At 36.6% G+C, this 461,373-nt stretch carries 381 protein-coding genes, 2 tRNA genes, 2 pseudogenes and 1 riboswitch (2 of these 386 only partly in view); of the genes and pseudogenes, 163 read left to right on the top strand and 222 right to left on the bottom strand.

Features of this window, described 5'->3' with window-relative positions; translation table 11 throughout:
- From DYR29_RS07610 to DYR29_RS07635, 6 genes are all read right to left on the bottom strand, one after another.
- Window positions 1-1,496 carry the beginning of an efflux RND transporter permease subunit gene (locus DYR29_RS07610; RefSeq protein WP_213279971.1) on the bottom strand. It extends 1,570 nt beyond the left edge of the window, so only the first 1,496 of its 3,066 coding nucleotides appear in the window; the start codon lies at window positions 1,494-1,496; the stop codon falls past the left edge of the window.
- A 6-nt stretch (window positions 1,497-1,502) separates the two neighbouring features.
- Complete coding sequence (locus DYR29_RS07615; RefSeq protein ID WP_249413648.1) at window positions 1,503-2,546, bottom strand: efflux RND transporter periplasmic adaptor subunit; 1,044 nt, start codon at window positions 2,544-2,546, stop codon at window positions 1,503-1,505.
- 16 nt (window positions 2,547-2,562) lie between these two features.
- Window positions 2,563-3,897: a TolC family protein gene (locus tag DYR29_RS07620; protein WP_213279973.1), complete on the bottom strand. Its 1,335-nt coding sequence runs from the start codon at window positions 3,895-3,897 to the stop codon at window positions 2,563-2,565.
- A 52-nt stretch (window positions 3,898-3,949) separates the two neighbouring features.
- Window positions 3,950-4,567 (bottom strand): TetR/AcrR family transcriptional regulator, encoded by a 618-nt coding sequence (locus DYR29_RS07625; protein WP_213279974.1) that lies wholly within the window; start codon window positions 4,565-4,567, stop codon window positions 3,950-3,952.
- A 370-nt stretch (window positions 4,568-4,937) separates the two neighbouring features.
- A complete protein-coding gene (locus DYR29_RS07630; protein WP_213279975.1) occupies window positions 4,938-5,696 on the bottom strand; it encodes an SDR family NAD(P)-dependent oxidoreductase in 759 nt (252 codons plus the stop codon).
- Window positions 5,697-6,195: 499 nt separating this feature from the next.
- Complete coding sequence (locus tag DYR29_RS07635) at window positions 6,196-6,783, bottom strand: Crp/Fnr family transcriptional regulator (RefSeq protein WP_213279976.1); 588 nt, start codon at window positions 6,781-6,783, stop codon at window positions 6,196-6,198.
- A gap of 229 nt (window positions 6,784-7,012) precedes the next feature.
- On the opposite strand from DYR29_RS07635, the gene DYR29_RS07640 reads away from it, so the two are divergent.
- The 3 genes from DYR29_RS07640 (at window position 7,013) to DYR29_RS07650 (ending at window position 10,801) form a co-directional block, all read left to right on the top strand.
- Window positions 7,013-8,011, top strand: a complete 999-nt coding sequence (locus DYR29_RS07640) for an NADP-dependent oxidoreductase (RefSeq protein ID WP_213279977.1) — start codon at window positions 7,013-7,015, stop codon at window positions 8,009-8,011.
- A 461-nt stretch (window positions 8,012-8,472) separates the two neighbouring features.
- On the top strand, window positions 8,473-9,597 hold the full coding sequence (locus tag DYR29_RS07645; protein WP_213279978.1) for a helix-turn-helix domain-containing protein: 1,125 nt from the start codon (window positions 8,473-8,475) through the stop codon (window positions 9,595-9,597).
- A gap of 157 nt (window positions 9,598-9,754) precedes the next feature.
- A complete protein-coding gene (locus tag DYR29_RS07650; RefSeq protein ID WP_249413649.1) occupies window positions 9,755-10,801 on the top strand; it encodes a serine hydrolase domain-containing protein in 1,047 nt (348 codons plus the stop codon).
- Between the two features lie 103 nt (window positions 10,802-10,904).
- Here the strand turns inward: DYR29_RS07650 and DYR29_RS07655 are convergent, their stop codons facing one another.
- The 3 genes from DYR29_RS07655 to DYR29_RS07665 are packed head-to-tail and all read right to left on the bottom strand — an operon-like array spanning window position 10,905 to window position 15,809.
- Window positions 10,905-13,535 (bottom strand): pyocin knob domain-containing protein, encoded by a 2,631-nt coding sequence (locus DYR29_RS07655; RefSeq protein WP_213279979.1) that lies wholly within the window; start codon window positions 13,533-13,535, stop codon window positions 10,905-10,907.
- 1 nt (window position 13,536) lies between these two features.
- On the bottom strand, window positions 13,537-14,955 hold the full coding sequence (locus tag DYR29_RS07660) for a hypothetical protein (protein ID WP_213279980.1): 1,419 nt from the start codon (window positions 14,953-14,955) through the stop codon (window positions 13,537-13,539).
- 2 nt (window positions 14,956-14,957) lie between these two features.
- Entirely contained in the window at window positions 14,958-15,809 is an 852-nt protein-coding gene (locus tag DYR29_RS07665; RefSeq protein ID WP_213279981.1) for a hypothetical protein, read from the bottom strand.
- A 524-nt stretch (window positions 15,810-16,333) separates the two neighbouring features.
- On the opposite strand from DYR29_RS07665, the gene DYR29_RS07670 reads away from it, so the two are divergent.
- Complete coding sequence (locus tag DYR29_RS07670) at window positions 16,334-16,780, top strand: hypothetical protein (protein WP_213279982.1); 447 nt, start codon at window positions 16,334-16,336, stop codon at window positions 16,778-16,780.
- Window positions 16,781-16,940: 160 nt separating this feature from the next.
- Here DYR29_RS07670 and DYR29_RS07675 read toward each other — a convergent pair whose 3' ends face one another.
- From DYR29_RS07675 to DYR29_RS07745, 15 genes are all read right to left on the bottom strand, one after another.
- A complete protein-coding gene (locus tag DYR29_RS07675) occupies window positions 16,941-21,677 on the bottom strand; it encodes a hypothetical protein (protein WP_213279983.1) in 4,737 nt (1,578 codons plus the stop codon).
- Entirely contained in the window at window positions 21,677-22,696 is a 1,020-nt protein-coding gene (locus DYR29_RS07680; RefSeq protein ID WP_213279984.1) for a hypothetical protein, read from the bottom strand. Before DYR29_RS07680 ends, DYR29_RS07675 begins: the two co-directional genes overlap by 1 nt.
- Before the next feature lie 15 nt (window positions 22,697-22,711).
- Window positions 22,712-23,551: a hypothetical protein gene (locus tag DYR29_RS07685; RefSeq protein ID WP_213279985.1), complete on the bottom strand. Its 840-nt coding sequence runs from the start codon at window positions 23,549-23,551 to the stop codon at window positions 22,712-22,714.
- Between the two features lie 323 nt (window positions 23,552-23,874).
- A complete protein-coding gene (locus DYR29_RS07690; RefSeq protein WP_213279986.1) occupies window positions 23,875-24,315 on the bottom strand; it encodes a lysozyme in 441 nt (146 codons plus the stop codon).
- Complete coding sequence (locus DYR29_RS07695; protein ID WP_213279987.1) at window positions 24,312-24,881, bottom strand: hypothetical protein; 570 nt, start codon at window positions 24,879-24,881, stop codon at window positions 24,312-24,314. The genes DYR29_RS07690 and DYR29_RS07695 overlap by 4 nt, the downstream gene beginning before the upstream one ends.
- Before the next feature lie 77 nt (window positions 24,882-24,958).
- Window positions 24,959-26,275: an ATP-binding protein gene (locus tag DYR29_RS07700; protein WP_213279988.1), complete on the bottom strand. Its 1,317-nt coding sequence runs from the start codon at window positions 26,273-26,275 to the stop codon at window positions 24,959-24,961.
- A gap of 675 nt (window positions 26,276-26,950) precedes the next feature.
- Window positions 26,951-27,688, bottom strand: coding sequence for a hypothetical protein (locus DYR29_RS07705; RefSeq protein WP_213279989.1), 738 nt, complete (start codon window positions 27,686-27,688; stop codon window positions 26,951-26,953).
- 625 nt (window positions 27,689-28,313) lie between these two features.
- Window positions 28,314-29,177 (bottom strand): hypothetical protein, encoded by an 864-nt coding sequence (locus tag DYR29_RS07710; RefSeq protein ID WP_213279990.1) that lies wholly within the window; start codon window positions 29,175-29,177, stop codon window positions 28,314-28,316.
- A gap of 291 nt (window positions 29,178-29,468) precedes the next feature.
- On the bottom strand, window positions 29,469-30,326 hold the full coding sequence (locus DYR29_RS07715; protein WP_213279991.1) for a hypothetical protein: 858 nt from the start codon (window positions 30,324-30,326) through the stop codon (window positions 29,469-29,471).
- 423 nt (window positions 30,327-30,749) lie between these two features.
- Entirely contained in the window at window positions 30,750-31,157 is a 408-nt protein-coding gene (locus tag DYR29_RS07720) for a 5-fold beta-flower protein (protein WP_213279992.1), read from the bottom strand.
- 181 nt (window positions 31,158-31,338) lie between these two features.
- Window positions 31,339-32,484 (bottom strand): hypothetical protein, encoded by a 1,146-nt coding sequence (locus DYR29_RS07725; RefSeq protein WP_213279993.1) that lies wholly within the window; start codon window positions 32,482-32,484, stop codon window positions 31,339-31,341.
- Window positions 32,485-32,486: 2 nt separating this feature from the next.
- A complete protein-coding gene (locus DYR29_RS07730) occupies window positions 32,487-36,692 on the bottom strand; it encodes a hypothetical protein (protein ID WP_213279994.1) in 4,206 nt (1,401 codons plus the stop codon).
- Window positions 36,693-37,045: 353 nt separating this feature from the next.
- The gene (locus DYR29_RS07735) at window positions 37,046-37,414 is read right to left on the bottom strand and encodes a hypothetical protein (RefSeq protein ID WP_142718266.1); all 369 of its coding nucleotides are present in this window, start codon (window positions 37,412-37,414) and stop codon (window positions 37,046-37,048) included.
- Window positions 37,415-37,479: 65 nt separating this feature from the next.
- A complete protein-coding gene (locus DYR29_RS07740) occupies window positions 37,480-37,647 on the bottom strand; it encodes a hypothetical protein (protein WP_156118455.1) in 168 nt (55 codons plus the stop codon).
- 373 nt (window positions 37,648-38,020) lie between these two features.
- Window positions 38,021-38,179 (bottom strand): hypothetical protein, encoded by a 159-nt coding sequence (locus DYR29_RS07745; RefSeq protein ID WP_156118456.1) that lies wholly within the window; start codon window positions 38,177-38,179, stop codon window positions 38,021-38,023.
- Window positions 38,180-38,929: 750 nt separating this feature from the next.
- Between DYR29_RS07745 and DYR29_RS07750 the strand changes: the two genes are divergently transcribed.
- The gene (locus tag DYR29_RS07750; RefSeq protein WP_213279995.1) at window positions 38,930-39,592 is read left to right on the top strand and encodes a S24 family peptidase; all 663 of its coding nucleotides are present in this window, start codon (window positions 38,930-38,932) and stop codon (window positions 39,590-39,592) included.
- A 71-nt stretch (window positions 39,593-39,663) separates the two neighbouring features.
- On the opposite strand, the gene DYR29_RS07755 is transcribed toward DYR29_RS07750, so the two are convergent.
- The 17 genes from DYR29_RS07755 to DYR29_RS07835 form a co-directional block, all read right to left on the bottom strand.
- Window positions 39,664-40,572, bottom strand: a complete 909-nt coding sequence (locus tag DYR29_RS07755) for a hypothetical protein (RefSeq protein ID WP_213279996.1) — start codon at window positions 40,570-40,572, stop codon at window positions 39,664-39,666.
- Between the two features lie 105 nt (window positions 40,573-40,677).
- Entirely contained in the window at window positions 40,678-44,289 is a 3,612-nt protein-coding gene (locus DYR29_RS07760; RefSeq protein ID WP_213279997.1) for a PKD domain-containing protein, read from the bottom strand.
- An 86-nt stretch (window positions 44,290-44,375) separates the two neighbouring features.
- Complete coding sequence (locus DYR29_RS07765) at window positions 44,376-47,372, bottom strand: PKD domain-containing protein (RefSeq protein ID WP_213279998.1); 2,997 nt, start codon at window positions 47,370-47,372, stop codon at window positions 44,376-44,378.
- Complete coding sequence (locus DYR29_RS07770; protein WP_213279999.1) at window positions 47,372-50,215, bottom strand: hypothetical protein; 2,844 nt, start codon at window positions 50,213-50,215, stop codon at window positions 47,372-47,374. The genes DYR29_RS07765 and DYR29_RS07770 overlap by 1 nt, the downstream gene beginning before the upstream one ends.
- Window positions 50,216-50,239: 24 nt before the next feature.
- Window positions 50,240-53,290 (bottom strand): baseplate J/gp47 family protein, encoded by a 3,051-nt coding sequence (locus tag DYR29_RS07775; RefSeq protein ID WP_213280000.1) that lies wholly within the window; start codon window positions 53,288-53,290, stop codon window positions 50,240-50,242.
- An 89-nt stretch (window positions 53,291-53,379) separates the two neighbouring features.
- Window positions 53,380-53,790, bottom strand: a complete 411-nt coding sequence (locus tag DYR29_RS07780) for a GPW/gp25 family protein (RefSeq protein WP_213280001.1) — start codon at window positions 53,788-53,790, stop codon at window positions 53,380-53,382.
- A 155-nt stretch (window positions 53,791-53,945) separates the two neighbouring features.
- Window positions 53,946-54,236, bottom strand: a complete 291-nt coding sequence (locus tag DYR29_RS07785) for a PAAR domain-containing protein (RefSeq protein WP_047421512.1) — start codon at window positions 54,234-54,236, stop codon at window positions 53,946-53,948.
- 2 nt (window positions 54,237-54,238) lie between these two features.
- Complete coding sequence (vgrG, locus tag DYR29_RS07790) at window positions 54,239-55,984, bottom strand: type VI secretion system tip protein VgrG (RefSeq protein ID WP_213280002.1); 1,746 nt, start codon at window positions 55,982-55,984, stop codon at window positions 54,239-54,241.
- Between the two features lies 1 nt (window position 55,985).
- Window positions 55,986-56,705 carry a CIS tube protein gene (locus tag DYR29_RS07795; protein ID WP_213280003.1) on the bottom strand — a complete coding sequence of 240 codons (720 nt, stop codon included), beginning with the start codon at window positions 56,703-56,705 and terminating at the stop codon, window positions 55,986-55,988.
- Window positions 56,705-56,866: a DUF5908 family protein gene (locus DYR29_RS07800; protein WP_185114220.1), complete on the bottom strand. Its 162-nt coding sequence runs from the start codon at window positions 56,864-56,866 to the stop codon at window positions 56,705-56,707. Before DYR29_RS07800 ends, DYR29_RS07795 begins: the two co-directional genes overlap by 1 nt.
- A gap of 199 nt (window positions 56,867-57,065) precedes the next feature.
- On the bottom strand, window positions 57,066-57,533 hold the full coding sequence (locus tag DYR29_RS07805) for a phage tail protein (RefSeq protein WP_047388278.1): 468 nt from the start codon (window positions 57,531-57,533) through the stop codon (window positions 57,066-57,068).
- A gap of 2 nt (window positions 57,534-57,535) precedes the next feature.
- Complete coding sequence (locus tag DYR29_RS07810; RefSeq protein WP_213280004.1) at window positions 57,536-57,967, bottom strand: phage tail protein; 432 nt, start codon at window positions 57,965-57,967, stop codon at window positions 57,536-57,538.
- A 34-nt stretch (window positions 57,968-58,001) separates the two neighbouring features.
- Window positions 58,002-59,375 carry a phage tail sheath family protein gene (locus DYR29_RS07815; protein ID WP_213280005.1) on the bottom strand — a complete coding sequence of 458 codons (1,374 nt, stop codon included), beginning with the start codon at window positions 59,373-59,375 and terminating at the stop codon, window positions 58,002-58,004.
- A 23-nt stretch (window positions 59,376-59,398) separates the two neighbouring features.
- Window positions 59,399-59,830, bottom strand: a complete 432-nt coding sequence (locus DYR29_RS07820; protein ID WP_047378138.1) for a phage tail protein — start codon at window positions 59,828-59,830, stop codon at window positions 59,399-59,401.
- A 35-nt stretch (window positions 59,831-59,865) separates the two neighbouring features.
- Entirely contained in the window at window positions 59,866-61,590 is a 1,725-nt protein-coding gene (locus DYR29_RS07825; protein ID WP_249413650.1) for a phage tail sheath family protein, read from the bottom strand.
- An 86-nt stretch (window positions 61,591-61,676) separates the two neighbouring features.
- Window positions 61,677-63,395, bottom strand: coding sequence for a phage tail sheath family protein (locus DYR29_RS07830; protein WP_213280006.1), 1,719 nt, complete (start codon window positions 63,393-63,395; stop codon window positions 61,677-61,679).
- A gap of 53 nt (window positions 63,396-63,448) precedes the next feature.
- The gene (locus DYR29_RS07835; RefSeq protein ID WP_052186277.1) at window positions 63,449-64,033 is read right to left on the bottom strand and encodes a DUF4255 domain-containing protein; all 585 of its coding nucleotides are present in this window, start codon (window positions 64,031-64,033) and stop codon (window positions 63,449-63,451) included.
- Window positions 64,034-64,605: 572 nt separating this feature from the next.
- On the opposite strand from DYR29_RS07835, the gene DYR29_RS07840 reads away from it, so the two are divergent.
- From DYR29_RS07840 to DYR29_RS07870, 7 genes are all read left to right on the top strand, one after another.
- Window positions 64,606-64,926 (top strand): hypothetical protein, encoded by a 321-nt coding sequence (locus DYR29_RS07840; protein WP_213280007.1) that lies wholly within the window; start codon window positions 64,606-64,608, stop codon window positions 64,924-64,926.
- Between the two features lie 46 nt (window positions 64,927-64,972).
- Complete coding sequence (locus DYR29_RS07845) at window positions 64,973-66,415, top strand: contractile injection system tape measure protein (RefSeq protein ID WP_213280008.1); 1,443 nt, start codon at window positions 64,973-64,975, stop codon at window positions 66,413-66,415.
- A gap of 106 nt (window positions 66,416-66,521) precedes the next feature.
- Window positions 66,522-67,973, top strand: a complete 1,452-nt coding sequence (locus DYR29_RS07850) for an ATP-binding protein (RefSeq protein WP_213280009.1) — start codon at window positions 66,522-66,524, stop codon at window positions 67,971-67,973.
- Between the two features lie 37 nt (window positions 67,974-68,010).
- Complete coding sequence (locus DYR29_RS07855; RefSeq protein WP_213280010.1) at window positions 68,011-71,085, top strand: deaminase domain-containing protein; 3,075 nt, start codon at window positions 68,011-68,013, stop codon at window positions 71,083-71,085.
- Window positions 71,085-71,366: a hypothetical protein gene (locus DYR29_RS07860; protein WP_213280011.1), complete on the top strand. Its 282-nt coding sequence runs from the start codon at window positions 71,085-71,087 to the stop codon at window positions 71,364-71,366. The genes DYR29_RS07855 and DYR29_RS07860 overlap by 1 nt, the downstream gene beginning before the upstream one ends.
- A gap of 227 nt (window positions 71,367-71,593) precedes the next feature.
- Window positions 71,594-71,989 carry a hypothetical protein gene (locus tag DYR29_RS07865; protein WP_213280012.1) on the top strand — a complete coding sequence of 132 codons (396 nt, stop codon included), beginning with the start codon at window positions 71,594-71,596 and terminating at the stop codon, window positions 71,987-71,989.
- A 44-nt stretch (window positions 71,990-72,033) separates the two neighbouring features.
- Window positions 72,034-72,384 carry a hypothetical protein gene (locus DYR29_RS07870; RefSeq protein WP_213280013.1) on the top strand — a complete coding sequence of 117 codons (351 nt, stop codon included), beginning with the start codon at window positions 72,034-72,036 and terminating at the stop codon, window positions 72,382-72,384.
- Window positions 72,385-72,676: 292 nt separating this feature from the next.
- Here DYR29_RS07870 and DYR29_RS07875 read toward each other — a convergent pair whose 3' ends face one another.
- From DYR29_RS07875 to egtD, 5 genes are read right to left on the bottom strand one after another with little or no spacing between them, the layout of a single operon-like run.
- Complete coding sequence (locus DYR29_RS07875; RefSeq protein WP_213280014.1) at window positions 72,677-73,834, bottom strand: MalY/PatB family protein; 1,158 nt, start codon at window positions 73,832-73,834, stop codon at window positions 72,677-72,679.
- An 11-nt stretch (window positions 73,835-73,845) separates the two neighbouring features.
- Window positions 73,846-75,411, bottom strand: a complete 1,566-nt coding sequence (locus DYR29_RS07880; RefSeq protein ID WP_213280015.1) for an ABC transporter permease/substrate-binding protein — start codon at window positions 75,409-75,411, stop codon at window positions 73,846-73,848.
- The gene (locus tag DYR29_RS07885; protein WP_213280016.1) at window positions 75,408-76,328 is read right to left on the bottom strand and encodes an ABC transporter ATP-binding protein; all 921 of its coding nucleotides are present in this window, start codon (window positions 76,326-76,328) and stop codon (window positions 75,408-75,410) included. Before DYR29_RS07885 ends, DYR29_RS07880 begins: the two co-directional genes overlap by 4 nt.
- An 8-nt stretch (window positions 76,329-76,336) precedes the next feature.
- Entirely contained in the window at window positions 76,337-77,527 is a 1,191-nt protein-coding gene (gene egtB / locus DYR29_RS07890; protein ID WP_213280017.1) for an ergothioneine biosynthesis protein EgtB, read from the bottom strand.
- A gap of 16 nt (window positions 77,528-77,543) precedes the next feature.
- The gene (egtD, locus tag DYR29_RS07895; protein ID WP_213280018.1) at window positions 77,544-78,524 is read right to left on the bottom strand and encodes an L-histidine N(alpha)-methyltransferase; all 981 of its coding nucleotides are present in this window, start codon (window positions 78,522-78,524) and stop codon (window positions 77,544-77,546) included.
- 361 nt (window positions 78,525-78,885) lie between these two features.
- Here egtD and DYR29_RS07900 point away from each other — a divergent pair, with 361 nt between their 5' ends.
- From DYR29_RS07900 to DYR29_RS07910, 3 genes are all read left to right on the top strand, one after another.
- Complete coding sequence (locus DYR29_RS07900) at window positions 78,886-81,282, top strand: hypothetical protein (RefSeq protein WP_213280019.1); 2,397 nt, start codon at window positions 78,886-78,888, stop codon at window positions 81,280-81,282.
- Window positions 81,283-81,675: 393 nt separating this feature from the next.
- On the top strand, window positions 81,676-82,830 hold the full coding sequence (locus DYR29_RS07905; protein WP_213280020.1) for a helix-turn-helix domain-containing protein: 1,155 nt from the start codon (window positions 81,676-81,678) through the stop codon (window positions 82,828-82,830).
- A gap of 140 nt (window positions 82,831-82,970) precedes the next feature.
- Window positions 82,971-84,029: a serine hydrolase domain-containing protein gene (locus DYR29_RS07910; RefSeq protein ID WP_213280021.1), complete on the top strand. Its 1,059-nt coding sequence runs from the start codon at window positions 82,971-82,973 to the stop codon at window positions 84,027-84,029.
- Between the two features lie 382 nt (window positions 84,030-84,411).
- Here the strand turns inward: DYR29_RS07910 and DYR29_RS07915 are convergent, their stop codons facing one another.
- Window positions 84,412-84,933: a hypothetical protein gene (locus DYR29_RS07915; protein ID WP_213280022.1), complete on the bottom strand. Its 522-nt coding sequence runs from the start codon at window positions 84,931-84,933 to the stop codon at window positions 84,412-84,414.
- A 92-nt stretch (window positions 84,934-85,025) separates the two neighbouring features.
- On the opposite strand from DYR29_RS07915, the gene DYR29_RS07920 reads away from it, so the two are divergent.
- The 3 genes from DYR29_RS07920 (at window position 85,026) to DYR29_RS07930 (ending at window position 86,303) form a co-directional block, all read left to right on the top strand.
- Entirely contained in the window at window positions 85,026-85,307 is a 282-nt protein-coding gene (locus DYR29_RS07920) for a helix-turn-helix domain-containing protein (protein WP_213280023.1), read from the top strand.
- Between the two features lie 428 nt (window positions 85,308-85,735).
- Entirely contained in the window at window positions 85,736-85,927 is a 192-nt protein-coding gene (locus DYR29_RS07925; protein ID WP_213280024.1) for a hypothetical protein, read from the top strand.
- On the top strand, window positions 85,914-86,303 hold the full coding sequence (locus DYR29_RS07930; protein ID WP_213280025.1) for a hypothetical protein: 390 nt from the start codon (window positions 85,914-85,916) through the stop codon (window positions 86,301-86,303). Before DYR29_RS07925 ends, DYR29_RS07930 begins: the two co-directional genes overlap by 14 nt.
- 367 nt (window positions 86,304-86,670) lie before the next feature.
- Here DYR29_RS07930 and DYR29_RS07935 read toward each other — a convergent pair whose 3' ends face one another.
- Window positions 86,671-87,462: a hypothetical protein gene (locus DYR29_RS07935; RefSeq protein WP_213280026.1), complete on the bottom strand. Its 792-nt coding sequence runs from the start codon at window positions 87,460-87,462 to the stop codon at window positions 86,671-86,673.
- Between the two features lie 339 nt (window positions 87,463-87,801).
- Between DYR29_RS07935 and DYR29_RS07940 the strand changes: the two genes are divergently transcribed.
- Window positions 87,802-88,482 (top strand): hypothetical protein, encoded by a 681-nt coding sequence (locus DYR29_RS07940; protein WP_213280027.1) that lies wholly within the window; start codon window positions 87,802-87,804, stop codon window positions 88,480-88,482.
- A 716-nt stretch (window positions 88,483-89,198) separates the two neighbouring features.
- Window positions 89,199-89,687: a GNAT family N-acetyltransferase gene (locus DYR29_RS07945; protein ID WP_213280028.1), complete on the top strand. Its 489-nt coding sequence runs from the start codon at window positions 89,199-89,201 to the stop codon at window positions 89,685-89,687.
- A gap of 22 nt (window positions 89,688-89,709) precedes the next feature.
- Here DYR29_RS07945 and DYR29_RS07950 read toward each other — a convergent pair whose 3' ends face one another.
- The gene (locus DYR29_RS07950) at window positions 89,710-90,630 is read right to left on the bottom strand and encodes a helix-turn-helix domain-containing protein (RefSeq protein WP_213280029.1); all 921 of its coding nucleotides are present in this window, start codon (window positions 90,628-90,630) and stop codon (window positions 89,710-89,712) included.
- A gap of 61 nt (window positions 90,631-90,691) precedes the next feature.
- A complete protein-coding gene (locus DYR29_RS07955; RefSeq protein ID WP_213280030.1) occupies window positions 90,692-91,522 on the bottom strand; it encodes an SDR family NAD(P)-dependent oxidoreductase in 831 nt (276 codons plus the stop codon).
- A gap of 222 nt (window positions 91,523-91,744) precedes the next feature.
- Between DYR29_RS07955 and DYR29_RS07960 the strand changes: the two genes are divergently transcribed.
- Window positions 91,745-92,809, top strand: a complete 1,065-nt coding sequence (locus DYR29_RS07960) for a serine hydrolase domain-containing protein (RefSeq protein ID WP_213280031.1) — start codon at window positions 91,745-91,747, stop codon at window positions 92,807-92,809.
- Window positions 92,810-92,986: 177 nt separating this feature from the next.
- On the opposite strand, the gene DYR29_RS07965 is transcribed toward DYR29_RS07960, so the two are convergent.
- The 3 genes from DYR29_RS07965 to DYR29_RS07975 form a co-directional block, all read right to left on the bottom strand.
- A complete protein-coding gene (locus DYR29_RS07965; protein ID WP_213280032.1) occupies window positions 92,987-93,448 on the bottom strand; it encodes a MaoC family dehydratase in 462 nt (153 codons plus the stop codon).
- Between the two features lie 346 nt (window positions 93,449-93,794).
- Window positions 93,795-93,989 (bottom strand): cold-shock protein, encoded by a 195-nt coding sequence (locus tag DYR29_RS07970; protein ID WP_213280033.1) that lies wholly within the window; start codon window positions 93,987-93,989, stop codon window positions 93,795-93,797.
- 128 nt (window positions 93,990-94,117) lie between these two features.
- Window positions 94,118-94,903 (bottom strand): DEAD/DEAH box helicase, encoded by a 786-nt coding sequence (locus DYR29_RS07975; protein ID WP_249413651.1) that lies wholly within the window; start codon window positions 94,901-94,903, stop codon window positions 94,118-94,120.
- A gap of 443 nt (window positions 94,904-95,346) precedes the next feature.
- Between DYR29_RS07975 and DYR29_RS07980 the strand changes: the two genes are divergently transcribed.
- Together DYR29_RS07980 and DYR29_RS07985 are read left to right on the top strand one after the other, a co-directional pair.
- On the top strand, window positions 95,347-96,294 hold the full coding sequence (locus tag DYR29_RS07980) for a beta-1,6-N-acetylglucosaminyltransferase (RefSeq protein WP_213280034.1): 948 nt from the start codon (window positions 95,347-95,349) through the stop codon (window positions 96,292-96,294).
- A 78-nt stretch (window positions 96,295-96,372) separates the two neighbouring features.
- The gene (locus DYR29_RS07985) at window positions 96,373-97,584 is read left to right on the top strand and encodes a winged helix-turn-helix domain-containing protein (RefSeq protein WP_213280035.1); all 1,212 of its coding nucleotides are present in this window, start codon (window positions 96,373-96,375) and stop codon (window positions 97,582-97,584) included.
- Between the two features lie 80 nt (window positions 97,585-97,664).
- On the opposite strand, the gene DYR29_RS07990 is transcribed toward DYR29_RS07985, so the two are convergent.
- Together DYR29_RS07990 and DYR29_RS07995 are read right to left on the bottom strand one after the other, a co-directional pair.
- Window positions 97,665-99,173, bottom strand: coding sequence for an adenosine kinase (locus DYR29_RS07990; RefSeq protein WP_213280036.1), 1,509 nt, complete (start codon window positions 99,171-99,173; stop codon window positions 97,665-97,667).
- A gap of 332 nt (window positions 99,174-99,505) precedes the next feature.
- A complete protein-coding gene (locus DYR29_RS07995) occupies window positions 99,506-100,423 on the bottom strand; it encodes an SRPBCC family protein (protein ID WP_213280037.1) in 918 nt (305 codons plus the stop codon).
- Between the two features lie 216 nt (window positions 100,424-100,639).
- Between DYR29_RS07995 and DYR29_RS08000 the strand changes: the two genes are divergently transcribed.
- On the top strand, window positions 100,640-101,644 hold the full coding sequence (locus DYR29_RS08000; RefSeq protein ID WP_213280038.1) for a GlxA family transcriptional regulator: 1,005 nt from the start codon (window positions 100,640-100,642) through the stop codon (window positions 101,642-101,644).
- Between the two features lie 32 nt (window positions 101,645-101,676).
- Here the strand turns inward: DYR29_RS08000 and DYR29_RS08005 are convergent, their stop codons facing one another.
- Together DYR29_RS08005 and DYR29_RS08010 are read right to left on the bottom strand one after the other, a co-directional pair.
- Window positions 101,677-102,597 (bottom strand): AraC family transcriptional regulator, encoded by a 921-nt coding sequence (locus tag DYR29_RS08005; protein WP_213280039.1) that lies wholly within the window; start codon window positions 102,595-102,597, stop codon window positions 101,677-101,679.
- Window positions 102,598-102,775: 178 nt separating this feature from the next.
- On the bottom strand, window positions 102,776-103,687 hold the full coding sequence (locus tag DYR29_RS08010; protein ID WP_213280040.1) for an SDR family oxidoreductase: 912 nt from the start codon (window positions 103,685-103,687) through the stop codon (window positions 102,776-102,778).
- Between the two features lie 758 nt (window positions 103,688-104,445).
- On the opposite strand from DYR29_RS08010, the gene DYR29_RS08015 reads away from it, so the two are divergent.
- Window positions 104,446-107,400 carry a SusC/RagA family TonB-linked outer membrane protein gene (locus tag DYR29_RS08015; protein WP_213280041.1) on the top strand — a complete coding sequence of 985 codons (2,955 nt, stop codon included), beginning with the start codon at window positions 104,446-104,448 and terminating at the stop codon, window positions 107,398-107,400.
- A 10-nt stretch (window positions 107,401-107,410) separates the two neighbouring features.
- The gene (locus DYR29_RS08020) at window positions 107,411-108,874 is read left to right on the top strand and encodes a RagB/SusD family nutrient uptake outer membrane protein (protein ID WP_213280042.1); all 1,464 of its coding nucleotides are present in this window, start codon (window positions 107,411-107,413) and stop codon (window positions 108,872-108,874) included.
- Window positions 108,875-109,170: 296 nt separating this feature from the next.
- On the opposite strand, the gene DYR29_RS08025 is transcribed toward DYR29_RS08020, so the two are convergent.
- Window positions 109,171-109,683 carry a hypothetical protein gene (locus tag DYR29_RS08025; RefSeq protein ID WP_213280043.1) on the bottom strand — a complete coding sequence of 171 codons (513 nt, stop codon included), beginning with the start codon at window positions 109,681-109,683 and terminating at the stop codon, window positions 109,171-109,173.
- A 109-nt stretch (window positions 109,684-109,792) separates the two neighbouring features.
- Between DYR29_RS08025 and DYR29_RS08030 the strand changes: the two genes are divergently transcribed.
- A complete protein-coding gene (locus DYR29_RS08030) occupies window positions 109,793-110,830 on the top strand; it encodes a serine hydrolase domain-containing protein (RefSeq protein WP_213280044.1) in 1,038 nt (345 codons plus the stop codon).
- A 293-nt stretch (window positions 110,831-111,123) separates the two neighbouring features.
- On the opposite strand, the gene DYR29_RS08035 is transcribed toward DYR29_RS08030, so the two are convergent.
- Complete coding sequence (locus tag DYR29_RS08035) at window positions 111,124-112,239, bottom strand: acyltransferase family protein (RefSeq protein WP_213280045.1); 1,116 nt, start codon at window positions 112,237-112,239, stop codon at window positions 111,124-111,126.
- Window positions 112,240-112,422: 183 nt separating this feature from the next.
- On the opposite strand from DYR29_RS08035, the gene DYR29_RS08040 reads away from it, so the two are divergent.
- The 4 genes from DYR29_RS08040 to DYR29_RS08055 all read left to right on the top strand — a co-directional run bounded on the left by DYR29_RS08040 (window position 112,423) and on the right by DYR29_RS08055 (window position 115,870).
- The gene (locus tag DYR29_RS08040) at window positions 112,423-113,487 is read left to right on the top strand and encodes a sensor histidine kinase (protein ID WP_213280046.1); all 1,065 of its coding nucleotides are present in this window, start codon (window positions 112,423-112,425) and stop codon (window positions 113,485-113,487) included.
- Window positions 113,477-114,175, top strand: coding sequence for a LytR/AlgR family response regulator transcription factor (locus DYR29_RS08045; RefSeq protein WP_213280047.1), 699 nt, complete (start codon window positions 113,477-113,479; stop codon window positions 114,173-114,175). Before DYR29_RS08040 ends, DYR29_RS08045 begins: the two co-directional genes overlap by 11 nt.
- A gap of 358 nt (window positions 114,176-114,533) precedes the next feature.
- Entirely contained in the window at window positions 114,534-115,094 is a 561-nt protein-coding gene (locus DYR29_RS08050) for a hypothetical protein (RefSeq protein ID WP_213280048.1), read from the top strand.
- 80 nt (window positions 115,095-115,174) lie between these two features.
- Window positions 115,175-115,870, top strand: a complete 696-nt coding sequence (locus DYR29_RS08055) for an ABC transporter ATP-binding protein (protein ID WP_047378181.1) — start codon at window positions 115,175-115,177, stop codon at window positions 115,868-115,870.
- 67 nt (window positions 115,871-115,937) lie between these two features.
- On the opposite strand, the gene DYR29_RS08060 is transcribed toward DYR29_RS08055, so the two are convergent.
- The gene (locus tag DYR29_RS08060) at window positions 115,938-117,875 is read right to left on the bottom strand and encodes an SPFH domain-containing protein (protein WP_213280049.1); all 1,938 of its coding nucleotides are present in this window, start codon (window positions 117,873-117,875) and stop codon (window positions 115,938-115,940) included.
- A gap of 443 nt (window positions 117,876-118,318) precedes the next feature.
- Between DYR29_RS08060 and DYR29_RS08065 the strand changes: the two genes are divergently transcribed.
- Complete coding sequence (locus tag DYR29_RS08065) at window positions 118,319-118,756, top strand: hypothetical protein (protein ID WP_213280050.1); 438 nt, start codon at window positions 118,319-118,321, stop codon at window positions 118,754-118,756.
- 91 nt (window positions 118,757-118,847) lie between these two features.
- Here the strand turns inward: DYR29_RS08065 and DYR29_RS08070 are convergent, their stop codons facing one another.
- The 3 genes from DYR29_RS08070 to DYR29_RS08080 form a co-directional block, all read right to left on the bottom strand.
- Window positions 118,848-119,648 carry a patatin-like phospholipase family protein gene (locus DYR29_RS08070; protein WP_213280051.1) on the bottom strand — a complete coding sequence of 267 codons (801 nt, stop codon included), beginning with the start codon at window positions 119,646-119,648 and terminating at the stop codon, window positions 118,848-118,850.
- Window positions 119,649-119,905: 257 nt separating this feature from the next.
- On the bottom strand, window positions 119,906-121,294 hold the full coding sequence (gene lpdA, locus DYR29_RS08075) for a dihydrolipoyl dehydrogenase (RefSeq protein WP_047378183.1): 1,389 nt from the start codon (window positions 121,292-121,294) through the stop codon (window positions 119,906-119,908).
- 227 nt (window positions 121,295-121,521) lie between these two features.
- On the bottom strand, window positions 121,522-121,785 hold the full coding sequence (locus DYR29_RS08080) for a hypothetical protein (protein WP_223599523.1): 264 nt from the start codon (window positions 121,783-121,785) through the stop codon (window positions 121,522-121,524).
- A 204-nt stretch (window positions 121,786-121,989) separates the two neighbouring features.
- On the opposite strand from DYR29_RS08080, the gene DYR29_RS08085 reads away from it, so the two are divergent.
- Both DYR29_RS08085 and DYR29_RS08090 read left to right on the top strand, forming a co-directional pair.
- Window positions 121,990-122,370: a hypothetical protein gene (locus DYR29_RS08085; protein WP_249413652.1), complete on the top strand. Its 381-nt coding sequence runs from the start codon at window positions 121,990-121,992 to the stop codon at window positions 122,368-122,370.
- Window positions 122,371-122,493: 123 nt separating this feature from the next.
- Complete coding sequence (locus tag DYR29_RS08090; protein ID WP_213280054.1) at window positions 122,494-123,381, top strand: hypothetical protein; 888 nt, start codon at window positions 122,494-122,496, stop codon at window positions 123,379-123,381.
- A gap of 54 nt (window positions 123,382-123,435) precedes the next feature.
- Here the strand turns inward: DYR29_RS08090 and DYR29_RS08095 are convergent, their stop codons facing one another.
- From DYR29_RS08095 to DYR29_RS08150, 12 genes are all read right to left on the bottom strand, one after another.
- Window positions 123,436-126,099, bottom strand: a complete 2,664-nt coding sequence (locus DYR29_RS08095) for a beta-glucosidase (RefSeq protein ID WP_213280055.1) — start codon at window positions 126,097-126,099, stop codon at window positions 123,436-123,438.
- A 258-nt stretch (window positions 126,100-126,357) separates the two neighbouring features.
- A complete protein-coding gene (locus DYR29_RS08100; RefSeq protein ID WP_213280056.1) occupies window positions 126,358-127,800 on the bottom strand; it encodes an alpha-L-fucosidase in 1,443 nt (480 codons plus the stop codon).
- 50 nt (window positions 127,801-127,850) lie between these two features.
- Complete coding sequence (locus DYR29_RS08105) at window positions 127,851-128,750, bottom strand: TIGR01777 family oxidoreductase (RefSeq protein WP_213280057.1); 900 nt, start codon at window positions 128,748-128,750, stop codon at window positions 127,851-127,853.
- 98 nt (window positions 128,751-128,848) lie between these two features.
- Window positions 128,849-129,325, bottom strand: coding sequence for an SRPBCC family protein (locus tag DYR29_RS08110; RefSeq protein ID WP_213280058.1), 477 nt, complete (start codon window positions 129,323-129,325; stop codon window positions 128,849-128,851).
- A gap of 33 nt (window positions 129,326-129,358) precedes the next feature.
- Complete coding sequence (locus tag DYR29_RS08115; protein ID WP_213280059.1) at window positions 129,359-130,171, bottom strand: hypothetical protein; 813 nt, start codon at window positions 130,169-130,171, stop codon at window positions 129,359-129,361.
- On the bottom strand, window positions 130,168-130,530 hold the full coding sequence (locus DYR29_RS08120; RefSeq protein ID WP_213280060.1) for a hypothetical protein: 363 nt from the start codon (window positions 130,528-130,530) through the stop codon (window positions 130,168-130,170). The genes DYR29_RS08115 and DYR29_RS08120 overlap by 4 nt, the downstream gene beginning before the upstream one ends.
- 156 nt (window positions 130,531-130,686) lie before the next feature.
- Window positions 130,687-131,190 carry a GbsR/MarR family transcriptional regulator gene (locus DYR29_RS08125; protein ID WP_034696386.1) on the bottom strand — a complete coding sequence of 168 codons (504 nt, stop codon included), beginning with the start codon at window positions 131,188-131,190 and terminating at the stop codon, window positions 130,687-130,689.
- A 133-nt stretch (window positions 131,191-131,323) separates the two neighbouring features.
- Window positions 131,324-135,841, bottom strand: a complete 4,518-nt coding sequence (locus DYR29_RS08130; protein ID WP_213280061.1) for a TonB-dependent receptor plug domain-containing protein — start codon at window positions 135,839-135,841, stop codon at window positions 131,324-131,326.
- A 3-nt stretch (window positions 135,842-135,844) separates the two neighbouring features.
- Entirely contained in the window at window positions 135,845-138,613 is a 2,769-nt protein-coding gene (locus DYR29_RS08135; protein ID WP_213280062.1) for a hypothetical protein, read from the bottom strand.
- Between the two features lie 64 nt (window positions 138,614-138,677).
- Window positions 138,678-140,585, bottom strand: a complete 1,908-nt coding sequence (locus DYR29_RS08140; RefSeq protein ID WP_213280063.1) for a vWA domain-containing protein — start codon at window positions 140,583-140,585, stop codon at window positions 138,678-138,680.
- 120 nt (window positions 140,586-140,705) lie between these two features.
- Window positions 140,706-143,174, bottom strand: coding sequence for a vWA domain-containing protein (locus tag DYR29_RS08145; RefSeq protein ID WP_213280064.1), 2,469 nt, complete (start codon window positions 143,172-143,174; stop codon window positions 140,706-140,708).
- A gap of 12 nt (window positions 143,175-143,186) precedes the next feature.
- Window positions 143,187-143,705, bottom strand: coding sequence for an RNA polymerase sigma factor (locus DYR29_RS08150; protein ID WP_213280065.1), 519 nt, complete (start codon window positions 143,703-143,705; stop codon window positions 143,187-143,189).
- A 173-nt stretch (window positions 143,706-143,878) separates the two neighbouring features.
- On the opposite strand from DYR29_RS08150, the gene DYR29_RS08155 reads away from it, so the two are divergent.
- Window positions 143,879-145,081: an aminopeptidase C gene (locus DYR29_RS08155; RefSeq protein ID WP_213280066.1), complete on the top strand. Its 1,203-nt coding sequence runs from the start codon at window positions 143,879-143,881 to the stop codon at window positions 145,079-145,081.
- Between the two features lie 230 nt (window positions 145,082-145,311).
- Here the strand turns inward: DYR29_RS08155 and DYR29_RS08160 are convergent, their stop codons facing one another.
- A complete protein-coding gene (locus tag DYR29_RS08160) occupies window positions 145,312-146,373 on the bottom strand; it encodes an NADH:flavin oxidoreductase (RefSeq protein ID WP_213280067.1) in 1,062 nt (353 codons plus the stop codon).
- 165 nt (window positions 146,374-146,538) lie between these two features.
- Here DYR29_RS08160 and DYR29_RS08165 point away from each other — a divergent pair, with 165 nt between their 5' ends.
- Both DYR29_RS08165 and DYR29_RS08170 read left to right on the top strand, forming a co-directional pair.
- On the top strand, window positions 146,539-146,931 hold the full coding sequence (locus tag DYR29_RS08165; protein ID WP_213280068.1) for a winged helix-turn-helix transcriptional regulator: 393 nt from the start codon (window positions 146,539-146,541) through the stop codon (window positions 146,929-146,931).
- 108 nt (window positions 146,932-147,039) lie between these two features.
- Complete coding sequence (locus tag DYR29_RS08170) at window positions 147,040-147,456, top strand: carboxymuconolactone decarboxylase family protein (protein ID WP_213280069.1); 417 nt, start codon at window positions 147,040-147,042, stop codon at window positions 147,454-147,456.
- 56 nt (window positions 147,457-147,512) lie between these two features.
- Here DYR29_RS08170 and DYR29_RS08175 read toward each other — a convergent pair whose 3' ends face one another.
- Window positions 147,513-149,945 (bottom strand): alpha-ketoacid dehydrogenase subunit alpha/beta, encoded by a 2,433-nt coding sequence (locus DYR29_RS08175; RefSeq protein ID WP_213280070.1) that lies wholly within the window; start codon window positions 149,943-149,945, stop codon window positions 147,513-147,515.
- Window positions 149,946-150,083: 138 nt separating this feature from the next.
- On the opposite strand from DYR29_RS08175, the gene DYR29_RS08180 reads away from it, so the two are divergent.
- Window positions 150,084-150,377: a hypothetical protein gene (locus DYR29_RS08180; RefSeq protein ID WP_047421833.1), complete on the top strand. Its 294-nt coding sequence runs from the start codon at window positions 150,084-150,086 to the stop codon at window positions 150,375-150,377.
- 208 nt (window positions 150,378-150,585) lie between these two features.
- Here the strand turns inward: DYR29_RS08180 and DYR29_RS08185 are convergent, their stop codons facing one another.
- The 7 genes from DYR29_RS08185 to queA form a co-directional block, all read right to left on the bottom strand.
- Window positions 150,586-151,380: a hypothetical protein gene (locus DYR29_RS08185; RefSeq protein WP_213280071.1), complete on the bottom strand. Its 795-nt coding sequence runs from the start codon at window positions 151,378-151,380 to the stop codon at window positions 150,586-150,588.
- A 257-nt stretch (window positions 151,381-151,637) separates the two neighbouring features.
- A complete protein-coding gene (locus tag DYR29_RS08190) occupies window positions 151,638-152,615 on the bottom strand; it encodes a polyprenyl synthetase family protein (protein ID WP_213280072.1) in 978 nt (325 codons plus the stop codon).
- A 72-nt stretch (window positions 152,616-152,687) separates the two neighbouring features.
- Window positions 152,688-153,596: a hypothetical protein gene (locus tag DYR29_RS08195; protein ID WP_213280073.1), complete on the bottom strand. Its 909-nt coding sequence runs from the start codon at window positions 153,594-153,596 to the stop codon at window positions 152,688-152,690.
- A 352-nt stretch (window positions 153,597-153,948) separates the two neighbouring features.
- Window positions 153,949-154,899, bottom strand: a complete 951-nt coding sequence (locus tag DYR29_RS08200) for a sterol desaturase family protein (protein ID WP_047378207.1) — start codon at window positions 154,897-154,899, stop codon at window positions 153,949-153,951.
- A gap of 72 nt (window positions 154,900-154,971) precedes the next feature.
- A complete protein-coding gene (gene rlmN, locus DYR29_RS08205) occupies window positions 154,972-156,006 on the bottom strand; it encodes a 23S rRNA (adenine(2503)-C(2))-methyltransferase RlmN (RefSeq protein WP_213280074.1) in 1,035 nt (344 codons plus the stop codon).
- 34 nt (window positions 156,007-156,040) lie between these two features.
- Window positions 156,041-156,388, bottom strand: a complete 348-nt coding sequence (locus tag DYR29_RS08210; protein WP_213280075.1) for a four helix bundle protein — start codon at window positions 156,386-156,388, stop codon at window positions 156,041-156,043.
- A 40-nt stretch (window positions 156,389-156,428) separates the two neighbouring features.
- Complete coding sequence (gene queA / locus DYR29_RS08215) at window positions 156,429-157,478, bottom strand: tRNA preQ1(34) S-adenosylmethionine ribosyltransferase-isomerase QueA (protein WP_213280076.1); 1,050 nt, start codon at window positions 157,476-157,478, stop codon at window positions 156,429-156,431.
- A 174-nt stretch (window positions 157,479-157,652) separates the two neighbouring features.
- Between queA and DYR29_RS08220 the strand changes: the two genes are divergently transcribed.
- The 7 genes and pseudogenes from DYR29_RS08220 (at window position 157,653) to DYR29_RS08250 (ending at window position 164,471) form a co-directional block, all read left to right on the top strand.
- Window positions 157,653-158,348, top strand: a complete 696-nt coding sequence (locus tag DYR29_RS08220) for a hypothetical protein (RefSeq protein WP_213280077.1) — start codon at window positions 157,653-157,655, stop codon at window positions 158,346-158,348.
- Between the two features lie 34 nt (window positions 158,349-158,382).
- Window positions 158,383-159,075 (top strand): AIM24 family protein, encoded by a 693-nt coding sequence (locus DYR29_RS08225; RefSeq protein WP_047421441.1) that lies wholly within the window; start codon window positions 158,383-158,385, stop codon window positions 159,073-159,075.
- Window positions 159,076-159,235: 160 nt separating this feature from the next.
- Window positions 159,236-159,678: pseudogene (locus DYR29_RS22820) on the top strand (hypothetical protein); the annotation flags it as partial.
- Window positions 159,679-160,002: 324 nt separating this feature from the next.
- The gene (locus tag DYR29_RS22825; RefSeq protein WP_249413675.1) at window positions 160,003-160,665 is read left to right on the top strand and encodes a hypothetical protein; all 663 of its coding nucleotides are present in this window, start codon (window positions 160,003-160,005) and stop codon (window positions 160,663-160,665) included.
- A gap of 479 nt (window positions 160,666-161,144) precedes the next feature.
- Entirely contained in the window at window positions 161,145-162,542 is a 1,398-nt protein-coding gene (locus DYR29_RS08240) for a Gfo/Idh/MocA family protein (RefSeq protein WP_213280080.1), read from the top strand.
- The gene (locus DYR29_RS08245) at window positions 162,532-163,446 is read left to right on the top strand and encodes a nucleotidyltransferase family protein (protein WP_213280081.1); all 915 of its coding nucleotides are present in this window, start codon (window positions 162,532-162,534) and stop codon (window positions 163,444-163,446) included. The genes DYR29_RS08240 and DYR29_RS08245 overlap by 11 nt, the downstream gene beginning before the upstream one ends.
- Window positions 163,437-164,471 (top strand): phosphotransferase enzyme family protein, encoded by a 1,035-nt coding sequence (locus DYR29_RS08250; protein ID WP_213280082.1) that lies wholly within the window; start codon window positions 163,437-163,439, stop codon window positions 164,469-164,471. The genes DYR29_RS08245 and DYR29_RS08250 overlap by 10 nt, the downstream gene beginning before the upstream one ends.
- Before the next feature lie 148 nt (window positions 164,472-164,619).
- Here the strand turns inward: DYR29_RS08250 and DYR29_RS08255 are convergent, their stop codons facing one another.
- Both DYR29_RS08255 and DYR29_RS08260 read right to left on the bottom strand, forming a co-directional pair.
- Entirely contained in the window at window positions 164,620-165,111 is a 492-nt protein-coding gene (locus DYR29_RS08255; RefSeq protein WP_213280083.1) for a DNA-deoxyinosine glycosylase, read from the bottom strand.
- A 331-nt stretch (window positions 165,112-165,442) separates the two neighbouring features.
- Entirely contained in the window at window positions 165,443-167,437 is a 1,995-nt protein-coding gene (locus DYR29_RS08260; RefSeq protein WP_213280084.1) for a S9 family peptidase, read from the bottom strand.
- A gap of 206 nt (window positions 167,438-167,643) precedes the next feature.
- Here DYR29_RS08260 and DYR29_RS08265 point away from each other — a divergent pair, with 206 nt between their 5' ends.
- Complete coding sequence (locus DYR29_RS08265; RefSeq protein ID WP_213280085.1) at window positions 167,644-168,510, top strand: chitobiase/beta-hexosaminidase C-terminal domain-containing protein; 867 nt, start codon at window positions 167,644-167,646, stop codon at window positions 168,508-168,510.
- A gap of 50 nt (window positions 168,511-168,560) precedes the next feature.
- On the opposite strand, the gene DYR29_RS08270 is transcribed toward DYR29_RS08265, so the two are convergent.
- Window positions 168,561-168,905 (bottom strand): phage holin family protein, encoded by a 345-nt coding sequence (locus DYR29_RS08270; protein WP_213280086.1) that lies wholly within the window; start codon window positions 168,903-168,905, stop codon window positions 168,561-168,563.
- Window positions 168,906-169,023: 118 nt separating this feature from the next.
- Entirely contained in the window at window positions 169,024-169,446 is a 423-nt protein-coding gene (locus DYR29_RS08275) for a PaaI family thioesterase (RefSeq protein ID WP_213280087.1), read from the bottom strand.
- A 185-nt stretch (window positions 169,447-169,631) separates the two neighbouring features.
- Here DYR29_RS08275 and DYR29_RS08280 point away from each other — a divergent pair, with 185 nt between their 5' ends.
- The 3 genes from DYR29_RS08280 to DYR29_RS08290 all read left to right on the top strand — a co-directional run bounded on the left by DYR29_RS08280 (window position 169,632) and on the right by DYR29_RS08290 (window position 171,840).
- Entirely contained in the window at window positions 169,632-170,057 is a 426-nt protein-coding gene (locus DYR29_RS08280) for a hypothetical protein (RefSeq protein WP_213280088.1), read from the top strand.
- 210 nt (window positions 170,058-170,267) lie between these two features.
- Window positions 170,268-171,122: a helix-turn-helix domain-containing protein gene (locus DYR29_RS08285; RefSeq protein WP_213280089.1), complete on the top strand. Its 855-nt coding sequence runs from the start codon at window positions 170,268-170,270 to the stop codon at window positions 171,120-171,122.
- Window positions 171,123-171,345: 223 nt separating this feature from the next.
- Entirely contained in the window at window positions 171,346-171,840 is a 495-nt protein-coding gene (locus DYR29_RS08290; RefSeq protein WP_213280090.1) for a hypothetical protein, read from the top strand.
- 478 nt (window positions 171,841-172,318) lie between these two features.
- Here the strand turns inward: DYR29_RS08290 and DYR29_RS08295 are convergent, their stop codons facing one another.
- The 14 genes from DYR29_RS08295 to DYR29_RS08360 form a co-directional block, all read right to left on the bottom strand.
- A complete protein-coding gene (locus DYR29_RS08295; protein WP_213280091.1) occupies window positions 172,319-174,445 on the bottom strand; it encodes a type IA DNA topoisomerase in 2,127 nt (708 codons plus the stop codon).
- A 388-nt stretch (window positions 174,446-174,833) separates the two neighbouring features.
- On the bottom strand, window positions 174,834-175,574 hold the full coding sequence (locus tag DYR29_RS08300) for a M17 family peptidase N-terminal domain-containing protein (RefSeq protein WP_213280092.1): 741 nt from the start codon (window positions 175,572-175,574) through the stop codon (window positions 174,834-174,836).
- A gap of 249 nt (window positions 175,575-175,823) precedes the next feature.
- A complete protein-coding gene (locus DYR29_RS08305) occupies window positions 175,824-177,191 on the bottom strand; it encodes an alginate export family protein (protein WP_213280093.1) in 1,368 nt (455 codons plus the stop codon).
- Between the two features lie 2 nt (window positions 177,192-177,193).
- Complete coding sequence (locus DYR29_RS08310) at window positions 177,194-177,619, bottom strand: DoxX family protein (RefSeq protein ID WP_213280094.1); 426 nt, start codon at window positions 177,617-177,619, stop codon at window positions 177,194-177,196.
- Between the two features lie 217 nt (window positions 177,620-177,836).
- Complete coding sequence (locus DYR29_RS08315) at window positions 177,837-179,609, bottom strand: amidohydrolase (RefSeq protein WP_213280095.1); 1,773 nt, start codon at window positions 179,607-179,609, stop codon at window positions 177,837-177,839.
- A 58-nt stretch (window positions 179,610-179,667) separates the two neighbouring features.
- The gene (locus tag DYR29_RS08320; RefSeq protein WP_047388066.1) at window positions 179,668-180,357 is read right to left on the bottom strand and encodes a hydrolase; all 690 of its coding nucleotides are present in this window, start codon (window positions 180,355-180,357) and stop codon (window positions 179,668-179,670) included.
- Window positions 180,358-180,398: 41 nt separating this feature from the next.
- On the bottom strand, window positions 180,399-181,274 hold the full coding sequence (locus DYR29_RS08325; RefSeq protein WP_213280096.1) for a pirin family protein: 876 nt from the start codon (window positions 181,272-181,274) through the stop codon (window positions 180,399-180,401).
- A gap of 316 nt (window positions 181,275-181,590) precedes the next feature.
- A complete protein-coding gene (locus tag DYR29_RS08330) occupies window positions 181,591-182,175 on the bottom strand; it encodes a Crp/Fnr family transcriptional regulator (protein WP_213280097.1) in 585 nt (194 codons plus the stop codon).
- Window positions 182,176-182,185: 10 nt separating this feature from the next.
- Entirely contained in the window at window positions 182,186-182,497 is a 312-nt protein-coding gene (locus DYR29_RS08335; protein ID WP_213280098.1) for a hypothetical protein, read from the bottom strand.
- Between the two features lie 146 nt (window positions 182,498-182,643).
- The gene (locus tag DYR29_RS08340; RefSeq protein WP_213280099.1) at window positions 182,644-184,254 is read right to left on the bottom strand and encodes a Na+/H+ antiporter; all 1,611 of its coding nucleotides are present in this window, start codon (window positions 184,252-184,254) and stop codon (window positions 182,644-182,646) included.
- A 248-nt stretch (window positions 184,255-184,502) separates the two neighbouring features.
- Window positions 184,503-185,123, bottom strand: coding sequence for an alpha/beta hydrolase (locus tag DYR29_RS08345; RefSeq protein WP_213280100.1), 621 nt, complete (start codon window positions 185,121-185,123; stop codon window positions 184,503-184,505).
- A gap of 5 nt (window positions 185,124-185,128) precedes the next feature.
- Window positions 185,129-186,082, bottom strand: a complete 954-nt coding sequence (locus DYR29_RS08350; RefSeq protein ID WP_213280101.1) for a ring-cleaving dioxygenase — start codon at window positions 186,080-186,082, stop codon at window positions 185,129-185,131.
- Window positions 186,083-186,457: 375 nt separating this feature from the next.
- Complete coding sequence (locus DYR29_RS08355; RefSeq protein WP_213280102.1) at window positions 186,458-186,754, bottom strand: GNAT family N-acetyltransferase; 297 nt, start codon at window positions 186,752-186,754, stop codon at window positions 186,458-186,460.
- Window positions 186,755-186,812: 58 nt separating this feature from the next.
- Complete coding sequence (locus DYR29_RS08360; RefSeq protein ID WP_213280103.1) at window positions 186,813-187,745, bottom strand: ring-cleaving dioxygenase; 933 nt, start codon at window positions 187,743-187,745, stop codon at window positions 186,813-186,815.
- Between the two features lie 579 nt (window positions 187,746-188,324).
- On the opposite strand from DYR29_RS08360, the gene DYR29_RS08365 reads away from it, so the two are divergent.
- The 5 genes from DYR29_RS08365 to DYR29_RS08385 all read left to right on the top strand — a co-directional run bounded on the left by DYR29_RS08365 (window position 188,325) and on the right by DYR29_RS08385 (window position 194,416).
- Window positions 188,325-189,323 carry an EamA family transporter gene (locus DYR29_RS08365; protein WP_213280104.1) on the top strand — a complete coding sequence of 333 codons (999 nt, stop codon included), beginning with the start codon at window positions 188,325-188,327 and terminating at the stop codon, window positions 189,321-189,323.
- A gap of 18 nt (window positions 189,324-189,341) precedes the next feature.
- Window positions 189,342-190,370 carry a methionine ABC transporter ATP-binding protein gene (locus tag DYR29_RS08370; protein ID WP_213280105.1) on the top strand — a complete coding sequence of 343 codons (1,029 nt, stop codon included), beginning with the start codon at window positions 189,342-189,344 and terminating at the stop codon, window positions 190,368-190,370.
- Window positions 190,363-191,019, top strand: coding sequence for a methionine ABC transporter permease MetI (gene metI / locus DYR29_RS08375; RefSeq protein ID WP_213280106.1), 657 nt, complete (start codon window positions 190,363-190,365; stop codon window positions 191,017-191,019). Before DYR29_RS08370 ends, metI begins: the two co-directional genes overlap by 8 nt.
- An 87-nt stretch (window positions 191,020-191,106) precedes the next feature.
- A complete protein-coding gene (gene metQ, locus DYR29_RS08380; protein ID WP_213280107.1) occupies window positions 191,107-191,916 on the top strand; it encodes a methionine ABC transporter substrate-binding lipoprotein MetQ in 810 nt (269 codons plus the stop codon).
- 289 nt (window positions 191,917-192,205) lie between these two features.
- Complete coding sequence (locus DYR29_RS08385) at window positions 192,206-194,416, top strand: glycoside hydrolase family 3 C-terminal domain-containing protein (RefSeq protein ID WP_425394634.1); 2,211 nt, start codon at window positions 192,206-192,208, stop codon at window positions 194,414-194,416.
- A gap of 553 nt (window positions 194,417-194,969) precedes the next feature.
- Here DYR29_RS08385 and DYR29_RS08390 read toward each other — a convergent pair.
- The 8 genes from DYR29_RS08390 to DYR29_RS08425 all read right to left on the bottom strand — a co-directional run bounded on the left by DYR29_RS08390 (window position 194,970) and on the right by DYR29_RS08425 (window position 207,332).
- A complete protein-coding gene (locus tag DYR29_RS08390; protein WP_213280109.1) occupies window positions 194,970-197,156 on the bottom strand; it encodes an outer membrane beta-barrel protein in 2,187 nt (728 codons plus the stop codon).
- Between the two features lie 383 nt (window positions 197,157-197,539).
- A complete protein-coding gene (locus DYR29_RS08395) occupies window positions 197,540-198,091 on the bottom strand; it encodes a DUF2652 domain-containing protein (protein WP_047388034.1) in 552 nt (183 codons plus the stop codon).
- Window positions 198,092-198,150: 59 nt separating this feature from the next.
- A complete protein-coding gene (locus DYR29_RS08400) occupies window positions 198,151-199,563 on the bottom strand; it encodes an efflux transporter outer membrane subunit (RefSeq protein WP_249413653.1) in 1,413 nt (470 codons plus the stop codon).
- 17 nt (window positions 199,564-199,580) lie between these two features.
- Window positions 199,581-202,721, bottom strand: coding sequence for an efflux RND transporter permease subunit (locus DYR29_RS08405; protein ID WP_213280111.1), 3,141 nt, complete (start codon window positions 202,719-202,721; stop codon window positions 199,581-199,583).
- 9 nt (window positions 202,722-202,730) lie between these two features.
- Window positions 202,731-203,876, bottom strand: coding sequence for an efflux RND transporter periplasmic adaptor subunit (locus DYR29_RS08410; protein ID WP_213280112.1), 1,146 nt, complete (start codon window positions 203,874-203,876; stop codon window positions 202,731-202,733).
- A gap of 217 nt (window positions 203,877-204,093) precedes the next feature.
- Window positions 204,094-205,008 carry a helix-turn-helix domain-containing protein gene (locus DYR29_RS08415; protein ID WP_213280113.1) on the bottom strand — a complete coding sequence of 305 codons (915 nt, stop codon included), beginning with the start codon at window positions 205,006-205,008 and terminating at the stop codon, window positions 204,094-204,096.
- Between the two features lie 76 nt (window positions 205,009-205,084).
- Window positions 205,085-205,831 (bottom strand): metallophosphoesterase, encoded by a 747-nt coding sequence (locus DYR29_RS08420; RefSeq protein ID WP_213280114.1) that lies wholly within the window; start codon window positions 205,829-205,831, stop codon window positions 205,085-205,087.
- A gap of 112 nt (window positions 205,832-205,943) precedes the next feature.
- Window positions 205,944-207,332, bottom strand: coding sequence for an MFS transporter (locus DYR29_RS08425; protein WP_213280115.1), 1,389 nt, complete (start codon window positions 207,330-207,332; stop codon window positions 205,944-205,946).
- A 143-nt stretch (window positions 207,333-207,475) separates the two neighbouring features.
- Here DYR29_RS08425 and DYR29_RS08430 point away from each other — a divergent pair, with 143 nt between their 5' ends.
- Entirely contained in the window at window positions 207,476-207,946 is a 471-nt protein-coding gene (locus DYR29_RS08430) for an Lrp/AsnC family transcriptional regulator (RefSeq protein WP_047378247.1), read from the top strand.
- Between the two features lie 82 nt (window positions 207,947-208,028).
- On the opposite strand, the gene DYR29_RS08435 is transcribed toward DYR29_RS08430, so the two are convergent.
- Window positions 208,029-208,544, bottom strand: a complete 516-nt coding sequence (locus DYR29_RS08435) for a hypothetical protein (RefSeq protein ID WP_249413654.1) — start codon at window positions 208,542-208,544, stop codon at window positions 208,029-208,031.
- A gap of 16 nt (window positions 208,545-208,560) precedes the next feature.
- Complete coding sequence (locus DYR29_RS08440; RefSeq protein ID WP_213280117.1) at window positions 208,561-209,565, bottom strand: hypothetical protein; 1,005 nt, start codon at window positions 209,563-209,565, stop codon at window positions 208,561-208,563.
- Window positions 209,566-210,001: 436 nt separating this feature from the next.
- Between DYR29_RS08440 and mnmE the strand changes: the two genes are divergently transcribed.
- On the top strand, window positions 210,002-211,387 hold the full coding sequence (gene mnmE, locus DYR29_RS08445; RefSeq protein WP_213280118.1) for a tRNA uridine-5-carboxymethylaminomethyl(34) synthesis GTPase MnmE: 1,386 nt from the start codon (window positions 210,002-210,004) through the stop codon (window positions 211,385-211,387).
- Between the two features lie 553 nt (window positions 211,388-211,940).
- Complete coding sequence (locus tag DYR29_RS08450) at window positions 211,941-213,980, top strand: M13 family metallopeptidase (protein ID WP_213280119.1); 2,040 nt, start codon at window positions 211,941-211,943, stop codon at window positions 213,978-213,980.
- Between the two features lie 72 nt (window positions 213,981-214,052).
- Here DYR29_RS08450 and DYR29_RS08455 read toward each other — a convergent pair whose 3' ends face one another.
- The 8 genes from DYR29_RS08455 to DYR29_RS08490 all read right to left on the bottom strand — a co-directional run bounded on the left by DYR29_RS08455 (window position 214,053) and on the right by DYR29_RS08490 (window position 221,750).
- Window positions 214,053-214,718, bottom strand: coding sequence for a hypothetical protein (locus DYR29_RS08455; RefSeq protein WP_213280120.1), 666 nt, complete (start codon window positions 214,716-214,718; stop codon window positions 214,053-214,055).
- Window positions 214,700-215,464: a hypothetical protein gene (locus DYR29_RS08460; RefSeq protein ID WP_213280121.1), complete on the bottom strand. Its 765-nt coding sequence runs from the start codon at window positions 215,462-215,464 to the stop codon at window positions 214,700-214,702. The genes DYR29_RS08455 and DYR29_RS08460 overlap by 19 nt, the downstream gene beginning before the upstream one ends.
- A 125-nt stretch (window positions 215,465-215,589) precedes the next feature.
- A complete protein-coding gene (locus DYR29_RS08465) occupies window positions 215,590-216,264 on the bottom strand; it encodes a hypothetical protein (RefSeq protein ID WP_213280122.1) in 675 nt (224 codons plus the stop codon).
- Window positions 216,265-216,573: 309 nt separating this feature from the next.
- Complete coding sequence (locus DYR29_RS08470; protein WP_213280123.1) at window positions 216,574-218,151, bottom strand: Na+/H+ antiporter; 1,578 nt, start codon at window positions 218,149-218,151, stop codon at window positions 216,574-216,576.
- Between the two features lie 270 nt (window positions 218,152-218,421).
- Window positions 218,422-219,369 carry a terpene synthase family protein gene (locus DYR29_RS08475; RefSeq protein ID WP_213280124.1) on the bottom strand — a complete coding sequence of 316 codons (948 nt, stop codon included), beginning with the start codon at window positions 219,367-219,369 and terminating at the stop codon, window positions 218,422-218,424.
- 351 nt (window positions 219,370-219,720) lie between these two features.
- Window positions 219,721-220,113: a Rid family hydrolase gene (locus DYR29_RS08480; protein WP_213280125.1), complete on the bottom strand. Its 393-nt coding sequence runs from the start codon at window positions 220,111-220,113 to the stop codon at window positions 219,721-219,723.
- A 140-nt stretch (window positions 220,114-220,253) separates the two neighbouring features.
- Complete coding sequence (locus DYR29_RS08485; RefSeq protein WP_213280126.1) at window positions 220,254-220,838, bottom strand: Crp/Fnr family transcriptional regulator; 585 nt, start codon at window positions 220,836-220,838, stop codon at window positions 220,254-220,256.
- Window positions 220,839-221,051: 213 nt separating this feature from the next.
- Complete coding sequence (locus DYR29_RS08490; protein WP_213280127.1) at window positions 221,052-221,750, bottom strand: DUF1826 domain-containing protein; 699 nt, start codon at window positions 221,748-221,750, stop codon at window positions 221,052-221,054.
- Between the two features lie 185 nt (window positions 221,751-221,935).
- Between DYR29_RS08490 and DYR29_RS08495 the strand changes: the two genes are divergently transcribed.
- The gene (locus tag DYR29_RS08495; RefSeq protein ID WP_213280128.1) at window positions 221,936-222,754 is read left to right on the top strand and encodes a helix-turn-helix domain-containing protein; all 819 of its coding nucleotides are present in this window, start codon (window positions 221,936-221,938) and stop codon (window positions 222,752-222,754) included.
- A 2-nt stretch (window positions 222,755-222,756) separates the two neighbouring features.
- Here DYR29_RS08495 and DYR29_RS08500 read toward each other — a convergent pair whose 3' ends face one another.
- The 3 genes from DYR29_RS08500 to DYR29_RS08510 form a co-directional block, all read right to left on the bottom strand.
- Window positions 222,757-223,200, bottom strand: a complete 444-nt coding sequence (locus DYR29_RS08500; protein WP_213280129.1) for a YybH family protein — start codon at window positions 223,198-223,200, stop codon at window positions 222,757-222,759.
- A 159-nt stretch (window positions 223,201-223,359) separates the two neighbouring features.
- Window positions 223,360-225,225, bottom strand: coding sequence for a T9SS type A sorting domain-containing protein (locus DYR29_RS08505; protein ID WP_213280130.1), 1,866 nt, complete (start codon window positions 225,223-225,225; stop codon window positions 223,360-223,362).
- Between the two features lie 71 nt (window positions 225,226-225,296).
- Window positions 225,297-230,186 carry a PKD domain-containing protein gene (locus DYR29_RS08510; RefSeq protein WP_213280131.1) on the bottom strand — a complete coding sequence of 1,630 codons (4,890 nt, stop codon included), beginning with the start codon at window positions 230,184-230,186 and terminating at the stop codon, window positions 225,297-225,299.
- 477 nt (window positions 230,187-230,663) lie between these two features.
- Between DYR29_RS08510 and glsA the strand changes: the two genes are divergently transcribed.
- The 9 genes from glsA to DYR29_RS08555 all read left to right on the top strand — a co-directional run bounded on the left by glsA (window position 230,664) and on the right by DYR29_RS08555 (window position 250,508).
- The gene (glsA, locus tag DYR29_RS08515; RefSeq protein WP_142718735.1) at window positions 230,664-231,677 is read left to right on the top strand and encodes a glutaminase A; all 1,014 of its coding nucleotides are present in this window, start codon (window positions 230,664-230,666) and stop codon (window positions 231,675-231,677) included.
- A gap of 925 nt (window positions 231,678-232,602) precedes the next feature.
- Window positions 232,603-239,625, top strand: a complete 7,023-nt coding sequence (locus DYR29_RS08520) for a type I polyketide synthase (RefSeq protein ID WP_213280132.1) — start codon at window positions 232,603-232,605, stop codon at window positions 239,623-239,625.
- Window positions 239,626-239,645: 20 nt separating this feature from the next.
- Window positions 239,646-243,911, top strand: coding sequence for a type I polyketide synthase (locus DYR29_RS08525; RefSeq protein ID WP_213280133.1), 4,266 nt, complete (start codon window positions 239,646-239,648; stop codon window positions 243,909-243,911).
- Window positions 243,899-244,198, top strand: coding sequence for an acyl carrier protein (locus DYR29_RS08530; protein WP_002977699.1), 300 nt, complete (start codon window positions 243,899-243,901; stop codon window positions 244,196-244,198). The genes DYR29_RS08525 and DYR29_RS08530 overlap by 13 nt, the downstream gene beginning before the upstream one ends.
- Complete coding sequence (locus DYR29_RS08535) at window positions 244,189-244,971, top strand: alpha/beta fold hydrolase (protein ID WP_213280134.1); 783 nt, start codon at window positions 244,189-244,191, stop codon at window positions 244,969-244,971. The genes DYR29_RS08530 and DYR29_RS08535 overlap by 10 nt, the downstream gene beginning before the upstream one ends.
- A complete protein-coding gene (locus DYR29_RS08540; RefSeq protein WP_213280135.1) occupies window positions 244,964-247,366 on the top strand; it encodes a glycosyltransferase in 2,403 nt (800 codons plus the stop codon). Before DYR29_RS08535 ends, DYR29_RS08540 begins: the two co-directional genes overlap by 8 nt.
- Window positions 247,367-247,450: 84 nt before the next feature.
- Entirely contained in the window at window positions 247,451-248,722 is a 1,272-nt protein-coding gene (locus DYR29_RS08545) for a condensation domain-containing protein (protein WP_213280136.1), read from the top strand.
- Complete coding sequence (locus DYR29_RS08550; protein ID WP_213280137.1) at window positions 248,719-249,972, top strand: phthiocerol/phthiodiolone dimycocerosyl transferase family protein; 1,254 nt, start codon at window positions 248,719-248,721, stop codon at window positions 249,970-249,972. Before DYR29_RS08545 ends, DYR29_RS08550 begins: the two co-directional genes overlap by 4 nt.
- The gene (locus DYR29_RS08555; protein WP_213280138.1) at window positions 249,969-250,508 is read left to right on the top strand and encodes a hypothetical protein; all 540 of its coding nucleotides are present in this window, start codon (window positions 249,969-249,971) and stop codon (window positions 250,506-250,508) included. The genes DYR29_RS08550 and DYR29_RS08555 overlap by 4 nt, the downstream gene beginning before the upstream one ends.
- 81 nt (window positions 250,509-250,589) lie before the next feature.
- Here the strand turns inward: DYR29_RS08555 and DYR29_RS08560 are convergent, their stop codons facing one another.
- Together DYR29_RS08560 and DYR29_RS08565 are read right to left on the bottom strand one after the other, a co-directional pair.
- Entirely contained in the window at window positions 250,590-253,469 is a 2,880-nt protein-coding gene (locus DYR29_RS08560) for a type I restriction endonuclease subunit R (protein WP_213280139.1), read from the bottom strand.
- A gap of 101 nt (window positions 253,470-253,570) precedes the next feature.
- A complete protein-coding gene (locus DYR29_RS08565) occupies window positions 253,571-254,497 on the bottom strand; it encodes a tyrosine-type recombinase/integrase (RefSeq protein ID WP_213280140.1) in 927 nt (308 codons plus the stop codon).
- A gap of 90 nt (window positions 254,498-254,587) precedes the next feature.
- Between DYR29_RS08565 and DYR29_RS08570 the strand changes: the two genes are divergently transcribed.
- The gene (locus DYR29_RS08570) at window positions 254,588-255,847 is read left to right on the top strand and encodes a restriction endonuclease subunit S (RefSeq protein ID WP_213280141.1); all 1,260 of its coding nucleotides are present in this window, start codon (window positions 254,588-254,590) and stop codon (window positions 255,845-255,847) included.
- Between the two features lie 4 nt (window positions 255,848-255,851).
- On the opposite strand, the gene DYR29_RS08575 is transcribed toward DYR29_RS08570, so the two are convergent.
- Window positions 255,852-257,039: a restriction endonuclease subunit S gene (locus tag DYR29_RS08575; RefSeq protein WP_213280142.1), complete on the bottom strand. Its 1,188-nt coding sequence runs from the start codon at window positions 257,037-257,039 to the stop codon at window positions 255,852-255,854.
- 46 nt (window positions 257,040-257,085) lie between these two features.
- Window positions 257,086-258,645: a type I restriction-modification system subunit M gene (locus DYR29_RS08580; RefSeq protein ID WP_213280143.1), complete on the bottom strand. Its 1,560-nt coding sequence runs from the start codon at window positions 258,643-258,645 to the stop codon at window positions 257,086-257,088.
- 425 nt (window positions 258,646-259,070) lie between these two features.
- On the opposite strand from DYR29_RS08580, the gene DYR29_RS08585 reads away from it, so the two are divergent.
- The 12 genes from DYR29_RS08585 (at window position 259,071) to DYR29_RS08640 (ending at window position 276,104) form a co-directional block, all read left to right on the top strand.
- Window positions 259,071-259,568: a hypothetical protein gene (locus DYR29_RS08585; RefSeq protein WP_213280144.1), complete on the top strand. Its 498-nt coding sequence runs from the start codon at window positions 259,071-259,073 to the stop codon at window positions 259,566-259,568.
- An 853-nt stretch (window positions 259,569-260,421) separates the two neighbouring features.
- Window positions 260,422-262,065 (top strand): T9SS type A sorting domain-containing protein, encoded by a 1,644-nt coding sequence (locus tag DYR29_RS08590; RefSeq protein ID WP_213280145.1) that lies wholly within the window; start codon window positions 260,422-260,424, stop codon window positions 262,063-262,065.
- 11 nt (window positions 262,066-262,076) lie between these two features.
- Complete coding sequence (locus tag DYR29_RS08595) at window positions 262,077-264,890, top strand: hypothetical protein (RefSeq protein WP_213280146.1); 2,814 nt, start codon at window positions 262,077-262,079, stop codon at window positions 264,888-264,890.
- A 5-nt stretch (window positions 264,891-264,895) separates the two neighbouring features.
- On the top strand, window positions 264,896-268,555 hold the full coding sequence (locus tag DYR29_RS08600; protein ID WP_249413655.1) for a DUF6443 domain-containing protein: 3,660 nt from the start codon (window positions 264,896-264,898) through the stop codon (window positions 268,553-268,555).
- Window positions 268,556-268,558: 3 nt separating this feature from the next.
- On the top strand, window positions 268,559-268,978 hold the full coding sequence (locus DYR29_RS08605; protein ID WP_213280147.1) for a hypothetical protein: 420 nt from the start codon (window positions 268,559-268,561) through the stop codon (window positions 268,976-268,978).
- A 101-nt stretch (window positions 268,979-269,079) separates the two neighbouring features.
- Complete coding sequence (locus DYR29_RS08610) at window positions 269,080-270,150, top strand: RHS repeat-associated core domain-containing protein (RefSeq protein WP_213280148.1); 1,071 nt, start codon at window positions 269,080-269,082, stop codon at window positions 270,148-270,150.
- Window positions 270,150-270,578, top strand: a complete 429-nt coding sequence (locus DYR29_RS08615; RefSeq protein ID WP_213280149.1) for a hypothetical protein — start codon at window positions 270,150-270,152, stop codon at window positions 270,576-270,578. The genes DYR29_RS08610 and DYR29_RS08615 overlap by 1 nt, the downstream gene beginning before the upstream one ends.
- 118 nt (window positions 270,579-270,696) lie before the next feature.
- Window positions 270,697-271,752 (top strand): RHS repeat domain-containing protein, encoded by a 1,056-nt coding sequence (locus DYR29_RS08620; RefSeq protein WP_213280150.1) that lies wholly within the window; start codon window positions 270,697-270,699, stop codon window positions 271,750-271,752.
- A 4-nt stretch (window positions 271,753-271,756) separates the two neighbouring features.
- Window positions 271,757-272,464: a hypothetical protein gene (locus tag DYR29_RS08625; protein WP_213280151.1), complete on the top strand. Its 708-nt coding sequence runs from the start codon at window positions 271,757-271,759 to the stop codon at window positions 272,462-272,464.
- 364 nt (window positions 272,465-272,828) lie between these two features.
- A complete protein-coding gene (locus tag DYR29_RS22975; RefSeq protein WP_342213465.1) occupies window positions 272,829-273,875 on the top strand; it encodes an RHS repeat-associated core domain-containing protein in 1,047 nt (348 codons plus the stop codon).
- Entirely contained in the window at window positions 273,853-274,518 is a 666-nt protein-coding gene (locus tag DYR29_RS08635) for a hypothetical protein (RefSeq protein ID WP_047378365.1), read from the top strand. Before DYR29_RS22975 ends, DYR29_RS08635 begins: the two co-directional genes overlap by 23 nt.
- 443 nt (window positions 274,519-274,961) lie before the next feature.
- Window positions 274,962-276,104 carry a 1-acyl-sn-glycerol-3-phosphate acyltransferase gene (locus DYR29_RS08640; RefSeq protein ID WP_213280152.1) on the top strand — a complete coding sequence of 381 codons (1,143 nt, stop codon included), beginning with the start codon at window positions 274,962-274,964 and terminating at the stop codon, window positions 276,102-276,104.
- A gap of 134 nt (window positions 276,105-276,238) precedes the next feature.
- Here the strand turns inward: DYR29_RS08640 and DYR29_RS08645 are convergent, their stop codons facing one another.
- Window positions 276,239-277,288: an alpha/beta fold hydrolase gene (locus DYR29_RS08645; RefSeq protein ID WP_213280153.1), complete on the bottom strand. Its 1,050-nt coding sequence runs from the start codon at window positions 277,286-277,288 to the stop codon at window positions 276,239-276,241.
- A gap of 226 nt (window positions 277,289-277,514) precedes the next feature.
- On the opposite strand from DYR29_RS08645, the gene DYR29_RS08650 reads away from it, so the two are divergent.
- Complete coding sequence (locus tag DYR29_RS08650; protein WP_213280154.1) at window positions 277,515-278,060, top strand: membrane lipoprotein lipid attachment site-containing protein; 546 nt, start codon at window positions 277,515-277,517, stop codon at window positions 278,058-278,060.
- Window positions 278,061-278,078: 18 nt separating this feature from the next.
- On the opposite strand, the gene DYR29_RS08655 is transcribed toward DYR29_RS08650, so the two are convergent.
- The 5 genes from DYR29_RS08655 to DYR29_RS08675 all read right to left on the bottom strand — a co-directional run bounded on the left by DYR29_RS08655 (window position 278,079) and on the right by DYR29_RS08675 (window position 282,088).
- Entirely contained in the window at window positions 278,079-278,483 is a 405-nt protein-coding gene (locus DYR29_RS08655) for a DUF3592 domain-containing protein (protein WP_249413656.1), read from the bottom strand.
- A gap of 308 nt (window positions 278,484-278,791) precedes the next feature.
- The gene (locus DYR29_RS08660) at window positions 278,792-279,214 is read right to left on the bottom strand and encodes a GNAT family N-acetyltransferase (protein ID WP_213280156.1); all 423 of its coding nucleotides are present in this window, start codon (window positions 279,212-279,214) and stop codon (window positions 278,792-278,794) included.
- Window positions 279,215-279,273: 59 nt separating this feature from the next.
- Window positions 279,274-279,852, bottom strand: a complete 579-nt coding sequence (locus tag DYR29_RS08665; RefSeq protein ID WP_213280157.1) for a Crp/Fnr family transcriptional regulator — start codon at window positions 279,850-279,852, stop codon at window positions 279,274-279,276.
- An 88-nt stretch (window positions 279,853-279,940) separates the two neighbouring features.
- Window positions 279,941-281,428, bottom strand: a complete 1,488-nt coding sequence (locus tag DYR29_RS08670; protein ID WP_213280158.1) for a serine hydrolase — start codon at window positions 281,426-281,428, stop codon at window positions 279,941-279,943.
- Between the two features lie 87 nt (window positions 281,429-281,515).
- Complete coding sequence (locus tag DYR29_RS08675; protein WP_213280159.1) at window positions 281,516-282,088, bottom strand: helix-turn-helix domain-containing protein; 573 nt, start codon at window positions 282,086-282,088, stop codon at window positions 281,516-281,518.
- A gap of 190 nt (window positions 282,089-282,278) precedes the next feature.
- On the opposite strand from DYR29_RS08675, the gene DYR29_RS08680 reads away from it, so the two are divergent.
- Complete coding sequence (locus tag DYR29_RS08680) at window positions 282,279-283,172, top strand: CPBP family intramembrane glutamic endopeptidase (RefSeq protein ID WP_213280160.1); 894 nt, start codon at window positions 282,279-282,281, stop codon at window positions 283,170-283,172.
- Between the two features lie 100 nt (window positions 283,173-283,272).
- Here the strand turns inward: DYR29_RS08680 and DYR29_RS08685 are convergent, their stop codons facing one another.
- A complete protein-coding gene (locus tag DYR29_RS08685; RefSeq protein ID WP_213280161.1) occupies window positions 283,273-284,742 on the bottom strand; it encodes a hypothetical protein in 1,470 nt (489 codons plus the stop codon).
- 428 nt (window positions 284,743-285,170) lie between these two features.
- Here DYR29_RS08685 and DYR29_RS08690 point away from each other — a divergent pair, with 428 nt between their 5' ends.
- The 11 genes from DYR29_RS08690 to DYR29_RS08740 all read left to right on the top strand — a co-directional run bounded on the left by DYR29_RS08690 (window position 285,171) and on the right by DYR29_RS08740 (window position 289,733).
- The gene (locus DYR29_RS08690) at window positions 285,171-285,386 is read left to right on the top strand and encodes a RebB family R body protein (RefSeq protein ID WP_034697211.1); all 216 of its coding nucleotides are present in this window, start codon (window positions 285,171-285,173) and stop codon (window positions 285,384-285,386) included.
- An 18-nt stretch (window positions 285,387-285,404) separates the two neighbouring features.
- Window positions 285,405-285,920 carry a hypothetical protein gene (locus DYR29_RS08695; RefSeq protein ID WP_213280162.1) on the top strand — a complete coding sequence of 172 codons (516 nt, stop codon included), beginning with the start codon at window positions 285,405-285,407 and terminating at the stop codon, window positions 285,918-285,920.
- Window positions 285,921-285,958: 38 nt separating this feature from the next.
- A complete protein-coding gene (locus DYR29_RS08700; RefSeq protein WP_213280163.1) occupies window positions 285,959-286,147 on the top strand; it encodes a hypothetical protein in 189 nt (62 codons plus the stop codon).
- Window positions 286,144-286,974, top strand: a complete 831-nt coding sequence (locus DYR29_RS08705) for a hypothetical protein (RefSeq protein WP_213280164.1) — start codon at window positions 286,144-286,146, stop codon at window positions 286,972-286,974. The genes DYR29_RS08700 and DYR29_RS08705 overlap by 4 nt, the downstream gene beginning before the upstream one ends.
- A gap of 38 nt (window positions 286,975-287,012) precedes the next feature.
- Window positions 287,013-287,396 carry a hypothetical protein gene (locus DYR29_RS08710; protein WP_213280165.1) on the top strand — a complete coding sequence of 128 codons (384 nt, stop codon included), beginning with the start codon at window positions 287,013-287,015 and terminating at the stop codon, window positions 287,394-287,396.
- 23 nt (window positions 287,397-287,419) lie between these two features.
- Window positions 287,420-287,647, top strand: a complete 228-nt coding sequence (locus DYR29_RS08715) for a RebB family R body protein (protein ID WP_213280166.1) — start codon at window positions 287,420-287,422, stop codon at window positions 287,645-287,647.
- 461 nt (window positions 287,648-288,108) lie between these two features.
- The gene (locus tag DYR29_RS08720) at window positions 288,109-288,366 is read left to right on the top strand and encodes a RebB family R body protein (protein ID WP_047378383.1); all 258 of its coding nucleotides are present in this window, start codon (window positions 288,109-288,111) and stop codon (window positions 288,364-288,366) included.
- A gap of 81 nt (window positions 288,367-288,447) precedes the next feature.
- Window positions 288,448-288,705 carry a RebB family R body protein gene (locus DYR29_RS08725; protein ID WP_249413657.1) on the top strand — a complete coding sequence of 86 codons (258 nt, stop codon included), beginning with the start codon at window positions 288,448-288,450 and terminating at the stop codon, window positions 288,703-288,705.
- A gap of 81 nt (window positions 288,706-288,786) precedes the next feature.
- Complete coding sequence (locus tag DYR29_RS08730; RefSeq protein WP_223599388.1) at window positions 288,787-289,044, top strand: RebB family R body protein; 258 nt, start codon at window positions 288,787-288,789, stop codon at window positions 289,042-289,044.
- Window positions 289,045-289,129: 85 nt separating this feature from the next.
- Entirely contained in the window at window positions 289,130-289,387 is a 258-nt protein-coding gene (locus tag DYR29_RS08735) for a RebB family R body protein (RefSeq protein ID WP_047421299.1), read from the top strand.
- An 82-nt stretch (window positions 289,388-289,469) separates the two neighbouring features.
- Window positions 289,470-289,733: a RebB family R body protein gene (locus DYR29_RS08740; RefSeq protein ID WP_047378387.1), complete on the top strand. Its 264-nt coding sequence runs from the start codon at window positions 289,470-289,472 to the stop codon at window positions 289,731-289,733.
- Between the two features lie 67 nt (window positions 289,734-289,800).
- Here DYR29_RS08740 and DYR29_RS08745 read toward each other — a convergent pair whose 3' ends face one another.
- From DYR29_RS08745 to DYR29_RS08760, 4 genes are all read right to left on the bottom strand, one after another.
- Entirely contained in the window at window positions 289,801-290,478 is a 678-nt protein-coding gene (locus DYR29_RS08745; protein ID WP_213280167.1) for a response regulator transcription factor, read from the bottom strand.
- 8 nt (window positions 290,479-290,486) lie between these two features.
- Window positions 290,487-291,131 carry a sensor histidine kinase gene (locus DYR29_RS08750; RefSeq protein WP_213280168.1) on the bottom strand — a complete coding sequence of 215 codons (645 nt, stop codon included), beginning with the start codon at window positions 291,129-291,131 and terminating at the stop codon, window positions 290,487-290,489.
- A 74-nt stretch (window positions 291,132-291,205) separates the two neighbouring features.
- Window positions 291,206-291,742, bottom strand: a complete 537-nt coding sequence (locus DYR29_RS08755) for a hypothetical protein (RefSeq protein ID WP_213280169.1) — start codon at window positions 291,740-291,742, stop codon at window positions 291,206-291,208.
- Window positions 291,743-291,836: 94 nt separating this feature from the next.
- The gene (locus tag DYR29_RS08760) at window positions 291,837-292,547 is read right to left on the bottom strand and encodes a hypothetical protein (RefSeq protein WP_213280170.1); all 711 of its coding nucleotides are present in this window, start codon (window positions 292,545-292,547) and stop codon (window positions 291,837-291,839) included.
- A 203-nt stretch (window positions 292,548-292,750) separates the two neighbouring features.
- Between DYR29_RS08760 and DYR29_RS08765 the strand changes: the two genes are divergently transcribed.
- From DYR29_RS08765 to DYR29_RS08775, 3 genes are all read left to right on the top strand, one after another.
- Window positions 292,751-293,386, top strand: a complete 636-nt coding sequence (locus DYR29_RS08765) for a LysE family translocator (RefSeq protein WP_213280171.1) — start codon at window positions 292,751-292,753, stop codon at window positions 293,384-293,386.
- Between the two features lie 175 nt (window positions 293,387-293,561).
- Window positions 293,562-294,434 (top strand): helix-turn-helix domain-containing protein, encoded by an 873-nt coding sequence (locus DYR29_RS08770; protein ID WP_213280172.1) that lies wholly within the window; start codon window positions 293,562-293,564, stop codon window positions 294,432-294,434.
- Window positions 294,435-294,515: 81 nt separating this feature from the next.
- Window positions 294,516-295,238 carry a siderophore-interacting protein gene (locus DYR29_RS08775; RefSeq protein ID WP_213280173.1) on the top strand — a complete coding sequence of 241 codons (723 nt, stop codon included), beginning with the start codon at window positions 294,516-294,518 and terminating at the stop codon, window positions 295,236-295,238.
- 94 nt (window positions 295,239-295,332) lie between these two features.
- Here the strand turns inward: DYR29_RS08775 and DYR29_RS08780 are convergent, their stop codons facing one another.
- The 4 genes from DYR29_RS08780 to DYR29_RS08795 form a co-directional block, all read right to left on the bottom strand.
- Window positions 295,333-295,911 (bottom strand): NAD(P)H-dependent oxidoreductase, encoded by a 579-nt coding sequence (locus tag DYR29_RS08780; protein WP_213280174.1) that lies wholly within the window; start codon window positions 295,909-295,911, stop codon window positions 295,333-295,335.
- On the bottom strand, window positions 295,908-296,930 hold the full coding sequence (locus tag DYR29_RS08785) for a saccharopine dehydrogenase (protein WP_213280175.1): 1,023 nt from the start codon (window positions 296,928-296,930) through the stop codon (window positions 295,908-295,910). The genes DYR29_RS08780 and DYR29_RS08785 overlap by 4 nt, the downstream gene beginning before the upstream one ends.
- A 53-nt stretch (window positions 296,931-296,983) precedes the next feature.
- Window positions 296,984-297,550 carry a Crp/Fnr family transcriptional regulator gene (locus DYR29_RS08790; protein WP_213280603.1) on the bottom strand — a complete coding sequence of 189 codons (567 nt, stop codon included), beginning with the start codon at window positions 297,548-297,550 and terminating at the stop codon, window positions 296,984-296,986.
- 476 nt (window positions 297,551-298,026) lie between these two features.
- Window positions 298,027-299,796, bottom strand: a complete 1,770-nt coding sequence (locus DYR29_RS08795; protein WP_213280176.1) for an aminopeptidase P family protein — start codon at window positions 299,794-299,796, stop codon at window positions 298,027-298,029.
- A gap of 306 nt (window positions 299,797-300,102) precedes the next feature.
- Here DYR29_RS08795 and DYR29_RS08800 point away from each other — a divergent pair, with 306 nt between their 5' ends.
- Window positions 300,103-300,540, top strand: coding sequence for a DUF6526 family protein (locus tag DYR29_RS08800; protein ID WP_213280177.1), 438 nt, complete (start codon window positions 300,103-300,105; stop codon window positions 300,538-300,540).
- Window positions 300,541-300,738: 198 nt separating this feature from the next.
- Window positions 300,739-301,845: a DNA topoisomerase IB gene (locus DYR29_RS08805; RefSeq protein WP_213280178.1), complete on the top strand. Its 1,107-nt coding sequence runs from the start codon at window positions 300,739-300,741 to the stop codon at window positions 301,843-301,845.
- A 134-nt stretch (window positions 301,846-301,979) separates the two neighbouring features.
- Here the strand turns inward: DYR29_RS08805 and DYR29_RS08810 are convergent, their stop codons facing one another.
- From DYR29_RS08810 to DYR29_RS08870, 13 genes are all read right to left on the bottom strand, one after another.
- Entirely contained in the window at window positions 301,980-302,870 is an 891-nt protein-coding gene (locus tag DYR29_RS08810; protein WP_213280179.1) for a helix-turn-helix domain-containing protein, read from the bottom strand.
- 148 nt (window positions 302,871-303,018) lie between these two features.
- The gene (locus DYR29_RS08815; RefSeq protein WP_213280180.1) at window positions 303,019-305,265 is read right to left on the bottom strand and encodes a TonB-dependent receptor; all 2,247 of its coding nucleotides are present in this window, start codon (window positions 305,263-305,265) and stop codon (window positions 303,019-303,021) included.
- 122 nt (window positions 305,266-305,387) lie between these two features.
- Window positions 305,388-306,275: an urea transporter gene (locus DYR29_RS08820; RefSeq protein ID WP_213280181.1), complete on the bottom strand. Its 888-nt coding sequence runs from the start codon at window positions 306,273-306,275 to the stop codon at window positions 305,388-305,390.
- A 218-nt stretch (window positions 306,276-306,493) separates the two neighbouring features.
- Window positions 306,494-307,195 carry a hypothetical protein gene (locus DYR29_RS08825; protein ID WP_142718681.1) on the bottom strand — a complete coding sequence of 234 codons (702 nt, stop codon included), beginning with the start codon at window positions 307,193-307,195 and terminating at the stop codon, window positions 306,494-306,496.
- Between the two features lie 140 nt (window positions 307,196-307,335).
- Window positions 307,336-308,124: an urease accessory protein UreD gene (locus tag DYR29_RS08830; protein ID WP_213280182.1), complete on the bottom strand. Its 789-nt coding sequence runs from the start codon at window positions 308,122-308,124 to the stop codon at window positions 307,336-307,338.
- Window positions 308,125-308,763 (bottom strand): urease accessory protein UreG, encoded by a 639-nt coding sequence (gene ureG / locus DYR29_RS08835; protein WP_047094673.1) that lies wholly within the window; start codon window positions 308,761-308,763, stop codon window positions 308,125-308,127. It lies immediately after the preceding gene.
- A gap of 266 nt (window positions 308,764-309,029) precedes the next feature.
- Window positions 309,030-309,728, bottom strand: coding sequence for an urease accessory protein UreF (locus tag DYR29_RS08840; RefSeq protein ID WP_213280183.1), 699 nt, complete (start codon window positions 309,726-309,728; stop codon window positions 309,030-309,032).
- On the bottom strand, window positions 309,721-310,230 hold the full coding sequence (gene ureE / locus DYR29_RS08845; RefSeq protein WP_213280184.1) for an urease accessory protein UreE: 510 nt from the start codon (window positions 310,228-310,230) through the stop codon (window positions 309,721-309,723). The genes DYR29_RS08840 and ureE overlap by 8 nt, the downstream gene beginning before the upstream one ends.
- Window positions 310,220-310,867, bottom strand: a complete 648-nt coding sequence (locus DYR29_RS08850; protein ID WP_213280185.1) for a hypothetical protein — start codon at window positions 310,865-310,867, stop codon at window positions 310,220-310,222. The genes ureE and DYR29_RS08850 overlap by 11 nt, the downstream gene beginning before the upstream one ends.
- Before the next feature lie 112 nt (window positions 310,868-310,979).
- On the bottom strand, window positions 310,980-312,701 hold the full coding sequence (gene ureC / locus DYR29_RS08855) for an urease subunit alpha (RefSeq protein ID WP_047433939.1): 1,722 nt from the start codon (window positions 312,699-312,701) through the stop codon (window positions 310,980-310,982).
- A gap of 1 nt (window position 312,702) precedes the next feature.
- Window positions 312,703-313,071, bottom strand: a complete 369-nt coding sequence (gene ureB / locus DYR29_RS08860) for an urease subunit beta (protein ID WP_149386556.1) — start codon at window positions 313,069-313,071, stop codon at window positions 312,703-312,705.
- 11 nt (window positions 313,072-313,082) lie between these two features.
- The gene (ureA, locus tag DYR29_RS08865) at window positions 313,083-313,385 is read right to left on the bottom strand and encodes an urease subunit gamma (protein ID WP_034697260.1); all 303 of its coding nucleotides are present in this window, start codon (window positions 313,383-313,385) and stop codon (window positions 313,083-313,085) included.
- Between the two features lie 156 nt (window positions 313,386-313,541).
- On the bottom strand, window positions 313,542-313,907 hold the full coding sequence (locus DYR29_RS08870; protein WP_213280186.1) for a hypothetical protein: 366 nt from the start codon (window positions 313,905-313,907) through the stop codon (window positions 313,542-313,544).
- A 407-nt stretch (window positions 313,908-314,314) separates the two neighbouring features.
- Here DYR29_RS08870 and pruA point away from each other — a divergent pair, with 407 nt between their 5' ends.
- The 3 genes from pruA to DYR29_RS08885 all read left to right on the top strand — a co-directional run bounded on the left by pruA (window position 314,315) and on the right by DYR29_RS08885 (window position 317,074).
- The gene (pruA, locus tag DYR29_RS08875; RefSeq protein ID WP_213280187.1) at window positions 314,315-315,940 is read left to right on the top strand and encodes an L-glutamate gamma-semialdehyde dehydrogenase; all 1,626 of its coding nucleotides are present in this window, start codon (window positions 314,315-314,317) and stop codon (window positions 315,938-315,940) included.
- 375 nt (window positions 315,941-316,315) lie between these two features.
- A complete protein-coding gene (locus DYR29_RS08880) occupies window positions 316,316-316,537 on the top strand; it encodes a cytochrome C551 (RefSeq protein ID WP_142718673.1) in 222 nt (73 codons plus the stop codon).
- Between the two features lie 327 nt (window positions 316,538-316,864).
- Window positions 316,865-317,074: a hypothetical protein gene (locus DYR29_RS08885; RefSeq protein ID WP_213280188.1), complete on the top strand. Its 210-nt coding sequence runs from the start codon at window positions 316,865-316,867 to the stop codon at window positions 317,072-317,074.
- Window positions 317,075-317,473: 399 nt separating this feature from the next.
- On the opposite strand, the gene DYR29_RS08890 is transcribed toward DYR29_RS08885, so the two are convergent.
- Window positions 317,474-319,102, bottom strand: coding sequence for an AraC family transcriptional regulator (locus tag DYR29_RS08890; RefSeq protein WP_213280189.1), 1,629 nt, complete (start codon window positions 319,100-319,102; stop codon window positions 317,474-317,476).
- 300 nt (window positions 319,103-319,402) lie between these two features.
- Between DYR29_RS08890 and DYR29_RS08895 the strand changes: the two genes are divergently transcribed.
- The gene (locus DYR29_RS08895) at window positions 319,403-320,563 is read left to right on the top strand and encodes a thioredoxin family protein (RefSeq protein WP_213280190.1); all 1,161 of its coding nucleotides are present in this window, start codon (window positions 319,403-319,405) and stop codon (window positions 320,561-320,563) included.
- A 185-nt stretch (window positions 320,564-320,748) separates the two neighbouring features.
- Here the strand turns inward: DYR29_RS08895 and DYR29_RS08900 are convergent, their stop codons facing one another.
- On the bottom strand, window positions 320,749-321,771 hold the full coding sequence (locus tag DYR29_RS08900; RefSeq protein ID WP_213280191.1) for a 3-oxoacyl-ACP synthase III family protein: 1,023 nt from the start codon (window positions 321,769-321,771) through the stop codon (window positions 320,749-320,751).
- 73 nt (window positions 321,772-321,844) lie between these two features.
- On the opposite strand from DYR29_RS08900, the gene DYR29_RS08905 reads away from it, so the two are divergent.
- The 4 genes from DYR29_RS08905 (at window position 321,845) to DYR29_RS08920 (ending at window position 325,150) form a co-directional block, all read left to right on the top strand.
- On the top strand, window positions 321,845-322,744 hold the full coding sequence (locus DYR29_RS08905; protein ID WP_047421246.1) for a CorA family divalent cation transporter: 900 nt from the start codon (window positions 321,845-321,847) through the stop codon (window positions 322,742-322,744).
- A gap of 43 nt (window positions 322,745-322,787) precedes the next feature.
- Window positions 322,788-324,374, top strand: a complete 1,587-nt coding sequence (locus DYR29_RS08910; protein WP_213280192.1) for a patatin-like phospholipase family protein — start codon at window positions 322,788-322,790, stop codon at window positions 324,372-324,374.
- Between the two features lie 44 nt (window positions 324,375-324,418).
- Window positions 324,419-324,919 carry a DUF2199 domain-containing protein gene (locus DYR29_RS08915; RefSeq protein WP_213280193.1) on the top strand — a complete coding sequence of 167 codons (501 nt, stop codon included), beginning with the start codon at window positions 324,419-324,421 and terminating at the stop codon, window positions 324,917-324,919.
- 66 nt (window positions 324,920-324,985) lie between these two features.
- On the top strand, window positions 324,986-325,150 hold the full coding sequence (locus DYR29_RS08920) for a hypothetical protein (protein WP_213280194.1): 165 nt from the start codon (window positions 324,986-324,988) through the stop codon (window positions 325,148-325,150).
- A gap of 13 nt (window positions 325,151-325,163) precedes the next feature.
- Here the strand turns inward: DYR29_RS08920 and DYR29_RS08925 are convergent, their stop codons facing one another.
- Window positions 325,164-325,694, bottom strand: coding sequence for an NAD(P)H-dependent oxidoreductase (locus tag DYR29_RS08925; RefSeq protein WP_213280195.1), 531 nt, complete (start codon window positions 325,692-325,694; stop codon window positions 325,164-325,166).
- Between the two features lie 91 nt (window positions 325,695-325,785).
- Between DYR29_RS08925 and DYR29_RS08930 the strand changes: the two genes are divergently transcribed.
- Entirely contained in the window at window positions 325,786-326,163 is a 378-nt protein-coding gene (locus tag DYR29_RS08930; protein WP_213280196.1) for a winged helix-turn-helix transcriptional regulator, read from the top strand.
- 82 nt (window positions 326,164-326,245) lie between these two features.
- Here DYR29_RS08930 and DYR29_RS08935 read toward each other — a convergent pair whose 3' ends face one another.
- Window positions 326,246-326,806: a DNA-3-methyladenine glycosylase I gene (locus DYR29_RS08935; RefSeq protein WP_213280197.1), complete on the bottom strand. Its 561-nt coding sequence runs from the start codon at window positions 326,804-326,806 to the stop codon at window positions 326,246-326,248.
- 169 nt (window positions 326,807-326,975) lie between these two features.
- Between DYR29_RS08935 and DYR29_RS08940 the strand changes: the two genes are divergently transcribed.
- The 3 genes from DYR29_RS08940 to DYR29_RS08950 are packed head-to-tail and all read left to right on the top strand — an operon-like array spanning window position 326,976 to window position 329,351.
- The gene (locus DYR29_RS08940) at window positions 326,976-327,890 is read left to right on the top strand and encodes an alpha/beta hydrolase (protein WP_213280198.1); all 915 of its coding nucleotides are present in this window, start codon (window positions 326,976-326,978) and stop codon (window positions 327,888-327,890) included.
- A 38-nt stretch (window positions 327,891-327,928) separates the two neighbouring features.
- Complete coding sequence (locus tag DYR29_RS08945; protein ID WP_213280199.1) at window positions 327,929-328,285, top strand: hypothetical protein; 357 nt, start codon at window positions 327,929-327,931, stop codon at window positions 328,283-328,285.
- Window positions 328,286-328,337: 52 nt separating this feature from the next.
- Window positions 328,338-329,351, top strand: a complete 1,014-nt coding sequence (locus DYR29_RS08950) for a TQO small subunit DoxD (RefSeq protein WP_213280200.1) — start codon at window positions 328,338-328,340, stop codon at window positions 329,349-329,351.
- Window positions 329,352-329,486: 135 nt separating this feature from the next.
- Here the strand turns inward: DYR29_RS08950 and DYR29_RS08955 are convergent, their stop codons facing one another.
- The 6 genes from DYR29_RS08955 to DYR29_RS08980 all read right to left on the bottom strand — a co-directional run bounded on the left by DYR29_RS08955 (window position 329,487) and on the right by DYR29_RS08980 (window position 336,559).
- Window positions 329,487-330,083: a hypothetical protein gene (locus tag DYR29_RS08955; protein WP_213280201.1), complete on the bottom strand. Its 597-nt coding sequence runs from the start codon at window positions 330,081-330,083 to the stop codon at window positions 329,487-329,489.
- Window positions 330,084-330,483: 400 nt separating this feature from the next.
- Window positions 330,484-332,061, bottom strand: coding sequence for a DHA2 family efflux MFS transporter permease subunit (locus DYR29_RS08960; protein WP_213280202.1), 1,578 nt, complete (start codon window positions 332,059-332,061; stop codon window positions 330,484-330,486).
- Window positions 332,062-332,155: 94 nt separating this feature from the next.
- Entirely contained in the window at window positions 332,156-333,259 is a 1,104-nt protein-coding gene (locus DYR29_RS08965) for an HlyD family secretion protein (RefSeq protein ID WP_142718658.1), read from the bottom strand.
- A gap of 16 nt (window positions 333,260-333,275) precedes the next feature.
- The gene (locus DYR29_RS08970; RefSeq protein ID WP_213280203.1) at window positions 333,276-334,589 is read right to left on the bottom strand and encodes a TolC family protein; all 1,314 of its coding nucleotides are present in this window, start codon (window positions 334,587-334,589) and stop codon (window positions 333,276-333,278) included.
- Window positions 334,573-335,199, bottom strand: a complete 627-nt coding sequence (locus DYR29_RS08975) for a TetR/AcrR family transcriptional regulator (RefSeq protein ID WP_249413658.1) — start codon at window positions 335,197-335,199, stop codon at window positions 334,573-334,575. The genes DYR29_RS08970 and DYR29_RS08975 overlap by 17 nt, the downstream gene beginning before the upstream one ends.
- Before the next feature lie 241 nt (window positions 335,200-335,440).
- Window positions 335,441-336,559 (bottom strand): ATP-binding protein, encoded by a 1,119-nt coding sequence (locus DYR29_RS08980; protein ID WP_213280204.1) that lies wholly within the window; start codon window positions 336,557-336,559, stop codon window positions 335,441-335,443.
- A 371-nt stretch (window positions 336,560-336,930) separates the two neighbouring features.
- Between DYR29_RS08980 and mdlD the strand changes: the two genes are divergently transcribed.
- The 4 genes from mdlD (at window position 336,931) to DYR29_RS09000 (ending at window position 341,400) form a co-directional block, all read left to right on the top strand.
- A complete protein-coding gene (gene mdlD, locus DYR29_RS08985; RefSeq protein WP_213280205.1) occupies window positions 336,931-338,250 on the top strand; it encodes an NAD(P)-dependent benzaldehyde dehydrogenase MdlD in 1,320 nt (439 codons plus the stop codon).
- 194 nt (window positions 338,251-338,444) lie between these two features.
- Window positions 338,445-339,752: a membrane protein gene (locus DYR29_RS08990; protein WP_047421212.1), complete on the top strand. Its 1,308-nt coding sequence runs from the start codon at window positions 338,445-338,447 to the stop codon at window positions 339,750-339,752.
- Between the two features lies 1 nt (window position 339,753).
- On the top strand, window positions 339,754-340,344 hold the full coding sequence (gene lptC / locus DYR29_RS08995; RefSeq protein ID WP_047421210.1) for an LPS export ABC transporter periplasmic protein LptC: 591 nt from the start codon (window positions 339,754-339,756) through the stop codon (window positions 340,342-340,344).
- A 12-nt stretch (window positions 340,345-340,356) separates the two neighbouring features.
- Window positions 340,357-341,400 carry an anhydro-N-acetylmuramic acid kinase gene (locus tag DYR29_RS09000; protein WP_213280206.1) on the top strand — a complete coding sequence of 348 codons (1,044 nt, stop codon included), beginning with the start codon at window positions 340,357-340,359 and terminating at the stop codon, window positions 341,398-341,400.
- Between the two features lie 47 nt (window positions 341,401-341,447).
- Here the strand turns inward: DYR29_RS09000 and DYR29_RS09005 are convergent, their stop codons facing one another.
- Window positions 341,448-341,837 carry a hypothetical protein gene (locus DYR29_RS09005; RefSeq protein ID WP_047378450.1) on the bottom strand — a complete coding sequence of 130 codons (390 nt, stop codon included), beginning with the start codon at window positions 341,835-341,837 and terminating at the stop codon, window positions 341,448-341,450.
- Between the two features lie 500 nt (window positions 341,838-342,337).
- Here DYR29_RS09005 and DYR29_RS09010 point away from each other — a divergent pair, with 500 nt between their 5' ends.
- Entirely contained in the window at window positions 342,338-342,955 is a 618-nt protein-coding gene (locus DYR29_RS09010; protein ID WP_047421206.1) for an NUDIX hydrolase, read from the top strand.
- A 70-nt stretch (window positions 342,956-343,025) separates the two neighbouring features.
- On the opposite strand, the gene DYR29_RS09015 is transcribed toward DYR29_RS09010, so the two are convergent.
- On the bottom strand, window positions 343,026-344,297 hold the full coding sequence (locus DYR29_RS09015; protein WP_213280207.1) for a UDP-N-acetylmuramoyl-tripeptide--D-alanyl-D-alanine ligase: 1,272 nt from the start codon (window positions 344,295-344,297) through the stop codon (window positions 343,026-343,028).
- 153 nt (window positions 344,298-344,450) lie between these two features.
- On the bottom strand, window positions 344,451-346,052 hold the full coding sequence (gene gldJ, locus DYR29_RS09020; RefSeq protein ID WP_047421202.1) for a gliding motility lipoprotein GldJ: 1,602 nt from the start codon (window positions 346,050-346,052) through the stop codon (window positions 344,451-344,453).
- A 164-nt stretch (window positions 346,053-346,216) separates the two neighbouring features.
- Here gldJ and porU point away from each other — a divergent pair, with 164 nt between their 5' ends.
- Complete coding sequence (porU, locus tag DYR29_RS09025) at window positions 346,217-350,119, top strand: type IX secretion system sortase PorU (protein ID WP_213280208.1); 3,903 nt, start codon at window positions 346,217-346,219, stop codon at window positions 350,117-350,119.
- A gap of 59 nt (window positions 350,120-350,178) precedes the next feature.
- Window positions 350,179-351,342, top strand: coding sequence for a type IX secretion system outer membrane channel protein PorV (gene porV, locus DYR29_RS09030; RefSeq protein ID WP_047378455.1), 1,164 nt, complete (start codon window positions 350,179-350,181; stop codon window positions 351,340-351,342).
- A 142-nt stretch (window positions 351,343-351,484) separates the two neighbouring features.
- On the opposite strand, the gene blaCHM is transcribed toward porV, so the two are convergent.
- Window positions 351,485-352,243: a CHM family subclass B1 metallo-beta-lactamase gene (blaCHM, locus tag DYR29_RS09035; RefSeq protein ID WP_213280209.1), complete on the bottom strand. Its 759-nt coding sequence runs from the start codon at window positions 352,241-352,243 to the stop codon at window positions 351,485-351,487.
- Window positions 352,244-352,462: 219 nt separating this feature from the next.
- On the opposite strand from blaCHM, the gene DYR29_RS09040 reads away from it, so the two are divergent.
- Complete coding sequence (locus DYR29_RS09040) at window positions 352,463-354,727, top strand: FUSC family protein (protein WP_213280210.1); 2,265 nt, start codon at window positions 352,463-352,465, stop codon at window positions 354,725-354,727.
- On the opposite strand, the gene DYR29_RS09045 is transcribed toward DYR29_RS09040, so the two are convergent.
- Both DYR29_RS09045 and DYR29_RS09050 read right to left on the bottom strand, forming a co-directional pair.
- The gene (locus tag DYR29_RS09045; protein WP_213280211.1) at window positions 354,708-355,322 is read right to left on the bottom strand and encodes a 4'-phosphopantetheinyl transferase family protein; all 615 of its coding nucleotides are present in this window, start codon (window positions 355,320-355,322) and stop codon (window positions 354,708-354,710) included. The two genes, DYR29_RS09040 and DYR29_RS09045, sit on opposite strands and share 20 nt — an antisense overlap.
- Window positions 355,323-355,506: 184 nt before the next feature.
- Window positions 355,507-356,025, bottom strand: a complete 519-nt coding sequence (locus DYR29_RS09050) for a pyridoxamine 5'-phosphate oxidase family protein (RefSeq protein WP_213280212.1) — start codon at window positions 356,023-356,025, stop codon at window positions 355,507-355,509.
- A 167-nt stretch (window positions 356,026-356,192) separates the two neighbouring features.
- On the opposite strand from DYR29_RS09050, the gene ahcY reads away from it, so the two are divergent.
- The 6 genes from ahcY (at window position 356,193) to DYR29_RS09080 (ending at window position 363,603) form a co-directional block, all read left to right on the top strand.
- Window positions 356,193-357,506 (top strand): adenosylhomocysteinase, encoded by a 1,314-nt coding sequence (gene ahcY, locus DYR29_RS09055; RefSeq protein ID WP_047421190.1) that lies wholly within the window; start codon window positions 356,193-356,195, stop codon window positions 357,504-357,506.
- A gap of 102 nt (window positions 357,507-357,608) precedes the next feature.
- Window positions 357,609-358,409, top strand: a complete 801-nt coding sequence (locus tag DYR29_RS09060) for a DUF2963 domain-containing protein (protein WP_213280213.1) — start codon at window positions 357,609-357,611, stop codon at window positions 358,407-358,409.
- A 275-nt stretch (window positions 358,410-358,684) separates the two neighbouring features.
- Window positions 358,685-359,077, top strand: a complete 393-nt coding sequence (gene yiaA, locus DYR29_RS09065; RefSeq protein ID WP_034699887.1) for an inner membrane protein YiaA — start codon at window positions 358,685-358,687, stop codon at window positions 359,075-359,077.
- Between the two features lie 183 nt (window positions 359,078-359,260).
- A complete protein-coding gene (locus DYR29_RS09070; RefSeq protein ID WP_213280214.1) occupies window positions 359,261-360,583 on the top strand; it encodes a BspA family leucine-rich repeat surface protein in 1,323 nt (440 codons plus the stop codon).
- A 22-nt stretch (window positions 360,584-360,605) separates the two neighbouring features.
- Complete coding sequence (locus DYR29_RS09075) at window positions 360,606-362,279, top strand: BspA family leucine-rich repeat surface protein (protein WP_213280215.1); 1,674 nt, start codon at window positions 360,606-360,608, stop codon at window positions 362,277-362,279.
- Between the two features lie 86 nt (window positions 362,280-362,365).
- Window positions 362,366-363,603 (top strand): IS3 family transposase gene (locus DYR29_RS09080; protein ID WP_425394621.1). Its coding sequence is split into 2 segments (ribosomal slippage): window positions 362,366-362,732 and window positions 362,732-363,603, totalling 1,239 coding nucleotides; the frame shifts between segments, so codons are not numbered across the junction.
- A 43-nt stretch (window positions 363,604-363,646) separates the two neighbouring features.
- Here the strand turns inward: DYR29_RS09080 and purE are convergent.
- Window positions 363,647-364,150: a 5-(carboxyamino)imidazole ribonucleotide mutase gene (gene purE / locus DYR29_RS09085; RefSeq protein ID WP_213280217.1), complete on the bottom strand. Its 504-nt coding sequence runs from the start codon at window positions 364,148-364,150 to the stop codon at window positions 363,647-363,649.
- Window positions 364,151-364,406: 256 nt separating this feature from the next.
- Here purE and DYR29_RS09090 point away from each other — a divergent pair, with 256 nt between their 5' ends.
- From DYR29_RS09090 to DYR29_RS09100, 3 genes are all read left to right on the top strand, one after another.
- On the top strand, window positions 364,407-365,315 hold the full coding sequence (locus DYR29_RS09090; protein WP_213280218.1) for a DMT family transporter: 909 nt from the start codon (window positions 364,407-364,409) through the stop codon (window positions 365,313-365,315).
- Between the two features lie 143 nt (window positions 365,316-365,458).
- Window positions 365,459-366,025: a hypothetical protein gene (locus DYR29_RS09095; RefSeq protein ID WP_047421184.1), complete on the top strand. Its 567-nt coding sequence runs from the start codon at window positions 365,459-365,461 to the stop codon at window positions 366,023-366,025.
- A 6-nt stretch (window positions 366,026-366,031) separates the two neighbouring features.
- Window positions 366,032-368,155 (top strand): cation:proton antiporter, encoded by a 2,124-nt coding sequence (locus DYR29_RS09100; RefSeq protein WP_213280219.1) that lies wholly within the window; start codon window positions 366,032-366,034, stop codon window positions 368,153-368,155.
- Between the two features lie 304 nt (window positions 368,156-368,459).
- Here the strand turns inward: DYR29_RS09100 and DYR29_RS09105 are convergent, their stop codons facing one another.
- Both DYR29_RS09105 and DYR29_RS09110 read right to left on the bottom strand, forming a co-directional pair.
- Window positions 368,460-369,572, bottom strand: a complete 1,113-nt coding sequence (locus DYR29_RS09105; protein WP_213280220.1) for a 5-(carboxyamino)imidazole ribonucleotide synthase — start codon at window positions 369,570-369,572, stop codon at window positions 368,460-368,462.
- Between the two features lie 25 nt (window positions 369,573-369,597).
- Entirely contained in the window at window positions 369,598-370,149 is a 552-nt protein-coding gene (locus DYR29_RS09110) for a DUF1543 domain-containing protein (protein WP_047421814.1), read from the bottom strand.
- Between the two features lie 97 nt (window positions 370,150-370,246).
- Between DYR29_RS09110 and DYR29_RS09115 the strand changes: the two genes are divergently transcribed.
- Entirely contained in the window at window positions 370,247-371,077 is an 831-nt protein-coding gene (locus DYR29_RS09115) for a sulfite exporter TauE/SafE family protein (protein WP_213280221.1), read from the top strand.
- On the top strand, window positions 371,077-371,460 hold the full coding sequence (locus DYR29_RS09120; RefSeq protein WP_034699869.1) for a DUF1634 domain-containing protein: 384 nt from the start codon (window positions 371,077-371,079) through the stop codon (window positions 371,458-371,460). Before DYR29_RS09115 ends, DYR29_RS09120 begins: the two co-directional genes overlap by 1 nt.
- Before the next feature lie 2 nt (window positions 371,461-371,462).
- Here the strand turns inward: DYR29_RS09120 and gloA2 are convergent, their stop codons facing one another.
- The gene (gene gloA2 / locus DYR29_RS09125; protein WP_213280222.1) at window positions 371,463-371,840 is read right to left on the bottom strand and encodes an SMU1112c/YaeR family gloxylase I-like metalloprotein; all 378 of its coding nucleotides are present in this window, start codon (window positions 371,838-371,840) and stop codon (window positions 371,463-371,465) included.
- 33 nt (window positions 371,841-371,873) lie between these two features.
- On the bottom strand, window positions 371,874-372,314 hold the full coding sequence (locus tag DYR29_RS09130; RefSeq protein WP_213280223.1) for a nuclear transport factor 2 family protein: 441 nt from the start codon (window positions 372,312-372,314) through the stop codon (window positions 371,874-371,876).
- A 110-nt stretch (window positions 372,315-372,424) separates the two neighbouring features.
- Here DYR29_RS09130 and DYR29_RS09135 point away from each other — a divergent pair, with 110 nt between their 5' ends.
- The gene (locus tag DYR29_RS09135) at window positions 372,425-373,507 is read left to right on the top strand and encodes an endonuclease/exonuclease/phosphatase family protein (protein ID WP_213280224.1); all 1,083 of its coding nucleotides are present in this window, start codon (window positions 372,425-372,427) and stop codon (window positions 373,505-373,507) included.
- 43 nt (window positions 373,508-373,550) lie between these two features.
- Here DYR29_RS09135 and DYR29_RS09140 read toward each other — a convergent pair whose 3' ends face one another.
- The 10 genes from DYR29_RS09140 to DYR29_RS09185 form a co-directional block, all read right to left on the bottom strand.
- Window positions 373,551-374,609: a diphosphomevalonate/mevalonate 3,5-bisphosphate decarboxylase family protein gene (locus DYR29_RS09140; RefSeq protein ID WP_213280225.1), complete on the bottom strand. Its 1,059-nt coding sequence runs from the start codon at window positions 374,607-374,609 to the stop codon at window positions 373,551-373,553.
- A 127-nt stretch (window positions 374,610-374,736) separates the two neighbouring features.
- Window positions 374,737-376,506, bottom strand: coding sequence for an AMP-dependent synthetase/ligase (locus tag DYR29_RS09145; protein WP_213280226.1), 1,770 nt, complete (start codon window positions 376,504-376,506; stop codon window positions 374,737-374,739).
- Window positions 376,503-377,516 carry an NAD-dependent epimerase/dehydratase family protein gene (locus DYR29_RS09150; RefSeq protein ID WP_213280227.1) on the bottom strand — a complete coding sequence of 338 codons (1,014 nt, stop codon included), beginning with the start codon at window positions 377,514-377,516 and terminating at the stop codon, window positions 376,503-376,505. The genes DYR29_RS09145 and DYR29_RS09150 overlap by 4 nt, the downstream gene beginning before the upstream one ends.
- A gap of 258 nt (window positions 377,517-377,774) precedes the next feature.
- Window positions 377,775-378,779 carry an MvdD family ATP-grasp ribosomal peptide maturase gene (locus tag DYR29_RS09155; protein ID WP_213280228.1) on the bottom strand — a complete coding sequence of 335 codons (1,005 nt, stop codon included), beginning with the start codon at window positions 378,777-378,779 and terminating at the stop codon, window positions 377,775-377,777.
- Window positions 378,772-379,728 carry an MvdC family ATP-grasp ribosomal peptide maturase gene (locus DYR29_RS09160; protein ID WP_213280229.1) on the bottom strand — a complete coding sequence of 319 codons (957 nt, stop codon included), beginning with the start codon at window positions 379,726-379,728 and terminating at the stop codon, window positions 378,772-378,774. Before DYR29_RS09160 ends, DYR29_RS09155 begins: the two co-directional genes overlap by 8 nt.
- 71 nt (window positions 379,729-379,799) lie before the next feature.
- Window positions 379,800-380,024, bottom strand: a complete 225-nt coding sequence (locus tag DYR29_RS09165; protein ID WP_213280230.1) for a microviridin/marinostatin family tricyclic proteinase inhibitor — start codon at window positions 380,022-380,024, stop codon at window positions 379,800-379,802.
- 52 nt (window positions 380,025-380,076) lie between these two features.
- Entirely contained in the window at window positions 380,077-380,313 is a 237-nt protein-coding gene (locus DYR29_RS09170; RefSeq protein ID WP_047421157.1) for a microviridin/marinostatin family tricyclic proteinase inhibitor, read from the bottom strand.
- A 114-nt stretch (window positions 380,314-380,427) separates the two neighbouring features.
- Window positions 380,428-381,207 carry an alpha/beta fold hydrolase gene (locus DYR29_RS09175; RefSeq protein ID WP_213280231.1) on the bottom strand — a complete coding sequence of 260 codons (780 nt, stop codon included), beginning with the start codon at window positions 381,205-381,207 and terminating at the stop codon, window positions 380,428-380,430.
- Between the two features lie 142 nt (window positions 381,208-381,349).
- Entirely contained in the window at window positions 381,350-382,069 is a 720-nt protein-coding gene (locus DYR29_RS09180; RefSeq protein ID WP_213280232.1) for a pyridoxine 5'-phosphate synthase, read from the bottom strand.
- A 176-nt stretch (window positions 382,070-382,245) separates the two neighbouring features.
- Window positions 382,246-383,514, bottom strand: a complete 1,269-nt coding sequence (locus tag DYR29_RS09185) for a mechanosensitive ion channel family protein (protein ID WP_047421151.1) — start codon at window positions 383,512-383,514, stop codon at window positions 382,246-382,248.
- 273 nt (window positions 383,515-383,787) lie between these two features.
- Between DYR29_RS09185 and DYR29_RS09190 the strand changes: the two genes are divergently transcribed.
- From DYR29_RS09190 to DYR29_RS09200, 3 genes are all read left to right on the top strand, one after another.
- Complete coding sequence (locus tag DYR29_RS09190) at window positions 383,788-384,975, top strand: carboxypeptidase-like regulatory domain-containing protein (RefSeq protein WP_249413659.1); 1,188 nt, start codon at window positions 383,788-383,790, stop codon at window positions 384,973-384,975.
- Between the two features lie 76 nt (window positions 384,976-385,051).
- Window positions 385,052-385,543 (top strand): DUF456 domain-containing protein, encoded by a 492-nt coding sequence (locus DYR29_RS09195; RefSeq protein WP_213280233.1) that lies wholly within the window; start codon window positions 385,052-385,054, stop codon window positions 385,541-385,543.
- Between the two features lie 17 nt (window positions 385,544-385,560).
- A complete protein-coding gene (locus DYR29_RS09200; RefSeq protein WP_213280234.1) occupies window positions 385,561-386,070 on the top strand; it encodes a hypothetical protein in 510 nt (169 codons plus the stop codon).
- Here DYR29_RS09200 and DYR29_RS09205 read toward each other — a convergent pair.
- Genes DYR29_RS09205 through DYR29_RS09215 form a run of 3 tightly spaced genes read right to left on the bottom strand, consistent with a single transcriptional unit; the run spans window position 386,057 to window position 388,309 of the window.
- Window positions 386,057-386,698 (bottom strand): uracil-DNA glycosylase, encoded by a 642-nt coding sequence (locus DYR29_RS09205; protein WP_213280235.1) that lies wholly within the window; start codon window positions 386,696-386,698, stop codon window positions 386,057-386,059. The genes DYR29_RS09200 and DYR29_RS09205 overlap by 14 nt on opposite strands.
- Window positions 386,699-386,734: 36 nt before the next feature.
- Window positions 386,735-387,739 (bottom strand): acyltransferase family protein, encoded by a 1,005-nt coding sequence (locus DYR29_RS09210; protein WP_213280236.1) that lies wholly within the window; start codon window positions 387,737-387,739, stop codon window positions 386,735-386,737.
- Window positions 387,740-387,784: 45 nt separating this feature from the next.
- On the bottom strand, window positions 387,785-388,309 hold the full coding sequence (locus tag DYR29_RS09215) for a GNAT family N-acetyltransferase (protein ID WP_213280237.1): 525 nt from the start codon (window positions 388,307-388,309) through the stop codon (window positions 387,785-387,787).
- A 249-nt stretch (window positions 388,310-388,558) separates the two neighbouring features.
- Between DYR29_RS09215 and DYR29_RS09220 the strand changes: the two genes are divergently transcribed.
- Window positions 388,559-390,706, top strand: a complete 2,148-nt coding sequence (locus tag DYR29_RS09220; protein ID WP_047421141.1) for an endonuclease MutS2 — start codon at window positions 388,559-388,561, stop codon at window positions 390,704-390,706.
- A gap of 85 nt (window positions 390,707-390,791) precedes the next feature.
- Here the strand turns inward: DYR29_RS09220 and DYR29_RS09225 are convergent, their stop codons facing one another.
- Complete coding sequence (locus tag DYR29_RS09225) at window positions 390,792-391,544, bottom strand: GEVED domain-containing protein (RefSeq protein WP_213280238.1); 753 nt, start codon at window positions 391,542-391,544, stop codon at window positions 390,792-390,794.
- Window positions 391,508-391,879, bottom strand: a complete 372-nt coding sequence (locus DYR29_RS09230; protein WP_213280239.1) for a fibronectin type III domain-containing protein — start codon at window positions 391,877-391,879, stop codon at window positions 391,508-391,510. The genes DYR29_RS09225 and DYR29_RS09230 overlap by 37 nt, the downstream gene beginning before the upstream one ends.
- Before the next feature lie 254 nt (window positions 391,880-392,133).
- Here DYR29_RS09230 and DYR29_RS09235 point away from each other — a divergent pair, with 254 nt between their 5' ends.
- Together DYR29_RS09235 and DYR29_RS09240 are read left to right on the top strand one after the other, a co-directional pair.
- Window positions 392,134-392,931: a hypothetical protein gene (locus DYR29_RS09235; protein WP_228720149.1), complete on the top strand. Its 798-nt coding sequence runs from the start codon at window positions 392,134-392,136 to the stop codon at window positions 392,929-392,931.
- A gap of 33 nt (window positions 392,932-392,964) precedes the next feature.
- Window positions 392,965-393,144: riboswitch (cobalamin riboswitch) on the top strand.
- A gap of 118 nt (window positions 393,145-393,262) precedes the next feature.
- A complete protein-coding gene (locus tag DYR29_RS09240; protein ID WP_002977578.1) occupies window positions 393,263-393,646 on the top strand; it encodes an acyl-CoA thioesterase in 384 nt (127 codons plus the stop codon).
- Between the two features lie 57 nt (window positions 393,647-393,703).
- Here the strand turns inward: DYR29_RS09240 and DYR29_RS09245 are convergent, their stop codons facing one another.
- Both DYR29_RS09245 and DYR29_RS09250 read right to left on the bottom strand, forming a co-directional pair.
- Entirely contained in the window at window positions 393,704-394,294 is a 591-nt protein-coding gene (locus tag DYR29_RS09245) for an HD domain-containing protein (protein ID WP_213280240.1), read from the bottom strand.
- 1 nt (window position 394,295) lies between these two features.
- Window positions 394,296-394,997, bottom strand: coding sequence for an XAC2610-related protein (locus DYR29_RS09250; protein ID WP_213280241.1), 702 nt, complete (start codon window positions 394,995-394,997; stop codon window positions 394,296-394,298).
- A gap of 556 nt (window positions 394,998-395,553) precedes the next feature.
- Here DYR29_RS09250 and DYR29_RS09255 point away from each other — a divergent pair.
- The 6 genes from DYR29_RS09255 (at window position 395,554) to tnpA (ending at window position 400,952) form a co-directional block, all read left to right on the top strand.
- Window positions 395,554-395,883, top strand: a complete 330-nt coding sequence (locus DYR29_RS09255) for a PadR family transcriptional regulator (protein ID WP_047421133.1) — start codon at window positions 395,554-395,556, stop codon at window positions 395,881-395,883.
- 11 nt (window positions 395,884-395,894) lie between these two features.
- The gene (locus DYR29_RS09260; protein ID WP_213280242.1) at window positions 395,895-397,616 is read left to right on the top strand and encodes a PspC domain-containing protein; all 1,722 of its coding nucleotides are present in this window, start codon (window positions 395,895-395,897) and stop codon (window positions 397,614-397,616) included.
- A gap of 316 nt (window positions 397,617-397,932) precedes the next feature.
- Window positions 397,933-398,520 carry a 1-acyl-sn-glycerol-3-phosphate acyltransferase gene (locus DYR29_RS09265; RefSeq protein ID WP_213280243.1) on the top strand — a complete coding sequence of 196 codons (588 nt, stop codon included), beginning with the start codon at window positions 397,933-397,935 and terminating at the stop codon, window positions 398,518-398,520.
- Window positions 398,521-398,554: 34 nt separating this feature from the next.
- Window positions 398,555-398,983 (top strand): PaaI family thioesterase, encoded by a 429-nt coding sequence (locus tag DYR29_RS09270; RefSeq protein ID WP_047421127.1) that lies wholly within the window; start codon window positions 398,555-398,557, stop codon window positions 398,981-398,983.
- Between the two features lie 159 nt (window positions 398,984-399,142).
- Window positions 399,143-400,111, top strand: a complete 969-nt coding sequence (locus tag DYR29_RS09275) for a chorismate-binding protein (RefSeq protein WP_213280244.1) — start codon at window positions 399,143-399,145, stop codon at window positions 400,109-400,111.
- 412 nt (window positions 400,112-400,523) lie between these two features.
- Window positions 400,524-400,952, top strand: coding sequence for an IS200/IS605 family transposase (tnpA, locus tag DYR29_RS09280; RefSeq protein WP_213280245.1), 429 nt, complete (start codon window positions 400,524-400,526; stop codon window positions 400,950-400,952).
- Window positions 400,953-401,130: 178 nt separating this feature from the next.
- On the opposite strand, the gene DYR29_RS09285 is transcribed toward tnpA, so the two are convergent.
- The 11 genes from DYR29_RS09285 to DYR29_RS09335 all read right to left on the bottom strand — a co-directional run bounded on the left by DYR29_RS09285 (window position 401,131) and on the right by DYR29_RS09335 (window position 411,493).
- Window positions 401,131-401,331 carry a hypothetical protein gene (locus DYR29_RS09285; protein ID WP_047421124.1) on the bottom strand — a complete coding sequence of 67 codons (201 nt, stop codon included), beginning with the start codon at window positions 401,329-401,331 and terminating at the stop codon, window positions 401,131-401,133.
- Between the two features lie 5 nt (window positions 401,332-401,336).
- Window positions 401,337-401,939 (bottom strand): MarC family protein, encoded by a 603-nt coding sequence (locus tag DYR29_RS09290; protein ID WP_213280246.1) that lies wholly within the window; start codon window positions 401,937-401,939, stop codon window positions 401,337-401,339.
- A gap of 44 nt (window positions 401,940-401,983) precedes the next feature.
- The gene (locus tag DYR29_RS09295; protein ID WP_249413660.1) at window positions 401,984-403,711 is read right to left on the bottom strand and encodes a BatD family protein; all 1,728 of its coding nucleotides are present in this window, start codon (window positions 403,709-403,711) and stop codon (window positions 401,984-401,986) included.
- Window positions 403,712-403,722: 11 nt separating this feature from the next.
- Window positions 403,723-404,466, bottom strand: coding sequence for a tetratricopeptide repeat protein (locus tag DYR29_RS09300; RefSeq protein WP_052186256.1), 744 nt, complete (start codon window positions 404,464-404,466; stop codon window positions 403,723-403,725).
- A 99-nt stretch (window positions 404,467-404,565) separates the two neighbouring features.
- Window positions 404,566-405,573, bottom strand: coding sequence for a vWA domain-containing protein (locus tag DYR29_RS09305; protein WP_213280248.1), 1,008 nt, complete (start codon window positions 405,571-405,573; stop codon window positions 404,566-404,568).
- A complete protein-coding gene (locus DYR29_RS09310; RefSeq protein ID WP_213280249.1) occupies window positions 405,573-406,565 on the bottom strand; it encodes a VWA domain-containing protein in 993 nt (330 codons plus the stop codon). Before DYR29_RS09310 ends, DYR29_RS09305 begins: the two co-directional genes overlap by 1 nt.
- On the bottom strand, window positions 406,558-407,454 hold the full coding sequence (locus DYR29_RS09315) for a BatD family protein (RefSeq protein WP_213280250.1): 897 nt from the start codon (window positions 407,452-407,454) through the stop codon (window positions 406,558-406,560). Before DYR29_RS09315 ends, DYR29_RS09310 begins: the two co-directional genes overlap by 8 nt.
- 56 nt (window positions 407,455-407,510) lie before the next feature.
- Window positions 407,511-408,374 (bottom strand): DUF58 domain-containing protein, encoded by an 864-nt coding sequence (locus tag DYR29_RS09320; protein WP_213280251.1) that lies wholly within the window; start codon window positions 408,372-408,374, stop codon window positions 407,511-407,513.
- A 61-nt stretch (window positions 408,375-408,435) separates the two neighbouring features.
- On the bottom strand, window positions 408,436-408,894 hold the full coding sequence (locus DYR29_RS09325; protein WP_213280252.1) for a GNAT family N-acetyltransferase: 459 nt from the start codon (window positions 408,892-408,894) through the stop codon (window positions 408,436-408,438).
- Window positions 408,894-409,898 (bottom strand): AAA family ATPase, encoded by a 1,005-nt coding sequence (locus DYR29_RS09330; RefSeq protein ID WP_213280253.1) that lies wholly within the window; start codon window positions 409,896-409,898, stop codon window positions 408,894-408,896. Before DYR29_RS09330 ends, DYR29_RS09325 begins: the two co-directional genes overlap by 1 nt.
- Before the next feature lie 287 nt (window positions 409,899-410,185).
- A complete protein-coding gene (locus DYR29_RS09335) occupies window positions 410,186-411,493 on the bottom strand; it encodes an Ig-like domain-containing protein (RefSeq protein WP_213280254.1) in 1,308 nt (435 codons plus the stop codon).
- 236 nt (window positions 411,494-411,729) lie between these two features.
- Between DYR29_RS09335 and DYR29_RS09340 the strand changes: the two genes are divergently transcribed.
- The 9 genes and pseudogenes from DYR29_RS09340 to DYR29_RS09380 all read left to right on the top strand — a co-directional run bounded on the left by DYR29_RS09340 (window position 411,730) and on the right by DYR29_RS09380 (window position 421,369).
- Window positions 411,730-413,064, top strand: coding sequence for a peptide-N-glycosidase F-related protein (locus DYR29_RS09340; protein WP_213280255.1), 1,335 nt, complete (start codon window positions 411,730-411,732; stop codon window positions 413,062-413,064).
- Window positions 413,065-413,330: 266 nt separating this feature from the next.
- Window positions 413,331-413,801, top strand: a complete 471-nt coding sequence (locus DYR29_RS09345) for a DinB family protein (RefSeq protein WP_213280256.1) — start codon at window positions 413,331-413,333, stop codon at window positions 413,799-413,801.
- A 31-nt stretch (window positions 413,802-413,832) separates the two neighbouring features.
- A pseudogene (locus DYR29_RS09350) lies at window positions 413,833-414,181 on the top strand (four helix bundle protein).
- Window positions 414,182-414,260: 79 nt separating this feature from the next.
- Window positions 414,261-415,010 carry a 23S rRNA (guanosine(2251)-2'-O)-methyltransferase RlmB gene (gene rlmB, locus DYR29_RS09355; protein WP_047421102.1) on the top strand — a complete coding sequence of 250 codons (750 nt, stop codon included), beginning with the start codon at window positions 414,261-414,263 and terminating at the stop codon, window positions 415,008-415,010.
- A gap of 196 nt (window positions 415,011-415,206) precedes the next feature.
- On the top strand, window positions 415,207-416,256 hold the full coding sequence (locus tag DYR29_RS09360; RefSeq protein WP_213280257.1) for a DUF6263 family protein: 1,050 nt from the start codon (window positions 415,207-415,209) through the stop codon (window positions 416,254-416,256).
- Between the two features lie 65 nt (window positions 416,257-416,321).
- Complete coding sequence (locus DYR29_RS09365; RefSeq protein WP_213280258.1) at window positions 416,322-416,552, top strand: hypothetical protein; 231 nt, start codon at window positions 416,322-416,324, stop codon at window positions 416,550-416,552.
- A gap of 31 nt (window positions 416,553-416,583) precedes the next feature.
- Window positions 416,584-419,109, top strand: a complete 2,526-nt coding sequence (locus DYR29_RS09370) for a YfhO family protein (protein WP_213280259.1) — start codon at window positions 416,584-416,586, stop codon at window positions 419,107-419,109.
- A gap of 15 nt (window positions 419,110-419,124) precedes the next feature.
- A complete protein-coding gene (locus tag DYR29_RS09375; RefSeq protein ID WP_213280260.1) occupies window positions 419,125-420,081 on the top strand; it encodes a hypothetical protein in 957 nt (318 codons plus the stop codon).
- Window position 420,082: 1 nt separating this feature from the next.
- Window positions 420,083-421,369, top strand: a complete 1,287-nt coding sequence (locus DYR29_RS09380) for a glycosyl transferase family 1 (RefSeq protein WP_213280261.1) — start codon at window positions 420,083-420,085, stop codon at window positions 421,367-421,369.
- Between the two features lie 67 nt (window positions 421,370-421,436).
- Here DYR29_RS09380 and DYR29_RS09385 read toward each other — a convergent pair whose 3' ends face one another.
- Window positions 421,437-422,078: a hypothetical protein gene (locus tag DYR29_RS09385; RefSeq protein ID WP_213280262.1), complete on the bottom strand. Its 642-nt coding sequence runs from the start codon at window positions 422,076-422,078 to the stop codon at window positions 421,437-421,439.
- Window positions 422,079-422,209: 131 nt separating this feature from the next.
- Between DYR29_RS09385 and DYR29_RS09390 the strand changes: the two genes are divergently transcribed.
- Entirely contained in the window at window positions 422,210-423,178 is a 969-nt protein-coding gene (locus DYR29_RS09390) for a YpdA family putative bacillithiol disulfide reductase (RefSeq protein ID WP_213280263.1), read from the top strand.
- Window positions 423,179-423,256: 78 nt separating this feature from the next.
- Here DYR29_RS09390 and DYR29_RS09395 read toward each other — a convergent pair whose 3' ends face one another.
- The gene (locus tag DYR29_RS09395) at window positions 423,257-424,438 is read right to left on the bottom strand and encodes an MFS transporter (RefSeq protein WP_213280605.1); all 1,182 of its coding nucleotides are present in this window, start codon (window positions 424,436-424,438) and stop codon (window positions 423,257-423,259) included.
- Window positions 424,439-424,645: 207 nt separating this feature from the next.
- Window positions 424,646-426,319, bottom strand: coding sequence for a glutamine--tRNA ligase/YqeY domain fusion protein (locus DYR29_RS09400; protein ID WP_213280264.1), 1,674 nt, complete (start codon window positions 426,317-426,319; stop codon window positions 424,646-424,648).
- A gap of 152 nt (window positions 426,320-426,471) precedes the next feature.
- Here DYR29_RS09400 and DYR29_RS09405 point away from each other — a divergent pair, with 152 nt between their 5' ends.
- The gene (locus DYR29_RS09405) at window positions 426,472-427,602 is read left to right on the top strand and encodes an alpha/beta hydrolase (RefSeq protein ID WP_213280265.1); all 1,131 of its coding nucleotides are present in this window, start codon (window positions 426,472-426,474) and stop codon (window positions 427,600-427,602) included.
- Between the two features lie 427 nt (window positions 427,603-428,029).
- On the top strand, window positions 428,030-428,197 hold the full coding sequence (locus tag DYR29_RS09410) for a bacteriocin-like protein (RefSeq protein ID WP_156118473.1): 168 nt from the start codon (window positions 428,030-428,032) through the stop codon (window positions 428,195-428,197).
- Window positions 428,198-428,209: 12 nt separating this feature from the next.
- On the opposite strand, the gene DYR29_RS09415 is transcribed toward DYR29_RS09410, so the two are convergent.
- Together DYR29_RS09415 and fbp are read right to left on the bottom strand one after the other, a co-directional pair.
- On the bottom strand, window positions 428,210-429,214 hold the full coding sequence (locus tag DYR29_RS09415; RefSeq protein WP_213280266.1) for an o-succinylbenzoate synthase: 1,005 nt from the start codon (window positions 429,212-429,214) through the stop codon (window positions 428,210-428,212).
- Window positions 429,214-430,230, bottom strand: a complete 1,017-nt coding sequence (gene fbp, locus DYR29_RS09420; protein WP_213280267.1) for a class 1 fructose-bisphosphatase — start codon at window positions 430,228-430,230, stop codon at window positions 429,214-429,216. Before fbp ends, DYR29_RS09415 begins: the two co-directional genes overlap by 1 nt.
- Window positions 430,231-430,554: 324 nt before the next feature.
- Here fbp and DYR29_RS09425 point away from each other — a divergent pair, with 324 nt between their 5' ends.
- The 4 genes from DYR29_RS09425 to DYR29_RS09440 all read left to right on the top strand — a co-directional run bounded on the left by DYR29_RS09425 (window position 430,555) and on the right by DYR29_RS09440 (window position 435,410).
- Window positions 430,555-431,793 carry an aspartate kinase gene (locus DYR29_RS09425; RefSeq protein ID WP_213280268.1) on the top strand — a complete coding sequence of 413 codons (1,239 nt, stop codon included), beginning with the start codon at window positions 430,555-430,557 and terminating at the stop codon, window positions 431,791-431,793.
- 22 nt (window positions 431,794-431,815) lie between these two features.
- Window positions 431,816-433,657 carry a lysophospholipid acyltransferase family protein gene (locus DYR29_RS09430; RefSeq protein ID WP_047421074.1) on the top strand — a complete coding sequence of 614 codons (1,842 nt, stop codon included), beginning with the start codon at window positions 431,816-431,818 and terminating at the stop codon, window positions 433,655-433,657.
- A gap of 108 nt (window positions 433,658-433,765) precedes the next feature.
- Window positions 433,766-433,838, top strand: a tRNA-Phe gene (locus DYR29_RS09435).
- 225 nt (window positions 433,839-434,063) lie between these two features.
- Window positions 434,064-435,410 (top strand): DUF3472 domain-containing protein, encoded by a 1,347-nt coding sequence (locus DYR29_RS09440; protein WP_213280269.1) that lies wholly within the window; start codon window positions 434,064-434,066, stop codon window positions 435,408-435,410.
- A 132-nt stretch (window positions 435,411-435,542) separates the two neighbouring features.
- Here DYR29_RS09440 and DYR29_RS22835 read toward each other — a convergent pair whose 3' ends face one another.
- The 7 genes from DYR29_RS22835 to tssD form a co-directional block, all read right to left on the bottom strand.
- On the bottom strand, window positions 435,543-436,835 hold the full coding sequence (locus DYR29_RS22835) for a hypothetical protein (protein WP_249413661.1): 1,293 nt from the start codon (window positions 436,833-436,835) through the stop codon (window positions 435,543-435,545).
- A gap of 14 nt (window positions 436,836-436,849) precedes the next feature.
- On the bottom strand, window positions 436,850-441,037 hold the full coding sequence (locus tag DYR29_RS09450; RefSeq protein ID WP_213280270.1) for a TIGR02594 family protein: 4,188 nt from the start codon (window positions 441,035-441,037) through the stop codon (window positions 436,850-436,852).
- An 18-nt stretch (window positions 441,038-441,055) separates the two neighbouring features.
- Entirely contained in the window at window positions 441,056-441,850 is a 795-nt protein-coding gene (locus DYR29_RS09455) for a hypothetical protein (RefSeq protein WP_213280271.1), read from the bottom strand.
- A 32-nt stretch (window positions 441,851-441,882) separates the two neighbouring features.
- Complete coding sequence (locus DYR29_RS09460; RefSeq protein ID WP_213280272.1) at window positions 441,883-442,365, bottom strand: hypothetical protein; 483 nt, start codon at window positions 442,363-442,365, stop codon at window positions 441,883-441,885.
- 46 nt (window positions 442,366-442,411) lie between these two features.
- Window positions 442,412-443,770: a DUF3289 family protein gene (locus tag DYR29_RS09465; RefSeq protein ID WP_213280273.1), complete on the bottom strand. Its 1,359-nt coding sequence runs from the start codon at window positions 443,768-443,770 to the stop codon at window positions 442,412-442,414.
- Window position 443,771: 1 nt separating this feature from the next.
- Window positions 443,772-445,652, bottom strand: coding sequence for a type VI secretion system Vgr family protein (locus tag DYR29_RS09470; protein ID WP_213280274.1), 1,881 nt, complete (start codon window positions 445,650-445,652; stop codon window positions 443,772-443,774).
- Between the two features lie 131 nt (window positions 445,653-445,783).
- On the bottom strand, window positions 445,784-446,188 hold the full coding sequence (tssD, locus tag DYR29_RS09475; protein WP_047421063.1) for a type VI secretion system tube protein TssD: 405 nt from the start codon (window positions 446,186-446,188) through the stop codon (window positions 445,784-445,786).
- A gap of 539 nt (window positions 446,189-446,727) precedes the next feature.
- On the opposite strand from tssD, the gene DYR29_RS09480 reads away from it, so the two are divergent.
- Window positions 446,728-446,800: transfer RNA gene (locus DYR29_RS09480), tRNA-Phe, on the top strand.
- Between the two features lie 155 nt (window positions 446,801-446,955).
- Here DYR29_RS09480 and DYR29_RS09485 read toward each other — a convergent pair.
- The 5 genes from DYR29_RS09485 to DYR29_RS09505 all read right to left on the bottom strand — a co-directional run bounded on the left by DYR29_RS09485 (window position 446,956) and on the right by DYR29_RS09505 (window position 456,754).
- The gene (locus tag DYR29_RS09485; RefSeq protein ID WP_213280275.1) at window positions 446,956-447,717 is read right to left on the bottom strand and encodes a LytR/AlgR family response regulator transcription factor; all 762 of its coding nucleotides are present in this window, start codon (window positions 447,715-447,717) and stop codon (window positions 446,956-446,958) included.
- A gap of 79 nt (window positions 447,718-447,796) precedes the next feature.
- Complete coding sequence (locus tag DYR29_RS09490) at window positions 447,797-449,116, bottom strand: RagB/SusD family nutrient uptake outer membrane protein (protein WP_213280276.1); 1,320 nt, start codon at window positions 449,114-449,116, stop codon at window positions 447,797-447,799.
- Window positions 449,117-449,129: 13 nt separating this feature from the next.
- Entirely contained in the window at window positions 449,130-452,462 is a 3,333-nt protein-coding gene (locus DYR29_RS09495) for a SusC/RagA family TonB-linked outer membrane protein (RefSeq protein WP_213280277.1), read from the bottom strand.
- Between the two features lie 6 nt (window positions 452,463-452,468).
- Complete coding sequence (locus DYR29_RS09500; RefSeq protein WP_213280278.1) at window positions 452,469-455,060, bottom strand: zinc-dependent metalloprotease; 2,592 nt, start codon at window positions 455,058-455,060, stop codon at window positions 452,469-452,471.
- Window positions 455,061-455,170: 110 nt separating this feature from the next.
- Complete coding sequence (locus DYR29_RS09505) at window positions 455,171-456,754, bottom strand: histidine kinase (RefSeq protein WP_213280279.1); 1,584 nt, start codon at window positions 456,752-456,754, stop codon at window positions 455,171-455,173.
- 292 nt (window positions 456,755-457,046) lie between these two features.
- Here DYR29_RS09505 and DYR29_RS09510 point away from each other — a divergent pair, with 292 nt between their 5' ends.
- The 3 genes from DYR29_RS09510 to DYR29_RS09520 are packed head-to-tail and all read left to right on the top strand — an operon-like array spanning window position 457,047 to window position 459,079.
- Window positions 457,047-458,222: a thioredoxin fold domain-containing protein gene (locus DYR29_RS09510; RefSeq protein WP_213280280.1), complete on the top strand. Its 1,176-nt coding sequence runs from the start codon at window positions 457,047-457,049 to the stop codon at window positions 458,220-458,222.
- A gap of 13 nt (window positions 458,223-458,235) precedes the next feature.
- Window positions 458,236-458,868: a DUF3575 domain-containing protein gene (locus DYR29_RS09515; protein ID WP_213280281.1), complete on the top strand. Its 633-nt coding sequence runs from the start codon at window positions 458,236-458,238 to the stop codon at window positions 458,866-458,868.
- 4 nt (window positions 458,869-458,872) lie between these two features.
- Window positions 458,873-459,079 (top strand): hypothetical protein, encoded by a 207-nt coding sequence (locus DYR29_RS09520; RefSeq protein ID WP_047387374.1) that lies wholly within the window; start codon window positions 458,873-458,875, stop codon window positions 459,077-459,079.
- Here the strand turns inward: DYR29_RS09520 and DYR29_RS09525 are convergent, their stop codons facing one another.
- Window positions 459,080-460,276: an exo-beta-N-acetylmuramidase NamZ family protein gene (locus DYR29_RS09525; protein ID WP_213280282.1), complete on the bottom strand. Its 1,197-nt coding sequence runs from the start codon at window positions 460,274-460,276 to the stop codon at window positions 459,080-459,082.
- A gap of 4 nt (window positions 460,277-460,280) precedes the next feature.
- On the opposite strand from DYR29_RS09525, the gene DYR29_RS09530 reads away from it, so the two are divergent.
- Window positions 460,281-461,373 carry the 5' portion of an ABC transporter permease gene (locus tag DYR29_RS09530; RefSeq protein ID WP_213280283.1) on the top strand. The gene runs 137 nt beyond the window's last position, so only the first 1,093 of its 1,230 coding nucleotides appear in the window; the start codon lies at window positions 460,281-460,283; its stop codon lies beyond the right edge, outside the window.

Below are 461,373 nucleotides of genomic sequence, written 5' to 3' on the forward strand. Positions count from 1 at the left end.
AGGAAAATATTTCCACCTTCGTGGTCGTGGGTCTTCAGGAATCGGCTGCCTAAAAATGGAACAAGGGTTAGCGCAACCAGCATGGACGCCAAAACACTCGTAATTACAGCTACCGGAAGGCTCCGTATGAATTCCCCTGCGATATCAGGAAGGAATACCAATGGTAAAAATGCAATGATCAATGTTGCGGTACATCCTACAACCGCCAAACCGATCTGTTTGGTTCCTTTAAGAACCGCATCTTTTTTAGAATGCCCTTCACGTAACCAGCGCTCTATATTTTCCACAACCACAATACTGTCATCAACCAATAATCCCAATGCTACAACCAATCCCACGATGCTCAACTGATTCAGTGAAAATCCTAATGCATTCATCGCAATTAAACCTAATGCCAACGAAAGCGGAATTGAAATCATTACAATAACAGATGCTCTTGAACCTAAAGGCAGTAGTGTAATGATAACCAAAACAATGGCTAATCCGAAGTCAAAACCTAAATGACCCAGCCGCTGGGAAACCATATCAGCCTGGTCGAAGTTTTTGATCATCTTAATATTTTCAGGAAGATCTTTTGAGAATTCTTCCAAAATAGGGGCAAATTGTTTCTGAACATCGGTAATATTCACATTATCCTTCATTCCGGCACTTACAAGAATGCAACGATGGCCATTGATTCGGGTGATATGGTCAACGGTCTGCGATTTGTAACCAACCTCGGCAACGTCTTTCATATAGACAATCTTACCATTGGCATTATAAATGACGGTGTTGGCAACATCCTGTTCATTTTTGAATTTACCGCTGGTTTTAACATTGAACACCTTGGTTCCCATATCGATACTTCCTCCGGGGATATCGGCTGCCTCACTCTGCAAACTTCCCATCACAACATTTAAGGGTATTCTCAGTTGTGCAAGCTTATCCAGTTTAAGATCAACCCTAATCTCCTGCTCTGGCATTCCTGAGTAGATGACATTTTTAAGATTCGTGATCTTTTCAAGTTTTGTTTTAAGCTTATCTGCCTCATCCCGAAGTTTTTTCTCGGAAGCACTCTCAGAAACCAGGGCAACCTGCAGAATTTTCACATCAGAAGATGATATCTTTTCTGTTTTGATCTGATAAATATCTTTCGGAAGCTCACTGTTTTTTAAGGCATTAATCTCAGTTGAAATTTCCTGATACTTATTATCAACATCAACACCATATTTAAATTTAACCTGAAAAGCGGCAACGCCGTCTTCTACAGTCGTCAGTATTTTATCAATATTTTCCAGCCCGTAGATTTTATTTTCGATGGGCTTTACCACCTGCTCTTCCATATCTTTCGGGCTTGTTCCGGGATAGATCACGGTGATCAGATATTGTGGCGGATGCGTGGATGGATCTTCGGATCTTGGCATTGTGAAGAGCGTTAAGAAACCGACCACCGCAACAAGAAGAAATATGATCAGCGTAAACTGATAATTTTTAACGGCAAAATTTGTAATCTTCATCGTTTCTTAATTAATAATTTTAATGATTGATTGCTCATTCAGATAAGCACTGTTGGAGATTACGATTTTATTGTTCTTTTGAAGTCCGTCCTTTACAAAAACTTTATCATTTTCAAATCTGGCAATCGTAATAGGTCTTTTCTTTACCTTGTTGTTTTCTACCACAAAAACAAAAGCTTTGTTCCCGTCAGCTTCAATTAAGGAATTGTAGGGAACCATTATAAAATCTTCCGAATGCTCAGTTTTAATCTCGGCTTTTCCAAACATTCCTACTGCGGGCTTGCTGTCATTCATCGTCAGTTTAAGCTCCACCTGAAAAGAGCCAAGCGCCATATCAGCTGCCTGCGACTTCCTGAAAATAAAGGCATCGAAACTTTTACCGGGATAGCCATCCAATGTAACTACTGCTTTTTGGCCGATCTTTACAGAAGCCCATTCGGTATCGGTAAGTCCTACTTTCAATAGATAATTATTATTGTTGGAAGTTTCATTAATCATGAGAACCGGTGAGCCTGGTCCTACAATCTCACCTTTACCGGCCACTTTTTGGGAAACGAAACCGTCCGCGGCTGCATAAATTTTTGCATATCTGGCATTGAATGCAACCACATCTTTCTGTTTACGGGCGATATCCAGTCCGGTCTTGGTGTTCTGAACCTGCTCCAAGGTATACACGCTGTCTTTATATAAGTTGGTGGCGCGTCTGTAATCACGTTCGTATTTCTGCACATTTAAATCCGACTGATTGAGGCCTGAACGAATCTCTGTCTCGTCCAAAGTGGCCAGTAGCTGACCTTTTCTGAAAAACTGTCCTTCCTCCACAAAAATTCCGTTCACAACTCCTCCTATTTTAAAGGAATAGGTGGTTTCATTTTCTGTGGTTACCAAACCGGAGGCATTAATGTTTGAAGCAAGAGCCAATGATCCTACAGACGCTGTTTTTACGGCAATTATATCAGTTGTTTCAAATGGTTTTGACTCTTTTTTTTCTTCTTTGCAGGAAGCTGTCAGCAAGATTGAAAGCAGGGATATGGTTATGGTTTTATTCATAATAACTGTGTTGATTTTATTGATTAAGATTGAAAGTGGCATTGGCTCTTTCCAGTTCTGCGAAGGCAATCCATGAATTGTAAAGGGCAATGTTGGTATTAAGCTGTGTGTTGACGACCTGATTTTGGGCATCCAGCAATTCGATGTAGATCGCTAAACCTTCTTTGTATAATTTGGTGACATCATCATTGTATTTTGTAGCGGTCTCTTTCTGTTTACTGTCAGATTCATACTGTTCCAAAGCGGATTTTAAATTATTTTGAGAAACCTGAAACTGGAGTAACAACTGCTGTTTGGCATTATTGATCTGAGAATCTAATTTTTTACTTTCTTCATCTACCTGTTTCAGTTTGTACTTATTTTTATTACCTGAAAAAATATTCCATTCCAGGCTCAGACCTGCAAAATAATAGCGTGAAGTCTTATCAACCCTGAAATCAAAATCCTGAAAACCGAGATCTGCGAAGCCGCTTAGTTTTGGAAACCAACTGGATCTTGTCAGCTGATACACATTTTCATTGATCTCTTTAGCCTGATTCAGCTTCTGCAATTCTTCCCTGTTTTCTGTATTTTCCGAGAGCAATTCTGTCGGAATTTCTATAATTTCATCGGTTTCAATCTCAGTATCCAGCTTCTGATTCAACAGAAAATTAAAGTAAGACTGGGCATTTTTGCTTGTATTGATGGCGGTTTCGAGATTAGCCTGAATTCTTGTTACTTCATTATCACTTCTCAGTACTGCTGTACGATTGATTTTGTCATTCTTAAAAAGCGCTCTGTTCACTCTCTGATTTTCCTTCACCATCGATAAAGCATTCTGATAAATTCTGATACCTTCTAAAGATTGCAAGTATTTATAGTATGCAATCTTGATATCCTTTACCAATTCGCGCCGGTAAATTTCCAGTTCAATTTTTTGTAAACCCGCTTGCTGTGTTTTAATCTTTTTGTTGTAAATAATCTCATAATTCAAAAGCGGCATTGTCGTATGAAGCTTTATGTCATAGAAATTATTAGGATTAATCAACACCGACTGATTCTCCAGCGAAGGAAAAGCGTTGGAATTGGTGATCTGATTCAAGGTGCTGTACACAGGATTCAGCATATCCCCGATGGGAATATCAATCGTTCTTCCACCGTCGGCAATCGTGTAATTGGTTATTAAAGCTACCGAAGGTGAAAACAGTGACTTAGCTTCCTGTAAAGCATACAGGCTTTTATTGATATCAAAATTTCTTTGTTTGATAACTTCATTATTTTCAAGACCGATTTCGATGTATCGATCAAGGTTAGTTTGGGAATATGTGATGCATCCTAAACAAATCAGTAATAACATTGACAGTTTTTTCATTTAAATACATTGTTTATAATTTGAACATTGTTCATTTTTTAGACAAAAAAATTTATAGCTTTTCCAGCATTTTCAAAAATTCGTTATACCCTTCCGTCATAATGGTGTCCGGACTGCTGAATTTTACACCTTTTGTTCTTTGGCGGATTTCCAGACAGCACATACCGTGCACAAGACTCCAGATCAAAAAAGATAATGCTTCTGAGTTATGCTCCTTAAAATGACCTTCTTGCATACAATCTTCCACCGTCTTTTTAACATACCCAAAAGTTTCATTTCCTTCAGACCACAGCTGATTTTTCTGTGTTTCAAGATAATCCATTGGTGCTCTCAGGTTGAACATAAGATCATACATCTCAGAATTTTCCATTGCAAACTTCATGTAGACAAATCCCATTTTTCGAAGCCTCAATAACGGATCTTCTTCACTGACTAAATCTCTGAAGTATCCACCCAATTCCTGAAATCCTATGGAATGCAGATCATGAAAAATAGCATTCTTATCTTTAAAATAAACATAAACAGTACCTACACTGTAATTTATTTCATCAGCAATATTTCTTATGGTGGTATACTCTATTCCTTTTTCCACAAAAAGTCTTTTTGCACCATTAAGAATGAGTAATCTTAAAGCTTCCTTTTCTTTTTGTTTTCTTTCACTTATGCTCATAAAATAATTTTACTATGCAAAGATATAATTATTTTTTGAACGTTGTTCATTTTAATTATACTTATCGGTATTTTTGTTCGTTTTATTAAATTCAAATATCTAAAAAGTGTGTCAAAATAAAGCTCTATATTCCTTGTAAATACCTATTTACTTGAATTGGTTAAATAGAAATTACTGGATAAAAAAAGCTTTGTAATTCTTGTTTTATTTGGATCAAACGAACCAAATCATGAATAAAAGTGTTTGAAGATACGCTCACTAAAAGCCAAATGGCGCTACTTATTAAGACAAGTGGCGCCATTTTTATTTATTTCGATAACACTATTTGCTATGCAATAACATACCCATATCTTCAGTTCTTTCAATGTTTTTAAAAACCAAACATACCACCGGAAACGCTTATTTGCTCTCCTGTAATCCAGGCTGCATCATCAGAAGCCAAAAATACGGCAGCTTTCGCAATATCTTCCGGCTGACCTCTACGGCCAAGTGGTGTATTGGCAACAAACATTTTTTCATAATCACTGCCTTTGGTAACACCAGCACTAACTGCACCTTCTGTTTCTGTAGCGCCTGGCAAAATAGAATTAATACGAACGTTTTTTACACCCAGTTCTTTCGACAAAGAAATCGTTATTGCATCTAATGCTGCTTTTGTTGAAGAATATAACGATACTCCCGCCATCGGCGATTTGCTTGCACCCGAACTGATATTAATGATATTGCCGCCTTTATCTCCAAACAGCTTTAAAGATGCTTGGATAGTCAATATAGAACCCAAAACATTGACATTGAAATGCTTATAAAAAGCTTCTGTCGATACCTGTTCGATAGGTAAAAATTGTTGAAAAACCGCATTGTTTACCAAAATATCTAAGGTTCCGAAAGTTTTTTTAGTTTCTTCAAACAACCTGTTCACATCAGCTTCATTAGATACATCGGCCTGTACTGCAATGGCTATGCCTCCATGATCTGTTATCTCCTTTACTACACTATCCGCTGCTTCTTTGCTTGAAGCATAATTTACAATGACTTTTGCACCTTCATGGGCAAAATGTTTTGCGATTGAAGCACCTATTCCTTTTGCTGCACCAGTTACTACTGCTACTTTGTTTTTTAATTTACTCATTACTTTTTTGTTTGTTAATATCCTTCAGATTTTTGTTCTGAAGCTTATACAAAGATGCAACCCTGTGATGAAGCGTTGGTTGACATACATCATTAAGTAAGCTTGATATGGGTCAAGTCAGGTTGATGACCCAAATCAAAATAAGCTCATAACCAATTGTAATACTGTAAATTAAAATATTATTAAAAACACCCGGGAAACAAAACCAGCCAAGATCAAAACGGCATAAAATCCTTTTTAGCCTTATTTTTTATTCGAGCAAAATATTTTTTTAAGTAGGGAATTTGCTGAGAAAACAGCTTGAAAAACCACTTAGTCTTAATATGAAAACCTATGTAATATGATTGATATCAAATGATGAATTTAGAATTGCTATATTTTACGTGATTTCCTAGCTGATTATTATGAAAAGTTCTCATTCGGGGAAAAATCTTATGTATAATCTCCAATTTAATTAGTCGACATTCATCATGAATTATACGCTTAATATAAAAAGAATTTATTTTAAAAAGTTTTTCTTTATCCTGCTCAAAGTTTCTGGCGATAAACCCAGATATGAAGCAATCATGTTCTGCGGAAACCGTTGCAGGAAATGAGGATAACTTCTGATCAGTTCTTCATAACGTTCTTCAGCTGTATAGCTATTTGAGGCCAGCATTCTTTTTTGAGCTGCAATAGCGTAATTTTGATTGATTACATTCGTCATCGCTGAAAAGGCGGGAATATGCTTTAGAAACTGTTCAATTTCAGCATTGGTTGACTGTAGTATCTCAAGTGGCTCCAGTGCTTCAATATTAAAACGGCTTGGGGTCAACAGAAAAAAGCTTTCAAAATCGGCCAGCCACCAATTTTCCACAGATAGCTTCAGTACGTGTTCATTTCCCTTATCATCTACCGCAAAGGTTCTGGCAGATCCTTTCACAATAAACCCAATGTATTTGCATACATCTCCTTCCTGTAAAAAATATTGTCTTTTTCGAAGTTTTTTAGGCTTGAAATATGCCATCAACAAACGCTTGTCGTCTTCTGAAAGCAATTTGCCCGATATTTTTTCTATGTAATCGAAAAACACTGGAAAATCAGACATCGTTTAAGTAATTTATTGCAATTTACTTAAACTATCTAATAAGAAAAAAATAAATATTTTAAATTGGAGCTAAATAGATCAGAGAACTGATAAATGGTTTGTCAAAAGATCATCACATAATTCACGTGGGTGATTCAAAAATCTTTAATTTTGTCAATAGATTCTTTCCGAAAATAGCATTTAATATCATTAATCCAAAAAAGAGTCATCAATTTTTAAAAAATTAAAAATGAAAGCATACATTATAAACAAATACACCAAAGATGGTCTTCAGCTTGCAGATGTTCCGACCCCAAGAGTTGGTGACAATGACGTTTTGGTAGAAGTTCATTCAGCGAGTTTAAATCTTTTGGATTCTAAAATCAAAAAGGGAGAATTCAAATTGTTATTACCATACAAGTTTCCATTGATCTTGGGTCATGATGTTGCAGGAATAGTTACACAGGCTGGAAAAAATGTGACGAGATTTAAAGTTGGTGATGAGATTTATTCGAGAGTATCAGATTTTCACATCGGAACTTTTGCTGAATATATTTCCATTAACGAAAATGATGTAGCGCTCAAACCAAGAAACCTAACGATGGAAGAAGCTGCCTCTATTCCATTGGTGGCATTGACTGCCTGGCAAGCATTGGTTGAAAATGCGAATTTGAAGAAAGGACAGAAAGTGTTCATCCAGGCAGGATCAGGTGGTGTGGGAACCATAGCGATTCAATTGGCAAAACATTTGGGAGCTACTGTCGCAACTACCGCAAGTGCAAAAAGTTTCGAGATATTGAAGAATTTAGGGGCAAATGTTCTGATTGACTACAAAACACAGGATTTTGAAACAATGCTTAAAAATTACGATGTTGTACTCAACAGTCAGGATAATAAAACATTAGAAAAATCAATCAACATATTAAAACCAGAAGGTAAGGTCATTTCCATTTCTGGTCCGCCACCGCCGGAGTTTGCAAACGAAATTGGATTGCCTTGGTATTTGAAGATTGTATTATCATTACTTAGTTTAAGCATCAGAAGAAAAGCGAAAAAACATAATGTAGATTTCTTTTTTCTCTTTATGAAAGCGAGTGGAAGTCAACTTGAGAAAATAACCAAGTTAATTGAAGCTGATGTTATCAAACCCGTAATTGACAAGATTTACTCTTATGAACAGACCAATGACGCTTTGAAATATGTTGAAAGTGGACGCGCGAAAGGAAAGGTTGTAATAAAAATGAAATGACTCCATCCGGCAAAAAGAAAAATCTTTTTGCCATCTCTTAATAGGTAATTGTATATAACCTGCCGATTGGTATATAGATCAGGTTAATTACCTTCTCTTATTACAAAATCTGAATAAATTTTATATTCAAAAAGGACCACAGTCCTTATATTTTGATAATCTTGTTAATCTAATAGAAATTACTTGACAAAAATGAGCTTTATGATTTTTGCTTAATTTGGCTTAAGCGAACCAAATCATCTATAAAAGCATTTGAAGATACACTCGTACAGGCCACTTAAAGAGATAATTATTTAATAGTTGTCTTTCTTTATGTCCACTATGTGACGGATATTTCCCCTGCAGTAATGAATCGTAATATTTGTAGTTCCACCACAATAACAATTGAAACTATTTTTAAAAGATCTGTAAAAATTTCTGAAATAGATTACTTATATCCTATTTTTACAAAAAAGATTACCATGGACAAATTAAGTTTTCTGGAAGTTATTGCTGTGATTGCCGTTTTTGTATCGCTGCTGCTTTCCGTGTTTTTGTTAACGGTAAAAACAGAAAGAAAACTTGAGAGCAGATTATTTGCAGCGTTCCTTATCATTAATGCTATTGATATCAGCGGAATTTTCATGCACTTTTTTGTGGAGAGTTATAATCTGAAAGCTTTCAAAATATCTGCTTACTTATTGGTAATGCCTCTTTTCTATCTGTATGTGAATGCCGTTTGTTATTCTGATTTCACCTTAAAAAGAAAGCATTTACTGCATCTTATCCCTTTCATTGTTGCTAATTTAATTTTAGTTCCAAGACTTTATCTTGCAGAAGGTGCCGTAAAAGAAGATTTCTTTACAACGATGTGGAACTCCCCTGAAATGTTTGTATATCAACTCATCGGGGAACTGCAGTTTTTCTTTTATATCGTTGGCGTATTCATGATCCTCAAAAAAAACAAGAAGATTTATCTTGAAAACTACACCAATCCCAACACCTTGTTATACCAATGGCTGTTTCAGCTTACCATCATTTTCCTATTCATCCATATATGTATTATTTTTAAAAATATAATACGATATACCACATACAACGATCTGTTTATCTGGCTGCATATTCTGGCAGGAACTTCCTTTTTATTGGCTGCCTGTTGGTTTATCTTAAAGGCTTTAAATTATCCTGAGCTTTTTCGCAGAATTGATTCTACCCTACAACTGACAGAAGATTTTGTAGAAACACTGGAAACTGAAAATAAAACTGACGAAACAAAAAATATTCAGATCGAACAGCTTAAAAAATTTATGGTTGAAAAAGAACCTTTCTTAGAGCCTTCATTAACAATTCAGGAACTGGCAGATCAGGTGAATATTCCTGTTCGTGAGCTGTCTGTATTAATTAACCATCACCTCAATCAGCACTTTTTTGATTTTGTGAATGAATACCGCGTTAAAAAAGCAATGACTCTTCTGAAAGATTCTACCAAAAAAGAATATACGGTGCTAGAAATTTTATATGAAGTAGGTTTTAATTCAAAATCTTCTTTTCATACTTCATTTAAAAAATATACGAACCAAACACCAATAGCGTTCAGAAACAGCTGATAATTAAATAATTGCAAATAATCAAACTTTGGATTGTAAATAATCGGACTCATTTATTCATTAAAATGAGTCCGACTTTTTTTATACGGACTTTTTTTAAGATTCTCTACAGCATATTTGCATCAGATTATGAATGTCAAACTAAAATTTAGAAGCTATGAAATATTTAATCCCTATTTTATTTTTTGCCTTACTTGGGTGTAAAAGTGTCCGCCCAATCCATACGCAAAATGTTGAAAATGCAATTACAAAAAATGCTCTTCAGCTATTAGAGGACAAAAGATTTCATTCTGTTTCCGTTGCCGTGCTAAAAGATAAAGAATCTACCATAAAACATTTTGGAGAATTAACTATTGGAAAAGGAAACAAACCCAACGATTCAACACTTTATGAATTAGCTTCTGTAACCAAAACTTTTACAGGTTATATAGCCGCTAAAGCTGTGCTTGATAAAAAAATAAATCTAGAGGATGATATCAGAATCTATCTTGACGAACCTTATCCCAATTTGGAATTTAAAGATGAACCTATAAGAATCAAACACCTCATCACCCATACCAGTGGATTCCCTAATTTCCCTATAAAAAGTGAAAACAAAAAGGCTTTTCTTGAAGGATTAAAACTCATCAACATTGAAATGAAGCCCGGAGAAACCTATTCCTATTCAAACACCGCCCCGGAGCTGACCGCATATATACTTGAAAAAGTGTATCAAAAATCTTTTGAGGAATTGGTAGTTGAATTTATTCTGAAACCCAATACAATGAACCAAACTAAGTTTACACTCACTGAAAATGAAAGAACAAGACTGGTAAAAGGCTATAACGATAAAAACGAGCTAATGCCCAACTTCAACAGAACTTTATGGGGTGGAATTTCAGGATTGCACTCTACAACTACGGATTTGGTAAAATATATGAAACTGCAGCTTGACCCATCAAATCCTATTGTCAACGAATCTCATAAAAAATTATATAAAGAAGGTTCTGATTTTTGGGAAGGTTACCATTGGTACATCATAGAAAATGATCATCAATTAATTTACAGACATCACGGAGGGATATATGGAATGCAGAATTGGTTTTTGATCTATCCTAAAGAAAATATAGGGATATCCATACTGACAAACGCCAGCTTTAATGAAACAGGAGAAATTTTAGAAAAAGTAGTTGATAACTTGTATAATGACATCCATGTAAACTAAAAATAAACAGCACATAACAGCAGGATCACAAAAAAATATCGCCACTTTAAACAAGTAGCGATATTTTTTCAATTTCTATCCTGAAATATCTATTCTATTTTTCTTACCAGATAAACTTACAGTTCTGTTCCTGTTCTGCAATCACTCTTCGTGAATTTGTCACATACAATCTAAGGAAACAGCCCGGGCTGATATTATAGATTCTTTTGCCATATACATCAACGCCCATCGTACCCCCACCATTGTCAAAGTTATAAATAACGATCTGCTGTTTCGGGTAGATTTCTTTGAAATTCACCACCATTTTAGCCTGTTCTCCAATAATATGGATAAGCCTGTTTCTATCATCTATGCTAAGATTGCTGGAAGAGAATTCATATTCATGCGGATCTAATCTAACGGCATAATCCTTAGGATCAGACTGATCATTAACAATTTCATCTTTGAGACTCGCTGTTCTGCCATTAGGAATAAACATTGTATCCGGGTTTTCATCTTCAGATTTAAAGTTTTCACTGGCTTTTACAGACCCTTCAACCGTTAACTTATCACCTCCATTTGCCTCTCTTCCCATTCCGAAGTGACTCAACTCCGTGTGAAAATTTAAACCTCCAAACCCATTATACTCAGAACCATAAGAGTAATATTCTTTTCGTTTCGTTGCTAACAATCTTTTCTGATGAATATCTACAATACCTGACTCGGCACTATTGAGATAATTATCTGAAATAGCTAAACCTGATCCGGTATTTACTGTAAAGTCCGAGTTGAGCTGTAACCCATACTGAGCCATATAATTCCATTGCTGAATATTCCCTGTGCTAAAATCCTGAGTAGTCCAGATTTGTGCCCAATCAGACCAGCTGCCTCCACTCATAGTCCTTTGGTAGGTTATATTACTTGTATTACTCGACCCAAATGAAGTTGCAGTCTGCTTTATCCAGGTACCATCGTGGGTTTCAATGACCACATACCACCAGCCGTTATTATTTAAAGGTGCATTGGTTAATCCCACTCCCCTGTAAAAGCCTGTTTTAAGGTAATTATTCAGATTTGTACCTGAAATGATAACGGATGTACCATTCGGGGTACTTAAAAAGTTTGTTTGTACATAAGACTGTGTTGCCAAGGCTACATATGATCCTGAGCTATGATACATATATGGAAATGCATTTCCATCTGAAGTAGGTATATTTCCGGACGAAAATCCTACAGCCAAAGCATTTTCCTGACCATTAGCTTTTGTATTTAGCTGCTTTATGTTGACCGCATGAGTCTCTAAAGTTCCTGCGGGAATAACTGGACTATGGGTGAATGTCTTGGTATCACTTATTGTTTCAACTCCACTTTTTCCAACGAATGTATTTAAAGACTCATTTTTTGTGTAGTAATTAGATAATACAGCATTCGAAAGATATCCTGCATTAGCATGGTTTCCCCAATTGAATGCAGTATTCCAGTTGTTTATATTGGCTGCAGAAAAATCATTTGAATCCCAATCTTTTGTCCAGGGATACCACGTTCCACTGAAATAATACCTCCTATAGACATCATTGTTATTGGCATAAGTAGTATATTCCTGAACTATATGGGTTGAAGTGTAGTAAACTCTTAATTGACCTGCTAAGCCTGCGGGATAATTATTGGCAGAAGTTGCATTTGCATTTCCTGTCTGCACCCACCATCCTGTAGAAGTAATACTATTTAAATCTACTGTAGGACCTAAAACACCTCTGTAAAGAAGACCTGTATTATAAGCTGACATCCAATCAGAAGAAGTTCCATCATTTAGGGTTGTAATTTTACCGGTATTACTAATTTTCACGACTTCTGTTAATGTCGGAACACTACCATTTGTACCACTGGCACTCGCATAATTAAATGAAAAAGTTTTATGGTTATTCACTGAAAGTCCCAATGAGTTTAATGATCCTCTTGGCTGGATAAAATCAGTACCATCAAATTGTAAATTATGGGCTAACCACATTCCATAGCCATGAGTGGAGTTTGGCAGATTAGTATGGAAAACAGAAGATCCTGCCGCCAATTGATTTCCAAATAACAGATTATAACCATCTGTAAACTGAGTATTATTAGCATTGATAGTTACCTGCCCTGTACTTGTTAAGTCTCCCTGAGGTCTCAAATAAATGGTTCCGGAAGTGCCCTCTCCTGAAATTAATGTAATGGTAGAATTTGTTCTAATTCTGTTTACTCCCTGCCTTTGAACCTGAAGTTCACCCGCAGTACTATTAATTGCTCCTGCAACACCTATATTACCGGATGTATAGCTATTCCCGGAAACATGCAGCCTATATCCATCGATTGGTAATGAGGCTCCTCCTAATCCGATTCCTACTCTCTGATCTGATGTCCACAGGAGCGCCTTGGTAGTATTGTAAGCCGTTGTACCTAAATAACCATATGTCACTTTTACAGTACCTTCCGCATCTACATTGCCAAACCACCCAACAGTATCCACTACGCCATTAGAACCTGCCAACTGCAAAATATCTCTGGCAAATCCGGTTCCTGTTGTTATCGTAGATAAATCTTTTCTTATCGTACTGCTTACGGCCTGATTTAATGTGAGGGTACCACTCATTGTGTCCCCTGATTTATTAACATAAGAGTTGTTATCCAGAGAACCATCTGCCTTTAAAAACTGGGCAGCTGTGCCACCCGTTACTTTATAGCCTTTAGAAGTGTTATAATATGCGTATTTTACATCCATGTTAAATATCTTTACGCGTTACTGTTATGGATACAGCATTAGGTAAAGCAGAATCAAATTCAACATCTATTTTATTCGGATCGGTTAATTTTATTCTGCCGTCTATTTTGTAAAAGGTTACCGTATCATACATGGCAACATCTACATTTCTGGTTCCTAAATTGTGTACCACACCTGATGATCCGGAAATAGAGGTCGTATATGATTTTACATTATTATTTCCAGCAATAACCCTACCTTTAGCATCAACGGTCACCTCATCGTAAGTTCCGGCAGTTACTCCTGTTGCAGCTAATGTCAACCCTGAGGTAACATTGGCAGAACCATCAAAAGTTGCGGTCCATGTAGCATCACCTGAAGCAGAAATTGTCCTTGGGGTTGTCAATTTTGCAGCTGATCCGGTTGTATTGACTGCTGCAGTGCCTGTTAATAATGTCGCAGGAACAGCAGTAACAGGTACTGCTACATTTCCGGAACCGTCAATAGTTTGTGCTGTTGCAGTAACTCCGGAAAGCGTAATCGTTCTTGGAGTGGTCCACTTTGTAGCGGAAAGAACATTTTTCGCTGCATCTGCCGTGTTATCAGCATTCCCTAAGCCTACATGAGATTTGTTTAAAACTACAACCCCCGTTAATCCGTTTACAGAATCTACGGCACCTGAGGTGATATAAACGAACGTAGTTCCAGTCCATCGGTAGGTTTTATTGGTATCAAGGGATACATAAATTTTACCTGTCTCACCAGTGATAAGGGTAGTATAACCAGCTTCTTTATAAAATTTCCCGTCAGCAGTTTTATAATATCCCTCCAAAACATCATCTACGTAAGATGGCAATTGAGATGCAGGCACCAGTCCTGATGCATCCAGTGCAGCAACCCCATTCGCGGCTCCTTTTTGTGATACCGGAATATAATTGGCTAAATCTGATGAAGTGGGCATAGAACCCAGATTTACCGTTAATCCATTGGTTGTCTGGGTAATTCCCGTAACCACATTTCCTGTACCCGAAGTAGTAACCGGTAAGGAAAATGAAGTTCCTGACAATGTCAAACCATTACCTGCGCTGTAGGTAGTGTCTGTAGAAACTAATGTGATTGTATTTCCGGTCTGGTTAACAGTCATATTAGCACCTGCTGCAAGAGTAACATCTCCGGAAACCAATGTACCGGATGTACCTCCTTTCAAACGCGTAATGGTATCTGGCGTTGTAAATGATCTGTTGGCTGACAAATCATAGGCTGTACCGTTAATTGTTAAAGTTCTTGTTTTTGGTACATAATCTAACGGATTTAAGTTTCCGTCATGCCAAAAAGAATTGATTGCCCTTGTACCGCCGCCTGCGGTTACAATATCATTGTCTGTTTTCCCCTCTATTTTGTATCCTACAGAGCTTCGATAATAAGCGTATTTAATGTCCATAATTATATTTTTTTAATTGTTAACTGAATTATATTGGGTGGTAATGAGTCAAACAGCACTTCTATAGTATTGGTGTCTATTCTTCTTACCTTAATGGGTATTGTAAACATTGTCACTGTGTCGTAAGCATCAATCACAAAGCTTAAAGTATCAAGATCATGTTTTATCCTGGAGTCTCCCCTAACTCTTTCTTCATGTTTAATTTTTTCGGCGCTGGCTGCGTCTTCGATATTTTTAATTTTATTATAAACCAAATCATTAAACTGATTTTGATAAGTAATGCTCCCCCAGTTTGAATAAATCCCGGCAAGGTTGATTTTATCATCTGAAATATTTCTGATAACAGCTTCTTTAAGCAGTTCTATCTGCTGCCTGTTTTCTTTGATATAGTCTACGATTTCCTGAAGTTCATCAACATTGGCATCATCAGAGGATAATATTTCATTAATTCTCCTGATATGTTCAAGCATTTCATCATCTTTTGCCTGAAATACATTGACTATTTCTCTGATCTGCTCTTTTGTAAAGACATTTCCAGTCTCTTCACTACCATCTATAGTAGCAGCTAATTTGATTTTTAATTTTTCTTTCCATTCCTCTACATTGGCATCCGTAAGATTGGATGCATTACGCTTTGCCAGCACTGAAATATGTGCGTTTTGATCTTCCAGATGATCGGTAAAAGTTGAGACGGACAGTGTTTTTTGAAAAGCTTCATTTAAACCTGCCACCTCATCCATTTTGATTTTTTCATCTAAATGACGGAATGAAGAAAAGGTCTGCTTAAACTGATATTCTGTAGGGATATCACCTTTTTCAAACCAACTGAAAATTATATTTAATGGTGTACTCATTTTAATTATTGAAAATTAGTTTTGAAAATTGACAATTGCGAAACCTAACCTATTTTATAGGCTGATCGCCTTGAATGGAATTCTATATTTTTTGAGTGATTTTGATTCACCCTTATTTTATTACCTTGTCAATTAGTGGATTACTTAACTACATTTTTTTACAATACTTCCCGCCTGCTCCCTAGTATGCTATCTTTTGAACTCACTGACTTTTCACATGATTCAGAGTTCAAATTTCATTTTTCTTATACTCTTATAAAAGTTTTTTGACCTTTCCATTCTGTAGTTGCAGTAAACTTTATTTTTGGAAAACAGGAATGATACTGTTTGTAATTACAGTGTTCAAAATTCTTGTTTTTAGAGCTCTTGTGAAAGTTTTTTGACCTCTCCGTTCTGTAGTTGCAGTAAACTTACCGTTCAACAGATTCAAACGAACCCAATCATTTATCAGAGCTGATTTTCATAAAAACACGATCTTTTAAAAGAAAATGCCAAATATTCCGTTTAATTCTTAAATTTGGCTAATGCAAAAGTATCTTTATCTCATCATCATATCATTTTCTCTCACCAGCTGCTATACTTATCAGGTAAAAAAACAGCCGGATACAACAACCGATAATAAGCAAAGGCAGAAAAAAACAGCCGACTTAGCTAATAATACCTCGACGCAGCTACAAAATGTAGCCGCTCAACCTCCTGCTCCGGTTAATATTCAGGAGAAGCTTGCTCCTAACAAAAATGTTAAGATTGACGTTGATGGGAAGAGCTATAAAATAATAGTTGACAGATGGGAAAGCGACAGTCTGGTTGCCCATGCTGTTTATAATCCTAAAAAAGTTCTGAAATTTCATAAGAACCAGATCAACAGCGAAAAAATTGCAGAAAAACGCTTTTCACAACCCATAGCTGATATCATTACGGTTACTGTTTATGCCGGAATAGGTGTTTTAATTTGGGCACTTGTTCACTAATTTAGAACCAATTTTATTTGATAAATAACGGTAATTGCCCTTTAATCTGCTTCAAAGGAACTTCATCACCTATAAAAGTATTAATCCCGGCATGACGAATGAGCAAATGACGCCACTTTAGATAGGTGACGTCATTTAATATTAGTTATGACTAATCATTTTAATACATCTTATTTTCCGCATATTTATAAACGGTCTTTTCATCCCAGGCAAATAACTGAATAGAGCTATAAGGTGGTATTTTATATGAATATCCTGCACTTTTTATGTCAAATCCTTGCCAATTATCACTAGCATTTAACACCAATATTCTTTGACCCCGGAAACATTTTCCTAATACAAAATGCTCACCATATAAACACCTGATTGCCAACATCCTATTATCAGAATCATAATACTGAACTCCCGGCTGCTGCTCAATCATACCATGAGATAATCTCATTCTGGAGTCTTCATTGATAATCTCATCATCAAGATAGGAAAGACTTCCGTCCGGGATAAATAAAGTGTTAGGTTTTTCATCCTTTGATTTAAAATTTTCAGTAGCCTTTACAGAGCCTGAAACAGTCACTTTATCGGCACCATTAGCATCTGTACCTATACCAATATTATAGTTCTTTCTATTGAAATTAATACCTTCCCAGCCATTATATTTACTTGAATATTTATAATACTCACCTTCCAATACAGCTAAATAGAAGCCATCCTGTTCATTATATATACCAGATTCTCCGCCATTATATTCATCAGCAACCATTAATCCATTACCTGTATGAATAGTAAATTGCTGGTTTACAATAATGCCATTGTTAGACATATAATTCCAGCTGTTAATATTACTTTGTGAGAAATTCAAATCACTCCAGACTGTTCTCCAGGGCTGCCATCCTATATCTCCGGAACCTGAATAACTTCCTCTGAATTTTAAACCACCTCCTGTTCTGTCAATGGTTAACTGCTGTCTGCCATCAGCTGAGTTCAGATTTAAAGTAGTGGTATAATTAAACCCGGAAGACGGAGCTTCCTGCCTGTAAATTCCAGATTCAGAAACTAAGTTTAAATCAGCAACATACTTTAATTCTTTAAACTTATCATTCCAGTTACTTATCATCGTAGTGGTAAGATTACCGGCATCCCAAATTGTATTTCCCTGAAATGTTGGTCTTGATCTTACATGATTAACGGCACCATAATTATCAATAGTCATTGCTATCTGAGGTCCTGCTGCAAACGAATTCGTTGTTGCAAAAGCCATAGATGTACCATTGTTGTCATTACTTCTTACATATATACCAGCTTGTGTTCCGCTATTTGAGGAAAACCCGATGGATGCGGTGTATTGATTATCAGTATTTGAACCACTTTCAGTTTCTACTAAAAAAGAGTATTCAGCTGATGCACTGGTATTACCCCAGCCTGTACCTGTATTTTTTGCTCTACCTTTAATAACCTTCAGTCCGGTAATATCCTGCTGGCCATCGACATTAACAAACTTGCTGTTGACCCAATTGTGTGTTGCTAAAAATACATAACCATCTGTTCTATGGTATATGTAAGGTGCACCTGCAGATAAACCATTGGAGAATCCTAATGTTTGAGCATTTTCTGCAGAATTAACTTTAGCATCAGGATTAAAATTATTATTGGTCCAAAGCGTTTCACCATCTGACAACAAAGGAATGTTCCCTTTTTTCGTCATGGTTGTTGTATTAATCGCCTGCCAATACTCCAGATGATTGCTGAATAAAGGAAAATCTATTCTATGATACCATGTATTACTTCCTGCAATATGTAAAGAGTTACCATAAGTAGACGGGAATCCTGTACCTGAAGCCCAATCTGTAACGCTTAAAGGATAATCTGTTTTTACAGCAGTTGCATCCTGATGATTACCTCTTTTCGCTAAATAGTCTCCGGGATTAAAATTGTTAGTAGTCCAGGGAATACCCCCTTGAATTTTAACAACACCACTATCTGAACTTAATAATAAATCACCACCATTTACAGCTCTCATTGCAAAACTATCTCCTGTCCCGCCCCATACGGCAGAATTTCCATCAGCTCCGATATACGCTATATCTTTAGCCCCATCATATTTTTGCCAGGTCAGGTAATTCCCTGTCTGTGCTGTACTTTTCCACTTACCTAACATAGAAGATGTCTCTATATTAAAAGCACCTGTCATAGTACCACCATCTTTTCTGAGATAGTTTCCTAAGTCTGAAGATGATACAAAATCTGAGGTTAATCTCTGGCCACCGCCTGCAGTTAAAAGGTAGTTATCATTATACCCGATTTTATTAAAACCTTTTGATAAAACCTGGCCAGCATCAGTGAATTCTATACCATTACTTACATCCCAATCTTCTGCATTATTTGTAACAGAGGGCGCCAATATTAAATTGTTATTGGTAGGTTTCTGAATGGACCAGGATTTATATGAACTATTTTTTAGTTTGAAAGGTATTCTGTTATAATAAGATTTTGCTGCCGATATAATTTCATCCGTATTTCTTGTCTGATAATCACTTGGCTTGAAATTTACATTATCCCAGGCTCTTCTCCATAACGTCCAGTTACCACTGTGTCCGCTTCTGTAGACTAATTCTCCTGCATCTGCATTACCATCATTATATTTTATCTGCAACTGTGCTGTAGTGTCCTGAGCCCCCATGTGCAGCATAGGACTATATAAATGCTGAACGCCTCCTGCGTTATTGTTTGCTCTGTAAACTCCGGAACTGGAATACCCTCCAAGGCTGTTGAAGTTATCATTATATTGAACAGCTTTAGGAATGTAACTGCTGTCCGCAAAATTAGTTAACCAACTTCTTGTAGCGACTACATCAGAAGGTAAAGTAATGATATTGGAAGGATATAAGTCAAAGTTAGGTTCTATCGCATGAGACCATCCCAGATTCCAATCCAGATTATAGTTTCCATATTTAACTTCTACTTTAGCTACTTCAAATGAAAAATACCCATTCCAGAATGTATCCGATTCTCCTAATAAAATACTCACATATCCATCAGTTCCAATTCCGATTCTTGCGGTAGTTGTAGGAAAATTATCTGTTACTTCCCATATCGCTTTTGAACCATTGGTGATCATATTCCCTGATACATATTTATAGAAAGCCACGTTCACTTTTCCTAAGTACTGACTTTCATATCCATAAATATTAATATCAATACTAAACATAGCCTGATCTGGTGAAGCTTGCGGCATTTTAATCGCTAAAATACCTGTATGGCCTCCATTATCATAATAGCCCTGATAAACTTTATTAAATATTCTTACATTATTTTGGTGCTTACTTATTGATCCGCCTCCATTAAATTCTAAATCCTTTGCCCCAAGATTCACATCCTGTGCTGCGCCATTATAGGGAACATAATTATTTAAAGCTGATGCATTAACAAATGTTGACGGATCTAAATTATGAGCATCCCAAACCACTCCATTTACTCCATTTTTATAGTGGATTATATCACTGTTATTAGATTCTATAATAGTATTAATAGTAGGATTTCCTACATATAATGTAGATGGACTACTATAATTTAAAACCTGGTTATTACCTGTAGTAAATGAAGTAGAATAAATACCTTGTTTAGAATAAATCTGACCTGACCTCCCCAGAAAATGGGTAGGATGATCCGGATCTCCAAAATGAAAACCTATACCTTCATTCAAGCTATTGGCATTTCCCTGATAATAAGAAAGTCCATAAGTATCTGCGTTTGCAAATGACCAGATTCTATTTCTTTCATCTACTTTGTAGAACCTGTTTTGAAATCCTTCATCTGTCTGAACAAAACCTCTTGAATGTATTCCATAAGGAGGAATAAACTGGGAATCAGCATAAGCAGAAGAAGCCAGTAAGCCACCTGATAAAATAACCTGAGAATTAGTACCGTTTAAACCTGCTATAGGTCTATCTGAATCTAATACCCAATAGCCACCTGTATCTTTCTTCTCCCAGAAAGTATTACCAGAAACCAACTCTTCTTTTGTAAGTAAATGTTTAAGATTGATCTGAACTCTTTTTATACCTCCCGGATCCGGACTATCTGAAACTGAAGTAACCCGGTTTCTTCCCTGATCTAAACCTCCATATCCAACAGTTACTTTTACATCAAACCCCTGCCAATAAGACAATTGAGTGAACCAAAAACAAAGTTTACCGTTTAAGTTTAATGCAGTAATCGCATTCCAGTAATATAATGTGGAATAGCCGCTGTGAGAAATAATAGTACCGTTATAGATATAGCCCTGGATCTTACAATCTAGAGGCTGATCAGTTCCGTACATATTACCTTTAATCTCTAAAAGAAACTGGTCTCCGTAGTCTACAGAATAATCTACATCAGTTTCAATGAATGTCCCCTGCGGGAAGTTTCTTCCGGAATGATACCAGGAGTCTTCTTTTCTTCGGGAATCATAGTCTCCGCCGGCACCTGTAAGGAATCTTTCATCATTTGACCCGTCTTTATAATACCCGGCGGATCTCACATAATCAAAAGCATTGCCATTGATATTCATAAAGTAATAACCGTTTGACCTATACTGCAGTGTGGCAGCATAAAGACCCGGCTGATGAAAAGAAATTGCGGGGTAAATTGTATCAGATGTACCATTACCTCTTACTTCTAAAGCAACTGCATTATAAGCATTACCTGTAGCTCCTGAGAAGGATTTTCTTATCGGTATATCCTGATACGTATTCGTTGTTACTAAATTTAAATCAGAAACTATTTCCGCATGGGTTCTTGTGCTGATTTTTTTCGTTACAGAATTCCAAACCATTACAGAACCTGAATCGTTTGGAACACTTTTCACAATTATTTCGCCTTCTACAGCGATGTGATTGTTAAAATATTCAGGAGCAATCATTAGTCTAGTCTTGCAGTTAAAGTAATTCTATATTCATTCGGGGTAAGAGGTGCCAATACATCTATTTGTACATCATTTGGCGATGTTGTCACACAGCTTACATTTATTTTTCTGTTATCGGTATTGCGGTAACAGATATAATCAACATTCAGGGTATTCCAGCCATGAGTAATGGGAAAAGTAACGGAAGAGCCGTCTCCGATCTGCCATGTCTTGGATTTAATTTTTGCATCCAGAACCGCTTTCGTAGATCTGGGAGTCATTGCTTTATTAGGATCAACTCCTGCAATAGCTTCAACGTCTGCAGCAATCTGGATCAGTCCTTTCACAGACTCTGTAGCATCTACAATGTCAGGAATCCCTTTTTCTATAATCTGATAATTTTTAGGCGCATTGGAAGCATCATCGGTATTGGCAATAAGATGATCACCCACAGAAACGGGTTCATTGCCCACCCAGCCATTTGATGTAATCACCCATACCATCCCTGTTTTAATGGTAGCTGACGTAACGGGTGATGGAGTCGTCATTGAGCCTTGAGTAGTAGAAGGAGTGTAACCTCCGGGCTGATAAATCAATGCTCCTGTAAGGCTTTGTCCTACTAAGTTTTCAATATAAGTTTTAATCTTATTGGATGACCATGTATAGGTTCCTGACTGAGTAGCATCATTCAGAAAAATAGAGACAATATCTGCGTTGGTAAGATTTCGGCCTGCTACTTTAATAACATGCCCTGAACTATTGGTAAGGATCTGACTTAGCAATAGAAGTCCACTTGTTTGATCTGTCTGAAATGGATTATTGGTCAGTGGATAATCCGGATGTACATAATTTTGGGCCAGGTTAATCCAACCTGTTCCGTTCCATTGATGCAGCTGCCCTTTATAATCGATTATCCAACCTGCAGGAACTCCAGTTGTATCAGGTAATGTATCATGGTAATGAAATCGGGTACGTTGCAACTCACCAAAAAAATTATCCTGATGTGCGTTATTACTTATTACTGCGTTATTATTCATAGCTTTTTATTTTTTTTATGGTTTAACTTTTAAAATGAGAATATTAATTGGATTGGCGAGATCGCCTAACATCTTAACCTCTATGGTTTGATTGGTTGCATAATCGTCAATATTTATTTTTTTACCTGTAACACTGTCCCGGGCCTGAATGATCACATTTTCCGTTTCCAGTGTATTAGTAAATACGGCACTTCCGGTAACCTGCACTACTGCACTTGTAGGGGTTTGTGAGATGAGCAAAACCTTATCATAGATCTGCTTATTAAATTCCTGTTGATTTTTCGGACTGCCTACCCCACTATAGTCAAATAACAGCTTTACTTTATCTTCACTTGTCTGCCCTGAAACAGCTTTTAAGGCTTCAATATCTTCACGACTTTTTTTAATGAAATCGATTATTTCCTGAAGCTCATCCAAAGAAAGATCATTAGACAACAATATCTTTTTAATCTTTTCTATATCGGATGCCAGGTCTTTATCTGCATCTTTCAATTCATCAACAAAGCCGTCTACCTGTATTTTAGTGTATACATTGCCTAACTGCTCAGGACTGTCTACCGTAGCAACATTTTTAATTCCAAGTTTATTTTTCCAGCTGTCAACATGAGCTGGCGTTAGATTACCGGCATTCAGTAAAGCCAGATATTCCGAATGAGCCGCCGGGTCTGTTAAGTGCTTTTGAAATGCTTCCGCACTGACAAATAATTGAAAAATTTCTTCAAACCCTTCAATACTTTTCACAGGGATTGAGTCATCTTTGTGATAAAAAGATAAAAACGTGTCTTTAAACTGGGTTTCTGTTGGAAAATCTCCAGTTTCAAACCAACTGAAAATTGTATGTAATGGTGTACTCATTTGATAATTGATAATTAGTTTTGGTAAAATTGATAATTGGGAATGGCTTAAAGATTATTTCTATGGCGTGACATTTTAAAGGAGCGTAGAAGGTCATATTTGCAGATGAAGCTATATGGCAGTGCATTCACTTAGAAAGAATCAATGAAGCTGATTCCACTTTTGCGATCTCAAAATATTACAATGATGCTATAAAATCTTTGCTTGAAATTTGAACTGTATGAGCAGTTTGAAGCCGGAACAAGGAAGGCCGCACCTGGCTTTGGATATTTCTTTCCAATGATAACAGATGGTTTAAAATCCCCACTATTATGTGGGAATTGTTATTTAGAAAAGAACAGATCAGCTTCAGCTTTTCTTCTGCGGATAAGTCCGTTTAGTGTTTTTCCTCCGGCGGTAATGTATTTCGTGGTAAACCAATTTCTGATTGCCTGCTCATCAGCTTTTTTATTAATCAAAGAAAATAATCCATCTGATCCACCTGTATTGTAAGTATGAGATACAAGAGCATCAAATTGATTTTGAGTAAGGATCACTTTAATTTTACTGTTGACGATTTTTTCATAAGTTGGTAAAACAGATGAAAATAACTCTATTCCTTTTTCTTTCGTGATCGCTGGATCTTTCATGGTTACTTTCTTTCCTCCGGGATAGTAAGTATTACCATACCCAATTGTCGGAATTCCAGCAGAATCCAGATACGGCTTTGAACTGAAACCTTCAAATGATACAATCAGGTTGATTCCTTTTTGTGATGTTTTCATAGCTTAAAATATTTATAGGTGAAAAAGATGAGTATTAAAGTAATTCCAAGAATTGTAATGAAAATCCAGGCTACGATTTCAAATCCGTTTGATTCAATTTTTTTGGTTTCTTCAGAAACTTTTGAAGCCACTTCTCTGATGGTTTCTTTTGAACTCGTTTTCTGCGTCAAATCTTGAATAACATGGATGGATTCCTCTTTTTTAACCTCTGCTTTTTCATGATTAATCTTTGCATAATGGTTATTGATGGAATATTCTGCATTTCCCATAATGGAAATACTCTGAATGGTATCACGCCCTATCACATTATGAAAAACAAAGGGATTAGATGCATCAGATTTCCCTTTAATCAACAGATCTCCCGACATTTCATTGGTCTCTTCCTTCAAGGTTACATCAGCTGATTTACTTTGAGTTGATTGTGAACTTTGTAAGCTTGAAGAATCAACTTTCACTTTTTCTGTTTCTTTTGTATTCTCTTTGTATGTGGTTGTGATTTTTTGTTTGCTTCGGCAGCCCAATATAAAGCTGCTCAATATGATTAATAGCAGAATTTTCGCTTTCATTAGTTTTAGTTTTTAAAAATTGAACAGGTTTATAGCTTTGATTTCAATTCCAGTAAATCTGATTGAAATTCAAATTTTTACATAAATATTTTATCTTCTTTTACATATTCCTTTTTGATGCTGTCTAATAACATGTCTACATTTACTTTGTAACCAGACTCTTTTAATGCAATTGTCTTTAAACTTACATCCTGTATGATATTCATAATATTAGAACCGGTTAATTCATACCGTTGGGCAATTTGTTCCAGATCAATATCTTCAAGTTGTAATTGTTCTGGTATGTTTTGCTGCCAGATACGCAGACGCTCTTCATGCTTTGGATTATTGAATTGTATGCAGCTATGAAAGCGTCGCGTAAAGGCTTTATCCATATTATTTTTAAAGTTGGATGCCAGAATAATAAGTCCTGAAAATGTTTCTATCCTTTGCAGCAAATAAGAAACTTCCTGATTGGCATATTTGTCATGAGCATCTTTTACGGAGGTTCGTTTTCCGAAAATGGCGTCTGCTTCATCAAAAAATAAAATCCAGTTTTTATTTTCTGCTTTGTCGAACAGTTTAGATAATTGTTTTTCTGTTTCTCCGATGTACTTTGAGACCAGCATAGAAACATCCACTCTGAAAACAGGGCGTTGGGTATATTTCCCTAAAAGACTGGCGGCAAGCGTTTTTCCTGTTCCCGGTTCTCCATGAAACAATACCCTGAACCCTGGTTTAAGTTTTGTCTGCATGTCCCAGTCTTCCATAAGAATCCGGCTGCTATTGTACCAGTTCTCAATACACTTAAGTTCATCCAGTGTAGTTTGAGGAAGTATCAAATCTGTCCATGACCGATGGGTTTGTATTCGTTCTGCCGGAAAATCATTGCTCATTTTCGGTAATAATTCCAGGCCAAAAATGATTTTATTAAAGGCTTCTTCATGAACACTTATCTGACTGTTCATTGATGCATTCTCTTGAGCTGAACCTGAAAAAACAATGAGTTCTTCTTTACTCAAAACCGACTTCGGGCCGAAATAATCCAGTGCTTTTAATCGTTCTGAAATACTATCCCCTCCTAAAATGTATTGAGCAGCGTGAACTGTAGGATAAAAGAGCCTGCCGCTATCGTTGGTTGAACAGAAGTCAAACAGCGCACTACCCGGAAACTCCAAATAAATGCGTTTCAGCAATGATGGATCCAAACGTGGTAATAAAGCCATTAAAAGAATCACAACTTCCTGGTGGGCAAGCTCTTTCCCTGAAATATAATCTCCTAATTGAAAGTTTTCATGGTTACTGGTATTAAATTCAGGGGCTCCTACACTAAAATCCTCTGATGGATTGTTTATACGCCATGTAATAACCTTTTCTAAATGAGTAAATAATTTTTGTAATTGTTCTGACTCCATTGGTTTTTATGCTTTTTAAGATCTGGTGTACTGCTTCTTTTTTATTTTTAAGATACTTCCACCTATCTTGTGTTTATTTTAAAAAACCTCAACCGGAAAGTAGCTCACATTCGAGTATCTCTCCACAACCGCCAAAGCAGCTGTTATTGGAAAGTTGCTCCATCATTGGAGTCCTGCTTTTTTAAAGAGTCAATCTACGTCTGAAAGAGAACAGCAGATCCGAAGACACGTCACTCTACTTCCGGGAGGAGATTCTAATGCTTACACATCAGAAAATTCCGGGATTTCAGGCGCGAAGAGGTGTCCTGCTAATGAGAATCTCTCCGATTGAGGTATGTTTTATGTTTTATATATTTAAATAGTGTGCAACACACCTCAAGGATGGTTATATTATATTTGGTAGTTTGCTTAAAGAAACCTCAACCGGAAAGTAGCTCACATTCGAGTATCTCTCCACAACTGCCAAAGCAGCTGTTATTGGAAAGTTGCTCCATCATGGGGGTCCTGCTTTTTTAAAGAGTTAATCTACGCCTGAAAGAGAACAGCAGATCCAAAGATCTATTACTCTGCTTCCGGGAAGAGATTCTAATGCTTACACATCAGAAAATTCCGGGATTCCAGGCGCGAAGAGGTGTCCTGCTAATGAGAATCTCTCCGATTGAGGTATGTGTGTGATTAATCAATAAGATAATTAACCAAATCGTTCATGTCCCGTCCCAAGATAATTTTTATCGTAACGGGATGCGATGTATATTTTCTTCCATTGATGTCAATCTCCAAAAGCATCTGAATAAGAGAAAATGGCTTTCTATGATGAACCGTATATCTGAATGAACCCGGTCTGGTAAGTGTTCCCGATGGATAAAATTCATTGAACTCTGATCCGGGTTTAAAATAATGAATAGGATTAATGTCCAGAATCATTTCTTTAGAGGTCACAGGATATTCTGACGTTCTGCCCAAGGATTGTGCATCTAGCAGCTGTTCTTTGTAAAAGCCTGCATCTTTCATCCCACCCTTGACCTTTTTTTTCTGTTTGTAACGTTTTATAATAATCTTAGGCTTGTATTTATCAATATCTAATTCGTTTGATAATTTTACTTTTAAATATTTATAGCTTACACTTCTGCTGAAAGCATGTACATAATTCTCTATCTGCGGTGGTTCGCTTCCATATTCTGCTTCCAGGTTGATGTGTCCCCGTCCTGATTTTTCAATGTTTCCGGCACGATAGAAATGATAATATTTTGCAGTCCAATCTGCTGATGCTTTTACATCCAGTCCGAAATTAAGCTCATTTAAATGAAGATAATTATCTATGAATCTTCCAAACTGGCTTTCTGTAGGATATTTACCGGTTTCAAAATAGGTTTTCAGCTCCTCTCTTGGGATTAATGTATTGTTTTCTTCCATGGTATTTTAGTTTTCTTTGTTTGCTTATTCTTTCCGTGTTCCGGAGCTGATTGCCAATTACGATGTAAAGTTCAAAATTGATTCTTTTTTTGGTGCTATAAAAATTTTCCAGCCTCTCTATCCTGTAGTTGCAGCAACTCATATCTTACTAATAAACAAAACATTACACCTACAATTAACAACTCACGTTTCTTCATCATCCGCAATACATTTCCTGTTTCTGTGTTCACAGAATTTATGAGTTGCTTTTAAAAAATAGATATGACAGCCGTCGTTTCGCTTTTCGGATGAAATTCTAGTGTGAAAAGTTTTCATCGCCGAGTATCTTACCGGATTGAGGTTGTATTTTTAGTAATGAAAATGTAATGGATTACTTCTCTGCCGCCTTGTGACCTCAAGATAGAAAGGATACGGCTTGTTTTGTTATCAATAGTAATTACTATATTATGATATACAGTTCAAAATTAATCACTTTCCTGTTCTTATAAAAGTTTTTTGCTGTATCTGTACTGTAGTTGCAGTAACTCTTATTTTATAGAATCAGTTGATTTTTGCCTGATTTCAAAATTCACACTGGCTCCATTTTGGCGAAATTTAATGATGTTACCCAAATATTCCAATCTGATTAGTTTTCATTGATGATATAATTACATTCGATTCTTATATTTCTTACTTTTTCTACCTGACCACCCCACCAGGCATCCTGGCTTTGTCCAGCATATAAAACTCCGGCTACTAAAGGCGTGTCAAGATCCGCATCATACACATTACATTGTATGGATTGATTGATTTCCCGAAGATCTGCATTATAATAGAGATACAGGAAATCCCATACATCATAATGGTCGGTAACAGAATCTTCAGTTTTATATTTATCCCCCCAATATTGTGAGTATGCCCTATATTGGATAGGTATTTCAGTTTTATTAATAAACTTAATATTTGTATTGACAACACTTACTTTTTGTTGAATATCTTCTTTATGAATCTCTATGGGTATATTATAGTTATTCAGCTCCCCAAAGTCATACCCATCAGGAATTGCAGGCAGATTGTTTCCGAATAATCTACGAATGTAATAGCTCGCACTTAATTGATAACCAAAACTATAGTATTCGGTTCCTTTTAAATCACCACCTCCTGTTATTTTCTTAATTTTGATTGTATAAGGTGCACTACCTAATAAGTATTGTCTCACTGTACCCATTTTGGTGGAATCTCTCATTGTGATTACCTGATCTTCTTCATCTGATGAAGTGACAACAATCTGGATTTCCAGATCTCCAACGTTATTTAAAGAATAATATATAAATGTATTATCAATATATGCCATTTGGTTAAGAAAAATCATCATTTCTCTTTTTGTCTGAACATCTTCCTTATGTCTTAAAGAATCTATCAGATCCGAGAATTGGTTTTGTGTAGGATGTTTACCTGTTTCAAAATAAGTTTTTAATTGATCTCTTGGGGTTATTTTATTTTCTTCCATGATATTTTATTATTCTTTACAACTTAGTTGCCTTTGGGTTCAATGGTTATTTTTGTTATGTTTTTAAAGTTTTGGACTTATTCTTTTGTAATTCCTGTAAAGTTTTTGGTTACTCTTTTCTGCAGTTGCAGACCTTTTAGTTTTAAGAATCGGAGGATAGATTACTTGATTTTGAAATTTACACTCCTTTATTTTGAAGTCTATTTTGGCAAATTTGATTATGCCAGTATCTTTATTTCACGAGTATAAATATTTTGTGCTATTGATTGCTGCTCAGATATTCTGGTCTGACTATTTTTCATTGATAGAATAACTACATTCAATTCTTACATTTCTGATTCCATTTATATCACCACCATACCAAGCATCCTGGTTTTGTCCGGCATATAAGTGGGCTGTAGTTAAAAGACTATTCTTATCTTCATCAAAGATATCGCACTGTATAGATTTATTGGATTCCGTAAGGTCTGCCTTATAATTAAAACTTAAATTATCACCTATATCATAATGATCAGTAACAGTATTTTCAACTCTGAACCTATCACTCCAGTTAGATCCACTTACTCTGTACTGTATAGGCACTTCAGTTTTATTAACAAACTTAATATTTGTATTGATAACGTTTATCTTTCTTCCCATATCCAGTTTATAAATGTGTACAGATAACCTTTTTCCCTCCAGTGATCCTAAATCGAAACCTTCAGGAATTGTATTCAGTCCATTTCCAAACATTCTCAAAATCGCATAGCTTTGACTTAATTCATATCTCAAAAGATAATATTCAGTTTCTTTTAATGTTTCTTCTGCTATTTCTTTTACTTTAAAAGTGTAAGGAGCACTCCCTAATAAGAATTGCTTTTCCACAGCATTGTCAGTTTGTCTTACGGTGACCACCTGATCATCTTCATTTTGTGAGCTAATAACAATCCGGAATTTCAGATTTCCAATGTTGTTTGTAGAATAGTAAATGAATCCATTATCTATAAGTGCCAGACTATTGGCAAGTATTATCATTTCTTTATTGGTCAGAGCATCTTGCCTATGTCTTAAAGAATCTATCAGTTCCGAAAATTGGCCTTGCGTTGGATGTTTACCTGTTTCAAAATAGGTTTTTAATTCTTTCCTTGGAGTTAATTCATTTTTTTCCATAATATTTCACTATTCTTTACTATTTATGTATGATTAATATGATTGTTTTTTGAGGTACTGGTTAGTATTGGTGATCTTAACTCCAAAATTCATCTTTTTTTGATACCTGTGAAAGTTTTGGGTCCTTCCGATTCTGTAGTTGCAGTACCTGTTGTTTTGGTAAAACCGAATGGCTTTCTGCTTAAATTCAAAGCTCAAAATTCATACTTTTTTTGTTCCTGTGAAAGTTTTTTGGCGCCTCTATTCTGTAGTTGCAGTACCCTTTTTTTCAGAATAATTTAAATAGCTATGTTTTGTCATCTCAAGAGTTTTTGTTTGAATAAAACCTAACCTGTATCTATAATAAAAAAGGCTCAGATTATAAAATCCAAGCCTTTTTAACTTATATAATTAACGTTAGTTTCTTTTTCGCAGCATTGATGATTAATCCAGTTTAAAAAAGAAATACACTACTGCCGCCCATTCTTTTTTAACTCCTCTCGCATAACCAATCGTGCTATGGCTGCTGTTTTCTACCGTTCCATCGTCTTTGATGTAGCCAATGGTGGAATGACTGCTGTTTTCCACAGTCCCGTCTTTTTTTACATAACCTACCGTAGAATGGCTTTTGTTTTCGATAGTTCCGTCACTTTTAATGTAGCCAATAGTGCTTCGGCTTTTATTTTCGATAGTCCCATCACTTTTAATGTATCCCACAGTGGAGTGGCTGCTGTTTTCTATAGTTCCGTCAGTTTTAATATATCCTGTGGTACCGTGACTTCCTGATTCTATAGTTTGGGCACCTACTGAAAGGCCGAAGAGAAGGGAACAAAAGAATAATATTTTTTTCATATTTAAGATTTTAATGGATTATTAACTTTGGTTTATTTGATGTATTCAAAAGTATTGATTATTCTTTTATGTTATACAATTAAAATAAAACTGTAATTTATATTTGTGGAAGAGTGAGTTTATTAGAAGAAAAAGCGAAACTTCTAATTGAAGTTTCGCTTTTATAAACAGTTACAAAATGTTACAATTCTTGATCTTTATAACGATAATAAAACTCCATTTGCTCTGATAAGATATTATAGATTTCTGTCCAGCCATGTGTCCTGGACAGATCAATCGCCAGCCCCCAACACATTTCTACGGTATCCAGATCTCCTCTTTTTCCTGCCCAATAACTGGCACTTATTAATGCATTCCAGCAACCTATTGGATCGTTATGCTCTTTTTCTAATATTACAGCAGCTTTAATATGCAAATCACCTGCATAACCTCTTACCTTTCTAATAGCTCCTGTAGCTTCGAAGAGAGGGTGCTCCTGTACTTCTTTCGGAAAAATTACAAATTTACTTTCTCGTTCTGAATCAAATGAAACAGATATGGGATCCAACAGAGAACTTGAATGCCCTTCTCCTATTCTGTATTTTTCTATATCACTATCATCACAATCAAAGCCATGGGGTAATTTCGCACAGCGCCAGTAATGTTTCCATTTATCCTCAAGTTCCATTGTAATTCTTGAATATGCTCTTTTAGCAAGAACATTCCCTATGTAATTATTCCAAAGTCCGTAATCAGTATTCTGGTATTCTGGTAAATAAATACAGTCATCAATTAGCTGATCAAACAATTCAAAGGCTTTTGCATTTTCAGGTGTATTGTAATAATGATTCCAAAATTCTTTGTAAAAATCTTCTTTATATTCAGAAGCATTTTCAAAACGCTCCAGATTTGATTCTGATAATAAAAATTGTTTTAAAAACTCCAGATCTCCACCTCCGAAATAATCAAAAAATGGCTGAGAAAGTATCATCGTTTCTTCTATATTATCTTTAGATCTTTTGATAAAAAAATCTTCATCAAAATAAATCAAATTTGCCATAGGTATAAGTGCTTTTATATTTGGAGCAAGCATAAAACACTCGTGATATACATTGTCAAATAATACAATGGGAGTATCGTGATATATTGATTTATTAGGAATCAACTGGAAAGCTATAATATTTTTTGCTTGAAAACCAAGAGGCATTATAGACCAAAAACCTTTTTTAAAGAGCTTCATCAATAACGCTTTTTCATCTTCATGTTCAAAAGTGAAATTAAATTTTTTTTTGATATCTCTATTTTTGTAAACTTCCTTTAAATCGGAATGAATTTTGTTTATTTTCATGATTAATCTATTTTTTTAACTACATGATTTCCCCAGATTTCTCTCGATAACATTTCTACTTTTTCAAGGGCATTTTCTCTTGTTTTCTGATCTCCTTCCAATTCCTTATGTTCTTCTAAAGCAGCCTTTAAAACATCCAAACTATTATTTAAAGAATATTCAAAAGAGTATTGAGCAGTTTCATTAATCTGTTTAAGAATTTCCCTTTTATGCTCTTTTATTATATCCTCATCTACCATTATCTGATTATTATCATTTTTAACTCCAAATTTAATAATATAATCGTTAATTTCAGTATTAATACTTTTCGCAATTAACCCCGTTGCTTCAGCAGTATGTTTATCCGATTTTACGATAATACCAGTTTCACTTTCCTTAATGATTTCAATTTCACTTTTTCCACTTTTAATAATATTATGTATCTTTTCGACAAATCCTTCAAAGTGATGTTTTCTGAATGATGCAACCAATCGACCTTTCGCCTTATCAAAAATCACCACTCTGTAACCTCCACTGTTTTGGGTTGTTTCTTCTATCGTTTTTAAGGCTTTTTCCTGTAGTTTTTCGTTATGGATACCCATATCACCACCAACTTTATGTGTCTTTTCATGAATCAGAATCGCTGGTAATTTATCTCCCGCTTTGTTAAATTTGCTAGTAATTGAAACTGCTCGCTTGGTGAATTTTTCTCCTAAATCTTCATAAGAAGGGTTCTTTGTTAATGTTTGTCCTACTTTCTTATACAAATTAACAATAGCATTTCTTAATTCTTTTTCTGGCACGTGGTGCGACTGTCTTGGTTTTCCATCTTTTGGTATATTGTGAAGCCCAACCACTAATCCATGGTCTCCTATGTTTTGTAAATCAGTTCCATCTGCCAGATCAATCAATCTATATTTTCTTCCAAATCTTGAAATACTTAAAGCTAAATTATCTAATTTCTTTTGAGACTCTTCAACTTTCTTAATTTTATCAGATTGACTATCTTTCATTTGCTCAGCATCATTTAATTCTTTTTCAGCATTTTGAGTTTCAGCTTTTAAATTACTAATATCATTCTGAACCTCTCCTCCTTTACCATTGAATTCTTCTGCGTCAGGATTAGCTTTAGCATATTTTGCTGCGCTGGCAAGTTTTTCAGATAATAATCTTTTCTCACTCGCCATGTAAATCTTTCTTTTTTCAAAAGTAAGTGTATGTTTTTCCCCATTCATTGTAAATGGTTCCGGAGTAATTTCAGAATCCATATTGTTGATATGTTTATCATCTACTTTCTCTTTTTTCTTACCGGATCCAAGTTTTCCAACTCCTAATTTGGCGAACAGTTTACTTCCTTTCTCCTTCACAAAAGTCCAGAACTTAGTAATAGCCTTCACAATACGCTCACGTATTTTGCGTATTACCCCCACAACTTTATCTGCTAATCCGCCAATTCCCAACAATGAAGCTAAGAAACCAATCAGTACAGGAACCGCTTTGCCTAATGCATTTTCTATAGCTTTGGCTACTGCCCCTACATTTCCGCTGGCAATTGCTTTTATACTATCAGTAAAGGCTTTTACCAGTTCCATGATTTGTGCTGCACGCTGAATGAAGAATTTTACGACATCTATAATCGCCATAGCAGCTTTAATAAAGGCTCCTACCGGAGTCATTAATCCCATGATCCATTTAATCCCTGCCTGGATTACCTGTGTCTGGATGATATCCATAATCGCATCCATAACGGTTTCTTTCAGATCGGCAAACTGATCTTTCAAGTGCTCCCAAAGTCCGGCAACACCTTCTTTACGAACAATTTGTACCATTTCAAAGCTTGTTTCAAGAACTTTCATTACAGGTTCTCCTACCACTTTAGAACCGATGGCTCTAATGCCGCTCCATGTTAAACCAAGCACCTGTGTTGTGATGGAGAAAATTCCTTTTAATGAGAATACATCTTCCGGCATCGTTATAGAAATACCTTTCATCGCTCCGGTTAACCAACCGAAGAAACCTGTTTTAAGGTGGGTCCAGATATTGTTCCCGAAATTGGTAAATCCTTGAGAAACTCCGGCAATAAGGTTTTTAAAGAAACCTATCGGATCTGTGATGATTGCCTGGATTGCATCTACAACACCAGCCAGTAAATTGGTAAGTGTGTTTTTAATTTCAATGATAAAGGCAAATACTCCGCTCAATGCTCCCAATGCTTTGTTGACCCATCCGCTGTTCTGCGATTTCAATGTTTCAATTCTGGCATCAATTTCAGCCACATTTTCGGCATATTTTTTAGCGAGCACATCAATTAATGCCTCTTTTTTGTTGTTTACACTTTCTTCCAGCGCGTTGAATTTACTTTGGATATCAGCAATTGCTTCTTTTCCTATCTTGCGTAAACTTGGTGATAAGCTGTTAACGTAGGTTTGTACATCTTTTTTGCCTTTGGCAATTTTACCTTTTGCAGCATTAAGCTGATTGGTAACATGGGTAGCAATATCATCAATATAGCGGTCCATAGTTTTAATATATACCTCTTTACCACTCTTGAAATAAGCATTGACCTCTTTAGGCAATCCGGTGACTTTGTCCCATATCCATAAACCTGCAGCCGCTAGAGCACCATAACTTTTAGCAGCATCACCATAACGTTTCAGTTTGTAGGCACGCATATTTTTATCAATATGATCTTCAAATGCTTTTTTGGCTGCTTTACTGCCTGTGTCAAATTTGGATGCTACCGTTTTATCCAAACTATTTAAAATGGTATCTACCTCATTCTTAGAGTTGAGATAAATGCTATTAATATGGTCAGCAATTTCTTTACGTTTTTGGCTGTCTTTGGTAGCCGTTTGCTTTTGCTCACCATGTGCATTGCCTAGTCCGCCTTTACGGGCACTGTGCATTCCGGTGATATGATGAACCGCCTGCGCCTGTGCCTGGTTCTTGGTTTTCGATAATTCTTTTTCTTCTGTGTTTCTAAACTTCTGTGTGGCGGCGGCACTTTGGGTTTGAGCTTTGTTCTTTTCTGTCAAAGCATTCTTAAACGAAGGTTCATTGGAATTGGCGAGCATATTATCAGTAACTCCATGAGCTTTCATTTCATTATCAATACCTGCTGTTTGTTCCTGTATCGGATTTTCCACACCTGCAGCGTCTCTTTTAGAAGGCATTGCTTTGGCTACATTTGGGGTACCCGGAGCTTTTCCTACCTCAGGTGTTGGCATTTTTGCAACAGAACGAACCGGCTGTGCAGCTGTATTAGGTTTTGCAGCCGTTGTGGTAGCAATATCATTTGAAGCGGCATTTTTTTCATTTTTAACATCACCCATTGCCCTCTGATTCACCTCCTGTATATTATTGTTTTTCTCAAACTCATCAGCTGCGGCTTCATCCTTCGGAAGTTGAATGTCTTCAATTTTGGCTTTCAATAAGGCTTTAAAATCTTCTTTACTGAATGTACCCGGTTTTTGTGCATCCATTGTATCTACCTGACTGGCCTGCGCCATACTTTCACGCTCATTGGCTGGTGATGGCGCGGCGGCCTGTGCATCTTCCGATGATTTTTTTGCAGGTTCGTGGCGTTTTTGCACCTGAGCCGTAGCACTGATTCGTCCGCTTAACTCTATAAATCCTGGATTGTCCGTAGCATTTGCAGAAGTTTTAGTTTCAGCATCAGCCTCTACCGCTTTCTCTTCAGTTACTGACTGAGGTTTTTCTACAGCAGCAACTTCCGGTTTCTTTGATACGGCTTTTGCTGCAACTTTCGTATCTGCTTTTGCTTCTGGACTGCTTTTGCTCTCTTGATATACTACAGCTTGTTCTTGTACTGTTTTGGGCAGATAAGTTCCCGATTTGATGTTATGATAATCTTGTATTTGATTGTTATTCAAAGTGGCTATATAGCCTTTTTCAATATTCTTGGTGTCCGGATGATTGATATCGCCGGTTTTTGATAGACTTTCCTGGAGTTTTCCATATTTTTTTTCTGATCCCTGTCCATAAATATCTCGTGAATCATGAACACCCGCAATAGTACCATTGAGACTAAGCAAGTTATCATTGTGGCTTGATGATCCATTTTTAACGGATGATTCTCCAGATTTCTGTGTTTGTACATTAGCCGTTGCTACCTCAGACAGAGGTACAACCTGAGCTTCCAACCTTTGCTTCTGACTCTGGTTTTTATGGCCTTTATTGTCTATTTCTACAGGTTTTGCTGCTTTCATTGACTTAGTTTTTTTAATTTCATATTGTTTTAAAAGACCTATAAAGCACAACCAAACTGTTATGCTTTATAGGGTGCCTGCCGGGTTAGAAAAATCGTACCGTGTGTGATAGATTCTTTAAGAATGTAAGTAAATAGAAATGGTATTTGACTTTGAGAAACAGGCAACACTGAACCATTTCCTTGTTTGTTCTCTGGTTTTTTAATTTTCTGGTTTTTTAAGTTTTTACAATCACTCTTTTGGAGTGATCAATTCTGTAATGGCAGTAAAAAGTTTTTTACTATCTTTTCTATTGTAATGATTTAAGTATACCTACAAGTCATTTGATAGATCTTCACACCATTGATTTTCTCTTAATTCATATCACCTTTCTTTTCTTCTTCGTCAGACTGTCTGTCTGTCTTCACTCCATATCGGTTTTCAATAAAAAGATTCACTGCTTTATCAATCCAGTTAGGGAGATTTGTAGTAATCATTTTCAGGAATTTATCATAACCGTAGCCAAGCACAAATAATATCCCTGTTGAATACCATTTGTCATGCAACTCAGCTCTGTTCATTAAATAGCTCATTGTAAAACCTACTATTACCACTATCACCAATGTGATAAAGTGCTCCCAAGGCTGTTTTTTCTCTTTATTTTGTATGGAGACTAGTACCCTTAATAATCCTCCTGAAAATGCTATTGCAGTTCCGATCAAAAGGGCTTTTATACTATCCAAAGTCATTATTTTCTATATAATTATTTATTAAAATTTTAATTTTTCAACAACTTTCAGATGTTCACTCATTCCTGTGAAAGGATGTACATGTCATCTAAAAATTTTCTGATTTTCCGGATATTTTCACTCTCATCCGCATAAGCTAACTCATCAATAATATCACTGATATCTCTGCCTGGCTTTTTCAGTTTTTCTTTATCTTTTTTCTTTTTTTTCTTTTCTTTCTTTTTCATGGCTTCTAGAATTTTTTAAAATGATTTTTTAGTTTTTTTAATTGATTTCTCTTCCAATACACTAAGGTCAAACGGTTCCTTTTTACAATTCATGTTTCATTTAAAACAACAGAACTAATAAGCAAAAACCGTTTTTCACCTTAATATTTTACCTATAATTTAAATTTGAGAAAGATATCAGAGCAGCCTTTTAATCTGATGCATGGCTGTTGAGGATTTAGCAATAACCTGGAATCCTTTTTATCTTTTTAGAATGAATAATTTCAAGAAATGAATTATGAATACACACTATCTACAAACATTATCTTACTGATATTCACATTACAACATTATATTAATATGGTAAGGACTGAGCTTCTTCCGTGATCATGCGTTATGGCTGAAGAATGATGTTATATATTGTTCTTTCAGACAAAAACAACATTTCCATCAGCTCATTAACAATCACTTTCATTTGTTTATCCTGATTACGTCTTACATAATCAATGACAAAATCTTTTCTTTTTTCGACTAATTCTTTGCTACGTTTCATATTCTATGGTTAAAGTTTTTTGGTTTAAAAGTTTTTTTGAATCAGACAGGCTTCCTTCTCTTACCTGTTGATCGTTTCATAAAGTCATAAGAATCCCTAAAGACGAACATTCCGCCTTTTAAAAAGATCTCTAATTCAATTAATTTTGTTTTTCAGAAGCCGGTACCGGGTATTTATCTTACCCTGACTTCTTTATTTTAAATTTCATTTGTTACTCAGGATGTAATAGCAACTTTATTGACAACTATAATTAATCGATATTTTATATGTTGAACAGTAATGTTCTTCTACATTTTGGGTTTGTTTTTATTTTCAGGAAAAACAAAGAGTAAAATGATTGCTTTATTCAGGTATCAATCAAGAATAAACGCATTTTTATCAGTAAAAGAACAACAAACAAACGAACAAAAATCAAATAAAGCAATATATAAAAACGCACTTTTTACATTTTATAGATTCTTTAAAATTTTCCTCATTCTAATTATTGCCGAATAAAATAAAAGAGGAAAATATTCACATTTTAAATCCATTACGTACAAAATATTTTTTTAACTTTTTTAATTACAGATAATTACATGTAAAAAATGTCATTTTTAAATATTAAAAAAATATTAAATTCTAAATATAATTTTGTACATTTGTATTGTTCTATCATAATGACGAAACAAATATACGAACATTGTTCGTTTTTCAAAATAAAAACGAACATTTTGTTCATTTTTTTTTACAAATAACTATAAACATATCAAAATGAACTATTTAGAATTCAAGGAAATCAGAAAGAAACTAAACATGAAGCAGGCTGATATAGCAAAATCTATAGGAGTGGGCACCAGGGCCGTGCAGTATTGGGAAAAAGGCGAACGAAAAATACCGGAAACAACGGCTTACTTCGTCACCAATTTACTGTTAAAGCAACAGGAAATCAATGATGACAGCGCATCTCCGGTTGTTTTTTCAGACTTAAAGATCATGCACGTTCCATTGGCAAATCAATATGCACAAGCCGGTTATCTGAGTAATTTTGCTGATGAAGAATATATAGAAAGCTTACCTACTATTCCTTTTACGGACGATGTAGAGCACAGAGGTGAATACATGTGTTTTGAAGTGAAAGGAGACAGTATGGATAACGGATCGTATGAAAGTTATCTGGAAGGTGACATTATCCTATGCAGAAACATCAGACAGGATTACTGGATGAGTAAGCTGCACTATGATAAGTGGGATTTTGTAATTGTTCACAAAGAGAAAGGAATTTTAGTAAAACGAATCGTAAACCACGATGTTGAGAAAGGCATTATCACCCTTCATTCCCTGAATGAATATTATGAAGATTTCGAGATTCATCTGAAGGATGTTGCAAAACTTTTCAATATTATAAGTACCAGACGTAAAAACAACAGAAGATAATTGCCTGAGTGAATAAAATCCTCAATTTCTTGAGGATTTTATCGGGGCATTTCAGATCATCATAAGATATTCTAACAGCTCACTTTGTCTTCAATACTTATTATTTTTGCATTTTCAGGATCTACCCGATAAATGACACTTGGGTTAAGATCTGAACTTAGGAATCTTATCCATCTGATCCCACTTCTTTTAAAGCTTTCGGGTGCATTTGGTTCAAATTCTTTTATATTTGTTGGTGTTGCAAGCATACCATTAGTCAAATAAATCAAAGTTCCTATATCTGCTGAAGAAGGTTTCAAAATTACTTTCGTCTTCCAGGCAGGGTCTGTCCCATTACAAAGAGGACCTGGGTTCAGGTCATCTATACCAGACAAGCAATAGGCTTCTACTGCACCACTCCATTCTTTAGAATCAAACTGAACAACATCTGACCACTCAGAAATTCCATCCGGCTTACAATACTTTCTTATTCTTATATATAGCTTAGTATTATCAGGAATTTTCCCATTTTTCATATCAATATTTTCAAATTGGGTATACGCAGTATCACTGAAGCCCACCTTTGTATAAATAATGTCTGTAAAATCAGGATCTCTTGCGATCTGATATTCCAAGGTTGCAAGATTGGAGGTATCATCCACCCAGTAGTTCATTACAATCTGGCCGTCATCCAGCACTTTTATATCATAAATCTTAGGAACATAACAAGTAGAAGATGTGTTACATCTCCCAACGTTCAAGAAAAATTCTCTCTTAGTAACAATTCCACCTACAGCCAGTTTCACTTCCAATTCGTATGTGCCTGGAGTTTGAATATCATTTTGAATATCATTAAGCTTTATTGCATTACCTGTTGTAACCAATTGCTTTATATCATGGGTAGGTCCCGGCGGATTTAAATAAGTCACAGTCGCCTCTGTTAGTGGCAATGAAGATTCATATCCTATTTTGAATGAAACATCACATTTTGCTGCTGCCATTATATTATGTTTTTATTGTTAATATTATATTTTATTCAATATCTAAGGGGTGTTGAAATCATTCTAAAGAAAAAAACACCCCATGATATCAGATTAGGTTTAATCTCAATACACCGTTACAGTTGTTGTATCAATACTAAATGCATCACTATTAGCATCCTTAACCAGAAGCTGGAATTTATAGTTACCAGCAATTAAATCTTCAACTATCAGCTCTCCGTTAGCCGGGTCACTAATAAGCCTCACATTCGGACCTTCCAGTTTGCTCCAGAAGTAGAGAAGTACCGGTGCTCCATCACCTGATCCCTTTAATCCAAATCTCCCCAGTTCTAAAGAAAACCTCAGATCTTTCGCTCCGGCATCAGCTTTAATAATTGGCAGAGTGGCAGGACAGCAGTTTACACTATCTGATAAGTCTATCTTTTTGATCGCAACGTACCAATCTCTTATCGTAATGGTTTGAGTACACTCTCCGTTACTCACCTTTACATTGATCACCGGGATATTTTTTGGATCTACATTCATCAATGTATAACTCATATTTCCATTAGCATCCGGCTGAGAAAGCGGGTTACCATCTACACTGTAAGTATAGCTTGTAAAGCCTGGTCCTGAAACGACAAAGTTTACTTTTGTTTCATTTGAATTACCAGCCGGATAATCAACAGATTTAACAGATATCCCAATGTTTGGTGTCGTAATAACCCTAATACTGCAGTTGGTTTGTTTTCCGTTTACAGTGAAGGTAATTAACTGACCATGTAACGCAGGATTCAACAGATTCGGATTGAAGGAATATCCTCCGGAACCGGATATAACACTGGATTCAGCACCAGCACTAGCTGCTACAACTCCATTGCTGGGTACTACGTTAAAAGATACAGGCCCGGATTCAGAACAAATAGAACTCACAGGCAGACTTAATTGAACCGGAGCATCATACCAGTCTCTTATAGTCGTGTATTGAGAGCATCCTCCTCCAGTTACCTTCACTCCTATCACCGGAATATTTTTCGGATCCAGGTTAGAATATTTATAGCTTATCTTACCATTTATAGGTTTTGGCGGAGTAAACTGTCCGGTCCCCAGGAAGTCCCATTCGTACATATATTCTGTAAAATATGGTCCGGAAACGTCAATATTTATTGTTGTTTCTGTTGAACTGTTAGCTGGATAATCAACAGTATAATTAATACTAACTTTAGGAGGTGGAATAACCTTAATACGGCAGTTCGTTGGTTTATCGTTTACAGTAAAAGTAATATATTGACCATACAAAGCAGAATTCACTGCATTTGGATTGAAGGAATAACTACCATTGCCGGACACAACACTGGCTTCAGCACCAGCACTTGCTTTCACAATCCCATTCGTAGGGAAAAGGTCAATAAAAGGTATAGAATCAGATACAGAACAAATAATATCTGTTGCTAAACTTAACCGAACCGGAGCATCGTACCAGTCTCTTATTATAACGTCCTGAATACAGCCGCTGCCATCCACTTTTACTCTTATTACCGGAATATTTTTCAGATCCAGATTGAGGTACTTATAGCTCACAAATCCATGCACATCCGGTTTTATAGGAACCCAGACATCGTTACCAAGGAAATCCCAGCTGTAATCATAATCTGCAAAATTTGTCCCGGAAACTTTAACGTTTACTATTGTTGCTGTTGAATCTCCTCCAGGATAAATAACAGGCTCAACGACTTCTATTTTTACATCCGGTTCTGAAATCACCTTAATGCTGCAATCTGTAGCTTTCCCATTCACAGTAAATGTAATTTCCTGGCCATAGAACTGTTCTTCCACAGCCTTCGGATCGAAGACATATTGCCCATTGATGATTTTCACGCCATTACCAACACTTGCTTTGATCACTCCATTCATAGGGGATACTGTAAAAGGTATTGGGCTGGATTCAGCACAGATAACAGAAGTTGGCAAACTTAATTTGATGATCGCTTTTGGAGTACAACAGATGTATGGAAGCGAAAAGTCTGCAATAACTTTTGGATTTCTTATGGAATCATACACCATAATAAAAGTACCTTTTCTTTCAACGCCTCGTTTATGCTCTAATCCGGAGTTCTTTTCTACGTATTCATTGAAATAAGCTTTTGTCAGGTCTTTATTTCCTTTCAATTCTTCTAAAGACAAGAGCATAATATCAAATCCCAGCTGCTGCTTATCCTTGATTTCCTTTATCTGTTCAAAAGCAACCTGATAATCCATTCCCTGATGACCTTCAATATTATAAAACGAATAGTTATCTATATTGAGATTTAAAGGACTTACTTGTTCGGAGTTTCCTATTAATACCCAATCAGTATCAAATGTCAGATTATTGCCGGATGACCGATTGCTTGTCTTATCAAAATTCCATGTTTTTAAAAACTCTTCTGTAACATGATAGTAAAAAGGAACTGCCTTATTGCCCAGAGGATTTAATTTTTGCGAAGGGGTAATTTTAACCCGTTCTTTATTTTTGATAATAGTATCAGGATCAAAACTTCCCACCTGTTGATTAAAACGCTTGATTAAGGTTTTAACTTTTTGAGTTGCTTTTTCATCATCTAAAGCAGGAGAATTATAAAACTGGTGTCTTGAGGAATCCAATTGGATATCCGATATTAACTTTCCAAGCATGATATGTTTAGGAAAGGATGCAAAATCCGGGAAACATTTAGTAAATGCTTTAGGAAGTAATTCTACAATTTCAGAATAGGTATCCATCAAATCCTTTATCACATCATAAGTATACTGAAAACCTTTTTCCTGATTAATAACTCTGTCTATTAATGCTTTGAACACGTCATAGCTGGCACTTGAAACGCCTAGAATTTTGGCGATTGCTGCTGTTTTTTCAAAAACACTCTTCCCATAATCAGCTTTCTCTACCGCCTTGATATATGCATTTTTTAAATCAGAGACATTCAGCCTATTTTCTGAAACAAAACGCTCTAAAATAATCCGGTTTTGTTTTACAGGCTCCATGATATCCTCTATAAACAAAGGATGAGGCTGAAGACGGTCTTTTCTTTTGGGCTTAACCTCACCCGTTACAGGATCGGGCAGAGAAAAACCATCTTCCCCAAGAATATGAGTGATGCCACTCGCTGTAGTAACCAATACTTTAAGATTTCTAATCTGCTGTATTCCATGGTTATCACAGTCAACGCCTCTACAAGGTTTAACCTCTTTTTCATAATCTTCCAAATACAGCAGTAAGTATTTGTCTTCTAAATTTGTAAGATTATTAACAGGCTGAAAATCAGACTTTGCTTCGTGAGCTGTTGCCAGTTCCCATAGTTCAATCTGCTCACTACCTTCGTAAAATGCCGGATATTTTATCTTAAAATTATCATATGCTTTAAAATGGGTAAAGTTTTTATTTTCCAGATCAACCGTCTTCAGATCGCTCATGTACAAGTCTTCACTCGTCTTGCTGGTATTACTCAGTGTCAGTAAATCTCCGTCGGTTGTAATGGCGGCTCCCTGGGAAAGCTCTATGCTATCTAAAAGTCTGTTTTTATAAATAAGTTTTGGTTTGAGGCCACATACAACACCTACCCCCTGCAGCAATACTCTGGACAAACGGTCCTGATCTTCGAAGGAGTCCAAAAATTCATTGAACTGATCAGGATCCTCCAGATACTGCCCTTTACTGAACTTTCGATATTGAACTGTTATATTACTTAATTGATTATTCATTATTGTTCATTTTTAATGATTTATTAAGGTCTTTTTAATAAACTTCATAGACAATTCAAACTGTCTATGAAGTTATTATCTGACTATTATTTTGTCACTCCTGTACAAGGGTTTATTTTTAGGAAATTCCCGTTTGGATATCCTTTATAAATAGGAACTGTAGCATTTGCTAAGTAGATTTCCGTATAAGCAACATCCTGGTGGCAACCAGTAGGTGGTCTGTTATTAACAGGTAAAGCACATTCAAGAGAAAACTCTACAAAACCATCCCATGATTGTGATGCCATTTGCTTAGCTTCGGCCTGAGTAATGATAATTTCATTATATCTGCTCAGCGCAGGAGTACCTGGTTTATGGTTACCTCTATCCTGATTACCTCCTGTATTACTTAAATGGATATTTCCAATAAAGCCAGGGTATGGATTGACCCCTCCTATTACAATATTATTTCCTTTTAAGTTGAAGGTGGCATCATTACAAACGTGACCCTGGTCTACATCGTCTCTGTACTGAATAACGACTCTCATACCACTTAAACATGAAATCGTAGACTGACCTTTTAATTTTAGCGGAGCTAATCTGTACACATTACTGCACCCATTAGCATTAGTTACCGTAAGTGTTGGATTAAAGGTTTTTTCCTGTCCTGCAACAAGCTTATACACATGAAGTTTTTTGTTAGCAGGTGCCTCGTTATGTACGATTGGAGTATTATCATCAAAATTCCAGGTAAATGTAAGACCTGTAAAATCACCGGTAACATTAAATTCAACCGTAGCATCCGGATTGTTTGCATTTTCGTCCATCGTAGGAGCATCATAGCTCACAGTACCTGTAGTAACAGATACGTTTGGCTGTGCATACACAATCATCTGTGCTTCCACCGGATCATCATTCACAGTAAACGTAATAGTTTGTCCAAAATAAGCTGCGTTAACCAATGCAGGATCGAAGAAGCTTTGACCTCCGGATTGTGTAACGGCAGGAATCTGAGCACCATTCACAAATGCTTTTACCTGTCCGTCTAACGGAACAATGGTCATGGCAATCGGAGCATCTTTCTGGCATAATTTGTTTTTCGGTAGCGACAAGAATGCAGGGTCCTTTTTAGAACAGCAAAGGTATGGCAATGAAAAGTCTGCAAGAACCTGGTTTTCAGTTTCCGAATTATAAATCAAAGCAAAAGTTCCACCCGGTTCTACGCCGGCTACGTGCTCCAAGCCCGATTTTCTTTCTAAAAATTCGCTCAAAAGCTCACTTACAACATCATCTTTTTTAGGATCTTGTTTTACAACGGTAATTCCTTCGGATGATCCTTCTTTTGAGAATTCAGCCTGATTCAGCAATCTTAACTGTTCATCCAGCTTAGAGATGTTCAGCAAGGTATTCTGTGAATTGAATGCCCTGTTGCTGACATCATTGGAAATGGATGTCAACTGCTTTCTCAATTCTTCTATGGATACTGTTTTTTCTCTGACTGGCGGCTCACCACCGGGTTTTTCACCTTTATTCAGGACCAGTGCAATGACATCAAAAGCTAATCCGTATTGTGTTTTAAGATCATTGATGTTTTGCAATGCTGTTTTATAAGGCATTCCCAGGTGACCTTCAATTCTATAGAAGTCATTATTGTCAATGTTATAATTCAGTGGATTCTGAATAAAGTCTTCTCCTGCCAAATTAGCTGTATGATAGCTTAGATTGTAAGCTGATCTATCGGTTTTTGTTTTTTCAAAGTTCCATTGCGCCAATAAGGATTTATCTACATTATAGTAGTATGGTATTGCTTTATTACCTAATCTTACATTCAGATTTGAAGGGGTAATTTTAATACGTCCGATATAGGATTGAAATCCATTGACTTTCTGCACAAAACGGTTGGCAAGCATCACCACTCTTTCATAATTCTCGTCATCACTGGTAGTAACCGGTGAATTATAAAAACCGTGTCGTAAAGGAGTATAACCTCCTAATTCCTGCTTTGCTCCAACATTTCCCAACATAAGGTGTTTAGGGAATGAAGCAATATCCGGACAGCATTCAGCATTCAGATGCAGAATCAAACCTTTTATTTCATTATAGGTATCAATCAGATCCTTTAGTAAATCATATCGGTACTGATAATCTTCCAAGCCCGGAGAAGTTCCTGACAGTAAAGGATTCAATTTGTCAAAGAGCGTCTGTCCTCCCAGATTCATGTTTACATTAAAAGTTCCTGCAATGGAAGTAAATCCGTCACTTAATTCTGCAACAGTACTGATGGCACCCTGAAATTTTGTTTTTAGCTGTGGTACTGTTTTTACAAGTGTATCCAGAATAACTCTTTTGGCTTCTATGTTCGGTAAGCTGTCAAAAAGCTTTTCATAAAAATTATGTTGCTTATAAATTGTATCTTTTGCATCACCTTTCTCAATAAGCTCTGAAACAGATGCTGTATCTGCAAGAAGCACTTTAAGATTAGAAATCTGCTCAGATCCGTTATTGTCACAATCAGCATCCTGACATGGATTCTCATCGTTGGAATAACTTTCTAAATACAGAATTACAACTTTATCGCTCAATGAACTGCGAATGTCTATTACCGGCTTAAAATCTCCGGCATTAGCACCTCCGTTTACCAGCTTTAGATACTCTTGCGTTGTAAATAATTCCAAAAGAGGAATTTGCTGCCCTCCGATAAGAAAATGTTCATATCCTACGACATCAATATAATTTCTGTAGTATCTGTAATTTTTAGCCTTGAAGTCAATGGTAGCTTCTGAATTTTTGCTTCCCGCCTGGCGCAGTGTTATTAAGTCTCCATCGGTAGTAACACCGGCTCCTTGTGTAATTGCAATCGTATCAAAGGGAATCTCAAGATCTCTATCTCCAGATGTTTTTTCTGCTAAAGCAGGTGAGATTTCAAGCTCCACATATTCTGATTGAAAACCACACACAATTCCTACACCGCTCAGACGGGTTCTTGATAGTCTGTCCTGATCTTCAAAATAATCTATAAATTCGTTTAATTGCCCTTCTGTTAACGCCTGATTGTCGTTGAACTTTCTATATTGGGTTGTTACATTGTCTAATTTAGTATTCATTATTTTTCAATTTTTTTTGATAAGTTGGATTGTCCTAATATGATTTTTCCGTCCAGAATGTCACTATCACTGGCATCGCAGTCTAAAAGCCTTCCCGGTCGATAGATATTGTTCAAATGACTAAGAGCGGTCAATAAATCCGTAATGCTGTTTCCGAGATTCAGGATATTGTTTCTTGACTTATCTGAAAGATATTTTTTAAATGCTGTTTCAAATTCAGCCAGATCGTTCTGAGCGGTTTGTTTTTCACTCAAACGGTCTCCCACCCAGCAGATTTTGGCTAAAACATGAGCCGGAATTTCCTGTCTGATCACGGTTTCTGCATAACGTCTGAAATCAGGATCCTGAAAACGATACGCAAACCCGGGAAGAACAACACTTACCCTGTAAGAATAAGGATCAAACACATCTGTTTCACACCCTTCTTCACAGGAAGACATAAAGGCTTCCGAATATTCTATCGGATCTGTTGTAGGATTTTCTTCTTCCAGGTCATACATAATTCTGAAAGTACCTCCAACAGACATACAGCCAATACCTCCCATAAGTTTATAATCCTTAGTAGTTGGTTTTAATAATAAATGCTCAACAAGGAAAATACCTTCTTCTGTAAATTCGTATTTGAAATAACTGATCGTCTCTTCAATTCCTTTTTTCAGGTCTTTCAATTCTGGGTAAGGATTGGTTTTTTTGTGAACAGCAATGACATTTTTCTGGTCATCCAGAATTTCAAAATAATAGTTGCCTCCTAATGAAACGCGGATTTTAATATTTCCAATTAAACAGTAATCCTTTTCACAATTTTTCAGTTTTTCTAATGTTTCTTCCGGCTTGCTCTCATCCAGTTTGGCTAATGCATTTTCAAGATCTTCCTGATCAATCTGAATGGTTTGATAAATGGCTTCATTCAGGTTTTTGATTGCAATATGCTCAGTCGTATAACTGTTTACAGAGGATAAGACAATATTATTACCGGTATCTTTTATTTTCCAGGTATATGTTTTTTTACCTGCATTGTCTATTGTTTCAATGATGGATACCGGTGATTGGGATAAGTTTCTCTGGGTATAATCTTTAATTCCCAGCAAACGGGCAATTCTTTTCTGAACACCGGAAATATTACTGGTATTCCACAGATCAGAATCTCCGATCAGTGTATAATTATAGCCTAATCCCCTATCTTTACTTAATGATGAATACTCTTTTAAGAAGTTTTCTTTGTTCCTTAAAACAATTTCATCGGTAGATTTTCCATACAGTGATTTCATTAAGAAAGTATAGTCACTGAATGTTTCAGCAAAACGGGAGATCAGATGGTCCAGCACTTCATTTCGGCGCTCCACACTGTTATCCAGTTCTTTATACAATGAATCTGTAAGCTGATCATCATTTTCTGTATCATAGTCAGAAACCAGTTCATCAAAACCTTTAATATTTTTAAGAGTCTGTGTAAAAAACGTTCTTTTTAACTTACCATTGATGCTCAATACTTCTTTTATTTTTTCAAGATGTTTGAAATATCCGGCAAGAATCTGATCAAAAAACAGCAAATACCCTTTCATTTGTTTGGCCAAAGCTTCTCTTTCCGGGGATTGATTTCCTATAATTCCTGATTCTCCTACTCCATAGGTATCCGGGAATTCATTCAGAATAGTAGCATAGTTCGCAATATCATATGAAGTTCCCTGAGGTAATGCCAATTCTTTATTTTGTCTTGCATCATCTCTAAGCACTTCTTCTTCTCTTTTAAGAGTTTCCAGGTAATCCTGAACTTTTTTATCATTGATATTTAACGGAAGAGATCCTTTACTGTAACTGAATGAACTCAGCTCGCACAGTTCCGGTTTTCTGCCCTTTTCAATACAGATCAGCCAATCGTTATTTTGTTTGATGATGTTATCACAACCTGCAATAGAAACGTCGTGAATTTCTTTTACCCCTTCAATCTTCATGATCTCACTGATGATATCGGAAAGACGAACTTCTGTTCTTAACTGGCTGTTTTTAAGCTCTTCGGTATCAATAAATCCGTTATCCAAAAGAGGTCCTTCAAAGATCTGATCTGTCGTAAGACCTTTATCAAGCATCTGTTTCAATGAATAAAAATGAACGTCCGGAGACAGATAATTATTGATGGCTCTGATTACTTTAGCGTGTACCAGTTCTTCATCTGCTTTGCTGACAAGTCCAATGCGGGCACATACGGCCACTTTCTGGATTTCAACTTCTTTAATTTCTGCCAGATCTTCACACAGGCTTCTGTTAGCATGGTAACTGTCTAATATTTTGATATTAACATTAGATTTTTCGCATCCGATTCCATCTGTATCAATATCTTCATCATAATCTACATAAAGGTCATATATTCCTTTTACATTAAAGCTTTGTGTTTTGTCTCCGATAGGTTTAAAGTCTAAATCCCCGGTTTTACAATCAACGTATAATTTTTCATTTTTAGGAACTAACCAGCAGTTACGGATCGGTCTTTTAAGACTTCCTGCCATGTTAATATCTATGAACAGCTTCCTGTAGTCCAGTTCGTTTAAAGGTCTTGACGGTAAAATTTCTGCAGCGTTTAAAAACTGAGTATGAATGTCTGTTTTTACATCATCAGATGCTAAGATATCCTCCATGTTCAGGTTCATCCTCATCCCAAGGTCCGTGATGGCATAGCTTAGAACTTCCAAAGTGGTGATCCCAGGATCATGAGAATTATAATCGGTCCAGAGTTTTCCTCCTAACTTTTCTATGTATTCAATCCCTGTTTTGCGTAGAAAATGAAAATCTGTCTGATCTCCGGTTTCTATATTTTTTGATATACTAATATGTTTATTTTCTGACATGATTATGTTTCTTCTTATTTATTATTAAATACATACCTGTTCTGTAATAGTGACATTGTGCTGCTTGGCAGATACCAGAATTGATTTTGGATCCACTTCGATTAAAGATTTCCTTTGCGGGACATTGTTCACCAGTATTTTAATATCATCAATGTAATCTACATAATACAGCTGCTCCAGATAGTTAACCAACTGATTAATATTCAGTTCTACATTAAAATCAATATTTTCAGAGTCTGTAAAAGCCCATGGCGATATGTATTTTTTAATATCTTCGTCCAGCTGTTTGATGTAGAATGTTTCGTCATACTGCTCAAAGAACTTGACCTTTGTGTCTACTTTTGCTTCTTTATAATTGGGATTAATCACCTGAGCAGTCACATGCATTGTATTTAATTCATTTACATAATTTTGAATTTTATTCAAAGAGGCTCTGCTTACTCTGGGCTGATAGACGTCAAAAGCATTTTTATTTTTAATATTCGGAACTACCATCAGGGTAACGTGGCCAGGAGCCATATAGGATTTTTCGGAAGTATGATTTAAACATTTTACCTTAAAGACTTCCGGGAATTCCTGTAATATCAAATGTTCGTAATCCCATTGTGTAATAGCTCTGTGCTTATGTCTTAATCTTTCACTCACACGTCTGTAAAACTCCGTATCTGTTTCTTTGTATTTCCCGTCAAACGAGTTATAAGGCTGGCTGACAGATTTTACCTGGGGAACTCTGGAGATCAGCTTTGCAATAGTTTTTGCTTCCAATCCATTATTGAGATGAGACAGATCATTGTCCTGATTCTGGAATGTTGCTAAAACAGCCTGAGTATAGATTCCCTGAATTTTACATACCGCATCATAGCTTCTTTGTGATTTTGCTCTGATCCAGACTAATCCGTCGGTAAATCTTGTATGGCTTTTGTCAATATCTATAGGCACTTTAAACTTGACAATCCCTGATTCCAGGAACTTTCTGGTATCGTTCTGCAGCATATAATCCGACAAACTCATCCATGTATTGCCTGAAAGAATATGCCATTCTATAAATTCTTTTTCCAGGAAGGTATCCACTAAAGGATTTTCACTTCCTTCCAGCATTTGAATTAACAGTGAAACTGTGGTCTGAGGCATTGCTTCCAGGCCGATGTACAATTCGCCTCCATGTTGGTGCACCGGTACAATACTTTTGGTTTCAACTTCTTTTTCATATTGTCCGAATGCATCTTCATGATACATCTGCACTTCGTTATTTTTTGAAGCTTCTCCGGCAGATTTTCTTTCTAAGTACGAATATGCATTTTCTTTTGCGCTGTAATTCAGCTCTATATCTTCAGCAAAAGGAATATATGGCTCGTTAGGAATAAGTTTTTTGAAAGTCGGGTTACTTGATAATGCCAATGTATACAGTTTAGGATACACATCCTGTAATGACGACTGATTAAGCGTTACCCTGATCGTCTCACTTGTTCCGGCCTTATTACTTGCATTATTTACAGAAAACCGGATTTTATACGCATCTTTTTCTTTACTGAACACATCAATATCATTAGCCTTTTCGTACCAGATTTCCTTATCCAGCAATGCAACATCCGCCTTGAAGTAACCATCAGAACCTACGATTGAGGAATTTTTTAAGCCCTCAAAATCGCTTAGACTTATATTTTGATTAGGCTGAATAACATATCCGCTGTATAAATCTTTTATAGAGTCCGGAGCATTCTTCCAGTTGATCGTAATGTCTGCATTCTGCCATTTTTTGGAAAACATTTCAGGACATCTGATATAAAAATTAGATCCTTTAACAGGTTGTGCAGTGAAAGGATAGTAAGGCTTTTCTGAGTTTAATGCTCCGTTGTCATTTTCTATCTGAATAGATTTTACTCCTTTTACATCAACTGCTATTTCTATATTTTTTATCAGTTTTTCTGAAAGAGCTTCGTACATGTTGTAATAATCTTCTCCTTCAATCATGAGTCTTACAACAGGGAAACTGGTCTGAAATGTTTCTGCCAGCACTTCTTTATTGTATTTTACAACTGCCGGGAACTCTTTAGGTAATGTAATAGAAAGCTCTAATCTTTCTTCTTCGTTTTTAATACATGTTAAAACAGCACCTGACAACCATTCTTTCTCCCCGCTGCAAAGCACTTTGATATTATTTTTAATATCTGTTTTTGAAAGATTTTGTAATTTCTGGGTTGAATTTTTATTAAAATCAATCTTAAGGGTGATGGTACGTTCTCCTTCTTTTAAATCAAATAGTGAGGAGGCAATTGAAAAGCCAAGTTTAGCTTTTGGAAGCTCTTTATAAATAGATTTATTTGAATTGGTTTCATCGGAATTATATCCAAACGGCCACCAATAATTACCGTCTTCCGGCAATTTATCTCCCAAACCATCGGCAGAGTTAGCCACCGGAGCCATTTTCAGTTCTCTCTTTTCAGCGTCATTTAAGAAACTTTTGATCTCCACTACTTTTGCCTGATTGGCAACAATTTCATCACCTGTTTTATAAATTCTTTTTTTGCCATTAGCATCTTTATTTCCATCCAGCAATGTACCGGCCGGAATTTTTTCCTGAATCGCTTTTTTGGCGAGTTCAAAGATCACATAGACTTTGTCTGATTTGGCATCATTTTTCTGAATCTGAAGAATTTCGTTATAATAGAAATCCAGGTGTCTTTTCGTCAGATTATTGAAGGCTTTTTTTGAGAAATCCAATAATTTTAAAAAGCATACAAATAATGTCAGGTGAGGCGTAAGGCTGCTATCCTGTTCAAACTGGGACATAAGATCTGTAACCTGTTTTTTCATACTTTTATACTCAACGCTTTCTCTACGTGGGATAGCATTGGCATCATCACCCAGGAAGAAGTTTCCCCAGTTTCCTTTTGGTGCTGTATTATCATCTTTGTCAAAATAGTTTACATGACTTGCAAAATTGTTTGCGAATAATAGCCAGTCAAACAAATCGAAATCGTGTAACTCAAGATTCCCAGGATCTAATTCTGCTAAAAAGCGCTGCATTTGTGATTTTCCTTCACGATAATGTGAAAATGTATCTGTTTTTTTCATTTGTTTATATTTATCTTTCTATGGTCAGATGCAATACTTATTGTAGTGTTTGGTAGTATTCAAAATGGCTACAGACATCCCGTAATTCATTATATTTCGGTAGCTTCTCCTTTGTAAAAAGGGAAAACCATATTGCTTCTTGTATTAGTATTTCTTACTTCGTAGTCAACCTGTATCAAAACTTCTCCCTCAAACTCTTCCTGGGTATCAATTTCAATACTTAGGATGTTGATTCTGGGTTCATGATATAAAATAGCACGCTCAACGATTCCTTTCATTTGGGTAATCAGCGTTAAGTCCAGTGGTTTAAAGAGCATATCCTGCAGGTCACACCCGTAGTTGGGGAACATGACACGTTCGCCAGGGCGTGTTGACAGTAAAATCTTAAGGCTGTTATTGATGTCTTCCACATCTGTGGTCATGGCCAGTTTTCCTTCAGTTTCGTTAAACTCAGGCGGAAAACTCCAGCCTGTTCCTAAAAAATCTGTATTTATTTTCATACGTTAATTTGTTATATTGAATGTTCACATCCTGCATCTGTGGCATAGAGTTTTGGTTATTCTAACCGTTTTGTTATTGATGTTTTACATTTTTAGTTTTAGTCAGATCTTATTTATAGGGTAGCTTATGATTGTGTTAAAAGCTTCCTTCAATATCATCCGCCTATTAAAACAGTAGCTTCCCCTGCGGTTATCACTCCTCCATGAGCGGTAGAATCGCCCATTCTTGCGGCAGGTTTCCCACCGATTAAAACACTTGAAGAGCCTGATGCAATGGTGTCCGGTGGCCCGGTACATACTGCTTTATCTCCCTGTCTTGCTGCAGGCATTCCGCCGATAAGCACGGTGGGTTCTCCTGCCGGCATTATAGGGCCTCCTACATGGGGAACATTTCCTGTTACCATAGGACAGGTGTGCATATCTGTAATTCTTGCTGCCGGTTTCATGATTAATTAATTTTAACTTGAGATCCTTTTACTACTGTTACTGCTCCTGATTTAAGCTCTGAGCCGGAACTGCCTTCTGCTTTGAATTGAGCACTTGCTTTTACATTGATATTGGTTCCTTCCATATTAATGTCTCCTTTTGCTTTGATCTTGATGTCTTTCCCGCTTTCCATACTGATACCGTCTTTATTCAGGGTAAGAGTATTAGAATGCTCATCTTTTATTGTAATGACATCGGCATCTTCGTCTACAATCACTTTTTTACCTTTTGGTGTTTCCAGTGTGTACGAAATTTTGTCGTCATTAAAAATCATTTTCATTTCGCTTCGGGTAACAAATCCTTTTTCGTGATTATCGTCAGAAGCTACAATAGGAGCTGGTTTTGCACTGCTGTTCAGCATTCCAAGCACAACGGCATCGTTAGGATCATCATTAATAAATCCGATAATTACCTCATCTCCGATTTCAGGTCTGAAGAATGATCCTCTGTTTTCACCGGCATCAAGGGTGGCAATACGTGCCCAGATTCCTTCTTCCTCGCTGTTAATGATAGGAATCTGTACCAGAATTCTGTCTTCTCCGTCCGGATCAGATTCCAGTTGTGATACTACCCCTACATGCAATCCGCTTATGGCAGGCATAATTCCTGCACCTGGCTTTTCGCTTACATCAAAGGTTTCTGAGAACCATGTTGGAGAAAGTCCGAATTGAGCATCCACCAGCCAATTTCCTTCGGCAATTTCATGACGGACACCGGTTACGTATATTTTCCCATTGAATCGGTTTCCAACTCCTTGCAGTGTTAACGAAACTCCTGGTTTGGCATCTGGAATTCCCTGAAAACGTACTCTTCCTCTTGTTTTGGCCAGTTGCTGGAAAGTTGCTTTGGCATCACTCCATTCCTGCAGCTCACTTTGAGTAAGATTTCCACCATGCTTCAGCTGCAGATCTTCAATTCCGAAGACATCTGCCAAATCACCTGATGAAAGGTTTCCATTGAGCTTAATCGCCGGATCCTTAGCTTCCACTTCTGTCAGTTCCTGATCAGTATAGCTCCATGTTTTGGCGGTAATTTTACTGAACTGGTCTCTGGCATCAATCTCTCCGTCAAATTCATGTACAGATGATCCGTAAACCACTGTTTCTACAGCTTCACCACTAAAATCAGGCTTAGTAATTTTAATAGTTCCATCTTCAACAAAACAAAGTTTACCGTTTGCCTGCGCTCTGGTTAGCATAAAATCCCAATCAGAAGCCTGATACTGTACCAATTCCTTGTGTGAATTTGAAGTTGCCTCTACATCGGCAGTAAGCCCGTTATTACTGATGAGTTCCTCCATGACATCACTGTCTGTGCTTTCGTAGAAGTAATTACTTTTTCTTCCTAAGGTCATTTTTACAGCCTTATCTCTGCATTCTATGATGAGGTAAGAAGAACCGTTTCTGATTTTTATGTTATGCTTTACCACAACTCCTTTAAAAATGGTTTCCTCTTCGGAATGGTATCCGGCGGTAATCTCAATTTCTTTTCCGGGAATTAACAGATCTTCATTACTGAGCTTAAAATCCTGCTCCGGTACACTTCCGTCTAAAATAACAATGCGTGCATAAGGAATCCTGTTGACTTCTTTTTCCACGACAATGCTTTTCACCCCGTACTTCCCCGGCAGTTCTGTTCCTCCAGACATCACCTTATGGGTGACTAAATCTGGATTTTTTGCTGTTTGTATGTATCCGCTGTTATTCATATTATGAAACTTTTTCTAATGGCGGAAAGAATAATTCCTGGCCTGGTTTTAGCTGTCTGAAGTTGATAAGATTGTTTATTTTAGCTACCTCCAGATAGTATTTGGAATCTCCGTAAATACTTTCGGTCATCAATGGCAGTGTATCGCCGGCCTGTACTGTTCTTTTGTGGGTAACGTCCGGGGACTCATTTTTTTTCTCTGCTGCTTCCAGCTTAGGGCTGATAGATTCGCTAAACTTTGCTTTTCCTATAGCTCTTAAAGGCTGTCCTTCATTGTCAAATAATTTATATTCTACAGTAAATTCTGCCAATACTCCTTTAAATTCAAAGTCTCCCCAATTAAGAATAACGTTATAGGGTTTATGTATAGGACCGGAAACCTGGCCTGTAGCCTTATAAAAAGCATCAACCTGATCTTTTACAGAGGTCTTTTTAAAAGCCTTTCCTTTAATTTTATTGATAAGTTTAATACCAGAGTTCGCTTCTGTGACTCCTGTCCCATCAAATAGAAATTCTAATTGTAAATCAGTTGAAGGTGATGCTACATATTTTAAATCCGTTTTAGCTGTTCCTAGTGCCTGACCTGGCTCAAGTTCTGTTTTATAAGTTACAGAATACCCCGTAGGATTGATAAAAGCTTTAAAAGCACCATTCTGAATTCTTTTTTCATAATCAGAATCTTTGTATGTTCCGATTGTCAGTTTTTGAATTGCTCCTCTCATTATCTTTCTTTTTTACGTTGTTCTATCTTTGCGGCCTGCTCTACACTTTCACTGATCGCACGCATAAGCAGTGCTTCATCTACCGATGCGGTAGTCGTTGTAGCTGCGGCTTTTTCGTCCACATTTATTTTAATGTGAAGCTCTTTTATTTCTATTGGCATTTCGTTTGTTTTAATGATCATTAATATTCAAAACACTAATAACCAATGATTTAACATGTTTATTTAAAAAAATCCAAGCACATGAAGGGTGTGTTCAGTCTCTGTTATAGACCAATCTGTTGTTTTTTATGAAAAAAGATTTGGGTAAAATTTATCTTTAAACTAACACACGTTCAGGTGCTTAGATTTGATTTAGAAATTACAAGCCTAAGCTTGCTAACGATGAGGGTATTGTGAAATATCTATATTTCAGTTCTATTGTTTCAATAGCAAGTTTGCTTTCTTCTGCGTTGAATTCTGACACTTCCCATCTTACGGGGTATGCTCCAACTACATTCCAAACCATTAAGGGTGCTGTAGACTGAATTCCTCCTGAAAGAGTAATGATCAGGTCTCTGGGTTCAAACTGGAAGTTTTCCATCGCATTTCTGCACCAGCTTATCAATCCGGAACTTACGATTAACCCACGTTTAAGAACCAGATTAGGATATTTGGGCCTCAAAGGAAGTTGGTGTGTAAACCTGTTTTCGCCCCCTTCGGCATATTCTTCAGTTCCAATTTCTGTTGATAAACCAGATATAGATTGAAATCTGGAGTCAATACCCTCTGTTGTTGAAATCCCGTTAACAATAAAAGAGAAACTGGTTGGAGGATATAAAACTGCCATGATTAGTTATTTTCAATAGTTAATCCTTCGTGTGCAATTTCAAGCGTCTCAATAGCTACCTCATTACCTTCAGCTTTCAGATCTGTTGACTGTAATTTAAGAGGGAATGCATTTTTCACTTTCCAGGTTACTGCAGGTGCTCCTGTTTCGTCTAAAAGAGAGATGGTAATAGATCTGCGCTCTACCGTGCTTAGCTGAATACTCTGGAACCAGTCGAAATATTCGTTATCTGTTTTGAAAATTCCTCTCTTTAAAGTGATGTTACTGAAACTTTTCATTCCAGGCATTTTAATCTTACTAAAATCAGGGCTTGCACCGTGTCTGTACTCAATTAAAGCTGCTTCAACATTTAAACCGCTCACTTCCTGAAAACCTACTTTTGTTCCGCCCCAATCTACTTCAAAGGCAAACTTTACTAATGGATATGTACTCATAATGTATTTATTTTTAGTTGTTATTTAATTTAGCTTATGCTTCCTGTAATTTGTGTGAAAAACGTAGTACGATAAATTCAGCAGGACGTACTGCAGCCATACCGACTTCAATAATCATTCTTCCTTCTAGGATATCCTGAGCCGACATTGTTTTGTGTAAACCAACGCTTACGTAATAAGCTTCTTCAGGCTTGCTCCCTGCTAATGCACCGTCTCTCCACTGCTGATCAAGGAAATTCTCAATCATAGCCTGTACACGAACCCATGTATTGGCCGTATTCGGTTCAAAAACGAAACGTTCTGTAGCTTTCTTTACAGATTCTTCTACCATGTTGAAGAAACGACGTACAGGTACATATCTCCATTCGTTACTGTTTCCGTCTAATGTTCTTGCGCCCCAAACCAAGGTTCCTTTTCCTGTAAAAGTTCTGATTGCGTTGATTGATTTTCCTGCTACTGCATCTACGTTAAGACCGTCCTGTACTTCATTAGAAATTTTTACAACAGGTGCCAATACGTTGCTGATTGCTAAGTTGGCTGGTGCTTTCCATACTCCGGAAGTACTGTCTACTTTGGCGTAAATTCCGGCAATTGATGATGATGGAGTTAATACTACTCTTTTAGATTCAATTTCCTTTTTAGCCTGGTTGTACAGCGCTGAACTTTTTGATTTCAACCATGCTAAGTTGTTTTCATTCTGAGGCATTGTAACGTCTACAAGAGCTCCTGCAGCATTTAATTCTTTATAGCTTTCGATTTTAACATCTTTATCATCAAAGCTATAGCTTAACACTGTTTCTAATTTTGGATAATAGGCAGCTCCATATTTTAATCCTGCAGCATCTACTCCGGCTCTGAAAGCAGCAGCATCTGCAAAAACATCCATAATAACAAATCTGTCTTTCAAATCTTCTGCCTGATCCAAAGCTTTATTGTATAATTTATAAGCATCTGCTCCTAAAACTTCCGCATCCGGGAAAACAATAAGTGTTGGCTCATCTTCTTTTTCCAAGGATTTTAATCCGAACCATAGACCGCCGGCAACTGTTTCTGTTCCTAATGCAGGAGACTTATCATAATCAGCTACTGAAACAATATAACATGGCCCGCCGCCATTAGCAAAATACATTTGCATAGCATAATGCATTTTATAAGGACTTAGCTTGGCGTTGTCTACTTTTGCAGTTACAACAGTATCTTCAATCGTAACAGAGAACGCTGTTTTTTCATCTTTTGCTCCTCCGAAAATCGTTTCGTATTCCAACATAGAAGAGATTCTTGTCGGTTCATTTCTTGGTCCTTTATCCGTGTGTCCGATAAAAGCAGGAATAGCTGTTTCTACTTGTGCTACAGATGGTGGGAATTTCGCAATTTCCTCTACGTAAACTCCAGGTGTTTTGTAATTCATTTTTTTAAATTTTAAAGTTAATGTTAGTTATTTTCAATAGTTAATCCTTCGTGTGCAATTTCTAAGGTTTCGATAGCCACCTCATTACCTTCAGCTTTCAGATCTGTTGACTGTAATTTAAGAGGGAATGCATTTTTCACTTTCCAGGTTACTGCAGGTGCTCCTGTTTCGTCTAAAAGAGAGATGGTAATAGATCTGCGCTCTACCGTGCTTAGCTGAATACTCTGGAACCAGTCGAAATATTCGTTATCTGTTTTGAAAGTTCCTCTTTTTAAAGTGATGTTACTGAAACTTTTCATTCCAGGCATTTTAATCTTGCTAAAATCTGGGCTTGCACCATGTCTGTACTCGATTAAAGCTGCTTCAACATTTAATCCGCTCACTTCCTGAAAACCTACTTTTGTTCCGCCCCAATCTACTTCAAAGGCAAACTTTACTAATGGATATGTACTCATAATTTATTTTTAATTTTATTGTTATTTAATTGATTTTATGCTTCCTGTAATTTGTGTGAAAAATTGAGTACGATAAATTCAGCAGGACGTACTGCAGCCATACCGATCTCGATATTCATTCTTCCTTCTAAAATATCCTGAGCCGACATTGTTTTGTGCAAACCAACGCTTACGTAATAAGCTTCTTCAGGCTTGCTTCCTGCTAATGCGCCGTCTCTCCACTGCTGGTCAAGATAGTTTTCGATCATTGCCTGGACACGGGTCCATGTATTGGCAGTATTCGGTTCAAAGACAAAACGTTCTGTAGCTTTCTTCACAGATTCTTCTACCATGTTGAAGAAACGGCGTACAGATACATATCTCCATTCGTTACTGTTTCCGTCTAATGTTCTTGCGCCCCAAACTAATGTTCCTTTTCCTGCAAAAGTTCTGATCGCGTTGATTGATTTTCCTGATGTAGCATCTACATTAAGCAACTCCTGTTCTTTATTGGAGATTTTTACTGCCGGTACATCTACCAGACTAAGCCCTAAATTAGCTGGTGATTTCCATACTCCGGAAGTACTGTCTACTTTGGCATAAACTCCGGCAATAGCTGATGATGGTGCTAATACCACCTGTTGAGACGCTATTGCTGTTTTAGCCTGGTTATACAGTTCAGAATTTTTTAATTTCAATTCTGCTAAATTTTTGATACCAGCTGCGCCCGTAACTAAAACATCAGCTTCATTAAAATCATAACTCAAAACCGTTTTTAATTTTGGATAATAAGCCGCTCCATAATTTAAACCTTTAGCTTTTACTTCTTTTCTAAAAATAGTATCATTGCCAAGAACATCCATGATAACGAATCTGTCTTTCATAGATTCTGCTTGATTCAAAGCACTATTGTATACAGAATAGGCCTCAGTAATAAAAGAATCTATGTTAGCATCAGAAACATTATCGGCATTTTCAGAAGCAAAACCAGAAATAATGTTAGCAGTAGCAAGATCTTCAGTATAAGCATCTGCAACAACTTTAGCAGCAGCTTTAACAGCAGGAACAGTAGTATTGGCAACAGCAGCAGCTACTTTAACCGCGGCTACAACATCTTGAGCAGCCTTAACAGCAGCAACTTCGCTAAGATTTTCAGGATTGGTAACTTCATAATCAGCTGCTTTAGCTACGGCAGCAGCTACAGCAGCAGCTACATCGGCACCGTCAACAGCATTTGAAACGGCTTTAGCAGCAGCTTCAGCAGCAACAGCTACATTCCTATTATCCATGGAAGCTTGTAAAGCATTGTCTGCCGCAATAACTTCAGCAGCAGTAGCAACCAAACCTTGAAGATCCGGGAAAACGATAAGAGTAGGTTCGTCTTCTTTTTTTAGTAATTCAAGACCATATAATAAAGTTCCGGCTTCTGTTGTAGAAGTTCCAACAGTTACCTCATCATTGTAACCTCCAACCGAAACAATATAGCAAGCCCCACCGCCATTCGCAAAATACATTTGCATAGCATAATACATTTTAAAATCGCTTATTTTGGGTTGTGTGGCTGTTGCAACACCATCTTTGAAAGCTACAGCGAAGATTTCCGGATTTGCTTTTCCAAAAAGTTGTTCATACTCCAACATCGAAGCAATTCTCGTTGGTTTATTTTTCGGTCCATCCGCTGTATACCCAATAAAAGCAGGGATAGCCGTTTCAACTTGCGCTACGGAAGGGGGAAATTTTCCTTGTTCCTCCACGTAAACTCCAGGGGTTTTGTAATTCATTTTAAAAAAATTTTACGTTAATATTAATTATTCCTCGAAGTAGAACTTCGGGTATTTATTCGTGATTGATTTATTGATTTTATGGTTTAGAATTGTTGCAATTTATGTGAGAAGTTGAGCACAATAAACTCTGCAGGACGCACTAATGCGATTTTAAGGTCTACATTCATTATAGTAGTGCCTTCTACTCCTTTAACTGTTACTTCGTAAGCTTCTTTCGGAGTACTGCCTGCCAATGCACCCTCCATCCATTGCTGGTTAAGAAAGTTTTCCAACATTGTTTTTGCCCGTAACCATGTGTGAGGAATATTAAGCTCATTAATAAACCTGTCGAGTGCTTCTGTTATCGCCTGTCTGATCATATTATGATAGCGGCGTACATGTACATACTTCCATTCGTTATCTTTCCCTTCACTATTTTTATCTTTTCCTTCAAGGGTTCTGGCTCCCCAGATTAAGGTTCCTTTTCCTGTAAAAGTTCTGATCGCATTGATTGATTTTCCAAAAGGATCTATGTTTAAAGCAGCCTGTTCCTGATCGGAAATTTTTTCTGTCGGAGCAAGGACATTGCTGATATTGACATTTGCCGGAGCTTTCCACACTCCTCTTACACTGTCTACTCTGCCGTATGCTCCCGCTATAGCTGATGATGGCGGTAAAACAACTTTCAATGACTGTATTTCTTTTTTTACCTGATTATATAGTGCAGAATTAGAGGATTCTAAATTTTTAAGCGTTATCCCGTCTGCATCCCCTTTTTCGTCTTTTACCTCGAGAATTGCAGTTTTTAATGCCGTAAACTCTCCAGTGAAATCAGGTGTGTTTTCATCTGAATTATCAGGGACCATAAAATCATCTATTATTCCATCATAAATAGCTTCTAACACAATTTTTGCCTCAGCAATTGCTGCTGTTAAAGCATTTTTTTTATCACCTGCATCAGCATTTTCATTCACTTCTTCTGCTATCGCAATAGCCTGATCTAATAAATCGGCAAGGACGTAAGCATCGGCAGATCCGGTTGAAATCTCAGCACTTGCCATACTTTTTAGTTCATCCAAAGCAGCGGTCTCACCTGCATAAAAAAGAGTACTGTCCTGTCCGGCCTTTTGTAAACCGGTATGTATTATAGGAGTTTGAGTTTCATCAAAAGTATAATTCAAAATGGTTTTTAAGTGAGGAAAGTAAGCTGCCCCGTGATTGGTTGGGTTTACATTATTTCTAAAAGCTTCAATAGTGGTAAGATTGTTTGACCTGGTAACGGAATTGCCGTAATAAGTGTCCAGTATAACAAATCTGTTTTTCGTCTCATCCTTAGCTTTATCAATGGCCTGGTTATAAATATCATAAAACTCAGATTCATTGGTTAACGAAATAGCATCAGGGAAAATAATCAGAACCGGTTCTTTAATATTTTTATGATCAATTTTATTGAGTCCTGCTTCCAATGAGGATAATTGTACTTCTGCTGAGGTATAATCCCCTACGGAGATGATATAACATGGTCCGCCGCCATTGGCAAAATACATCTGCAGTGAATAGTACATTAAAAACTGTACCTGAGGTGCCACAATAGTTGTTCCCTGGCCTTCTACATCTTTTAACTGGATATTTTCTTTTTTTGCTTTTCCGAAATACTGTTCATATTCTAAAAGAGAACTGATTCTGAAGGGCTCATTATACCCGGCAGGAAGGAATTCAGTATACCCAATAAATGCTGGCATAGCTGTGTCTATATAGGCAACTGAGTATGGAAGTTTTGTAATTTCTTCAACAGAAACACCTGGTGTTGCTGAATTTAACATGTTTAAAAATTTAAAGGGTTATTAGTTTTTAGTTTTAGTTTTTGCTTTTATGATTAATCAACTTTAATACTTTTTATATTAACGTCATTAATTAATGTAACAGGAACCACATCCTTAGCCGCAATTTTTATCACACTGATTTTATATAAAGCAGAAGGCATTATTTTTCCGCCTAATAATCCCCAGACGTAACTTAGCTGTTCAAAAGGAATAGAGTGCAGTTCAATTCTGAAACTGAAGTTATTTTCAGGTTTAGTATCCACATATTCCAGAACATTTTTTGCCTGAAATACCTCAATAACTTTTGAAATACTTAGTAACGATTTGCTGTACGTACTTCTGTTGGCAGCAATCATCACATATAAGTTTAAGTAAGCCGGAGTACTTTCCTTATCGTATCGGACTGGATTGTTGTCTACCACAACCTGCTGATACCTTGATCTGTTTTTCAATGTCGATTCTTCCTCGATATTGAGCAGACTGATTACTACTTTGTTAATAATTCCTTCAGCGTTCTCATCTTGTTTTGCAATGTCATCAACAACCGCGATTTCGATTTCGCCAGGAACATTGGGATCCCATAAACCATCCGGAGCATTTAGCTGATTTTTTAAAACTGTTAATACTTTATTAATCATAATTTCTGTTCTTAATTATTATGGTGCAAACATACAATCACACCCCCTCAAAAGACAAATATTTTGGGTCCTCAATACAGTCTTTGCAGTAAATAGGATTTTCATTCTCATAGAAAAAAATCAAAAACAAGACAGTTAAATAGTTGAAAATAATCACATTAAAAACAATATTGAAAAATTAAATTTTAGTCCTTAGATTTCACTTTCCGAATTATGACTCAATTTTCGTCCGTTAATTGAGTATCATTCTGTTTTCAAAAATCATCGTATTTCAACATAAAATTGTCCATTAATTAATTGGTCATTTTTATTGGTCCTGGATTTTCTGAATTGTAAATAATCAAAGACTGAAATTGATTGTCCAAAGTATCAATCTCCAAAAAAAACGATATGCTTTTCTGATTAAGAGAATCCGGTTTTTTGTATCAACAATTTCTAAAAACTGTAAACCTGCATCATCAGGAAATAATTTTCTCTTTTACTGCAAAGACAGAATAGAGCGGTCTTATCATTCGCAAAATAGGATCTCTTCTTTCTAATTTTGACCCAATAATTTTAAAAACTTTAATCATATGAATATTAAAAATCTTTTCAGCAAGCGCAATGAAATCATTGAAGGCCATTTTAACGAACTACGCTCAAAATTGGGTGCGGCCAATCAAAATGAAGAAGCTATTTTCTCTTTAAGGGAAGAAATCTGTAATGCATGTCCTTTAAAAAACGGCAATAATTGCAACGCAATGAAATGGCTTAATCCAGATACACTGGAAGTAATAGACGGTCCAAAAGATGGATTTATAAGAGGCTGCGGATGCAGATTGAGTGCTAAGCAGAGATCCAGATTTAGTCTTTGTCCTGCAGGTTTCTGGGGTGGAGAGTTCGACCAGAAGTAAAACTATTTGACAATTCCCGATATTTTATAATGTAAACCTATTTAATGTGAAGCAAAATCATATCATTCAGAAAGTTTTTGTTGAAATTACCGTAAACAACAAAGCAAAAGCCTTGAGTATAAAAGATGATATTAATAGCTTTTTATCTATTGATGTTTTTCCGGAAATAGAAAACCATATCAGGGCTTTAGAGTATAAATTAGCCGGTCATACCCTGCAGATTCCACGTTTAGAATTAAATGTGGATGTAAAAAGCAGCGCATTAAATATTGAGTTAAAAGATAAAATAGCCGAACTCTTTAAAAAAGAACTGTCAGAAATTACCAAACCCATTGAAACTTCTTCTCAGGAAACAGAAAATGATATTAAAGCATATCTGGTAGATGATCAGGAAAAGATGCTCAAAGCTTTTATCTATTTTTTAGAAAAAGGAACTATGCCTTGGTGGAATTCGGGGAGCGACAGCATGGCTATTTTGGAATCAACGGTTTTTGATCACATTATTTCGACAGGAAACTTTCAAAAAAGCATTATACCTGCCTTATCAAAAGAAAATGTCCAGAACCGAATAATCAATCAGCTTTCCAATGAACAAATTGCACAGTTATGCATGGCAATTTTGAAAAATAAGGAATTGAATATCCACCTGGAAACCGATACAATACGTTATCTATCGAAGTTGGATCATACGGATAGAATTGCAATATGGCGATTGGTCTTTCATGTAATATCGGAGTATTTGGATAGATCTGATAACCATCTCAGGGAATATCTTTTACAAGAAATTTCAACAAAAAAACAGATTGACTTATCAATAACAAAAAGCAATCATCAAAACAGGAAAACACTAGTTAAGATATTCCCTTTTATTACAGAAAACGAAATTTCAGAAAGCCTCACAACGAATACAGCCGATCAGCCTGAAAATGTGAAAAATTCAATAGAAACCATTCAGGAAAAAAATGAAATAATTCAGGAAAATGTAATCCAGGATGAAGGGCACTATATTCAGAATGCAGGGCTTATTTTGATCCATCCATTTATCAGAACCTTCTTTGAACATTGTAAGCTCATTGACTCAAAAACTCAGCAACTGACGGATCCGGAATTGTGTGCCCATCTATTGCATTATATTGCTACCGGAAAAACAAATGCTCCTGAATACGACATGATTTTTGAAAAATTCCTGTGTAATATTCCAATGCATCAAACGATTAACAGACATGTTAAACTTTCACGTAAGCATAAAAAGCAGGCTAAAAATGTTATAGAAAGTGTGCAGCACAACTGGGCTCCCATGAAAAAATCATCTGCAGCATTATTACAGAACGAGTTTTTCCAACGGCCCGGGAAATTAGTTATCACTGACGCTGATTACACGCTTACTGTAGAACGAAAAACACAAGATATTCTTCTGGAAAAGCTTTCCTGGGGCATTGGTCTTGTCAAGCTGCCGTGGCAGAAAAAATTCATATTTGTGAACTGGTAATAACAGGTTACATTTTCTAATATTCTGAAACTTTCCCAATCTCTAAAGTTGCTGATTTTACATCAGCAATCCCCTCACTGCAACCCTATTAATTCAAAATAAGCTTATGAAATCTCCTATTAGCCATGAAGACCCATCATTAATAAAAACAAAAATTAATGAAAAAACAGAAATAGTCAATCCCTTATTTCAAGCCAATACTGTAAACCATCATTCTTTAAATGAAGAAATGAAATGGCTGCAATCCCTTATTGAAAAGCGATGCAAAGAATTATTTCTGGAAGATGAGACAGAATTAAATGCTGGTTATGAAATACCTGAACCTCCAAAATCAGACGACCAATCTCCTTATTCGGTTACGGTAAACATCCATCAGCTTACTGTTGTGGACAGAATAATCTTAGCGCTGGGAATTGCTTCCGCTCATTATCCGTCCATCCTGAAAACATTTGTACAGATAGAAGAAAGCAGCAATGCATTTGCTATTGAGGCAGGTGGTGAATATGATAAAATCAGCCGCAGTTTTAAACCAACTTTCCAAACCGCACTTTTCTTGCTGGCAGGTAAAGATGTATCGCTGTGGTCACAGTATGGAGCACAACTCATCAATGGCAGTGTCCTTTTGAAAAATGACATTATTTACAACCGTTCTTCAACAGAATTTATTCATGGAAAAATTGAATTGGATACCGCTTATCTCAATTATTTTTTATCAGGTCAAAAGCCACAACTGGATCATGGTTCTTACTTTCCGGGCAGGCTTTACAAATCTGATCTCACCATGGAAGATATTATTTTGGAAGATAATGTGAGGGAACAGATAAAACCCATCGGACATTATATTAAAGCATTGGAAAACGGCTTTTTCAAAACCAGTGAACATAGCTTCAAACCTGGTTTCATTGCTTTATTCTACGGGACACCGGGAACAGGAAAAACAATGCTGGCCGGTATTCTTGCCAATGCATATGGTATTGATATGTATCATGTGGATCTTTCCCAGGTAGTGAGCAAATATATTGGTGAAACTGAGAAAAATCTTGAAGTGCTATTCAACAGACTGCAGGGTAAAAACTGTATGCTGTTTTTTGACGAAGCTGACGCCTTGTTTGGAAAACGTTCTGATGTAAAAGATGCTCATGACCGCTACGCCAATCAGGAAGTTTCATATTTATTGCAGCGAATAGAAAAATTTGACGGATTAACAATTCTTGCTTCCAATTTTGAAAACAATATGGACGATGCTTTCAAGCGCCGTATTGATTTCTCTGTCAATGTAATACGACCTACAGAAACAACAAGAAAAGCCCTTTGGGAGCATTATTTACCCCAAAATATAACTTTTGAAAGTGAGGAACTTTTAAAACATTTAACCAAAGAGTACGCTTATACCGGTGCTAACATCCGAAACATTATGAAAAATGTTGCTATGGCATTGCATGACCGTAACGAAACTTCTATTACCTATTCATTAATAAGCACTTATCTAATGATAGAAAACGAAAAGGCTTTTGGAAAAAATCAATCCCGTCTCAGTCCATATGTACAAACCCCTTAGCACAGCAAAATAAAAAACTCATCTAATAACCAATACCATGAGCAGACACAAAAAAACATTTGCGCCCAGGTCCGGCAGGTCCGATAAGCAAAAAAACAATAATAAAGAGGATAAAGAACAACAAGAGCAGATCATCGATCAAGACAACAAAATATCTCTCGCAAAAACAGAAGTTACCCAAATAACATATGATCCTTTTAAAAACAGGGCATTCAGTAAAATAGAAAAAAATGGATCTGTTATTCAATTATTTGATAAAGGGCAGCATGTAGCAGCACTTAATAATGCACTTGAAAAGTTAGGGCATACAGTATCCGAGAACAAAGCTTATTTTGACGATAAAACAAGGCTTGCACTCATCAACTTTCAAAGCAATAACGGAATTACACGCTCTGGAATCTTTGATAAGAAAACTTTGTTGAAAATGAATGAGGGAACAAAAAATTCAGATGAAAGGGAAACAATCAAAAATGCCCCATTACCAAATAAAAAAACAGAATCGGACAAAAGCAATAAAGGGACATCTGAACCTGCATCTCGTTCAGAATCTAAGCTTGAAAGTCAAGAATTTTTCCAATCATCTTTCCAAACAGGCAAAGATCCTATAAAATTAAAAAAATGTAACCCTGAACACGCACTTGATTATTGCTTAATCGTCAGCTTCATTCCCACTACAAACATCCCAAAAGGAAATACAATTGAAGGATACGCTATTTATTATCAGGCTGTATATGGTGGTAGTAAAGAGAATGCAATAAAAGTAGCTGAACGCTGGGGTGAAGACGGTAGAATAAACTTTGCAAGAGAGATTAAAGCAGGAACACCAACAAATGTAAATGTACCCCTTGAGAAATATCTTGATAATCTTTTCTTTGGAGCACCAAAAAACGAATCTGCCAGAGAAGCTTTAAAGCAAAAATTATTAGGAATTGTAGACAATGGTAAAGATAAAAAAGATGAAAAGGAAATTAACAGAGAAGAGCTTAACAAATTTTTAACCAACGAATACAGTAAAATTACAGAGGATAGTGAATATATAGCACTAAAAAACAAACTAAAATCATTAAAAGCACCTGAACTATCTCCAAAAGGCAAAAAAGCAGCTGCGATTTTAGAGAAAACCCCTAAAAATAGCGAAGCACAAGACATATTAATTGAAGAGTTTGAAAAATTCGGAAAAGAAATGGCTCTTTATATGCTTCAAATTAACAGAAAATTAATTCTTACAGAGGCAGAGAGACATGGTATTTGGCTGCCATATGGAGAACATAAAAATAAATTACAGGAACTTAAATCCGGTATAGAAGCTTATAAAAAACAAATGGCTGCTATACAAGCTAGCCTGCCTAGTTTTAAAGAGCAGCAAAAGCTATATCAAGAAGCATACGATGCTGTTGGCAGGGATCCTTATGCAACAGACATTCATGATCAAAAAGTAAATAAAGCATCAGGAATTGAAAGAAAATACTCTGCCAGAAATGAAATTTACAGAGCTATTCCTATTTTATCAATAGGTGATGATTTCAACAATAAAGGGATGAAAGCCGAAAAGCAAGAATGGGCTCCTGATTGGGAAAATTTTGATTTAAAAACCGACGAACAAATTATATCTGATTTAAAAAACAGCATTATAACACAGTTGGAAAAAATAAATGAAGCTGAAGAAAATATAATAGATGAAGATTTAGATTTCATTTGGGATTTAGGAGAACTTATTCCTATTTCTATACAACAGGCAGGTATTTCCAGCAATAAAAATGCTGTGAAAGTCATACAAGATAAAGTACGGCAGGAAGCGAAATATGAACTTATAAAAAATATTATTCTTATAGCCGGAGGTATCATTCTTTCCATTGTATCCTTAGGGCAAGCTACTCCATTTTTATTAGCTATTTTAGCCAGCGGAGGTACTTTAGCAATTAGTACATATTATGTAAAACAGGAGATTCATGACTATAACTTAAACCAAAGTCTATATGATGCCTCAATACAAGTCGGACAGGTGCTGCAAGGTAACGATCCAAGTTTGGCTTGGCTGGTACTCGCCATTGCAGGTGCTGCGTTAGATGCAGGATCATTAGCAAAAATACTAAGATCAGCTAAACCTATTTCTGTGGCGGCCAAAACATTTAATGATGCCGACGATGCTACAAAAGCATTAGCCACTTTAGAAAGTGATCTACTTAAAATCGAGGGTCTTGAAAGAAAAGTAAGGGAAAATATTATTAAACAGGCTAAAATACAAGCCCAACAGCAAAAAATACTGGCTGGCTTTGTAAAAGCAAAACAACTTACTTACGCAACAATACCAGGTTTGGCACAAACAGGCGAATTATTAGCCAGAGCAGTATTTGCTATTCGGAAAGGAATTGTTACATTTGATAGTTTTGTAGCTGAACTCAAACTAACCAAACTCATAAGCGAGACAGGATTAACCCCTGAGCAATTGCTTGTGGTTAAAAATACCTTTGAAAAGGCAAAAACTTTAGCCAAAGATGACAAGCTGGCTATCGAGCTTGAAAAAGCAATGGCAGATAATGACCTTGTAAAGGTGAAGAATTTACTGGAAGAAACAGATAAAGTACCTTCTAAATTAGTTGAAGACCAAAACATTTATAGAGGCTTTAGCCGTGATTACACAAAAGCAAAAAGAACATTCAAAGAGTTTCGGGAGAATAAAAAATATAATTTAAAAAAACAACTTTCAGGCGAGGAGCTTGCTTTAGAAACCGGAAGATTTGAGAAAAGAAATTTAGCTTATATTGAAGGAGAAATAGATGGGCTTAAATTTAATTCTTCTGATGTTGTAGTAAGTGGCAATAAATACGAAGGAGAAGAGATATTTGAAACATATAAAGTTGATAAGAATGGAAATATAAATACTCCTGATGCCTGGAGTAGAGAATTTGATACTGAATACGTTGAATTAAGTAAAATTGCTAATAATCTAGGCGCGAAAAAAGGAAAAATATATACAAATATTAAAGGGGAAATTACAATTGCATCAGAATTACCTTATTGCATTTCTTGCCAGGGAGTAATTCAAGATTTCAGCAAAATGTTTCCAAATGTAAAAATAAATTTGGTTGACGGAATTAAAAATATGAAATAATGAAAATAGGCAGCGCTTTTTATGCAGACATTGCAGTAATACAATTTACTCATTGGTTTAATAATCAAAACAATACACAAATTTGTGCATATGCAGAATATAAAGAAGGTGTACCTTTTGTAGAAATTGATTTTAAGGACACTAGTAAAGAATTAATTTTTAAATATACACTTCGACTTGGAGAAATACAAAACGAGCTATCTCAAAAAGAAAAGTATTCGTTAGACTATCTAAAATACCCTCTCCCGCCAAAGGAAGATGACAAATATCGGTTAGATTAAATAAAATTTAGATTCACCCACTGCCACTCGATTATATTGTGTGGCTTTTATTTTTCAAAGATGAGTTTTGCTGCTGTAATTTACATGATAATTTTTTTAAGCATTTTTAAGCATATTTTTGTTTTTAAAATATTTGATTTATAAGATTAAACCACACGAAAGGATTATCGGTTACTGGGAAATTAAAAAAATAGAATACCATATAGAATTAGTAATTAAAAATCAATATGATTAAAATAAACGCAGAGATAGAAAAGGATGGAGAATCTTTCTTGTTCTATGTAAATATTTCCAATATATCTGAAGAGACATTAAAGCTAAACCTGTCTAATAATACGGGTGGGCTTGTAAGAGAAACAGTTCATTTATATGATAAAAATAAGGATAGATCACATAAAGGAGTAAGCTATATGATTCCTATAGATGATGTTACCAATCTAACTTCAATTGAAACAGGAGAATCTGCTCAGCTTATATTAAAAGCGAAACTTGAAGAAATAGAGAATGACCTTTTTCTCGATTTTAAAGGAGCTAATTTTAATGTCAAACAAGATGAAACCTATTATTTTCAAATAGAATATCTTGGTGAAAAATCAAATATGGCGTCTTTCAATATTGACTAAAACACTCAAATTTTGAAGAATCCTTAGACAAAGATGATTATACAATGACAAATTCGCATGATAAAAAAAACGAAATAACCAGACAAAAATTATTTGATGGCGATGAACAAGAATGCCTAAAAGAAATTTTTGAAATAGAGAATCAAAAAATTAAATTGATTGATTTTTACAACAGTCCGTTAAGAGATTTAAAAAAAGAAATAGATGATGAAAGTTTTGATACCATCGTCAGAGAAAGTGAATTTAATGTAAGAAGCAGTTTCATTGAAAAATATCTATCTAAAGAGGGATTAGAAGTTCATTATCTGAAAAAGAATGATGTGATCTATTTGTTTTCATATGGGGAATTTCAGCCCGGAAGGTATATGTTATTTTTAGAAAGCATTTATCAATAAGTAAAAAATACAACCAGAGCAGATTATTTCTGCTCTGATTTTGATATCTGATTAGCAACTATTTATTTTCAGAAGTAGTGATGAGTTGTCTGAAAAGAGCATATCTTTTTCAGTCGCTACTTTGCTTTCTTGTCATTCACATAAACAGAGATACTGTCTATCCAGATTCCCAATACAGGAATATTTCGCATTTTCATATATTGTAATGAAAAGGTATTTAGTGAAAGAGAGTTTTCTGTTCCAATATAACAAATCAGCAAAATACCCTCTATCTAGTAATTCTGTTCCTGTTTCAGGCCTTCAAAGCTTTTTTTAGCCGTTCCAGACCTTCCATCAGAAGCTGCCTCGGACATCCGATATTGATCCTCAGGAAACCTTCCCCATTTCCACCATACATGGTTCCCGAATTAAGCCAAACCTTACCATCCATCAGAAGAATTTTTGACAGCTCATCAGAAGTTTTACCGAATGAACGGCAATCCAGCCAAACCAGATATGTTGCCTCCAAAGGAATCACTTTGATTTCAGGCAGATATTCACTACAAAAGTTTCTCAGAAATATAAAATTCTTATACAGATAGTCTTTCAGTTCAGCCATCCACTCATGTCCTTTTGTGTAAGCTGCAATCAACGCTTCCATGGCAATTGGATTAGGATAGCTGTTTTCCTGAAGTTCCAGCATTTTCCGGGTCTGCTCCAATATATTTTTGTTCCTGGAGATCAGATACGATATCGGCAGCCCTGAAAAATTAAAAGTCTTACACGGCGAACCACACGTTACCGACTGAAGTTCATAATCCTGAGCTATTGAAACAAAAGGAATATGCTGACGGTTATTAAAAATCAAATCAGAATGAATTTCATCAGAAACCACCATCACGTTATTCCGTGAACAAATGTCAGCTACTTTCTCCAGATCTTCTCTTGTCCAGACTTTCCCCACCGGATTATGCGGATTACAGAACAACAGAAGTCTTGTTTTCGGATCAGAAGCTTTCTTTTCAAGATCATCAAAATCAATTGTGTAATTTCCGGCCTCATATTTCAGATCATTGCAAACAATATGACATCCGTAATTTTCTAAAATGGTAAAAAAATGATTGTAAACAGGAGTCTGCAAAATAATATTTTCATCAGGCTTCACAAAAGTACGAATGATGACCGAAAGTGACGGAAGAACGCCTGTTGCAGGCAAAAGCCACTCTTTTTCTATCGTAAAATGATGATTTGTTTGCCACCAATCGATAACAGACTGATGAAAATTTTCAGGAATAGTGCCATATCCGAAAATACCATGAGAAACCTTCTCAGAGATAGCCTGAACCACTTCCGGAGCGGTTTTAAAATCCATATCAGCAACCCACATAGGTAAGATATCAGCCTTTGCCCAGTCCCATTTTACGGAATGACTTCCTCTTCGTTCTATGATTTCGTCGAAATTGTACTTCATGTGTAAGGTCATTAATTTGAATCCAGATAATTCTTCAGGTCTGAAATATTTTTAATATTAAGTTCATTCGCCTGTTTCCTTCGCATCATCAAAGCATACGCATTATTAAAACCAAGTGGTTTCAGCCATTCAATTCCGTACTGTTTCTGAAATTCCAGATTGACATAATCCAATGTTTTTTCCGGGATCTTAGAGACTTCTTCTATCGTTTTTGCCGAAGGTTTTAGCAAAACCAGCAGTCCGGTTCCTGTATATTCGGGATAAAAATCAATTGCATCATTCATCAGAGCATCAAAGCAGATTTTCGTTCCGCCAAGTCCTGTTTTTGTTTCCACTTTATAATCGGTATAGCCTTCGATGAGCATTTTGTAAATTTCGGCAAGAATATACTGTTCACCAAAAATTTTTGACCCGATTTTTATGGTTTGTGAATTTCCTTTGCGTGGATCTTTATACAAGTTCGTTCTTATTAAAAAGTCTTTAGCAATTTTCTCAGGAGTCTGTTTAAGATAATCGGCTTTATAATTCAGATCTGTCATGATTGAATCATTGAACTTCCCTGCTAAAAGGTTCAGTGTTTTTTCCAGTTCAGGAAACTTTTCCAGAGTTTTTGTTTTGATCACCGGAGCAGCAAAATAAGGAGGAAAAATCTTCTTGTCATCCTCCAGAACATATAAATCAAAAGCCTTGATCCTCCCGTCTGTAGAGTATCCGCTGATGAGGTCCAATTCTTTTTCGTAGGCTGCTTTGTACATGATGGCATCACTTACCACCAGTGGATGTGCATCAAGCCCGTATACCGAACGAAGCCCCAGATCACCGTCCTGCCGTCCCATAAATTCAGGTGTAAAGCCTGCCTTAAGCTTCTGGTTTGAAGCCGAAGCAAAAAGATAAATAGCCCCAATAATCACCAATACAACCGGGACAATATATTTTAATTTCTTTATAGACTGATAACTTAATTTCTGTAAAACGGCGATGGTCTGATCCAAAAGAACAGCCAATAACGCTGCCGGAATTGCACCGGCCAGAATCATATTGGTATTATTGAGAGAAATTCCGCCAAAAATAAACTCACCCAAACCTCCTGCCGCCACAAATGAAGCTAAAGTAGCCACCCCAACATTGATAACCGCTGCTGTTCTGATTCCCGCAATAATGACTGGCATTGCCAAAGGAAGCTGAACTTTGAAAAGCAACTGTCTTCTGTTCATCCCCATTGCTTTTGCAGCCTCAGTTACCGCCGGATCTACTTCCGTAATTCCGGTATACGTATTCCTGATGATAGGTAAAAGCGCGTAGATCAGCAATGCAACAATAGCCGGAGTTGCCCCGATCCCGAAAGCAGGAATCATAAAACCAAGCAGCGCAATACTGGGAATAGTCTGTAAAATTCCTGCAATTCCCAAAACAGAACCTGACAATTTTGTCTTTCGGGCAATGAGAATTCCTAAAGGCACTCCAATCATGATCGCCAGAAACAGAGACAAAAAAGTAAGCCCCAGATGCTGTACAACCTGGGTAAGAAGTTTCTCATGCTGCTCTGTGATAAACTGCCAAAAACTCTGCTCACTCATACAGTCTGGAATTTTCGGTATTCATTAAAAGCCTTCACCAGATTTTCGTAATCTTCGGAAAGCGAAGTATCCGCACTCAACTGCTGCAACGCATCCCATACACTTGAGTTTTCTGAAAACTGAAGTTCTTCATAGAAGCGGCTTCCTTCAATCAGAGAAGACATATCTTTCAGTTTGGCCACTTTATATTCCAGTAAAAGCCTGTTTTTGGCAAAGAAATTTTTAACGAAATCATTGTTGGGCTGATACAGCATTTCTTTCGGAGTTCCTGTCTGAATAATTTTCCCCTGATCCATCAGGCAGATTTTATGGCCTAAATCGAATGCTTCCTGAACATCGTGGGTAACCAGAATAATTGTTTTATTTTTAAGCTCTTCCAAAGATTTGAATTCTGCATGAATATCGGTTTTGGTAATATTATCCAGCGCTCCGAATGGTTCGTCCATCAACAAAACAGGTGAATCCGCAATCAGAGCCCTGGCAATTCCTACTCTTTGCTGCTGTCCACCGCTTAATTCGTTTGGAAACCGTGTAAGTATCTCTTCTGAAAGATGAAGTTTGTGCAATAATTCAAGAGTTCTTCTGACTGTCTTTTTTTTATCCCATTTCAGCAAATCGGGAATGACTGCTATGTTCTGTTGTATGGTGTAATGGGGAAACAATCCGGAATGCTGCATGACAAATCCGATTCCCATACGTACCTCTTCCACTTTTTGTGACTGAATATTTTTACCATCAATCAAAATAGTTCCGGAATCTACTTCAATGAGACGGTTGATCATTTTCAGCATGGTTGTTTTTCCGCAGCCGCTTGTTCCTAAAAGCACCAGAATTTCTTTATCATTGGCCTGAAAAGAAATAGCATCAACCGCTTTTTTTCCGTTAAAACTTTTTGAAACCGATTCAACTGTAATCATAGGCAAAATTATTGTGCAAGTCTGATTCCGGTAAACTGCCACTGTAAATGAGTCTGAAAAAAATTACGGTACGTATTTCTGCTGTGCCCGGGCGGAGTGGCCACTGAAGCACCACGAAGCACCATTTGATTCACCATAAATTTCCCGTTATATTCTCCCACAGCTCCTGCTTCTTTTTTATATCCCGGATACGGAAGATAAGCAGAATTGGTCCATTCCCAGCGTTTTCCCCATTCAAAATATTCTGATGCAACTTCCCATTCCGCTTCGGTGGGCAGGCGTTTCCCTTTCCACGAAGCAAATGCGGAAGCTTCAAAAAAACTGATATGGCAGACCGCTTCTTCCAGATTAATTTCCTGTAAACCGTGTAAAGTATAATTCATCCATTTTCCATCAATAAAATGCCAGTATAAAGGGGATTTTGCATTATTCTGCTTCACCCAATCCCAGCCTTCTGCATGCCAGTGTCTGAAATCTTCGTAGCCTCCGGCTTGAATAAATTCTAAATATTCTTTATTGGTCACTAACTGACTGCAAATTTTAAAATCATTCAGGTATACTTTGTGTCTTCCGAGCTCATTATCAAAACAGAAACCTTCCCCTTTAAAACCTATTTCATAAACTCCTTCTGAAAAGCTGATCATTTCTGAGTTTAAGTCAGTTTCGTTTTTTGAAATATTTTCTTTTTTGTAAGGAGGAAATAAAGGATTGTGTCCTAAAATATATTTGATATCTGTCAATAATAATTCCTGATGCTGCTGTTCGTGGTTTAAACCTAATTCCAGCAGAGCTTCCAGTGATTCTGTAAGATATCCGTTCTGAAGAAATTCATTCATCTTCTGATCTACATATTCCCGGTATTTAAAAACATCCGAAACAGACGGGCGGCTAAGATTTCCTCTGTCAGTACGGATAACACGGGCACCGATGGTTTCGTAATAGCTGTTGAAGACAAAATTATACTGAGGATCAAAAACTTCATAACCCGGAAAATTGGGCTGTAAAATAAAGGTTTCAAAAAACCAGGTGGTGTGTCCCAGATGCCATTTCGGAGGACTCACATCCACTACAGGCTGAACCACATAGTCTTCAATTTCCAAAGGACTGCAAATCTCAACGGAATGATTTCGGATTTCAGAGTAACTTTTTGTCCAGTTTTTATGAGGATTTGCTTTTACAAGTAATGCATCTTTTTTCATAAAAAATCATTTTAAATTATACCATCCAGATAGAATCTACAAACCAGTTTTTAGTATCTTTAATCTCAACAAGGATATGAAACCCCGAGTCTCCAGCCAGTTTTTTGATGTCCTGTTCAGAAAATTTCTGAGAAATTTCCATATCAATCAGCTCATCTTTTTTAAATTGAAACAAATGGTTTCCCACATGAACTTCCTGATCACAAAGACTTACCAGAAAACTCCTGCAGGCTCCTGAAACAGGGTCATAATTTTGATAGTGCTGAAAATTTTCCAACTTGAAGTCAGCTTTAAGTTCGCGGTTGATTCTTGTCAGAAGATTAAGATTGAACGAAGCGGTAATTCCAGCAGGATCGTTGTAAGCCGCAAGAATGGTTTTCGGGTTTTTCTTCAGGTCAAAACCTACAAGAAATAAATCTCCGGTATTCAGTTTTCTTTTCACTTCACTGCAGAAATGTCTGGCTTCCTCACTTTCCATATTTCCTATATTCCCGCCTAAGAAAAGGACTACTTTTTTCCTTTTTGAAATCCCGGTGGCTTTATCAAGCATATCAAAATACTCTCCTTCCAACGGTAAAATTTCCAGTTCAGGCAGTTTTTTCTTCAGGTTTTCCTGCAAAACAGAAAGAATATTTCCTGAAATATCGATAGGCATATAGGTGAAATCGGTTCCTTTCTCCACTAAATGCCTAAGAAGATAAGATGATTTCATTGCATCACCTGCTCCTAATTCTATGAGATCAAAAGATTCATTGATATTGGAAATTGCTTTTGCAAGCTCCTCTGTTTTATTCTGAAATATATCCAGCTCACAATTGGTAAGATAATATTCCGGCATGGCCATAATCTGCTGGAAAAGACGGTCGCCTGCTTTGTCGTAAAAATATTTTGAAGATAATTTTTTCGGATGAGCGGACAGGCCTTTTAAAACGTCCGAACCGAAATTATCGGCACCATCATCTTTAAAATGACAATCCTGTTTTAACTGTACATTCATAGTTTACATTTTGTTTTGGTGGATCATTGAGTACAACTATCTTGCCGACACCGGAATTACTTTCCGAATACCTATAAGCTTCTCCAATTCATCTAATTAAAGATAAGATTTATTTACGGTTTTGATGTACCACATCTTATTTTATTGATAAAATACGGAACCTTTCCCGAATACTTTTTTTAAATCAGAGTGTTTTAACGGAATCTTTTTCCGAGAAAACTGCGCCAGTATTGCTGTTAAAAACCTGTACATCAAAATCTGAAAGAAATGCTTTTTAAATTGGATAATTATAAGTTTTTAACCTTTTCCGAAGTCTTTAAATGACTAAATTAGCCCAGAATTAAAATGCGCTGAGATTTTTATGAAAAATATATTCTGTGTTTTGCTTATTTCAATGGTAACACCTGTGCTCGCACAAACCAAACTGGAAAAAGCAATTACCAATCTTGAGGATAATTATGAACAAGAGAAAGTATACCTGCTTACCGACAAATCACAATATGCCGCCGGTGACAAAATCTGGTTCAAAAGCTTTGTATTTGACGGATATAACCGTTCTGCACTATCCACTACTCTATTTGTAGAATTGTACAATTCTGATAAAAAATTAATAGACTGGAAAACGGTACTTCTTACCAATGGTGAAGGCAGCGGAGATTTTCAGCTGAAAGAAGACCTTCCCGAGCAGGTTTATTTTGTGAGAGCTTATACGCCTTACATGACCAATTTTAACGAAGATTTTCAGATTGTTAAAACCCTTCCGGTTTACAACCCTAACTCCACAGAATCATTAGTGATTACTAAAAATTCTGACTGGTCTGCAAAAGCCTTTCCGGAAGGCGGAACTTTCATTAACGGGATGCCTACAAAATTTGCGGTAAGATTGTCTAGCAATTCTTCTTTACCGGAAAACTGGACCGGAAAAGTAATTGATGTACAAAATCCAAAAACACCCGTCACTACATTTAAATCTTTTGATAAAAATGTTGCTTCCTTTACAATAACCCCTGCATCAGGAAAAAAATACCAGGCTGTCATTCAGGATAATGCAGGAAAAAGCCAGACAATAGATTTACCTCAGGCTGCAGACAGCGGTCTGAATGTAGAAGTTCACAGCTCTAAGGAAGGAATTAAGTATTCCTTAAAAGGCGTTAACCTAAAACAGCAGCTTCAGGGATATAAAATTGTCGGACTCATCAATAATCACCTTGCTTACAGAGCGAATATCAATCATTTAACGAATGAAGCATCAAGTCTTATTCCTACAAAAATCAGCAACGGAGCGAATGGTGTTTTGCAACTGGTCGTTTTTGATGAGCAGGACAATCCTGTGGCCCAAAGACTTTGCTTTATAAAACCCGGCGATTTAAAGATTGAAAAAGCAGAAATCATAGCGCAGAGCTTAAAACAAACTCCAAGGTCTTTCAACAGCATTGATCTTTCTCCGGAGTCTTATTTCAAAAATTATACTGTTATGGTAAGTGAAGATGATGGCACCCAAACTCCTGATGAAGAAAATATTCTGAGCGCGCTTTGGTTAACGGGGGATTTTACTTCAAAAATAGACAGCCCGGCACAATATTTTTCTAAAAATGCCAATACTGAAGCTTTAGATGCACTTCTTATTTCTGAAAACTGGAAGAGATTCGACTGGAATTCCGTACTCAGCGGAACCGCTCCCACCATTAAAACCCAATCTCAGCAATATCTTTCTTACAGAGTAAAACCTATTAAAAACAATGCTCTGCTGATCAACTCTACTGTAAATTTAGTATTGCAGTTAGGCAAAAATCAACCTGCCTTTAATCAATTTAAAACAGATCAAAGCGGCTATGTTTATTTAAATAATCTCAACAATGATGAACCTGTGAATGTTTCATTATTTGTCAATTCAGAAAATAAAGAGTCAAGTACTGATAATTTATTCGTTACCGTGGAACCACTGGTAAATCCTTCAGAATTTAAAGGTAATTTCCCGGGTACAAAATATACATTGGTAAAATCTGCTAAAAGCAAAACCCTTCCTCCTGCAATTGCCAGAGCCATCAATACTCAAAAAAACATCAGAAAGAAAGAGAGTAATGATATCCAGATTCAGGAAGTAGCATTAGTAGGAAAAAAGAAAGATCCGAAACAGGAATTGGATAAACAGCTTTCCAGCGGAATGTTCAATTCTGTAAATTCTACTGTATTTGACTTTGTTAATGAAGATCAGCATGCCACAGCATATACTAATATATTAGACTGGCTGCAGGGAAAAGCAGCAGGTTTAACACTTCAAAGAAATAATTCAGGAGTAAACGTACCATACATCAGAGGCCAGCAGGCCAAGCTATATTTAGATGAGGTACTTACTGATGGCTCCATGATTTCATCCCTTCCCGTCAATAATATTGCGATGGTAAAAATTATCAAAGGATCAGGGTTAATAGGTGATGCCGTAGCCATCTACACCATGAAGGGCAATATGAAATCTAAAACCAATGAAAAAGAAGTTCCAAAGAACAACTCAGCCATCATCAAAGGATATGATAAACCTTCAGAGTTTCCTATTGAAATGATAGATGATGATGCTCCGGAAAAAATTGAAAATGATACCAGAGAAACCCTTTACTGGAACCCGAATTTATTTGACAGCGATTACGTTCCGCCAAGAATTAAATTCTTCAATAACGACAGCGCTAAACAATATAAAGTACTGATCATAAGTTTTGATGAAGATGACCATATCCTCTTTGATCAGCAGATTTTAAAATAATAAAAAAGCCTTTCAATGATCTTGAGAGGCTTTTTTAGTTTTGAAGCGGAAAGCTGGAGGCTGGAAGTTATGATAGTTATAAAAATAGCTGTTTGTCTTTTTAAGGGATAATAACTTTCGTTTTTGTCATTGGCTACGCTCAATCTCCTGTTTCAATTTCTGACGGGAAATTGTCATTCTGACGAAGGAAGAATCTCATAGATCATCCATCAATACCCCTCAAAGTAACTTTCTGCTTCCCTCTTCCAGCTCCCAACCTCTTCACTTCCATTTTTTAAAACGCACAAACAAATATTCTGTTCCTTTTTTGAAACCTGCCAGCTTATGTTTTTTAAATAATTATATTTACGAAAGCAAAAGCCGGATCAAAATACAGAACATAAAGCATTATGAATGGATAAAATGAATTTATTAAGTATCGTAACGATAATCTCATTGTTCGTTTCATGCTTTCTTGTATTTTTTCTACTTACAGTCAAAACAGAACACAAAACCAGTAATCGTCTTTTTGCTTTTTTCCTTATTCTCACTGCCATAGATGTGAGTGAGCCTTTATTGAATTCAGTTTCTGACGGTCCTTCCAATCTGGGAATGCTGAGAAATACATTTGCGTTTTTACAGATTCCTGTTTTCTATCTGTATGTGCTGTCTGTTTGTTATTCTGACTTTAAACTCAGACCAAAATACCTCGTTCATCTTCTTCCCTTTTTAGTTGTGAATGCTATTTTGCTTCCCCGTTTTTACGCTGTAGATACTGCTTCTAAAGTTGATTTTCTTGTCAATCATCAGCACATGGCAGAGCTTCAATTCAACCATATCCTGTTTCATATTCAGGTGATTGTTTATTTTACTGCTGTATTTCTGCTTTTAAGAAAGGCTAAAAAACTCTACCTTGAAAATAATGCCGGCACCCATGTCAATTCCTACAACTGGCTGTTCCAGTTTACGGTGGTGCTTACCATTTTATATTCCATTGCTCTTTTGAAGAATATTTTCAAGTTTTCGGATTATCCTTACCTCTCAGAATGGATAAAGATAGGAGCATTGGTCCTTCAGCTTTTTATTGTGTGCTGGTATCTGTACAAAGCACTGAATAATCCAGACCTTTTTAGAAATATTGATTCCAAATTAAAGCTTGCTTCGGATCTGATTTCCGAAGAAGAAAATGATACTTCCGAGGCTGTCAATGAAAATATACACAATGAAGAATTACTGAAGCTGAAGGAATTCATGATGGAAGAAAAACCGTTTCTTAATCCTTCTTTAACCATACAGGATATTTCAAAAGAGCTCGAAATTCCCGTTCGTGAGTTATCTGTTCTTATCAACCATCAATTGGGACAGCATTTTTACGATTTTGTAAATACCTATCGTATTGAGCATGCCATGAATATTCTAAAAGATACTACAAAAAGTAAAGTAACCATTCTTGAAATCCTGTACGAAGTTGGTTTCAATTCAAAATCTTCATTCAATACTGCTTTTAAAAAGCATACAGGGAACACACCGACAGAGTATCGCAACTCATTACAAAACAACACCTTGTAATTACTCGTACTCACTTCTCACATTATCCGAACGTATTTTTTCAGACCAATGAGGCCGAATACTTTTATTCGGTCGCGTAGATCTGAGCACTTCCACATCTTTGTATCGAAATCATTTTTAACTATTAAAATAACGATACAATGAAAACTTCATTCACTCTTTTAGCAGTACTTTTACTAATGAGTACTTTTACTTTTGGACAGAACATTTCCAAAAAAATAGATTCCATCATCAAAGACAATTATCAAAAGAATCCGGACGTTGCCATCAGTGTTGGATTTATCAGTAATGATGAAGAATATTATACGGCTTATGGAAAACTTAGCAAAGAAAGTTCTGTTGATATTAACAAGAATTCCATATTTGAAATTGCTTCTATAACTAAAATTCTGACTTCAAATTTAATTGCCCAGGCCGTTATTGAGAACAAGCTAAAACCGGAAGATTATATTGACAATTATCTGCCTAAAGCTTATATTTTACAGAAAAACCTCAAAAACAAAATCAGAATTTCAGATCTGGCCTCTCACCAGTCTGGTCTGCCGGATATAGATTTCGCCAAACTGATAGAATTAAATCCGCAACAGCCGGTAAGTAATGTCACAGAAAAAACACTGACTTCCATTGTCAACAACTGCAATGAACTCATTGATTATGGTAAATACCGCTATTCTACCATTGGCTATACACTGCTGGGACAAATACTGGAAAAAGTGTACGGTAAAAGCTATGATGAAATAATCCGTGAAAAAATAATCATACCTCTACAGATGACCAACACTTTGACAAAAGATTTCAATGTGAAAAACATCACAGCGGGCTACAATCCCAATGGCGGTGTTCAGGAATTTTTCAAGTGGAACATTACAGCGTCTGCAGGATTGGTAAAATCTAATGCCTCGGATATGCTCACCTACCTGAAAGCAGTTCTTAACAGTGGAAATCCAATATCTGAGGCCGCACTGCTCACAGAAAAGCTTTACTATAAAGATGAAAAAAGAGAAATGGGACTAGGTCTTACCATTAGCACAGATGATCAGAATACCATTTATCTGAAGTCTGGCGATTCTATGGGTCAATCTTCCATAATCTGTTACAACAGAGCAAAAAAATGGGGTATAATTATCCTTTTAAACCAAAGAAATTCTAAAATGAGACAAAACCTACTGAATGAGATCTACGAAAAAGTCCTGAAATAAATCTCCAACACCATAATACAAAATCCAGAAAGTGCTTTCTGGATTTTTTCATGTATTATGAACCATTTCAGGAAAACCAAGAGTGCGACAAAGTCGCGGATAAAGCCGTATGGCTATGCATTCGCTTAGAAAAATCAATGAAATTGATTCCATCCTTGCTCCCTTGTAATAGGATAACAATAGTAGTAAACCTTTGCGTTAAATCCTTAGCTTATCACTGTCATTCTGACGAAGGAAGAATCTCTCTGAAATACTTGAGATTCTTCATTACATTTCATTTCATTCAGAATGACAGCGTTTGAAATACAGATGTTGCCATACCAACCATCCGCCACTTATGGCTCAAACTATCTTCCTTCTTCCTTCTTCCAGCTTCCCGCTCCTACCTCCCTCTCCTTTCCAGCATAAGATGCCCCGCATCCAGCATTTTTATCAGATGAATATATGGATTGATGATATTTCTTTCCGGCAGATTTTCATACATGCCCATTGAGAAATAGACCATCCCGGACATAAAATAATCAAACTCTTTGACGCTGTATTCTTTGAATGCTTTTTTAAAAACCAACACTGGATTTTGGTATTCTTTCTCCGAAAGCAAGCCGAGAACCCATGGAGAAGGATTTTCCAACGGAGGATCTGCAACCCATTTCTTTCCTTCTAAATGGATGAGGTAGCACGCACGCACAAACGAGCGCACCGCCTGATGAAACTGAAAAACTACCGACGGATCTTCATTGATCCAACTATTTCGCTTTAGGGCGTAACTCATAATGCTGTTTAGCTTCTCTTTAGAGGCTGCCAGATCATTGAACTGGTAAAAGTTCTCTATAAGCTGTAACCCGGAGCGCTTCTTACCGCTTTTCCAAAGCTGAGGTTCAAAATGTGTGCTTGTCTTTTTCATGTTTGTATTTTTTTATAAATGTAATAAAAAAAATAAAAAGGATACTTATAAGTATCCTAAATTTTAAACCTAATCTTAGAATTTTACAGTTAATGAATGATATCGAACTTAATAACTGTAAAAAAGCTCTTGGTTATAGAATTTCTGAATTAAGAAAGAAAGTTATAAACCCTGATACTAATAAGCCTATCTCACAAGAAGAACTGGGGTTAAGAACCGGACATGCAAAAAAGACAATAGGAGAATTGGAAAGAGGTAATACTAATCCACGATATGACACTCTACTTATAATAAGTAAAGAACTTAATGTTACAATACAAGAACTTTTTGATTTTGATATGAAAAAATATATTAAATTATCAAATAAGTCCTGACGAAAGTTGGGATTTATCCATTTATAAACTTTGAATACATTTTTGTTATTAACGGAAAACCATAAAGTCATTGATTTAAAGAAACCTCAGGGAATAAGCTTTTTAAAGATAAAGTTTCTCCATTGGGATTGATTCAAAGAGGAAATGAGTCCAAGTTAAACATTTTATGCACTTAATTTCAAATTTCAAAAGTTGTAATTTGATTTATCAGAAATTAATAAAATAGTAAATTTAATGCGTCAAGTATTGTCGTAATTGCAAATTAAGTTTGTGATAGATAAAACCTATAAACAATTAAATTATGCTTTACAAACCTATAAAACTCATGAAATGACTACAAATTGTTATGAAAAAAGTTGCAATGGAATAAAAATTGTTTAATTTTGCAAACATAACAGAGTATAAATAACCAAATAAAAATAACAGATATGTCAACGAAAAAAAATGATATGGATCTTATTCTTCATTATATGAAGAATAATAACATAGAGTTGACGATTGATAACAATCCAACTCAAGAAAAGATTAATAGAATTTTAGATTCTATTAAAGCAAAACCGCAATTGATTCAAAAAACAATTGATAACTATAAGACAATTTCAGATAATGCCGTTTGTTAATAAAGACGAATTTGACGGAACACAATATTATACAATAAAAACAGATTATAAAGTTCCCTATCAAGTTACATTTGGTAGGGACTTAATTTATAATAGAGTATCTATACACTTGTTCCCATTAATAGACCCTGAAGATGATAAATGTGACCATCAATTAAAAAGAGATGTTTGTGATTGTATTATTGACTATTTTAATGTTAATAATACAGTTATGAAAGTTCACTTTGAGTTGGAACTAAATCATGAAAGAAATAATGTAAGATTATATAAATTTCTAAAATGGGGAGAAGCACACAGACAGAATTTTAATATTTCAGCAGATATTATTAAGATTAACAATGTTGATTATGTTGATGTAGCAATATCTCGAGCATAATAATAATAAAAAGACTGATTTTAAATCAGTCTTTTTATTTGAATAATTTAGTCAAATTGATAACTTTTTAAAATTCTTAACTCCTCGCTACCGTACGAAACCTTTCGGGTGGTGCTAATCTAAAACAAAACTTATAAAATAAATCCTTCAGGATTCTGAAATTTGTAATTACGACTCCAAAAAACCATAGAATACAATCGTGCGGTAGCGGGGGGAAAATTAGACATTCTAAAAACAATAATATATCTATTGCGCTGTTGTATCAATAATCTTTCACACGAAAAACTAAGCCGTAGTTTGATATACATTATGAATCTTCTGGTAGCAAATCACTCGGTTGCTACATAGTTCAGTAGTTTGATTAACTTTAGTTATCGTATTGCACTCCTTTTCCATACCCATATCCATCTGATAATTCAATATGTGTAAACCCTTTTTCGTGTATCATATCAAAATAGCCCAACGTTTCAAATTTCCTAAACCATACATCATTAAAAAGAACGTATGTTAGTTTAATTTTTTTATTATCTTTTCCAAAAACTTTAACCTTAATATCTAAGCTTCTATCAAGTAACAAATTTCTAAAATCTTCTCCATATTTTAAACGTGCTTGAGATTCTTCCGCCAATTGTTTCTTATTAAAATCAGCACTCTGTTTTTTACCAATTGCATTTTCATTTTTCACTAATGAATCTCTGGTTTTTATAACCCTATTTTCAAATTCAGATCCTTTAGATTTTTTAGCAAGTCCGGTAAATCTTATAATTTCAGTATCAACAAAATATTTTTGTGATTTTAATATTGAATAAGCATTTTTAACTTCATCAGATAAACCTTTGATAGGGATATCATGTTGGTTTAAAATTTCAATTTCGTTGTCTTCGGCTAATTTTTTAGCAGAAATTTTATCTAATTCATCCTTCTTTTCTTTTTCAGTCAATATTTCTTCTTTTGATTTATAAAAAGTATTCACATAAAAAATTGAAATAAAAGTCATTACCAATCCAAAAATCAATACTATTTGCCTAGATTTTTCTGTGGATTTCAGATTTTCAGCTTCAGTATTATTGGGAAGCTTATTTCGTTTAGATTTTATTATTATGCTATTTACTAGAAATACAATAAATAAACATATTAGGATTGTTGCAAAAGTTATCATAGTTACAAAATAGTTTTAGTTAATTTTTGTAGATTATTCTATTTTTTAATGCTTCTAATTTTTTTTCAAATTTAAATAATAGTGATATGGAGGAATTGTGGAAAACCGTAAAATCAGAATATAAGTAACTGTACCAGCTCCCGCAAGAACCCTTTCTTGTCCTTTTAATGTTATAGATCAAACATTCTAAAAACCCGATATAAAGTTTTTTTTCATTAGAATAATCTACATCACTGCAGTATCAGGAGATTCTATTTCAAACAAAACCCTGTTCTATTTTCCAATATTGAAGAGAGTTCCCTATATTTGAAATTATAGAACATCCCCAACACTTACCATATGAAAACAACACTTAGCTATCTGTTTATTCTGTTATATGCTCTTGTAAGTGGTCAGGAAAAATCTATCATTAATGACCTGAAGTTTTCTAACTATTCCGGGCATCCCAAAACCATCACAGAGATTATCACTTATTCACCGGAGAATAGCTATAAAAATATCTCTTATTATGACAAAGAGGGTTTTCTGACAAAAATAGAATATTACAATGCTATCGGAAGCGGACCTTCTCATGAAAGGTCTATCAATAAAATCATCACCTACCATTCAAAGGACAAAGCCAAACGCTATTTTGAAGCCTTTAATCCTGGAAATAAGAAGATAGAAACTACAGGCTGGTTTGAAAAAGTTTCGGATTCTCTGTACAAAAGAGTTTCAAAAGATTCTGTTCACAATATATCTCTTAGCAAGCTGTTTTATTTCGACAAAAATAACCGTCTTATAAAAACAGAAGAAACCGGAAATTTCTTTGAAACCCCGGTTAACAGCACTATTTTTTACACTTACATCAATGAAATGAGAAGTGAAACACTTCTTGAAGATGCCACTAAGCAAAAAAAATCTAAGCTCATTTATAAGAATGTAAAACTTGATCCGCAAGCCAACTCCATTTATGAAGAATTAGTGGATGATCAGGGAGCAATACAACAAAAAATAGAAAGAGTATTTGAATATTATTAACCAAGCTGGTTCAGTGCTTTCTTAAAAACATAGAATTCAAATACAAAGGCTGAAAGCACTTTCAAAGAGCCTCCGGACATTTCCACAAGTATCCGGAAGGATTTTCCAAACTGTCTGCAACACCTTCAAAAATAATCTGCACCACTTACCTATGTGTCCGGAACCACTTACAGAAATATCTTCAGCTTCTTCCCAAGTCACTCTGACCACTTAAAGAACTGTCTACAGACACTTAGATAAGTGCATATTGACAATGATATAAGTGTGTCCCGAAACCTATAAACTGCCTCCAGACCGTTATCTAAGGGGCTCTACCCACTTATCATACCCTCTCCAGGGACTTCGGAACAGCCTCTACCCCTTTGAGCAAGTGTGTCTAGCCTCTTAAGTAAGGGTATCTACCCCCTTGGGTAAGGGGGTATAGGGGGTTGTATAAGGGGGTAAAGGGTGTTACACAAGGGGCTCGAGGGACTTATCAAAGAGGGGCTAGCCCCTTATCATAGTGGTTCGAGGGACTTCTGAAGGGGTAAAGGGATAAAGATCTTTTTGCTAACCTCAATAAACTACTGACATAACAACCACTTCCCTACTTTTCATGAAGTTGAAGAGATTCGAACCCTCATCAAATCTTGCAGAGAGGAAGGGATTCGAACCCCCGATACATTTTGATCCCAGTATTTAATTATATTTGAAGATCAACCAACACACCCATTAACATGAAAAACAGTAGTTATGAAATACAACTCAGACCAACCACAGTAGCGGATCTGGATATCCTATTTGAATTTCAGCTTGAGCCTGAAGCCAGGCATCTGGCAGCCTTTATGTCAAAAGATTCCACCGATAAAGAAGCTTATCTGGCGAAGTTCACAAGATTGCTGGCTGATCCTACTATCAACAATCAGACAATTATGGCAGGTAATGAGATCGCCGGAAGTATTGCCAAATTTATCATGGAAGGGGATGCAGAAATCACCTATTGGATTGATAAGCCTTTCTGGGGAAAAGGGGTTGCCACAACAGCATTGAAAGATTTTCTCACTCTTGAAACCACAAGGCCAATTTTCGGACGCGTTGCTTTTGACAATCTGGGTTCGCAAAAAGTGCTGGAAAACTGTGGTTTTGTCAAAATAGGTACAGATAAAGGCTTTGCCAATGCCAGACAAACGGAGATCGAAGAATTTATTTACAGACTCGACCGTTAATGCAGATCATGTACAGTCAAGATTAATTGAAAGACTTCCTGAACTCCAAAGGAGAAAGCTTGGTTTTTGTTTTAAATAAATTACTGAACGACTGGGAATGCTCAAATCCCAGTGCATACGCCACTTCACTTACAGACAGGCTGGTGGTGGAAAGCATTTCTTTGGCCTGGCTGATCAGTTTGTCATGAATATGCTGCTGGGTACTCTGCCCCGTTAAAGAACGCAGCATATCACTTAAATAGCTGGGTGAAAGATGGAGGTTTTCTGCAAAATAACTTACTGTAGGTATTCCTTGATTAAGAGACATTTCATCTTTAAAATATCCATCCAGCAAATCTTCAAATTTTTGCAGAAGACTGCTGCTAGTAGCTTTACGGGTGATAAACTGGCGCTTATAAAAACGGTTGGCATAGTTAAGGAGCAATTCTATCTGAGAGATCATCACATCATGGCTGAAGTCGTCAATACGGCTGTTGAGTTCAGATTCAATAAAATTAAAGATAGAAAGTACCGTATTTTTCTCTTCTTCAGAAAGGTGCAGGGTTTCTTTCGTAGAATAGGAGAAAAAACCATATTGCTTTATCTTCCTGGCGATGGGATATCCCAAAAAGAAGTCAGGATGTATGAGCAGAGAATATTGTGAACAGACGGTATCACTGTTTCCGTTCCCTCCTATCACCTGGCCGGGTGCCGCAAAGAGCAGTCCGCCTTCATTAAAATCGTAGTAGCCCTGTCCGTATTCTATCCTGCCGTCCAGTTTGGGTTTATAGGATATTTTATAGAAACTCAACACATGTTTTTGAGACAGTTTATCTGTTGCCACCAGATTGTGCGCCCCATTCATTAAGCTAATGAGAGGATGCTTGGGGGTTGGCAGTCCGAAAAACCGGCTGGCTTCTGATAATGATTCAAATTTGAACGGAGTTTGATCTGTCTTTTTCATAAATGGTATTTTAAAGGTACGAAAAACCGGCTATAATTTTATAACCGGCTGTTACTGTTTATTATGATCCCTGCGCTGCGCTGGAAACTTCGTCCCACGCTTCCCAGAGATTGATTCTTTCTGCATATACAGACTTCACCAAAGGAAGGTTATGACTTCCCAGATGGAAACGCAACGGCGGATTTTCAGCATCTACCATTTTGAAAAGCGCTTCTGGCGTCGCTCTAGGGTCTCCTTTCTCATAAGACTGAATGGTCTTTATAAACTCCGTCTTAAAGTCATTGTACACCTCCATGTTCTGGGAAAATTTCAGTGAGTCCTGACTTCCAAATTCTGTAGCATACGCTCCCGGTTCTATAATGGTCACTTTGATCCCGAATTGTTTGATCTCTTCCGCAAGACTCTCATGGATGGCTTCAAAAGCCCATTTGGAAGAACTGTAATACCCAATCACTGGCAATGTAACGTGTCCGAGATTGCTTGATGTCCCCAGAATATGCCCGTATCCCTGTTCTCTCATAATCGGCAATACCGCCTGAATGACACTTACAGGACCCAGAATATTGGTTTCATATAAAGCTCGGATTTCATCTGCACCTGCCTCTTCAATAGTTCCTACCAGCGAATATCCTGCGTTGTTCAGTACGATATCCAGCTTCCCGAAATGCTGGTGGGCTGTATGTACGGCTTCTTTTACCTGCTCAGGCTGGGTAACATCCAATGCTAAAGTAAGTACGTTATCACCGTATTTCTCTTTAAAATCGGCAATGCTTTCCAGTCTTCTTGCGGTGGCCACCACTTTGTCACCACGTTCCAACGCTGCCTCAGTCCAGATGCGTCCGAAACCTCTTGATGCTCCGGTTATAAACCAGATTCTATTTTGCTGTATCATAATTTTAAAATGTTTTTTTGATAAAGCAAAATTATAAAGCCTGTCTCCTGAAATTGTAGTCTAATCGCAGACCTTTGTAGGCGAATTGAGGATCTTTAAGCTGAAGCAAAACTACAAGAGCTTTTAAACACTTAACTGAGCTTTGGAGGATAGAAACGCCATACGATGTAATATTCTTACTCATCCGGTTGTTTTATAAATGACTAACCACAAAGACTCATCATGAACATTAAAATCACATTAGTACTTCTTTTTATTTCCAGTTATTTTTTTTCACAAACCATCAATCCGGAAAAATTAGATCAATACTTCAGTTATATTGAAAAGAATAATCTGGGAGTGGGCAGTTTATCGATTTTTAAAAACGGCAAAGAGGTTTATTCTAAAAATTTCGGACAAAAAAACATCCCGGAATTAACTTATCATAAGGATACTAAATATCAGGTAGGCTCTGTGACCAAAATGATTACAGCTGTTTTAATTTTCAAATTAATTGAAGAAAACAAACTGACTCTCAATACTCAACTTTCTGAGTTTTATCCGGAGATTCCCAACTCTGATAAAATTACCATTAAAAATCTGTTAGAGCATACCAGCGGGCTGGGAAGCTATGTGGTGAAAGATGGAGAAGTATGGGTTACCGGAAAAGTGAATGACAAAGAGATCATGGATCTGATCATCAAACAGGGGAAGAGTTTTGAGCCGGGTGAAAAGGTAGCCTATTCTAACTCTGCTTATTATCTTTTAAAGAAAATTCTCGAAACAAAATATGAAAAAACGTTTTACAGGATCGTACAATCAGAAATTATAAAACCTCTCCGGTTAAAAAATTTAACGCCTTTCAAAGCCCATCAAAAAAATACATTTCTTCCTTATCGTTATGAAAACAATTCCTGGAGCATGTTGAAAGATGAAATAGACTTTCTGAATGTAATTGGCGTGGGTGATATCTCCTCAACACCTTATGATCTGAATATTTTCATCAACAGTTTATTCCATAATGTCATTCTGAAAAAAGAAACACTGAAACTGATGGAGCCTGTACTGGGAAAAGAAAACTGGGGAAGAGGAATGGCAATCTGGGACTTTGACGGCATTACATTTTACGGTCATGGCGGAGATACCTTAGGATCACACGCCATTCTCATCTATAATAAGGAGGCAGATCTCTCCATCGCTTATAATACCAATGGAGAACGGATTAAGAAGGAGGACTTCATAAAAAATGTGGTTAATCTCCTTTATAACAAAGAAATTACGCTTCCTGAAATCAAAGACAAACAGTAAGATCTACATAATAGTTTGAATGCCATGAAATAACAATTACCCATTAAAAAATACATGGACATCTGTTTTATAAATATACTGAACAGGTAGCAAAAAGCTAAAAGTATCATTGAACTCAATGGTACTTTTTTATTTATAAAACACTAAATATTAACAACTTTCCCACTCACAAGAAAATCAATCTTTAAAATGATAAAGGAAAACCACATCGCCCGTATAAGCAGGTTTTATATGATCTTTAATGAGCAGTTTGGCTTCAACTACTGCTTTTACAGTTCCCCTGAGATTGATTACTGATTTTACCATTGCCTGCAGCTTTACCTCACTATTTACCGGAACAGCATCTCCGAATTTAAGGTTCTCAATTCCGTAATTGATTTCCATTTTTACATTTCGAACATCTGCAATCTGTTTCCAGAGATAAGGAATCAATGATAATGTCAAATAACCATGAGCAATGGTTGATTTAAAAGGACCGTCTTTTTCTGCCCTTTCTTTATCTGTATGAATCCATTGATTGTCTAAAGTAGCATCTGCAAATCTGTTGATCTGATCCTGATCTATTGTATGCCAGGCAGAAATGCCTATCATCTGTCCTTCAAGAGACCTATACTCATTAAAATTATTAATAATAATCATATTATTTTCTGAACCTTTTGAGGGATTAAAATATGTACAGCTGTCATCAACTTTACAATAACTTTATACCAAGTCTGTATATTTTTTATATTTTTCAGACATTCAATAGCAGTCTATCAATATCTGATCCAATTACCATTCTTATACTTTCAAATCCCGAAAACCTCTCACATAAAGTAAGAGGCTAACGAAAATAAAAAGTAACTTAAATTACGTCCAAGTTTTTTCAAACAATAGATCCAGATACTATGTTCTATGGATTTTGAATCCATAAAAAAATATAAAAAATATGAGACTTAATATGGGAAGGAATATTATTGTAATATTCCTGCAAACAAGACTTTAATTATGCCAACTTTACGTTAACAGCATTTAAGCCTTTATCACTTTTTTGTACATCAAAAACTACTTTATCATTTTCCTGGATCGCTCTTGTAGTTAATCCTGAAGAATGTACAAATATATCTTTACTTCCATCTACTGGAGTAATAAAACCGAAGCCTTTTGCTTCATTGAAAAATTTTACGGTGCCTTCTTGCATTGTAATTATTATTAAAAATTGTGTATTATAGTCTGTAAACGTTACAGCTTCTATTAAAAAAATAGCAGTTCTTTCTATGCCGGTTCATCCGATCCTGTGAACACAGGTTTCAGAAATATCCGGAAATTCTACCGCTGCCTGACCAGTTTATTGACTACGTGTTTAGTACGTGCAAAAACCAGTGATTTTATATTTTTTTTCTGCAGTGTATCTGTCTGCAAATCTTCTTTCTTTTCTTTTTCTACAAAACAAATAGACTGCTCGGCCTTCTTTGTTGTTGAAGAAACCGGGCTGACAATAATCTCCACAGGATTGTTCAGAATTGTTCCGGCAAAATGCTTTACGCTTCCGGGCATTGCTGTAGAAAAAAACAGGTTTTGTCTTTTCTGGGGAAGCAGTTTTAAAACTTTTTTCACTTCATTCATAAATCCCATATCAAGCATCCTATCTGCTTTATCTAAGACAAATATTTCAATTTTGGAAAGGTCAATATGTCTCTGATTCTCTAAAGCAAGCAGTCTTCCCGGTGTTGCCACAAGAATATCTACTCTTTTTCTGAGTGCTGCAAGCTGGCTTCCAATGGGAATACCTTCATAAACGGAAAATTGAGACAATGGTAAGTATTTACTGTAAGTTCCAATATTTTCTTCTAGCTGCATAGCCAACTCCCGTGTTGGTGTAAGTATTAAAATTCGTATTTCTTTATGTTCCTGGGTATGTCTTTTCAGCAGCTGCAAAATAGGCATAACAAATGCGGCTGTTTTTCCTGTACCTGTTTGTGCACATCCTACAACATCTCTTCCTGCTAAAATAGACGGAACTGCTTTGCACTGTATTTCAGTAGGCCTGGAATATCCGGCTTCTGTCACTGCACGGATAATTGGGTTGATTAGATTTAAATTTTTAAAATTCATTATAAATTCCGGCCTTCCGGTATTTTGTAAACAAATCTGTTGATCAGAATTTGAATTGGTGTATGGTAAGGATAAACAATAAAGAATATTTTTCTCTGGCTCATCTTTTTCCTGTTTTGGCTACAATAATATCCTTAACATATTAGGGATTATCCAGCCATGACGTATCGCTCCTCTACAATAGAACTTTATAATCTCTGATCCCTGCCGGGGAATGAAGACTATAAATTGGTAGCTGAAAAAGCAAAACTGAAAGAAAAAAATGAGATTTTAGACTATTACAGAATAGCAAAGGCAGTGACCTGTTTTATAAATGTTCTGCAAACTTACAATAAAAAAAATAAACACAATCCTATTTAATTGATTGATTATCAAAAAATTATTCTTACCTTCTAGCAATTAATAAATTGTTTGCTGACGCGGATAATTTTAAACTCCGAATCATGCAGACTTCTGATCCTATAACAAAACCTTATCCCAAAGCACTAGAATCACATACAGGCTCACATGTAAGGATTGCTTATTTTATTATGGTACATCATAAATCTGAAGTATTTAAGGATATGTTTAAGAAGATTTATACAAGGGATCAGTTTTATCTTATTCATATTGACAGAAAGGCCAAACCCGATTTCATTGAAGAAATACAGCTATATGCAGTTCAATTTCCCAATGTCTATATTCTGGACAGCATGAATATTGTTTCAGGAGGTTTCAATATGGTTCAGGCTGAGTTGAATGCTATGGAATTTCTCTTAAATGTAAGCCAAGAATGGGATTATTTTATTAATCTGAGCGGAGAGGACTATCCCCTGAAATCACAAAACATTATCAGACAATTCCTTTCCGCCCATAAAGACAGAAATTACCTTTTTTATTACGACCAAAAATTTTACAGACCGGATACCCTGAAAAGAATACAAAATTATTTTACAGAACTGACCCATGTGATCTCCTCTTTTATCCGCAAAAGAGCATTCATGAATGATGTGATCCCTTTTATCGGCGGAAAATGGTTTATTTTCACAAGAGAAACCTGTGCATTTTTAACCAATAATACCAGCATAATGGATTTTGAAGATTATTATCTTCATACTTTTTTACCGGCAGAGTCCTTCTTTCAGACTGTTCTTATGAATACTTCATTTAGTGATATCATCATCAATGATGATAAAAGAGCGGTACTTGAGAAATCAATTTTTCAAAATACACAGGATACATCCAATTATATTGAATCCTTAAAATCCGGAAATCAACTTTTTATCAGAAAGGTAAACGGAAAAACTGATGAAAATATCAGAAAATATATTGAAGAAAGCTTTCATCTTCCCTTACCTTATGTAGATGAAATTGAAAGAGAATTAAAAAGGGATAACCGCCAGAACAACTGATTCTTCCCCTTACCGCTATTCAGTCAAATCATTATATTTGAAAAAAGATCTCAAACCCGTTTTCTTTGAATTTAACATATGGAAAAGAAGTTGACACCGGAGCATTTAAAGCTTGCAACATTATATAGTCAGGGATTAACACAAAATACACCGTTCGGAACCGGAAAAGATGCGGTTCTTCATGCTTTGGAACATCTCGGATATATACAGATTGATACCTTGTCTATGGTGGAACGTGCCCATCATCATACGCTATGGACCAGAATCCCGGACTTTAAAGCAGATTATCTTGAAGATCTTGTGGAGGAACGCAAGGTATTTGAATATTGGTTTCACGCTGCATCCTATCTTCCGATGAAAGATTTCCGGTATGTATTACCTCAAATGCTGACGATCAAACGGGGAGAATCCCGCTATTATAATGCAGATCCAAAGGTGATGGAATATGTCACAGACACCATTCGCAACGAAGGTCCTAAACGGGCAAGAGATTTTGAAAATGAAAGCCATAAAGCCGGAACCTGGTGGAACTGGAAACCTGCCAAACTCGCTCTTGAAAGACTTTTCATGCAGGGAGACCTGATGATCAGCGGACGTTCTGGTATGCAGAAAACATATGATCTAGCCGAAAGAGTTCTCCCCGCATCCATTAATACTACAGAACCTACTCCACTGGAGCTGGCGGAATATCTGGTAACAACCAATCTGCGTGCTTATGGATTTACGACAGTGAAGCAGATTACCCATCTTCGGAATGGAAATGACCTGAAGAAGAATGTCAGTAAAGTATTACAAACTATGCTGGAAGAAGATAGGATCTCGAAAATCAAGGTGGATGGAGGAAATCCTGTTTTTGTTAAGAATGATCTGCTGGAAAAAAGCTTTGATATAGCTGCTTCCAATGTATGGCTGCTGTCACCGTTTGATAATTCTATTATTCACCGTGACCGGATCAAGCAGATTTTTGATTTTGATTTCCGGTTGGAATGCTATACCCCGAAAGAAAAAAGACAGTATGGTTATTTCTGTCTGCCGATCCTGTTTGGAGATCAGTTTATCGGAAGAGTGGATTGTAAAGCGCACAGAAAGGAAAAAAAGTTTGAGCTTATCCATTTGCATATTGAAAACCATACTATAGCTCCTGAAGTCTGGCTGACACCTTTTGTAGAAACCGTAAAACGTTTTGCGGTCTTCAATGGCTGTGAATCGCTGGTGCTAACCAAAGTAAGTCCGTCAAAATTGGGTGCTATGGTCAAAAAGGAATTATCCAGATCAAAGTTAAAAAAGTAACTTTTAATGATCAATTAAAAGACAAATCGCATTATTAAGTCAATAATGCGATTTTATTTTTTCAGGAAAGCCTACCTCGGTTAGTTTAATTTCTGATTTGTTTTTTGGACAAAATCATTCCATTGCTGAGTCAGATAAGCTACTGATTTCTTTTTCTCACTTTCATTCAGAGAAGAATAATTAATGGAATTAAAAACCAGCTTTTTCAACGCTTTTACATCCAGTTCCCAATATACCAGTGCTACCCAGAAATCGTAGCTAAGCCCTGTATATCCGTATACGGAAGGATCATCACTGCTGATGGAACACTGTATTCCGTTGCTTAATAATACTCTGGCCGGGTGATTTCTCAGGTCACTTACATATCCCAAAACCTGATTACTGATGGGACTTACTTCAACCAGTTTATTCTGTTTTCTGATCTGCTCCATTGTTTTTGGAAAATAAATAAGATTCAGTCCATGCCCAATTCTTTTGTTGTTTAATAAAGCCACATCCAGAACATTTTTATTGAGAGCGGAATTACTTTCTCCGGCGTGCAGGAAAAGAGGCATTTCTACGCCGTACTTTTTGTTAAGCTCATTCAGCTTTGCCCAGCTTTTTTCAAAAAAATTGATATTATGTCCTGCAGCTTCATCTGCTACAAGGTCAAAACCTGAGATCATATCCGGAAATTCTTTCTTCATCTGAAAAGCTGTTTCCAGCTGCTTTCCGATACTTTCATTATCCAGGAATTTAAAGCTTGAATAAATCAGCTTCAGGGTAAACTGCGGATTTGTCTTATGTATTTCTTTAAGGATATCCTGCAGATCTGTGATGGAAGTATTCAAAGGGTATTTCCCGTGCTTGAAATCATAAAGCTCATCAAAAATATATCTGATTTCTACATGCTGTACCTGATCTTTGATCAAATCCTGAAAGCCTTTCAAATAATATTCTTTAAAGAAAGGACGATAAGGAAGCAGCAGATTGATACGTTTGAAACGTTTTTCAAATTCAATCCAATAATCTGTGTAAGAACATAAATTATTGCGTTTCAGCGTAAGAAGATCCTGCAGTTCTTTTTCAAAACCCGGGTTTGAGCTTAGTTTTTTATCAAGGCTGACAAATCCGTTGGGCACTTTTCCTTTCTCAAAAAAAGCCAGCTGTCCGAAAATGAACTGATCATTGTCTTTCTGATCGTACACATAGCATTCCTGGTATTTTCTGGCAGCTGAAATGATCCATTCCACCTCTGTGATCCCACCGCTGTGGGTGTGCAGCAAACCACCTTTCGGCATGGTCTGCAGCATTTCATACAGCTTACTGCCTTCTATTAATGGTCTTACTTCATAGAAAGAGCTGTTGTATAAAGATATTTTTTTGGATTCTGTATCACTCAGAAACTGCTTACGGGCTTGGAAGATCTTTTTATCCAAAGCAGTTTCAGCATCAGACAGTTTTATATCAGCATCAAATGCCATTTCCTGATTTTCCTTCTCTAAGGATTTCCAGTTCTGCTGGTAAGGAGATATTTCGGTCCCTTTATTTTGTCCCCAAAAGAAAGGTGCTCCCAAAAGTGCTATATATGTAAGGTATTTTTTCATCATAATGTTGGCGTGGTTTTTTACAATCGTTATGCTTTACCGCTTCGGATAAAGAATTGTGCAGGTAAATAATTATCAAAAATATAATTAATTTTCCTGTAAAAGAACACCAATTCCATTAAGAATGATGAGAAATATCAATTTTTTAAATTTCAGAAGGAGTTTTCCAAAGTCTATTGCAAATGCAATTCATTGAGTTACAAAAACAATCTCATGAAAAAGGCTGCCTTCTTTGTGAAACAGCCTTATTTTATTATTTTTCTTATTAAAATTATAACAGGTATCTATTTTTAGATGTTTTGACCATCAGAACCGGATTATTGTGAAGTACCACATTAATTTATTTTATCAAATTCCGGATATGGGAAGCCCTTTCCTGTTTCACAAAGAGATTTCAGGCTTCTGAAAAATAAAGCCCAGTCAAAGCTGCAGGATGCAAATTCTGAATTGTACGATTTCCAGCCATCATGGTGGAATAATAAAATACATCCTTTCTTATGCGGTTCCAGCTCAAAAGTAAGTATAGTACCTACCCAGTCCTCAAACCCCTTGATACAGCGCCATTTCACCAGGCTATAAGGTTTCAGATCGACAACTTCCATATTCTTAAAATAATCAGGACCAAACCCAAATCTCAGGATACTGCCTATCTCTGCTTTTGCCTCTGTATCCGGGGTCCACCATCCGGCTAATCCTTCCCGGGTAGTAATGGCTTCATATACTTTTTCCACTGGGACAGTAATGAGCAATCTGTGATAAATGCTTTTTGTATCTGTGTTTTCTTTCTGATGATCTGCTGGTGTAAAATCTTCTTTGGGAGTTGCCTTACCCTGCCCTGTGGCGATAAGAGATTTCAGGCTGTCCTGAATATAATGGGTCCAGGCGTCATGGCAGACTTCGTAACATTCACCTTCAGGAACCAACCCCTGATGAGTAAATGTCAGTTCTGTTTTTCCATCTTTTTTATGGATGTCAAATATGATATGAGTGTTTACCCATTCTGTTTTATCTTCAATGAAATTAAAATCATTATCCAGAACATGCCATACCACTCTGGTATTGGGCTGCATTTCTGTAATTTTTATTCTGCACCGGTGGACATCACGATAATGATAGGCAAATTCGCTGTTCAGCACAGAGGTAGATCCTTCAATATTTTCAGACCACCAGCCCCGGACATTATTAACGGCATCAAATACCTGCTGTGGCGAGGCATCAACGGTAATACTTGTTGTAAAATCCTGTGATTTCATACTATTATTTTGTTTTTTAGTGTTCATTATTTTTCAACAATCCTTTCGGATTGTATTATCTTATTTACTTATTCAAAGGTAAGAACATAGAAAGACCTGTAAGGGGTGTAAAATAGACATTATAAGAGGTTGATCCGGACATCTTATTTTGTTATATTTGTATGACACAGATGAGGTTACAGCCGGCACAATTTATTCACCTTTAAATTTTGCGATATGAAACATTTAACCATATTAGTTCCCGATGCACAGACAGCTCCCAATACATTATCCTGCATTATAGGGACCTATCATATTTTTACGGAAGCCAACAGGTATTACAGCCATAATAATAAAGATATGGTTTTCACCATCGAACTGGCAGGAGTTTCTGAGCATTCTGATTTTGTAAATGGCTTGCTTACCGTAATCCCACAAAAAAATATTGCAGCCATCCGGAAAACCGATCTGATTGTGATCCCTGCCATTGCTCCGAACTTCACAAAAATAGAAGATCAAAACACAGCACTTGTCGATTGGATATCAGACCAGTATAAAAACGGATCGGATGTAGCCAGCATGTGTACAGGAGCTTATATATTGGCTTCCACAGGGCTTCTGGATTCAAAAAGCTGTTCTATCCACTGGAATACGGTGGCCAATTTCAAAAAGCTGTTTCCGAAAGTGAATGTAAGGGCTGAAAAAATCATTACGGATGAGCATGGGATCTATACGAACGGCGGAGGCTATTCTTTCTTAAACCTTCTTCTTTATCTGGTTGAAAAATATTATGACAGGCAAACGGCTATTTATTGTTCCAAGATATTTCAGATTGATATTGACAGGGAAACACAGTCGGATTTCATCATCTTTAACGGACAGAAATCGCATGGTGATGAAATGATTATCCAGGCCCAGGAATATATTGAAAAGAATTTCTCTGAGAAAATATCCATGGAAGAGCTATCCAGAAAACTGACGGTCGGTAGGCGAAGCTTTGACCGCAGGTTTATCAAAGCAACCGGCAATACACCTCTTGAGTATCAACAAAGGGTAAAGATAGAATCTGCGAAAAAAGAACTGGAAGTTTCCCGGAAAACCATCAATGAAGTGATGTATGAAACGGGGTATTCTGATGTGAAAGCCTTTCGGGAAATATTCCGAAGAATCACGGGTTTATCTCCTATTGAATATCGAAACAAATACAACAAAACAGGTATTACAGCCAAACAGCATCATTGATCACAATAATGCTGTCTGAATTTTTTTATGTTCTACTGAAAAGAAGCTCTGAACTCCAGCGGAGAAAGCCGGGTTTTATTTTTAAACAGTTTTGTAAAGGACTGCGGATGCTCAAAGCCCAGTTCATAAGCAATCTCACTTACTGAGAGCTCTGTCGTAGAAAGCTTTTCTTTTGCTTTTTCAATCAACTTGTCATGGATAAACTGCTGGGTACTTTGCCCGGTAAGAGTCGTTAGCAGCCGGCTAAGGTAATTGGGTGAAATTCCAAGTTCTTTGGCTGTAAACTGAACGGTGGGCAATCCTTTTGATACCAGATCATTATCATTGAAATAATCCGCCAATAAAGTTTCTAAACGGTTCAGGATGGTATGATTGGTTATTTTTCTGGTGATGAACTGCCTTTCATAAAATCTTTCAGAATAACTGAGCAGTGTTTCAATATGGGAGATGATAATATTCTGGCTGAATTTATCAATCACTGCATGATATTCCTGTTCAATATTTTCTATAATTCCATTGATCGTAAGTTCCTCTTTTTTGGAAAGAAACAAAGCTTCATTCACAGAATAATCGAAAAAATCATATTGTTTTATGGTTTTTGCTAATGAAGTGTTCCACAGAAAATCAGGGTGAATCAACAGCATCCAGCCTGATTGCTTCTCCTTCAGACCGGAATCTGCTTCAATTCTGAAAACCTGATTCGGAGAAATAAAAAACAGAGTTCCTTCATCAAAATCATATTCCTGCTGGCCATATTTCAGTTTTCCGTTCATTCCTATTTTCAAAGAGATCTGGTAAAAATCCAGCATCCAATTAACTTCTCCGATATCAGCAGGACGTTTAACATCTTTGTAATCAATGACACTGATGAGCGGATGCTCAGGAGGCGGTAATCCTCTTGAACGGTGAAATTCTGTAATGGTTTTTATTCTTTTGGTAACCCGTCTTTCCATATCTATAAAATTACAAATTGTTTTACAAGTTGTTAAACCACAGGGAGCATAGATTTTTGTGATTAACTTATAAAAAATCGGAGATGCTTAAACCTTATGTAAACTTACTCTGCATAAGGATATCCTCCCAGGCTCACTTAAATATTTAAAGCTTTTGTGACATTGATGGTTCAATATTTCACACTTCCTCTTTGTGGTAAGCAACAGCAAATTCCTTCGCAAAATCTGCCAGTTTTACTTTCCCCAGGACAGGCTGATGCTGATAGTAATCCTCATACAGAATTCCGCTTCCCTGACTTGCCTGTGTTTCTACAAAACCTTTGGCTATCTGCTCATTGAAACCGATGTGAAGCCAGTTTTCCAATAATTCCTGGTCTGAAATCACTTTCCATTCCAGATCTGCCTTACCGATTGATTCTCCCAAAGCTTTTGCAATTTCATTAGGGGAAACCTCATCACTGGCTACATAGCGTATTTCTCTGCCCATAAAAGGTTTATCCATTTCTTCCGTTACAGCATCTGCAATATCCAACGGAGAAACCCAAGGCTCTTTCTGATCACCTCCCCAATTGGAAATAATAACCCCTTTGTTTTTTATCGTAGGGATGAACGAAAACATATTGAAATAAATACCAACAGGACGAATGAATTTAATCGCAATATCATCCGGTAATTGTTTCAGAATCTGTTCTACATGGTGATGGAAGACAATAATCCCTGTCCCTTTATCTGTATGGGCACCAATGCTGCTGAGATGGATAATTTTCTTCACTCTAGAACGTTCCACAGCAGTTTTGTAATTGTTGCCGATTTCACTAATCTTTCCAATAAAATCAATGCTTTTATCAAACATGTCTCCCGCTGCTTCCATTGTTTCCATTAAATACACAATATCTGCCCCTGTAAATGTTTTGGTGAGAAAGTCTGCATCAAACATACTTCCTATAGCAGCTTTTGCACCCAGCGCTTCTATAGCAGCTATTCTTTCTTCATTACTGCTGATCACTGTTACCGAGTGTCCTTTTTCTACGAGTTCTTTTGTAAGTGGTTTTCCTATGTTCCCGATGGAACCTGTTAAAACAATATTCATTTCTTTAATTTTTTGTTGGTGTAAAATTCCGAAATGCATGTAAAGAAGATTTCACCGGATCTATCTTCTCCTTAGCCAAAACTAATCCTGTACAAAAATTTTCCCCGTCAATCTTCCAGATCAGATAGAGCGTGTGTTATAAAATAAATAAAAAGTCTACAAAAACAATAGACTTATTGTATTAACTTTAATTCATAGATTAAAAGATTATTTTTTTATCATTTTTTAACATTTTGAAAAATTTATTAAACCATTAAATATCAAACAGATAAAATAAAAATATCATATACTTTTTTATTAGTCTACTAATTTAGTAGGTTAATATGATTTATCTCATACTCTCCTTTTACCAGTGTTCAGCAATTATTAAATAATTTTGACCTAGTTAAAAAAAACATAAACTCTATTCTCATGAATAAGAACTACTTTGATTCTTACCTATGCACCACTATGACGACAGCTCCTGCACAATATATGTGTTGTGGAATGTCTGTCTTTTCACAGCACAACAGTATTTCTCAAGACATGTGCTTTGATATGATGTGCACAATGATGATGTCATAACTTTCCAAAAGATACATTCATTACTGTAGGAATTAAAGCCAAAAAGTTCAAGGCTTCTTTCATCCGGGTACATCTCCTGTAAATTTTAACCTTTTCGCTATTGAAATCCTCCCTGAAAAAGGAGGCGGAAAGCTACATTTTAAACGGAAGATCAACAGTAATACACAGTTCAGTTTTAAACCTAGATTAATATAATGAAAAAGAAACAATGTAAACTTGGTGTATTAGCTTTACTCCTATTCGCGGAATATGGCTATGCCCAAACTAAAGACAGCCTTTCCAAAGAAACTTCGATAAAGGAAGTGGTGGTGGTAGCCTTCGGGAAGCAGAAAAAAGAGGAGATTACAGGATCTGTACAGTCATTGAAGGCAAAAGACCTGTCTAATCTTCAGAACGGAAATATTCTTCAGGGAATCGGAGGAAAAGTAGCCGGTGTACAGGTGATCTCATCCGGCCAGCCGGGTTCTCAGCCAACCATCAGAATGAGAGGAATTGGTTCTATCAATGCTTCCAGCGATCCACTGATTGTACTGGATGGTATTCCGTACAGCGGAAACCTGAACAGTATTGCCGCATCTGATATTGAAAGCATTTCTTTTCTTGAAGATGCTTCTTCCAATGCTTTATATGGTTCCAGAGGAGCCAATGGAGTGATTATTGTGAATACAAAAAGAGGAAAAAGTAAAGGAGTAAGTATTGAAGCCGATATAAGAACCGGTGTGAATTTCAGATCTATCCAGGATTATTCGGTGTATACTTCCCCACAGGATTATTATACAGCTTATTATAACAGAGCCAGAATTGGTGAAATTGCAAGACTGAAACAACCCGGAGCCGTTCCTTCAGGACCTTCTCCACATGACGTAGGGCTTGCAGCATTGACCAAACTGGGATATGATGCTTATAGCGTTCCTTTCAACCAATTGATTTCAAAGGATGGATCTTTCAATCCTGATGCGAAACTGCTGTATCAGGACAACTGGAAAAAACTGCTTTTCAGACCTGCTTTGAGAAGAGAAGCCACAGTGGGAATCAATGCTAATGGAGATCAGGTGAAATCTTATACTTCCCTTAATTATCTGGATGACAAAGGGTATTTAATATCTTCCGGTTTTGAAAGATTCGGAATCAGATCGAATGTGGATTATTCCATAACATCAAAGCTGAAGTTGACCAGTGCATTATCTTATACCTACAGTAAGCAGGATTTTGGGGAAACAGGAGGTTTTTCCAACCCTTTCCAGTTTGCCAGAAATATTGCTCCATTCTATCCTGTTTTCCTCAGGGATAACAATTACCAGAGGTTGTACGACAGCAATGGAAATGCTCTATATGACTATGGAGACGGGCAGGGCCCCAACGGAGCCACAAGATCTTATGCCGTTTTTGAAAACCCTGTAGGTAACCTTCAGAAAGATAAATCTCAGATCGTAAGTAATATCACCAATCTTAACCTTGGTTTAAACTATGAAATTATCAAAGGATTGGATTTCACGTATAACTTCGGTGCTTATCTTGAAAATACAAGAAATCTTCAGTTCGGAAATACAGAAGGAGGAACTTCATCTTCTGTAGGGGGAACTATCTCGCAGGGTTCTAATTTTAAATATACCCTGAACCACCAGCAATTGCTTACTTATCAGAAAAAACTGGGAAATCACAATTTTAATCTTCTTGTAGGACATGAACTGAATAAGATAAAAGATGATGGTTTTTCAGGATCAAAACAGCAGCTTTTATTACCCGACTCTCAGTCTTTTGACAATGCTGTGAAAATTACAGATTTATCAGGAAGCGGCTATGAATATGCTGTAGAAGGATATTTCACAAGGTTACTATATAATTATGACGGGAAGTATTTCTTCAATGCCAATATCCGTAGAGATGGTTCTTCTGTCTTTTCTCCGGAAAGCAGATGGGGAAATTTCTATGGATTGGGACTGGCCTGGAATATTGCTAAGGAAGATTTTCTTAAAGACAACAGCGTAATCAATTCTTTAAAATTAAAAGCTTCTTATGGCCAGCAGGGAAATGATAACATTCTTTTAGGAGGTTCCAACAGAGATTATTATGCTTACCAGGATATCTACGGAATTAATAATTTCGGGGATGACAAACCGGTTCTTTCGCTTAAAAAACAAGGAAATAAGGACTTAAAATGGGAAACCTCCAAAAACCTGAATGCCGGTTTTGAACTCTCAATTTTGAAAAACAGAATAACCCTGAATGCTGATTATTTTGAAAGGAAGGTATCGGATATGATCTATACGCTGCCTCTTCCTCCGTCCAATGCAGGCTCTTATGTGAAATACGGAAATATCGGGGATATGACCAACAGAGGTGTTCAGGCCAATCTAAGTGTGGATATTCTCCGTGGTGATGAATTCCAGTGGAGCTTTTATGCCAATGCTACTCATTATAAGAATAAGATTACAAAATTACCTGCTGAGCAAAGGAATACAGGACTGGTTTCCGGATTGTTTATCCTTACAGAAGGAGGAGACCGCTATACCTATTTCCTGAAAGAGTTTGCCGGAGTAAATCCTGAAAACGGGGATGCTTTATGGTATCGCACTACCATCAATCCTGTCACTCAGAAAGAGGAAAGAATCGTCACCAACAGTTATAAGGAAGCTACGGATTATAATACCGGCAAATCAGCAATTCCAAAGGTGTATGGTGGATTCGGAACAGATTTTAGCTATAAGAGATTCAGTCTGGCAGTGAATTTTGCGTACCAGTTCGGAGGATATGGATATGATGATATTTACAGAAGTTTATTCCATTCAGACAGCTATGGGTCTAACTATTCAACGGATCTTGATAAAACATGGACTCCTGAAAACCCGACTGCAGCGCTGCCGAGAGTAGATCTCACCGCTACAAATCAGAACGGAAATTCAACGCTTTACCTGATTAAATCGGATTATATCAGCCTTCAGGATGTCACCCTCTCCTATCAGCTTCCTGATGGTTTTGCACAGCAGGCAGGTCTATCAGGTCTGAAAATCTACGTTACAGGCAACAATCTGTATCTGTGGTCCAAGAGAAAAGGATATGATCCAAGAGCTTCCCTGACAGGAGTTTCTGATGCCTACAGATATTCTCTGCTATCAAGTGTCTCTTTAGGCTTTAAACTTAATTTTTAAAAGAACAGGAATGAAAAAAATAAAATACTTTATAACAGCTGTAATGGTTATTCTGATCACTAACAGCTGTGCCAGTGATCTTAATACATTACCGGAAGGTGATATTTCCGGTGAACAGCTGAATAATGATTCTTCCAGTCCGGAAAAAATCCTTGGAGGAATCTATCTTGATCTTCGCAGCAATGGGGCCGGCGGTACTACCGTTCACTCAGATTTTGGAATCATGGGAATCAAAGCTGGTGCTGATCTGATGTCAAATGATGTCATCCAGTCTACGAACCAGCATTTGGGAATGTTTTACAATTATGAAGCTACCAATGCCAGCAACATTGCTTCTGAGATTGTATGGACCACTTTTTATGCAAGAATATTTGTGATCAATAAGCTTCTTGATGATCTGGATAAAAATGCAAATGCGAAAAACAGAGCGATTGCAGGACAGTTATTAGCTTTAAGAGCGTACTCTTATTTTTATTTAGTCCGTTTTTATGCCAATGATTATAACGGCCATCAGTCTGAACCGGGACTTCCATTGGTCCTTACCGCAAAAAATCCAGGCCAGGGACTTCCAAGATCAACTGTTGCTGAGGTGTATGGGCAGATCAAAAATGACATTGAGGAATCTATTACACTTTTAGATACTTATGCCCGTCCGTCCAGAGCCCAGATCGATAGAAGAACTGCCAAGGCAATTGCCGCCGAAGTATTTCTGGAGACGGGAGATTACATCAAAGCTGCCCAATATGCTGAAGAAAGTAAACAGGGTGTTGGTCTTATGACGGAAGATGATTATACCACCACCGGATTTTCCAATATCAATAATCCTGAGGTGATATGGGGTTTTCATAATACGATCTCTACTATGAGTATCGGAAATTATTATGCTTCATTTTTCTCGATGTTTGATAATACCAACGAAGGATATGCCGGAGCAGCACAGATCCGTAAGCTGATAGACAAACGTCTTTACGAAGCAATTCCGGAAACGGATTACCGTAAAAAAGTGTTCAATGGCAGTCAGGCTTCGGCTTATACTTTTAACGGAAAAACGAAAAATTATCCGCCTTATGTAAGCTGGAAGTTTAAAGATCCTACTCTTTTTGAAGGAGATTATATTTATATCAGAGCTTCCTCTCTGTATTATATCCAAGCTGAAGCCCTTGCCAGACAGGGAAGAGAAGCAGAGGCCAGACAGGTATTGTTCCAAATTACCTCAAAAAGGGATCAGGCTTATACACTCTCCACAAAGTCAGGCAATGAGCTGATCAATGAAATAGTCCTGCAAAAAAGGATAGAACTTTGGGGTGAAGGTTATGCATGGTTTGATATGAAAAGATTAAATATCCCTTTGGAAAGAGTGTACACAGGAACGAATCATACTTTTGGAAGATTCAACCTTACACCGGATAAATTCAGATTTCAGATTCCAAATAAAGAGATTAATAATAACCCACAAATCAAACAGAATGAATAGATAAACCTAAAACAATTTTACATTCAAATATATTCAGTGACGAGGCATCATTTACTTGTAAATGGTGCCTTTTTATTGATAATACTGAACTGTAATATTATTAAAGAAGGCAAAGCAAGCAACAAAGTCGCTGATGAAGCTAATGATAATACATATGCTTAGAAAGAATCAATGCAATTGATTTCCTCTTTGCCTCCTTGTAAAATCATTATAGCAGAATTAAACTTTGAGTCAAATTCTCTATCTATCTATCTATCTATCTATCTATCTATCTATCTATCTATCTATCTATCTATCTATCTCACAATAATATCAGACTTGTAATTGTCTTTCACCAGCTCACCGTTTTTATACAACCGCTGGTTGATGACCTTCCCTTTTTCATTAAAATAAAGCCACAATGCATTTTTCCTTCCTAAAGAATCCAGGCGGCCCATTTCTTTCGGCATTTTATTATCGTGAAGAATCTGAATCGGATACAAACCTTTCAGCTCTTTTAAAGAATCCATTTTTTCAGGAATCAGTTCTGCTTCATTCCCTATTTTGAAAATATACTTTTTTCCTTTATCACTTCTTAAAATAAGTTCATCTCCGGATATCTCATATTTTCCCTCTGAAAATGGAGCTGTTAAGATCTGATCATAGCTTATAAGTTTAGTTTTTAAAAATTCAAAGGTTCCGTTTTTTATATAAAGTGAATATTCTCCGCCACCGGACTCCAGCTCAACATATTTCGGATATTCCTTGTCTTTTTTACAGGAAATAATAGTGAAAGGAATGATGAGAAGGCTAATCGTTTTTATTTTCATAAAAGCCAAATTATTAAATATTTGAAATAAAAGCAAAAGAGTAAATACATATATTTGGAAACATTTTAATGTCATATCCATTTCTTACTTTTTTCAATACAAAAACATAATGACCACAACAAAATTACTCTTCACAGCTCTATTTTCAGCTGTATTGTCTGTTACCGCAACAGCTCAGAAGAAAAACATGTATACACAAAAAATAGACAGCATTATAACAGCATCCAGTCCGATAGCGTTCAACGGTGTTGTGTTAGTTGCTCAGAAAGGAAAAATCCAATATCTGAAAACCAATGGCTACAAAGATTTTGAAAAGAAAATTCCTTTGAAAACAGACGACCAGTTTGAAATCATGTCCAATTCAAAGCAGGTTACCGCTGTTTTGATTTTACAGGCTGCGGAGCAGGGAAAACTGAATCTTCATACCCCTATCAAAAAGTACCTTCCTGCTCTTACCCAGACCTGGGCAGATAGCGTTACTATCCATCATCTTCTGAACCACACCCATGGTATTACAGATATCAATAAGCCAGCAGCTTTCAAAGCCGGTTCCCAGTTCAAATATGGTAATCTATCTTATATGCTCCTTGGAGAAATCCTTAAAAATACCACAGGGAAAAATTTCACAGAACTTGCCATTTCTCTTTTCAAAAAACTGAAAATGGATAGAACTTTGGTATATAATCCTAAGAACAGTCAGGCTCTTGTTCCTGGTTACATGAACGAGGACAATCGATTTGAAAAAGTAAAAGAATCATTCCTGAATAATAATATGGCTCCTGCTGCAGGTATTATTTCTACAGTACAGGATCTTGCCAGATGGGATGAAGCATTATTTAAAGGAAAACTTCTCTCTCCTGAGTTTCAAAAGCAGATGCTGACCCCTTCCACAAGTTCCCAGCACAATGTTTTTGGAAAAGAAAGTATGGGGTTTGGATATAATGTGAGATTTATCAAAGAAGCAGGCCTTGATTATTTTGCTGTAACAGGTCTTGGTGATGGATTCACCTGCCTTAATGTTTATTTTCCTTCTACAGATACTGCTTTGGTCATTTTAGAAAATCAGATGCCTGAAAAAAGTGAATACTGGAGTTTTAAAGAGGCTTCAATAAAGAATGCAGTGTTGAAAGCGATGACATCCAAATAATTTTAAAATAATATTTTCACTTTCATAAAATTCACGATATAAAACTGATTGTAAACACTTTATCAATCTTTATAATCTTCGAGACATAAATTCTTAAACGCAAAGTTTCAATAACTTCAATGGATAGATTTAAGAAGGCAAAGAAACAACGACAAAGTCGCATTGAAGCTGCGTGGTCATCGTTCGCTTAATAAGAATCAATGAAGTTGATTCCGGCTTTGCTCCCTTACATATTCAGATTGAAAAGATAAAACTTTGCGTTTAAAAAGAATTCTTCCTACTAATTTAGAATGCTAAGCAAGTTTTTTCAAAACTCTGGATTTAATGATTGAAAAAGGTTTCTCAATAACAAATCGGTAGAACAAACCACCCAAGATACAAGCCAGCAGACAAATAAGAATGGTGATATTATCTGAGGTTTCAAATTTAAAATAACCAAGGAGCTCCTGCACCATATGGATAATTCCTTTGTGTGAAAGATAGACAGCATACGACAGAGCAGCCAGCTGAGCAGTAATATACGACTTAGAACGATACAGGAAAGACGATTGGGAAATAGCAGCCATCAGAATAATTCCATAGCTTATCGCTATTAATGTAAAACCAAATACAGAAGCTTTTTTTGAAGCCTGTTCATTACCTATCCAAAATGAAATTCCAAGCAGTACTATTCCAAAAAAGAAAAACTTATTTCCATTACCAGCAACTATTCTTCTGAACATTGAAGAATACTGCATGAGATATCCGATCAAGACACCCGTTCCCAGGCTATCCAATCTTGTATGGGTTGGATAATATATTTTCATATACCATAATTTCCAGAAATCTGTGGAAGAAGGATCTGCTGCTGCAATAAATTCATTCCACGCCATAAGCCTTGCTGCCATAGAAAATCCAATGACGGCAATCATCAGAACAGTCATATATCTGGACAGTTTTGTCGGCATTAGGATCAAAAGGAACACAGGTAAAATGAGATAAAATTGTTCTTCGATACACAATGACCATGCATGGGAAAACGTTCCCCGGCTGATGACATCCAACCCATAGTTTTGAGTGAAAGTAACAAACTTCCCAAAAGGAGATAACGCTTCCCTTTCCCTGAAAAAAGGAAATGTAAAATAGAGAAAAAGGGTAAAAAAGTAAGCCGGAATAATCCTGAAAAACCGTTTTACATAAAATCTTCTCAGACTGATACTTCCATTCTTTTCTATTTCTTTAAACAGCTGCCCTGAGATCAGAAAACCGCTTAGTACAAAGAAAAGATCTACTCCTGTCCACCCAAATCTCCCGATACTGTCTATCCAGCCGGGATGTTTAAAGGCCCTGTAATGATATAGTAACACAAGTAAAATAGCAACTGCCCTCAGATGATCTAATCCGTAAAGCCTTTCAGAACATTCCGTCATTATTTTTTTTATACAAATATTGACCAATTTCAACCTGCTTTCTTACACAGGATTCAGACAACAGGCTATTCACTGCCAATAGCAAAATAAGCAGTTTGTAGCATAAATGATGTTATCTGACATTATTTTAAAGTCTTTTGCATACATTTCTCTGGCGTAGCTGAAGTTTTAATATTTTTGAAGATGATGAAAATGCCATCAGGAACTCAGATCAGACAAACTCTATACTTCCAGCTGTTCTTCTGGACTGCTTTATTTTTATTCGGAACAGCAAGAATGTATGGAGAATATGAAAGTGGAGCCTTTAAAGAATTGGTCATCTATAACTTTTGCCATTGGATTTTTCAGATTGCAGGAGCCAATTTTATCTATTTCGTGCTGATCCGCCGTTTTTTCGACCGAAAAAGGTATGTTGAGTTTTCGGTGTACCTTGTCATCAGTCTTTATCTTATTTCTGTCATCAACAGGTTTTTTCTTGTTTATATTGCAGAACCACTCTTTACCCATGAAGTCAAAGACAGCATATCCGATATTTTCACTGATATCCCCTATCTTTTGATTCATTATACATTCACAATTATCAGTGGGGCATTTATCTTTATTTCCATTATGTTTTTCATACGGTACAGGGATGAAAAAGAATATACGATCAAACTGCAGAAGGAAAAGACCGAGCTTGAACTGCAATCCCTCAAATCTCAGCTCAATCCACATTTTCTCTTTAATACCCTGAATAATATTTATTCTCTTTCGATCAGTCATTCTGATAAAACCTCCCAATCCATCAGCCAGCTTTCTGATATTCTGGATTATATTTTATACAAAGGGCAGAAAAAATGGGTTTCGGTCTCTGATGAACTGGCGATTATTGAGCATTATATTGCATTGGAAAGCCTGCGGTATCATGATGAAAGATTAAAAATTCAAAAATATATCAGATTAAACTCCCCAAATACCATTCCGCCCCTGCTCTACCTTACTTTGGTGGAAAATGCCTTTAAACACGGAGTAGGAAAAAGTTCAGAAACTACGGAAATAAAGATTCATATAGAAACGAATTCACAGCATTCTGTCTTTACAATTGAAAACACCTTCTCAGGCCACCAGACAACCAATGAAAAAGGGATCGGTCTGCAGAACATACAAAGACAGCTGCAGTATCACTATCATGAACATTTTACTTTCAAGATCTCACAGGAAAACCATATTTTTAAAGTTGAAATAACCACTCCTTCACATGACAATTAACTGTATTATTGTAGATGATGAACCTCTGGCCATGTCATTACTGGAAAACCATATTTCTAAGATCGACGATTTAAAGCTGGTGGGAAAAGCTCAGAATGCAATGCAGGCTTATAAAATACTGCAAAATCAGACCGTAGACCTGATGTTTCTGGATATTCAGATGCCTCAGCTTAGCGGAATTGATTTCCTGAAATCACTACCCCAAAAGCCCAAAACTATTTTCACTACCGCTTACCGGGATTTTGCCATTGAAGGTTTTGAACTGGAAGCGGTAGATTATCTCCTGAAGCCGATTACTTTTGAACGTTTTTTTAAATCTGTGGAACGTATCATGAGAACTACCGCCGGCCATACAGAAGATTTTATCCTCATCAAAACTGAAGGAATGCACCGGAAACTTATGCTTTCAGAGATCGTTTATTTTGAAAGTCAGGGAAATGATATCAAAATAGTACTCATTACCAATGAAAGTTTTATTTCTAAAAGTAAGATTACAGATATTGAACAGACATTATCAGGTAAAAGTTTTGTGAGAATTCACAGATCTTTTATCATTAATTCTGCTTTTGTGACGGCATTTAATAATAATGAAATTGTTGTCAACCATCATAAAATTCCCGTGGGAAGAAGTTATAAACAGGAATTTGATGCATTAATCTCATCTGTTTCCAGAAATAAACTGTTATAAACTTACTTTCTACTTCTCTTTTAGAATTTAATCTATAATAGCATTTTTAACATTTATTTTAAATTAGTTTCTCTCCCAACCTCGCTTAAGGGATTTTCAATCTGTTTCTCAATACATTACATCAAATTGATAATTAACGATCAACTTTAAACCCAATTGGCTTCACTTTCCTAAAAAAGACCCAAGAAATTAATTAACAATCACTTACACAAACAATGACATCCATAGCATCGACGGATGCTCTCATAGAAATATTAAAAAAAAATGTTATTTTTGCTTTAACAAATAAAATTGCTTTTTAGCCTTTTTATTAGTAATTTTATATACACCAATTTTATAAAACATTAAAATTCAATTCATGAGAAAAATAATTCTACTTATTACATGTATGTTCGGTATTTCAGTTTTCTCACAGATCAAAGTGTTGAAGAATGAAAGTTTGGTGGAAATTGGTAAAGATAATTCCGTTGGTCTCTATAAAAAGGAAGATAAATTTACAGTCAACTACCAGGATCTGAACACCAGCAACCTGAATACAATCCGATCTTTTTCATTTCAGAATCTTAATAATGATGTTGCCGGACTATACAAACTTATTATGGATGGTTTTATCTCCACTCCGGAAGAGAATGTTGTGTTGGAATTGCCTAATGATATCATCGAACTTCATTATGAAAAGAATTATGGCCAGCAAACCATGCAGTTTATCCAGGTGATCAACAAAAACCGGAAATACATTGGAAAATCACAGTTTTTAACCCAAAAACAAGTGGAGAAGATTTTCGGAAGAGCTAATGGAAAGTATGCCATGTATGACAAACCTGCTTCTATAAATCCTTCAGTGAATAAAGGAAACGGAAATACAGCATCTACCGCTGCCCCGGCAACAGGTGGAACAAAGAAAAAATCAAGAAAATAATTATATTTTATAAATATTGCGAAACTCATTCTATTGGATGAGTTTTTTTATTTTATTTTTGCAAAAAGATAGTAAAACTTATGCCGCTTCAGATAATCAATTTAACCAAAAAATTTGGTGAGCAGACTGCCCTTGACAATATCAACATTTCTATTGATAAAAACGAGATCATCGGTCTTCTTGGCCCAAACGGTGCCGGAAAATCTACCCTGATGAAATCTATTGTCGGAGCACTGAAAATTGACCAGGGTGAAATCATCTTCAATGGTATGAATATCTCAAACCATGAGATTGAAAGCAAAAAGAAAATAGGCTTTCTTCCTGAAAACAATCCGCTTTATCTGGAGATGTACGTAAAAGAATACCTTCAGTTTGTAGCCAATATCCACAAAATCCCTGAATCCAGAGTAGATGAGGTGATAGAACTGGTAGGAATTACGCCTGAAAAATCCAAAAAGATCGGACAGCTTTCAAAAGGCTACAAGCAACGTGTAGGATTGGCACAGGCTATTATTCATCAGCCGGATTTACTGATTCTGGATGAACCTACCAATGGTCTGGATCCCAATCAAATCATTGAAATCCGTAATGTGGTAAAACAAATCGGCCAGCAGAAAACCGTTTTACTTTCTACCCACATCATGCAGGAAGTAGAAGCACTTTGTTCAAGAGTTATTCTTATTCATAAAGGAAATATTCTTCAGGACTGCCCTATTGATGAGTTTAAAGGTAAATTTGAAAGCCTGGAAGAGGCGTTTGCAAGTTACACGGTATAAAAAATATGAAATCGCCCGGAAAAATTTTCGGGCGATTTTTTTAGTTTAATTATTCCTTATGCTAAAGTCAAGAATTATTATCAGGTTTCTCTTCAATCACAGTAACCGTTTCAGCATTTTTCTTTTGCACCTGTTCCAACAGCTGAAGTCCCAGAAGTCCGCTGATTCCGCCATTCGCTGAATCTCCGTTACCGCCAATTAATACCTCAGGCATTATTCTTACATTCTGGCTGGCTATATTTTCCATAATTTTCAATTGAGTAAAATTATTTCCGCCCATTGCTTCTACCGATAGCTTGTAAGATTCTGCATTAGATTTACCAATGGCCAGAATTTTTTCTGCTTCAGCATTACCTGTTAGTGAAATTTGTTCCGCATTTGCTTTTGCCAGCAATTCTATCTTTTCTGCTTCAGCTTTGGCAAGAAGTCTTGTTTTTTCTGCTTCACCGGTTGCTAACAGTTTCAGTCTGTCTCCTTCCGCATTTGCCTGTAATCTTACGGAATTGGCATCTCCGGTTGCTTTTTTTACTGATGCATCAGCTATTCTTTCCGCAATCAAAACACCCTGATCTGCTTTTACAATTTCTTTCTGCATATCAGCAACAGCCGTTTCTTTTTCTAAAGCCTGACGTGTTTCCTGAGCCAGCATTTCAGTTTCATACGTAATTTTCTGTTCTTCCGCCAATTTTCTATCCGTTAAGGTTTTCATCAGACTTTCCGGAGGAACAATCGCTCCAATCAGAGTGTCCACAGCATTTACATTATATTGTTCCAAAACACTGCTGATATGGTCTTTTGCAGACTGCTGTCTTTCTTTTCGGGTCCCCAGGAAGGCAATCACATCACTATCCTGCGCTGAATTTCTGAAATAATTTCCAATGGTTGGTTCCAAAACCTGGCTTACAAGATTGATCATATTTCCAAAACGGGCTATCACTTTCGGAGCTTCATAGGTAGGAATATGAATGATTTGAGAAACATCAAGATTGAATGGGAAACCGTCTTTACTTCGTACCGTAATTGTTGAAAGATTTTTATCCAGCTGGTGGGATTCACTTCTTTCATACGCCCAGTTCAGAACCAAATTGGTAGTAGGAACAAGTTCAACCTTCATAATATAAGGATTGATGGGGTATTTTCCGGGCCCAATGGGTTCTGCCCAAACTCCTTTATGACTTTTCTCAACAATATTTCCATGTTTGAAATCAATCCCGCTCAAATCCTGTCCTTCTTCTCCCACGTAGCTAATAATGACTCCCACATGGCCAATAGGAATTTCCGTCATTTTCACCATTTCAACTTTTGTAAACCATGGATTCAGAAAATAAGAACCCGCCAGGATTACCTGTTCCTGAAGACCTTTAAATCCTCCGTTATTTAAAAAAGTATCTACATCCTGGAACTTATTATGATCATTGATAATCTTACCCGCAATCTGACCTTCAGCTAAAGGGTCTCCTTCCATAGTTGTGATAATACCTACTGCATTATCAGGAATCTGAGTCATATCCGTTAATTCTATTTCAAATAACAACGTATTGATTCTATAGGATCCCGGCGCAATAATCGCGGTCTGACGGCCTTTCCTTCCTCCGTTTTTCAAAAAAGCTTCAGCATCCTGAAAAGAATCACACTCCACTTTTCTTCCTAAGATTCTTCCGGTTTCTAATTCTGCACCATCTTTTGCCAGCAATAATCCAATTTTTCCGGTCGAAATCACTGTAAAAGATTGAAAATCGATAGAATACTGCCAGATCCATTTTCTGAAATATACACCCGGAGCTAATGTCTGAGCCTGAAAACCCGCTTCTCCATTGGTTGCAATAATCCTTCCTTCCGGAAGTTCCTGCTTACCCACCAACACGAATTTTTTGGTTACCAAACCTATTTTGTCCTGAGGGACAATGATTAATCCAAAGAAAATTCTTAAAATGAATTTATAAAAAAGTACGCACAACAGTGCAATTACAGCCGGAATCATCCAGCCATGAAAAGCTAATTCCATAGTTTTGTTTTTTGTTTTTGATTATATTTGAAAACAGGGATTGTGTTCTATTTCTTCGGTATATGAAAAAACAGAGTACGAATTATGTGATAATTCTTTCGAAAAAATTAAGAAATTACAGGAGGAGAAGTATTAAAAATCGTGAAGATGATTTCTGATACTTTTAATAGAAAAAACTTAAAGTTAATTAGTTTCATTTTGATAATAAAGGAACGAGATCCTTTGATGGTACAAATGTACAGAAGAAAAGTATTCAGTTGTTTCAAAAACCGGCATTTTTTTTCAAACAAATTTATAATTAACTGAAAATCAATATTATTATTTCACATAACAAACCTTCATAAACCTGAAAATCTCTTTTGAAGCTTCCTGAGTTCTTCTGAAACATTGAAAAATGGCTCTAAATTTGATGAGGCTTAACATACACTACAAAATATAAGAAAATGATTAAAAAACTTTTATTAGGGACTTTCTGCTTAGCGCAGTTTTCTTTCGCTTATGCCAAAGAAGTTCCGACTCCGAAAACAGATATTTCTGTAACTTCATCTGCTCTTCAACAGGTACCTAAAACAGTCATTATTAAGACTAAAAAGTTCAAGATCAGAATCGACAAACAGCCAAACGGTAAGTATCTTTACCAGTCATGGAATGCCAATGCAAAGATCACGGCTAAACCCAGTATGATCATCAGTGATGGAGAAATGATTCCTGACGGTACCGGAGGAAATTATTATATCTCCTTCAACAATGAAGGACATAGCTATCAGGTCTGGAGAAATTACCTTACCGATTCTCCGAAAAAAGCTCCTTATACACTGGTGGTAAATGATGCCAACGACAATGAAATTGTACGTCAGGACGGATATGTAGTCAAAAACTAAGCTGGAAGTTTTATAGTCTGTATATAAATTTCATTAAAGACTTAGAGTTTCTTTAATATAAAATAAAAATCCTGCATTGATGCGGGATTTTTTATGTTCCGGACTGTTTTAATTCTTCAAAAAAACCACTGCCTTCATAACTTTCTTTAGCAGCTTTATACCCGATATTAAAAATCTCTTCCAGTCTGTCTTTTCTTCGCTCAAAAGTGCCGTAAGAAGATAGTTTCTGGGAGGAAATGAACCAGTCGCAGTACTCAAATTTTACTTTTTCAATTCTATAGGAAAGTAAATCGTAAGAACGGGAAACAATTGCTTTAATGGAGTTCAGATCTTTAATTTTAGCTTCATTGGGCGGAGATACAAATACTCCGATCAGCTTATCACAATCGTCTCTGATGATATCTGCCGGAAAGTTGTTCAGCACACCTCCATCACAATACATTTCTTCACCAATGATATAAGGAGTTGTAATTCCTGGAATGGAACATGAGGCAATGATGGCATCCACAATCTCAAAGTCTTTATCGAAAATCTTCTGAGTCCCGGAAACCAGTTCTGTGGCCACAATTTTCACTTCAATATCAAGATCACCCAATTTCATGTCATGGAAGATAGGCTTCAGATAGTTCCTGAAAATCACTGAAGAAACAAGCCCCGGCTGATTGAATGTAAAATGTTTCCAGTTGAAAAAATACACAGAATTGAAAAAATCCAGGATTTCTCCGGGCGTTTTCCCGATGGCATGAAGACATCCTACAATAGACCCTGCGCTGCAGCAGGAAAGGATATCTACTTCAATCCCTTTTTCCTGTAAGAATTTTAATACTCCTGCATGAGCGATTCCTTTGGTACCGCCGCCTGATAAAACAAGTCCTACTCTCTCAAAATTCATAGAATAAATGTAAGGAATCGACTTGGAATAATTGAGTTAATTTTTATAAATATGCTGATTTTAAAATTATTTTAAGAAAATCTATTGTATCAAGCTAAAATTTCATCAGAAACCTTTTAAGAAAAACGGATAATAAGCAATAAACCTAACAGGTTTTTGAAACCTGTTAGGTTTGGTTTACTATATTTCAGATTAGTATCAACGAAAAAAGCCGGAGAAGTCCGGGCTTTTTATATAGATTTCTATATCTTTTCAGATTAAATGTGAATAACTTCACCGTAAGCAGCAGCAGCAGCTTCCATAATAGCTTCAGAAACTGTCGGGTGCGGGTGGATAGATTTGATGATCTCGTGACCTGTAGTTTCAAGTTTTCTTGCTACAACAGCTTCAGCCACCATATCCGTTACTCCTTCACCAATCATGTGGCACCCTAACCACTCACCATATTTAGCATCGAAGATCACTTTGATAAATCCGTCTGTGTTTCCGTTTGCAGTAGCTTTACCACTTGCAGAAAGAGGGAATTTACCAACTTTGATTTCGTATCCTTTTTCTTTAGCCTGCTTTTCAGTAAGACCTACAGAAGCTACTTCAGGGTGACAGTAAGTACATCCGGGGATATTGCCATAGTCGATTTTTTCAACGTGCATTCCTTTGATTTTCTCAACACAAGTGATTCCTTCTGCAGAAGCAACGTGAGCCAAAGCCTGAGTTGGGATGATATCTCCGATTGCATAGTAACCAGGTACTGAAGTTTCGTACCATTCGTTTACCAATACTCTTCCTTTATCCGTCTGTATTCCTACTTCTTCTAAACCGATGTTTTCGATATTAGCAGCAATACCTACAGCAGATAATAAGATATCAGCTTCCAGAGTGATGTTTCCGTTAGCCGTTTTCACAGTAGCTTTTACTCCTTCACCGCTTGTATCAACACTTTCTACAGAAGCGTTTGTCATAATCTCTATTCCTGTTTTCTTCAGAGATTTCTCTAAGTGTTTAGAGATTTCTTCGTCTTCTACAGGAACGATGTTTGGCATAAATTCAACAACAGTTACTTTAGTTCCCATTGTGTTATAGAAGTCAGCAAATTCTACCCCGATAGCTCCGGAACCTACAACAATCATAGATTTCGGCTGCTCAGGAAGAGATAATGCCTGTCTGTATCCGATTACTTTTTTACCATCTTGCGGTAAGTTTGGTAATTCTCTTGAACGAGCTCCTGTAGCGATAATGATATGAGTACCTGTATATTCAGTTACTTTTCCTTCTTTATCTGTTACAGAAACTTTTTTACCTTTCTGTACTTTTGCAGTACCAAGAATTACGTCAATCTTATTCTTTTTCATCAAGAATTCGATTCCTTTGCTCATTTTGCTGGCAACACCACGGCTTCTCTGAATTACATTCGGGAATTCAAAACTAGCCTCCACTTTATTCAAACCATAATCTTCAGCATGGTTGATATAATGAAAAACCTGAGCAGATTTCAATAAAGCTTTAGTTGGAATACATCCCCAGTTAAGGCAGATTCCTCCTAAATTTTCTTTCTCGATAATTGCGGTTTTGAAACCTAATTGCGCTGCTCTGATCGCAGTAACATATCCACCAGGACCACTTCCAATGACAATAATATCGTAATTCATTACTTTAAAAATTTTTATGCGAATTTAAGGAAAAATATTGGATGTTTTATGTTTCTGAAAACTGATCTTAAAATGCATCAATGAGGCTATTTTATTTAATTTTAAACAAAGAAAGAGAACACAAAACGTATTCTCTTTCAATAAATTTTATTTAATATTGAAAATATATTAAAATTCAAAATATAAAAAACAGCTTTTTCAATTTTAATAACTGCAAAAGTTAAGAGTTATCTCGCTTCTCTAAGCAATCGTTTTTCAGCCTCAAATCTTCTATTTAAAGCCTTCATCTGATCTCTCTTCATCTGTTTAGTGGCAAGAGGGTGATTAAGGATGAGTTTTTTCTCAGTATTGTATTTTTTGGTAAGCTCTTGCATTTTAATATTCACCAATTCCGTTTTTGATGGATGCGGAGGAGCTGGCGGACGTTTCTGGGCTGAAACATTCATAGATAAACCTAATACTAATAGTGTTGAAATTAAAAACTTTTTCATAATGTTCATATTTTTGAATGATTTCAATCAATTATTTAATCTTAATTAAATTCATTTCGGTTCATGATAAATCTTGCATATATCATACCAATATTTTTTTTGGAAAGTAAAATCCATATAGCAAACTATGGGCTTATTTGAAATAATGGTTGCTAATAACGATCTATTTTTCATACATTTATATTTTAATAAACACTTATGAAAATGTCTGTAAAAAAGGGTAATCTGACCAAAGACAGTATCTGGATGAAAGAACCTGAAGTCCACGATTTTCCTGCAGCACAGGATTATCTGGAACTGCTTTTTGAACCTGATAAAGCCAGAAAAATGGTTGAAAAATTAAAGGCAGCCCCTACAATTACAAAAAAATCAAAAGATATTTTAAGAGCCAGCAAGCTTGCCCTGCTTCCTGAAACCAATATTCATGTAAAAGAAAACCTGAAAAAAGTAGAAAAAAATAAAAAACTTTCACCTATACTGCTTGTAAGAAGTGAACATGAACTGATTATTGCAGATGGCTACCACCGTCTTTGCTGCAGCTATTATCTTACCGAAGATTTGGAAGTTCCCTGTAGGTTGGTTTAATATTTTTCAAAAGTTAACGCATTATTAGATAAACGATTTACTTAATAACATAAATTTATTAAGTTTTATTTAACTTTTAGTTATTTTTTTTCTATATTTGATGGAAACCAAATTTCCCAACACATGAAAAAATACATTTTGATCCTTTTATTTGGAGCCCTTCCCTTAACTGCACAAGTAGGTATTAACACCACAACTCCTAACAGTACCCTTGCCGTAAACGGTTCCTTAAGGGCTGGCTATAGCGAAGTCACAGCCACAACTTATAATATACAGACTACCGACCATTATATTACTTATAATGGAACAGCTGATGCGACATTTACCCTTCCGGTCATCGGAACGGGAACAACAAGTTTTACGGGTAGAATTTATAAGATTAAAAATATTTCGCCGAATAATATCACACTCCAGGCTTCCAGTGGTAACACATTAAGAATTGATAATGCCCCCGTTGCTTCTTTTGTGATTCCTATCGGAGCATATGCTGAAGTGGTGAACAACAGTAATACAACTGGCGGAACATGGGATTTGTCTTTTACAGTTCTTCCTAAGCCGAGCAATGTGGAGATTTATGGTACACAGTTTTTTATTCCTCCTCATGCACTTGGAACAGCAGCTGTTGCCGACTGGACCAATCACGGTAATGCAGGTTATGATTCAGGTTCTGCGACTGACAGATGGTGGATCGTGAGTAAAACATCTGTGGACAGGGCTCATACTGCTGCCTATTCCAATACAAGCAGAATGACACTTGTTTATGAATATCAGGGTACTCCTTTCAATGTCACCAATATGTATCCTATTCTTACTGCAGGAAATAACTCAAGTTTCCCGGATGTATTTACAGCATCTTTTGTAAGCCTTGCCAATAATGGTACCGCAGGAAGAACGCGTCTTACTGTATCTGTAGCCCGTGTAGACTTTATCGGTACAAATGGCGTCAGTACCAATAATAGTAACTGGGCAGGAACATTTTTATTGAACGTTTTATTAGCCAGAAAATACTAGATATCTTCAAAAAAATATAATAAAAAAGAGCAGAAATTTCTGCTCTTTTTTGTTTTATAAAACCTCAATATTTTGTTTTAAAGGAAGGTTTTTGGATGAATTACCGACCATAATTCTGTAGGTTCCTTTTTCTACAGCCCATTCCATTTTTTCGTTCAGAAACTGTAGTTGTTGTATGGGAACTTCAATGGTGACAGATTTTGATTCTCCGGGCTGCAATTCTACTTTCTGAAATCCTTTGAGCTCAATAACCGGTCTTGAAACGGTTGCCAATAAGTCTTTTACATATAGCTGAATGACTTCACTTCCTGCTTTCGATCCTGTATTTTTCACATTGACTGTAGCCATAATAGTTTCATTTTCTGAATATTTGGTTTTATTCAGCTGTAAACCTGAGATTTCAAAGGTGGTATAACTTAAACCAAATCCAAACGGATACAATGGTTCACCACTCAGATCATGATAATCATTTCCTCTTCCTGTTGGATGATGATTATACGTCAAAGGCAGCTGGCCTTCTTCAACCGGAAAGGTTATGGGTAGTTTTCCAGACGGATTTTCAGCCCCGAAAAGTATTTTTGCTATGGCATTTCCTCCTTCTTCTCCCGGATACCAAACGTCTAAAATGGCTCCTACTTTATCTTTCCATGAGGTTGTTTTTATAGCGGATCCACCTACCAAAACTACTGTTACCGGTTTTTTCAATTTTGAAACTTCCTGAATAAATGCTTCCTGATTTCCTGGCAAACTTAATGAAGAACGGTCCTGAAATTCGCCTTCATGAATCCCGGCGGCAACAATAATATAGTCTGCATTCTGAGCAAGATTTAAAGCATCCTGATAGTCTTTTCCGTAATGCTGAAGTCCGTAGTTCCAGATCAGTTCAAGATTGGCTTCGCCCCGGTTTTCATGAAACTCAATGGTAATATCGTATTTTTTCCCTTTTACAAAATCTATATCAATTGTTTTGGTGGAGTAACTTAGTTTTTCCCATTGGTCAATGGCTAATTTTCCGTCAAGGTATAATCTGAAACCATCATTTCCCCGCAATCCTAGCTGGTACTTCCCTGAATCAGGAGCTTCCACTTTTCCTGTCCAGCGGATACTGTATTGATCCGGCTGAAGTTTTAGAGGATCGGGTGAATACAAAGTCCATTTAAAATTGATTTGTTCATCCTGTTTTTCGAAAGCCGGATTTCCTTTTAAATTGGTATTAGAGAAGTAGGTTCCTTTTAATCCATTTTTGTTTTCAGAGGATAAATATTCATTGGAAACTGTGGTAAAATCCTTTACATTCCAATCAATTCCTTTTGAATAAACAACTTCAATATTTTTATCTCTGATATAATTTTTAATTCCGTCAATAATATTTACTTTTTTGTTTCCGGGGCCTGAATAACCGCCTAATCTGGCATCAGCAGCATCTGTTCCTACTACCAGAATTTTTTTAATATTTCCGGGAACGGGAAGCGTCTGATTATTATTCTGAAGCAAAACGAAAGATTCTGCAGCGGTTTTTTCTGCCAGTGGCTTATGATTCAGCTTTTTTAATTCTTCAATTTCTTTGAGTGAAACGTAAGGGTTTTCAAATAATCCAAGCTCAAATTTCGCTCTCAACACCCTTGAAACGGCATCATCAATTCTTTCTTTTGAGATTCTTCCATCCAAAAAGGGAGGAATAAAGAGTTCATAATGTTTATATTCTGTCTGAAAAATCACATCCAACCCTGCATTAATTGCCTGTGCAGAAGCATCGTCATAATCTTTTGCCGTAAAATGAAGCACATTGGCTCCTCCTACCGCACTTGCATCACTGATGACAAAACCCTTGAAATCCCAGTCATTTTTTAATTTTTCTGTCAGTAACCAATGATTAGCGGTTGAAGGTCTTCCGTCAAGCAGGTTATAGGAAGTCATCACTGAACGGCTTTTTCCTTTTGTAAAGGCATTATAAAAAGGGATCAAATGTGTTTCCTCAAGATATCTTTTACTCCAATGAATAGGATATGAATCTCTTCCACCTTCTCCTACATTGGCCAGAAAGTGTTTGGGAGTGGTGATGATTCCCATCTTCTCAAATGAACTGACAAAACTGACTCCCATTACAGAGGTCAGAAAGGGATCTTCGCCGTAAGTTTCTTCTGTCCTGCCCCATCTCACATCACTCGCAAGGTTTACTACAGGTGTCAGAATCTGGCGGATTCCTCTCAATTTTGATTCTTTTGCAATTGCTGTTGAAACTTTATTCATCAATTCCGGGTTGAAAGTGGCTGCTAAACCTATGCCCTGCGGAAAAGCCGTAGCGCCTTCCCTCACCAATCCGTGCAGAGCTTCATCAAAAGGAATAATGGGAATTCCTAATCTTGATTCTTCAACGAAGTATTTCTGAATGGCATTGATTTTTTTAATCAGTCTTTCAGCATCTTCATTGGCATTGTACTTCAGTAACTGCCCTGCGGCACCGCCTCCCTGGTTTCCTGCGCTTACCTGTAATCCAAAAATCCCATGAGAATACTGTCCTTTCGGAACGTGATCCAGATCTCCGGGAATCATAAAACACTGCCAGAATTTTTCCTCAGGAGTCATTCTCTTCAACAGATCCTGAACTCTGGTTTCAATGGGTTGTTTGGGGTCTTTATATAAAGGTTTTTGAGCAGAGATAAATACTGAGCTCAATAAGAAAATTCCTATAATTTTAAATCGAGGTTTAAAACACATCTGAAGAATAATTTAGTTTTAAATTTGTTCTTTTACCTTGAAGCAAAAGAACCAAAAGTTCAAGACTTGGAACTCTCCGCTAAAAATACAATCTGTTCTCTAAAAATTCTAAAACTCGTGCGAATTTAATGTTAGTTTTCCCGTTCAACAATTGTGTCGCACTCAAACACTAGAATTTTCTTAACGTTCACAGACTTTATTTTCTTAACGCTCCGATTTCCTATGTCACTTTAATATAAAAATAAGTCACAAATTCAACTATTTAATTATTTGAATTACAGTTGAATATTTTAACTGATCTCTTTCTTTGGGTAAATTAATTTCAATTGAATTTCCTGTTTTTTTCCATTGAATTTTTGATGAAAGACCTAATATTTTCAAGGATTTCGGCTTAAAATTTTCCGGGATGGAAAAGGTAAGTACTTCTGGAGCCTTATATTCTGCCTGCTCATCAAGATGGAATACATTTACAGTCTGATGGTCCTTACTTTGGGTATAATAGTAGTTCCCTTCGTGATAGGGAGCAATAATTCTTGTAGCAAAAACAGCTGCCTGATTTTTGTCCATCCAGCCGGAAATTTGCTGTAATCTTTCATAGACAACGGCATCGTAATCTCCGTTAGGCCCGGGAGCGATATTCATCAGGTAATTTCCACCTCTTGAAATGATTTTCACCAGGGTTTCAATAATCTTTTGGGAAGTTTTATAGTTGTCATTGGGAACATAAGAAAAGGAATCTCCCATTGTGATACAGCTTTCCCAAGGGATGGTAAGAGCATGTTCAGGAACCGCCTGCTCCGGGGTAACATAATTTTCCCACTTCCCGGGAACGGTACGGTCTACAATAATAATTCCCGGTTGATTTTTCCTGGCCATTGTTCCTATTTTATCCATATCAATATCCTGCTCTACTTTGATGGTTCGCTGCCATTCAACTTTCGGGTCTATTGTATGGAAAGGACGTACCCAGCCTCCATCCAGCCAGAGAATATCAATTTTACCATACTTGGAAGTAATCTCGTTCAGCTGATTAAAAGTGAATTTTTTAAAATTTTCCCATCTCTCCGGATATTTCTTAGGGTCATAATTCACATTCCTGTCTTTTGGGGGGAAGTAGGACCACCAGTAATCATCAGAATGCCAGTCAGGTTTTGAAAAATAAGCTCCAATTTTGAATCCTTCTTTTCTGAAGGTGTTGAAGATTTCTTTTGTGACATCTGCTTTTTGATTTTTTGAAAAGGGAGTTTTAGAAGAGGTTATCTTATAATCAGACTGTTGGGTATCAAACATTGCAAAGCCGTCGTGATGTTTAGTTGTAAAAACCACATACTTCATCCCGGCTTTTTTTACTGCATCCGCCCATTTTTGTGGATTAAACTGAGTGGGATTGAAAGTGGTCTGAAGATTTTCATAATTCTTTACATATTCGTCATAAGATTTCCCATGCTCAGGTTTTCTCTGGGTCCATGATTCGTCTTCCGGGCATAAGCTCCAGCTTTCAACAATTCCCCATTGGCTGTAGGTACCCCAATGCATAAACAATCCGAATTTCATATCCTGCCATTGGTCCAGATTCTGAACCACAAGAGGGTCTGTGGGTTTCTGATATCCGTCAGACACATTATGGGCCTGTGAAAATACTACTGAACTTATTAAAAAGGATGAAAGAAAAAAGGGTTTTATTTTGGGGATAACCAACATATGGAATAGTTTTCCGCTAATTTAATTATCCTTTGTGAAATCCGCAAACATTAGGATTCCAAGAGATTAAGAATGGCTTCATCAAAACCTGGAAATGAAAACTCAAATCCGCTTTTTATTAATCTTTCAGGGTACACATTACGGCTTTTTAAAAGTAATTCGGTTTCTGTTTTCAGGAAAATAGAAGCAATTTCCAACTGCCAGACCGGAGCATTGAGCCCGAAAGGGACTTTCAATTCTTTTCTTAGCTTTTTCATCATATTATCATTGGAAAGCGGAGCCGGAGCAGTTATATTGATTGCTCCTGAAATATTTTCATGCTGAATAATCCAGTCAATTGCTTTACAAAAATCATCAATATGAAGCCAGCTTACCATTTGGTTTCCCCGTCCCTGTTTTCCTCCTAAACCCAGCTTTGTAACCATTTTCAGTTTAGGAAACGCTCCGCCATTATTTCCCAGAACAATGGATGTGCGAAGGGCAACTTTCCGTATTCCTTTATCTTTGACTGCAAAAAATTCTTTCTCCCAGCTTTTGCAGATATTCATAGAAAAATCATCTCCGATAATTCCGTTTTCTTCTGTATTCAGATGCTGTTCAGAATGAACGTAAATGGTTGCAGAACTTGCATTCAGCCAAATTTTTGGTTTTTCAGAACACTGATTTACAGCTTTCTGCAATATTTTTGTACTGTTAATTCTTGAAGAATATATTTCCTGTTTATTTTTCTCGTGATACCGGCAGTCCACAGATTTTCCTGTAAGGTTGATCAGCACGTCTGCTTTTTCCAAACTGTTTTTCCATTCACCTAATGTTTGGGCATCCCAATAGATTTCGTTTTTACGTTTAGGATTACGGGTCAGGATATAGACCTGATCTCCTTTTTCTGTAAAATATTTTTCTAAGTTTTCGCCGAGAAATCCGGTTCCTCCGGCTATGATTATTTTCATTGTTTTACAATTTAAGGTTTAAGGTTTTGAGTTCAATGTTTAAGGTTCAACTACAGATTTAACAGAGGTTTGTATTTCATAATAATGTGTTTTTCAGGTTAAAAAATGGCTATTCCATCACGGGTAGAAGATTCTGCAATGGTTTTGATCATTTCATTTCTTTTGAGCAGAAAACTTTTGAGATATCCTGTAAGAAAAATAGCATTGAACAATTTTCCTATGATGCCCAGCGGAGATTCAAATTCAAAAACATCGGTCATCAGTGTTTTCCCGTTTACAGATTTAAAGGTATGCCTGTGCCGCATAGATTTGAAGGCTCCTTTCTGCATCACATCAATAAACTGGACCGGTTTTTCCATACTGACAATCTTTGTGGTGAGGGTCTGATAAACTCCCAGATGTTTGGCCCGCCAGGTTACCGTCTCGTTTTCTTCAATCAACCCTGAAGTACGTCCGGCAATTGCTGTTTCATGAGATGTTGAGGTTGATTGCTGGTGCAGATCAATATCTCTTGCCAGATCAAAAACATAGTGAATGTCTGCTTTGATTATTGTATTTAAATAGATTGTTGACATTTTCAGAGGTTTTAAGAGTATACAAATTGTAATTTAAATGGTTGTCAGAATAATAATGGCCAGCGCTTTGAGCCTGAATACCATCCAGGAAATGGTAGGTAGAAAATTTAATTTTAGTATTCGACATCTTCTTATATGTTCCAGAAACATGATCAATACTACCATTCCAAAGTATATCAGATAAAAGACAGGGCGAAAATCGGTCATCAGCGCAGGAATTAACAGTAAAGTCCCGATTAAGGAAACAGTCATCATATTTCCGAGATAATCCCAGATTTTACCTTTGAGATAAGTTTTTAAAAAGAGAGTCTGCCAAACGATCTGACCAAGACAAACGGCAAATTCTCTCAGAAAATTCCTGTCTAAATTAAAACCCAGCTTTACGGAAAATTCACTTAGGATATATGCTGAAAAAATAACAACAAAACTGATGTATGCTATTCTGTATTTCAGGTTAAAATCCGGAACACAAGATTGCTCTGTATAGTCTTTTGAGGAAGGAATAATCTGTTTCCTATTATAAGAAATGAAGGAATACAACTTTTGAAAAAACCAATAGAGAGGTCTTATTCGAGCGGTTTTTTCCAACAATGGAAAAGAGTTTCCAATAATGAGAAGCAGACTGTCTAATCCGTAAACGACTTCATTTTTATTGTGATCTACCAAAGCAATTTCATTTTTCGCCCGGTTAAAGTCTATTAAGATTTTATTTCTCACTGAAATTTCCGTAAATGCTTCTCTTCCATCTTCATCCAGCATTCCGCATTTGGTAAAACCTTTGGAGTAAAGATTACACATCGGACATTCGTTGTCGTAGATTAATGTGTGGTTTTTGAGCGTTTTCATAATTGTGATTTATAAGGTTCATAAGTAGTGTAGCAGTCATAAACATATGCCGCTGCCATCACAGGGCTATATAAAAGAGCGGCCATTAAAACATATCCGAAAAAATCATTGATGTGTTTCTCTGTAAATAAAATGGTTACAATAATCCAGACCGGTACTATTACAATTCCATACGCGATATACAATGGTGACTTTTTTGTTTTAAAAAACAGTTTGATCAGGAAGCTTATCAATTGAGGAATTCCTACTATAAAATAAAACAGAATAAATCCCCACGAACTTCCAAATATAAAAGCCTGAGGCCCAATTATTATAAAGAACAACTGAATGTAATAATCATATTTTGCAAATGTTTTCATGGCAGCAATGGTTTTAAAGTGATCCTTTTCTTCTGAAATAAATAATCAGGAACAAATGAATGATTAAATTTTTCATAATTATTATTAATTTTATATTTTCAGTAATATTTGAAAGTTAACTTGAAATAAAAAAGGATTTGCATCCTCTTTCTTTTTCTATTTCAACAGATTGGTAATCTTTCCTACCAGCCAATGATCATCGCTTTTGATCGCCAGATCCATAATATTGTTGATCTTTCCGGTGACAGAACTGAAGTCATTCATCAGCTTGATAAATTCCTGAGCTTCTTCTGAATCCTTATCCTCAATATTTTTTAATTCTTCAAGAAAAGAAATTACAGGTTCTATTTCTCTTTTTCTACGTTCTTTAGTAATTTGTTTGAAAAGGTACCATACATCTTTTTCTGCAACGAAATATTCTTTACGGTCGCCTTTCACAAATTCTTTTTTCACGATTCCCCAGTCTATCAGAGCACGAAGATTCATATTGGCATTTCCTCTTGAAATCTCCAGCTGTTCCATTACCTCATCAGTAGAAAGAGGTTTGCCACTTGCCAAAAGCAGTGCATGCACCTGCGCCATCGTACGGTTGATCCCCCAATTGGTAGCAAAGGTTCCCCAGGTCTGAATGTATTTTTCTTTTGCTTCTGAAAGTTGCATTTTGTTTTCCTTTTAGATTTCTGTAACAAATGTAATTATATTTTTTGAATTTTCAATAATTTTTGAAAATTAATTTTAAACTTCAAAACAGACATCCCTGAGAATGTCTGTTTTGAAGTTTAAAAAATTAAAGTTAGGGTTCAATACTGGCCGTTATTCCCTGATTCCAGTGTTTTGCTTCCGGCATATAATAGAGATAAACATTGCTGGATTTTCCGGTATAAGTACCTGCAAACTCTACTTTGAGATCCAGATTAATTGTTTTTGTTTCTTCTGCATTAAAATGTTCCCAATAAAGTACCAGATAATTGTCAAAGATTTCATAGTAGGAAATTTGCTTTTTATCAATCAGGTCTTTTAGCAAAGCATTTTGTAAAGTCAAGCCTGCAGGAATACCGATTTTCGCAATGGTCATTGGAAGCTGTCCGTTAATTTTGTTTTTAACGGTCACTGCCATTCTGTTGGTCTCTCCTACTCTGGACACTGCAGATTTCAGCTTTGTTTCCATCGTAACAGGAATATCTTTGCTTTCCGGAGCCTGAAGGGTATAATACTGATATTCTAATTTATAAGGTAACCCATTTTTAGCTGGATAATGAATATTGATCTTATTTTCTCCGGCCTTGTATGCTGATGAAAGACTGATATTTGGATAAGTATTTGCTTTATTGATGGTGATAACCGGCCTTTCATTCCCGTAAAGCTTTTCATTTTTAGAGAAAAACTCAGACAATGCCTGTATTGCCAATGTTGTTGCCTGAGTAGAACCGAACCCATAATATCCATTGAAATTAATAAGCTGATCTGCAGCTTCTGCGATTTTTAACTGATTCAGTTTCTCCTCTTTCTGAAGTGCCATGATATATAACGAAAGGGTTTCCGCATCTGCAGATCTTCCCCATGAGCCTGTAAAAGTGATTTTAGATTTTACATTCTTTATTTCATACTGCTTGTCCAGCAGCTTCATCAGATCATCATATTCCTTTTGTTTTCCTAGATGAGCCGCAGTATTGGCAAGCAAAGCCAGCTGATAAGAATCTTTTGTAGCCAAAGCTCTTTTCATCATTATTGCAAAGGAATCTTCTATTTCATTCTTAAAACCAAGTTTGGATAAAGCATATACCACATACATATTTCTTGACCAGGAATATTCTGAAAAATCCTTTTTTGATTCATAAGGTTTTCTTACCTCAAATAATCCGTTTGCATTCTTTTTGGATAAAATAAATGAGGAAAGTCCCTGAATAAGTTTTGCATCCGGGTTAACATACTTTTTTAAATCCGTAAATTCCAGTAAGGCAAATGCAGAAAGCGCCACATCAGATTCCTCGCTGCTGAAATATCCGAAACCTCCGTCTCTGTTTTTATAACTCAACATTTTCTGAAACCCTTTTTTCATATTTTTAACCACCAAATTCTCAGTTGCAGTATCTATTTTTTTACCTGATTTTAAATAATCCAGAATAAAAATATTAGGATATACGGTTGAGGAAAGCTGTTCAAAGCAGCCATAAGGCTCTCTCTTCAGCTGATCAATATCTGCAAACATCTGTAAGGCGGTGTTCTCAAATACATAATATGAAGAAAACAGGCTTCCGTTGATATACTCTGGAATATTGATTTTGATATCTTCCGTTTTGTTATTGATGATGGAAAATTTATGCGGGAATCCTTTCTCTTCTACTTTAAACGGAAGAATCATGGTTTCCCTGAAATCTCCGGATCTTATGGTAAACTGAATGTTGGAATCTACAATCTCATCTGTCTGTATTTTAACAAATAATCTTCCCGATTCCAAGGGTTTCAGGGTAATTAAGCTGTCAGAACGGATCAGTTTTACACGGTTAGGAACAATAACATTCATGGTCATTTTCCTTATTTCCGAGGAATTGTTTTTAATTACAACAGGAATTGTCATCTGATCCGTTCTTGTCAGATATTGTGGAATTTTAGCATCTATTGAGATGAGACTTTGTGCAGCATAGGTAGTTTCATCATTTCCTATAAGCCCTGAGGCAGCAATACCTTCTGTCATAATTCTAAAAGTAGAGTTGGCATCAGAATTATAAAATTCCACTTTTGCTTTTCCGTTTTTATCGGTTTCCAACACAGGGTTCCAGTAAAGTGCTTCTCTGTAATCGAAACGGTAGGATGTATTTGTCGTTTTATATTCCGGATACGCAAATTCTCTTGATCCGGCATATGATATAAGTCTTCCATGTAGCACTGCTTCAACAGCAATATAAGATTTCGGAGTAATATCAAAACTGATTTTTGAATTGTTGTTTTTATATGAATTTACGATTACCACTCCATTTGCAGCCCTGCTACCATAAATAGCCGTAGCAGCAGCATCTTTGAGTACGGTAATACTATTGATATCGTTCGGATTTATAGTGGTGCTGAAGTTTTCTACGGGAGTACCGTCTACAATGAATAGTGGATTCTTATTGGTGATGGATGCTTCTCCTCTTATTCTTATCTGTGCACTGACCGCCGACTGTCCCGCTGGTATAATTGTTAATCCTGCTACTTTTCCGCTTAGTAATGAAGTTACATTGGGATTCTGAATTTCAATCGAAGACGTTATTGTTGTAGAAGTAACCGCGGCTTTATCTTTTTTCAAATTGTATCCTAAAACAACAACTTCTTCAATCCTTTTATTCTGAACAGTATCTTTTGCTGACCGGCCGGGTTTGTTTAATGTTTGGGTATTATTTCTGTTTTCTGTTTTTTTCTCTTCTTTTCTTTCAGCCTCTTTTACGATTTCTTCTACATCAATATTGGAAAGCTTTTGCTTCACCAAAGGGTTAATATCCAAATTATAAGACAAGATCCTGATTTTCACCTGATGCTTAGGTTGAGAAGATCTGGCTATAATTTTATATGAATTGTCTGCATTCAGGTCTGAAAAATAAAAACGTCCATTTTCTGCAGCGGCCTGTTTAAGGATTTTTTTATTATCTGTATCTAAAAGGAAAACATCTGCTTTCACCGGTCTTTTGTTTTCATCTTCTACTACTCCGTAAATTGTATTTTTCTTTTCAGGAAGATATTTGTACTTATTCGTTGTAATGATTTCCGGGATAAGCTCGAAATATCTGTACCCGTTTGTCAGCATAACAAGGTCCAGGCTTTTATCTGCTTTTTCTTCTTTTTTATCGAAATAAAACTGTGGTTTTTCAATTTTCCCTTTCAACTCGGAGTCCATCAGAAGCCAGGAAATGATATGATTCTGCTTGTCATCAGCGTATGTCCATAGTTTATCATCCACCACACTCAGACCAAGGTTGGCAGGAACAGGCTTGTTATTTTCATCCGTAGTTTCGATGTTCAGTGTTACTTTTTCCCTCGGCAGGTAATGTTGTTTTACGGGCTTAACCTTTATATTCAACCGATTTTCTTTATTGGTAAAAACAATACGTTCTGCAAGAGGAATATTATTTTCCAAAACAGTAAATCTGCAGATTCCTATCGGGAAGTCTTTTTCATCAATCTCCAATGAATTGCTGCCTTTTTTCACTAGAAAATCTTTAGTATACAATTCTTTTCCGCGGAAATTTCCTTTCAGGGTAATCATTTTTTGATGAGTTGAAATGATGGTAAAAGTCAATTTTTTGTTTTCATTCAGAATATTTAAAACTAAACCATCATCTTTTGCCACCGGAAGATGGAACGTCTGGGTATTACTTTCAGGCTTTACTACTTTTGCATAATAGGTTTCTCTTTTTTTAGCAGTAAAATGAAAGCTTCCCATCCCGAAATTATAGGCTGAAATTTCTTTTATTATTTCATGATTCTGATTGTAAACAGCCAGAACAGCGTCTACAGGTTTTTCAAATTCATCCAGAATTTTAAAGGCCATATTTTGTTCTATCCCGTTGATAAAAGTACCTCCTTCAGGTAAAAATTTCACATCCAGATTATTCAGCACAATTGGAATATTTCTTGAAATAGATTCTGTAAATCCGTCAAAATTCACTTTAATATTCAAAAGTCCATCAGAGGATTTCAAAACTTCAGGGAGTTTAAAAATCAATTGATTTTTACCTTCTTTATTGGTAATAAATTTCCCTTCTGAAACGGTTTCGCCATTGGTCATTACCGTATAATCCGCTTCATAAAAAGGAATGGGAAGATTACTCAGACTTCTCATTGAAAAGTCGGCTGCCACCTCATCTCCCGGACCGTATCCTTTTTTAGGAAAATCCAGTTTCATTAATATTCTTGGAGATACTATTTTCTGGAGGGTAATTTCTTTTTCAAAGGAATTTTCCCCCTCCTCATTCTGCATCCAGTTGGTAAAGGCTCTTATTTTATAGATTCCGCCTTTCATATCTTCATCAAAATAGAAATATCCCTGGGCGTATCCGTTGGTAATTTCATATTTCATTTTTTTCAAAACGCTTCCTGCGGGATCAATAATTTCAAAATTCACAATTTTACTGTCTTCTGCCGGAAGGTTGTTTTTTCCTTTTACAACGTATATTTTAAAATACATTTCCTCGCCAGGTTTGTAAAAAACATGATTGGTCTGAACGTAGGTCTTTTCTTTTTCAAAATCCTGAAATGGCTGCTGTGCTTTTAGAAAAACCGTTGACAATATTAAGCTCAGCGAGATGATATATGATGATATAAATTTGAAATTCATGGGTTAAAATTTGAATGAAACAATACATCCGAATGTTTTAAAAGACGGAAGGTTGAAAAAATCCAGTCCTCTTCCGTTATCCATATCATAAAAATTCTGATTGGGATCTGCTCCTTTATTGGCCTGCCAAAGCATTAGATTATTCACATAAAAAGTAAGCTTGATATTCTGCTTTCCATAGTTGACCGGAAAACTGGAAGACAGTGAAATATTGCTGATTCTTATATAATCCGCCTTCTGAATATAATTTTCCGCCACACCAAGGTAGCCATATCTGGACCAGCGGTTTTCCTGAACGTTCTGGTTGGGGTCGTAGAAATCTACCGGAATCTGGTTTGCCGTTCCATTGGCCTGCACACCCTGAAAAATATAATTTTTGATATTTCTGTCATCTCCTGATTCAGAAGAACGTCCGTAATAATCGAGAACCGCCTGTGTTCCGTTCCAGAGCTGCCCACCTTTTTTCCATTCCCAATTGATATCTAAGGAAAAGTTTTTATAAGCAAAACTATGAGTGAATTTCATTACGAAATCCGGTGTAGGGTCTGCGATTATTTTCATTCCGTCTGCTTTTTTGGGAAATCCAGACTCATCAATGATTAATTGCCCTTGAGCATTTTTTTCAAAGTAGCTTCCCATAACAGCTCCCAAAACCTGTCCTTCCGACAGTGTTTTATAAATGTCTTTAAATCCTGAAACAGCAATATTCTGATAACCTGGCGCTATCCTGTCTACGAGATCTTTATATTTGAAAAATGACACTTTCTGAACACTATAAAAGTTGTCCCCCAAACGCAAACGGTCATAAGCAAAATTGAATTCATATCCACTGTACGTGTGATCCGCTATATTCTTTAATTTCAGCTGATTATTTTCAAAAACAGGAAATACATCATCTGTATTTTTTCTGTTGAAATATTCTCCTTCCACACTTATATTATAACCAAGGTTAAGACTGGCTCCCATTTTCCATTCTCTGGTATTGATATTGGATAAACCTCTGAAGCTTTCCACTTCCTGTACAGGGAAGTATTGATTGTAGCTTTGTGCGTTAAGTAAAGTTGTTGCATAGGAAGCGTATGATCTTGTAATTTCCGGCTCGAAACTCAACTGTGTGTAACTTCCCAGTAACTTAAAATTATAATTATACCAATCGAAAATGTTATTGAATCTCACATAGAAATTAGCTTTGGGAAGCCAGTAGTTATTTTTCAGAGAGGTGTTGGAGATGTAAAAAGAATTTCCAAGATTGAGTCCTGCTTCAAAATCATAATCACGGATATCCATATTGTAATTAAAAATATGATCCTGTGAAGTTCTCTGATAAAGGTATTGCTGATGGGTCAGACTGTTATAAACATCCGATTTTCTATCGTTCAGGATAAAATTCAAGCTGAACGTATTTTTAAAATCATAGTTTCCTAATGCATAGGAACCCAATATATTGGAATGATACAAACTGTTGTTTTGTACCCTTTCATAGAGTAATCCGTTGCTGAAGCCAGAAGTAGAAGGTTTATACTGATCTTTGTTCCAAGTGTTGCTACTTTCATAAGACTGGCTGACATTCAGTTTGAATTCATCCCAATTTTTAATAACATTAAAACTAAACAGTCTATCCCTATTCTGATAGCGATATTTACTATCCTGTTCAAAAAGGAATGAAGGATTGTCTGCATCTTTGCTGTAACTTCTCTGTAAACCGTTACTCAGAAGGGTATTTTGGCTATTTGAAAAAGAAACAGGTGTTAACAGGGAATTCTGATACACTCTGTTGAACAACCCTATTCTATTGGTATTGGTAGCTTTGTCCTCTTCGTAATTAAAAGCAAAATTAATGGAATATCCGCTTAGCTCTGTATTCAGTTTGGCTTTAAAGGTATTGGCAATATCAAACTGATCTATAAAATACATCTGGTTCTTCTGCTGACCCAAATTCAGAGACAACCGGATTTTTTCACTGTAACCTTCTTTTATAAAAGCATTTACATTCAACTGATTGTTGTATCCTACTGTTGTTTTAAAAAGGCTGTTATCATATTTTCTGGCACGCTGAAGCCCATCAATCCAGGGGATCAGCCTTCCGTTCTGATCATATTCATAAGCCAGGCCATCAAACCCCAAGCTAGAAATATCTGGTCCAAAACTGAACATTTCATTAGTTTCAGGACCTTTCCAGACAAGATTTCCTTTTTCTGATCTTCCCTGTACATAGTTACTTTGAGTTCCCGGAATAGCATTTCTGTTTTTAATATCTAAGGATGTGGTAAAGCTTCCGTTAAAAAGTAATGTTTTCTGATTGAGTCTTTTTACAATATAAATACTGTCATTCTTTTGTTTTACTCTTCTTATCTGATCAAAATAAGAATGTGATCTTTTACTTAAGCGGGTCTTCGTTTTTTCAATGCTGAAATCATCTTTTGTTTCTTTTGAGACGAGACTGTCATAGGCTTTACTGTAAATATTTTCTACATTTTTTTTGGAAGTCTGATTTTCCAGAATGGCTTTTAATTCCCTGAGCTCATAGGTAGAAATAACATGAGTATTTTTGCCTTGGTTCCACGAAATGGTATCATAAGGTTTAGCAGCAATAATTGCAAAACCTTCCTCATCAGTCAGTTCATAAACCCCACTGTTTTTATTAGAAACCTTTAAAAAGTTCTGTGCTTTATCTTTAGTTGTTAAAAATTTTCCAGAATAATATAATTGTGAATCTTGTGCCTGTAATAAGGTAATGGTAAACGGCAGCAACAGCAGATAATTCTTTTTCATCGGTGATTAGTATGCTTAAAAATATAAAAAAAAGAAACTTCCGGGGAAATTTCTTTTTCATGAATTATTTTTGAATTGCTTTATAACTCTCTATCAGCCTAATAAATTCTGAACGATAGCCTTCTTCATCTTTATTTTTCCCTTCTTTAGCCAGTTTCTCAATATCAGAAAGATCTTTTTTTGTAATCAGTTCCGAATTTCTGAGTACCAAACCGAACCAGGCTACTGAAGAAGCAAATTTAAAATCCGGACTTATTGAGACAGATGGATTTTCTTTTTTAATCACTTTACTGATCTGTATACTTTTATCACCATCAGGCTTTTTATATCTGAATTTCACAGTGGCCAGCTCATCTCCGAATCTCTTTGTAACTGATTTTTCAGAGTATTTTAATTTTGTTTCTTTAGGAATGAATTCTGAATCTACATTTGCAGGAATAATCTCATATAATGCAGTAACAGTATGTCCGCTTCCCAATTCTCCGGCATCAATTTTATCATTGACAAAGTCTTCATTTCTCAGCTTCCTGTTTTCATAGCCTATTAAACGGTAAGATTTTACAAACTTAGGATTGAATTCAATCTGAATTTTCACATCTTTGGCTATAGCATACATGCTTCCTGCAAATTCTTTTCCTAAAAACTTATTCGCCTCCTGCATATTATCAATATAGGCATAATTTCCGTTTCCTTTATCTGCAAGAGTTTCCATTGTGTTGTCTTTATAATTACCCATGCCATAACCAAGACAGGTCAGGAAGATCCCTGTTTTTCTTTTTTCTGTAATTAAGGCTTCAATATCAGTATTGGAAGTAGCACCCACATTAAAGTCACCATCGGTTGCCAAAACCACTCTGTTGTTTCCTCCTTTGATAAAATTTTCCTTCGCCAGTTTATAGGCCAGTTCAATTCCTGCTCCTCCGGCTGTGCTTCCTCCTGCCTGAAGATTATCCAGCGCTTTAATAATTTTTTCTTTTTCTCCTGCTGAAGTTGGGGGTAAAACCACTCCTGCACTACCTGCGTACACTACAATTCCTACTTTGTCTTTTGGTCTTAACTGTTTCAGCAAAACTTTAAGAGAAGACTTCAACAATGGCAGTTTGTTTTCCGCACTCATTGAACCTGAAACATCAATAAGAAAAACAATATTGGATGCAGGCAGACCATCCATCGGAATATTTTTTCCCTGAAGGCCTATTTTCAGCAGCTTATGCTTTGGATTCCATGGAGAGTTGCCATATTCGGTATTAATTGAAAAAGGATCATTGTTTGCAGGCTGTGGATAATCATATTTAAAATAATTGATCATCTCCTCGACTCTCACTGCATTTTTATCAACCTTCCCTCCATATTCGATCATTCTTCGGACATTGGAATAGGAAGCATTATCTACATCAATAGAGAAAGTAGAAAGAGGCTGGCGGCTGGTCAGCTCAAATGCATTTTCCACAAATCCGGCATATTCCTCATTATTATAATCAATATTTTCATCAGTTTTTGCTGGCTTTTGAACCTCTTTTTTGTCCCCAACCTGATTGTTATAAACCCTTCCTGATTCATGGAATGATCTGGAACTCACCACTTCCATTGCAGTAACTGATTTTGGTTTCGGACAGCCGTTATATTCTGGCATTCCCGGAACTGTAGGACAGGCATCATCTTTATCCAGAATACCGTCACCATCTGTATCCGGCCATGGACAGCCGTTATTTTCGGGAGGTCCTGCCACCGTAGGGCACGCATCATCTTTATCAATAACCCCGTCTCCATCAGATTCTACCCACGGACAGCCTTCGTTTTCTACCGGACCGGCAATATCAGGGCATTTATCCAGTTTATTAGGAATTCCATCCTGATCTTTATCTTTTCTGAAACTGTAAGTCTTTGGTCCTTTGTCTGTTTCAGTGTTTTTTTGAGTTTTACAGCTTGTCAATGCAACAAGCCCTAGCATGGTTATTACAATTTTTCTCATCTTTTTCAAATTTCGGGAGGAAATTATTAAAATAAATTTAAACTGATCAATAAATATTTGATAAACCGATTTTTTCTACATAAAGAAGAGAAATTCCCGAAGAAATCTCTCTTCCTAACATCACTTTTGAACTGTTTTATAACTCTCTATCAGTCTAATAAATTCTGAACGGTAGCCTTCCTCATCTTTATTTTTCCCTTCTTTAGCCAGTTTCTCAATATCAGAAAGATCTTTTCTCGTAATCAGTTCCGAATTTCTGAGTACCAAACCGAACCAAGCTACGGAAGAAGCAAATTTAAAATCCGGACTTGCTGAAGATATCCTGCTGCCATCGTTTTTAATAATCTTACTGATCTCACGGCTGGTATTTCCATCTGGTTTTTTATATCTGAACTTTATGGTTGCCAGTTCATCTCCAAACTCTTTTGATGAGGTATTTTGAGTATATTTCAAATCGTTGTCTTTGGGAACAAAATCTGATTGTACATCTGCAGGAATCACTTCATATAAAGCTGTAACGATATGTCCGCTTCCGAGTTCCCCAGCATCTATTTTATCATTGACAAAGTCCTCATTTTTCAGTTTTCTGTTCTCATAACCGATAAGACGATATGATTTTACATATTCAGGGTTAAATTCAATCTGAATTTTGACATCTTTGGCTATAGCGTACATACTTCCTGCAAATTCTTTCCCCAGAAACTTATTCGCCTCCTGCATATTATCAATATAAGCATAATTTCCATTTCCTTTATCTGCAAGGGTTTCCAGGGTATTGTCTTTATAATTGCCCATTCCAAAACCTAAACATGTTAAAAAGACTCCTGATTTTCTTTTATCCTCAATCAATGTTTGAAGATCTGAAGTTGAAGACATTCCTACATTGAAATCTCCGTCCGTTGCTATAATGACACGATTATTACCATCTTTCACAAAGTTTTCCTGTGCCAATTTATAGGCTAATTCAATTCCCGCTCCACCAGCTGTACTTCCTCCTGCCTGAAGATGATCCAATGCCTCTATAATTTTATCTTTTTCTGCTGCTGAAGTTGGGGGTAAAACCATTCCTGCACTTCCTGCGTACACTACAATTCCAACTTTATCCTTAGGTCTGAGTTGATTCAACAATACTTTAAAAGAAGACTTTAATAAGGGTAACTTATTTTCAGCATTCATTGAGCCTGAAACATCAATAAGGAAAATAAGGTTTGAGGCAGGCAGACGATCCATTGGAATATTCTTCCCCTGAAGTCCTATTTTAAGCAATTTATGCTTCGGATTCCATGGAGATTCACTGTATTCAGTATTAATTGAAAAAGGATCTTCATTTTGAGGTTGTGGATAATCATATTTAAAATAATTAACCATCTCTTCGATTCTTACTGCATTTTTATCAACTCTCTGTCCGTTATTGATCATTCTTCTTACATTGGAATAAGACGCATTATCAACATCAATAGAAAAAGTAGACAACGGCTGGCTTCGTGTGAGTTCAAAAGGGTTCTCAACAAAGGCATCATAGCTTTCATCATTCTGAGTTACTGACGAAACCTGCTGTTGCTTATTGATTTCTTCCTGAAGTTTTTTCATTCTTTTTCTTTCCCTTCTTGAAAGATCTTTGGTAGTTACCACAACTACTCCATTTGCTGCCTTACTTCCATAGATTGCTGTAGCAGAGCTACCTTTTAAGACATTCACACTTTCAATTCTGTTAGGATCTAAATTTTTGAAGTCATAAGCTTTTGTCAATATTCCGTTAACTACATATAAAGGGGCATTTTCTGATGAAACAGAAGCTGCTCCTCTGATCATGATCGGGTTACTGTTACTAAGAAATCCTTGATGAATACTGTTAACCTTATTTTTATTACCAAAAGAAGTACTTATCTGTATTCCAGGGGCACTTCCCTGTAACGATGAATAAGTGGCAGGCTGTGGTTGATTACTGATAGAAGTACTTGCTATTGCATTGGATTCTGTTACATAATTTCTTTTAACTGTCTTTGAATATCCCATTACAACTACCTCTTCAATATTTTTAACCTGATTGGTATCTTTTCTCTGACCGGAAGAAATATAATTTGCTTTTTTATCAGCATTGGTTTCTCTTTCAGTATAATACTCAGAGATTATCGGTTGATACACACGATCTGAAGGTACAGGAATTGGTAAAGCCGGAGGTGAAGGAACCGTCACAGAATATTTGGTAGGATCCAGATTGACCGCCAGATTTTCTGTAGGTTTAACAATCTTCTTTTCTTTCTGAATATTAACCTTTGTTATACTATCTATTTTTGCAATATCTGTTTTGTTAATCGGCCCTCTTAAAGTTGTATTTTTTACAATTACAGGTTGTAAAGGTGCCACAGCTTCTTTTTTATTCATAAAGTAAAAAGCTCCCATGCCAATTAATAAGCTTGCAGCAATACCATATGGCAGCCAAATAGGAATGGATCTCTTTTTCTCTTCGTTTTTATCTAATTTCTCTTCAATCTTCCCCCATACTTTTTCAAAACCAGGAAAAACAGTTGGTTCTTCTGAAAGCTTGGAAGCTTCATTGAATTGTTGATCTATATGATTATTTTCCATTGTTGTAAAAGTTTAAATGTTTTGATTGACTAAAAGTTCCTGCAGTTTTTTTCGTGCAAAATTGAGCTGTGATTTTGATGTTCCCTCGCTAATGGAAAGCATGGCTGCTATTTCCTTATGAGGATATCCTTCAATAGCGAAAAGGTTAAAAATCGCTCTACAGCCTTCGGGGAGAAAATTCAGTAAACTTAAAATATCTTTTTCCAGAGAAAGGTTTTCTGTAGTTCCTTCAGAATGATCTATGAAATTCTCTTCAAGAGAAATCAGTAATCCCTTATTAGATCTTAATTTTTGCAGACATTCGTTCACCGCAATTTTTCTCGCCCATGCTTCAAAGGTTTCAGCATTTTGAAGCTGGGTAATTTTCGTGAAAATTTTGTAGAACGTATCGGCCAATACTTCTTCTATATCTTCATCGTTTTTCAAATAGCGTCTGCAGACTGCGTAAAGCCTGCCCGCCATTTTCTCGTAGACCTTCCGCTGTGCATTTCGGTTGCTACGCTGGCATTCTAGTAATAATTCTTGTTCCATAGTCAGGAGTTATATTATTATAGATGCAGAAACTTTTGCAGGGGTTGGAAACATGATTATTTTTTTTAGAAAAATAGTGGAAAAGTATTTTTTTTCATTTCAAATTTAACTTTTCCTTCTGTAACAAATCTCTATTATCAACGACTCTTAATATAAATAATCTTTTTATAGTAATGAAAAATGCCAAAATTGCATCATTACTTTTTGTTTTGTCTGCAGGAAGTATGATGTTTGCCCAAGATGACTTAATCAACAAGTTAAAAAACAACCAATCACAAAATGCTAATTTTCAGTTCACAACGTTAAAGGACGTTGGAGCAACTTCTGTAAAGAACCAGGGTTCCTCAGGAACTTGCTGGAGCTACTCAGGAAATTCATTCCTTGAATCTGAAATGCAGAGAATGGGCAAAAAACCTGTAGATCTTGCCGAAATTTTTACAGCAAGAAACTCTTATCATGATAAAGCGAAATTATATGTTTTAAATAATGGAGCGATCAGTTGGGGTGACGGAGGAGAACTTCACGACGTAATCAATATGTACAAAAAGTATGGAGCTGTTCCTCAGGATGTGTATTCAGGGTTAAAAGCAGGACAAACTACCAATAACTTCAAGGAAATGCAGGGGAAACTAAAGCCGGTTCTTGACAGTCTTGTTCAAGCTTCTTCAAAAGGAAAACTGACGGATAACTGGATGGATTCTGTAGATGCTATTCTTGATGAATATTTAGGAAAAGTACCTGCTAGCTTTACGTATGAAGGGAAAAACTACACTCCGAAAACATTTGCAAAGGAAGTGGTAGGAATCAATCCTGAAGATTATGTAGAATTATCATCTTATAAAGATTATGCTTATTATGAGAAATTTGTAGTTCCGATTCCTGATAACTGGAGCCACGATTCTGACTGGAATGTACCGATGAAAGATCTTACAGCAATCATTGACAATGCTGTAAATAAGGGATATTCTGTAGGTTGGGCAACTGATGTTTCTGAACCTTATTTCTCTTACAAAAACGGTGTGGCTTATGTTCCTGATATGGATCTTGATCAGATTACTGCTGAGAACAAACAGACTTTGTTTACAGAGCCTAAAAAAGATAAAACGATCACTGAAGATATCCGCCAAAAAGCCCTTAATAATCTTTCTACAACGGATGACCACGGTATGCATATCGTAGGTCTGGCAAAAGACCAAACTGGTAAAGAATATTATATGGTGAAAAACTCATGGGGAATAACCAATGATTTTGCAGGATATATTTACGTAACAAGACCTTATGTTGAATATAAATCAACAGCAATTCTTGTTCACAAAAATGCAATCCCAAAAAGTATCTTAAAGCAATTGAAGCCAACCAAGAATATTGGTTTGTAAAGAAATCATTTCTGCCATTTAAAGGGCAGTTTTAGATATTTAAATCTGTTAAAAACCCGATCTCAGAAATTCTGAAATCGGGTTCTTTAATAAATAGGTGAAAATTAAATATAAAATAAAGTGAATTATGCTGATTTAATACCAGATTGAATTGTTAATTCTACTTCAAGAGTCAATAAATTATGCTGTTAAAAACTGACCACGAAGCGAATGCACCATTCATTTTGATATTAAAATAAAACGCTCATACTTTCTGCTGAAAAATCTAAAAGAGCTTCTGTATTCCCCTCTTTGATCTTCTTTACCCACTGATAATCCTGTAAAATCGCTCTTCCTACTGCAACAAGATCAAATTCCTCATTATCAAGTCTTCTGATTAATTCTGTAAGATCTTTTTTTTCTGTTCCCTGTCCTGCAAAAGCATTAAGAAAATCTCCATTTAAGCCTACAGAACCTACTGTAATGGTTGGTTGTCCGGTAATTTTTTTTGCCCATCCTGCAAAGTTTAAATCAGAACCTTCAAATTCCGGTTCCCAGAAACGACGTTGTGAACAGTGGAAAATATCTACACCTGCTTCTTTTAATGGTAATAACCAATCTTCCATTTCATTAGGAGTAAATGCCAGTCTGGTTTTATAATCTTGCTGCTTCCATTGTGAAAGACGAATGATAATGGTAAAGTCCTCTCCTACTGCCGCTCTGATTGCCTTCACGACATCAACTGCAAATCTGCTTCTTTCTTTTAATGTTTTACCACCATATTCATCTGTTCTTGTATTGGTAACTTCCCAGAAAAACTGATCGATAAGATATCCGTGGGCCCCATGAATTTCAATACAGTCGAAACCAAGGTCTTTTGCTGATTTTGCAGACGCTGCAAACTGTGCTATCGTATCCTGAATATCCTCAATGGTCATTGTGGAAGCTTTTTCCATTGGAACCAAAGGATAGTCTTCAGACATTCTTGTATCACCTACATGCCAGATCTGAGGTCCCATTTTACCTCCATTCTGATGTACAGTATCGATTACATTTTTCCATCCGTTCAAAGCTTCTGTTCCATAGAAATCCGGAATATTCTGCATATTTTTTGATCCCGGTCTGTTGATCACAGTTCCTTCGGAAAGAATTAATCCTACTTCTGAAGCCGCTCTTCTCCCATAATAGTCTGCGATGCTTTGTGTAGGAACTCCATTGTCAGATTGTGCTCTGGTCATAGGAGCCATTACGATTCTATTTTTAAGCTGTAAATTTTTGTATTGAAACGGTTTAAATAATGATGATGTGCTCATATTTAAATTTATATTTTATAATTGTTACACAAAGTAACTAATAATAGTTCACTTTTGTATCTTTTATTAAAAAAATAGTGGTAACTTCGCAGTAACTTACATTAGTAACATCAAAGTAACGTATGAAATTCCGGTTTCATATGGTATTAAAATAAAGATTTTCCTATGAAAAAGAATGAATTAATGCAATACAGCTGTCCTTTGGGTAAGGCTATGGCCGCTTTAGGAAGCAAATGGAAGCCTATTATAGTTCTTGTTATTAAAGACAGGAGGTTACGTTTTGGAGAACTGGCAGTACGCATTAATGTCATTTCCAGAAAGGTATTAACTGATCAGCTAAGGGAAATGGAAACCGATGGACTGGTTATCCGTAAGGAGTTTAAAGAACTTCCTCCACGCGTGGAATATTCTCTTACAGAAAAAGGATTGGCATTACTACCAATTTTATATTTACTGGAAGAATGGGAAGCGAAATATCAGGTAAAAGGATCACATGAAGATAAAGATTGCTCTTTTTTGAATGAAGATGTGAAAAATAAAAAGGCTGTCAATGTTTGATAGCCTTTTATATTAAATTGTACTTTCAAAAAGGTAAGTGTATAACCAAAAAGTAAGTATATAGGTTCTGAAATGTTTCTGATGCAAATTTGCAGAAAAATTTTCATTATGAATTACAAAGAAATTGCAAAAGAAACTATTGGAAATCTGTATAAAGCCCACAACAGCATTAGAAAATCCGGGATTGATGAAAAATTAATTGCACTCGTTGAACTTCGGGTTTCTCAAATTAATGGCTGTGCTTATTGCTGCAGCTATCATGCAAAAGAACTCTCTGATTTTGGCTTTGAACAGGATGTCATTAACAGACTTCCGGGCTGGAAACACACCAATGCCTTCGATAATCAACAAAAGCTTGTTTTAGAATGGGCTGAAGCTATCATATACAATAAAGATGATTGGCAAAATATCAAATCAAAGCTGATAGAGCAATTCACGGAAAGGGAATTTGTAGAACTTACAGCAAGTATAACCCTGATGAATACTTTGAATAAACTGAGGATTACCTTGGCTGAAAAGGACTAACAAACAAAAAACCGCTCCCAAAAGGAAGCGGTTTCAAAATTTATTTAAAATCCCAATTAGAATATCGCTGGATATTTCTGAGGATTTGTTTCATTAAACATTGCGTAGATTTTTTCTACCATATCGTCTGCAGACGGCTTACTGAAATAGTCACCATCACTTGCATACGCAGGTCTGTGATCGTTTGCTGCAATCGTTAACGGATCAGAATCCAGATATCTGAATGCTTTTTGCTTTTCAAGGATCTGTTGTAAGATGAATCCTGTAGTTCCTCCTTCCACATCTTCGTCAATCACGACTAATCTGTTTGTTTTCTTAACACTTTCAGCAATTTCGTGAGATAAATCGAAAGGAATCAACGACTGAATATCGATTACTTCTGCAGAAATCCCCAGTTTTTCCAATTCGTTAGCAGCTTCTGTTACAATTCTCCATGTAGAACCGTAAGTGACCAAAGTAACATCTTTTCCTTCTTTAGTTACTTCAATTTTCCCTACAGGAACTGTGAATTCTCCTAAGTTATCCGGTTGTTTCTCTTTTAATCTGTATCCGTTCAGACATTCTACGATGATCGCAGGTTCGTCGGCCTGAAGCATTGTATTATAGAATCCGGCAGCTTTTGTAAGGTTTCTAGGTACTAATACCAGAATTCCTTTTGAAAGGTTAAGAATACCAGCCATTGGAGAACCTGAATGCCAGATTCCTTCTAGTCTGTGACCTCTAGTTCTGATAATCAATGGAGCTTTCTGACCTCCTTTCGTTCTGTAATGTACGGTTGCCAGATCATCACTCATTCCTTGTAAACAGTAAAGAACGTAGTCTAAGTACTGGATTTCAGCGATTGGTCTTAAACCTCTCATTGCCATACCAATTCCCTGTCCAAGAATCGTTGCTTCACGGATTCCTGTATCAGCGATACGTAAAGCACCATATTTTTCCTGCATTCCTTCCAATCCCTGGTTTACGTCACCGATATTTCCGGTATCTTCACCAAAGATTAAGGTTTCAGGATATTTTTCAAAAATTTTGTCAAAGTTATTTCTGATAACTACTCTTCCATCAACATCTTCAGAACTGTCGGAATATACCGGCTTGATCTCCTTAATGTTTTCAGACTTCCACTCAGACTGAGAGTATAGGTGAGATGAATAGTTGTCTTTTTCTACTGCAGCAACTTCATTGTATTTCTGCATCAACTGATTTCTTTCTGCAGAATGGGTTCCTCTTGTTACCAGTAAAGCTTTTCTTACTAAATGGAAAATGTCCTTTTTAGCTTTTGAAACAAGCTTATTGAATTGAGAAATGTAGGTTTCCACTTCAGCATTCTGTCCTTTAAGGTTCTCTACTAAAGGTAAGATAGACTGAATAAGTTCTGAAACTGCTTTCTGATAGTTTTCCCAAGCCGTTTTCTGTCCGGATTTTGCAATCTTTTTTGCTTCTTCATCAATAGCTTCCAGCTCTTCAGCAGTAGCAATCACCTCTTCATTTCCATCAATTTCAATAGAATAGTTCAGAATCCATTCTTTGAATTTTGCCAATCCGTCATACTCAGCTTCCCAAGCCAGACGTTCTTCATTTTTATATCTTTCGTGAGATCCGGATGTAGAGTGCCCCTGAGGCTGAGTAACATCAATGACATGAACTACTACCGGTACACTTTCTGTTCTTGCAAAATGTTCTGCCTTAGCATATGCATCCAATAATGCAGGATAATCCCAAGCTTTCACCTGGATGATTTCACATCCCTGATTATCGCCTTCTTTTCTCTGGAAACCACTTAGCATCTCGCTGATGTCAGCTTTTGCTCTTTGATTTTTAGTAGGAACTGAAATTCCGTATCCATCATCCCAGATAGAAACAATCATAGGAACCTGAAGTGCACATGCTGCATTCAGAGTTTCCCAGAAGTGACCTTCTGCCGTAGAAGCATCCCCAATTGTCCCGAAAGCAATTTCGTTCCCTTCTCTTGAGAATTTTTCTGAACCTTCAAATTTTACACTTTTATAAATTGTAGAAGCCTGAGCCAATCCTAATAATCTTGGCATTTGTCCTGCTGTAGGAGAAATATCTGAAGAGATATTTTTCTGAGCTGTCAGATCTTTCCAGCTTCCGTCTTCATTTAAACTTCTTGTTGCGAAATGCCCGTTCATTTGTCTTCCGGCTGAAGCAGGCTCTCTTTCCACGCTTGTATCTGCATACATCTGTGCAAAGAAACTTTCTACTGTTAAGGCATCTATTGCCAATGCAAAAGTCTGATCCCTGTAATATCCTGAACGGAAGTCCCCATTTCTGAAAACTTTCGCCATAGCAAGCTGAGGAAGTTCTTTTCCATCCCCAAAAATTCCGAATTTAGCTTTTCCAGTGAGTACTTCTCTCCTTCCGAGATAAGACATTTCACGAGAGATCCTTCCTAACCTGTAGTCTTCAAGTATCTGATTTTTAAAATCTTGAAAGGATATTTGCTGTGTTTCAATATAGGTTGTTTGCATAGCTAAGTAAAAAAGTTTTTTAATCTTCAAGTATTTTGCTAATATACACTTTTTAAATTAATTTTAATTTTTAATAATCTTTTTTAAAAATTTGATAATAAAAAAAATTGTGCTTTATTTTGATAAAAATTGTAAATGATGGAAAAAAAGTCACCTCACATTTTGAATGCTTCCAGCAATCTTTTAGGATTTTCTTTAATCATTATTACCTCATTGAAAATTTCTAAGATCAGTCAGAGTACGTATTTGGACGAATTTGCAGGATTTGCCTGTATTCTTTTTGCCTGCAGCTGCTTCTTTTCTTTTCTGGCTATCAGAACGAAAATTGAAAAGCGCGAATCTACCTTTGAGGGTATTGCGGATTATTTATTTTTAATCGCTTTATTTTGTATAGTTCTAGCTGTTATTATTGTAACCCTGAAAATTATTTAATTTAAAATTTTCGCTCAATTCTATATTTCATGGTAATATATAAGGATAATCACAGGAAAATATGAGAACTTATTATTAAACTCTTTCTATTTTTAAACTGAAGCAATATCAGATTCTGAATATAAAAAAAGAAAGTGTTCTGTATATATTTCCAGTTTCCCGAAAACCTATACAAAACACTTTTGTTTTGATTAGAGTAAAGATAGAATTATATCTTCTGAACAGTTACATTGGTAACATTTCCACTTCCTGTAGATCCTGTTTCTGTTGCAATAATCGTAGCATTTTGATTGGGAGCTGCTGTAAAACGGATCTGATATCCTGCTGTGGGAGCTACCACTACGGTTGTATAGTTCATCAACTCACCTACCGTTCCTGAAGAAGCAACTGCATTATAATGGCTTCCTCTTCCCAGATAATTAGCATCCGGTACAGGTCTGATACCAATGAGCAACTGAGTATCTGCAGGCATATTGGTAAAACTTGCCTGTAACGTTATCAGATAATTCCCAGCCTGATTGAAGGTTAATACGCCAGTTCCTGCATTATAAGAGTAAAAGGGAGAAGTTGCTATCGGTGAAGCAAATAATAAAGTAGTAATTGTAGAAGAACTGATGTTCTGGTTAGCTGCTAAACGCGCATGAAACAGAGAATAAGCAGTGAAATCTATAGTCTTTAGTACTCCAGTAGCATCAGCTACAACAACTCTGTCAGTTCCTCCGATACCTATATTCGAATTAATATTACGGATACGGGCATTTCCGGATGCCACATCCAGCTTTTCACTTGGAGAGATTGTGCCTATCCCTACTTTAGCAGTAGAAGTTACGCTAAAATCATTATCCTGTTGAGCTACTGAAGGAGTTCCCGTAACAGGATTGTCTTTAGAACCGTCAATATGAAAAGTTGTCTGGGGATTTTGAGTGCCTATTCCCACTTGAGCATACGTGAGAAAGCCTGAACTGATAGCACACGCTACCATCATTGTCTGAATTTTTTTCATTATTTGTTGTTTTTTTGTAACGACAAATAAACAACAATTATATTGAAAACCAATGAATTATTAACAAACACTTTATTTGAGTTATGCAAAATATTAGTTTACAGTAATTTACTAATACAAAAAGAACAACCTAATCACAACTCATTGAATTATTGAGAGATAAGGCTATTTCATGTCCAATAATAAGAACTCAATAACCATGCAGGATTAAAGGAAATAAGAGAATAAAAACCGGGATTGATAAAAAAATATTTACATCAGAATTTTCTTTCAATTACATAATCAAGCATAATATGCAATGATTTTCTGGCTTCAGAATCCGGGAATTCGTCCAGAATATCTTTGGCTTTCTGCTGAAAATCTTTCATAACCGTAATAGCATATTCCAATCCGCCAGAGGTTTTGACGAACTCTATAAGCTCTTTTACACGTTTGGGATTGTTATTGTATCGTTTTATGGTATCGAAATAATACTTTCTGTCCTTCTCATCAGCTATTTTCAGGGTATGAATCAGAGGAAGGGTCATTTTCTGTTCTTTAATATCTATTCCTACCGGTTTTCCGATCACGTTTGAACTTAAATAATCGAAAAGATCATCTTTAATCTGAAATGCCATTCCTGTAAAGGTTCCAAAGTCCATCATCTTCTTAGCTAAAGCTTCATCTGCATTATTGGAAAGAACTCCTATTTCACAGCATGCTGCAATCAAAGTTGCTGTTTTCTGGCGGATAATCTCATAATAAACATCTTCAGTAATATCCAGCTTTCTGGCTTTTTCCAACTGAAGAAGTTCACCTTCTGACATTTCACGGATTGTTCTGGAGATAACTCCAAGCAAGTCATAATCTTTGTGGTCTGTAGATAATAATACCGATTTTGACAAAAGATAATCTCCTACCAAAACCGCAATCTTATTCTTCCACAAAGCATTGATTGAAAAGAAATTACGACGTTTAAAACTCTCATCCACCACATCATCATGTACAAGAGTTGCAGTATGAATCAGCTCGATCATAGAAGCACCACGATACGTCTTTTCTGTGACTTCGCCCACAAGTTTAGCACAAAGAAACACAAACATTGGGCGCATCTGCTTTCCTTTAGTGGTAACAATAAAACGGGTTACTTTATCTAATAAAGCTACTTTACTCTGCATTGATTCATAAAACTTCTGTTCAAAAAGTTTCATTTCATCATTGATCGGTTGTTTAATCTGTTCTACTGTATTTGCCACAATCTGCGAATGCTGGGTGAATAATTATTAATTCTCACAAAGATAATTTTTTTCGCTCAATTTTAAGACAAATTAATCTTTGAGTTGATCTTTCGGGATAAAATAAAAAGAGGGCTTTGTAGTTCCCAGTGGAGATTTAAATTTTTCCCCGGAAATATAAATTCCTGTTTCATCTACGCTTATCCCTTCAATCTGAGCTAATGAAAGAGCCGTTCCCAAATAATAGTGCTTAGGCTTTTGTTTGAAAAAAACTCCGGGCTCCGTCTCTGTAAAAACATCTAAAAAGACTTCCGTTTTCCTGGTATATCCCACCAAATAAAGCTTTTTATCAAAATAGGAAGCATCTGTAACGACAAAACCTGTTTTATAGGTTTCTGTTTTTTCTGCTTTTTGCAGTTCTGAAATTTCAGGATCTACAATATAATGTGACGTTGCTTTTGAAGCCCATTCTTTAGTGAAGATATGCAGTTTGCCATTCAGATAGATCATCGCTTCTGCATCAAAATTATTGCTGGTATTTTTAGAAGTAAATTCGGTTTGCTCAGGATAATAAAAAGAAATTGTGCTTCCATCTAAAGCTCTTTCTGAGCCAGGAATTTTAATGTTAACAGAAGTATCAAGACGTTCGTAAGGAACTTTATAGATCATCAGATCTTTTCTTGTTCCGGTATTGTTTCCAAAATCTCCGATATAAAAATTTTCACCGTCATTTGCCAAAGCTTCCCAATCATTATTAATCAAATTGGTTTTAAGTGTTCGGATGATTTCGCCATTATTTTTATCAATTTCAAAAAGTTCGGCTGGATTTCCACTATCGTTGAAAGTGTATAATTTTCCGTTTAAAATATCAAGTCCGGAAGTTTCTTCAATATTATCATTCAGATAATTAACCCTGTATTTTTTTATTTTCAGAAAGTCGGTCTGCTGGGAAAATGCAGATTGAGTAATGATGAGAGCAACAATCAGAAAGAATTTTTTCATATAGCAAAAATAGGACTTTATTCTGAGCTATTGAGTTTGAGTGTTTGAGAATAAGAGGGTTTAAGAGTGGGAACAAGATACGGGATTTTGAGATTCGTGTTTCGGGATGTGAGCTTGGGTGAAAGTATAGATTTGTACAGATGGACAAACTAAGCATTTAATCTATCAATCCACACACTTGTCATTCCGGAGGAATCTAAATATTGTATTTAATCTCTGGAAAAAAACTCTGGATTTTTAGATTGGAGAGTTTATGAGATTTGTTGTTTTTGCTCCTTCCATCTCCTAAAATAGAAGAACGAGCTAAAATAGCCCGTTCTTCATTAGATTTCTATTGATTTTAAAAACAAGTTTAGGCAGTTTTCTGCTCTTCCTGAGTTTGCTGTTGTTCTTTCTTTTTTGCCTGTTTTGCGAAGTATTCTTTCTGGTATTGTCTTACCGTTTTTCCGGTTCCGTCATGTCTCCATCCCGGTGAGTTGAAGATATAATTAATTCTGTCGGTGAATTTTAATCCGGGTTGTTTAAGATCTTTCCAGATTTTTCTCCATTCATAAAAAAGGACTGTATCTGGTCTGTTGTCCGGCATTTTAGGATAGATTCCATATTTTACAGGAATATTGGGGTCTTCTTTTTGGAATGTTCCAAATATTTTATCCCAGATGATTAGGCACATTCCCATGTTCTTATCCAAATATTTTACATTACATGCATGATGAACACGGTGATGGGAAGGAGTGACAAGAATATATTCTAAAAATCCCATACTCTTCACAGTCTGTGTATGAACCCAGGTTCCATATACCTGACCAATGGCGTAAGCTACCATAATATGCCACGGATTGAATCCTAAAAATGCAAGAGGCGAAAAATATAAATATCTGTATAGCGGTTGCAACACAGGGCTTCTGAATCCCGTTGTAAGGTTAAAGTATTCTGAACTGTGGTGTGTAATATGTACTGCCCAGAATGCCCTGGAACGATGATCAACATAATGCAGTACGTAATAGGCAAAATCTGTGATGATAAAACAAGCCAGCAGATACCATACACTAAGATCCCATGAGAAAAGTCTGTGATTGTAGAAGAAAAACATAACGCCCATGGCAAATGCTTTCATAATAAGGTCCAGACCAAAGTTCATCAATGCAAGATAAACATTGGTAGCAAGATCTTTCCCACTATATAGCTTAGCTTCTGAAACGTGGCTGTAAATCATTTCAGCTAAAATAACGGTTGCATGCAGCGGGATAGCCCATGCATACACATTTTCCAGCCCATCCTCGCTCATAAGAAAATCCATCATCACAAAATAATTTGTGCAAAGGTAGGGTTTTAACTTTTTTTTAAGGAAGTTTTGATTTTTTTTAAGGAAATTTTAATCCGTTGCTTTGTTGGCCAATTGCCCGCAAGCCGCATCAATATCACCTCCACGGCTTCTTCTGACCATTACGATAATACCTGCATTTTCAAGCTGACGGATATAGTTTTCTTCCGCCTGTTTGTTACATTGGTCATACTTCCCATCACCAATCGGGTTGTATTGAATAAGGTTTACTTTTGAAGGAACCTGTTTACAGTATTTGATTAAAGCTTTAATATCCTCATCTTCGTCATTGATTCCTTTCCATACGCAATATTCAAAAGTAATGACAGAACCTGTCTTTTGATACCAGTACTGAAGGGATTCCATAATATCTGTCAACGGAAATTTATCCGAGAAAGGCATGATCTCGTTACGCTTGGATTCGATAGCAGAGTGAAGGGATAAAGCCAGTTTCACACGCAGTTCGTCATCGGCAAGCATTTTGATCATCTTTGGAATACCGGATGTAGAAACAGTGATTCTTCTTGGAGACATTCCCAATCCTTCCGGCTGGGTAATTTTTCTGATGGCTTCCACTACGTTTTTGTAATTCATCATCGGCTCTCCCATTCCCATAAATACGATGTTGGAAAGCGGTCTCTCGAAGTACATTCTGCTCTGGCTGTCAATCAGGGCTACCTGATCTACAATTTCAGCTACTTCAAGGTTTCTCATCCTTTTCAGTTTTGCTGTAGCACAGAACTCGCAGTTTAGTGAGCATCCTACCTGCGAAGATACACAGGCTGTGGTTCTTGTTTCTGTAGGAATAAGAACAGATTCCACCATCAGACCGTCATGAAGCTTCACGCCGTTTTTGATGGTTCCGTCAGTACTTTTTTGAAGAAGGTCTACGGAAACAGGATTAATTGTATATTCTTCGGAAATTTTTTCACGAAGAGATTTCGAAAGATTCGTCATTTCATCTATCGAATGGAGGTTTTTACTCCATAGCCAGTCATAGACCTGTTTCGCACGAAACGGTTTTTCTCCTAAAGACTCAAAGTAATCTTTAAGCTGGTCCAGTGATAATATACGGATATCTTTCATAATATTAAAGAGCCAAGTTAAAAGTAAAAAGTTTTTAAAGTTTAGTATTGTTAACTATTGCGGCCAAAATGTTTTTCAACTCGTTACTCTCATTCAATAAAGTTTTAAATTCTTCAGAATCGTAACCATCTAATTCTTCTAAAACCCGAAGCCAAAAATTACTTTCCCTAGCTTCTCTTAAAGCAATCTTTACTTTATTTTTAAAATCGGCTTTAGAAGATCCAGCTTGGGACTCTTCATAATTAGCACCTATTGAAGTAGCAGATTTTCCAAGTTGAAACCTTATTAATTTACTTTCCGAATCATTTGGAAGTGTTCTTAAAAATTTAAGACAATTAACTCCGAATGTAAAAGTTCTTAAAAGTAAATCATTTTGTCTCATGTATACTTGTATTACTTTTAACTTGGCTCTTTTTACTTTTTTATAGAATTAACATTGCATCACCGTAAGAATAGAATTTATACTTTTCTTTTACGGCTTCTTCATAAGCATGCATTACGAAATCTTTTCCGGCAAATGCTGCAATCATCATAAGCAATGTAGACTTCGGTGTGTGGAAGTTTGTGATCATGGAAGTAGCTACTCCAAAATCGTGAGGCGGATAAATGAATTTATTGGTCCATCCGTTGAAAGCAGAGATCTTTTTGTTTGAAGAAACAGAAGTTTCCAATGCTCTCATTGTTGTAGTACCTACCGCACAAACTCTTCTGTGAGATTCTACTGCTCTGTTGATAAGCTCAGCATTTTTTTCATCGATGATGATCTCTTCAGATTCCATTTTGTGCTTAGAAAGATCTTCTACCTCAATTGGGTTGAATGTTCCTAATCCTACGTGAAGGGTAACTTCAGCAAAATTGATTCCTTTGATCTCTAATCTCTTCATCAAGTGCTTAGAGAAGTGAAGACCTGCTGTAGGTGCAGCAACAGCTCCCTCTACTTTAGCATAAATCGTCTGATATCTTTCTGCATCTTCCGGTTCTACTGCTCTTTTGATATACTTTGGAAGTGGAGTTTCTCCCAATTCTTTTAATTTTGTTCTGAATTCGTCGTAAGAACCGTCGAATAAGAATCTCAAAGTTCTTCCTCTTGAAGTAGTGTTATCAATAACTTCCGCTACTAAAGATTCATCTTCAGTGAAGAATAATTTGTTACCAATTCTGATTTTTCTTGCCGGGTCTACCAACACATCCCAAACTCTGGTTTCTTTATCAAGTTCTCTTAATAAGAAAACTTCAATTTTAGCACCTGTTTTTTCTTTATTTCCGTAAAGACGTGCAGGGAAAACCTTAGTATTGTTGAAGATAAACAAATCATCCTCATCAAAATAATCCACTACATCCTTGAATAATTTGTGCTCGATAGTTTGTGTTTTTCTATCAAGTACCATTAATCTAGCTTCGTCTCTGTGCTCTGATGGGTGTTCTGCTAATAATTCCGCAGGAAGATCAAAATTAAAATCTGATGTTTTCATTTTTTAAATTACGGTTTAAAAATTATTGTAATTACAAGGTGTAATTTTCGGAGTGCAAATATACGACATTGAATACCCCTTTGTCAAGTATTATTTACAATGAAATACAAAACCGTGATTTTACGGGGATTTTTAAGCTTAAAAAATTCTATTTTTGGAAAAATTAAATTCAGCATGGGGCCAATAAGCAAAATCTACTTCCTTAATAATCCGTATCCTAACGGTCATAAAATCGTTACATTCAATTGGAGCGGGCGAATTGATGAATATGGATTTATCTGGTTTGATTTTCATTTAAAAACTGAAAATTATTATGCAAATGATGACGAAAATGATGAGGAAGAAGATGAAGATCTGCCTGACTGGAACTCCAAAATCGTATGGGGAAATTATCATACCTGTACACTCTCGTCAAATTATTGGGGTGAACAGAGAGGGATCAGAATTAATAACCTTGATGAAAAACTGGACTTCGACACCGTTATTAAAAATGATCTTTTCAGCAATGATCTTCCGTCTAAACATCATTTTGATGACGATGATCTTGCCTTCAGTATTTATCTGCTGGGGCATGACAGCTGTGCCGGACACCAGATCAGTTTTTCAAAAAAAGATAATAATCGGTATGATATTATATGGACCGGCAAAATAGCATTGACCTATGCGGGGGATGATGAGTTTTCCCATGATTTCAAAGCAGAGATTTTCAATGTTGAATTTGAAGGTTTCCATTATCCTAAAACCTGGTCACCAGAAAAAGCAACCGAAATGTTCAGAGCCAGGCTTGCTAATTTTGAAGAGTATGAATTTGTGGATCTTAATCCTAAAAGTAACAAAAGGGAATATAAACTCGACAAACTAAAACAATAACACTATAAAAACAACAAATTAAAAAATTATCATGATGAGCAAATATTCAATTGAAGCATTTATCAACGAAACAAAAGAGAATCCACAGCAAAGAGACTATTTTGAGCTGGAAACCAAACATCTTCTGGAAATCAACCTTAATAATCAGGCGGTATGGACCAAAAAAGGAAGTATGGTAAGCTATGTGGGAAATATCAATTTTGAAAGACAGGGAATGCTGGCGGGAGGAATTGGAAACCTTCTTAAAAAAGCAATCAGTGGTGAAGGAAGTAAGCTTATGAAAGCGGAAGGAACCGGAAAATTGTATGTAGCAGATTCCGGGAAGAAAGTACGTATCCTTTATCTGAATAATGAATCCGTATGTGTAAACGGAAATGATGTTCTTGCTCATGAACAAACTGTAAACAGTGATATTACCATGCTTAAGAGTATTGCAGGAATGATGTCCGGCGGACTTTTCCAGGTGAAACTTTCAGGAACGGGACATATTGCGATTACCACTCACGGAGATCCGTTGACTTTACTGGTAACTCCTGATACACCTGTTTTCACAGATCCTAATGCTACTGTTGCATGGTCCGGAAATCTGAGCCCGGAACTGAAAACAAATGTTTCTTTTAAAAGCCTTATCGGAAGAGGAAGCGGCGAAGAGTTTCAGATGAAGTTTTCAGGACACGGATGGGTATTGATTCAACCTTATGAAGAGGTTTATTATATGGAAAAATAAAGTCCGTAAATCTTAGAGGTAATTTTGTATTTTCGTGGTAATTAAAGCAATAGCAATGAATACTATTATAAAGCTATTTTTTCTGACCGTTATAATTCCTAATATAATTATAGCCCAAAAATCAAAGAATAATTACGAATACAATATAGATCTTCTTCATATGTCCAATGATGAAGTCCGGGTTTCTTTTGCTCCTCCAAGGAACAGTCTTCAACAGGGTAAGTTTATTATCCCCAAGCTGGTTCCCGGATTTTATCAGGCTATGAATTTTGGACAATATGTTTCAAATTTTACAGCCACCGACAAGAATGGAAAAAAATACTGACCGAAAGGCTGGATAAAAACAGCTGGCTGGTGCATGATCTTAAACATGTACATAAAATATCCTATAAGGTAGCTGACGGTTGGGATTCTTTGAAAAACGATACCCAGGAAGCCAAATCTCCGGGAAGCATGTTTATAAAAGACAGTATTTTCGTTATCAACTATAATTCTTTAGTAGGATTTTTTGAAGAAATGAAAGATATTCCTTATCAGATCAATATTACAAAAAACAAGGATTTTTATGCTTCTTCAGCCCTGGATTATAAACAGAAAAATAAGAATACTGACATGGTCTGGGCTAAAGATTACCGGCAATTGGTAGATTCTCCTGTTTTATATTGTGTTCCTGATACAACATGGCTGAAAATAGGTCATACCGAAGTTCTTGTCTCATTCTATAACAACAAAGAAAGGCATTATTCAAAAACAATAGCCCGTGAAATAGAGAATATTCTGAAAAACCAGCAAGCCTATCTGGGAGGAACATTACCGGTAAATAAATATGCTTTTCTGATCTACTATGAATCTTCAAATGAGAAAGGATTTCTTGGAGATGGCCTGGAACACTCCCACTCTACAGTCTGTCTGTACCGCTCGGGAAGTATGAAGTTTCTTCCAAATGCTTTAAACAGAGTGGCTTCCCATGAGTTTTTCCATATTGTTACCCCTCTCAACATCCATTCAGGAGAAATTCAGCATTATGATTTCCTGAATCCTGTTATGTCTAAACATCTTTGGCTGTATGAGGGAATGACAGAATATGCTACGATTCATATGCCTGTCAAACAAAAAATGATCAGTCTGGAAGATTTTGAAAAGAGCCTGGAAGAAAAGATACATGGCATGAAAGAGTTTGACAATAAATTTTCTCTTACAGAACTGAGTAAAAATTCCATGGAAAGACAGGATCAGTATATGAATTTTTATCAGAAAGGAGCATTAGTAGGGTTATGCTTAGACATCAGATTGAGAGAGCTTTCTGGCGGTAAAATGGGAACTCAGGATCTGATGCAGCTACTTATGAAAAAATATGGTGAAGGGAAATACTTCAACGATGATGATCTGTTTGATGAAATTACCAAAATAACCTATCCGGAAATACGTACATTTTTCAGGGATTTTGTAGAAGGTACCCAGCCCATTCCTTTAAAAGAATATCTTGAAAAAGCTGGTTTCAACTATGATGAAGCCACCGGAAAAGTAACTACCTTCCCCAACCCGGATTCAAAACAACAGGCTTTAAGAAAGGCGTGGATTAATCAGTAGGTTTTTAGGTGAAAGGGCAAAAGGATGAAATTGCGGAGAAGTCTCCAGAGTTTTTTCCCAAAGATTAAGTATAATATCTAGATTCCTACGGAATGACAAAGTGTATGGATAGATAGATTAAGTACTTAGTTTGTCCATTCCGCAGGAATCTAAACTCTTATAATCCCAAACAAAACCCTAACTCGCAAGCTATCCCACTCAACAACCCGAAACTCGAAACCCGCCCCTTCATCCCAAAGGCTAAAATAAAATATCTCTATTCCTACGGAATGACAAAGTGAGCGGATACATAAAGTGTTTAGGTTGTCCATTCCGTAGGAATCTATTCTCTTACAATTTCAACGCTCTTACTCACAAACACTCTTACTCTAAAACCTTCTAACTCGCACCCGCACCCCGCAACTCATAAACCCTCCCACTTAATATCTCTCACGCCATCGGGATTTACAAAAGTTTTAATATATTTAGGAAAAAAATAGATGGACAATAGTAATTCGCGCAGGAACTTTCTTAAGACGGCAGCTTTGGCAAGCTTTGGAGCATTGGTTTTACCCAATTCATTATTTGCCTATTCCAATGATTTTAAAACAGATAAAAAAGTCCGCGTCGGCTTCATCGGTGTTGGTCTTCGTGGGCAGGAACATGTAAAATTACTGGCAAAACGTAATGATGTAGAGATTGTAGCGTTTGCAGATCCGGAGAAAAAAATGCTTGCAGCCTCTCAAAAAATATTAAAAGACAATAATAAACCGGCTGCTCAGGAGTTTTCTAATGGTGAATATGACTATCGAAATCTTTTAAAATTAAAAACAATAGATGCTGTTGTCATTGCAACTCCATGGGAATGGCACCTTACACAGGGCGTGGAAGCAATGCGTGCAAAGAAAATCGTGGGTATGGAAGTTTCCGGAGCCATAAAGCTTCAGGATTGCTGGGAATTTGTAAAAGTTTATGAGGAAACGAAAGTTCCCATCTTTATGATGGAGAATGTGTGCTACCGAAGAGATATCATGGCCATTCTGAATATGGTCCGTAAAGGCATGTTTGGAGAACTGGTACACGGAAGAGGCGGTTATCAGCATGATCTGAGAGGCGTACTTTTCAATGACGGAGTTAATCCTTATAATTCAGGGGCAGAGTTTGGAGAGAAAGGATTCAGTGAGGCAAAATGGAGAACTGAACATTATGTAAAGCGTAACGGAGAACTTTATCCTACGCATGGATTAGGCCCGGTAGCAGTAATGATGGATATCAACAGAGGAAACCGCTTAACAAGACTATCTTCATTCTCTTCAAAATCCGTAGGACTTCACAAATACATTGTTGAACATCCAAAAGGCGGAGAGAACCATCCCAGTGCAAAAGTAAAATTCAACCAGGGAGATATTGTAACTACTCAGATTGCCTGTGCTAATGGAGAAACCATTCTCCTTACTCATGATACAAGCTTACAGAGACCTTATGATCTTGGCTTCAGAGTTCAGGGAACTGAAGGATTGTGGCAGGATTTCGGATGGGGAGATTTCAACCAGGGACATATTTATTTTGAAAAAACAATGAACCATACCCACCGTTGGGACAATACTGAAAAATGGATGAAAGAACACGATCATCCGATGTGGAAAAAGTTTGAAACTACTGCTGCAGGAGCTGGCCATGGCGGAATGGATTTCTTTGTGATGAATACTTTTATTGAATGTATCAAGCGAAATATAGAATTCCCGATGGATGTGTATGACCTTGCATTGTGGTATTCGATTACGCCATTGAGTGAAGAGTCTATTGCCAAAGGTGGTCAGGTAGTTGACATTCCTGATTTCACCAATGGAAAATGGAAAACCCGTAAACCTGTATTTGGAATGACCGATGAGTTCTAAAAAGACACTGCTCATATTAGCTGGCGGATTAGGCAGCAGATACAAAGGCCTTAAACAGGTGGATGGAATACTTGATAACGGCTCCCCGATTCTGGAGTATTCTATCTTTGATGCTCTGGAAGCCGGTTTCCAAAAAGTGGTCATTGTTGTCAACAAACTGATTCCTCAAAGTTATATTGATAGGCTCAACAATATCTCAGAAACTAAAAATTTTGAGCTGCATTGGGTGTATCAGGAGATTGACACTATTCCCATTTCACTTCAGGGTTTTGATTATCCAGATCGTGAAAAACCATGGGGAACTGCTCATGCCGTACTTTGTGCCAAATATTCAATCCAGGAACCGTTTGTGATGATCAATGCGGATGATTTTTACGGAAAGGAAGCGTATCAGTTGGCTGCACATGAAATTAACCATCATCACATTTCAGATTCACAATTGGGAATGATTGCTTATCCTGTAGGGACAACATTGAGTGGTAATGGAGCCGTAGCCAGAGGAATATGTACACTTGATCCGGAAAACTATCTCATCAAGGTTGAAGAGCAGACTTCCATTCAAAGAATAAATAACTCTATTGTTTATATTAAAAATGGCGAAAATGTAAAATTAGATCCCGATAGTTTGGTGTCTATGAACTTCTTTATTTTCCATCCTCATATTTTCTGTTATCTGGAAGCTTATTTTTATGACTTTATCGAGTCTGACCCACTGCCTGCTCAGGAGTTTTATATTCCTTCTGCCGTACAGAGAATGATAGATGAAAACAGAGTACAGGTAAAGGTAAAAGCATCTCCGTCACAATGGATGGGTGTCACGTATGCAGATGATAAAAAGGAAATTAAAGATTTTCTGACATCGGAAATTAAAAACAACAGATATCCGGAAAATTTATGGAGCTAAACGATATTGTCATTCAATTTATTGGTACAGATAATTACGATCTCACTCCTATTACTGACGGACTGATCAATACAACCTATCTGTTGGAAAATAAGGATCAGGGAAAGAAATTTATCTTACAAAAAATCAACAATCATGTCTTCAAACGGCCGGAAGCCATCGTCAGCAATCATTTAATAATTAATGAACTTCTGAAGTCAAATGACTATCAGTTTCAAATCATAGAACCTATTCCATCCCTTACCAATGAACTTTTGGTGAAAGATGCCAATGATGATCCATGGCGCATGTTGAGTTTCGTAGAAAACAGTACTACTTTTCTTACCGCTCCCTCATTGCAGACGGCTTTTGAAGCAGCCAAGACCTTCAGTTATTTCCTCACCACTGTAAATACTGAAAAACTGCCTGCGATTGAAGATACACTTCCTAATTTTCTCAATTTTGAGAAAAGAGTTACAGATTATAAAAACTCATTAAAGAATGCAGCTCCTTATTTAAAAGAAAATGCAAAAGCTGAAATAGAAATCACCAACCAGCTTCTGTCTTTACCTGATCGATGGATCGAAATGGAAAAAAGTAATCAGATTCCTAAAAGAATCATCCATGCAGATGTAAAAATCAGTAACATTCTGTTTGATCAAAATCATCGTCCATTAGCGGTTATTGATCTGGATACGATGATGATTTCTACTATTTTGTATGATTTTGGAACAATGATCCAGTCTTATACTAATACAACGAATGAAGATGATGGGAGTGCCCAAAATAATTTCAACCCTGAAATGTATAAGGTTGTAAAAGAAGGATTCTTATTTTATCTGAAGGAAAAACTGACCCCGGAAGAATCCGATAATCTCGATTATGCTGCACAGGTCGCCATTTATATTCAGGAGCTTCGTTTTTTAACCGATTACCTGAACGGAAGTATTTATTATTCTACGAAATATCCCGAGCATAATTTAGACAGAACTAAAAACCAGCTGGAGCTGCTGAAAGGACTGAGAGCATATTTGGGAAGTGAATGATTTTTACCTTTATAATTCTAAGAATTACATACAAAATTCAGATTCCTACGGAATGACAAAGTATACGGATAAATAAAGCGCCCTGTTTGTCATTCCGTAGGAATCTAGCTTTATACTCTCATTCCCAAACTCTCAAACTCTCCCACTCTCAAACCAAAAACTCCAGTATCCTCTTCCATTCTTCCAATTTCTTTTCAAAGGAAACTGTATGAAGCGGGCTTGTGGAGGGCAAAAGAAAAATGGGTAGTTTATAATTTTTCCCTAACAGTTTTTGTAAATTTTTATAGGATTTTCCTCCGTTACAGAAAATGGCTCTGACATTCGGGTGTTCTTCCAGCAGTTCAGCGATCTGGTTGGCTTCTTCATTTCTGATTTCAGAATCCAGGCTACCTTTCCGTTCACAGGAATCAATGACATCCCAAAGGGCAATGTGATGTTTCTTCAATGTTTCGATTCTTTGAGTATAATCTTCAGTAAATTCTTCGTTCAGCAATTCAAAGATGATTTTCCAGAATTTGTTCTGAGGATGCGCATAGTACTGCTGTTTTTCAAGTGATTTAACTCCGGGAATCGATCCTAAAATGATAATTTGGGACTGAGCATCAATAAGGGGTGAAAATGAAGAAATCCGGTTTTGCATATTCAAATATAGAAATTTAATTTATTTAATCTGGCTGGAAGCCGGGAGCTTGAAGAAGCAAGTTATTAAGGTTATGAAAACGGGTTGTCCATATTTTCATCTTTTTAAACAGTGATATGATTAATTTATGACAAGCTCTATAAATGTTAAGATTGACAGCAACTTCCAGCCTTCCTCTTCCAGCTTCCAATAGCCTGAATTTAATTTCCTAAACCCAACTCAGTTTATTAAATTGGCTAAAGCCATCGGAATTTAGGCATAAAAAAAGCGGGCTTCCTTCGTCTATGCTCAGGATAATAGCCCGCTATTATTTATTGATATTGTATTGATCTTATAAAGTTTCCTTCAGCCAATCGAAGAATTCTCTCTGCCATACCAATCCGTTTTGTGGATGAAGTACCCAGTGGTTTTCGTTCGGGAAGTAAACCAGTTTAGATTTTAATCCTCTTAATTTTGCAGCCTGGAAAGCTTCCTGACCCTGCTCGTAAGGAACACGGAAATCAATTCCTCCCTGAACAACCATGATAGGTTTGTTCCATTTATCAACGAAATTGCTTGGGTTGAATTCTGTGTATGCTTTTGGTTGTGGCTTTTCCCATGGTGAACCAAGATCCCAGTTCGCAAACCAAAGTTCTTCGGTAGTCAGGTACCATGATTTCATATCAAATAATCCATCATGCGCAATGAATGTTTTGAATCTGTTTTCATGAATCCCAGCAAGCATAAATACACTGTATCCTCCGTAGCTCGCTCCTACCGCTGCTACTCTGTCACCGTCTACGTAAGGTAACGTTTTTGCAAAGTCTGTTGCTGCCAGATAATCTCTCATCGGCTGGCCACCCCAGTCTCTTGAAATTTCTTCATTCCATTTTGTTCCCCAACCCGGCATACCTCTTCTGTTTGGAGCTACCACGATATAATCGTTGGCTGTCATCAGGGCAAAGTTCCATCTTACACTGAAAAACTGAGTAAGAGCAGATTGCGGTCCACCCTGGCAGTAAACCAAAGTAGGATATTTTTTGTTCGGGTCAAAGTTTGGCGGGTAATGGAACCAAACTCCCATTTCTTTACCGTCTGAAGTTTTCACCATTTTAAGTTCAGATTTCCCCTGAGCCAGCTTAGCATAGGTTTCTTTGTTAGCTTCAGTCACCTGCTTCATTTCTCCGTTTTTAACATTTACAGAGAAAAGTTCTGTTGCATGGTTTACGTCTGTTCTTCCTACTAAAAGTGAAGTTTTATTGTCTGTAAAGATTTCGTTTACATCAAAATCTCCTTTTGTAATCTGCTGTACTTTTGCTGATTTTGAATCCAGGGCAAAAAGCTGTTTTGTTCCTCTGAATGCTGCTGTGAAGTAGATCGTTTTTGAATCTGCTCCCCAAAATACATCTCCTGAAACACTTTCGTCCCATCCTGAAGTCAGATTAGTTGTCTTTCCAGACTTCCAATCCATGATTTTCACATCATTCTTATCTGCTTCATACCCATCTCTCGCCATACTCTGCCAGATCAAAGATTTTCCATCCGGACTGAATTTAGGATTTACATCATATCCTTTGTTGGATTCTGTAAGATTTTTGGTTGTACCTGATGCTAAATCGTAAGCAAAGATATCTGTATTGGTGCTTGTAGAATATTCTTTTCCACTTTTAGGTTTTGTAACATATAAAAGCTGTGCAGAATCAGCACTCCAGATAAAATCTTCAGCGCCACCGAAAGGTCTCTGAGGAGAATCCCACATTTTTCCTTCCAGCAGGTCTTTAGCAGATTCTGCTTTATCAGAAGTATTTACAACAAATACATGGTTGTATTTTCCTTCATTGAAATAATCCCAGTGTCTGTGGTTCAGGTCTGTATATACCTGAGCAGTCGTTTTAGGAGTATCAGCAAATTTATCTTTCCCCATTACTTTTTCTACCAATACCTGCTTGCTGAAAGCAATTTTCTTCCCATCCGGAGAGATAACAACATTATCAACTTCACCGATGGTATAAAATTCTGTCCAGGTTTTTCCTGCATCTTTAGAAAGATAGATTTTATCACCTTCCTGAGCATAGATCCCATTTTTATCCCATTGAATAAGGGCTTTTTTACCGAAATCAATTTTGGAAGACTGATTATTAAGAACATTCAGAAAATAGTTCTCGTTTTTTGTTTTCTCTGTTTTCAGATCTACCTGCCCTACTTTATAGATAAGAGAACCCTGATCCGGTGAAACAGCCTGTACCCCAACTTTTTTCAAAGTCCAAAGAATTTCAGGTGTCATTACTTGTTGTGCATTCATTAAAAGCGGAGCTGCCAAGGCCAGCAGACTGTACTTAAGTTTCATATGTTGATATTCTTTTTTTAACGGATGTACGGAATCCTGCTGATTTCGTACTCTCCTTTTATTAAACTCAAAGATTGCCAAAGTTAATATTTAAAATAAAAACGGACGAAAGAATTAACATTTAAGTTTTTTAAAGTTGAAAAATAATTGATTTATTATAGACAGATATTACTAATTTTATAAAACTAAACTAATACCCATTTTACATGAAAAAATTTCTACTTTTTTCTTCATTTTTTGTGTCCTCATTGTTTTTTTCACAACTCACAATAAGTCCCTTTGCAAGTCATTATGATAATCCTTATCAAGTCACTATTTCAGGAAACGGTACGATTTATTATACCACTGACGGAAGTACCCCGACCCTGAGTTCAAGCTCTGCACCCAACAACGTACAGATTCTTATTAGCCAAAATAAAGAAATCAAGGCGTTTCTGGTTGACGGACAGGGAAATTCTTCTGCGATCATGAGCAAAAAATATTACACCGGAATTATTCCTTCTGCGGCCATTTATTTTAAAGCACCTTCTACTTGGACGGCGGGAAGCTGTGTAATGGTTGACATGGTTAACCCGAATGCTGTCAACGGTTTTGCTATGGATACATTCTGGCCGGGAATAACGATGCAGCCTGCAGGGTGCGATTCATGGTACAAAACAACCAGAGATTTTGAAAATGCCAATCTGCGTTTTAATAACTGTACCCTTTTTGAGAATATTCCCCAAACCATCAGCACCAATCTTATTCCTGCGGGAAGTACTATATATTATGATTTTACAGATGGTGTCATAACGACTCCGCCTTCATGCTTATTTTTGGAAAGCCATGAAATCCTGTCAAAAAACAACAATGTTTTGATCAAAGTATATCCGAATCCTGTTTCTGATATTTTAAAAGTAAATACCGACCGCCAGTTCCGGGAGTATGAGATTATAGATATCAGTGGAAAAGTTCTTTTAAAGGATCTGTTTACGAAAGAAATTACGATCAGCCATCTTATTTCAGGAAACTATTTTCTAAAACTGAAAGATTCAAAGGGAGATCTGGTTTTACTTAAATTTATCAAAAAATAAAAAAATCCGCTCGATGAGCGGATTTTTATGTTGATATGTTGTGATTTCAATTAATCTCCATCCGAGAACATTGAGTTCGCCAGAGAAGTTACAATTGATAATAATATACTGAAGATAAATGCCCACCAGAAGCCGTCTACCACCATACTATCTATGAAGTAGTCTGCAATCAGGATAATTCCGGCATTGATTACCAAAGCAAAGAATCCTAAAGTAAGGATCGTCAACGGCAGGCCAAACAGACTTAAAACAGGCTTTACAAATATGTTAAGAACCCCAAGCACAATCGCGAAGATAATGGCTGAAGAAAATCCTTCAAAATGTACTCCCGGTAGAATTTTGGTTAAAAGATAAGCAATAATTGCTGTGATAAATAGTCGGATAATTAAGTTCATTGTGATATTTTTTAATGTTTATGGGGGATATGGAGCAAAAGCCATTCCATTTCGAAAAAAAGAATTCCTTGAAACCCTTTATTTAAGGAATATTTTGCCTGTTATTTGCCCAAATCGGTTATTTTATTTTCATCATAGTGACCAATGAGGTCGCCACATGACTTTCTGATTCTGAACCTTCATTCTGAACATAGATTTCCGTTCTTACCACAATGATTTTTCCTCCGCCTTTGATGACATAGGATTTTGAAACCAAAGCGTCTCCCATAGCAGGACGAAGATAATTCACTTTCAATTCAACAGTTACCACATAACAGTCTTCCGGATAATGACTTACTGCTGCATACCCTGAAGAAACATCCACCAGAGAAGCGATCATAGCCCCGTTGAACATTCCTGCTTTTCTGGTCATCATTTCCATTTTAGGAATCTTCATGGATATAAAATCAGTTTCTACTTCCAATAGTTCTGCTTTATAGAATTGCAAAGTTTCCGAGCGGTTGAAACTGTCTGTGATGAGTTTTCTTTTCTCTGGTGTCATTATTTTTTGAATTTATATGTAAAGGTAGAAATTGATTTAAAGATTAAAGAATTTAAAGATTAAAAATTTCCAGCCGTAAGAAACCTTTTAGATATTGGAAACCCTGTAAGGTTTGGTGGTGTGTGGTTTGTCCAGCAATAATTAAAATTTTTCAGTTCAAAAGATTAGTTTTGCAGGAAAGCTTTATGATGGGTTTAAAAAGGTTTTTCCAATTTTTAGGTTTAGTTGCATGTTCCAGTTTTCAGGCGCAAACCCTGCATTTGTATGGCGGTGCAGATCAGGATCAATATCTGGGATGTTTAAACTGTGATAACTTCGATAAGAATTCGATATGGAATAAGTTTAGCGACTACGGAAATGTATTCAGTTCAAAATCAATCTGGAATAGGTATGGAAATTATGGAAGTACCCACAGCACCTACTCTCCATGGAATGAATATGGGGCTTATCCTCCGGCAATCGTTGATCAGGATGGAAATTTCTTTGGTTTTCTTACCGTGAATCCTTACAAATCTGAAAGATCCGAACTGGAATTGGCTGTGATTTTATGCAAGCATCATGAAGAGATGAGAGGTGATGTTGGCGGATGGTATGAAAAATTGTTCCGGTAAACCACCCCGTCAAAATTTTTTTACTTTTCGCACCCTCCGGAGATGAGGAATTTTCACGTCTTCAGTTGAGATATTTTATTGGAATAAAAGGTATGAAAAGTATAAGGCTGGATTCCTGCGGAATGACAAAGTGTACGGATAGACTACTTTTTACAAGAAAATTTTAATTAACTTTCCCATGGTTCTTTTTCAAAACGAAACCCTTTTATTATGCTGAATGATTACAAAAAATACGAATTATTTGGAAAGACCCTGATACAGAAAATTGATATGACGGGGCCATTCAGATATGATTTTCCGGTTTCGGAACAGGCCTGTTTTCTGTATGTGATCAAAGGAGAATTTCAATATAAAACAGATGAGCAGGAATTTAACGTTCCAACCCATTATTCCCTGTTTCTGAACTGTATCAGCTCAGGAAAGCATATTCAAAATTCAAATTTAGAAAGTAACTGCCAGGTCGTCATTGTAACCTTCTACCCTGATATCCTGAAAAGAATTTACGACAGAGAGTTGCCTTCATTACTGCAGAGACCTGTAAACATGGTTTCAAATCAATCCAGTGAGAAAATAAATAATGATTTTCTGATTCAAAAATATGTAGAAGGATTGCTTTTTTACTTTGAAAATCCTTCGCTCATTAATGAAGATATATTAATTCTTAAGCTAAAAGAGATCATGTTATTGCTGGCTCAGTCGCAGAATGCCAATGCAGTTCAATTGATTTTGTCTCAACTTTTCTCTCCAACCACTTATTCTTTTAAGCAAATCATTGAAGCCAACTTGTTTTCGCAGCTCACCATTGAACAGCTTGCAGAAAAAAGTAATCTGAGTATCTCATCCTTCAAAAGAGAATTCGCAAAACTTTATGAGGATACTCCTGCCAATTATATAAGAAACAAAAAGCTGGAAAAGGCCGCCGAACTACTTTTAATATCCGATGAACGGATTACTGATATTGCCCTTGACTGTGGGTTTAATGATCTGGCAACTTTTACAAAAAATTTCAGCGATAAATATCATATTTCCCCTTCAGCTTATCGTCAGGAACGGAAAGAAAAATAATTGGAAAACTATTTTTACAAATTATACACGCATTTCTTATCAATAGGAAATGCTTTTTTTTGAACTAAAATCTCAAATTCTTGAACGAAATCACAAAATTATTTCTGTGTATCTATCGCAAATTTGTACCATCAGTTTCAGGGAATAAATTTTCTCTTCAGATGCCATAAAAGCAAAAAAAGAATAAGAAACTGAATGAGTATACATTTAAAATAATATCAATATGAATCTATCGATTTTAGGAATTTTTCATACCATCATTGGTATAAGTGCTCTTGCCGGAGCAATGATCGGATTTATCAAATATGGTAAGATTAACCTTGCTCATCTATCCGGAAAGGTCTACTTTTATGCTACGCTCATCACATCACTTTCAGCATTGGGCATTTCCAAAACCGGAGGTTTTAATGCGGGACATGCGTTCTCATTATTTATCATTATTTTGATCTCTGTTGCCTATTTCCTGTTCTCAAGTAAAAAGGAAAGCAGGAGAGCCAGATATTTTGAGAATTTTTTGCTGTCATTCAGTTTTTTCCTGTCCCTTGTCCCAACGATTAATGAGACTTTTACAAGGGTTCCCATTGGGCATCCTTTAGCTAAGGATATCAAAGATCCGATTATTAGTCAGACTCTACTTGTCTTTTTTTTGCTTTTTGTAGCTGGATCAATTTTTCAGTTTATGAAGCAGAGGAAGGAGAATGTGGGAATTTCAGGATGATAGTGTGTTCAAAAAACGGTAAACCACCCCGTCAAAAATTCTTTGAATTTTCGACACCCCTCCAGTGGAGGGGAATTTTTACGTCTTCAGTAGAGGTATTTGTATTATGATAAAGACTGTGAAAGTATAGAAAAATAGGATGGATTCCTACGGAATGACAAATACAATGCTTGGTTTATCCATACAGTTTGTCATTCCGTAGGAATCTCTGTATAAATGAATAACCGGAGATTGTTGGAAAACGCAAAGGCGCAAGTTGTTCCCAAGTTGTCTTTTTAAGGCGCAAAGATTTCATCTCCGATAAAATATAATACTGTCTAAAATTGTATCGTCTGTATCTATGAAGTTACAGCCGTTATTTTTATTATCTTTGAAGAACAATGCTCATTTAACGTACATTAAATGCTACCGCGTTTGACTGCCAGTCAAAAGGTCACGGGTTCGAATCCCGTATTCTCCACTTAATAATGATATTTGATTAGCTGAGTTGTGTCTGAAAATCGTCAGTCAAAGTCAAAACACCTTCGGCAATAGCTTCCGGATGGGTGGTAAAACCTTTTAATTTTGAAGTTTTTCCTTTTAAAACAAGATCTAAAAGCTGTTTATCCGATAGCTTTTTACCAAAAATTTCAAAGGTGATTTTAAAACCACAATTTTTGAAATCGGAACATCCTACCGCTGTTTTTCCTTTGATTAAATTATGTTCTTTACATTTCGGACATTTCGTTTCTTCCCAGGACTGAAGTTCTTTTTTCTGTGCAGGTTCTCTTTTTTTCTTCTCTTTTACCTCTTCTTTTTCTTCTTCCTGAAGGGTAATCACTTTTCCTTTTCCGTACACTACTTTTTCGGTAAGTTCAGTAACCATCTGGATCAGTTCTTCTTTGAAAAGGTTGGCTTCATACTCCCCTTTTTCTATTCTACGAAGTTTGGATTCCCATTCACCAGTCAGTTCCGGACTTTTTAAAAGTTCGTCTTCGATGGTATCAATCAACTGAATTCCGGTTTGGGTAGCGATGAGGTTTTTCCTTTTTTTCTCGATGTATTTTCTTTTGAAAAGGGTTTCAATGATATTAGCGCGGGTGGATGGTCTTCCGATCCCGTTGTTCTTCAACATTTCACGCAGTTCTTCATCTTCAACCTGTTTTCCGGCCGTTTCCATTGCTCTCAGCAAAGTTGCTTCCGTGTAGGGTTTTGGAGGCGTGGTTTTTCCCTGGTGAATCTTTGGATCATGTGGTCCGGTTTCTCCTACAATAAATTCTGGAATGGTTTGTTCTTCTTCTTTTTCTTTGTCCTTATCCGTGGTTTCTTCTTTAGGCTCTTTGGCATAAACGGCTCTCCATCCTGCTTCAAGAACCTGTCTTCCGCTGGTTTTGAAAGGAATGGTTCCTACTTTTCCTTCTACCAACGTATTGGAGATTTTACACTCCGGATAGAATACAGCAATAAAACGTTTTGCAATCAGATCATAGATCAACTTTTCTTCCCTGCTCAGATTTTGAGAAGGTGGAATTTCCGTAGGAATGATGGCATGGTGATCCGTTACTTTTGTATCATCGAAAACAGCTTTTGATTTTGGAATCGGAGCTTCCAGTAATGGAGCAATCAGATCCTGATAAGGGTACATTTTTTGAAGAATCCCTGCTATTTTCGGGTATAAACTATCTGATAAGTAGGTGGTATCTACACGCGGATAGGTTACGTGCTTCTTTTCATAAAGGCTTTGCACATAATTCAATGTATTTTCCGCTGAATATCCATATTTTTTATTGGCTTCTACCTGAAGTCCGGTCAAATCAAAAAGCCGTGGATTTTTTTCTTTTCCTTCTTTAATTTCAAAAGAAACGATTTCAAATGGATTTACTTTAAGGTATTCCAGTCCTTTTTCAGCCCGTTCCAATGTTTTTAAACGATCGATCGCCGCATTGAAAATAACATCACGGTATTTGGTCTTCAATTCCCAATATTCTTCTGTGGTAAAGGCATCAATTTCTTTCTGACGCTGAACCAGCATAGCCAATGTCGGAGTCTGTACCCTTCCAATGGAAAGAACAGCTTTATTGCCACCAAATTTCTTAGTAAAAAGTCTGGTAGCATTGATTCCCAATAACCAGTCCCCTATGGCTCTGGCATTTCCCGCCAGGTACAGATTTTTATAATCTTCTGCAGGTTTTAAACTTGCAAAACCTTCTTTAATAGCATCTTCCGTCAATGAAGAAATCCATAAACGCTGAATGGGTTTGTTGCATTTTGCCTTCTGCAATACCCAACGCTGAATGAGTTCTCCCTCCTGCCCGGCATCCCCGCAATTAATGACCTCATCACATTCTTCGACCAATTTTTCAATAACTTTAAACTGATTTTCAACGCCTTTATTCGGGATTAGCTTGATTCCAAAACTGTTGGGAATAATAGGCAGTGAAAAAAGATTCCAGGATTTGAACTGCGGACCGTAATCGTGAGGCTCTTTCAGGGTGCAAAGGTGTCCGAACGTCCATGTCACGCAATAGCCGTTCCCTTCCATATAGCCCTGTTTAGGCGTGGTAGCGCCCAATACTTTGGCGATATCTCTGGCAACACTGGGTTTCTCGGCAATACATAATTTCATGAACTCGGGTTTATTGAAGGAGTGCAAAAATCGGGAATTTTTTTGACTTTTCAAATTTAGTTAAGGGTTGAGGGTTTTAAGCTGGAAGTGAGTAAATTAGATTCTACATTTATTAAGATATTTTTTATAAAGTATACTATCAATCTATTTAAACGCAAAGTTTTAATATTTTTTTAAATTCTAAGGGAGCAAAGATGAAATCAATTTCATTGATTTTTATAAGCTTGTGATTATTCTTTCGCTTCATCAGCAACTTAATTGTAATTCTTTTTTCCCCTTAAATAAATAATCCCAATTACTTATTTCTTACCAGATATGTAATTATATTTATGTAAAAAGCCCCCTTAAAAAGGAGGCCGAATCAACAATACTAATGAAACTAAGTTCATTATTTTTTTTGGACTTCTGAAATGGCATCGGCAATTCCTCCGCCTGCGGTTTCAAAGAAAGCAGGACCAGCCAGAAGGTATACTTTTTCTAATTTTTTTGTAGTGGATAGTTTGTGTTCTTTCAGGTAATTTTCAGAGCGGTTGGCGTGTACTATTCCTTTTACTACGTTTCCTGCTACCAAAGCGGTTGGAGAATCTATTCCTGCATCTTTCAGATCACTGGCAAATGCAAAATCAGTAACACCTAATCTCATCGCTTCACGAGCAGCCACTTCACCTACGGAAGTCATTAAATCAGGGGTAAACTTGTTACGGTCACCTAAACCGATCAACAATAATTTCTTTGCAGACATCGAACCTGCAGGAGGCGTAATCAAAAGAGTTTCTAAAGAATGTCCCTGGAACTGTCCTGCTTTTCTGATGTTGGTTAGTTCTCCTTTTAAAGCTTCATCCAAATGAACTAATCCATTCAGTTTTGCGGGTAAAGCCTGAGCATTAAAGATGTCTCCTTCTGTATATTCAAACACACAGGCTACCTGAAGCTGGGCATCAGCGGATGAAGGTCCCTGTACCAATCCTACCATGGAGATTCCGTCTACAGTTCCCCATGTTTTAGAGGTTCCGATGGCTGTTGTCTTGGCAGGTGATGTAGTAGTTGTTTGCGCAAAGCTTAGTGTAGAGAAAGCTAAAGCGGTGATTACTACTGAGTGTCTTAACGTGTTTTTTAGTGTATTTTTCATGAGATTTATTTTTTGTTGTTGCTTGTTGCTGGTTATTTTTGTTGCTTGTTTTTGTTGACGCAAAGGCGCAAGTTTTTTTTAAGGCCTATGTTTTTAAGGTGCGAGTCGCTTCGCTCCGGTGATTTGTTTTTTCAAAGGTAGTTTCTGTGATGGAGAGGTGCATTGATGTGGGGTAATTTTTGTTGCGGGGTTCGGGATGCGAGTTTTCGGGGTTCGAACTGCGGGATATTCTTGCGGATATATATTTTTTTAAAATTTAAATACAATTCTGGAATTGATAAAGAGTCCGTCTTTGTGGTTGTCTATCACTTCATTGATGAAGGCTCCTGTGTTGAAATACTGTATTCCTGTATTAAAGGTTAAAAACTTATTGATCTTATAATTAAAGCTTCCTAAGAAAGCGGTTCCAATGTATCTCTTTGTTGAGTTGGAAGATGGCAGGTTTAATGTTCCGCTGGGTCTGTAAATTCCGTCCTGGGTAGAATATCTCCAGTTGAAAACAACATCTGCCTGAACGGTTATTTTTTCACTCAAATCTATAGTTGCATAGGGATGAATATCAATTAAATTCACAGGGCCGATCTGTGGATTGAATCCAAAATACCCTCCTTTCGGATACAGAGGATTGAATGTTCCCAGTTTGCCGTCTCCTTTATTGCTGTCACCCGAGATATAATCGTTTCTAAGATTGATGGTGGGTTTTCCTTTTACATTTTCAAACATATACCCGATGTCTGCAGAAGCCGTCCATGCGCTGATATTCCCTTTATTAAAATTACCGAACTGATAAGCAGCTTCAAAATTGTAGATAAAACCACCGCCATATCTCCAGAATCTTCCTCCTAAAGTATGTCTGTTTTCATCAGAGATTCCATCTTCAAAACGTACATCTTTTCTATGAATTCCTAAATAATATAACTCCAGGTTTCCGCTTCTGGGAATAATCAAAGTGTTGTAACTTCCCCAAAGATTGATAGATTTTGAAGATTTGTTATCAAATGCTCCGGGACTGATTTCACTGGCAGCCATCATAAAGGCATCGGATCTGAAGTTTCCTCTTTTGTACATGAATTTCAATCCGTCAAAATAGAGTCTTAAATTGGGACCTTCTCTTACTGAGATGAGTCTTCCGCTTCCATAATCAAGTTCCTGTCTTCCTGCACGCACTGTCAGTTTTTCTTTCTCATTTTTCAGGATATCTACATCAATGAAGAGATTCTGAATATTCAAATGATCTTCATCAATCGGTCTTGGGCCATTCTTTCTTCCGTTTTCCCATGCACTTCTCACCTGTCCGAAAATTCTTACCCGTGAGCCCAGATGCAAATCTGCATGTACATTGTATCTTTGAATCAGAAAAGGATTACTTCCAATGTCCATTCTCCCCCAATCTTCATTATTAAAATCTACAAACTCCAGTCTTGCTTCTCCTCCCAATGACAGATAATTATTATTTTTTTCGGCAAGCGGAATATATTTTATGGAATTATAAAAAGTCTTTGCAGAGTCTTTGTATGCAGCATAATCTTCATCAAACCTCATCAGTTTGAACTGTGCAGAAAGCTGAGCTTGAATAAAAATCTGTAACAAAAATGCAATGGCAATCAGTTTTTTCATGATTATTTCTTGGTTAAAAAATTATCAACTGAATATCTGCCAGCCCCCATAAACAATAAAAACAGATAACATAAGCTATACATGAAAGGAGTATCTTTCACCAGTAATGCATCGTTCCAATGAAGGATAAAATATCCTGTAAGCGTCACCGCCAAGATGGGTAATACTGCAACTCTTGTGAAAAAGCCAAAGATCACAAACACCGGGAATACCAGATTGGCAGCGTCTGCAAAAAGACTGTTGAAAGCTTCAGGAAGGTGCAGCGGGTTCGGAACCTGCTCTGCTTCTGAAACACCTATTCCTAATTTTTTTAATCCGTGAGCTACGATTAATTCTGTAGAAAGTAAGACTCTGAAAACTAAAAGTGCAATGTCTGTTAATTTTCCTGACGGATTGGTATTGGTGATAATATGGATTAGCTTTTTCATGATTTAAATGGAATTTTTAAGAGTGAGTTTGACCGAAATGATTTTGTTTAACCGCTGATTACACGGATGAGCACAGATGATTGTGGATATTTTATACTGTTGATGGTTTTGCGTGTAAGACCACCCCGTCAAAAATTCTTTGAATTTTCGCCACCCCTCCAGAGGAGGGGAATTTTTACTCCTTTAGTTGAAATATTTGTGGCTTTTATGGTTTACATTATTTGGTTTGATAGCCTCCGTAGTATTTTACAGGTGACCAGTCCGGGATAACCGGAAGGGGTGCAGGAGCAACGGTTTTGTAAGTGTCATCTCCGTACACTACTTTTCCGTCTACAATGGTCAGTTTTGAAGTGATGTTTTTAATTTCTTCATCATTGACTGTGAAATAGTCTTTGTCCAAAATGGTAAGGTCTGCAAAATATCCCTTCTGTATTTTTCCTTTCTGATAGTCTTTTATTAATTCATATCCGCCATAGGTAGAAAGTGATAAAGCTGTTTTTCTGTCTAAGGTATTTTCTTTACCCATTACCTGGTTTCCTCCAATTGTTTTTCCTGTCGTAATCCAGTATAAAGCAACCCATGGATTGTAACTTGCTACTCTGGTTCCATCTGTTCCCAATCCTACAGGAATTCCCATTTCCAGCATTTTTTTCACTGGTGGAGAAGCTAAAGCAGGCTTTTTACCGTATCTGTGGATGAAACTTTCTCCCTGATAAGCCATTCTGTGCTGTATGGCAATTCCGCCGCCCATTGCTTTGATTCTTTTCATATTGTCTTCAGTAACAGTTTCAGCGTGATCAATAAACCAGACTAATCCGTTCAAAGGAGTTTCTTTGTTGACCTCTTCAATGACATTTAAAAATCTCGTGATACTTTCATTATAAGTGGCGTGAATTCTGAAAGGCCATTTATTTTTAACCAGAAGACTTACGACCTCTTTCATATTTTTCTCCATGGTTGCTGGAAGTTCAGGTCTTGGGAAAAGGAAATTTTCAAAATCTGCTCCATCAGACACCAGGTTTTCCCCTCCTCCGTTAACGTGATAATCTATTTCGTTGAAATCGTTGTGACCATGATCGTCAATTTCTACCATTCCGATCCATTTGGTGTAGTCTGCAAGTTCGGAACCTTTCTTCTGAGCAAATAAATAGTAAGGTAAACGAACGGTAATTTTTCCTTCTTTATTCAACTCGTCTGTTGTTCCGTAATCATCGGGGAAATTTTGAAATCCTCCTCCTGCATCCATTACAGCGGTTACGCCTAATCTGTTAAGTTCCGTCATATACTGAAGGGTAGAATTTATTTTTTCTTCTTCTTTCAACTCCGGTAGTTTCGCCAATGTTGAATAAAGAATAAATGCATTAGGTTCTGCCACTAATAAACCTGTAGGATCTCCATTGTTGTCTTTCTCAATTAACCCCTGTGCAGGATTAGGTGTCTCTCCGTTGATATTGAGTTCTTTTAATCCAGCTTTGTTTAACCATGCTTTTCCATAAAGGTACATGACAAAAGTGGGTACATTTCCTGTTGCTTCATTTATTTCAGCCAGGGTAGGAAGTCTTTTTTCTTCAAACTGATATTCATTCCAGCCTCCAATCACTCTTACCCATTGTCCTTTTGGGGTTCTCTGAGCCTGTTCTTTAAGCATTTCCAAGGCTCTTTTTAAGGATTTCACTCCATCCCAGCGAAGTTCCGTATTATAAAATCTACCACCGCGAATCACATGCAGGTGACTGTCAAACAATCCAGGGATCACTCTGTTTCCTTTGGCATCAATAACTTTTGTATTGCTGCTTTTTAATTTTAAAATCTGGGTGTTCGTTCCGGTTTGTAAGATTTTATGGTCCTTTATAGCTACGGCCTGTACTTCGGAATTTTTATCATCCATTGTTGTGATCTTCCCGTTGGTAATGATCATGTCTGCCTTCTGAGCGTTCAGGATTCCTGTTCCTAAGACTGTGGAAAGTATAAGTGTATTCAGTAATTTCATTATTTCAATATTTAAGGTTGAAGGTTTCGGCAGGCTTTCAGCCTGCCGAAACAGACCATTAGTGTTTTAACATTTCCTGAGCATACTGAATTCCAATACCGTAAGCCCCACCGTGTTTTTTCATCAGATCATTAACCGGTTTGTAGGTTTCTTTTCTGGCCCAGTCTCTCTGAAGTTCCAGTACATACTGAACAGAAGTAATAGGATGTGCTCCTGCCTGAACCATACGCGTGATTGACTGATCATGAGCTTCTTTAGAAATATCCCCTGAAGCATCTGTTACCACATATACATCATAACCTTCATCAATAGCTGATAATACTGGCCCTACGATACATACACTTGTCCATAATCCGGCGAAAACCAGTTTCTTTTTATTCTTTCCTGTAATGGCTTTGTGAGCATTAAGGTCTTCCCAGGTATTCATCGTAGTTCTGTCTACATATCCGCTTGTTGCTTCAGGATATACTTCTGAAATTTCAGGGAAAACAGGTCCGCTGAATGATTTTTCTGCCACTGTTGTTACCACTGTAGGAACATTAAAAATCTTTGATCCTCCGGCTACAAGTGCCACATTGTTTCTTAATTCTTCCATGCTGATGCTTTTTGTTGCAAAAGCCATCTGTCCTTCATGGTCTATCAATACCACAGCATGATTGGTAGGATTTAATAATGATTTTCCAGGATTTTGAGCTGACGCTGTTAAGGATAATAAGCCAGCTGCAAAGGATAGGATTAATTTTTTCATAATGATTTAATTTAAGGGTTGTTACTTCTGTTTAATTTGTATTATAGTGTCATTGGTACGTCCATTACAAGGATTTCTGTACCTTCTTTTAATGCTTTTATATTGATATTCTGGATATCCCAGACTCCGAATCCATCACGTTCTTCCAAAATCTCTCCGCCTATTTCTGCGCTTCCTTTAAGAATGAATACATAGGCACCGTTTCCTTTTTTCCTGATCTGATAAGGTGTTTCTGTATTCTGATCAAAAGTTCCCAGATGAAACCAGGCATCCTGATGAATCCATACTCCTTCATCATCTGCATTGGGGGAAAGGATCTGCTGAAATTGATTATGTCCTTTCGCTTTGTCTAAAGTGATCTGATCATATCTTGGCGTAACATTTCTTTTTTTCGGGTAGATCCAGATCTGAAGGAATTTTACAAGCTTATCACTGTTTTTGTTGAATTCGCTGTGCATGATTCCGGTTCCTGCACTCATCACCTGGATGTCTCCGCTTCTGATTACTGCCGTATTTCCCATGCTGTCTTTATGTTCAAGATCGCCTTCCAAAGGAATACTGATGATCTCCATATTGTCGTGAGGATGTGTTCCAAAACCTCTTCCTGCTTCCACTTTATCGTCATTCAGAACTCTCAGTACTCCGAAGTGCATTCTTTCAGGGTTATAATAATTGGCAAAGCTGAAAGTGTGCTGGCTCAAAAGCCATCCGTGGTCTGCTTTTCCTCTTGAGTCTGCTCTGTGGATGACAGAGTTTTCTTTTATTTTTGATTCTGTATTGGGAAGATGATTGTATCCGATTGGTTCTAGTGGTTCAATCTCATCGATCTCATTTTTCATAGTGTTCGCCAGAGAAGCTGATGCTACAAACATTCCTGTTCCCAATAATCCTTTCTTTAAAAAATCTTTTCTGTCCATATCAGATTGTTATTTGTTCTTGTTTGATAGGACAAATTTAGAGAGACCGGAAACCCTGCACATTTAACTAGTTTAATAAATGAGTTTAAAGCAAAAAAAAATGCCGGATACTTTTGTATCCGGCAGTATGATGATATTTAAAGTTCCTGGGAAGTCTAGAGTATTTGATAATAACCCTGTTTAGATTCCTACGGAATGACAAACTGTATGGAGAGAGAAAGCGTACTATTTGTCATTTCGTAGGAATCTCACTTTCTTATCAGTATTAATTATTGAGTTGATAAAATAAAGGAAAGGAGTCTTAACATCTGAAAGATTATTTTTCCTTTGAGGCAAGTCGTTTTCTGATGGTGCTTACAAACTCTTTTGAAACACCAAGATAGGAAGCGATGTAATACTGTGCTACTCTTTGTGGAATTGAAGGATATACTTTGATGAATTCAAGGTATCTGTCTGATGCAGTCTTGGAAATGGTATTTACCAAACGGCTCTGCAATGTCGCCAGGTTTCTCTGAACCAGCATTCTGAAAACTCTTTCGAGTTTCGGAATTTCCTGCAGCAATTTTTCTTTGGTTGCAGGATTCAGCATATAGATTTCCGAATCTTCCAGCGTTTCAATATATACTTTTGAAGGCTTCTGTTCCTGAAATGAGGCAATATCACTGATCCACCAGTCTTCGATGGCAAACAGCAGCGTAACTTCAGTACCAGCATCATCCAAACAATACATTCTTATACATCCTTTGTGAATATAACCTTCAAACTGGCAAATCTCTCCTTCCCTCAGTAAAATGGTCTTCTTAGGAAATGACTGACATACCAGCAGATCTGTAAATATTTTTTCTTCTTCGGGAGTGATTGAGATAAATCGTGTAATGTTTTTGATGATATTTTCGAACATAATGTCAGGTTTATCCCTGCAAATTAGGAAAAAGACTGTAAACTTCATTCTTTAAAAGTCCACTTCCTCCTCCATAATGATCGATTACTTTAACATCTTTATCTAATCCTGCACAAAATATTTTAATATCTTTTTCAAAATCTTCCTCAAGCCCGGAACTTAAAAGAACAATATCTACGGGGGTCTCTTTTATATATTCGTAGCAGAAATTTTCATCACTTTGTATTTCGGCAGTCCAACCTTCGTTATTTTCTATAATTCTTTTTAAAGTATCGAGAATTTCCTGATTCTTTCCGATAACTAAAAAATGTAATGTTTTCATTTTGTTCACTATTTATATTGTTGATTAAGGTAAGAAACATTTGAGTAAAAAGTACATCTCTTATACAATCCGTAACAATTCATACCCTTCAAACTCGCTAACCCGAATCACGTATCTCTTATCCCGAAACCCGCATCTCGCTCCCTCTACAAATGTTTGTTCCCTGTAATTTTTAATTCGTTCAGATCCAATTGGGATTCTGCTTTTCTTATCTCATCTTCACTGAAGCGTTTTTCACGTTTCATCCGGAACAGTTCTTTTCTCTGCAGGGCAAATATATTCAGCATTACGTTGTGATATTCTTCCATATCGTTTCGTCTGTTGGTACACATTTCCAAAGAACTTAAATGATTCTGATGAAGTTGGATATCAGTTTCCAAAGCTTTTTTAAAATTCTTAAGCAGACTATTGCTGTTCACCAATTCATTATATTCTTTATCAAGTTTTTGGACGGCAAGGTTATCCAGCCTCATTTGAATTCCGGCCTGCTGTTCGTGAGAAGGAAGAATAGGATCAATCTCTTCAATTTTTGTCAGCCTGATCACCAAAGGCAGTGTCAATCCCTGAAATACCAATGTCACAAAAATGACCACAAATGTGATAAAAATAATCAGGTTTCTCATCGGAAATTCGGCCTGACTGTTCATCATTACCGGAATGGACAAGGCTGTAGCCAAAGAAACAACACCTCTCATTCCTGCCCATCCTATAATCAACGGATTTTTCCATCCCGGACTCGGATCACGGCGGGCTTTTTCACTCAGCCATCTTGGGATATGAGCTACAGGATAAATCCATAACAGACGTACTGCAATGACGATCAAACTTATAATTAAACCATATTTGATACCTTCCATTAATGAAATTTCTCCCAATCCATTGATGATATCCGGAAGTTCCAGCCCTATTAATACAAAAACCAAAGCGTTCATTACAAAGATCAGGGTATTCCAGACTCCTGTCATATTAATTCTTGTGGTTCCTGTTTTAAAAATTTCATGAGCACGGAATGACATAAATAAACCTCCGCTCACCACAGCCATTACTCCTGAAAAATGAAAATGTTCTGCAGAAAGAAACAGAATATAAGGTGTAATTACTGTAATGGCAGCATCAATGGCAGGTGTAGTAGGTAAAAACCGGTGAATGGCATAAAAAACATGAGCCCCTGCAATTCCTATTACAATTCCCATCCCTGCTACCAGGAAAAACTGTCCTGTTGCTTCATGCATTGAGAAAGCTCCTGTCATTACCGCAGCCAAAGCAAATCTGAAAACAATCAGTGAAGAAGCATCATTAATCAGACTTTCACCTTCCAATATCGCAAGAGTGCGTTTTGGAACTTTTAATCCTTTTAAAACCGTTGTGGCAGCAACTGCATCCGGTGGTGAAACAATTCCTCCCAATAAAAAACCTAATGCCAGGGTAAATCCGGGAATCAACATCTGTGAAGTATAGGCAACCACCAGCGAGGTCAGAAATACCAGACCAAAAGCCAGCAGACTGATGGGACGTTTCCATTTCCAGAAATCATTCCATGAAGTATACCAGGCTGCTTCGTACAGAAGTGGAGGTAAAAAAATTAAAAATATGATCTCCGGATCCAGCTTTAAAACAGGAACTCCGGGAATAAAACTAATCCCTAATCCGGCAAGCACCAAAAAGATAGGATAAGCAATTTTAATCCTTTGTGCCAGCATGACCAGCATCATGACGAGTAATAAAAGTCCCAGTATTAAAAGTAGTTGTTCGTGCATAGTTTTTTAGAAGTTTGATTTCAGATCTGGTTATCTAGGTTTTGGCTAAAGCCAGTGGTTTTTGTTTTTTTTGTAAGGCGGGCTAAAGCACACCGCTATTGAATGTTTATTAATTTATTTAGATTCCTACGGAATGACAAATAGTACGCTTTCTTTCTCCATACAGTTTGTCATTCCGTAGGAATCTCACCATTACTTAAACACTTTAAGCATTATTAAAAATTATAAATAATTCAAAGTAAAAATACTTATTTAAATAGTATTGAATTCGCCAATTCCATTTCTTCCTCATTAATAGAGTGTCCGAAATTGGCATATACTTTTTCTGTTACCTCAGCATTCATTTCTCTTAAAATATTGGCTGTAGCATATACTCTTTCTACAGGAACATGAAAATCGGGATTGCTGGTTCCCAGAAAAACAGGGGTTCCGGCAAAATCTCCTTTATAGTTTTCACGATTGATCTTATCTCCTATCACTCCACCAATAATGGCTGCTGCTCCACCGAACTTCTGAGCATTACGGGCCAGAAACTCAAGGGTAAGACAGGCGCCCTGAGAAAATCCGAAAAAGTATATATTTTCTGGTTTAATTCCTGCTTTTACAGCTGCATTTACTGTTTCCTCAACCATTTCAATGGCTGATGACAACCATGGTTCGTTTTGTTCTACCGGGGCTATAAATGAAAAAGGATACCAGGTGTGATTCAAAGCTTGCGGGGCTAATAAAGCATAGTCTTTTACATTTAAATGTTGAGATAAACTCAGAATATCCTGAGAGCTTCCTCCACGTCCATGAATCATAATCAAAGCTTTTTCTGCCTGATTCAATGGAATTCCTGCTGTTTTTATATTTAAAATATGACTCATTATTTCTATCTGAATTTTTCTGTTGGATAATTAATTACGGGAAGAACTTCTGTCAGACGTTCTCTTCTTTTTTCAAACTGCGGCGGCAACTGAAGATCTTCTCCTAAAAATGCGGCTTCTTCATCTACATCGAACCCGGGGCCTGAAGTGGCAATTTCAAACAAAACGCCACCCGGCTCTTTAAAATATACTGAGGTAAAATATTTTCTGTCTTTTACTTCAGTATGCTCCAGACCATATTCATTTAAGCGTTTTACCATTTCAAGCTGAGATGCTGCATCAGGAGTAGCAAATGCTACATGGTGAACGGTACCTCTTCCTGCCAATCCTTTCAATGCACTGGGTGTAGAAAGCAGATCTACATATTTTCCCGGCATATTGTCTGTCCCCAATCTCAGTCTGTCAGGAGTTTCCTTAATTACTTTATGATCCATCTGAGTGGTCAGAAGAGCAGCCGTTCTTTGATAGTCATCCTGCCAGATTTCTACGTGATGGATTCCTTTAATAGCATAATCTTTGGGAATATAACCGTTGTAATATCCTTTTCTTTCGTCCTTATCATTAAAAACCAACTCCAGACCCAACCCGTCAAAATCTTCAAGATAAATAAAAACTTCATCCGAGAATCTTTGCTGCGGCTGTTTAAAAGGAATATTAAACTGTTCCAGACGGTTCACCCAATAATCCAGAGCATCTATAGAAACTGAAAATGCCGTTGTATTGAGCATTCCTTTACCATGTCTGCCGTTGATCAGATCCTTACCATACGGAAAAGTAGTCATGATCGTTCCCGGTGTTCCATATTCGTCCCCGAAATAAAAATGATAAACATCCGAGTAATCAAAATTAACCGTTTTTTTGACTAATCGAAGTCCCAAAACTCCGGTATAAAAGTCTATATTTTCCTGTGCATTTCCGGTAATTGCCGTAACGTGATGCAGTCCTGTGATAAGTTTCATTGTGTTGATAATTGTTAATTGATTATTATGATAGCATGCGAGATTTCGAGATTTGGGGTTCGGGGTTCGGGGTGATACTTTCGAGAGCAGTTTTATTCATCTTTTGTCTTTCACCTTTGTTTTTAGCTTGAGACTCTCAACCCCTCTTATCCTCAAATCCCAAATCCTCAAAATGTCAAGATTCTTTTACAAAAGGTTACATAAAAAATTTAGATTCCTTCGGAATGACAAAGTGGACGGATAGATAAACTGCATAGTTTGTTCATTCTGTAGGAATCTACACTCCCACCCTTGTACTCTCATACGCTCTCGCCCTCTTGGCCGAAAACTTATTCACCCGAATCCTGAAAACTCGCATCCCAGCTCTCAAACTCACTAGAGTTCTTCCTTCAACCAAACATCATTGTATTCTTCCGGATGACGTTTAAACTGTGCATGAACATACGGACACAGCGGCAGAATCTTTAAATCATTTTCTCTTGCATAGGAAACCAGTCTTTCCAGTAAGATTTTAGCAAAGCCTTTTCCTTCATATTCCGGATTTACTTCAGTATGATAAACCGTCAGCTTTTTTCCAATGACTGAAATATCCATTTTACCTGCTTTTTTATCGTCTGAGAAAAGCTGGATCTCTCCTTTTCTTCCTTCTAAAACTATTTCTGTTCTTTCCATTTTTTTGTTTTTAATTCTTAATTCAAAATTAGCATCTTTATCAGTGCTGGCCGATGATCTATGATAAGTTCGGAAGTACTCCTTCTATTTTCTCACGCATTCCTTCATACTGTGCAGGAAGCTTCAGATTGGTTCCCAACTCATTCAAAGGTTCATCTACTGTAAATCCTGGATTATCGGTTGCAATTTCAAATAAAACTCCTCCCGGCTCACGGAAATATAATGAATAGAAATAATCTCTGTTGATCTTCGGAGTGATGCTCAATCCTGCAGATAATGCTTTCTCACGGTATTCCATCAGAACGTTGTCATCTTTTACCCTGAAGGCAATATGGTGATTGGTTCCGGCAGCATTTCTTCCCGCAGGAATGGTATCATTTTCAATAATATCGATAAGATTGGCTGTATCGATGGCATCAGTGGCGAATCTGTATCTTTCTCCTTCCTGTTTCTGCAAATTGTACCCTAAAACATCAGTCAGAACTTTGATTGTAGGATCTGCTTTTTTTAAGGTTAAAGTTACATTATGAAACCCTTTCAAGGCATATTCATCTTTAATATCATCAGTTGTCCATACCTTTCTGTTATCTTCACTTGCAGGTTCTATAAACTGTAACTGAAGACCGTCCGGATCATTGAAAGAGATCATTTTTTCTCCAAAAACTTCTCCTTCATTCACGTTTATATTAAAACTTTGCAAACGGTTTTTCCAGAATTCAAGGCTTCCTTTGGGTACTGAATATCCAATATGGGTAGCCATTCCGCTTCCATTATTTCCTTTTCCAATTCCTTCCCACGGAAAGAAAGTAAGGATGGTTCCCGGAGTTCCGTTTTCATTTCCAAAATAGAAGTGATACGTTCCCGGATCGTCAAAATTCACTGTTTTTTTCACCAGTCTTACTCCTAAAACCTGAGTATAAAAATCTAAATTTCTTTTGGCGTTGTCTGCTATTGCAGTAATATGATGCAGACCTAATATTCTATTGTCCATTGTCTTTAATTTTTATGCTAAATTACAGTGAACAGAAATGCTGCACATTTAACTAGTTTAATAAATGCAAATGCTTTATTCCGGCTAACATTCTTATTATACTTTTAAAATAAGAATGCAAAATAATCTTTACACAATTCTTAAAAATTTCAGTTTATTTTATCTTTTCCACAACATCAATTACGATATGATTTCAGCATTATTTGAATAGAAAAATATAAAACGAATGTATTTTTCAAAAAATAAATTGAAAATTAAAACACACAAAGATATGATTTACAATACATTAAATCATTAACAATAAATTAATATTTAAAATGTCTACTTTTTTAGTGGACTAATAGAAATTATATTATATATTTGCAAACGTATTCAGGAAATAAAACAAAATGAAGGCAGAATTCAAAAATAATTCAATTAAGAAACATACCATCAAAAATATGATGAAGGATATCTGTATGCCTGTGCATCAAGAATACTGTGGTTGACCTTACTTTTATTTATACATATTTTGAAGGCTTTACCACGTGGTAGAGCCTTTTTTTTTTATTGAACACAACAACATTAAAAAAAATAAAAATGAGCAATTCTAAAAACAAATGGTTAATTCCATTGGCTTTTACAAACATCTATGTGATATGGGGAATTACGTTTTTAGCTATTTCATTTGGCTTAAAAGGTTTTCCGCCATTCATTCTATCAGGGTTAAGATTTCTGGTTGCCGGAATTCTGATGATAGGGTATCTTCTTTCTAAGGGAGAAAAAGCAAATTCTCTGATCAACTGGAAGAAAAATGCAATTACCGGTATTCTTATTCTTACCGGAGGAACAGGTCTTGTAGCCTGGGGAGAACAATATGTAACGGCTTCAGAAGCGGCAATTTCTATTGCAACAGGTCCGTTCTGGTTTATTGCGATCGACAGAAAAAACTGGAAATATTATTTCTCAGATAAATTTATTCCGATAGGATTGGTTATTGGATTTGCAGGATTAATTATGTTTTTAAAAGGCAGCGTAAATTCAAATGCGGCGTATGCCATTGCTGACGGAAACCTTCGTATTACAGCGTTTGTAGTATTGGGATTAAGTTCCATAGCATGGGTACTGGGATCTTTATATTCAAAGAAGAATCCGGCTTCTCAATCTACCTTTATGAATATTGCTCAACAGCTTATAGTAGCGGGATTAGCTTCTTTTTTAATCTCTTTTTTAAGAAAAGAATGGACTGGTTTTTCAGTTTCTGCTGTTCCATTATCGGCATGGTTTGGAGTCCTATTTTTGATCTTCTTTGGATCGATAGTCGCTTATTTGTCGTACATTTGGCTTCTGTCCGTAAAACCCGCTGCCTTGGTAAGCACCCACACCTATATCAATCCTATTGTAACAGTGATTGCAGGTTGGATTGTTGCCAACCAAAGCATCAATGGAGGTCAGCTGTATGGTTTATTCATCATATTGCTGGGAGTACTTCTAACGAATGTCACCAAGTATTTCAGGCTTTCAAAACGGTCAAAAGTAAAAATCAGAAGAGTAAGAAGATTTTTTAACAGAGCAGGCAGACCATATCAGCCTATTTAAACAGTATACAAAATCAGAATGATAGAGATCAGAAACATATCGAAAACATTTCACCAGAAAAAACAGTCCTTTAAGGCTTTGGATAAGGTGAGTTTAAATATAGAGAAAGGAGATATTGTAGGAATTATCGGTTTTTCGGGTGCAGGAAAAAGTACTCTGATCCGTACAGTAAATTTACTGGAAAGACCGGATGAGGGACAGATTATTATTAATGGAAAAGATTTTACCCAGCTTAATGCTAAGCAACTGGCTGAGGAACGTAAAAAAATCGGGATGATCTTCCAGCATTTCAATCTTCTTTCTTCAAGAACTGTTTTTGATAATGTGGCTCTTCCTTTGGAACTGGATCACAGCAGTAAAGATGAAATCAACAGAAAAGTCAACGAACTACTGAAGATTGTAGGGCTTGAAGATAAAGCTAATGATTATCCCAGAAGTCTTTCGGGTGGACAGAAACAGAGGGTAGCGATTGCAAGGGCTTTGGCCAATGATCCTCATCTACTGCTTTGTGATGAAGCAACCAGCGCACTGGATCCTGCTACAACACAATCTATCTTACAGCTTTTAAGGGATATCAATCAGAGACTGGGAATTACCATCCTTTTAATTACCCACGAAATGGAAGTGATCAAAGCGGTCTGCAACCACGTTGCAGTGATCGACAAAGGAAAATTATTAACAAAAGGAACTTTAAGCGAGATTATTTCGGACAAAGAAAACCCGATCATCCGCCAGTTTATAAATTCAGACATCATGACCCTGCCACAGGAACTCAGCAGCAGACTGCAGAAAGAACCAAAAGAAGGTTTATTTCCGCTGATCGAAATAGAACTTAACGAAAACATCAGTGTTGAACAAATTCTTTCAGCGCTATACAATCAATATAAAATCCCCTATAAGCTTTTAAAAGCTGACGTAGAATATTTCGGAAATTCCAATTTCGGTAAACTTTTACTGCAGCTTCAGGGTGAGGCGGAAGAAAACCAACAGGCGATCTATTATTTCAACCAAAATAAAATTCAAAATACAGTAAAAGGATATGCTTAGTGATACGGTAATTGCCCTTTTGGCAAAAGGAACCTGGGAAACGGTTTACATGACATTTTTATCCGGATTTTTTGGATTTGTGCTGGGACTTCCGGTAGGAATCATGTTATTTTTAACCAGAAAAGGTCAACTCCTGGAAAATGTGGTCTATCATAGAGCACTATCTATTCTGGTTAATATTTTCCGTGCTATTCCTTTTATTATTCTGATCGTGTGGATGATTCCTTTTACCAGAGTTCTGGCTGGAACATCTATCGGAGTAAATGCAGCTTTGGTTCCGCTAAGTGTGGGTGCCGCTCCGTTTATTGCAAGACTTGTGGAGAACAGCCTTATTGAGGTTCCTCATGGTCTTATAGAAACGGCAAGAGCTTTGGGAGCTTCTCCTTTCCAGATCATTAGAAAAGTATTGCTTCCGGAGGCTCTTCCTTCTTTAATCAACAATGCTACTATCACTTTGATTACGCTTGTAGGATATTCTGCAATGGGTGGTGCTGTAGGGGCAGGCGGACTTGGACAGGTTGGTTACCAGTACGGTTATATCGGATATGATATTGTCATTATGAATACAGTATTGATTCTGCTGGTTCTGTTGGTGTTCATAATACAATTTGCGGGAGACCGATTGTCAAAAAGGTTTGATCACAGGTAGTTAAGTTTGAGGGTATGAGGGTTTAGAAAGTTATTAATCTAGTCATTTTCGTTCTCTGCCTTACTATCATTTAAATAAAAAAATAGAATGAAAAAAATAAAGATTTTTGGTGTAATAGCTGCAGGAATATTATTGTTCAGTGCTTGTTCGGGAAGAAAAGATGATCCGAACTTTATCCGTGTGGGGATTACCTATGGTCCGGAACAGGAAATTGCTGAGGTTGCCAAAAAAGTAGCTAAAGATAAATATAATCTGGAAGTGGAGCTTATTCCTTTCAATGATTATGTAGTTCCCAATGAAGCGCTGACAAACGGTGATATTGATGCCAATGCTTTTCAGCATCTTCCTTATCTGACAGAACAGTCAAAGCAAAGAGGATACAACCTCGTGCCTGTAGGAAATACATTTGTCTATCCCATTATAGCGTATTCAAAGAAGATTAAAAATATCAGCCAACTGCAGGAAGGCAATACTATTGTAATTCCCAATGACCCAACCAATGGAGGACGCTCCCTCCTTCTTCTGCAGAAAGGAGGTCTGCTGAAATTAAAAGAAGGGGTAGGACTTCTGCCAAAAGTAACAGATATTATAGAAAATCCAAAGCAGCTGAAAATCATGGAGATTGAAGGAGCCCAAATTCCAAGAGTTTTAGATGACAGAGATGTTGTTGTAGGAATTATTAATAACAATTTTGCTGCTCAGGCGGGATTAGATTCTGAAAAAGAGGGTGTACTGATTGAAGATAAAGACTCACCGTACGTGAATCTTGTGGTGGCCAGACAGGATAATAAAAACAGTCAGAAAGTAAAAAACTTTGTAAAAGCCTACCAGTCTCCGGAAGTGGAAAAGAAAGCTAAAGAGATTTTCAAAGGCGGGGCTGTGAAAGGATGGGAGTAATGAGTGAGAGGATGTCGAGATTCGGGATACGGGTTTGAGAGTATGAGGGTTTGAGAGATAACATCTTTGCAATCTGCTTTTTTCATTTTTTCCACCTGTATCAATAAAAAATATTCAACAATGAGCTGTCTGCAAAATATGTGGACAGTTTTTTTATTCACTAAAATTTATTTTCTCAATTTGAGATAATAAAAAATTTTCTTTACTTTTGTTTTTAATCAAATAGAAAGGCATCATGTTAAAGAAAACCGTCATTATAAGTTTATTCACCTTTATTTCTGCTTCTTATATGGCTCAGACTAATACTACCCTCCCTGTTTATCTAGATGAATCCAAACCTGTGGAACAGCGTATTCAGGATGCATTATCAAGAATGACACTGGAAGAGAAAGTGGCAATGCTTCATGCACAATCGAAATTCAGTTCACCGGGTGTTCCGAGACTAGGAATTCCGGAATTCTGGACCACTGACGGTCCTCACGGGGTACGTCCGGAAGTAATGTGGGACGAATGGGATCAGGCCGGATGGACCAACGACTCTATTATCGCCTACCCTGCCCTGACTGCTTTATCCGCAACATGGAACAAAAAAATGTCATGGAACTATGGGAAAGCTTTGGGTGAAGAAGCCCGTTACAGAAAAAAAGATATCCTTCTGGGACCTGGAGTGAATATTTACAGAACTCCACTGAACGGAAGAAATTTTGAATATATGGGTGAAGATCCTTATCTGACCTCAAAAATGGTAGTTCCTTACATCAAAGGGGTACAATCTAATGGGGTGGCAACTTCTGTAAAACATTTTGCCCTGAACAATCAGGAAATGTTTCGTCATACGAGCAATGTGAATGTAGATGACAGAGCGCTTTATGAGATTTATCTGCCTGCATTCAAAGCTGCGGTAACAGAAGGTGATTCATGGACCATCATGGGTGCTTATGATATGTACAAAGGTCAGTATGCCAGCCAGAATCAATATCTGTTAAATGATATTTTAAAGAAAGAATGGAACTATAAAGGGGTTGTAGTCTCTGACTGGGGTGCTGTAAACAATACGGAACAGGCCATTCACAACGGTCTTGATCTGGAATTCGGATCCTGGACCAACGGACTTTCTGCCGGAACTAAAAATGCCTACGACAATTACTATCTGGCAAAGCCTTATCTTGACCTGATTAAAGCCGGAAAAGTAGGTACTACAGAACTTGATGATAAAGTAACAAGATTACTTCGTCTTGCCTATAAAACAACAATGAACCGCAACAAACCTTTCGGGAATATTGCTTCTGAGGAACATAAAGCGGTTGCAAAAGAAATTGGTGAAGAAGGAATTGTTCTCTTAAAAAACCAGGGAAATATTCTTCCTATTGATCTTAATAAAGCTAAAAAAATAGCAGTTATTGGAGAAAATGCCATTAAAATAATGACTGTGGGTGGAGGTTCTTCCTCATTGAAAGTTAAATACGAAGCCCTTCCTCTGGACGGAATCAAAAACAGGTTTGGAAAACAGGCTGATGTACAGTATGCGAGAGGTTATGTAGGAGATATCGGAGGTGAATATAATGGCGTAAAATCCGGACAGGATTTAAAAGATACCCGTTCTGAAGCTGAACTACTGAATGAAGCTGTAGAATTGGCAAAAAAATCAGATTATGTTATTTTTGTTGGAGGATTGAATAAAGCAGACTTCCAGGACAGTGAAGGAAATGACAGAAAGAGCTATGGACTTCCTTATAATCAGGATCACGTGATTTCCGCTCTGGCAAAAGCCAATAAAAATCTTGCCGTTGTTTTGGTGTCCGGAAATGCTGTAGCTATGCCGTGGATTAAAGAAGTTCCAACCGTTTTACAGTCGTGGTACCTGGGTTCTGAAGCGGGAAATTCAATTGCCTCTATTCTGGCAGGTGATGCAAATCCGTCAGGAAAACTTCCATTTACATTCCCTGTAAAACTTGAAGACAATTCAGCTCATCAACTTGGAGAATATCCGGGACAGAAAGATGAATTGGCTGCAGGAAAAGGTAAGGATCAGAAAAACCCTATCAATATCACTTACAACGAAGGTGTTTTTGTAGGTTACCGCTGGCATGATACTAAAAACATAAAACCTCTGTTCAGTTTCGGACATGGATTGAGCTATACGACTTTTGAATTCGGAAAGGCAAAAGCAGACCAGACCACCATTTCACAGGATGGAAAAATTACGTTTACAGTAACAGTGAAAAATACAGGTAAAAAGGCAGGTGCAGAAGTTGCCCAATTGTATATCAGTGATTTAAAATCATCGGTTCCGCGTCCTGCAAAAGAACTGAAAGGTTTTGAAAAAGTATATTTGAACCCCGGAGAACAGAAAGAAGTTACTTTCACTATTGATAAAACAGCTTTAAGTTTCTTTGATGCCCAAAAGCATGACTGGGTAGCTGAACCGGGAGATTTTGAAGCACTGATTGGAAATTCTTCTGATGCCATTAAAACGAAAGTGAAATTTACACTTAAATAAAAACTGAGAGTTAAGAGTATAAACTCTATTTAATAATTATTTGATAGAATGCAAACAGATTCCAAATTGGGATCTGTTTTTTTTATTTATTTAAACGCAAAGATTATTGAATTCAATCTATTATCTGAGGAAGCAAAGTAAGCGACAATGTCGCGGATGAAGCTAATGGATGATACGAATGCTTAGAAAAAATCAATCTTATTGATTCCATCTTTGCTCCCTTTAAATTCAAAAGTATCTTAACGTAAAACTTTGCGTTAAAAATAAAAATTCTAAATTTAGATATGCTCAAATATTCAAACTCCAAAAGCTTTTTAAACCATTAAGGAGTTTTTAAGTAATGAAGAAAAGTTAAGATTCAAATAAATTTGAATAAAGCGTTGCACCTGATAAATGTCTTTAGACATTCTCTTAATAATCTTAACAACTTAATATACTCTTAATGGTTCAAAAACTTCAGTGTAGATTTTTTGCTATAGCATAAATATTTTAGGAAGATAAAAGCAGACTCCAAATTGAAACCTGCTTTTATTTTTATCTGACAAATCTTGAATTATTTTCCGCCGCCGCCGTTTTTCTCAACATCGGTTTTTGTATTTTCTTTTACCTTCTGGTTTCCGAAACGCTTCACAAACGTAAGAGAAACTCCGTACCAATCCCATTTTGAATACTCTCTGAAAGTCCCGTCCTGGCTGTAAGTTGTGTTATCACCATAAGGTCTTTTAAAAATATTCATCAGCTGCATGCTCAGTTCCATCTGGGTTTTCGGGAATATTTTGGTGACTGAAATATTGTGGAAAACATTGGTATTGTTTGCATATGAGTTTCCATTGTTTTGATTGGCAAGTTCCACCCACGCACTCAGGTTAATATTTTTATTGAACATATTCGTATAGGAAACATTCGCAGAAGCTCCCCAATAACTGATATAGTCTTTGGCACCCAGATTATTTTTCTCGTTAAAATCTTTATTATTAATATAGTACCATCCAAATCCGGCGTTTACGTTCAGTTTATTTTTCAGGAAATTCTGATTGGTATTGGCAAAAAGGTAATATTTTTCAACTTTCCCATCAAAATTGCCCGGCAACGAAACTGTTCTTCCGTTTTCCGTTACATAGGTCGTCCAATAATCCTGATTGGTATGCATATATCTTGCAGAAATAAAATACTTTTTCAAAATTCCGAATTTCAGATAAAGACGGTCATTCGGGTTAGGATTCAGATAAAGGTTTCCTCTGGAATACGTCCCGTTAATTTCCGGCATCACGAAAGGATTAAATTCCGAATACCACGGCCTCCAGATGCTTCGGTTATAGGTAAGACTCAAATCAAATTTCTCTGAAAAATTATATTTCAGCAATAGATTGGGCAGAAAAGTTCCGTAAGAATCTCTTCTCTCTGTACCTGCCACATCCTGTCTTACTTTATAATCAATGTATTCATATCGGATTCCGACTCTTGTTTCCAGTTTTTCGAAAAATGTTTTGCTGTAATTGGCATATAAAGAGCTAAGATGATCTTCATAATGGAATATATCATTCTTGGATAGATTAGCGTATTCCGGTGTACCATTATCAATACTTAATCCATAGAGACTGTTAGGAATAACGTGATTGTTCAATTCTGTTTTTCCCCCGACTTCCATAGTACCTCCTTTTTTACCAAAAGGCTGTGTATAATCTACTTTTAAATAGTAATTACGCATCTGATTGGAACTGATTGATCCCAGCTGCTGATTCGTTATCACCCCCTGTTTATTAATTTGTTTGTCAATCAAATTATCATTGTCATTACTGGAATAATTGGTTCCTAAATTAATATCTAAAATTCTGTTCTTTTCTTTATCATAGTATTTATAGAAAGCATTTGTCCCTAAATTACGGCTGAATCCCCAGTTATTTTGACTCTGGAGAAAAGATTCACCGGGATCACCATCTTTTTTAGTCATCCCGTCAGATTCTGCTGAAAGTAAATTTCTGTTCTGTGAGTATTCCAAAACAAGTCCGAAATTATTCTTATCATTAATTTCAAACTCTGAGGTAGAGGAAAGAGACGGGCTTTCATTTCTCATTATGTTTTCCAGATTAAACTGGGTAAGCTTGTTACCTTCAAATCGGTTATCCCAGGTCTGGGTTTTCTGCACATAATTTCCGTTGCTGTAGCTTCCAATAAAAGTTTGGGTAAACTTTTTCTTATGGTAATTCAGGTTAAAATTCGTGTATTGTGAATTCTTTGTACTTTGTCTGTTATTCAGCGAGATACTTCCTTTCAATCCTTCATCATCTCTCTTTTTCAGGACAATATTGATCACAGAACCTGATGTTTCATATCTTGATGAAGGACTGGTAATCACTTCAATTTTCAGCAGGTTATCAGCAGGAATTGTCTTAAGATATTCCTTTAATTCCTTCCCTGTAAAAACTGATTTTCTATCATTGATGTATACGGTGACCATCTGCCCTTCGGCTTTTACATCATCATTATTATCGATGCTTACCAGAGGAGTCATTCTAAGAACGTCCCATGTTGTATTTCCTGCCAGAATTGCACTATTCGCTACATTAAATACAGTTCTGTCTACTTTAGATTCTACCGTCGGTTTTCTGGCAACCAGAGTAACCGCTTCTATTTCTTTTGTATTTCCTTTTACAGTATCCTTTGCTGACGGGGCCTGAGCCTGCTGAGCCATTGCAAATGAACCTGCTAGTATTGCTATTGGAAATAAGATTACTTTCATGTGAAATTATAGTTTTTTCTATAAGACCATTATCTTCACAAGTTTGTTACATCAAAAAGTAAAAAAAATAAAATAAATGATTAATTTCCAATAAGATATAAACTAAAAACAGAAGCACAAATTAGAAAACAGTGAAAAATTTTCAATAAAGCAACACAATACAAATCATTTCCGTAATAAATATTCTTAAAAACGCATTTTATCTGTAATTTAAATTTTATTAAAAAACTTTATAATTTTCCATGAATGCGTGAATCTTTTATTATGAAAATGAGTTGTTCATTCATTAAATTTCCAAAACTCTCACAAACAAAAAAAGCCCGGATCTCACCCGGGCCGCTAGCAATAGCAAATTTACAAGGAATAATATTAAAAAATATATGCTAGTTTAAATTTTCAAAATAATGGATAACGCCTACTTCAGGCAGACGACGCGGATCTTTATTAAAATCAGATTCTTTGTTTTTGCTGTTTTCGAGGAAAGAATTACTGAAAAGGGCATAAGAAGGCTGTTCTGCCAGTCCGTTTTTCAAAAGCTGATGGGCTTCCACAATCGTTTTCCCATATAACTTTCTGAAGTTTCCAATATTGTATTGTGAAAAAGATCCATAATGAACAATAAACTTGAGAGCCAGATCAATGGTAGTACTTAAACTCTTACTCAACTCTTCTATCTTTCTGTTGAAGGCGCTTCTCATCTTCCACAGCATTTTTGAAATGCTTTGATAAGACGGATTCTCATCATAACGGTAAAATAAAATGGCATCCCCCTCAATCTCGGAAATTTCAAAATACTGATCGTTCACATCAATCAGTGTAGACAATAGCTGTCTTACAATATACTCGCCTGTATACAATTTTGTATTGAATACAAATTCGGTAAATCCGCTGAAATCCGGGATTAAAATGATCCCCTCCTGTATATTTGTCTTCATAATGATAATGGATTAAAAAGCTGCTTCATCATTACAGACGAAGCAGATTCAATTTTACTTTATTGCCATCCGCCACCTAAAGAGCGGTAAAGAGCTGTAATAGCATTCAGTCTCTGGGTTTTCAGAGAAGCCAGTTCTAATTCTGCCTGAAGTTTGTTTGATTGAGCAATGATCACCTCTACATAAGTTGCTGAATTATATTTAAATAATAAATCAGCCTTCTTCACTGCTTCACCGGATTTCATAGCCAGTCCTTCTGCAATTTTCTGCTGTTCTTCCAGTTTCTGGATCTGTACCAATGCATCAGAAACTTCACCTACCGCTTTTAAAACAGACTGTTTAAAGTTGAGCTCGGCCTGATCAGCGACTACTTTAGACTGCTCATACTGCGTTTTCAACTGTTTTCCATTCAGAATAGGCTGGGCTACAGCTCCTGCTACCATTCCGAAAAGTGATCCCGGAACACTGAACCATTTACTGATCTGGAACGCATTTACACCACCCTGCGCTGTAATATTCAGTGACGGATACATACTCATTTTGGCAACATGAATCGCTGCTGCACTTTTTCTGACTTCAAGTTCTGCTGTTTTAATATCTGGTCTGTAACTTAATAATTCTGAAGGAATTCCTGCAGCAATCTGATCCGGAGACTGTACATTGTTCAGGCCTGCGCTTCTCTCAATCTTCCCTGGCATAGAACCGGTCAGCAGACTCAAGGCATTTTCCTGAGTTATAACAGAACTTTCAATAGCAGGAATTGATTTCAGAATCTGATCTTTTACAATTTCCTGCTGCTGTACTGCCAAAGCTGTTGTTAATCCCAATTCCTGTTGTTTAGCCAGAAACTTCAGGGTATTGTCAGCGTAAGCCAGATTAGCTTTTGTAATTTCCAGCTGAGTATCCAGCATTAACAAGTTATAATATCCTTGTACAACCGCAGACACCACTTGTGTTTTTACCGCCTTTGCTGCTTCCTGTGTCTTAAGATATTCTGCCAAAGCCTGTTCTTTTCTTCCTTTGATCTTGCCCCAGATGTCTGCTTCCCATGAAAAACTAAGAGAAGTTGTATAATCTTCCATATACCTTTTTCCCATGAACTGTCCGGCCATCATTCCATTCATACTGTTATCTGAAGGACGGTTGATATTCGCGTTGGCAGAGGCACTTACGGTCGGAATATTCCCCCATTTACTTTGAGTATAAGCCAGGGATGCAAATTCTATCTGTTTTAAAGCCACCTGAAGGTCATTATTCTGCATCATAGCTTTATCAATCAAGCTTACTAGAACCGGATCTTTGAAAAAATCTTTGTAGCTGATCTTAGCAATATTTTCATTTTGCCCTGAAACAATACTATCACTTCTGAAAGCTGCGGGCATTTTTATATCAGGCTGTTCATATTTCTGAACTTTACAGGAAATTGCCGTCCCTGAAATGAATGCGATATATGCAATATTTTTAATTTTCATTTTTAAAATCATTTGAATTAATATTCCCAATCCGCATCTGTTACTACCTTTCCATTGATTCTCTCATGCAAAGCCTGGAATACCACGAAAAGAACCGGAACCACAAAAATTCCTAAGACTGTTCCGAAAAGCATCCCTGAAATTGCAGCATATCCGATAGAATGGTTCCCCATAGCTGAAGGTCCTACCACAAAGATCAAGGGCAGCAATCCTGTAATAAATGCCAGAGAGGTCATCAAAATAGGACGTAAACGTGCTTTTGCTCCTTCCACAGCAGATGCAATAAGGCTTTTTCCTGCTCTGCGTCTTTGAATCGCAAATTCTACGATCAGAATACCATTCTTTGCCAAAAGCCCGATCAGCATCACCAAAGCAATCTGTACATAAATATTATTGGATAATTCCGCGAAAGTAATTCCTACAAATACTCCTGATAAACCTACCGGAATAGCGATCAATACAGCTAACGGAAGAATATAACTTTCATACTGCGCTGATAAAAGAAAGAATACAAATACAATACATAACCCGAAGATCATAACAGATTGCGAGCTTGAACCTGCTTCTTCACGGCTCATTCCTTTATAATCGTAAGTATATCCCGGAGGAAGTACCTGCTTGCTCACCTCTTCAATTGCGGCCATAGCCTGCCCGGTACTGTATCCAGGCGCTGCCATTACCGTTAAGTTGGATGAATTGAATAGATTGAAACGGTCTACAACCTCAGCTCCTGTTACCTGCTTCAGGCTTACCAATGTATTAATAGGAACCATCTGACCTAGATTATTTTTAACAAAAATTCCGTTCAGGGATTCTTTATCCTGTCTTGTCTCTGGAGTGGATTGCACCAATACTCTGTAATACTTTCCGAATCTGTTGAAATCCGAAGCCTGAATACTTCCATAATATCCCTGCATCACACCCAGTACATCAGAAACATTCACACCCAGCTGAGCAGACTTCACTTCATCTACCAATACTTCAAACTGCGGATATGTAACATCGAAGGTGGTAAATGCTACCGCTACCTCCGGTCTCTGCATCAAAGCTCCCATCATTCCATAAGAGATGTTACCTAAATTCTGAAGTTCTCCGTTGGTACGGTCCTGAAGCACAAGCTCCATACCACTCGTATTTCCGAAACCGTCTACCGTAGGCGTATTAATCACAAGAAAATTGGCCCTTTTGTCCTGAGAAAGCATTCCCTGCGTTTGTCCTATGATATCATTGATGTTATTCACGGCTCCTCTCTCGTCTCCTTTTTTTAATTTAACGAAAATAGAAGCTGCTGAAGAAGACATGGAACCACTGAATAGGTTTAATCCGTCTACTGAAATTACCTTGTCCACAGCAGGATTTTTCATCAATAAGTCTTCTGTATCGGAGACCACTTTTGAAGTTCTGTCCTTTGATGCTCCAGGAGCAAGATTTGCTGTTACAATAATGAAACTCTGATCTTCATCGGGAATAAATCCTTTAGGTGTTGTCATAGACATCCATGCGAACAAACCTCCGAAGGCTACAATTATGATCAAGGCCACCCATTTTCTTTTTAAAAGGAACAATACAGCTTTTCCATAACGGAAAGTCAGTTTATTGAAACTTGCATTAAAACCTGCAAAAAAACGGTCTTTGAAATTCATTTTTTCATACGTTCCGGGATGGTGTTGCTTTAAGAATAAAGCACATAATGCTGGGCTCAGTGTCAATGCATTGATCGCTGAAATTACAATTGCAATCGCCAGTGTTAATGCAAACTGCTGGTAAAATAATCCTGTAGAACCACTCATAAAGGCTACCGGAACGAATACCGCAGACATGACCAACGTAATAGAAACAATAGCTCCTGTAATCTCACTCATTGCCGACATGGTAGCTGCTCTCGGATTCAGTTTTTTATGTTCCATCTTGGCATGAACGGCTTCTACAACTACAATAGCATCATCCACTACAATACCGATTGCCAGTACCAAAGCAAACAATGTAAGAATATTAATAGAGAATCCGAAAACCTTCATAAAGAAGAACGTTCCTACAATAGATACCGGAACTGCAATAGCCGGAATCAGGGTGGAACGGAAATCCTGAAGGAATATATACACCACAATGAATACCAGAATAAATGCTTCTATCAATGTATGAATCACCTGTTCTATGGACTGATCCAACGCGTCTTTTGTTGCGTATGGAATTTCATAATCCATTCCTGCCGGGAAAGATTTTTCCAGTTCTTTCATTCTTTCCTGAAGAGCGATCTGCACCTCATTGGCATTGGAACCTGCCATCTGGAAAATCGCCATCGTTACGGAAGCTTTTTTATTATAATTGGAAGAAACCGTATAACTGTAAGCCCCGAATTCTACTTTAGCAATATCTTTTAATTTTAAAACTGAGCCGTCATTCAATGCTTTGATGGTGATATTTTCATATTGTTCCGGTTCTGTAAATTTTCCTTTGTACCGAAGAACATATTCCATTACCTCTTTACTTCTCTCTCCCAATCTCCCGGGTGCTGCTTCAAGGTTTTGAGTCTGAATGGCACGGGAAACATCAGACGGAGTAAGATTGTACGAAGTCAGTTTATTAGGATCCAGCCAGATACGCATGGAGTAATCTTTATTTCCATACACCATTGCATCTCCTACTCCCTTCACCCTTTTCAGTTCCGGAACAATGTTGATTTTCGCATAGTTTTCAAGGAAAAGGTCGTCCATCTTTCCGTCTTTACTTGTCAGGGAAACCATTGCAATCATACTGTTCTGTCTTTTCACCGTGGTTATTCCCGCCTGAATTACCTCTGCAGGAAGCTGGTTGGTCACCTGAGCTACCCTGTTCTGCACGTTAATAGCCGCCTGGTCAGGATCTGTTCCCAGTTTAAAAATAACAGTAATACTCAATGTACCATCGTTACTTGCTGTAGAAGTAATATAGTCCATATTTTCTACTCCATTGATTGCGTTTTCCAACGGTGGAGCTACAGACCTTGCGATTGTTTCAGCATTGGCTCCCGGATAGGCAGCGGTTACCATAACGGTAGGCGGTGCAATGTCTGGAAATTTGGTAATTGGTAGACTCACCATACCAACGATCCCCAGAATAACAAGCAATACGGAGATCACCGTTGCCAATACGGGTCTTTTTATAATTTTCTTTAACATGATTTCTTCTTACGATTTTTTCTGTTGAGCATTTTTCTTTTGTGCCACTACAGGAGTTCCCGGCTGTAGACGGTCAAAACCACTGGTGATATACTCATCTCCTGCCTTCAGTCCTTTGGCTACAATAAAATTGTCTCCGGCTTTTCCGTTTACTTCAACCGGAAGCATTGCTGCCTTCCCGCCCTGAATTATGAACACAAAAACTTTATCCTGAATGGTTCTGGTAGAAGCAATCGGAAGTAAAACAACATTGCTGTAGAACTGATCCAGTACAATTTTACCGGTGTTTCCACTTCTCAAAAGATTATTGGGATTGTTGAACTTTGCTCTTAGCGTAATAGATCCGGTTGTTTTATTGAACTGACCTTCTACGGCATCAATCTTTCCTGTTTCCGCATATTTTTCACCTCCTGAAAGCAATAATGCTACTGCCGGAGTATTTTTGATCACCTCATCAATATTGCTTCCCGTGTATTGTTTCTGGAAGTTATTAAAATCATTTTCGCTCAGACTGAAATAGGTATAGACCTGATGAATGTCTGATAACAAAGTAATCGGGTCCTGATTACCTGGCGTCATCAAACTTCCCAGACGATAATTGAATCTTCCGATAAATCCGTTTACCGGAGCTTTGATGGTAGAGAAGTTTAAATTAATTTTTGCAGATTCAATAGTAGAAGTAGACTGGCTTACTGCTCCGCGTGCCGCATTATAAGCAGCTTCTGCCTCTTTTACCTGAATTTCGGAAACCATTTTGTTTCTAAATAGTTCTTTTTTTCTGTCCAGATCAATTTTAGAAGTTGAAAGGTTCGCCTGAGCGGTAATTAAAGATGCCTGAGCACTTTTAAGCTGTTCACGAAAAACCTGATCTTCAATTTTGAATAATGGCTGACCTGCTTTCACAAAATCACCTTCATCCACAAAAATTTTGCTTAAATATCCTGTTACCTGAGGTCTGATTTCTACATTGGAAACGCCCTCGATAGATGCTGCATATTCTCTGGAAACAGAAGCGTCTCCCTGTGTCACTTTTGCCACTGGTAATTCCGGAGCCTGCTGCTGATAGCCTTGGTTTTGATTATTTTTCCTGCATCCCGCTAACACGATCAGCGAGAGGAAAAGTAGAGTTGATTTTTGAATAAAAAATCTTTGCATAACAATAGTCCTTTTAAATTTCCGCACAAAATTCGAACGAAAAAAATTTAATAGGATTATTCAAAAAACTCCTTGTTTTGTCAAAAAGACTCCTTATTTTTAAAAATATGAGAAATATCATTCATAGACAACATAAATGATAATATTCAGTATTTTAAATCAAAATAATAGTTGAAATTTGGCAAAAAGACGTCTTAAATTTACAAATTACTGATTATCAATACAAATCATCTTTTCTATATTCCAGGGGAGATCTCCCTACATGTTTTTTAAAAAACTTACTGAAAGACGCCTGATCTGAAAACTTCAATTTTGATGCTACTTCACCAATATTCAGGTTGGGATTTCTTAGCAGTAATCTTGCTTCTACAGCCAAAACCTGATGTATAATATCTCTCGGGGATTTAAAGACTGTTTTATTGATCACTTTCGTAAGGTATTTGCGGCTGATAAAAAGTTTATCTGCATAGAACTGAACATTATGTTCTTCTTTAAAATGATCCTGAACCAGCTTAAAGAAACTGGTCGTCAGCTCATCTTCTCTGTTGGTTACAACATGAGGTTTTTCTATTTTCTTAAAATAATTGTCAATTTCGTAGATCACCAGTGAGAAATGATGCCAGATCATTTCATTAAAATAATAATTATCTTTTTCCTTATCATTCAAAATCTTAAGTTCATCGAGATGGAAATTCAGTTTCCTGTACACATCCGGTTCATTTCTGATGATATGAGTAGGATCTGATGATAAGCTCTTCAGAACATTATTTGACTTATAATTAAAACCCGCATCAGCAATAAAATTCAACGAGAAGAAAATATATTTAGCGTTGTAATCTTCAGTAATTTTATCCAGCCAAAAAGTTTCTAACATTGGACAAAAAACAATATCACCCTTGGAAACCTCATAGCTCTTATCATCCAACCTGAATGTAACCCCTCCTTCCTGTATCATAAAAATGCAGAAATAATCTGAACGGTAAGGAATATTCGGCTTTATGATATAATTGGCCTTATCAATTTCCATCACAACAAATTCCTTGATTCTAAGATCAAACTCAACCTGCTGCAGCACTTCATCAAAAGCTAACTGCGAAACAAAATCAGATTTTGGCTGGGATTTTTTAGACATTGGAAAGGAAATTAAGCACGAAGATAGTAATTAAGGTCAAAAAACTGAAAATACCAATCAGTGAATTATCCTTTTGCTAAACAACAACAATCAATTCTTTATCATATCCGTTGTATTTTTCATCAATATAGCCGTGAGGATTACAGATGATCTCTGTCTCTTCAATTTTATATCTGCATGGGGTATGAATATGCCCGTGAATCCAGTATAACGGCTGATATTCTGTAATGAGATCTTCCAGATCAGAAACATAGGCTGCTGTTAGCGGATCTTCTTTATAATGTTCCGGAACAGATTTAAGACTGGGAGCATGATGGGTAACGACAATATTTTTAAGTCCTTTTGAATCTTCAAGACTTTCTTTTAACCATTGTTTTGAAAACTTATGGATTTTGAAGGTATCCAACGTTCTCATTCTGGAATAGGAAGGATCTCTCCTGATCATTTTATAATCATTCATTTTGGACTGGCAAATCATTCCGTACTGAACCGGATTCCCAAAGATGGAAAAGTCCGTCCATAAAGTGGCACCATGAAAGCGAATACCGTCAATATCTACAAATGAATTTTCAAGTACAAATACATTGGAATCCAGTGCTGCTTCTTTAATCTTGTTAAGGGTTTTTGGATAGGAACCTTTATAGTATTCATGATTACCCAGAACATAAATTACAGGTTTATCAGGAATTGCGTTTTTAATCCATTCAATTCCTTTGGTTCCCAAATTGACATCACCTGCCAAAACAACAATATCAGAATGATCAAAACATAATTCCGTACTCCCAAATTCCCGGTGAAGATCACTGATTACCTGTATTTTCATGATGTATCGTAAAAAAAACAAAGGTAATGAAGTGAAGCGGAAAGACAAAAAAAGAACCGGCACCTAAGCACCGATTCTTCCTCATATAGTTTGTGTATTTTTAGGCTGCCTGCTATGAAACGGCTACTTTTGCCTGCTTCACTTTTAAGCTTTTCAATATAAAATAAAACAACATTCCGAGCGCCAAAAGAGCATAACCGATCAGGATAATCAGATTCAGACTTCCTACCGAAAACTCTGAAGGAAAAATCTGGCTCATTAAAGTCATGAACGACAATCCAATCCCAGCTCCCAAAAAGTAACTTGTAGAGCTCAAACTTGATGCCAATCCGTAATTGGAAGGTTCAACATCCTGGATTCCCATTACTGAAAGTGCGGTAAAACAGAATGTCATTCCTACTCCTGAAATACATGCCGCTCCTAATAAAACTACAGCTAGCGGATGTCCGGTAAAAACGGAGATCAACAGTGACACACCTCCCATCAGCATAAACAACCATCCTAAAATTCCCATTTGAGATGAACTCAGACGTTTTGATACGTGTGGCAGAATAAATTTAGCCGTCAAAGCAGAGATGATACTGAACGGAACAAGCATTAATCCTGCAGAAGCTGCACTATACCCCATATCTTTCTGAAGCATCAGGGATATCAGGAATAAAAACCCGATAAAAAATGCACCCAATGTAAAAAATACTGCATTGGAAATCACTAAAGATTGGTGTTTGAATAACTGCAAGTCAACCAAAGGTTCAGCTACTGATTTCAATCGTTTATATACCATCACCAGCAGTAATACTGCCAGAATCAAAGAACCTATGACCATAAATGGCTGTTCTTTAATATGGACTAATTCATGGGTACCGTAAGTAAGGCTTAAAAGCCCAAGCACCATCAATATTCCGGAAATTACATCTGTTTTCTGTGCGGTTTCATTCTTCTCATCTGCAGGCAGATAGTAGTAAGACAGCACAAGTGTTACCAGAAGAATAGGTACATTAATCAGGAAAACCCAGTGCCAGCTCAGGTAAGTACTGATAATTCCTCCAACGGAAAGGCCACTTCCTGAACCGATAGCAGCAAATGAACTGAAGATTCCGATAGCATGGTTTCTCTCCTGTTCTTCTCTGAATGTATTGGTCACAATAGATAGTGCAGACGGCATCACCAATGCTGCTCCCAACCCCTGTAAAGCACGGAAAATGGCCAGCACTTCAAAGTTTTGGGACAATCCCGCCCCTAATGAGGTGAGCATAAAAATCAGTGCTCCGAGTAAGAACATTTTCTTTCTTCCGATCTGATCTGAAAGCTTTCCGCCAATAATCAGAAATCCTCCAAAGAACAATACATAAAGAGTCTGCAGCCACTGAACAGTCTCTGCTCCGATCTGGAACTGCTGCTGAATAGAAGGAATTGTTAAATTAATAATGGCAATATCCAAAGCCTCCACAAATGTTCCCACCGATGCTAAAATTAATATTACATTTTTCCTTGTATCCATATATTCAAATTTCCTGCAAAATTAAAATTAACAGAACGTATTTAAAAATTTTACCATAAATTTGGAACAATATTTATTTATTAAAACATTTAAAAGAACAAAACACCTGACACATCAGAAAAACCCTATTAAAACAGAACAAAATGGCAACTGAAAATTATATCCCCGACGAAAAAGATTTATCGATCCTGCGTCTTCTTCAGAAAGATGCCAAGATGAGTGTGCGTGATATTTCAGCAAGAATCAATTTAAGTCCTACCCCTACACATGAACGCATCAAGCGCATGGAAAAACAGGGAATTATCAGAGAATACACTGCTGTTGTAGACCGTAAAAAGGTCAATAAGGGAATGATGGTAATCTGCATGATTGCATTGAGCGTTCACAATAAAAAAACTGCAGGAAAATTTATTGAGGAAGTCGGTAAACTGAAGGAAGTTGTGGAGTTTTATAACATCAGCGGAGATTTTGATTTTATGCTGAAAATCCTTGCTCCTAATATGGATGAATTCCATGAGTTTTTTGTGAACAAATTATCAGAGATTGAAGGAATTGGCCAGACCAAAAGTATTTTTGTGATGAACAGCATCAAGGAAAGCGCCCAGATTGTTTAAGACAAAATAAAAAGCAGCTGTATATTTTCATACAGCTGCTTTTTATTGTAAACCAGAATATTCCTGATTAATTTCTCATCATTTATTTCCAGTAGTTCCAGACTGCTCCGTCAAATATTGCCAGAGTTTTGCTGGTTGTATCGTAACAGATCATACCGGGATAGGGATTTTTTACACTAAGATGCGGTGTTGCTACTTTCGGGAGAATCATTGCTTTATCCTGAGATTCAAGAACCAATACGCCATCAGCAGTACTCGATGCCTCTCCCATAATAACTCCTTTCCCTGATTCTGCAGAATTATTGACTATAACCGCACTTGAATTACCGACATCTGACAAAGATTTCCAGGTGTCATTTTCGTAGACTTTTACTTTATTATCTGCGGTATCAAAGATCAATGTTCCATTCACCAAACTCCCTGTTGGAAGCCCGGACGTTGCAGGAAGAATCAAGCCTTTTGTATTTCCGGAAACGTTATCAAAATCCAATACAGTGCTGTTTCCATCTACCGTCTGTTTCCCTATAGCTATCTGAGCAAAAGATGAATTAAAAACAATCAGGGCAGCGGCTATACTTATATTTCTTATATTTTTCATATTCTTATCGGTTAGATTAATCATTACAGCTTCTTTCTACACATTTCCATTCCGTACCGTTGTAAAGCTTTACACATTTGTCCTGGATATCATATAAAAGCATTCCTTCTTTCGGATCGGCAATGGCATCACCAGGCTGTGGAGTCTGACTTACATGCTGAACTCTCGTCATAACAAAACCTTTGTTTTTTGATTCCATCGCTAAGAATCCATTAGGGATATTTTCTGGCCAGGCATTGTTTTTCTCCTGTATTGTAATTCCGAATTTGGTAAAACCATCGGGTGTACCTGAAATTCCTGGTTTTGTACAAAATCCATCGATCTCATCAATAATGACAGGAGCATTTCCACAACTTGACTTATCTTCAGACAATCCTTCAGGCCAGAGAGAAGGACACATTGCTTTTGTTGCATTGGGACCACAGAAGCTTGAATTTCCCATCCCTAATCCTGTAACAGATCCCATAGCAATGGTTACAATCTGGCTGTCATCACTGATAATGGAAGCTCCCCCACCCCCACTTACGTCTGCCTTTGCAATACAGTAAGCTTTTCCGGTAGGAATTCCAATATATTCAACAGAAGGATACGTTGTAGACTGCTGGGTAAATGTTCCGCAAATCTCTACCACACTGCTTGTTCCCATTTCAATCACAGAAGTTGTTCCTGGGTAAAATCCGCCAAAAGAAGGGTCTTCCTGAATAGCCGATCCCACCAATGATAAAAATGATTTGGTTCCCAGTTTGATTTTTGAATTTTTCTGAGATCCGAAAGTTCCTACTTTCACCGTTCCTGTAGATTTAACACTGGCTCCATTACCGATTTCCAGCACTCCATCCACCTGAATACTGTTAGATTGAAGCTGCCCGGATTGAATGATAAGGGTTGCCCCATTCGGGATACTGATATTCGTACTTACACTGATATTGCCGTTAAGACAATAGGTATTTCCACTAGTCATCGCCTGTCCTGTATACGGAATACACTGAGCATGGGCTATAGTGCTGAAAACAAGCGTCATTAAAAAAATGACTTTTTCATTAATTTTTAAAAAAAATAATTTATTAATGTACATTTATAATATTTTAACAGATTATTGTTGTTTAATTGGAAAATATTTAAATTTTCAACATCATCGACGCACTAAGAAACAATTAACATACCAAACAGGTGTTTAATTTTTTATTATCTGATAAAACTTTACCATAATCATTATTTAATAATCTTAATAAAGCATTAATAAAATACTACGCTACAACACACAACGATCTTAAAAACGGTTAACAATTCGGAGATGATTTAAAAGATTAATTACTCTTTTTCTGGTCTAATTAGATCATGTTTAATAAAAGAATCCTCCACTTTTATTTACAGCATCTTTAATCTGAATACAACAATAGATAATCTGAATAACAGACCTCAGCGAAAATTCACATTAAAAAACGTAAATTTGCAGCATGAATAACGATACGATATGTGCACTGGCTACTGCCAATGGAATAGGTGCTTTAGGCATCATCCGGGTTTCTGGAAATGAAGCTTTATCTGTAGTTCAGAAAAGTTTTCCGGGGAAAAATCTGGAAAAACAGAAATCCCATACCATTCATTACGGTTATTTTATGGATGAGGAGGAAGCAATTGATGAAGTGATGCTTTCCATCTTTCTGGCACCGAAAAGTTTCACCACTGAAAATTCTGTGGAGATTGCTTTTCACGGCTCCCCGCATATCGGAAAACGTATTCTTGAAACGCTGATCAAAAACGGAGCGAGAATGGCAAAAGCAGGAGAATTTACCCTCCGCGCCTTTATCAACGGAAGAATTGACCTTTCCCAAGCGGAAGCAATTGCTGATGTGATTGCCTCTGAAAATGAAGCTTCCAGAAAGGTAGCCATAAATCAATTGAAAGGAGGAATTACGAATGAAATCTCTCTATTAAGAACGGATCTTCTGAATTTTGTTTCCCTGATCGAGTTGGAGCTGGATTTTGCTGAAGAAGATGTAGAATTTGCAGACCGAACGGCTCTGAACGGATTATTAGATAAAATTGAATTAAAATTAAATTCTCTTATTGAAAGTTTCCAATATGGAAATGCCATTAAAAACGGGACAGCCGTTGCTATCATCGGAAAACCAAATGCCGGGAAGTCTACGCTGCTGAACTCTCTTTTGAAAGAAGAAAGAGCGATTGTAAGCAATATTGCGGGAACCACCAGAGATACCATTGAGGAAATTCTTCATATTAAAGGCCACGCCTTCCGACTGATTGACACGGCAGGACTTCGCGAAACAGTGGATGAAATTGAAGCAATTGGGGTAAAAAAAGCAAAAGAAAAGGTAGAAAATGCCAATATCCTTGTGTATCTGGCCGATGCTGCCACTGAAGATTTTTCTGAGGATATTGAAATGATTCAGTCGCTCCTGAGAGAAGATCTGAAATTAATCATCTGCGCAACAAAAATTGATGAAGTGATTCCTACCAAATACGAAACGGTAGAAAACATCTTCAGAAATGCCATCTCCCACGAGTTTGATTTCATTAAAATATCAGCTGTCGAAAATCAAAATATCCAGGATCTGAAAAATGAGCTTTCATCTTATGTTGAGCATTTAAAATCTGAAGAAAACAACGTTGTAATAACCAATCAACGTCACTTTGAAGCACTACGAAAGTCTCTGGATGCTGTTCATAAAGTAAAAGAAGCCATTGTTTTCCAGATTTCTACAGAATTGCTTGCTTATGAACTTAGAAATGCCCTGGAACATCTTGGAGAAATTTCCGGAGAGGTTACGAATGATGAGGTACTGGGGAATATTTTTTCTAAGTTTTGTATCGGAAAGTAATGAGACAAAAGAACAAGAACAAAAACAACACAAATATCTAGAAATCAAAGCATACATAAAATCATGTTTTTGATTCAGTCTTAATGAATTTGGGGTATTTTGATATTATTTACCCCTTATTTACCTCTACAGCTATTAATATCTTATTTTTTATAATCCGGGAGAGACTATGTCGCTTAAGGTACTTTAATGCACCTTATTGTATTTAAATGTACTTAATTGTACTTTCATTTGTTTTGCTCAGTATATCGCGGAGCCTTTATTTCCCGAACCTGTTTAATAAAATTCCCTTTTCCTATTAAAGCCTTTGGGCCTGTCTTATATTTTTCAAAAAAACCAAAAAAAAAGAAAATTTCATTAGCATTAAGAGATAAAATGCAGCTATTTTCCATTCCGTTTTCATTTAAAAGGTCCCCGGGTCTTTTCTTAATTACACTTTTGGGGCAAAACAGTGAAACAGTATATCATCAAATAGTAAAAAAAATATACTATGATGAAATTTCTCACTATCTTAAACCGTTTAACTAAGTGTTTGAACATTATATTTATTAGAATGAAAAATCATACATTAACAACACTTTTAATCATTACAACGATACTATTTTCTTGTAAAGGTGAAAAAAAGCCGGATATTCATTCGGTCTTCAGTAGTTCAGGTTTTGATAATGGCAACATTGATTCTACTAAAAATCCATGTATTGATTTTGATGGCTTTGCTAATGGTAACTGGAAGAAGAAAAACCCTCTTCCTGCTACTGAAAGCAGATGGGGTGCTTTTGAAATTCTTGACCGGGACAACAAAGTGAAACTAAAAAATATTGTAGATAGCATAAGTAAATTACCTCATCTCAAATCAGGTTCAGAATCTCAACAGATAGCTGATTTTTACAGATCTTATATGGATACTACAACCATAGAAAAACTGGGACTTTTACCGCTTGATAAGTATTTTGAGCGAATTGACCATATTAAAGATTATACTGATTGGGTAAACTTCTCCGGGGAACTTCAAAAGCTTGGCATACCAACATTTATCAGTTATAAGGTAGAAGCCGATGCTCATAACAATCAAATGAACATTCTTTCCTTAGGGCAAGGCGGACTAACTTTGGGTGATAAAAGCTATTATGCACTAAAAGAATCTAAAAATGTCAACTTAAAAGACAGACTGATCCGGCACATCGACATTATGTACAAAAACGCTGGCCTTAAAGACGTCTCTCCTGGTTCCAAAATTTACGAACTGGAGCAGAACGTAGCCAGTCTGCAGCTATCTAGTCTGATGTTACGCGATCAGATAAAAACCTATAATAAGTTGTCTGTCACTGAACTCAGCCGCATAGCACCACTATTTAATTGGAACGGTTTTTTAAAAGCGCAGGGAATTAATACCCAGACTGTCATTATTGAAGACCGGGCTTATATGAGCAATTTAACATCTCTCCTGTATAAAACACCATTAACTGTATTGAAATTATATACCCGATGGCAGCTTTTATCCCATTTTGCCCCTTACCTGCCACAGAAATACAGCAATCCTCACTTTGTTTTTTTCGGAACAGTAATGGCTGGAAAAAAAGAACAAAAAAGCCGCGTAGACATGGCTATCCAAGAGTTAGAACAAGCATTGGGTATGCCTTTAGGTAAGCTTTTTGTTCAAAGATATTTCCCTGAACAAGATAAACAAAAGATAAGTGAAATGATTGAAAATGTGCGCTGGGTTTATCATCAGCGTATAGACAGCTTACGCTGGATGAGTAATAGCACCAAAGCGTCGGCACACAAAAAATTAAACACAATGACTTTCAAGATCGGATATCCGGAAAAATGGCCCAACTATTTTGGTATCTCCATACAACCATTACGTTTGATAGACAATGTTATTGCTGTTGCAGTTTTTCATCATAATGAAAACATCAGGAAAATTGATAAGCCCGTAGATAAAAGTGAATGGCATTCAACACCGCAGACCGTTGATGCCTTTTACGATCAATATACTAACAGTGCTTGTTTCCCTGCCGGTATCCTGCAGCCACCTTTTTACAATCATAAAGCAGATGATGCTATAAATTATGGTGCCATAATCGCGGCGATAGGGCACGAAATAACCCATGCTTTCGATGACAGAGGTTCGAAATTCGATGCATCGGGTAATTTAAATAACTGGTGGACATCAAAAGACAGGCATAATTTTGAAAAACTCACAAAAGAATACATTGAATATTTTAATCAGATAGAGGCCCAGCCGGGATTACACATTAACGGACAGCTCACTATAAGTGAAAATATAGCAGATCTTGGTGGACTTACTCTGGCCTATCATGCGCTTGAAAAAAGTTATGATAAAAAAAAGCAGCCTACAGCTATTAACGGTTTCACCTGGCAGCAGCGTTTCTTTTTAGGGTGGGCACAAATGTGGCATGGCAACATCAGTACTGAAGCGCTACGTAATGAGCTATTAACCAACCCGCATGTCCCTTTCAGATTTAGAATAAATGGCCCTCTGAAAGAATTAAAGGAATTTAGACAAGCATGGAACTGCAACAAAACAGATTCAGCCAATTTGAATATTAAAAGTATAGAAATTTGGTAAACTTATAATTTACCAACGAAGATTTAAACTTTTTTAGCCATCATTTCATATTTATGGTCATGGATCTATTTCTTAATATAATTCTTTATCGGAAAATTTAAAATCCTGTATTTTGGGCAAAGGCCTTATTAAAAGTCTTTTTTTCCTGACTTTTAATGCTTTGTCTGAACCTGATATTTCATCCGTTTCGGTTCTGATACCGGTTACCAGATCAAATTTAGTTTCTGTAAATATTGTTTTTTCATCAATATAGCCTCTAGTTGCGTTATTGGTGAACTTAGTGACATAAATTAATTCAAAATTGCCATTGTTATATTTGAAGTCGTATGTAATATTCCCGCCTTTAATTTCACTCCACATTTTTAAGATCCCTTTTTCAATAAAGAAATCCGGAATTTGATATCCATTAAATTTCCCTTGGTTTTCAACCGGATATTGGGGTTCGATGATCTTGGTTGAAGATACGGCCAATGCTAATTTCCCATTCGGTTGAGACAAGAAAATTTGTAATCTTAATGATCTTGTTTCGTCCAATGTATCCATTTCCACAGTTATTCTATCCATCTTACCATCGTCATTTAAGTCTCCATGTTCTTCTCTGACCTTGTACGTATAGTGCTCTTTAACACTACTGTTTTGAGCCAATAAGTTCAGTGGAACCGAAAGTAAAATAAATACAAAAATGATTACTGAATTTTTTAAAGATAAAACCATCTGCATCAAAAATATTTTTTCCAAAATTTATATCCTACTGAATAGATACCCAGCTCTTCCATCTTCTTAATATAAGACATTTCAAACATCATCAATCTGATTTCTGTTGCGTCTACCGATATGGATATTTTATTTCCCTGTGAATCAAAAGAGATCTCCTCTTCCTGATGATCGTCTTTAAAAAGATAATAGTAGAAAGATTCATTTTTCCAGTACGAAGCATTTGGGTCATCGTCATCAACAGCAATTTTCTTGCAGTTTTTACTGAGGTAGTCTTTGATTTTACTATAGTCAGCAGAAGTTTTTGAGGTCTTTTCTACTTTAAGATACATTAATTTGCCTTTCCTGTCTTCTACCATATCCATTTTTGGGAAAGTTACTGTATTCAAAACAGCTATCTTGTCTTTTTCCGGATCGTAGGCGACTGTTTTGTATCCATAGCCAAATATTTCGGTTGGTTTCTTATTTCTTAGCATCCAGTCATTGGTTGATTCTAAAGAAAGCTCTGTAGGAAATCTCCCATCCGTTTTAAAATAACCTAAAGTATCTTTTACAAAAAAAGCATTATTTAAAAGATTAAGAGCTTCTTTTTTATCCAGACTTTTAGGGTCTTTCGAAATAATCTCGTTGGTCTTTTTGATCTTATTGCTGTAAAATTTCGAGACATCAAAATCATTGGATATTTTTGCCAGATCAACAATTTTGTTATCCTGTGAATGACAAAATGACAGGAGAAATAATACGAAAAGCATGTAAATTTTATTTTGCATAGATCATTTGTTTTTATTTTTTTAATACTTATAATTGAATAAGGAGTTTTTCATTAATGATATTGTAACTGATAAAGTAGTCGTCAAGCACTAAAGTTTTCTGTCATCAATCAACTTATCCAGGATCACCTGCAATACAAAAGATCACCGGAACTCATCTTACCTATAACCTGGTTGGCATATTCATTTTTTATAATAAAAAGGAAAACTCTTACCTGAGATTTATTTTTTCCGTTATCAATACCCTTATTTGCCTGCTCAGCTTCAATGTTCATTGTATTGCTTCCATCGTCAGCAACTACACAATATTTAATCATCCGGTCTTTTAAACGCCAGGTATAAATATCATAAGGTTTAATAAAAGTCTCTTTGCTAATTTTTGACTTCCCATATTTTTGATCTAAAAACTCTATAAATTTTTTAGTCTCTTTTAAAGAAATATCTCCTGCAACCGCATTAAAAACCATCATCTTGCCATTAAGAGTGGTTGCGAAATTAATGGCATTAAAATCAAAATCGTCAAATCTCGCCAGAACATCTTCATGAGAAAAAATTTCCTGTCTGTATTCAATCCGTATTGGTTTTTCGCTTCCGATAAACTCTCCGTCAAAAATAGTATCAACGCCTATAACCTCAGACTTTATTTGATAATAGTTGTCATATGTTTTGTACTTATCTTTATCTGAAAAATATGTTGATGTCTTGTTATTAAAGTTGAAATCCTGCAATTCTATGGCTTTTTCCTTTTTACAACTGGTCAGAAAGAGTAAACAGATTACAACAAATATGATTTTTTCCATTGATATTATTGGCTAAAGTTTATTGCTAATGAAGTCACCTCTAATATATAAAATTTATATTTGTCTCATTCTTAATAAAATAAGGCAACAATGTACCTGAGTATAAATATTTGGTGCATTTAAGTATATCATTACCTTAAAAAATTAATTTCGATATTGTTGTCGAAAAAATTCAGCACAACCAAATGATACAGTTTATCTGAAAACTATCCCAAACAAGGGAATGGAGAAAAATAAAAAAGAGTTCGTTTCACGAGCTGTGAAACGGACTCTTTTTTATCCAAAACTGAAATTACGATCTAAACAGTATCAGCCTTTCATATTCAGTCTTTCCTCCTGCAAATCCAATATTCTCAGGTGTTTTCTGATGATATTTTCATCCAGTAGCAGTTCTTCTCGATTTTTGTTAATAAGCCAGCTTCTTTGAGTGTCGAGAATGTCAATATAAATACGTCTGTATTCATCATAGTTTAGAATAATTTCAGAACTGTTCAACAGATTTTCATATTTCTGTAACTGATCTTTCAACGCCGGAAAACTATCTATTTTATCAGCATAGTCGCTGCTGATTTTATCAATCGCTACTTTTGCCAGACTGTTCTGAATGTCGTAATCTATCTCTTTCGCACTTCTTACGAAATCCCGGTCTACCGGAGGAAATTTATTAAGCAAAAAAGGAAGGGTAAGCCCTTGTAAAAGCAGCGTTACCAGAATCACAATGAATGTAATGAAGAGGATCATATTTCTTTGTGGGAACGGAGACCCATCATCTAAAGTCAAAGGTATGGAAAGCGCCGCTGCCAAAGAAACTACCCCTCTCATTCCGGTCCAACCAATAATTAATGGCGTCTGCCATCCAGGTGACTGCGGATCGGCAACGGTGATAAAATTTCTCATAATTAAAGTCGTCACCAGTGCTCCGTAACCTGCTAAAATCCTGACAATAATAAGCACTGCCGTGACTGCAATTCCGTAACCGATGGCTGTATAAATATCTGTGTCACCTAAGCCTGAAACAATTTCCGGCAAATCTAAACCAATAAGCATAAACACTATTCCATTTAAGAGAAAACAAAAACTTTCCCAAACTGTTACTGTGCGTATTCTCGATGCACTGCTTAAGAAATCATGACTTCGATAGGAAAGAAATAGTCCGCCTGTTACTACTGCCAGAACTCCGGAAGCATGAACCTGTTCTGCCATCAGATACATGGAAAACGGTGCAATGAAGGTCAGCAGAATATCTATATTTGAATCGGTCGGCAACATTTTGTGCAATTTCAGAAAGACATATGCAATCGCCAATCCGATTCCCAAGCCTCCGAAGCACATCCATACAAAGCTTCCGGCTGCTTCATGCCACACAAACTGTCCGGTGGCAGCAGCAATCATCGCAAACCTGAAAATAATCAGAGAAGAGGCATCATTCAGCAAACTTTCACCCTCCAATATAGAGGCCAGCCTTTTCGGAACTTTTACAAACTTTAAGATTGCTCCGGCGCTCACTGCATCCGGCGGCGAAACAATACCTCCCAGCAAAAAACCAAGAGCCAGAGAAAACCCGGGAATAAAATAATTGGCGAAAACAGCCACTGAAAGCGCTGTAAAGAAAACAACGATGAAAGCAAAGCTGAAAATAATCCTGCGCCATCGCCATAGCTCTTTCCATGAAGTTGACCATGCCGCTTCATACAGTAAAGGAGGTAAAAAAATGACAAATAGTAATTCGGGTTCTACTTTAATAGCTGGCACACCTGGAATAAAACTTATCAGAAGTCCTGCTAACACCAGTAGAACAGGATATGCAACTTTAATTTTATTGGCCAGCATGATAAGCATGGTAATTAAGAAAACCAGGAAAAGATAAAATTCAAAGTCTTTAAGCATATGAAAATTTTAGATACTTAAATATATATTAAATTCTTAAAAACTTTACTCTTTTACACAAATTTACATCATTAGAAATTATGACTTTCCATATTCATACATCATTAGTATTAATTCTGTTTCAATTTCTCTGTAATCGCAAAAGTAGTGTCTGTTATATTATTGAGGGTTTACAATTGCTACCATCTCGTTTCTGTCATTTCAGGAGACCATTATTTGGAATATTTTAATTAAAAAACATGAAACTCCTATCAACTTTTCAGTCTGTAATTAAAGTATTGACCGTCCTTTAGATAAATTTTCGTCTGCCTCAGATTCTTTTAAGTAGCGGATTTTCCTATTTTCATTACAATATCTGATGGAACCAGATTGAATATACCTAAAATAACGAACTTCAACAGGATACTGTACTTCCAACCGGTTGAACTCCTCTTCCAGATCAGCTGAGTATTGATAGAATAAAGAGATAACTCTATCGATCGCTATCTGCTCATCACAATTTTCAATTCTTTGAATAATTTTTACCGCATGGGCATAATCTTTAATTTCCTTCTTTTTAGCCTTATACGAGTACAAATCAAGAAGTAAGCCTATTGTATAACCTGATATTTTAAAAGCTTTTTCAAATGAACCACTATAATATGATGGCGCAGGCAGATCATCATGAAGATACCACAATAAAGAAAACATTACGGGCATTGCAACATCATAAGCTCTGCAATCAAGATATTCTTCAAGAGAAGGCTCCAACTTTTGCACTTCGATAGTACGCTGCATCAGAACATTATCCAGATATTTCACAGATTCAATTTTGAAAATATCTTTTGCATCCTTTGTCCAGCCATTTTCTGAACAAAAGTTTACAATTGGGTAAAATAACTTATCAACATCCGGGTGATCATTCAACGCTGTTTTAAACCCTTCAATGGTCTTAACAATATGATCCAGGTCTACGGAATTGTCAAAGAACTGGTCGTCTATTAAAGCCCACATGCTGTAATACCTACTGATAGATTTAAGCTTTTCTATACCCCCAAAAGGAAAAATGTAGGCTGTATATTGGGCTCCCACTGCAATATAGTCACCATACAACGCAGTGTTTTCATTCATTACATTGAAAGCACGTGTCTTAATAAAGGCTTTCATATCCTCTACCAGCACATCTATTTCAGCATGTACCCTAGTTGGAAGATTTGATTCAAATAATGGTATATTCATTGGTCTAAGTTTTAATGGTTATTTTTTTTTAATATTTGTATCATTCTTGAATAAGATCTTGCTTACCATCAAGTCTTCTCACTTAACCCATATCACACTGAATATAAATACAATACATTTTATAAATTTCTTTAAATTTAAATATTTCCAACAAGTACTTCATAATATTTATGATCAAAAGTAAGTGGTAGTATTAAGAAGTCGGGATGGGAAACCAATATTTTCTTTCCTCCTTTGAAATAGAGAGAAGTATAAAACAAAAAAGACCTAGATTTCATTATCTAAGCCTAATATTTTAAATGCATTGAATCACTTAATCAATGATGATTTTTGGAAAATTCAATAGTAAACTTATACCGTTGCCATAATTTTAATTTCGACAAGCTGTCCTGGTAATGCGAGTCCGCTTACTCCCACCATTGTGCTGGCTACGGTTTTAGGATTATTATAAAATTCTGTTTTGAAATTTTTTCTTGCCTCAAATGCAGTCGCCATATCCATTGCATAAATCACTTCTTCTACTACGTTCTCCATCGTCATATCATATCTTGACAATAATTCTTTGATATTCGCATAGGTTTGCTTCATCTGCGCTTCCATTCCTTCTGGCAATTCGCCTTTATCATTGTGACCCAATTGACCGGAAATCCATACGGTATTCCCTTTTTTTACCGCTTGTGCGTATCCGTAGATATCTTCCCAAGGCATTCCAAAGCCTTCTGCTGTTTTATTTTCCTGTGACATTTTTTTATATTTTAAATTAATAAGGCAAATGTAGAACAGAAAGAAATCTTAGAAATTTAACTGGTTTAATAAAAAACGCTTGCGACAAAAAAATGCCGAATATTTTCATACCCAACATCTATAATTTTAAATGTATTGATTTATTTCTGTTTATTCGCCAGACGTTTCCTGATGGTACTTACAAACTCTTTTGAAACGCCAAGATAGGATGCAATATAATACTGCGCCACACGCTGCGGAATCGTAGGATAAACTCTGATAAATTCCAGATAACGGTCTGTCGCAGGCTGAGAAATAGTATTAACCAATCGGTTTTGAAGCGTCACCACATACCGCTGCATCATCAGTCGGAAAGCTCTTTCAAACTTTGGAACTTTTTGTAATAGCTCTTCCTTCGTTTCCGGATTCAACATATAAATTTCTGTATCTTCCAAAGTTTCGATAAAAATCTTCGAGGGCGTTTTATTGTTAAACGAATCAATATCGGTAATCCACCAATCTTCAACGGCGAACAGAAGTGTTACTTCAAAACCGTTCTCATCAAGATAATAAGTTCGCACACAACCCTCTTTGATAAAACCCTCGAACTGGCAAATTTCTCCTTCACGCAAAAGATGTGTTTTCTTTGGAAACTTCTGAAGCGTCAGCAAATCCTCATAAATTTTTTCCTCTTCAGGGGTTAAGTTCACGAACCGCGAAATGTTTTTAATGATATTTTGAAACATAAATTTATTTTACGGCTGCAAATTAGGAAAAAGTCTGTAAACATCGGCCTTCAGAAGTCCATTTCTCCGACCGTAATAGTCATTTACTCTCGTATTTTTTGGGTTCACAAAAACTTTATTTTCATTTTCAGATTCTTTATCCGAATTATCATTGGAAGATTATTTACCCATCGGAGTAAAAGCATCCTGCTTACTGTTTCAGAATGTAATTTATCAGCAAATCAACAGCAACCGATATTCACCATCATTTTCCACAGGAGCTCTATGAACACATGGCAATGCCTGCTGCTCCGGATGATCTACAGCAATTCTCCATAGATGGCCAACTCCTAAATTCACGGGTTCTGCATTAGGTTTAGGCTGATAGTGAAGATCAAAGAAATATTCTTTGAGGAAGTCTTCAAATTCTTCTTCCGGACCATCGTGTAATTTTTTCAGCTGTTCCCGGATCTCTGGAATCAAAATTTTCTGTTCTACCTGATCATTGGGAATGATATCACTTGCTGTTCCATGATAGGTACATAAAAAAGTATCTGTTCCGATAGGTGAACGGTCTACATGATATGAATATACATCTGTTGAAATGAAACCAAGTTCTTCATCCCTTTCATAACATTTAAGCAAATTAAGAACCGGAGATGCTCCGAAGTCAGTTAATAATTGTAAATCATTTAAGATTATTTTTCTTGCCTTATCTCCTTCTTCTGATAATTGCAATGCTAAAAGGTCTTGAGCGGACACTACAGTGATATCGTCTTTCAACTGAAGTTGAGAAATGATTTCTTTAAAATTCCCAGCTAAATTCCGATACCAGCAAATTGCATTCATCATTCCTTGAAAATTGGTATTGACAAGTTCTGAGAAAGAAGATACTAGACCTATTTGCTGATTGTCAGAAAATATATTGCTCATGTTTTGAAATAAACAGTTTAATTCTCTGCAAAAATACGGAATAGGTTGTTCAAATCGTCATTACAAAAATCAGATGTACTTTTAATATGGGAGTTTTATTTAATACTCTTCTTTTCTCTTCATATGATATTTATTCCTAACTTCGAAGAAACTATCCCTCAACGAATTAACACCCTCCAAAAGCTATGCAAATTTCACCTTCCGCCAGCTTAGCCCCTTATATAAAGAGTTATACCGTTGTGACCATCGACAATGATCTCAGGGATGAAGTGTTTTATCCCAGTGGATATGTAGATCTGATCATCAATATTTCCGGTGGTACCGCAGCAACTATTATCAATGGAAAAAGAAAGGATACTCCGGATATAGAGCTTCTGGGCCACCTAACTCTTCCCACCCGGCTTACCGTTGCACAGGGAACTTCTGTATTGATAGCGCGGATCTATCCATATGCCGCTACTTTGTTCTTTTCGGATCCTTTGTCAGAGTTCACGAACTATGCTACTGATATGTATGATGTGGCAAAAGGTGAAAACAGAGATTTGTATGACCGCATCATGCAGGCTGATAGTCTTCATACAAAAATCAATGTTTTGGAAACCTATTTTCTTCAACAGCTGAAAAAAAATGAAAAACGAATAAAGAAAGCCACAATCCTTCAGGAACTTAGCCAGCAGTTTTTGATGAATCATCACCCATTGGATCTTTCTGCTTTGGCAAAGGATTCAGGATTATCGGAAAGATATATTCAAAAGCTTTACCTGATGAATATGGGCATCAGTCCTTCTGCTTTTGCGGCTGTCATGAGATTTAACAAAAGCCTTCAAATGGTTCTCAACACTCCGGAATCACTTACAAATATAGCTTATGACTGCGGGTATTACGATCAGGCCCATTTTATCAAAGAGTTTAAAAAATTTACAGGCATTACCCCTTCTGCATCCAGGCATTCACTGATCAAAAATGATGTAGACCTTCAACAGGCCGTCAATATTGGTTTTTGATTCTATTTTGCAGGATGATTACTGCTGAACATATCACGGTGCATCTTCCAGCCTTCTTTTGTATTTTTCCAGATCACGATTACTTTTCCATCGTCCACTTTTTTGCCTTCTAAATCTTTCATTTCGTAATAACTTTCTTCAGTAACCGATGTTTTACCATCTCCGTACAGGTTTTGAATCGTAAATTTAACATGCACCTTAGGACCTCCCTTAAAGAAATTGAATATCTGCTCTCTTCCGCAAACCGGTGCCGCATTGGGAGGAAACAGACAGGCATCATCTGTGTACCTTGTTAGAATTGATCCGTCATTTTTGTTTGCCAGATCAGCGTAGATTGCGTTACTGGCTTCAATAGTCTTTCTTACCGTTTTCATAAGATCTTTAGTCTGAGCATTACCCCAGGAAGTAAGCATTAATAACAAGCTTAGAATAAGTAACTTTTTCATTTTAATTTTTTATACAAAGCAACTACTTCCTGCGGGCAAAAAATTGTAAAATAACGAACAAGTTTATTTTTTAAACTCAAAAGCATCTATAAAAAAACAGCATTCTCTTTTGGAGAACACTGTTTTATATGTAAGGTTATTAATTTTCAGTTTTGTTTTTTACTTCTTCAATATCTTTTCTGTTACTGTAGAAGATTTTGTTTTAAGTTTAATATAATACACTCCTGTCTGAAGAGAAGATAATACTATTTGCTCCTGCATCAAATTCAAAGTTCCCTGTTTTACCAGTTGTCCTGCAGCACCAAAGATTTCATAGGAAACCAAAGGTTCTTTGCTTCTGATCGTAAGTACATCCTGAACAGGATTCGGATATAATTGTATTCCTGCCTGAACGGCTGTTTCTTCTACCGACATCTGACTGCATGCCGATTTAGCATATTTTGTAAAAAATGATTGAGATTTTCCTCCTGCTACATTGACAGCCATTGTATTGACATTATCATTGGAATCTGTAAATAATTGGTCATGGAAAAAACCTCCCACAATATAGTTGCCATCTTTATCTGCAGCAACTGCCGTAAATTCATCTATCACATTGAAATTACTGTGGATTTCTCCCGCTCCCAAAACAGCTCCTGTATCTTTGTTGAGCCTAACCAATAAAGGATCTGATCTATCCCCATCAGGTCGTGTCATGGTATAACTGCCCCAGATATCAGACCAGCTTCCTTTGGCAAAAGCGACTTCGTTTCCATTGATAGCAAGGGTTCCCTTGGTAAAACGATATCCAAACTGAAGACCGGACATTCCCTCAGGCGTTCTTGCCCACTGTACCGAGCCAGCAGCGTTAAGCTTCATAACAAACGGAACAGCTTCAACATAACTTCTTAAAGGAAAAGTATAAGTTCCAAAAGTGGCAGGCACTGTTATTCCGTTAAAATAACGCCCTGAAATGTAGATATCTGAAGTCGCAGGGTCTTTTATGATGGAATGAATTTCATCATCTGTACTTGTAGAGCCATTATTAAGTTCTTTTCTCCATACCTCCGCTCCCGTAGTTCCGTCAAAAGCCAATAAATAAGCAGCTTTCGTAAAGGGTACATTATTATAGGAAAGATCAAGCAGCGTACTAAACCCTGCATCCATTCTTTTCCCCGCAAGATAATAACGGTTCAGGCTTTCATCGTATACCAGGTTTACTTTCCCTTCTCTTCCTACTGCATATATTGCATCTCCTGTGATAGGAAGAAGTACAGGTGCTGCAGGTGTCATATTACCATTATCATAATTGAACTTAACTGCATAATACTGATAGGCTGAAGTAAATGTTGAAGGTACTGTAATCAAGCCATTCAGATGAGTTCCCGCCCGGAATCCCATAACAGCATGGATATTTTTGGAAGAATCCATATACATCATCTGGACATCACACATACGGGAGGAATAGTTAACATCTCCCTGCAAAGGCTTGCTCCATGCCAATGTACCATCTGAAGTATTATATTTCAACAGAAAAGCTGCTTTATGGGCAGGATCTATCGTTTGATCATAATGAGTATACAGAGGTAATGTATGGGTGTCATCAAAATGTACCGGAACGGCAGTAGGATCTCCTATATATGAATTATTATAAATGGTAGCCATTATATATAACCCTCCGTTATTATCCACTTTAATATGCCAGGCATTTTCTCCGTCTCCCGAACCTCCTATTGGTCTGGACCATCTTATATTCCCCTCACAATCGGCAGAAAAAAGAAAAAGGTCACTAAGCCCATAATTGTTTACAGAGGTTCCATTCAGGTTTTGTCCCTGCTCACGCATCGTTGCAAGATAATAGGTATTGTTGTTGTTATCCACTACAATATCCCTTATGGATTCATCAAATACATAATGAAACCCGGGATCAGCCGAGCCTGTTATTCCTCCGGCCTGTTTTCCCCATTGCCATTGATAAGTCTGGCTAAAAGATAATGCCGGCAGTATCAGAAGCAGTCCCCACAGTTTGTTTTTTAATTGTATCATAAAAATTCTTTTAGTTTTCACATACTATAAAAAAACAGTGCTCTCCGAAGAGAACACTGCTTTATAAGCTACTAATTTTTAATTAGTTTTCCTTGTAATGAAGTGTCTCCCGTTTGTACAATGACAATGTAAACACCTTGCAGCCAGCTGTTAACTTCTACGTCTACCTCTCCGGAAGCCGCTTTCAGTTCTTTACGGAATTTGACATTGCCCATGGCATCAAAAACTGTAATCTGTTTGGCAAGTAATTTTTCACTGCCCGTATGATACGAGATTTTCACTTTTTCCTTCGCAGGATTTGGTATCATTTTCAGAGAAGAAACTGAAGCCGCAATTACGCTTCTTCCTGCACTTCTCATACCCATCCAGTCCGGATCTGTTGCTTTGGTAGTGAACTTACATGTTTCATTTGAGAATAAGATCTCATCTGTACCCTGGAAGTTTGAGTTTGGATAGAATGCCAACGGATTAGCGTTCATATCATACACTCCTCCTGCCGGAATAGTGATGATAGACGGAATATAGCTTCCATATCCATTAAGACTCGAAACAGTAAGGCTTATCGGCTGGCTTCCCATATTCTGGATAATACCAGTCACTTGATAATGATCTCCAACCCACTTCATGGCTTTGATATTTGTCTCAAGCTTACAATCTGATTCAAATCCACATTCTTTACCAGGATAGTAATTCATCGTTCCGGAAGTAAATACACATCCTAAATGAGAGATCTGTAGCTGATAGGTTCCCGGAGCACCAATATACAACGGATTAATGAAAACATTGTTTCCGCTTTGAATACTGTTTCCGAACAGCTGCCACTCATGATGGTCAAAGATTCCTTTCGGTCCTAAAATATATCTGTCTCTAAGACATTCATCATAACATCCTGTAGGGAATACCCACATCAGACTCTCAAGACTTAATGGAACTTCTGTGTAGTTACTTACTTTACATCCGCTTGGCGCAGTATAAATAACCTGATAAGCACCCCCTTCATTTACTGTAATAGACTGACCCGTCATTCCATTACTCCAATTGTAATCTCCTGCAGATGGTCCTGATGCTGTTAACTTAATTTTATAAGGCTGACAGCTCACCAGACTATAGGTTACCGTAACCGGTGATGGTGGAGGACTTACCGTAACAGTAAAGTTTTTAGAACTTGTACATCCTGATGCACCCGGAGTTCTTACTTCCAGAGTATAAACATAGGTACCTGCAGGTAATGATCCTGTATCGAAAATAATCGGATATGGACCAGGACTCCATGGAGCTGATACCAATCCTCCGTTTTTCTTCCACTGGTATTCCAGTGTTGTATCCGTTACAAGGCCGCTAAGGGTTGTAGAAGATCCTTCGCAGATGTTGGCTTTTCCGGATATATTAACATATGGAGGATTTTTAAGGGTCACAGGTATTGCTTTCGTACTCATGATACTTGTTCTACATCCATCTGAAGATACCAGCACCGGCCAGTAGCTTCCTGATTGAGTTGGAGTGAAAACCGGAGAGTCTGGTGCTCCAGCCACAGGCTGAGAACCATTCATCCAGATGTAATGACTTGGAGATCCAAGAGTACTTGTAAATAAGATATTAGGAGCACTTCCTATACAGGCAACAAGAGCCGGTGGCGCCATATTACCATCAAGAGTAGCTTCTTTCACACTAATATTAATGACAGCAGAAGTGTATTCACATCCATTAGGAGTTTTAATTTTCAGCTGTATTGTTTTTGTTCCGGCCGTATTATACGTTATGGTAGCATTCGGTCCTCCGGTTACATATGATGTTCCATCAAAGATCCAGGTATAAGTATTTCCGGGAATATATGATATAGGAGAGAATGTAATCGCCTCACGCACACATATCCATGCCGGAACCAGGAAGTTGGTGCTAGGAACCGGAGCCAATGTAATAGTCTGCGTGGTAGTACACGTTGGTTTTCCAGGTGCAGACATTGTCATTGTAAAGGTATAAGTACCTGGCGCCAGATTGTTATAAGTAGCCGTCTGTCCTGTTTGATTTGGCTGACCCGGGCTGGAGAATGTGTAAGTAATAGATGCCGGATTGATTTCAAATATAGTTGATGTATTGAAAAGAGTTACATTATAGCCTCCTCCATTACATACTGTACTTACATTGAATTTAGGTTCGTAGTTCTTTCTTACTTCTACCCCTTTGCTGTACCAGCACGAACCGTATCTTAAACGTACAAAAACAATATGTGCAGCAGGAAGATTCGTCTGATATACCGGTGTAGCTGTTCCCTGTCCTGAAGACAAAGTAAGTACACTATCTGATAGCCACTGAATCTCGTCAGGAGTTCCAATGTAAGATAAACCGGTAACAGAAATTGTATTACAATCTGACCACTGTGGAACAAAACTGATCTGAGGATCTGTTGTACAGCCTGCACTGCTCGGACATAACTGAGTGACATTAACATTCTGAGAAAAAACCACACAGTTATTAATATCTACCGCACGTACTTTATATGTTCCAAAAGCCCCTGCACCCGATATGGTATATGAGTTTGTATTAGCACCTGGTATAAGTGAATTATTTTTATACCATTGCCATGAACTAATATTCGTAAGCCCTGTAGAGCTGTTCGCCGTAAGAGTATAAGGCGTCATTGTTGTCGGGTCACAAACAGTAACATTATATACCGGAGAAATGGTAATAATAGTTTCTGGGTAAATGGTAAAGTTTGCACTTGCTGTTGGGTTATAACTACATCCGTTAGTTCCTGTATATGTTACAGTAACCACCTGAGAAATATTACCTCCTGTATTATTCGAGATATACCCATTATTTGGGAAGCTATAATTTCCTGACGGGTTGAAAGCTGTAGTATAAGTTGTTCCGTTAGCAAATGTGAAAGTAACATTTGTAGCCGAAGTAATTGTTCCCTGATTTACCGTGAAAGAAAGGTTTGAGCCTAAACAAACTCCGCCTACACTTGTAAAGTTGACTACCGGAAGCGGTATTAAAGATAACGGTATGCTGATAATTTTTGTTACCCCGCATTTTACAATTCTCAGATTCAGAGTTGTACTGCTCGTAGAAGAGATCTCATTGAAGTTTACAGTAATATTAGCTGTACCCTGCCCTCCTATCACACTTCCGAAGTTGGAACTTCCAAATGTCCATTCCATAAATTCAGGAACAATTCCGTTCAGATTAGCACTGAAAGTCTGAGTACTACTCGGACAGAAAGGTCCTGGATTAGGATTAATCGTAATGGAGTTAAGATCTAAAGGCGCTACATTGAACGTAGTTGGAGCCGAAAGACATCCTGCGCTGCTGATTGATTTATTCTGTGCAGACACCGTATATGATGAAGCTCCGGCGTTAAAGATCACCGTTATAGAAGAACCTGCATTACTTCCCTGAATTGTTCCGTTGGTAACACTCCAAACCGGAACCATTCCAGGATCAACAGGACTGATCGTATATACATAAGGTCTTCCGGAACATACTCTTGTCTCTCCGGAAATAGTACCCGTAGGGGCCTGCGGAATTGGTAACACCTTTATGATTCTTGCATTACTTTCACACCCTCCACCTTGTTTAGTAGCAGTAATAGTATAAGTACCAGCTGCTGTAAAAGTGTAGCTAAATGGCCCTGTAGTTACTCCAGATGTAAAAGAAGATCCGCCTGTGGTAACTTTCCAGGTAACAGGTACGTTAGGGTTAGTCGTAAACACCTGACTTGTTCCTGCACAGATCTCATCCGCACCACCACTTACTTCTACCGGAGCTTCCACTACGATATCAATAGAAGCCTGACCTTCACATGGTAATAAGGTATTGTGATAATTGGCTACAAGGTGATAAGTACCAGGCTGAGTAGCAGAGAAAATAGCTTCGTTTCTCTGTTGAGTATAATACAACTGTCCTCCTGCAGGCCCGCTTACGTTCCATTGAACGCTGGTTGTAGGCCATTGAGGAATTGAATACGTATATTGTTTACCTGCACATACTACCGCCTGTCCTTTTACTTTTGCATTCGCTAAAACTACAGGAATTTTGATAGTAGTCCACTCAGGACAAGCACATTCAGATAAGTACATTACATACCCGAAACCATCAAGCGGATCTACCTGATCCCACTTCACTTCGATTTCGCTTCCGTAATTATTTACAATAGATCCTCCAATGACTTTCCATTGTCCTTTATTACATCCGTCCTGTGCGCTGTATTTTTCAATACTGCCTTCACATACTACAGATGCACAGTTGATCTGTACAGGATCTGATTTCAATACCTTGATTTCCTTTTTGTAGGTATTCTTACAGCCGCACTTATTGGTTACAGTCAGGCGGACAGTAAAAGTACCGGGAGTAGTATACACATGAGAAGGTTCAAAAGCTGTGGAAGTAGAGGTTACTCCATCTCCAAACTCCCAGAAATAATTGATAATATCCGATCCACCGTTTTGTTCGGAAAGGTTATCAAAATACACCGTCGTATTTTTACATACGGTATAATCCAGGTTTAACAATTCAAATTTAGCAATCGGTCTGTTGATTTTCTCAATACATATGGTCTGGGTTTCAACAGTTCCGTCATTGTAGGTAATTACAGCCTGTAAAGAGCCATTACCTGCAGCTCCCCAGGTCACATACGCTGCCGTATTTCCTGGTCCTGAAGGCGTTAAAGTTCCTCCTGAAATAGTCCATTGTACATTAGAGACGTTCGTTCCCTGAACAAGATATTTGACAGGATCTATTGATTTCTCACAGACACGTAAACATTGAGAAGAGTTGATGTAGGAAACAGCGACTCCGTTATCAGGAATCTGGTCTTCTTTTTCGCCACGGAATTCCTGGCATCCAACCTGTTCAGTCCATGTAATTCGAGCTTGTGCTTGTAGTACCCAAGGTACCAAAAGCCAACATAGTAGCAGCCATCTAAAGATGTGCTCCCTACCAAAATAGGTGTTGTTTTTCATAGTTATTAAAAAAAAGTTATTAATTTTTTGTCAAATTAATAAAAATAATAATACAAAAATCATTTAATAGTGAAAAAATAGCATTATTTCACTATTGAATTCCAAACCATATAGACAAATTCATGATTATATGTTATTTCACAGACCTATTAGTTATATTAAAAAAAACACATCCTCTCTCATTCTCTGAGGTTTCATAAGACTTTTAACAAAAAAAAATCCATAATTTATAGCATATCAACAACAAAATTAACAACCAAAAACGCAAATTGTTTATATTTTTCTAAATAAATCAATTTTATATTAAAATTAATCACATTTAAAACTATTAAAAGAGAATTTGATTTTTAGATTAAATTCTTCACTGGTGGCACAAACATTACCGGGTATAATAAATGGGCATTGCTGACAAGATCAAAATACTTTATCTTTGTTTTTCGAGGCTTATCATAAACATTTTATTTGAAGATCTTCCCTATGAAAAACAACAGCTTTTTATTTTCTGCAAAAGGAATTTGCACTGCAGCTTTTCTTTCCTTAAACACAATAATTTACGCTCAGAAAACTGCAGATATTTCAACAATTTCAGAAAAAACGCTCAATACCATTCTGGAAAAAAACAGGGCTTATTATACACAAGGTAAAGTGGCAGATTATATTCCCGAACTGGGAAAAATGGACGCTAAAGCAATCGCCTTTTCAGTAGTGGATAAAAACGGAAAGGTATTCAACACTGGTGATGTGAGTAAAAAATTTACAATGCAGAGTATTTCCAAGATCATATCATTAATGGTAGCCGTCAACGAAAAGGGTGAAGCCCATATTTTTGATAAGATGGGATATTTCGGTTCCGATAAACCTTTCAACCATTTTTCAAATCTTGAAACCACAGGCAAACCGCTCAATCCTATGATGAATGCAGGAGCCATCCTTACTACTTCGTTAATTTCAGGAGAAGGCGAGAAACCTTTCCTTAAGATTCTGGATATGGTAAGATATATCACCAAAAATCAAGCAATTGAGTATAACAAATCTGTTTACGAATCTGAAAAAGCAACCGGACACCGTAACCGGGGGATGTTCTACATAATGAAAAACAGCGGACTGATTTCCGGAAATGAAGACCAGCTGGATAATTATTTCAAGCAATGCTCTATTGAGCTTACCGCTGAAGATCTTGCAAAAATCGGTTATTTCTTTGCTAACCAATGTGTAAGATTTGACGGGGATGCTACTTATAAGAATGCAGACATGGCAAAACTGGTAGAGTCACAAATGCTGACTGCCGGAATGTATGAATTCAGTGGTGAATATTCCAGAACCGTAGGTCTTCCAAGCAAATCCGGTGTCGGAGGCGGAATTACCGTAAGTGTTCCGGGAAAAATGGGAATTGGCGTATTCAGTCCATCTTTGGATCAGCATGGCAATTCGCTGGCAGGATATCACATGATTTTAGATCTTGCAAAACAATACGGATTAAGTATATTTTAAATTGTAAAAGCTCGTTCATTTACAGATCGCTCACCGGGATAATAAAAATTATATGAGCCGGCACCCTTTAAGGGGGCATATTTATCAGAAAATCTTAATGGTAACCTAATTAAAAAACAGTAAGTATATCAGATACTTACTGTTTTTTTTATGAATTTCGGAAAGATATATTAATTATTCTTAAAATTATCTATCTCTTTATTTATCAAAAAGATAGAGAAAGTTCATAAATAATTCAAATTAAATCACAATATATTGATTAATTTTATTTAAATTCGCTTTGCCGTTTTATCAGATTGATAAAGGCAATTTTTACATTTCGGAACCTTATTCATTCTATATTATCTTTTTGTAATATATGCAAAAACAAATCTCTTGTTTTTGAAATATTTTATTTTTTATTCCTATATTTGCTTAACATTTCTTTAACTATAACTATTTATAATTAAAGTTGAGAAGATTGTACCGGCATGTTTCTAAGAATAAATAAACAATAAATATATTTTAATAACATATGAACAATTGATATTTATACATTAATAAATAATTATCAAATTGTATTTATGACTAAAGAATATGTACGTTTTTATTATTTTTATTCACTCATAACAGAAAAACACCATCAATACTAATGGCATCCGTGTTCTGGTATGAGATATCATTAACTATTCCTATACCGTAAATGCTATGAAAAACTTGACTAAAATCAGGCTAATGCCTTTTGAAAAACCGGACACCAACCTTACCTCATGCAATCTATTAACAAACAATAGATTCTTGAATAATTACCATAAAAACACAAACATCATTAAAGATTTAACAAAAACCAATTTTATTATATCATAACAAAAAGCGATCGCCTTAATACCGAAAGGCCCTGCATTTTGTTACGAATCTCTTGCTATCATTCAATAATTATCACGCCATGAAAAACTTAACCATTATTGGACTGACGCCTTTTGAAAAACCAGACGTTAACCTTATACCTAAACTACACCAGGCGGGTGCATTTCCCGTTTTAAGTTTAGGAAATGAAATAACGGCTGCACAGGAAGCGTTACATCAACTTGACAAGATAGACGTACCATCGTATGGTATTTATTTTTCTAATGACAATTTCACTACAATTCAAATTCCTGAAAAAGTAAGGTTCGCTATCCTTCCGTTCGGAATGCCAAAACCCTTCAATCTGCCTGCAGTTTATCAGGTAAGCAGTTTGGAAGAAGCCCGACAGGCTGAACAATCGGGAGCAGAAGGAATCATTATCAAAGGAAATGAAGCAGGTGGATGGGTAGGCTATGAATCCACGTTTGTATTATTTCAGCGTGTGATCAAAGAAATTCAGAACATTCCGGTGTGGGTACAGGGAGGAATAGGTCTCCATACTGCAGCGGCATCAAAAGCATTGGGAGCAACAGGAGTTATACTGGACAGCCAACTGGCCCTGTTCCCTGAAAGTTCAGTTCCAAAAGATCTGAAAGAAGTTTGCTCAAAACTGAATGGTACAGAAACTAAGGTGATTGCTAACCATCGTGTATTGGTAAGACCCAATTCACCGGTATTACCAGAAAACACAACTGCTGAAGATCTGAAACAGTATTTCACCGGTTTAGACCTCAGCACATGTTATATCCCAATGGGACAAGACATTTCGCTGGCAACAGACCTGTATGAGGATTTCAAAACTCTGAAAAAACTGGTTTTCGGATTCAAAGAGGCAATGTATGGACATCTGAAGCAGGCAAAAGCACTTAAAGTAATTGATAAAGACAACTCTTTAGCTCGGGAACTGGGTCTTCATTACCCTATCGCTCAAGGTCCGATGACCCGTGTAAGCGACGTTCCGTTATTTGCAAATGCAGTAGCAGACGCCGGAGCTTTACCTTTTGTTGCCTTATCCTTATTGAAAGGAGAATCTGCAAAGTCTCTGGTAATGGATACCAAAAAACTTGCAGGTGAAAAAACATGGGGTGTAGGTATTCTGGGATTTGCTCCACAGGAATTAAGAGAAGAACAAACCTCTTATATATTAGAAGCTAAACCTCCTGTAGTTTTGATTGCAGGTGGAAGACCAGCTCAGGCTAAAGTATTTGAAAAAGCCGGAATAAAATCATTCTTACACGTTCCTTCCCCTGCCCTTCTGGATATTTTCCTGAAAGAAGGTGCCAGAAATTTCATTTTTGAAGGACGTGAGTGCGGAGGCCACGTAGGCCCGCTTTCAAGTATGGTTCTTTGGGAAAAACAAATTGAACGTATCTTAAAAGAAGAAAACCCTGAAAACATCAGTGTCTTTTTTGCAGGAGGAATTCATAACGCACTTTCAACGGCGTTTGTATCCATCATGGCCGCTCCATTAGCTGCAAGAGGAGTAAAAATTGGAGTATTGATGGGAACCGCTTACCTTTATACTCATGAGGCAGTACAGACGGGAGCTATTCAGGAAGAATTCCAGTCGCAGGCTATGCAGGCAAAAGATACCGTTTTATTGGAAACAGCTCCGGGACATGAAACCCGTTGTCTCAATACAGCGTTTGCCCACCATTTCAATACAGAAAAAGCAAAGCTTCTTGCTGCAGGAATGGATAAAAAACAGGTATGGGAACAGCTTGAAAAATTAAATGTAGGCCGTTTAAGAATTGCGGCTAAAGGTATAGAGCGTCAGGGTGATAAACTTGTCAGCATTCCTAAAGATGACCAACTAGACTTAGGAATGTATATGATAGGACAAGTAGCTACGATGCACAATCGTGTGATCTCATTAGCAGCTCTGCATCAAAGTGTTGTAGACAACTACGAGCACATTCAGGATGCAGCGTTACCGGAAGAACCGGTTTCTACAGAAAAACCATTGGACATCGCCATTGTAGGAATGGAATGTATTTTCCCGGGAGCTAAAAACCTGGATGAATACTGGAGAAATATCATTTTAGGAAAAGACAGCGTTACCGAAGTACCGGACGAAAGATGGAATAAAGACCTTTATTATAAACCAGATTCCAACGAATCTGATGTCTCTCACTCCAAATGGGGAGGATTTATTCCTAAAATTGATTTCGATCCGCTGGCATTCGGAATTCCGCCACAATCTCTTGCTGCCATTGAACCTACACAGCTATTGACTTTATTGGTTGCCAAGCGTGCAATGGAAGATGCAGGATATGGTGAAAAACATATCAACAGAGAAAACATTTCTGTCATTATAGGTGCTGAAGGGGGTAATGATCTTGCCAACAGCTATAGTTTCAGAGGATATTATAAGCAGGTTTTCGGAGAACTTCATGAAGAAGTAAAAGAAGCCTTCCCACATACTACAGAAGACTCATTCCCGGGTATTCTTGCCAATGTTATCGCAGGTAGGATTACGAACCGACTGGATCTTGGCGGCAGAAACTTTACCGTAGATGCAGCTTGTGCTTCGTCATTAGCCGCTATTGATCTGGCATGCCAGGAACTTGTATTAGGAAAATCTGATATGGTTCTTGCAGGAGGAGCAGATTTACACAACGGAATCAATGATTACCTGATGTTCTCCAGCACTCACGCTCTTTCCAGAAAAGGAAGATGTGCTACTTTTGACGGTGAGGCAGACGGTATTGCTCTTGGAGAAGGTATTGCCATCCTTGTTTTAAAAAGATATGAAGACGCTGTACGTGATGGTGACCGTATTTATTCGGTGATCAAAGGAGTTGGCGGATCCAGTGACGGTAAAGCACTGGGATTGACTGCTCCAAGACAGATAGGCCAGGTAAGAGCATTAGAACGCGCTTATTCCCAAGCGGGTATCAGTGCTACTTCTGTAGGTTTAGTGGAAGCTCACGGTACAGGAACTGTAGTGGGTGACAAAACTGAATTGAGTGCACTAACTAATTTATTCAGCCGTTCTGGGGCATTGCCTGGACAGACTCATTTAGGCTCTGTGAAAACCCAGATCGGACATACAAAATGTGCGGCAGGATTAGCAGGATTGATCAAGGCTTCCCTTGCGGTTTATCATGGTGTAAAGCCACCTACCCTTCACCTTCAGCAGCCGAATGCTTATTATAATGCAGAAACCAGTCCATTTGCCTTCCATGCAGAAAGTGGATTATGGGCGGAGAAAAACCGTTATGCAGGGATCAGTGCTTTCGGATTTGGGGGAACAAACTTCCATACAGTAATTGCCAACCATCCTAAGGAGGATAACTCAATCGCCATGCAGTCATGGCCTTCAGAACTATTTGTTTTCCGTGGAGACACTTATGAAGAAGCCAAAAGACAATCAAGCCAGGTCAAAGCTTTATTAGAAATTAACGATGGGATTCCATTAAAAGATATCGCTTACAGTTTAAGTATCAGTTCAGAAAAGACAATCCAGTACAGTATTGTTGCAGATACCGCTGAAGACCTGATGATGAAGCTTGAGCTGGTATTGCTGGGGATTGAAACAAAAGATACGTTTACCGTGAATAAAAAAGAAGGTAAAGTAGCCTTCACTTTCCCTGGACAAGGCAGCCAGAGAATCAATATGGCTCGTGACTTATTTGTAGTTTTCCCGGCTATGCGTAAGATTATTGATGAGTACCCTGAACTTGAAAAAGTAGTTTTCCCATCTAAGACTTTTAACGAAGCTGATTTAAAACAACAAAAAGAAACCATTAAAGATACCCGTTTAGCACAACCACTTTTAGGAATTGTAGACCTTGCATTGGCGAAATTCCTGGAATCATTAGGTATTATTCCTGATATGCTGGCAGGTCATAGCTACGGTGAAATTCCGGCATTATGTTTTGCAGGTGTATTTGGAGAAGATCAATTGGTAAACTTAAGTGTTCAGAGAGCGCAGTCTATCTTAGATTCTGTAGAAGGTGGAGATCCGGGTTCAATGCTGGCAGCAAGTGCTACAGCAGAACGTTTACAACCGATCATTGCCAAAGTAGAAGGATGCTATCCGGTGAACTTTAACGCTCCTACACAATGTGTTATTGCTGGAAGTACAGAAGCGATCAATAAATTGCTGGAAGTTCTTAAACAGGAAGGTATTTCCGCTAAAAAGCTTGAAGTTGCCTGTGCATTCCACAGTCCGTTATTAGCAAAATCCAAGGATTTATATGCTGAGGTATTGAAAAATGTTCCTTTCGGGGAAATGCAGATTCCTGTTTGGTCCAATACCACAGCAGAAGTATATCCCGCGAATCCATCAGAAATAAAAGAAAGACTTACTGACCATCTGGTACAGCCTGTAAGATTTGTAGAACAGCTTCAGGCAATGTATAACGACGGCGCAAGAATATTCATCGAAGTAGGACCAGGAAAAGTCCTTACCGGATTGACTAAATCCTGCCTTGAAAAAGATCAGCTGACCTTATATGTTGAAGACAACAGCCGTAATAAATTCAGCCACCTGCTTTGTATGCTGGCACAATATTTAGGAACTGGCCGAAGTTTCAGTATTGATAAACTTTTTGATGGCCGCAGCGTTAAGGTTATTGATCTTAACCAACCTGAGCTTTACAAGAAAAGCCCTGCCATCTGGCGTGTTAACGGGCAGACTGCCCACCCAACTCATGGTAATCTTCCATCTAATGGTGCTTTACCACTCATAAACCCTATTCCCATGAACAATTTTACTCATCAACCACAGGCCCCTGCAACTGAAGCTCAGTCTACTGCTGAACGTATGCTGCAGGAATATTTAAACAGCATGAAATTAATGATACAGGCACAACGCGATGTGATGCTTTCCTTTATGGGACAGAATCCTCAGGCGTTCCCTGCTCCTGTATACAATGCTCCGGTACAGGCTCCGGTTCAACAGCCAATATCTACTATTCCGGTGCAGCCTGTTCAGCAGGAAAGACCGGTAGCCGTTGCAGCTTTGAAACAAGCTCCTTCAAGAGATATCAAATCCTTATTACTACAGGTAGTAAGTGACAAAACAGGATATCCTCAGGAAATGCTGGGCATGGAAATGGACCTGGAAGCTGATTTAAGTATTGATTCCATTAAAAGAGTTGAAATCATCGGAACACTTCGTAACGAACTGGGAAGTCTGGGTAACGGAAATACCAGCGAAGATACCGTTATGGAACAGTTAGCAGGAATAAAAACCTTAAGCGGTCTTGTTTCGTGGCTTACAGAATTCTCAGGAGCTGAAACAACTGCTGCTGAAAAAAACGGATCTGCAGCTGAATCAACAGCTTCAAAACCACAAGCTCAACCTAAATTTTCTCTTGAAGATCTTCAAAATGCGATTCTGAATATCGTAAGTGAAAAAACGGGATATCCAAAAGAAATGCTGGGTCTTGACCTTGATCTGGAAGCAGATTTGAGTATCGACTCCATTAAACGTATGGAAATCATTGGTGATCTTAAAACCAAAATCGGTTTTGGTCAAAATCTTGAACAGGCTGATGATGTTATGGAAAAACTGGCTGCTATTAAAACTCTTCGCGGTCTGGCAAGCTGGATCAGCGAAATGAATGGTGAAACCAGCGAAGCTACTCAGGAAACAAAAGAAACAAACATCGCAGAGCCAACTCAAAATGTGCTTTCACGTCTTCGTTTTGATATCACACCAACTGATGCTTCGCTAGTACAAAATACAGAAGTATTACAGGGGAAACGTTTTGCCATTACACAAGATGACAGCAAACAGACCTCCGCGATCAAAGAAGCTCTAGAAAAATATGGAGCCATTGTAGAAATAGTAGATACAGAAAAAGATCTTTCAGATATTGACGGATTAATTATGCTGGATCTATTCTCAGCAACCGATAAACCAAGTATTATCGATCATGTAGATTTGATCAAAAAACTGGATTTTGATAAAGCAAAATGGGTATACCTGATCTCAGATATTCCGGCACATATTCAGGAAATTACTGATGTGAGCGTATTGCGTCATCATCAGGGTTATCCGGGACTTTTCAAAAGTCTGGCCAGAGAATTTGACAATATAACCTGCAGACTGATCAGCTTGAGTACTCCTCAGGAAGTAGATCAGATTGCTGAAATTACCTTAAAGGAAATCCTTACCAATGATAAACCTGCTGAAATCATTTACAAAAATGATCAGAGACATAAGGTAGACATCATCCCTTCCCCATTGTCAACAAGTTTAAATGAAGCCCACATCCAGTTAGATCAGAAATCTGTGGTACTGGTACTTGGAGGCGCACAGGGAATCACTGCTGAGTTGGGAAAACACATGTCTCAGGCTTATCCATGTACCTATATTCTGGTAGGAAGATCTGCAGACCCAAGAAATGAAGTTTCTGCAAAAGACTTTGAAGGAATGAAAACCAAAGAAGAAATCAGAGGTTTCCTGATCAGATCCGGACAATTCACTTCTCCTGCAGAAATAGAAAAAGAAACGACTAAGATCTTCAAAAATAATCAGATCCTTCGCACGATCCGTGACATGGAAGAACTTGGAAATACCATTATTTACCAATCATTAGATCTTTGTGACGAAGAAGGTTTAAGTAACCTGATCAGCAATATCTATGAAAAATACGACCGTCTTGACGGAGTAATCCACGGAGCAGGTCTTTTAGAAGATAAATTATTCAAACAAAAGACGACAAGTTCTTTCGGACGTGTATTTGATACCAAAGTAAAACCACTTCGTGTATTGGCGGAGCAGCTTCGTACAGACTGTCAGTTTGTAGTATTATTCTCAAGTATTGCTTCCGTATACGGTAACAAAGGCCAGACAGACTATGCGGCAGCCAACAGTGTACTGGATGATTACGCAAATGCTTTAAATAAAAGATTAAAAGGAAAGGTAATCTCGATCAACTGGGGACCATGGAAAGGAGCCGGAATGGTTTCTTCCACCCTTGAATCAGAATATGAACGCAGAGGAATTTCCATGATTCCATTGGATGAAGGGAAAGAAATCTTCCTTAATGAGATTAAATACGGAACTGAAAGCCAGGTGCTGATCATGTCAGGAAATAATTGGTAAAACCTCTGTAGAAACTAAGTATGAAAAAAACAGATGTTGCTGTAATTGGTTTATCCTGTGTCTTTCCCGGGGCACAGGATGCCAACACTTTTTGGCAGAATATTGTCAATAAAGTCGATTCTACTGAGCCGGCTCCGGCTGATCGGATAGATCCGGTTCATTTCAGTGATGCCACAAGTCCCGTTGACCGTTTTTACTGTCAGCGTGGAGGATTTATCCCTGATTATACATTCGATCCTACAGCATTCGGTATTTTACCACTGGCTGTTGAAGGAACGGAACCTGACCACTTGCTTACCCTTGACCTGGTACAGAAAGCACTGGAAGACGCTGGAATATTTCAAAAGAATATTTCCCTTGAAAAAACGGGAATCATCATCGGTAAAGGAAACTATACCGGTCCGGGAGCTACCCGCGCTATCGAAATTGTAAGAACCGGAGAACAGATTTCCTCATTACTACAGGAATTGCTGCCTCACGTTTCTTCCTCCGATATTGAAAAGGTAAAGCATGCTTTTCAGGAACGTAAAGGCCGTTTTGCAGCAGATACCGCGATGGGATTAATTCCCAATCTTGTTGCTTCTCTTGTCGCCAACCGATTCAATCTGGGAGGAGCTGCCTTTACAGTAGATGCCGCTTGTGCATCCGCTTTAATCGCTGTAGATCATGCCGTACAGGAACTTCAGAGAGGTCGTTCTGACATCATGATTGCAGGAGGAGTACACACAGGACAAAATGCTGCTTTCTGGAGTATTTTTGCCCAGCTGGGAGCTATGTCACGTCAACAGCAGATCAAACCCTTCAGTATGGATGCTGACGGATTACTGATTGGTGAAGGTTGTGGCTTTGTCGTGTTAAAACGATTGGAAGATGCCGTTCGTGATCAGGACAAAATCTATGCGGTGATCAAAGGTGTAGGAGTAAGCAGTGATGGTACCGGAACCAGTGTGATGAGCCCATCCGTAAAAGGTCAGCTGAAAGCGTTGGAACAAGCCTGGATCAATGCCGATTTAGATAAAAATAAAGTTGGATACCTTGAAGCTCACGGCACAGGAACACCACTTGGAGATAAAACAGAACTTCAGACCTTAGCTCAGTTCTTCGGCAAAGAAGAAGCTGCTCCGGCAGCGGGTATCGGATCTGTGAAATCCAATATCGGGCATGCTATGCCGGCAGCGGGAATCGCAGGATTAATTAAAACCTGTCTGGCATTACATCACGATACTTTACCTCCAACATTATATTGTGAGAACCCAACTGCAGAGATGCAGAATACAAGGTTTGAACCGGTACAGGAAGCCAAAAACTGGTCAAAAACAGGACTGCCAAAAGTAGCCGCAGTAAATGCTTTCGGATTTGGAGGAATCAATGCCCACGTTGTTCTTGAAGGGTATGATATGCCTAAAAAAGATCAGGTATTGATCTTAGCCAGACCTACCCATGAAGAACTGCTTTCAGCTTTACAAAATAATGAAACAGCCATTGGTGAAGGAGATTTCAGAGTAGCCATCTTCGATCCGACACCGGCAAGAATAGAAAAAGCAATTAAAATTGTTTCCAAAAATATCATCTGGAAAAACAAACAGGATATCTGGTACACTTCTACTCCATTATTAAAAGCTGGAGGGAAGGTAGCCTTTGTATTTCCGGGATTAGACGGTCTGGCCAAAGGTGAAGTAGAAACGGTAAGCCGTTATTTCGGACTCACAGCGCCAATCGAAACAGAAGGTGAAGGTCTTCTAACCGATGCTTTAAACATTTTCAACAACTGCAGTATTCTTGATAATTCACTGAAAAAACTGGGAATTATTCCGGATATGAACGCAGGACACAGTTTAGGAGAATGGCTGGCAGGATATTCATCTGAGCTGGCAGAAGCCAATTCTGTAAAAGCTTTAATTGATGTACTGAATCCGGAAACATTTGAATTAAAAGATTCCAAATTCATTGCTATAGGAGCTGGTATCGATGCCATAAAACCTTTTATTGATGAAATTTCAAATCTGTATGTATCCAATGACAACTGCCCTAATCAGGTGATTCTTTGCGGAAGCAATGCTGCCTTGGACGAGTTGGTTCCTTTGTTAAAAGCAAAACAGATTTTTCATCAGGTATTGCCGTTCCAATCAGGATTCCACTCTCCTTTTATTGCAGATAAACTGGATGTGATCCTTGCAGGAATGGAAAAAGCACAGTTTCAGCAGACAAAAATTCCATTATGGTCTGCCACCACATTAGAACCTTATCCTGCGGATCAGGCTGCGATCAGAAAACTGAGTGCAGAGCATTTGGTTCAGCCTGTTCGTTTCCGTGAGCTGACAGATAAATTATACGAAGAAGGTGCAAGAGTATTCATTCAGGTGGGTACCGGAGGCCTGATCGGATTTATTGATGATACTTTAAAAGGAAAAGCATTCAGTACGATTGCATCCAGCGTTCCTACCCGTTCTGCATTAGCGCAGTTACAACGTGTAGTCGCTTCACTATTCGTAGAAGGTAAAGCAATTGCCCTTGACTTTTTAGAGATTCAGAATCATTCAAAAAGACCATCAGGAAAAGGTATTAAACTTGAATTAGGTTCTCCTATTATCCGTAATTTTAAAGAAGTGAAAGCGTTGGCTCAATCATTTGAGGCACCAAAACAATATACAGCAACAGCTTCAGCTATTGCTACAAAATCCGGCCACCCGCTGGTACAGGCATTCCAGGATAACGTTGCCGATATGATCCGGATGCAGGAAGAAGTATTGACTTTATTCCAGAACCGTCCGGAGATTACAATTCCACGTCCTGCTCACGTTGCTCCTGTAGCACAACAGGTTGCTCCAAAAGCACCGAGAAGTACAACTTTCACCAAAGAATTGTATGTAACCCTGGAAAGTCATCCTTACCTGATCGATCACAGCTTATTGAGACAGCCTAAAGGATGGGCTCATGTAGCGGATATGGAACCGGTAATTCCGATGACGATGATTTTTGAGCAATTAGCAGAAATTGCAGAAGCGGAAATTCCGGGAACACTGGTTCATAAAATCATGAATGTAAGTGTCTTCCAATGGATGAACGTGGCCAAACCTTTTGAAAAAACGGTAAAAGGAGAATGGCGTTCATCAAACCATGCTTATCTCGACATTGAAAACTTTGCCAACGCAGAAGTAGTTTTAAAATCTGCTCCTGTTCCAACACCTGATTTCAATCTTTCCATCGGTAATCTTTTACCTATTGAAAGAACACCTGAAGAAATCTATGACATGCACATGTTCCATGGAGAAAAATACCAGGGAATTACTGAAATTTCAGCTGTTGGAGATAAAGGAATCATCGGAAAGATAAAAGGAAACGGCGGTAAAGGTTCATTACTCGACAATGCAGGGCAGCTATTCGGACTTTGGCTTCAGCTTACTTTGGTGAAAGACCGTATTGCATTCCCTGTAAAAATCAGAGATATTGAATTCTTCGGAGATATGCATGATCAGGAAGGTATTTTTGAATGCACCTGTATGCTGACCGAGCTTAATGATGAATTTGCCATCGCAGATATCATCCTGAAAAGAGACGAAAAAGTATGGTGTGCCATTACGGGCTGGCAGAACAGAAGACTGGAAATTGATGCCGCTTTATGGAATGTTTCCATGTCACCGCTTCACAACAGACTTTCGGAAGAGATTGCTCCTGAAGTATTCTTTTTCCATCAGGCCTATACCAGAGTGGCTTCATGGGATTTTATCCTGAAAAGATACTTCAACCAGACAGAAAAACAGCATCACCAGCAGTTATTGCCTAACAAAAAGAAAAACTGGATGGTAAGCCGTGTGGCGGTGAAAGATGCCGTGAGAAATCTCCTTCGTCAGGAAAAAAATCATGCCTGCTTCCCGATTACGTTTGAAATCCGTTCCGATGAAGTGGGGAAACCTTACCTCATCAGTGATTTTACAGAAAACATTCATATTTCATTGGCTCATAAAGGCAAGGAAGCCGTGGGAATTGCGAGATATGGAAAATCTGTAGGAATCGATATGGAACTGATGGAAGAACGCAGCGCCGGATTCTACGACATGGTATTTACCGACAACGAATTAGCATTATTAAAAGACAGAGATCAGGCAGAATGGACCACCCGTTTCTGGGTAGCCAAAGAAGCTTACGGAAAGTTCCTGGGAACAGGACTCAAAGGTAATCCTAAAGCCTTCGAAGTCGAAGAAATAAAAGACGATCACCTGTGGATCAACAACATTGAAATCAAAACTATTAAACATAAAAATTATATTATCGGATGGACACTGTAAACGCAACATTAAAAATGAACCACGAAGAACTTTTTACTTTATTAAAAGGTTTTATTACTGAAGTGATAGGTGCTGAATTTGTAGAAGAGATGGACATTACTCCTGAAAGTTCATTCACCAAAGATCTTGAAATGGACAGCATCGAGATTGTTTCTTTCTCTGAAAAGATCAAAGCCCATTTTGGCGATCAGATCGACTTTACAGGTTGGTTATCTTCTATGGATCTTGACCAGCTTATTAATCTTGACCTTAGTATGATCATCAATTATATCTACGAATGCCAATAATCACTGTCAATAACAGACAAGTTCATATACAGGAACTCAACAAAGGAGCCGAACAAACCGTGGTACTCATCCACGGTATGTTCAGTAACCTGTCCATTTATTATTTTAATATTGCCCCCATTCTGGCAAAACATTTCCATGTGGTGATGTACGATCTGAAAAGCCACGGTATGAGTGAACGCTTTTTGGATGGGTACGACCTTGACAATATGTCATCCGATTTAATAGGTTTAATAGATCACCTTCAACTGGAAAAAGTGCACCTTGTAGGCTATAGCTTCGGAGGTCTTATTGCTTTAAAAACAGCTTTAGAATACCCGGACCGCATTAATCAGCTCGTGGTGATGGAAGCTCCGGATCCTCAGGACGAAAAAGCGCGTAACATCATTGATGAATACAGCAAAGAATTCCTTGAGCATTATGTAGCCAACTTTACTGATACCACCAAAGTACAGATGGGGAAAAGACAGATGGAAAAGAACCACCGTATGTATGAATTTCTGTTTAATCAAACCACCATTAAAGCAGATATGATCAGGGAAAAACATTTCCTTGGTGAAGCACAATTCAATGGATTGACAGCTCCTGCTCTATTGCTTTATGGTGCTGATTCCAACTGCAGACCTACGGGTGAATGGCTGCAATCTCAAATCAGCGGATCTGAACTTGAATTAATTCCGGGCGATCACAATATTCCTATCCAGGAACCGAATCTGATTGCAGAAACAATCGCTCAATTTTTATCTAAAATTTTAACACAAAACCATGGCTAAATTTGCATTTATAGTTCCACCATTGACAGGACATGTCAACCCTACCTTAAGCATCGGTGCTACTCTGTTGGAAAGAGGACATGAAGTAGCCTGGATCAGCCTTGACCCTACTTTAGAGGCTAAACTTCCCGAGGGAGGAAAATTATTACTGATCCAGTACGATCAGACCGACGAAGAAAAAAAAGAAAGTGAACAATATCTCGATATTATTTCAAAAAAAGTAGTGTACGGAATCGACAGCGTGAAATTCCTTTACGAAGAGGTGCTTATCCCGCTGAACAGACATTGCTATAACGGAGTTATTGCTTTACTGAAAACATACCAGCCTGATTTGGTTATCGGGGATCATCAGTTATTTGCGGCCCCTGTTGCTGCGAAAACGCTGGGAATTCCTTACGCCACTTCCGTTACCGCTCCGGCAGCCATCAAAATCATGAATGAGCTTCCAAAGGTACACGAATGGGAAGTGAATCAGATTGTAACACTACAGAAAGAACTAGGGATCAATGAAGAACATTCTCTGGCAACTTCAGATCTCTTGACGCTTGTTTTAACCTCGAATTATTTCTTTGGTGACATGGATGATCTTCCTTCTCAATATCAGTTCACAGGTCCCGTTCTTACAGAGCGTCGTATTTCTTGTGAGTTCGATTGGGACAGATTGAAAAATGCCACCAACAAAAAGATCCTGGTAAGCATTGGGACTACTTTCGATCATGATCATAAAAAAGCATTCTTCCAGAAGGTCATTGATGCCTTTAAAGATGAAAACTTAACCGTTGTCGTAGTTTCTGATCCACAGCTTTTCGAGCAGTGGCCGGAAAACTTCATGGTCTATCAACAGGTTCCTCAGCTGGATCTGTTACCTCATCTTGACGGTGTGGTATGCCATGGCGGTCACAATACCGTGTCTGAAACCTTATCCAACGGTATTCCTTTGGTCGTAATCCCGATTGCCTACGACCAGTCGCATGTTGCAGGACGTGTGGTGCGTACAGAAGCGGGTGAACGTCTGAATTTTAACCGGTTTAAAGCCAATCACCTGAGAGAAGCTGTACAACAGATTTTAAATAATCCAAGCTATCGTGAAGCAGCTCAGAAGGTAGGACAATCTTTTGTGGAAGCAGGAGGTGCATCTACTGCAGCCAGTCTATTGGAACAGGCTATATCAAAGGCTTCAAAACCTGAAAAACCCTCTAAGTTTTTATTCGTAGTTCCTCCATTTTTCGGACATGTGAGCCCTACTTTAAGTGTAGGAGCGAGTTTAATTGCCCGCGGACACGAAGTAAAATGGTTCGGAATTACCCCTTTAGACAGCAAACATATTCCTGAAGGAGGTTCTTATTTCTATCCCGAAGAAGATCTTGTTCCGTATCAGGAGGAAATTGCCCGCATTTTAAAAAGACAGGATGACGGCCCGGCCTGTTCCGGACCTGAAGTAATGAAACTGGCACTGGAAGAAACCTATGTTCCTTTCGCTAAAATGATGATGCCGGGATTAACCAGACTGACAGAAAGCTGGATACCGGATGTGATCGTGAACGACTGCATCACTTTCGGAGGGGCTCTTTTCGCTCACAAACATAATATTCCTTGCGTAACGACAACTCCGGTTCCGCCGGATGTGATGGGAGACACGGAAAAAAGTGCACCAAAAATCTGGGAATGGCAGCAAAACCTCATCAAAGACCTGCAGAAAGAAGTGGGAATTCATGAGGAAGGTATTTACATCCATTCTCACAAACTGAACATGGTGTTTACTTCACAGGCTTTCGCCGGTTTTGAAACCGTTCCGCCTCATATGAAATTCGTAGGTCCGGTAAAAGGCCGCCCTAACGATGCTCCATTTGATTGGGATAAATTAAACGCTTCTACCACTCCAAAGATTTTCGTATCATTGGGAACGCTGCTCGTGGATATCAGAAAAGCTTTCTTTGAAAAGATCATTGCTGCGTTCAAAGACCAGCCGGTAACAGTGATTGCCGCTACTCCACCGGAAATCTTTGAAGAATGGCCGGATAATTTTATTGTGAACAGCTTCGTTCCTCAATCTGCAGTAATGCAGCAAATGGACATGGTGATCTGTCACGGTGGCTTCAATACGGTAAACGATACTTTCCGTAATGGTTTACCGATGCTGATCACGCCTATCGCTTATGATCATTTCCATATTGCAAAACTGATCGAACAGGCAGGCTGCGGAATCAGCATCCGGTACAAGAGACTGCGTGTAGATGCCCTTCGTGAAACCGTTTTTGAATTGTTGGAAAATCCAAAATACAGAACCGCTGCTCAGGAAGTCAGAAATACATTTACCCTTGCCGGCGGTAACGATAAAGCAGTAGAATTATTAGAAAATTTTGTACAGGAACATTCAACATTAGCTTCTGTATAATAATGAAATCGCAATGATTTATAAACACAAAGGCAGATGAAAACACAGGATTCATAAGGCCTTACAAAAGACAAATATCAGCATATGAAAAGAAGATTGCTATTTGGTGAGCGCATGTTACTGGGAGACGGAACAGAACCTTTTAACGCGGTCATTCCGTTCAGACTGAGAGGCACTTTTACATTAAAAGAGATCCAGCAGGCTTTAGCCAAAATTCAAAATAAACACCCATGGTTGAGAGCATTGATCAGTCATGATGAAAAAAATATTCCTTGGTTTAATGTTCCTGAAAAGACTATTTCTATTCCTGTAAGAATCGTCACCAGACAAAGTGAAGATCAGTGGCAGGAAGAATCCAGAAAAGAATGGAACACCACTTTTAATTACGAAAAATTACCCCTGATCCGGTTTATCTGGATTAAGGGAGAAGAAGTTTCCGATATGCTGTTTGCATTTCACCATTGTTTATGCGATGGCGGTTCTGCAATGGCTTTCTTAAAAGAGTTTCTCATCGCTCTGGACAATCCGGCTGCCGATATCGGAATAGAAAATCCAATCTTAGGCATCGAAAATGTAGTTCCTGCCCATATTCTGAACAGCAGAAAACAGAAACTGAAAGCTAAATTTATCGGAAGACTGGCGGCTACTACCATCAAATGGATTCCGGTAGGCAAAAAAGCTGTGGAAAGACAGAATGATTACCTGATCAACTGGAAACTGGATGAAGCGGTAAGCAATGAACTTATCACTTACTGTAAATCCCAGGGGGTAACAGTGAACACATTTTTAAGTGCGGCCGTATTGCAGGCATTTAAAAAAGTAAGAGGAGAAAAATCCTTCAATAAAGTTTCCTGTCCGGTAGACATCAGGCGTTTTGCCCAACAGATCAAAGAAGACCATATTTTTGCTTTCGGGCTGATGATTGTGGTTTCTGCTGATGAAAAGCTAAGCTTTACAGACAATCTCCGTGTCATGCAGAAATCTGTGGAACAGAAGACCTCAAAGCTGAATCCTTACCTCACCATGATGGTCATGGAATCCGGACATCATGCGCTGAATAATTTCACCAGGCTTCTAAAGAACGGAAAGTCATCCAACGACTGTATGTTTTCCAATCTGGGACGTATTCAGATCCCTCATGAGTACAAAGAATTTACGGTGGAGACTATTTTCAGCCCTTCTGTCATTGGTCCTCTAGGCAATACCACTACCCTCGTGGTTTCTACCTACCGTGGCAAGATGGATTTTTCATTCATGGGAAGCGAAGGCTATTTACCGTATACCGATGCTATGGCAGTACGTGACGAAGTTATGCAGACCATTCATTCACAACTAAAACAAATGGCAGTATCATGATCAAAAGACCTTTAATGATGGTGGAAAGGATCATGTATGTAGATCCTGAAACGCCTTTAAACTGTATTTATACCGCAAAGATCAAAGGGCAGGTTTCTGAGGAAACCTTTAAAACAGCTCTGATCAAAATCCAGCAGAAACATCCCATGTTGAGGGCTATCGTTGATCATAAGGTCGGGCGGTATCCTTATTTTATGGGACAGAAAGATATTGAACCTATTCCACTCCGTATTGTAGAACGAAAAACAGACGATGACTGGTTTAAAGAATCCGAAAAAGGATGGTTCCAGCTCTTTGACCAACCCAAAAAGCCTCTGGCCGAAGTAGTATGGGTGAAAGGACAGGATACTTCTGAAATCCTCTGGATCATGCCTCACTGCATTTCAGACGGAACCACCGGAGTGACTTTAATGCGTGAACTTCTCAGCTTGCTGGACAATCCTTATTCCCCGTTAATTCCTTATGTTGCTTTTGAATCGGTAGATGATTTTCTCCCTTCGGATTTTAATACAGGAATTAAAAAATATAAGGCCGGTCTTTACCTGCTCTTCGCCAGAATATTCTTTTCTATCCAGCGAAAAAGTAAAAAGAGAAACCTTGGAAAAAGCTACGCCATCCACTGGAAAATGACTCCTGAGGATACCAAACTAATCACTGAAAAATGTAAAGCCAACGGGATTTCCGTCCACGCTTTGCTGTGTTCTTCCGTGATGCAGGCCTTCCGTGATATTCAGGGAGACCGTGCCAAAGGTAAGGTGATCAGTCCCGTAGATGTACGCCATTTCATTCCGGAAATCAAGGAAGACCATTTGTTTGCTTTTGCGCCAACGGTAGAGCTTTCCATCAAAAAAGACAGCAAGGATGTGATGGACAATGCCAAGCAGATCAAAAAAGACCTTATTGAGAAAATCAGTAAGCTGGAAGCCCGTGAACTCCTGTGGATGGGAGAACGTATGCACCCTGTTGTAAGCCGCATGATCAGGATGCTGAAATCCAGCGAAGGCGGACATGATGTGACCTTATCCAATATGGGAAAGGTGAATATCCCGAATGATTACACCAATTTCAATCTGGAAACCGTGTTCAGTCCTACCGTGGCTTTCCCATGGCTGAACTCCAATACTTTAGTTGCCAGTACGTACAACCAGCAGATGGACTTCACCTTCATGTCCAATGAAAATTTTCTTCCCAAAGAAGAAGCCCATCTGATAAAAGATAAAGCGATTGAGCTATTGACCACCTCTGTATGAAATTTAAAATAAAGCCTCCGAAGCCAAAACCCATCAAGAAAACCACCCTGAAACGCTTTCTCATCAAGCGTACGATTTACTATGTCCTTCCGAATGTATTTTTTAATTTCATCATCGCCTATGCCAGCTTCAAAGAGTTAGGCTACACCCATTTTTTCTCAGGAACCCAAAACCTGGCCCGCCTTACCCTGCCGATGGCTATTTTCCTTCCGGTAGTGCTTACCATTGATATCATCAAAAGGGTAACCGATGCTGCCAGCCAGGAAGCCATAGAATTTACTGTAGACGAACAGTTGAATATTAAAAAGTTAATGACCAAACTAAGCATTTTACACGGGTTGATTACAGGTTCATTAGTACTCTCCCTACTCTTTATAGGACAGTATAATTTTTCAAAGGATTATAAGCTGGATGCTACGGCGATGGCTGTGGTGGTTGGGATACTGGCTGGGATTCTGTCTGTGGTGTTTGTGTATTTGCCGGTGTGGAGATTGAGGAGGTGGATGTGTAGGAGAATGGACACACTCAATTTCTAACATAAAATATTAAATCAAAAAATATATAAAAAGGACCTTTTCTAGGGCCCTTTTATACATTATATATTGAGATGTTTCATATTAATTTCCAGGCATTCCACTTACAAATGTATCAACAAAACTTATAATTCTATTTAATATTCTATCACCAATTTCTCTAGATTTGAGAATGCTAGGCCTACCTTCTACTCTAAGATCTAATATTTCCTTTCTTAGAGGCTCTCTCTCACTAAATACATAATTTTCTATTATTCTTTCTGTTTCCTCTTTAGATAAATTTTCGGCTTTGACTAATTCATTCAACGCCTTTTCTTGCTCAACATTCCAAAACTTTTCAAATTCATTAGGAATAGTATCTTTATCATCAATATGTGGCAAACTTTCCTGAATAAACTTATCTATTAACTCTCTTTTACTTCTTAGAGAAACTTCTGTATTTAAAAGATTGGTAATATCTTTTTCAATACTTTGTTTTGATTTAGAATTTTGTTTAGACTTAAAATTTATTAATAATTGAATAATATAAGTCACATTAATAGTATCTCGTCTTATTAATTCTAATTCAAAATCTATATCATTAAGAATTGATGTTTTTTGAACACTGCTTTTAAGGTTAATAGATTCTTTTAAATCCTGATATTTAGAACTATATTTCATAAAAGAATCTTTATCTAAATTCAGATCGTTCCAAGTAAACTCTGTATAATGGCTCATTTTTTTGTGCAAACGCATCAATTCACGAAATGCTAAAATAAATTGTAATTGATCTTCTTCCGTATACAGTCTATCTACATCTTCAGCTACCGAAACTATTTCTGATAATTTATGAACAGCCTTTTCAAACTTTTCTACATATACTTCATAAGGTTCTACAATAATCTCATCAATTGCTTCTTTATTACTAAATAAAGCAATTGCTTCATCTGTTTTTTCTTTTAAATTTCTAAAACAAATAATATTACCTTGAGTCTTATTTTTATCCAACGTTCTATTCGTACGACTAAAAGCTTGAATTAGCCCATGATATTGCAGATTTTTATCCACATATAATGTATTGAGGTTCTTACTATCAAAACCTGTTAGAAACATATTAGCAACCAAAAGGATATCAGCTTCAGGTTTAGGATGTTTTGATTTATTTGCTACTGCATTGTAATATTTATAGAAGCCTTCATTATCTTTAATATCTTGAGCTTCACTAAACATTTCATTGAAATCTCGAACATATTTTTCCAATAACTCTCTGCGATGAGGAATATAGCCATTTCCATACTTTTGTTGTGATTCATTGACTAAGTCAAATCGAGAAGCAGCCTGTTCTTCAATCGGATCTTCATTTTGAGCATAACTAAAAATAGTCGTTATTTTCAGGTCATGTTCTCCATTTAGTTTTTTTTGTTTAAAAACCTCATAATAATGAATAACTGCATCTATATCCTGTACACACATCATAGCACAAAATTTTTTATTTTGTGTTTTTTGATTATGATATTGAATTATATAATCAACAATTGCTTCTTTCCGCTCTGGTGCTTCAAAAACTTCAGATTCATTAATTTCTTCTATTTTTAAGTCAATAATATGATCCTTCTTCTTGAAGGTCTGAATATATTCGACTGAAAATTTCAATACATTTTCATCGCGTATTGCATCGGTAATTACATATTTATGCAAGCATTTTCCAAATAAACTTGTAGTCGTTTTCATCCCATCCGAGTTTTTCTCTAAAATAGGTGTCCCAGTAAAACCAAAAAGTTGAATATTCGTAAAGTAACCAACAATATTTTTATGAGTATCTCCAAATTGTGAACGGTGACATTCGTCAAAAATAAATACCATTCTTTCATTTTGAATGGATTTCATTTTAAATAAATTTCTACCAGATATAGCATTATTTAGTTTCTGAATAGTTGTCACAATAATTCTAATATTAGGATCATTAAACTTTTGAATCAAATCATCCGTATTAGTTGCTGAACTTACTGAGCCTTTACTAAATTTATCATACTCCTGATTAGTTTGGTAATCAAGATCTTTTCTATCAACAACAAAAACTACTTTTTTAATTGCAGGTATTTTAGATAAAATCTGACTTGCTTTAAAACTGGTTAAGGTTTTACCACTTCCTGTTGTATGCCATATATAACCATTCTTTTCAGTATTATAGCCATTCAAAATTTCATTTTCAGTTACCTTTTTTATAATACTTTCTACCGCATAATATTGATATGGTCGCAATACCATTAAACGTTTATCAGTCTCATTTAACACAATATATTTACATATCATTTTACTTATATGACAAGGTTCCAAGAATGTATCTGTAAAACCATTTAATATATTATTAAGCTGATTATTACTTTCATCAGTCCAATGAAAAGTCTGAAGATATTCTTGATTATGTGTACCAAAATTGCTAAAATATTTAGTATTTACGCCATTACTAATGATAAATAATTGAATAAAATGAAAAAGTCCTTTTCCTGTTCCAAAACTATGTTTTTGATAACGATTGATTTGATTGAAAGCTTCTTTCATATCCAAACCTATTCGTTTGAGTTCTATTTGAACCAAAGGCAGTCCATTTATTAATAATGTAACATCGTAGCGATTTAGATATGTCCCATCAATTGTCACTTGATTGGTAACCTGATATTCATTTTGGCACCAATGCTCTATATTTAAAAATTCAAAATATAGGTTATCTCCATTATCTCGTATAATATGATGTTTTCTTTCACGTAGTATTTTAGCTTTTTCAAATACTGATCCTTTATTGAGAATATTTAATACTTTCTCAAACTCACTGTCACTAAACCGTATATTATTATGTATTTCTATTTGAGCTTTTAAATTCGATAATAAACCAGCTTCATCAACAATAGTAATATATTTATATCCCAGTTTTTGTAATTGTATAATCAATTGGCTTTCTAGAGCCTGTTCGGATTGTTTGCTCAAAATAATTATGAATTAAGAGGTTCTTAGCTTTGTTTTAATTTTTGTATAAATTTAACAAAAGTATTCTGATTGCACAGCTCCTAATCCATAATCAAATAAACTTATCTTAAAGCTTTAAACATTTGCTCAATAGCCTTTTTCTTCTGTTCCATATTTGGATGAACGTAAAGATTCAAAGTGGTACTTATATTGGAATGCCCCAGCAATACACTGACTGTTTTATAATCACAGTTGCTTTCAATACATCTCGTTGCAAAACTATGTCTTAAACCATGAAATTTAAGTTCAGGCATATTTAATTCCTTCATAAGATTTTTGTAATAACTGCGATAAGTCCTTGGTTCAGTAGGCTTAGAATCATTAGTCAATACAAAGAATGAAGGATTAACAATTTTCTTAAAGGGTTTTAGTATTCTTAATAAATCCTTACTTATAGGAATATCACGTATTGAATTTTTGGTTTTTGGAGTATCAAGGATTAATTCTGTTCTTCGGTTTCCATCTTCTATAACATATATCCTTTGAATAGTTCTATTGACACTAATAACACCATTATCTGTATCAATATCTTCCCAAGTAAGAGCACATACTTCCCCAATACGCATACCTGCACTTAAACAAATATAAACGCCCAGATTTCTAAATGTAAAATGCTCCTGTATATAGTTCATAATTTTTTTTTGGTCTGCCTTAGTTAGAACTTCGACATTATGTCTTTCACGCTCTGTCGGATACTGAATGTCAAAAGGAGTATAATTCAACCATTTATTTTTAGCACCAAATTTTAGTATCATTTTTAAAACGATCAGAATATCTTTAATCGTTTTATGGCTTAAACCTTTTTCAAGCTTTTGAAAAACAAAATTCTGAACGTCCACTTCTTCAATTTCATATCTTTCACCAAAGGCTGGTAATAAATGATTTTCAATTAAAAGCATATAAGCTGAAAAACTTGATTTTTTCACATACTGTCTTTTATCTGCTTTCCACAGGTTAATTACTTCTGAAAGTTGTTTTTGTTTATTCATTATTTTTAAAGTTAAAAAAGCAGCAAAGAAAGCAATAATGGATTAAGGATATTTAATCTCCCAGATAACTTTGTGCTAAAGGTTCCTAATTTGAGATTTCCAGGGTTTGAAGAGGAATGGGAAGTGAAGAAGCTAGGGGATATTGCTAATAAAGTGAATAGTGGTAAAACTCCATTAGGCGGCGAGGCTATATATATAAAACAAGGCATACTTTTTATACGTAGTCAAAATGTCAATAATGATAAATTAGAACTAGAAAACTCCACATTTATTCCAGAATCAGTAAATAATCAAATGAAAAATAGTATTGTCAAATCTAATGACATACTACTTAATATAACTGGAGCATCATTGGGAAGAAGTTGTGTAGTCCCTAATGATTTTAAAATAGGAAACGTTAATCAACATGTTTGTATTATAAGATTAACCCAACAATACCATCCACGGTTTATTCAACCAATATTCTCTTCTAGTAAAGGTCAAAATATATTTAATAATCTACAAACGGGGAGCGGCCGAGAAGGTTTAAACTTTGAAAATATCAAAGGTATTAGGCTATCTATTCCCAATTTAAAAGAACAGCAGCGAATTGCTTCATTTTTATCACTTATTGACGAGAGAATCGGAACCCAAAACAAAATAATTAAGGAGTTAAAATCATCAAAACATTCATTAATAAAAAAAATATTTGACCGAGAACTTCGATTTAAAGATAATAATGGTAAATATTATCCAGAATGGAATGAAAAAATGATGAAAGATTTATTTACTTTTAAAGTTACTAGCTCATTTTCTAGAGAAAAACTGAATTATGAAAATGGAACAGTAAAAAATATTCACTATGGAGATATTCATACAAAGTTTCCAACTCTCTTTGATGCTAAAAAAGAAGTTGTTCCATATATAAATTCAAATATAAATATCACAAAGATAAGTGAAGATAGTTATTGTAAAGAAGGAGATATGATATTTGCAGATGCTTCTGAAGACTTAAATGATGTGGGTAAAAGTATTGAAATTATTAATTTAAATAATCAAAAAATATTAGCTGGATTACATACAATTTTAGCCCGACCAATTAGTAATATCTTTTTAATTGGATTTTCTGGGTATTTATTTAAATCACAAAAAGTTAGAGCACAGATTCAAAAAGAATCTCAAGGCTCTAAAGTTTTGAGTATTTCAGTTAATAGATTAGCTAATCTCTTTTTACCTATTCCTTGTTTAGAAGAACAAATCAAAATTGCTAATCTGTTTTCATCTATGGATTTAAAATTAAATACAGAAACACAAATACTACAAGAATTAGAAAAACAAAAAAAGTTTTTCTTACAACAAATGTTTGTATAAATTACTATACAAGCATTTGTTGTAAGAGATATTTCTTCTGTCTTTCAAGCTGTTCTAAAATTGCTTTTTCAGTTTGGATTTTTGAATCGATTTTGAATAAAAAAGATGCTATTTGTTTTTGTTCACCTATACAAGGAATACTAATTTTAATATCAAAAAAATCAGATATTCCTACATTTAAAAGACCGTGATTTCGAGCGCCTTCTTGTGCTATCTTTTCAATTTCAATATTTTGAATACCTGATTCAAAATATTGCTCCATGAAATCTATACTTACTGATTCATTAAACCTAAAACAAATGTATAATGTTGAAACAATTCCTTTTTCATACATTTTTAGTCTTTTTATAGCTCCCATTGGATATCCGTTTGAATAGCTTTTGTTATATGCAAAGTCATTTTGTATGAGAAGATAATATCCTAAAACATTTTTCGAAGAAACTGACTTATTAAAGAAATCGAGCTGACTTATTAATCCCAACTGAGCTGATATTGTCAATACATTTTGATTATTCTCAGAATTTTTCTGAGTTATTCTTTTTGAAATATCACTCAATTTGTATATTTCCCATTCGGAAAATTTATTCCCAAAATCATCTTTAAACCTTAGTTTCTGTTTAAATATGTCGTTTCTGAGTTTTTGAATTAAGGATTGATAATGTAATAGTATTTTGTTTTGGGTTATAATTCTTTCGTCAATAAGTGATAAAAATGAAGCAATTTTCTTTTGTTCAAGAACTACCGGGAAATATATTTTCATTCCTGAAATCATATCCATTCTAACCGAATCGACTGAATTTTTTGCGGATAATTTTCTTATTCTATCATAGAACTTTTCAGAAAACAAATGATATATGTATTTACCATTATACTCTTCTTTAAAATTTCTTAATGCATACACTCTCTGATGAAAATCAAATTTTCCATCAATGTAATGGAAGTTTTTTCCGACCCCAACACCATCCCCCGATGTAAGAATAGCCTCACCATCATATGAATAACTATCAATTCTTTCGACTGTATTCGATCGAACAAAAAATGGATACTCCCCATCAGAAATTTTATTCTGCGTATCCTTGTTTCCTGTTTTAATTTCACATACTTCTCCCAACTTCTTTACTTCCCACTCTCCCTCAAACCCTGGAAATCTCAAATTAGGAACGTTACTCACTTTTAATTTCTTATTTGTCATCTTGATAATTTAAACTTCGTTATTATAAACATTAAGGATTAAAGAATTAAAAAACCAATCCTAGTTCTTTAAAATAAACATCAATTTCTTTATCAAGTTCAGCACGTCTAACTTCCAAAGATTTAATTTCTTGCATTACAGCCTGAATATCAACTTCTTCTTCAGCTTCAAAACTATCTACATACCGGGGTATATTTAGATTATAATCATTTTCTGCAACTTCTTGCAAAGTTGCTAAATGACTATATTTCTCAATTTCAGTTCTATTTCGATAGGTATTTACAATTTTATCAATATGCTCCTGTCGTAACATATTTTGATTTTTCACCTTTTCAAATTCTTTACTTGCATCAATAAATAAAATATCATTAGGAATTTCACGACATTTCTTAAAGACCAAAATACAGGTTGGAATACTTGTCCCATAGAAAATATTTGCAGGCAAACCTATTACAGCATCCAGATAGTTTTTCTGATCAATAAGATATTTTCGTATATGTAATTCCGCTGCTCCTCGGAATAGAACACCATGAGGTAAAACAATTGCCATTGTCCCATTTTCCGCTAAATGATAAATCATATGCTGAACAAACGCAAAATCTGCTTTACTGGCAGGAGCTAATTTTCCATATTGACTGAAACGGTCATCATTCAAAAATAATGGATTTGCACTCCAATTAGCTGAAAATGGTGGATTAGCAACAATAGCTTCAAAAGGCATATCGTTCAAGTGTTGTGGATGCTCTAGAGTATCTTCCTGCTTGATATCAAATTTAAGATAATGAACACCATGAAGTATCATGTTCATTCGGGCAAGATTATAGGTAGTACGATTCATTTCTTGTCCGTAAAAATTATTGACATCTTTTACTTCTCTTGCAACACGGAGTAATAAAGATCCCGATCCGCATGTGGGATCATAAACAGATTTTAATCTATTTTTTCCTGTCGTAACAATTTTTGCCAAAATTTTAGAAACCTCTTGAGGAGTATAGAACTCTCCTGCTTTTTTTCCAGCACCACTAGCAAACTGACCAATCAAATATTCATAAGCATCTCCTAATACATCGAGCTCTGTATGCTCTAGTTTAAAATCAATTTCATCAAGATGTACTAATACCTTTACGATAATAGCATTTCTTGCTTCTGCAGTTTTTCCAAGTTTTGTACTATTGAGGTCCATATCTTCAAAAAGATTATCAAAGTCCTCTTCACTTTGGGTTCCCATTGTACTTAATTGGATATTGGTTAAGATTTTTTGTAAATCTTCCAATATAAAAGTATCATAATCACTACTTCCTCGTTTTGCAATCTCACTAAATAGCTCAGAAGGCTTTAGAAAATAACCTAACGTTTCTAATGCTTCCTCTTTAACTGCATCGATATATTCTTTTCCTTCCTGAGTATTTTCTTTTATATCTCTAAACTGAATATTATCTTGTTTCAATATTGAATTAGCATAAATCTCCATTTTTTCAGCCAAATATTTGTAGAAAATAAATCCTAAAATATAATCTCTGAATTCATCTGCATTCATCTTTCCCCTTAGTGTATTAGCAATATTCCAAAGTTGCTGTTCTAATATTTTTTTTTGTTCTTCTGACATTCCAATTATTTAATTAGGGATTATTTTTCTTTAAGAAAGCACTAAAATACTAAAGTTTTTGAATCATCTTTATCTTGCATATACAATATAAATTTATAATTATAAAATTATTTTATTTATTTTTCTATTACTAGTCGGGTTAGGAAAGTAGGACGAGACTCAACATTTTGACTATATACAAAATAATAATCAATATTCAATTCATAAAGTTTCATCTTTTCTTATACATTGAAACTACTACCCTCTCCTATTTCATCATTTCCTTCATTACACACTCTTTTTTCCTTCAAAAAACCATAAAAAACAAACACTATTATCCGGTTTTCATTATCTGATGAATGCCTGCTAAAAAATTCACACTACATTGATTTTTTATACATTGTACTGCTTATATTTGATCAGAATAACACAAAAAACACAAAATCATGGCACTAGACAATTTAATCAGTATAAGTTTTACCGCTGAAGAGCTTAGCAACCTTGATCAGGCATTACAAACTATTGAAACGGTTTTATCAGGAAAGACTATCAACCTGACTCCCGAAGAAAGACAACAGTATGGAAGTATTGCAGAACAGAACAAACTCTTCGTGAATAAAGCCAAAATCTACATGGAGCAATATCCCCAGCATGTTCCGAATTTCTTAGATAAAGCGGAATTCGATAAGGATTATCTGGGAAGAGAACAGGTAGAACAACGTCTGCAAATAATGAGTTCATTAACAGAACAGCTGTCTGATACTAAAGTTTTGCTGGATCATGATAACTATCACAACGCCATCACCTTCTATAGAAACATGAAATTCCTTTCAGGAGAAAATGTCCCGGGTACCAATGTTATTTATGAAGACATGAAACAGTTTTTTGTGACAACAGGGGCTTCAACCCCTCCGGCAGCTCCCTCTGATGACGTAAAGAACTGATAACAATCGGTTGAACAAGTATCAATAGGCGGTTCTGAAGTTCAAACACCTATTTCAATAAGTATCAATACCCCCTTCCCTAAGGGGGTATTATCATTTAAAAACTGCCTGCAGACAATAAGTAAAGTGTCTTCAGTTTATTCTGAAATACCTAGAGACACTTAACCAACTTGTTGCCGTTATTTCAAGACCGGTTTCCGATATATTAACCACGTGTTTCAGGGGCTTATTGATGCCGCTATTGACACTTACGAGATATCAACAGTCACTTTTATAAATGTTTGGAATGACATGTGTTAATGGCTGAAAATATTTTTGAGTGGTTAGGGATTATGGTCGGAACAGGTTTGCAGAACATTACGTTTTTCCGTAAGCAAAAAATAGAAATCTTTATTATCATTGCTTCATCTGATCATAATATATGTAAAGATCAATCATTATGAAAACATGTACCCTTTTAAATAACACGACAGATTCTGTCGCTTCAAAGAAATATTTTTGTATTAAATCAAAGTCATATTCGGAAATACATGTTAAAAAGTGTTAAATTTATCGGATTTTATAAATCAGCCAAATGATGGCTAAAAAAACAATAACTATGAAATTTTTATTCCATTACATTCATTCAGCGGATATTCTTCAGCTACTTTTAAAACATTTAAAATCAATTTAATGTGTACAAATTTTCATGCATATGAAATACAATATTTTTTTTCTACAAAGAATATTATTTTGAATAGTTTTGAAATATGTTACAATATAAACCAATTTGATTATCAGAGATCTATCACCAGATAATCAGATTTAACCATGATTTATCATTACAAACAATGTTAACTTAAAAAACACGGGAATGAAAAAAATCTCTCTCAGTGCATTTATCTTATGTACAGCCCTGGGTATCCATGCCCAGGAAGTGGTATGGCAGAAAGACATTAAATCCTCAACTCAGGATTTTTTGAGTCAGGTTATCACAACCATCGATCAGCAATATTTGATCACCGGAAGTTCTATACAGTCAGGAAGCGGGAAGCTGGAGGCGGGAAGCAAGCAGAACAACGGTTATGATTTTCATCTTATCAAACTGAACCAGCAGGGTGAAGAAGTCTGGGAAAAATATTTTTCAGGACAAAACCATGATTATCTGTCAGCAACTGTTACCACACAGGATGGAGGATTTTTATTAGCCGGAACTTCTTATTCAGGAAAAGGACTGGATAAAAAAGATGATTCTAAAGGAGGATCAGACATCTGGCTGATCAGAATCAATGAATTTGGTGACGAATTATGGCAAAAAACTTTAGGAAGTTCTTCCGATGAAGAAGCCAGAGCTGTGATCCAGACTACAGATCTGGGATTCTTTGTTGCCGGATCTTTCGTCTCCGCCCAGAATTCCAAAATGAAAGGTTACGGCTCCAAAGATGTCTTAATTACCAGAATCGATAAAAACGGAAAAGAACTCTCCCAATTAATTCTAGGCGGAAAAGGCTTAGACGAAGTAGAGAAGATGATTCCAACGAGAGATGGCGGAGCATTATTGGGAATTTATTCGAGGAGTTCCGAGGTTCGCGTTTCGGGATCTGAAAAGGGTTCCGAGATTCGAGATGCGGGTTCTGTGTCAGACGTTAAAAACCCGAACCCCGTATCCCGAACCCCAAAACAAACTGAAAACTTTGGTGAGGGTGACTACTGGATTGTCAAGTTGGACAAAAACGGGAAAGTAGAATGGGAAAAGAACTTTGGAGGAAAGGGAGATGATCATATCAGAACTCTGGCTTTAACTTCAACCGGCTTTATCATCGGCGGAGAATCAAGATCCGAAAGATCAGGCAATAAAACGGCAGGTCTGGAAGAAGGAACAGACCTTTGGCTGATTTCTTTAAATGAAAGAGGTGATGAACAGTGGCAGAAATCCTATAATTTCAAAAACAGAGATGTACTGATGGGAATGAGCGTTCTTCATTCTGCGGATGACAAATCTTCAAAAGGTATTTTATTGGGAGGTTATACCCAGGCAGAAGGAAGAATACAAACCAATGATGAAACTTTCTGGATGCTGTATTTGGATCAGAATGGAAATGAACAGTGGAGAAAACATGTAAAAGGAGAATCCAGCAAGAAGGAAGAGAGACTTTCTGATTTAAAACTGAACAGAGACGGTTCTATTGTTCTTGCAGGAACCAGTGCAGAAGAACTGGGTAAAGAAAACTGGAAGATTGTAAAACTGGGAGACAAACAGGTTGATCAGTTAATTGAAAAATATGACATTAAAATCTATCCAAATCCTGTTTCGGATTATGCTTACGTAGAAATGGGCTTTGATTTCAAAGAGGCTGATATTCTGCTCTATGATATGAGCGGAAGACAGCTTCAGAGCTTAAAAACAAAGAACAGAGTGACGAAGATTAATACACGGGCTTTGGTTCAGGGAGCTTATCTGGTGACTATAAAAACTGATAACAATAAAACGGCGAATGCTAAATTAATTAAAAAGTAAAATTAAAAATTATGAAAAAATTACTATTAAGTACTGTTTCACTTGCTGCTTTATTAGGAAATATCGATGTTTCGGGACAGGAGAAAATAGGACTTCAGAAATATGATTATGTAACCAATGGGGATGCCAATATATATCAGGGAATCCCTAATATATCGTTGCCATTATTTAACGTGGAAGTTCCTACGACAGGAATTAGTATTAATCTGGATTTAAACTATACTTCAGAAAGCGCTTCAGCCTTCAATATGATTAGTGATGTCGGGAAAGGATGGAATTTATCTACTATGGGGAGCATAGTGAGAAATAAAACCAGAATAGACAGTGATTATTATACTTCAACTACAGCAAATGAAGCGTGGTCAGATGTTTATGTTTACAATTATCCTGGAGGGAGTGGGAAGTTTTATATAGGAATGGATAAGACTACCCAGCAATTGATAGGAGTTCATACCGTACCTGCTAATGATAAAATAATAGTAACCAAAGATACTTCCAAGCCTAATAAGATATTATCCTTTACTATTATTGACAATAAAGGAAATCGTTATCTGTTTGATAAAACTAATATCAATAAAATGTACATAGGAGATGGTACAAGCACCTCTCCTTCTCAATATAAGTTTATTAACAGCGGATTCTTTTTGTCAAAAATTGTAAATATTAAAAATGAAGAAATGGTTAATATTGAATACATAACAGCGACACAAGCCATTACAAGCCCTGCTGGTACTTTACAGAATCAGAAAATTAAAAAAGTAACTATTAATAAAGTTGGAAGTATAGAATATGATTATCTTGACAACGGAACACCTACCAACCTTAATTCCGGACGTGATGCAGACTGGTATACGCTTAAAAAAGTCATGCTAAAAAATACCCGGAATGAGATTATTAATCAATATCTATTCACTAAGCTTAGCTACCTCAAAGAACTTAGTAATCTGGATAAAAATGGAACATCTATCCAGAAATTTTCTTTTGAATATAAAAACGAAAATCAGTCCAATACCGATATGTATATCGATCAATACGGGTATCCTTCACATTTTGAAGCCTGTAATTTGGATAGTGGGGAGTTGAGATCCCCCTATACAACGGACCGTAATTCTGCAAGTAATGGGGCATTACAACGAATAATTCTGCCTACTGGTGGAATTACCGAATATGAATTTGAACCTCATTCAATGGTTGATTATACAACAAATCAAGGAAATTGCACAGCTTCTGAATGTTATTTTAACAATTATGATTTTGATAAAATCTATACTTTAAATTTTGATACCCAAATAAACAGTCAATATACTGTCAATTTACCTTCAGGATACCAGAATAAGTTATTTGTAAAATACAATTACACCTTGCATCCTGCACCTCCTGGCAATCCAGGCAGTTCTACTGTTATCCAGTATAAAATTGGAGGCAATATAGGAGATAAACTTTTAAACCCACTCATCCAACAGGAATGTATTCAAGATATCAGGTTATTTACAAATCTTTCCGGACCACTTAATTTTACCTTTTCCGGCTTGAAGAAAGGATATGGTACAGTGGATATTTATGCAGCCAAACAGCAGAAAAGGGATAAAAATATTTATGGGTACGGATTGAGAATAAAGAGTATTAAAAATTTTAATCCTGGTGAAATAATTCCAGTCAGTTATACCCGTTATGAATATGATACTTTCAATGATCCATTATTAACAAGTGGCACTGGGCTGGACTCTTCAGATGAAATATCATTTATCGATAGCAGCCCTAAAGCAAGCATTCCTGTAGGGTATACCAATGTTAAGATGACTAATATGATTGACGGAAGCTATTCAAAATATTATTTTACATCTCCTTTGGAATTTATCAACATACCGTCTACCTTTTTTGGCTCTGATGACAAGGATATGAAAAATTATCTCCGCACTATGGGGCTTTTACAAAAAAGAGAAGATTACGGATCTGGAAATCAGTTATTACAGAAGTCCGAATTTCAATATGAATATAAGGGTATTCCATTGGCAAATGTCAATTTTCAGGGAAACGCTGTAAAGAAAATCAACATTTCAAAGCAGTCTTCTTTTATGGAAACTTATGTTTCCGGAACATCCAAAAAGCTAAGTAGCAGCTCAGAAAGTATTTTTGATGACACCTACAATTATGTGACTTCATCAAAAGAAACGTCAGCGGATGGAACTACTGTAGAGAAAACATTACTATATCCTAATGAGAAAGGAATTCAAAAACTCCTTACAGCTAACATGGTTGATGTTCTTTTAGAAACAACCATCAAAAAAAATGGAAAATTGATAGGAAAAGCAGAGACAAAATTTGATGATGCTTCACATCTGTATCCTACATCTGTACTCAGCTATAACATGCAGACACAGGCACCCGTAATGGTTACAAAGCTTGATATTTATGATAATAAAGGAAACCTGGTGCAAACTACAGCAAAAAATGGAATTCTAACCACTACGGTTTGGGGATATTATCAAACCAAGCCTATTGCTGTGATTACAGGTATAGGATATGCTCAGATTGGATCGCTACCTGTGGTAGCAGCTGCTGTTGCAGCATCTAATTCAGATTTTGATGACCCTTCCACAGAACCGGCTCTTATATTGGCGTTGGAAAATTTAAGAAAAGATCCAGCTCTTGCCGGATATTCTGTTTCCGCAACCACTTATGATCCTTTGGTAGGCGTTACAAATTCTATTTCTGCAAACGGAATCAGAGCAGTGAATATCTATGATACTGCCAACAGACTGATCAAAGTAACTAATGCTTCGGGTGAGACATTGCAGGAATATCAGTATAACTATAAACACTAATTATCATGAAAAAAAACAGAAAGGTAAATTCCTTGTTTTTTCCCATAAATATAAACCCAAAGGGAAAGGATTTCTCATTATTTATTCTTTTCATTTCATGTTTTGTTTTTGCACAGAACAATCTCAGTACTTCCAGGAATTATATTTATACAAAAAACTGTCTGGACGCCAACTGTATAAAAAAGACAGAAACTGTACAGTATTTTGACGGGCTTGGCAGACCGGTTCAGACAGTTGCTATCAAAGCAACACCACAGGAGAAAGACTTTGTTACCCCGATCGAATATAATGCTTTAGGGAAGCAGATAAAAGATTATCTTCCGATTCCTCAAAGTACCGCAGGCGGAACATTTTATGATACGCCGTTGAATAATGCTTCAACCGTATATGGAAATGAAAAAATTTATGCAGAGAAGATCTATGATAATGTATATACAAACCGTATCAAACAGGCGGTTTCCGTAGGACAGGCATGGGCTCAAAAACCTGTTACTATGGGCTATGATACAAATGCTGATGGGGAAGTAAAAAAATATACAATTACAACAGCATGGAAGGAAGGTAGAACGGATTCCGGGATTACATTATCAGGATCATATGCCGCTAACCAATTAATGAAAACATCGGTTACTGATGAAGATCTGAATAGCACTACACAATTTCAAAATGGTGAAGGGCAAACGATTTTAGTACGTAAAAATGATGGAACAAAGGATATTGACACCTATTATCTCTACAACGAATATGGACAACTGGTGTATGTGTTACCTCCTCTGGCCGTAGGAACTACAGCACCAGATGAAACAGTATTGAATGACCTTTGCTATCAGTACCGTTATGATGGATTGGGAAGAGTAGTAGAAAAGAAACTACCGGGAAAAGGTTGGGAATTTAGTATCTATGATAAGGCAGATCAGCTAATTCTTACCCAGGATGCCAGGATGAGACCATCAGGAAAATGGATGATGACCAAGTATGACGCATTGGGTAGAATTGTCTATACGGGAACGTTCAGTTCTGCTGACACCAGAAATACCATACAAAGTCAGATTGGTGATCTTGTTATCTATGATAGTAGAAACTCCACAGGTATTGTAAGAAATGGAATGACACTTTATTACACCAATTCATATTTTAACGTTGAAACCCTTCTTTCTGTTAATTATTATGATACTTATCCGCAATATAGCTTTAATCCTTCTTTTCCTGCATCAATCCTAGGGCAGCAGGTAATCACAGATATCCGTAATGCTTCTGTTAATACTCAGGCTATGCCTACCATGAGCCTTGTGAAAAATATAGAAGATGACAACTGGACTAAGTCTTATATCTATTATGATGCAAAAGGAAGAGCAATTGGCTCCCATTCTATCAATCATTTAGGTGGATACACCAGAACCGAATCTGAACTGGATTTTTCAGGCGTGGCAAAATACACTAAGGCCTATCATAAAAGACTCAGTACGGATACAGAGAAAGTGATTTCCCAGAACTTTGAGTATGACAACCAGAACCGTCTGAAAAAACACACGCATCAGGTAGACAGCGGTACTGTAGAAATACTGTCAGAAAATACATATAACGAATTGTCTCAGCTTTCCCAAAAAAAGGTCGGAAACGGACTTCAGACTATCGATTATAAATATAACATCCGTGGTGCTCTTATCAGGATCAATGATCCGGTCAATTTGGGTAATAAGCTTTTTGGATATGAGGTAAGATATCAGAATCCTGAATATGCTAATGTAGCTCCGGGAAAAAGCAATGGTAATATTTCTGAAGTAGACTGGAAAGCAGCCTCAGACGGTATCCTTAAAAGATATTCCTATATCTATGATCCTATCAACCGCCTTAAAGATGCCATCTATTCTGAGCCTGGTTCAACAATTCCCCATAATAACAAGTATAACGAACATATAACGTATGATTTGAACGGAAATATCAGGACTCTGAAAAGAAATGCCTATGCTGTCTCTGGAACAGCTGTTACAATGGTGGATGACCTGGTGTACCAATATACAGGAAACCGATTGAATAAAGTGATAGAGAATGCTTTGAATGATACCGGGTATGAAGGAGGAAATAATACCATTGACTATGATGCCAACGGTAATATGACAACAATGCTGGATAAAGGCATACAGTCAATCAGTTATAATTTTCTGGATCTGCCGGATATGTTTACCATCTCACAGACGATATTGGGATCTACAATGAACAGCAATCTCGGGTATCTGTACCGCGCTGATGGTACTAAAATGAGGAAAACCCATACTAGCTGGAACAGTGGCAGAGGGAGTACTGTGACCAACCAAATAACGGATTATCTGGACGGCTTTCAGTATGAGTTTGTAGATATGGGAGGTCTTGAACCTTGTCTCACCTGTAAGACAACCTCAGCTTTTGAAGAACAGGCATACAGAGGAGTAGAAATTATCGAACCACAAACACCGGAATGGAAACTGGATTTTGCAGCCACTTCAGAAGGGTTTTACAGTTTCAAAGAAAACCGCTATATTTACCAGTATCGTGACCATTTAGGAAATGTAAGGGTAAGTTTTGCCCGAAACAGCGAAGGTGCTCCTGAAATTTTAGATACCAATAACTATTATCCTTTCGGTCTGAACCATATCGAAGGAGCGTTTGGTATGGCAAGCTTTGGAAATTGGAGCAGTTATAAATTTGGGGGTAAAGAACTTCAGGAAACAGGAATGTTTGATTTCGGAGCCAGGTTTTATATGCCTGATCTTGGCAGATGGGGCGTTGTAGATCCTTTTGCAGAACAGTACCGAAGACTAACCCCTTATAATTATGCAGCAAACAACCCGATTATGTTTATAGATCCTGACGGAAGAAAGATCAAAGCTCCCAATAGTGAGAGTAATGGAATGGCAGGGTATCAGCCAAGTGGAGGCATGCTTAATTATATAGGACCTGGTGATAGCAATACTATTTCAGCTTTTATTGGTGCAGGTGATGGAATGGGGAGTTTTTTTGCCATGGCTGATAGTGGCGGAGGTAGAGCTTCTACTTTTGGACAAACACAAATGTACAATGATATAATGGCTTATTTTGCAGAAAGCTCTCCTTCTTTTCAATTTGATAAAGCTGCAGAAAAATTTTACAAGGAGAATTATCCCGAATTTTATGATTTTGTAATGAATATTTTGCCTAAAATTACTAATGATACAAAGTTTATGAATATTTTGAGTAATACATCTGGATTTTCTATTGAAGAATTAAATAAAATGTTTAAAAGTGATACAAATTTTGCATTAATGGGTTTTAAGGACGGTACTTCATTTTCAATTGCAGATTATCCTTATGGATCAAATCCAAAAGCCCCCATAAATTTGATAAGGATGGATATGAATACACTCGAGTGGTTTAAAACAGCAAACAAGGATACTAAAACCATGGGGGGGATTACCAACATCGTTCAGATGATAGGTTTTATAAGTCATGAAATTAATCATTGGGGAGTATCAGCAGGAACAGATTCTTCATTTAGGAGAAGTAATCTAGCAGGAGACCCGGGTGATTATTTTGAAAAAAAACTTATCAATAGTTACCAAAAAATTGGAGATCCAGGTAATCCATCAGATGCTTTTAATACATATATAAAGCAAAATTATAAAATTTTATACAACATTTTTAATAAATAAATTATGAAAAAAGCCATATTAATATTTATAGTGTTTTTGTGTATTGCTCCATTTTCTAACATAAAATCACAATATAAAGGTTTAAATTCTTTTTTTGAAAGTGATAATACACTATATCCTTTAAGCAGTTTTATAAATAGTAACAAAATAATAATTGTAGATCAAAATAATAAGATATTTCCTACTGAAAAAGAATTTAAATATCAAGCAGAATCAGGAGAACAAACGATCAAAATTATTAATACCATACCTAAAGAAAAAAATTACTTGCTGTTAGGAGATTATATTGTTAATGAAGATTTAGCAGTTATTTCTTTTGTAAATTCAACTAAAAAGAAATACATTATATTTACTTTTAAACGAATTCCTAAGTATAAAGAGTGGTGGACTATACTAAGTGCATCTGAAGAAGAAATCAATTAAATATTATTATGTCATTCTGATAAGTTGGCTTTATAATCCGATTAAAAATAATCCCCTTGTAAGAGATAATGTTCTAAAGATGTTGGTAATAAAATAGAGTATTGATTTTCAATACTCTATTTTTAAAAATACTAGTAAATTACCAGTATAACGGGAAAGAACTACAAAAGGAAACCGGCTGGAATGATTACGGTGTTAGAATGTACATGGCTGACATCGGACGATGGGGAATAATTGACTCACTGGCTGAAACAAACAGAAGATTTTCACCTTATGCCTATGCTTTAATCTCATCAGCTTTTATAGACCCTGACGGAAGAAAGATCAAGGCTCCTAATAGTGAGAGCAGTGGAATGGCAGGGTATCAGCCAAGTGGAGGCATGCTTAATTATATAGGACCCGGTGATAGTAGTACTATTTCAGCTTTTATTGGTGCAGGTGATGGAATGGGAAGATTTTTTGCCATGGCTGATGGCGGCGGCGGTCCTCCTAAAAGCAATACAGGTCCCGGAGTTATAGAAAGATTTATAAGTTGGCTTTTTGGAGGGAAGAAAAAAGCAGGAAGGCTAGAAGTTGGGCAAATAGAGAGGGTTTCAATGAGTTATGGACAAACAGCATTGTTTGGACTTATCAGAAATGCTAATGTAAACGCCAATGGTGAAAGCCCATTAGAACAATATAGAACATGGAGAGATTATCCTCTCTATAACGAAGGTGAAAACTGGCTGGACAGATTTGCCAGAAATGTGAACAGTTCCCATATGGAGATACTACAAGATGAAGGAAGCGGTGGCGGATTGATGTTTGGTGGTTATGGAAGGACTATAGCTGCTGCCGAAGAGGTTTCTATGATGTCAAAGATTGCTGCCGAAGCAGAAGCTCAAGGTTTCAAAAGTCTTAATTCTGGAATAGATCCGGCTATAACAGCAAAATATTTAGAACAAATGATGAATGGTACATTTAATAAACCTGTTGGAGTAGCTGGATTTAGATGGGAAGGGAAATTTTATTTAAATGATGGTAACCATAGAATGAGTTCTGCTATTCAATATAAAATACTAACAGGTGACTATAAGTATATGGATATACTTATGAACAATGCAAAATGGGATAACGCAAATCCTGTTAATTATGGAAAAATATATAAATTCCCTGTAAAACCAACAAGATAATGAACAGAGTATCTATAATAAATTCAAAAGAATTACAAACCTTAAAGGATATGAATGAGTATGTTTTCGTTAATTTCGCTTATGATAATGCTCTAAAAATAAGTTATTTTTACGATGAAATTAGGAAGAATGAAAAAATTAAGTTAATTAATTTATTTAATCAATTAACAGGTATTGAAATTAGAGTAGATGATACCTTAGGTAAATTACACATAATTTTACTAAAATTATTAATCGATGGAAAAAAAGATAATATCGTTATTAGCAATGTTGGTTTCCATATGATATCATTTGAGTTTTTGATTGATAATTTGAAAAAAATCTTTGAACATCTAAAAGAATTAGTAAATAAAAATGTAATCATAGTTGACTGTAATCTTAATAATCCTGAGGATATTAAATATTTAGAGCAATATTTCAAAGTTTAAACTCCGGAGGTTCGATTTTTAGCTCGTTCCATTGAATATATACCCCTACCGCATTACGGTGGTGCGAGCGTTTCACTCGTGCCATAATTATCCGTTTGGACTCAACCATATTTCAGGAATGTTAGGAATATCCGGTTTCGGAAGTTACTATTCTTACAAATATAATGGTAAAGAGCTTCAGGAAACAGGAATGTTTGATTTCGGGACCAGGTTTTATATACCAGATCTTGGCAGATGGGGAGTGATAGATCCTTTGGCAGAACAGTACCGAAGACTAACCCCTTATAATTATGCGGCAAACAACCCTATTATGTTCATCGATCCTGACGGAAGAAAGATCAAAGCTCCCAATAGTGAGAGCAGTGGAATGGCAGGGTATCAGCCAAGTGGAGGCATGCTTAATTATATAGGACCTGGCGATAGCAGCACTATTTCAGCTTTTATTGGCGCAGGTGATGGAATGGGGAGGTTTTTTGCTATGGCTGATAGTGGTGGAGGCGGTGAACCATCCTCTGGAGGGTTATCGTTTACAAGTATGGGGGCGATTACTTTTGCTCAATCATATTTTGGAAGTGGAGGAAGTATTGGAGCCTTGTTTTCTATGGTTGAGCAATTAAAAAAAGCAGGCTGGAGTGATCCTGTGAATACGATTGCAAGTTTTGAAGATTGGAATAAAATAATAAAAACAGATGAAATTTCAGGTCTTATCTCTAAACTATATTCTGTAGGAGGTTATAAACCAGGGGATAGAGGAATTAAATTTATAGAAACTAAAAACTTTCTTTTCCATGGAAAATCTAATGGTTTTGACATTTTGGTAAACCTAGGTAAATCTCCAAGCGTGTTAGAGTATTCATTTATTATTGGTCACGAAGTAGGTCATTCTATAACTCATTACTTTAGAGATATATTCTTCGATACTATTAAATCCAATAAGAATAGCCCAACTGCTCGTGATGCTTTTAGCTACTTTTCGGAGTATATCTCCTACTCTTGGGAATCAAGAATAGGAAATCAAAACATAAAAGATCCGTTAGATTATACATATAGTAAGCATGGTGCGAAACAAATACCAGATATTTTTCGTTATCCAGAAGCTGCTATTAATAAATTTAACAATAACTTCAATATTATTATGAAAGCATATCTAAATTGGAATAATAGTATAAAATAGAAAAATGAAAAAATATTTAGGATTATTAAGCTTACTAGTTAGTTTTGTTCTTCAATCACAAATCAAGATTAACTATACCATTAAATCTCATGTAGAAACATATCAATTAACATTAAAAATTGATGTAGTTAATCTTACCGATGATAATTATTTACTTCCCTTTGATGTAAATGGATTTAAAGGATATTATGATTCAGAATACTGCGGTGTTTACAATGAAAAAGACTATCCTTACAATTTTTTTGCTCCCACAATAATGATAAATAGGGATTATGATCAAAATTATCTCTATCCTGAATCTTCAAGAGGGCATTCAGATAGAGAATCGAAAGAAAACATAAAAACATTACAGGTAGTCGCAGATAAAGAATTTCATAAAATTAATAAATGGAAAAAAAAGCATCATTTTAATTCTTATGAGCATGCTTTTAAAAATTATTACATAACAAATAACTTATTAATACTGAAGCCTCATGAAAAATATAGTTATGAAATTTCTGTAGATTTAAGTAACTTATTTAGAACAAATACTTCTTTTTTATATGATGCCTATTTTCTGGAATTTTCTAGATATAACCTAGGGTTGCATCTTTGTATTACAGATGATGCATATCAATGGCTAACAAAAGAGCAGAAAAAGAAATTTGAAAAATATAAATTCTTTTTAGGAACGATTAAAAGTAATAGTATTTCGTTTGAAGCTTATAAATAACAAATATTTCACTACTATTTAAATAAAGCCATTACAAGATTAGTGGGTAATGTTCCAAACATGTTGCTAATAAAATAGAGTATTGAAAATCAATACTCTATTTTTAAAAACATTAGTAAAAATGTAAAGTTGAGTTAATATTGTGGATAGCAAGAGCAGAAGAAAAGAGAAAATAGGTCATTTAAAATATTGAAGATCATACAAGGTGTTTCAGAAGTGTTGGTAAAAGATAGAATATTTTACCATATACATACCATTTGGGATATGTACGCCTCAGTTATTTTAAAATACCAATGGCAGCACAGAAGCTCTTGAAGAAAACAATTATTATCCTTTTGGATTAAAGCATTGGGGATATAATAATGTGGGAGGAAACCCATCTTATAATTATCAATACAACGGTAAGGAATTACAAAAGGAAACCGGCTGGAATGATTACGGGGCCAGGATGTATATGCCGGATTTGGGAAGATGGGGAACCACAGATCCATTAGCGGAAGCATTTAGGAGATTTAGCCCTTATCACTATGGAGCTGATAATCCTGTGATGTTTACAGATCCGGATGGGATGAGAAATAAACCATATGATGGAGGGTTAGAAATTAGTGTACCTGATGGCTCATGGTGGTTTGCAGGAGGAAGTGGAAATTTCACCTCAGGATATATAGAGAATAACTGGATTGGTAAACGAACCGGTGGGGGATCTACAGCAACTAACATCATCCTGAATTTTTTAAGGGGAGATGCTGGGCATGTTGGTAATTTCGTTAATAGCGATTTTGAAAAAAACGGTTGGCATGTAATTGATGCTTCAAGCTTAAAAGATGCTTTGGAAAAATTAATAGCATATCTGGGACAAAATCTTGCCGACAACATTTTTATTAATGCACATGGTTTACAAAGTCTACGTTATGTATTTGATGAAAAAGGAGAAGTAATTCCTGATTCAAATTCTGAGACGGGATATAGAATGACAGGAGATACAGGCTTTTATACAAATCTTAAAACTGAAAAAATCCTAGGGAGTCATATGCAACAGTATACATCTGATAAAAGTAAATTGGCTGCGGAAACAAGAAACAGTATAGAAAGTCTCATCGGGATTGCCAAATATGTTAAGGATGGCAAAAATCTGATTATGGGATCATGTTTGTCCGTGAGATATGATGATCTTTTTGGTACAGGAATTTCCTCAATTGCTACATCAAGAGATGTTTTTGTGAATAGAGACTATTCAAGTAACTATATTGCTAAAGGTCAAAAAAATATTCCATTTCAAAATTTTATAAATTATAATCAAACTTCTGAGGAAAGATATCTCAAGGGTTGGGTTTGGTATAGAGATGGAGTAGCTACTCAAAGAAATTTTAATATTATAATGACAAAATATGGAGTTAAAACAATTAAATAAAATAATAATATTGGTGGTCTTTACTATCAGTGTAAATGCCTTCTCTCAATTGAAAATGATTGATATAGAAAATAAAAAATTTTCTATTAATTCAAAAACACAAAAACAAAATCTTATAAAAATATCTGATGATAACAACTATAGTATTTATTATATATTAAATAGAAAAGATTTTCATTTAAAAAAAGAATTAGGAACTAATGGCATTGCAAAGATTATCTTCTTTTCTAAAAAATATAATAAAGGTATACTTGCTAATTTTGAACAGATGATATTTCATACCAAAACAAATGTCTATAATTTCAGTTTGCGTACCGGTTCTCACGATAACTATATGTTTGTTTCTTCAATGGCTATACTAGATAAAGATTTCAATTACGAGTATTTTATAAAATATCATTACATGCCACTACCACCACCAAAAAATGAAATTTATAAAGCGTGGATTACCATACAAGACACTCGAAATTTTTGTAATGTAACAGACATTGATCTAAAAGGAAATATTGTTTACGAAAATATAGATGATATTTTAAGTAATATTTCAAAGGTTCCTAAAGAGAATATCTCTGAAAAAAAATGTAATCCTGTAATTTATGATATTGATCTAAAAGATTTTTTTCCTGAAAAGATTATCAAATAAATTTTTAACTAGAAATATTATCCACAAAACCATTGCAATAGCAATGGTTTTTGAATTATCTAGATATTTCAAATATGCAATTTCTATTTATTAGCGGAACTTAAGAAATAAAAATTTTAATAAATGTATCAAAAACAGGTAATCTATAGGATTACCTGTTTTTATTTTTCCTAGTAAAAATGCTTAAGATAATTTAAATATGAATGTGGCAGATCTGTTGGTGGAAATGCTGGATTATAAAATACAGAAGAACAAGTTGTAAAAAATCTATTTTTGGAGCAGAATTGAATGTAAATATTAGAAATATAATTACGATTTTCTTTTACAATTGACACATTATTCCCTAACTCCTAAGCCCTTCATAATACTTTAACAAGCATTATACCCATTCCCCAGATAAATTTTCGTTCTTTTGCAAAAAGTTTTAATTTTTAAATAATCGCATGTCGAAGTTTGATGAAATACGGTATTTTCATGATCATGAAGTGAATGAAAGATTGCAGAGTGTAGCCCGTGATCCTATGATGAAAGCACTGATGAACTTTACTTTTCCCGGTGTGGATGAGCAGGTCTGGCTGGAACAGTTTAAAGAGATCCACTCTATAAGTGATTTTCAGCATCATTTTGTAGCGCATACCGTTCGTCAGATCCTTGCGAAAAGTTCTGAAGGATTAACGACCTCAGGCTTCGATAAACTGGATAAAAACACTCCATACCTTTACATTTCAAATCACAGAGATATTGTACTGGATACTTCCCTGCTTAATCTGGCTCTTCTGGAAAGCGGCCATATTATGACTGCTTCAGCCATTGGGGATAATCTTGTGAAAAGAAACTTCTTGAATGTATTGGCTAAGCTGAACCGTAACTTTTTGGTTCAAAGAGGACTGTCGCTTCGTGATCAGCTTAAAAGTTCACAAACGATGTCTGAGTATATTGATCATCAATTGCATCACGAAAACCGCTCTGTATGGATCGCCCAGCGTGAAGGCCGTACCAAAGACGGTAATGATGCCACTCAACAAGGGGTTTTAAAAATGCTTGCTATGGCATCAGGAGATCAGTCAGTGATAGAGTATTTTAAAACCTTAAAGATTGTTCCTGTATCTATTTCTTACGAATATGATCCTACGGATTCTTTGAAAATGCCTCAGCTTCTGGCACAGCACAGGGATGAGGAATACATCAAAGGTAAAAATGAAGACTTTACCACCATGCTCAGCGGAATATTAGGGCAAAAGAAACGAATTCATCTGCATGCCGGTAATGTTATTGACACAGAACTGGATGAAATTGCCACTACGATTGAGAATAAAAACAAACAATTGCAGGCCGTTGCACAGGTGATTGACCATTCTATCATTAAGAATTATAAGCTTTGGCCGACAAAATATATTGCCTACGATCTGATTCATCATACAGATACCTATGCTTCACAATATACTGAACAGGAGAAACAGTTGTTTATCCGAAGACTTGAGATGCGTATAGACCCGTCAGATCTCGTTTCTAAGGAGTATTTCCTGGCGATGTATGCCAATCCTTTAGTGAATAAACTGAAGCTTGAAGAAGGTTTTGAAGGATAGTTTACGATAAGAAAGAGACCGTCTCATAAGCTAAATCATTTGACTGCCATTTTACGAAGGAAGAATTTTATTAATGAGATTCTTCCTTCGTCAGAATGACACTTTAGAGAAAGTCTCTTAAATCCAACAGATTTTTATTTAGACTGTGACATAGAGTCTGCTTCTATAATGGCATCTGCAAATGCTTTTGGAGCTTCCTGTGGTAAATTGTGTCCAATTCCTCCTGTCAGGGTATGATGGGCATATTTTCCTGTATATCTGGAAGCGTAACTTTCCGGGGCAGGAAACGCCGCTCCGTTGGCATCACCTTCCAGGGTCACTGTTGGGACTGTAATGGAAGGAGATTTTGCCAGTTTAGCTTCAAGCGCATCATATTGTTTTTCTCCTTTCGCCAATCCCAGGCGCCAGCGGTAATTGTGGATCACAATATCAACATGGTCAGGGTTATTGAATGCTGCGGCAGAGCGTTCGTAGGTCTGGTCATCAAAAGCCCATTTTGGTGAAGCCGTTTTCCAGATCAGTTTATTAAATGCTGCTGTATTGGCTTTATACCCCTTGTACCCTCTTTCAGTTGAAAAATAATACTGATACCACCATAAAAATTCAGCATTTGGAGGGAGAGGTTTTTCGTTGGCCTTTGGACTTCCAATTAAATATCCGCTTACGGCAACCAGACCTGTACAACGTTCTGGCCACAATGCCGCCATAATATCCGCTGTTCTTGCTCCCCAGTCAAAACCGCCAATGATCGCTTTATCAATTTTCAGGGCATCCATAAAAGCAATGATATCCAATGCAACAGCACTCTGCTGACCGTTTCGTTTTGTATTGGGTGAAACAAAGGTCGTTGTGCCGTAGCCTCTTAAATAAGGGACCAAAACACGGTACCCTTTTTCAGCAAGGATAGCTGAAGATTGTTCAAAACTGTGGATATCATAGGGCCATCCATGAAGAAGAATGACAGGTTTCCCATTTTCAGGCCCTACTTCTGCATAACCTACATCCAGCAGCCCTGCTCGGATTTTCTTTGTATTCTGGAAAGCTGATCTGACAGCTGTATTTTCTGAATCTTTCCCGCCAGTGGTATAAGTCTGTGCTTTAAGAGACCATAATCCCATTCCTATAAAAATGACTAGGGATAAAACAGCCTGTATTTTTTTACTGAAGTTCAATGTAGTATTCATAATCGTGATGTTTTGTGATAGTAAAATTATGATATAACAGAGCCAGGAATAAGTGTAAATACTTTGAACAGGCCATATTGAACGTTGAATGCTGATTTTCGGGCGGTAAACCGGACAGCAGAATACATAAAGATGTCTAGCATTAGTATTAAATATGCAAAACATAATTCATCTTCAGGCAGTTTTCCCAAAAACATTATCTTCGTACCTGAAAAAAATTGACAAAATGAAGAAAATAATATTTCTGGCTTCGGCTGTCCTTGTTCTCAATTCATGTGTGGTAAGAACGGCTACAAAAGTAGTATCGGGAGCTGTAAGCTTAAGTTATAAAGCCGTAAAAGGAACGGTAAACGGAATCAGCTGGGCGGTAAGCAAAGCGAAGGGGAAAATTGATGAAGACCGTCTTGACGGAACCTGGAAAGTGGTAGGGGTTTACCGCGGTTCTTTCGAGGATTTTTCAAAAGATCAGAACCCTGACGGCTCATTCACTTCAGAATGTACGGAAGGTTTTGATCAAATTATTTTTAAGGCTAAAAAGTCTAAATTCAAACCGGTACACTGCAGTTCACAGGATGAAGACTGGGTAAAATATTCTTTGGAGTTTGGAAAAAATCCTTCAACAAAAGAAAAGGAGAATTATATAGAATACAATTCCAACAATTATATCTCTGTCATAGATGCCAATAATAAAACTATGATTCTGGAAGGAAACCTGATGCCTAAGCTGGCATTTTCCGGAGCTAAGCTTTATCTTCTGGAAAAAGTAAAATAGAAATAAGGAAGGAAGAGGTTATTTTAAAAACTGGGCTGCAATAAAATAACCTCCTCCTATCACCAGTAATGGCAATGCAATAGAAATCAATATTAAAGGCCAGGCAAAAATTCTGAAATACGTATATAATTCTACGGAAGAAGGGTCATCCGGATCATAGATAACGGTCTCCGTCTCTCCTACTGACCAGGCTGAAGGATTGGTACCTTCCGGCAGTTCGTAGGTATATTCAATATTATTCCGGGTACGAAAGGTAAAGAGGGGGCTAAATACTTCCCCATCCGAATCATATACCCGTAATGAGGTAACGGTTGCCGTTGACCTTTCTGCTTTCTTTAAGAATGAAAGGGTATTTCTGAAACTCAGCAATGCTGCAACAAACAGCACTATTCCTGCACCGAGAATTAAATAATATTGCCACATAACTTTCTTTTTATTTCTGATCATACCTATTGTATCCTGAAAACAAACTTTTATATACTTTACTTATTTTCAGATTGATACCCGAATATACAAAGATTTATCACAGCATGAATAGTTATTTGGTTTCTATCTCCACAATTTTACGCTCCCCGATCTCCAAAATAATGAAGAACCCGTATTTCATAGGCTCTACAGTCATCATCTGCATTGGTAAATATCACAATTCCCTTTCCTGAATCGGGTAATATAATGACAATGCACCTGCTCTCATTTATTTTGAAAGCAGGGATTTTCTGTTTATTTTGCGGCTATAGCTGCATGTGCAGGACAGGATATTCTTTACCTTCTCCATCCAGTTCGGATCTCTTCAGTATATTGAATCCCATATGTTTGTAAAAACCAACAGCCTGGGTATTTTGTTCATTCACATCCACTTTGGTTACCTGTAAATGAGATATTGCATATTCAATTAATTTTTTTCCTATTCCGGTACTCCGATAATTGTTGCCAACAAACAACATTTCAAGGTTTCCTTCTGCAACACCTGCAAACCCAACTAAAATACCTTCTTGCTCAAACCCCGACAGGATGACATGCCGGAAATAGACAGGAAGCTGTTTTTTATAGTATGCCAAGTCTTCTTCTTTAAGAAAATCATGGGTATTCACCACTGCACTCTCCCAGATCTCAATCAAACGTGGATAATCTGTTACCGTAATTTCTCTGATCATAATTGTAAATTTAGAATCACAAAGGTCAGAACTTATTCATCTAAAACACTGAACCCAGGTTAAAAAATGCGTTTACGAATTCTGCTCAGCGCTTGTGGTGTGATCCCCAGATAAGAGGCAATATCTTTTAAGGGCATATAATTTAAAGTGACACCATATTCATCCATCATCTGGAGATAATACTGTTCGGGGGAATACTTAATCAGGTCGATATTTCTATTCAGTATTTTATTAAGTAATATCGCCGTGAGGTCATCAAAAACTGTCTTTAATCCGGGAATAGCAGAATATAATTCGGCGGCCTTTTTCTTGTCTATCCTATAGATAACGCTGTCTACAATAGTCTGCACATTAAAAGCAGATTTTTCCTGTAATGTGAATGAGATATTCGACAGTGAAAAAGTCCCCTTCTTACAAAACCAAAACGTTTGCTCATCTCCTTTGTGATTAATGATCCAGCAACGCAATAGGCCCTCAAAAACAAAATAACTGTACTTTTCTGTTTCTCCTTCTTTGATCAGAAATGTATTTTTCCTGACAGAGATCTGTTCAAAGTATTGATCAAATAACGCAGATTCTTCCCAACTAAAGATATGGGGGTCTACGTCAAACTCTTCAAGTAATTTTTCTAAAAGCATATCATAGAAATTATTTACACATCCGGTGTTTCCAATCTTTCAAAGATACGCAATGCTCATTGCCGGAATAGCTTTTTTACTGATATAATCATTTAGTTTCTATCTTAATAATTTTCTGTCCCTGCTCTCCTAAGTAATGAAGGACCAGTTTTTCATAGACTTTATAGCCATCATCTACATTAGTAAATATCACAATTCCTTTTCCTGAATTGGGCAGTACAATAGCAATGCATCTTGTTCCCTGATCTGCTCCGCCATGTGATAAAGCATATTCACCATTTCCCAGATCGTAGATTTCAAGTCCTAACCCGAAATATTTACCTTCTTTTACGTTGACCTGTTTTTGAGTCATTTCCTGAAAGACTTCCGGCTTCAGATTTTTTCCTTTCATAACGCTGATCATAAAGTTTCCGTAATCTTCTATAGTGGTGTGCAGATCATCGGCAGCATTTGCGGTTTTAATTTTTTCTATGGGATATGCATTTCCCTTTTCATTGTATCCTGTTACAAATCTTGACTCATCTGTATTCTGATCCCAGATATAGTTTGTATTACGCATTTTGAGAGGCTGGAAAATAAGTTCTTTCGCAAGCTGGTCCAGTGATTTCCCAAACTTCTTTTCCAGTGCTTTTCTAAGGTATTCAAAACCTTCTCCTGAATATTGATACTTTGTGCCCGGATCAAACTGAAAGTTGAGTTTTTTATCTGTATTCATCCATCTCCAGTTAGGAAAACCGGTCTGGTGGCTCAGGATCATCCTGGTTGTTATCTTTTTATGCCTTGCATCATTCGCAATGTCCGGATCTGTCCAGTAAGCATCTAAAGGTTCATCCAGTTTCCATTTTCCTAAACTTACCAGGCGTAAGGCTACCATTGCCGTAACTGGTTTGGTGAGAGAGGCAACATTAAAATAAGCATTGAGGGGAACTGAAATTCCTGTTTTGGTATCTCCAAAAACTTTTACCTTCTGCAGTTTCCCACCTTCAATAATTCCTAATCCCAAAGTAGGAATATTATTTTCTTTCAGCCAGCTTTGCATCGACTGATCGTTATCAAACATTGTTTCACTATCAGTAGTCTGCTTCGGATGGTGATCAAAGCTTAATGAATTTTTAAGCTTCCATTCAGCATTTTCCAGGATCCAGAGATGAGTAAATTTTGCTTCCCCGACTAATTTCTCAGCCTGATCTCCTATTTTTTCATAAAACAGATGATCTCCATTCTGAATGGCAGCATATATTTTCCCCTCTTTATACATGGGATAAATCTCAGTACTTTTATCAACCAGGACTCTTTTAAGCTGATAGGTTTCCGGAGATTTACACAATCCGTTTTTAAAATCAATGATGAATTTCTTTTTATCTTCAAAACCGCCTTTATCGTGATAAAATTCAAACCCGTCGCTTAACATGCTTTCCATCTTTCCGATGTTACAGGTATTGTACCCTGCTGAAAAAAACAGGCTGTCTTTTGATATAATTGTCTTGTAGAGAGGATCTGTTTTTTCTGTCTGCGCATGAACGATACTCATAATCAGAATAAGAAAAGGAAGGATAAGCTGTGCCGATTTTGTCATTGTTATTTTTTTGACAAAGATTCAATTTCATTTTGTTTTTCAAATAAAAATGAACCCGACAATAACCCGACAAAGCCCTGACAAAAATTATAACATTCTGAATTTCAGTTTAAAATACAATTTCTTTTTACGGTCAATCTCAGCAGCATTCCAGAGGATCATGAATACATTGGACAGTGCAATAAGGATCATCAGAATAAGAGTAAACTCTTTTCCGAGCTTTAAAAAGATTCCGAGCATAAATACAATGGGCGCTATAGCAGTCCAAAACATTTGCAGAGAGATAATCTGTTTGGTAAGACCGTTTCTCTGCTTCGTAATAAACATCAGCAGAAAGGGAGCCAGAATATTTAATGGCGGTACTACCACAAATAATAAGGAGGATAGATTGATCATCTTAATCAAAGAATAATTGACCGTTTCAGATTCTTCTGCGGCTTCTGTTTTTACCTCATCATTTTCCTGGGAAATAATGGCTTCTTCCTGCAGTAATAATGATTCTTCTATTTCCAAGGTCTGCGCCAGCGCTCTTAAAGTATGTCCCTTAGGTTCTGTTCCGGATTCTATCCGTTGAATGGTTCTTACAGAAATTTTTGATTTTTCTGACAGTTCCTCCTGAGTCAGATTTTTTTGTTCTCTTATCGCTTTTAGTCTGGACATGTTCTAAGGTAATTCGGAAAAAAATTGTTTTGGCTAATTTACAGTTTTCCATTATTAAAAAACAGAAGACCTCTTTTTTTAAATTGAATAGTGCTGAAAATTATTATTCATATAAGAAATAAGTGTACTTTTATTAAAAAATAACCTTCTATTTTTCAACCGTTTATAAACATCAACACCAGATCAGTTTATGGAAAATACAATATCCAAATCCGAAATCAGGAAGAATATTGCCACTTACCTGTGCTTTACCTTGCTTTTCTGTCTCCCTGTCTATTATATGTGTATTCGTACCGGAAAACTCGGCGGCGGAATTATATCTTACGCTACCATTGTAATGTGGTGTCCGGCCATTGCAGCACTTCTTACCTGCCGTATCCGGAAAATTCCGGTTTCTTCCCTGGGTTGGAAATGGGGACTTACGAAATACCAGATCATGGCTTACTGTATTCCTATTGTCTACGCTTTTGTTCCTTACCTCATCATCTGGATCAGTGGAGCTGGCGGTTTTTATAATCATCAGTTTGTAGCAGAAGCGGGTAAAGGGATGGGCTGGAATCTTTCTGATGGACAGACTTTGACCCTCTACATTATTCTGATGAGCAGCTTTGGGATGGTGCGTTCTGTAGGCTCGGCATTGGGTGAGGAAATAGGCTGGCGGGGTCTTCTCACTCCGCAGCTGGCTAAGATTAATTCTTATACTGTTACCTCTCTCTGGATGGGGCTTATATGGTCTATCTATCATTATCCTCTTCTCCTGTTTTCCAATTATAACACGGGCGGTCCCAAATGGCTGGCTCTTTTATGTTTTACAGTGATGATATTTGCATCTTGCTTTATTTTCACCTGGCTGCGGTTGAAATCCGGAAGTTTATGGACGGGAGCTATTTTACATGCCAGTCACAACCTTTTTATACAGTCTATTTTTACACCGCTTACTGTAGATACTGGAAATACCAATTATTATATTGATGAGTTTGGTATTGCTCTGCCCATTGCAACCGCTGTTGTCGCTTATTTCTTTTGGAGAAAGAGAAAGGAATTGCCTGAAAGGGATACTGAAGATACTCTTCTTTCTGCATAGCATTATAGTCAAAAAAACAGCCTTCTGTGTAGAAGGCTGTTTTTTTGAAATATCAGTGAAGTCAATATTTTAATTAATCAGGAGAGTCCGGACTTACTATTTAATTGGCAATTTCCAACAGTTTTTTGTAATCTTTTCTTTTCTGTGGGATGATGGGGTTATAAGTAATTTGTCTGTCAATCCAGCGTTCAGGTCGTAAGAAAGAGAGTATAAGCTCCATATCTTTGTCATTAAACCCTTCATAAAACCTACTTTTGTCTACTTTTGATATGGGGGTTGGTGGTGTTCCATCCTTTTTACGCGGAGCATAATGTGCCCCTGTATAATTTCTTTTTTCGTCTCTGAATTTTACTTCAATTTTAGGTTTAAGCTCTAGTTTCAGTTTTTCTATCTCTTCTCTTGTTTTGAATCCTTCGGTCCTTGTTATTTTTTTAATTTCTTCATCTAATTCGTCCTTCATTCTTTTATTGATGTCTTTTATCATTTCCTGAAGATATTTACCTGATCGTGTTGGAGGTTCACTCAGTAACAAACGTTCATATCCGGTGGCATCTCCTCCTTTTTGGGTTTTGCGTCCATTTACCTTCTTCCAGGCAAGCATTCTGCTTCCGCTCTCACTGCCCTCTTCTTCCATGTATCTTACTGTGTATCCTAACATCGCCATTACTTCTAGGTTACCGCTTCTGAAGCCCAGATGCTTTACATGGGTAAAGTTTTTCTCAAAGTACTCATACAGCTTAAACTGTCCAAAACGGGTATCACCTCCCCATGCTAATAAAGATGGTGTTTTTTCATCCCAGAACTCGGTAATATTGAATACTTTGGAAGGATGAATATAGTTTCTGACTTCATTAACAATATCATCAAACTTAGAGCCTCTCTCTTTCACATAGCCTTTGTCACCGGTAATAATAATTGCATCATACATATCTGCTACTCTATAAACAATCTGCCTGATTCCTGTATAGCTGGTATCGTGTTCTATATGAATATCTCCTCCTTTCCCACTGAAACGGGACCATAAAATAAGTAAGTTATTTCCACTGGTAGGTATTCCTTTTTGTTCCAGCCATCTTTTTATAGCCTGATTCTCATCCTCATTGATATTTACCTTCCATCTTTCTTTTAGTTTCTCCCGTAAAGCCGGTGAGTATTTTCTGGCAATGTAATCTGTTCCATAGTTCACCCCTTTAATATATCCTCTTCGCTTATACTTGTGTGCTTCATTTTCTAATTTTCTTTTACCGGCTCCCCTTAGCCGTCTTACTTTTACAATATGTATCCTGTCCTCACTTATTCCGGAATCTTCATAGAATTTTTTTATAGAATCTGCTTTATCCGTATGGTCTGTAACACTACCGTCGCCTTTTGAGATGACAACATGAAGTTCCTCATCATCAATTAAAGCCGCGGCAATCCCAAACATATCACCTGTAGCATAACCGGGTTGGGTAAGTACTATAACTTTAGGTTTAGGGGTACGTTGAGGTTCTGGTCTTGGTGCTGGTATGTGGTTAGCATTATCCGTATTGGAAGCACCTACTTTCTTTTTTGTCTTATTTCTTGGCATATCGTTTATTATTACGTTAGGGAACAAATTTCAAGGTAAAGCTCCCGACTCAATAGAGGGGATCCACCCATTTTTAGAAATTCAGGGTTTACCCGTATCGGCAGACAGTGTATTTGTGTATCATGCATTCATGATGATTAAATACACTTATAGATGCTAGATTATTTTTCCGGATTCTGTTATTGAATAAATCCAATGTTTTATCTGAAAATTTCACTCATAGGAGAATTCCCTTATTTTTTAAAATTCAGTTTTTTCCCTTAACGAAGATTTATTTCGATTGATGAAATTTGTATCAGACAAAAGAGATCAGCAATCTCACAGTTAAGGCTTAACCAGGAAATAACAATAAGGTCGAGCTGAAGAAAAAGTCTTTGAAAGAAGATGTTTGAAAATAAAAAACAATAGTAACCCATTAAAACCAGAATATGGCAGAAACAGTAAACACCCAGACTACAGATGCAGTAACGCAGACTAATGTTACCGTACTTGGTGAGTCTCCCGCACAGGCTATGAGTATGCTTTACCAGATGGCCACCCATGCCAGTGGAATTTCCATTCAGAATTCTGTAACCAATCAGCAGAACTTGAACCAGCTCAACCCTGCGATTGTTGCAGATGCCATTAAAATTTTAAAAGGATAATTATAAAACCTTACAATCATGAGTGAAAACAACAGTGAAACCCAACAATCCCAGGCAGCCAATGCTACCACTCCGGCGGAGAAAGCTGTAGTATTTGTGAACAGTGAGGTACTGGCCCCGCCTAAGGCTTCCCCAATGACCGGAGTGACAAAAGTAATGATAGAACAGTCTACAGGAATGATGGTTCAGGATTTACAGTCTTTTTTGAAAGGATTTGAGCAGGTAGGTTTGATTGCATTAAGCAGACTGGCCAATAATTTACTGACATATGGAACGACTTTCGGGCCGGCTCCGGGCAGTAAAGAAACCTCCACTCAGATGGCAGAGCATCTGCAAGGTCAGGATGCAGGAAAAGGAAATGAAATGATGAAAGATTTATTTAAAATGGTAAGTGAATATGCTGAGGTGAAAGCTAAAATTTCCAATACTATTTATAATGTCAACACGCCTCCGGTTCCAGTGGCTCTTCCTTCTCCTCCCCCGTTTACGGAAGTTTCTCCTGAGACTGAAGATCCTGAAAAAAAAAACGAGTAGATCCGGTTCCGGAAGAAGTCTCATCAGAAAAGGAAGGTATGAGAAAAAGCTTTATCACGGCTGATCATGGGGGAAAATTAGTATTAAAGTCAGTAAAACTGGCACAGCCACTCGTAAAACCAGAGATTAAGGAAGCAGTAATTCCTTCAGTAGAACCTGAAGTTAACCGAAAGAAAAAAACAATAATAAGCCAACTCCTTGAAAAAATTAAAATAAATAAAATATGAATTATTCTTCAACAACCAAACCCGCCAAAATTTTAAATCTGGAAAATTTAAATGATTTAAATGAACGACTTTACCTAACCCGAAGCAGTGATATGTCTTATTTTGACACGAGAAGTGCTGATTTGAAAAAGACGGAACATAATGCAGAGCGAGTTGTATTTAATCTTCAGACCTCAAACATTAATATTCAGCCTGCCATAAGACTGGTGAACTGCATCAACAGAGGAAATAAAAGATACAATCATTTCCAGTCTTTTGTAGTGGAACCCATAGATAGATCAACGGGAATTGCCGTCATCATGGTGAAGCTGGATGATCCGAAAGCTTTTTACTGTAATGTGAGAATTTTACCTTTTACCACCTTAAACGAAATTGCAGTTTCAGATCTTGATTCAAAACTTCTTACGATTAATCTTGAAAAGGCAAAGTGGATTCTCAAAACAGATATCACGATTACGCCATCTGATACGGGAGAAGCTCAGTATTCGGTACATGATGTGGATGTAGCGGCTATTGCCGAACTGGTAAGCCAGGAAGAAATAATTGAATTAAAAAGAGAACTGGAATTTCAGGCTTCTAAACTGATTGCACATTATTTCCAGGAAATCCTGAGTATTGTAGTGAATGAAAACCCGCCAAATAATGGCAGACTTCCTGTGATTCCGGATGATTATATCCTTACCCTCCCTCCCAACCAGTTAAAAGAAATGTTGTCAGCTACTGCTATTTCAGCGTGTATTGCTCTGGAGATAACCGGTTATAATGTAGTGAAAGATATTAACCACGACTGGAGGGCTGCAGCAGCATTTATTAATTATCTGCTGTAAAGTAAACGCTCATTTTTCAACTTTATAAAACAGTACTTATGCGCAGAAGAATCCGCAAGAAGGCACCCGCTCACAACCCTCCGCTCCCAGTGACGGACCCTGAAATCATAGAAAAAGAAATCATGCCTTTTGTTTTAAGACATGAAGATGAAATCATTACTTATATCAAAGATAAAGCCATCAAAGAGACGATGAAATCACTGGCTCCACTACTCGAAAAGCTGGAAGAGGCAGTGAAACAGCAAGAAATTCCTCAGGTACAGGCTGCCACCCCTGCCCAGGCTGATCCTCCCATGATGAACTACGAAGAACAATTGAAAAGACTTCAGGAGGCATCTACGGCAAAGGTAAAGGAGAAAGAGCTCAAAATAATGGACAGAATGAATAAGCTGAGTGCCAGATTTGGTAATATCCGTCCGTAGAAACATCAAAACCAAAAGATATTATGAACGAAATTGATACTATTATTATGGGAATGTCCACCGCTGTACCTAACGCTATTTCAACACAGGTAAATGCACATTCTACGGGTGCAATGCAGATCAATTCTGCCTTGAACCAACAACGAAATAACATGACCGCCATCAGCAACTATGTCATGGGAGTAAAAAAAATGAGTCCAAAGAATATGAAAATAAAAGAGCTGGAAACCATCAGGAAAGGACGTTTCTAATTTCAGTTCAGCTCAAACTACAGATGTGGCTTATTTCCATGCAAAGATGAAAGTCGGTGCCCCCAATATATAAAATCAGGTCAACATTTATTTTGCACCGTCTTTCAGATGCTGTCTATGTGCAGAAGCAATCATTCAGAATCCATCTTTAGCCCAAAAGAATCCAGCATTGCCAGTATACCTGCAGCAGAAATTTATTTTTAAGACAGATATTAAAAATAAAAGCCACATCCTTTTTCCAAAAAAATATGCTTTAAACTCACACAGATTTTACAGATAGGGTTTCAATCATTGTATTCAGAGCCACCCTTCAGATCCAATCACTTATTACCTGTTAATACCAATGCTTTTGAAATGTATTCATCTGCAGGATCTGTAGTGAGTTTAAAATAAAACATAAAACTAGTTTACTTCAATAATTATTAACCGAGATCAGATCTCAACAAAAAACAAAAACAATTATGCCAGTTAATGAACAAATCACAGACGCAGTAACGCAATCGAACGTGAAAGTAGTAGGAGAATCTCCTGCAATGGCTTTGGCCAACGTGTACCAATCTGCAGCACATTCTACAGGAATTATGTTTGAAAATGCAGTGAATGCACAAAACCAACAGAACATTTTAGGCCAGGCAGCTACCACTCAGGGTATTCTGCAGATCTACAGCCTGGATACGGTAGCGGATGCAGTTTCTATCGCTAAGATCCTTAAGCCGTAATTTTTAAACTTTTTGAGGAAAAAGTCATTATCTCAGCCGGAAAATCCGGTCGTTTTTTAACCTAAATAAACAATAATCATTATGCCAGTTAACGAACAAATCACAGATGCAGTAACGCAGTCGAATGTAAAGGTAGTTGCAGAATCTCCTGCAATGGCTCTAAGTAACGTATACCAGACCGCAGCACATTCTACGGGAATCATGTTTGAAAATGCGATGACCAACCAAAATCAGCACAACATTGTAACGCAGGCAGCTACTACGCAGGGTATCACTCAAATCTACAGCAAAGATACTATTGCAGATGCTATCTCAATTGCTAAAATCCTTAAACCTTAATTCATTTTTGCAGACCGCAAATAAAACCATTTTTAAAGCCGGAACAGCCGGTTATTCTAACCCAAATAAACAATAATCATTATGCCAGTAAACGAAAAAATCACAGACGCAGTAACACAATCCAACGTAAAAGTAGTAGCAGAATCTCCTGCAATGGCCTTAGCCAACGTGTATCAATCTGCTGCACATTCTACAGGAATCATGTTTGAAAACGCAATAAATACACAGAACCAACAGAATATTGTCTCTCAGGCAGCTACTACACAGGGTATCACTCAGATCTACAGTCTGGATACCATTGCTGATGCTGTTTCTATGGCGAAAATCCTTAATCCGTAATTAATTTTTTAGCGAACAGCTTAAATTCCATTCTCCGAACAACCGGAAAACCCGGTTGTTTTTAACCCAATAAACAATAATCATTATGCCAGTAAACGAACAAATCACAGACGCAGTAACACAGTCGAACGTAAAGGTGGTTGCAGAATCTCCTGCAGTAGCTTTAAGCAACGTATATCAGACAGCAGCCCATTCTACAGGGATCATGTTTGAAAATGCCGTGAGCGCACAAAACCAACAGAACATTGTTACTCAGGCAGCTACAACACAGGGCATCGCACAGATCTATAGTCTGGATACCATTGCTGATGCTGTTTCTATGGCGAAAATCCTTAATCCGTAATTCATTTTAAGGAAAGCTTAAATAATTAATCCAAACAACCGGAAAACCCGGATATTTTTAACCCAAATAAACAATAATCATTATGCCAGTAAACGAACAAATCACAGACGCAGTAACGCAATCGAACGTAAAAGTAGTAGCAGAATCTCCTGCAATGGCTTTAAGTAACGTATATCAGTCCGCTGCACATTCTACAGGAATCATGTTTGAAAATGCAGTAAATGCACAAAACCAACAGAACATTTTAGGTCAGGCAGCAACTACTCAGGGTATTCTGCAGATCTATAGCCTGGACACTGTAGCAGATGCCGTTTCTATTGCTAAAGTATTGAATCCTAAATTATAGTGTATTTTTAGATTTTCTTGTTATCAGGGAGTACATCATGTGCTCCCTGATTCTTTTTTGGATAAAATTACTTATCAAACAATACGATTTCGTTCGGATCTATAACCTGGTTCTGTACTGCGTAAATTACAAGCCCTGCCATATTTTTCACTCCTGTTTTGATCATCAGGTTGGTTTTATGAGTTTCTACCGTTTTGGGTGAAATAAAAAGAGAGTCTGCAATTTCCTTAGTGCTGAGCTGCTGGCAAACCAATCGCAGAACATCCACTTCTCTATCAGTAAGCTCATTCTTAGAAAAAGCATGAAACTCCGGAAGCTTATTGGAAAGCTGACTTCTCATAACATCAATCTGATCATTGGAAAAGTAATGCCCGGTATGGTGAACGGTTTTGATGACAGCTAATAATTCCTCCAATTCAATTTCTTTGGGCAAAAAAGCATGGGCTCCCATTTTCAGCATCTGCCCCATAAATGAGCGGCGATAAAAACTGGAAAGAACAATGATTTTTGTTTCAGTTTCCCTTTTGGCCAGTTCAGCCATGACTTCAAGACCATCACCGTTCGTCATTCTCAGATCCAGAATCAGAATGTCTAAAGATCCGGAATCCTCAGTGAGAAATTGATAACCGCCTGTTGAGGTCAGCGTAACCTGGTAGTCTCCATTATTATCAATATAGTTTTTCAAAAGCTGTACAAACAGCAGGTCGTCATCTACAATTCCGATTTTAATTTTTGCGTGTTCCATGTTTATTTTTATTGTATTGCCATACAGGCTATGAATTTTGTGCCTTTTTCAGGCTGTGTTTTAAGTTTATAAATGGCTTTAATTTTTTGTGCTCTTGACTGAATATTCCTTAATCCAATGCCTCCCGAATGAGTTTCCATGATGAAGCCCCGCCCGTTATCTTCTATGGTTAGCATCAGATAGTTCAGAGATATTCTCAGCGATACATCTACTCTGGTAGCTTCAGCGTGTTTCAAAATATTGGTGACCAGTTCCTGTATAATTCTGAAAAGATTCAGTTTTACCGGACTGCTGATTGGAGTTCTTATGGTAATATGGCGGAAAATGACTTCTATATTTTTATTAACCTGATCCAGATAATCTGCAATTAAATCTGCAAGCTCAACCTCATCAAGGTCCGGTGGTGTAAGATTATGGGATAATTCCCTTATCAGCTGCATCGATTTTTTAAGATCACGATTAAGCTCTTCGGGATTTTTATCCGTAAGATTGAGACGGATGAGGTTCAACTGTGAGATAATATTATCATGAAGTTCTTCTGCCAGGCGCTCCCTGTCCTTTTCCTGTAAAAGCATTGTATTCTCCCAATATTCCTTTTTTGTGTTCCGGACCAGCTGAGAGACTTTCTGTTTATTTTTCTTTATACTTTTCAAATAATTAATAACCAATAACGTAATGAATAACGTTGTTAAAAAAAATAGTCCAATACCGATCCATATCCATAGAACTATCTGATCCTGATTTTCCCAACGCCACATCCCAGATTAATAAAAGCAATATAAAATGACAATAGCAGGAGGCCTCTGAAAAGCCAGATAGGAGCTACCCAACTCAGATGGTTGCTGATTAAAAAATTAAAGGTCGTGGATATGATACATTCAATAGAAAAAAACAGGAAAACAATGATGTTCACGATAAACATATCCCTGTCTGCCCTGCCTTCCCTGATGATCTTCATAAAATAAGAGGCGGCATAGCTGCAAATAATAATACTGGTGATAATATTGGAATAAAAAGTAACCTGTGTATCGTCTTGTACATACAACAAATTAATAATCAATGTTAATACTGCATACCCATAGATCATCCATTTTAATTTACTGGAAAGCCGGATATAATAATTGCTGTATATCACAGTAAGAATCATTAAGCCAAAAAACTGGCTCAATGTATAGTTGTAAATATTGAGTGTATTTAATTTCATCATCCGGTCCGCTAAGTCCGTAAACTCCAGCATGAACTCTCCTGAGAGAAGTATAATCACAGGAAGTTTTGTTTTTATCCCTTCTTTTACCAATACAATCAGTCCCGTACACAAGACCAGGTTAATAATAATTTGTAAATACAGGGATAAACTATTATACGAAAACACTAGTGCTTTGCTTCAAAAGTTGATAATCATTAAGAGTATCAATGGTAAAAGGAGGTCTTGGGGTAGAATAATTTTCCGCAGTCTCACTCATATGATTAATGGCAAGGCTTTTCACCGTAATAATTTCGATATGAAAAGGAAAATCCGGATCTTTTTTCTCCAGGTCATCAGTAAGTCCGAAGAAACTGGTACAGGTTTGTCCTCCTGCAATCCCCATTTTGTCATAATCTGAAAACGGAATAGAAATAAGCTGAAAAATATCTTCTGTTTTCTGAGACTGTATCCATGAAGTGCCAAACATATTCCATCTGAAATTACGGTTAATGGCAGATTCAGCTGTAATTGGAGGTGGAGTCACTTCTTCATCATTGCTGCTTTCCATCTTTTCTTCAGTGAAGTTTCGGGAAAATTCTTTAATAATGATGTTACTAAAATTGGCATCTTTATCACTTTTAGAATCAATCAGAAAAAATTTCAACTGTTCTTCATGAATACCTACATAGGCATGGATCGTCTTTAATTCTACTGTTCCAAGGTTCTGTTTCCATTGTTCAATTTCCTCACCTGAAACACTGAAATGAGTTCCCTGATTTAAAAAATTCAAAATTTCTGCCCCATTTATATCAATTCCGTTTTTATAGGAATCAATAAGATTTTTCCATTTTCTGATGGCTTCAAAGATGTTTTCAGTAGTCATGATAGTATTTATTTGTGAATGATAATTATTTTATGTTGAAATTTACAAAAAAAACAGACTGATATTTATTTTAAATCACATTCAAGTGGAAAATAAAATTCAATTGAGTGAAAATTAATATTTCTTGAATTTTTTATAATATCGGATCAGGAACAGTCTGTATCTTTGTGCCGGGAATACTCCCATTTAAATAACTATTACCAATGATTCCATTTCACGAACTTATATTTTTCGTCCTGGCTGCACTCATCTTAGTGATCAGTCCCGGTCCTAATATGATTTACCTGATTTCAAAGTCTATAACACAAGGGAAAAAATCCGGGTTTATTTCCCTGGCAGGAGTAGTGTGTGGATTTTTATTCCACATTATCATGGTATCTTTTGGTCTTACTGCCGTTTTACTGGCTGTTCCGCTGGCTTACACCGTTCTTAAAGCTGTGGGAACTGTTTACCTTTTATATCTGGCTTATCAGGCCATAAAACCCAAGAGCAGGAATATTTTTGATGTTGATAAAAATGTTGCCCATGACAGCCCAAAAAAGCTTTTTACCATTGGTTTTTTAACGAATGTACTAAATCCGAAAGTGGCCGTCTTTTACCTGTCTTTCTTTCCTCAGTTCATCAAACCTGAATATGGTTCCGTATTTACTCAAAGTCTTGAACTTGGAGTGATTCAGGTTCTGATCAGCTTCAGCATTAACTTTATCATTGTATTAACTGCTGCGAGAGTTGCCCTGTTCTTTTCCAATAATCCGGTCTGGATAAGGGTTCAGAAATGGTTTATGGCCAGTGTATTGACTTATCTGGCTATAAAAATGGCATTTTCAAAAGCAAAATAAAATCCGGAACAGGTTTCTTTCTGTTCCGAATTCCGGTGTATATTCATATAAAATCTGATCTGAAGAAAATATTATCATTATGCACCGCGAATTTGAGATTAATATTCCGACTGCAAAACCGTGAAAATACGTAATTTTACGGTTGCGTATTTATCCTCATAACAACAGGTTACAGATGAAGCAGACCATTCCTACTTATGATTTAAACGGCATTTCTCACCACAGATTCCATGTGAAAAGAATGGATAAGCGGGCTCAGAATGCGGAGGATACTCTTTTGGACAAGGGGATACACAGAGACAGTCATTATATTTTCACCTGCATGGAAAGCGGTCATGTAAAAATGATGGTAGATTTTAAAACGGTTGAATCAAAAGATTCCACTCTTTTCTGTGTATTGCCGGGACAGGTACATCAGGGGCTTTTGATGAAAGACGTTTGCGGATGGTTTGTAGCAGTAAAAGCAGAACTTGTTCCTGATACCGTACGTTCTTTTTTTGATGAATCTCTGGGGGAAATACAGCCGCTGCCGATAGATAAAAGCCTCATCCAGGAAATGAATACAACAGCCAGCCTGCTTCATGCTTCTTATACAGATGACATGCCTTCCTCTAAAGAAGGCTTTCTGGTTGTACAGTCATTGCTCAATGCTTTCCTGGGAATGTTTGTCCTGATTTATTCCCGGAAAAATCTATCCCCAGCTTCCAGCGAAAACCGTGCTTTACAGCTATCGAGGACATTCAGAAGTCTGGTTCGCAAGGATTTTAAAACAACGAAAAGTCCATCCGGATATGCAGAAATTTTAAATATTACAAGAGGATATTTAACGGAGGCTGTCCGGGAAGCAACCGGAAAACCCGCACAGCACTGGATTCACCAGGAAATTTTAATTGAAGCTAAAAGATTGCTGGTCTTTACGAGCCTGAGTGTAAAAGAGATCGCTTATGAGCTGGGATATAGCGACCACACTTATTTCAGCCGTTTATTTTCCAAACTGGAAGACCAATCCCCATCTGAATTCCGGAATCTGTATCAAAACAAACACTAACCACGAATAGTCCAATTATTCCCACGAAACAGCTATCGGTATTTTCTGATTTTGCAACGTCCTTTGCAATAAAAATGATTTATGCCGAGCTTACCAAAATGGATCAACGACACTGTAGAAAATGTCTGGTCCTCAAAATTTAAAGAATGTACTGTGACCCATATAGAATCTATCACTCCTGATCTTCGCCGGATATATTTTGAAAGTGATTTACAGGATGTTCAGTTTGAACCTGCCTATGCGATAGGGATCAGGGTCAGTGATAGAGATTTCCGCAATTATTCACCATTTAATTTTAACAGTGAAGCAGGAACTTTTGAAGTGATATTTCATGTACATGATGACAATGCTGTAGGAAGCCAGTTTATCAGCCGCATATCTACCGGAGATTCTGTAAGAATTTTAATACCACGAGGAAAACGTTTTTTTGAACCTCATGCAAAAATTCATTTTTCTGTAGGAGATGAAACTTCACTCGGAAGTTCCCTTTCTATTAAAGAAGCTGTTGAAGAAAATGGATTACAGTTTATATGCCTGCATGAGCTGGAAGAAGCCTCAGCGCTTGAAAATCTCAATTTATACGGTTATCACATTCCTAAAAACAATACCATGAGAATGATTGAAGCACTGAATGATTTTCTGAAGGAAGAAAAAGAATCCATCTCTGATGATGAGGTTATTTTTTACCTCACCGGAAACGGAGGAAGAATGTCTCTGATCAGGAAATTTCTTAAAGCCAGAGGAGTTTCTCCCAAGTGTATAAAATCACAGGCATATTGGATTGAAGGAAAAAAAGGACTGTAAAAGAGCAAAACAACTGTCTTTTAAATAATGAAACTTTATCTGACAATAGAAAATTATTGCCGGATAAAGTTATCATTACATCCTAAAATTTAAATTATTTCTGTTTCTTCCCTAGTTCCTTCACTTTCCTCAACCATTGAACCCTTTGCTCATCTTTAGAATTCCGGATGATTCCGATATAGGTCAGTTTTACAGGTTTTACGCCACAATATTCCAGTATGGATTTCTTAAGCTGATTTACGCTGGGTCTGCCAAAAAACAGACGGTAATACCAGCCCGGCTGGTCTAATGTGGTCATTATATGTGCCGTTTTACCTTTTAAAAGCTTATCCCACCATACAGAGTTCTCACGGAATTTATAGGCCAGTCCCGGTAAGAAAAGGCGATCTATGAATCCTTTCATCAAGGCTGGAAATCCTCCCCACCAAACGGGATGCACCCAAACCAAATGGTCAGCCCATTGGATAATTTCCCATGCTTTCATCAGATCCGGTTCAAGTTCCATTCTTTTCTGATATCCAAACTGCAGATTAGGATTAAATTTCAACTCTCTTATGACAATTTCCTTAACTTCTGCTCCTGTTTCTACTGCTCCTTTCTTATAAGCTTCTGCAATTCCAAAGTTGAAAGAATCTTTATTGGGGTGCCCATTGATAATTGCTATTTTTTTCATTGTGTGAGATTGATATTGATCGTTTCATAGGTATGAAGCTGTGCCATTAATGATAAAGGCTCATGCAGCTGATGACTGAAATACACATTGTTTTCATGCGGGTTTCTCAGCAGCTCTTCGGTGTGCAGCACAGCAGATAAAGCAGTAAGTTCTGCCTGCCCTTTCATACTTCGTAAGCTCAGTTTCTTCTGACCTTCTTTATCTTTTACCACAATTTCAAACACAGACTGATCTCCGTTTCCGCTGGACCCAAAAATCATTTTTCTTTCTTTTAATGATAAAATATTAAAGATTCTCAGATACTGAAAGGATCCAAGCAGCCAGGTAATGAACTTGGAATTATAAGTCATTTTTACGCTTACACCGGGAATTCGTTCCACTTTGTTAAGAATATAGAGATCCGGCACATCAAAATTGTAAGCCTTTCTCTCTCCTATTCCAAAAGAGAATTTAAAAGATTCAGTATCCAAAAAGTGTCTGATAGAAACTGGCTTGTCATTTTTATAATGTACAAAAGGAACGGCTACATTTTCTGCCATAAAATGGGCTGAACTCTCCCCTGCCAGGTCTTTTACAGAATAATATACAAAAACCTTTACTTCCTTAATATCATCTGAAGAGGACAGGGTATTGACCAATCCCGGTACAATTCCGCCCATCCATCCTGAACTGAAGACAATTCTGCTGTTTACATCTGATTTTCCGGCAATATCATAAGCTTTTACCAAAGCTGGAGTAGGTTTGGTAATATCCAGATAATCTATGTGGTGAGCAATCGCAAAACGAAGGACATAATCTTCTCTGTCATTCACAGAAAGAATGATGAGGCTTATTTTTTTTTCCAGAATAACCTTAAAAGAAGAAGGATCTGTAACGTCAATTCTCAGATCTTTATCCGTTTGTCCTCCCTTTCGTCCTCCAATATAAACAGTAAGATGAGGGTTTCTTGATTTCAGAATGCGGGAAATAGTTTTTCCAACCAATCCATTTCCTCCAATGATTAAAATATTTTGCTCCATAACTTTTTTTGACAAAAGTATAGCGCGTCCATTTCAATAAGCAGGACAAATGTCTAAAAAGAAACTTCCTTTCTGATACGGCTCAAGTGCCGTTGTGTAATTCCCAGATAAGAAGATAAGTACTGTAATGGAATATTTTGAATATAATCAGGATGATTTTTTAATAATGTTTCATACCGTTGAGCCGCACTGTCTCTCTGAAGCTGAAAAAAACGTGTTTCAAGTTCAAGATATTCCTGTTCTGCAATGATCTTTAAAAATTTTGTCCAGTTAATGCTATTCTTTACCAACTCATCTACTGCTTCTTTTTTAAGAATAATCAGCTCTGCATTGGTAATAGCCTGCATACTTTCTTTACTGGGACATCCTGAGACAAATGATGAATAGGCAGCGATCATATGATTGGGAAATCTGAAGCAATAGGTCATGTCTTTTCCTTCATCTGAAGTATAAAAGGAACGGAAAATACCGGATTTCACCAATCCTACTTCTTTACAAAGTTCTCCTTCCTGTATGAAATAATCATTTTTATTAACGAGTCTTAACTCGGAAAATTTCAGGAATTCTTCAATTTCATCCTCTGAAAACAGATTAAAGCTTCGAAAGTAATCATGTATCATCATTCTTCAAATTAAGTGCATTCTAATGAAACACGAAAATAAATAAAATCAGGATAAAAGATGAATGTAATTTTTTTATAAACGCAAAGTTTTCATTTTTTCTAAGATTTTATTTTAAGTGAGCAAAGGTGAGATCAATTCTATTGATCCTTTTTAAGCGAATATATAACTCATACAAGTTTCAATTAACAGCAAAAAAAAATCATCTCAGGACGAGATGATCACCGTTTTGAATTTACTTGAGTTATTTATGAAGATATGAATGATGTTTTGTTGTAACAAAGATAGGTCAACGCTGTTTTTTATCAATCAGTAGAATCCCTAGAATTATATCCGTAAAAATACGGTTGTACAAAAAGAAAAGCCCTGCAGGAAATACCTTACAGGACTTTGGTTTATCTAACAATATTCAGTTTAATATTTACAATTCAAGGTTTAAAGTTATGATTTCCATTCACTTTCCACCATTGATTATATTAAAGAGGGCTTACCAGTTGAAGGAACCATTCTTTAACTTCTCCATCCAGATAAGGAGCAAGCTTTTCTTCACATGTTTTATGGTAACCATTCAACCATGCGATTTCACTTTCTGAAAGAATTTCTTTCACTACGGTATCTTTGAAGAACGGGCAGAATGTCAATGTTTCAAACTCATAGAATGTTCCGTGAATTGTTTTTTCTGATTCTTTTACTGCGATCAGATTTTCATGACGGATTCCGTAATGTCCTTCAAGGTAATATCCAGGTTCGTTTGAACATACCATTCCTGGAAGAAGTTCCTGAGGATTCAGGTCTTTTCTGATGTTTTGCGGTCCTTCATGTACATTCATAAAGCTTCCTACTCCATGGCCTGTTCCGTGGTTGAAATCTTTACCTTCCATCCATAACGGAAGTCTTGCAATGGCATCAAGGTGTACTCCTTTTGTTCCTTTCGGGAATTTTACCATTGATAAACGGATCAATCCCTGTAATACCAATGTTGAATTTCTTTTAAACTCTTCCGAAGGTGTTCCTAAGGCGAAAGTTCTTGTAATATCTGTAGTTCCTTCAAGGTATTGACCTCCTGAATCTACCAGGATTGTTTCCTCATTGGTTACTTCTTTACTTCCTTCTTTTTTGGCAGAATAGTGCATGATGGCACCGTTATCTTTATATCCTACGATAGAACCAAAGCTTTCTCCCACAAAGTTTTCTCCTTCTGCACGGAATCCTCTCAGTTTTTGTCCGATAGAATATTCATTCATGGCTTCTTTTCCTGCATTGTGAGTTAACCAATAAAGGAATTTCACCATAGCAACTCCATCTCTTACCATTACTTTTCTGAAACCTTCCAGCTCAGCTTCATTTTTCTGGGCTTTCATCAGGTTACCCGGAACCGGAGCTTTGATAAACTGATTGTCAGTTTTTAATGTTTCAAAAATCTGCTGATTGCTGTTTGGAGAAACCAGTACTTTTTCATTTTTGAAGGTCTTCAGGTAATTGTAGAATTCTTCGTAAGGCATCATTTTCACAAAGGAATCATCCATTTGCTTTCTTGCTCCTACTTCCATTTTTTCTAATCCTGTAAAGAGTACCGCATCATTTTTAGTAATCACGATATATCCTAAAAATACAGGGTTGCTTTCTACATCACTTCCTCTCAGATTGGCAGTCCATGCTACATCATCCAGACTTGATATGATGTGTACGGTAGCTTCCTGATCTTCCATTTTCTGGCGGATGGCAGCAATTTTATCGGAAACAGATTTCCCTGCTCTTTCTACCGGATGTACAAAAATAGGATTGGCAGACGGCGTTCCTCTTTCTTTCCAAACTTCTTTTAAAAGCGGAAAATCTACCAGCGTAATGTTTTTTGAATTAAATTTCTGAGAAAGCAGTTCCCAGTTGGCATTAGAAGCTGCTAAAGCATTTACAGCCACTTTACCGCCTGAAGGGATTTCTGAAATGATCCAATCGATATAATTAGGAGTTCCTTCCATACCATCTTTGAAAAGATCGATTCCTGAACCATCCAGCTCGATAGCAGCTTGGGTAAAGTATCTTCCGTCTGTCCAAAGTCCGGCTTTGTCTTTGGTAACTACCACAAAACCAGCAGAACCTAAGAAACCTGACAACCAAGCTCTCTCCTGCCATTCCTCGGGAAGGTATTCGCTCATATGCGGGTCTGCAGAATATACTATAAATGCATCAACATTATTTTTCTGCATTTCTTCACGAAGCGCAGCAACTTTTTCCTTTGAAGTCATTCTTTTCTTTTTTAAACACCGAAAGTTACGAAAAATTTGAAGTCGGGAGCTGAAATCTACCGGCTATTTTACTTAATAATCTGTTATTTTAGCAGGAATTCTTTTTGAGGAGTTCCGCGATTTGATTTTTTAAGTTTTTACTTTAAATCACGTTGATTATTTCCCCCTTAAAGAGGCCAAAACTTTTATGACATTCTCATTAAATTGTTAAACATATTTGATAAAACAAATCATTTTCATCTAAAAAAAACTACCACATTATCAAAATAATAAATTTTTGGAAAGATTATTGCTGTATTCAACTCCATGAAACAGCAGAACTATAATAACCACAGGAAGTTTTATCCACCTCATCATTTTATTTATCTTCCTTTGCTCATCTTATTGGAGATTTTCGGAATTTATAAAATCTGGGATGACCCGGGAAATCAGCTGACATGGATATTATTTTCTATCGTGATTTTTCTGCTTTTTTATCTGGCATTTATGACACGGCAGCATTACGCATTGGGGCTTCAAAACCGAATGGTAATTCTGGAGTTTCAACAGCGGTATTTTGAAATTTTCAATAAAAGATCGGATGAAGTTGCTGAAAAACTAAGATTTGATCAGATTGCTGCACTGAGATTTACCTATGATGATGAATTCAAGGAGCTTTTATACAGAGCTCTTCATGAAAACATCTCAGGAGATGAAATTAAAAGGTCTATCAAAAAATGGAGAGCTGACCGACTCAGAATCTAACACCTCAACAAAATATAAACTTATGAAAAAGTGGAGCTTTTACAGTATTACGATATTAAGTTTGTTGACACTAACAAGTTGTGAAGCAGTAGAAACAATTTTTAAGGCAGGAATGTGGTGGGGAATTCTCTTAGTCTGTGTAATAGTAGGGATTCTTTTACTGATATTTTCGAAGGGTAAAAACTCTTAACCATGCTTATGGAGAAGAATACAGATTTGGAGATGATTTCTCACCTTAAGCCTTCCAAAATTGTTAAAATAATGAAGGACCCGGAAGCTTCTGCAAAGGCGGTACATCTTGTATATACCACCGATGCAGAAACCGCCGGAATTACCCGTAAGAAAACAGGAAAGAAATATTCCTATTATAAAGACGGTGAAAAAATAAAGGATAAGGACGAAATCACAAGGATCAACAGCCTGGTACTTCCTCCCGCCTGGGAAAATGTATGGATCTGTGCCCTTGACAACGGCCATCTTCAGGCCACAGGCTTTGATGTCAAAAAAAGAAAACAATACCGCTACCATCCTCTTTGGAGCGCTTTAAGAAATCATACGAAATTTTACAGGATGCTTCAGTTCGGATATGCATTACCAAATATCCGGCTGCATGTAGAACAGGATCTTGCGCTGAGAAATTTTGAAAAGCGGAAAATCCTGGCCTTAATTGTAAGCCTTATGCAAAGAACCAATATCCGTATTGGTAATAATGTGTATGAAAAACTGTACGGTTCTTTTGGACTGACTACTTTAAAGGATAAGCATGTAAAGGTAAAAGGACAGAAAATTACGTTCTCTTTTAAAGGGAAAAAAGGCGTTATGCATAACGTTGACCTCAGAAGTAAAAGGCTGGCAAGGCTCATTCAGAAATGTAAGGATATTCCGGGGAAAGAACTTTTCCAGTATTTTGATGATGAAGGAAACCGACATTCTGTGGATTCAGGGATGGTGAATGAGTACATAAAAGAGATCAGCGGCGAAGATTTTACTGCCAAGGATTTCAGGACATGGTCCGGAACGGTAAGTGCTTTGATTGCATTTAAAGAAATTGGTTATGCTGAAAATGACAGTCAATATAAAAAGAAAGTAAAAGAAGCCCTGGAAATGGTTGCAGAAAACCTGGGAAATACATCGGCTGTCTGCAAAAAATATTATGTTCATCCTTTAGTGATCAATCTTTACGAAAACAATACCATCAAAAAATACCTTGACGAACTTGAAATCATAGAAGAAAACGACGGAAAAGCCGATCTGACAAAAGAGGAAAGGCTGGTTCTGAAAATTCTTGAAAATGAGAGGATGTAGGGAATTTTTGGTCAATAGTGAATGGTGAATTTGCTTCGCAGTGAATTTTTTATTCTGTACTTCATCAACTCATTGACTATTCACTTGCGCAGCAAAAATTGACCATTGACATTACACAAATTCGATTCTTTATATCAGACTGAAATCCTGCTGTTATTCAAAAACTGGATTCTGTATTCCTTCGGGGTAATGCCTGCGATCTTTTTAAAAAGCTGGGTAAAATGGGATGCGGTATGAAAGTTCAGTTCGTAAGCAATCTCAGCAATATCTTTACTGGAGTGAAGCAACGCCTTGCTGTAATTGATATCAATCTCATTGATCCACTGTTTGGGGGATTTCTGGGTAACGCCTTTTACACATTTATTCAGATAGCTTTCTGTTACAGACAGTTTATCAGCATAGAACGCCACTCTTTTTTCTCCCACATGATATTTAAACAAAAGATCCCGAAACTGAAGGGACAGTTCCATAGGACGTGTCGCTGACTTATGATGGGTGTCAGAATCTGTGCTCAGCATTTTAATCAAAATAAGATGAAGCATGGTAACAACAACATCATTGATATTGAGGTTGTTTAGCCACAATTCCTGTTCCATAATGGGAAGAAGCTGGGTAATGGTACCATAAGTCAGGCTGTCCAGATTCAGAAAGGGAGTCATGAAAAAAATACTGCTTTTGTGTTTGGGCAGCTCTTGTTCAGACAGAATATTATTTTCATAAGCAAGGAAGAAACCTTCAATATCATCAGACAGTTCTACGGTTGCCGTGATGGTTCCCTGTTTAATGAAGATTACTCCTCCTTTTTCGGCATGGTATTCTTTATTTTCAAGGTATTGTCTGATATGACCGTTGGTAACGAAAATAATGAAATTAAACGTTGTACGGTACGGAATCACCGGCATCAGAATGCCTTTAAGGTAATTTTCTATCCGATAGAGCTGTATATCAGCATTATTGGCTAATATCTTGTCCGTAATATTCGGAAGAAAGAGTTTTTTATATTGAAAATTGGATAGAACTTCCATATCCTTGTTATGATTATTTAAAGTTATACAAAATATTTGAAAGCAAAGGAGGCAGTAAAAGAGTGAAAAAGCTAAAGCATAAATGGTAAAAACCCCGAAACACATATCCCGAAAACTTTCCAAACCTTATACTCTTTCACTCTCCTATTTAAAATTTATAGTACACTCCTACTCTTACTCCAAAGGGGCTTCCAGGTGTGTAGGTAAGATCTGTAACAGGTTCTGCTTCTCCTTTCAGCTGAGTTTCGGTTGCAAACTGAGCTTCATTCCATTTTACATTGAAAAGATTGTTAAGCTGAACATTTGCTCCCCATTTCTGGCGGTTATAGGAAAGCATCAGATCATTTACAAAGTAAGCTTTGGTTCTGATACTGTTATCCTCTACTGCTGGTCTTGCTGCCAGATATCGGTATTGAAGTCCTAAAGAAAAGCCATCCAGGAAATCCCAGTTTACAGATCCTGTACTGGTGACTACCGGAGCCAGCGGAACGTAATCCTGCCCTTTTTCTTCTTCTGTAAATCTGGCATGGGAATAATTGATATCAGCATTCAGATAAAAGTTTTCCAACGGCTGGAAACGAACTCCAAGATCAGCACCGAAGCGTCTTGACTTCCCGGAAGGTTCTACTACGGCATCATCTCCTACATAAACAAATTCCTGCTGCAGATCCATATACCATAATGCCGGAGTAATAATCAGTGATTTGAACGGATGTAATCTTACCCCGAAATCTGCTCCAATAGAATACGGAAGGGTATTTTCGTTTTTATTGGGAACAACCACTCTCAGGTCATTGGAGTGGAAGCCCATCCCTGTTTTCAGGAACCACATTACGTTATCGTTCTGAGCGTAAGAGAAGTTTAATTTTGGACTCAATCTTGTTGCTTCTTTTGATTGTCCGGACGGTAATTGCTCTGCATCCAGCAGATTATGCATATTAAAAATAAAATGATCTACTCTCAAAGCAGGATTGATGGTCCATTTTCCGGTTTTCCATACCAGTCCTGAGTACGCATGAAGATTCGTTTCTGTTCCTGTCACATCCGATAGTCTGTCAAGCAGCATATCTCTGTGATAAACATGATTAAGCTGTAAAGTATTAATATCGTCATTTCTTAATCCTATTCCTGAAGTCCAGTTTAAAGAGCTGTTTGCAAGAGAAAATGTCTTTGTATATTTCACTTCGGCTCCATAAATATTTCTTCCGTCAGTCTGCTGAATTTCATCTCCATGATCTTTATCTTTTAAATTAAAAGTGAAATCAGAATACAGATTGAAATTATATTTTGAATAGAAAGCCATGGCATCAATCTGCTCGAAAGGAGAAATAATGTGTTTGAAATTCATCTGAAGGTTTGTTCTGGAAGTTTTACCACCTTCTGTAGGGTCAATACTTCCCCATCTGCCAATGATTCCCTCATCTACAGCACGTTCCGGGATCTGTCCGGAAGCATTCCATGAAGAATTGAATGTTGAGAACTGAATGTTGAAATAATCTTTATCCGTAAGCCACTGGTTATATTTCCCGAAAATATTGACTCTGTTGAAATTCTGTTTTACATCAAAAGGTCCGTCTGTATAGTTGTATTCTGCTGCTATATAGGCATTTTTTCTTCCCAGATCATCATGTAGAATATTGAACATTCCCAACACTCTTTTTGAATTGAATGAACCTCCTTCCAGTTTAATCATACTGTTTTTCAACCCATTGTATGTTTGAAAATCTACATAACCTGCGGTATTAAAATCTCCACGATCCATATAATAGGCCCCTTTTCCGAAGTCAATATTATTTACAGTTTCAGGAATTACAAAGTGTAAGTCAGAATATCCCTGTCCATGGGCATGAGATACAATATTGACCGGCATTCCGTCCACATTAACGCTGACATCAGTACCGTGGTCTGCATCAAATCCTCTTAAAAAAAGCTGTTCAGCCTTTCCTCCTCCGGCATGCTGTGCAATAAACAATCCCGGAACTTTTCTCAATAAATCCTGTGCTGAATTTACCGGAAATTTATTCAGATCCACTTTGGTAATGGCTGATAAAAACGAACTGTGATTGATGGCCACTTCAGAAATCTGAAAAGGCTTATGCTGTAAGAAAATAACTTTATTTTTATCTTCATCGCCGGTTACCACCCATTTTATCTCATCATATCCCTGACGGCTGATCACAAGGGTATCAGGAAGGGATTTCACAGGGATGGCAAACATACCATCTGCCGCTGTATGAGTATGGCTGTTCCCGTGATCATATTTTACCAAAGCATCTGCAATGGGAAATTTGTCATCTGCATCTTTAATCAGCAACTGTTTCTCTGTTTCCTGCGCCATCATTTTTCCACTGAATGCCATTACCAGAAATACGGCTGCTATTTTTGTTATTTTCATTTTTTGTTTAGTTAAATTATAAATTAGATAAGAGATAATAGACGAAGAGATGAGAGACTGGAAAAAATTCTCACTCTTAAAGTTCCACAACTCTCAAACCATTCAACTCTCAAACTCAAAAGCTACGCTTTCGCTTTAAGAAATATTTTTTGAATTAAAAGTGTAATCCATGTTCCGGCTACGAATGGGAAAGTAAATACTCCTCCAACGATATCCAGGCAGTGATTGTCTATTAAAAGATCATCAATCGCGATGGTAATAAGGACAGCAATTAGTACCCATAGACCGTCTGTTTTTTTGACTCCGGAAAAAACGATAGCAGAAAGTACTGCATTAAAACCAAATAATCCCATGTGGATTTCTTTGATGGGTTCTCCGTTCAACTGTGATAATCCTGCACCGAGAATAGATGCTGCCAGCCCATATAAAGCGGCTATGGGAGAACTGATGAAAACGGCTAGGAAGAAAATCATTCCTGAAAGTACTCCACCCTGAAATATTACCTCACCAAAACCATTGGTACAGGCTAGAAAGTCATCATAGTCTGTAGGCACCACTTCACTGCTCAACATTGCAGAGGGTGGAATATGGGTAAAATGATGGAGTGCAAATACCAAAATCCATGTGATGATAATGAAAGGAAAAGTAAACACCGGAATTTTCTTCTGAATAAAGAAATGCTGAATAACAGCCGCCAATGCTCCACCCAGCACTATTAAAACCCAGATCAGCAATGTAGTCTCAAATAAAAAGGACAACGCCACTCCTACAAGTGCTGCACTAAAGCCGTAAAGTCCGGCATTAATTTCAGACTTGGCATAGTTAAGCTTCATTGCAGTAAAAGTTCCGGCTGCCGTTGAAAGCAATACCGCCACGCCGCACTGCCAGCTTCCCTTAAAGATTCCTATGAGAAACAGAAGTCCTGTCCACCTGTTTTCCTGAAGCATAATCTGCCCGATTCCTTTTAAAATATGGTCTATAAAAGGTATTTTTTTGAAAAATTCGTTCATAGTTTTTTTAATTGTATTAATGATTGTGGATATTAAGATAAGAGACGGATAGATGATAGACATTGGAAACAGAATCAATTTTGCTTCGTAAGTGAATGGTGAATGGTGAATTGTCAATTTTCAGTGAAAGGATAACAACGTTAAACTTTAAACTTTAAACAATTCCACTCTCAAACTTTCTTACCCTCAAACTCTACCACTCGAATCCCGAAACTCGTTTACCATCCAAGAAAGACCATTCCGACCCCGCAAACGGTTACTACAGCTCCGCTCACTACTCCCATATATCTTTCTAGTTTTTCGGTATTGAACAGTGTTGAATAACCATAACGTCCCAGAAGAACCATTCCAAGCATTGTCAAAACGGTAGTTACAGTGAAAGAAGTTACCAGAACAGCAATTTCAGACATTGAGTGTTTTACTCCTGAATAAAATAATAAAGGAATTAAAGGTTCGCTGGGTCCCATCACAAAAATCATGAAAAGTACAAGTGGAGTCACTTTTATTCTTTTTTGAGGCATTACCACTTCACTGTGATTATGTTCGTATACATAAACGTCATCACCCATTACATCAAAATGCTTATGAGGTTTGTTTCTGATTGCCTGAATGAGGCCATATACCAGATAAACACCTCCAAAAATAAGCAGCGCCCATCCAGAGAAATTCCCTCTGATATCCTGAAACCAGGAGATTTTATTGAGCTGCCATCCAAGGAAAACCCCGATAAAGCCTAAAATCAGAGAACTGAATACGTGTCCGAAACCGCAGACAACCGTTAATATTGCTGTTTTCATTCCGCTCCATTTTTTGGATTTTGAAATCACGATGAAAGGCAGGTAGTGATCCGGCCCTGAAGCGGTATGTATGAAACTTATTGAAACGGCACTCAAAAGAAGTGCCCAAACTGTACTATCCATTTTTTATTAATTCTGTTATTTCAGATTCTTTATTAAGTTTTGGCTAAAGCCAATGGAAGATTTCTTTTTGTTAAGCGGGCTAAAGCCCACTTCTATATAGCATCCTTGTCAAGGTTCAAAACCTTGACAAGGATCTCCTTTTACTCCAACGACCAGAGAATTTCCTGAATATGCAGGAAGAAATTGTACATCAATTCTCCTCCATGTCCCAAAGCTCTTACTACAAAACCATCGTCATCCATTGCAGAAACCCCTACTTCCATTTGTTCATGATGCTGTGCTGCGGCTTCAATAATCTCTTCAATCAATCCGTTTTTATCTACATTTTCCTTCGTACTATAGAAGATCAGGGTTCCCTGGTGGGTATACTGTTCCAGATTTCCGATGCTGCTGATCGGGATCATATCAGGTTGAATGAGAACATTGTCTTTTACTACCAGCTTATTGTTATGGTAAATTTCCATTACATTCTGAAAACGCTTCAGTTTAAAAACTTCTCCATAATGTTTTCTTCCGCAGGTGATGATCTCACTAATGATAATCTGACTGTTGTTCCCGATATGAATATTCGCTTTACTCTTAAAATTGGAATCTTCATGCGGAACTATAGGATGAGGAACGTAAGCAAAAGACGTTTCTTCTTCCATGGAAACATTAAGTTCCTGAAGTGCTTTATCTTTCATGTTGAAAAGCCTCTGATAGGATTGCGACTGCAGTTGAAGAGCAGCCCCTTTTTCAAGAGCAATATCCAGATGATAATGGTCTCCGTCCAGAATCCCCGGAGAGGAGCTCATCACCATCTGATAGAGCTTTTTGTCACTTTTCCGCTGTCCTACAGAAACTACTCTGAAAGGAAGTGAGACATAAAGATCTTTCACATAGGATTCTCCTCCCTTGAATCCTGCAATTATATTTAAACGACTGTCCATTTATCTTACTAAGTTCGGTTCTTCAATTTCTTCCAGAAGAGCATATTTTTTAATCCAACCTATTACTTTGTCCAGTCCTTCATCTGTTTTAAGGTTTGTGAATACAAAAGGATTTCCTTTTCTCATTCTTCTGGCATCATTTTCCATTACCTCAAGGCTGGCTCCTACGTAAGGGGCAAGGTCAATTTTATTGATGATCAGTAAGTCTGACCTTGTAATACCAGGCCCTCCTTTTCTAGGAATTTTTTCTCCTTCTGCCACGTCGATGATGAAAATAGTAACGTCTGCAAGGTCCGGACTGAACGTCGCTGAAAGGTTATCTCCTCCACTTTCGATAAGAACCAGTTCGATCTCCGGGAAACGTGCTGCCAATTCATCTACGGCTTCAAGGTTCATACTTGCATCTTCGCGGATGGCAGTATGAGGACATCCTCCTGTTTCTACTCCAATAATTCTGTCGTGGGGAAGAAGGCTATTTTTAGCCATAAATTCAGCATCTTCTTTGGTATAAATATCATTCGTGATGACTCCAAGGTCATAAGTCCCGAATAATTTTCTGCTTAAACGTTCCAGTAATGCAGTTTTTCCTGAACCTACAGGCCCTGCAACTCCTACTTTTATATATTTTCTGTTTTCCATTTTTTCTAAAATTTTATTTGTTTTTTAACGCTATGGGCGCTAAGTTTTTTTGATTGTAATATTTTACGATCGCAAGGGCGTTTCACTCAGCAAAGAGCACCTTATTTCACGTATAATTTTTTATTAATTGAGAATATTGTAAAAGGTGCAAAGGCATTTCATTCGGCTTAGAAGCATTCATATTCATTGGGTCCCACACTTTTTCACTTTCTTAGCTTTCCTTCTTTCTTTTTTCATCCTGCCTTTACTTCCTTTTTGCCTTTTCCTTAAGACATATAAAGTCTTGAATACAATCTCTCGTGCTGCATACATCTGATATCGAAAGCGGTATTACAAAGTCCTACCATATCTCTGTCCAGTTCTATTGTTTCTAAAGCTGTTTTTTCCATTACAGGATATAATGAGAATAGAATATCTTGTCCGTCCAACTGTCCAAGAGGAACAAGTTTTACCGCATTGGTAATCATTCCCGCAACGGAGGTGTAATAGAATCCTAAAAGAGCTTCGTATAAAGGAATTTTCATCAGGTAAGCATAAACTCCAAACACAATACAGTAATGGGAATTGGCTTCTTTATGCTGCACTGCTTTTTCAAACGCTTCCATAAAAGGGAAACGGTCTCTTCTTTTAAAGATTTTGATCAGCCTGATCCCCAGTTTCTGACTGGCCTGACGGATTTCTTTCGGGCATTTTATAGCGTTGCACTCATTATCCAGAAGTAACAATTCCTGTAAATCTCCTTTTTCAGCTGCTTCATAAGCCAGTTTTACAAAAGCTCCATCATTGAATTTAAGGTTGTACTGAAGCATATTCTGTACAAATTCTTTGGCGGTGGCTAGATTATGTACAATCCTTTCCTGTACGTAGGTTTCAAGTCCGTTGGAATGGGTATAGCCCCCGATGGGAAGTGTAGGATCTGCAAGATGAAGCAGTCCTGACAGGAAGTTTATGTTGCTATTATTCATCTTTCGGGGCGGCCATTTTTAAGATTTTTGTAAAGATTGTTGATCCCAGACTTCCGTGCCCGTGAGGTTCTACATTAGATTTAAGAAGATTCAACAACTTCACAGATTGTTTCTCCGGTTTGAATCCGCTTGCTTCCAGCCATCTGAACATTGGCATTTCAAAAGGAAGCAAAACTTGATCATTCTGAATGAAAAGCGGAATATGTTTGTTTCCGATCTCATAACATACGGTACCCATCTCCAACAATGATGTGGGTGACATTACGATAGCCTCTGTTTCCAAAACATTGACCACGATTATTTTTTCTGCATCCTCAAAAAGAATATCTCCTTCACGTAAGCGTTGGCCTTCTCTGAGAAATTTGATAGCTACATCAATTCCCTGTCTGGTTTTTTTACGCTGGATTCTTTTGGTAGTTTCAAACCATTCCAGATCAAGATAATCTATGGTTTTCCCTGTAGGATTTTCTGAGAGATTGCCTATGATTTGATTAATTATCATTTTTGGATTTTTTTCTAAAGTCTAAGTTTTTGGAGATTCCTACCCCGAATGTTGAACCACTGATTCCCGCTACATAATTTTTCGTCCAGCCTTCTTCTTTTGTTTTAGTCTGAAGCATTGATAGTTCTGCAAATTTGAATTTCAGAGCCCAGCCTCCTCCAAGCAATATTCCAATCAAAGGATAGGCACGAAGACGGAATCCGTTAAAGTTCTGCATCGCATCGGCAGCCGTTGACAGCTGTTGTCCCCAGACATAGTGAGCATCTACCTGCCCGATCAGTACAAAGTATTTTCCAAGCATCAATGAAGGGCTGTACCAAATACCTGCTTCATTTTGTTTATAGACTACATTGTGATCAACGGTATTCTGTGAATATGCATAATTGACTCCGATAAGATCATTATTGTTGATGAAGTACCCTACTCCAAGCGGCGCACTTGATACCGTACTGCTGCTGCTGGATGGAGTTGTAAGTTTAGAATAGTCTAATGAACCGTACACCATAAACTGCCCTTTGGGTCCGTCTTCATCTCTTTTAAGCCTGTGCCCTCCAAGGAACTGAGCGCTTACATTTCCTGAAAGCATAGACATTCCGGCTACGGCAAGAGAAACAACTGTTTTATTTAAATTTTTCATTTTAAACTTAGTTCTATAATTGTTTTAAAATATGGACTGATAAATCTTTTTTGTTGTTAAATAAACCTAACAGGTTTTTGAAACCTGTTAGGTTTTATTCCTAAAATTTATCTTAGAACAAGTAATACAACTGTGTTAAAGGAAGTGTTTCCGCAGGTTCACAAGTGATGTATTCTCCATCTACCGTTACTTTATAGTTTTCAGGATTCACTTCAATTAAAGGTGTCTTATCATTATGGATAAGGTCTTTTTTTGAAATATTTCTACAGTTTTTCACCGGAAGAATCATTTTTTCCAGCTTGTAAGAAGCAATTGTTCCGTTATCAATAGAGATCTGGGAAACGAAGTTGGCACAAGTCCCGAACTTAGCTTTTCCGTGGGCTCCGAACATATTTCTGTAAATAATCGGTTGAGGTGTTGGAATGGATGCATTTGGATCTCCCATTTTAGCAGCAATTACAAATCCTCCTTTTACAATCATTTCCGGTTTTACCCCGAATAATGCAGGTTTCCAGATCACCAAATCTGCCAATTTTCCTTCTTCAAGAGATCCCACATATTCTGAAATACCATGGGCTATAGCTGGATTGATGGTATATTTTGCTACATATCTTTTTGCACGGTAGTTATCGTTTCCACTGTCTTTATCTTCAGCAAGATCACCTCTCTGCTCCTTCATTTTGCTTGCTGTCTGCCATGTTCTTGTGATCACTTCTCCCGGTCTTCCCATCGCCTGAGAATCTGAACTCATGATACTAAAAACTCCCATATCATGAAGGATATCTTCTGCAGCAATAGTTTCAGGACGGATACGGGAATCTGCAAACGCCACATCTTCAGGAATGTTTTTACTCAGGTGGTGACAAACCATCAGCATATCTAAATGCTCATCGATTGTATTTACAGTGTAAGGGCGCGTAGGGTTTGTAGAAGCTGGCAATACATTTGGATACATAGCTGCTTTGATAATGTCCGGTGCGTGACCTCCACCAGCTCCTTCTGTGTGGAAGGTGTGGATTACTCTTCCGTTGATCGCTCTCATTGTATCTTCAAGAAATCCTCCTTCATTCAGAGTATCGGTGTGGATGGCAACCTGAACGTCATATTTATCAGCTACTTTCAATGCAGCATCAATCGTCGCAGGAGTTGCTCCCCAGTCTTCATGGATTTTTACTCCTAAAGCTCCGGCTTCCACCTGTTCTTCGATAGGTTCTTCTGCTGAACAGTTCCCTTTTCCGAAGAAACCAAGGTTCATAGGATATTCTTCTGCCGCTTCGAGCATTTTCTGCATATTGAATTTTCCCGGAGTTACTGTTGTTGCGTTGGTTCCGTCGTTTGGACCTGTTCCTCCGCCAATCATAGTAGTAATTCCACTGTATAAAGAAGTTTCGATCTGTTGAGGACAGATGTAATGAATGTGAGTATCAATACCTCCGGCTGTTACGATATATCCTTTTCCACCGTGAACTTCAGTTGATGCCCCGATGATCATATTAGGAGATACACCATCCATCGTATCAGGATTTCCAGCTTTTCCGATTCCTACAATTTTCCCATCTTTAATTCCGATATCTCCTTTTACAATTCCCCAGTGGTCAATGATAACAGCTCCGGTGATACAAAGGTCTAAAACACCTTCGTCTCTTTTAGCGGTAACATTTTGCCCCATCCCGTCACGTACGGTTTTTCCCCCTCCGAAAACGGCTTCGTCTCCATAATGCGTGAAATCTTTTTCAATTTCAATAATAATTTCGGTGTCTCCCAGTCTGATTTTATCTCCGGCTGTAGGACCTAATATATTGGCGTATTGTTTTCTGTCTACGTGTAAGCTCATCTTAGTGATTTTTAAAGTTTAATTCTTCAACTTTTGCAAGGCTCGCTCTTTTCTGTTCTTCGGAATCTACCTGTCCGTCCACAAGATTATTGAAGCCCATTGCTTTTTTGGTTCCTCCTATTTCTACCAATTCCACTTCTTTTTCTTCTCCCGGTTCAAAACGTACTGCAGTGCTCGCTACAATATTCAGTCTCTTTCCGAAAGCTTTTTCACGGTCAAAGCTCATCGCTTTATTAACTTCAAAAAAGTGGAAGTGTGAACCTACCTGAATAGGGCGGTCTCCTGTATTGGTTACTTTTATTTTTACGGTTTCTCTGCCTTCATTGCAGATAATTGTACCTTCTTTTACGAAAATTTCTCCTGGTATCATAGTCAGTAGTATTAGCGAATTGGGTTGTGTACGGTTACCAGCTTAGTCCCATCCGGGAAAGTGGCTTCAATCTGAACATCGTGGATCATTTCTGATACGCCAGGCATTACATCCTCTTTGGTAAGAAGATTAGCGCCTTCCTGCATCAGTTCAGCTACTTTTTTACCATCTCTTGCTCCTTCAAGCAAAAAGTGGCTGATCAGTGCTATTGATTCAGGATAGTTTAATTTAAGGCCTCTTGCTTTTCTTTTCAGAGCGAGTTCGCCTGCCAGAAATAGCATAAGCTTCTCCGTTTCTCTCGGTGTTAAGTGCATAGTATTTTTATTTAAAAATTGGACAAACAATATCCTGTTCACCTCTCTGTAAAGGCAAATAGATATATTCAAAAGTGTAAAGTGGGAATGATTCTTACGGATCTGTATTGACATGAATACAAACCACAACGGATCATTAAAAATTAAGAAAAGGGATTAGCAGCCCGCTATCTGCAGGCAATGATACAGGATGTATCTTGGTGCTGTAATATAAATACGGTTTTGAACAGCCGCAACCTGTGTATTGTAAGTATAACCTGCAAAGAAATAGTGCAACCACTGCTGTGCAAGTATTGAGTAATCAAATTTTACTTTCTCCCAGTCATTGGAATCCTGTACATCCTGCACATCTGAAAAACTATACATTTCAGGCTGGGTCTGCTGATCGGATTTCTGCTGAAGGAGATTAATTTTTGAAAGAATATCAGAGTATGGTTGAGTTTTCCCTTTATGTGCAAAAAGACCTGCACACAACGCTGAGAAAAATAAGACAAAAGAGAAAAATAGGACTCTTTTTTTCATACCTGTTAATAATGGTGTAAAATTAGAACAATCCTAAAACCCCGGCTATCAAAAAAATTATTTAAAATGTTCAAAATCGCAACAAATACAATTTTATGTAATTTTAACATTTCATGATAAATCCCTTATTCATAATACTTAAGCATTACTTTTGAACTATGACAAATATTTTATTGTCCTTATTCCTGTAATTATGAATATCTGCCTCATCTTTTTCTTCTATTTAAAATATCGGATAAATACATCTGTTATTCTTAATACAACATGTTAAAAAACCTTTATTCATTAATGATTGCTTAACAATAAGCTTTATTTCATAAAAACAGACGGTATTTTTTTCTTTCCTTATAATTATCGTAAATTTGTATACACATCTTATTTAATTTAATAAAATAATAAAACGTAATATGTCAAAAGCAATTTCGCAAGTACCATTAGCGGTAAATGAGCCCGTAAATTCTTATGAGCCGGGGTCTCCGGAGGTTAAAAGCCTTATCGACACTTATAAAAAAATGTGGGCAGAGAAGGTAGAAATCCCAATGATCATCAATGGAAAAGAAGTGAAAACTGATACAAAAGTACAGCTTCAGTCTCCACAGGATCATGCTCATGACTTCGGATTTTACTACCAGGGTGGTATGCAGCATGTGGATGACGCTATCAACGCGGCATTGGCAGCTAAACAGGAATGGAATGAACTAGGCTGGGAACAGCGTGCAGCAATTTTCTTAAAGGCAGCTGATCTTTTGGCTGGTCCTTACAGAGATGTAATTAATGCTGCTACAATGATTGGACAGTCTAAAAATGTACACCAGGCTGAAATTGATGCAGCTTGTGAGTTCATCGACTTCTTAAGATTCAATGTAGAGTTCATGACAGAAATGTATGCTGAGCAGCCGGTTTCTGACAATGGAATCTGGAACCGTGTTGAGTACAGACCATTAGAAGGATTCTGTTTTGCAGTAACTCCGTTCAACTTTACAGCGATTTCCGGAAACCTTCCTACTTGTATGGCAATGCTAGGAAACGTTGTCGTTTGGAAGCCTTCTGACAAGCAGGTATATTCTGCAAAAGTAATCATGGATGTATTGACAGAAGCGGGTCTTCCTGCAGGGGTAATCAACATGATCTTTACAGATGGTAAAGAAACTGCTGAAAAAGTATTGGCTCACCGTGATTTTGCGGGTCTTCACTTCACAGGTTCTACAAAAGTATTCCAGGGAATGTGGAAAATGATTGGTGACAATATCCACAACTATAGAACATATCCAAGAATTGTTGGAGAAACAGGTGGTAAAGACTTTGTAATTGCTCACCCATCTGCTAACGTAGAAGCTGTAGCTACTGCATTGGTAAGAGGTGCTTTTGAATATCAGGGACAAAAATGTTCTGCTGCTTCAAGAGCTTATGTACCTAAATCTCTTTGGGCTGACGTGAAAAAAGTAATGGAAACTCAGATGAACTCTATCAAAGTAGGTTCTCCGGAAGATACTTCTAACTTCGTAAACGCTGTAATTGACAAAAATTCTTTCGAGAAATGTAAAGGATATATTGACAGAGCTAATGCTTCAGGTGAAGCTACTGTTGCTATAGGTGGAAAATATGACGATTCTAAAGGATGGTTCGTACACCCAACAGTAATTGAAACCACAAATCCTCACTACGAAAGTATGGTAGAAGAGATCTTTGGCCCAATCTTGTCAATCTACGTATATGAAGATCAGAACTGGAAAGAAACTCTAAAACTGGTAGATTCTACTTCTCCTTATTCATTAACAGGTTCTGTATTCTCACAAGACCGTTATGCTATCAATGAAGCTTATAAAGCTTTGGAGAATGCTTCAGGTAACTTCTATATCAACGATAAGCCAACAGGTGCCGTAGTAGGACAACAGCCTTTCGGTGGTGGTAGAGCTTCAGGAACAAATGATAAAGCAGGTTCTAAAATGAATCTTCTAAGATGGGTTTCTGTAAGAAGCGTAAAAGAAACTTTTGTTTCTCCAAAAAATTACAAATATCCATATCTAGGGTAATAAAACGATAAATGATCATTGATAAATGATTAAACAGCCTCGGAATTTCGGTTTCGGGGCTTTTTTGTGGTGAGAGACGGGGTGCGAGGATTCAGAGTTCAACGTTCAAGGTTTAAGGTTTAAGGTTTAAGGTTTAAGGTTTAAAGTTACTAGTATCTATAAATACACTTTTACTCCTTCAATACTCAATATTCTCCCCCAAACTCTCTAACCCTCCTACTCTCACATACTGTAACTTCTAATCCCTACAATCCGTTACCTGCTACCCGTTACCTAACATCTTTTAACAAACTTTACCTATATTTTACGATTTCCCCTACCCTCTTAGGAATAATTGTTGATTTTCAATACGTATACACCCCAAAATAAAATAGTATGAAAAAGTTATTGCTAACAGCCGTCGGAATAGGAATATTTGCAGTGAGCTGTGGAACCAAAGAATCGACAATGTCATCAAGCAGCCGTGATTCAGCGACAGTAGATAATGCACAAAAAAGCATACCGCCTACCACAACTGATACAACGACTACAAAAATGACAAATCCTGACAGTATCAAGATCAAAAAGGATTCTGCGGTGATGTCTCCTGTCAAATAGTATTGATACACGTTCAATTTAAAATGGAAAATCTGCAGATGAAAGCGCTGCAGATTTTTTTATTGAATAACCGGAAATGTTGGGTTTATCATGAAGTTTTAGCCTTAAAAGACTATTATTTAGGTTTTGGCTAAAGCCAATGGATGTAAGATTTATGGTTAGCTGGGTTAAAACCCAGCCCTATTGAATTTTAATGACAAGATCTTTTATCTTTTATCTTTTATCTTTTATCTTTTATCTTTTATCTTTTATCTTTTATCTTTTATCTTTTATCTTTTATCTTTTATCTTTATATTTGATTAATACCAAACATTAAAATATACCCCTATGAAAAAATTCTGGATAGGAGCAGTTCTTGGACTTCTTTTCCTTGGAAGTTGTGCTCAGAATAAAGAAAAAAGAGAGGAATACAAAGACGCCCACAATAAGGATTCTTTAAGAAACAGAATGGGAGACTCTGCTGTAGCCAATTCGATACCCGCTCCGGCAGCTGCCGATACTTCAAAAACAAAACCCGACAGTACAAAGGTTAAATAAAATCACAAATCCACAGACTTCTGTGGATTTGCACTTAAAAAAACTTGACTGAAAAAAAACCGGGCAATCAACCCCGATTATGAGTTATGGTTTATATTCTGAACAGAATACTTCCTTTGAAAATAAAATGGGAATTGTGATGTCTCAATAATGAAATATACACTTGTTCTATATAGTAATTTTCATGGCTTAGTTTTCAGCCGGGGATGATGATCTTACGATGTATCTTAATTTCAGAAAAAGATATTTCTTCAAAAATTAAAAGAGATAAGCTGTAGTATAATGGTGTTCATGTCCCTCGAACTAGCGCAAAGATAGGATAGCAAAGCGTTTCTGTAAAATAATAGGTTGTTCATTTTCGCGAAAATGGCAAGATAGAATTTAAAAATCTCCCTCTTTTTAATCATTTTCAGGAAAATGGATATTTTTATCTGATTGATTTTCAGCATCAAGATATTTGATATAGGCCGATGGAGAATAATCTGTGACTGCTTTGAAAACTGCAGCAAATTTACTGTGCGAAGAGAAGCCGCACTCATCCGCAAGGATGCTTATTTTATATTGTCTGTACTTCTCATCATTGATCAGTTTATCCACAATATATTTGATTCTCAAACGGTTAATGTACGATTTAAAATCAGCACTCTTATGCTGATTGATTACATAAGACAGATACTTTGTATTGGTATTCAATTCACCTGCAAGGAAAGAAAGAGACATCCCTTTATTGTTATAGAGATCACCTTTCTCAAAATCTTCAAGAAGTTCAAGCAGCTTTGATTCCGTTTCGGAAGTCATCAGAGAATCATTTCGTCTTCGGTCTGTCTCAGAATCTTTTTCATCAATTTCTTCCACAGATATATTGGAAAATTCAGAATCATGAGGTTGTTTTAAAGGATGATTGCTCCTGCTGCTGATCATATTCAACTGGGCTCTTATGATATTTCTGAACTTTGAACGTTGTTTTTTCTGCTTTGTTCTGAAGAAAACAAGTAACCCAATCAGTAAAGTAAACAGGACAATAATGGTAGCATTTTTCACCAGATTCATATGTCCGTTCTTTTTGCTGGTCTTCCCTTTTGGAATCTCTTCTTCTTTCATTGTGAAGCTTTGATTGCGGGCTTCAATGCTATCATAGGCACGTACATATTTTACAGCATATAAAGAGGCTTTAAAATTATCCCCGGTCCCTTCGTAATAATCATTGATATTAGAGTATACTGCTTTTTTCAGCTTAAGACTTCGGGAAGTATCTGCTATTTTTTCTGCTTTTTTCAGGTATAGTTCGGCATCTTTCCAGTTTTTCTGCTTCAGGCGAATTCCTCCCAGACCATTATAAACCAATCCAAGTGTACAGCTCCTGACCTTAAGCAGGCTTTCAGCTTTTCTGTAATAATTTTCTGAAACCGGATAGTCATTAAGTTTGAAATAAACATCACCCAGCAGCTGATAAGAGGCAGCAGCTGTTCTGTTTTCGTTACGGCTGTTTATTCTTTCAAAATATTTCAGGGAAGATTCTATGAATCGTATGGCATTGGAATAATTACCCAGCTCCATTTCATAGAAAGCCATTTCCTGATTCAGAAGCCCTGCCGCTTCATTGCTTTTTTGAAAATCAGTGATCCTGCCAGAAGCTTCCAGCCCTTTTATAATGTATTTTTTAGATCTTTCGTATAACCCTACCTGTCTATATTGTCTGGCAAGTAATCTGGTGACAACAGCCATCCGTTCAGGGTCGTTAATCTGATTGATCACCGAATATGCATTTTCACTATAACAAATAGCTTTTTTAAGCTCACCGGCATGATGATAAAGTTCTGAAGAAAGGATAAGACATTGTATTTTCTCTGAAGGCTTCTGTGCCAACATATAAAGAGAATCTGCTGTCTTGATCGCCTTTGGTAAATCCTTATGCGCCGTAACAGAAGAGGTTCTTTCACAGATAAGGTCAAAGCTGTTTTTTTTCTGAGCGAATATGGGGACTGCTGTTGCCAGCAAAAACAAAAATTTCAGGAGATTCTTAGACATACAAAAACAAATTATTATTTTTATTTTATAATAATTCATCATTATTTTCACGGGTGTCTTTTTGTTTTTTACAAAACTAGTGATATTTTATTTTTTATTAAAATATTATATTGAAATTTAATCATTTAACTTAAAACAGTGTTTTACATTAATTTTAATAATTAGACCCAAATAATAAATGATTTTCCTTCATATAAACCGATGTATGTTTTAAAACTAAAGTTCCTTTATAATTATTTTCAATGTGAACGGCTCATGTGTCATCATATTTATTACATTTGCAGGGAATAAAAAGTTTTTATGAAAAAAATAGCAATACTTTCCTCAATCTTTATAGGAGTTCTTGCATGGGCACAGGGAATTAAATTTGAAGACAGCAATTTTGCCTCTATCCTTGCCAAAGCAAAAAAAGAAAACAAACTGGTCTTTATAGATGCATATGCTTCATGGTGTGGACCTTGTAAACTAATGGTAAAAAATATCTTCCCGCTTCAGTCTGTGGGTGACTACTATAATTCTCACTTCATCAATGCTAAAATTGATATGGAAAAGGGTGAAGGAATTGAGTTGGCTAAAAAATATAATGTAAAAGCATTCCCTACTTATCTGTTTATTGACGGAAACGGTGAAGCGGTACACAGAACTTTAGGCTATGTTGAAGAGAAAGACTTTATCCAGTTTGCCAAAGATGCTGAAGATCCGAACAAAAGATTAACTTCTTTGAAGCAGCAGTTTGAGAAAGGAGAAAAAGACCCTGAGTTCTTAAAGAATCTTGCAGGGCTTACCATTTATAACGATGCTGAGTTTGCCGGTAAAGTACTTAACCGTTATTTCCAGCAGAAACCAACTTTGGATCAGGAAGATGTTCAAATGCTTCTTTCAGGGGTTCAAACTATAGACAGCCCTTTGTACAAGATTTTTCAGGATAAAAAAGCAGATATCGTTAAATTCTTTCCGGAAGATAAGTATGAAAAGTTTGACAAAAACATCAAGCTGAATACCATCTCCAAAAAAGCATATAACGCAGAGACCAAAAAATGGGACGATAACTATTTCATGTCTGAAACTCAGAAATTTTTAAGCAAAGAGGAAGCTGACAAGATTTTAAAAAGAATGAAAGCCAACAGAGCTTTAAAGAATAAGGATATTCCTGAGTATGAAAAACTGATCCTTGATTTGTACAAGGACTATTCTGCAGCAGGTTCTGAAGAGCTGAATTCTCTTGCATGGAACTTCTTTGAAAATGTAAGCAATAAGACTTCTCTGGAAAAAGCAATTGCGTGGGCACAGGAATCTGTAAAGAAAGACCAGAATTTTGCCAATACCGATACTTTAGCGAATCTTTACAATAAGGTTGGCGATAAGAAAAATGCAAAAACATGGGCTGAAAAGTCTATTGAACTGGCAAAAAGCACAGGACAGGATTCTACTGACACTGAAAAATTATTGAAAAGCCTTTAATTAGGAATACCATAAAATAAAGACCGCAGAACTGAAGTTCTGCGGTCTTTTTTATGTTGTTTAATGAGTAGATGCTGACAACCACCCCGTCAAAAATTCTTTGAATTTTCGCCACCCCTCCAAAGGATGGGAATTTTCACGTCTCCAGTTGTGATATAGTGAAAATAAGCAATTATTGTCTTCTCTTAGTATTCAAACAGAACACTTCCCCATGTAAATCCGCTTCCGAAAGCTGAAAGAAGGACCAAATCTCCTCTTTTGATTTTCCCTTGTTCAATCGCTTCACTTAAAGCAATAGGAATAGAAGCAGCGGTTGTGTTTCCGTATTTCTGAATATTGTTAAATACTTTTTCGTTCGGTAAACCAAATTTTTCCTGTACAAACTGAGCAATTCTAAGGTTCGCCTGGTGTGGAATAAACATATCAAGATCTTGAACTGTTTTTCCTGCTTTGTTCAAAGCTTCCATCATTGTTTCAGGAAATCTTGTTACGGCATGTTTGAATACGAAGTTACCGTTCATGATTGGATATACTTCTTTATTGGTTACATTTTCAGGCTCTTTTCTCATTCTGTCACTCCATCCGAATTTTGAACCCGGGAACTGAGTACAAAGTTCGTCTGCATATTTACCTTCAGAATGCATATTCACAGCTAAAATATCTCCTGCATTTTCATCTTCGGTAGCTGAAAGTACCACTGCTCCTGCTCCATCTCCGAAAATAACAGAAACTCCTCTTCCTTCATCAGAAAAATCTAAGCCGAAAGAATGAACTTCAGCTCCTACCACAAGAATATTTTTGTAAGTGCCTGATTTAATAAATGCATTCGCAACACTCATAGAATATACAAATCCGGAACATTGATTTCTCACGTCCAATGCTCCAATTGTATCACATCCAAGCATGTCCTGAAGCAATACTCCACTTCCAGGAAAATAGTAATCCGGAGAAAGGGTTGCAAAAACAATAAAATCAATATCTTTTGAGGTAAGACCAGCATTCTGAATAGCTTTTTCTGAGGCCTTAAATGCTAGATAAGCCGTAGTTTCCTGAGCGTCATTCCTGTTTTTTCTATGTCTTCGTTCCTTGATACCCGTTCTTTCTGTAATCCATTCATCATTAGTGGTCATCAGTTTTGCTAAATCATCATTTGTAACAACGTTATCTGGAACATAAAATCCCACACCTTTTATTGTACTTTTAATCATATAGTTTTTTAATTTTGGCAAAGATAAAACTTATTTAACACATAGTTTTTCAAAATATTAGTATTTTTACTTTATGCCAATTGATACGATATACAGAACCTCCCAGTGCGAATGGGTAGATGTAGAGGCTCCTACTGCAGAAGACCTGAAATTTCTTCATGAAAGATATGAAATCAATAATCTTCTGCTGGAAGATACCATGGATCCCAACCACCTTCCCAAATATGAAGAAGACGGGAATGTCAAGTTCTTTCTCCTTCGTGAAAGTACAGAGCTGGAAAGAAAGAATCTGAACACCATCAGTGATATCAGCACCAAGATTGGAATTTTTCTGGTGGAAAATACCATTATCACCATCCACAGGATGAAAACCAGAAGTATAACGGAAGTCAAGAAAAAAGTCTCTTTGATTCAGGAAGACCTTAATCCTCAGCAGATCACGCTGATGATTGCAATATTGATCATGAAAAGTTTTGATGATGAATCTTTAAGCCTGTTCGAGACTATGGACAATATAGAGAATGAGATTTTCCTTAAAAACACCAATCATACCAGCCAGATCCGCCGTCTTTATAAACTGAAACGAAAATCAGGATTAAATTCACGGGTACTGGTGATTTCTACAGATGCCATTGATAAATTTAAATTATTGAATTTACAGGACTCTGAGTTTGTTGATTTGAAAGATAAGCATAAAGATGTTGTGGCGGATTTTGATCATCTGAATATCCAGATTACCAACCTTATTTCTATGTTCCTGGCACTTTCGGATCAAAAGGCCAACCAAGTGATGAAAGTTCTCGCTATCTATTCTGTTTACTTTTTACCCATCACCTTTATTGCCGGGGTTTATGGCATGAACTTCGATAATATGCCTGAGCTTCATCATAAATACGGTTATTTTATAACGCTTGGGGCGATGGCAACGGTTGTGATCAGTACTTTTATTTATGTGAGACGAAGACAATGGTGATTAATTTTTGTCTTTAACCCAAACACCATCAAAACAAAATATCATGACCACTGAAAATCTCAACAAGATTCTGGAAGATTCTTCTCTTTCGCAGGCTTCCAAAGATAAACTGGCCGCTTTGCATGAGAATATATCGGCTAAAGAATTCTCCGATCTCCTGGATCAGTCCGGCAATCAGTACATAGAGTTTGTACAGGAAGGGGGTGGTGTCTGGGGAAGTGCATTGGTAGGCTATCTTTACGGATTGGAAATATTCGGAATACGTTTTCTGAAAGTAGCAGGAACGAGTGCCGGAGCCATTAATACGATGCTCATTGCAGCCTGCAAAACCAAAGAAGAGTCCAAAAGTGAACTTATCAAAGATATCCTTTTCAGCTGGGATTTTTCCGATTTTATGGATGGAAAAACCTATGTGAAAACAACGCTCCATGCAATGCTTAACAATAAGGATTTTTTTAAGATCAATGCCATTATTGCTGCGATCCTGTTCATTATCCTGATCAGTATTCCTTTTTTAGCTTCTTCAACTACTATACTGAATGCCAAGCTGATGTTTTTGATTCCTCTGATTCCCGCGGTCATTCTCTTTTTCTGCATTCAAAAGCTGTATCATAATTTCAGAAAGGAAAACAGCGGTCTCAATCCCGGAAATGCTTTTCAGAACACGATGCAAAATGCACTGGATCAATTTGGAATAAAAACGGTGGCCAACCTCAACGAAAAATTTATTCAGAAAGAACGGGATCTGAACCTTAACTACCGGTATGGAAATGGTCAGGAATATTACACCATGACTCTGCAAAGTATCGAAAAGATTAAAATAAAAAATAAGGAACATATTGACCAGACCCGATATAGAATTTTCTATGAAAGCGCCCTCAATAATGATTATTATAAAAACAATCCATTTTACCTTCTCAAATCTGAATATGTTGTCATTACCACCGATATCAATGCAAAAATTAAGGTGGAACTTCCTACGATGGCCAATCTCTACTGGTCCGAAGAGGAACTGAAACACATCAGTCCGGCTGAGTTTGTAAGAGCATCTATGGCTGTCCCTTTTTTCTTTGAACCTTTTCAGAAACAAATCGATAAAGACGATAGTTCCGTAAAGTATGCCTGGAGATATTGGATGAATACCAAGCCGGAAGACATCAACCCTGCCGGGGTTTTCATTGATGGAGGCAGTATTTCCAATTTCCCTATTGATCTGTTTCATGCTGATGAAGTTTTTTATCCGAGAATGCCACTTTTCGGAGTACAGCTGACAAGTGATTCTGCTATTCTTTCGGAAAGAGGGAAAACCAGTGCGGAAATCCTTAAAACACCCTTCAGCTATGCCGGAAATATCATCAGTACATTGAAAGGTTTTAATGACAAAACCTTCCTTACCAAACATACTTTTTACCGTTTATACAGTATACAAAGTGTCAACTGCGGTACGAGCAGCTGGTTGAATTTCTTTATGAAAAGAGAAGAAAAGGAGGAGCTTTTCAACAGAGGTTTCCAGGCTGCCCTAGATTTTCTCAACGGATTCGACTGGGAAAAGTACAAATATGAAAGAATGATGCTTACGATGAAAGAGAAGAAAATACTGAAAGAAGAGGATACGCCTACGGTGGGATAAGGATTTTGCTTTAAATTAGAATCAACATTATAAATAAATATACGATGACAAAATACATCTGTCGATGCTGTGGAGAAGAAAAAGAAGACTGGCCGGCAATAGCTTATACATACCCTTATTTCTATTCCTGCTTATCTGAAGAAGAAGTAAAGAATGCTGAACTCAGTTCAGACCTTTGCGTTGTAAAAGAGGAAGAAGATACCCATAGATTTATCCGTACTGTTCTTGTACAGGAAGTCACCGATGACTGCAGAGATCTGGATTACGGAATCTGGGTTTCACTGAGTGAAAAGAATTTCAATGAATATGTTGAAAATTATGATAATAAGGAATTTGAAGCTGAATATTTCGGCTGGCTTTCTACCTATCTTCCCGATTATGAGTTTGAGGAAAGTGTTCCTACAACTGTGGTGGTAAATAATTCTATCGGTCGCCCTTTTGTCTATCCTCACCAAAGTTATGACCATCCGTTTGTATATGATTTTTATAATGGAATTTCAAAAGAAGAAGCAGAGAAAAGGATTAATCGGGTTTTAAATAAATAGAAAATGAAATCAATTTACAAGTACCTATTTTTTATCGGATTATCAATGTTTGTTCTATCTATTATAATGTTTTTTACGTCTGTTGGATTATTTACAGCAAGAGGAGATTATCCTGAAATCATCATCAAACTAAGTGAAATTTCTTTTGTACTATGGCTTCCGTTTTTAATGATAGGAATATTTTTAACCATCTTAGGAATAGGAATCTATTTTACTAAAATATCAAAATAGATTCCTAATAATTCTATAAATTATCCAGAAACTCCAGATACATCGGAACACTTCTGTTGATCCATTCATCAGAAGAATCTCTTTCAATTCCGTAATAAACGAAAGGTTCTTTGTAGTCTGCTTTTATATAATCAAAAGTCAGTTCATAAGGTCTGAAAAGTTCCTTCATGGTATATTTATACTCTCCGGATGCGCTATACCCTTCTTCATCAATTCCTGCGGTAACAGCCAATGACATTTTCTTTCCGGCCAGTTTGAAACCGCTGTTGCTTCCATATGCCCAGCCATACAAAACTACCTCATCCAGCCACTGTTTTAAAAGCGGCGGACTGCTGAACCAGTAAAAAGGAAACTGAAATACAATCTTACCGTAAGATTCCATCATTTTTTGTTCCTGTGCCACATTGATTTTTCCATCGGGATAAGCTTCATATAATTGATGAACCGTATATTTTTCAGGATATTTTCTCAATTCATCAATCCATTTCTTATTAATCGCTGATTTTTCTATATCAGGGTGGGTAACAATTACTAAAGTCTTCATTATGTTTAAATTTCTGATACAAAATTACGATACGTAACTTACATTTCGTACATTAGCCACCCATTGTATGGTACTATAAAAAATGTAAGTAATGACTAAAATAAAGGAAACTTCAACGAATTTTGCCAACAAGAAAGCACTTGCTGATGAGTGTCCGGAAATCTATGCCTCCAATATTATCGGAGGACAATGGGCATTGGCCATCTGCTGTTATCTGATCAATGGAAAAATGAGATTCGGGGAATTGAGAAAACGCCTGCAGAATATCACTGAACGAATGCTTACACTTCAGCTTCGCAGACTGGAAGAGGACAAGATCATTAGCAGAACTGTATATGCCGAAGTTCCGCCACGGGTAGAATATGAACTTACAGAAATCGGGTATAAGCTAAAACCCATTATCCTGGAGTTTGAAAAATGGGGAATTGAGCATAAAGAACTGATAGAAAAAGCTTCAAAGAATGACTGATGACTTAGATTCCTACGGAATGACAGAGTGCGTAAATACTATCAAACACCTCTACTTGTCATTCCGTAGGAATCTAAATTTATTATTTATTCAAATCTTCTTTCCACAAAGGTTTTTGAGCTAAAACTTTCGAGTGTATCGGGCAGGTTTCATGATGGGCTCCTTTCAGATATCCGGTACTCATAAGAAATTCATTGACAATCTCTCCTCCTGTAAATTTGAACGTTTTTTTGAATAACTTCATCCATTCCTGCAATGTTTTAGGGTGATGATGTTCCAACCACTTTTCAAAGGAACCAAATTCTTTCTGCAATTCTATGATTGTTTTTGCATTCTCGATAGCTGCATTCACTTTCAGTTTATTCCGGATAATTCCCGGATCATTCAGCAGTCTTTCGCGGTCTTCTTCTGTATAAGCTGCTATTTTCTGGATATCAAAATGATCATATGCTTTTCTGAAACTGTCTTCTTTTTTCAGAACGGTTTCCCAGCTTAAGCCTGCCTGATTGATTTCCAGAATCAGCCTTCCAAACAATTCATTATCATCATGAATAGGAAATCCATAATAGTTGTCATGGTAATTTTTGTGCAGTTCTTTTCTGCTTTCAGGCTGCATGCCTTCTATTGCTAAACAATAACTCATTACAATATATTTTCTGTTTCTATATAAAACTTCCGATTTGTAAAGATAAATCAGGATTGTGACAACTGTCCGTCAGTAGTGTTTTTTATTTTCAATTTAATCATAATTCCATCATTTTATCTTCTGCTCAGAGAATATTCAGTAGTTTTGAGGGCTCAAAATAACCATCATGAAATCATTGTTCACCATTATCTTTATTGTAAGTTCCATTATTTTAAATGCACAGAATCTATATTCTAAAGCCTATGGAAATCCAAAAAATGTTCCCTTTATTTTTATTCATGGAGGTCCGAGCGGAAATGCTACTTTATTTGAAGGAACTACAGCCCAAAAACTGGCTGATCAAGGACTTTATGTAATCGTTTATGACAGACGCGGTGAAGGTCGTTCAAAAGATGAAAATGCTGACATGACTTTTAAAGAAAGTTTTGAGGATTTAAAAGAAATTTACACCACTTATCATATCTCAAAAGCAAATATTCTTGCCCATAGTTTTGGTGGAATTATCGGGACATTATTCACTTCACAATTTCCTGAAAAAGTAAATTCGCTGACTCTTGCCGGAGCTTTATTTACGCAGCAGGAAACCTATGATCATATCCTAAAACAGGCAAAAGAACATTTCAAAAATGATTCTTTCCAACTCAAAGAAATTTCAGAAATAGAAAATCTGGATAAAAATTCTGCAGCCTATCGAAAAAGATGTTATGAAATGGCCGGTAAGCTCAATTTCTTCGATATGCCCAATCCTACTCCCCAAAGTGAAATGCTGAGAAACGAATACAAAACAGGTGAATTTTATAGAAACAACATCAGAAATTCTGATTCACCCCTTAAATTCTATAAAAATGAACCTCTGAATAATTTGGATAATACTTTCGTTTTAAAAGACATCCGAAAAAAAGGAATTCCCATCTTTGCGGTATATGGTAAGAACGACGGGATATTTTCAGAAAAGCAGCTGAATGATCTTAAAAATATCATCGGGAAGAAAAATTTCAGACTTATCGACAATTGTTCCCATTATTTATTTGTAGACCAGCAGGACGATTTTTTACAATTTATTAAACTTACATTGAAATAAAGTGTAGTTTTGTAACTATGCTCCATTCAGGACTCCATATGAAAACCTACAAAGCTGTCATTACGATGCTTGTTTTGGTGTTTTCATTATCTCCGTGTTCTGTAAAAAGAAATGTTCTTGATATTTTTGACATTCAGTACATCAGCGGATTGAATAAGGTAAAGATCATTTCATCTCTTTCTTCCAGCTGTGATACGGCATCTGCCCCGACAGGAGTTTCGGTATCAAAAGCTAAAATTAAGGGGCAATACAAGGATTCTTTTTCCAACTTTTATTTCACTGCAGGCAATTCTGCTGAGGAGAAGATTGTTTTCAATAAATACTCAGGGCATTCCACAGGAAACAGCCCACCGAAATATATTTTGTTTAAAAGACTGAAGCTTAATCTGGTTTAAACTTTTTAAAACCAATTAAAAATCAGTTTTTTACAATACAATATTAATTTCAATGAAACATACCTTAAACAGCCAGTCTTCGGACCTGGCCGGATTATATACTTTATCCCTCCGCATGGTGATCGGATGGACTTATTTTTCAGCTTTCTGGCGCAGACTTATCCTAGAAAACAAGCTTATTCCCGACGAACAGGGATATATCGGTGAAAAATTCAATCACTTTTTACCGAATGCACTCGGCATAAAACCTATTATTGAATATCTGGTTACCCATCCTGATGCCTTACAGCAATCCATGATGATTTTTACTATTATTGAAGCTATTGTGGGATTATTCATTATTCTCGGATTATTTACCCGTTTAATGAGTATGGGAATCTTTAGTCTTGCTCTCGGGATTCTATTGGGTTCCGGCTGGCTGGGTACAACCTGCCTTGATGAATGGCAGATAGGAGTTTTAGGAGTCGCTGGCGGATTTGTACTGTTTCTTACAGGAAGTGGTCCTTACTCACTGGATTATTACTTCATAAAGAATAACAAAAGCTTCACTCAAAAAAGATGGTTTCAGTGGCTGGGATCAGGGAATTTTCCAGTCAAGCAAACAAAAGTTCTTGTATTGACAGGATCGCTTATCATATTTGGTTTGACTCTTTTTACCAATCAATATTTCCATGGAGGGGTATGGGGAACTTTGCATAATAAATCGGTAAAACCGAAACTGGAAATTTCCAATATTTCCCATAATAATTCGGATTTAAAATTTGAAGTATACAGAACGGAAGGGGCCGATGTCTATGGTTCTTTTCTGATAGGTATCCATATTCTGGACAGAAACGGGAATATTTTAAAAGCACTGGATCATCAAGAACTTTCCGGATTGTCTAAAGAAAATATACGGAATCATTATGTTACGAAAGTAAAACCCGGAAAGCACAGCTTGATCATTCCTTTGGGAGCAAAGGCTGATATAACTTTGAATATTGGTGATATTCTTCAGAAAAGTGAAATTCATGCGCTGAAACTGATTGATGTGAGTGGGATTGAGTGGATAGAGAAAATTAAGTAGAATAAAATTTAAGGTGCGGGATTCGGGGTGCGGGTTTTATGTTTTGGCTAAAGCCAATCCTTGATTTATAATAGAAAAAGCGGACTAAAGTCCGCTCCTATTGATATTTGAAATTATTATTTTCTATTTTCAGCTCTATTTTTCTGAGACAATGATATGATAGCTGCATGTGCTGTCCGGATCAAGTTTCAATACTTTTATTTCCAATAAAACATCCAGTCCCATAGTATCGCAAACTCCCTGTAAAAAAGGTTTTATGACTGGCCATTTCAGCAGACCCGCGATCTGCAGGCTCTGCGTGATCTTATGGTAACGGTCTACTCCTTTGATCAGCAGTTCACATTTGTAGTCATTTAATTCTTTAAATTCAAAATTATATTCGGGACTGGATGTAAAAATTGCTCCTATGAGTATTTTGGCTACAGCCGGAATACCAGGCTGCAGGTTAGGTTTTGTTTCAAGATTTCTCAGTGTCATTCTGGATCCGAGATCATACATGAAAGTACTGGAAAGCTGCTCAATAGCTTCGGTTCCGTAAAGTCGGCCAATCTGCTTGAGCATTCCGCCGTAAAAGGCTCCTGTAATATCAGACAGACGCTGGGTAAGTTCTGTAAAGGTTCCGGGAAAAAAATCTGAGATAATCTGAGCCTGATTCATTTCAGGAAGAAAGATATCATGCTTTCTGAAATCTGATAATGCCAGATAGGTTTCCGGCAGTTGTATTTGATTCATATTTAATATTTTGTAAGGATATTGAGATCATGGTTAGTTAATTATTGAAACGAAAGCCTGTATTTCATAAGCTTTCAGAAATAAGAACATTGTCTTTATTGAATATAAAAACAAAGTAAAAAGACAGCATTTGATCAGTTGATATTAAAACTGTTATTCAGACAAAAATCCGGAACTCTTTTAGGGAAACACCTTTTTGAAAAGGGCTTGAGGGATCAGGGAATCTATTCATATTTTTTCATTTGTTGGTGTAAAGCTAGAAAAAATAATTAAACTCTCCAATAAGTGATATTATTTTTTGTTTAACATAATTAAAACTGAAAGTTATTGGCTGATATTATTTTACGCAAGAAATAAACAAAAAAAACCTTCGATATTTTCGAAGGTTTTTAATTAAAATTTAGTGCATGGCTTCACTCAAATCTATTTTTTCTTTGCTTTTTCTTTCTTTTACGAGTAAGATAAACGGAATACATATCAGGAATATTACTCCGAGATAAAGAAATACATCCATATAAGAGAGTACTGTGGCCTGTTTGGTGACTGATAAATCAAGCATTTTATAAGCGGCATTCATTGCTGCATCAGGTGTCATTCCTTTGGCAATAAAATTTGCTTTAAGGGCTGCCAGTCTTTGCTGGACATCAAAACTGTTTTCGTCAAGATGAGAAATCAGATTATTCCTGTATTTCTGACCTGCATTGGCAATAAAAGTTGTAATTGCTGCAATCCCGAAAGATCCTCCAAGCTGTCTCATCATCCCGGTAAAGGCTGCTCCCTGACCAATCTCCTGCCCTTTCAGAGTACTTAAAGACAAAGAGGTGATTGGAATAAACAGTAGTCCCAAACCTGCTCCTCTTACAATCAGCATCCAGAAAAATGCATCTTTACTGGTATCCGGTGTCAGAATTTTATATCCCCAGAAACTATAGACAAAGAAGATGAACAATCCTAAAGAAACCAGGATCTGCTGTTTTGCTCCTTTTGCCAAAAGTCTACCAATAATAGGCATCATAAAGGCTGTGGTTAACGCTGCCGGAATCATCAAAGCTCCCGACTGAAGGGCCGTCCATCCTAAAATACTCTGAGTATAAAGAGGAACGATGAACGTAGAACCATAAAGTCCAAATCCAAGCACGAATGACATCATTGTCCCGATCCTTAGATTGCTATTCTTAAGTACCCTGAGTTCAACGATCGGATATTTAAAGGTAAGTTCCCTCCAAAGGAATAATATAAATCCTAAAACAGCAGCTACTGTAAACGCTACAATCATTCCACTGGCAAACCAGTCTTCTTCATGACCTCTCTCAAGAATGAATTGTAATGAACCAACTGTTACTGCTAATAATCCAATCCCAATCCAGTCAACATCCGAGACTTTACGTTTCTCAGCATATTTTGGACTTCTTACAAACTGCAGTGTCATTAAGGTTGCCGCAATTCCAATCGGAATATTAATATAGAAAATATACGGCCAGCTGAAGTTATCAACGATATACCCTCCAAGAGGCGGACCTAATGTAGGACCGATGATTACTCCCAGACCATAAATAGCCTGAGCCATACTTCTTTTTTCAATCGGATAAGATTCCGTAATGATCGTTTGTGAAGTTACCAATAAGGCTCCCCCACCGATTCCCTGCATCAATCTGAAGAACACAAGTTCCCAGATATTGGTCGCATTTCCACATAAAAATGAAAATATGGTAAATATAATGATGGATGCCGCAAAGTAATTTCTACGCCCAAACTGCTGGGAAAGCCAGCTCGTCATTGGTACGATAATTACGTTACCAATAGCATAAGCTGTAATTACCCATCCCACTTCAGAAAGTGTAGATCCAAGATTCCCCTTCATTTCATTCAAGGCAACATTGACAATCGTGGAATCTACAATTTCAAGAAGGGCACAAAGGATAGCCGTAATCGTAATGATTACTCTACGCGCTCCATATTCTACTAATGAATCTTGCATAATTTTTATTCGAATATTTGTATTAATGTAAAATGTAGGATGTATTAATGATTTTCAATTCATCATGAATACATTTTACGTAAGTACATAAATACTATTTCAAAGCAACTTCTGCCTTCACGTTCATTCCTGTTCTTAATCTTTTGGCAATGTTCTTATCCAGATTTACAAAATCGATTTTTACAGGAAGTCTCTGAACTACTTTTACGAAGTTACCACTCGCATTATCCGGAGGAAGAATAGAGAACGTAGCACCTGTAGCCGGAGAGAATGAGCTTACCACTCCTTCAAATTCCTGATCAGGGAAAGCGTCAATTTCAATTTTCACTTTCTGTCCTTCCACCATTTTATCTACCTGTGTTTCCTTAAAGTTAGCCACTACCCATTTCTGGTCGTTTTTAACCAAAGCAAACAACTGTGCTCCCGCCTGCAGATACTGCCCTGCCTGTGTAGGTACTTTTCCAACGTATCCGTCTTCTGGTGCAAGGATTACCGTGTATGATAAATTCAGTTTTGCATTTTCTACATCTACTTCTCTTTGCTTAGCCACAGATCCTGCCACACTGATTTGTTGTGAGCTTGCTGCGGTCTGAGAAGAAGCGATGTGAGTTTGCTGAGCAATTTGATTTCTCTGATCAACTAAAACCTGTAATTGTCTGTCTGCAGATTGTTTTGCGGCTAAAGCCTGCTCGTATTGCTGTTCTGTAATAGAGTGGTCTTTTACAAGATTAGCATATCTCTTCAAATCCTGAGAAGTTTTCCAGACATTTACTTTTGCTGCTTCTATCTGAGCATTAGCTGTTACTACTGCCGCTTCTGAAGATCCGATATTTTTTGAAGTAGCTGTTGTGGTAGCTTCTGCATTTGAAATATTACTTTTAGCGGTAGATAATGCTGCCTGAGCCTGGTCAAGAGCCATTTTCTGATCTCTGTTATCCAAAATCACCAACGTATCTCCTTTCTTTACAAACTGGTTGTCTTTCACTTTTACCTGAGCTACATAACCTGAGATTTTAGAAATTACCGGTGCCATATTGGAAGAGATCTGAGCATCGTCAGTTTCTTCATGATACTGTCCGTACGTAAAGGCTCTGTAACCATAGATTCCTCCCCCGATTACTACTGCCGCTAAAATGATAGGAAAAACTAAACTTTTTTTCTTTTTAGGTTCAGCTGCCTGTGTATTATTATTTTCCATTTTGGTTTCGATCTGATTATTTAATTGTTAAAGTTCCTGTTGTCTGTAATAGTTTTCTGTATGCCAAGGCAGCATCTGCTTTAGCATTGATCACTCCAACGTTCGCAGCAATCTGAGCCGCGTCTGCATCCAATAATTCTGTCATTGTTGCAAGACCGTTGTCGTATTTATTTTTTGTAATTCTGTAATTTTCATTAGCCTGCTCAGCTGATTTTTCAAAAACAGCAATTCTCTTTTTTGAATAGTCTGTATTCTGATACTCTCTGTTGACGTCAAGTTTAATGTTGTCATTCAGTAATTCATCCGTAGCTGCCAATTGCTTTTCTCTCGCTTGTGACTGTCTTAATGAAGAATTTTCTTTCCACAGGTTGGATAGGTTATAAGAAACTCCAATTCCTACGTTGATAGCATTGTATACGGTAAGAAACTTAGGAATATCTGCGGCTACATACCCTCCGGTAAATGCGATAGAAGGAAGGTTTTCAGCTTTTGCAGCTTTTGATCCCAACTCTGCCGCTTTTCTCTGTTGTGCTAAGGCCTGTAAATCTTTACGGTTCTCTCTGGCTTCAGTAACATAAAAGTCAACCGGTTTCACATCTGAACCTTCCTCAATATAATTTTCATCTACTGCCAGTTCTGTAGTTTCAGGAAGACCTAATAAAAGATCCATATTGATATTGGCAATATTATAGTTATTCTTAGCTTCCAATAACTGAAGTTCGATATTTGAAGTCTGAAGATTCGCCTTCAATCTGTCGTTTCTTGCAATCAAACCATTATTTTCCATTTTAAGGAAAGTCTCATCTCTTTTTTGAGAAGCGGCAAGGTTTTCTTCAAAAACTTTGATAGACTGATTAGCTTTAAATAAGTTGTTATAAGCCTGGGCAACATTATAAGCAATTGCAATTTTGTCGTTCTCAGTACTTAATTTTGAAGCTTCCACCAAATATTTTGCAGACTGGATACCATATTTAATTCTTCCGCCACTATAAATGGGAACACTAAGATTGGCTGAGCCATAAGCTACCTGATGTACCTCGGGACCTCCTGCTCCTGAAACACCCGGAAGTTTGATGTCTACATTTGGTTTTATCGGAAGGTACATATAGCTACCTGATACTTTTAATTCCGGCAACTGTCTGTTTTTAGCTTCCAAAAGATCAGCTGTAGCCTCTTCGATCTTGGCTGCATCGATCTTGAGATTCTTGCTGTTCTGGATTCCCAACTGTACAGCTTCGTCAAGAGAAAGTGTTTTTTTCTCCTGAGCATTTGCATTTGCTATCCCTACGAATAGTGATAATGCAATCACTGAGTTATTTATTCTCTTCATAACCTAAAAGGTCTTTTAGTAAGTATTTAATATGTTTATTAAGTTCTGTATAGTATTTTTCATCAAAAGCTTCTTCATCTTCTGTTTCATTCAGGAACTCTTTATACATTTCTTTTGCATTGAATGCATAAAATAAAGTTCCGCTTACCGTGGAATGAAGGAGATAAATAGGTGGATTTTTGGTGAAAATTCCATTTTTAAGACCGCTTTCCAATATTTGTGAATACATAGAAAGGAATCCCATTTTAGTTTGCTTTAAAAATTCTACAATCTGAGGGTTCTTGGTATACACCTGCTCTCTCTGCATAATCCTGTAAAAGCATTTTTGAGTACGGATCTTGTTAGAAAACTGATCAATTACTTTTTCAATTTTCTGCCATTCATTGATATCGGTTCGTCCCAAAAGATCTTTTGAAAAGAACTGACCTTCATTCATTCTGTATTCTACTAATTTCTCATAAAGTTTTTCCTTTGAGCCAAAATAATAAGAGATCATAGAAATATTAACATTCGCATCCTTTGCAATTTCGCGGGTGGAAGTTCCTTCGAATCCCTTCTCTGCAAAAAGCTTCTCGGCTGCGAATAATATATTTTCTTCTTTTGAAATCATGTTAGTGTTCATTTTTCAGGGCGCAAATGTACACAAGTTTTAACACAAATCAAACGATTGATTGATTTTTTAATATAGATTTAATTTATTGTAAAGAAAAGACGGTTTCTATAATCTAATACCAGACTCATAAGAAAGTCTTTTTATACAACAAAAAACTTCAGTAATTCCCTGTTTTATTTGAAATTCCGGCAATACCTTAAAATGAACAAAAACTCCGGTAACAATACCGGAGTTTCATTTATGTGCTTTTGTGAATATATCTTGATAGCTTTATACCTAAATCGGTCCATACAATTTTAGGATTTCCGTTTCTGGTAAGATGCAGATCGGCTGTATTGATTTCTTCCAAAATAGGTTCAATATTGGCTCCACTGATGAATTTTGAAAATCCTCCCCAGTTGAACCCGTTTGCATCTATCTTTTTATACACCAGATTTTCGGATTGATAGTTCTGAAGAAGTGCCAGTCTGAAGATCTCAGAACAATAGTTCAGGAAGTTCTTCTGTTTTTCCCTGTTCCATCCCGCAATTTCTCTCGCCCAAAGAATGATACTCCTCAAATACTCTGGTTTCTTTTTTACCATAAAGGCATCTCTCACCCATTGTACAAAGAGTTTTTCAAATTCATTGGTTTTATCTCCTGAATTGAGGAGTTTTATCGCATCATTAAGGTCTCCCTGCGCTTCATGAACAATCTCTTTCACTTTTTCATCTGAAACAGAAAAGTTCTTTTTGAGATAGTTTTCAATATCTTCATCATGTAGTCTAGGGATTTCTACAATCTGTGTTCTGGAAAGAATGGTAGGAAGGATGTCATTGGTGCTTTCTGCCGTAAGAAGGATAATTGTTTTTGCAGGAGGCTCTTCTAAAAATTTCAAAAATTTGTTTGAAGCCGCGGTATTCATTTTATCTGCTCTCCAGACAATAAGGATTTTGGTTCCTCCTTCAAAACTCTTCAAAGAAAACTTCTGGTTCTGGTCATCAATTTCATCTGCGGAAATAAACAGCTGCTTGTTTTCCGACTCTAAGAAAGCAGTCCAGTCATCATAGCTTGCATATGGAGAAGCCATGATCATTTCTCTGAATTCATCAAATTTATTCTTACTTAAAGAATTTCTATTGTCCGTAAAAACAGGAAAGCTGAAATGCAGATCCAGGTGATTGAGATGTTCTACCTTCGCTGCAGCATGCTCATTTTCACGATTTAAAATTTCTTTTGCATACGCCAAAACCATAGGAAGTGTTCCGTATCCCTCTTTTCCTACAAAAAGTTGGGCATGGCTCACTCTGTTTTCAGCAATGCTTTCTCTAAGAAGTTTTTTCAGATTTGTCTGTCCGGCGATGTTCTCCCAATTCATGTTTCAAAGATAAAAAATCTTATTTCAATTTATAAAATTAAGTCTTCTTAAAATGTAAAATGCAATTAAAACCATTAAGAAGGATTGAAGAAATAAAGTATAATTAAGATGAATCATTCTGATTTTAAAGCTTAAAGCGAAGCTTAACTTAATACTCTTAACACCTTAATATAACCTTAATGGTTCAAAATAAAAGTTTAAAAAACAAAAGTATACCTGTCATATCATAGGAAACATCAATAATAAGATTAGAATAAAACTTAAAATTAAATTTTGCACAATTTAATTTTATGCAATAAATTTGTAGGACAAAATTTTTCGTAAATTCATTACGATTTCACACCATTTCAAATAGTAAAAATCATACACCAATGGATACAAACCTGGAACAAAAAATCAAAGGAATATTTCAACAACAGAAAGCCTTTTTCAAAACCAATCAGACAAAAGATATTGAATTCAGAAAAGCACAATTAAGAAAATTCCGTGAAGTTTTCTTACAACATACAGATGATCTTTGTGAAGCCTTATCTATTGATCTGGGGAAAAGCAGAAAGGAAGCTGAGTATGTGGAAATTCAAATTGTCATTAGTGAGCTGGATTATTTTCTGGAGAATATTGATGAATGGGCAAAACCTACTCCTGTCCCTTCAAAACCACATCCGTCAGGAGCTGAAGTGATAAGCAAAATAATGTACGAACCTTATGGTGTTACCTACATTATTGGTCCTTTCAACTATCCTGTTCAGCTTACATTCAGTCCGCTTATCGGAGCTTTGATTGCCGGAAATACAGCGATTCTGAAACCTTCTGAAAATACGCCTCATGTGGCCCAGGTTCTTGAAAACATTGTAAAAGAATCTTTCGATGAATCTTATGTGGCAGTTATTCAGGGAGCGATTGAAGAGAATACCTTGTTATTAAGCCTTCCTTTTGATTATATTTTCTTTACCGGAAGTCCGAACGTTGGAAAAATTGTGATGAAAGCAGCCGCGGAACAATTAATTCCTCTTGCACTGGAGCTTGGAGGAAAATCACCAACGATTGTTCATCAAGATGCGGATCTAGATAAGGCTGTAGCAAGAATATCTTATGGGAAATGGATCAATTGCGGTCAAACGTGCGTTGCTCCGGACTATATTTATATCCACGAATCTGTAAAGGATGCATTCATTAAGAAATTTAAAGCTCATTTAAATACTGCTTACGAAGGTCAGTCATTAGGAAAAATCGGGAAAATTGTAAGCCAGAATCAGATAAAACATCTGGCAGGTTATCTGGAAGCAGCACCTGAAAAAGTAATTTACGGAGGAAGCTATGATCTGGAAACCCGTCATTTTGAAGCTACTTTAATGGATAATATCACCTGGAACGATCAGGTAATGCAGCAGGAAATCTTCGGTCCAATACTTCCTATAATGACCTATAATGATATTAATGAGGCTCTGGAAGAAATAAACAACCGCCCGAAACCATTGGCACTCTATGTTTTCACAGAAAACCAGGAATTTGCTGATAACGTTTTACATCATACCACAAGCGGAGATGCAGAGATCAACAGTACGATCATCCATGTAGGTTCGCATTATTTACCTTTTGGAGGTGTGGGAACTTCAGGAATGGGAAAATACCATGGGAAATTCAGCTTTGAAAGCTTTAGCCACAGCCGATCTGTGCTTCAGGTAAAATAAACAATAGTAATAATATATTGCATAAACTAAGGCTGTTCTATATTGGACAGCCTTTTTATATAACAGAATTGATATTTTAACGGGTGAAAATTTGCATTTTTCTTTGAAAGAAAGGCCCTTAACAAACTTTAACCACATATAATTTTTACAATTCATTAATATTTAAGATATTTGCGCATTGTTAAAAATAAAGAATGAAAAAAATCTTTGTAGTATCATTCATATCAGTTGGATATTTTCTGAATGCACAGAGTCTAAGCAACTCACCTTATGCAACCTATGGAATTGGAGATGTGAAATATGATAATACGATCGAGACTACTTCTATGGGAGGTATATCAACTGCTTTTATAAGTGATTTCACCAGTAGTTTTAATTTTGCCAACCCGGCAAACAACGCCAATTTCGAACTTACGAGTATCAGACTGGAAGCTACCAATGAAAACAATTATTTCAAATCGAACTATAACGATATGAAATCTACAAAGCATTCTACGTATCTTTCTAATATTTCTCTTGCATTTCCACTATCTCCAAAAGTGAAAATGGGGATCTCTTATCAGCCATACAGTTCTAAAAGCTACGATATCGTAACTGAACAATTTGCTGCGGACGGAACTCCAATGTATAAAAATAACTTTAAAGGTAGCGGAACATTAAATGCGGCACAGGTTGCTGTTTCCTATAAAATTAATCAGGAACTTTCTGTGGGAGCAAGAGCTAATCTTTATTTTGGAGACCTTAATGACCTTAACGAATTCCGTGCGTACAACCCTGCTACAGGTAGTTATGCCGGTGAATATGTTAATGGTTATCAGACTAAAAACAGAGTCAGAAACTTTAATTTTACGCTTGGTACAAGCTACCAGACTTTAAATACCCGTACTGATAAGAAATTCACAGTAGGAGCAACTGCTACTTTTGGGAATACCAGTAATATGACTACTGAGTATGTCAACAGTACTTACAGATATTCTGATGCTCAGGAAACCAATAAGGTTTATGAGACTATCATAGAGCAGAAGGAAACAAAATCTAAAAACCTTCTTCCATTACAGGCATCCGTAGGGGTTGGATATGGAAGTGAAAACCACTGGTTCCTATCAGGACAGGTAGATTATAAAAAAGGAGAAGACATCTCTTATTTCGGTAAAACTTTCGACTTCCAGGACACGTACAGAGTTTCTGCGGGTGGATGGTACTTACCTAACTATAACAACTTCAGAAGCTACTTCTCAAGAGTAATCTACAGATATGGAGCTTTCTATGAAAGAGGAAACCTTAAACTGGAAGGAACAAGCATTAACAAATTCGGTATTTCTGCCGGAGTAATGCTTCCATTCAAAACAAGTAGCATCACAAGAATGAGTGGTCTTGAAATAGGACTGGAAGTAGGTAAAAGAGGAACTCTTAAAAACAACCTGATCAATCAGAACTTCGTCAACCTGAAAATCGGCTTTAATTTTGCTGACAAATGGTTCAGAAAGACTCTTTATAACTAGAATGAATTTTTCAAAAAAAATATCATATAAAAATATAGCATGCCTTTTTAGTTGTGCTATATTTTTTATATTGACATCCTGTGAAGAGGATCTTACCAAAAGAAATGGCAGCCAAAGCAAAAATTTCCCTTCACAGATCATCAACAACGCCAATATTATACAGCGTGACTCCGGCTTTGTCACTTTAAAAGCCAAAGCACCCATCATTGAAAAGTATGAGCTGATCGACAGCCCTTATGTAGTAGCCCGAAAAGGAATTGATATTGAGTTTTTTGATAAAAAGAAACCTAAGGTTCCGGGAAGAATTACAGCTAAATACGCCCGTATTTTTGAGTATAAAAAATTCTATGAAGCCAAAGGTGACGTAAGGATAAAAACTAATGAAGGGCAGCGATTTGCCATGCAGAGTATTTACTGGGATCAAAGAAAAAACAGAATCTATACCAAAGATACTGTATATGTTACCATGGAAGATGGTTCTACACTGGTAGGTGCCAATGGAATGACGGCAAAGGATGACTTTTCTGAATATACTTTCTATAACAACTCAGGAGATTTCAGTTCAAAGAGAATTTCTGAGAATAAAAAATAATCCGAAAAAATAATGAAAGCTCTGGCTATTGGACTGATGTCCGGAACAAGTCTGGACGGTTTAGACATCTGTCTTGCTGAATTTGAAAAACAGGACAAATGGACTTTTCAGATCCTGAAAGCCGAGACAATCCCCTATTCTGAGGATTGGGAAAACAAACTTAAAAACTCCATTCATCTTTCTGCTGAAGATTTACTGGAACTGAATTCAGAATATGGTTTTTACCTTGGCCGGCAGGTGAAAGAATTTATTCATAAGCATCAGCTTGAAAACATCAGCCTGATTGCCTCTCATGGCCACACGATTTTCCATCAGCCTCAGCGAAAATTTACCCTTCAGATAGGAGACGGCAGAGCGATCAAGCTGGAAACCGGATTACCTGTTATCTATGATTTCAGAAGCCAGGATGTGCTGATGAATGGAAACGGAGCACCATTGGTTCCTATAGGTGATGAATTACTTTTTTCAGAGCACAGCGCTTGTTTAAACCTTGGCGGATTTTCCAATATTTCTTTACACTCAGACGGAAAAAGAATTGCTTTTGATATTGCTCCGGTTAATATTGTACTGAATCATTTAGCACAACAAATCAACAAAAGTTTTGATGAAAACGGAGAGCTTGCCCAAAAAGGAGAAATAAATGAAGCTCTACTGAACGATCTTAATGCTTTAGATTTTTACCAGCGTTCACACCCAAAATCTTTGGGAATCGAATGGTGTCATGAGCATATATTTCCGGTTCTTAAAAATATTGAAATCTCAGATGCCCTGGCTACTTTTACGGAACATAGCGCACAGCAGATCGCCAATGTTATCAATACATATAATATACAAGATATCCTTATTACCGGAGGAGGAGCTTACAATTCATTTTTAATCGAAAAAATAAGATCAAAAACACTAGCTGAAGTGATCATCCCTGAAAAAGAAATCATCGATTATAAGGAAGCCCTGATCTTCGCTTTTATGGGAGTTTTAAAAATAAATAATGAAGTAAATGTACTTTCTTCCGCTACAGGAAGTTCCCATGACCACTCTTCAGGGGTCATAGCATAAGTGTTTCATATCAAAATAAAAAAAACCTTCATTTGAAGGTTTTTCTATTATTTATAAGCTTCGATTTTATCGGTAAGCGTATTGATAAAGTTTTGTAGTGGCTTTTCTACCATCATTTTGATAAATGGGTTGAATTTTCCTTCAAATAACATCTGAACTTCAGTCTGGTTATCATTAATCGGGTTTAAAGTTGCTGTTAAAGTAAAGTCCAGGCTTGAACTTGCAGATCTTAAAACAGCTTTTTGGTCATCCACTTCATCTATTTTTAACGCGATTTCCGGCATTCCCTGTAATCCAAATTTAAATCCGTTATCTCTTGTTTCAAATTTTTGAAGACCATCCGGCATAAAATCTTTATAATTTTCAGGTGATTTCAGCAATTCGGTAAGTTCTTTAGATGATTTATTGACAATAATCTTTCGTCCTTCTAAATTCATTTTTTATTTTTTATAATTAAATTCTTAACTCTTACAAATGTATAAAGTTTTTGTGCATAAATACTTCAAACTAATACTCAATATTTTATTTACTACATAATTTTCTGAGCATAAAAAATATAGACTTATAAAATCAGAAGTAATTTTGCGTTCAATCTGATTAAACCTGCATCTATACGTTTGCTACTCTAGCAAAATTAAAAAAAATCTACAAAGACACACCACTAAATCCTACTTTTAAAATATAATATCAAGCCTATAAACTCCTTCATTAAATTTTTTTCAAATATTTTCCGACCTTTATATTTCAAATAAATAAAGAGTGCATTTTTCCTTTTGACTTAGGTGCAGACGGATAAATAAGCCTACATTTAATCGTTAGTTTTTACGACAATTTTATATATTTGTGAGTGATTGTAATAAAAAATAGTAAAAACGCTGAGTTTTACTATTTTAAAAAACAACTATTTGATTTTCAGTCGTAATTAATTTCCCATAAAATGTATAAAGTTTTTGTCAACGAAAAAAAGCTATTAGTGTCTCAATATCCTGAAAATCTTGAAAAAGAGCTTAGGTATGAAAGTTTCACAACTTTAGAAATAGCATTAGATCTTCTGGAGAATACTTCTGTGCAGGAACTTAATGTATATGGAGAGAATCTGGATGAAATATGGCAGGAATTCCAAAAGCTTTTCAGAATTATAGAAGCAGCAGGAGGACTGGTAAATAATCCTGAAGGTAAAATTCTCTTTATTAAAAGACTTGGTAAATGGGACCTTCCGAAGGGTAAAATGGAAAAAGGAGAATCCAGAGAAGAGTCTGCAGTACGGGAAATAGAAGAAGAAACCGGTCTGAGTGATGTTGAGCTTTTAAAATTCATCAATACCACCTACCATATCTATATCGAAAGAAACGGAGAGAAAATCCTTAAATGCACCCATTGGTTTGAAATGAACTTTGACGGTGAAGATACTTCCAAGCCGCAAATAGAAGAAGGCATTACCGAGGTAGCCTGGAAAACGACATCAGAAATTGAGCAAGAAGTTTTTCCAAGTACCTTTAAAAATATTATATTGATTGTACAGGAATTCTGGGATATGAAGAAGCTGGAAGCTTAAAGGCCAAAAGCTGGAAAGGAGGCTGGAAGTTATTATTCAACGACCTTCAGCCTCCTTTTTTCTTTTTGTATTATATAAAGTCGATTAGTTTTTCCAGAGCAATTCCCCTGGAACCTTTCAACAATATATTTTCAGACTGAATTTTATTCTGTTTTAAATATTCTATCAGGACTGTTGTATTTTCAAAAGCAAGATCTGAAGAATTAACCTCTTTAAAATGTTTTCCTACTGTAATAATTTCATTAAAATTAAGATCCTGAGCCAGTTTTAAGATGTTCTGATGCTCTTTCTCACTCTCATCACCTAACTCCAGCATATCTCCGATAATAATGGTCTTACTGCCTTCAAAACTTATGAAATTATTCAAAGAAGCGGTCATTGAGCTTGGGTTGGCATTATAGGTATCCAGCACTAAAGTTCTACCCTCTTTTTTCACAACCTGTGATCTCATATTGGTAGGTGTATACAATTCCAGGGCATGTTTTATTTTTTCAAAACTGATTCCGAAATGAAGTCCCAGGCTTGCTGCTGCACAAAGATTGGTAAAATTATATTCTCCTGTTAGCTTTGAAACTGCTTTTACTCCCTGATAAGTCAATCCTACAAAATGCTCTGCGGAAAAAGATTCAAAATTGTAATCTGATGTCTCTTTTCCAAAAGTAATTTTAGGGGAATAGCTTTCAGTTTTATCGGCCTGAATAGGATCATTCTCATTAACAAGAATAGTTCTGTTATTGCCTTTAAGATAATCATAAAGCTCAGATTTTCCTTTAATCACTCCTTCAAATCCACCGAATCCTTCTAAATGGGCCTTCCCAAAATTGGTGATATATCCGAAATCAGGTTGAGCAATCGTACACAGGAATTCAATTTCTTTCTGATGATTAGCTCCCATTTCAATCACGGCCATTTCATGTTCCGGTTTAATGGAAAGAATTGTCAAAGGAACTCCGATGTGGTTATTCAGATTTCCAAATGTATACTGTACATTATATTTTTCTGAAAGAACAGCATGAATCAATTCTTTGGTAGTAGTTTTTCCATTACTTCCCGTTAGCCCGATAAAAGGAATGGTAAGTTTACTTCTGTGATAGATAGATAGCTGTTGTAAAAACTCAAGGGTAGACGGAACATAGAAAATATTTTTATCTCTGTTTTCAAATTCCGGAAGTTCAACAATTACTGCCAGCGCTCCGTCATCTATTGCTTTTTCTGCTAATGTAGCGGCATTGAAATTTTCACCGGAAAAGGCAAAGAAAATATCATTCTCTGCTATTTTTCTGCTATCAATAGTTACTTTTGAAGCCTGCAGAAATAAAGGATAAAACTGTTCTATATTCATGTGGAAATATATAATTTTTTTTAAGAGGTCACATGCAATCGCCAAATCTATATGGGTATTTCAGACTTTTTAGCCAGAGCGATTTCATGGTTCAAAAATAAAAAAACCTTCCGAAAGTTCGGAAGGTTTTTTATAAGTATTTTTTGATAAATATTATCTTCTAGTTCTACCCTTATCGTTAGTTCTGGCATCCTGTGCAACACGGAATCCTACCCAACCATAAGCTCTGTTTTGATTTTTATATCTTCTTTGTCCCGGATCCAGCCAATATGCTGTGTCCTGCCAAGAACCTCCTTTTACAACTCTAACCTCGTTAGAAACTGCTGAAGTTCTGTCTTTAGTATCTTTTTGTAGTTTTACTCTACCCGTTCCATCTACAACAAATCTTTGTTTAGGTGAATTGTACATATCGAAACCTGCAGCAGAATCCGAAGCTCTGTAATATTCTAAAGAAGATTGTCTGTCACCATCTCTGTAGTTTCTGTAATCAGCGATAGTTTGTCTTTCGAATTGTCCAGGAAGTCCTTTATAAACTAATCTTCCGTCAGCCAAAGTATCATACTTGATAGTACCTTCGTCGATCATTTTATAAGTTCCGTCACCGTTTCTTACGATAGCCTGAGGCATGTTACCTCTATAGTAGTTGAAATCACTATAGTCCTCATCAATGATTGGTCTGTAAACATCCGCAGTCCATTCTGAAACGTTCCCGAACATACCATATACACCAAGATCGTTAGATGGATACTTTCTTACGTCAGAAGTCTGTGCAGAACCGTCATTCTTCCATCCTGAGATCCCTGAGTAGTCACCTCTACCCATTTTGAAGTTTTCAAGGAACATTCCTCTGTCTCTTCCTTTGGTACCTCTTAATCTTTCGATTTCAGGTTTTTTACCCAGGTATTGGTTATATTCTCTTGTTTTTGCCATACCAAGAGCTGCATATTCCCATTCAACTTCGGTAGGAAGTCTGAACTTCTGTACCATTGCTGAATTTGGAGCTCTGTTAGCAGCAAGCAATCTCTGGTTTGTAGTTTTCATACCAGTTTTCTGCTGCATTCTTTTTTCATTGATATATCCTTGCATTTCAGGATCATTCGATTTGAATTTATCCATGTTGAATGCGGTCCCTCCCTGATTGTTGGATTCGTTGATATACAAATCTTTGGCAATAATACCAGACTGCATCAAAGCTTTTTCATTCGCTCTGTCTGTCAGCCACTCACAGTATCTGTTTGCCTGAGTCCATGAAACACCTACTACCGGATAGTAATCAAATTCCGGAGAACGCAGATACGTTTCATTATAATCGTTTCTTGCTAATTTGTTGTCCCATAATAAGGTATCCGGTAAAGCACCGTTATAGATTTCCTTAAAACTAGGATCACTTGGTGGGAATACATACTTCAACCATGTCAGGTATTCGCGGTATTCGTAGTTAGTAATTTCTGTTTCTCCGATAAAGAATGAACTTACCTGCATTCTGCGAGGCGTGTTATTCCAATCGTGCATAACATCATCTTTCACTAATCCCATTGTAAAAGTTCCACCTTCTACATATACCATTCCAGGCCACCCCTTCTGCTTTTGTTGCTTTCCTGCAAAAAACCAACCTTGTTTTTCGTTTGGTTTCCAACCTGTTTTACTGACAAATTTTTTGGTACCGCCACCTTTGCTGGTTCCTGATCCGCCACAGCTGGTTAATGCAAGTGTAGAACTTAATGCTATTAATGAAAACAACTTTAGTTTTTTCATAGTCGATATAAATATTTTCAAAGTACAAAGAAAAAATAAATTATTCAATAAATCAAGTAAACATTTGATTTTTTTGAAAAACGTTAACAATTTAATTTTATTGTATCGCAATTTAATTCTAAAATTTTCATTTATTTTGTAATTTAGCAATTTCAATAGTAAACATGAAACGAAAAATTACGCTTTTATCTTTAATCGCTTTTGCATCAACACTTTACGCCCAAAGAAACACCATAGAATGGAATGGTTCGAAAATTCAGGATTTTGGCGATACAAAATTAAATCTTCCTAATTTTAAAAATGAGGGTTTTTCTTTCAGCCAAAATAATGTTTTTATAGTAACCAAGCAAAAAATCGGAGAAAAGCAGCTTAAAATTTCAGATCTTGTCTGGGAAAACGTTCCTGCTCAGGATTTATTTGAATTGGATAAAGGAAGACTTCCTGATTATGATGTAGCAGATGTTTCCTATTATAATTTGGATGGAGACAGCTATGCCAGCATCAGTGTTGCCTTGTTCAAAAATGTAAAAGGCCGCGTTCAGAGATTATCTTCGTTTAATGTTTCAGAAGCCTCTTCATTTGTAAATACTACAGGGACTGTTAATAAAATAGGAACTACTTCCAACCCATTATCAAGCGGCAACTTTTACAAAATAAAAGTTGACAAGTCCGGTGTATTCAAAATTACCTCACAGTTTTTAAAAGACAACGGAATCAATCCCGGCTCTATAAATCCTAAAAATTTCAGAATTTATGGAAACGGAGGGGTAATGCTTCCTGAATATAACCAGGATGCAAGATATGGAGCTTTACAGGAAAATGCCATTCAGGTAGTAGGTGAAGATGACGGAGTATGGAACGATAATGATTATGCACTTTTCTACGCTCAGGGTCCTGATGGATATAACCTTTATGACACTTCCAATGGAAATGGTTTTAAAAGAAAGGATACCCGATTCAGCGAAAGAAGCAATAATGTCAAAAATATATATGAAGATTACTCTTATTACTATATCAATTTTGACAAAGGTTCCGGAAAAAGAGTTCCGACTGTTGACGGAAACCTTCCAGCCCAGCTGATAACCAGATATGACAGTTACCAGGTGATCAACAAGGATCAGAAAAACCTGTTGAAAGTAGGTAGAACATGGGTGGAGGACACTCCTTTCAGCAATGAAAAAACAGTAACACTTTCTACGAACTCACCAATACAGGCAGGTGATGTTATACGATACAGAACTCAGGTGGTAGCGTATAATTCGCAGCAGAATACAATTGATTTCAAGATCAATAATTTAAATCCGCATCCCCTGCAAACGATCCCTACGGATACTTCATCGTATCAGTATACCTTCTACCCTGTAACCTATACCGGAACGCTTACCAATCTTACCGGAAACCAGATTACAATGGTTTATAATCCTGATATTTCTAAAAATCCCAACGGAACTTTCTATTTTGACTATGTAGAAGTTCAGTACAAAGAAAATCTTGCCTTCAATGGGTCACAGATGAACTTCAGGGATTATTCCATTGTAAGCGGAAGCAATACAGATTACGGGTTCAGCATTACCAATGCTGCTAATATAGAGCAGGTATGGGACGTAACAGATATTACCAATGCCAACAGAAGAGTGAATAAAGCCGGAGGCGGCGCTTTCAACTTTGCTTATACGGCAGCTGATCAGAATTTCAATAATGAATTTGTGGCTTTCCGTGCTGATGCGGCTTTCAGCCCGCAGTTTGTAGGAAGAATTTCCAATCAGAATCTTTCTGCTTTACAAAATATAGATTACCTGATTCTGACAGTTCCTGAAATGATGGGCCAGGCACAGAGACTTGCCAACTATCATCAGACTGCTCATAATTATAAGGTGGAAATTGTAGACGTCAACAAAATCTATGAAGAATATGGCAGCGGAAGTAAAGATCTTACCGCTGTAAGAGATTTCGTCAGCAAACTCAATACTCCTCTGGGCAGACTTCAATATGTATTTATTCTGGGGGATGCATCATATGATTATAAAAACAGAGTTCCCAATAATTCAAATGTTGTTTCCAGCTACCAGAGTGAACAGTCTTCAGATTACGTATCCTCATTTGTGACGGATGATTATATTGTAATGACCAAGCCGCAGACTACATTATTAATTGAAAACAACTTACCGGACCTGCCTGTGGGAAGAATCCCGGCTGCAAACGTGAGTGAAGCCGGAGATATGATCAACAAAACATTGGCTTATTATAACTCTCTTCAAGGGCAGTCAACTCCTTTCGGAGACTGGCGTATGCGACTTGACTTCGTTGTGGATGATAATAACGAAGGAGGAAGTCCTTTCCATAATGTAATGGACAGTAGTTTGTCCAGTATATTTGAGCAGCCCGGCCAGCTAGAGCTGAAAGAATACAACGTTAAAAAATTATACATGGATGCCTTCACCGCTCAGAGTACATCTGGAGGACGAAGATATCCACAGGTAAACCAGGCTATTTCCAATGCAATCGGAAACAGTTTATATCTGTTTTATTTCGGACACGGAGGAATTAACGGTTGGGCACAGGAAAGAGTCTTAACATCTACTGAGGTTCAGAATGCCAACAATTTCTCTAATGTATACAGCAGATTCCCTTTTGTTTCTACCATCACTTGTGAATTTACATTATGGGATGAACCCGCAACAAATTCTGTAGGGGAACAGTTTATCAAAATGAAACAGGGAGGTGCATCCACAATGATTACTTCCAGCCGTGCTATTGGTGTAGATTACGGACGTGATTTTACGAATACATTCACTCAGAATATATTTAAACTAACCAATGACGATTTCAATTCATTAGGAAACGCGCATTTACTTGCTAAAAAGCAAAAGGGGCCAAACAATAACCACCTAAAGGTAAACTTCCTGGGTGACCCTGCTATGAAATTAAGCAGACCGCAAAGACTCCTTACCATTGATAATATTGAAACTCCAGTTCCTGGACTGATCAGAGGATTGGACTTCGTGAAAATAAAAGGACATATCAATAATCCGAACGGAACATTGAACAATACCTTCAATGGAAGAGTCAGCATCAATATTTTTGATAAAAGATTAAATAAAAAAACATTAAATAATACCGGTGTTTTATCTCCTGTTTTAGATTATACAGAGGAAGGAAGCGCTATTGTAAAAGCTGCCGGAACTGCTGTAAACGGAGTATTCACTGCAGAATTCTATGTTCCTAAAGACATTAACTATGCGGTGGGTCAGGGAAGAATTTTAGCCTACGCAGATAATAAGGCAACGGATGTTTTCAACAACCAGGCAGTACAGGTGGGCGATATCAACCCTAATGGAATCAATGATAACCAGCCTCCAAAAGTAAAACTGTACATGAATAATACCAACTTTGCGGATGGTGGAATTACCAACCAGAATCCAATGCTTCTTGCCTGCCTTACGGATGACACTGGAATCAACGCCACAGGATCAGGGGTAGGCCATGATATTACAACTTATCTTGACGGACAGATTATCAACACAGTTGTTTTAAATGATTTTTATAGTGCGGGAGAAGGAAACGGATGTTTAAATCCAAGTCTTGCTGACTATCAAAAAGGAAATGTAACCTATCCTTTCAGAAATTTAGCAATTGGACAACACCAATTGACATTTAAAGTTTGGGACATAAACAATAATTCTACATCTGCTACGTTAAATTTTGAAGTTAAAGATGAATCTGACCAACACCTGACGATCAACCGTCCACTGAACTGGCCAAATCCGTTTACAAACAAAACCTATATTCAGTTTGAGCACAATTGTGATGATATTCTGGATGTGAACGTACAAATTTATACTATAACCGGAAGATTGGTAAGAACTTTATCGCAACCGGTAGTCGCAGAACCTTTCCTACAGGGCTTTAGAACCCCTCGTCAGGCAATAGAATGGGACGGAAGAGATGATTTTGGGTCAACAGTAGCAAAAGGTACGTATATTTTTAAGATATTTGCAAAAAGTCAAAATCAAGAAAAATGCAAAGGAAGTGCTACAGCTGTAGAAAAAATGGTACTTTTGAAATAATTAAATAATACATAGACAATAATATTAATAAAAAACTGATAATATATAAAAGACAACATATGAATTTAACTACTAAACTGCTTTTAGGATTTGGTTTGAGTGCTGGTTTTTTAGGCTATTCGCAAGATTTAGGTAAAGTAAACCCAGTTCTTACCGGAGCTCCTTTCCTAAGAATTGCGCCTGATGCGAGATCAGGAGGTATGGGAGACCAAGGGGTGGTAACCTCTCCGGATGCATTTTCACAATTCTGGAATGCGGCTAAATATCCTTTCAGCAGAACAAGTTCTTCCGTAGGTCTTAACTATACGCCTTACATGGGAAAACTTACCAATGATGTATTCTTATTATATGCTTCGTTCCACAAGTTTCTGGGGCAGGAAGAGAGATCTACAATCTCTGCAAGTATCTATTATTTCAACATGGGGCAGGTAGACCTTACTCAGCTGGTAGGTACAGAAATTGCATCAATGGGTACATCAAAACCAAACGAATTCTCAATTGACGTTGCTTATGCTTTGAAGCTTTCTGATTCATTCTCTGGTGCTGTTACCGGTAGATTTATCCGTTCAGACTTAGCCGGAGGATTCAACACAGACACTACACTTAAAGCGGCTAACAGTTTCGCAGTAGACGTTTCAGCATACTATACCTCACCAAGATTCTCCAGTATCGGGGGATATGATGGTAAAGTGAATGCAGGTTTAGCAATTCAGAACGTAGGTCCGAAACTGGATTATACAGGAAATGAAGAATCAAGATCTTATCTTCCTACAATGGCAAGATTAGGGGTTGGATATGACATGTACCTGGATGATATGAACAGAGTTGGAATTTCTGTGGAAGGTTCAAAACTTTTGGTTCCCGGATCTGAGTATGCAGGAATTGATCCTAATACAAGACAGCCTATTTATCAAATCCCGAATGTAGGGCCAATGGCTGGTATTGGAAAATCTTTCAAAAACAAAAACAGTATCATGTATAGTGGTGCTTTAGAATACTCTTATGACAATGCATTTTCTGTAAGAGGAGGTTACTTCCATGAAAGTGAAGAGCAGGGAGCAAGACAGTTTGCTACAGCGGGTGTTGGTTTAAGATACCGTTCTTTCGGTCTTGATCTTTCTTACCTGATCAATATGTCTAAAATCAACAGTGCTTTGGATAACACCCTTCGTTTCGGTCTTACCTGGAACATTGGGGAAGAAACATCCAACAACGATCGTTAAAAAACAGCTACAGCTATATAAAAAAAGCCTCATACATTGTAATGAGGCTTTTTTTATATCAATTGTGAAAGATCAATCTGCTTCGCTTGTCAATTTTTATATACTATAACAATTCACCATTCACTTTGCGAAGCAAAATTCACTATTGACCTTTAAATAATGTAATAGTATAATCAAGAAGTCTTCCGTCTCCATAATCTCCATGTCCGGGGACTACAATTTTCACATCAGGATATTCTTTTTTAACTTTTTCAACCGTACCTGACCAGGCAGAAACGTTTGCATCTCCCAAATATCCTTTACCTGCCTCAAGCTCTTTCAATAAACAACCTCCAAACAGAATATTTTCACTCGGGAAATATCCCACAGCATTATCTTTTGTATGCCCTTCTCCAAAATACCTGGTAACAACATCCTTATCCCCAACTTTCAAAATAACAGAATCATTAAAACTGTTTTCAGGAATAACGAAATTATTTTCTTTGGCGAGCTCTATTGTTTTAGCATAAGAATAAGATGGTATATTCTTTTTATGAAATACCAGCAATCCTCCAAGACTGTCATCGTGAAAATGAGTCGGGATCACAGCATTGACTTTTGCATGAAGTTTTTCGTTAATCCATTGGATTAGTTCTTCTGAACCTTTATCATTAGTTGGTGTATCAAAAACAATCGTTTCATTCTTATCTTTTACAATCAATCCGTTGCAGGGTACATTTCCGAAATCATTCGTCTGTTTAAAAGAAGTATGGATAAAAGCATTTTCTGAAATCTGAGTAATAACCAGGCTGTTGGATTTATAAATTTCTTTTGCTTTAAAACTTTCCTTGCCCTGTGAGCCGCAACTTAGAATGAAAAAAGAAAATAATATGATGAATATATTTTTAACAATGATTTTCATGAGTGTATTGTTTAAGAATTGATATAAGCTAAGGTAAGAATTCGCAGAACATATTTATCCGCAAAAACGTTAAAAGAGAATAATCTGCCGGTAATTCTATTTGTCTGTGAATTTCTTTTAGACCGAACTACTGATTGCTTTGAATGAAATATAATATTAAGTTTACAAAAGTCTTTTTTTTATGGCGATTTTCTTAAATTCAATAGCTATTTTTGTAATATGAACTATTCGGCAGAACTAAAAAAATTTGTAACCAGTCAGTATGTATATTCTGCAATCAGAATTACATTAGCTACTGTTCTGCCCTGTTTAGTCCTTGCCCACTTCGGAATTTTGAAAGAATACTTTCTTTTTCCTCTGGGAACCAGCTTTGTAGCGCTTACAGACCAGCCGGGTCCTTTTATCCGAAGAAGAAATGCTCTTACTTTTGCTATCTGTTGTTTTGTCTTTGTAGCACTCATTGCCAGCCTTGTAATGAATATCAAAGTACTGGTACTTCTGGAAGTTATTGTCTTCGGGATGTTTTTTTCCCTGATCGGAGTTTACGGTCAGAGATTGGCGGCAGTAGGTTCACTATCACTCGTTGTACTTGCCATCTTTATTGACGGTCATCTTACAGGAAGTAATATCTTTAAAAGTCTGCTGATCTTTGCTTCAGGTTGTATCTGGTTTCTGCTTATATTCCTTATTGTAACAACCATTCGTCCTTATAAACTGGCAAGCCAGATGATTGGAGAAAATTATCTTCAGCTGGCCGAATTTTTAAAGATTAAAGCGAATTATTATCAGAAAAATCCGGATTTTAATAAACTGACCACTCAGGTTATTGCCAAGCAGATTGAAATAAAAAACCTGCAGGAAGACACCAGAGAAACAGTTTTCAAAACCAGAACCATTGTCAATGAATCTACTACAACAAGTCGTTTATTGATGCTGATGTTCCTGAACTCGATGGACCTTCATGAGAAGCTGATGACCTCTGAAAGTGATTATCAGAAGCTTCAACAGAGCTTTGAGGACAGCATGATTCTGGTTAACATCCATGATTATCTCAATCTTTTGGCAGAAGAGATCACCAATATCGGAATCGCACTTCAAAGCGGTACCAGAGCAAAGCCAATGGTGAATCTGGAACTGGAACTAAAGAATCTTAATTATAATTATTTCGAGCTCAGAAATAAGCAGCTTTCTCCCGACAACCTGGAAAACTTCATGATCCTGCGCCAGATCCTGATGCGTATCTATGAAATCACCAAAGAAATCAACGAGATTTATAAAGTATTTTCTCAGAATATAAAACTGGCAAAGAGTTTATCCACAGGATTAGATTTGAAAAAATTTATGCCTAATGAACCCAAACTCAATGCTAAGGTTTTAAGGAATAATATTTCGTTATCCTCTTCCCATTTCCGTCATGCGATAAGAATTACAACTGCTTTGCTGCTGGGGTATATTTTCTCGATGTTTGATCTTTTAGGATTGGGACATACGTATTGGATATTAATTACCATCACTGCTATTTTAAAACCGGCCTATTCCATTACAAAGCAGAGAAATCTTCTCCGCCTCTATGGTACGATTGCAGGAGCAAGCATTGCTTATGCCATTCTGTATTTTGTACATATTAACGGTGTTTTATTCGCTATTCTGCTTATCAGCATGATCATGTGTTTCAGCTTCTTGAAAGGACGATATTTTTGGGCGGTATTATTTATGACAATCTATGTTTTCCTGAGTTTTAATTTTTTAAATCCGGGAAAAGTTAATATCATTTTTAAAGACAGAATATTTGATACAGCCATTGCCGGAATCATTGCTTTTGCGGTATCTTATATTGTACTGCCGGTATGGGAACATACCCAAAACCTAGATCTGATGAAGAAGTCTGCAGCAGACAATCTTATCTATTTCCAGAGTGTGATTTCCAAATTCTTACAGGGAAATTTTGATCTTGAAGATTATAAAGTAAAGCGAAAAAATGCAATTATTTCTTTGGCCAACCTTTCCGATAATTTCCAGAGAATGATTTCCGATCCTAAGAATCAACAGAAAAAACTGGAAGTTGTTCATCAGTTTGTGGCAACATCACACCTGATCACAGCCTATACCGCTTCTCTTTCCCAATACTCCAAGAGTAATGAGCAATATCCGGAAATAGACGCTGAAAGCTGGAGCCGGAAGATTGAAGCAGAAATGCAGCAAACCTCTACCCTTCTTAACGGAAATGATATCAACGAAACGTTGAAAATGGAAAGCCGCCTTGAGCCGGAAGATTCTTCCATTGAAGATATGCTTCTGAAAAGAAAAACGGAGATTGAAGAAAATGACATCGTCGATAGAAGAGATCCTGATAAAATATCTCATTTAACGGAGCTTAAAAACATCCATGATATTCTGGAACTGATCTATGATGTAGCAAAAGAACAGAGAAAAGTTATAGAAAAATACAAAAACGAGACGGATCCTACTCCTCCACAATCGTAAAGCAGTAGTCATCGAAAAACTCTACCCTGGCTTTGAATTCATCTGAAAACTGGTCGTCATAGACACGGCAGCTTATTTTATGAAGATGTTTCAGCTCGAAAGGTTTTACCTCATAGTTTTTCTTTAAAGACCAGTATTTTGAGTGGTGAATTTTGTACATACTTTCTTTTACACTCCATATAATTGTATAAAAAGTATCTGCTTTGTCTTCAGGAATAAACCCACGCTCATTTTCATAGGTAAATTTATCGATCACCCTTAAAATCTTAGGATTGAACTTTTCAACATCAATTCCTATTTTGTTTTTAGAAATGGCGATGGCTGCAAAGGGAAAAGAATGCGTAATGGAAATTTCCGCATCATTGGGAGAAAGAAAAGGCTCTCTTTCTTTATATAAAATCTTAGAATTGGGCTTTAATCCTTTCAGGAGCTTGCGTACCATCAGAACTTCCAATAATTTTTTGGGATGATAATCCTTTACTTTTTCAGCATTTTCCGGTTCCAGAAGTTGGTTGATATCAAGCTCTTCACTTTCATCATACTTCCAAACAAGGATGGTGGCATTATCATCTGAAAAATCTCTGTAGAGTGGCATTCTTTTTTATATGAGACAAAAATACTAAAAAAAGCTTGAAGCTGGGAGCTGGAGGATGGAAGCTATTATTTGTTGTAAAAATAATTTGCAGACCAGATAAAAGAATTCGTTGATGAAAAAACAAACTCTTTGTTTCCTTAATCTTTATAAACCTCCAACTTCCCGCTTCCAGCATCCAGCTTAATTATTTAGACTGATGATTCACATCATTTCTGTGCTCTACAATTTCAAGATTCGCATCTACAAAATAAGCGCTCCCGAATCCATTTACATAAGATCCTTTCACAGGTTGAAGAGCAATCAAAATAAAATCTCCCATGTCGGAAATGACATCCACTACTCTTCCGTGAGTTTCTTTTAGTTTGGCAACTACCTGAGTCCATATTTCAGAATCTCTTTCAATTTGAGAGGTGGTTGCTTCAAAAGTTAAACGTTCACGGGCATAGATCTGTTTCGTAGCTGACTCGTCTTCAATAAACATGATGGATGTTTTTCTTCCGTCAGCAAGGTTCTTAGTATGTTTTGCCATGAAAGATACCAGAATATAAAACGTCTGCTCTACCTGAACAAAAGGTGCATAGCTTGAGTTGGGATTTCCTTCGGCATCTACGGTAGCCAGAATAATGCTTTTAGAAGCATTGATCAGTTCTTGTACTTTTGGCGCAACAGGTTTGATTTTCTTTTCTGTATGGGTTTGACTCATGATATATTTATTTATCAGCTAAAATTAATTATTTATATTAAGACTAAATAATATTAAATCATGTTTAATCTCATAAAACTGAACTTGATCTGCCGTTTTTATATCTTAATTATTAATCGTAATTTTGCCTTTCGTTATCAATTGAATTTAAAAATTATTCATTACATATGAGTACTACAACACAATACGTTCCTTATAAAGTTAAGGATATCTCCCTTGCAGAATGGGGTAGAAAAGAAATTACCCTTGCAGAAGCAGAAATGCCTGGTTTGATGTCTATCCGTGAAGAATACGGACCATCTCAGCCACTTAAAGGAGCAAGAATCGCAGGATGTCTTCACATGACGATCCAAACGGCTGTGCTTATCGAGACATTGGTAGCTTTAGGAGCTGAAGTTACCTGGTCATCTTGTAATATTTTCTCTACACAGGACCACGCTGCTGCTGCTATTGCTGCTGCAGGAATTCCGGTATATGCCTGGAAAGGATTAAATGAAGAGGAATTTGACTGGTGTATTGAGCAGACTCTATTCTTTGGTGAAGACAGAAAGCCATTAAACATGATTCTGGATGATGGTGGAGATTTAACAAACATGGTGTTTGATAAATACCCTGAGTTCACAAAAGATATCAAAGGACTTTCTGAAGAAACTACTACAGGTGTTCACAGACTGTACGAAAGAATGAAGAACGGAACTTTAGTAATGCCTGCTATCAACGTAAATGATTCAGTTACTAAATCTAAATTCGACAACAAATACGGATGTAAAGAATCTGCTGTAGATGCAGTAAGAAGAGCTACAGACGTAATGTTAGCCGGAAAAAGAGTGGTAGTTTGCGGATACGGAGACGTAGGTAAGGGTACTGCTGCTTCTTTCAGAGGAGCTGGTTCTATCGTTACTGTTACGGAAATTGACCCAATCTGTGCGCTTCAGGCTGCTATGGACGGTTATGAAGTAAAAAGACTAGACACTGTGGTAGACAACGCTGATATCATCATCACTACAACAGGTAACTTTAATATCGTAAGAGGAGAGCACTTCCTTAAAATGAAAGATAAAGCGATCGTTTGTAACATTGGTCACTTCGATAATGAAATCGATATGGCTTGGTTAAACAAAAACTACGGTCAGACTAAATCTGAAGTGAAGCCTCAGGTTGATATCTATACTATTGAAGGAAAAGAAGTAATCATTCTTGCTGAAGGTAGATTGGTAAACTTAGGATGTGCTACAGGCCACCCAAGTTTCGTAATGTCTAACTCTTTCTCTAACCAGACTTTGGCACAGATCGAATTATGGAACAACTCAGCTGCTTACAAAAACGAAGTATATATGCTTCCTAAGCACTTAGATGAAAAAGTGGCAGCTTTACACCTTAAGAAATTAAGCGTAGAGCTTGAAACTCTTTCTCCTGAGCAGGCTGAATACATCGGAGTTGACGTAAAAGGGCCATTCAAGCCTGAATACTACAGATACTAAGATCTATATAAAACATGATATGATCCCATTATTTCTAAGATAGTGGGATTTTTTTATGCAGCATATGAAGCATTTCTTATTTTTGTCAGCTAAATTAATAACATGAAAAATTTCTTATTTCTGGGACTCATGAGCTCTGCTCTATTCTTTAACAGCTGCAGCAGCAATGATGATAATGATGGAAGCAACACGCCTTCTAAAACAAAGACATTATTAAGTAAAGTTACCATAGTTTACTACGACAACCCGTCTCAGCCACAGACCAGCATACAATCGCTTGAATATAATAATCAAGGTGAACTTATCAAAACATTGTCCTCATCAGGATCATCCGAGTTCGAATACAGTAATGGGAAACCTACAAAAACGACTTATTATAAACCGGATGGTACTATAGATTATTATTCAGTTTTTAACTATAACGGAGATCAGCTGGTAAATGTTAAGGCTATTTACACCAACCCTAACAATAACAGAACGATTACCTTCAACTACAATACCAGCGGACAGGTGATCTCTTCTTCCCTTTGCCAATCTCCGGACTGTTCCAATCCGATTGTAGATACTTATGTTTATAACGGAAACAATATTTCATCAGAAACTTCAGAGACTACAGGATTCAGTTTCAGTACCAGAATCGCTTATTCCTATGATGATAAACTGAACCCTTACACGAATATCAACAAATATCTCAAACTTATGATGGGTGGCGCTTATGTGGTAAGCGAAAACAATTATCTTACAGAAAAGATAAGCTCTAAAAACAATGGGGTCTGGGAACAAATTCAAAGCAGGACATCCACCATTCAATACAACAGCGCCGGTTTTCCTGTACAGGTTATCTCAAAAGAAGCTAACGGAAGTCTTTCTGCTCAATATAATTACGAATATATCACTCAATAAAACAAAAGCTCTCCAATTTGGGGAGTTTTTTATGAGTAATGAGATTTTCAGATCCGGTGTGTAGGAGCTGGTGATATCTCTGGGAGTTTTATTCTTATTCAATAGGGACGGACTTTAGTCCGTCTTACTATTCAATACAATCCATCGGCTTTAGCCAAAACTTAAAAAAATATTGAATGCAGGCATGTATACCGTATTTTACCCATATTTCTCTTTACTACGGCTCTATTTATAAAAAATGAATATCTTAGCCCTCTTAAAATAAACATTAAACTATGAAAAAACAAAGAGTATCGAATGCATTTGTGGCTGCGTCGTGGGTAGCGTTGGGAGCAGGAATGATCGGCTTCATCGTGGGTCTTGCAAGAGCGGAAATGCTGCTGAATGAGAAAGGATATTATTTCACCATTCTTCTTTATGGCTTATTTGCGGTTGTTTCCCTGCAGAAAGCAGTGCGCGACAGATTAGAAAACATTCAGGTAACAGATATTTATTATGGGATCTGCTGGTTTGCTACATTATCATCTATTGTATTACTGGCCATCGGACTTTGGAATGCCACCATTCTTCCAAGTGAAAAAGGTTTTTATGCCTTTGCCTTTTTGCTCGCGCTCTTTGGAGCTATAGCAGTCCAGAAAAACACACGTGACAATATGCTTCAGGAATAAAGTAAAACTCTCCATTTTTGGAGAGTTTTTTATTTACCATAATACACAATATTTAAAAGAATAACGAATAGTATTATTAATATTTTAAAATTTTATTATATTTATATCATAAAATAGAGATATAATTAAAAATATTCACTTATCTCTATTTTTACCTTAAAACTAATACCATAAACCATAAACATGATTTTAAAAAAAATCCCGGTACTCATTTTCCTTTTACTGATAGTCATAGCAAAAGCACAAAATGAGTTCATCACCATTTGGAAAACTCAGAATGCACAACTTATTAAATTTCCCGGCCGGGGAACCAATTTCCAGGTCTCTTGGGAAGAGGTAGGATATCCTCAACATAACGGGACGATGAATAATGTAACTTCCACTACTGAATTCATCATCAATTTAGGAACACCGTTCAACCCCTCTCCTGCCCAAGCCAGCTACAGAATCAAAATCAGTGATGGAAACGGAAGTTTTGATCAGGTGAGATTTTTTGATAATACATTAATTCCCACTTATAATGCTTCAGACCGTTCAAAAATTACCCAAATTACCCAATGGGGAAATATAAAATGGAAAAGCTTTGACAATGCTTTTGTATACTGTGAAAATATGGATGTTACGGCTACTGATGCACCAGACCTCAGCATGGTAACCAGTATGCGCCAGATGTTTTATTTATGCATATCATTAGTGGGCAATTCCTCTTTCAATACATGGGATACCTCTACCATTACAGATATGTATTATATGTTTGGGGACGATAATCTCTTCAACCAGCCGCTGGGAAACTGGGATACTTCGAATGTTACGGATATGTCATATATGTTTGACTATACCGGATTCAACCAGCCTCTCAGCGAATGGAATACAGCAAACGTGACCACTATGGAGCATATGTTTCATGATTCAGAAAATTTCAACCAGGATCTTCAAAACTGGAACACGGCCAATGTTACCAATATGAACGAAATGTTCCATAACACCGCTTTTAATCAGGATATTGGAAGATGGAATTTAAGTTCGTTAACAACAGCCACGGGGATGTTTCTCAATTCTGCGATGAGCTGTGTGAATTATGATAAAACTCTTTACGGATGGAGCCAAAGCTCATCAACTCCTGCTAATATTAATCTGTCAAGTACTGCTCCATTAGTTTATTCTCATGCTGATGCCGTAGCCGCAAGACATTATTTAATCAATTCTAAAGGCTGGACTATATCGGGCGATTCTTATAACGGACTGTGCAATCAGACTCTTTCAACTTCTGAAAGGGAGATTACCGGCAAAGCATCTATTTATCCTAATCCCGTAAAAGATCATATTTATCTGAAAAATATCCCCAATGCTGTAAGTTATATTATCACCGATATGAGCGGAAGAACTATTGCCAAGGACAACCTCGAATATGAAAAGATTAATGTCAGACTTTTGGCTACCGGAAATTATATCCTGCAAGTTTTGACAAAGAATACAATTCATTCACTCCCGTTCATCAAACAATAAACTAATACCAAAAACTATAACCATGATTCTAAAAAAAATTCCAACACTCATTTTTCTTTTGCTGATATTCCTGACAAAGGCACAAAGTGAGTTTATCACAGTATGGAAACCAAGTCTTACCCCGCCTTCTTATCCTTATGCAGGAATTCCCGTTAACTCAAATAATAATCAAATCTGGTTTCCCGGAAGAGGAACGAATTACCAGATCTATTGGGAAGAAATTGGCTACCCTTCTCACAATGCCACTTTAACAAATGTAACTTCTGCTTACCAAACCCTGATCGATTTTGGAGTTCCACACAACCCTAGTCCGTCAGATGCTACTTACCGGTTGAAAGTAAGTAACGGAAACGGAAATTTTCACCAAATAAGATTTGCTGACTGGGATATGTTCAATGATAACGGAATTGTAGGAGATGTTCATAAAATACAATTGATAGAGCAATGGGGAAATATTCAGTGGTCTTCTATGGAACAGGCATTTCAGGCATGCAAAATTTTAGATTTCACAGCAACAGATATACCTGATCTGAAAGAGGTAACTGATATGTCTCACATGTTTTTAGGCTGCTACAGCTTAGTTGGAAATTCCAGTATCAATACCTGGAATACGTCTAATGTAACGACGTTGCTGGGAACTTTTTCAGGATGTTTTGTATTCAACCAGCCGGTTGGAGACTGGAACACATCCAATGTTACCATGATGGGTATAACATTCTCTGCTGCAAAGCTTTTCAATCAGCCATTGGCAAATTGGGACACCTCCAAAGTAACTGCTACGGCCGCTATGTTTAGTGGAGCAACTCAGTTTAATCAGCCTATCGGAAACTGGGATATGTCTAGTAATCTTGATGCAGAATTCATGTTCTCGAATGCGATCAATTTCAATCAACCACTTGGAAACTGGAATACCACACAGATAATCGAAATGAATAATATGTTTGTGGGTGCAAAAGCTTTTAATCAGGATATTGGCAGCTGGGATACTCAAAATGTAAAATTTATGCATGGTATGTTTTATAATGCAGAAAGTTTCAACAGCAATATTTCCAATTGGGACACAAGAAAGGTAGAATGGATGCAAGAGATGTTCTACGGGGCAAAAAGCTTCAATCAAGGAATAGGAAAATGGAATGTAAGTTCAGTAAAAGGTATGAACAATATGTTCAAAAATGCCATTACTTTCAATCAAAACCTGGGAAACTGGAATCTCAGTTCATTACTGCATGCATCCGATATGTTCAAAAACTCTGCATTAAACTGCCAAAACTATGACAGTACATTGTATGGCTGGAGCCTGAGTCCTTCAACGCCTAATAATATTAATCTATCCTCTGTTTCTCCTCTTACATATTCCCATAATGCAGCAGTTACTGCCAGAAATTATCTGATCAACAATAAAGGCTGGACGATCAGCGGAGATACATACAACGGAGAATGTCAGTCCTTCCTTGGAACTTCTGATATAAAGGTGAAAGGTGAGCTAAGCATTTACCCGAACCCTGCTACAGATATTATTTATGTAAAAAATTCCAATGCCAAAGATTTCAAAATTATTGATATGAGCGGAAGAATTGTCTCCAGTGGAGATCTGGTGAATGAACAGATTAATATCCAGGATTTAATTCCGGGGAATTATATGATACAGCTGATCATGAAAGAAAAAACAATTTCTTCAAAATTCATTAAGAAATAAAAACAGAAAGCCTCGCTGTAAAAGTGAGGCTTTTATTTTGAGTTTGTCCCGTCCTGAAATAAGTTGACACTTAATCAACTTATATTATGAAAGCTCAAGAATTAAAAAAGGAAAAACATACTCAAAGAGATTACAGTATAGGCTTTAAATTACGAGTTGTTTCTCAGGTAGAAAACGGTTATTACACTTATAAACAAGCCCAAAAAGAATATGGTATCCAAGGCAGAAGTACAGTTTTGGTTTGGTTGCGAAGATATGGTAACTTAGATTGGAGTAAACCTAAACTCCATATTATGCATAACTCTAAAGAAACTCCGGCTCAAAAAATTAAGCGTTTGGAAAAAGAATTAGCTGATGAAAAGCTAAAAACTAAGGTTCTTAATACCATGATTGATATGTCAGATAAGCAGTATGGCACCCAAATCAGAAAAAAGTTTTCCTCCCAACAATCTTCAGACTCCACAGAGAAGGAATAAGCATATCCAGGCTGTGCAGATTGTTTGGGATAAGCCGTCAGGCAGTTTATCAAAATAAGCAGAGGAGCTTAACCCGTGAAAAAGAATTACTAAAAATAAAGATACTCGTACAAAAAGTACGAATGGAAATGCCCAGACTTGGAACCAGAAAGCTTTATTACCTACTTAAAGAAGGGTTCAAAAATGAAGGAATCAAAATAGGCAGAGATGCTTTATTTGCTTATCTAAAAAGAGAGAATATGCTTGTGCGTGCTCAAAAAAAGTATGTTAAGACAACTTTTTCAAAACATTGGCTTAGAAAACATCCTAATTTATTGAAAGAATTAAAGATCGCAAAAGCAGAACAGGTTTTTGTAAGCGATATAACTTATATTAAAACAAGGGAATCTACCTGCTATTTGTCTTTAGTAACAGATGCTTACAGCAGAAAAATCATGGGATATTCATTAAGCTCAAATATGAATACTGAGAATGTAGCCAAAGCTTTAAAAATGGCAGTGAAAAATAGAGTTTCAAATACTCCTTTGATTCATCATTCAGATAGAGGACTGCAGTACTGTTCTGGCTATTACCAAAACATGCTTAATAAAAATAGAATAAAACCTTCTATGACTGATGGTTATGATTGTTATCAAAATGCATTGGCTGAGAGAATTAATGGAATATTAAAGCAGGAATTCCTGTTTTGTAAAACAAAGAATATACAAGACTTAAACTCCTTGATAAAAGAAAGTATTAATATCTACAATACTAAAAGACCACATTTAAGTCTTAATATGCAAACGCCAGATAAAGTGCATAAAAAATCCGAAGAAAATAAATACTTCTCCGGATTAAATATTGTCTAATTTTATGTCAACCTATTTTAGGACGACTCAGTTTAAAGATAAACTATTTGTCAAAATGATTAGGATGCTGGGCTTTAATATCATCCACAGTTCCCAAAACTTTATCTTTTAAAGAATCCTGGTATTTCTGAAGTTTTGCAGCAACCTCTTCATTACCGCTTCCTAAAATTTTTGCGGCTAAAATCCCTGCATTTAAAGCACCGTTCAAGGCTACGGTAGCCACCGGAATTCCACCAGGCATCTGAAGAATAGATAAAACTGAATCCCATCCGTCTATGGAATTACTAGACAAAATAGGAACTCCGATCACCGGAAGCGTAGTACAGCTTGCTACCATTCCCGGAAGATGCGCTGCTCCGCCAGCTCCTGCAACAATGACTTTCAAACCTCTTTCCTGAGCAGTTTTTGCATATTCGAACATTCTTTCCGGTGTTCTGTGCGCTGAAACTACTGTTAATTCATAAGGGATATCAAGGCTTTTAAGAAAATTTGCAGCCTGTTCCATGATCGGCAGATCACTCTGACTGCCCATAATAATTCCTACCATCTTCAATTTTATTAGATGTTCAAAGATAAAAAATAAAAATGTAAAGAGGAAAAACTACAAAAAATCCAGGAAGTGGTTTATGCTTGTGATCCCAAAAATGATCTAATTTTTCAATAGGTCTGCATTTTAAAATTCAAAGAATTTATAAAGATCTTTTGGCTCAGATTTTTCATCTGTACTCCTATAAATTACACCATCTGTATCCATAACAATCCCGGTTAAAATAGATATATTTGTTGTTACACCACTTTAAATTTTGAAAGATTATAAACTTACACTGGCTGTATGTACCGTTGCTATTGTCTGGGGTACTACCTTTTTATCTATAAGGGTTGCGGTAGAGACTATTCCTGCATGGTTTGTAGCAGGAATACGCCAATTTCTTGCGGCCATTATTATGTTTCTTATTCTTACCTATAGAAAAGAATTTAAATGGATCGGCTGGACCAACCTGAAATACCAGTTTATCTTCTCATTACTCATGCTGGTAATTGCGAACGGGATGACTACAGTAGCGGAGGAAGAAGTTACAAGCAGCCTCACTTCACTCATCAGTGCCTGCTCTCCTATCCTTGTATTTTTCGGAAGTTTGGCTTTAGGACTTCAGAAATTCAGTTGGCGGGCTTTCGCAGGAGTTGTTCTCTGTTTCAGCGGAATTCTGTTTATTTTCTGGGATGGTATTAATGATTTAAAAAATCCGGACTACGCGCTTGGAATTCTATTTCTATTTATTGCCATTGCAGGCTGGGCTTCAGGAACTATTTTTACCAAAAAATTAAACCTTCACAGCGGTAATATTTCCCTGAACTTATTTTATCAATTTTTATTTGCGGGTATTATTCAGATTATTTTTGCCTTTTTGTTTTCAGACAATTATAACTTCGGAAACTGGAGTTTGCAAAGTATCTCTGCCATGCTTTACCTGTCAATATTTGGTTCTGTAGCCGCTTTTTTTGCATTTCACTACGCTCTTACTAAAGTTTCTCCTGTTCAGGTATCCATACTGGCTTATATCAATACGGTAATCTCTATTTTTTTAAGCTGGCTGATTCTCGATGAAAAAATTTCCGCCAAATTCATCATTGCAGCGGTTTTAATTATTGTAGGGGTTTTTGTTATTAATTACAATCCGGCAATGTTCAAAAAACAAAAGATTGAATCTTAAGGCAGAAAAATAATATCAATAATTTCACCAGATCTATACAACTGTTTTTTAATTTATTAAATGCAATAAAAATCAGATCTGTTTCAGACGCGTTTTTATATTTCCTTCATTTTCCCTATATTGTATACTCCAACCCATACAATATGCTGAAAAACACATTTTTTTTATTTCTTGTCTCTTCTTTTCTTCTTGTAAGCTGTGATTATAAAGAAAAAGAGAAAAACCTGACAGACAGAGAAAAACAATTATTAGAAAAAGAAAAGGTATTCGCGAAGAAAGAATCCGAATATCAGTCGCTCCTGAAAATGAGGGACAGTATTTTTGCCAAAAAAGATTCTGTAGTCATTACTTCTTCATGGCCCGCAGAAATTTCCGGTCCATGGAACGGAAAGGTCATCTGTACAGAGTCTAACTGCAGTGAGTATGCTGTAGGCGACCAGCGTACTGATATCTGGGAATTCGATAACGATTCTACCCAGCCTATTACCAAAATTATCAATAACAATAATCTGGTAAGGCTTTACACTGGCAAGTTTGAAAACAATGAGATCAGACTGTCTTTCAAAACAGATTCTACGGCCAAAAAGAATGTAGAAATGAGCGTTCTTCTTAATGATATTTCGGACAACAAGATCAAAGGTACAAGAACTATCACTTCCGATGGCTGTACCGCCAAGTTCTCCGTTGAATTAGTACGTTCCACAAAATAAACACTTATGATTTTACTGAGTATACATAACCTGAGTCTTCCTATAGAAGATCCGGTACTGAAGTTCCTGTTGGTACTGGTCATCATTCTGGCAGCCCCATTGCTGTTAAATAAAATTAAAGTTCCCCATCTTTTGGGACTTATCATCGCCGGAGCCATCATTGGTCCGAACGGATTCAATGTATTGTCCAGAGACAGCAGTATTGTTGTGACAGGAACTACCGGCTTGCTTTATATCATGTTTCTGGCAGGTCTGGAGATTGATATGGGTGATTTTAAAAAGAATAAATGGAAAAGTCTCACCTTTGGTATCTATACCTTTACAGTTCCTTTTGTATTGGGATATCTGGGAGGGTATTATATTTTACACTTTTCAATGCTGACTTCCATTCTGTTTGCCAGTCTTTTTTCATCCCATACGCTTATTGCTTACCCATTAGTGAGCAAGTTGGGAATTGCAAAAAATAAAGCGGTCAATATTACCGTTGGAGGTACAATGATTACCGACATCCTCGCTTTATTGGTACTTGCCGTAATTGTGGGAATGTCCCAGGGAGATGTAGGAACAGAATTTTGGGTTAAATTGTCGGTCTCTTTTGTCGTTTTTGCCCTGATTGTACTTATTGTATTCCCGATTATCGGACGTTGGTTTTTTAAAAGAGTGGATGATAAAATCTCACAATATATTTTTGTATTGGTGATGATTTATCTGGCAGCAATGCTTGCGGAGCTGGCTGGTGTAGAAGCTATTATCGGAGCATTCTTTGCGGGATTGGCTCTGAACAGGCTTATCCCTCACACTTCTTCTTTGATGAACAGGGTTGAATTTGTGGGAAATGCCATCTTTATTCCATTCTTCCTGATCAGTGTAGGAATGCTGATTGATTTTAAAGTTTTCTTTAAAAGCTGGGAAACGCTGGAAGTAGCCGGAATCATGCTGGTAGCTTCTATCGGAGGGAAATATCTTTCTGCCGTAGCGACTCAGAAAACATTCAGGCTGACCAAAGAGGAAGGAAAACTCATATTTGGGTTAAGTTCTGCCTCTGCAGCAGCTACATTGGCTTCAGTAATGGTAGGATACAACATCATCCTTTCCGAAACCGAAACCGGAGAACCTGTAAGATTATTAAATGAACACGTACTGAACGGAAGTATTCTGCTGATCCTGATTTCATGTACCATCTCTTCCTTTATTTCCATGGCGAGTGCTCAGAAAATTGCTGAAAGTGATAATGAAGATACTGTTTCAGGGAATACGCATGAAGAGGAAAGTATTCTATTGGCCATCAACCACGAGGCAACTGTTGAGCGAATGGTGAATCTGGGAATTCTGATCAAAGCCCACTCCAATACAGAGGATCTTTTTGCTTTGAATGTGATCAACGAAGATAAAAATGAATCTTCAGTAAAGAATGCCGAGAAACTTCTTCACCAGGCCGCAGATACAGCCGCAGCCGCAGATGTGAAACTGCAGGCCTTAAAAAGATATGACAATGACGTCGTTAATGGAGTCAATAATGTGATTAAAGAACAGAAGATTACAGATCTCATCATCGGATTGGAAGATGAAAAAGGATTCTCCCCATCTTTTGTCTATAATCTTTACAATGGCTATCTTCAGAATGATGATGTAAATGTACTGGTATATCATGCTGCACAACCACTTTCCACGATAAAAAAATATGCAGTGATGATTCCTGAGAATGCAGATAAGGATGCCGGATTCTTCCATGCATTGCTCAGAGTATGGAATATTGCCAGAAATTCAGGAGCTACAATTGTTTTTTATGCCCCTGAAAACATCATTGATATTCTGCAGAAAATCATGAAGAAAGCCAGCATAGAAGCAGAATTTATCATTATGAGTACATGGCAGGATGGTGAAAGAACCGCTGCCCAGCTGAAAGATGATGAAGCCTTAATTATTTTGATGGCAAAACGAGGCATGAAATCCTATATTCCAAGAATGAGACTGATCCCTGAACTACTGAACAGGAATCTGAAAGACAATAACTACCTCCTGATCTTCCCTTTCTCTGAATATGACAAAAACAGCCCGGAAATACGTTCTGTAGGAAATCACGGGGATTTTGTGGAGATTGGAAATGTGATTCAGAAGATATTTAAATAAAAGGAATTTAGATAGGCTGGAAGCAAGAAGAGGGATGCTGGAAGTTATCTAAGTATGAATTAATCATTTTTTATCAAATTATCAATCAATTTGAGTCATGAATAGGATCGGGCTTTAGCCCGATATAAACCACATCAATACATTTGGCTTTAGCCGAAATCTAAATTATGTTTTGGCTAAAGCCAATTGATTTGATAATTATTTTTTAAACGGGCTGAAGCCCGTTCCTATTGAATTGATATAACAAAATAAAGGGAGCCGTTTCAATTTAAAAACGGCTCCCTTTATTTATTTTAAAATGATTTTACTCAGAAATTACTCTTACCATTCCCTTTACCATCACAAGCTTTTCCATCAACTCTTCTCTGGAATCTGCAAGAACATTGATGTGTCCCATTTTTCTTCCGGGTTTGGTTTCGGTTTTCCCGTATAAATGGATGTAGGTTTCTGGTAACTTAAGAATATCTTCCATTCCTTCATAGACTACTTTTCCGGCATATCCTTCTGCTCCTACCAGATTCAGCATTCCGCTGTAAGTGATGGCATCGGTATCTGCTAGGGGTAAGTTTTTTACCACACGGTACATTTGCTCAAACTGAGAATTCGTATTTCCTTCCTGGCTCTGATGTCCTGAATTGTGAAGTCTTGGTGCGGTTTCATTCACCCATATTTTACCTTCCTTGTCAAGGAACAATTCAATAGCAAACAATCCCGGAGAGTTCACTGCATTCAGGAATTTCTCTGTAATGGAATCAATCTGATTCTGAACATCTTCTGTCAGAAGAACCGGACATACATTGAAATCCAACAGATTCAGCTTTGGATCGGCAACCATTTCCGTTACCGGGAAAATATTGGTTTCTCCTTTTTCATTTCTTGCTACAATGACGGAAAGCTCTTTTTCAATATCTACAAGGCTTTCAATTACTGAAGCTTCTGTCCATAAATGCTGATAATCTTCTTCCGTTTTGATCACCTGTACTCCTTTTCCATCATATCCGCCTGTATTCATTTTCTGAACAAATGGCAATGGCATGATAATTTTCTCATCACTGTTCCATACTACCTGAAATTCCGGGCTTGGGATGTCATGAGTTTTATAAAATTCTTTCTGAAGGATCTTTTGCTGGATTGTTTTGATGATACTGGCATTAGGAACAACTTTTATTCCCTGTTTTTCAAGTTCTGCCAATGCATCAGCATTTACATGTTCTATTTCAATGGTTACAACATCCTTGTCTTTACCGAAGTTCAAAACCGTGTCATAGTCATTAAAATTTCCCTGTGTAAAATGCGAGATATTATGACATGGCGCATCAGAAGCCGGATCCAGAGTATAAAACTCGTCATCATACTTCAGTGCACTTTGTATCAGCATTCTTCCCAGCTGTCCGCCTCCCAGAATTCCTATTTTCATTTTTTATTTTTATTAGATTTACTTCTTATTGAATTTTATCGATTTTTAAATACCCAAGTCCCATCGGGTTTTCCTGATTTTCTGCATCAGATTTTTTAAGAACGATAGAATATTTTTCTTTCATACTGGCAGGAAGAATATCGCTCACATTGAAAATATCATCAATATCTACCCCATGCTTATCATCAATATGGCTTACAGCGCCTTCAAATCCCATGGTCTGATAAAATTCGGTAGCTTTTGCTCTTTTTACAATCTCTCCCATAGACTGTCCTACCATTAAGTGCTGCTCATGGAATTCTTCAAAGAAACCCGGCTTATAACCTCCCAGATTGAGAAAAAACAACTGATCTTCTGATGACTTCTCTCCTTTCTCTACAATTTCCACTTCATAGCCATCAGCAAATTTTACTTCCTGATAGCAATCCAGGTGAATTTTACCCTCTGCTTCCTTCCAAAACTCTTTCATATCCGGAATTAAATCTTTAAGATTCTCTGCTATTCCGAAGAAAACATCGTGCTGCTCAATATTTCTTCCTTTAGGAGTTGCCCCAAGGATAACATAAAATAATTTCATTACATTTTTCATGCATACAAAAATACGTTAAATTTATCTTTTTCAAATGTTTGGCAGACTACTACAATAATTTTATATTTGTAACATTATTTGTAGTATGTCAGAAATCATCATACTCTTCCTTGGCGCAATTTCCGCTGGTCTTTTAGGTTCACTTACGGGTTTAGGAGGAGGAGTTATTATCATTCCTTTATTAACGCTGGGATTCGGCGTTCCAATGCATTATGCTATCGGTGCTTCACTTATTTCTGTGATCGGGACATCTTCCGGTGCGGCCGTGGCTTTCGTCAAAGAAGGCTTTACCAATATGAGAATCGGGATGTTTCTCGAAATTGCTACCACAGCAGGAGCTATTGTGGGTGCTCTGGTTTCGGGGATGCTTAACCCCAATACGATCGGAATTATTTTCGCCAGTATTCTTCTTTTAACGGTTATTTTAAATCTTAAGGGTAAACCTGATCACCAGGAACCTTTGGTAAAAGGAAGTCTGGAAGAGAAACTGAAGCTATACGGAACATTCCCTGATAAAGGAGTATTGAAAAACTATTCTGCAAGAAATACAGTTCCGGGATTTTTGATGATGATGTTTGCAGGTGCAATGTCCGGACTTTTAGGAATAGGCTCCGGAGCGTTGAAGGTATTGGCAATGGACAATATGATGAAACTGCCTTTCAAGGTATCTACAACAACAAGTAACTTTATGATTGGGGTAACGGCTGTAGCCAGTGCACTGATCTATTTCCAGAGAGGAGAAATTATTCCTGTGATTGTGGCTCCGGTTTTAATTGGAGTTGTCATCGGAAGTTTTATAGGTTCAAAAACGCTGATGGTATCAAAAACCAAAAAATTAAAAGTATTTTTTGCTATTGTAATTACCATTCTGTCTATTTACATGATGTATAACGGTATCAACAAAAGCTTCAGATAATGAAAAAGAATTTCACAGATGTAGATCTGAACCGTTCTGTAGGAAACCTTTTGAGACTGGGTGTTATTCTTTCTGTGGCAACATCCCTGATTGGTTTTATCAAGTTATTTTTTGAAGGTTTTAAAATGCCTGAAAAATATACCAGCCTTGTAGTAGGAACCTCTTCTGAAAAAGTATGGGGACATTTCTGGGATTCTCTGTGTAAGGGAGAAGGTACAGCTATTATTCAGCTGGGTATTCTTTTATTGATCTTTACTCCTCTGATGAGAATTGTTTTTGCTTTAATAGGCTATTTAAAAGAAAAAGACTACGTATATGTAGTCATTTCTTCAATCGTTTTAGCAATTATGGCAGTGAGTTTCTTTGCAGGATACGCCCACTAATTTTACATTTCATAAAACTCTAACGGCAACTGATCGGGATCCTGGGTAAAGAAAAACTCTTTTCCCGTGAATTCATCTATGCGGATTTCTTCACAGTTTAAACCTTTCCCAATCAGTTCATTTCTTTTTTCTGTAACATTTTCAACAGAAAAAGCAAGATGTCTTAAACCACATGCTTCAGGGCGTGAGGGGCGTTGTGGAGGATTAGGAAAAGAAAACAGCTCAATCACATAATGATCCCCGATAGCCAGATCAAGTTTATAAGACTGTCTTTCTTCACGGTATACTTCGCGGATGATATTCAGATTTAAAATTTCCGTATAAAATTTCTTTGAAACGGCATAATCTGAACATATGATTGCAATATGGTGAATCTTCATTTTTATTTTAAACTAATTTTCAATTGAACTTTATTATTGTATTTCTTTACAGTTATCCTTTCTTCTTGTATCAATAATATATTGAATTTTCCATTCATTATTCTGCTTTACCAGCTGAAAACTATTGGCCCCGCAATGTGACAATTTTCCCTTTAAATAAAAAGAATAAGGAGTAAATACACTTGCCAGGTTTCCGTCTGTATGAACAGCTTCTACTATAATCCTTTCATCCAGATCTCCTTTTGTAAATTTTGAAACCGAAGCAACGAAATCCTGTATACTGTCACTTTTCACAGTACCATCTTTAGTAATGGTCTGCAGCACTGCATTCTCTGCAAAAGCTGATTTTACAAGCTCAGAGTCTGCATTTTTCATGCCAAGGAATAGGTTACGGATAGGTTTTTCAATATCTTTATTCTCTTGGCCGAAGCATGAAATACTGATCAGAACAAGAAGTACAATTATTTTATTCATAGTATAGATTTAGATAATTAAAAATAGATAAAATAAAATTTAAATCGATTAGCAAATTTTAAAATTCATTTTCCTTAAATTGTGGTCAAAATTATTTCAGAGCTTTTTATATGTGGATTATCTATCTGACTTTGGCCATACTTCTTCTGGTGATGACAATACTGCCGAAAATACAGCATTCTCACTGGGTATTCAGGGTTCCGGAATTTGCTAAAATACAGGTCACTTACCTTATATTATTTACCTTTTTATTAGGCTTTTTCACAGATTCTAAAGAATATTTCTGGTATTATCAGGGTCTTCTGTTGGTCATGTTTGTTCATCATGGTCAGACACTCATCAAATACACCCATTTCTATCCTGTAAAAAAGCACAAACAACGCTACAAATCTTCCGATAAACTGCATTTTATTTCTGCGAATGTTTATCAGTTCAATAAAGAATATGAGAAATTCATCGGGCTTGTTAAAAAACACAATCCTGATTTTTTCATGACTATGGAAAGCAATGGTGACTGGGAAAAAGCAATGACGCCTTTAGAGAAAGAATACAGCTTCCAGCATAAAGTGACCCTTGAAAATACCTACGGCATGCATTTCTATTCCAGAATTGAAATCAAAGAAGCAAAGACTCATTATTTTGTTGCTGATGATATCCCGAGTATTGAGGTCCATATGAAAACTGCTGATGGTTTTTCTTTTGTTTTCTTCGGGGTTCATCCACCGCCGCCAAGTCCTACGGAAGAGGAAACATCGAAGGAAAGAGACGGTGATCTTTTAAGTACTGCCAAACGTGTAAAAGACATCAAAAAACCTGTTATTGTTGTAGGAGACTTTAATAATGTTGCATGGTCAAGATCATCTGTACTTTTCAGAAAAACAAGTCATCTGATAGATCCCAGGATCGGGCATTCTTTTGTTTCTACCTTCCATGCGAAATACCGTCTTTTAAGATTTCCCATTGATCTGATGTTTCACAGTGAAGATATTTTTATTAAGCAGCTGAAGACATTGGAGAATTTTGGTTCAGACCACCTTCCGGTATACTGCGAGTTTTTCATAGATCATCACAATGATGAACAGGAAGAATTGATTGAAACAGCAACTTCCGAAGAGAAAGCAGAAGCTGAAATCATGATAGAGGAAGGAAAGAAAGAAGATGGCGAACGTGAAACTGTGGTTACTGAGGATTAATAAAAAAGTGGGCTAAGCCCACTCCTATTGAATATTTTTAATTTTAAAATTTCATTATATCCTTCACTACCCCATTCTTCTGGGTGTGCTGTAATAACTCAGCTTCAATGAAGGTTTTAATCCGTTCTTCAGAACCATTACCCGGGAATAGAAGGTGAACATTAGCTCCTGCATCCAGCGTAAAGAATAAAGGAAGTCCGGTTTCTCTTCTGAAATCCCAGATTTTGTTGATGACTTCCAAAGTACCTGTTTTCATCAGGATAAAAGCCGGATCACTCATCATCATCATTGCATGCAACGTAAGTGCTTCATGTTCTACCAGCTTGATAAAGCTTTCCATATCTCCGCTTTTCAGGATTTCTTTCATCGGAACAAAGTTTTCTCTTGCTTCCTGAAATCTTCTTTCTGCATAAGGATTAGTATTCATCAGACCGTGTCCTACCGTTGAAGAAACACTTTTCTGTCCTTCATGGATCAATAAAACCCAGTCGTTAAAATTTCTGAATACCTCATGAATTTCAGCATCGGGATATTGTACCCCGAACAAATCTGAACTTCCTTCTACCTCATCAGTTTTTCCCCACACCACAAGTCCGTTGTATAAACTTCGGCATGCGCTTCCACTTCCTAATCTTGCTAAGAATGAAGCTTTTCTCATAGATTCTTCTTCAGAAGTTTTTCCTGTAAATGAAGCATCCAATGCCATCAGACATTTTGCAATGGCCCCAAATCCTGAAGCTGAACTTGCAATTCCTGAACTATGCGGGAAGGTATTCTCTGTTCTGATTATATATTTCCCTTTTAAAATCCATGGGAGATACTGTTCTATATTTTTGAAATATTTCTCAATTTTTTCAGCAAATTTCACTTCTTCGTTACCAGTCAGAAAGGTTTGTACTGAAAAAGCTTCATTTGCAATAAACTCCATTGAAGTATTGGTTTTACAATGGTTTAACGTGTAGCTTATGCTTGGGTTAGCAGGAATCTGATCGGCATATTTCCCCCAGTATTTGATCAGGGCAATATTAGACGGACAGCTTTCTGAAACCGTTTGGGTATGAATGATGAAATTTTCTTTTCCTATAAAATCTTGTGTTGTCATAGTTTAATTAAGTCATTATTTTAAACCACCACGTCAAAAATTCTTTGAATTTTCGCCACCCCTCCAAAAGAGGGGAATTTTCACACCTTTATTTGTACTTGACGTGAAAAACAGGAGGTTAAAATTTTTAATACATCTTCTCTATAATATCTGCGTATTTTTTGATCACCACATTTCTTTTGACTTTCAAAGTCGGAGTAATTTCTCCTGTATTGATGTCAAATTCTGCCGGCATCAAGGTAAATTTCTTCACTTTTTCATAGTCTGCCAGGTGATCCTGCAATTCTTTAATTTTTTCTTTATAAAGATTGATTACCTTTTCATTTTTTACAGCATCTTTCCAATTGGTAAAAGGAATATTATTTTTCTTAATATAATCCTGCAAAAATTCAAAATTAGGAACAATCAACGCTGAAACAAACTGCCTTCCTTCTGCAATCAGCATAATCTGCTGGATAAAATTATTGTTGGTCAAAAGGTTTTCTATCTGCTGTGGCGCAATATATTTTCCATTGGAAGTCTTCATAAGATCTTTGATTCTGTCTGTGATAATCAGGTTTCCTTTATCATCAAATTTCCCGGCATCTCCCGTTTTGAACCAGCCGTCTTCTGTGAACACTTTCTGGGTTTCTTCAGGCTTATTGTAATAGCCTTTCATGATTCCGTTTCCTCTCGCCTGAATTTCATCATTTTCACCGATACGCATTTCTACTCCCGGCAGTGGCTTTCCGCTTGTACCATGTTCAAAATGAGTTAAAGGGAAAAGCGTCAATGTTGCGGTAGTTTCCGTTAATCCGTAGCCAACAGTTACATGAATTCCTACTGATTCAAAGAAACGGGTAACTTCTGGTGACAATGATGCTCCACCACAAGGTAAGAACCACAGTCTGCCGCCCATTTTTTCTTTTATTTTACTAAAAACTAATCTATCTGCAACAGCTTCTTTGAATTTTAATCCAAAAGGAATTGGTTTTTCATTTCTTCTCAATTCTGCGGTTTCCCATCCGGTTTTAAGCGCCCAGTCAAATATTTTCTTCTTCAGTGATGAACCTTCTTCAGCTTTTTCAAGAACTCCGGCATATACTTTCTGGAAAAATCTCGGTACGGCACACATGGCAGTAGGTTTTACTTCTTCCAGTGCTTTGGCTACATTTTTAGGATCTTCCAGGAAATAAACACGGGCACCGCCATACAGACAAAGTAAGCTCCAGCTTCTTTCAAAGACGTGGCTCAATGGTAAGAATGCCAGTGAAAGTTCTTCTTCAAAGTTTTTAAACTTAAAAAATTCAAAATGAGAATCAAATGCTTTGATGAAATTTCCATGGGTAAGCATTACTCCTTTTGGAATTCCCGTAGTTCCTGAAGTATAGATCAATGTGGCTGTATCATCATTTTCCTTCTTAAAAATCTCCAGTTCCGGTGAAGCTTTAGCAATAAAATCTTCAAGATAAAAATTGTTGAATTCTTTCTTGATCCACACTGCTTTTTTAGAAACAATAATGGTTTCAAGATTGTTTTCTTCTTTATGTAAAAACTCAAGACAGGCATCATACTGCATCTGATTTCCCACTAAAACAGCTTTAGCTCCGGAATCGTTGATGATATGTTCTGCCTGCTCAGCATTATTAGTTGAATAAATAGGCACCGTAACAGCACCGATGGCCATTGAAGCCAGGTCAACGATCATCCATTCGGACGAGTTATCTGAATAAATAGCGACTCTGTCATTCTCCTGAATTCCAGCTTCCTTTAGGGCATTGGCTGTTTTAAAAATAACCTCACTGAATTTTTTCCAGCTCAACTCTTTCCAGGCTCCCTCTTTCTTTTTAAATCCGATGGCCGCTTTTATAGGATGTTTTTCTACATTTTTAAGGATAATTGCCTCTGCAAGATTCATTTCTTCAGCTTTTTGTCGTTAATATAATTATTCAGGTGAAAGTCGATACTTTCTTTTACGGGAATAAACTGATAATTCAGTTTTTCTTTGACTTTGTGATTGGAAATGGTGTTGAAGGAAGAAATGGCTTCAATATTTGATTTGGTAACCATTTTCAATTTAGGAATCAGCCATCCGAAAAGGATGTTGGCTATTCTTCCGATATTTAATACAGATTGTGAAAGAATTCTGGCATCTTTAAGGCCGAGACGGGTTCTTACCTGTTTTGCAAGGTCTGCATATCTGTTATTTTCAGCAACAATGATAAAACGTTCTCCGAAAAGATTATTTTCCATCAGTTCAATTGCTGTATTGGCCACATCTCTTACATCAACGTAAGCAGAACCGCCGGAAAAGGTAAAACTATTGTCTTCAAAAGTAGAGAAAAGCTCACCGCTGCTTTGATTCCAGTTTCCGCTTCCTACAATCATTCCCGGATTGATAATGACTACATTCAGGCCTTCTGCTGAAGCTCTCCATGCTTCCATTTCAGATAAATGTTTTGAAATGGCATATGCAGAGTGTTCCAGTTTGGGATTAAAGTCAGAATCTTCGTCCAGTTCTCCTTTTTCATTGTAGCTATCGAGCACAGCAACAGAACTTACATGAAGAAATTTTTTAACGTCTGATCCTTCGCAGGCAAACAGGAGGTTTTCTGTACCCTTGATGTTTGTACGGTACATTTCTTTTTCATCTTTGGGATGAAAGCTCACTTTTGCAGCACAGTGATAGACCTCATCCACACCTTGCAGTGCAGTTTTCAAAGAATCTAGGTCATCAAAATCTACGTTTACCCATTCAATCTTGTTGAAAAAATCGTCTGGATTCTCCGTATAAAAGCTGTATGAATGCTTTACTTCGTTTAAATTGCTGCCCGGTCTTTTGGAAGCACGTACATTTTTACCTCTTTTAAGAAGTTCCAGTACAATTATTCTTCCCAGAATTCCGGTAGCACCCGTTACAAAAATCATTAATTATTTTACTTGATTGCTGACTAAAATATAACAATATTTTCTATCCGGCAATTCTTCCGGATCCGGCAAAAATTCCTTAGAAAAACTGCTTCTGCAAATTTGCGATTTTTAAAGCATAATTCCACTTTATTTAACCAATATTATCACTCAGAAATCAACAAACCAGAAAAATTTTAATCACAGTAGGTTATTACATTTAAAAGTCCTGAAAGAATGTACAACTTTCAGGACTTTTATGATTAAAATGCTTTGTTTTTAAGCCATTACCTCATTATTTCTTCTTGGAGCTTTGTCGCAAAGAACGTCTGCAATGCTCCTGGAAATAAGGTTTCCTTCTGTAAGATTATCCAGCCAGAAGAATTCTCCTGCGGCATTGATCTCGATGAAGTAGTATTCATCTTCAGGAGAAACAATCATGTCTATTGCTCCGTAATCTACATTGTAAATATCCAGGAGTTCAAGCAGTTTTGCTTCTACATCTGCCGGAAGTTCTGTTCTGCTCCATTTATCAATCAGATTGATTCCGTCTTTTCTCCAGTCTACTTTGGCATCTTCGGATTGCTGGGAATCTATTTCAAATGCATAAACATCTCTTCCCACAATGGTAATACGAAGTTCTTTTTTCTTTTGAATCATCTGCTGAAACTGCATTGGGCAATACAGCAAGGAATCCAACTCTTCCAGCTTATTTTCACTGACAACATTGGTAAAGACTACACTTTCAACACCGTCTTCATAGATGGCAAAACCGGTCTGCATTTTTGCCACTACATTTTGATGTTTCAGAATAAATTTTCTAGCTTCATCAGGATTATTGGTAAGGCAGGTTGCCGGAATGGTCAGTCCTAATTTATCTGCAATTTTCAATTGTTCTTCTTTGCTGTCCAACCTTCTGTAAATACTTGGTTTTCCCAAAGAATAAGCATCTACAGACTCAAAGAAACCGAAAAGTGTATTTCTGATTTCGCCCATGGCCGCACCGTAAAACTTAGAGTCCATTTCTTCTTTTAAGCCTTTTCCGATATTGTAAGCTCTTCTGTACCAAATGGCTGAAATATCATCTAGACGGTGCTTTGCATCCGGAGTTTCAAGAAAACTTACCCATTCCCCATCCTGAAAAATGGTGGAAAGCTTGTTTTGTAAAGGATAAACGTCAACATCAAAGCGAATAACTTCACAGTTATTTTTCTCGATGTATTCTGTTACTTTTTCAATAGAAAAGTTATCTGCGGTATGGGTTATAATTAAAATTTTATTCATGGAAATTAATTCTGTTGATAAGATTATCGGCAATTCTTTCTGCAATGGGAAATCCCAGCTCTTTTTGCAGCATTCCCCACTCTCCCTGCGGATTCACTTCAAGGAAATAATATTCCCCGTCTCTTCCTTTGATCATATCAATGGCTCCTATGTAAAGTCCCATTTCATGCATCATGGAAGTGAGATTGGCTTTTACAGGCTCCGGAAGTTCGTACGCTGACCAGAAATAGCCTTCGTGAGCTACTCTCCAGTCTGCATTTTCACTGTTATTGATCTTTCCTGTAAAGAAATCACCGTCTACATAAACGATTCTCAATTCGTATTCTTTTTCAATATAAGGCTGAAAAATCATCGGGCAGTATGCAATGTCTGAAAGGTTTTCAAGTGATTCCTCTTCAATTATTGTAGTGGAAATCATGTTTTCACCTGACATTGTTTTCGCCGTTACTCCGTGAAGCTTAGCAATTGCTTTTCCCTGACAGTATTGATGGAAAAAATTCGTTATTTTCTCTTCATCATTGGAAAAAATAGTTTTGGGGATCGTTAAGTTATTTCTTTCTGCAATTTTAAGCTGAAATATCTTATTGCCGTCAACTTTTTTTTCATTTTCATAGGGATTGATCCACGGAATATGCTCTAAGGCAGTTATCAGGTTGTAGCGCAGGCTTCCATATTCGTTCAGGAAGATTTTTTCATAATCCTGGTCCAATTCTTCAGGAGTACTTATTCTCCACGCTTTTCTGTGCCACACTCCTTTGATTGCATCAGAATGAATGGTATTTCCGGATTCATCAGTCAGTTCAAATGAATTTTCATCAATGCTGATTTTCTGAAGATGATTCAGTCGGTCAGAATTCAGTCTGAAATAAGGAATACTTTTGGAAGCCAGGTATTCGAAAAAGAGATCAATATTATAAAAATCCTGTGAATGGGTGATGCAGAGAATCATTTGCCGGTTTTTATTAAAAAGGGAAACTTACTATTTAAGTTTCCCTACTATTTTTTATTATATTCTACTTATTATAGCGGAATAAAGATTGTATCATCATCACCGTCAGATGGATATTTCAGCGTGTGCATCATATCGTCTTTTGGGGAAGTTACCGTGTCTACTGCCGGCTTTGTAATCAAATCTGTTTCAGCAAGTGTTATATCACCTCCTCCTTTTACGGTTTCAGGATCTTTAACCTGCTTTTCTAAGAATGATGCGAAAAAAGGCTTCTTCTTTGAGTTTTGGTTTTTCATAATGTTTAGTTTTGGTTTGATATATAATTAAGCTTAAGCTGTATGTATATTCTTATACATCTAAAACATCCTCATCTCCGTCAGAAGGATATTTCATTGTTACATTATCATTATCAGGCTTGGTAACATTATCCTTAAGAGGAGTAGTGATCTGATCCTGGAGAGATGTAGTAATCTGATCTGCCAATACAGAAGTAATACCTCCACCTTTTACTGTTTCAGGGTCTTTAACCTGTTTTTCTAAGAATGTTGCGAAAAATGGCTTCTTTTTTGAATTTTTGTTTTCCATAAGTTAATATTTTTATCGTTTTGGAAATCCAAAGTACAAAAAATTCAAATCATGGAGAAATAATATTACATTTTAATAAAATTTTAACATAATATTGAAAATCAAAGTATAATATTAATTTAATCCAAGAAACTCCTTCACAACATTTGCGAAATCAACCGGATTTTCTGCCTGAACCCAATGTCCTGCATTTTTTACCGTAACGACTTTAGCTTTAGGAAACTGCTGTCTGATCCCAAATTCATCCTGCGGCAGAATATAATTGGATTTTGCTCCTGCTATAAACAGTGTCTCACCTTCAAAAACTCCAAACTTAATGGCATTGGATACAAATTCCGTATATTTCTCAGACAGGGTTTTAAGGTTAAATCTCCAGCCCAGTTTTTTATTGTCATCCCAATACAGGTTTTTCGTTAAAAACTGTACGGTAGATCTTTCCGGAATATATTGGTTCAGGACTGCTTCCACCTCATTTCTTGAAGTTACCGTATTAAAATCAACAGTTTCCAGTGCTTTGATAATTCCCTGGTGATGTGGCGGATATGCTTTAGGTGAAATATCCACAACAATCAGTTTTTCAACGTGTTCAGGATATTTTATAGCAAACTGCATCACTGCTTTACCTCCTAAAGAATGTCCTAAAACATTAGCTTTCTGAATTCCATAATGATCCATATAACGGGCAATATCATCTGCCAGATCATCATGAGACATACTTTCGGAATGAAAGCTTCTGCCGTGGTTTCTAAGGTCGATCAGATGTACAGTAAGGTATTCTCCCAGGTCTTTTCCGAAGCTTCCCCAGTTGTCAAGCATTCCAAATAATCCGTGAAATACAAGAAGCGGCGTATGAGTTGAATTTTCGCCGAATATTTTTGAGTTTAAAATTTCCATATTTTAGAAGTTAAATGTGAGAAATCAGAAGTCAGATTAAAAGTTCTCATCATTTTATTTACATTATCAGTGTGTAAACTATATGAAAGATCAGAAACGAAGTTTACTAGCTTCTAATCTCTAAATTCTGATTTCTTATTAATTACCATTTTGCCAGTCTCTTCAGATAAGCCTGAACCGTATTTTCCAATCCCATATAAAGTGCTTCGGAAATCAAAGCATGCCCTATAGATACTTCCAACAGGTTGGGAATGGTGTCTGCAAAATATTTAAGGTTTTCTAAGCTTAGATCATGACCCGCATTGATTCCCAATCCGAAATTGGTAGCCTCAACTGCAGTGTCGTAATAAGGTTTTATAGCTTGTTCTTTATTGATCAGATAATTTTTTGCGTAAGCTTCAGTATACAGTTCTATTCTGTCTGCGCCCGTTTTAGCAGCATATTCTACCAATTCCGGCAAAGGATCAAGAAAAACAGAAGTACGGATTCCCGCCTTTTTGAATTCTGCGATAATGTCTGTAAGGAAACCGAGATGCTTTTTGGTATCCCAGCCTGCATTGGATGTAATTGCATCATCAGCATCCGGCACTAAAGTTACCTGCTCCGGCTTCACCTCCAATACCATATCGATAAAACTCTGATGTGGATTTCCTTCAATATTAAACTCAGTCGTAACCAACGGCTTCAGATCATAGACATCTTTTCTTGTGATATGCCTTTCATCAGGTCTTGGGTGGATGGTAATTCCTTGTCCTCCGAATTCCTGAATTTTTACAGCAGCTTCTGTAACACTTGGGGTTTCTCCTCCTCTTGCATTTCTTATCGTCGCAATTTTATTAATGTTTACGCTTAGTTTTGTCATTTTTTATTTTAGATGTTAGATATAAAATGTTAGAAGCTGAAAGCACGGGCTGGAAATAAATCCAGACTTTGTACTTCTATTGGTCTTCCACATTTATGATCATTTAAAAGTTTAATTTAAAATTTGTTTAAAAAGTGCTGAAACTTCCAGCTTCCCTCTTCTGCCTTCCAGCTTTTCTATACTTTCACACTTACCTGCATCACCTGAAGTTCAAATTCTTTGGATGCCACCAATAAATGGTCAAAAATATCGGCCTGAATCTGCTCAAAACGTTCCCATTTGGAATCATTCGCAAAACAATATACTTCAAGAGGCAGTCCTTGTGGGGTAATGTCCAGCTGACGTACCATGCGGGTTCCGTTTTTATCTATGTCCGGATCATTTTCAATATATTTCTGGGCATAATATCTGAAAACCCCGATATTGGTAAGCTGCCTTCCATTCACAATTTTATCCTTATGCTCAAGACTTTCTTTCTCTTTTTTGATCTCTGATGTTCTTTCCTCCAGATAATCTGAGATCAGGTTAATCTCCTTTAAACGCTCAACATCTTCATCCGTCAAAAATTTAAAAGAATTGATATTAAAGTAAATTGATTTTTTTATTCTCCTTGTATTGGATTCAGACATCACCTGCATATTCTTGATTTCAGTGGTCATCAGGTCATAGGTAGGAATGGTGGAAACGGTCTTATCAAAATTGGTAATTTTGGTAGTCAAAAGATTGATTTCTGTAATATTTCCTTCAATACTGTATTTGGGAATGCTTACCCAATCTCCTACTTTTAAATTTTTAGAAGTGGCAACATGAAGCCCTGTTACAAACCCTAAGATCGTATCTCTGAAAACCAATACCAGCACCGCTGTAATCGCCCCAAGACTTCCTACGATAGTGGTTCCTTTGATCCCAAAAATGACACAAAGTCCTACTACAGTAAATATAAAAAGTCCTAAAATCTTTACGGTTTCTGAAATGGCATTAAGTGCCATAATCTTGTAGAAATCCTGTTTGATGCTGAAATAATTTCTAAAAGCAGTCAATGATCTGTATAGCATTCCTGCTAACATCAGTACCAATCCCAGATTAATACATCGTATTATAAAAATGGTTGTTTTGGGCAATGCATTTTCCGGAAATATAGATCCCTGAATGCCGGCAACAGCAATCAAAGCTGCAAAATGGGCTACAGAATTGGTGATTTTGGCCTGATAAATAGATTTTAAGATGGGAAATTTCTGTTCATTATGAAATAACCTGAAGACAGAATTAATGATGAATTTAAAAACAAAATCAGTGATAAAAAACAGAACGAGAAGTAAACTCAACTTTACAATGATATGGAAAACCCAGTCCAGCCCGGAAGGTGATATCTGGGTAATATAAATGTAAAGCTGTTCACTCAGCTCCTGTATAAAGTTTTTAGTTTCTTGTAACTGGTCATTCATTACAGCAAATTTATGAAATTAAGAATCATCATTTTACTATTCGCAATCAATTTTCATCCCAAAAAGCATTCATTGGGAAATATTTAATAAAATTTTTTATTGAATAATAATTATAAAATATAGAATCTTCCACAACCCTTAATTATAAATGAAAAATTAACTACAAATAACAATTTTAAATAAAAAATATTAAAATAAATTACACATTTAATGTTTAAATATTAAAAAATTATTAAATTTGATTAAAACTAAACCAATCAAAATCAAATAAATATGAAACAAAATTACCTGTTGATTATGCTATGCAGCCTTGTGCTTCTAGTTAATTGTAAAGGAGACGACTCTGTTACTCCTGAAGAAAATCCTACTAAAGTAGTTGCCACAGGAAAAGTGGAAGGTAAAGTATTCGCAAAAAACGGTACCAAACCAGTGGGAGGAGCTCTTGTATTCACTACCGACAGCCAGAGCAATATCTACCATACGTATTCCGGTGCTGATGGCAGCTTCAGTTTAACAGCACCTGAAGGCATTACAACGCTTCACATTCAGACCGGTGACGGTAAAAATTTCAGATCCGAAGTTCCGGTCACGATTAAAAAGAATGAAACGGTTACTGTAGCCGCAACGGACTCAAAGTTGGATCAAATCGCAAAAATGGCTTATATAAAAGGAAATTATGATGAAATTGAAGCGATCATAAGTTCTCTTGGATATACTGCTACTGAAATTACTTATCAGGACTTAAAAAACATCAATACCATTTCCCAGTATGATATTATCTTCCTGAACTGCGGATCCCGTACTTATGCACAAACCGGCACTTCATCGCCAAGCAATGACAATAATGTATATTCCAATCTTTCTACTTTTGTAAGCAATGGCGGAAGTCTTTACAGCTCAGACTGGGCATCGGCTTATCTGGTAGGTGGAAATACAAATACGGTAAGCTGTAATGCTCCTGGTGGTTTTATCAATGATAATCTTCTTTGCCTGAAAGACATTGGAGCTGCAGGCGCATATACTGGCTGTAGTGTTTCAAATCCTGCATTGGCAACCGCATTAGGGTTTAATACATTAGACATTGACTATGATATGGGTTCATGGGAGAAAATTCAGAACTATGATCCCGCATTCTGGGATGTTCTTGTACAGAAAGGCAACGAGCCACTGATGATAAGAACAAGACATTATACAAACCCTTCTGCTCCGCTAACTCCTGTAGGAACTTCTTTAAACAATAATCACATCACGATCTGCCATCATACAGCAAGCGGGAATAATATTACCATTACTATCAATCAGAATGCATGGAATGCACATCAGGCACATGGAGATACCATGGGACCTTGCTCCGGAAATTCCAGCAGCGGAAATATCTACTATACCACATTCCATAACCACGCCAGTGGAAATATCGGTAAAGCAGGACCGATTCTGGAATACGTAATCTTAAATTTGTAATAAAATTTTATAACTCAGTTCTCAAGGTGGTCTTTTATAAGGCCACTTTTTTTATATTGCATCTATATTTTAAAGAATGGATACAACAATTATTAATATTTTCTGCCTTATTCTTCTGTTTATAGGAATATTGGGAACTTTTCTTCCTGTTTTGCCGGGGCTTTTACTAAGCATCTGCGGGCTTCTGATCTATAAATTCGGGACGGATGCGGACCTTCCTATGATCTATATCTGGGCTTTCGGGATTCTTACCATAGCATCTGTGGTATTAAGTTATGTCATTCCTGCAAAAACCAACAGAAAATACGGAGGTACGCGTTGGGGAAGCATCGGGTCTGTGATAGGAACCATTGTTGGTATATTTATTCCGATTCCCTTAGGTTTTCTTATCGGAATGTTTGCGGGTGTATTTATTGGTGAATTACTTCATGACAGTAAGGATATGAATAAAGCCTTACAATCTACCAAAGGAGCACTGATTGGATTTATTTATGGAACTGGATTCAGTTTTGTGGTAGGAGTGGCAATGTTTTTGGTAGTACTTCTTAATATGTTTAACGTTATTTAATTAAAATATAAGAAACTATGTTCCATAAAGTTATCATACTCAGTCTGGGAATATTTGCATTAACCGGATGCGATGCCCAAAAGAAATCTAAGATGAACACAAAAGCTACTGAAATGCCAGCAAGTACAAAAACTACAAACACAGGTAATCAACAGGATGGCATTCTATACCTTAGTGAAGGAGAAAATAAGTTCTTAAGAGAATACCAGATGAATGTGACATTCAAAGGGGTTTCTGAAGACAGCCGCTGTCCTGAAGGAGCGAATTGTATCTGGGCCGGTGTTGCTCTTGCTCAGGTGGAGGTAATGGGAACTTCTACACGACCAATGATTCTGAACCTGGCCAGCGCAGATTATCCCGGAAAAGATTATCACCAGTCGGCGGAATTCAATGGATATATTCTTACACTACAAGATGTTGCCCCATCCCCAAAATCACAGGATGGCACAAAAGCACTGTCAGGAAATTATAAAATCGGGATTACTATAAAAAAGGCAAATCCATCAACTGATTCTACCAGGAAATAGGCTTCTTCCCTTTGGAAACAAGATACTCATTAATTTTTGAGAAAGGCTTGCTTCCAAAAAAACCTCTGTACACAGAAAATGGTGAAGGGTGTGCCGATTTCAGAATAAAATGCTTAGCCGGATTTATGAGTTCGGCTTTTTTTTGTGCAAAAGCGCCCCACAAAACAAACACTACGTTCTCTTTTTTGTCTGAAATTTCTTTAATAATAAAATTTGTGAATTTTTCCCAACCCAGATCTTTATGGGAATTGGGAGAATGAGCGCGAACCGTTAACGTTGCATTCAAAAGTAAAACTCCTTGTTTTCCCCAGTCATCCAGTTCTTTGGAAGTTCTTACTACTCCTAAATCATCTTTTAACTCAATAAAAATATTCTTAAGTGATGGCGGTGCTGCAACCTGTTCAGAAACAGAAAAACACAAACCATTTGCCTGAAAATCATTATGGTAAGGATCCTGCCCGATAATAACCACCTCAATATCATCAAAAGGCGTCAGCTCCAGCGCTCTGAAAATCTGATTCTTCGGTGGAAAAACTTTAGTTGTTGCATATTCATTCTTTACTTTCTCCCAAAGGGTTGTAAAGTATTCTGTACTCTTTATAGGGGCTAAAATTTCTGTCCACGTCATAATGCAAAAATAATAATATTAAAATAAGAGCCTGCATTATACTTTAAATATCTTCAGTTTTCTTTCGATCAGCATATAAGAAATATAAGACAGTAACAACGAAAAGGATATTAATAAAAGATTATTAAAATGATAATTACTGACAACAGCGAAATCCTGCTTCTTTACAATATAATGGATAATATATAATGAATAAGAGATATTTCCCAGGAAATAAATTGGTTTGGTTTCCAAAAATGTTTTTAAATAGTTTTGCTTTCCTTCATACAGATATTTTATCATAAATGCAGACAACAAAGGAATAAACAACAGTCCTTTTTCCACAAACAGCATAGAGAGAAACAATATAAGAATGATATAAATAATGAGATTTTCTTTTTTCATTTTAAATGGTGACAAAAGAGCTACTCCAATTCCAAGAAAATAAGAGGAAACTGTTCTTAATAAAGAAACAAGACCATAAGGAAGATCAAGATATCTTGGTGATTCTCCTACTTCCATGAGGTGTTCGGAACCTATGTACAAGTGGCCGGGTAAATAAGGAAGTACAAATCTCAAAACCAAACTTGCAATAATTAAAACTTCGCTTCGTATTTTATAATGCAGGATAAGCCACAGCATAAAAGGAAAAATCAGATAGCAAACCCACTCTGTACTGAGTGACCAGTAAACAACATTCAGCAGATAATCAGGATTAAAAAAACATTGTAATAATGTAGCATTTATAAAGAATCCGCCGATATTACTTTTCTCTAAAAACAAAACAATAAAAATGACTGATATAATGTATACAGGATAAATTCTATTGATTCTTTTTTTATAAAAAACCTCTATTTCTTTATAATTCAGTTCTTTAAATTTTCCTGCATAAGAAACAGTTAATAAAAAAGCACTTAATACAAAAAAGATATCCACCGCCACATATCCCTTCCCTACTATATCCTGAATGAATTCATTCCTAAAAAAACTAAAATGAAAAAAAGCTACCCATAATGCAACAACCCCTCTAAGCCCCGTTAAAGATTTTATTTCATTTTTCATATATAATTTCAATCGGTGATAAAGATAGAAAAAACCTGTTAGATTTTATATTCCCTCATTACCGGACAGTCTTTTTAAACTAAAAATAATGTTATCCGGAAAACCTTCATCTTTCTTTCCCTCCAGCAAAATAAAATCATGCTTTACAAGAAGTCCTTTTGAGTTTTCATTGAATCTATTTGTGATTGCTACAATTTCCTGTAAATGCAGTTCGTCAACTCCAAAATTTAAAACTGCTTTCAATGCTTCAGATATGATCCCCTGTCTGTGGTATTGCGGCAGCAATTCATACCCGACTTCTGCTGTTTTCCGGTCTTCAGAAAAATTCCACAGACAGATTGTACCGATAAGATTCGGCTGGTCTTTTAGAGAAATTCCCCAATATACAGTTTGATTATTTTGAACTTTTTCCTTAATCGTTAAAATAAACTGAAGCGCATCATAGTTTGTCTTGGGTGATACCCTTTTCACAAACTTATTGACCTCCGGATTGCTTCGGATTTTTAAAATATCTTCTGTATGGCTTTCATTGATTCCTTTTAAAATCAACCTTTCAGTTTCCAGTTTCATAACTCAAATGTAATAAAAAGAATATCATAAATAAATGCAAAGGTTATTATATTCTATTACTCATTTTGAGTAAGCAAAGAAGCGCGGCTAAGCCACTGATGAATGAAGGATAGCCCACACGCTTAGAAGAATCAATTTCATTGATTCCGTCTTTAAAAGAACAATTCTAAAATCATCAATTCAAAGTTAATTTATTCTGTAAATCTCTCAGATATACGTAATAATCAAAATTCTCACTAAATTTGCACTGTGTATATAGATAAAGAAGATTTAGACGAATTAGAGTTTCCGCAATTGCTCGCGGAAATCTCCCCATTTGCGTATTCTCCGAAAACAAGAGAAAAAATTCTTCAACTTCGCCCAATGGAAATAGATGAGGCGGAACTTTCATTAAAAAAAACGTCGGAATATCTGTCGAGTTTTGAAAGTTCAAATGCGATTCCGTTTGATGAATATGAAGATATTGAAAGTGAGCTGAAACTGATGCTGATTGAAAACTATCGTTTGGAAAATGCTGCTTTCATCAAAATAAAAACCATCACGGAACAGATCGGAAAACTACAGAAGTTCTTCCCTACCATGCCGGAAACATTTCCTACTTTATTAGAAGAAGTTTCTGTACTGGAATTCAGAAAAGAGATCATTGATAAAGTAGATAAGGTTTTTAACCGTTTTGGTGAGGTGAAAAATGAAGCTTCCCCTGCTTTGAAAGGCATAAGAACTGAAATTCAGCTTGCCAAAAAAGCGATCCAAGAAAATTTCAACCGCGCACTCACCACATATGGACAGAGTGACTTTTTGGATGACATACGGGAAACCATTATTGATGACCAAAGGGTTCTGGCTGTAAAATCAGGATTCAAAAAAAGAGTGCCCGGAAGAACGCTGGGAATTTCCAAAACAGGCTCCATTACTTACATCCAGCCGGACAGTGTTGTAAAGCATTACTTCAAGCTTCGTGAAAGTGAAGAGGAAGAGAAAAAAGAAATCGACAAAGTTCTCCGACAGCTTACCGCAGAACTGGCAGAGTTTCAACCTCAGCTATGGAGATATCAGGTTTATATTTTTGATCTGGATCTTACAAGAGCGAAAGCTAAGTTTGCTGATTTAGTGAACGGAATTCTTCCAAAGATCAACCGTCACAAGACATTGAAACTTAAAGATGCCTACCATCCCTTATTATGGCTAAGAAATAAAGTAGAGAATAAAACGATTCACCCTCAGACTCTTGCTTTAACGGAACATAACAGGATTATTTGTATTTCCGGGCCTAATGCCGGTGGAAAATCAATTACCCTGAAAACAGTAGGCCTATTGCAGCTGATGATTCAGAGTGGTATTCTGGTTCCGGTTCATCCCAAATCTGAAATGTTTTTCTTTGAGAAGATTATGACTGATATTGGTGATAATCAATCCATTGAAAACCACCTATCGACCTATTCATCGAGATTGAAGAAAATGTCCGGAATTATCCGTGAGGCTGATGCCAATACCCTTCTATTGATTGATGAATTCGGTACCGGTTCTGACCCTGAACTTGGAGGTGCTCTGGCAGAGAGTTTCATGGAGTTTTTCTATGATAAAAAGAGTTTCGCGATTATTACCACTCACTACACCAATATTAAACTGGTGATAGAACAGCTTCCCAATGCCCAGAATGCAGCCATGCTCTTCAATGAAGAAACACTGGAGCCGATGTATAAACTGGAAGTAGGCCAGGCAGGAAGTTCATTTACCTTTGAAGTTGCGGAAAAGAATAAAATTCCAAGATTTATAATTCATTCTGCCAAGAAAAAGGTAGAGCACGATATCGTTAACCTCGACAAGACTATTGTAAAGTTGCAACAGGAGAAATTTGAAGTTGAAAAACTGAAATCCGATCTTGCAGAAAGAAAAGAGTCTGTAGAAGATAAGCGTGACAATCTTCAGAAACTGAATGATCAGCTTCAGCAGAAACTGTTCAATTTTCAGAAATTATATGAAGAGGAACACCGTAAGCTTCAGTTCGGGAATAAGATTGAAACCTTCATCGACAGCTATACAAAGGGAAAATCCAGAAAGGATGTTGTAAAAGACTTTGTAAAACTTCTTGAGCAGGAGAAATTCAGGAAATTAGGGCATGATAAGGATGAAACAAAACGTCTGCAGGTTGTTAAGAGAAAAATTACGCAACAGTTGAAAAAAGAGGAAGTGATTGAAAAAATTGCAGAAACCAATGAAAAACTGGAAGAACAGCGTAAAAGCGACCGTGCTATTTGGATGAAAATCGGGCAGCGTGTTCGTATTACGGGAAGTACCAGTGTGGGAACCATTGAAAAGATTTCCAGAAACAAGGTAATTGTCAACTATGGAACCTTCAAGACAACGATTAATGCGGATGAACTTGAGAGAATTTAATTAATCTTAAAATGAGTTTAAAAATGAACTCATCTACGCAAATATTAAGAGAGAGCACCAAAAAGGTACTCTCTCTTTTTTATTTTTATTTCTTAATGAATTTTAAACGGATTGCACTGTTTTTATCTTTCAATTGAATAAAATAAATTCCTGCGGATAAATGACTAAGGTTTACTTTATGATCAGAAACTTTTCCTTCACCTCCTTTCTGTCCCAATACATTATAAATTTCATAATTCGTTGCTTTTGAAATTCCGGAGATATTTAAAACATCAGATGCTGGATTGGGAGAAATTTCCGGTTTTACAGACTTCCCTGATTCTTCCACTCCAAGTGTTAAATTTATCAAGTCTACGCCATAATCTTCAACTTCTCCGTAGGTAAATGTGCTACAGGCATCTGCAGGCATCGTTTGACTTGTGACAACCCTCATGGTTACGCCACAAGTTATCAATGCTGCCAGACTTGGAATCGTAAAAACAGAAACTCCCGGAGCAGCCTGAGTGATATTATTGGCCACCATAACTCTTTCTGTAGATTCAAAAATTCCGTTGGCATTAAGGTCTATCCATGCTGTTACAGTTGTTGTACCCGGAGTACCGGTCCAGGTATTTGCTACTGAAAGTTTATTTCCTGTACTTCCTATATAAAACTTTACCCTACGGCTCAGATCACTTCTGTAATCTGTGTAATTGGAAGCGCCGGAATCGCTTATCATTGGAGATGCTATTCCGGAAGAAGTTACTGTAACGTTGGAGATATGCATCATACTTGTATCTGTAGAGGCACTTGAACAGTAATTCAGTGTTGTTGTAAAAAATATAGGGTTCGACCACATTCCCTGGGTAGTGCATATTTTACTACCTGCACTTCATAAACTGTACAAGGCTGCAGATTCGTAATCGTAAATAAATTTTGCCCCGGTGTAGGAGTAGCTACCATCCAGCTAGTAGTTCCGGGTATTCTGTATCTGATGAAATTATTCGGGGTATCAGGATCAGCGGTCCATGTAACAGTTCCGGTGGTAAGGGTTATAGCAGACATCTGAACACCGGTGGGAACGTTCGTATCACAATAAAATAAAGATTCTGATCCTGCTTCTATTTTGTTTTCTGCCTGAAAGCTGGAAATGCCCAAAATAAAAGAGAATACATAAAGTAGTTTTTTTGTCATGTTTATTAGTTTTAAAATTCTCTTGAAAAATAGGGATTTTATAGAATATACTTGATATTTGCACCATATATTATTGTTTTTTTTAATACTTTTAAATTATACACATAAAAAACATATCCATTAACAGAATATCACTGTCAAAAGCTCTTTCTTATCATTATTTGAAACAAATACAAGATTTTAAAGAACTACCCGTATAATTATCTTCCGAAAAGCATTTAATTTATATATTTGGGGGATCAAAAAATTTCATAATGACTTTCATAAACAAAGCATTCTATGTATCGGCCTTGAGTATTTTTTCTTTAGCCTTTGTAAAAGGGCAGAATAAAGTTCCTTTCGGAGTGGTAAAAGCTGAAGAAGGATATGCCAATGTAAGGGTTCATAAAGACAATTACAGGAAAATTGTGGACAAGATCCGTATGCGTAAAGGAGATGTATTTGTTTATGTAAAGCCTGCCCCCGGAGAAACAGAATGGATCTGGATCAAATATCCTGAAAAGCAGGATGAAGACAAACCATTTGTACGCTATGAAACACTTGATAAAGAAGGAATGGTTAACAAAGAACGTATTGCTTATATTGATCAGCTCCCAGCCTACACTCCTTCCAGATCCAAAAACGGAAAATCACTTATTTTCACAGATAATTCTGATCCTAAAGTCCCTACTGCCCAAAGAAGCAAAGTAGTAATTGATATCTACCCTTCCAATGCAGGCTATCGTAAGAAAGAAAAAGATGCTGAAGGAAAACTTCTGACCATCGATAAAGTAAAACCTTGGGGAATCGGAAATGATCTTCCTGAAGGAATGACTGAAATCAAATCAATCAGAGTGCAACAGCCAGGAAGAGGTTCTGTCTTTGTAAGAGAAGCCATCAAAAATATGTTCCAGCCTACTATGGATTTTGAGAACATTGGCGTAACGTCCCTGGATACCGACAATATTTTCTTATACATGATAAACGGTTCAGGAGAAAACAGATACACTACATTGTGGACGATCAAGAAAGGAAGAGTAATCAGCCAGATTATTTACCATAATCCGGAATAAATTCATTATTTTTGCCCCGAAAAGTTTTAACGCTTATTCATCACAGAAATTGGTTCTGCATCACTGCAGATTAAAAGGGAACCGTGTGAAAATCACGGACTGTCGCGCAACTGTAAGTAACTGAAATCTTTATCAAAGATCCACTGTGCGAGGCATGGGAAGGAGATAAAAGATGTTACAAGTCAGGAGACCTGCCTATTTCTTTAAACAAATAACTTTCGCGATTTGAAGTTGTATTGATCTGATGGATTGTTTCAGGGGTTCTCTAAGTTCCTGTCATTATTCTGTTGTTTTAATATCGTTTTCATTTCGCTTTAATTAATAATGATATATGACTACAGAAGAAAGAATTGAAGCATCCGAAACCAGAATCTTTAAAGCGGTTTTCCCTAACACAACCAATCATTACGATACCCTTTTTGGTGGTACGGCCATGCAGCTGATGGACGAAGTAGCTTTTATTACAGCCACCCGATTTGCCAGAAAAAGAGTGGTAACGGTAAGCAGTGACAAGATCGATTTCAAAAAACCTATTCCTGCCGGAACAATTGTAGAACTGATCGGGAAAGTTTCCTACGTGGGAAAAACCAGTATGAAAGTAAATGTTGAGATCTATACTGAGCAGATGTATTCCTATGAAAGAGAAAAAGCCATTGTAGGAGATTTTACTTTTGTAGCGATTGACGAATTCAAGAAACCAATCCAGATACTATAAATGATAAATTTTCGGGCGGCCAGAGGCCGCCCGAAGCTTTTTCTATGTTCTTTACACTTATTTCACAACCTTTTCCGTTTCCAGACTTCTGTTCAACAGCAGTTCAAAAGCCTCTCCCATTTCATCCGACGCTCTGTTGATGGCATTTTCAAGCATATTTCGGATTTGTCTTTCTGTTACTCCGGCTTCCGTCCAGCTTTTTCCTGAAGTATGAGAATTTAAGATAAACGGCATAATTCTGTCAATCCCACAGGCAAAAATAGCATCAGGGGTTTTCTCTTCTTCAAACTCAAGCCACAGATTGAAAAACTCTGTACGCAGAGGTTGGTCCAGAATTCCGAAAATCTTTTGGGCAGATGCTTTCTCTCTCTCAAACTTTCCTACCATTGCTTTTTCATCAAAAATAAAAGTATCACCAGCTTCTATTTCCACCAGATCATGAATAGAAAGCATTCTTATTACTCTCAACAGATCAATATCCGCGCGGTTTTTAGCATACGGAAAAAGAACCTGAGCCAGAATAATAATCTGCCAGGAGTGTTCTGCCGTGTTCTCTCTTCGGGAATCGTCAGCATTATAATTTCTTCGCTGTACATTTTTCAAAGCATCCACTGCCAGGATAAAATCTATCTCTTTCTGAATTTTCATCTTACTTTTTATTTCTGTTATATTGATCTGCCGGATATACCTTTGTTTTGGTAATCCATTTATTATTGATCTTTTCTTTCGTGATTACCCTTACCTGATCCTCATCGGTCATATCTTCCTCTTTTTCAAGCACCCTGTCCAGTCCTTTATTCGGAATAACGGCATATTCAGTGGTGAAAATCCTGCAACATCCGGATTTACCATAGGAAATAAGACGTTTGCGTTTGGCATCTGTTTCAAAAAAATCAAAGCCACTTGAGCCCAGGTCTGTAAGTTCTTCACTTTTTACAAATGCCATTCTGGTACTGTTGAATACATACACATCATAAGAAGCCGAACTGTAATTTCCCATATTTCCGTTTCTTATCGCCACATCTTCAGTTCCGTCAAAATTAAAATCATCTATAATTACTGAACGCTGGTCATTTGTCAGAGAAATCAATTTCCCCGGAATCAATTTTTGCCCCTGTTCCGGATTTAAAACAAGATTATCAGAAACAAAACTCTGTATCTTGCTGTTATTATTGTCAAACAATTCTACCGTTCCTTTCCCCCCACATTGGCCATCATTACAATTTTCTATATGGATGATTGCGTTATATTTATTTGATACATTTTTTACTTCAAACTGATATTGTCCAAAACATACAGGCCCTAGTAAAACAAAAGCCGATAAATGCTTATATGTATTTAATAGATTCATGGTAAAAGTAAATAGATTTAGGTGTTTTTTTTCCTAACAAAAATACGAATCATAATACCGATCTCAAAATCCCGGCCTTATTATCTGTAAAGATCTGAAACAATTTAACAGCCATTAAATAAAGAGTATTCACTGATAAGAAGCCGTTTCCCGCTATATGCTCATACTCCTCGCGCCCGCCCAGAAGCCAATCTGCTGTGGGGTAACCGCTGCTATCGGGGCTAGATGAGGCAGTGAGCAATGAAATAATTAATGAATAATGAGCATTAGTAATGGGATAGTCTGAATTATTTCTGATTATTTTTCTCAATCACATCAAAAATTTCAACACATTTTCAAGTATTTTTTACCCAAATTCATTTTTCTTAAAATTCACAATAAAAATTATAAAATTGATTATCAGTTGTTTAAATTATTTATTTTAAAAATTTCACTACTTTGTATTGCATAATACCATTTTATTTACATATCTTTGTAATGTAAAATCGAAATAGGTACAACTAGCTAGGTTCCGAACTTCGAAAATTATATAACTAATTAACAAAACTTATCAAAGATGAATACCGAAAATACCAAAGCGCAAATGCGAAAAGGAATTCTGGAATTCTGTATTCTAAGTCTCATCAATAACCGCGAAATGTATGTTTCTGATCTTATTGACGAGCTGAAAAAAGGAAAACTGGATGTAGTGGAAGGAACCCTCTACCCTCTTCTTACAAGACTTAAAAACGGAGAGTTTCTCTCTTACAGATGGGAAGAATCTACAGGAGGACCACCCAGAAAATATTACCAGATCACAGAAAAAGGAAAACTTTTCCTGGATGAACTTCAAAACACATGGAATGAGCTGACAGCCTCAGTAAACCACATCACTCAACAAAATTAAAAAACAAAGCTATGAACAAGACACTCTCAATAGGACTCGCAGGTTTTTCTTTTACAATAGAAGAACACGCATATATAAAGCTCAGCGATTACCTGAACGCACTGAGAAGCTCACTGGATGCTTCTGAAGCTGATGAGGTAATGCATGACATAGAAATAAGAATGGTGGAGATCTTCAAAGACTCCCTGGGAAAACGCGAGGTGATCAACGATACCGATGTAGAAAAGGTAATCGCACAGATCGGAAGCCCGGAAAAAATTGAAGAACAGGAAGAGGCTTATTTTTCTGAAAAAACATCTACCAGAAAGAACTATTCAGGAAACAATTATACTGATAAAAAACAACTGTTCCGTGATCCGGAAAAACAAAAAGTAGCAGGGGTTTGCGCAGGTTTAGCTCAATATGTAGGAATGGACATTACTACTATGAGAGCTATCTGGCTGGGAATTTTCATCTTAGGAATTTTCACTGCAGCCATCTCTTCTTCATTGATCGGTCTTTTATATGTAATCCTTTGGATCGTACTTCCAAAAGCTGAAACAGCGGCAGATTTCCTGAAAATGCAGGGAAAGCCTATGAACTTCGACAATCTTAAGAATGAGTCTAATAAATTGGTTCAGTTTGCCAATGAATCTACTCAGAGGGTCGGAGAAATATACAACGAAAATAAACCTTACATCAACAACGCAGGAAGCGGAGTTTGGAATATATTCAAGTATATCGTAGGAGGATTTTTCGTATTGATGGCTGTAAGCAGTATCATTGGAGTATTTGTACTATTCGGTCTTTTCGGGATGGATACAGACTTTCCAGGTGCCAATGAAATCAGATTCTATATGGATGACCAGGGGCTTGATAAAGTATTGGCAGCTATGATGGTCATCGGAAGCTTAATTCCGGCAATCCTTTTCAGCTTATTAAGTATCAAGATTTTCTCTCCGAAAACAAAACTGAGAAATATCGGATGGGTTGTAGGTGGTCTTTTCCTTATTCTGATTGGTCTAGCAACTTATTTCGGAATAAGCATGGCTAAGAAAGACATGATCTACAGAGGAAGTAAGGAAGATGTAGAGAATGTTGCCATCAACACTCCTTCAGATACAGTATATGTAGATGTAAAGCAGATCAACATTCCTCAGAACTTCAAAGCTTACAACAATGACATTTATTCTGACAAAAGAACAGTTTTTGAAGAAGATTATATCTCAGTAGATGTAACAAGAAAGCCAGATATTAAAACACCTTATCTGATCATCAAAAAAGAAGGAAAAGGATATAACTTCCCAATCCAGATGACAGTTCCTGTAGAAGTTGTAAACAATAAAATACTACTTCCAAACTATATCAAGTATCCATATGAACACAGATTCAGAGACTATAGCCTGAATTATGAACTTGTAGTTCCGCAAAAAACAGTTGTTATCTCTATGAAAAAAGACGGTATCCATATAGATGGAGATTTAGATGGAGACGGTATCAATGACGACGAACAGGACAGTGATGAAGATAACAACAATGTAAGAATTGAAAAAAATAAAATCACCGTAAACGGTTCCAGTATTGAGTACAACTCTGATGATAAGGATAGTATCATCGTAAACGGTAAAAAAGTTCCGAACAACCAGGCAAAGAAAGTAATTGATTCTGCAGTGTCCAATATCAAAAAATCAAATAAAGATATGGACATCAAGATCAAAGACGGAAAAAACGAAATTTCCATACAAACTAAATAATTAACTTCAGAGAGTGGTTAGAAGGTGTGGGTGGATGGCAACCGTTTGAAATTCACACCCTTCTTCTCTCAGAAAAGTGAAAATAAAGCTATATTTAGTTTCTTATGTAAAAAAAAAGTTTTAATTTCGTAGAGCTAAAATTTAATAACCAATCAACCAAAAACGCAACCTTATCATGATACAATTTGCAATGGAATTCGTAATGAAAATCGTAGATTTAATTAGCGGTTTGTTTTAAGAGCGATAATATTTCAATATATTTGTAAAGTATAACCAAAATTTGGTTATACTTTTTTGTTTTTAATTCAAGAAATCTATGAAAAAGCTGATAGGCAAAGCAATGTTAAAAATATTAGGCTGGAAAGTCGTTTTGCAGGGCGATGTCAACAACCTGAACAGGTGTATCCTTGTGGTAGCACCGCACACCCATAATATGGAATATATTTTAGGAAATTTCGCCTATTGGTCCCTGGAAAAGCCTTTAAAAATCATTATTAAAGATGCCCACACCAAAGCCTGGTACGGAAGCCTTGTAAAAGGACTTGGAGGTATCGGGATCGACAGAAGCCAGAAAAATGACCTGGTTAATTTCGTAGCCAAGCAGTTTGCTAAAGAAGATTTCAGTCTTGTTATTACCCCAGAAGGAACCAGAAGCTGGGTCCCGAAATGGAGAAAAGGGTTCTATCATATGGCATTAGCCGCAAAAGTTCCTATCGTACTGGCCGCAGGTGATTTCAAAAGAAATATTGTTTATCTGGGTTATACCATTCCGTATGAAAGAATAGCATCCGTCCCTTTTTCAGAAATCATGCAGGAAATTCAGGACTATTATGTGAAAAACGATATTGTCCCAAAAGTTCCGGAAAACTGGAATCCCAATATTATGGGAACCGGTACTGAATAGATGCCAGATGCAAAATTAAAATCAATTATAAGAAATGAAAGGTCAGACAAAAGAAGAAATATTAGAATTCATCAATAACTGGGGTGATGTAACTCTTGCAAAAACCCTTGAAATAAAGTTCATCGATATTGATCTCGAAAATGAAACCCTTACCGCCACGATGCCTGTTCTTCCGAGAACCCACCAGCCGTTTGGGATCATGCACGGGGGAGCGAGTTGTGTTTTGGCTGAAACTTTAGGGTCAAGCCTGTCCAATATATTTATCGATGGTGAAAAGTATTACGGAGTAGGAACCAATATTAATTCCAATCACTTAAGAAGCAAAAAGGACGGAATTGTAACTGCTACAGCACGTTTTATCAGGAAAGGAAAAACCATGCATGTTTCAGAAATTGAAATCCGTGACGAAAAAGGGGTTTTGATCAATCATACTACGATGACTAATAATATCATTAACAGATAAGTTATCACAGCATAAAAAAAATAAAGAGCTTAAAATAAATTTAAGCTCTTTTTATTTTGACATCTTTAAGACTAGTAATACCTTTGCAGAAAGGAAAATTACTCCGGGAATTCCCTATAGAATTTCCGGTCGTTGATTTTCAAAACTCCTTCATAACTCATGATTTATTTCAAACTTCCTTTCGACGAAAGACTACTGTCTGCCGATGAAAAAAATATAAAAAATGCAGTCAATTTTTATTCCTACAATGGTTCAGAGCAGATCAGTTTCCATGGAAATATTGTTGAAGTTAATTTTGAAGAATTTGCTCATACTTCAATCACAAACGAAGATTTGATCAAAGATCCAACAAATTCTACTGCTGAAACAAAGGAAGAATATTGTCAAACATTACAGGAAGTGATTGAAGTAATCAAAGAAAACAATCTCCCCAAACTTGTTTATTCAAGAAGAAAAATTTTTACAGATTTTAATACAATCAATTATAAAGAGAGCTTTAAAAACCTCTGCAAAACTTACCCAAATGCTTTCAGGTATCTTTTTAATGACGGCGAAAATGCCTGGATGGGTGCTTTTTCCGAGCTATTAGGGAAATTCAATAAATCTACTCATCAATTTGAAACTATGGCCTTAGCGGGTACTCTTCCGGTATCTGAACAATGGTCTGAAAAGGAAATTGAAGAACAAAAACCTGTCACAACTTATATTCAGAGTATTCTTAAAAATTATTCTGACAATGTAAATCAATCGGAAACTTACGATCATATTTCCGGTAATATAAAACATTTAAGAACGGATTTTAAAACCACCATCCAATCAGGGGATCTTGATAAGCTCATTCAGGATCTGCACCCCACTCCAGCGGTCTGTGGAATTCCTAAAAATTTCTGCAATGAAAACATTCGTAAATACGAGAAATTTCCACGCGAATTCTATGCCGGATATATTAAAATCGAAACTGAAGAGAGTATTCTGTATTTTGTAAATCTACGTTGTGCAAGGCTTTATAAAAACGCTGTACATGTTTTTGTAGGAGGTGGAATTACAGCACAAAGCAATCCGGAAAAAGAATGGACCGAAACAGAACTGAAGTCTGAAGCCATATTGAAAAATCTGGTGATTTCTTAGAAAAGAAAAAAGTAGGCATTCAGCACAATATCTTTATTATATTTAACCAAATATTTCACAGACTTTCACAGAGATGTTGAGTATACTTTTTCTTTGCTGAGTGTAACGCCTTTGCGAACGGCTCCAATGCTATTCATTAAAGCTTTGCGAATATTGCGTTGGAATTATGTTTTGGCTAAAGCCGTTGGAATTTTTATTATTTATTTAAATGGGCTAAAGCCCATTCCTATTGAATAGAATAATCTGTGTTAATTTTTTGATTATTTTTGATTATTCTTTTCTCTAATTAATTTCAACATATAAAAATCAATAGGAACGGGCTTTAGCCCGTTTTCACATTATATACCATTCCATTGGCTTTAGCCAAAACTTATTAAAAATAAAAAACATTACTTTTGATAAAACAACACAAATGGCTTTTATCAAAATTTACATTCATCTTGTCTTTTCTACAAGAAACAGAGATCCTTTTCTCAATACATTTGACATACGTCTTAAGGTTTGGAAACATATCAAAGAATATGCTACAGAAAAAGGAATATTTTTAGATATGATTAATGGATATTCAGACCATTGCCACTGTCTTATTTCTCTAGGCTCTGATCAGAATATTGAAAAAATTGTACAATTAATAAAGGGAGAATCATCTCATTGGATTAATAAAAATGATCTTGTAAAAGGAAAATTTTCATGGCAGGATGAATATTTTGCTGTGTCTGTTTCCGAGTCTATGATAGAATCTGTGAGACATTATATTAAAAATCAGGAGAAGCATCATCAGAAAAAGAGTTTTACTGAAGAGTATAGAGAATTTGTTGAAAAGTATAATTTTAAAACTTAATTAAGTTTTGGCTAAAGCCAATTGAATTTTATTCTATTTAAACGGGCTAAAGCCCGTTCCTATTGATATAAAAAACAGTATTGAAATCTAATGGCAACAATTCCCTGCTCCCTGATAAAAAAACAAAAACCTCCTTCAAAAAGAAAAGAGGTCTGTATCTATATTGAAAAGATTCAATTTATTTCTTTACACCAATTCTGCTCCAGGTATCCATTACAAAAAGCAGAATAAGACCTATTGCAGCTGCTGATGCTGAAAATACAAATCTTACGTTATCTTCATCTCCTAAGATATCTGTTGTCTGCCAGTTGATCGCATAAAGATTGATGGCGATGAATACAATAAACAGTACTAAAAATACTTTATAAAACTTCTTCATGACTCTTAAAAATTAATATAATTCTGCACCAACTGGGCAAAATTTGCGGTGAATAATTTAATTGAAATTGCCAAAAGGATAATTCCGAAAACTTTCTGAAGGATCATCAAAGTAGCATCCCCAATTTTTCTCTCCAACCATTTCGCTGATTTCAGCACCAAATATACGAAAATTGTATTAAGAATAATTCCGAGGATAATATTAATATCATGAAATTCAGCTCTCAGAGACAGTGCTGTAGTTAACGTTCCAGCTCCAGCAACCAGCGGAAATGCGATGGGTACAATAGATGCAGCCTTTGCTTCAGTTGTTTTATTGATTTCAATTCCTAAAATCATTTCCAGAGCTATGACAAAAATCACAAAAGCACCGGCAATGGCAAAAGAATTTACGTCTACTCCAATAAGTTTAAGAATCTTATTTCCTACGAAAAGGAAAACAATCATAATAGCACCGGCAGTAAGTGCAGCCCTTCCGGCCTCAATCTGTCCGAACTTCTGCTGAAGACTTACGATAATGGGAACCGAGCCGATAATATCGATAACGGCAAAAAGAACCATAAAGCTGGTAACGACCTCTTTAAAAGAGAAACCATCAAAAATTTCCATCTCTTTGTAATTAAAAATTTCGCAAAAATATGAAAATAAACTGACTATTTGCTAATTTGTGAATACAAATTAACAATTGTTTTCAAAAGTTCTTCAAGTGCATCAGCAGATTTCACAGGATTATATTTTTCCATCTGAACTCTCTGCTGCAATTTGTTGTAATCTTCTGCAACTGAAGCGCCTTTGTGTTTTTCAAGAAAAGTCTTAAACTCTGCTGTAGAGCTTTGGAAATACTGACTTCTCACTTCCTGATCCAATTCCTCCAGTGTCGTAAAGAACTTTTCGTACTCACTGTTATCCTTAAGATTTTCCAGGTACCCGAAATAATCATTGATATCTGTTTTCAGCAATTCTCTGATCTCTTTTTCTGTTTCAGCCACTGAACCTAAAGGTTTTGACGGTACACTTTCCCTAACTAATGTACGTTTTTTTTGCCAATTTTTAAATAACAGATAAGCAACAAATAAGCTTATTAAAATGGCAATATTTGTTAAAAGGATATTCCAGTGGAATTTACTTTTTTCTTTTACTTTAAATGAAGTTGTTTTTAAAACCGGAGTATTCACCGTCTCCAGAAGGTTATTGGTATACTCGTTTACCTTTTCTACCGTAGAGCGGGCCTCCAGGATCTGATCATGAGAAAAGGCATTCAGATCCAGTGTTTTTTGTCCCAGATCTACATATTCTTTGTTTTCAGGATCAAAGAAAGCAAATTGCTCAGTTTTAATAGAAATTGCCCCTGATTTTTTTGGAATAATGACATAATTCGCCAGAATCTCACCTTTCATTCCAGTAGTTCCCGGAGAAACTTTGGAGGTGATTTTCGGAGGAAAGATTTCATAATCCGGCGATGCTGCAATTTTAGGAAGTTGCATGTCCGGTAAATTTCCTTCTCCTGAAACCTTCACAACAACATTCAGTGGTTTCTTAGCTTCCGGTTTTTCTTTGGAAGCATTATATACGTTGACATTAAAGTTTCCGACAGCATTTTTAAAACACTCAGGTGCTCCTTCAGGAAGCTTCCTTACATTAATTTTTACTTTATTGGAAACAATCTTGGTTTTATTGGAATAAGTACTTACAGAAGCTGACACTCCTGGAACCTCCACATACCCGGCTTCATTAGGAAATACCATAAACATGGCCAGCACCTGTGAAGGCATATTTCCATATCCGGACGGATCTATCTCAGATTTATCAAAATTGATAGGATGTACGTTGATATTATCCTGCTGCGGAAGATGGATATTCTTCACCTTTCTGAGGTTATCCATGTTTCTTGAGTATACCCTAAGAACAGCTACTGTAGGCTGATCCTGATAGACTTCCCGGTCATCAATTTCCATATTCAGATAGACATCATTGGAGGTATTGGCAGCTAATGATCTTCTGTCAACAATATCCCGGATATTAACGTCGAAAGGTTCTGTTTTATAGATTCTGTTGTTTACCGTAACCAGAACTGAGCCTATTTTTATTTTTCCTTTTTTCTTAGGTTCAAGGGCAATTCTGGATACTTTTTGGGTAATTAAAGTATTGGTCGCTGGATCAATCACGGTATTGGTAACAGATCCGCTTCCTATGATATTAAATTTTGAAAGATCCGGAAGCTGAAAACCTGTCTGCTGTACAAGGTCACTTCCGTTAAGTTCAAGAACAATGGTAAGGTTTACAATATCTTTCCCTCCATACTCGGATTTATCAGCATCCAGAGTAAGATTTACCTGTCCGTAAGTAATTACGGATGCGAGGGTAAGTAATATGTAAATCAATTTGTGCTGCATCACCAATCTTTCTCGTTGCTTTCAGGCATCGAATAAGAATTTTTGTTTAAAATTCTTCTGGCGGTTTCTTTTTCTTTTTCGTTTATTTTATCTAAGATCGCATTTTCAAGATTTTTAGGCATTCTACCTTCATTATTCTGATTCTGCTTAGGATTATCACCTTGGTCGCTTTTACCTTCGTTTTGCGGGCCATTTCCCTGATCCTGTTTTTTGTCTTTGTCGCCTTTCTGATCGTCACCTTTGTTCTGATCATTTCCGCCGCCGCCTTTTCCTGAGTTGTTCTCCTGGTTCTTTTGTTGTTCTTTTTCTTTCTCTTTCAGCTTGGCAATCTCATAATTTTTTCTGGTTACCTCACTGTAGGGATCCTGCTTTAAAGCTTTCTTATAAAAATCAGCAGCTTTTTCCGGCTGGTTCATCTGCATATAAGCATTCCCTAAATTATGAAGAGCGGCAGTTTTATCAGGAAGTGTTTGTGAAAGTTTTTCTGCTTTTTCAAACTCCGTTTTTGCCTCTTCGTATTTTTTACTTTTATAGAGTGCATTCCCCATATTATAATGAGCAGTAAAATCTTTATCATTGGATTTTATTGCTTCCATATATTTTGAAGAGGCTCCGTCATAATCTTTACCGTCAAATTTCTGATTACCTTCATGAACCAAATTTCTGTAGCTTTCCTGCCCAAACAACAAGCCTGAGAATGAGATGACAACAATAAACGATAAAAATATGATTTTAGTATTCATCACTTGCAAAATTATTCCTTTATATGTTAAGAAACAGAGTTTTATTTGTTAAAATTCGGTTAAAGTACTTGTAGAATTTCTTCTATATAAAGAGGAAATCTACACATTAAAATCCTTTTTAGGATTAAAAATATAAATTAAAAAGAAAAACAGGATGGATACTGCAAGGAAATATTGATAATAATGAATGGCATTCTGTGATTTCACCATGGTTTCAGCACCTGCGGACTTTTTATTGACTGCATCAACAATTCTGTCCGGCGCTTCATTGATATTATTACCGTCGATATAAGTTCCGTCTGTAGATTCTGCCATTTTCTTTAAGGCTTCAGTCTGTCTCTTTGAAATAACTGTGCCTCCGTTCACATCTGTTTTGTACCCCATCAGCTGTCCGAATACATATTCCGGAACGGGAGCTCCTTCATCTGTGCCAATTCCTACGGAAGTAATGCTTATCCCTTCTTTATTGGCCAGTCTTATCGCTGCATTATCATTTCCTTCGTTATCTTCACCATCACTCAGCAGGATTACCTTTCTGGATCCTTTGCTTACATTTTTAAATTTATCTACGGCAGCCTGCATCCCTTTCAGAAAATCTGTCCCCTGAATCTGCATAGAATTGGTTTCAATCCCGCTGATATAAGTCTCTGCAGAATTATAATCTGTGGTAAGAGGCATGATGGACATTGCGTGCCCGGCAAAGATGACGATACCTACCTTATCATTATTCATTTTCTTCATCGTGGCCGTCATCAGGTTTTTAGCTTCTGTAAGACGGCTTGGGTCTATATCCTCAGCATTCATAGAGTTGGATACATCCAGCATGAAGATTACATTGTTCAGCTTCTGAGTACTTTTCACCTCTTCTGAACCATTCAAAAGATCAATGATGGAAAATATCAGAAACAATGTTCCTAATAAATATAATGCAGGAAAAAACTTCGTAAATCCTGATCTCTTTTCAAATAAGTTATCATGAAACTGGCTGGCTGCAAAAATTTCCCTTCTTCTGTTTCTCCATTTCAAAAAACGGATCAAAAGGGTAGCTAACAGCGGCAGAAGCAACAGTAAAAATAAATACCAATAATTTCCTAAAGACCAACTCATTAGCTTAAAATTTTATAAAACACCCATCTCAATAATGCATCAAATACCAACATTCCTAAAGCAATCCAAAGAAATATCTTGAAATATTCTTCATAATTGTACAGTTTGGAAACTTTCACATCAGATTTTTCCAGTTGGTTGATCTCATCATATACTTCTTCAAGACTACTGTTTGAGGTTGCTCTGAAGTATTTTCCTCCCGTAGTCTGTGCAATTTCTTTCAAGGTATTTTCATCAATGGTCACTTCAGTTTCCGTAAAAATAAGATCTCCAAAAATATCCTGTGATGTCGGCATCAAAGCATACCCATTGGTCCCGATTCCGATGGCATATACCTTTATATTATTATTTTTTGCCAGTTCAGCTGCAACCTGCGGAGGAATAGCATTCTGAATATTGCTCACCCCATCCGTCATCAGGATGACCACCTTACTTTTGGCTTTGCTTTTAACCAAATGATTCACTGCAACGGAAAGACCTTCTCCAATGGCTGTACCTGGTTCAAGGCCTGCAGAGTTCAGGTTTTTAATTTCATCAATAACCACCTGATGGTCTGAGGTCACAGGAACTTTCGTGAAAGCTTCAGCAGCATAGGCTACAACTCCTATCCTGTCATTGGGACGTTTCTGGACAAATTTCACAGCGATATCTTTCAATGCTGTAATTCTGTCGGGGTTCAGATCTTTTGCAAGCATACTTAAAGAAACGTCAATGGACAGCATAATATCTACTCCCTTCGTATCATCCCTGTCCTGAGAAATCGTAAATGTTCTCGGTCTGGCCATAGCAATGATCAAAGCAGTAAGAATGATATACTTTGAAATTTTCAGCAAAAAAAGCACGCCCCGGATTCCATCGCTGTGATCCATATTTTTTACGGTAGGCACTTTTATACCTTTTCTTTTCCGTTTTCCGGCATCTTTAATAAAGAGCGGGATAAACAGTAGAAAAAGCAATAAGAACCACGGGCTGTAAAACTCAAAATTAACCATCCTTTCTTAAGTTTTCGAATTCTAAATCTTTGGATGATCTTTTCACAAAATCTCTGATATTGGCAAAATCAGTCTCCATTGTATTCTGATCAGGAAAAGTTTTGGCAAATTTTACCAGATCTCCTCTCAGGAATACATCTTCTATTATTTTTTCATTGTTCTGCGAAATTGTGTTGTTCTTTTTTATGACGTCAATAAGGTCATCCGTAAGAAGAACATCTGCAGGAAGGTGATATTGTTTGGTAATGAACGTTCTGGAAATATCGATCAGTTCAACATAGAATGAACGGAAATTCCCACCTTCAATATATTTTTTCTTTTTAAGAGAGTCAAGTTCTTTCAACGTCTGGTTGGTGGCAACAACAGGAGAACTTTTTGATTTTCTTCCCCATTTTACAATCATAATAATTGCAATGATTATAGCAATACCTGCCAATGCTGCCAGAATATAAAACTTGTAAAGCTCCCAATAGTCTTTAGCTTCCAGTTTCACCTGTTTATTCTTCATGATATCATTGATCTGATCTGCTTTTTGAGCAGTATTAATGACATCTATTTCATAAGGAATGGTTTTAAGTACTTTATCCCCTACTTTGAATTCCAGTTCCGGAATGGTAAATTTTCCTTCATCAAAAACGGCAAATTCAATCTTTCTTTCGTAGGAATTGGCAGTTTGCCCGATGCTGTCTTTGATTTCTTCAAAGTGAAAAGGGAGCAGTTCATTTTTCGGAGCGGAAGTTACCTGCTGCTCATTAAGGTTATCAATCTTTATGGTGATATGATTGGTTTCTCCAAGAGCGAGGGTTTTCTTTTCTACGTTAGAGGATAATATCTGTGAAAAAGCATTCGCACAGATCAGAAAAGATAATATTAAAAGTATTTTTCTCAATGTTAAAATAATAAAGGCAAGTGCCTCATGTTTTTAGTTACGGGCTGAACCCGGTGTTATTTTTTCTGAAAATAATTATACAACAATTTTGAATAATCTGAGCCGGTATTGATGTTCATGAAACTTGCAGAACTGCTGGCAAAATCTTCTTCCAAAGCTCTCAGTTTTTGTTTTTGAGCTTCTGCAAAGGTATATCGCCATCTTGCACTGGAAGTATTGGCCCATATCTCTTTACCTGTTTCCACATCGTGCAAAAGAGCATATCCTATGTCAGGAATTTCATTATCTTTTTCATCAAAAATCCTCATTCCCAACAGCTGATGTTTCTTTGATGCCACTCTCAGCATTTTGGAATCATATTCATCATCAAAGTCTGAAAACAGAAAAACCAGTGATTTTCTTTTGAAAATCCCCATCATATATTCCATCGCTTTATCTATTTTAGATTCTGCAGGAACATAATCTGCGGTCAGAATATTACTGATTATGGAAAGAATATGTTTTCTTCCTTTTTGAGGAGGAATTACTTTATATACTTTATCCGCAAACAGGATCAATCCTACTTTATCATTGTTTCCGGCTGCTGAAAATCCTAAGCTTGCTGCTATTTCGGCTACATATTCTCTTTTCAGCTGAACTTTCGTACCATAATCCATGGAAGCGGAAATATCAACAAGAATCATCATGGTCAGCTCTCTTTCTTCCTCCATTACTTTTACGAATGGTTCACGGAATCTTGCCGTTTTATTCCAGTCGATTCTTCTGATCTCATCTCCAAACTGGTAAGGACGGACTTCAGAGAAGGTCATCCCCTGCCCTTTAAAAGCGCTGTGATATTGCCCCATCAAAGCAGCCTCCGTCTTTTTTCTGGTACGGATTTCAATCTGCTTTACTTTTTTTACAATATCTTTTATCTGCATAGACGAATTCAAGGTTTAAAATTCAAAGTTTACTGTTGAGTTGCGAGATCCGGGTTTCTGCTTAATCTTCAAACTCAATAGATACATTTGACCATTCATTATCAAACTTCGGACTGTATTTTTTATAAAAATTGATGGCTGGCTCATTCCAGTTCAATACCTGGAACACCATTCCGCTATAGTTGTTGGATTTACCATATTCCAATGTTGCATCAAACAACATTTTTCCGATCTGCTTTCCTCTGAGTTTTTCTGTCACAACGAGATCTTCAAGATACAGCCTTCTTCCTTTCCATGTTGAGTATCTGTCGTAATACAGTGATATCCCAACGATTTCACCTTCAAATTCTGCAACAAAAGCACCCCAAACCGGAGAATTTCCAAAACCATCCTGAATAAATTCATCAAGCGTCACCGTTACTTCATGCAGTGCTTTTTCATATTCTGCCAGTTCTTTGATTAAATCCAGCATGGAAGCACAATCTTCCAGAACGGCTTTTCTTATTGTTACCTCACTCATTATGGTGCCTGGATTTTTGCTAAAATTCTATTAACGATTTCTTCTGATGAAACTTCTTCTGCTTCAGCCTCAAAAGTCAAGCCTATTCTGTGTCTCAATACATCTTTTGCCAATGCTTTTACATCTTCAGGAATAACGAATGCTCTTCCTTTTAAGAATGCATATGCTCTTGAAGCGATAGCAAGGTTAATGGATGCTCTTGGAGAAGCCCCAAAGCTGATATAATTTTTAAGTTCAGTAAGACCGTAATTTTCCGGATAACGCGTTGCAAACACCATATCCAGAATATATTTTTCAATTTTCTCATCCAGATAAATCTGGTTGATCAATTCTTTTGCATCTACAATATCCTGAAGGGAAATCACCGGTTTCACAGCCGGCTGATGTGAAGTGGAAACCATTCTCATTACCTGTCTTTCATCTTCAAAAGAAGGATAATCTATGGTACATTTCAGCATAAAACGGTCACTCTGTGCTTCAGGCAGTAAATAAGTCCCTTCCTGATCAATCGGGTTCTGTGTTGCCAATACCAGGAACGGTTTTGGAAGCTTCATGGTTTCATCACCTATTGTCACCTGCTTTTCCTGCATTACCTCCAAAAGAGCCGACTGTACTTTTGCCGGCGCACGGTTGATCTCATCCGCCAACACAAAGTTTGCGAATACAGGACCCTTTTTTATAGAAAAATCATTGTCTTTGATATTGTAAATCATGGTTCCCACTACATCTGCAGGAAGCAAATCCGGAGTAAACTGAATTCTTGAAAATTCACCATGTACAGCATCTGCCAAGGTTTTTATGGCAAGAGTTTTAGCCAATCCAGGCACCCCTTCCAAAAGAACGTGACCATTTCCCAAAAGCCCTACCAAAAGACGGTCTACCATGTAATCCTGCCCAATAATAACTTTGTTGATTTCCTGTCTCAGAAGAGTAAATAAATAATTTTTTTCTTTTACTTTTTCCGTCAATTGGCGGATATCTTCAGCTTGATATATCTCTGACATAGCTTGATTTAAAATAAGTGGTAAATTTCTGATAAATACTTGCATTAATCAACACAATAAATGCCATTTTTGAGTTAAAGTTTGTTAAATATTCCGGTATTAACGCAATATTTAAAGCTATAATGCTGAATTTCTTGCCTATAAAGAAATCCATACATCTGAGATATTTCAATAGATTCCTCGATCTGTTTTGTGGTGATCCATATAAAAAAGTGCTGCAAAATTACTTTCACAACACTTTGGTTTTATCTTTTCAATTTTTGTTCAAAATCTAACTTCCAAATACTTTAAAGCTTGGTTACTGTAATGGTAAAAGTATTCTCCGGAGCATCTGTTGTATCATCATAAGCTCCTACATTGATGAAGTAGTCAATCCCGGATACAGTCGTAATTGTAAGGGTTTCAGCAGCACCGCCACCACCGTTATCCACTGTATCTGTACAGGACAGATTGCTGCAGCTTCCGCTATACACTCCAATTTGAGGGTCAAAGCTGCTTCCGGAAGGCATGGCTACTTTTATAGTATATTGACTTCCGTCTCCAGCCAGTTTGAACCATGTACCGTCATTCATTCCCGTATCACCATTGCTCGTGCAGACACTTATATTCCCTGAATTATTAGTGGTAGAGACAGCATCATCCTGAGTATAGCTGTAAGGAAACACGGAGGCAAGAAAAGCGCCTGAGCATGCATCATTAGCAGGTATTGCAGGAACCGTTTTAAACATAAATTCTGAACATCCTGAGGATTCAACATTAGCAGAAACAGCTGTTATCTTCAAATAGTAAGTCGTTCCTGTAGCAAGAGCGGCCGAAGGTGAAAAGGTTGTTCCGGATACTACCTGCTGATTAACAACATTAGCACTTCCCGGACTTGTCCCTATCAAAACCTTATAAGAATCCGCCCCGGAAACAGGGAACCATGTGATATTAGGAGACAGGGAAACATTCTGGGTATTATTTGCCGGATACATAATGAAAGGACAGGCAGGGCCGGCACTGGATGTAAGGCCAGAGATTGTAATTGCAGATTTATAGTCTGCTCTTATTCCACCCGGTGGAGCAGAAATATCTACCACACTACGATCTCCTTTATAATAAAGGGTTGAATTTGAAATATGAGAATAGACATGGAAGGCTTCATCAAAATTATTAATATCAATATTCGGAGAATTCTCTTTTGCAGCAACAACCAGATTATCAACATTATTATATGCAAAAGGTACTGTAAAAACAACCTGAACTTTATTATTATTCCTGGTTACAGTTCCTGTAAACACTTGTGTCAGCTGTGCGGCAGGAATCCAGTCTGTACCGGAAGAAAAAGCCGTTTTTGAGGTATGACCAAGATAAACAGTCCAGTTTGAAGATTCTGTAAGGGTTGAAGAAGGATCTACATAAAATGTAAGACCTGTAATATTGCCCGCTGCATTGGCATTTATTTCCTGTTTAGGATAAATCTGCTGCACATATGAGTAAGAGAAAAAACTGCTTACAGGTGCTGTCCCTACATTCGCAGCTCCAATATTGATATTGATCTGAGCGCTCACTCCTACCACTACAAAAAACAAAATTAAAAGTAAAATTCTTTTCATTATTAATAATATTAATCCGAAATATCATGCTAATTTAATAATAAATACCTGGATCACAACAATAAAAAAATATTTTCCATTATATGATTGAACATAATGAAATTAATTAAACAAAAACATGTTTTAAAATTAAAATAATTAAATATTTATCAATAAAAAAGCACAAATAACAAAAATAAAAGAAATTAAAAGTAATTTTGATACTTAATTAATATATTTACACTAAACATCAATCTATGTATAAAAGGCTATTTTTTTCAAGTATTTTCATAGCAAATCTGGCTTTATCACAAACAACGATGACGAATGTGATTTCAGATGCTGTTTACTACGATGGCTATGCGGCTACAGTATCCAACCCCGTTCCCAGTGGCTTGACACGATTAAATAATGCCAGATACACGAGGAAACTTACTGATGCTGAACTAGATTCTTTCAAAGCCAAAATCGCGATGCGGGTAACAATAGCTGCATTGTGTGACAATTACGACCGCCTGGGAGAAGTCTTTTTAGCGATGGTTCCTAAAAATCAATCTACTTACACAATTAGTGATCCGAACGTCAAAAGAATTGAGATAGGAAGATACATCACACCGTTCATGAATAAAAACAGAACTCCGTCAGAGGTTCCTTATACTTATGATATCAGTAATCTTTACAGTGTTTTTCATGATACAGCGTTACGCAACACCTATGATTTCTATATGGAACTGGATGTTTTTGGTGTTCCATATGCAGCACAAACTCAGGTTTCCGGCTGTTCAGGGAGAATTGATGTTTTTTCCGGAACCCTTACTTTTTTCTCAACGGATACCGGAGCAACTCCTTCAGATTCCAACAATCTTATTCCCATATTAAGTTACAATAAACTCAATAACTATAACAGCACCGACGTTACAGGAGAAACCGTGAGAATTGTCACTTTCAATCTCCCAAACCCTGTGACTAACGCCCGTTTTTTTGTAATATCTACCCCTCATGGTGCCAACAGTGGCGGTGAAGAATACATCAGAAGACAAAACTATACTTATATAGATGATGTACAGGTACTCACTTACACTCCTGGAGGAATTTCATGTGAACCTTACAGGGTATATAACACCCAGGGAAACGGAATCTATGGATCTACTCCTAAAACTTTCGCAGACTGGACCTCATGGAATAACTGGTGTCCCGGAAATTCAGTTCCTATCAGAGAATTTACACTTCCAAGCTTAACGGCAGGCAATCACACTTTGAAACATACGATACCGACAGCTGTTTTCAACCAGCAGCAGGGAGATGTTATGTTATCAGTTTATATGCAGGGTAAAAGCAATGCAGTCTTAAATGTAAAAGATATCAAAACTGTAGACGTAAACATATATCCTAATCCTACTTCTGATTTTGTACACATACAATCAAAAACAGATGTAACCTCAATAAGTCTATTCAATGTAGAAGGAAGAAAACTTATAGAAACTTATAATGAGAACAAAGTAAATCTTTCCCCATACAGCACTGGAATTTATTTTTTAAATATTGTTCTAAAGGATGGAACCACATTTAAACATAAAATCATCAAAAAATAAAACTGACTGTAAAACCATATAGAAAACAGAACAATAAAGCCTTCCTGAATCTTTTTACAGGAAGGTTTTGTGTAAAAATATACATCTTATACGTTTTGTAAAATTAAACGTAAAAACATCATAATAACACTAAAAATTTGTTGGAAAAACAACCTAAATCTATCCTTTTTCTGAAAAGTTAAAAAACTTTAACTTCAATCCTTTACCCAAAAAAATTGTCATTTCCAGTTTATTAAACTATTTTTGGTGATTAAAAATTTTGCAAAATGAATTATCATTTTCAAGCGCACAGACAGGTAAGAAAGAACCTTTTAGACGTCCTTCAGAACACATCTCATGAAGATCTGATCCTGATTCCGGATGGTTTCAACAATAATATGTACTGGAATATTGCCCATACTGTTGCTACACAGCAGCTTTTGCATTATTACCTAAGCGGAAATCCTTTCCGTATTGACAAATATTGGATCGAAACTTACAAAAAAGGAACTTTACCGAATTTAAATGTTCAGAAGTCGGAAGTGGAAGATTTAGAATTTTTACTTACGGAAACTTCGAAGATTTTAATGAAGGATTATGACAGTGATTTCTTCTCAGACTACACTCCTTATACAACAAGTTTTGGGATGGATCTGAAAAGCATTCAGGATGCCATTATCTTCAACAATATGCATGAAAGCCTTCACTACGGATATTTGATGGCACAGAAAAGAGCAATTTTAGGAGAGAAGTATTAGATTCAAGGTTCTTAGTTTAAAGTTTAAGGTTATGGCAACAATCAATAGATTTGAAGACTTAAAGATTTGGAAGTTGTCCCGGGAGCTTTGCAATGAAGTTTATCATATCATTGAATCTACCAACCTTAAGAATAATTTTAAACTTTGTAATCAAATTGATGGATCCTCAGGATCAGTAATGGATATATTGCTGAAGGATTGCGAAATCTTCGTGCGGAGAAACCAGATCACAATTGTATCGGGTTTTCGAAAGAAATTTTATTTCGCAGGAAAAATTTGAAACATTAATTGAGCAGACAGAAACTTTAAGTAGAAAGATAAGCTCTTTTATAAAATATTTAAATACAACAGATTTAAAAGGAACAAAGTACAAACCTTAAAATTCAAAAATTCACATAGTAAGCCTTGAACTTTAAACGATGAACTTTAAACCTTAAACATAAAATTTTAAACAACTCAATGAAAGACGATTTTATTTTCGGGCTGCGTCCCGTGATTGAAGCAATTGAAGCGGGAAAAACGATTGACAAGGTCTTTGTGCAGAATGCACTTCAAGGTCCTATTTATGCTGAACTAAAAGCAATTTTAGCGAAAAATAAAATCCGTCCCAATTATGTTCCGGTTGAAAAACTGAACCGTTTTACAAGAAAAAACCACCAGGGTGTGGTTGCTTTTATTTCGGATGTACCGTTTCATAAAGTGGAGGATATTGTTCCACAGTTATTTGAACAGGGAAAAACGCCTTTTCTTTTGATTCTGGACAGACTTACTGATGTAAGAAACTTTGGTGCAATCTGCAGAACGGCAGAATGTGTAGGGGTTGATGCTATAATCATTCCGGAAAAGGGCGCTGCTCCTATTAATTCTGATGCTATAAAAACCTCTGCAGGTGCTATTTACAATATTAAAATATGTAAAGAAAACAATCTGGCTCATGCTGTGGATTTCCTTCAGCAAAGCGGAATTTCTGTGTATGCTGCCAGTGAAAAAGCTCAGAAATTAATTTACGACGTCAACCTTACAGAGCCTTGTGCTATTGTTATGGGAAATGAAGAAACAGGAATTTCTAAAGAAGTCCTGCACCATGCTGACGAAAAAATTAAACTTCCTATTGAAGGAAAAACACAATCTCTGAATGTTTCTGTAGCATGTGGAGCGATTTTATATGAAGCAGTAAGACAGAAAATGGCAGTGATACCCAATTCTTAAACCATCATAATAAAATCACATTGCAGTATCAGCAGGATAAATAATAAATATATGGTTTCCAAATGTATTTCAGATTTATCCATTAAAAAACATAATTCTCTCCAATAAATCAAGCAGAGAATATGAAACAAAACCACACGATATTGCAGATAATATATTATGAAAAAGTAGTAAAATAAAATTAAAAAAAAATCAAATGAAGAATATTGCAGCGCTTGCGCTTATATCATCAATAGCTCTTGTATCTTGTAAAAAAGAAACAGCAAAAATAACGAAAGTAGATCCTAAAACCGGAAAAACAGTAACTGTAGAAGTTCCTGCGGATTCTGTAGCAAAAGTTGCAGAAAACCCGGCTATCAAAGATTCTGCGGGAATTATTAAACAGACTTTTAAACTTGAAAAAGGAAAGACATATCCTCTTACCACATATCAGAGAGATGTAAAAACAATGACGGATCCTCAGGGAAAATCCATCACTGCAACCAGCGAATCTACAGATGAAATGAACTTTGTCGTGAATGATATCAAAGGGGATGTATACGAAATGACCCTTAACCTTGTAGCGAAAAGAAATTCTCAGTCTGCACAGGGAAAAACAGTAGTGGTAGATACCAAACTTGCTCTTCCTAAAGAAGATGATCTTAAAATGATCTGGAACGTAAACAAAGCACTTACCGGAAACAAGCTTGCTATGAAAATGGATACAAAAGGTAACGTAATCTCTATCACAGGATTTGATGCTGTTTATACAAAAGTTTCCAATGCGGTAGGGACTCTTATCAAAGATGCCAATCAAAAAGCGAGCGTTGTGGCAAGCCTTAAAGAATCATTCAATGAAAAGGTATTAAAAGACCAATTCCATAAAAATTTGATGATTATTCCTAAAAAAGGAGTGAAAATTGGTGAGAAATGGTCTACTTCCGAAAATGCAGATGCAAGCGGAGCTGTAAAAGTAACCTCCAATTATGTAATGAAAAGCTTAGGAAACGGAACCGCAGAAATTGCCGTTACCGGAGGTATTCCTAAGAAGACTGAAAAGAAAGCTCAGGGACCCATTACACACAGCCTGAGCAGTGAACTGGTTCAGAACGGAACCATTAAGTTTGACGAAAGCACAGGATGGATTACCAACCAGAATATCAACGTAAAAACGACACAGATAGAAACCATTTCAGATGGAAAACAATCTCAGTCTATGAAAAGCGTTTCCAATTCATCGGTAATGGTAAACCCATCTGCTAAATAACTGAATTAAATGCATTCAGGGTTTACCCTTTAAAGAGTAAACCCTGAACTTTAAATTTTAACATTATGAAGTACATTCTTGAGTTAGTACTCACTGCCATTATTATTTTCTTTGTCTGGAATATCCTGAAAAGGATTTTCTTTAAGACATTTTATAGTTACCGTTTTAATAACAATAATCAAAACAACGGGCAGCAGGATATACACAACTCGAATAAGAATAACAAAAAGAACCTTAAATGGGATGCAGAAACTGTAGACTATGAAGAGGTGAAAGAGAGTAAGGACAAAAGGTAAACATTCCAGGAAATAAAAGATAATAACCAGCATGGCAAAAAATAAAAACTTCATTTATATTGCAGCTTCATTAGTAGTATTTATAGTTTTAGCATTTTTATATTCTACCCCTGTATTTACAGGAAAACAACTTTTCCAGCACGATATTGTGCAATACAGAGGAGGAGCAAAAGAACTGCTCGACTATAGAGCGAATACCGGAAATGAAACCTACTGGAGCGACTCCATGTTTGGAGGAATGCCGACTTATCAGATGGGAAGCCAGTTCAAAGGGGACATCATCAAAAAAATAGACAGCAATCTGAATTTCCTGCCAAGACCGGTTAATTATCTCTTCCTGCTGTTTGCTGGTTTTTTCCTTTTGGGAATGGTAGTGGTAAGAAACTGGAAGTATGCGCTTTTAGGAGCCACTTTCTTTGGACTTTCTACCTATTTTTATATCATTATTGCAGCCGGACACAATGGTAAAGTAAACACCATTGAGTATTTTGCACCGCTGTTAGCCGGAATTTTACTGGTTTACATCAGAAAACAATACATCTGGGGATTCATTGTTACGACCCTTTTTATGGGGCTTCAGATTGCAGCCAATCACCCGCAGATGACGTATTATCTGTTCCTTGCACTAGGATTTTTATTCTTATCTGAACTGATCAGAGCAATACAGAAAAAGACACCGATGAAGCATTTCCTTATTTCATCAGGAATTATTGCAGCATCATGCATTATCGGAGTTGGAATGAATTCACAAAGAATCATGGCTAATTCTGAATATGTAAAAGAAACAGTTCGTGGAAAACAGATCTTAGATAACGACAGCCATACTCCAGGAAAATCCGGAATGGATAAAGAAAGTATGCTGATGTGGAGCTATGGACAGCTTGAAACTTTAAACCTTTTCATCCCGAGATTAATGGGTGGCGGAAGTCAGGAACCGGAAGGAAAAGAAATGATGAACAGAGTTCAGGAACTGGTTCAGGAAAATGTAGGTTCACAGGCGGAAATGGACAGAATTTCAAAAGGATTCAGCGGAATGACATATTGGGGAGATCAACCCGGGACTTCAGGACCTGCTTATCAGGGAGCAATTGTATGTTTCCTTGCTTTATTAGGATTTTTCTTTGCCGGAAAAAAATACCGATACTGGATTTTAGGCGCTTCTATCCTGACTATTTTACTGGCCTGGGGGAGCAACTTTATGTCGTTATCAGACTTCTTTATCGATTATGTTCCGTTTTATAATAAATTCAGAGCTCCTTCTTCAATTTTAGTTGTCGTGGAATTATTATTCCCTTTAATTGCCATTCTGGGACTATACAGATTCTTCACAGACGAAAAACTGACTGAAGAATATAAGCAGAAAATCCTTATGTATGTTGGAGGTGGAACTTTAGGATTTTTATTAATTCTTCTGATCTTCGGAAAATCATTACTGGGTTTTTCTACAGAAGGCGAAAAGACTTACTTCCCTCCTTTCCTACTGGATTATCTTGTAGATGAAAGATATAAACTGTTCAGAATAGACGCCATAAAAGCATTTATTTATGTAGCCATTACGGTTGCTGCCTTATTCTTAACTTTAAAGAAAAAGCTTAATCAGAATATTGCTTTGGTAGTGATTGGAGTTGTAAGCTTATTTGATCTATGGACCGTAAACAAGCGTTATTTGAATGACGAAAACTACGTAGATAAAATCTTTGCTGAAAATCCTTTCCAAACAGAAAGTTCAGATCTGCTGGCTGAAAAAGTTCAGGGAAATCCCAATCTGGAATCCATTCTATCCAATGTCAACATCAACAAAACATTGGAAACAATCGCTGAAAAAGACAAAACTCACTACCGAATTTACAACCAGACGCTGGGCGTAACAAGTGAAACCAATACCTCTTATTTTAAAGCTTCAATTGGTGGTTACCACGCCGTAAAGCTAAGAAGATACGATGATGTTCTGAATGAATACATCAATAATGTAGACAGTGTAAAAACTCCTAATATTTTAAACTTATTAAATGCCAAGTATATGGTTTTCGGAGGACCTGAGCAGCCACAGGTTGTTCCTAATCCAAAAGCCAACGGAAATGCATGGTTTGTAAGTGATTTAAAGTTTGCAGATACCCCTAATCAGGAAATTAAATCCATCGGGACTATTGACAACAAGAAAACAGCAGTTATTGCATCATCTGATAAATCATATTTTGACAACAAACCAGTTCAGGCAGATTCTACAGCATTTATCAATCTTACGAAATACCAGCCGAACGAACTTGAATTTAAATCTCAGTCGAAGACGCCTCAATTAGCTGTATTCTCTGAAGTGTACTATCCTCACGGATGGAAAGTTCTGGTAGATGAGAAAGAGGTTCCTTATGTGAAAGCAGATTACTTGCTTCGTGCAGTGCATGTACCGGCAGGAAGCCACCATATCAGAATGGTATTTGAGCCTGAAGTAATTGAAAAAGGAAAATGGCTTTCTCTTCTTTCATTTGGATTATTTATCCTGTTGGCTGCATTTGGAATTTTCTGGATCAATAAAAACAGGAAGCAAAAAACAGCATAAATTAAAACAGATTTTATGAAAAAAATAATATTGCTGATCATTGCTATTAATTTATTTAACTGCCAAAAAAAAGAGGTAAAATACACATCTCCACCTCTACCTATAGAAGCAGTAACTTTAAATAATAATATAACTCCAAAACATGTAAATATTCCCAATACTAAAATATATTTTCTGCCTTTTGACAAAAATTACAAACTAAGTAATGGAGCTATGATCTCTAATGACAATAATTATTCTATTACTGTAATGGAGTCAGATGGCAATACCGTAAAAAATACTGTTGATGATTTTTCAAAAGAAGGCTTTGAGGCAAAAGGAATAAAAGTATTTGATGATAAGTTTATTACGGTAAATGGAGTAAAATCTAAAATTGTTTTTTTACAGGGCCAGCCACAATTAAAAGGAGCAATTCTTTTTATTGATAATAAAACCGAAAAAGAAATGATTACAGTGATGTACGATGCAAATAATATTTTACTTGAAAATAAAGTAAAAAACATGCTTCATACTATTGTTTATAATAAAGATTCTAAGATAGATTATTTAAGCAATGCAACTTTCAAAATAGATCTTTCAGACACTAAGTTTAAATTTCAAAAATACACCTCAAATTTTTACAATTTTACAGAAGCTGGTAAAAATGTTGGAATATTAGAACCAAACATTTTAATTTCACAAATACCAAATATTGAAAATCCTAGTTTAAAAAGTTTTTTTGAAGAATCAAAAAAATCTTTACTTAAATATGGGTTTGAAGATTTGAATGAAAAAAACATTATTGAAACAAAAGATTCATTCCAGGCAGAGATTTATGGGAAATTTAATGGAAAGCCAAGTGTATGTTATTACAAAATTATAAAGGACCCAAAAAAAGATTTTATATTATTTTTAATGGCATCTTCTAAACAGAATTTAGATCAGGATTTACCACAATTCAAAAAAGTAGGTAATACATTTTCATTTAAATAAAATGGAACAGAAGAAAATATTGATTATCACCTATTACTGGCCTCCTGCGGGAGGTCCTGGTGTTCAAAGATGGCTGAAGTTTGCAAAATATCTGCCTGATTTTGGCTGGAAACCCATTATCTATACTCCTGAAAATCCAAGCTATCCATTGCTGGATGAAACGCTGATGAAAGATGTTCCGGAAAACATTGAGATGGTAAGAACCAAAATCTGGGAACCTTATCAACTGGCTGAAAAACTAAATAAAAGCAATAAGAAGTTTAAGGCCGGACAATTTGATGTAGGAAAAAATCAAAGCTGGAAATCCAGACTTTCAATCTGGGTGCGAGGTAATTTTTTCATTCCGGATGCCAGAGTCTTTTGGGTAAAACCTTCCGTTACATTTTTGGAAAAATACCTGAAAGAAAATAAAATAGATACGATTGTAACTTCCGGCCCTCCCCACTCGCTTCATCTCATTGGTTTGGGGCTTAAAAATAAAATACCTAATCTGAAATGGATTGCCGATTTCCGTGATCCATGGACAGAAATTTCCTATTACAAACATCTGAAATTAACCAAAAGTTCAGATAAAAAACACCGTCAGCTTGAAAGTGCCGTATTTAAAAATGCAGACATCACTTTGGCTACAAGTTATACCGATGCGGAAAACTTCAGGAAAGCAGGTGCCAATTCCATTTGTATTACGAATGGATTTGATGAAAGTGATTCTGAGGAAAGTATAAAAGGACAAATGGGAAAGGCATTTACCCTAAGTTATATTGGCGTTCTGGAGCAACTCAGAAATCCTGAAAACCTTTGGAAAGCACTTGATGAGCTGGTGAAAGAAAATGCTGAATTTGCCACTGATTTTAAGTTGAAATTCGTTGGAAGAATAGATGATAAAATCCTACAGTCCATTGAAAACTCAAGTCTGAAAAATCATATTCTGAACCTTGGATATCTTGCTCATGGAAAAGCGGTAGAAGAAATGCAGAATTCAGATTTGCTTCTAATTACCAATTTCCCGAACGAATCTTCAAAAGGAATTATTCCCGGAAAAATATTTGAATATCTGGCTTCAGGAAAGCAGATTCTGTCATTCGGTCCGAATAAAGCTGATGTGGCGAAAATTCTGGAGGAAACCCAGGCAGGAAAACATTTTAGCTATCAGGATACAGAAACCGTCAAGAAGTTTATTCTTGAAAAATTTATCCTTTGGAAAAACGGAAATCTTCTTGAAAACACTCAGCATATTGAGCAGTTCTCAAGAAAAAATCTAACCCGTCAACTGTCTGAAATTTTATAATAAAGAAAGGAAGTTAGAGGCTGGAAGCTGGAGTTTACATGCCGCTTCAACTTCTAACTTCTAACTTTTAAATTGTCCATTGGTCATTTACCACAGCGACCAGATAATATTTCCCCTGAAATTCTTCAAATACAAAACGGAGTGTTTTCCAATCCATCTCGCCATTTTTTTCGGTTCCTTTGATATAGTTTTCTGTGAAGTCATCTTTAGGATAAATTTCCTTTAAATTATTCAGAGAATTACCTCCGCCTATGAATTTATTCAGTGAATATTGAGATGCTGTAAAATCTTTAGCGAAGACCCATTTACCAAGATAATCATTAACCGTTGCCTTATAAGGATCTCCTGAACCATCATGTGCTCCCCAGGTAAACAGTGTTTTGGTAGGCTGATATTTTTCAAAATCTGCTTTAGAAAAATGCTTGTCTCCTTTTATATCCACAAAAGCATACATCGAAAAACGGATTCCTTTTTCAGGATGGATCAAGGATGCAAAACTGGTATAATCTTTATTTTTCAGAGCTTTCAAAACCTCATCATTGGTCTGCTTCAAAACTGCTTCTTTATTAGCAATATTCTGAACGGTACCTGCACTGTCTGTCTTATTTTGTGCGATGGAATCTATCACATTGGGAACAGGTTTTCCTGCCTCTTTTTTACAGGCTACAACCAGGACCAAAACAACCAGTGGAATAAGTATTTTTTTCATATTTTAAATTTTGCAATTGGTAAAAAGCACCAAAACTAATGCCAACCGATAAATGATATAAAGTGATAAAGACTATGGGAGTTGATAGGTTATAGCTTCTCATTTTAAAAATTACATCGTACATTTGTTAGATGGAAATATTGGATATTCTCATTATCGGGGCCGGACCCATCGGTTTGAACTGTGCCCTTGAAGCTCAAAAAAATAATCTTAGTCATTTAATCATAGAAAAGGGAACCATTGTCAACTCTCTTTACAATTATCCTTTATATATGCGATTTTTCTCCACTGCAGAAAAACTGGAAATTGACGAAATCCCATTTATTTCGACTGCTCCAAAACCAGGAAGACAGGAGGCACTGGAATATTACCAAGGGATTGCCCGACAGAAAAAGCTTAACATTAATCTGTATGAAAAAGTGCTGGGTGTTTCCAAAAACAACGAACTGTTTGAGATAAAAACAACCAAAGCAACTTATGTTGCTAAAAATCTGGTGATTGCTACCGGATTCTATGATATCCCCAACCTCATGAATATTCCCGGGGAAAACCTTCCAAAGGTCAAGCATTATTATACCGAACCTTATCCTTATGCAAAACAGAAAATCGTAGTGGTAGGATCAAGTAATTCTGCGGTAGATGCAGCTTTGGAAACATATAGAAAAGGAGCTGAGGTAACTATGATTGTTCGTCATTCTGAGATTTCCAAAAGTGTAAAATATTGGGTAAAACCGGATATAGAAAACAGGATTGCAGAAGGCAGTATTAAAGCTCATTTTAATGCTGAAATGATCGAGATTAAAGAAAACACGGTTGTTTTTAAAGATGAGAAAGGAGAAATTCATGAAATTGATAATGATTTTGTACTGGCCATGACGGGTTATCTTCCTGATTTTGATTTCCTGAGAAATTCCGGTATTGAACTTAAAGGAGACTGCCTGAATCCGTTTTATAATCCTGAAACGATGGAAACCAATGTTCCGAACTTTTATCTGGCGGGAGTGGTGTGTGGAGGAAAAGATACACATCTGTGGTTCATTGAAAACTCAAGAATTCATGCCAGTATGATTATCAATACCATTCTTTCCAGATCTAAATAATAACAACTCATATATAGCAAAAGCTTCGGGCAATTTCTACGAAATTGCCCGAAGCTTTATTTTTAACTGATTCAATACTTATATCATTTCTTCTTCCGCTTTATTCTTATCCTTAAGCATCCATGGTATGATAAAGTAAAAACCAATGGCAATAGCTGCAGCCAGTACTCCTGTTCCAATCCATAACGTATTAAATCCTAATTTCTCGGCAATCAATGTTCCTATATAAGGAGTAACGATAAATGCAATGGAGAATGACATTCCGTTCAATCCCATATAAGCACCTTTATTGTTATCTCCTGAACGTAATGCTGTAATGGTTGACATAAAAGGTAGTGTCCATATTTCTCCTACGCAAAGTAATGTCATAGACAGCACAAGGGTAATCATACTATAATCGAAAGCCAGCATTGCATAAGAAATTCCACACAGGAAAGTTCCGATAAGCATGGTAAAAGCTAAAGTAAAATACTTCTCAGCAATCTGTACCAGCCCCATTTCAAGCAATACAATCAGAAAACCGCTATATCCAAGAATATATCCGATATTTTGCTGGCTCAGATGTGCCGTGTCTTTATAAAATATGGTCAGCGTACTGAACAACTGGAAGAAACATATTGAAAACAACATACAGAATATACAGTAAATCAAAAATTTACCATCCCGATATGGAGAACTTTCTTTTTTAATAACAATAGCTTCTTTTACCTTTTTCGCCTGTTGTTTAGCTAATCGTGCACGGTCTTTAAAAAACCAGATATACATAAGCCCTGCCAGCAAAGCAGCCAATGCATTACTAAAAAACAGAAATTCATAAGAAATAGCAGATAAAATACCTCCTAGTGCGGGTCCGATAGAAAATCCAAGATTAACAGCCATACGGTTCAGTGAAAAAGCACGGGTAATATTTTCAGGCTTCGCATATTTGGTAATTGCCACTGAGTTTGCCGGACGAAATGTTTCACTGACAATACTCTGAGCCAGAATAATTCCTGCCAATCCTGCTTCCGTTGTGAAAAGCGGAATTAAACAGAATAAAGGAACACTGAGGAGTAAACTCAGACTCTGTACCCTATATTCACCTATTTTATCCGTAATCATACCTCCCAGCCATGATCCGATAACCGAACCTATTCCAAAAAAGCTCAGTACAATTCCGGAATTTTCAATACTGAAATGTAAATGATTGGTCATATAAACTCCCAGAAACGGAAGTACCATAGAACCAGCCCTGTTGATGAGCATTACCAACGCCAGCATCCAACTCTCCTGCGAGAGTCCTTTGAAAGAATTGGTATATATGTTTATTAATTTCACAATTTATTAAGTTTTAATTATTTGATTTTGATCTGATTACAGTACAAAATAGCTCTATGAAATCTGAGAATATCTGTACTTATATTTTTTAAATAAAAAAACGGGGCTTAATATCAAGCCCCGTTTTATTTATCTAATATCAATAAATTCTTACTCTGGCTTATATGAGTCTTTTAATGTTAAAGTTCTATTGAACACAAAATTTGTGTCCGTAGAATCCTGGTCTTTTGTAAAATATCCTATTCTCTGGAACTGAAGAGGCTCACCAACAGCAACATCTTTCAGGCTTGGCTCAGCAAAACCTTTCACAATGGCCATTGATTCAGGGTTGATGAAGTTTAGGAAGTCAACATCTTTCTCAGCATCAGGCTGTTCTACTGTAAACAGTTGATTATAGATTCTTATTTCTACAGGAATCGCATGTTTAGCAGATACCCAGTGTAGAGTTCCTTTTACTTTTCTTAAGCTTTCTTCTGTTCCGCTTCCGGACTTACTCTTCTCATCGTAAGTAGCATAGATGGTCGTGATCTCTCCATTCTCATCTTTCTCTACTCTTTCAGCTTTGATGATGTAAGCTGATTTCAAACGAACTTCTCCGCCTAATTTCAGTCTGAAGAATTTATTGTTAGCTTCTTCTTTAAAGTCCTCACGCTCAATATATAATTCTCTTGAGAAAGGTACTTCTCTTGTTCCCGCATTTTCCTGCTCAGGATTATTTTCTGTCTCCAACCATTCTTCTTTGTCTTCAGGATAGTTTTCGATCACTAATTTTACAGGATCTACAACCGCCATCACACGCTTAGCAACCTTATTAAGATCTTCACGTACACAGAAGTCCAGCAATTGGATTTCGATAAGATTTTCTCTTTTCGCAACCCCTACTTTATCAATAAAGTTTCTGATGGAAGCCGGAGTAAATCCTTTTCTTCTCATCCCTGAAATAGTAGGCATTCTAGGATCATCCCATCCGGTTACTGCCCCTTCTGCTACCAATCTCTGAAGCTTTCTTTTGGAAGTAATCATATAGGAAACATTCATTCTCGCAAATTCTCTCTGCTTATTTTTAACCCTTCCTTCTTCATAAACCTGATCCAGATACCAGTTGTATAAAGGTCTGTGGTTTTCAAACTCCAAAGAACAAAGCGAGTGTGAAATTTGTTCAATATAATCGGATTCACCATGAGCCCAGTCGTACATCGGATAGATTTTCCATGCCGTACCTGTTCTGTGGTGAGGTTTGTTCAAAATTCTGTACATCACAGGGTCACGCATATTCATGTTTGGTGAAAGCATGTCGATTTTTGCACGAAGAGACATTGACCCACTTTCAAACTCTCCGTTTTTCATCCTTTCAAATAAATCTAAAGACTCTTCAACAGGACGGTTTCTGTATGGAGATTCAATTCCCGGTTCCGAAGGATTTTTTCTTTGCTCAGTAATCACTTCAGACGGCTGCTCATCTACATAAGCTTTTCCTTCTTTAATTAACTGAACTGCCCAATCGTAAAGCTGCTGGAAGTAATCGGATGCATACAAAACTTTATCCCATTTGAAACCTAACCATTCAACATCTTTCATAATAGAATCTACGAATTCCTGTTCTTCTTTCTCAGGGTTCGTATCGTCAAAACGAAGGTTTACGGGAGCATTGTATTTTTCACCCAGGCCGAAGTTGATGCAGATGGCTTTTGTGTGCCCTACATGCAGATAACCATTCGGTTCAGGTGGAAAACGGAAACGGATCTGATCTCTTTTCAGACCGTTTGCCATATCATCTTCTATAATTTGCTCAATAAAATTGAGTGATTTTTTTTCTTCTTCCATTAAAGTAGCTTTTATTTTTTAGCAAAAAAAGTTTCACAAAGTTACGGAAAAATAAGCGTTTGTAAAAGTGATAATTTAAAAGCCCTATCCTTTGTATTTCAGTAATTTTCATTAATTTCGGAAAGCTAAAACCATTTAACCAATTAACAATCATGGCCGTTTATATCTTAAGTAACCGGAAGATCGTTCGTCATAAAGGCGAAAGAGTAGACTCTTTTTCCAATGATGAATACTCAATTCCCAATTTCAGAATCGCGAAATGTGATTTTGACAACTACAAAGAGCCCACTGCTCAAGCCAAAAAGAAAAAAGACTACACCAACAGGAATATCTTAAACTACAAGTTTTTCTCCGAACCCGAAAAACAGGGTTATGAAGAAGTTTTGGATGTTCTTCTGAGTGAAAAAGGAATTAAAAAATCTCCTCTTACAGCCAATAATCTTGGCGGAACTCAAAGAATGTTCTATGAACTGTACAAAAATATGTCTACCACTAAAGAAAGAAGTGATGTACTGATATTCATTCATGGTTATCTGTATGATTTTGATGATGAATTAAAGGCTATTCTTGATCTTAAGAAAATATTCATCGATAATCCGGCATCTCCTGTGGAACATATTTTATTTGTAAGCTGGCCAGCCTCAGGAAGCATTATTCCGTTAAGTTATTTTGATGATAAGGCTTCCAGTATCAATTCCGGTACATCTCTGATGAGGTTGTTTTATTTCTATACTCAATTTTTAAAAGATATCTTTTCCAACCGGGATCTCGCACCCTGCAATCAAAGAATTCATCTAATGGCCCATTCCCTGGGAAACAGAGTCCTTCAAAGCATGTTATACAGTCTTAAAAGGGAAAATATACTCCGTGTTATCGATCAGGTTTTACTGTTGAATGCGGATGTCAGCTATAAAGTATTTGAAGATTCCGAAGATTCATACAACAAGTTACCATTATTGGCCAACAGGATTTCCATTTATCTGAACAGACAGGACGCGGTTTTGGGAATTTCTCAGTTTACAAAAAACATTCTTACACCACGACTTGGTAAAAACGGACCAAGTGATATTAGTGATTATAAAGATATTGTTTCTATTATCGACTGTACATTTGTAAAAGATGACCTTCTGAACAGTTTCAAATATGAAGTGGGGAACCATTGGGGATACCTCTCCAGTTCGCAGGTACAATCAGATATCTTTCAGACTTTAAACGGAATAGACAGAAATCTTATCACCAACCGAACTAAGAATAACGAAAACATTTTCACAATTATTTCTTAATAAGTAATTAAAATAATTCTTAAAAAATGAACTTTATGTTAAAATTAGTTCATTACTGTAGTATGGCATAATGATTGCTAATTCAAACTCTAGGGAATTATAATTTTTTTATTATGGAACATATTAAAAAACAGTTTTCTTATATATTAAGCTATATTAAGAAAGCCATCTTTGTAAAAGATGTCATTTAACTGAATAACAACCTTTAAAACAAAAAAGTATTCGACCCAACAATTACTCATCCTTATAAAACAGCCCGAAAAAACAATAATTATTCCTCATAAACTCATGCAGGAATCTATTTTCGTGTTTAAAATTATTGAAACATTTCTTTGATATTGTTAAATATTGCTAAATAATTCCCCACTTGTTGTATAATTAAAAAAAGTTTTCGACATTTACTTATCAGTCAAATAAAATTAATATCATGAAAAATCTAAAGAAAATCAAAAGAGGAGAATTAAAAACAATCAAAGGAGGAAGACCACCACTTGGATGTAACAGCTGGAACCCGGTTGCTATGTGCTGTAGATCATGGGGACCTGACTATTGCGGCCAGACCACATGTCCGGATTCACCTCCACCATTATGCTAATTAACTTTTCAGTTATTTTTTGAACCATAGCAGCTCATTTCTGAGTTCTAAATCGGATTCAAAATTATTTACAAATAAAGCTCCAGTGCCTAAACCTTGAGGCATTGGATTTTTTTTGGTAAATGTATATTGGGCAATGGCATTCAATCCAATATTGCTTTCCAAAGCTGAAGTGATCCACCAACCGATATTTAGATTTTCTGCCAGGGAAATCCATTCATCCGAACCGGAAAATCCTCCTACCAATGCAGGTTTCAAAATAATATATTGCGGCTGTATTTTTTCTAAAAGTCTTTTCTTTTCTTCAGGATCAATAATACCGATCAGTTCTTCGTCTAATGCAATCGGAGTAGGTGTTTTAGCACATAACTCCGCCATATCATTCCAGTTTCCTGCTTTGATAGGCTGTTCAATAGAATGAATATGAAGGTGTGCAAGCTGCTGCAAAACAATTACCGCTTCCTCTTTACTGAATCCTCCGTTGGCGTCCACACGAAGCTCAAGCTGGTCTTTAGAGAATTTTTCTCTTAATTTCTGGAGAATAATATGTTCAGATTCCCAATCAACCCCGATTTTTAGTTTAATACAATGAAATCCTTTTTCCAGTTTCTCCTGAATCTGTTCTTCCATATACCCTACCGCTCCCATCCAGATCAGACCATTGATGGTAATTGCAGATTTACCTTCAGTAAATTTGCTCGGAAAATATATACTGTCACCATGTTTCAGGTTTTGGACAGCCTGTTCATAACCAAACCAGATGGATGGAAACTCTTTCAGTTCTTCTTTTAGAAAAGATGCATCCTGATTAATATTTTCACAAAGCCATTTCAATTTTTCTTCGTAATCAGGTCTGTCATCAAAACTCAGTCCTCTGAAAATGGCACATTCACCTACTCCTTTCCTTCCGTCTTCTGAAATAGTGAGGATAAAGGTTTCCTTATCAAGCAAAACGCCGCGAGATGTTCCACTCGGGCGTTTGAATTGTAATAAATATTGTAAATAACTTGCTTCCATTATTTTACGCTGTCGATACGCATAAATTCTTCTGCTTTTTCTACCATGTCTATACTTCCACAGAAGAACGGAATTCTCTGGTGAAGTTCTGTAGGTTCTATTTCAAGAATTCTTCTGAATCCGTCAGTTGCTTTTGCTCCAGCCTGTTCTGCAAGGAATGCCATAGGGTTACATTCGTATAATAGTCTTAATTTACCATTTGGAGCCTGTGAGTATGAAGGATAGATATAAATTCCTCCTTTCAGCATATTTCTATGAAAATCTGCTACCAAAGAACCGATATATCTTGAGGTATAAGGACGGTCCCCTTCTTCCATCTGGCAATATTTAAGGTAATTTTTTACTCCCTGAGGAAATTTGATATAATTTCCTTCGTTGATAGAATAGATTTTACCCGTTTTAGGGAAAGTCATGTTAGGATGAGAAAGATAATATGTTCCTAAAGAAGGATCCAACGTAAATCCGTTTACTCCGTTTCCTGTTGTATAAACGATCATTGTAGAAGAACCGTAAATAACATATCCCGCTGCAATCTGATTGATTCCTTTCTGTAAAAAGTCTTCCAGCTGTACAGGAGTTCCAGGTTCAGTAACTCTTCTGTAGATAGAGAAAATAGTTCCTACTGAAACATTTACATCAATATTGGAAGATCCGTCTAAAGGATCAATCAATACTACATATTTACTTAAATGTCCATTTTCGCCACATTTAATATCAATAAAATCATCATTTTCCTCAGACGCAATACCACAAACCACCTCTCTCTGAGACAAAGCCGTAATAAAAATTTCATTCGCAATCACATCCAGTTTCTGCTGTTCTTCACCCTGAATATTCTGGTTTCCGGCAGCTCCTGTAATATCTACAATTCCGGCTTTATTTACTTCTCTGTTTACCACTTTCGAAGCCAATCTTATTGCGCTCAGAAGACGAGAAAATTCACCTGTAGAATATTGAAAATCGTCCTGTTTATCTATAAGAAATTCTCCTAAAGTCTGTAATGGTTGATTTGACATATTTTTCTTTTTACGTTTTGCCCAAATTTCGGAAAATTTATCGCATTAAGAAAATTTAATTAAAAAAGAGCTTACAATCTGTATTTCAATACAATACAAATGAAATTCAGCATAACACAGAGCGGTTATTGAAAATTATGTCTCCGGATTTGTTAGATCAGACACAGGAAAAATTCAAATTATTTCATTAATTGTTGATTTTAAGGAAATCTTAATTCTATCTCCCGGCCGGGCTATTTCATATCTCGTTGTAAATTTATAATTTTGACGTCCGTAAAAAACTCATGTAATTTTTTATCTAACAATTTTATTTTTAACAATTTAATGAAAATTTTCAAGTTTGGTGGAGCATCGGTAAAAGATGCTGACAGTGTAAAAAACGTGTCCATGGTTCTAAAAAGCCAGGGATTTGCCAAATGCTTGCTGGTGATTTCAGCAATGGGCAAGACGACAAACGAGTTGGAAAAAGTTGTTGAACTTTATTTCAAAAAGGATAACTATCAAACTGAGATTGAAAAGATAAAACGAAAACACATTGAGATTGCGGAAGGACTTTTTCCTGAAAATCATGCGGTTTTTGCAGAAATCAATCTCTTTTTTGACGATATTGACTCTTTTTTAAGAAGAAATAAGTCTCCTAACTACAATTTTGTTTACGATCAGGTAGTAAGCTGCGGAGAAATGATTTCTACCAAAATTGTGAGTGAATACCTGAATGAAATTCAATTTACCAATCAATGGCTTGATGCCAGAGATTATGTGAAAACGGATAATTCATACAGAGAAGGTACGGTAGACTGGGTGAGAACTGAAGAATTTATTTCTAATCTGAATCCTGAGATCTGCTATGTAACCCAGGGATTCATTGGTTCTGACGAAAACAATTTTACGGTAACGTTAGGAAGAGAAGGTTCAGACTACTCTGCTGCTATTTTTGCTTATTGCTTAAATGCTGAAGCGATGACAATCTGGAAAGATGTACCGGGAGTAATGACGGGAGATCCTAGAAAGTTCAATGACGTCTCTCTTCTTTCTAACATATCTTATGAAGAAGCGATTGAAATGGCTTATTACGGAGCGAGCGTTATTCACCCGAAAACATTACAGCCATTACAGCAAAAAAGTATTCCTTTTTATGTAAAATCTTTCGTAGATCCTACCAAAGAAGGAACCAAAGTAGGTGCTTCCGACAAAAACCAACAGGAAGAATCTTATATTTTAAAAGAAAATCAGGATCTTCTGAAAATATCAACAAGAGACTTCTCTTTTATTGCAGAAGACCATATGAGCTTAATATTTGGCTATTTATCCAAATATAAGATCAAGGTTTCTCTGATGCAGAATTCTGCAATCTCTCTGGCATTGTGCCTTGAAGATAAATTTAACCATATAGATGAGCTCAACCAGGAGCTTCAAAAAATTTTTAAAACCGAAGCAATTAAAAATGTATCTTTATTCACAGTAAGAAATGCGAAGATGGATCACATTGATAAATTTTACCATGAAAAAAATGTATTATTGGAACAAATTTCCAAGAATACTCTTCAAATGGTAACACAATAATATTAATTGCGACTAAACACACATGAGTTTAATTTCGAAAAACGATCTGATCAAAGCTTCCGGCTTAAGTAAACTTGGGTTCCTCAAGAACCCGGTAGCATCTGCTGTGATGAGCATTGCCAAAATAAACGAAGTAAATAAATTATACGACAAACTAAAAGATAAGGAAGGCAAAGACTTTTTCGACTCATTTGTAAGAGAAAGAAACCTAAGCTATGTAGCTTTTGAAGAAGATCTGGCAAAGATTCCGAAAACGGGACCATTTATTCTGGTTTCCAATCACCCGCTGGGTGCAATTGACGGGATTCTGATGTGCAAAGTCTTATCAGAGGTTCGCCCGGATTTCAAGGTAATGGGAAATTTCCTTTTGGAAAAGATCAAACCTATGGAACCGTATGTAATCGCTGTAAACCCTTTTGAAAACAGAAAAGAAGCTTACAGCAGCTCTTCAGGAATGCGTGAAACACTCAAGCATTTACAAAACGGAGGCTGCGTAGGTATTTTCCCGGCAGGAGAAGTTTCCAACAAGAACAATCCTTACGGAGAAATTTTAGATAAGGAATGGGAAAAAACGGCACTTAAGCTAATCAGAATGGCTAAAGTGCCGGTAGTTCCTATGTATTTCCATGCCAAGAACAGCCGTCTTTTTTATCAGGTGGCTAAGCTTCATCCGAATTTGCAGACTTTGATGCTTCCCGCAGAAATGATGAATGATAGAGAAAAACCTATCAGAATCAGAATCGGGCGCCCTATCACTGTAAAGGCAATGGATGACATGGAAACAATCGAGGAATTGGGTGAGTTTCTGAAGCGTAAGGTTTATATGATGAAATCTTACTATGAAAAGAGAAAATCCCTTGCTCAAAGCATCAATCTTCAGAATTTATCGGTGAAATTTCCTTTGCTGAAGGAAGAAAATATTGTTCAGAATATCATTGATGAAACACCTCTGGAAGACATCATTAAAGATGTTGATAAACTGAGAGGAACAGATAAGATGCTGTTCAGTAACGGGAATTACGAAATCTACTTTACCACTTACGAGGAAATCCCTTCTATTATGAGGGAAATCGGACGTCAGAGAGAGCTTACTTTCCGTGCGGTAGGTGAAGGAAGTAATCTTCCGTTTGACCTTGATGAGTATGATAAGCATTACCATCACCTTTTCCTTTGGGACAATGGTGAGAAAAAACTGGCGGGTGCTTACAGAATGGCATTGGGTAGAGAGGTCATGAAGAAATATGGCATCAAAGGCTTCTATACAAGCTCTTTGTTTGAGTTTGAGCAGGATATTCACCCTTTCTTTAAAAAGGTGATTGAAATGGGCCGTGCTTATATCTGCCAGGAGTATCAGCAGAAACCACTTCCACTCTTCCTTTTATGGAGAGGGATTGTACATGTCTGCCTGAGAAACCCGGATCATAAATTCCTTATGGGAGGTGTGAGTATCTCTAATAAATTCTCGGAATTCTCAAAATCTCTGATGATTGAGTTTATGCGTTCCAATTATTTTGATTCCGCTGTAGCCCAGTATATCACTCCAAGGAATGAATATAAGGTAAAGCTTCGTGACAGGGATAAAAATATTTTCTTTGAGGAAATGGAGTCTGATCTTAATAAACTGGACAAAATCATTGATGATCTTGAACCTGAATTGAGACTGCCTGTTCTGATCAAAAAATACATCAAGCAAAATGCTAAAGTAATTGCTTTCAATGTTGATCCAAACTTCAATGATGCGATAGACGGATTGATGTATATCCGAATTAGTGATCTTCCGGAAAACACAATCAAACCGGTATTGGAAGAGATGAGCGAGCAGATAAGAAAGGAGCAGGAAAATAATCCGGCTGATAATCAGTAAGTTTTTAACTTTATTCAAAAAAAGCACGATGAATACTTGCTTTGTATACCAAAACTTACTACTTTTGCATCACTTTAAAACAACGAAGTAATAAACAAAAACATAAATGGTTTCTTAGCTCAGTTGGTAGAGCAATGGATTGAAAATCCATGTGTCCCTGGTTCGATTCCTGGAGAAACCACTTGAAAACCTCTAATTCAGTTTAGAGGTTTTTTTGTTTTTATATACTTCCCTTTTCCTCCCAGTAGTTTCTTCTTTAATTTTGAAAAACGAATACTTACCTTAATGTGCTTTTAGATAAAAATCTGTTAAAAAAAATAAAAATTAATCAAAAAGATGGGAATTAATTTTTTATTTGATCGCTAAAACTTAATTTAGTATTGTAAACCAAATTACAAATACTATTATGAGAATAAAATTATTAACCGATACTTTTCTGGGTATCGCTTTGCTTGTTTTTCAATCCTGTGCAGAAACGCCTATGGTAACAGAGGACACTGCTGCTGCACAAAAAAATGGCTCATCTTTAAAGAACGCATCATCCTTCAATGTACCTGTTGCCGGGAATTCTTTTTTTACAGTAAAACCTTCGGGAGCCAGCGAAGTGATTACTTCTACTAATTTAGGTAACTGGACAAACTCTGCCACTGTTATCAGCACATATTTCAGAGTGAGCAATACAGGAACATTAAACATAGGATTAAAAGCTTCTGTTCCTTCAGGTACAAGTGTTGTAAAAGTAACTGTGGGCAGCACATCCAAAAATATTACTTTAACGGGATCGGCTTATACAGATTATACTGTTGGAGATTTTACCGTTTCTACTCCGGGTTACGTAAAAGTTGATCTTCAGGGTGTTTCTAAAACCGGTGGATACTTCGCAGATGTTACGGATGTTACCTTCAGCGGCGCAGCCTCTACAGGAACCAATATTTACAGCAATGATCCTTCATATTATTATTGGGCACGCAGAGGGCCTTCCTGTCATCTAAACTACGTCATTCCAACTACTGATAATGTCAGCTATTATTACAACGAGGTGACAGTTCCTGCGGGAGAAGATAAAATTGGTTCTTATTTTATGGCCAATGGCTTTAGCGCAGGCTATTTTGGAATGCAGGTGAATTCTGCCACAGAAAGAAGAATTTTATTCTCAGTATGGAGTCCATTTGAGACGGATGATCCCAATAATATTCCTCCTGATCATAAAATTGTTCTCAACAGAGCAGGTACAGGGGTAACAATTGGAGAATTTGGTAATGAGGGTTCTGGTGGACAAAGTTATTACAAGTATAACTGGAGTGCAGGGCAAACTTATAAATTTCTACTGAAAGGTGAACCGGACGGAACCGGGAAAACAGATTTCACCGCCTGGTTCTTATCACCTGATATGACAACATGGAAACTGATCGCCAGCTGGAAGCGACCTCAGACCAGTACTTATCTTAAAAGCTTCTATAGCTTTGTTGAAAATTTCAATCCTGAAAATGGATATCAGGGCAGAAAAGCAGAATTTAAAAATCAGTGGATTAGAACTTCAAACGGCAGCTGGATCGCTATTTCCGGAGCAAAGTTTAGTGTAGACAACACCTATAACGCAAAACAAAGAATAGATGCAATGGGAGGAACAAGCGGTAATGCCTTCTATTTACAAAATGGAGGATTCTTTAATACAACTGTTGCTCCGGGCTCACAGTTTTCTGTTACAGCACCTACGCAAGCTCCTAATATTGATTTTTCAACGCTTCCTTAAAATTATGACTTAAAAATAAAAGCCAGTTCTCATCAAGTAACTGGCTTTTTTTATTATAATTTTCCGACTTTCTTTCTTAAATGAGAATAGATGCTTATTAAGAGTACAATTATTCTGACTGTATTCTCAATACTATTTTTTAGGATGCTGTTTTCTCCATTCTGTTATATTCATAGGCTGATTATCCGGGCCACATGTTCCATTGTACTCACATTCTTCTACGAAATATTCGTCATAGTCTGCATTATCCCACCATTCTTTAAATTTTGGAAGATTGAAATAATTGTTCTTCTGTAAAATATCTCTAGAGCTATCTCCCAAAAAGAAACGCAATCTACCCATCATTTTTGTTCCATCGTTATAAGAAGGATTGTATTTATATTGCTCTGCAAAATAAGTCAGATTAGCCATTATTTTTACTTTCTCAGTTTCTGTCAAAACTTTTGATTCAGGATTATCATTATTCTCCAGATATTCTAAATAGGATTTAATATTATCCAGAATAAATCTGCTTTCAGAAGAATCATTAGGTAGATACAGTTTTTGCAATACTTTAAAGGTATTGGCATGAAGCCTCAAACTTCCGTCACAGTCTTTTATCCAGAATAGTTTACCATAATCCGAAGGATCTTTTTTATCAAATTTTGATCTTTCAACAACCCATCTCAACAAATCAGCATCTTGTGTATAACCAAATGTTTTTACTAAAGCATCCATAAAATACGAATCATTAAGAGTAAGCCATTTGTATTGAGCTTTATTATCATTAAACAGATAGAGGTTGCGTGCAATTAATGTTTGTACATTTTTTTTTCTCTGCTCCTTCAGATTGGAAGTATCTTTCCATAAATATTTCTTAACTTCATTTCCGTTTGCATCTTTATAGTTTTTTGAAGCAGCATTTTCTTCCTGAGCTGCTTCAGTATATGTTTTCTGATAATCAATAATTCCAGGCAAGGGATAAAGATCGGTAATAAAATTTTGGTTTTTAACCACGAATACTCCATTATTCTCTGCATTATTTGGAGTGTAATTTAATTCCTTATCACACTTATCAATCAAGTTCATGTGCAGAAATTTACTGGTTGAGTTTTTATCAATAATCCGGTTAAATATCTGCTTTATCTTGTTATTAAATTCTTCATTGCTGACGGTTTTATAACCATTATCCAAGAGCAATTGGCTTAATATAGGAGCTGTTACTTCCAAATCTTTTTCAGAATACTGGTATGGATTATCAAAAGAAGGTTTTCCATATTCTAATTGTTTTTTTAGCATAGTATTAACATCTTGATTAAACTGCAAACCTGCCGAACTTTCTTTAACATCAATCGCATTAACATTATGATTATCGCTTTTTTTATCCTGGCATGACACCAGAACTGAAGAGATAATAAGCAAACTCATTAAAACTCTATATTTCATTTTCTTTTTTTATTTTAAAGTTCAGATCCTTTTGCACCAGGATTTCCTTTATATTCCGGCAAATTATAATCTGCGTCTGTAATTTCGTAATTTGTTGGAACTACATAGGCATAATAATCAGAAATATCATAAGATACACAATATAACTTTTGTGATTGATTTCCTCCTAATATAACAACTTTATCTCCTTTCTTTCCAGCAACAAAACCTACGTGCCCTCCTCCTGTTCTTGTTTTCACGGCAATTGCACCGTAAACAGGTTTTTTCAGGTCTTTTCCTTCTGCCCATGTTGCCCATTTTAATGCTCTCACAGCATCATATCCTTTATCAGTTGTAACTCCTTCGTAACCGTAATGTTTCATAATCCAGTTGACAAAAGCCGCACACCATGCTATATTCGTTTCATTTTTTGTACCATTTTTCATATCATTTTCATAAGGAGTCCCATCAAAAAACTTTTGAATTTCTTCATTGGTTCCGGTTTCTACCAGATTCTTCGCTTCTTCTTTCCAAACTAGGGCCATCCATGGCGCTCTTCCTTCAAGGTTTGGCATTGCCACTGCTTCCCCATCGCAAACTTTCTTATCGTATTTAAACCATGTTTTTAATTTCCCTAAAGCTTTTTTACGACCTTCCCATCCTATTGGCGGCTTTTCTAATCTATGTTCAGGAGAATATCCATTTAAAATTTTTCCTTGTAAGAAAAAATACTTCTCCTCTTCTTCTTCCATCAAAATTCCAAGTTCGGTAAGACTTTTTCCTAATCCTTTACTAAAGTATGTGCGTTTCCATGCTAGAGTTTCTGTCAATTCTTTAGAATATGTTTTTTTAGGATTAAGCTCCCATAAAGGAACTTTTTTAAAATTAAAAATCCAACCTCCTACATCAACGGCATTATGAAGATTTTTGGAAATAAGATCAGCATTATCATCTAAAAATTTATTTTCATCAGCATATTTATCTTTTCCATAATTTTTATAAGGACCGGGATTATTATAATATCCTGTTCCATCATCAGTTCCGGTAATCTGAAGTATCCCTCTCCCTTTATATTTACTTACACTTGACAAATGCTTGCTTTCTTCTTCTTTACTCTGTACAAAAAAACCAGTTTCCTCAGATACATTCGCCAGAAATGACATCTTCTGCATACATCGATTAATACCATTGCTTGCAAACATAGCATTAACCTCAGCCGTTAAACTCTTAATAGTTTTATCGGTAATATCACAGCTTTCTTTTATACCCTTCCAAATTTCTGTACCTCCCGTCATTGTTTTAATGAGGTCTTCCATTTCTTTATCTGTAAAACCACGATTGCAATAGCATGTTTTCTGCTTTCTTACTTCCGCCATTTCCACCACTACCGGCACAACATCATTATCAATAGCTTCAGGAGTTTCTTTCTGAGAAACTTTCAGACAACCACTTTCGTAGAAAATAAATTGTTTTCTTAGTTCCAACATTTCCTGTTGGGTAAATGCCGTTCCATCTTTCTTTTTCGCATGAATTCCCAGCTTTTCCATATCCTCCGTTCTGACCAGATCTGCAGGAAGTGTGTTATTAATCGTAAACTGGCTTTTTTCTATTTTCCAGACTTTCTTTTTAGGGTCGGCGGGGTCTTGCACTTGCCGGGAAACCTGAGCTATATAGTAATCAAAGTTTTTTGGTGGATTTTTCCATTCTTCTTTGGCTGTGAAAGAAACTTCGAGCAGACCGTCTTTTCCTGTTTTTTCTTCGTTGTAGCTTTGTTTACTTTCGTGGGTATAGGTTATACGGTCTTTTTCGTTTAATCCTTCTTTAGGAATCTCCTTTAAAACATCAATCTTCAGAACTTCTTCTGTCATATTGACGGTATGTACCCAAAGTTTATGAGTTTTACCATAGAAGGTCTGCTCCCGCTGAATATCTTTACCGTTTTCTGTGGAGAACATGATGGAGACAATTTTCTGTTCGGAAGTCATCACCAGTTCTTCATTGGAATCCAGAACTTCCAGATAGGTAGTCGTATTGTCTATAACTACGGGACGTGTTCCCAAAATGGTAATATTGCCCGGAAGAACAATATCTGCAGATGAGCTTGCCTGAAGCTCTACGGTAAATACCAGGCGGTAAGATGGATTAGGATTTTCCGTCGTTTTTGGAATAGCTGCCACCAGTTTTTTCTTATAATCATCATTGGTGGTAATAAGGAAGGAAGCCTTACCCACATTGTTAAGGGTAACAGTTTTTTCTTCCAGCATGTATTTGTCTTTCTCTTTGTAGAAGTCATCTCCTTCACCCTTTACCCATACTTTTACTTTTAAAGCCTGGTTCTGAAGACCATCAATTTCAAGAAAGCCATACGTTTCCTCTCCAAAACCGGTTTCCGTACGTTTCACTCCTGTTCCATAGGCCCAAAGCGCTCTTTTTACGGTAGGTTCTGAGACTTTTACTTTCGCTTCAATTTTCTTCCCGTCGGTATAATCTCCGGTTAAATAGGCCGAAATAGTATATTCTCCCAGATCATTAAATGTAATGGTTCCGTCCCCGTTATTAGTCACTTTATCCGGAACTTCTATCTTGATGGCTTCATTGCCTGCCAGTGTTGCAATTCTTGCCGTGGCTGTATATTTTATTTTGGTTCCTTTTGGAATATTGGTGGCGGGAAGGGTAAATTTATCTATTACATTTTGAATCACCTCAAAATTAAAACAATCTGATCCTGAAAATCCAGGTTGCTTTCCTTCTCCAATCGGACTGGCATAGGCTTCCAGTATATATTTTCCGAAATACTGATCACTGCCCAGTTTTGCATCATTATACAGCAATTCAGCTACTTTTTTACTGATGACACCTGTCTTGAAAGAAGGTGAGTTCTCAAATAAAGCCACTCTGCCAATTCCTTCTTTTTTAAGATACCAATATACTGAGGTCCCGGAAGGCATATAATTGACATTGAATTTGGAAGCCTGTACTTTGATGCTATCACTGAATCTTACTAAACCCGGCTCTCCTTTCACTCCCATTACCCCGAGGCTGTTTTCTATTTTAACTTCTATAGACTGCGGTTTTGGATCGGTGGGGTCTGTAAATGCTTCTACCGTATATTTCCCTTCATTTTTAAAAGTTAAAAATATACGATCTCCAATCCCTGTTACATCCACAAGATGAGGAGAAGAGACTTCTGAATAACTGCTATAAAGTACTGTAGTTCCTTGTTTTACGGTCCATTGAACGCTATTCACAGGCATAAAGAAGCCTCGGTTCAGTATTTTTGCCTGGTCGGTTGAACTGCTGAGTTTACGTTCAATAGATACAGGTAGAGGAATTTTAATTAAGGTCGAAGATCCCGGGCTGACAATTTTTTTGACAAAATCCTGAACGACTTCTATATTGATAGAGCATTTAGCATCACCAGCCTTTTTACCATATGCTTCGAGCCTGTACTTCCCTTCTGCAAGACTGTCAAATATTTTACTCATAGATTGGCTGAAATTGCTTCCCAATCCGATAAATGTCTTTATTTTATCTTTAGTTCCTTCTCCCTTGAAAAGAGCCCAGATAATTTTCTTCTCATCTCCTTTAAATTGAGCTTTCAAATCAAGGTTATCACCACCAAAAGGGTTTGTAATGGGAAATAATGGGCCGTTCATCCCTTTGATATAGTAATAATTTTCGGTAAGCTTATCTGCCGGTATAGGTCTTATCATCGAGATTGATGATACGGATATGCTCGCTTCAGACGCAGCAGATGAAGGCCATTGTGGTGATGTATTAGCTACGGAAAATTCATCTGCTTCTTTGACTTCAATCTGGGACACGTTATTAGCCTGCCCGGTAGTCGCAAAAGCAATGGTTCCGGGAACGCCATATCCAGGACAATTTCCGGTAGATGCATCCAACAGTATTTTCATACTTTTGTTGAATTCTACGTTTTCATAATAGTCTTTATATTTAATGCTGCATTTGCCTTTACAAGGATAGGTTTTTCCATCTGAGCCTTTACAGTTTCCAAATCCGTTGCCTCCTCCAAAGCTGTCGGCTTTATCATCAAGGTAAGTTGCTACAGGTTTATTCTGTGCAAAATATTTGTTTTTGCCCAGTTTTTTTTTCTGGCTTTTCACTTCCATCGGAACGGCGGTTCCATTGGAATTGTTGGTTACAGAGCTGCTGCAGTACGCAGTGGCTCCTTCTATAATGATGTATCCTTTATCCGCCATGTCATTTGTTCATAAAGATTAAGTCATTGTGATCGTTTCCCGGTATACTGTTTTTTCTCCATCTGACAATATAAAGCCAGCTTTCTTTTTGGAATACTGTTTTTTACGGGAGTTGTATTCCATTTCTATGCTTAATTTCACCTGATAATGTCCCGCCTGATACAGGTATTTCTTATCTAATTCCTCTTGTATGTTGTTTGGAACTTTGATTTCGGAGGTAAAAAATGCATTAAAACCATAGTCTCTCTGTTCTGCATTGATAACTCCAGAACATTCTACATCGCCAATTCCTTTGATATTCCACACAATGGATTCTGGGCTTTCTCTTCCGTTATCCACATAATAAGGAGCGAATAACAGCAGATTCCAGAAGGGGTCTTTAAGTTTGTTTTTATAAAAACCAGCTTCATCTTCAAACGCGGACAGGTATTGGTTTGTGAAGACTTCAGCATTCTGGTATTTTTCCTGAAGTGCTGCCGTTTTAAGTTTCCAGTTTTCTATATTTTTCTGATGGTCTGCTGCGCCCAGAAAGCTTCCTTTTTCATCTACTTTTATTTCCAGCGGATAAGAGCTCTGTTCCAGGATATACAGAATTTCCATAAATTTATTTTCAGATGGAAAAGAGGAATCATCTACCTTCTCTATCAGCCAGTTTTTTGTATGATCTTCATTCTCTTTCTCCTGCAGCGTAATTCTAAAAGATGAATAAAACCCTTTTACTTCTCCAAATTGTATTTCAAGAGCATTTTCCACGTAATAATCGTGGGTTCCTGAAGTATATTTCTGAAAAGGTTTTACTCTTGTTTCTATCATATATTTAGAGTTATTTAATAGAAGAAAGCGGATTATTCTGCACAATTTTTATCTGATACAATCTCTTCAGGCAAGTTGTAGAGGTATATTTTTTCTACTGTACCGTGCCCGCATTTACTTACCAGATAATTGGCTATATAATCTTGCCGGTAATGAGATATTTCTTCACCCAGCAATTCACCTGCGCTTTCTTTGTTCGTTATAAAATATGAGGTATTATCCGTTTTTCTATAAAAAACAAAGTTGAGCGACGATATTTCGGGTTTTGTAAGAGACTTATTGCTTTTCAATCTGTTTTCTACGTACGTTATAATATCTTTCTTCAGTATACTTTCGTTAGGTTCCGGATTATCTATGAGAATATAGTATGAAATTTTAACAGCATTCTTATAATAAGCATTGATAAAAGTCATATGTTCAAGTGGAATAAAATCATTCTTTTTCCTATCACAGCTCATGGCTATCAAGAGAAAATATATAATGGCAATAATTCTTATAGATTGTAAGTACTTCATTTTTATATGTATAATAATCCCTGTAAATTGTAATGGTTATTCGTTCTTAATATTCTCCGGGCCTTCTCCTTCCCATATTGCGAAGATGATCTTCTCTTTCTTTTTGTGCTCTCCTTTTACTTTGTCGTTCAGCTTTGCCAATTGTAATACTTTCTTTAAAAGTCTTCTCAAATTCAACTTTAGTGATAAAAGGTTTGTACCCTCTGATATGTTGCAGAATAAACCAATATCTGAAACCAAGCAGATAGTAATATTTCTTTTCTATATCCGGCATATCCAATCCAAAGTGATCATATAGAACAACTTTATATGTAGCATCGTAAGTGCCATTACCTGATTTATTGAATTTTGTAAGCTGTACCTCATAGGCCCAGGTATCGTTCATACAGATGGTAAGACCTCCCATGAAGGTGTCCTTCATTGTTGAAAACTGCGGATGTCCCCATCCTCTTTTTCCAAACTTTCCGATCTCATCATCTGTAAAATGGATTTCATCGTCTTCAATAGATGCAACACTTCCATAGTTTTTCTTAATTCTGTCAGCAATTTCATCTTCCATGCTTAAGCAGAATCTTTGGTTTGAAGGATGCTGCAATACATGTTTTGTAAGCACAGGGTTTGTATATTCACCGCCTTCGCTTCGTTTAAATTTTTCAATCATATCAAAAGCGACGGTTTCCAGTTCTCCAACTGAAAAAAGCGTTCCTACCATAAGCTTAAACCCGGCCCATAATTCTTCATCGGTCTTATCTCTTATCTCCGACTTGATCCAAACTCCTTTACTTTCTACATCCTGAAGGGTATATCTTGAAGGGTATTGATTGGAAACACCCAAACCATAGCACATATCATCCGCCATATTCACTCCTTTCCTGTCTTTTCCTTTAATTTTAAATCTGTCAATGTAAAGAGGTAATGGATTGGTTATTTTGACTTCCACACTCACCTTGTCAATTGGAGTTTTAAAATAAGCATAAACCCGCATATCATAACAGGGAAGTTTCACCTGTATCGTTTCCGTATTTCCGGTGATTGAAGAATAATCGAAAAAGAAAGGGATAGAAATTCCATTGATTTTCTCCTGCCATTGAAGCTTTTTATACTCGCTTTTCGTTGCAGATCTGTTAAAGGTCGCTTTGAACCAGTATTTTACTCCTTCTTTAGGTTTGTCAATTTTCCCTCCGTTATCATCTAAGGGGCCTTCTACCTTTACAACCAGTAATGTATTATCTTTTTTCGCCTGATATTCATCAAATTTCTTCCCTCCTTTTTTCCCATAAAAGGTGTTTTCCTTAGGGGATTTAAAATCCAAGGTACCCTTGGAAGCATCTTTCATAATATGTTCAGCTTCCTTGTAGGACTTCCCAAAGACATTTCTTACGATATTTCCGCCTTCGCTCGCCATATTACTGCATTTTTACCTGTTTACCACTGTTGATAAGCACTTCTTTGGCACTTTCTACATTGATGGCATCTTTTGTACTGATGTAAGAGCCAGCTTCCATATTTTCTGTAATATTTTTAGCCCTTGAGCTTCTTCCAACTTCCGCAGTTTCAATAATATTACTTGCTGTCAGATTATAATCATCATTAGCGGTTTCCGTGATATCTTCTCCGGCCATAATATTGACATTTCTCTGTGCAGAAGCAATAATATTTTTACCTGCATTGATCTGTACGTTTTCTCCGGCTGTAAAGGTTATATTTTTGGGAGCATTCACTATAATATTGCCTTTTCCGTCCATTAAATAAGTATTTCCACTTGGATCTTCAATGAAAATACTTCCTTCCTGATCGTTAAAGATCACTTTATTACCACTCCTTGTCTGAATAGATTTAAGATGGTTATTGATACTTCCTCCCAATGCAACCTGCCCATGAAACATCCCTCCCATCGCAAACGGAAAGTCTGGGTGGTGGTATTCAAATCCTACCATTACCTGATCTCCTACTTCCGGTATTGCTACAAAACCTCTGTTTTGAGTAACAACATCTGTACCTCCTGCATCCGGACTCATCATTCTGATAAAATGGGTAGTATCGGGATTTTTCTGCCAGTCAAATCTCACCTGTATTCTTCCCTGATTAAGAGGATCAGTATTGGAAATAACGGTGGCAACCTGCGGTTCAGCCTTAGGTTGTATGAATTCAGGTTTTGGCATAAAGCCTGTCCCTTCAGCAATTGCTTCAAAGCTTCCCGTGTAATATCCCCGGGCATTTACTTCATGAGAAACTTCGGTAATCGTAAGTTTTGTAAAATAAGAAGTCTGGCTGGTATCCGGCTTTCTCATTTCTATATCAGCAAGACAACCCGGATATAAAAATGGAACAGTTGTATTTCCTGAAACAGTAAATACCTCCACGGCAGCACTTCCGGCAGCACTTTTCTGAGAATCGCTTACATCCACAAACATATTGGCATTGATGGGCGCCGGTGAGAGTGAACGGGTTTTAAAGATATTGCTGTTCAGCTCATATGCTTTGGATGGAATTTCTCCCAGATGCCTGATATTATTTTCAGAGCCTTCCATTTTAGTATGGCTGCTGCTGTTATATCCAAAAAACTGAGGGTTGGTATGTACAGCATTCAGTTCTACCTGAACATCGCTTGCATTGCTTCCGTATACGAGGCGTATCGGTTTTTCTGAGGGGGGAAGTTTTCCGAAATGAAGTATTTCACCATCATAATAAAACTGTTCTCCATATGCTTCTGCAGTTCTTGCAAGATAATTGTAATGGGTTTCGTTATATTGTGCACTATAATTGATATAGCTTTTATTCTGAGTATCTACCCTGAAATCAAATTTCTCTGACCCCAGTGCTTCTTTACATATTTTATTGGCAATGATACCGGTATTAACAGCCTGATCTCCTCCAAAACTCTGGGTATGGGGAGCAGCATCCATAAGAATAGTAGGGCTATAACCTCTCAGTACAATATTTCCCAAACTCATTTTTTCCTGGCTGAACGCGGCTTTGGTAATAACCCCTACAAAAGTTCTTTCAGGGCTTTCACTTTCGTAATCTTTGTATTTAAAGACAATAGTAATTCTTTTCCCTAAAAACTGGCGTGCTTGTTCCAGGGTGTGGTTTTGGGCTTCTCCAAGAGAATCATGGGCCAGAATAAGTTCGAAATTGTGATGCCTTCTTGCACTTTGCTGTAAACGGAAATGCTTGAAGTGCTTGATAATTTTGCCTTCAATCACAATATCCAGCTTTACCACACGGTTGATTCCAGGAATATGATTCTCAGAAATCTTATCAGAATTCGAGGCATTTTTATTCATAGTGATTAGGTGTTTTTTTCAGAACTTTTTATTTTTAAAATAAACAGCGGTTCTATAAGGTTAAAAAAGGCAGAACAGCATCCTTTGAACCGGTGTGCCATTCTGCCTGATCGTTTAAATTCTGAATATTATTAAGAAGGCCATGCTCCAAAGTAAGAAGAATTCCCCAGATCTATCTGTTCTGCACTTACCACAAAGCTGATGTACATACTGTTATCATCTACAGCATCGAAATCTACTTCATGCTGAATTACATACCCGTTGTTCCACTTCAGTGTTGTTAATGTTCCTTCTTCGTGAGACTTATTGAAAGTGATCTCACCTACTGTAGGCTTATATTTTCCATTCAGTAAACTTTCCAGAATGTCTGATTTTTCAGTAGCTTCTACCGTGATTTTGATAAGCGCATTGGAAGGATCTGATGCTACACGTCCTGAAACGTCTGTAGATCTTGATACGCTGTAGTTAAGCTTTAATAACTTTTGTCCTTCACCGTTGTTGAATTTTAAAATTCCTCTTGAATTTCTTTCTGCCATGATTTGTAAATTTTAATGGTTAATATTTTATGATTTGTTTTTCTATATCACCAAATATAGATGTAATTACAAAACGTAAATAAGATTTATTATTAAATTTTAAAAAGTGTCGTAATAATACGACTAACACTCGTTAGGTAAATTACATCCTGCAAATCAGGCGTTTGATATTTACAGCTCTTAAAATCGTAATATTTTTTTGCTTGTTTAAGATATTTAAAACAGAGATCAAAATTTCAGAATTCACCAACAAAAAAGTATCCTCATATAAATAGTAAAGAAGAACAGCAATTTTAGAACAGAAAATCCATTTCAGAATTGAAAATATATGGACAGAAGGAGATGGAAAAATAAAAATTGTAAAAAAATGAAAAAAAAACAGGCGAACAAAACTACTGATGGACAAAGCATTGAAACCTAAAACAAGCTATAGTAAAAGATTCCCTCAAAAAAATAAATTAAAAAACTTGCACGGTATTATAAAATGTTATACTTTTGCATCACTTTAAAACAACGAAGTAATAAACGAAAACATAAATGGTTTCTTAGCTCAGTTGGTAGAGCAATGGATTGAAAATCCATGTGTCCCTGGTTCGATTCCTGGAGAAACCACTTCAAAACCTCTAATTTATTTTAGAGGTTTTTTTTGTTATTATATTTTACCAAGTAAAATTAACGCAAAGGACTTATTTTTTAAAGCTAAATTTTAAAGGGAACAAAGATGAGAATCAATTTCATTGATTCTAAGTGTATGTTTCCATCTGGTTTTACTTGTTCAGCCAGCTGAGACATTCAGCAATCTGCATCTTACTGATAAAAACCTCAGCATTCACTTCCGGCTCCGGAGAAAGCCTAAGTTCTACTTTCTGGCTTGAATGCTTGATGATTTCGGAAACAGACTCTTTGTTAATGATAAACTTGCGGTTTATTTTAAAAAAAATATCCGGGTTGAGTTTCTGAATAATATCTTTAATGGTATCATCATAGATATAGGTCTGATGATCTTTTGTAGTAAGGAAAAGGTACTTACCGGAAGCAAAAAAATACGCAGTGTTATGCTCGTCAATTGATTTAAGCTTATTACCTTCTCTTACCATAAAACGTTTCATTACCTCATCTTCTGCCTGACGCAGTGAGGAAATTGATTTGAGCACCGGTTCCGGGTCAAAATTGTTACGTATGGAAATAAACTTTTGCAGCGCTTTATGCAAATCCCCTTCTTCAAAGGGCTTCAGAAGATAATCAATAGTAAAATGCCTGAAGACTCTCATGGCATATTCATCAAATGCAGTAATGAAAATAATCGGGGTGAAAAGCTCCACATGTTCGAAAATTTCAAGGCTCATTCCGTCACCAAGATGGATATCCATAAAGATAAGATCTGCCGAATCTTTCTCAAAAAAATCAATTGCCTGTTTTTTGGAACGAAGAATAACAGTCTCTGTAACAGGGACTATGCTCTGTGTATCTAAAAGATTTTTCAGATAATTCACAGCCAGCAGTTCATCTTCTATAATGGCAATTTTCATAACGATGCAAAAGTACAAAAAAACCGCTGAAACAATTAAGTTCAAGCGGTTTCATCTGTATTGAATTTGATATGAAGTTCTATAGATTAGGATTATTCTTCTTCGCGCTCATTGGATATTCAATGGTATAGCGCGGATCATTCTGCTGAAGAATATATTCCTTGCCACTGATGGTGTGGGTTATTTTTTTCTGATTTGCTCTTCTTAAGTCGAACCATCTCTGTCCTTCCAAAGCAAATTCTCTGAATCTTTCATCCAGGATAAAGTTCATAAAGGCTGTAGAATCCATTGAATTTACCGCATTTTGAACTGAAGTATATCCATCCGGAGTGTATCTGTTTTTTAAAACTTTCAGAAGTGTTTCTTTAGCTTCAGTCAGTTTATTCAGCTTTAATAATGCTTCGGCTTTTATAAAGTACTGCTCCGCTGTTCTGAAAGACACTTTGAACTCTAAGCTTCCTCCTTTAATAACTTTATACTTACTACCATTTTTCTCAAAATACATGCCAAACCTTTTATCTGCAGAAGTATTGTATGAAGAAATCAATTCCGGAGATGCAAAAGATAAGACCTTTATAGAGTTATCCCATGTATTGTCCAACGCCATGATAGATTCCGGGGAAGCATAATGATTGGGCGGAGTATTTACTGTATTCAAATTGCTCAAATCTCCTTTCACTGCCAGCACCTGATCTGCATAGTTTAAAGCTTTATTCCAGTCTCCTTCATACAAAGCTGTTCTTGCTTCAAAAGCCAGCAATGCGGTTTTTGAGAACCTGTAATTGACTCCCAGCGGCTGCTTCTGCTCAACCATCAAATCCTCAGCTTTTTTAAGATCTGAATGAACCTGATTGTACACTTCCAGGACGGAAGATGGCTTCAATACCTGCTCAAGATCAATTTCAAGATTAATAGGAACTCCTCTGTCTGTAGAAGCTGTAGCACTGTTGTATGGTTTTCCATATAAATTTACCATATCAAAGTACAGATAAGCACGAAGAGCATATGCTTCTGCCAAAATCTGATTCTTCTCCGGAGAATCCTTCATCGTTTTGCTTCCTTCATTGATAATCTGGTTCAGGTAGAAGTTCACGGAATAAAAGCTTAACCAAGGAAGCTCCGCAGATGTAGCGTCATAGTTGGAATCCTTCCACATCGCAATTTCACGATAAGAAATAAAATCTACTCCATTGTCATCAAGACTTGTCTCATCGGTACGAAGGGCTACCAGAGATTTGTGGACAGGATATTTTGAATACGCAGATGTAAGGACTTTTCTGTAATCTTCAGTAGTAACAGGAATAATTTTCCCTTCAGGCTGAATATCCAGAAATCTGTCACATCCGATATTGATAAAGCTGATTGCAGCAAGTGCTATGATTGTTGTAATTTTTCTCATTTTTTCTCAAGTTTTAAAAAGAAACATTAAATCCTACAGTCACTGATTTCGTGATAGGCTGTGCATAAATATTACCGTAGGTTTCCGGATCAAAATATCCTTTGTACCCGTTACTGAATACAAACAGGTTACGTCCTTCCACACTCAGTCTCAGACTGGAAATCCCCATAGGGTTTGTAAATTCTTTAGGAAGTGTATATCCTAAACGGATACTGCTGATTCTTATGTAACTGATCTCTTTCGCCCATATATCAAGTAAATTGTATGCACTTGAACGGTTTCCTGCAAACCATTTATTGGCCATCCATCCATCAGGATTAGCATCCATATCCGGGCTTGTAATTCCCGGAAGCGAACCTCCTGCTTCGTAGATATCTCTTGTATAATTTCTTCCTCTGTCAAGCTCCATTCCACGGTAAGAAGGTGTTCTCATCACGGTCTGCTTCAGGTTGAATGTCGTAGAAATGGTAAGATCAAAATCATGCACTTTAAAAGTGTTGATGATACCTCCGGTAAACTTCGGATCTCTGTCCCCTACGTAAGTAAACAGGCTTCTCAGCTCAGCGTTGGAAAGTTTTGTATCTACAAGCTGTCCGGGAAGGAAATCTGCATATACATCATATAGCTTAAAGAATTCTACTGCCGATATTTTTTGGTCTCCTTTCCAGAACAATGGGTTTCCGTGCTCGTCCATTCCTGCGGTTTTTAATGCAAAAACAGCATTTACCGGAAGTCCTTCTCTGGAAGGAAGGAAAGAGTTGTCACGAGGCTGCTCGCTCAATACTGTACTCTTATTATGAGCAAAGTTGATGGTAGTTGTCCACTTGAAATTATCATGATTGATGTTTCTTGTAGACAATGCCAGTTCAAAACCTTTATTGGTCAAACTTCCCCAGTTCATCATCGTATATTCGAAACCTGTTTCAAGAGGAGTTTCTTTCATACTGATCATGTCTGTTCCTTTTCTGCTGTAAACATCAGCGGTAAGGCTAATACGGTTGTTGAATAATCCTAAATCAAGACCAACGTTTGTGTTGGTTGTTTTTTCCCATCTCAGTTTATCGTTTGGCGGGCTGATGACGTTGATGATTCCTTCTTTCATTCCTGGAAGAATTGTTGCATCATTATATTCCCCAATGAAGAATGGTGAAGTGTTACGGTCAATATTTCCCTGAAGACCATAGGAAGCTCTCAGTCTAAGGTTAGATACAGCAGAAATATTCTTCATAAAATCTTCCTTCGTTACCAGCCATGATCCTGAAACAGCCCAGATCGGAAGATATTTATACTTTTTATTGACCCCGAAAAGGTTCGTACCATCATATCTTACACTTCCGAAAAATGTATATTTCTGATCGTAGGTATAGGATGCTGTAGCAAACATAGAAGCATAAGCATTTTCTATTGGCGGGTTCTCACGGTAAGTCTCATATCGCTTATCGGCTGCAAAACTTGAATTCGGGAATACAATTGCCGTCGCTCTTCTTGTGGTTGGATCATATCCGAAAGCTCTGGTAATGGTAGTATTGTCTTCTGTTTTACGGATTTCTGTTCCGGCCATCAAATCAATTTCATGCTTTGAATTGATCTTTGTGCTGTATGCCGCCTGTAATTTCCAGTTGTATTGGAAGAAGTCATTATCCCAGTTTTGTTTTACCGCACCTGCAGGAAGAAAATAATTGTATTTACCGTCTTTATAATAACGGGTATTTTCTTTCATTTTTCTGGTGAAGTATGTATTTTCCGCTGCAAATTTCTCTGTTTTATTAGCATCATACTGAATACCTAACTGAGAAGTGAATCTTAAACTTTTTGAAGCTTTATATTCTAAATCTAAAATCGCTTTCAAAGAGTTATTTTTCAGTGAATAGTTTGTATTTTCTCTTTCCTCAAGGAAGTTGAAAGGAATATAGCGGTCTTCAAAACCATCCATATCTCTATCATAATTGTAGCTTCCATCTGCATTGAAAGGCTTCATGTAAGGATTGGCGTTTCTTGAATAATTAACAGGGTTGATAGAAGCATCAGCATCCGTTACAAAAGAGGTACGTTCACTTTGTGTTCCGAAAATAGAGATTCCTGCATTTAACTTATCGCTTAATTTGTAGTTGTTTTTTAAAGTCAGGTTATAACGTTTAAAACCTGTCCCGATAGTTGTTCCTTCTTCATCATAGTATCCCAGGGAGAAATAGTAATCTGCACGGTCACTTCCTCCGGAAACACTTAATCCATATTGTTTGTTGATGGCATTTCTGTATAACAGTTTACCCCAGTCTGTATTGTTGTTTCTTAAACCATTTATTTGTTGACGTGTGAATGAATTCAGCGCATCATAACCACCGTTTCTGAAAGCATCAAGCTGGCTATTCTGAGTCAGAATTCTCATCACTTCCCCTTTATCTGTACGGTAAGTAAGATCCGCACGCTTGGCAAGCATCAGTTCCAGGTCTACTTTTTCAGATGCATTTAAAAGGTTCAGTTTATCAAAATCAGGACGTGAGGTAACGAAAGTATCTGCTGAGAAGTTCAGCTTCAGACTTCCTTTTTTCCCTTTTTTAGTTGTGATGGAAATTACTCCATTGGCTGCTCTTGCCCCATAAATGGCCGTTGCTGCCGCATCTTTAAGGATCGTAATGTCTTCAATATCGTTAGGGTTCAGTCCTGCGATAGAGAAGTTCTGAAGCTGGTCAATGTTGTCTTTATCGGTAAAGTTCGGGACATCATTTCCTTCTAACGGAAGACCGTCAATTACCCATAGCGGATCCTGAGGACCTGAAAGAGAAGCTGTACCTCTGATTCTGATCTTTGCAGGACTCCCCGGAGCACCGGTTTCAGGAGTTACTGCCACACCCGCAATCTGCCCTGCCAGCATCTGATCTACACTGGCAACACCAGCCTGGCTGATGTTGTCCATTTTTACTGTAGAAACCGCTGAGGTCTGCTTACGTTTTTCAATTTTCTGATATCCAGTGATGATTACTTCCTGGATTTTATTTTTGTCTGTAACTTCAGAAGTCAGTCTTATTGTATAATTGGTCTGTCCTTCATTCAACTGAATGACTCTGGATTCATAACCCGGGTAGCTTACTGATACAGATTTGGTATCAGCAGGAATTTCTAATATAAATTTTCCGTCCTTATCGGTCACTGTACCTACTGATACACTTTCAATAATTCCTTCTAATTCTGTTTTTGTAGAGACAGACTGAGTCTCTATTTTTATAGATGCACCGGTAATAACCTGAGAAGTATTTCCGTCTTCTATTTTCCCGGTGATGGTTTTCTTTTGCTGGGCCATTGCTATATTAGCAGCCAAAAGAGGTAAAAGTATTAGAGTTTTTTTCATTGCCGTTTATTTGTTTAAAGCCTCTTGTATACGAATGATTAAATCTGTGTAATGCGCTCTGGAAGCATCATCACCTCTGTATCTTGTTCTGTTCAGTAAGTCCAGAACCTTCTGAAGTTCCGCCCTTTTGTAAGTAGTGACTTCAGATACTCTTTTCATGGATGAATAATTAATATTCCTAAGACCGTGATCATCTTCATGGAAATTACAGATGGTTGGGATGTTCAGATGATCATCGACTTTCAATCCTTTTACCGCTGTTTTTTCAAATAATTTATTCACCGAAACAATCAGGGCATCTACATAGTTTTTCTGAGTCATTTTTTCAAGCATTGTCAGGCTTCCTTTTTTACTGAAAATGGCCGTTCTTACCTGATCAAATAATTTCTCAACGGTGTAGATCTCTTCTTTTGAACCTGACATCTGATGTTTCAGCTCATTTTCAAGCAATCTCAACAATCTGTCATCCATAAAAAGGGAATAGATATTCGCATACTGCATTCCTCTTGCCATGGTATACGGTGTCTGCTCGAATGGTCCCATTGGTGAATCTTTTACCGGATACGTTTTTTCTGTAATCGGATTAAAGAATAACCATTCCGGAAGGTTGATTGCATTTTTAACAAGATAATCAACAGCTCTTGTCTGTATTTCAGCAGGAACAGCTTCGTAGGCTTTCTTTTTGTTGCCAAAAACTGTATTATTCAGATAAATCCCTCCAACATTTGCCATCACATGACCTGTATACAGATCCCACTGTCCGATAACTCCCATATACAGTTTTCCGGCATCTGTATATTCTTTACCGTCTTCATACGTCCATTTTAAAAGATTGTTGATAACCACTTTCAGGTTTTTCATCCCATACTCACTGGCTTTCATAGCATCATCTCCTAAATCTTCAGACTGCGAACGCGGATCGATTGTTTCCAGGTAGCTCTGCTGCTCACCGTAGAAATACATCGGATCATCCTCATGTTTTTCAATTAGGTTTCTCAGCGCTTTTTTCTCAACAAATTCATCAGGATACCAACGGTAGCCCCAGTCTATAGCATATTTGTCATAAAGGCCAATTTTCGGAGTGATGGCTGTAACCCCATCTTCCGGCTGAGCTACGTAATTGTAACGCGCATAATCCATAATGGAAGGCGCTGTACCACCCATTTTGTCTGTAAATTCTTTTGAACGAAGCGACTCTACAGGGAAGGCAAATGAAGCTCCCATATTGTGCTTCAGTCCAAAAGTGTGTCCTACCTCATGAGATGAAACAAAACGGATTGCCTCACCCATGTGTTCATCACTGAATTTATTCCCTCTCGCTTTCGGGTCGATAGGTCCTGTCTGAATTCTCATCCAGTCATGAAGAGAAGTCATTACATTGTGCCACCAGATAATATCGGCCTCGATAATTTCCCCACTTCTCGGATCTACCACAGAGGGTCCCATGGCATTTGACTTTGGCGAAGCGGCGTAAGTAATTACAGAATATCTTACATCATCAATATCAAAATCTTCATCTTTTTCATCCGGCATTTTCGCAATCACTGCATTTTTGAATCCTGCCTGCTCAAACGCCGCCTGCCAGTCATGTACTCCGGCAATGATTTTCTCACGCCATTGTTTTGGGGTAGCCGGATCGATATAATAAACGATCGGTTTCTTAGGTTCTACCAGCTCACCTCTTAAATATTTTTCTTTATCCTCGTCTTTTGGTTCAAGGTTCCATTTGGTAATGAAGAATTTTTCATCCATTTTCTGCTGATTGTCATTAAACGACCAGTGCTTTTCGGAGAAAAATCCTACTCTTGAATCTGCAACTCTTGGTTTCATCGGTATTTTAGAAAGCAGTACCAGATTGGTAGTAACACCAAGGGTTACCGGCAGATCTACCCCACCTTCATTTACAGAAGTAGACAATTGAGACTTTACCACAAGATTCTTAGGGAAAGTTTTCACTCCTTCTATATAAGAAAGACTTGATTTCACAGATCCCCCCAATCCTACATTAGCCAGAACATCATTGAAGCTCTTTTGATTTCCGTCAAAAACTTTATTGACTTTAATGGCTACTGCTGTAGAATCACCATTTTGTGCTTCAATATCAAAGACTTCAATCACAGATTCTGAAAAGTTGTCTTTCACAGATTTTGTAATCGCATCATTTTTTGGGGATGATACTTTAGGAACTACCGTTTTTACCCATACTTTTTTAGCTACGGGATCACGGTGAAAAGAGATGACCTTATTTTCATAATTCATTCCTTTGTTCAAACCTGCCTCATTCACCTGCATGGGTACCTGAGAGAGTTTGTTCACCACCAAAAACTGACGTCCCATCAAGCTGTCAGGAATTTCAAAATAAATATCCGTTTTAACCTGAATCGTATTAAAAAGTCCTTTTTTATAGGTTCCTTTTTTGATCAGATCTTCAATTTTTTTTGTTTTCTTGGAGGAAGAAGTTTCCGTCTTATCCGTTTTTTCTTTGTTGACCTTTACCGTATCTTTATCTTTTTTCTGTGCTATTGCCATTGGTGAAGCCATAGCAAGGCCAAGATACAGTGCCAGCCTGTAATTCTTCATTAAAATAGTCCGATTCATTCCAAATAGTAAATATCTTAGTTTCAACAGCAAAGCTATAGGTATCGTGAATCATATATATAATATTAGGGAGTGAAAGGTGATTTTTCGGGAGTGAATGGATTTTTATTTTACTTCATTAATGGTAAAAAACATATGAAATATTCACCATCTACAGAAATATGAAGAAGATTATTCTTAAAATACTCATAAACTTGATTCAAATAATCAATTCCGAATTTCTCTCCCTGTACCGGTTCAGTTTTGGGTTGCCAGGTGTTCTTCACCGTAATTCCGTCTTCATCAACAATAATGATAATTTCCAGAGGCTGATCTATGGTCGCAATATTATGTTTGATTGCATTCTCCGTAACAATCTGCAGTGATAAATAAGGAATCCGCTTTTCCAGACTTGCAGGAGCATTGATGATCAGTTCAAAACTCATTTCTTCATCAAACCTGCTTTTCAGGAGTTCCATATACTGCTGTATAAATTTGATTTCCTGTGAAACCGGAACTATATTCTCTTTCGGAGGTACTATAAGATACCTGTAAATTTTAGAAAGATTCATAGTAAACTTCTGTGCATTTTCTTTATTGATACCAATCAGCATATAAAGGGAGTTCAGAGAATTAAAAAGAAAGTGAGGATTGATGTTATTCTTAAGCTGTTGCAGCTGGTTGATCACTTCTGCTTTATGCATCTTTTCATTTTCTATCAGAAGGAAATTTTTCTCAGACTGTATTTTTTCTTTTTCCTGATAAGCCAGATTTGCAGATCGCTGAAATAAAATGAAAACAGTTACAATAAGAAATAAAGCTGCGAGAAAAATATAGACCGTGTAGGTTTTTATCTTGCTGATATTTTCATCAATAATGAAATTAACATGGTTCACCACGGTATATCCATCAAAATTATCTGTTTTTAATGGCTTTATGAAACGGGTTACCTCAACTCCAAGATATTCCGAAACCGCTGTTCCTTTGGTATATCCGGCTTCAGCTCTGTTGGACAACGTATCTTTAGGTTTAATATCTGTAAAATCAAAAATATTTTTCCCTATATATTTCTTCTCCGGATGGGTAATACAAATTCCTTCTTTGGTAAAGACATACGCGTATGTATTAGAACTTTTGTCTACATTGATAAAGTATTGATGGAGATCATCAAGGCTTACGGTAGACCCATAATACAATTTGTTTTTATCAGGCAGTACCAGAGAATCATAGCTAACCCAATACATACTGTCTTTTTTAGTGATCAAAAGATCCCTGAAATGCCCGGGACCGCTGTTTTTTAAGACAATAGCTTTCTCTTGATGACCTGTCTTTTTGAAAATATCAGATAATGGATTATTACTTTCTGTTTTTCCTGAAGCTGTATTTTCGTAATAATACCAGCTGTAAGGTAACAGATTTCTTTTTTTGTTTAAATCATTTAAAACCAAAGAATAATCTTTGTAATTCTTAAGGCCATCTTTCTGAATCAAAGCTCGAAGCAGGTATTGATAATCCTCAATATTTCTGAATTCATGTTCTATGGATTCATATTTACGGAAAAAGGTTTTCTTTGCAAAATCATCGGTGTTTTTACGGCTGTCTTCAGTGATCAAAAGACTCAAAACAGCAAATGCTGCCACTGCAATCAGGCAGGCAGACAGAACGGCGATGTAAATGGATTTTTGGGATAAAGCGTGTTTAAAATTAATAGCCAAGTTTCTCTAAATTGTTGTTCTCCTACATATAAATTATTCGTTTGCAAAGGTATAACAAAGATTTCAGTACCGTAAAGTGAATTATTTTTATCTTTAAAACTACCATGAGCCAGCTTATTTGGGAACCAAAACATGTAACATAGTGCATTGATTCCTTAATGTTTTAAGTTAAAAACAAAAAAACTATATAAGCTTTAAGTCTTAAAGTTAGTTAATATCGTTATTCAGACCGTTAATTCAGCACTCTATATTTTTAAAATTAATTATCTTCGCCTACAAATCTTATTTGAAAATGAAGAAGATCATCTCCGGGATATCTATTTTTTGTGCCATCACTATTTCTGCTCAAGAAGCTATCCAGTTTCAGGAGCTGCCATTCAAGGATATTATTGCCAAAGCCAAAAAGGAAAAGAAATTGGTTTTCATTGATGCATATGCTTCCTGGTGTGGACCATGTAAAATGATGGAGAAAAATGTTTTCACCCAGAAATCCGTGAGTGATTATTACAATACCAATTTCATCAATGCAAGATTTGATATGGAAAAAGGAGAAGGCAGAGACATCGCTTCCAAATTTGGAGTACGTTCCTATCCTACTTATCTTTTCCTGAACGGTGAAGGAGAGCTTGTGTCGAGAAATACCGGTTATATGGAAGAGAGCATGTTTGTGGCTATGGCTCAGGATATCAATTCACCGGGAAACAAAAAAGGATCTCTTAAAGATCGTTTTGCCAGTGGTGAAAAGGATCCGGAATTCCTGACCAATATTATGAAGCTGAATGCCAACTCAGATTATGATTTTGCCAAAAAAGCTTCCGAAAGATATTTTCAGAATAAAAAGAAAACCGAGGAACTTACAAAAGATGAAATCGGCTTTCTGCTCTATTTCGTAAAGTCGTCAGAAGATCCCAATTATACTGTTTTCGCATCCAGAAAAGCAGAAATCATTAAATTTCTTCCTGAAGAAACCTACAATGAATTTGATGCTCAGCTGAAATTGGGAAAAGTAGTAGAACAGTCTATTGATGATAAAAATAAAAAAATCAATGATGATTATTTTTTAAAGACTGCTGAACCATTGGTAGGAAAAGAAGCTGCTCTTAAAAAACTGAACCAGACTAAACTGAGCTATTATGAGCAGAACAGTAATTTTCCTGAATACGAAAAAGCGGCTTTAGACTATTATAAAAATTCTGATTCATTTGATCCTAATGAACTTTTAAGAGCTGCCTGGATATTTGCAGATCATGTGAAAACACCCTCTTCATTAAAAAAAGCTACAGAATGGGCAGAAAAATCTGTCATGAGAAGCGAAACCTCAGAAAACACTTATATTCTTGCCAAACTCTATAATCTTACAGGAAATAAGGAGATGGCAAAAAACTATGCTGAAATGTCTAAAAATATAGCAGTTCAGGGCAATAAGGATTCTCAACTTGCAGATGAATTATTAAAGCAAATAAAATAACACCACATACCGAATGAAATATAAATTATTAGCAGCAGGCATTTTAGCTTTCCTGTCAGCAGGCACAGTACGTGCTCAAGAACAGGAACAAGGAAGACAGGAGAAAAGTTTATACATAAAAGGAAATGCTTTATTTGCTCCGATAGGAATTTTAAACCTGGGAATAGAAAAACAAATAAGCCCAAAATATACGCTTCAGGGAGATGTTTTCATTTCACCATGGAAATCTTTCTCAGGACATGAATTACAGTTTTATTCTGTATCTGCAGAAGGAAGATACTATTTTAATGAAGCTTTCAAGCACTGGTATGTAGGAGCCAACATAGGTTTTGCGGCCTACAATGCTTCAAAATGGAATTACTGGAATGATGATACTTTTGAAAACTGGAATGGAGAAACTCTCCGCAACTCTAATCTGTATCAAAGAGGATTCTCTGTTATGCTGGGGGTTACAGCAGGATATCAATTTCAGTTATCTGAACGATGGAATCTAGATATTTATGGAACCGTAGGAACATCACAAGGATTTTACAAGGGATATGACCGTACCACAGGAAGACGTTATGATTCTGCTGAGAAATTCAATAAAAGCGGTGAAATCATCCCATACAGAGGAGGGGTAATGATTTCTTATAAATTAAAATAAGACAATGAAGCTATTCGGAAAAAATCATATTATCATTTTAGTGATCACTTTTGTGATCCTTTTTTTAATGAACTATATCGGAAATGATCTTCCTGATAAATTGCAAAGAGCTTTAATGACTGCTTTTGCGGGAGTTGTTGGATTAACGATCGGGCTCTTTATATTGAATAAGGGCAGAAATGATAAAAATCCGCCCCAAAATTTTGATTAATTAATCTTCATACACCACATACCGGGTTCTGATCTTTTCGAAACTTTCCAGATCTGTTTTCCAGGAATTTTTAATTTCCTGAATTGATTTTCCATCAATGATCTGTTTTCTGAAACTATCAGTTCCGGAAAGGGTATCAAACCAAAGATTTTTAAGGAAGAAATCCTGCTGAGGATTTTTATAATTCTGATACGCTTTGATTACCCATTCAAGGTTGAGTTCTCTTAAGTCCTTCGGATATTCTGAAAGATTTTCGCCATAACACAGTTTTCCGTTCAGGAATGGATCTTTAGCACCATAGCTTGGCTTTGGTGTAAACTGGTAAGGAAGATTTTCCGTCCATGGAGAACCATAAATCTGGAAAGGCAGATCTGTTCCTCTTCCTACAGAAACCTGAGTTCCTTCAAAAAAACAAAGGCTTGGATATAAATTGATTGCTTTATCATTGGGTAAATTCGGAGAAGGTTTATCAAGCATCGGGTAACGTTGCTTTTTATGATAATTCTTCATCTGAATAAGGGTATATTTAGCCTGAACCCCATTTTTCAGCCATTTTTCTCCATTTACCATTTTTCCATACTCTCCTATTGTAAGCCCGTAAACTACAGGAACTTCATGCATTCCTACAAAACTTGCCCATTTTTTTCTCAATACAGGTCCGTCAGTATATCCGTCATGCGGATTGGGACGATCCAATACCATGATCTCAACATTATTTTCAGCACCTGCTTCCATCAGATAAGACAGAGTGGAAATATAGGTATAGAATCTTACTCCAACATCCTGGATATCAAAAATAACAATATCAATTCCGGCCAGCTGCTCAGGCTTTGGTTTTTTATTATTTCCATACAGGGAAACAATCGGGATCCCTGTTTTTATGTCTACACCATTTTTCACTTTTGCACCCGCATCAGCATCTCCTCTGAAACCATGTTCAGGAGCAAAAATCGATTTGATCTTTATTCCTTTTTTTACCAGAAAATCTACTAAATGAGTTTTGTCACTCATCAAACCCGTCTGGTTGGTTACTACCCCTATCGTCTTATTTTTTAAGAGTGGTAAATACATTTCAGGCTGGTCTGCCCCGGTTTTAAAATCCGATTGAACTTGAGTCTGGGAATAATATTGATTGAATACTCCTAAAAAAATTAGGCAAATCAGAAGTAAATTTTTAATTTTGAAATCTAAATTCATAAGCTTGAAATTTCCTTTATATTTCTCTAGAAAAATAGCATTTTCCAAAGATAACAAAAATAACCTTTCAAGGGTTATCATCTTCATTGGCAGGCTTTCCGTAGCATTGGGGATTATTGTTTCCTTAATTACCGTAGCCACCGGTTTTGGTTCAAAAAAAGCTATTAAAGAGAGGCTGGCAGATTTCAGCGGACACATTACGGTAAGATCAACGCGCTCAAATTCCTCTTATAATACTTCCGTACTTGATAATCAGGGACTCAATATTGCAAAAATAAAAGAACTTCCCGATGTGGAAAGTATTCAGAAATATGTTACGGTTACCGGAATTATGCGTAATGAACACAATTTTGCGGGAATTATATTCAAGGGAATCGGAAAAGATTTTGACAGTTTACGATTTAAAAAATTCCTTATCGCCGGTACTACGCCGAAAGTTACTGAGAAAGGCTTCAACAATGACGTTGCTATTTCGCAAAAAGTAGCCAATGATCTACATCTTAAAGTAAATGACAGTATTGTTACGGTATTTTTAAAAGCTGATCAAAAACCACTTTACCGTAAATTCAGAGTAATCGGAATTTACAGAACTGATATCAAGCTCATTGACGAACAATTTGTTATTGGCGGTATTAATCATGCAAGAAAAATTCAGGATATGAAGCCTGATGAAATTGGTGGTATAGATATCTTCCTGAAGGATGTAAATGATATCGATAAAGATTTTCCTGACATTGAAAAATTGATCGGCTATAAAAACTACGCTGAAAAAGCTACTGAGAAATTCCCGCAGATCACGGACTGGATCAGTATTTTTGACACGAATATAGCATTGATCATTATCATCATGCTGATTGTAGTGGTTATCAATATCATCATGGTTCTTCTTATTCTTATTATTGAAAGAACAAATTCTATTGGTCTTCTTAAAACATTGGGTGCAAGCAATTCACAGATAAGAGCTACCTTCATCAATTATACCCTGATCATTATGATTCCGGGGCTTTTGTATGGAAATGCTATCGGACTGGGACTTATTTTGATCCAGAAATTCTTTGGAGTCATAAAGCTTAACCCGGAAAACTATTATGTAAGTA

Source organism: Chryseobacterium indologenes (genome assembly GCF_018362995.1).
Taxonomy (GTDB): Bacteria; Bacteroidota; Bacteroidia; order Flavobacteriales; family Weeksellaceae; genus Chryseobacterium; species Chryseobacterium indologenes_G.

Excerpts from the sequence above, each read along its gene's own strand:
- DYR29_RS07975 (WP_249413651.1), bottom strand. The coding sequence starts at position 94,903 with ATGAATTTTAAAAATTTAAATCTAATCAACCCAATTATCCGTGCAGTG.
- DYR29_RS08350 (WP_213280101.1), bottom strand. The coding sequence starts at position 186,082 with ATGAAACTTATCACAGGACTGCATCACGTTACGGCAATTACCGGAAAT.
- DYR29_RS07930 (WP_213280025.1), top strand. The coding sequence starts at position 85,914 with ATGCCGTTTGTTAATAAAGACGAATTTGACGGAACACAATATTATACA.
- DYR29_RS08825 (WP_142718681.1), bottom strand. The coding sequence starts at position 307,195 with ATGGATAGTACAGTTTGGGCACTTCTTTTGAGTGCCGTTTCAATAAGT.
- DYR29_RS08970 (WP_213280203.1), bottom strand. The coding sequence starts at position 334,589 with ATGAAGAGAATAAATAACTCAGTGATTGCATTATCACTATTCGTAGGG.
- DYR29_RS07870 (WP_213280013.1), top strand. The coding sequence starts at position 72,034 with ATGACAAATTCGCATGATAAAAAAAACGAAATAACCAGACAAAAATTA.
- DYR29_RS09305 (WP_213280248.1), bottom strand. The coding sequence starts at position 405,573 with ATGAGTTGGTCTTTAGGAAATTATTGGTATTTATTTTTACTGTTGCTT.
- DYR29_RS08510 (WP_213280131.1), bottom strand. The coding sequence starts at position 230,186 with ATGAAAAACAACACCTATTTTGGTAGGGAGCACATCTTTAGATGGCTG.
- DYR29_RS09340 (WP_213280255.1), top strand. The coding sequence starts at position 411,730 with ATGTATAAAAGGCTATTTTTTTCAAGTATTTTCATAGCAAATCTGGCT.
- DYR29_RS08975 (WP_249413658.1), bottom strand. The coding sequence starts at position 335,199 with ATGATTTCAAAAGAAGAAAATATATTATTCGCAGCCGAGAAGCTTTTT.
- DYR29_RS08940 (WP_213280198.1), top strand. The coding sequence starts at position 326,976 with ATGAAATCATTGTTCACCATTATCTTTATTGTAAGTTCCATTATTTTA.
- egtD (WP_213280018.1), bottom strand. The coding sequence starts at position 78,524 with ATGAATGTACAGTTAAAACAGGATTGTCATTTTAAAGATGATGGTGCC.
- vgrG (WP_213280002.1), bottom strand. The coding sequence starts at position 55,984 with ATGAATAACAGCGGATACATACAAACAGCAAAAAATCCAGATTTAGTC.
- DYR29_RS07940 (WP_213280027.1), top strand. The coding sequence starts at position 87,802 with ATGAAAACAACACTTAGCTATCTGTTTATTCTGTTATATGCTCTTGTA.
- DYR29_RS08870 (WP_213280186.1), bottom strand. The coding sequence starts at position 313,907 with ATGAAAAAAAGAGTCCTATTTTTCTCTTTTGTCTTATTTTTCTCAGCG.
- DYR29_RS08540 (WP_213280135.1), top strand. The coding sequence starts at position 244,964 with ATGGCTAAATTTGCATTTATAGTTCCACCATTGACAGGACATGTCAAC.
- mdlD (WP_213280205.1), top strand. The coding sequence starts at position 336,931 with ATGGATACAAACCTGGAACAAAAAATCAAAGGAATATTTCAACAACAG.
- DYR29_RS09255 (WP_047421133.1), top strand. The coding sequence starts at position 395,554 with ATGAATACCGAAAATACCAAAGCGCAAATGCGAAAAGGAATTCTGGAA.
- DYR29_RS08340 (WP_213280099.1), bottom strand. The coding sequence starts at position 184,254 with ATGCACGAACAACTACTTTTAATACTGGGACTTTTATTACTCGTCATG.
- DYR29_RS09180 (WP_213280232.1), bottom strand. The coding sequence starts at position 382,069 with ATGACAAAACTAAGCGTAAACATTAATAAAATTGCGACGATAAGAAAT.
- DYR29_RS08365 (WP_213280104.1), top strand. The coding sequence starts at position 188,325 with ATGAGCAATTCTAAAAACAAATGGTTAATTCCATTGGCTTTTACAAAC.
- DYR29_RS09100 (WP_213280219.1), top strand. The coding sequence starts at position 366,032 with ATGATTTTACTGAGTATACATAACCTGAGTCTTCCTATAGAAGATCCG.
- DYR29_RS08605 (WP_213280147.1), top strand. The coding sequence starts at position 268,559 with ATGAAAAAAGCCATATTAATATTTATAGTGTTTTTGTGTATTGCTCCA.
- DYR29_RS08465 (WP_213280122.1), bottom strand. The coding sequence starts at position 216,264 with ATGGAAAAAATCATATTTGTTGTAATCTGTTTACTCTTTCTGACCAGT.
- DYR29_RS07780 (WP_213280001.1), bottom strand. The coding sequence starts at position 53,790 with ATGAAAATAAATACAGATTTTTTAGGAACAGGCTGGAGTTTTCCGCCT.
- DYR29_RS07765 (WP_213279998.1), bottom strand. The coding sequence starts at position 47,372 with ATGAATACTAAATTAGACAATGTAACAACCCAATATAGAAAGTTCAAC.
- DYR29_RS08790 (WP_213280603.1), bottom strand. The coding sequence starts at position 297,550 with ATGATACATGATTACTTTCGAAGCTTTAATCTGTTTTCAGAGGATGAA.
- DYR29_RS09395 (WP_213280605.1), bottom strand. The coding sequence starts at position 424,438 with ATGCTGGCGTTGGTAATGCTCATCAACAGGGCTGGTTCTATGGTACTT.
- porU (WP_213280208.1), top strand. The coding sequence starts at position 346,217 with ATGAAACGAAAAATTACGCTTTTATCTTTAATCGCTTTTGCATCAACA.
- DYR29_RS07900 (WP_213280019.1), top strand. The coding sequence starts at position 78,886 with ATGAAAAATATATTCTGTGTTTTGCTTATTTCAATGGTAACACCTGTG.
- DYR29_RS07745 (WP_156118456.1), bottom strand. The coding sequence starts at position 38,179 with ATGAAACGTAGCAAAGAATTAGTCGAAAAAAGAAAAGATTTTGTCATT.
- DYR29_RS09235 (WP_228720149.1), top strand. The coding sequence starts at position 392,134 with ATGACTTTCATAAACAAAGCATTCTATGTATCGGCCTTGAGTATTTTT.
- DYR29_RS08425 (WP_213280115.1), bottom strand. The coding sequence starts at position 207,332 with ATGGATACAAGGAAAAATGTAATATTAATTTTAGCATCGGTGGGAACA.
- DYR29_RS08740 (WP_047378387.1), top strand. The coding sequence starts at position 289,470 with ATGCCAGTAAACGAACAAATCACAGACGCAGTAACGCAATCGAACGTA.
- DYR29_RS09120 (WP_034699869.1), top strand. The coding sequence starts at position 371,077 with ATGAAAAAGAATTTCACAGATGTAGATCTGAACCGTTCTGTAGGAAAC.
- DYR29_RS08095 (WP_213280055.1), bottom strand. The coding sequence starts at position 126,099 with ATGTGTTTTAAACCTCGATTTAAAATTATAGGAATTTTCTTATTGAGC.
- DYR29_RS08800 (WP_213280177.1), top strand. The coding sequence starts at position 300,103 with ATGAAACAGCAGAACTATAATAACCACAGGAAGTTTTATCCACCTCAT.
- DYR29_RS09135 (WP_213280224.1), top strand. The coding sequence starts at position 372,425 with ATGTGGATTATCTATCTGACTTTGGCCATACTTCTTCTGGTGATGACA.
- DYR29_RS08180 (WP_047421833.1), top strand. The coding sequence starts at position 150,084 with ATGGAAAAAAAGTCACCTCACATTTTGAATGCTTCCAGCAATCTTTTA.
- DYR29_RS08980 (WP_213280204.1), bottom strand. The coding sequence starts at position 336,559 with ATGAATTGGGAGAACATCGCCGGACAGACAAATCTGAAAAAACTTCTT.
- DYR29_RS08640 (WP_213280152.1), top strand. The coding sequence starts at position 274,962 with ATGTCGAAGTTTGATGAAATACGGTATTTTCATGATCATGAAGTGAAT.
- DYR29_RS07875 (WP_213280014.1), bottom strand. The coding sequence starts at position 73,834 with ATGAAGTACAATTTCGACGAAATCATAGAACGAAGAGGAAGTCATTCC.
- DYR29_RS07810 (WP_213280004.1), bottom strand. The coding sequence starts at position 57,967 with ATGAGTACATATCCATTAGTAAAGTTTGCCTTTGAAGTAGATTGGGGC.
- DYR29_RS09140 (WP_213280225.1), bottom strand. The coding sequence starts at position 374,609 with ATGACAACACAAGATTTTATAGGAAAAGAAAATTTCATCATTCATACC.
- DYR29_RS08960 (WP_213280202.1), bottom strand. The coding sequence starts at position 332,061 with ATGCAAGATTCATTAGTAGAATATGGAGCGCGTAGAGTAATCATTACG.
- DYR29_RS08615 (WP_213280149.1), top strand. The coding sequence starts at position 270,150 with ATGAACAGAGTATCTATAATAAATTCAAAAGAATTACAAACCTTAAAG.
- DYR29_RS09215 (WP_213280237.1), bottom strand. The coding sequence starts at position 388,309 with ATGAAACTGGAAACTGAAAGGTTGATTTTAAAAGGAATCAATGAAAGC.
- DYR29_RS07660 (WP_213279980.1), bottom strand. The coding sequence starts at position 14,955 with ATGGACATTAAATACGCTTATTATCGAAGCTCTGTAGGATACAAAATA.
- DYR29_RS08530 (WP_002977699.1), top strand. The coding sequence starts at position 243,899 with ATGGACACTGTAAACGCAACATTAAAAATGAACCACGAAGAACTTTTT.
- DYR29_RS09165 (WP_213280230.1), bottom strand. The coding sequence starts at position 380,024 with ATGAAAAACCAAAACTCAAAGAAGAAGCCTTTTTTCGCATCATTCTTA.
- DYR29_RS09110 (WP_047421814.1), bottom strand. The coding sequence starts at position 370,149 with ATGAAATTATTTTATGTTATCCTTGGGGCAACTCCTAAAGGAAGAAAT.
- DYR29_RS08140 (WP_213280063.1), bottom strand. The coding sequence starts at position 140,585 with ATGAGAAAAATTGTAATAACCATGCTAGGGCTTGTTGCATTGACAAGC.
- DYR29_RS08905 (WP_047421246.1), top strand. The coding sequence starts at position 321,845 with ATGCCAATTGATACGATATACAGAACCTCCCAGTGCGAATGGGTAGAT.
- DYR29_RS07880 (WP_213280015.1), bottom strand. The coding sequence starts at position 75,411 with ATGAGTGAGCAGAGTTTTTGGCAGTTTATCACAGAGCAGCATGAGAAA.
- DYR29_RS08675 (WP_213280159.1), bottom strand. The coding sequence starts at position 282,088 with ATGTCCAGACTAAAAGCGATAAGAGAACAAAAAAATCTGACTCAGGAG.
- DYR29_RS09325 (WP_213280252.1), bottom strand. The coding sequence starts at position 408,894 with ATGAGTGAGGTAACAATAAGAAAAGCCGTTCTGGAAGATTGTGCTTCC.
- DYR29_RS08775 (WP_213280173.1), top strand. The coding sequence starts at position 294,516 with ATGCCGAGCTTACCAAAATGGATCAACGACACTGTAGAAAATGTCTGG.
- DYR29_RS08700 (WP_213280163.1), top strand. The coding sequence starts at position 285,959 with ATGAGAAAAAGCTTTATCACGGCTGATCATGGGGGAAAATTAGTATTA.
- DYR29_RS08005 (WP_213280039.1), bottom strand. The coding sequence starts at position 102,597 with ATGGAAAGACGGGTTACCAAAAGAATAAAAACCATTACAGAATTTCAC.
- DYR29_RS07980 (WP_213280034.1), top strand. The coding sequence starts at position 95,347 with ATGCAGACTTCTGATCCTATAACAAAACCTTATCCCAAAGCACTAGAA.
- DYR29_RS09245 (WP_213280240.1), bottom strand. The coding sequence starts at position 394,294 with ATGAAAATTCAGAAAGAGATAGATTTTATCCTGGCAGTGGATGCTTTG.
- DYR29_RS08670 (WP_213280158.1), bottom strand. The coding sequence starts at position 281,428 with ATGACAAAATCGGCACAGCTTATCCTTCCTTTTCTTATTCTGATTATG.
- DYR29_RS07820 (WP_047378138.1), bottom strand. The coding sequence starts at position 59,830 with ATGAGTACATATCCATTAGTAAAGTTTGCCTTTGAAGTAGATTGGGGC.
- DYR29_RS07955 (WP_213280030.1), bottom strand. The coding sequence starts at position 91,522 with ATGATACAGCAAAATAGAATCTGGTTTATAACCGGAGCATCAAGAGGT.
- DYR29_RS09155 (WP_213280228.1), bottom strand. The coding sequence starts at position 378,779 with ATGAATAAAATTTTAATTATAACCCATACCGCAGATAACTTTTCTATT.
- DYR29_RS08780 (WP_213280174.1), bottom strand. The coding sequence starts at position 295,911 with ATGAAAAAAATAGCAATTATCAATGGGCACCCCAATAAAGATTCTTTC.
- DYR29_RS08595 (WP_213280146.1), top strand. The coding sequence starts at position 262,077 with ATGAAAAAATTACTATTAAGTACTGTTTCACTTGCTGCTTTATTAGGA.
- DYR29_RS07885 (WP_213280016.1), bottom strand. The coding sequence starts at position 76,328 with ATGATTACAGTTGAATCGGTTTCAAAAAGTTTTAACGGAAAAAAAGCG.
- DYR29_RS08120 (WP_213280060.1), bottom strand. The coding sequence starts at position 130,530 with ATGAAAACATTTGCAAAATATGATTATTACATTCAGTTGTTCTTTATA.
- lpdA (WP_047378183.1), bottom strand. The coding sequence starts at position 121,294 with ATGAATTACGATATTATTGTCATTGGAAGTGGTCCTGGTGGATATGTT.
- DYR29_RS08115 (WP_213280059.1), bottom strand. The coding sequence starts at position 130,171 with ATGAAAACGCTCAAAAACCACACATTAATCTACGACAACGAATGTCCG.
- DYR29_RS08055 (WP_047378181.1), top strand. The coding sequence starts at position 115,175 with ATGCCGCTTCAGATAATCAATTTAACCAAAAAATTTGGTGAGCAGACT.
- DYR29_RS08000 (WP_213280038.1), top strand. The coding sequence starts at position 100,640 with ATGAAACATTTAACCATATTAGTTCCCGATGCACAGACAGCTCCCAAT.
- DYR29_RS07690 (WP_213279986.1), bottom strand. The coding sequence starts at position 24,315 with ATGAAAACATCACAAAAAGGAATCAACCTGATTGTATCATTTGAAGGT.
- DYR29_RS07675 (WP_213279983.1), bottom strand. The coding sequence starts at position 21,677 with ATGATTGCTCCTGAATATTTTAACAATCACATCGCTGTAGAAGGCGAA.
- tnpA (WP_213280245.1), top strand. The coding sequence starts at position 400,524 with ATGGCTTTTATCAAAATTTACATTCATCTTGTCTTTTCTACAAGAAAC.
- DYR29_RS07625 (WP_213279974.1), bottom strand. The coding sequence starts at position 4,567 with ATGAGCATAAGTGAAAGAAAACAAAAAGAAAAGGAAGCTTTAAGATTA.
- DYR29_RS08660 (WP_213280156.1), bottom strand. The coding sequence starts at position 279,214 with ATGATCAGAGAAATTACGGTAACAGATTATCCACGTTTGATTGAGATC.
- DYR29_RS08395 (WP_047388034.1), bottom strand. The coding sequence starts at position 198,091 with ATGAAGACAAATATACAGGAGGGGATCATTTTAATCCCGGATTTCAGC.
- DYR29_RS08850 (WP_213280185.1), bottom strand. The coding sequence starts at position 310,867 with ATGAAAAATTTAAATAAAACAGTTGTTTCTCTTGCCGTAGCCGGAATG.
- ureG (WP_047094673.1), bottom strand. The coding sequence starts at position 308,763 with ATGGAAAACAGAAAATATATAAAAGTAGGAGTTGCAGGGCCTGTAGGT.
- DYR29_RS08405 (WP_213280111.1), bottom strand. The coding sequence starts at position 202,721 with ATGTTAAAGAAAATTATAAAAAGACCCGTATTGGCAACGGTGATCTCC.
- DYR29_RS07635 (WP_213279976.1), bottom strand. The coding sequence starts at position 6,783 with ATGTCTGATTTTCCAGTGTTTTTCGATTACATAGAAAAAATATCGGGC.
- DYR29_RS09375 (WP_213280260.1), top strand. The coding sequence starts at position 419,125 with ATGAAAAAAATAATATTGCTGATCATTGCTATTAATTTATTTAACTGC.
- DYR29_RS09430 (WP_047421074.1), top strand. The coding sequence starts at position 431,816 with ATGAGTTTAATTTCGAAAAACGATCTGATCAAAGCTTCCGGCTTAAGT.
- DYR29_RS08795 (WP_213280176.1), bottom strand. The coding sequence starts at position 299,796 with ATGACTTCAAAGGAAAAAGTTGCTGCGCTTCGTGAAGAAATGCAGAAA.
- DYR29_RS08040 (WP_213280046.1), top strand. The coding sequence starts at position 112,423 with ATGATGAAAATGCCATCAGGAACTCAGATCAGACAAACTCTATACTTC.
- DYR29_RS09370 (WP_213280259.1), top strand. The coding sequence starts at position 416,584 with ATGGCAAAAAATAAAAACTTCATTTATATTGCAGCTTCATTAGTAGTA.
- DYR29_RS09410 (WP_156118473.1), top strand. The coding sequence starts at position 428,030 with ATGAAAAATCTAAAGAAAATCAAAAGAGGAGAATTAAAAACAATCAAA.
- DYR29_RS08295 (WP_213280091.1), bottom strand. The coding sequence starts at position 174,445 with ATGAAATTATGTATTGCCGAGAAACCCAGTGTTGCCAGAGATATCGCC.
- DYR29_RS09230 (WP_213280239.1), bottom strand. The coding sequence starts at position 391,879 with ATGACAAAAAAACTACTTTATGTATTCTCTTTTATTTTGGGCATTTCC.
- DYR29_RS09115 (WP_213280221.1), top strand. The coding sequence starts at position 370,247 with ATGTCAGAAATCATCATACTCTTCCTTGGCGCAATTTCCGCTGGTCTT.
- DYR29_RS08200 (WP_047378207.1), bottom strand. The coding sequence starts at position 154,899 with ATGATGGATTTTCTTATGAGCGAGGATGGGCTGGAAAATGTGTATGCA.
- DYR29_RS09365 (WP_213280258.1), top strand. The coding sequence starts at position 416,322 with ATGAAGTACATTCTTGAGTTAGTACTCACTGCCATTATTATTTTCTTT.
- DYR29_RS09105 (WP_213280220.1), bottom strand. The coding sequence starts at position 369,572 with ATGAAAATAGGAATTCTGGGAGGCGGACAGCTGGGAAGAATGCTGATA.
- DYR29_RS07950 (WP_213280029.1), bottom strand. The coding sequence starts at position 90,630 with ATGAAAAAGACAGATCAAACTCCGTTCAAATTTGAATCATTATCAGAA.
- DYR29_RS08725 (WP_249413657.1), top strand. The coding sequence starts at position 288,448 with ATGCCAGTTAACGAACAAATCACAGATGCAGTAACGCAGTCGAATGTA.
- DYR29_RS07860 (WP_213280011.1), top strand. The coding sequence starts at position 71,085 with ATGAAAATAGGCAGCGCTTTTTATGCAGACATTGCAGTAATACAATTT.
- DYR29_RS08210 (WP_213280075.1), bottom strand. The coding sequence starts at position 156,388 with ATGAGACAAAATGATTTACTTTTAAGAACTTTTACATTCGGAGTTAAT.
- DYR29_RS08050 (WP_213280048.1), top strand. The coding sequence starts at position 114,534 with ATGAGAAAAATAATTCTACTTATTACATGTATGTTCGGTATTTCAGTT.
- DYR29_RS09095 (WP_047421184.1), top strand. The coding sequence starts at position 365,459 with ATGCTGAAAAACACATTTTTTTTATTTCTTGTCTCTTCTTTTCTTCTT.
- DYR29_RS08930 (WP_213280196.1), top strand. The coding sequence starts at position 325,786 with ATGACTAAAATAAAGGAAACTTCAACGAATTTTGCCAACAAGAAAGCA.
- rlmN (WP_213280074.1), bottom strand. The coding sequence starts at position 156,006 with ATGAAAGATATCCGTATATTATCACTGGACCAGCTTAAAGATTACTTT.
- DYR29_RS08730 (WP_223599388.1), top strand. The coding sequence starts at position 288,787 with ATGCCAGTAAACGAAAAAATCACAGACGCAGTAACACAATCCAACGTA.
- DYR29_RS09520 (WP_047387374.1), top strand. The coding sequence starts at position 458,873 with ATGAAGCTATTCGGAAAAAATCATATTATCATTTTAGTGATCACTTTT.
- DYR29_RS09470 (WP_213280274.1), bottom strand. The coding sequence starts at position 445,652 with ATGAATAAAAATGCCTCGAATTCTGATAAGATTTCTGAGAATCATATT.
- DYR29_RS09185 (WP_047421151.1), bottom strand. The coding sequence starts at position 383,514 with ATGAATGACCAGTTACAAGAAACTAAAAACTTTATACAGGAGCTGAGT.
- DYR29_RS08655 (WP_249413656.1), bottom strand. The coding sequence starts at position 278,483 with ATGTGGCAATATTATTTAATTCTCGGTGCAGGAATAGTGCTGTTTGTT.
- DYR29_RS09285 (WP_047421124.1), bottom strand. The coding sequence starts at position 401,331 with ATGAAGAAGTTTTATAAAGTATTTTTAGTACTGTTTATTGTATTCATC.
- DYR29_RS09360 (WP_213280257.1), top strand. The coding sequence starts at position 415,207 with ATGAAGAATATTGCAGCGCTTGCGCTTATATCATCAATAGCTCTTGTA.
- DYR29_RS08745 (WP_213280167.1), bottom strand. The coding sequence starts at position 290,478 with ATGGAACACGCAAAAATTAAAATCGGAATTGTAGATGACGACCTGCTG.
- DYR29_RS08830 (WP_213280182.1), bottom strand. The coding sequence starts at position 308,124 with ATGGACAGTCGTTTAAATATAATTGCAGGATTCAAGGGAGGAGAATCC.
- purE (WP_213280217.1), bottom strand. The coding sequence starts at position 364,150 with ATGGTAGGAATTATTATGGGCAGTCAGAGTGATCTGCCGATCATGGAA.
- DYR29_RS07995 (WP_213280037.1), bottom strand. The coding sequence starts at position 100,423 with ATGAAATCACAGGATTTTACAACAAGTATTACCGTTGATGCCTCGCCA.
- DYR29_RS07840 (WP_213280007.1), top strand. The coding sequence starts at position 64,606 with ATGAATATTAAAAATCTTTTCAGCAAGCGCAATGAAATCATTGAAGGC.
- DYR29_RS09240 (WP_002977578.1), top strand. The coding sequence starts at position 393,263 with ATGACTACAGAAGAAAGAATTGAAGCATCCGAAACCAGAATCTTTAAA.
- DYR29_RS08900 (WP_213280191.1), bottom strand. The coding sequence starts at position 321,771 with ATGATTAAAAGTACAATAAAAGGTGTGGGATTTTATGTTCCAGATAAC.
- DYR29_RS08045 (WP_213280047.1), top strand. The coding sequence starts at position 113,477 with ATGACAATTAACTGTATTATTGTAGATGATGAACCTCTGGCCATGTCA.
- DYR29_RS09510 (WP_213280280.1), top strand. The coding sequence starts at position 457,047 with ATGAAGAAGATCATCTCCGGGATATCTATTTTTTGTGCCATCACTATT.
- DYR29_RS22835 (WP_249413661.1), bottom strand. The coding sequence starts at position 436,835 with ATGAAATATAGAGTTTTAATGAGTTTGCTTATTATCTCTTCAGTTCTG.
- DYR29_RS09005 (WP_047378450.1), bottom strand. The coding sequence starts at position 341,837 with ATGAATTTAGAAGGACGAAAGATTATTGTCAATAAATCATCTAAAGAA.
- DYR29_RS09300 (WP_052186256.1), bottom strand. The coding sequence starts at position 404,466 with ATGAATACTAAAATCATATTTTTATCGTTTATTGTTGTCATCTCATTC.
- DYR29_RS09460 (WP_213280272.1), bottom strand. The coding sequence starts at position 442,365 with ATGAAGTACTTACAATCTATAAGAATTATTGCCATTATATATTTTCTC.
- DYR29_RS09320 (WP_213280251.1), bottom strand. The coding sequence starts at position 408,374 with ATGCAGATAAAAGATATTGTAAAAAAAGTAAAGCAGATTGAAATCCGT.
- DYR29_RS07985 (WP_213280035.1), top strand. The coding sequence starts at position 96,373 with ATGGAAAAGAAGTTGACACCGGAGCATTTAAAGCTTGCAACATTATAT.
- DYR29_RS07710 (WP_213279990.1), bottom strand. The coding sequence starts at position 29,177 with ATGGAAGAAAATAAAATAACCCCAAGAGATCAATTAAAAACTTATTTT.
- DYR29_RS08330 (WP_213280097.1), bottom strand. The coding sequence starts at position 182,175 with ATGTTCGAAAATATCATCAAAAACATTACACGATTTATCTCAATCACT.
- DYR29_RS07650 (WP_249413649.1), top strand. The coding sequence starts at position 9,755 with ATGAAATATTTAATCCCTATTTTATTTTTTGCCTTACTTGGGTGTAAA.
- DYR29_RS07615 (WP_249413648.1), bottom strand. The coding sequence starts at position 2,546 with ATGAATAAAACCATAACCATATCCCTGCTTTCAATCTTGCTGACAGCT.
- DYR29_RS08685 (WP_213280161.1), bottom strand. The coding sequence starts at position 284,742 with ATGCCAAGAAATAAGACAAAAAAGAAAGTAGGTGCTTCCAATACGGAT.
- DYR29_RS08105 (WP_213280057.1), bottom strand. The coding sequence starts at position 128,750 with ATGAAAATAATCATAGCCGGAGGAACCGGATTTCTCGGCGAAAACTTA.
- DYR29_RS08320 (WP_047388066.1), bottom strand. The coding sequence starts at position 180,357 with ATGAAAAAATTAATCCTATCCTTTGCAGCTGGCTTATTATCCTTAACA.
- DYR29_RS09000 (WP_213280206.1), top strand. The coding sequence starts at position 340,357 with ATGAAAGCTCTGGCTATTGGACTGATGTCCGGAACAAGTCTGGACGGT.
- DYR29_RS08090 (WP_213280054.1), top strand. The coding sequence starts at position 122,494 with ATGAAAAAATACATTTTGATCCTTTTATTTGGAGCCCTTCCCTTAACT.
- blaCHM (WP_213280209.1), bottom strand. The coding sequence starts at position 352,243 with ATGAAAATCATTGTTAAAAATATATTCATCATATTATTTTCTTTTTTC.
- DYR29_RS08460 (WP_213280121.1), bottom strand. The coding sequence starts at position 215,464 with ATGCAAAATAAAATTTACATGCTTTTCGTATTATTTCTCCTGTCATTT.
- DYR29_RS09345 (WP_213280256.1), top strand. The coding sequence starts at position 413,331 with ATGAATTATCATTTTCAAGCGCACAGACAGGTAAGAAAGAACCTTTTA.
- pruA (WP_213280187.1), top strand. The coding sequence starts at position 314,315 with ATGTCAAAAGCAATTTCGCAAGTACCATTAGCGGTAAATGAGCCCGTA.
- DYR29_RS09175 (WP_213280231.1), bottom strand. The coding sequence starts at position 381,207 with ATGGAAATTTTAAACTCAAAAATATTCGGCGAAAATTCAACTCATACG.
- DYR29_RS07855 (WP_213280010.1), top strand. The coding sequence starts at position 68,011 with ATGAGCAGACACAAAAAAACATTTGCGCCCAGGTCCGGCAGGTCCGAT.
- DYR29_RS07680 (WP_213279984.1), bottom strand. The coding sequence starts at position 22,696 with ATGAATAATAACGCAGTAATAAGTAATAACGCACATCAGGATAATTTT.
- DYR29_RS07645 (WP_213279978.1), top strand. The coding sequence starts at position 8,473 with ATGGACAAATTAAGTTTTCTGGAAGTTATTGCTGTGATTGCCGTTTTT.
- DYR29_RS07640 (WP_213279977.1), top strand. The coding sequence starts at position 7,013 with ATGAAAGCATACATTATAAACAAATACACCAAAGATGGTCTTCAGCTT.
- DYR29_RS08125 (WP_034696386.1), bottom strand. The coding sequence starts at position 131,190 with ATGCAACTTTCAGAAGCAAAAGAAAAATACATTCAGACCTGGGGAACC.
- DYR29_RS07935 (WP_213280026.1), bottom strand. The coding sequence starts at position 87,462 with ATGATAACTTTTGCAACAATCCTAATATGTTTATTTATTGTATTTCTA.
- DYR29_RS07850 (WP_213280009.1), top strand. The coding sequence starts at position 66,522 with ATGAAATCTCCTATTAGCCATGAAGACCCATCATTAATAAAAACAAAA.
- DYR29_RS08360 (WP_213280103.1), bottom strand. The coding sequence starts at position 187,745 with ATGGACAATAGAATATTAGGTCTGCATCATATTACTGCAATAGCAGAC.
- DYR29_RS08520 (WP_213280132.1), top strand. The coding sequence starts at position 232,603 with ATGAAAAACTTAACCATTATTGGACTGACGCCTTTTGAAAAACCAGAC.
- DYR29_RS08935 (WP_213280197.1), bottom strand. The coding sequence starts at position 326,806 with ATGAGTTATTGTTTAGCAATAGAAGGCATGCAGCCTGAAAGCAGAAAA.
- DYR29_RS09150 (WP_213280227.1), bottom strand. The coding sequence starts at position 377,516 with ATGATTTTTGTAACGGGTGCTACCGGAATTCTGGGAAGAATAATTGTA.
- DYR29_RS08715 (WP_213280166.1), top strand. The coding sequence starts at position 287,420 with ATGAACGAAATTGATACTATTATTATGGGAATGTCCACCGCTGTACCT.
- porV (WP_047378455.1), top strand. The coding sequence starts at position 350,179 with ATGAATTTAACTACTAAACTGCTTTTAGGATTTGGTTTGAGTGCTGGT.
- DYR29_RS07835 (WP_052186277.1), bottom strand. The coding sequence starts at position 64,033 with ATGATTAATAAAGTATTAACAGTTTTAAAAAATCAGCTAAATGCTCCG.
- DYR29_RS07990 (WP_213280036.1), bottom strand. The coding sequence starts at position 99,173 with ATGATGAAAAAATACCTTACATATATAGCACTTTTGGGAGCACCTTTC.
- DYR29_RS08430 (WP_047378247.1), top strand. The coding sequence starts at position 207,476 with ATGGCAACTGAAAATTATATCCCCGACGAAAAAGATTTATCGATCCTG.
- metI (WP_213280106.1), top strand. The coding sequence starts at position 190,363 with ATGCTTAGTGATACGGTAATTGCCCTTTTGGCAAAAGGAACCTGGGAA.
- DYR29_RS08385 (WP_425394634.1), top strand. The coding sequence starts at position 192,206 with ATGGCTCAGACTAATACTACCCTCCCTGTTTATCTAGATGAATCCAAA.
- DYR29_RS07965 (WP_213280032.1), bottom strand. The coding sequence starts at position 93,448 with ATGATTATTATTAATAATTTTAATGAGTATAGGTCTCTTGAAGGACAG.
- DYR29_RS08435 (WP_249413654.1), bottom strand. The coding sequence starts at position 208,544 with ATGAAAAATATAAGAAATATAAGTATAGCCGCTGCCCTGATTGTTTTT.
- DYR29_RS07825 (WP_249413650.1), bottom strand. The coding sequence starts at position 61,590 with ATGAATTACAAAACCCCTGGAGTTTACGTGGAGGAACAAGGAAAATTT.
- metQ (WP_213280107.1), top strand. The coding sequence starts at position 191,107 with ATGAAAAAAATAAAGATTTTTGGTGTAATAGCTGCAGGAATATTATTG.
- DYR29_RS07925 (WP_213280024.1), top strand. The coding sequence starts at position 85,736 with ATGTCAACGAAAAAAAATGATATGGATCTTATTCTTCATTATATGAAG.
- DYR29_RS07630 (WP_213279975.1), bottom strand. The coding sequence starts at position 5,696 with ATGAGTAAATTAAAAAACAAAGTAGCAGTAGTAACTGGTGCAGCAAAA.
- DYR29_RS09190 (WP_249413659.1), top strand. The coding sequence starts at position 383,788 with ATGAAACAAAATTACCTGTTGATTATGCTATGCAGCCTTGTGCTTCTA.
- DYR29_RS08315 (WP_213280095.1), bottom strand. The coding sequence starts at position 179,609 with ATGAAATTACTGAATACACTTATACTTTCCACAGTCTTAGGAACAGGA.
- DYR29_RS09385 (WP_213280262.1), bottom strand. The coding sequence starts at position 422,078 with ATGAAAAAAATACTTATTCCACTGGTTGTTTTGGTCCTGGTTGTAGCC.
- DYR29_RS09205 (WP_213280235.1), bottom strand. The coding sequence starts at position 386,698 with ATGACGTGGACAGAAATTTTAGCCCCTATAAAGAGTACAGAATACTTT.
- DYR29_RS09270 (WP_047421127.1), top strand. The coding sequence starts at position 398,555 with ATGAAAGGTCAGACAAAAGAAGAAATATTAGAATTCATCAATAACTGG.
- DYR29_RS08705 (WP_213280164.1), top strand. The coding sequence starts at position 286,144 with ATGAATTATTCTTCAACAACCAAACCCGCCAAAATTTTAAATCTGGAA.
- DYR29_RS09210 (WP_213280236.1), bottom strand. The coding sequence starts at position 387,739 with ATGAAAAATGAAATAAAATCTTTAACGGGGCTTAGAGGGGTTGTTGCA.
- DYR29_RS08410 (WP_213280112.1), bottom strand. The coding sequence starts at position 203,876 with ATGCAAAGATTTTTTATTCAAAAATCAACTCTACTTTTCCTCTCGCTG.
- DYR29_RS09050 (WP_213280212.1), bottom strand. The coding sequence starts at position 356,025 with ATGAGTCAAACCCATACAGAAAAGAAAATCAAACCTGTTGCGCCAAAA.
- DYR29_RS07730 (WP_213279994.1), bottom strand. The coding sequence starts at position 36,692 with ATGAAAGCAGCAAAACCTGTAGAAATAGACAATAAAGGCCATAAAAAC.
- DYR29_RS08625 (WP_213280151.1), top strand. The coding sequence starts at position 271,757 with ATGAAAAAATATTTAGGATTATTAAGCTTACTAGTTAGTTTTGTTCTT.
- DYR29_RS07720 (WP_213279992.1), bottom strand. The coding sequence starts at position 31,157 with ATGAAAAAAATATTATTCTTTTGTTCCCTTCTCTTCGGCCTTTCAGTA.
- glsA (WP_142718735.1), top strand. The coding sequence starts at position 230,664 with ATGAAAAACAACAGCTTTTTATTTTCTGCAAAAGGAATTTGCACTGCA.
- DYR29_RS09260 (WP_213280242.1), top strand. The coding sequence starts at position 395,895 with ATGAACAAGACACTCTCAATAGGACTCGCAGGTTTTTCTTTTACAATA.
- gloA2 (WP_213280222.1), bottom strand. The coding sequence starts at position 371,840 with ATGAAGATTCACCATATTGCAATCATATGTTCAGATTATGCCGTTTCA.
- DYR29_RS08525 (WP_213280133.1), top strand. The coding sequence starts at position 239,646 with ATGAAAAAAACAGATGTTGCTGTAATTGGTTTATCCTGTGTCTTTCCC.
- DYR29_RS08275 (WP_213280087.1), bottom strand. The coding sequence starts at position 169,446 with ATGACACCAGAGAAAAGAAAACTCATCACAGACAGTTTCAACCGCTCG.
- DYR29_RS08245 (WP_213280081.1), top strand. The coding sequence starts at position 162,532 with ATGAGTTCTAAAAAGACACTGCTCATATTAGCTGGCGGATTAGGCAGC.
- DYR29_RS08590 (WP_213280145.1), top strand. The coding sequence starts at position 260,422 with ATGAAAAAAATCTCTCTCAGTGCATTTATCTTATGTACAGCCCTGGGT.
- DYR29_RS09130 (WP_213280223.1), bottom strand. The coding sequence starts at position 372,314 with ATGAATAAAATAATTGTACTTCTTGTTCTGATCAGTATTTCATGCTTC.
- DYR29_RS08020 (WP_213280042.1), top strand. The coding sequence starts at position 107,411 with ATGAAAAAAATAAAATACTTTATAACAGCTGTAATGGTTATTCTGATC.
- rlmB (WP_047421102.1), top strand. The coding sequence starts at position 414,261 with ATGAAAGACGATTTTATTTTCGGGCTGCGTCCCGTGATTGAAGCAATT.
- DYR29_RS09070 (WP_213280214.1), top strand. The coding sequence starts at position 359,261 with ATGATTTTAAAAAAAATCCCGGTACTCATTTTCCTTTTACTGATAGTC.
- DYR29_RS08370 (WP_213280105.1), top strand. The coding sequence starts at position 189,342 with ATGATAGAGATCAGAAACATATCGAAAACATTTCACCAGAAAAAACAG.
- DYR29_RS08310 (WP_213280094.1), bottom strand. The coding sequence starts at position 177,619 with ATGAAAAAGCTAATCCATATTATCACCAATACCAATCCGTCAGGAAAA.
- DYR29_RS07970 (WP_213280033.1), bottom strand. The coding sequence starts at position 93,989 with ATGCAAGAAGGCACCGTAAAATTTTTCAATGAAGCAAAAGGCTTCGGT.
- DYR29_RS08415 (WP_213280113.1), bottom strand. The coding sequence starts at position 205,008 with ATGTCTAAAAAATCCCAGCCAAAATCTGATTTTGTTTCGCAGTTAGCT.
- DYR29_RS08545 (WP_213280136.1), top strand. The coding sequence starts at position 247,451 with ATGAAAAGAAGATTGCTATTTGGTGAGCGCATGTTACTGGGAGACGGA.
- DYR29_RS07695 (WP_213279987.1), bottom strand. The coding sequence starts at position 24,881 with ATGAAAGCGAAAATTCTGCTATTAATCATATTGAGCAGCTTTATATTG.
- DYR29_RS08885 (WP_213280188.1), top strand. The coding sequence starts at position 316,865 with ATGAAAAAATTCTGGATAGGAGCAGTTCTTGGACTTCTTTTCCTTGGA.
- DYR29_RS09145 (WP_213280226.1), bottom strand. The coding sequence starts at position 376,506 with ATGAATCTTGCAGAGGCAATTATCCTTAAAAATGTAGAAAAACATCCT.
- DYR29_RS08895 (WP_213280190.1), top strand. The coding sequence starts at position 319,403 with ATGAAAAAAATAGCAATACTTTCCTCAATCTTTATAGGAGTTCTTGCA.
- DYR29_RS09490 (WP_213280276.1), bottom strand. The coding sequence starts at position 449,116 with ATGAGAAAAATTACAACAATCATAGCACTTGCTGCAATCAGCTTTATC.
- DYR29_RS08250 (WP_213280082.1), top strand. The coding sequence starts at position 163,437 with ATGGAGCTAAACGATATTGTCATTCAATTTATTGGTACAGATAATTAC.
- DYR29_RS08680 (WP_213280160.1), top strand. The coding sequence starts at position 282,279 with ATGGAAAATACAATATCCAAATCCGAAATCAGGAAGAATATTGCCACT.
- DYR29_RS08185 (WP_213280071.1), bottom strand. The coding sequence starts at position 151,380 with ATGAAAAAAATTCAGACAATGATGGTAGCGTGTGCTATCAGTTCAGGC.
- DYR29_RS08100 (WP_213280056.1), bottom strand. The coding sequence starts at position 127,800 with ATGTTGGTTATCCCCAAAATAAAACCCTTTTTTCTTTCATCCTTTTTA.
- DYR29_RS07775 (WP_213280000.1), bottom strand. The coding sequence starts at position 53,290 with ATGAAAAAAACAGATACATTTTCACATTATCGTGAAGGAAAATCACAA.
- DYR29_RS08785 (WP_213280175.1), bottom strand. The coding sequence starts at position 296,930 with ATGGAGCAAAATATTTTAATCATTGGAGGAAATGGATTGGTTGGAAAA.
- gldJ (WP_047421202.1), bottom strand. The coding sequence starts at position 346,052 with ATGAAAAAACTAAAGTTGTTTTCATTAATAGCATTAAGTTCTACACTT.
- DYR29_RS08695 (WP_213280162.1), top strand. The coding sequence starts at position 285,405 with ATGAGTGAAAACAACAGTGAAACCCAACAATCCCAGGCAGCCAATGCT.
- DYR29_RS08225 (WP_047421441.1), top strand. The coding sequence starts at position 158,383 with ATGAGCAAATATTCAATTGAAGCATTTATCAACGAAACAAAAGAGAAT.
- DYR29_RS08110 (WP_213280058.1), bottom strand. The coding sequence starts at position 129,325 with ATGTCAACAATCTATTTAAATACAATAATCAAAGCAGACATTCACTAT.
- DYR29_RS08965 (WP_142718658.1), bottom strand. The coding sequence starts at position 333,259 with ATGGAAAATAATAATACACAGGCAGCTGAACCTAAAAAGAAAAAAAGT.
- DYR29_RS08010 (WP_213280040.1), bottom strand. The coding sequence starts at position 103,687 with ATGAATATTGTTTTAACAGGTTCCATCGGGAACATAGGAAAACCACTT.
- DYR29_RS08260 (WP_213280084.1), bottom strand. The coding sequence starts at position 167,437 with ATGAAACTTAAGTACAGTCTGCTGGCCTTGGCAGCTCCGCTTTTAATG.
- DYR29_RS08065 (WP_213280050.1), top strand. The coding sequence starts at position 118,319 with ATGATTAAAAAACTTTTATTAGGGACTTTCTGCTTAGCGCAGTTTTCT.
- DYR29_RS09515 (WP_213280281.1), top strand. The coding sequence starts at position 458,236 with ATGAAATATAAATTATTAGCAGCAGGCATTTTAGCTTTCCTGTCAGCA.
- DYR29_RS08325 (WP_213280096.1), bottom strand. The coding sequence starts at position 181,274 with ATGGACAGAAAAGATTTTTTAAAGAAAGGATTATTGGGAACAGGAATG.
- DYR29_RS08490 (WP_213280127.1), bottom strand. The coding sequence starts at position 221,750 with ATGAGCAATATATTTTCTGACAATCAGCAAATAGGTCTAGTATCTTCT.
- DYR29_RS07740 (WP_156118455.1), bottom strand. The coding sequence starts at position 37,647 with ATGAAAAAGAAAGAAAAGAAAAAAAAGAAAAAAGATAAAGAAAAACTG.
- DYR29_RS09455 (WP_213280271.1), bottom strand. The coding sequence starts at position 441,850 with ATGATAGAAACAAGAGTAAAACCTTTTCAGAAATATACTTCAGGAACC.
- DYR29_RS07785 (WP_047421512.1), bottom strand. The coding sequence starts at position 54,236 with ATGAAACCGGCAGCAAGAATTACAGATATGCACACCTGTCCTATGGTA.
- DYR29_RS08150 (WP_213280065.1), bottom strand. The coding sequence starts at position 143,705 with ATGGAACAAGAATTATTACTAGAATGCCAGCGTAGCAACCGAAATGCA.
- DYR29_RS08500 (WP_213280129.1), bottom strand. The coding sequence starts at position 223,200 with ATGAAAAAGTTACTTATTCTAAGCTTGTTATTAATGCTTACTTCCTGG.
- DYR29_RS07665 (WP_213279981.1), bottom strand. The coding sequence starts at position 15,809 with ATGAGTACACCATTAAATATAATTTTCAGTTGGTTTGAAAAAGGTGAT.
- DYR29_RS09160 (WP_213280229.1), bottom strand. The coding sequence starts at position 379,728 with ATGATTCTCTGCATCACCCATTCACAGGATTTTTATAATATTGATCTC.
- DYR29_RS07750 (WP_213279995.1), top strand. The coding sequence starts at position 38,930 with ATGAACTATTTAGAATTCAAGGAAATCAGAAAGAAACTAAACATGAAG.
- DYR29_RS07700 (WP_213279988.1), bottom strand. The coding sequence starts at position 26,275 with ATGGAGTCAGAACAATTACAAAAATTATTTACTCATTTAGAAAAGGTT.
- DYR29_RS08495 (WP_213280128.1), top strand. The coding sequence starts at position 221,936 with ATGCAAATTTCACCTTCCGCCAGCTTAGCCCCTTATATAAAGAGTTAT.
- DYR29_RS07800 (WP_185114220.1), bottom strand. The coding sequence starts at position 56,866 with ATGCCAATAGAAATAAAAGAGCTTCACATTAAAATAAATGTGGACGAA.
- DYR29_RS07705 (WP_213279989.1), bottom strand. The coding sequence starts at position 27,688 with ATGGAAGAAAACAATACATTAATCCCAAGAGAGGAGCTGAAAACCTAT.
- DYR29_RS08015 (WP_213280041.1), top strand. The coding sequence starts at position 104,446 with ATGAAAAAGAAACAATGTAAACTTGGTGTATTAGCTTTACTCCTATTC.
- DYR29_RS08035 (WP_213280045.1), bottom strand. The coding sequence starts at position 112,239 with ATGACGGAATGTTCTGAAAGGCTTTACGGATTAGATCATCTGAGGGCA.
- DYR29_RS08810 (WP_213280179.1), bottom strand. The coding sequence starts at position 302,870 with ATGGAAGTTCTATCCAATTTTCAATATAAAAAACTCTTTCTTCCGAAT.
- DYR29_RS09405 (WP_213280265.1), top strand. The coding sequence starts at position 426,472 with ATGGCCGTTTATATCTTAAGTAACCGGAAGATCGTTCGTCATAAAGGC.
- DYR29_RS08840 (WP_213280183.1), bottom strand. The coding sequence starts at position 309,728 with ATGAATAATAGCAACATAAACTTCCTGTCAGGACTGCTTCATCTTGCA.
- DYR29_RS07715 (WP_213279991.1), bottom strand. The coding sequence starts at position 30,326 with ATGGAAAAAAATGAATTAACTCCAAGGAAAGAATTAAAAACCTATTTT.
- DYR29_RS09250 (WP_213280241.1), bottom strand. The coding sequence starts at position 394,997 with ATGAATCTATTAAATACATATAAGCATTTATCGGCTTTTGTTTTACTA.
- ureE (WP_213280184.1), bottom strand. The coding sequence starts at position 310,230 with ATGATAATTAATCAAATCATAGGCAATCTCTCAGAAAATCCTACAGGG.
- DYR29_RS07755 (WP_213279996.1), bottom strand. The coding sequence starts at position 40,572 with ATGGCAGCAGCAAAATGTGATGTTTCATTCAAAATAGGATATGAATCT.
- DYR29_RS08080 (WP_223599523.1), bottom strand. The coding sequence starts at position 121,785 with ATGAAAAAGTTTTTAATTTCAACACTATTAGTATTAGGTTTATCTATG.
- tssD (WP_047421063.1), bottom strand. The coding sequence starts at position 446,188 with ATGGCAGAAAGAAATTCAAGAGGAATTTTAAAATTCAACAACGGTGAA.
- DYR29_RS08505 (WP_213280130.1), bottom strand. The coding sequence starts at position 225,225 with ATGATACAATTAAAAAACAAACTGTGGGGACTGCTTCTGATACTGCCG.
- DYR29_RS08070 (WP_213280051.1), bottom strand. The coding sequence starts at position 119,648 with ATGAATTTTGAGAGAGTAGGACTTGTTTTATCAGGCGGCGGTACCAAA.
- DYR29_RS09040 (WP_213280210.1), top strand. The coding sequence starts at position 352,463 with ATGAACTATTCGGCAGAACTAAAAAAATTTGTAACCAGTCAGTATGTA.
- DYR29_RS08945 (WP_213280199.1), top strand. The coding sequence starts at position 327,929 with ATGAAAACCTACAAAGCTGTCATTACGATGCTTGTTTTGGTGTTTTCA.
- DYR29_RS08195 (WP_213280073.1), bottom strand. The coding sequence starts at position 153,596 with ATGAAAAAATTCTTTCTGATTGTTGCTCTCATCATTACTCAATCTGCA.
- lptC (WP_047421210.1), top strand. The coding sequence starts at position 339,754 with ATGAATTTTTCAAAAAAAATATCATATAAAAATATAGCATGCCTTTTT.
- yiaA (WP_034699887.1), top strand. The coding sequence starts at position 358,685 with ATGAAAAAACAAAGAGTATCGAATGCATTTGTGGCTGCGTCGTGGGTA.
- DYR29_RS07815 (WP_213280005.1), bottom strand. The coding sequence starts at position 59,375 with ATGAATTACAAAACACCTGGAGTTTACGTAGAGGAAATTGCGAAATTC.
- DYR29_RS08160 (WP_213280067.1), bottom strand. The coding sequence starts at position 146,373 with ATGAGCACATCATCATTATTTAAACCGTTTCAATACAAAAATTTACAG.
- DYR29_RS08025 (WP_213280043.1), bottom strand. The coding sequence starts at position 109,683 with ATGAAAATAAAAACGATTAGCCTTCTCATCATTCCTTTCACTATTATT.
- DYR29_RS07685 (WP_213279985.1), bottom strand. The coding sequence starts at position 23,551 with ATGAGTACACCATTACATACAATTTTCAGTTGGTTTGAAACTGGAGAT.
- DYR29_RS09425 (WP_213280268.1), top strand. The coding sequence starts at position 430,555 with ATGAAAATTTTCAAGTTTGGTGGAGCATCGGTAAAAGATGCTGACAGT.
- DYR29_RS08305 (WP_213280093.1), bottom strand. The coding sequence starts at position 177,191 with ATGAAAAAACTGATTGCCATTGCATTTTTGTTACAGATTTTTATTCAA.
- DYR29_RS08690 (WP_034697211.1), top strand. The coding sequence starts at position 285,171 with ATGGCAGAAACAGTAAACACCCAGACTACAGATGCAGTAACGCAGACT.
- DYR29_RS08485 (WP_213280126.1), bottom strand. The coding sequence starts at position 220,838 with ATGTTTCAAAATATCATTAAAAACATTTCGCGGTTCGTGAACTTAACC.
- DYR29_RS07915 (WP_213280022.1), bottom strand. The coding sequence starts at position 84,933 with ATGAAAAAGACAAGCACACATTTTGAACCTCAGCTTTGGAAAAGCGGT.
- mnmE (WP_213280118.1), top strand. The coding sequence starts at position 210,002 with ATGAATAACGATACGATATGTGCACTGGCTACTGCCAATGGAATAGGT.
- DYR29_RS08645 (WP_213280153.1), bottom strand. The coding sequence starts at position 277,288 with ATGAATACTACATTGAACTTCAGTAAAAAAATACAGGCTGTTTTATCC.
- DYR29_RS09010 (WP_047421206.1), top strand. The coding sequence starts at position 342,338 with ATGTATAAAGTTTTTGTCAACGAAAAAAAGCTATTAGTGTCTCAATAT.
- DYR29_RS09330 (WP_213280253.1), bottom strand. The coding sequence starts at position 409,898 with ATGTCAGAGATATATCAAGCTGAAGATATCCGCCAATTGACGGAAAAA.
- DYR29_RS08820 (WP_213280181.1), bottom strand. The coding sequence starts at position 306,275 with ATGAACGAATTTTTCAAAAAAATACCTTTTATAGACCATATTTTAAAA.
- DYR29_RS08550 (WP_213280137.1), top strand. The coding sequence starts at position 248,719 with ATGATCAAAAGACCTTTAATGATGGTGGAAAGGATCATGTATGTAGAT.
- DYR29_RS09390 (WP_213280263.1), top strand. The coding sequence starts at position 422,210 with ATGGAAATATTGGATATTCTCATTATCGGGGCCGGACCCATCGGTTTG.
- queA (WP_213280076.1), bottom strand. The coding sequence starts at position 157,478 with ATGAAAACATCAGATTTTAATTTTGATCTTCCTGCGGAATTATTAGCA.
- DYR29_RS07795 (WP_213280003.1), bottom strand. The coding sequence starts at position 56,705 with ATGAGAGGAGCAATTCAAAAACTGACAATCGGAACATACAAAGATTCT.
- DYR29_RS07760 (WP_213279997.1), bottom strand. The coding sequence starts at position 44,289 with ATGAATAATCAATTAAGTAATATAACAGTTCAATATCGAAAGTTCAGT.
- DYR29_RS09075 (WP_213280215.1), top strand. The coding sequence starts at position 360,606 with ATGATTCTAAAAAAAATTCCAACACTCATTTTTCTTTTGCTGATATTC.
- ureC (WP_047433939.1), bottom strand. The coding sequence starts at position 312,701 with ATGAGCTTACACGTAGACAGAAAACAATACGCCAATATATTAGGTCCT.
- DYR29_RS08475 (WP_213280124.1), bottom strand. The coding sequence starts at position 219,369 with ATGAATATACCATTATTTGAATCAAATCTTCCAACTAGGGTACATGCT.
- DYR29_RS08920 (WP_213280194.1), top strand. The coding sequence starts at position 324,986 with ATGTTTTTTACGTCTGTTGGATTATTTACAGCAAGAGGAGATTATCCT.
- DYR29_RS08880 (WP_142718673.1), top strand. The coding sequence starts at position 316,316 with ATGAAAAAGTTATTGCTAACAGCCGTCGGAATAGGAATATTTGCAGTG.
- ureA (WP_034697260.1), bottom strand. The coding sequence starts at position 313,385 with ATGCACTTAACACCGAGAGAAACGGAGAAGCTTATGCTATTTCTGGCA.
- DYR29_RS07805 (WP_047388278.1), bottom strand. The coding sequence starts at position 57,533 with ATGGCAGTTTTATATCCTCCAACCAGTTTCTCTTTTATTGTTAACGGG.
- DYR29_RS08580 (WP_213280143.1), bottom strand. The coding sequence starts at position 258,645 with ATGTCAGAAGAACAAAAAAAAATATTAGAACAGCAACTTTGGAATATT.
- DYR29_RS08635 (WP_047378365.1), top strand. The coding sequence starts at position 273,853 with ATGGAGTTAAAACAATTAAATAAAATAATAATATTGGTGGTCTTTACT.
- DYR29_RS08760 (WP_213280170.1), bottom strand. The coding sequence starts at position 292,547 with ATGACTACTGAAAACATCTTTGAAGCCATCAGAAAATGGAAAAATCTT.
- DYR29_RS08335 (WP_213280098.1), bottom strand. The coding sequence starts at position 182,497 with ATGAAAACATTACATTTTTTAGTTATCGGAAAGAATCAGGAAATTCTC.
- DYR29_RS08220 (WP_213280077.1), top strand. The coding sequence starts at position 157,653 with ATGGGGCCAATAAGCAAAATCTACTTCCTTAATAATCCGTATCCTAAC.
- DYR29_RS08030 (WP_213280044.1), top strand. The coding sequence starts at position 109,793 with ATGACCACAACAAAATTACTCTTCACAGCTCTATTTTCAGCTGTATTG.
- DYR29_RS07945 (WP_213280028.1), top strand. The coding sequence starts at position 89,199 with ATGAAAAACAGTAGTTATGAAATACAACTCAGACCAACCACAGTAGCG.
- DYR29_RS08085 (WP_249413652.1), top strand. The coding sequence starts at position 121,990 with ATGTCTGTAAAAAAGGGTAATCTGACCAAAGACAGTATCTGGATGAAA.
- DYR29_RS08910 (WP_213280192.1), top strand. The coding sequence starts at position 322,788 with ATGACCACTGAAAATCTCAACAAGATTCTGGAAGATTCTTCTCTTTCG.
- DYR29_RS08735 (WP_047421299.1), top strand. The coding sequence starts at position 289,130 with ATGCCAGTAAACGAACAAATCACAGACGCAGTAACACAGTCGAACGTA.
- DYR29_RS07670 (WP_213279982.1), top strand. The coding sequence starts at position 16,334 with ATGCAAAAGTATCTTTATCTCATCATCATATCATTTTCTCTCACCAGC.
- DYR29_RS07910 (WP_213280021.1), top strand. The coding sequence starts at position 82,971 with ATGAAAACTTCATTCACTCTTTTAGCAGTACTTTTACTAATGAGTACT.
- DYR29_RS09450 (WP_213280270.1), bottom strand. The coding sequence starts at position 441,037 with ATGGCGGATAAAGGATACATCATTATAGAAGGAGCCACTGCGTACTGC.
- DYR29_RS08135 (WP_213280062.1), bottom strand. The coding sequence starts at position 138,613 with ATGAAAAAGAATTATCTGCTGTTGCTGCCGTTTACCATTACCTTATTA.
- DYR29_RS08285 (WP_213280089.1), top strand. The coding sequence starts at position 170,268 with ATGCTGAATGATTACAAAAAATACGAATTATTTGGAAAGACCCTGATA.
- DYR29_RS08720 (WP_047378383.1), top strand. The coding sequence starts at position 288,109 with ATGCCAGTTAATGAACAAATCACAGACGCAGTAACGCAATCGAACGTG.
- DYR29_RS07725 (WP_213279993.1), bottom strand. The coding sequence starts at position 32,484 with ATGAAAATAAACAAAATTCATTCCGATTTAAAGGAAGTTTACAAAAAT.
- DYR29_RS08145 (WP_213280064.1), bottom strand. The coding sequence starts at position 143,174 with ATGGAAAATAATCATATAGATCAACAATTCAATGAAGCTTCCAAGCTT.
- DYR29_RS09015 (WP_213280207.1), bottom strand. The coding sequence starts at position 344,297 with ATGAATATAGAACAGTTTTATCCTTTATTTCTGCAGGCTTCAAAAGTA.
- DYR29_RS09465 (WP_213280273.1), bottom strand. The coding sequence starts at position 443,770 with ATGGCGAGCGAAGGCGGAAATATCGTAAGAAATGTCTTTGGGAAGTCC.
- DYR29_RS08400 (WP_249413653.1), bottom strand. The coding sequence starts at position 199,563 with ATGAAAATTAAAAATATTGCATATATCGCATTCATTTCAGGGACGGCA.
- DYR29_RS08990 (WP_047421212.1), top strand. The coding sequence starts at position 338,445 with ATGAAAAAAATCTTTGTAGTATCATTCATATCAGTTGGATATTTTCTG.
- DYR29_RS08175 (WP_213280070.1), bottom strand. The coding sequence starts at position 149,945 with ATGCAAACAACCTATATTGAAACACAGCAAATATCCTTTCAAGATTTT.
- DYR29_RS09400 (WP_213280264.1), bottom strand. The coding sequence starts at position 426,319 with ATGGAAGAAGAAAAAAAATCACTCAATTTTATTGAGCAAATTATAGAA.
- DYR29_RS08950 (WP_213280200.1), top strand. The coding sequence starts at position 328,338 with ATGAAACATACCTTAAACAGCCAGTCTTCGGACCTGGCCGGATTATAT.
- DYR29_RS09500 (WP_213280278.1), bottom strand. The coding sequence starts at position 455,060 with ATGAATCGGACTATTTTAATGAAGAATTACAGGCTGGCACTGTATCTT.
- DYR29_RS07830 (WP_213280006.1), bottom strand. The coding sequence starts at position 63,395 with ATGTTAAATTCAGCAACACCAGGTGTTTCTGTTGAAGAAATTACAAAA.
- DYR29_RS08925 (WP_213280195.1), bottom strand. The coding sequence starts at position 325,694 with ATGAAGACTTTAGTAATTGTTACCCACCCTGATATAGAAAAATCAGCG.
- DYR29_RS08255 (WP_213280083.1), bottom strand. The coding sequence starts at position 165,111 with ATGCAAAACCGGATTTCTTCATTTTCACCCCTTATTGATGCTCAGTCC.
- DYR29_RS09440 (WP_213280269.1), top strand. The coding sequence starts at position 434,064 with ATGAGAATAAAATTATTAACCGATACTTTTCTGGGTATCGCTTTGCTT.
- DYR29_RS07960 (WP_213280031.1), top strand. The coding sequence starts at position 91,745 with ATGAACATTAAAATCACATTAGTACTTCTTTTTATTTCCAGTTATTTT.
- DYR29_RS08555 (WP_213280138.1), top strand. The coding sequence starts at position 249,969 with ATGAAATTTAAAATAAAGCCTCCGAAGCCAAAACCCATCAAGAAAACC.
- DYR29_RS08765 (WP_213280171.1), top strand. The coding sequence starts at position 292,751 with ATGATTCCATTTCACGAACTTATATTTTTCGTCCTGGCTGCACTCATC.
- DYR29_RS09045 (WP_213280211.1), bottom strand. The coding sequence starts at position 355,322 with ATGCCACTCTACAGAGATTTTTCAGATGATAATGCCACCATCCTTGTT.
- DYR29_RS09275 (WP_213280244.1), top strand. The coding sequence starts at position 399,143 with ATGATTTATTTCAAACTTCCTTTCGACGAAAGACTACTGTCTGCCGAT.
- DYR29_RS07770 (WP_213279999.1), bottom strand. The coding sequence starts at position 50,215 with ATGTCAGAAAATAAACATATTAGTATATCAAAAAATATAGAAACCGGA.
- DYR29_RS08060 (WP_213280049.1), bottom strand. The coding sequence starts at position 117,875 with ATGGAATTAGCTTTTCATGGCTGGATGATTCCGGCTGTAATTGCACTG.
- DYR29_RS08440 (WP_213280117.1), bottom strand. The coding sequence starts at position 209,565 with ATGACGCTTGTTTTCAGCACTATAGCCCATGCTCAGTGTATTCCGTAT.
- DYR29_RS08130 (WP_213280061.1), bottom strand. The coding sequence starts at position 135,841 with ATGAATTTCAAATTTATATCATCATATATCATCTCGCTGAGCTTAATA.
- DYR29_RS09485 (WP_213280275.1), bottom strand. The coding sequence starts at position 447,717 with ATGAAAATTGCCATTATAGAAGATGAACTGCTGGCTGTGAATTATCTG.
- egtB (WP_213280017.1), bottom strand. The coding sequence starts at position 77,527 with ATGAAAAAAGATGCATTACTTGTAAAAGCAAATCCTCATAAAAACTGG.
- DYR29_RS08665 (WP_213280157.1), bottom strand. The coding sequence starts at position 279,852 with ATGCTTTTAGAAAAATTACTTGAAGAGTTTGACGTAGACCCCCATATC.
- DYR29_RS08280 (WP_213280088.1), top strand. The coding sequence starts at position 169,632 with ATGATGGGTTTAAAAAGGTTTTTCCAATTTTTAGGTTTAGTTGCATGT.
- DYR29_RS08155 (WP_213280066.1), top strand. The coding sequence starts at position 143,879 with ATGAAAAATGCCAAAATTGCATCATTACTTTTTGTTTTGTCTGCAGGA.
- DYR29_RS09195 (WP_213280233.1), top strand. The coding sequence starts at position 385,052 with ATGGATACAACAATTATTAATATTTTCTGCCTTATTCTTCTGTTTATA.
- DYR29_RS09380 (WP_213280261.1), top strand. The coding sequence starts at position 420,083 with ATGGAACAGAAGAAAATATTGATTATCACCTATTACTGGCCTCCTGCG.
- DYR29_RS08420 (WP_213280114.1), bottom strand. The coding sequence starts at position 205,831 with ATGAAAATACAGGTAATCAGTGATCTTCACCGGGAATTTGGGAGTACG.
- DYR29_RS08890 (WP_213280189.1), bottom strand. The coding sequence starts at position 319,102 with ATGTCTAAGAATCTCCTGAAATTTTTGTTTTTGCTGGCAACAGCAGTC.
- DYR29_RS09310 (WP_213280249.1), bottom strand. The coding sequence starts at position 406,565 with ATGGTTAATTTTGAGTTTTACAGCCCGTGGTTCTTATTGCTTTTTCTA.
- DYR29_RS09525 (WP_213280282.1), bottom strand. The coding sequence starts at position 460,276 with ATGAATTTAGATTTCAAAATTAAAAATTTACTTCTGATTTGCCTAATT.
- DYR29_RS09290 (WP_213280246.1), bottom strand. The coding sequence starts at position 401,939 with ATGGAAATTTTTGATGGTTTCTCTTTTAAAGAGGTCGTTACCAGCTTT.
- DYR29_RS08345 (WP_213280100.1), bottom strand. The coding sequence starts at position 185,123 with ATGAGTCATATTTTAAATATAAAAACAGCAGGAATTCCATTGAATCAG.
- DYR29_RS08565 (WP_213280140.1), bottom strand. The coding sequence starts at position 254,497 with ATGAATAAACAAAAACAACTTTCAGAAGTAATTAACCTGTGGAAAGCA.
- DYR29_RS09415 (WP_213280266.1), bottom strand. The coding sequence starts at position 429,214 with ATGGAAGCAAGTTATTTACAATATTTATTACAATTCAAACGCCCGAGT.
- DYR29_RS08535 (WP_213280134.1), top strand. The coding sequence starts at position 244,189 with ATGCCAATAATCACTGTCAATAACAGACAAGTTCATATACAGGAACTC.
- DYR29_RS09225 (WP_213280238.1), bottom strand. The coding sequence starts at position 391,544 with ATGTGGTCGAACCCTATATTTTTTACAACAACACTGAATTACTGTTCA.
- DYR29_RS08290 (WP_213280090.1), top strand. The coding sequence starts at position 171,346 with ATGAATCTATCGATTTTAGGAATTTTTCATACCATCATTGGTATAAGT.
- DYR29_RS08620 (WP_213280150.1), top strand. The coding sequence starts at position 270,697 with ATGTTAGGAATATCCGGTTTCGGAAGTTACTATTCTTACAAATATAAT.
- DYR29_RS22825 (WP_249413675.1), top strand. The coding sequence starts at position 160,003 with ATGAAGTTTCTTCCAAATGCTTTAAACAGAGTGGCTTCCCATGAGTTT.
- DYR29_RS08265 (WP_213280085.1), top strand. The coding sequence starts at position 167,644 with ATGAAAAAATTTCTACTTTTTTCTTCATTTTTTGTGTCCTCATTGTTT.
- DYR29_RS07620 (WP_213279973.1), bottom strand. The coding sequence starts at position 3,897 with ATGAAAAAACTGTCAATGTTATTACTGATTTGTTTAGGATGCATCACA.
- DYR29_RS07655 (WP_213279979.1), bottom strand. The coding sequence starts at position 13,535 with ATGGATGTAAAATACGCATATTATAACACTTCTAAAGGCTATAAAGTA.
- DYR29_RS08585 (WP_213280144.1), top strand. The coding sequence starts at position 259,071 with ATGGCACTAGACAATTTAATCAGTATAAGTTTTACCGCTGAAGAGCTT.
- DYR29_RS08650 (WP_213280154.1), top strand. The coding sequence starts at position 277,515 with ATGAAGAAAATAATATTTCTGGCTTCGGCTGTCCTTGTTCTCAATTCA.
- fbp (WP_213280267.1), bottom strand. The coding sequence starts at position 430,230 with ATGTCAAATCAACCATTACAGACTTTAGGAGAATTTCTTATAGATAAA.
- DYR29_RS08600 (WP_249413655.1), top strand. The coding sequence starts at position 264,896 with ATGAAAAAAAACAGAAAGGTAAATTCCTTGTTTTTTCCCATAAATATA.
- ahcY (WP_047421190.1), top strand. The coding sequence starts at position 356,193 with ATGAGTACTACAACACAATACGTTCCTTATAAAGTTAAGGATATCTCC.
- DYR29_RS08170 (WP_213280069.1), top strand. The coding sequence starts at position 147,040 with ATGAATTACAAAGAAATTGCAAAAGAAACTATTGGAAATCTGTATAAA.
- DYR29_RS08165 (WP_213280068.1), top strand. The coding sequence starts at position 146,539 with ATGAAAAAGAATGAATTAATGCAATACAGCTGTCCTTTGGGTAAGGCT.
- DYR29_RS09265 (WP_213280243.1), top strand. The coding sequence starts at position 397,933 with ATGAAAAAGCTGATAGGCAAAGCAATGTTAAAAATATTAGGCTGGAAA.
- DYR29_RS07920 (WP_213280023.1), top strand. The coding sequence starts at position 85,026 with ATGAATGATATCGAACTTAATAACTGTAAAAAAGCTCTTGGTTATAGA.
- DYR29_RS08480 (WP_213280125.1), bottom strand. The coding sequence starts at position 220,113 with ATGTCACAGGAAAATAAAACAGCAGAAGGCTTTGGAATGCCTTGGGAA.
- DYR29_RS08805 (WP_213280178.1), top strand. The coding sequence starts at position 300,739 with ATGGAGAAGAATACAGATTTGGAGATGATTTCTCACCTTAAGCCTTCC.
- DYR29_RS08770 (WP_213280172.1), top strand. The coding sequence starts at position 293,562 with ATGAAGCAGACCATTCCTACTTATGATTTAAACGGCATTTCTCACCAC.
- DYR29_RS09170 (WP_047421157.1), bottom strand. The coding sequence starts at position 380,313 with ATGGAAAACAAAAATTCAAAAAAGAAGCCATTTTTCGCAACATTCTTA.
- DYR29_RS09200 (WP_213280234.1), top strand. The coding sequence starts at position 385,561 with ATGTTCCATAAAGTTATCATACTCAGTCTGGGAATATTTGCATTAACC.
- DYR29_RS08575 (WP_213280142.1), bottom strand. The coding sequence starts at position 257,039 with ATGACAAATAAGAAATTAAAAGTGAGTAACGTTCCTAATTTGAGATTT.
- DYR29_RS08355 (WP_213280102.1), bottom strand. The coding sequence starts at position 186,754 with ATGGAAAGAACAGAAATAGTTTTAGAAGGAAGAAAAGGAGAGATCCAG.
- DYR29_RS08955 (WP_213280201.1), bottom strand. The coding sequence starts at position 330,083 with ATGAATCAAATACAACTGCCGGAAACCTATCTGGCATTATCAGATTTC.
- ureB (WP_149386556.1), bottom strand. The coding sequence starts at position 313,071 with ATGATACCAGGAGAAATTTTCGTAAAAGAAGGTACAATTATCTGCAAT.
- DYR29_RS08300 (WP_213280092.1), bottom strand. The coding sequence starts at position 175,574 with ATGAAAAATACACTAAAAAACACGTTAAGACACTCAGTAGTAATCACC.
- DYR29_RS08915 (WP_213280193.1), top strand. The coding sequence starts at position 324,419 with ATGACAAAATACATCTGTCGATGCTGTGGAGAAGAAAAAGAAGACTGG.
- DYR29_RS08270 (WP_213280086.1), bottom strand. The coding sequence starts at position 168,905 with ATGAACTTAATTATCCGACTATTTATCACAGCAATTATTGCTTATCTT.
- DYR29_RS09335 (WP_213280254.1), bottom strand. The coding sequence starts at position 411,493 with ATGAAAAGAATTTTACTTTTAATTTTGTTTTTTGTAGTGGTAGGAGTG.
- DYR29_RS08815 (WP_213280180.1), bottom strand. The coding sequence starts at position 305,265 with ATGAAAATAACAAAAATAGCAGCCGTATTTCTGGTAATGGCATTCAGT.
- DYR29_RS07905 (WP_213280020.1), top strand. The coding sequence starts at position 81,676 with ATGGATAAAATGAATTTATTAAGTATCGTAACGATAATCTCATTGTTC.
- DYR29_RS09495 (WP_213280277.1), bottom strand. The coding sequence starts at position 452,462 with ATGAAAAAAACTCTAATACTTTTACCTCTTTTGGCTGCTAATATAGCA.
- DYR29_RS08390 (WP_213280109.1), bottom strand. The coding sequence starts at position 197,156 with ATGAAAGTAATCTTATTTCCAATAGCAATACTAGCAGGTTCATTTGCA.
- DYR29_RS08240 (WP_213280080.1), top strand. The coding sequence starts at position 161,145 with ATGGACAATAGTAATTCGCGCAGGAACTTTCTTAAGACGGCAGCTTTG.
- DYR29_RS08710 (WP_213280165.1), top strand. The coding sequence starts at position 287,013 with ATGCGCAGAAGAATCCGCAAGAAGGCACCCGCTCACAACCCTCCGCTC.
- DYR29_RS09060 (WP_213280213.1), top strand. The coding sequence starts at position 357,609 with ATGAAAAATTTCTTATTTCTGGGACTCATGAGCTCTGCTCTATTCTTT.
- DYR29_RS08450 (WP_213280119.1), top strand. The coding sequence starts at position 211,941 with ATGAAAAATCATACATTAACAACACTTTTAATCATTACAACGATACTA.
- DYR29_RS08470 (WP_213280123.1), bottom strand. The coding sequence starts at position 218,151 with ATGCTTAAAGACTTTGAATTTTATCTTTTCCTGGTTTTCTTAATTACC.
- DYR29_RS07865 (WP_213280012.1), top strand. The coding sequence starts at position 71,594 with ATGATTAAAATAAACGCAGAGATAGAAAAGGATGGAGAATCTTTCTTG.